This is a genomic window from Longispora sp. NPDC051575, from assembly GCF_040681875.1.
In the GTDB taxonomy this organism is placed as follows: domain Bacteria; phylum Actinomycetota; class Actinomycetes; order Mycobacteriales; family Micromonosporaceae; genus Longispora.
Genome location: NZ_JBFAZP010000009.1, coordinates 1 through 442,394 on the forward strand (window position 1 = coordinate 1; position 442,394 = coordinate 442,394).

Sequence of the window (442,394 nt, forward strand, 5' to 3'; positions counted from 1 at the left end):
TGGGGGGGGGGGGGGGGGGGGGGGGGGGGGGGGGGGGGGGGGCCGGGCCGCCCCCCCCCCCCGGTCGGGTCAGTCGTCGACGACGACCTTGTGGTTCGCGCCGAACTCCTGGCCCGATACCAGCTCCGACTCCCGACCGTCCGGGCCGACGGGCCGGTCGCCGGTGAGGGTGACCCGGTGCAGGGTGCGCCGCAGGTCCAGGTGCTCGATGTCGCTCGGGGCCAGGTGCGCGGTCGCCCGGTTGTCCCAGAACGCCACCGTGCCGGCCTCCCAGCGCAGCCGCACCGTGTACTCCGGCCGGGTCAGCTCCGCGTACAGCAGGTCGAGGATCGCCTTGGACTCCCGGGCCGACACGTCCACGATGTGGCTGGTGAAGCCGGGGTTCACGAACAGCCCCTTCTCCCCCGTCACCGGGTGCACCCGCACCACCGGGTGGATGGCGACCAGCAGGTTGTCCTGCACGACCTTGGCGTAGCTGGAGCTGCGGGCGATCTCGTAGCCCCCGCCGTAGCGGTGCTCGGCGCGCAGGGTGTCCACGAACGCCTTCACCGGCTCCGACAGGCCCTCGTAGGCGGCCACCAGGTTCGTCCACTGGGTGTCGCCGCCGATCTCGGGCACCACCTCGGCGCGCAGGATCGACCCGGCGGGCGGGTTCACGGCGGCCGTGACATCCGTGTGCCAACCCGTGAAGTAGCTGTACCGCCTCCGGCGGCTGGCGACCCCGAAGTCCGCCCCGTACTTCTTCTCGTACCGCTTCGGGTCCACCGTGTAGATCTCCGGGAAGTTCTCCGGCGGCGTGTCGTCGTGCGGGTGCGCGTACGTCAGCTCGCCGAACTGCCGGCCGAACGCGATCTGGCTCGCGTGGTCGAGCTGCTGCCCCCGGAAGAAGATCACCTTGTACCGGTGCAGCGCGTCCTTGATCGACTGGACGGCCTCGTCGTCGAGCGGCCGGGAGATGTCCACATTGGAGATGTCGGCGCCGATGTGGCCGGCGACGGGTCGGACGATCACGCGGTTCAGGGTGGAGGTCATGTCACTGTCCCTTCTGGGCTGCGGCGACTGCCGCGTTGAACTCGGAGAGGACCGCCTGGTCGAACTGCGGGGCGAGCTCGACCTTCGCGGGAAGTTGGGCGTTCTTCGTGAACAGGTCCGCCTGGGACTGCTGGGCGTCCAGCACCGCGGCGTCGACCGCCGTGTACGTCGCGCTGCCCGAGCCCTGGTAGACGAGCTTGCCGGTGGCGGGGTCCTGCTTGCGCTCCTTGACGTAGTACGCGTCGATCCACTCGTCGGTGTGCGCCTTGACCCAGGCGTTGGCCTTCACCTGGCGGGACACGAAGTCCAGCAGCGCGGCGCGCTTCCTCGGGTCGGCGAGCGCCGCCTTGGTGGCCAGCTTGAAGCCGTACCCCGGGGTCACGGCCTTGCCGTTGATCAACTGGACGGCGTCCGGGTGCTCCTTCAGGTACTTCACCCGGGTCTCCTCCGACACCGTCGCCGCGTCGACCGTCCCCGACTCGAGCACGTTGCCGACGTTCTGCAACGGCACGTCCACCGGGCTGATGTCCTTCTGGGCGAGCCCCTGCTTGTCGAGCACCCGCAGCAGGAAGCCGTGGTTGGCGGTGTTCTTCGAGTACGCCACCTTCTTGCCCCGCAGGTCGTCCAGCGACTTCACGCCGCTGCCCGGCCGGGCGACCAGCGTGTAGCCGGGCCCGTCCGTGCGGGTCACCGAGACCACGCTCACCGGCAGGCCGCTGGCCTGGGCGAACATGGCCGGGGTGTCGCCCATGGTGCCGTAGTCGATCGCGCCGGCCTGGATGGCCTGGTTGACCAGCGGCCCACTCGCGAACTGGTTGAACTCCACCTTGTACGGCAGGTTGTCCAGCTGGCCGGACAGCCGCAGCGGCAGTTCGACGCCCCGACCCTGGTCGCCGATGCGCAGGGTCACGGGGCCGGACGCCGCCTCCGAGGAGGTGGAGCAGGCCGACAGCAGGGGTAGGAAAAGAAAAAGGGCAGCACAAAGACGGGCACGCATGGGGGTACTCCCGAGAGGGGTCTGAAGAATGCGCGAAGGCGCGCGGAAAGGGTGGCCGAGCCCCGGCCGGAACCGTGGCCGGTCAGCCCGGTACGGAACGGCCGGTCGGCCCGGAGTGGCTCAGTGGGATCGACTGGTCAGCGACAACAACAACAGTCGGAGCTGGGACGACAGAACCCGGCGGGCGTCGCGCCCACGCTCGGAGTTCCGGTCCAGATGCTCATAGGACCATCCTGGTGGGCCCTTCCCGGGGGCGCAACATAATGCACTTGTGAATTAATCCGGTACCCGGAAATCAGGTTCTAGTGTGTGACGAGTTCCAGGGCCAGCGGACGTTGGTAGACCGCGTCGAGGGCCGCCGTCACGGCCGCCATGCCCAGCACCCGGCCCGGGAAGCTGCTCGGCAGGACGGTGCGGTCCGGGTCCTCGCAGACCTGGGAGTGCCGGGCCACCTCGGCGCGGAGCACCGCCAGGCAGTCGGGGAAGCGGATGACGCCGGGCTCGGTGACGACCAGTACCTCCGGATTGATCAGGTCGAACAGCAGCGCCGCCGCCCGCCCGACCAGCTCCGCCCGGTCCCGGAACAGCCCCAACGCCACCTCGTCCCCCGCCTCGGCCCGGACCAGCAGCGCGGGCAGGTCCCGCTCCCCGGACCGCGCCACCAGCGCCCCCTCCGCCGCCGCGGCCTGGAAGCACCCCGCCTTCCCGCACGCGCACGGGGTCCGCAGCTCGTCCAACGGCAGATGGCCCACGACCCCGCCCGCCGACCCCGGCCCGTGGTGCGCCGCTCCCCCGGTCACGATCGCCGCGTCCACCACGTTGCCGACGAACAGGTGCACCAGGCTGCTGGTGCCCCGGGCCGCGCCGAAGAGCTGCTCGGCCAGGGCCAGGGCGCGGGCGTGGCTCTCCACCCGGACGGGGATGCCCAGGTCCTGGAGTGCCTCGGCAGCGTGCACGTCGTGCCAGCCGAGGACGGGGTGTTCCACGATCACGCCCCGGGCAGGGTCGACCCAGCCGCCGGTGACCAGGCCGATGCCGACGACGGCGTGGCCGGCCATGAAGCGCGGGAGGCGGGCGCGGATGGCTTGTAGGACGGAGGTGGGGGTCGGGTGGGTGTTCGTTGTGGTCTGGTGGGTGTTCGTTGTGGTTGGTTGGGTGGGCGGGGGTGGGTTGCGGCCGGCGTGGTGGGTCGGGCCGTCGGTGGTCGTTCCGTGCGGGAACGTCTCCTGGGCCAGCACCCGGCCGCGCAGGTCGGCCAGCGCCAACGTGACGTGCGGGACGGCGATGTGCACCCCGCAGACGACCGGTCCGTCCGCGAGGTCCACCGGCACGTGCGGCCGGCCCGCCCCCGACGGCCGGACCAGCTCCGGCGCCTCACTGAGCAGGCCGACCGCCGCCAGGTCCGTGTAGTGCCGGGTGATCGCGGCGGGGCTCAACCCGGTCAGCCGGGCGATCGTGGTCCGGGAGAGCGGACCGTGGTCGAGGACCGTGCGCAACACGTGCGCGGCGGTGGAGGAACGGCGGCCGTCGGGCTTCTGCATGGCGGGGCTCCCTGCCGTGGCGTCCGAAAGGAACGGAGAACACCTGACGGGTACGCGGTCCGGCCTGGTCACCGGGCCTGACTACTTCTTCGCGACGGCGGGGCTCCAGGGGTCTGGCGCTGCCCCGGGCACCGGGCTGGCTGGCGCTCTCCCTGTCCCTGGGCCGGGCTGCATGGCTCTCCCGGGCCGGGCCGGCTGGCTCTCCCGGGACTGGTCCGGGGGCCGGCTGGTTCCCTGAGGTGCTCTGGGGGACCGGCTGGCTCCCGGAGGTGGTCCGGGGGACCCGACTGGCTCCCGGAGGTCCGGATGGACAGTCGGGGTGTCCTGGGAGACCGTGGAGCGTCCAGCTGGACGGTGGGTTTGTCGGACCCGCCGGCCGGGAGCTGCCCGGGGAGTACCGGGCTGGACCTGCCCGGGCGGTGCCTGGGCGGATCTGCCCGGAGAGTGCCGGGGTGGCCGTGGTGGTGCTGGACCTGTGTGCCGTCGGTCGAAGTCAGGGGCCGGTGGGGACGGCCTGCGCGAACCCGCCCGGAGCCGGACAGATCGCGCTCGACTGGCGGCACAGGTCGACGTGACGTCGAGAACTGAACGAGGCCGCCTGTGACATGCGTCGATTCTGGCAAGCGGGTGGGGAGAGGTCAACAAAGGTGACGTGGACCGCAGTGGGGTGGACGGATAGATGGTGGTTCCGTCCGTTGCCGGGTGGGGGCGTCTTGTCCGCTGGCCGGGTGGGGGTCCTGTCTGCTGGCTGGGTGGGCTGCGTCCCGTTCGTCGGATGGGCTGGACGGAGTTGTCGCCCTCTGGGCGGGCCTGGCACTGTGTTGCCGCGCTCGGGGGGCTGGGTCCGTTCCCGTGACCCGGGTGGGTTGGACGGAGTTGTCGTCCGCCAGAAGGGCCGGGCTGCTCCGGTGCGCGGGTAAGGCGGCTGAGTTCCCGTCGCAGGGGCGGGCAAGGTCGGATCAGATCGGATTCCGGTGCGTGGCGGGGCGGGTGTGCTGGTGCCCGCCGGCCGGGCCGGGTTCCGGTACCTGGGCGAGGCGGGTGTGCTCCCGTCGCCGGGCCAGGCCGGGGCGGGCCGGGTTCCGGTACCTGGGGCGGGGCGGGGGTGCTCTCGTCGCCGGGGCGGGCCGGGTTCCGGCGAGGGGGCGGGCTTGTGGTGCGTTCCCGCCCGCAGGGCCAGGTGGGCACCACAGGGGCTCCGGTCAGTCGCTCAGCGCGCGGCTCGTTCCGGTGATCTGGCGGTTGTGGATCAGGTGCGGCCCGACGTCGCGGGACCGGTTGGTCGTCTGGTGGCCGTGGCGATCGGGCCTGGCGGGTGCGAGCCGTTCGAGCAGAATGGCGATCGTGTGGGATACCGCCGTGGTGATCATCAGGGACCGTACCGGCCGGGTGTTGCTGGTGCACCAGAACTACGGGCTGCGGTTGTTCGGACTGCCCGGCGGCAAGGTGGAGCCGGGCGAGACGATGGCGCAGGCGGCTGTGCGCGAGGTGGCCGAGGAGACCGGGCTGATCGTGACGGTGGGCGACCGGTACTCGGTCGATGACCTGGTCTATCCCGGCGGGGCGCGGTTCCGGGCCCATGCGTTCGTCGCCACGACGGTGGAGGGTGCGCCGACGGTGCCCGATCGCGTGGAGATCTCCTCCGTCGAGTGGTACGACCTGGAGAAGCTGCCGACTCCGCTCACCCCGTCGGCCAGCGCGATCCTGCCGAGGCTCAGGACGCCGCAGTAGCCGTAGCGGCCGCATGGCCCTGTCGCGGTCGCCGGCAGAGCGGCCGGTGCCTTCGATCCGCTACTCGTCCGGCCCCGCCCCCGCCCACCAGGCATCCACCCCCGCCAGCAGCCCGCCGCGCACCTCGGCCGGCGCCGCCGAGTGGGTGATCGAGTCCCGCGCCAGCCGGGCCAGCGTCGCATCGTCACACCCCAGGTCCCGCGCGATCTGGTACTGCCCCGCGAGCCCCACCCCGAACAACAGCGGATCATCGGTACCCAACGCGACCGGCACCCCCGCGTCGAGCAGCGCCGACAGGTCCCAGGCGACCCCCAACGGCGGGTACGACGTCGGACACAGCTCGACCGCCACCTGCCGCCCGGCCAGCAGGCCGAGGGTCTCGGGGCAGCTCGCGGCGGTCACGGCATGGCCCACCCGGTGCGCGCCCAGCAGTTCGACGCAGTCGCGGACATGCGCGGCCGGCTCGTAGAACCCGGCGTGCGGCACGATCCTCAGCCCGGCGTCCGCCGCGAGCCGGCAGGCGGCCACGAAGTCGCCGACCCGACCGAGCCGCTCGTCGTTGGACAGGCCGAACCCGATCACACCCGGGGTCGCCGCCGCGAGCCGGGCCAACCGCTCGGCGTGCTCCGCCGTGGCGCCCCAACTCGCCGCGACCACCACGCCCACCGGGATCGGGGCTTCGGCGGCCCCGGCGAGGACCGCCGCGACGACGTCCTCCAGCGAACCGAGCCGGGCCGCGTAGGACGTGGGGTCCACCTGGAGCTCCAGCCAACCGGCCCCGTCCGCCGCGTCCGCCGTCGCCGCCTCCCGGACCACCCGGACGACGTCCCCGGCGGACCGGATCACGGCGCGCGCCAGGTCGTACCGGCCCTGGAAGTCCGCCCAGCCGTGCACCCGGTCGGGCGGTAGCGGCTCGGGTAGTCGGAGGCCGTCGCGGGCCGCCCACTCGGCGAGGGTGTCGGGGCGCATCGAACCGGTCAGGTGGAGGTGCAGGTGCGCTTTCGGCAGTGCCCGCAGGTCCCTCATCCGAGGGGTCCGCCGCGTCCCACCCGCCCCGGCTCCCCGCGCCCGCCGCGTACCGAGGCCACGGAACCACCGCGCCCGGGCTCACCTGTGCCGCCGCGCCCGACATTCCGGGGGGCACCGGGAGCCGTCTGGTGGCCGAGGGTGCTGTCGACGGTGAACTCGACCGCGTCGGGCGTGCCGTCACCGTTCGGCCAGGCGGAGTCGATCCGGGTCAGCACCTGGTCGGTGCCGGAGGTCCAGTTGGCCTTCAGGGCCAGCACAGCGCCGGACAGGTCACCGTCGATCAGGCGCTGGGCGATCAGCCGGTGCTCGTCGGCGGACCGGCTGACCTGGGTCTCGTCGCCGAGTTTGAGGTGCACGTACCGCCGCAGGCTCGCCTTCACGGTCGTGATCAGGTCCATCAGGCGCTCGTTGGAGCAACCGCCGAGGAGCAGTTCGTGCCATTCGTCGTCCCGCTGCTCGACCTCGGCCTGGGTGGCCTCCGTGGCGGCGAACTCCTCGGCGAGTTCCAGGAGCCGCGGCGCGGTCCGGTGCAGGTACGCCACGCTGGAGGACTCCAGTGCCAGCGCCTCCAGGGCGGCCACGACGGGGGACAGCTCCTCGTACTCCCGGGGGGTCACCGGCGCGAACCGGAACCCCTTGCCCGGGGAGCTCTCGATCAGCCCCTCGATCTCCAGGGCGATCAGGGCCTCCCGCAGCGGGGTACGACTCACGCCCAGTTCCGCCGCGAGCCGTGCCTCGTTGATGTTGTGGCCCGCCGGGAAGTCGCCCCGCCTCGACCTGGCCAGCACTTCGGCCTTGATCTGGTCCCGGAGCGGGCGTCGCTCGATCGCCATGGTCCGCCTCCCCCACCCGTCAGTGTGCGCTCTCGCGGCCATCTATGCGGTACCGCCGCCGTCGACCGGCAGGATAGCGCCCGAGACGAAGCTCGCGGCGTCACTCGCCAGGTACGCCACCGCCTGGGCGATCTCCCGGGGCTGCCCGATCCGCCCCAGCGGCCGGTCGGCGGCGTCCACGTAGAAGCTCTCCACGGTGGCGCCGAGCTGCGCGGCCTCGTCGGCGAGCATCCCGGTGGCGGTGTCGCCGGGGCACACGCAGTTGACCCGGATATTGTCCGGCCCGTGGTCGATGGCCATCGCGCGGGTCATGTTGACGACGGCCCCCTTCGACGCGCAGTAGGACACGGCGCGCCCGCCGCCCGACATGCCCCACCCGGAGCCGGTGTTGATGATGCTCCCGCCGCCGGCCGCCCGCAGGTGCGGCACCGCGTACCGGCTCATCAGCATGATGGACTTGATGTTGACCGCCATCACGAGGTCCCAGTCGTCCTCGGTGATGTCCTCAACGGTCGAGCGCCGGATGATGCCGGCGTTGTTGAACACTGTGTCCAGCCCGCCGAACGCCTCGACCGCGGTCGCCACGGCGCGCTCGCAGTCGGCGGCCTTCGAGACGTCGCAGCGCACCGCGACCCCGCCGATCCGGTCGGCGTGCTCCCGGGCCCGGTCGAGGTCCAGGTCGGCGAGGACCACCCTCGCACCCAGCTCCGCGAACAGTTCGGCCGTGGCCAGCCCAATGCCGGACGCCGCTCCGCTGACGATGGCCCGCTTACCCTGCAACATGTCTCTGCGCTCCCTGGTCTTCTTCATCATGGTGCTGTCCGTGCGCCCGGCGGGTCATTCCAGCCGGTACATCGTGCGCCGCCGCCAGCCGGTCAGGACCGGCAGGTGTCCCCGCAGCCGGGCGTCGAGCTCCTCGTCCCCCGTGTCGACGAGGAGCGGCCGGCCGCCGAGGCCCGCGAGTTTGGCCTCGGTGGCCACCACGGTCAACTCGGCGCGCGGCACGAGGTCGAGGAGCTGCTGGTTACCCCTGCCGAGCAGGAAGCCCTGGCCGCCGACCGGTGACAGGATCAGCCGCACGGCGACCGCCCCGCCCGCGAGCGCCGTGACCGTCCGAGCGTCGACATCGGGGTGCACCTCGTGGTCCAGCACGGCCGTCACCCCCGTGACAGGGGCGTCGTATCCGTGGCCCCGGAGGATCGCCCGGGTGGTCGTGCCGGGCCCGAACACGTGCAGCACCCCGGGCGCGAGGTCGACGGACGCGGCGATGCCGGCGAGGTCCTCCCCGTCCTCGACGGTAGAGCCGATCTTGCGGTGCTGCACCCGACGGGCCAGGAACGGCACGGGAAGGTACCCGTACAGCCTGGCCGACACCTGTGCCGGATCGGGCCGGTCGACGACCTCGCAGTCCCGGACGGGAGCCCGACCGTCCAGGTACGCGGCCGCGACCTCTCCGGCGGCGCGCGGTTGCACGGCGTAGACGGCGGAGTGCACCTTCACACCGGTGGGGACGCCGAGCACTGCGGGCGACCCCTGGACGGCCGGGCCATGCCCTCGCCCCCGCGCCATGCCCTGCCCTGACCCCTGCCTCGGGCTCTGCTCCGACGGGGACTCGAACGGGGACCCGGGTAGGCGGAACGCCGATTCGTTCCCGACACCGCCCCCAGACCCGGGCTCGGCCCCGGCCACGAACTCCGACCGAGCCCCAGGCCCGGTCCCGGGCTCGCTTTCAGCCCCACCCTCGGACCCGGACTCGGTCCCGGCCCGAGACTCGGTCCCGACCCCAGCCTCGGCCCCAGACCCAGACGTAGACACAGCCCCAGTCCCGGAGGTCAGCCGAACTCCAGGCCCGGTCCCAGGCTCAGCCTCGGCCCCGGAGTCAGTCGCGGCCCCTCTCCCGGTCCCGGAATTCGCCGCGGCCCCGGACTCGGTCTCGGTCTCGGCCCTGGACTCGGTCCCGGCTCGAGACTCGGCCCCGACCCCAGCCTCGGCCCTAGCCCCAGACCCAGACATCGCCACAGCCCCCGTCCCGGCCTTCGGCCGAGCCCCAGCGCTGGGCTCATACCCAGCTCCAGCCCCAGTCCCGGACTCGGTCCAGGACCAGGGCTCGGGACAGGAACCGGACTCACCCTCAATCCCGGGCGCCGACAACGCCGTCAGCACATCCCGCGCCGTCCCGTCACCCCCCGCGAACAGCAGCAACTCGACACCGGCCGCGAGCAGCTCCGACACAGCCCGGACCGTGTCGCCCCCCGTCGTCACCTCGGGCCGGTCCACGACGACCGCGTAAGGCACCCCGGCGAGAGCCGCCGCCGTCTCCCCCATGTCGCCGGCCACGGTGAGCAGCCGGACATCGGGCCGGTGCGCGACCAGCGCGGACAGCGCCAGCGCGGCCCGGTCGGCCGAGCGCGGGGCGACCCCGGAGGCCAGGCCCCTGATGTCCGGCGCGTCGCTGCCGTGCAGGGCGCCGGGCCCACCGAGCCCGGCGACGGGATTGACCACCAACCCGACGAACGGCCCCCCGCGCAGATGGAGTTCCCCGCCCGATCCGGCAGGTCCGGCCAGGGATGACTCCCCCGCAGGCCTCTCCGACCCGGTCGAACCCAACACACCCGCCGGTCCGGCCGAACCTTGCGGTCTAGGCAATCCAGTCAGGCTGGGCGACCCGGCCGGGCCGGGAGATCCAAGCAGGCCAGGCGACCCGAGCGGGCCGAGCGGGCCGGTCGAGCCGGTCGAGCCGGTCGGACCAGTCGAGCCAGGCGGGCCAGGCGGGCCAGTTAGGCCAGGCTGGCCGGGTGACCCGGCCGGCACCCCGGAGTCCACGGCGCGCACCGCGCCCACCGCCCCCGAAGGCCGAGCCGATCCCCCCATCTCAGCGGTCATCCGCGATCTTCCGCCGATAGGCCCGCCACGTGACCGCCCACGTCCCCGGATCGTCCAGGGTGTCCTCACGGTTCCGGTGCACCGTGGAGTTGTGCGGTGCGGTCCGGACGGTCTCCGGGGATTCGTACGCCTCTCGGGCCACCTCGCGCATCACCCCGACGTACTCGTCCAGGTCCGTCCGGGAGTACGACTCCGTGGGCTCCAGGGTGGCCGGCTCGGGCACGAGGTACGGGTGGTGGCTCGTCCAGTAGTGCACGCCGAAGTCGGCGGCCCGCAGCCCGATGTCCTCGGAGTGCACCCCGGTGTCGGCGTGCAGCTGCTCCCACGAGTACCGCACCTGTTCGATGCGGCGCTTGCCCTCGGCGTACGGCGCGGAGACGCCCTTGATCTTGAGCATCTCGGTGAGCAGGTAGTTGTTGTTGAGGACGGCGATCTCGGCGACCTCGCGCAGCCCCTCGGCGCCCAGGGCCATGATCCAGGAGTACGCGCGGACGATGTTGCCGGCGACGCCCTGGTAGGGCCGGACCTTGCCGATGGACAGCGGACCGGGGTCGGTGAGGTCGTAGTTCGTGCCGTCGAAGGTGACCAGCGGCCCGGGCAGGAACGGGGCCAGCTCGGCGGTCACCCCGCACGCGCCCGCCGCCGGTCCGCCGCACGCGTGCGGGGTGGAGAACGTCTTGTGCAGGTTGAAGTGGCACAGGTCGAAGCCGGCCTCGCGGGCCCGGGTGATGCCGAGGATGCCGTTCGCGTTGGCCTGGTCGTAGCTGGCGAGGCCACCGGCGGCGTGCACGATCTCCACGAACTCCGCGATCCTCGGGTTGAAGATGCCGGTGTCCTCCGGGTTGGTGATCAGCAGCGCGGCGGTGCGGTCGGACACGGCCGCCTTCAGCGCGTCGATGTCCGGGTAGCCGTCGGCGTCCGGGTACAGCGTGATGACCTTGTAGCCGGCCGTGGCCGCGCAGGCGGCGTTGGACGGGTGGGAGAAGATCGTGGTGATGATCTCGTCGCGCTGCTCCGCCTCGCCCCGGGAGGCGTGATAGGCCCGGATCATGGCCACGTTGGTCCAGATCGCGGCCGAACCGGCGCCGGGCTGGACGGTCACGGCGTCCATGCCGGACACCTCGGCGAGCATGCCCTGCAGGGAGTGGATGATGGCCAGCACGCCCTGGACGGTGGCCGGGTCCCGGGCGGGGTGCAGCTCGGCGATCCGGCGGATCAGCACGTCGTTGACCTTCGGGCTGTACTTCATCGTGCAGGTGCCCTGGCCGATGTCCACGTTCAGGTCGGCCCCGAGGGTCTCCTGGGAGAGCCGCAGGTAGTGCCGCAGCACCCGGTTCTGCGAGATCTCGGGGAGCACGGGCGGGGTGGCGCGCCGGATGCCGGCCGGCAGCGCCGCCGCGGGGTCCCCGACCAGGGCGGTGATCTCCTGCTCGGCCAGCGGGGGCAGGATGCCGCGCTCGCCGGGCTGGGTCAGCTCGAAGACCAGCGGTTCGTCCCAGCTGGCCTGGCGGAACCGGCGCAGCGCGGGCTTCCCGCCGATCCGGGCGTCGGCGGGGTCGACGGGGCCGGTGTCGGTGGCCTTCATGCCAGCACCTCTCTCACGGAAGCGGCCAGGAGTTCGATGTCGGCCTGGGTGTGCACCTCGGTCACGCAGCACAGGGCCCGGTGCCCGTCGAGGGGCAGCCCGGCGAGGATGCCCCGGTCGCGGAGCTCGGACAGCACCTCCGCGACAGGTCGCACAAATTCCACCACGAACTCACAGAAGTGTGGATCGTCGGCGTTCGGCACGGTGACGCCGGGAATCGCCCCGAGGAGGCGCATCGCGTACGCCGTACGGGCCATGATCGTCGAGCCGATCTCGCGCATGCCGGTGGGGCCCATCAGGGACAGGTAGACGCCCGCCGTGATGCCCCAGAGCGCGGCGGCGGTGCCGACCCATTCCTTGCCCTGCTCGCGGACGCCGAACGAGGTGCGCCCGTAGGCGACGTCGCCGAACCCGTACTCCCCCTCGACGAGGGTCGGGACCAGGCCGAACAGGCGGGACGGGAACTCCAGGACCAGGCGCTCGTCGTCCCGGGTGGCGATGAAGCCGGCCTGACCGCCCCCGTACTGCATGTGCATGCCCAGGGGTTGGATGTCCCCGCACACGATGTCCGCGCCGAAGGTCGCCGGGGAGGCGAGCACGCCGAGCGCCATCGGGTTGCAGCTCACGACCGCGAGGGCCCCGGCGGCGTGCGCGGCGGCCACCAGCGTGGGGGCGTCGACGTCGATGACGCCGTGGAAGTTCGGATACTCGAGGTAGACGCAGGCGGTGTCCTCGTCGAGGGTGTCCGTGAAGGTCATGGCGCCGCGCAGGTAGTCGGTGATCTTCGACAGCTTGTCGGGCGACACCGGCCCGCTGATCAGCACCTTCGAGCGGCCCGTGACCCGGCCGGCCATCCGCAGGGAGGTCGCCGCGGCCTGGTAGCCGTCGTAGGTCGGCACGTTGACGACGTCGAGTTCGAGCAGCTCACCCATCAGGCTCTGGTACTCCCAGAGGGCCTGGAAGCGGCCGTGGTCCTCGTAGGGCTCGCCGGCGTAGGCGGTGAGGAACTCCGCGCGCCCGTTGACCTCGTCGCAGACGGCGGGCACGTGGTGCGGGTAGCAGCCGCCGCCCAGGAAGCTCAGGCCGTCGGTGTTGCGGTCGAGCAGCCCGCCGACGTGCCGGACGAGCTCGGCCTCGCTCCGCATCGGAGCCGGCAGCCGCAGGGGCCGGTGGAGGCGCAGGTCGGAGGGGATGTCGGCGTAGAACTCCTCGACATCGGCGGCTCCGACGGCGGCGAGCATCGCGGCTCGGACCCCCGGGACGGAGTTCGGGATGTAGGGATGGGCGTGGTCCATGGCTCCAGTATGCATATTGTATTCAAAATTCAAAAGACTTGACTTGGATGTTGGATCGTGTTCACTATCGAAGCATCGATCCAAGCCATCGGAGGCTGCCGTGACCCTCACCCGACGACACACCCTGTCCCTCACCGCACTCGGGCTCCTCGGTGCGGCGGCGGGGTGCGCGAGCGGTTCGCCCAAGAAGTCCACGAAGCAGGCCACCGAGGGCAAGGAGCTCACGGGCACCGTCACGGTGTGGTCCTGGGACGTCGCGGCGACCGCCCTCAAGCGCCTCGGGCCGGAGTTCACCGCGAAGCACCCGAAGGTCAAGATCGAGATCACCGACATCGGGTACGACAACGCGTACGACAAGATCACCATCGGCCTCAAGTCGGGAAGCGGCCTGGCCGACGTGTTGACGGTCGAGACCGACCACATGCAGACCTACGCCGCCCAGTTCCCGACCGGTTTCCTCGACCTGACCAGCGTCGCCTCCTCGATGAAGGCCGACTTCGACCCGTCCAAGTGGGCGGCGTCGAGCGACAAGGACGGCAAACTGTTCAGCCTGCCGTGGGACTCGGGCACGGCCGCCCTCTTCTACCGGACGGACCTGTTCGCGACGGCCGGGATCGACCCGAAGTCCATCGCCACGTGGGACGACCTGATCACGGCGGGCAAGACCATCCTGGCGCGCACCGGCGCGAAGCTCCTGGTCAGCGACGTGTCCAACGGGGCGGGTCCGGTGCCGACCCTGATGCAGCAGCAGGGAGCGGGCTACTTCAACGCGGCCGGCGACATCACCCTGGACTCGCCGGCGACCCTCGCCGCGATCGACATCGTGAAGCGGCTCAACGACGCCGGCCTGATCCTCAACGTCAAGGGCTGGGACGCCCTGGTCAGCGCCAACAAGGACGGCAAGGTGGCCTGCGCCCCGTCCGGGGTCTGGTGGGCGGGCACGCTCGCCACCGAGATGCCCGAGCTGTCCGGCAAGCTGGGCGTGATGCCGCTGCCCGCGGTGACCGCCGGCGGCGGCCGGACCGCCAACAACGGCGGCTCCACCCTGGCGGTGCCGGGCCAGTCGAAGAACCCGGACGCGGCCTGGGCGTTCGTGAGGTTCTGTCTCGCCGACGTGGCCAACCAGGTGTCGATGATGAAGGCGGAGGGCCTGTTTCCGGCGTATCTGCCGGCGTTGCGCGACCCGTACTTCGACGCCCCGCAGAAGTTCTTCGGCGACGCCCCGATCTACCAGATGTTCCGGGAGCAGACCTCGAAGATCCCCACGATCACCTACACCGACGACTACGCCAAGGCCGGTGACCTGCTCGACTCGGTGGTGCCCGGGGTGCTGCTCCGGGGCAAGGACCCCAAGTCGGAGCTGAAGAGCGCCGCCGCCCAACTCGCCGGTCAGACCAAGCGGAAACTGGCGTGAGGGGGCGCGCCGGCTGGTTCTTCACGGCACCCGCCGCCGTGCTCTTCGCGGTCTTCTTCGGGTATCCGCTGGTCGCCAGCCTCGTGCAGAGCTTCCAGACGGACGCCGACGGCGAGACGGTGTGGGCCGGGTTCGACAACTACACCAGGCTGTTCCAGGATCCCCTCGTCGGCCGGTCCCTGGTCAACATCGCGCTGATCCTGGCCGTCCAGGTGCCGCTGATGCTGGTGATCGCCCTCGGCCTCGCCCAGGTGCTGAACCTGAGCTGGTTGAGGTTCCGCTCCGGCTACCGGGTGGCGTACTTCCTGCCGGCCGTCACCACGCTCGTCGCCTACGCGGTCGTGTTCCGGGTGCTCCTGAACACCGACTCGGGGCTGCTGAACCAGATTCTCGGCACGCACATCGACTGGCTGAACGATCCGACGATGGCCCGGGTGGCCCTGATCGGCTCGATCACGTGGCGCTGGACGGGGTACAACATGGTCATCCTGCTGGCGGGGCTGCAGGCGATCCCGAAGGAGCAGTACGAGGCGGCGGCCATCGACGGGGCCGGCTCGTTGCGTACCTATGTGAGTGTGATCGTTCCGCAGTTGCGCCCTGTGTTGTTGTTCTGCCTGATCACGTCCACGATCGGCACGCTGCAACTGTTCGACGAGAGTTTCGTGCTCACCTCGGGCGGTCCGGACAACGCGACCCTCACCCCGGTGCTGTACCTCTACGAGAACGGCTTCCAACAACTCGACTTCGGGTACGCGGCGGCCATCGCCTGGCTCGTCGTCGCCCTGACCGGCCTGCTCTCCCTCGTCCAGTTCCGCGCGTTGCGGACGAAGTCGTGAAGCGGCTCGCGCACCTGCCGCTGCTGGTCGGCGCGGTGGTCAGCCTGTTCCCGTTCTACTGGATGATCGTGGCGGCCACCCACCGCACCCGGGACCTGCTGCACTCCCCGCCGCCGTTCCTGCCCGGCGACCAGCTGTTCGAGAACCTGCGCCGCCTGGAGGAGACCGTCGGGTTCAGCCGGGTCACGCTCAACACCGTCGGGCTGACCGTGGTGTACACGGCGCTGTCCAGCGTGATCAGCGCGATGTGCGGCTACGGGCTGGCCAAGTTCCGGTTCCGTGGTCGGGGGCTGCTGCTGGCCGTGCTGCTGGCGACCATGATGATCCCGTTCCAGGTGCTGCTCGTGCCGCTGTTCCAGATGATGGCGAACGTGGGCTGGATCGACACGTACCAGGCGGTGATCCTGCCCTTCCTGGCCAACTCGTTCGGCATCTTCCTGATGCGGCAGGCGTTCCTGGACTTCCCCGACGAGCTGATCGAGGCGGGCCGGCTCGACGGCTGCTCGGAGGCGCGGATCTTCTACCGGATCGTGCTGCCGGCCGCCCGGCCCCAGCTCGCGGCCGTGGTGATCTTCACGTTCATCTCGCAGTGGAGCGCCTTCATCTGGCCGCTGCTGATGCTCAACTCCGAGGACAAGTACACGATCCCGGTGGCCCTGTCCCGCATGATCGGACAGTCGCGCGTCGACTACTCCGGCCTGATGCTCGGGGCGTTCATCGCCACCCTGCCGATCATGGCGGTGTTCCTGGCGTTTCAGAAGCAGTTCGTGTCCGGCCTGCTCGGCGGCTCGGTGAAGGGATGACGATGAGGTACGGCGGCGACTGGAACCCCGAACAGTGGGACCGGGACACGTGGCGCGAGGACGTCCGGCTGATGCGACGGGCCGGGGTCAACATGATCACGCTCGGGGTGTTCTCCTGGGCCCGGCTGGAACCCGCCGAGGGCGCGTACGAGCTGGACTGGCTGGCCGAGATCATCGACCTGCTGTGGGCGCACGGGATCAGCGTGGACCTGGCCACCGGCACGGCCTCGCCGCCCGCCTGGTTCGTCCGGAAGTACCCGGACGCGCTGCCGGTCACCGCCGACGGGGTGCGGCTGGAGTTCGGCTCCCGCCAGCACTACTGTCCCTCGTCGCCCGCGTTCCGCGCCGCGACCGTGGCGCTCGCGACCCGGATGGCGGAGCGGTTCGCCGACCACCCGGCGCTGGCGATGTGGCACATCTCCAACGAGTACGGCGACCATGTCACCGAGTGCTTCTGCCCCACGTCGGCGGCAGACTTCCGGCGCTGGCTCGGCGAGCGGTACGGCACCGTGGAGCGGCTGAACCACGCGTGGGGCACGGACTTCTGGGCCCAGCGGTACACGTCGCTGGACGAGGTCGAGCCGCCGCGCACCGCGCCCGGCCCGACGAACCCGACCCAGCGGCTCGACTGGCGGCGGTTCTGCTCGGACACCCTGCTGGACTGCTACCGGGCCGAGCGCGCGGTCCTGCCGCCCGGCGTCCCGGTCACCACCAACTTCATGTCGATGATGCGCGACCTCGACTACTGGAAGTGGGCGGCCGAGGAGGACATCGTCTCCGACGACGCGTACCCGGACCCGGCCGACCCGACCGCGCACGTCACCGCCGCGATGAACTACGACCTGATGCGCTCCCTGCGCGGCGGCCAACCGTGGCTGCTCCTCGAACAGGCCCCGTCCGCCGTCAGCTGGCGGCAGGTGAACGTCCCCAAGACCGACGCGCAGTACCGGCTGGGCAGCCTGCAGGCCGTCGCCCGGGGCGCCGACGGGGTCCTGCACTTCCAGTGGCGCGCCTCGGTCGCCGGTGCCGAGAAGTGGCACTCCGCGATGCTCCCGCACGGCGGCGAGACCTCCCGGGGGTACCGGCGGACGGTCGCGTTCGGCGCCGAGCTGGCCCGGCTGTCCCCGGTCGTGGGCGCACGGAGCACCGCGCACGTGGCGATCGTGCTCGACTGGGACTCCTGGTGGGCGCTCGAACTCGACGAGCACCCGTCCCAGCTGCTCCGGTGGCGCGAGCTCGTCCGCGCCTGGTACGAGCCGCTGTGGAACGGGAACGTCTCGGTCGACTTCGTGCCGGTGGACGCCGACCTGACCGGGTACGGGGTCGTGCTCGCCCCCAACCTGTACCTGGTCACGGACGCGACCCGCGCCAACCTGGAGTCCTATGTGGCCACTGGTGGCCGGCTCGTGGTCGGGTTCTTCTCCGGGCTCGTCGACGGGAACGACCACGTGCACCCCGGGGGCTACCCCGGCGCGCTGCGGGAGCTGCTCGGCGTCGCGGTGGACGAGTTCTGGCCACTGCCCGCCGGAGAGTCCTCGGACATCAGCCTCGACGGCCGGTACCCGGTGACGCTGTGGCGGGAGTGGCTCGACACCACCACGGCGGAGGTCGAGGCCAGCTACCTGGACGCGCCGCTCGCCGGGCGGCCCGCGATCACCCGGAACCGGTTCGGCGACGGCACCGCGTGGTACGTGTCCGCGCACCTCGGGGCCGACGGGCTCGACAGCCTGCTGCGTCCGATCCTCGACGAGGCGGCCGTTCCCCGGGTCGGGTCCGACGGGGGCCCGGGGCAGGTCGGCTCGGTCGGGGCGCCCGTCGCGGTGCCGCCCGGGGTCGAACTGTGCCGGCGCGGCGACTTCCTTTTCGTCCTCAACCACACCCCCGACCCGGTGACCGTCGAGGTCACAGGACACGACGTGCTCACCGGAACGCCCATCGACGGCACCCTGCACCTGGGCGGCTCGGACGGGGCCGTGCTGAGTTCCGTCGCGCCGGAGGCCACACATGCGGGGTCAGCTGGGTAGCCCGCCCACCAGGGCTCGCTCGCGCCGGCCGCACGACACAGGGGCTCGCCCAGGCCGAACAAGCGCATCCGATTTCGCCTGCGCAGGTAGTCGACCTGGGCAGACGGTCGCGCACGGGACGGGCTGGCCCGACCCGGCACGGCGTTACGTCCACATCCGAACAGCCCAGCACAGCCGAGTCCAGCCCAGCCCCGCTGAGCCACGCCCAGCCCTGCCCCACCAGCCCTACCAGCCCTACCAGCCCAGCCGAGTCCACCCCAGACCTGCCCCACCAGTCCAGCCAGTCCAGCCACGAGTGACCATCAGCGATCCACGCCAGCCCCGCAAGTCCGTACCCCGAAAACTCACCGCCCCTCAACCAGTCGGCCCCATCCACGGGCCGACCAGTCTGGAGTTTCCATGCGCAGGAGAACCTTCGTCGCGGCGGGCCTCGCCACGACGGCCGCCGTAGCCCTCCCCGGGGTCGCGTCCGCCGACCCGTCCGCCACCCCGGCGGCCGGCCCCACGGAAGAGTTCCGCAACGTGCTCGACCTGCGGGGGCTCCCGACGGTGGCCCGGCCGCCGAGCGACAACCCGCTGAACGTGTTCGCCGACAACGGTTCCTGGCACGGGTACGGGCTCGGGGTGGCCGGCGGGTTCTCGGGCCCGCTGTACATCGCCGAGGAGTACCCCTGGTGGCTGTCCCAGGTCTTCAGCCGGGTCGCGTTGACCGACGCCACCACGGGCGCGTCCATCCCGCTGACCCAGGTCTCCGCCGACTCGCTGCCGGGGCTGCTCCGGCAGGTCTCCTCCTCGGGCGACGGGATCACCCTGACCCTGGAGCTGCGGTTCGTGTCGGGCCGCACCGCGCTGGTCCAGGGTTCCGTCCGCAACGACGGCGCGCGGGCCCGCCGGGTGGCCGTGTCCTGGTCGGGCACCCTGCTGCGGCACGAGTCCGAGCCGATCCGGTCCGCTCCCCGGCTCCGGGCCACCGGCACCGGGGTGGCCGTGGACTTCACCGAGGTCCGGGAGGTGTGGAAGTTCTTCTCCACGCCGACCCAGCGGTTCGAGGTCCGGCACGCCGCGCCGGTGACCACGACCGTCGACGGCGACTCCTACCGGACGCTGCTGGCCACCCCGCTGAACGTGTCGCCGAAGGGCGAGCGCCCCCTGACCTGGACGGAGACCTACTCGTTCACGGCGGCCGACCGGGACGACGAGACGGTGGCCGAGGCCCTGCGCAAGCCGAGCAACCCGGCGTCGGCCACCGACCGCCGGTGGGCGACGTACCTGCGCTGCGGCCTGGAGGGGGTGGCCCCCGAGCACCGCCGGGTCGCCGTCAAGTCCATCCAGACCCTGGTCACCAACTGGCGCAGCGCGGCCGGCGCGCTCCGGCACGGCGGGATCACCCCGTCGATCTCCTACGTCTGGTTCAGCGGCCTGTGGTCCTGGGACTCGTGGAAGCAGGCGGTCGGGGTGTCCGCGTTCTCCCCCGCCCTCGCCAGCTCCGTCATCGAGGCCCTGTTCGACTACCAGCGCGCCGACGGCATGATCCCCGACTGCATCTTCTACAACGACCCGGCGCACGGCGGCGGCAACTGGAACGAGCGCAACACCAAGCCCCCGCTCGCGGCCTGGGCGGCCTGGGAGGTGTACTCGGCGGGCGGCGACAAGGACTTCCTCCGCCGGATCTACCCGCGCCTGGTCGCCTACCACGAGTGGTGGTACAAGGCCCGGGACCACGACCGCAACGGCATCTGCGAGTACGGGGCGACGGTCGACCCGGCCAACGACTCCGACGGGGCCGTCATCGAGGCCGCCGCGTGGGAGTCCGGGATGGACAACGCGCCCCGGTTCGACGCGTCGGCCGTGCGCTCCAACGGTGCGGCCGGCTGGTCGATCGACCAGGAGTCGGTGGACCTGAACGCGTACCTGTTCGCGGAGAAGGGGTACCTGGCGAAGATCGCCAAGGTGCTGCGCGAGCCGTACCAGGACACGTCCGCGCCGATCGGGGCGTACGTGCGCGACAAGATGTTCGACCCCGCCACCGGTTGGTTCTACGACGTGTCCCTCGACTCCGGCCACCCGCTGGTCGACCGGGGCAAGGGCATCGAGGGCGTCATCCCGGTGTGGGCGGGCCTGGCCTCCCCCGCCCAGGCGCTGGCGGTCCGGGCGACCCTGCTCGACCCGGCCGCGTTCGGTACCCATGTCCCGTGCCCGACCGTGGCGGCGGACAGCCCGTTCTTCGAGCCGGAGGCGTACTGGCGCGGCCCGGTCTGGCTGGACCAGGCGTACTTCGCGATCGAGGGGCTCCGGCGGGCCGGCTTCACCGCCGACGCGACCGCGGTGCGCGACAAGCTGCTGCGCAACGCGGACGGCCTGCTCGGGGACGGGCCGATCCACGAGAACTACCAGCCGCTGACCGGGGCCCGGCTCAACGCCCCGAACTTCAGCTGGTCGGCCGCGCTTCTGCTCCGCCTGGTCCGCGCCTGACGGTGACCGTCCGGCCGTGCCCGCTCCGAGGGTCGCGCAGATCCTCGGAGCGGGCACGGCACGGCGTCCGACCCCGCTACTCGCCGTGGCACCTCAGCCCGGCGATCCACTCACGCCGTGGCGACGCGGCCGGGCGATCTACATCCGCCAGCACCACGCGGGCTGGCGGGCCAAACCTGCCGTGGCGACGCGGCCCGACGATCCACTTCCGTCGCGTCACATCTCCGCGATCCGGATCGATCGGGGCCTCGCGTCCGGGCGGTCCGCTCCGACAAGAGCCGCGCGCCGCGTCACGCGGCCGGCGCGGCCCGCCGGACGTCGACGCGGGCCGTAACACCCCTCACGGGGCCTTCGCGAACTCCACCGTCACCGTCGTGAACCCCAGCGACCGCAACAGCCCCGTCAGCGTCGACCGGGCGTTCGTCCGGGCCCGTTCGGCCAACGTCCCGTCGTTGGCCGACGCGCTGATCTTCTGCTCCGCGAGGAGGTAGAGCTGCTGGGTACGGTTCGCGTCACCGCCGCCGAAGTCCTTGAGCCGGTTCACGAGGCCGCGCTCCTCGGAGTACACATAGCTGCGGTTGTGGTCGATGTTGGGTTTGCCCATCGACGGTTGCGGGAGCGTGATGGTGACGGTCTTCTGGTCGGCGGACACCTTGACGGCGTCGCCGTGCAGCCCGCCGAACTCGACGTAGGCGTCCACGGTGCCGGCGGCCACGAAAAGGGTGCGGCCGCCGTACAGGAAGGAGGGGATGTACTTCGCGTCCTTCTCCAGGTCCACGATCAGCTCGTAGTTGCCGGCGGCGGCCACGAACCGGCTCAGGTCCTGCACGGAACGGAGCACGACGGGCTGGCTGCGGTCCGTGGTCCGCGTCCCGAACGGGTCGAACGACCCGGGCAACAGTCCCATCAGGCTGGTCACGACCGCCACCGCCAGGACGACGACCACCGTGACGACCACTGTGAACAGGACTCTCAGGCCACGCCGGGGGACGACTCGCAGGCTGCTCGGGGTCTTCGACATCGTCGGTCACCTTCCGCGATGGTGTGCGCCGGAGGGGAGGGCCGGCGCTTGTTCATACCCCGTCGGGGCCGGACACGCACCCTCCGGAAGCGCCAACATTCGAAGCCGGGAATGACCCCCCTCCGAACACCACGGTGAACCGCGACCCCGCGAATACCGGTGCGACCCAACCTGGCCCGGTCCGGCCGCAGCCGGCCACAGTCCCCATGCGGTCAGTCCCCGTCCGAACCGACTTGGCCCGGCCAGCCCCGCAAGGCCCGACCAGGCCAAGCCGACCGGGCCCGGTCAGCCCCGGGGGCAAACGACGTGACCCAACCCAGCCATGCCCCGGACCGAATCTTCTTGGCCCAACCCGGCCTAGCCAGGGCCGAACAACGTGGCCCACAGCCATACCTGGGCCAAACCGACTTGGCCCGAGCCGGCCGAGCCCACACCGAACGACGCGCCCAGCCCGGCCATGCCCGGGCCGAACCTACTCGGCCCAACCCGGCCGAGCCCACACCGAACGACCCAGCCCACCAGGCCATGCCCAGCCCGAACCTACTTGACCCGCCCCGGCCGAGCCCGCGCCGAACAACGTGGTCCACCAGCCATACCTAAGTCAAACGATGTGCCCCCTCGCCCACGCCGAACCGACTCGGCCCAGCCCCTACTCCCACCCAAGCCAGAACCACCTCAACGACACCACCGACGTAACCCGTCAATCACTCACCTCCGGATCATCCACGAATGTCCGTTCGGCGTGGCAGGATTGTGCGGTGGCTGATCTTCGTCGGTTGACCTTCCCCGCCGACCGTTCGGTGGGCACGCTCTACCTCGACTCCCCCGAGGGCGAGCAGCGGGAGACGCCGGCCCGGGGCGTGGTCGACGTCGCCGCCGGCTGGCGGGTCACGCTCGACACCGACGGCGAGCACCTGGGGGCGCTGACGGACCTGCCGCCGGGCGCGCTGGACGAGCTGGTCGCGGGCGAGGTCACCGACGAGCACCTGGCGGCCCTCGGTGACCTGCGCGGGCTCGGTTCGCTCATGCTGTTCGGCACGTTCACGGACTGGGCGGTGCCGGTGGTGCCCGGCCTGGAGACGCTCGCGTTGTACAGCGAGGGGCTCACCGACGCCGTGATGGCCCGGCTGGCGCGTCCGCTGCCGGCCGAGCTGACCCTGGCGGCGGGGCTGCTGACCGACGACACCCTGCTGGCGTTGGCCGGCGAGGACCAGGTCGTGGCGGTGAACGTGTCCGGCGACCGGATCTCGGGGCGCGGGCTGGCCGCCCTGGCCACGTTGCCCCGGCTCGACCGGCTGGTGCTGGGCACGTCGGGCGCGTTGACCCCGGCGGCGTTGGAGGGCCTGGTCGGCGCCCCGGCGCTGCGGATCCTCTACCTGATCGGCCCGTGGGACGACGCGGTGCTGGAGGCGATCCCCCCGTTGGTGCCCCCGTTGCGGCACCTGACCGTCACCGATCCGGACGGGGAGCGCAGTCCGTTGAGTCCGGCGGCGGTGGCGGCGCTGCGGGAGCGGTGCCCGGGTCTGATCGTCGAGGAGCTGCTGACCACCGCCGAGCTCGATCCGGTGGTCGGCGCGGACCTGGCGGGCGCGCTGGGCGGGACGCGGCCCGCGCTGGTGTACTTCCACGCGCCGTGGTGCCATCCGTGTCGGCAGTACGGGCCGGTGTTCGGGCAGGTGGCGGTCGCGTTCGCCGACCGGGTGAGCCCGGTGCACGTGGACGTGGAGGACGAGCCGGACGTCGCCGACCGGTACGCGGTCCGCTCCGTGCCCACCGTCCTCCTCCTCGACGGCGAGCGTGAACTGCTCCGGCTGCCGGGGGCGCACGGCCGGGCGACGCTGCACGACCGGATCACGGCAGCGCTCACCGGCCATCCGTGAGCGGGCCTTCAGTGAGAGGGCCCTCCGTGAGCTGGCCATCCTCTAGCCAGCCATCCGCGAGCCGGCCTTCCCTGAGCCCGCCATCCGTGAGCGGGCCCTCCGCGAGCCGGCCGTTCATGAGCGAGCCCTCCGTGAGCCAGCTCTCTCTCCGCCAGCGGGCCCCCACTGAGCCAACCCTCCCCGAGGAAGAGATAGCTCTTTCGGCACATGCGGCGCCGGTGCGCGCGTGGCAGGCTTGGTGCCATGCAGCGGATCCGTAGCGCGCGGCCGGACGAGCGGGAGATCCTGTCCGCCGTCGAGGGGGCCGCGGACACCCTGTTCGCGACGGTCGGCATCTGGCCGTTGCCGCCACCGGGGCCGGCGTCGGCGTTCACGTCGGCGCACGCGGTGCTCGTGGTCGGTGATCCGCCGGTCGGGTTCGCCCGGCTGGAGGTGGTCGACGGGTCGGCGTTCCTGGAGCAGCTCTCGGTGCATCCGGACCACACCCGCCAGGGGCTGGGCGCGAGCCTGCTGGAGGCCGCCTGCGACCGGGCCCGCGCGGAGGGTTTCGCGACGATCACCCTGTCGACGTTCGTAGAGGTCCCGTGGAACGGGCCGTTCTACACCCGGCACGGTTTCGCCCCGGTCACCGGCGAGCTGCCCCCGGGACTGCGCGCCCTCCGGGACCGCGAGATCGCCCTGGGCCTGCACACCTTCGGCCCCCGGGTCATGATGCGCCGCCACCTGACCTGACCAAACCCCACAACCTTCTGGGGGGTACTGGATCACAGCCCCACCCTCCGCGCGATCTACGACGCCGTCCCGGCCGGGTCAGGATCTCGACGGCCGAGCATCGCGGGAGCCCTCACCCGGTCGAGCATCGCTGGAGTCCTCGGTCGGCCAAGCGCTGCAAGAGCCCCTCACCCGGCCGAGTATCGCGGGAGCCCTCGGTCGGCCGGGAGTCCCCGCAGCCCCTCAGCCCCTCAGCCCCTCAGCCCCTCAGCCGGCCGAGCATCGCGGCAGTCCTGAGCCAGCCGAGCGTTCCGGAAGTCCTCAGTCGACCGAGGGTCGCGGGAGTCCTCAGTCGAGGAGGGCCAGCTTCGCGCCGAAGCCGATCAGCGCCGCCCCGGTCACCCGGTCCAACGCCTTGCGGACGGACCGCCGCCCCAACCAGCCCCGTACGGCGTGCGCGCCGCAGATCAGCAGCGTGAACCAGAGCATGCCCTCGATGTCGTGCACCAGGGCCAGGAGCAGCCCCATGGCCAGGTGCGAGGAGTCCGCCGGGATGAACTGGGGCAGCATCGCGACGTAGAACGCGCCGATCTTCGGGTTGAGCAGGTTCGTGGTCATGCCCCGCAGCCAGGCCCGGCGCACGCTCGGCGCGGGCGGCTCGGCGTCCGGGGTGGCGCGGCGGCGCAGCATCCCGATGCCCAGCCACACGAGGTACGCGGCCCCGACGAACTTCAGCACCGTGTACGCCAGCTGCGACGCCGCCAGCAGTGCCGACACCCCGACGGCGGCGGCAGCGCCCCAGATGAGCGCACCCACGTTGATCCCCAGCGCCGTGGCGAACGCGGCGGCCCGGCCCTGGGCGACGGCGGTGCGCAGGACGAGCGCCGTGTCGAGGCCCGGCATCAGGGTGAGGAGCCCGGCTACGAGGGCGAACGACGCGATCGAGGTGAGCATGGGGTCAGCTTGCCCCGCTTCGGCAACTCTGTCACCTGTGGCGCCGCCCACACCCGCCCGCCCACATCAGTCCTCATCGGCCCGCACGAGCCCGCACCCACCCCACCGTCCCGACCGGACAAATGCCGGGCCCCGGCCCCACCGTTCCGACCGGTCAACTGCCGGGTCCAGGCCCGCCGGTTCCCCGGTCGCGGCTAGGACAGGTCGAGGTCGAGGCGGCGGCACACGTGCACCCGGCGGAACCGCGCACGCAGTTCGGCTTCGCGTTCGATCGGGGCGTGCGCGAACAGCCCCATGGCCCGCAGCCCGGCCCCGGCCCGCACGGCGCCGAGGAGCCCGTCGTCGAGATCGCCGGTGTACGCGCTGGCGTAGACGTGCAGGTAGCGCGTCGACTCGCGGAACCCCCGCGCCGCGTACCAGGCCAGCGCCGCGGCGTCCTCCCGCGTCCACGCCACCAGTGTCCGGGCGCCCAGCGGGGCGAGCCGGGCCAGCGCCTCCCCGAGCAGGTCGCCGGCGATCCCGCGCCCCTGGTGGTCGGGGTGCACCGCGAGGGTCTCCAGGGTGGCGGTCGACCCGTCGAGGGAGGCGTCGAGCAGGCCGATCACCTCGGAGCCCCGGCGCGCGACCAGTTGGACCGGCGCGTCCAGGTCCTGTTTCGCCGTGACGACATTGTCGAAGTACGCGGTGTCGAGGAACGACAGGACCCGGCACCGGAGCCAGGACGGCTCGTCCTCGGGCCGGTACCCGTCGATGTCCTCCGGCCGGTACCCGTCGATGTCCTCCGGCCGGTACCCGTCGATGTTCTCCGTGGTGGTCACCCGTGCCACCCTGCCAAAGGACGGCGCGCGGCGCACAGGGATATCCGCTCAGCGCCGCGCGTACCCGTGCAGGCCCGCCGCCGCGAGGAAGTACGCCGCGCCCGCGATCAGTACCCCGCCGATTCCGTCGCTCGGCCGGTGCCACTGCGCGACCACGGTGGCCGCCGCCACCACTGTCACCGCGACCGTCCCCGGCACGAGCGCCAGGAGCCGGAACCGGGCGGGCAGGGCCAGGACCAGGGCGAGTACCAGGCCGGCGGCGACCGTCACGTGTCCGCTGGGGAAGCTGTTGTGCACGGTGGCGAAGTCGGCGGCGTCGAGGACGGGTCGGGGCAGCACCTCCTTGAGGGTGCGGGCCGCGAGGACGGCCGCGCCGACCATGCCGATGCCGACGACCCCGGCCCAGAACCGCCGGGCGGCCAGGCCGACGAGGAGCACGGCGGCGACCAGCACGACCAGGGTGAGCGGGTCGCCGAACCGGTCCAGCAGGCGCCAGGCCCAGGTGCCGGCGGGGTCGCCCCAGCCCTCGTTCAGGTTGCGGTACTCCAGGGCCTGGCCGAACGGGGTCCACACCGCGAGGACGTACGTGGTCACCAGCGCGCCCAGGCAGAGGGCCGCGCCGACCAGCAGGGCGCCGACGCCGAGCGGCCGACGGTGCACCGGCGTGCGGGCGGGCCAGGGCTCGACGGGGCCGGGAGCGCCCGGGACCGAACCGGGACCGCCGCGCGCGCCACCGGGGACCGATTCCGCCAACCGCAGATCCAGGTGCGGGTCCAGATACGGGCGCCCGGTCCGGGCGTCGGCGGGAAGCTGGGCTGTGGGGATGTCTCTCGTCTCGACCGGCATACCCACCACGCTGCGTGACCGTTGTCCCGCCCGCGTCCGCACTATGTCACCGTCGTGTCACAACGCCCCGACCGAAGACCCCAAAGTCCACTAATCAGGGGCGAATCAGTCCAGCGGGCAGCCCCGGTCCTCCCGCCGGCCACTCGTCCCGGCGACCGACACCAGGGACCCCACGGCCATGGCGTGCTCGGCGGCCTCCCCGGCCAGTACGGTGCAGACGAGCTGGTCCAGGGCCCGCGAGGACAGCTCGGCGACGGCGGCGCGCACCCGCACCTCGTACCGTTGCGGCGTCTGACGGACCACCTCCGAGCCGCCGCCGGTGATCGTCGGCAGGGCGGTCGTGACCCCCTTCTCCCGCTCGTCGGCACGCGGCCCGGCGAACAGCAGGTCCACCTTCTGGCTCACGGAGAGTGGCTGCGTGTCGATCCGCTCCGAGCGGTACAGCCCCCCGTTGAGGACGAAGTACAGCGCGGTGACCTCGGCGGTGAACTTCCGGGGCGCCTCCCCCGCCGGCACCACCGCGCTGGGCCGCACCCCGCACCCGGCCAGCAGGGTCACGGCCAGGACCAGCGGGAACAGCCGCCTCACCGGATCCTCCTCGGCAGCCGGAGGGTGAACACGGCCCCGCCGTCGGGTCCGTTCGCGGCTTCCAGCCGGCCGTCGTGCAGGCGGGCGTTCTCCCAGGCGATGGCGAGCCCGAGGCCGCTGCCGTCGGACCGGGTCCGCGCGGTGTCGGCCTTGTAGAACCGGTCGAAGACATGCGGGAGTACCTCCGGGGCCAGCCCCGAACCCCCGTCGGACACCTCCAGCGCCACGAACGCGTCGGTGGACCGCAACCGGACCCGGACCGGGGGCCCGCCGTGCCGGAGCGCGTTGCCGACCAGGTTCGCGATGATGACGTCGAGGCGGCGCGGGTCGAGCCGGGTGACGATGCCCGCCGGCAGGTCCGTCTCGACCTGGTCCGCCCAGCCCCGGGCCCGCAGGGTGGCCGCGACGGCGGGGGCGAGCTCGACGTCGTCGAGAACCAGGCCGGCGGTGCCGGAGTCGAAGCGGGACACCTCGATCAGGTCGTTGACCAGGCGGTTGAGCTTGCGGGTCTCCTGGCTGACCAGGCGGGCGGCCTCGGCGGCGTCCCCGTCGAGGTGCTCGGCCTCCTCGTCGAGCACGTCGGTGACGGCGGTCATCGCTGCCAGCGGCGTGCGCAGCTCGTGGGACACGTCGGCCACGAACCGGCGCGCGTCGGCCTCCATCCGGCGCAGCTCGTCGACGTGGTGTTCGACCGCGTCGGCGCTGTCGTTGAAGGTCTTGGACAGGTCGGCCAGCTCGTCGGACCCCTTGACCTCCAGCCGGGTACCGAAGTCGCCCGCGCCCCACCGCCGGGTCGCCAGCCCGAGCCGCCGGACCGGGCTGAGGACGCCCTGGGCGGCGACCAGCGCCAGGATCACGGCGAAGAGCAGGGCGGGCGCGCCGGTCAGCCACGCGGCCGTGGCGAGCCGTTCGATGCTGGCCTTCTCCGCGTGCAGGCTCTGGAGCGAGTACACCTCGATGCCCGAGGGTCTGGTCTCGTTGTCGGCGCCCTGGAGCAGCAGCGGCATGCCGATGGCCAGCTCGGGGTTGTTGTCGCGGACCTGGCGCTGCCAGACGGCGTCGGTGCCGTCGTGCACCTGGGCGCGCAGCTCGGCGGAGAAGACGTCGAGTTCCATGCCGGTGTCCGAGCGCAGGTCGCCGTAGACCGTGACGACGGACGCGTCGGTGGTCATCAGGGCCGTCGACAGGTCGTTGAGGTCCTGCTGGGTGGGCGGCAGCCGCAGGCCCCCGGCGAGGTTCGCGAGCCGGGTACCCAGCGCGGTGACCGCCGGGTCCTGGGTGTTGCGCAGAATGATGGTCCGGGCCTCGACGTAGCTGGCCCCGGCCGTGGCCAGGGCGCTCACGACGCCGAGCAGCACGAACGCGAGGATCAGCCGGGGTCGGAGGCCGAGCCTCACGGGACCGGGCCGAACCGGTAGCCGAAGCCGCGCACCGTCTGCACGAACACCGGGGCGGACTGGTCGTCCTCGATCTTGAGCCGGAGCCGCTGCACGCACGCGTCGACCAGCCGGGAGTCGCCCAGGTAGTCGTGCTCCCAGACGGCCTCCAGGAGCTGCTGCCGGCTGAGCACCCGGCCCGGGGCGCGCGACAGTTCCAGGAGCAGCCGCAGCTCCGTGGGCGCCAGGCTCACCGCGTCGCCGCCCTTGGTGACGGTCAGCGCGGCCCGGTCGAGCACCAGGTCGCCGTGCCGTTCCTGCTCGGAGCGCTCGGCGCCGATCCGGCGGAGCACGGCGCGGATCCGGGCGTCGAGCACCCGGGGCTGCACCGGCTTGATCACGTAGTCGTCGGCCCCGGCCTCCAGACCGGCGACGACGTCCATGTCGTCGTTGCGCGCGGTCAACATCACGATGGGTACGTCCCCCGCCGCGCGAATCCTCCGACACACCTCAAAACCATCGATACCGGGCAGCATCAGGTCCAGGACGACGATGTCGGGGGTCTCCGCGCGGAGCAGGTCGAGCCCCTGTTCACCGGTCCCGGCGGAGCGCAACAGGTGCCCCTGGCGGCGGAGTGCCAGCTGGAGGCCCTCGCGGACGGCCTGGTCGTCTTCGATCAACAGGACCCGAGGCATGGCATCCACTATCGCACGGCCCATGCGTCCCAGCCTGCGGTCCCCGCGTCCCCGCCCCGTCCCCGGAGTGTCATGGTTCGGTCACGGCGGACCCGACCACCGGGGCACGCCGCCCGGGGACGTGCCTAAGATCGAACGCATGAGTCTGACAAAGCCGGTAATTGAGTTCCCCGAGGGCGCGGCCCCGGCGGACCTGGAGATCGTCGACCTCGTCGTCGGGGACGGGGACGAGGCGAAGGCCGGCCACCAGGTCGTCGTGCACTACGTGGGCGTGGCCTACTCCACGGGCGAGGAGTTCGACGCGTCCTGGAACCGCGGCTCCCCGTTCCAGTTCCCGCTCGGCGCGGGCCGGGTCATCGCGGGCTGGGACCAGGGCGTGGCGGGCATGCGGATCGGCGGCCGGCGCAAGCTGACCATCCCGGCGCGCCTCGGGTACGGCGACCGGGGCGCCGGCGGCGCCATCAAGCCGGGCGAGACCCTGATCTTCGTCGTGGACCTGCTCGGCCTGTCCTGAGCACAGCGCGGCCGGACCCGCCCCCGGGTCCGGCCGTCTCTCTCCCACCGTTCGCGGCACCGTTAAGCACCTACCGCCGGTCGCGGCGCACGACCATCACCTGCTGGTCGCCGACGGCGATGGCCCCCGCATGGGCACGCCGCCACGTGTGGAACACCGTCATCGCGGCTTCCAGATCCCCGTGCGAGGACACCTCCAGCACCTGCTCCCGATCTGCGTGGTCCCGCGCGCGGCGCGTTCTGACGACATGGAACGCCACTGTTCCCCTCCCTGATGCCGGCTGGGCAGCCGCCAGCCGGGGTGCGGAACCTCCGGCCGACGGCGCTGACACCAGAGTCCCGTTCGCCCCCTTCCGAGGTGAATCCAACAGATCTATACAGTCCGCACTCTGGCTACGCTGGGCGCATGGCAGAGCACAGGATGACGCCCCTGGTGATCCCTGACGCGTTCTGGGACCAGCCCGACGTCCGCGCGGCGCTGTCCGAACGCGACCTCGGCGCGGTGTTCCACCTGTTCCGCCGCCAACTCGGCGCTAGCCAGAACCGGATCGCGATCGCCGCCGGACTCACCCAACCCGATGTCAGCGCCTTCATGGCCGGGCGTCGGACGGTCCGCGACATCGACCTGTTGGAACGGATCGCCGGCGGCCTGGACTTGCCCGCACGCGCGCGGCACCTGCTCGGACTGGCGTCGCCGGAGCACGCGGACAGCGGCCAGGCTGGACCGACCCCGGCTCCGGAACTCACGGAACTGGTCGCGGCGCTCCATCCCAGCGCGGCCCCCGGCGACCCCCCTGCCAGCATGGAACCAGACCTACTACACGCGCGCACTGCCGCTGCGAAACGCGACTACCAGGCATGCCGGTACTCGAAAGTGGTTGACGCCCTGCCTCGTCTTCTGACCGCGTTCCCGACCCGGCACGGCGATCCCGACACCTGGGCTCTCGCCGCCGACGCCTACCAGCTCGCCACCAGCGTGCTGATCAAGCTGGGAGCCTCCGGACTCGCGATGGTGGCCGCCGACCGCAGTCTGACGGCGGCGGAGCGGAGCGGTCAGCCGGTCGCGGCGATGGCCAGCAAACGTGCGCTCACCCACGCGCTGATGTCCGACGGGCACCACCGCGCCGCCCGGCAGGTCGTCACCGGCGTCATGAACGGCGCCGTTTCGCCCGGTGCGCCGCCGCGGATGCTGGCGGTCTACGGCGCCCTCGTTCTACGTGGCGCCAGCGCTGCGGCCCGCGACGAGGACCGTGCCACCGCACACCAGCTCCTGGACGAGGCCGCTGCCGTGGCACGCCGAGCCGGGTCCGACGGCAATGTGCACTGGACCGGGTTCGGCCCGACCAATGTTGTCCAGCACCGGGTGAGCGTCGCGGTGAGCCTCGGAGACGCCGGGGCAGCCATCGACCACGCCAGAACGGTCCGGGTCGACCAGCTCGCGCTCGTGGAGCGGAAGGCAGCACTGTGGCTCGACGTCGCGCGGGCGTATCTGCAATGGGGCAAGCACCACCGGGCCTATGAGGCCGTGCGCGCGGCGGAGGAGGTCGCTCCGGAGGAGGTACGAAACCGGTCCTCGGTCCGCGTTCTCGTCGGGGACCTTGCTGCCACGGCGCCGTGGAGCCTGCGGGCGCGGAGTCGTCAGCTCGCCGACCGCCTGGGAGTGGCCCCGTGAACCTGCTCGTCGTGGTCTGCGCGGCCGGCCCCGCCTCCGACATCGGCACCCTGCTCGCGCTCGCGCACGCCGAGGGCTGGACCTGCCGGGTGGTCTGCACGCCGAGCGCGGTGCCGTTCGTGGACACCGCCGAGATCGAGCGGAGTACCGGCCACCCGGTCCGGTCCGGATACCGCCCCGCCGGGGCACCTCGCCCGCCCCAGGAACCCGTGGACGCCGTGCTCGTCGCGCCGGCCACGTTCAACACCGTCAACAAGCTGGCCGCCGGGATCGCGGACACCTACGCGTTGGGTGTGCTCGCGGAGTGCGTGGGCGACGTACCCGTCGTGGTGGTGCCCTTCGTGAATGCCGCGCTGGCGAACCGGCGACCGTTCCGGCGAGCGGTGGACGAGTTGCGGGCCGAAGGGGTCCGGGTGCTGCTCGCCGACCCGCCGCATCCTCGTAACTCGGGCCCTGGGGTCGAGTTCCCCTGGCGCGACGCGCTGGCGGCCCTCCGCCCCGGATCCTGAGCACAGGCCACGATCCACAGACCCGGGAGACTCCGCACCGCCGGAGCCGCCAGGGCCACCGGCACGCAACCACCCGGCGGGAGACGACGGAGGGGCCCGGCTGGGTGCCGGGCCCCTCTGCCATCGGAGTACTAGTAGGTGACGCTGATGTTCACACCGCTGAACGCCGCCGTCGCGTACAGGCTCACGTAGCGGTACCCGGCCCCGGAGTTGCGGACCGTCAACGTCTCCGCGTTGCCGGCGCCAGTCGACCGCGCGCTGTACACCTGGCGGGTGGCCCAGCTGCCGGAGTTGTAGTACACGTCGGCGTTGCCCGTGCCGCCACTGGTGGTGATGGTCACGTTGGTGGTGCCGGCGGGGACGTACACGAAGAAGTAGACCAGTCCGCCCTTGGCCGCCGAGACGTTGCTGCGCTGGCAGCCCTTGGCGAGCGCGCGGGTGTCGAGGTCGGTGCACTCGGGGGTGCCGACGACGCTCACGGTCTTGTTGGTGCTGGCCGTCGCGCCCTTGTCGTCGGTGACGGTGAGCGTGATGGTGTAGGTGCCGGACGCCAGGTAGGCGTGCGACGGGGAGGCGGCGGTGGAGCTGCTGCCGTCGCCGAAGTTCCAGGACCGGGACGCGATGGTGCCGTCGGGGTCGGTGGAACGGTCGGTGAACGCGACGTTCAGGCCGGTGGCGGCGCTGTCGAACGCGGCGGTCGGGGGCACGTTGGGGATGGGGGTGCCCGTGCAGGCGCCGGCGTTGCACGCGGTGAGCCACGTGTCGAAGTCGGCGTCGAGGCTGGTGCCGAGCGCGTTGTAGATGGCGTAGCCGCCGGCGAAGTCACCGGTGCGGAACTTGGCCAGGATGCTCATGACCACGGGCCGGCGCTTCTCCAGCATGTAGCGGCTCGCCAGGTAGCCCCAGTTGTAGATCCGGGTCGAGTTGGCGTTGTCGTACGTGGTCTGGAAGAGCGTGCTCAGCGGGTACGTGTGCAGCCCCGCCTGGTTGATCGCGTCGGTGTAGTTCTCGCCCCGGTAGGTGTACGAGATGTACTCCGCGAAGCCCTCGACCCACCAGATGTTCGGGACGGTCATGCCGGCGTCGAAGTCGCCGTACATGTTGTACCGGCCGTCGAGGTAGTGGGTGTACTCGTGGTTGAGGTTCCAGATCGCGAACGTCGGGCGCAGCCACTCGGCCTCGTAGGCGATGAAGCGCGGCTGGTTGCCCTGGACCGACGGGTCGCCCTCGAGGTACATGCCGCCGTTGTCGGTGCTGATCCCGAAGATCGCGCCGGCGTACGTCTGGTAGTCGTCGGAGCTGTCGAACACGTTGATCTGGATGTTCGTGTTGTGGTCGTTGGCGACCGGCCCGTTGTCCGCGACGACGCTGTGGAACATGGCGTCCTGGTTCTGGACGCTGGTGCAGGTCGCGGCGAGTTCGGCGGCCGTCATCGACTGGGCCCGGATGGTGTGCCCCGGGTCGCAGTTGTGGGTGATGGGCAGCGCGGCGGCGGCCAGCTTGGTCGACAGGTCGCAGATGTTGTAGTACGCGCACTGGGACTGGTCGAAGTAGTCGGCCATCTCGGCGACGCCGACCCAGAGCCGGGCCGTCGGGCCGGTCATCGCGGTGGCGGTGAGCAGCCCCTTCATCAGGGGGCGCACCTTGGACTGCAGCGCCGGGTACTGGACGAAGCGCGACATTTCCCGGCCCGCGTTGGAGACGAGGTACGAGCGGTCGGTGTCCAGCAGGTCCAGGTGGTTGAGCGCGAAGGAGTTGAGCGTGTCGAGCAGGCTCGGGTCCGCGACGACCGCCGCGAGGAACTCCGCGTGGTAGTGCCCCCGGAACAGCGGGGTGTACGCGTTGTTGACCGAGGCCTTCATGTAGTAGAAGGCGTCGTAGGAGCTGTTGTAGCCGTTGAGGACGCGCTTGACGACCGGGATGTACCGGGCCTGCTCGTCGGCGCTGTCGATCAGGATCATCGCCTCGGACAGCGTGTTCCCGTGCGCGTCGTTCACGTCCATCATGTGCGAGCTGGCGAAGAACGAGTCCAGGCCGCCACGGATGGCCGTCCGGAGCCCGGTGCCGTAGTCGCCGACGACCTCGGGGGCGCCGTACTGGATGTAGTAGCCGGCGCGCAGGAACATGACCAGCTGGAGGGTGCTGGTCGTGTTGTTGCCCGGGTACGTGGCCGCCGTGTCGCGGAACGCGTTGGCGATCGTGACCATCTGGGCCTCGCGGAACACCGCGTTGGCGTTGGCGTCCGGGAGGTTGAACAGCGAGTTCACGCAGCTCACGGTCGAGGACTTGACGAACGTGACGAGTGCCGCGCCCGTGTGGGAGAAGTCAGCCGGGGTGCAGGAGGCCGCCGCCGCGCTCGGGGCCGCGCCGCCCCGGGCCTGCGGTCTGCTCTTGACGTTCCGGGTGTTCTCCGCCGACGACTGCGGGGGCAGCAGGTTCGGCGGCAGTGCGGTGCTCTGTTCGTGCTCCGGGGTCAGGGCGCTGACGCCCGGGACCGAGGGGCCACCGGTCACCGGGGCCGGGTTCGCCGGGACGGCGGCGGCCGGGGAGGCCACAGCTCCCGTCAGGGCGAACGCGGCGGCGGTACACAAGATGGCGAGGGGTTTTCGCATCACCACTCCTTTGTGGAGTCAACGCTGGCCGGGCACGGGATGCCCGGCACGCCTCAGGGGACAGTGAGGCGTGAGGTGAAGAGTGTCATACCTTACTGACGCGAACAAGATCTCGACGCCCGTCAATTCGCCGGGTGAACGGACAGCTACGGACAGCAAAACGGCCGGGGTGTGCACCCGGCCGTCCTGGACGAACCCGGCGCGTGACCACCCGCCAGCGAGCGGCACGTCCACGCCGGTCACCCCACCCGGACCCCCGGGTGGGACACACAGATCGGGTCGGAAGGCACGAATGCCCTCCGACCCGGTCGATGCGGTACCACTACATCGGCATGAGCACCGTGTCGATGATGTAGACGGTCGCGTTCGAGGTCTGCACGTTGCCGCACACGACCTTCGCCGTGCCGTTGACCGTGTAGTCCGCGCCGCTGCCGCTGGCCTTGACCTCGCCACCCTGCAGGGTCTTGAACGGGCCGGCCGTGCCGAGCTGGCTCGGGGTGACCGACTGGCCGACCACGTGGTAGGTCAGGATCTTGGTCAGCTTCTCCTTGTCGGCGAGCACCGCGTCGAGGTCCGCCTTCGGGATCTTGGCGAACGCGTCGTTGGTCGGCGCGAACACCGTGACGCCCTTGGCGCCGTTGAGGGTGTCGACGAGCCCGGCGGCCTTGACCGCCGCGACGAGGGTGGACAGCACCGGGTTGTTGCTGGCCGCCGTGGCGACCGGGTCCTTGGCCATGCCGTCGAAGCTGCCGGCGCCGTCCTTCGGGACAGCGGTGCACGCCGCGCCGAACGGCCCGTTGGCCATCGGGGCGCTGGTGACCGGTGCCGGGGCGGCCGAGGTCGGCGCGGAGGAGGTCGGTTCGGTGTCGTTCGAACAGGCGGCCATGGCCACGACGAACGGTACGAGGGCAGCGGCCATCACGAATTTGCGGAACATTGTGTACTCCCTGATAACTGGATTATCCGGCGGTGACTACCACCGAGTGCCAACCGGTCGCCCCGTCCGGGAACGGCGTGCGCCGCTCCTCGGGCTGGACCGCCCCGGTGCGGTCGGTCGCCCGGACCTCGAGCGTGTGCCGACCCGGGGTGGCGTCCCACCGCCACGCCCACTGCCGCCAGGTGTCGGTCGAGACGACCGTCCCCAACGTCGTTTCCTGCCACGCGCCGCCGTCGACGCGCACCTCCACCCGGTCGATGCCCCGGCGCTGGGCCCAGGCCACCCCGGCGACCGTGACCATCCCGGACTTCGGGCGGGACAGCGGTCGGGGCGTGTCGATCCGGGAGAAAGTCTTGATCGGAGCCTGTTCCGCCCAGCCGCGCTTGACCCAGTACGGGTCGAAGTCGGTGAAGGAGGACAGCTCCAGTTCGACGAGCCACTTGGTCGCGGAGACGTAGCCGTAGAGTCCCGGCACGATCATCCGGACCGGGAAGCCGTGCTCCAGGGGCAGCGGCTCGCCGTTCATGCCCACCGCGAGGAGTGCGTCGCGGCCGTCCATCAGGGCGCTGGTCGGGGTGCCGGCGGTCCAGCCGTCCGAGGACCTGCTGACCACCTGGTCCGCCCCGGCCTGCGGCCCGGCTTCCTTCAAGAGCTCGTTGAGGGGTACGCCGAGCCAGCGCGCCGTCCCCGCCAGTTCCCCGCCGACCTCGTTGGACACACAGGTCAGGGTGATCTCGCGTTCGACCAGCGGCCGGTCGAGCAGATCCTGGTACGTCAGGGTCATCGGCTTGCCGACCCGGCCCTTGATCTTCAGCCGGTAGCCGTCGGGGTCGATCCGGGGCACCACGAGGGCGGTGTCGACCCGGTAGAAGTCCTTGTTCGGGGTCACGAAGGTGGTCAGTTCGGGGATGCCCAGGTCGGGGGCCACCGCCGCCGGGGACACCGGCTTGGGCAGCGTCACCTTCGGCACGCCCGAGTTCCGCCGGGCCAGGGTGAACCCGGCCCCGCCGGTGACGGCCGCCGCGCCGAAGGCGAGCAGCACGCCCCGCCGGTCGACGTTGCGGCCGACGCCGTCCGCCGCGGGGGTGCGGAGGCTGTAGCGCAGGGCGAACCCGGCCGCGACGACCCCGACGAGGGTGGGGAGCGCCGCGACCGGGCCCGCGCCGGGCCGGGTGACCGCTGCGGCCAGCCCCAGCAGGCCGAACAGCGCCAGCCCGGCGTACCCGAGCCGTGGCCACCGCACGGCCACGATGCCCAGGACGACAGCGAAGACGAACAGGATCGTTCCGGTACCGATGAGGAGCGCGAGTTTGTCGTTCTCGCCGAACGTGCGGATCGCGAACTCCTTCGCCCACTCGGGCGTGGCGTCCACGACAGCGCCGCCGACGGCGACCAGGGGGCTGGTCCGGGATCCGGTCAGCAGGGAGACCAGCTCCGCCACTCCGAGCGCGAGGGCCGCGCATCCCACTCCGGCCCAAGCCCCGGTCAGTTGTTTTCTCACGTGGATGATTCGGGGCCAAGTACTTCAAGGATGGGTCTTCCATGAAAAAAGATGGGCGACCCATACAGGTCGCCCATCCTCGTCGTGCGGTCAGCGGCGGATCGGCACCGCCGCGAGCACCGGTTTGGTCGGCTCCACCGAGCCGCCGGCCGGTTCCCGGGTCAGGCCCAGGGCGTCCACCGAGGACAGGCCCTTGAGCAGGGTGACCCCGGACCGTTCCCCGCCGGCCATCACGTTCGACGCCGTCGCGTTCGTGCCGACGATCGTCCAGAGCTGGTAGGCCCTGTCCCGGCCGACCTCGGGCAGGTCGGTCATCACGACCACCGCCTCGCCCCGCTGGTCGGACTTGATGACCGAGACCCGGCCGCCGCCCGTGACGTCCGCCAGGATCACCCGGGCGTCGGGCGCCGCCAGGACCGCGCGGATGTCGGCGGCCTGCTGGCGTTCGGTGGACACCCGGCGCTCCTGCACCACGTACGTCGTCGCGCCCACGCTCACCGCGATCACCGCCGCCGCGACCGCCGCCGCCGTCCACGCCTTCCACCGGCGCACCACGGCCGGGCTCGACACGGGCTCGGCGATCCGGGCCGCCGGGGCGAGCTGCCGGGTGCGGCGCGCCTCGGCGAGCACCCGGTCCCGGAGGCCGGGCGGCGGCGGGGCCGCGGCGGCGCCGCCCAGCCGCGCAGCGGTGGCCCTCAGCTCCGTCACCTCGGTCGTGCACTCGGCACAACCGGTCAGATGCCGCTCCACGGCGGCCCGTTCCAGGTCGTCCACGGCGTCGAGCACGTAGGCCCCGACCAGGGTGTGCACGTCCATGGGGTTCATCCGGTTACCTCCAAACAGTCCCGCAACCGGATGAGTCCGTCCCGGATCCTCGTCTTCACCGTGGGTAGCCCGATGCCGAGCAGATCGGAGACCTGCCGGTAGGTGTACCCGCCGTAGTAGGCCAGTCCGATGGCCTCGTTCTGCAGTTCCGTGAGCCGGCCCAGACAGCGCCGGACCGCCTGGCGTTCCAGGTTGCCGGCCACCTCCTCGGCCACCTCGTCGTACGGCGCGACCGTCGCGGTCGCCGCCGCCCGGCGGTCGCGTTCCGACGCGGCCTGGGCCGAGCGGACCCGGTCCACCGCGCGCCGGTGCGCCAGGGTGAGCACCCAGCTGTTGGCGGACCCGCGGGCGGGGTCGAACCTGCTCGCCGTCCGCCACACCTCCACGAGCGCCTCCTGGGCGACCTCCTCGGCCTGGGCCGGGTCGCGGACGACCCGGACACACAGGCCGTAGACCTTCGACGCGACCTGTTCGTACAGTGCGGAGAAGGCGTTCTCGTCGCCGCGGGCCACGAGGACCAGCAGCTCGTCGGCCGAGGGTCTCCCGTCCGGCGGGGGCGCGGCCCTCAGGTGCGGGGTTCGCGCGCTGTCGCTTTCCACCACGGCCCTCCACGGCTCAGTCCGGTCCGACACCCCTGATTCGGAGCTACGCCCCTGCCGGATTGGTATGCCCTCTCATACTGCCTGTCGCCGATGCGTTGTCCGGGCGGTTCGCGTTCCGCCACGCTCGGGGCTACCGGCCGGTAGCCACCGGTCGACTCGGACAGGGAGGCTCAGATGAGGGGAAAGGCACTGGTGGTCGCGCTGGTCGCGGCGGCCTCGGTCGTCGGGTACGCGCCAGCGGCCCAGGCGGCCGCGCCCACGGTCGCGGTGGCGCTCGGCGACAGCTACATCTCGGGTGAGGCCGGGCGCTGGCTCGGCAACACCGACGCGGTGGGCGGCAGTTCCGCCGGCACCGACCGGGCGTGGAACGGCACGAACGTCGACCCCGCCCGGGTGTACGGCCCCACCTACTCCTCCGGCTGCCACCGCTCGGACGTGTCCCCGCTGTCGGGCGCGGCGCTGGGCGTCGACCGGCTGGTGAACCTGGCCTGCTCGGGGGCCACGTCGGCGAACGTGCTGCCGGCGGCGCTGGGCGGCGTGCCGTACAAGGGCGAGGCCCCGCAGGTCGACCAGCTCGCCACGGTCGCCGCCGCGAACCGGGTGAAGCTGGTGGTGCTGTCCGTCGGCGGCAACGACCTGGGCTTCGGGAACATCATCGCGAGCTGCATCGAGGCCTGGTTCTGGGGCGACTACTGCGCCGACGACCAGCAGCGGAACGTGGACGCGGCGCTGCCGGCCATGCGGAGCGGGGTCTCGGCCTCCCTCGCCGCGATCCGGGGCACGATGCGCGCCGCCGGGTACGCCGACGCCGACTACCGGCTCGTCGTGCAGTCCTACTCCTCCCCCGTGCCGCGCGGGGCGAACATCCGGTACTCCGACTCCGGCTGGAACCGGTGGAACATGGGCTGCCCCGTGGTCAACTACGACGCCACCTGGGTCCGCGACCGGCTCGTCCCGCAGCTCAGCACCGAACTGCGGGCCCTGGCGGCGGCCGGCGGGGCGGAGTTCCTCGACCTGCGCGACGCGCTCGACGGCCGGGAGATCTGCGCGAAGGGCCGGATCCGGGTCACCACCGCCAAGGCCCCCAGCGACCTGACGGCCGAGTGGGTGCGCGAGTTCTGGTCGAGTGAGACCGAGGGCCGCCAGCAGGAGACGTTCCACCCGAACGCGTACGGGCAGAAGGCGCTGTCGCGGTGCCTGACCCTGCTGGGCGCGGCGGCGAAGGGGAACTACAGGTGCGCCAACACGGCCGGGGCCGGGATCGACGGCATGCGGCTCACGGCGGCGTGAGCGCGCCCCGGGGGCCCCGACGGGTCCCCGGGGCGATTCGGCACTTTCGGATATTGATCGCTACCCACCGGTAGGAATAGCATCCGCGACATGCAGCTGGAACTCCGCCACCTGCGCGTGGTTCTGGCGGTGGCCGAGTCGGGGAGCATCTCCCGCGCGGCGCAACGGCTGGGACTGCCGCAGCCGTCCGTGACCGCCCAACTCGCGCGGATCGAACGCGAGCTCGGCGCGCAACTGTTCGCCCGGACCGCGGCGGGCGCCGTCGCCACCCCCTTCGGCCGGTACGTGGTCGACCGGGCCCGCGCCGTGCTCGGCGAGCTGGACCGGCTCAACCGGGGCCGGCAGGGCTCCCCCACCGCGCCGCGCCAGCTGCGGATCGGGGTCGCGCCGGGCCTGCCGCTCGCCGGGATCGAGGTGTCCCTCGGGGTCGGCGACGTGACCAGCTACTCCGACCCGTCCACCCACGCCCTCGCCCAGCTGGTCCGGGCCGGGCAGCTCGACATGGTGCTGCTGCGGGAGTACCCGGGGCACGAGTTCGTCGCGCCGCCCGAGCTGGCCACCCGGGTGCTCGTACCCGTCGAGCCCATGTTCGTCGGGTTGGCCGCCGACCACCCGCTGGCCGCGACGGACGAGGTGGCACTCTCGGACCTGGCCGGGGACCGGTGGGTCGCGAGCCCGCCGGACGACAGCGGCCTGCAGGCCCTGTTCCGGGCCGCGTGCGCGACGGCCGGGTTCACGCCGAGGATCTCGCACCAGACCAACGACTCGGTGTTCGCGAAGGAGTTCATCACCGGCTCCGGGTACGTGTCCCTGGCCAGCCCGCTGTCCTGGGACGGGCCGAGGCACGCGATCCGGCCCTTCGCCGGGACGCCGATCTGGCGGCGGCTGGTCGTCGGCTGGCGCGCGGACGGGCCGCTCGCGCACCGGGCGGACGACCTCGCCAACCGGCTCGACCGGTGGTACCACGACCTGGCGGTGTCCCGGCCGCGCTATGCCGCCTGGCTCGCGGCCCGGTAGCGGAAGACCCCTTCGACGGGTACCCGGTCCGCCGGGCCGCTCAGCCCCGACCGGCCGGTCAGCCAGTCGGCGTGTCGGGCAGTCGCCCGGTCAGGCAGTCGGCGTGTCAGCCGGTCAGCCGGTCAGCCGGTCAGCCGGTCCAGGGTCGCCCGGTCCCGGGCCACGACCGCCGAGCCGTCGTCGAGGAGCACGATCGGGCGCTGGATGAGCACCGGGTGCGCGACCATCGCGTCCAGCCACGCCGCCCGGGAGCCCGCGTCGCGCGCCCAGTCGGCCATGCCCAGCTCCGTGTACACGTCCTCACCGGTGCGGCAGACGTCCCAGGGTTGCGCACCGAGCCGGCCCAGGACGCCGTCGAACTCGCGGACCGTCGGCGGGACGTCCAGATACGCCCGCAGGGTGAACTCCACGCCCGCCCCCGACAACGTGTCGCGGGCGGCGGCGCACTTACTGCACGACGGGTTGTTCCACAGCTCCATCCCGCCATCGTCGCAGGCGGCACCGGAAGCGCCCGACCGGGCCACGGGGACCCGGTCAGGGGACAAAACGCTCCGGGATGCGGCTCGGCCCGGCGCCCACGCCGTCGGGGCCGGGGCCGGCCGGGTCACGCCGCCCGGAACCGCGGACGGCGGGCCAGCTGGCCCGCCGTACCCGGAGAATGGTCTGTCTAGCGTGCCCAGGCGGCCGTGCGTCGCCGTCGGGCCACCCAGCGGAGGAAGCTGGGCGCGGGTTTGGGGCTGCGGATCCGGGAGGGTGCGCCGGACTCCTCGCGGAGCCGGGCGGCGTCGAGACGGGCGGCGGCGATGATCTCGTGCGCCTCGGCCTCGGCGGAGTGTTTGAGTACCTTGTCGGCGTTGCGTTCCTTGTCGCGCCGCGCGCGCAGCGCCAGCTCGAAGTCGCGCCGGGCCTGCAGTGCCCGCTCGTCGGCCTCGGCCAGGATCTCGGCCGCCTGGTGCCGGGCGTCCGCCAGCTCGGCCGCCGCCGTCTGCCGGAGCCGTTCGGCCTCGTGTTCGGCCATCGCGAGGATGGCCTCCATCCTCACGCTCAGCACCCGGGCGTCGCCGGTCGAGCCGAGCGAGCGGATGCGTTCGAGTTCACGGTTGGCCGACTCGAGTTCGAGACTGGCCGTGGCGAACCGGGCGGGTAGGTCCGCCATCAGTTCCCGTTCCGCGAGGGCCTCGATGAGCCTGCCCTCCAGCTGCGCGAAGCAGCGGTCCACCTGTTGCCGGTGATAGCCCCGCATCACGAGATCGAACTCGGCGGGTGCGCCTTCATTCATCCCCCACATGAATCGATGCTCACACATCGTCACAGCGTGTGTGGACCTTTTGCCTAATCAGTACAAGGGGATGCGTCTGACCGGATCGGGGTGCGGGGCGGCCCGGAACGCGCCGGGCCGCCCGCCCCGAACTAGGCCAGGGCCGCGTCGAGGGTGATCTCGACGCTGAGGGCCTGGCTGACCGGGCAGTTCACCTTCGCCTGCTCCGCGAGGGCGACGAACTCGTCCTCGGACAGCCCCGGCACGACGCCCCGGACCCGCAGCGCGCTGCCCGTGACGCCGACGCCCGGCTGGAAACCGACCACGGCCGAGGTCTCCAGGCTCTCCGGCGCGTGCCCGGCCTTGTCCAGGATGTTGCTGAACGCCATCGAGAAGCACGCCGAGTGCGCGGCGGCGAGCAGCTCCTCCGGGCTGGTCCGCCCGCTGGCGTCGGGCTCGGTCCGGGCCGCCCAGGTCACCTCGAACGTGCCGATGCCGGAGGAGGCCAGCTCGACGGAGCCGCCCCCCTTCAGCAGCGAACCTTCCCAGTGCGTCTTCGCGCTACGGCTCGTGGCCATCGGTGCTCCTTCACGACGTTGACCCGACGGACGTCGGATCCCGCCCAATCGTGTCAGATCGTCACCCTCGGCGGTCGCGGCCCCGCACTCCCCGCCGGGCGCGGCCGACGCGTAATGCGGAATGCGCGGCGGCGGGCGGACGGGTGCCATTGCGGTGCGCTTGTGCGCCGAGTGCGGCCCGCTCCGCACCATGCGCGCATGGTCACATAGAGCGGATTCGACAGACGCCGTTCCGCGGGCCCGCGCGGGGGGAGATGATCGGAAAGTCGACTGTCCAATCGGGGCGGGGAATAACCGTTCAGCCGATCGTGCGTCAACCTTTCAGTCAACAATGCGGGTCATCGCCGTGGCCAACCGTGCCCGAAGGTTCACCTGCTATGTCGGGCAGGCCTTGAATAGTAGGTATAAATAGGACGTCCATAGTGGATGTAGCCACACTCCTGAGTGCACCGCTATGCTGCGCTCGGGTACCCGCGAATGAGGAATGCGCAATAGGGCTCCACGGTGCGCGGGGACACGGTCAATGGGGAAGGATGATCCGGCATGGACAGCCAGGCGAGTGCGAACGGGAATTACGTTTGGCAGGTGCTGGATATATTCGCCCGGTACGGCGAGGCGGAGGCAATTGTCGACGAACGTCGACGGATCACGTACCGGGAACTGCGCGCCGAGATCCTGTCCATGGCCGCCGCGCTGCACGGGCACGGAATGCGCCCCGGACTCGCGGTCGGCGTCCTCGCCGGCAACCCCGCCGAGACGATCGTGCTCCAGTTCGCGGTGCACCTCCTCGGCGGCCGGACCGCCTGGATCGCGCCCAACGCGCCCGCCGCGTTCCGGGACCAGTTCCTCGGCCTGGCCAAGGTCGACGCGTTCGTGTACGAGACGAACGCCTACGCCTCCTTCGCCCAGGACCTGGCCCGCTCCGCCGCCCCGCTGCCCGTGTTCTGCCTGTGCGGCGAGGGCCTCGGCCCCGACCTGGGCGCCGGGCCCCGGATCGACCGGATCGAGGACCTTCCGTTCGGCCCGCAGGACGTGACGACGGAGCCCGAGGCGCTGTTCCAGACCGGGGGCACCACCGGGCAGCCGAAGCTCGTGCACCACAAGCAGCGGTTCTTCGAGACGGCGCTGCTGTTCGCCGAGCAGTACGTCGAGGCGGGCGAGCACCCCATGAAACACCTCGCCATGTCCGGGTACTGGCACGTGAGCGCCCAGATGCCCGGCCACATGAGCCTGTTCACCGGCGGCTCGTTCCACATGCAGGACGGGTTCGACATCGCGCTGTTCTTCGACACCATCGCCGCCGAGCGGATCACCGACACCCTGATCCCGCCGCCCCTGTTCGGCTACATCCTCGACCACCAGGTCCTCGAGAAGGCCGACTGCTCCAGCCTGCTGCGGATCAACATCGGCGGCAGCGCGATCACGCCCACCCGGTTGTCCCAGGCCATCGAGCGGTTCGGCCCGGTGCTGCGGACCGCGTACGGGATGAGCGAGGCGCCCATCATCACCGCGTACCAGAACATCCCCGACGACCCGGCGGTGCTCGCCTCCGTCGGCCAGCCCTACGGCGACCTGCGGCTGGAGATCCGCGACCCCGACGGCGTCGCCCTGCCCACCGGCGGCACCGGCGAGGTCTGGGTCACCGGCGGCGTGCAGATGACCGGCTACTGGGGCCAGCCCGAACTCACCGCCGAGACCCTCGTGGACGGCTGGCTGCGCACCGGGGACGTCGGCTACCTCGACCCCGACGGCAACCTGTTCCTCGTCGACCGGGTCAAGGACATGATCCTCACCGGCTGGGGCTCCTCGAACGTGTTCGCCCGGCCGATCGAGGACGCGCTGGCCACGCACCCCGACGTGCGGGCGGCGGCGGTGGTCGGCGTGCCCCACGAGCAGTACGGCGAGGTCGTGCACGCCTTCGTGGTCCGCTCCCCCGGCTCGACGGTCACCGCCGAGGACCTGCGCGCAGTGGTGGTCGAGAAGCTCAACGACCTGTGGTCGCCGCGCGGCGTGGACTTCGTGGACGCGCTGCCGTTGACCGGGGCCAGCAAGGTGGACAAGAAGGCGCTCCGCGCCCGGTACGTCGCGCAGCTCGCGGCGGCGTCATGACGCGCGGGGCGGGGCGGCCGGGGGCGAAGGACGGCGACAGCGTGCCGAAGGCCGACGGGGCCAGGGCTGACGGCTCGGAGGCGGCGGCCGGGGACGGGGCCGTGGGGACAGCGGACGCGACCGGAACCCCGGGCGCGGCGCCCGACGGTGCCGCCGACGAACCCGGGACCGCGGTCAAGGACCCCGCCGGGAAGGACGCCGACAAGGACGACGCGCCCGAGATCGTGGTGACCGGCAGCAAGGTCGGCATGGTCAGCATCCTCGTCGCCGAGGCCGTCTCCATGGCCGGCAGCAAGATCGCCGCGTTCGCCGTCACCTGGCTCATCCTGATCGACACCGGGAACCCGCTGCTGGTGGGTCTGATGGGTACCGCCGCCGCCCTGCCGTACGTGTTGTCGGCCGCGTTCGGCGCGCCGTTCATCGACCGGGTCGGCGCCCGGCGGATCACCATCGTCTCGGACCTGCTCAACGGGGTACTGATCGGCGCGATCGCCCTGGTGTACCCGTTCGGCGTCACCCCGGTCGTGGTCCTGATCGCGCTCGTCGGGGTCACCACCGGCCTGGCCGACCACTCCCGCCGGGTCATGCTGACCGCCCAGATCAAGGTGTCCGGGGTGCCGACCGCCCGGATCACCTCGATCTACGACGCCATCTCCCGGATCATCACCCTCGTCGGCGCGCCGGTCGGCGGCCTGGTCATCGCGCTGCTCGGGTCGCCGACCGCGATCCTGATCAACTCCGCCTCGTACTTCGTCTGCGGCCTGTTCATGATCACCGTGCGGAACCCGCCCGGGTTCCTCGACAAGGTGGCCAAGGACAAGAAGGAGCCGTACTTCGTCGCGCTCAAGGGCGGCTTCGCGTACGTGTGGCGGGACCGGCTGCTCAGCGGCATGATCATGATGTTGTTCGTCACGAACCTGTGCAACCAGATCCACAACATCCTCATCCCGCTGTGGATCAAGGAGACGTTCGACTCGGCGGCCGGGATCGGCACCATCGGGGCGGCGTTCGCGCTGGGCGCGGTGCTCGGCAACCTGACGATGGCCGCGCTGGTGACGAAGATCCCGAAGTACCTGACCCTCGTGCTCGGGTACATGATCGGCGGTTCGCCCCGGTTCTTCATCTTCGCCCTCACCGACGACCTGACCACCATGATCGTGGTCATCTTCGTCACCGGGTTCGCGATGTCCTCGATCAACCCGATCATCGGGGCGCTGCTGCTGGACAAAGCACCGGCGAGCATGCAGGCCCGGCTCTACGGGGTGTTCACGGCCGTGGCCTGGGGCGGCATCCCGCTCGGCGGGCTGCTCGGCGGCCTGGTGGCCAAGGAGTTCGGCGTGCACTTCACGGCCGTGGCCACCGGCGCGCTGTACTTCGCCGCGACCCTGACCCCGATCGTCGGGGCGAAGGTGTGGCGGCAGCTGGACAACAAGCCCGGGGGGCACCCGCAGCCGGACGGGGCGGCGACCGACGCGGTGGAGGCCGACGCGGTGGACGCCCGGACCCCGGCCGAGGTGGGGGCCGTGGCCGGTTCCGGGGCCGCGAAGAGCACCCTGGACGACGCCGTCCCCGACGCCGGGCCGGAGTCCGACGTCGAGCCGACCCCGGCCAGGGCGTGAGGAAGTGCACGGCCTAGGGGGTACGCCCCAGGAAGCCCAGGAACCGGTCGGCGGCCGGGGCGTCGGCCGGCACGGGCACCTTGAGGCCGAACGGCGCGCCCGGACCCCAGATCGTCGGGGCGTCCGCCGGCCAGCGCGACGCCAGCCGCAGCGCGTGCTCGCACAGCTCCCCGTCGAGCCGGGCGGGCACGCCGAGCGCGGTGGCCACGTCCCAGCCGTGCGCCAGGTAGTCCACGAAGTGCATCATCATGGCCGTCGACGCGGGCACCACGCCGAACTCGTGCAGGGCCAGCCGGCGCTCCGCGAAGTCCTCGGCGCCGAACGCGGCGAGCAGGTCGGCGGACGCCGCCGCGTAGTCGGCCGCCGGGTCCGGGCCGAGGGTCACGTCCTCCCAGACGGCCGGGTCCACCGGCAGCCCCCGCGCGGCGGCCGCGAACCCGCGGTGCTGTCCGATCATGTGGGCCAACAGGTCGGCCAGGTTCCAGCCCGCGCAGGGCGTCGGGCGGTCGAGGTCGTCGGCGGTCACCTGGGCGACGATCCGGCCGCAGTCGAGTACGGCCTGAAGGTGCATCGGGCGAAGATCCATCCTCGTACCCTATCCGTCCCGTCCACGAAGGAGCGATGAACGTCGTGGAGTCGACCGACCCCTACTGCCTGCGCGCCGGCGAGAGCGCCGCACTGCTGACCGGACACCCGTGGAAGCGCTTCGCCGTGCTCGGCGACAGCGTGGCCGAGGGCTACGGCGACCCGGTCGAGGGCTACAGCGAACTGTTCTGGTGCGACCGGATCGCGGCCGAACTGGACGTCCGCGAGTACCTCAACGTGGGCAAGTACGGGCTGAAGGCCGCCGAGGTGCTCGGCACCCAACTGGAGCCGGCGCTCGCGTTCCGCCCGGACCTGGCGCTCGTGGTGTGCGGGGGCAACGACGCGTTCATGCGGGGCTACGACCCCGACGCGGTGGACACGGCCCTGGAGACGATGATCGTGGCCCTGCAGGGGGTGGGCGCGGACGTCGTGACGGTCAGCATGTTCGACATCTCGCACAGCCCCCGGGTACCCGACTGGCTGCGGCCGGGCCTGCGGGACCGCACCCGGACCCTCGCCGAGCGCACCGGCGCGCTCGCCGCCCGGCTGGGCACCCTGCACCTCAACCTCCGCGAGCACCCGCTGGTGGCGGACCTGTCGCTGTACAGCGAGGACGGGCTGCACGGCAACGCGCGGTGCGCGGCCATCGCGGCGGCGGAGGCGGTCCGGCGGCTGGGCGCGGAGGTGGCGGCGCGGCGCCGCGTACCCGGCGAAGTGGTGTCGCTCTAGAAAACGCCTTCGGGGAGGTCACCGTCGCCGGTGACCTCCCCGAACGACGTCGCTCAGGACTTCAGGACCGCCTGGACGGCCGCCACCAGCTGCTCGTGGGTCGGCTGCACCGCCCGGTCCAGCTCCAGGGCGAACGGCAGCACCGCGCCGTCCGGGCGGGTGACGCGCTTCGGCGGGGCCAGCAGCCGGTGGTCCTCGACCACCGTCGCGATGATCTCGCCGCCGATGCCGCAGGACCGGTTCGAGTCGTCGATCACGACCAGCCGGCCCGTCTTCGCCACGGACGCGGACAGGCCGGCCCAGTCGAACGGGTACACCGTGCGCGGGTCGAACACCTCGATCGAGGCCTCCCCCGCCAGCTCCTCGGCGACCGCGAGCGCGGTGTGCACGAGGTGCCCGAGCGCCACGACCGTCAGGTCCGTGCCCTCCCGGGCCACCCGGCCGACCCCGATCGGGACCGGCGCGAGGGACGCGAAGTCCAGGTCGTCGCGGACCGTCAGCGCCCCCGACGGCGCGAAGAACACCACCGGGTCGTCGTCGCGGATCGCCGAGGCCAGCAGCCCGTACGCGTCGGCGGGCGTCGCCGGCAGCACGGTCTTCACCCCGACGTGCGCGAACAGGCTGTACGGGTGGTCGGAGTGCTGCCCCGCCCAGCCCGTCCTGCTGCCCGAGCCCGGCACGACGTAGGTCACCGGCACCTTCGTCTGCCCGCCGGTCATCAGCGAGAACTTGTGCGCCTGGTTGGCGATCTGCTCGAACGTGAGGAACAGCAGCGACGGGATCTGGAACTCGATCACCGGCCGCAGCCCCGCCATCGCCGCCCCGGTCGCGAAGCTGGTGAACGCCTGCTCCGACAGGGGCATGTCGACGATCCGCTGGTCGCCGTACTTCGCCAGCAGACCCGTGGTGACACCGGCGACCCCGACGCCGATGTCCTCGCCGAGCACGACCACCGAGTCGTCGCGGGCCATCTCGTCGCCGAGCGCCCGGTTGAGTGCCTTGAGATAGGAGAGTTTCGGCATCAGTTGTTCACTCCCGTGCGTACCCGCAGGCCGGTGGCGTAGAGGTGGTCGAGCGCGTCGGCCGGGTCCGGCTTCGGGCTCGTGACCGCGAACCGCACCGCCTCGGCGAGCAGCTCCTCGATCTCGGCGTCGATCCGGGACCGCGCGTCCGACGGTACCCGGGCGCCCTGGATGTCCAGCGGGTCGCGGGACCGGCCTGCGGCCAGCTCGTCCTCGGAACGGTAGTTCAGCCGCGCCTTGTGCTCGAACGTGTGGTGCGCGTCGAACCGGTAGGTCATGCACTCGATGAGGCTGGGCCCGCCGCCGGACCGGGCCCGGATCACGGCCGCCTCGGAGACCGCCTGGACGCATTCGGGGTCCTGGCCGTCGACCGTGGTGGCCGGGATGCCGAACGCCTCCGCGCGGCCCGTGATGCTGCCCGCGACGCCGGCCTCGACCGGCATCGTGGTGGCGTACCCGTTGTTCTCGCAGACGAAGATGACCGGGATCTTCCACAGCCCGGCGAGGTTGAACGCCTCCAGGAGCACGCCCTGGCTGACGGCCCCGTCGCCGAAGAAGTTGACCGCGACCACGTCGCCGGTCTCGGCGTCGGCCGTCCGCTGCGCCCGGCGCGCCCACGCGGCGCCGGCCGCGATGGCCCCGCCCGCGCCGACGATCCCGTTGGCGCCGAAGATGCCGAGGCTGAAGTCGGCGGCGTGCATGGAGCCGCCCCGGCCCTTGTTCAGCCCGGTGACCCGGCCGGCGAGCTCGGCCATCATCCGGACCGGGTCGGCGCCCTTGGCTAGGACGTGCCCGTGTCCCCGGTGGGTGCTGGTGATGATGTCGTCGCGCCGCAGCGCGCCGCAGACCCCGGCGGCGATGGCCTCCTGCCCGATGTACGGGTGGATGCCCCCGACGATCTCGCCGGATCGGACCAGCTCGATCGCGCGTTCCTCGAACCGGCGGATCAGCCGCACGGTCCGGTACAGCTCAGCGGAGTCCATCTGAATCCTTTCAGCGGTTCTGTGGGCGGGTTGGTCGGGGCGCCGACGCGGTGTCGCCAGGCCCCGACCGGTTCCGCTAGCGGCTCTGGATGGCCGCGTGAATGCCGTCCCACAGCGCGACGCGGGCGTCGAGCGCCGCGTCGACGGTGTCGGCGCGGTCCTGCCAGTCGTGCTCGTCGGCGCCGCACGGGCCGTCCACGAACGCATGGCGCGACATCGTCGTTGCTCCTCTACTGGTCGCCGCGACGCCACAGCGTCGGGCAGAACTCGGGGTCCGCGTAGTCCGGCCGGCCGTCGGCGGTCCGGCGGACCAGGACGTCGTGGTTGTACATCGCGAGCGAACCGTCGGACAGCTCGTACCGGCGGTTCTCGTTCGCCCCGTCCTGCAGGTGCAGGGACACCGCGCGCCGCGGCGTACCGCTGACGTTCGGGCCGCTGCCGTGGTACGTCTTGCAGTGGTGGAAGTTCATGTGCCCCTTGGGGATCACGATCGGGATCTTGGTGACCTCGACGTTGTTGTAGGCGGCGTTCTCGTCCAGCATCAGTTCCAGCTCCGAGCGGTCCCGCTCGGCGAAGTGCCGCACGACGCTGTCGCGCAGGCCGATCTCCTTCCACCGGTGGCTGCCGTCGACCATGGTGATGGTGCCCATGTCGACGGTGCAGTCGTGGAACGGGATGAACGCGGTGAGCATCTTCTCCGACGTGGACGACGCCCAGTAGTGCTTGTCGAAGTGCCAGGGCACGATGTTCGACGGTTCGCCCTCGATCGGCGGCTTCATGATCAGGGTGCTCTGGAAGATCCGGATCTCCTCGGCCTCCGCCAGCCGGGCCGCGACGGCCCCGATCAGCGGCTTGCCCAGGATCCGGCCGAGGACGTCGTGCTCGTAGTGCACGTAGTCGTTGTGCCGCTGCACGGGGCCGTGCGCCGGCTCCCAGTAGGCGAGCTTCGGCGGGCGGACGGGCAGCAGCCGGTCGCGCTCGCCGCCGTAGTACCGCTCACTGGCCGCGACGAGCTCGTCGATCTCGGCGTCGGTGAGGAGCTGCTTCGACAGGTACCAGCCGTGTTCCGCGTAGAACGCGACATCCTCGTCGGAGGGCAGCAGCGCGCGCTCCTCGTCGGTCAGTGCGAAAGTGTCCAGCATGGTGGGGAGTCCTCCTCGTTAACTGGCCGCGCCGGAGCGTTCCCGCTCCTTGGCCTCGTACAGCGCCTTGATGTTGCCGCTGCCGAACGTGAGCGCCCCGTGCCGCTCGATGACCTCCAGGAAGAGGGTCCGGCGGATGTGCATCGACTGCGTGAAGATCTGGAACATCTGGCCCCAGTGGTCGCGGTCCACCAGCACGCCGAGCTTCTGGAGCTCCGCGAGCGGCAGGTCGACCGGGCCGAGCCGGCTCTCCAGCGTCTCGTAGTAGCTGTCCGGGGTGGACAGGAACTTGACGCCCCGGCTGGCGAGCGTGGCGACGGTCTGCACGATGTCCTTGGTCTGGAAGGCCAGGTGCTGGACCCCCGCGCCGGCGTGCCACTGGAGGAAGTCGTCGATCTGCCCCGGCGTGCGGGTGGTGTCGGGCTCGATCAGCGTGAAGGTGACGCCCTTGGAGGGGCTCTGCACGACCTTGGAGTCCATGGCCTGGCCGCCGACCTCGATGTACTCCTCGAAGATCTCGGAGAAGCCGAAGACCCGCTCGTAGTACTCGGCGGTGGTGGCCAGTTCGCCGGCGGGCACGCAGATCGCCGCGTGGTCGATCAGTTCGAGCAGGCCCTCGTCGGGCGCCTTGTCGGCCTTGAGCATCTTGATCGCGCCCGGCAGGAAGGTGCGGGTCGGGCCGTGCCGTTCGACCAGGCGGTGCGCGACGTCCCCGAAGCCGGAGACCGTGGCGGTCACCACCCGGGACTCGTCGTCGGCGTACGTCGCGGGGCCCTCGAGCGCCTCCGCGCCGCGCCGGACGGTTTCGGCGTACACGGCCTCGACGTCGTCGACCTCGAACGCGATGATCGCGACGCCGTCGCCGTGCCGGCCCACGTAACGGGTCGCCGGGTGGTCCGGGACGAGCCCGGAGGTGAGGACGATCCGCACGTCCCCCTGGCGCAGCAGCAGTGAGCGCTGCCCGGCTAACCCGGTCTCCGGGCCGCCCTGACCACTGATCCGGAATCCGAACGCCGTGCAGAGGTAAAAGGCCGTTTGTCTCGCATCACCGACATAGAACTCTACGTGGTCAATTCCAGAGATGTTCACTGCAACCTTCTTTCAGTGTTCATGCGCTGCGAGTTGGGGTTTCGCGCGCACGAACCCCGTGCGCCTGCATTCGCGGGTAAAAAGACGATAGCCACGTCGTGAATCTTTCTCAATACGACCTCCGGACCGACCTGAGTGGAGGTATCCAAAATGGAGTCACACAGTCGCACTCCGTTCATGCGACCGCATTTCCCGCGTACCAGCCCGCCCCAACAACAGGCTGATGTTCTGTCCGCCGAACCCGAAGGAGTTGGACAGCGCGTAGGAGATCCGGCCCTGCCTGGGACCCTTGTGGACATGGTCCAGGTCACAGGCGGGGTCCGGATCCTCGAGATTGTGGGTGGGCGGCAGGACTTCCCGCCCGATCGCCAGTGCGCAGGCGGCGGCCTCCACCACTCCGGAGGCGCCCAACAGGTGACCGGTGACCGATTTCGTCGAACTCACCGGCGGCCCCGAATGGCCGAAGACGGCGTGTGTGGCAATGGTCTCAGCGACGTCCCCGAGTTTCGTACTCGTGCCGTGCGCGTTGAGATATCCGATATCTTCCGGTGATACGCCCGCCGACGCCAGCGCCCGGCGCATGCACTCGGCCGCGCTGGCCCCGTCGGGACGCGGCGTGGTCGGGTGGTGCGCGTCGGTGGTGCCGCCCCAGCCGGCCACGTCGGCGTACCCGGCGGCCCCGCGCGCGTCGGCGTGGTCCGTGCGTTCGAGGACCAGGAACCCGGCCCCCTCGCTGAGCACGAACCCGTTGCGGCGCGCGTCGAACGGCCGCGACGCCTCGGTCGGGTCCGCCCAGCCCCGCGCGAGGGCCCGGGCGTTGTCGAAGGTCTCCGCGAACGTCGGGAACAGCGGGGCCTCACTGCACCCGCAGACCACCACGTCGGCGTCGCCCGAGCGGATCAGGCGCATGCCCTCGGCGATCGCCTGCGCGCCGGCCGCGCACGCGGTGGCGACCGTGGACGAGTACCCCCGGATGCCGTATCTGATCGCGATCCGGGCCGCCGCCATGTTCGGCAGGATCCCGGGCAGCAGGTACGGGCTCACGGCCGCCCTGCCGCGCGCCACCCGCTGGGTGACCGTGGCCTCCAGGGTGGCCATGCCGCCGACCCCGGCCCCGATCACGGCGATCCGGTACGGGTCAACGTCGCGCCCCACCTCGATCCCCGCGTCGGCCAGGGCGTCCCCGGCCGTGAGCAGCGCGAGCAGGGTGACCCGGTCGATGGTGCGCAGCTCGGGGCCGGAGAACAGCGACTTCGGGTCGATCGCCTGGGCGAACCCGGCGACCTCCAGGGAGCCCTCGACGAGGTGGCCCTCCGGCGGCCGGGTGATCCCGGACCGGCCGGACAGCATGGCGTCGAACACGGCGTCCGGGCCGCGCCCCACGGGCGTGACCAGGCCGATGCCGGTGATGGAGACGCCGGTCATGCCGTCACCTCGCTTCGCTCGGCGAGCACGCCCGCCACCCGGCGGAGTTTCCTGGCCGCTCGCTGGCGCTCGCTCATGCCGTCACCTCGCTTCGCTCGGCGAAACGCTGTCGCCCGGTCACGCGGTCATCTCCGCGAGGTGGCGCTCCCGGAGCACGAGCTTGCGGACCTTGCCGGTCGCCCCGGTCGGGACGTCCTCCTCGCGGACCACGACGACCTTCCGCAGCGTCGCGCCGACCCGCTCCCCCAGCGCGGCCCGGACCCGCTCGGTCCGGTCGGCCGCCGGGTCCGCGTCGGCGGCGAGCACGACCAGCACGTCGGTGACCACCTCGTCGCCCTCGCGGACGGCGACCACGGTGCAGTCGCGCACGTCCGGGCACGCGGCCAGGATCCGCTCCTCCGACATCGAGGTGTGCAGGTAGCCGCCGTCGGGCAGCTCGACCGAGTCGACGGCCCGGTCCATGTGGTAGTAGGAGCCGGCCTCGTCGCGGTACACCAGGTCGCCGGTCAGGTAGTAGCCGTTGAGCCGGGACCGGTAGGTGGTGACCGAGTCGTTCCAGTAGCCGGGGGCCAGGGTCGGGGACTTCACGCCCAGGTGGCCGACCTCGCCGGGGCCGAGGAGGTCGCCGTCGAGGTTGAGGACCGCGATGTCGGCGAACAGGTAGGGGCGGCCGATGCACCGGCCGTACTTCTCGGTGTCCGTGCCGTGGGTGACGTGGAACATCGAGTGCCCCATCTCGGTGGACCCGAGGCCGTCGATGAACCGGGAGCCGGGCACCCGGACCTTGCCCTGCCGGGTCACGGTGTCGTGCGAGCCGACCGCGACCAGGGGCCGGATGTGCGCCTCGTGCGCGCAGTCGCCGGTGTTGAACCAGATCCGCACGGAGTCCAGGTCGTGCTTCGCCAGGTCGATCTTGCTCAGCTCCGACCAGGTGACGGCGAACCCGAACACCCCGGCGGGCTTCCAGGTCTCGATCGCGTCGAGGACGTACGGGCCGGCCTGCGAGGACAGGGCCAGGAACTCAGCCCGGTTGCCGAGTGCCTGGTTGACCATGAGGATCGTGGCCGTGTGCGGGGCGGGCAGCGCGTTGAGGATCCGGTTGACGCCCTGGGCCTGCGGCATGCTCAGCAGGTGCCGGGTGGCGGCGAACAGGCTGCTGTGCGAGGCGACCACGGCCTTCGGCAGACCCGTCGTCCCCGAGGAGTGCGTGATCGCGATCGGGTCGTCCTGGTGGTGCCGGTAGGGCTCGGGGGCCGCCGAAGGGTCACCGGTACCCAACTCAGACAGATCGCCGAGGTGGGGAGCATTCAACTCAGCTGTGCCGAGCAACTCGCGGTGGGCCGCGTCGGTCAGCACCCCGCTGGCCCGCAGCCGGCGGATGTACTCGGCCGCGATCTCCCCCGACAGGTTCCCGTTGATCAGGGCCGGGATCGCGCCGAGCCGGTTGAGGGCCAGGAAGGTGAGGATGTGGTGCGCGGCGGTGCTGGTCCAGACGGCGACCACGTCCCGGCGGCCCACGCCGTGCGCGTGCAGCCAGGCGGCCCGGGCGGCGACCCGCTCGTCCAGTAGCCCGATGCTCATCTGCTGCCAGGCCGGGTGGCCGTCGACCTCGGTGTCGAACGTCAGGCCGGGCCCGTCGCGGTCCACACCGTGCGCGAGCACCGTGGACAGGACGTTGCCGGCGCCGATGCCGGGGTCGGCGGCGAGCGCGCCCCGGATGCTCTTGACAGTCACAGTTGTTCTCCTCCACGCACGAGCACGGCCTGCGCGCTGTCCGGTTCTTGTTCGACGTGCACGATCAGTGCCGAGTCGGCGTCGCCGTCCTCGATGAGCAGTGCGGCGAGCTCCAGCCCGTCCTCCAGCGGTTCGCCCAGCGGGCACACGGACACCACGGGGCCGGTCAGACCCCAGCGGGCCGCGATGTGGCCGGCGACGGCGTTGGGCACCGACTGGAAGAACAGCAGCGGGCCGACCCGCTTCGCGGCGTCCACGGCCGTCGCGACCCCGGTGGCGGTGCCCAGGTCACCGCTGGTGCTGACGATCACGACCGCTGTCCGCCCCAGACCCTCACGGGGGTACCGCTCCAGGCAGCGCTCCGCCGCCCCCGCCGCCAACGGGCTGAACGAGGAGGCCACGAACCCGGCGATCTGGGTCGGCTTCTCGTCGGCCGGCCAGACGACCTCGGCGAGTACTTCCAGGGTCCTCACAGCGCCTCCACCAGCAGTGCCGTGTTCGCGCCGCCGAACGCCGCGTTGAGACTCAGCGCGTACGGCGTCTTCGGCGGCCGGGGCGCGTCGAGGATCAGGTCCAGCGCGCACTCCTCGTCGGGGCCGAGGAAGCCGGCGTTGGTCGGCAGCTGCCCGGCCCGGACCGCCGCGACGGTGAGGACGAGTTCCAGCAGCCCGGAGGCTTCGAGGGCCTGGCCGTGCAGCGCCTTGGTGGAGCTCAGCGGCGTGCCCCCGAGCCCGGCGAGGCGCAGGGCCGCCGTCTCGGACACGTCGCTGAAGGCGGTCCCGGAGCCGTGCGCGTTGACGTAGCCGACCTCGGACGCGGGGACGCCGGCCCGGTCGAGGGCCGCCCCGATCGCCCGGGCCATCCCCGTACCGTCCGGGCGCGGCTGGCACACGTGGTACGCGTCGCCGGCCCGGCCCCAGCCCGCGAGCCTGGCCAGCGGTTCGGCGCCCCGGGCCCGCGCGGCGGCGGCGGACTCCAGGACCACGGCGGCCACCCCGTCGCCGAGCAGCAGCCCGGTCCGGCCCGCGCTGAACGGGCGGACCCGGCCGTCGGTGGCCAGCGCCCGGCCCGCGTCGAACAACGCGAACTGGTCGGCGTCCACCAGGTAGCCGGCGGCGACCACGAGGCGGTCGTACCGGCCGAGGGAGATCAGGGCCGCCGCGTCGGCGACGGCGGTGCTCGCGGCGACACACGCGCTGGTGTACACCCGGAGCGGATCGCCGAGGCCCGAGCGCCGGGCCACGCCGCGGGCGAGGGCCGCCGCCGACCATTCCCACCGCCGACCGGGCGCGATCCGGGCCTGGTCGGGGTCGGCGTGCACGGCGAGCAGCAGCGGGGTGTCGGGCAGGGACTCCGCCGCCAGCCCGGCTTCCCCGGTCGCCACGGACACCGCGAACACCAGGTCCTCCGACAGCGACGGCGTCCCCGCCATCGCCGCCGCGACCGTCACCCGACGGCCCGACACGTCGAACCGTCCGACCGGCGCGAAGGCCGGCGTGCCGGCGAGCACGCCGGCCAGGAGCGGGTCCAGGCCCCGGCCGTAGCCGCTGGCCACGGACATGCCGGTGACCAGCACGTCCCGGCCGCCCCGCTCCTCGTTGTCAGTCATCTCAGTTCTCCGCCAGGGCGTCCCGCAGGACGTCCACCGCTCTATCTATTGTGGACATTTGGGCCAGACTGTCATCGTCCAGGTCGAGTTCGACCTCGTAGCGCTGCTCGACCTGGTGGACGAGCCACGCCAGTTCGAGCGAGTCGATCCGCTCGGCGACCGCCTCGACCGGGCGGTTGCCGTACGTGGCGAGCATGGCGACGACGTCGCCACGCCCAGGGGCCGGCAGCGTCACGCCGCCACCCGGGAACCGACGAAGGCGGAGAACTCGCCGACCGTCATGACGGCCATCCGCTCCGACTCGTCCTCGTTGAACTTGACGCCGTACTGCTCCTCGACCCGCACGGCCAGCTCGGCCAGCGCCAGGGACTCCAGGTCGACGCCGGCCGGGCCGAGCGTGGTCTCGTCGTCGAGGCCCTCGACGTCGTAGTTCATCTCTTCGAGGGCCTTCACCACGAACTCACGAATGTCGGTGCTCATTGGGCTACTTCCTTCTGTACGGGTAGATCTCGGACGGTCCGCAGATCAGGCTTCGTCGGCCGGAGCCGCCCCACGCAGCTGCGCCGCGTCCCGGACGAGCTTGCCCGTCGCGGTCCGGGGCAGCTCGCGGACGAGGTGCAGGGTCTTGGGCCGCTTGAACGGCGCCAGTCGCTCGGCGAGGGCGCCCTCCAGTCCGGCGGCGGCGGACGGGTCGCCGAGCTGCACGTACGCCTCGATCCCGGCGGCGTGCACCACCACGGCGGCGGCGACCCCGGGCAGCGCGGCGAGGGTGTGCTCGACCTCGGTCAGGTCGACCTTGAGGCCGCCGACCGACACCTGTGAGTCGTTGCGCCCGCGCACCGTGACCAGGCCGGTGGCCGGGTCGACGCTGCCGGCGTCCTTCGTGCACAGCCAGCCGTCGACCCACCGGGTCGGGTCGGACAGGCCGAGGTAGGGCGAGGCGGGCATGCCGATCCACAGTTCGCCGTCGCGCTCGGCGACCTCGATGCCGGGCGCGGGGCGGATCGACGGGCGGTGCGCGCCGTACAGGTCGGTGCCGATGACCCCGACCTCGGTCATGCCGTACATGTTGCCGAGGATCGCGTCGTAGCGGTCCACGAACGCGGCCGAGACCTCGGGGCGGACGAGTTCGCCGCCGGTCGTCATGCGCTTGAGCTGGGGCAGCTTCGGCGGCTCGTTCGTGGAGGCCAGCAGCTCGATGTGGAAGGGCACGCCGATCAGGGTGGTCGGGGCGTCCCCGGCGGCGACCGCCTTCAGGATGCCGTCCACGGTCATCCGGCCGGGCAGGACCAGCTCGACGCCGGCGTGCAGGCCGTACAGCAGGCCGCCGACCAGGCCCAGCACGTGCACCATCGAGGCCAGCAGCACGACGCGCTCGCCGGGCAGCGGCACCCCGTCGATCCGGGTGTAGCGCTCGATCTCGGCCACCAGGTTCGCGGCGGTGCGGCCGATCACCTTGGACGGGCCGGTCGAGCCGGAGCTGAGCTGGATCACGGCGTGGTCGGTGGTCGCGGGCCGCCCCGGGTAGGGCCGCACCGACTCGACCACGTCCACGAACGCGCGGAGCGCGCCGCCGCCGACCTTCTCCGGGGCGACGACGACCTGGGGCAGCACCCGCTCCAGGGCCCGGTCGATCTCGTGGGCGGTCAACCGGTGGTCCAGGAGTGTCACCTGTGCCCCGATTCGCCACGCGGCGAGTAGATTTACCACATAGGACAGTGACGGCGGCAGACGGAGCGCCACGGAGCCGCCCCGGGACAGCCCGGCGGCCGCGAGCCGGGCCTGCCGCTCGCCGACGAGCCGGCGGAGAGTGATCCGATCAATAGGACTGTCAAGAACAAGACAGATTTCGGTGTCCTCGCCGGCGAGTAAGTCCTCGTCGACCCACTCGGGGCCGACCACGGACTCCACGCCCCGAGATCCCATGTCGGTCATCGAAACTCCGTGCCTCTCGTGACGCACTCCGGGTACACGAGAAAATGCTGATCTTGATTGACCAGCCCGCGCACCACAGTGACATTCATCTACTTATCCGGTATGCACACTCTGGACTTTCGTTGCCGGAGATCCTAAATCCAAACTGGACCCGATCACCATTGGTGCGCAGCGTACCAACGGATTTCTCCGTCCGGCAATAGTGGATATGAACGAGGCCTTCGTTTACGATCCGTCAGTTCAAATCGACCCACATTAATGTAAAGGAAGCCGGAGTGGTGCGCGAATCCACCCAGGTACACCGATAGCAGGCAGGCAATGCGGCTTTACCGGTCACTATCCGCTGTGTACTGTCACCTTCCACCGACCCCGTGGAGGAGACCCCCGTGCCGCTCGATCCACAAGTGCAGGACATGCGCACCCAAAGGATGCGGAACAGTACTCCGCAGCTCTACACGTTGTCTCTCGAAGAGGCGCGAGAGGCAGATCTCGCCTCAATCCGGGCGTCCGGCGGCGATCCCGAACCGGTGCACGAGGTCATTGACATGACGATTCCCGGTCCGGGCGGCGCGCTACCGATCCGGATCTACCGCCCCGAAGGCCCCGGACCATTCCCCACCCTGACGTATTTCTTCGGCGGCGGTTGGACTTTGGGTAGCATCGACACCTCGGACGGTATCTGCCGGGCCCTCGCGAATGCGGCCGACTGCATGGTCGTGACAATCGGATACCGGCTCGCACCGGAAACAAAGTTCCCAGGTGCGATCGAGGACTGTTACGCGGCACTCCGGTGGATTGATACCCATGCGAAGGAGATCCACGCGGACCCGGCCCGGATCGCCGTCGGCGGCGACAGCGCCGGCGGCAACCTCGCGGCGGCGGTTACCCTGCTCGCCCGCGAGCGGGGCGGCCCGGCCCTGGTCGGCCAGCTCCTGGTCTACCCGAACACCGACTACTTCTCCGACACCGCGTCGCTGCGGGAGAACACCGACCCGTGGCTGTTCAACCAGACGTCGGTGTCCTGGTACTGGAAGCACTACCTGGCGGACCCCGAGCAGGGCCGCGACCCGCTCGCGTCGCCGCTGCGCGCCGAGGACCTCGGCGGGCTGCCCGCCGCGCTGGTGATCACGGCCGAGTACGACCCCATCCGCGACCAGGGTGAACAGTACGCCGAGCGGCTCCGGCAGGCCGGGGTCCCCACGGTACTGACCCGGTACGACGGGATGGTGCACGGCTTCTTCGCGATGTCCGGCACGCTCGACGGCGGGAAGCGGGCGATGGCGCAGGCTTCCGACCAGCTGCGCGCCTGGTTCACGGCCTGACCGGCTCCCGGGGCCCGGCCCCGGGGCCTCCCGGCCCGGAACAGTCCGTGGGGCCGGCCTCCCAACCGGCCGGCCCCACGGAGACCACGCCCCCACCAGGGGGTGCAACGCAGAGGCGATGGGGCCCCGCAGCCGCGGGACCCCATCGGTCGTTCTCAACGCACAGAGGCGAGTCTTAGAACGCGAGCTCGCGCTGGCCCGGCTCGACCTCGAACTGCAGAACCTGGTTCGGCTCGACCTCGAACTGCAGGGCCACGTTCGGCTCGATCTCGGCGAAGGCGATGTTCGGCTCAATTTCAAAGCGAGTCATGAGACTCTCCTCTCATAGTCATTTTCAGAACACTGCACAACACGACCCGACTGCCGACCGGTCTCGACCGTTCCCGCGCCAGGGTGGCGACTGAGTGACACAGCTCGATCACTGCAATGCCGATACACGACGGGAAACGCCTCGACCGACCCGGCACGTAACTCCAGGTCGCCGGTTCAGCATCCATCCACAAGGGAACCGTGTCAACAGTGGATGGCCACGTTGGACCATTGTGAGACTTTCGGTGACACCCAACCCGACACGCTCGGCGTAGCCATTCAAACCGCCCACGGAGGCGTCGGACGGACAGCGAAAGGGCCCCCGGTCGAGACCGGGGGCCCTTTCGTTTCGCGCTATATGTATTAGAGCGTCCGCGTGCGGGCGCCGCCGACCTCTACCTCGAAGTTGATCTCGAAGCTGCCGACCCCGACCTCGAAGTTGAGTTCGAAGGACCCGGGGGTGACCTCACGACGAGCCATGACGGCTCTCCTTTCGGTTGTGGAAAGTGCACCTGCAGGCACAAGCATCGCTCCACACAGGACGGTCGTCAAGAGGCGAGTTCGTGTTCGACCAGCGCGGCGAGCCGCCTGACCCCCTCCTCGATCTCCGTCGGGGTCAGCCAACTGCACGACAGCCGCAGGGCCCGCTGCCCGCCGTCGACGTAGAAGAAACTCATCGGGGTCCACAGCACGCCGAACTCCCGGGCGGAATACTCCACAAGATCCTCATTCACCCGGAACGGAACGTCGACCACGACGAAGAATCCGCCATCCGGAACATTCCACCGAATGCCGCGTTCCGTGCGCGCCGGTTCGGGGAAACACCGGTCCAGCGCTGCCAGAGCCGTCTCCAGATTGCGCCGGTAGAACGCTATCTTGTCCCGGTTCGCGGTGCGCAGGCTGTAGTGCGATTCGACGAGTACGCCGCCGATCACCGCCTGCGCGATCGGGGACGTGTTCACGGTCAGCATGCTCTTGATCGCCGACAGCTCGGTCGCCAGCAGGGTGCGCCGGCCGGCCGCGTCGACCACGGTCTGGTCGGCGACCAGGAAGCCGACCCGCGCGCCCGGGAACACCGACTTCGCGAACGAGCCGAGGTAGATCACCCGCTGGTCGGTGTCCAGCGACTTCAGGCTCGGGGTGGGCGCGTCCGACAGGCCGAACAGGCCGTACGGGTCGTCCTCCAGGATCAGCAGGTCCTCGGCGGCGGCCACCTCCAGCAGCCGGCGGCGGATGTCGAGGCTGACCGAGACGCCGGACGGGTTGGAGAAGTTCGGCACCGTGTACAGCGCCCGGGGCCGCAGCCCGCGCGCCCGCGCCGCCCGGGCCACCGCCGCCACCGCCTCCGGGTCCACGCCCTCCGGGGACTCCGGCACCGGCACGACCTCGATGCCGAGCAGCCGGGCCGCGCCGGTGATCCCGACGTAGCACGGCTCGACGGCGAGCAGCACGTCCTCGGGGCCCGCGCACAGCCCGCGCAGCGCGATGACCATGGCCTCCTGGCAGCCGGCGGTCACGGCGACCGCCTCGGCCGGCACGTCGATGCCCTCGTCGGTGGCGAGCAGCCGGGCGATCAGGTCGTGGATCTGCCCGTTCGTCCGGCCGTACTGCATCAGGGCGCCGCGCACCTGGTCCGGCGTCCGGCCCCCGGCGGCGAGGTGGTCGGTGTACACGTCGAGGAACTTGTGCACGTCGGAGACGTCGTAGAAGCCCTCGTAGGGGCGGCCGGCGGCCAGCGAGATCGCGTCCGGGAACCGGCCGGCGACCTCGTTGAGGAAGTTCATCGACGCGGACACCGGGTCCGAGATCGACACGTGCAGGGCTTCACGGCTCAGTTCCACGGGGTCACCGCCGTCCGGTCGATGTCGGCCAGGCGCGGCCGGCCGGCCAGCGCCATCGTGTGCCGGAGCTCCTCGGTGATCAGGTCGAGCACCCCGGCCACCCCGTCGGCGCCGTCGGCCGCGAGGCCCCACAGCACCGGACGGCCGAGCAGGACGGCCTCCGCGCCCAGGGCCAGGGCACAGAACACGTCGGTGCCCCGGCGGATCCCGCCGTCCACCAGGACCGGGATCCGGCCCGCGACCTCGGCGACGACCTCCTCCAGGGCGCGCAGGCTGGCCACCGCCGTGTCGAGCTGGCGGCCGCCGTGGTTGGACACCACGACCGCGTCCACGCCGTGCTCGCAGGCCAGGGCGGCGTCCTCGGCGGTCAGGATGCCCTTCAGGACCAGCGGCAGCCGGGTCAGGCCGCGCAGCCAGGCCAGGTCCGCCCAGGTCACGGTCGTGTCGAACGTCTGCACGGCGTGCTTGTCCAGGGCGGAGCCGCCCTCGGTGCGCTCGTGGGTGGCCGCCATCAGTTCGGCCTCCAGGTTCACGGCCCGCACATCCGGATCCACCGCGAATCCGTTGCGCTGGTCGCGGAGCCGGCGGCCGATCCGGGGGGCGTCGACCGTCAGGACGAGCGCGCCGTAGCCGGCCGCCTCCGCGCGGGCGACCAGGTCGGCGAGCACGTCGCGGCGGCGCAGCCAGTACAGCTGGAGCCACAGCGGGCCCGACGCCTCCTTCGCGATCTCCTCCAGCGGCTGGCTGGCGAAGATGCTCACCACGAACAGCGCCCCGGCCGCGCCCGCGCCCCGCGCCGTGGCCAGCTCCCCCTCGGGGTGCATCAGCCGGTGGTAGGCGGTCGGGGCCACCGCCACCGGGGTGGCCAGCGCGGCGCCCAGCAGGGTGGTCCGGGGGTCGGGGTCGGACACGTCGACGAGGACCCGGGGCCGCAGCGCCAGGTCCGCGAACGCCTGCCGGTTGGCGGCCAGGGTGCGCTCGGCGCCGCTGCCACCGTCGACGAAGTCCCAGACCTCGGGGGTGAGCCGATCACGGGCGATCGGCTGGTAGTCCTCAACGCACAGTATGGACACGTGGCCTCCTCTGGGGAGTCAATGTAACCGGCTGTCCACGCAGGACCAATGCCAGATCCATCCGAGGGGTACGCCGCGCGCCGGGTTCTCCTGATCTGTCTCGCGATGGCTGTTCCGGGCGTGTTCGCGCTGGTCGGGCGCCCGGGTCCGCCGTACCCGTCGAAGGGATTATGCCCTGAAGGCCGCGCGCAGCGCCGGGATCGTGTGGTCGGCGTCCGTGTGGTGCACGACCCGCATGCCCAGGGCGGCGGCCGGCTCCAGGTAGGCGGCGATGTCGTCCACGAACACGCACGAACCGGCCGGCAGGCCCAGCCGGTCCACGGTGAGCGCGAAGATCCTCGGGTCGGGCTTGCGCAGGCCGACCCGGTCGGAGATCACCACCACGTCGGCCCGGTCGTCGAGATGCCACGGCGCGTACGGGTCGAAGTAGTCCGAACCCCACGAGTTGGACAGGATCGCGAGCTTCGCCCCGCCGGCCCGCAGCTCGGCGGCGGCGGCGAGCATCCGCTCGTCGGGGCGCAGGTCGGCGGCCATCCGGGCCAGCAGGCCGTCCGGGTCCACGCCGAGCCGGGCGCCGGCCTCCCGCTCGAACTCCGCCTGGCCGATCGCGCCCTGCTCCAGGTCGCAGATCAACCGGTGGCCGGCCGGGTCGCGGGTGACGAGGTCGACCAGGGCGCCCGGCGCCAGCCCCTCCCGGTGCTCGAAGGCCCGGAGACAGGCCCAGAAGTCGGTGGTCAGGACCCCGCCGAAGTCGAGGATCAGTGCTGAGGGGAGCACGGTCATGGATCGCCCTTCGCGGCGAGGGACTCGGCCTTCACGGCGATCAGTTCCCGGCGCAGGGAACGCCCGGACGCCGCGCCGGTGGCCAGGGCCCGGCGGGACAGCCGGTCGAGCCGGCTGAGGTTCTGCGCGTGCTGCACCTGCGACGCCAGCCCCAGGGCCGCGAGCGCGTCGGCGCAGGCCCCGTCGACCTCGGCGGCCCCGAACCGCGCCTCCGCCCGGTCGAGCAGCGCGGTGCACCGGTGCCGGGCCATCGAGTCGTCGAACCGGTCGATCGCGGAGTCGAGCAGGGGCTCGGCCTCCCGGTACCGGCCGAGGCGGACCAGGTCGCCGCCCTCGTACGCGAGCAGCTTGTCGTGGTTGAACGCGCCCAGCCCCAGCCAGGCCGTGTCGTCGTCGGGCACCCGGTCCAGGGCGTTGCGGGCCCGGGCCAGGTGCTCGCGGCAGCCCAGCTCGTCGCGCAGCGAGGCGCACCGCTCCGACGCCACGGCCGACACCCAGGCCCGGGTCTCCCACGAGGCACCCGTGGCGGCCAGCTCGCAGGCCAGCGTCGCGTACTCCAGGCCGTCGCGGTGCCGGCCCGCGCCGTAGGAGACGGCGAAGCTCTTGCCGCCGAGCACCACGGCCTGCAGCTCCGGGTCGTCGAGCGCCCGGGCGGCGCGCCAGCCCAGGTCCAGATAGGGCAGGGCGGCCTCCTGCCAGCCCAGGTCCATCATGAGCAGCACCCCGGTCAGCGCGGCCATCTCCCCGATCGTGCGGACCAGGGCGGCCCGGATCTCCGGCGGCTGCTCGGCCGGCCGGAGCGACACGGCCAGGTCGAGGTGGGCGCGCGCGGCGGGCACCAGCTCCGAGGAGGGCACCGAACGATACGACCGCCGGTAGCCGGCCGCCACGTCCCGCAGGTGGACGAGGGCCTCGGCTCCGACCCGCTCCCCGGACTCCGGTCGCACGAGCCCCGGATCGATGTCGGCGAGCCCGGCGGCCGTGGCCGCCGTTCCGATGACGAACGTGCGCCGCAGCATCTCACTCCAGTCGCCGACGTTGCTCCCCGGAATTCTATCCACGCCCGCCACTTGACCGCGATAGATGGAGATCAACTCCGCGTTGGCCGACAGTGCCCGGTCGCAGCGCTCCGCCAGCCGCAGCGAACCGGGCTGGCGACCGTGCTCGACGTGCGCGATGTAGGTGTAGTCGAAGCTGGTCGCGACCCCGAGCTGGCGCAGTGAGTACCCCGCCTGCGTGCGCAGCCGGCGCAGGGCCTGGCCGAACGTCTCACCATCCATCGTGGACCTCGCGTCTTCGTCGACCGGTCGACTCCGGCTGACCAACACCGGACCAACATCGACCTACTTCCGGAGCACGGACCGTAGGGATGACGCTACTCAGAAGGGACGGATGATCGCTACGGTGCAGTACGATCAACATTTCGCCCGTACCGGGTCGGGGGGGCGTGGACGTCGGATGACAGCGGGCCGGCGACTATGCCCCCATCAGGGCATATTCACACTTGTCGGGCTCGTTCCGGGGCTGGCCTGCGGCAGGCCGAAATCCGGCAGATCGCCCGTCGGTGGCCGGTAGCCGGCCGACACCGCGCGCCACACCCCCGCGGGCAGGTCCGCCCGGGCCCGCGTCGTGCCGACCCGCACCGGGCCGGGGACCGCCGTACCCACCCAGACCACCGTGGCCAGGCCGCCGGCCACGCCGGCCGCCCACACGTCCGAGCTGTCCGCCGTCTCCCGCCACCGGACCTCCCCCGACCAGGGGACGGCCTTCTCGAGCCTCACCGCCTCGGCCGCCAGCTCCGCGCGCCTGCGGGCCTCCGGGTCCGCCGTGGCCCCCAGCCCGCGGACGTCGGGGCCGGCGACCTTCCAGGGCGCACCGACCACCCCCGCCGCGCGGGCCGCCTCCGCCGGGAGCACCCGGTGCATCGCCGTGGCGCTGCCCAGCATCCGCTCCCCCACCGCCGAGGTCACCGAGCTGACCAGGTGCCGGTCGGCGTGCGTGCCGTCGGCGGCCAGGGTCGCGTACACGTCGGCGAGGTCCGCCGGGGCGACCGGGTACCACCCGAGGCCGATCTCCGCGCGCGCCCGCCCCGGCATCGGCTCGCCCGGCTGGTCCACCAGGCTCGCCGCCCCCGCGTACTTCGGGGAGACGCCCAGGTCACGGGCCAGATCCACGATCCGCTGCGGCCCGACCCGCTCCGCCACGGGATAGAGCACCGTGTCCAGCCCCATCCGCGCGGCCACGTCCAGCGGGCACAGGCCGCACGTCGCGCCGTCCCGGTTGGCCAGCGGCACGCCCCGGGACGCGAAGGTGCGCGGACTCGCGCTGTTCCAGAACGAACCCGGCCCGATCCCCGACCGCGCGGCCGCCGCGAGCAGCACCGGGGCGAACGCTCCCCCCGGCGGGCGGGGCCGGGCGGCGGTGTCGAGGAAGCCCGAACCGTCCTGGCCGCCGTAGTAGGCGCGGACCTCGCCGGTACCGGGCACCACCGACACCACGGCCGCCCGGTTCCCGCCCGTGACCGCCCCGGCCACGGAGTCCTCGGCGGCCCGCTGGGCGGCCACGTCGATGGTCGTGACGATCCGCAGGCCGCCCGTCCGGACCAGCTGGGCGCTCAGCCCCGCCCCGGACAGCTCGTCGGAGACCCGGTCGACGATCACCCCGACGGGCCCGGTGCGCTGGGCGGGCCGGCCGGTGGGCCCCAGGGTCGCCGGGTACGGGCCGTGCTCCGCCGGCGCCCAGCCCAGCTCCGCCATCGACCTGAGCACCCACGCCCACCGGCCCTCCGCCTCCGCGCGGTCGTTGGCCGGGTCGAAGCCGCTCGGATCCTTGATCGCCGCCGCCAGGACCGCGCCCTCCTCCAGGGACAGCCGCTCCACGGACTTCCCGAAGTACGCCAGCGCGGCCGCCTGCACCCCGTGCGCGCCCCGGCCGAAGTAGATCGTGTTCAGGTACCGCTCCAGGATCTGGTCCTTCGACAGCGCCCCTTCGAGCCGGAGCGCCAGGATGACCTCCCGGGACTTGCGCTCGGCGGTCCGCGCCTGGGTCAGGTACGCGTTCTTCACGTACTGCTGCGTGATCGTCGACGCGCCCTCCCCGCCGCCGTCCGTGACGTTGACCCACGCGGCCCGGGCGAGTCCGCGCGCCGACACGCCCGGATGGTCGGGGAAGCCCCGGTCCTCGGCCGCGAGCACCGCCCGGCGCAGGTGCTCGGGCACCCGCTCCAGGGGGACGTCCGAGCGGTCCTCGACGCCGATCCGGGCCAGGACGGTCACGCCGTCGGAGTAGTACAGCGTGGAGGCCTGGGGTCGGTCCGGTTCGGGCGGGACCCTGGTCTCGTCGACCAGCCACAACACCCCGTCGACCGGGAGGGCCAGGACCAGGATCACCACGAAGAACACAAGCCTGCGCACGCGGGTACTTCCCCTCGTAGTCGACATACTCGGTATGTAGACGTTGCGAGGGGGGTGCCGGGTTGCGTCCCGGGTGTACCGGTCGGGTTCCGGTGGTGGGGTGAGGTGGGCGCCGGTCGGGTTCCGGTGGTGGGGTCCGGTGGGCGCCGGTCGCGGGTCCGGTGCGTGGGCGCCGGTGGCGGGTCAGGTCGGCGCGGGGTGCGCGCAGAGCGCCGCCGCGACCTGAGGACCTGGGTCGCGGCGGCGCCTGGGGTGGGGAGAGCGGGCTAGACCGTGATGGTCCAGCTGTCGATCTTGCCTACGTCCTGGCTGGCCACGTCCTGGACGGAGAGCTTCCAGGTACCGTTCGCGACCTCGCTGGACAGGTTCACCGTGTACGTCTTGATGACGTTGTCGGCGCTGTCGCTGTTGGTGATGTCCTCCAGCAGGTAGCTGGTGCCGTCCGGCGCGAGCAGCCGGATGACCAGGTCGCCCCGGTAGGTGTGCTTGATGTCGACGGCGACCGTGGACGCGCCCGCCGCGTTGCCGGTGCAGCCGGTGGCCGCCACGGAGCTGGTCACGGTCGCGTTGTCGACGATCGCCACGTCGGTCGCGTTGGTGAACGACTTGCCACAGCCGCCGGGCGGGACAGTTCCGCCGAGCGAGTCGGCGGCGGTCTTGATGGCCGCGGCGAAGTAGGAGACCTGGGTGTACACGCCCGGCTTGCCGGCCCGCGCGCAGCCCTCGCCCCAGCTGACGATGCCGATCTGCACCGGCACGCCGTTGACGACCTTGGTCATCGGGCCACCGGAGTCGCCCTGACAGGTGTCGACGCCGCCCTGGGTGAGGCCGGCGCAGATCTCCTCGGCGGCCACCAGGCCGCTGTAGGAGCCGCCGGCGGCCTTACAGGTCGTGTCGTTGATGAACGGCACCTGGGCCTTGAGCAGGTAGCGCTGCTGGGCGCCGCCCTCGGAGGCCGCGCCCCAGCCCATGATGTCGAACGTGCCGGCATCGTTGGCGGGGTCGGTGTTCAGCTTGAGCAGCGACGCGCCGGTGATCGGCGAGGCCAGCTGGATCAGCGCCCAGTCCTTGCCCGTGCCGTTGTAGCCCGGGGCCTGCAGGACGTACTTCGAGTTGACCTTGACCGCGCTGGTCGACTGCAGGTCGACCACGCCGTAGGTCGCGGTGATGCTGGTGTTCGCGCCGGTCCCGTTGACGCAGTGCGCCGCAGTCAGCACGATCTGCTCGGTGTACATCGCGCCGCCGCAACCCATCGACAGGCGGACCATCCAGGGGAACTCGCCCTGGGCGGCCCGGGTCCCGCCAACGACAGTGGGGGTCGGGTCGGCGGCCTGGCCGGGTGCGGTGAAGCCGCCCGCCAGGAGCGCTCCGGTCACGGCCACGACGCCGAGACGGGACAGAATGCGCAGTGCTGTTCTAGCCACGGAATCCTCCCTCATTCCACCGCTGTCGACCTGCCGGGGGGTCGGCTGGACGCTGGCGGTTGGTTGGAACATAGCGACGCCGATGTTCACAGGCAATAGAAAGGAATCGATCGATTTTACCTGTCATTCACACATCTGGCTCCACTGAGGATCGAGTCCTGTACCAGACAGCGGCGTATCCGACCCGCGACTATCGTGTTGAGTGCCGGTAGCTAGGAAATGGGCCTTGCCGGCGTTACAATCCCCCTTTGGGTTTAGTCATGCGTGCCGCGGTCGCACTCCGGACCGGGGAAGGGTGCTCTGCCGATGGACGCCACGAGCGACCGCGAGTCCGACCTGCTCGACCTCACAGCCGTGCGCCTGGCGCACCTGGGCCAGTTGGACGACACCGTGCTCGCCCGGTCCCTCCGCCGACTGCTCGACGAGGCCGACCGACCACAGGACGCGATCGCCGGGTTCCAGTCCGCACTCTGACGCACCCATGCCGCTGAGCACCGAATGGCCCGAACACCTCGACGTCGCGGCGCTGGAGGCGGGCGGCTGGCGTCCGACGCCGTTCCAGCAGTTCGTCGTGAAGGTGCACAGCCGGTGCAACCTGGCCTGCGACTACTGCTACATCTACGAACTGGGCGACTCCACCTGGCGCTCGAAGCCCACCGTGATGGCACCGGAGATCATCGACCGCACCTGCGCCCGGATCGGCGAGCACGCCCGCGCCCACGGCCTGGGCGCCGTCCGGGTCGTGCTGCACGGCGGCGAACCCCTGCTCGCCGGGGCCGCCACCCTCGCCCGGACCGCGACGGCGCTGCGGGCCGCGCTGCCGCCGGCCACCACGCTCGCGCTGAGCGTCCAGACCAACGGGGTCCTGCTCACCGACGCCCTCCTCGACACGCTCGCCACGCACGGCTACACGGTGGGCCTCAGCCTCGACGGCGACCAGGAGGCCCACGACCGGCACCGGCGGTACGCGAACGGGCGCGGCAGCCACCGCGCCGTCGTCGCCGCGCTCGACCTGCTGGCCGCCCGGCCGGGCATGTTCGCCGGGCTGCTGTGCACGGTGGATCTGGAGAACGCCCCGGTGGCCACCTACGAGGCGCTGCTGGCGTTCCGGCCGCCCGCGATGGACCTGCTCCTGCCGCACGGCACGTGGAGCTCCCCGCCGCCCCGCCGCCCCGCCGACGGCAGCGCGCCCTACGCGGACTGGCTGATCGCGGTGTTCGACCGCTGGTACGACGCGCCCCGGTGGGAGACCGACATCCGGCTGTTCGACGAGATCATCCGGCTCGTCTGCGGTCGGCCCAGCCGCACCGAGGTCGTGGGACTGAGCCCGTCCGGTGTGGTGGTGGTCGACACCGACGGCGCGGTGGAGCAGGTGGACACGCTCAAGGCCGCCTACCACGGCGCGCCGGACACCGGGCTGTCCGTGTTCGACCACCCCTTCGACGCGGCCCTGCGGCACCCCGCGATGGTCGCCCGGCAGATCGGGCTCGCCGCCCTGTCGCCGACGTGCATGCGGTGCCCGGTGCGGGACGTGTGCGGCGGGGGCTGCTATCCGCACCGGTACCGGGCGGGCAGCGGCTTCCGCAACCCCTCGGTGTACTGCGCCGACATGCGCCGGCTCATCGACCACATCACCGGCCGGCTCCGGGCCGACCTGCGCGCCCTGACGAGGTTGCCATGACCGTCCCCCACCGGCTGCCCGGCCGTGACTTCGCCCTGCTCGCCGCCGGCCAGGGCGACGCCGGCACCGTGCGGCACCTGCGGGCCGGACAACTCAGCAAGCGTATGCACCAGTTGCACGTGCTCGCGCCCCTGCTGCCCGCCGAGGCGTTCGAGCTGCTCGGCGCCGCGCAGGAGGCGGCCTCCGGCCCGGTCGCGGACCTGCTCGCCGACCCCGGGGTGGGCGGCTGGGCGGCGCACTGCGTCCGTCGCCGTCACGACCTGGACCCCGTCGACGCGGGGTACGCCGCCGCTGTCGCCGCCGTCGCCGCGCACCGGGCCGGGCTGGACTTCCGGATCACGGTGCCGGGCCGCGACGGGTCCGCGTTCCTGCCGACCCTGGGCCGGCGACCGGCCGGGGTGCTCGTGCCCGACGACCTGGCGGAACTGGCGGAGGGCGGGGGCACCGGTCCGGTCGAAGCGCTGTGGCGGTTGCGGGCCGGGGCCGGCGGGCTGGCCGTCGACGTCGCTCTCGACGACCTGGACCCCTACCGCGACCTGCACGGGCTCGGGGCCGCGCCCCGGCTGACCCGCGACGAGGTCGCCGTCTGGCGGGAACGGCTGCGCGCCGGCTGGGAACTGCTCGTCACCGACCACCGGCCGTACGCCGAGGCGGTCGCCGCCGGCCTGCGCGTCCTCGTCCCGCTGCGGGCCGACGGGGCCAGCCGGGGGGTCAACGCGACGTCGATGGACGCGTTCGGGGCGGTGCTGCTCAGCCCGCCGGCCGACGCGGCGGCGCTCGCCGTGGCGGTGGTGCACGAGTTCCAGCACGCCAAGCTGGGCGCGCTGATGGACCTGATCCCGCTGCACGACACCGACGACGCCCTGTACTACGCGCCCTGGCGCGACGACCCCCGGCCGCTCGACAGACTGCTGCACGGGGCCTACGCGTTCCTCGGGGTGACCGACTTCTGGCGGGTGCGCCGGGCGACCGGCGGACTGTACGCCCAGTTCGAGTTCGCCCGGTGGCGGGAACGGGTCAGCCGGGTGCTGGACGTGCTGGCCACCGGGAAGCTGACCGAGGCCGGCCGGGCCGTGCTCGCCGGGATGCGCGGGACCCTGGGCCGGTGGTGGTCCGAGGAACCCGTCCCCGACGCGGCGGAGGCGCTCGCGGCGGACGCGGCCGAGGACCACCAGATCGGCTGGCGGCTCCGCAACCTGCGCCCCGACGGCGCGGCGGTGGCGATGCTCGGGGCCCGGTACGCGCGGGACGAGGCCTTCCCCGATCTGACCACGGTCGACACCGAGACCCTGCCGAGCGTGCGGGCGCTCGTACACAATGTGCGTCTGGATCTGACCGGGCTCAGGATCGCCGATCCGGACCGCTTCGTCCGGCTCAGCGTCGACCCGGCGGAACAGGCGCGCCTCGTGCCCGGCGCCACGGCGGCGGACCTGGCACACGCCCGCGCCGACTACCCCGCCGCCGCCGCCGGCTACCGGGACCTGCTGCTCGACGACCCGGACCGGGTCGAGTACTGGGCCGGGCTGGTCCTGGCCGAGGGCCACGCGGCGGGCCACACCTGCCCGACACCCGAGCTCCTCCTCGCGGTGCACCGCGCGCTGCGGCCACCGGCGGGGGCGGGCCCGGACCCCCTGGCACTGCTGCGGTGGATGTCCGCGGGTCACAACGCGGGCGGCTCCACCAGGATGAACGCGCGCTTGCCCGACACCGCCGACTGCGTGACCGGATGCGAGGCCCCGAGCACGTCCCGGTAGAGGTTCGCCGTCTCGTCGGCGAGCTGCCGGGCCCGGTTGCGGTCGCCGGTCAGTCGCCGGTCGATCGCCAGGTTCTGCGCACAGGCCAGCGTCTCGGCGTGCCGGGGGCCGCCCGCGGCCAGCATCCGGGCGTAGGTCGCCTCGCCGAGGTCCCGGGCCACCGGGTACTCCCGGTTCAGCGCGAGGTTGTTCGTGTGGTTGACCGCCGCGCACTGGGTGTGCGGGTGCTGGTCGCCCAGCGATTCCCGCAGGCCGGCCAGGGCCCGCTCGTCCAACCGGCGGCCCATCGCGTAGTCGCCCAACGCGCGCAGGGTCGCGGCCAGGTTCGTCATCGACACGTACACGAAGGGATGGTGTTCCCCGAACAGCCGGCGGAACCGGGCCAGCGCGTCCTCGCCCATGTCCCGCGACTCGCCCAACCGGTCGAGCAGCAACAGGGAGTTGGCGTACGACATCATCGTGGAGATCGTGTTGAAGTGGTCGTCGCCGTACTTGCGGCGGTAGCGCTCCAGGGTCTCCTCGTCGATGGTCGCGGCCTCCTCGTAGGAGCCGAGCCAGCGCAGGGTCACGGAGTGGATCCGCGTCGCGATCAGCACGTTCGCGTGGTCGGGGCCGAGCCGGGTCCGCAGGCTGGTGAGCACCGGCTGCTGCACGTCGCGGGCCTCCTGGAACCGGCCCAGCCCGAACAGGTTCCGCGACAACGAGCTCAGCGAGAACAGGGTGTCGGGGTGCTCGGGGCCGAGCACCTCCCGGCGCCCGTCCACCACCGCCTGCTCGACCTCCAGCGAATCCCGGTACCGGCCGAGGAGGCGCAGGGCGACGGCCAGGTTGTTGCCGGCGCGTAGCGTGTTCGGGTCGTTCTCGCCGAACGTGTGCTTATGCCGCTCCCAGGTGTCCTCGTCGCGGGCCAGCGCCTCCGACCAGGCACCGGCGTGCCGCAGGTCGGCGCCCATGCTCGTCGCGATCGTCAACGTGTGCTCGTGGTCCGGTCCCAGCGCCGCGAGCGCCCGGGCGTGGATCTCGCGGTTCACCTCGCGGGCCCTGCCGGTCAGGCCCACCGAACGCAGGGCGTTGGCGAGGTGCCGGCCACAGACCAGGGTCTGCTGGTGGTCGAGGCCCAGCCGGACCCGCCAGTCCTCGTACGCCGTGTCCGCCAGCACCCGGCTGCTCTCGTAGTCGCCGCGCACGTACCGGAACCGGATCTGGTCCAGCACGACCTGGCGGGCCTCCTCCGACACGCTGCCGATCAGGCCGGCCTGCATGACGTGCGGGGCCAGCTCCACGTGCCGGGGCCAGTCCGACGGGTCGTCGGTCGGGTCGCCGGGACTCGCCGCCGCGAGCAGCTCGTGCGCCCTGGCCAGGTACGCGTCGCGCTCCACCGGGCTGAGCCGGTCGCGGAGCACGGCCTGCACGAGCCGGTGGATCAGGATGCTGTTGCGGCCCGCGTCGACCTTCGCCAGGCCGTACTTCCCGATCTCGCGGATCGCGCCGCGCAGGGCGATGTCGTCGCGGACCACCGCGTCCAGCGGGGACGGCAGGCTCGCGAACCGGCCCGCGCGCACCAGCCGGATCGAGATCGGCTCCGAACCGAAGAACGCGCACAGTTCGAGGAGCTGCGCGGCGGCCGGCGACCGGTCGTTGAGCCGGTCGAACGCCACGCCCCAGGTCGCCGCCACCGGGGTCGGGTAGTTGCCGGGCAGGCCCTCCGAGAGCAGGACGCCGACCCGTTCGGACAGCAGCTCCAGGTACTCGTCGACCGGGGTGCCCGTCGCCGCCTGCCAGGTGGCCGCCTGCTCCAGGGCCAGGGGCAGGTCCCCGAGCGCCTCGGCGAGCCGGCCGGCGTCCTCCGCCGACACGGTGCGCAACCGGCGGCGGAGCAGCTCGACGCTCTCCTCCCGGCTGAACACGTCCACCTCGACCGTCGACGCGAAGCCGGTCCAGCTCAGGTTCCGCGAGGTGATCAGGACGTGCCCGCCCGGGATCGACAGGAACTGCTGCAGGTCGGTCGGCTGGTCGGCGTTGTCGAACACCAGCAGCCAGTTGCGGTACGGCCGGCCGGTGCGCAGCGCGTCGTAGACGGCCTCCAGGGTGCGGGTCACGTCCTCGCTCGGCGCGACCCCCAGCTTCGGGGCGAGCGCGGCCAGGGACTGGCGGACCAGGGCCGGCTGCTCGGCGGACACCCACCAGACGAGGTCGTAGCTGGAGGCGTACCGGTAGACGTACTCCACGGCGAGCTGGGTCTTGCCGACCCCGCCGAGGCCGTGCAGCGCGTGCGGCAGCAGGGCCGTAGTCCTGCTGGTGAGCTGGTCGCGCAGCCCCACCAGCAGTTCCACCCGGCCCGTGAAGTTGGGGTTGCGGGGCGGAATGCTGCTGCCCCAGACCGCCGGCTGCTCCGCCGCAGGCTCCTGCTCCGTCATGTCGCCATCCCTGTTCTCCGTGATGGGGGGATTCAGTGACTCCGACAGCGCCTTGGCCAGCTGGTCGGCGATGTCGGTGTAGCGTCCGCCCAGGCTCCGCAGCACCGTGTGGGTCACTGTCGCGAACGGGCGGCTGCGGTCGTCGATGGTCCCGGGGCTCACGGCCCCGGCCAGCAACGCGGGGAAGTCCAGCGTGGAGCCCAGGTGGGTCATCACGTACTCGGAGACCCGGGTGTTGATGTACAGCCGGTCCCGCCGGTTCAGCGTCTCCAGCAGCACGTCACGGACGCCGGGCTGGAAGTCGTAGCCGACCTCCTCGGCGAGGTGCCCGCCGGTCAGGCCCGGCGCGGGGCGGATCAGGTCGCCCAGCAGCAGCTCCGCCAGGTGCTGGGGGCGGGACCGGGGCAGCATCAGGTTCTGGACGAGCCGCATGACCGGCAGGTTCAGCGACGTGGCGGACAGGCACCGGATCAGCTCGTACGCGGTCGGCGACGCCGTCGCCCGGAACGCCGCGACCCGCTCCAGCGCCGAGGGCTCCGGGCCCGGCTCCTCCTGCTCCGGGCGCAGGGGCGCGCCCGTGTACACGACCGCCCCCCACATGCCGTCCCGGCGGGCGCCCGACACCAGGGCGGCCCAGGGGCCGAGCCAGCTCGCCTCCGGCTCCAGCACCGGGACCGCGAGCCCCCTGGGGGCCGGGTCGGCCGTTCCCCGCAGCCGGACGTCGAGCGCCGTGTTGGCGACCCCGGCCCGGTCCGCCGTGACATGCGCGCGGAAGAACTCGGGCGCGCACCGGTCCCACAGCCGCTGCGGCAGCGGCTGGACGATCGCGACCGGCCCCGAGCGGCCCCACAGTTCCAGCCAGCGGGCCAGTTCGCCGCTCCGCCACGCCGGGCCCACGCAGTCGCTGACCAGCAGCACCAGTCGGCGGCCGGTCGGGTCCACGAGTTCCTCGGGGCTCCGGGCCGCCGTGCCCCGCGTCGAGTCGGGCCCGAGGGCGAGACCGTCGCCGCCGGGGTGCGCGTACCACGTCCGGACGTCCCGGAACGCGCCCAGCCGTTCGAACACCCGGCGCAGCTCCACCACCGTGCGCTGCCACACCGCCATCGAGGGGCCGGCGTCCACGACCAGGGCCAGGTCGAGCCACCGGTTCGGCGCCGCCGCGTACCGCAGGAGCCAGTTGCCGTTGCCGGCCGCCGCGCTCGCCTCCGCCGTCGCGTCCTCGTCCAGGATCCCCTCCCGCCGCGACGAGCCCCGCCAGCGCAGGGGCCGCAGCGCGCGGGAGATGTCCAACGCGCCGGGCAGCGCGGGGACGGCCGGCACCCGGGTGGTGAGCGCCGGGGAGTTCGGCGGGGACTGGCCGTCGCCGGGCGGGTACAGCCCGGCGGCCTGGCCCAGCTCGCCCCGCTTCGGCCGGACGGGCCCGGGCCGCGGCACAGTCTCGCCGGGCACCTGGACGCGCGGCACCGTGGGCTCGGGGTGGCTGATCTTCTCGGTGACCGCCGGCCGGGGCTCCTCCCGGGCCGGCCGGGACCGCCAGAGGGCGGCGCCCTCCGGCAGGAACTCGGCCAGCCAGAGGGTCTCGGCGACCTCCGTGGGCGTCAGCTCCAGGGACGCGGCGTCCAGCGCCGCCAGCAGGCGTTCGATCATCCCGAGCCTGTCTGGTCGAGGGGTCGCAGCAGAGCCGCCCGCAACCGCTCGCGGGTGGCCTCCGGCGGCCGGATGCCCGAGGTGACCAGGTAGATCGCGTTGAGGAGCTGGTCGGTGGCGACCTCGCTGCGGTACCGCTGCTCCAGGAACGCGTTGACCAGCTCCTCGCTGTCGGCCGCCACCTCGGGGCCGAGCAGGGCGGTCACGATCCGCAGCAGCTTGTCCTTGTCCGGCGGCGCGATCGTCAGCTGCACGCACCGGCGCAGGAAGGCCGGCGGGAACTCGCGTTCCCCGTTGCTGGTGATCACCACGATCGGGAACGCCCGGCACCGGACCCGGCCGTGCGAGATCCGCACCCGGTCGCCGCCGTCCGCCGTCATGACGTCCACCTCGGCGTGGTCGGCCGGGAGCCGGGCGAGTTCGGGGATCTCGTACCGGCCCTCCTCGAAGACGTTGAGCAGGTCGTTGGGCAGGTCGATGTCGCTCTTGTCCAGCTCGTCCACCAGGAGCACCCGGGGACGGTGCCTCGGCAGGAGCGCCGTGCCCAGCGCCCCCAGGCTCAGGTAGCGGCCGATGTCGGGGACGTCGGCGGCGCTGTCCTGGAGCCGGCCGATCGCGTCGTAGCGGTACAGGCCGTCGGAGAGGGTGGTGCGGCTGGTGACCGGCCAGGCCAGCACCGGGCCGAGGCCGAGTTCGTAGGCGATGCTGTGCGCGAGGGTCGACTTGCCCGTGCCGGGCTTGCCCGTGACCAGCAGCGGCCGGCGCAGGTACAGGGCGGCGTTCACCATCTCGATGACCTCGTCGCCGGCCTGGTAGGACCGGGCCCGCTCGCCCGCCTCCGCCCCGTCGAGCGGCGGGGTGTCGGCGACCAGCGGACCGCCGTCGAACTGCCGCCAGCGCGGCGGGGCCGGCAGCTGGTCGATGTCCGTGTGCGGCCGGCCGTTGCCCCGGTAGATCCGCCAGTCCCGCTCGGACTCCCCCGGCGTCTCGCGTGCTGTCTCCGTCATCGGCCCTCTCCTCTCACCGGCGGCCCACCGGCGGCAACCGCTCGGCGTCCTCCCACAACAGGGACAGGTGCAGCCCGAGGTGCTCCGTCGGCCGGCCACGGCGCACCGCGTCCTGCCGGTGCCTCAGGACGAGCATCGGCAGGTCGAGCACCTCCCGGCCGCCGAGCATCGCGGTCGTCTCGTCCTCGAACCGTTTCGCGGTCCGGTCGTCGCGGCACCACAGCACCGCCGGCACCCCGGCCTCCAGGACCGCCGCGATCGCCTTCTTCAGCGCCTCGTCGGTATGTGGCTGCCCGCACAGCACCAGGCACACCGGGTGGTCGTCGCCGCTGATCCGCAGGTCCGCGAGGAGCATCGCCTGGTCGACGGCACCCAGGTGCAGCCACTGCACGGCCGAGATGTGCCCACCGTTGCTCTGCAGCCAGGACCAGCGTCGTCTCCAGCGGCCCCGGGTGAGGGAGTTGCGGACCCGTTCCAGGCTGCGCACCACCACCGGGTACTCCATCCCCAGTTCGCGGGGGAAACCCATCGGGGTCACCTTCCACTGGTCGACGGGGTGGCTGAGCAACTCGTCGGGCAGCACGAACTCGATGGTCAGCTCGCCCAGCGCCTCCAGGCTCGCCGACGCCAGCTCGCGGAGCAGCTCGCTCAGCTTGCCGGGCAGGTCCGCGAGGCTCAGCGGCTCGCCGTCCCCGGTGCGCAACGGCCGGTCCCCGTCGCCCGTGTCGTGCTGCAGCCACACCGCGAGCAGGTACTTCTCCGGGTTCGGGAAGTACTCGTGCAGTTCGACGACCACGTAGGTCCGGCGCGGGGTGGCCGGCCGGAAGGGCTCGGACACCCGGAGCCGGTCGATCTCGCGGTCCGCCATCCCGAGGCGGCGCGCGCACCGGGCGTAGTGCTCGCGCAGCTCGTCGGCCGTGGCCTGGTCGCACTGCTCGGCGACCCGGAGCAGGAACAGCAGCAGGGGCCGGCCCAGCTCGGCGAGTTCGTCCACGACGCCGCCGACGTCGGCCGGGTCGAGGTGGTGCCCGACGCCGAGCGGCCCCAGCGCGCTACGCACCGACCGGGTGACCAGGTCGGGGCCGAGCCGGCCGAGGGTCCGGATCAGGCGCAGGCGTTCCGGGCGGAGCAGCAGGGGCCGCTCCTGGGCGAGTTCGGCGATCCGGCGGACCCCGGGGTGGCCCCGGTAGAGCCGGCGCAGCGCCCGGACCAGCGCGTCGAGGGCCTCGCCGTCCGGGTCCTCCAGGCAGCCGCGCAGCAGTTGCAGCAGGTCGCGGGCCGTGTGGTCGCTGCCGGTGAACTCGACCCGGCGGTCCAGCTCGCGCTCGAGTTCGTCCACGAGGTAGCCCCGGTTGACCCGGTCGTCGAGGCCGGGGACCGACTGGAGCTCGTGCAGCAGTTCGTCCAGGTAGTCGCGGGCCGGCTCCAGCGCGCCCGTCGGTCCCGCGAGGGGCGCGAGCCGCTGGGCCAGTTCCATCGGGAGCATCCACGCGTTGCGGGAACCCTCCGAGCCGTCCTCGGCGACCACGATCCCGACCACCGCGCCGGTCTCGGCGTCCATCACCCCGCAGCCGCTGAAGCCGCGCTCGATCCTGCGGCCCTCCAACCGGCCGATGAGCTGCACCAGTTCCCCGCCCGGTCCCCCGGTACCGCTCAGGGTGGCGTGCGCCCAGACGCCCTCGGGAAGCTGGCGCGGGTGCCCGTACACCCGGACGCTCTCCTCGGCGACCTCCGTCCACACTCCGATCGTCGCCGCCTGGGCGGGCACCGGGCCCTGGAGCTTGAGGACGGCGAGGTCGCCGGAGCCGTCGGCGGCGATCGGCAGCCAACCGCCGGCCGCGACCCACGCCTGCCGGGTCAGCCCGCTGAACGCGGGGAAGTCCACCCGCACCGAGGTCCGGGGCAGCGCGGGCCCCGGGTCGGCGCGCAGCGCGGCCGTCACCACGTGCGCGCAGGTCAGGATCAGATCATGGTCGACGAGCACTCCGCCGCCGCACACCCGGCCGTCGGCGCCCAGGATCCGCACCCGCCAGGCGTCACGCCTCCGCGACCCCGGCACGGCTCAGTCCGCAGCTTTCTTCCATGTGAGACGCACCTGGACATGGCCCTCCGCCGACGCCTTGGCCAGCACCGCCCCGATCTGGCCGTCGAACCTGGCGCCGAACTCCAACTCGATCTCGTCGGGGCAGGAGGCGAGCTGACGCAGCTCCCCGAGGGCCGCGTCGGCGACACTGCGGATCTGGCCGAGCGCGTGCTCGAAGGAGACCGTGGCGATCCCGATGCCGTCCACGCCGAGGGCCGCGCGCCCGAATCCGGACTCGCCCACCTCGGCCTCCACGACGATCGAGGAGCCGTCTCCGACGTCGAACCGCACCAGGTCAAGCATCCGAAACCTCCCATAGATGCCAGTCAACACATAGTACGGTCCCGATGCGCCGTTCACCACCCACCGTGTCGGAGGCGCGACAGCAGCCATTGCCATTGATCTATCTCTAGTATTACCGTGCGGTAACCACTGCGCACAGTGGTCACACCCCTTGGGAGGCACAGTGAAACCCACTCGCATCCTCGCCGCACTCGCCGCCGCCACCGCCGTCGCCCTCACGACCCCGACCCTGGCGGTCGCCGCCCCGCCCCCGCCGCCGAGCTCGATGGCGAGCCTGGGCGACTCGATCACGCGCGGGTTCAACGCGTGCGGCTGGTACAGCGACTGCACGGAGAAATCCTGGGCCACGGGCACCGACGGGACGGTCAACAGCCAGTACCTGCGGATCAGGGCCGTCAACCCGGCGATCAACGGGAAGAACTACAACGACGCGGTCTCCGGCGCCGCCAGCGCGGACCTGCCCGGCCAGGCCGCCACCGCCGTCTCCCAGGGCGCCGGCTACGTGACCATCCTGATGGGCGCCAACGACGCGTGCGCCGCCACCGAGGCCGGCATGACCTCCGTCGCGACCTACCGCGCCAACATCGACGCCGCCCTCGCGAAGATCAAGAGCGGACTACCCACCTCCTACGTGTACGCCGTCAGCGTCCCCGACATCAAGCGCCTCTGGCAGGTCGGCAAGGACAACGGCACCGCCCGGTTCTTCTGGTCCGTCGGCGGGATCTGCCAGTCCATGCTCGCCAACCCGACCTCCACGGCGCCGGCCGACGTCGCCCGGCGCGACCGGGTCCGGCAGCGGGTCGTCGACTACAACGCGCAACTGGCGCAGGCCTGCGCGGCGTACGGGTCGCTGTGCAGGACGGACGGGACCGCGGTGTTCAACTACCCGTTCCAGATCTCCCAGGTGTCGGGTTGGGACTACTTCCACCCGAACGCGGAGGGGCAGCGGGTACTGGCGCAGGTGACGTACGCGGCCGGGTTCGGCTGGTAGGCGGGGCTCCCGCGCGGGTCGGCGGGCGGCCGTCGAAGCCAGGTCGCGCGCGGGCGGATCGGCGTGCGCGACCGTGGTTGTCGGGGTGCGCGCGGACCCGCCGGGGCTCCCGGGGGGCTCGGCGGGCGTGCCGGCCCCGGTGGGACGGACGGGTGTTCGGCCGGCTGCGCTGCGTACCCGTCAAGATCGGATCTGTGGGCGGCGAGTCGAATGCTCGCGGGACGGAAGGTGAAATCTCCACCCAGGGCGTCGCTTTTGATCTTCACCAGGCCATATCGTGCTGAGGCCCCACTGAACACAGTGGAGCGACCCCCTCCAGGAGGCCCAGTGAGATCCACGCGTTTCCTCGTCGTCCTCGCCGCGGCGGTCACGTTCGCCGTCGCGGCACCCGCGGCCGCCTTCGCCGCCCCGCCGGCCCCCAACTCGATCGCCAGCCTCGGCGACTCGATCACCCGCGGCTTCAACGCGTGCGGCTGGTACAGCGACTGCACCCGCCGCTCGTGGAGCACCGGCATCGACGGCTACATCGAGTCGCACTACGACCGGATCAACGCCGTCAACGACGGCATCGACGGGAACACCTTCAACGACGCCAAGACCGGCGCCACGATGGCCGACCTCAACGGGCAGGCCGGAACGGCCGTGTCCCAGGGCGCCGGATACGTCACGATCCTGATGGGCGCCAACGACGCGTGCGCGTCCTCCGAGGCGGGCATGACCTCCGTCGCGACCTACCGGGCCCAGCTCGACACCGCGCTCGCCCGGATCAAGACCGGCCTGCCCAACTCCTCCGTGTTCATCGCCAGCGTGCCCGACCTCAAGCGCCTCTGGCAGATCGGCAAGGACAACAGCAACGCCCGCAACGTGTGGTCCGTCGGGAACGTGTGTCAGTCGATGCTCGCCAACCCGACCTCCACCGCCGCGGCCGACGTCGCCCGGCGCGACCGGGTGCGGCAGCGGGTCGCCGACTACAACACGCAGCTCGCGCAGGCGTGTGCGGCGTACGGGTCGCGGTGCAAGTTCGACGGGAACGTCGTGTTCAACTACCCGTTCCAGCTGTCGCAGGTGTCCGGGTGGGACTACTTCCACCCGAACAACGAGGGTCAGCGGGTACTGGCTGAGGTGACGTACGCGGCTGGGTTTGGCTGGTAGGTGGGGTTGCCGGGGGTGGCGGCGGAGGTGTCGTCGCCCCTTGGGGTGGGTGGGTGGGCCCTGGGTTTGCCGGGTGGGTTTGCTGGGTGGGCCGGGGCCTGGGGTTGCCCGGGCGGGCCGGGGATCGGGCTGGCCCGGGTGGGCTGGGTCCGGGTTAGCCCGAGTGGGCGGAGGCCCAGGTCATTGGTGGGCGCTCGTCATGGCCGGGCCCGGGTGAGGCGAGGCCCGTGTGGGCCGATGCCCGGATTGTTGCCCGACGGGTCATCCGATCGCCGGGTCGAGCTGCGGCTCGGGACGGATGGGTCGGCCGGGGCTCGATGGGTCGGGGTCGATGGGTGGGGCTCGGGCTCGGAGTCGGGCTCGATGGGTCGAGCTCAATGGCTCGGGGTCGGGGTCGACGGGCCGGGGTCGGGGTCGACGGGCCGGCTGGGAATACTGGCGGACCAGCCCGGACGGACGAGTCCCGGGAGCCCGGCGGCGGCCCGGTCGGGATGGGCCGAGGCCGGATGCCGGGTCCGGGGCCGGGCCGACTACTCGCCGGTCGCGCCGTCGATCCGCTGCCGGATGAGGTCCGCGTGGCCGTTGTGCCGGGCGTACTCCTCGATCATGTGCACGTAGATCCACCGCAGGTCCATCCGCAGCTCCGGGGAGCGCGGACTCGGGAACGTGTCGTCCAGCGAGCGCCCGGCGGCGGTCCGGTCGGCCAGGTCGCACTCGACCACGAACGTCGCCAGGTCGGACTCCGCGTCGGCATCGGCGACCAGGTCGAAGTCCCCGTCCTGGTACTCGTCCGTGTTGTACAGGTCCGGGAGCGTCTCCCCCGCGAAACAGGTCCGGAACCACCAGCGCTCCACCTCGGCCATGTGCCGGACGAGCCCCAGCAGCGTCAGGTTCGACGGCTCGACGGAAGCGGTCTTGAGCTGGTCGGACGTCAGGCCCGTGCACTTGTGCAGGAGGGTCTGGCGGTGGAAGCCGAGCCAGCCTTCGAGGGCGGTGCGCTCGTCGGCGACGCGCGGGGCGCGGGTACGGGTGACCTCGGGTGCTGTCCATGTCATGTGCCCATGATCGCAAGGCGCGCCAAGGGGATAACGGAGGTCCGGTTCCGACGGGTACGTGGCGGACCTCGGGGTGTCCGGCCTGTGCTCGGCGGCCCGTGTTCAGCCGGGCGGCCACGGGCGACGTCGGCTGCCGGCCGTCGGCTGTCGGCCGTCGGCTGTCGGCCGTCGGCCGTCGGCCGTCGGCTGTCGGAGTGGGCGATGCGGGAATGGCGGGCCTAAGAGGAAGCTGCCTCCTTGATGGGACCGATGGCTCCGCCGACCTCGCTCCGTGGGCCTGGGCGAGGTCGCACGTAACGGCCTGGGCGGACCTGGCTCAGGGGCGGAGGGCCGCGCGCGCGGCCGGCAGCGCCGCAGCCCGGTCGGGGGCCACCAGGCCGATCCGGGTCCGCCGGTCCAACAGGTCGTCCTCGTCCAGTGCGCCCTCGTGTCGCACCGCCCAGTCCAGTTCGGCCCGGGTGACGTCCAGGCCCGGCGCGACCGGGGTCAGGTCCCCCCGGGCCACGAGGGCGGCCTCGGTGCCGTAGCGGGCGAGAAGGCGGTCGGGGACCACGCCGGCCGCCGCGTGACCATCCGCAGTGCCCGGAGCACCTGGCACATCCGTCTCCCGCGCCGGGCCCTCGGCACCCTCGGTAACTACGGCGCCCGTGGCACCCTCGGCGCCCACCAACGGCAGTCGGCGGGTCACGCACGGGCCGCACCGGAGCCCGGCGAGTTGGACCGCCCGGTCGACGGCGTCGGAGGCCATCCGCCGGTACGTCGTCAGCTTGCCGCCGACGATCGTCACCGCGCCCGTCGGGGACACCCGCACCGCGTGCCGGCGGGACAGGTCAGAAGTGTGCCCGTCGGCGGCGAGCAGGGGGCGCAGCCCGGCGAACGCGCCGATCACGTCGTCCTCGCGGATCGGGGTCGCGAACACCGACCGCACCGCGCCGAGCAGGAAGGCGACCTCCTCGGCGGAGGGCAGGGGCACGTCCGGGGGCTCGCCGTCGACGGGGACGTCGGTCAGGCCCACGTAGGTGCGGCCGTCGCCCTGGGGGAGGACGAGCACGAAGCGGGAGCGCTCGCCGGGGACGGGGATGTTCAGGGCCGCCGTCGGGTCGCCCAGCAGCGCGGACGGCAGCACGAGGTGCGCGCCGCGCGAGGGCCGGAGCCGCAGCGTGGGGTCGAGCTGGCCGGCCCAGACCCCGGCGGCGTTGATGACGGCGCGGGCCCGGACCTCGAAGGTGGTGCCCGTGAGCTCGTCGCGGAGCACCGAGACCGGGCCGAGGGACAGCGCACGGCACCGGGTGAGGATCGACGCACCGTGCCCGGCCGCCGTCCGCGCGAGGGCGACGACGAGCCGGGCGTCGTCGACGACATGCCCGTCCCAGTGCCGCAGGCCGCCGCGCAGCCCCTCCGTACGCAGGCCGGGGGCCAGGCGGAGCGTCTCGGCGACGGAGATCCGGCGGGGCGGGGGCAGCACCCGGCCCGGGGTGCCGGCCAGGAGCCGCAGCCCGTCGCCGAGCCCGAGCCCGATCCGGGTGATCCGGGCCCGGCCGGCGCTCACCTCGCGGGTGAGGGGCAGCACGAACGGCTGGGGTCTGACCAGGTGCGGGGCGGTGGTGGTGAGGAGGGTGCCGCGTTCGACCGCGCTCTCGTACGCCACGCCGAGTTGGCCCTGGGCCAGGTACCGCAGGCCGCCGTGGATCATCTTCGAACTCCACCGGCTGGTGCCGAACGCCAGGTCGTGGGCGTCGACCGCCGCGACCCGCAGCCCGCGCGCGGCGGCGTCGAGCGCGGCACCGGCCCCGGTCGCGCCGAGACCGACGACGAGGACGTCCACCTCGTCCAGCGCGGCGAGCTCGGCGGCCCGGCGCGCGGCGTTCAGCGAGGTGTTCACGCGGGCTCTCCGGACACCCGGCTGCCGCCCTGAGCCGCAGCGTCGGCACCGGGCCTCGCCCCGTGCCCGGGGTCAGCGGACGCACCGCGCCGGACCTCCCACACCGAGGGGGTGGGCACCCCACGCTCAGCACCGCCGGACACCTCCCGGCCGGCGCCGACCGGTGCTTCCCGGCCGGGGTCGGCGGGTGCTTCCTCGTCGGCCGGGCGCGGTGCGTTCCGGCCCGGGCGGAGCGGGGACTCGTGGCCACCGGGGCCCCACTCCACCTGCCAGTCCGTCCCCGGAACGAGGTCGGCGACGGGGAGCGGGGCCAAGTACCTGTGGAGGAGGGTGGAGAGTTCTTCGTCCAGCTCCTCGACCGGCCCGCCCATGATCGGGGCGGACAGCGCGAACGACTGGAGCGTGAGCAGGACGGACTGGGCGAGGAGGTCCACGGCCCCGGCCCGGATCGAGCCGTCGGCCTGGCCGGCGAGGACGCCCGCCGAGATCTGGGTGAGCATCGCGTCCTGGCTCGCGCCGCGCCGGTCCACCAGGTAGGGCAGGAGGACCTCGGGGTCGAGGTCGACGATCCGGCGGAACATCGGGTGGTCACGCATGGTGCGGACCCCCTCGACGACGCCGCCGACCAGGCGCTCGCGGGTGTGCGCCCCGGACGCCGCCGCGCCGACGGTGCCGATCAGGCCGACCCATTCGCGGGTCATCACGTCACCGACCAGGGCGGCCATGTCGGGCCACCGCCGGTAGATGGTCATCCGGGACACCCCGGCGCGGCGCGCGATGTCGGTCAGGGTGGCCCGGCGCAGGCCGACCGCGATGATCCGGTCGCGCGCGGCGTCGAGGAGAAGGTCCTCGTCCGCGCGCGTCGGGTTGTTACGACTGGACGTCATGTGTCACAGTGTAACTCATGAATACGACCGACGCACCCATGCGCTGGGGCGGCTGGGGAGACCCGGACCGCACCGCGACCCTGTCCGACTCCATCCGGGGCCTGCTCGGCCAGGCGCTGGGCGTCGACCGGCCCGGCCCGCCGATCCCCGCCGACCTGCCGCTGGAGCCCTGCCGGATCCCCGGCTCCGTGCTCGCGCTGCTCGGCGAGGTGAGCACCGACCACACCGACCGCCTCGCGCACCTGCGCGGCAAGTCGACCCCTGACCTGCTCCGGATCCGGGTGGGCGACGCCGTCGACGCCCCCGACGCGGTGGCCAGGCCCCACACCCACGACGAGGTGCTGCGCCTGCTGACCCTCGCCGCAGAACACCGCCTGGCCGTGGTGCCCTTCGGCGGCGGCACGTCCGTGGTCGGCGGCCTGGTGGCGGACCGGGAGGGCTTCACCGGCGTGCTCGCGGTCGACCTGTCCCGGATGGCCCGGCTGCTGCGCCTCGACCCGGTGTCGCGGACCGCGACGTTCGAGCCCGGCATCCGGGGGCCGGAAGCCGAGCGGCTGCTCGCGGAGCAGGGCTTCACGCTGGGCCACTTCCCCCAGAGCTTCGAGTACGCGACGCTGGGCGGCTTCGCCGCGACCCGGTCGAGCGGCCAGGCCTCCGCCGGCTACGGCCGGTTCGACGACCTCGTGGTCGCGGTGAAGGCGGCCACCCCGACGGGCACCCTCGAGGCGGGCCGGGCGCCCCGCTCCGCCGCCGGCCCCGACCTGCGGCAGCTCCTGCTCGGCTCCGAGGGCGCGTTCGGCGTCCTCACCGAGATCACCGTGCAGATCCGCCCGGTTCCGCAGGCCCGGCACTACGAGGCGTGGACATTCGAGGACTTCACGACGGGTACGGAGGCGATGCGAACCATCACCCAGGACGGCCCCGCCCCGACGGTGCTGCGCCTGTCCGACGAGTTCGAGACCGCGATCGGCCTGTCCCGCCCCGGCAGCCTCGGTTCGGGCGCCGGCGGCTGCCAGCTGCTGATCGGCTTCGAGGGCACCTCGGCCGACGTCGCGACCCGCCAGGCACTCGCGGCCGACCGGTTGCGCGCGCTCGGCGGCGAGCCGCTGGGCACCGAGCCGGGCGAGGCGTGGGCGGCGGGCCGGTTCTCCGCCCCGTATCTGCGCGACGCGCTGCTCGACGCGGGCGCGCTCGTGGAGACCCTGGAGACGGCGGGCTTCTGGTCCACCCTCCCGACGGTCTACGAGAACGTGCGCGAAGCCCTCGTCGACGCGCTCGTCGAGCAGGACACCCCGCCGTTGGTGCTGTGCCACATTTCCCACGTGTACCCGACCGGAGCCTCGCTCTACTTCACCGTCACCGCAGCCCAAGGCCCCGATCCGCTGGCCCAGTGGGAGGTCGCGAAGCGGGCGGCGAGCGACGCGCTCGCGGCGGCCGGCGCGACGATCACGCACCACCACGCGATCGGCCGGGACCACAAGCCGTGGTATGCGACCGAGATCGGCCCGTTGGGGGTCGAGGTGCTGCGCGCCGTGAAGGCCACCCTGGATCCGACCGGGATCCTGAATCCGGGGGTGCTGATCCCCTAGGCGGGGCCAGTGGGGTCCCACACGCGCCGGTGGGGCCCGACGTGGATATCGACGCGGAAGCCCTGCGGGCGACGCGTGCGCGCCCCAGCATGCGGGCCGGCCCCGAGCTTGCCGTGGATGCCATCCCGGGGTTTGCGCACGCCAGCCTGGCGGCCAACCAGCCCCATGCTCGACGCGGCCTGTGTACACAACAGCGTGAGAGCCGGCCCCGCTCGACGCGGAAGCCATCCCCGCGCGCGACGCGGAAGCTATCCCGGGGTTTGCGCACCCCGGCCTGGCGGCCAGCCAGCCCCGTGCTCAACGCGGCCTGTGCACACAACAGCGTGAGGGCCGGCCCCGCGCTCGACGCGGAAGCCATCCCCGCGCTCGACGCGGAAGCCATCCCCGCTCGCGACGCGGAAGCCACCCCGGGGTTTGCGCACACCGGCCTGGCGGCCAGCCAGCCCCATGCTCGACGCGGCCCGTGCACACAACAGCGTGAGGGCCGGCCCCGCGCTCGACGCGGAAGCCAGCCCGGGGCCCGCGCCAGCCTGCGGGACTGCCCACGCTAGACGCCGTTCCCGATCACGGCCGGCGGCCCCACCAGCGCCGGCGTGCGGGGCCGGGCAGTAAAGGGGAGGCGATCCGGGCAGCGGGTGCGACAGAATCGCGGGGTGATCGTGATCCAGGCTGTCCTCGAGGTTCCGATCCACGATGGCTTCACCCTGTGGCCGGTCGCGGATCGCGCACCGTTCGGTTTTCTGCCGCTCAGCGCTGCCCTCTCCCCGGCAGAGGTCGGCACGGCTGTGCTGTGCCTAGCCGTGTGCAACAACATCGACCCCGAGCAGGACACCGGACCGTCCGGGCCGACCGACCCGCTCGGAGCGTTCCTGCACGGGCTGCTCACAGTGGACGACCTGTTCGCGGCAGGCGGGCTCCGGGTCACCGACACCACCGCCAGCGTTGTTCTCCTGCCCGGCTGCTGCGAAGGGCTGGAGGACCGCGACAGTTGGCTGGACGTCCTGGACGGCGACGGCCAGGCGTCCTTCGGCCACGACCCGTCTCCGTTCGCCGAACGCTACGGCGACACGGTCCGGTTGACCGTCGACGAGGGCGTGGACAGTCCGACGATGGAGCTGCCGGTCACCGAGCTGCGCCGCCTGCTCGACGGTGCCGAACGGGACCTGGTCGGCTTCCTCCGGCTCGCGGCCGACTGGGCCGCCCGGTATCTCCCCGACCACGCGGCTCCCGTCACCGCCGCGCTGACCCGCGCCCTGGCCCCACCGGTGCCGGCACAGGCGTAGTGCCTCACGTGCCTCACGTGCCTCACGTGCCTCACATGCCTCACATGCCTCACGTGCCTCACGTGCCTCACGTGCCTCACGTGCCTCACGTGCCTCACGTGCCTCACGTGCCTCACGTGCCTCACGTGCCTCACGTGCCTCACCGGGGCATTGTCGCTGGCGCGGACGCGTCGCCGACCGGGTGGGCCGGGGCGCCGGTACCCGATGAAGGATTGAGGTTCTTCGGGGCAGGGCGCGGTGGTCAGGCCGGGACCTCGTCCTCCTCGGGTGCGGCCTCCTCCTCGCGCTGCGCGATCGGGACCCCGTCCTCGATCCGCTGCACGTCCGCGTCGTCCTCGGCGTGCCGCTGCACCGCACCGCCACCGGCGGCCGGCCCGGACGCGGACCCCACCTCGGTGGCCGGCGCCGGCCCCGACATCACCCGGTCCGCCGTGGCCACCGCCTCGCGTTCGAACCGGTCCGACGGATCGCTGACCCGCACCCCGCCGCCCGCGTCCGTCCCGTCGACCGGGCCGTTGCGCTGCTGCACCACATGGGTCAGTTCGTGCGCGAGGGTGTGTCGGCCCTGGTCGGAGCCGGGGTCGTACACGCCGCGTTGGAAGACGATGTTCGAGCCGACGGTGTACGCGCGCGCGTCGACCGCCGTCGCCGACTCGTGCGCCGCGCCGTCGGTGTGCACCCGCACGTCGCCGAAGTCCTGCCCGAACCGGGACTCCATGTCCCCCCGGGTGTCCGGGTCGAGCCCGGTCCCGCCGCCGGAGTTGACCACGCCGTGCACCGGCGACTCGACCGCGTCCCCGGCCGCGTCCCCGACCATGTCGCCCACCGCGGCGTTGCCCGCGACCCGTTGCAGCCCGAGGAGCCCGGCGGGGCCGAGCACGTCGGGGCGGCCGGCGGCGGCGGCGCGCCCCAGCAGGTCGGTGTCCTCGTGCGGGATCCGGTCGCCCTTCGGCCGGGCGGCCTCCTCGACGTCATGCTCATGCCCACGCATGTACTCAGGATGCCCCAGGTCAGGCGGGCGAGCGGGGCACAGTCGACTGCCCGAGAGGGCACAACCGGGTCCCCGGGCCACGGCGCCCGGCCACACGCCACCCGACCGGCGCCCTCCCGGCCACGCACCACCCGGCCAGCGCACCCCGGCCACCCAGCTCACGACCCCAGCAGCCCCAGATACCCGCCGAACTCGCGCTCCAGGCAGAGCCGCCCCAGTTTCCGGTACTCCCGCGCCACCGCCCCGATCAGGTCCACCATGGCCACCGGCCGCCCCGCCTCGACCGCCAGATACGCGGCCGTGATCGCCGCCGAGCGGATATGCCCCCCGGCCAGCTCGAACGCCCCGGCCACGAACCCCAGATCAAGATCGTCGCCGCGGGGTACGAGGCGCCCCAGGCAGCTGTCCCACAGCGCGCGCCGCAGCTCGGACTCCGGGAGCGGAAAGTCCACGACGATGTCGATCCGCCGGGTGAACGCGTCGTCGAGGTTGGCGCGCAGGTTGGTGGCCAGGATCGCCAGGCCGTCGAAGGTCTCCAGCCGTTGGAGCAGGTACGCGGACTCGATGTTGGCGTACCTGTCGTGCGCGTCGCGGACCTCGGACCGCTTGCCGAAGATGGCGTCGGCCTCGTCGAAGAGGAGTACCCCGTTGACGCCGGCGGCCTCGGTGAAGATGCGTTCGAGGTTCTTCTCGGTCTCCCCGACGTACTTGTCCACGACCGTGGCCAGGTTCACCGTGTACAGGTCCAGGCCCAGTGAGCCGGCGATGACCTCGGCGGACATGGTCTTGCCCGTGCCGGAGTCCCCCGCGAACAGCCCGGTCACGCCCCGGCCGCGCCCGCCGCCGGGCCGCATCCGCCACTCGTCGAGCACCCGGTCGCGGTACCGGGCCCGGCCGGCGAGTTCGCGGAGCTGGCCGGTGACGGCGGGCGGCAGTACCAGGTCGTCCCAGCCGACGGCCGGTTCGATCCGGCGGGCGAGGCGTTCGAGGCCGGCGGCGTTCTGGCTGCGCGCGCCGTGCCGGAGGTGCTCGGCGCGGACCACGCCGTCGTCGCCGTACGCGGCCAGGGTCGCCGCCCGGGCCGCCCGGCGGATCTGCGGCGGGCCGAGGGTGAAGTGCGCGGTGACGGCGGCCGGGTCGACCCCGTCGGCGAGGTGCGCGCCGTCGAGGGCGGTGCGCCAGAGCTGGGCGCGGAGGTCCGCCGGTACCGGTTCGGCCGTGACGTTCAGGGGCGGGCGGTGCGTCCACCGGGGGTCCCAGCCGACGGTGCCGTACAGCAGCAGGGGCACCCCGACCCGGCCGAACAGGTCGAGGAGGTCCGTGGGGTCGTACCCGTCGACGGGTCCGAACACGACTCCGGCCCCGCGCAGCACCGCCTCCCGGACCAGCTCGGTGCCTGCGGGCCCGGCCGCGTACCGGGCGGCGTCCACGGCGAGTGCCGTCCGACCGGCCGCCGCGAGTCCGGCCACGCCCAGGGCCTGCCCGGAGCCCCCGCCATGCTCCCGCAGGTACGCCAGCGGCGCCCCTCCGGCTAGCGCCCGCCCCAACCGGACCGCGTCGGCCCGCTCCGCCAGCAACGGTTCGGGGCGCGCGTCGGCGAGCAGGCCGGTGAGTGCCGGGGCGAGCAGGTCGCCGCCGAGCAGGTGCGCGACGACCCGGTCGGGTACCCGCAGCGGCCGGGACAGCAGGGGCCGGTCGGTCTCCTCGACGGCCAGCAGCCCGGCGGCGAGCAGGGGGGCGCCCGCGTCGAGTCGGGCCCGGCCGGCGCCGGCGCCCTCGGGGAGCCCCGCGAGGCGGAGCGCCAGGCCGACGCTGGCCCGGCGGCGGGTGACGTCGTCGTTCAGGTACCCGTAGAACTGTTCGAATCTGCTGTCCACGTCGGGGGCGAGCGCGACGAGGAGGAGTCGCACGTCGAGCGGGTCGAGGCGGGCGGCGTCGACCAGGCGGGCGAGGCGGTCGTTTCCGGCATCCGGCCCGGGCGCGCCGCGGAGGTCGGGTCCGGTGGGCGGAACGACGGCGGGTCCGGGGGCGGCGGAGCGGTCGGGGCCGGACCCGCCGACCGGCCAGGGATCACGCCGCGCGTCGAGCAGCGCGTCGATCGCCTCGTCGGACAGGTACAGCCCCCGGAACGGGTCGTCGGGGGCCGGGTCGGCGGCGCGCCGGCCGGCGACGGCCACCCGGACCCGTCGTTCGAGGTCGGCGAGCAGCCCGAGCAGCCGCCCGAGCCCGTCGTCCGCCCCGGCACCGTCCTCCCCGACACCTTCTGTCCGATCCGGCCCGAACCCGGCCCGCAACGGCGACCCCTGCCCACGCCCCCCGGCCGTCACCCCTCCCCCCGCCCGGCCCGCGACCGCATCATCGCCACCCGTGGCTCCCCGGGCACCGCGTCGACGGCCACGTCGTGCGCCACACTCTCCCCGCCCATCTTCAGCAGCATCCCGCCCTCGACCGGCGGCCCGACGGGGATCCGCCGGCCCGGATCCACCGGCGCGCTGACCACGACGTCCAACGAGGGCTTCAGCTCCCCGCCCAACGCGGTCCACACGTCGGCGAACGCCCGGTCCTCCGGCGGCGGCAGCGCGCACGTCAGCGGCACGGGCAGCCCGAACCCGGCCAGGGAACCGCTGAGCAGCCCGACCGGCAGCGCGTCGTGCCGCAGCAGCGTGACGAGCAGGTCCGACAGCAGCCGGTGCTCGTCCTCGGGCCGCTGGGTCCAGGCGGTGATGAGATAGGACAGTTTCAGGTACCGGGGCGGGGAGTGCCGGGCGGCCACCGTCCCGTCCCCGCCGTACTCGTTGAGCATGCCCCGCTGTTTGCGCCGCATGTCCTCGCGGATGTCGTAGAGGTACATGTTGACGGTGGGCGCGTTGCGCCGGGCCGCCCAGTCCTTGGTGGGCGCGTCGAGGGCGATCTCGACCTCGGTGCCCCGGAGCGCCTCCTCGCGGAGCAGTCGGCGCAGTCCGTCGTCGACCTCGTGGATCATCAGATCAGCCCGTGCCGGAGCGCGTACGCGACCGCGTGCGACCGGTTGCGCAGGTGCAGCCGGCTGGTGATGTCGTGCAGGACGTTCTTGACCGTGCGCTGCGAGTACGACAGTTTCAGGGCGATCTCGGCCGTGTCCAGGCCCTCGGCCACGAGCTTGAGCACCTGGATCTCGCGCTCGGCGAGGCCGGAGAACGTCAGGCCGCGCGGCCCGAGGACCTGGCGCTGCACCTGTCCGACCTGCGACAGCAGCCGGCCGAGCAGGTCGGGCGGGATGACCCCCTCGCCGGCCGCCGCGCTCATGATCACGGAGACGAGGCGGTCGGAGGTGGCCTCGGAGCGGCGGATCAGGCCGCCGACGCCCACCTCGACGAGCGCGACGAGGTCGGAGTCGGCGAGTTGGCGGGCGACGACGACGAGCTGGTGGACCCCGCCGCACCGGAGGCTGCGCAGCAGGCGCAACACCTCGTCGTCTACGGTGTCGACCACCATCAGGGCGACTTTCGCGAGGTCCAGTTCCGCCTCGCCCAGGATCTGGATCTCCGGGCGGGGGCGCAACTGGCCGGCGACGCCCGCGTGCGAGATCGGGTCGGCGGCGTGCAGGTACACCGGGATTCTACTGATCAACATGAATTGCTCCCCGTGCCAGAGGGACATCTGAGGAGAGCATGACCGATGCCCCTCAGCATCCAGTCAACGTGGGGTCAACGGGCAGAACTCTTGCCCGAAAGTGTTCCCGCCCGCCCGTACCGACATGCCAAACCCCTTCATAACCTCGTGATCATGACGACCCTGGCCGCTCTGACCTCCGCTGTGCTCGAAGTAGCCCCTGGCTCGCAGTCCGCCTGCGAACTGACGTTGCGCAACAACGGCGACGTCGTCGAGGAGTACCGGTTCCAGGTCGTCGGCGACGCCGCGCCCTGGGCCACCGTCGAACCCGGGGTGGTGAGCCTGTACCCCGGCGCGGAGACCGTCGTCGTGGTCTCCTTCCATCCGCCCCGCTCGGCGGCCGTCCCGGCGGGTGAGGTGCCGTTCGCCGTCCGGGTGCTGCCCACGGAGCATCCGGAGTCCGCCGCCGCGCCCGAGGGGGTGGTGCGGGTCCTGGCGTTCACGGACACGGGTGCCGAACTGACCCCGCGCACCTCGCGGGGCCGGCGCGCCAAGCACGAACTGGCCCTCGACAACCGGGGCAACCTGCCGGTCACGGTGCAGGTGGACGGCGGCGACCCGGACGGCCGTCTGCTCGTCTCGCCCCGGCCGTCGATCGTCACCGTGCCGCCCGGCCAGGCCGTGTTCACGACCGTCGTGGTGCGGGCGAACCAGCGGCTGTGGCGGGGGCAGCCGGTCACGCACCCGTTCCAGGTCACGGTCACCCCCGACGACGGTGCCCGGCCGATCACCCTGGACGGCGCGATCGTGCAGTCCCCGGTGCTCTCCCCGACCCTGGCCCGGGTCGTCGCCGGCGTGCTCGCCCTGGTCCTCGCCGCGATCGCCGCCTGGTTCCTGCTGCTCAAGCCTGCCGTGCGGTCCACGGCGAAGGAGTCGGTGAAGGAGCCGCTCACCCAGGTCGCGGAGAAGGCCGCCAACGCCGAGCAGCTCGCCAAGGAGGCCAAGGCGAAGGCCGAGGGCTCCCCGCCGCCGCCCCCGCCGCCCGTGCAGCCCCCGGCCGCCGTGCACGCCAACTACCGGTTCCGGCTGGAGAACACCGTCGCCAACGGCGGCACCACGTCGGGCTCGCCGCTGACGCTCGGCGCGAAGACGTCGCTGAGCATCACCGACCTGCTCTTCCAGGCGCCGCAGGGCGACACGGGCAAGGTCGAACTGCTGGTCGACGGGCAGGTGCTCCTCGTCTTCTCCCTGGCGAACATCCGCGACATCGACCACCACGTGGCCACCCCCGTGGACGTGCCGGCCGGCAAGACCGTCACGCTGCGCACGACCTGCACGACGGCGGGCCCGCCCCTGGCCGGCTCGGCGGCGAACAGCTGCCGGGTCTGGGTGCTGCTCACCGGGGTGAGCCACACGGCTCCCTAAGATCAAGATCGCCATATGATTACGAAGCGTCACCGACCCGGTGTGCGGCGGTCCGTTCCGGCTACTTCGCGTCCGCGTAGGAGTCCACGACCGCCGCGCCCACCGGGAACAGCACCGGGGTGTCCCCGAACAGCAACTCCCCCGCCCGCCGGGCCGCGTCCGTGACCGCCGCCGTGACCTGTCCGGCGACCCCGGCCGGGCAGTGCACGATCACCTCGTCGTGCTGGAAGAAGACCAGCTCCGCCCCGTCGATCGCCATCAGCTCCCGGCGCAGACCCGCGACCAGCGCCAACGCCCACTCGGCCGCCGTGGCCTGCACGATGAAGTTCCGGGTGAACCGCCCCCGGGCCCGCGCCCGAGACCCGGCGTCCCGCCGACCGCCGCCGGAGCCGTCCGACCCGCCGGGCGCACCGCCCCAGCCCGGCGCCTGTCCCGCTCCGCCCCAGCCGACACCGGAGCCGGCCGGGTCCCCGCCGATACCGCCGCCCCGGCCAGCAGCGCCCTGCTCCGTGCTCTGTCCACCGCTCGGACCCAGGCCTCCGCCGGAACCACCGCCCCCGGCCGCCCACCGACCGCCCCCGGTCCCGCCGCCCGGCCAACCGCCCTCCGCCGAGCCGCCCTCCCCGGCCCCCGGCCCGTCGAGCCCCGAGCCCTCGAAGGCCCCCCACCAGCCCACCGACGGCGACGGGCAGGTCCGCCCCAGCCGCGACCGGACCAGCCGGCCCTCCTCCCCCGCCCGGGCGGCCTGCTCCACGCAGTCCAGCGCCACGGGGAACCGGCGGCGCAACGTCGCCAACGGGGCGGCGGCCTCGCCGGACGTCTGCCCGTACATCGCGGCGAGCATGCCGATCTTCGCGCGCTGCCGGTCGCCCCCGAACGCCTCGGCGGCCAGTGCCGCGTACAGGTCGGCGTCGCGGGCGGCCTCGGCGAGCCGGCGGTCCCCCGCCATCGCGGCCAGGATGCGCGGCTCCAGCTGCCCCGCGTCGGCGCACACCAGCACATACCCCGGGTCGGCCATCACCGCGCGGCGCACCACCTTGGGGATCTGGAGCGCCGCCCCGCCCCGGGTGGCCCACCGGCCGGTGACGACCCCGCCCGCCACGTACTCCGCGTGGAAGCGGCCCTTGCGCACCCACGCGTCGAGCCAGTTCCAGCCGTGCGCCACGTACAACCGGTAGAGCTCCTTGTGGGCCAGCAACGGCGCGACGGCCGGATGGTCCACCTCCTTCAGCACCCAGCTCCGGGTCGACGGCAGCCGGACCCCGACCCGGGCGAAGGCCCGGACCACCTCGGCCGGCGAGTCGACGTGGAACACGGGCCCGCCGAGCGCGGCGACCACCTCGGCGGCCAGCTCGGTGAGCCGGCGGGGCGGCATGCCCGGGCCGGCCCGCTCGCCGAGCATGTCCACCAGCAGCGCGTCGTGCACGTCGGCCCGCCAGGGCAGCCCGACGTGGCCCATCTCGGCGGCGGCGAGGGCACCCGCGGACTCCACGGCCACCAGCAGCCGGAACGCGGCGTCGGGGATCCGCTCGACCTGGGCGGCGTGCACGGCGGTCAGCGCGTCGAGGGCGTCGACCCCGGCGGGCATCCCGTCGTCGAACGGGTCGAACAGGGTCGGCTGGGCGTCGCGCTCCCGGGGCGGCGGGTCCTTGGGCACCGGCCCGCCGGTCAGCCGCGCCCAGGCGGCCCGCAGCGCGCGCGGCTCGCCCCACCGCCCGGCGTGCCCGGACAGCAGGGCCTCGGTGAGGGCGGCGTCGTGGCAGGCGGTGACGCGCACCCCGGCGGCGAGCAGCTTCGGGTAGATCGCGGACGTGTCGGCCCACACCCAGCGGACCCCGGGCCTGTCCAGCGCCGTGGGGTCGGTGACCTGCTCGGTCGGCGCGCCGGGCCGGTCGAGCGCGCGCAGCCGGAAGCCCCCCTCCGGGGTCTCCACCACCGCGATCCGCTCCACGGCACTGACTGTGCCACAGCCCTCTGACAGGATCTGTCCATGGCGATCTTCTGCACCCACTGCGGCACCAAGTACACCAATGATCTGTGGCCCCGGCACTGCCAGGGCTGCGGCGAGTTCACCTACCGCAACCCGCTGCCCGTGGCCCTCGCGGTCGTCCCGGTCAAGGGCGGCGGGCTGCTGACCGTGCGCCGGGACATCGAGCCGCAGCGCGGCCACCTGTGCCTGCCGGGCGGGTTCATGGAGTTCGGCGAGTCGTGGCAGGAGTCGGTGGTCCGGGAGCTGCGGGAGGAGACCACGATCGAGTTCGCGGCGGAGCAGGTGCGGCTGCACACGGTGCAGAGCAGCCAGTGGCACATCCTGGTGTTCGGGCTGGTGCCGGAGATCGCGGCGGCGCCGACGGAACTGACCGAGGAGACCAGCGGGTACGAGGTGATCTTCGGCCCCGCCGAGCTGGCGTTCCCGAACCACACGGCGGTCGCGGCGGCGTACTTCGCGGCCACCTGAACCGTCGCCGGCGGCGGGTGCCACGCCCACCCGCGGGCGGCCCGGCGGCCATCGCGGCCCCGGAGCGCCCGGCCCCGGACATGCAGCGGCCCCGTACGCCTGTGGGCAGTACGGGGCCGCGCAGTCTGTGGTTACTTCACGGCGCCCTGGGTGAGACCCGACTGGATCTGGCGCTGGAAGAAGGCGTACACGAAGATCATCGGGATGATCGCCATGCAGATGCCGGCGAACAGCGGGCCCCACTTGGCCTCGTACCCGGCGTTGGTGGAGATCCGGGCGATGCCCTGGGTGAGCTGCCACTTGTCCGGGTCGCTGATCAGCAGGGTCGGGAACATGTACTGGTTCCACTGCCCGATCACGTTGAAGATCGTGATGCCGACGAGGCCCGGCTTGGCCATCGGCAGCATGACCCGGAAGAACAGCCGGGTGTGCGAGCAGCCGTCGATCATCGCGGCCTCGGCCACCGACCCGGGCAGCGTCTTGAAGAACGACGCCAGGAAGAACACGGTGAACGGCAGCGAGTAGGCGATGTAGACCAGGACGAGGCTGACGTAGGAGTTCAGGCCGAGGAACTGCCCGATGACCGGCACGTCACCCGTCATCTGCACGATCTTGAACAGCGGTCCGAAGCCGAGGAAGACCGGGAAGCCGAGTCCGCCGATGATGGCGTAGTAGATGAACCGGTTGCCCCGGAACTCGTACCGGGCGAGCACGTAGGCGGCCATCGAGCCGAGCAGCATCGTGCCGGCGACACCGAAGAACACGACGATCACGGTGTTGAAGAAGTACGTGCCGATGTGCGCGGTGTTCCACGCGTCGATCCAGTTGCTCCACCGGAACTCGGCCGGCCAGGTGAACGCGTGGTCGAAGATCTCCGTGTTGTTCTTGAACGAGGAGACGAACGCCCACAGCATCGGCAGCACGACCATCACGGCGAAGCCCGCGAGCGCGATGTGACCGAGGCTCATGAAGGCGCTGGACTTTCCGCGCGGCTTCTTGGTCATCTGGGTTCCCATCAGTACTCGACGCTTTCCCGCTTGGTCGACGTGAACGCGATCACGGCGAAGGTGGCGGTGAGGAAGAAGAGCGCGACGCCGAGCGTGGTCGCGTAGCCGTACTTACCGGCGCTCGTGGCCTTGTAGATCTCCTCCGACAGCACCGTGGTGCTGAAGTCGGGGCCACCCTGGTTGTTGGAGAGCACGTCGACGATGGCGAAGGCGTCGAAGGCCGCGACGCCCAGGTACACCCACGCGGTCTGGATGTTGCCCCACAGCAGGGGCAGCGTGATCCGGCGGAACGTGGTGGCCGGGGACGACCCGTCCAGCTCGGCCGCCTCGTAGATCTCGGCCGGGATGGAGGACATGCCCGCGGAGAACAGCACCACGTAGAAGCCGATCGCCTGCCAGACCATCACGGCGATGAGCATGAGCAGCGCGATCTTCGGTTCGATCAGCCAGCCGACCGGCTCGATCCCGAACCAGCCGAGGATGCCGTTGAGCACGCCGGACTTGTCCGGCCGGTACACCGACTGGAACAGCACCGCGACGATCGGGACCGCCAGGAGCTGGGGGAAGAAGAACACCAGGCGGTAGAACTTCGACCCCCGGACCCCCTGCGAGACCCCCGCCTTCGCCTTCCCCCCGACGTTCAGGAGGAAGGCGAAGAACAGGGCGATGACAAGAGCGGCCAGCGGCAGGAGCAGCAGAATGATCCCGTTGTGTGAGACAGCTTTCCAGAAGGTGTCGTCGTCGAGCATCTTCTTGTAGTTGTCGAGGCCGACCCATTCGGCCTTCTGGAAACCGCGCCAGTTCGTGAACGAGTAATAGAATGCCTCAACGTAAGGCAGGATCACAAAGAACACGTACAACACTACTGGCGCGGCCAGGAAGCCGACGATAAACGGATTTCTACCGTGCCGCATGACCTGTGCTCTCCACTCGGTCTTGTAGGAAGCGACGCTTGCGCGTTACTACTTGACCTTGTTCTTCTTGATGCTGGAGTCCTTCTTCAGCTTGTCCGCGGCCTTCTGGACCCGCTCGACGAACTGGGCCACGTTCTGGTGACCGAACATGAGGGCGTTGGTGGCCGCCTTCATCTCGGTGTTCATGTCCGCGTACCAGTCGTTGATGTGGAACGTGAAGACGTCCTTGCCGGCGGCGTCGAGCGCGGTCTTCGCCGAGGCGGTGCCCGGGGTCAGCGTCGCGCCGTCCGAGGAGCCGATGACCGAGGTCAGCGAGCCGTTCAGCTTGACGAACTCGTTGGCGCCCTTCTTGGAGAGCATGATGCGCATGTACTCCAGCGCGCCGGCCTGGTTCTTGGCCTTGGCCGGGATGACGTACGGCTCGCCGGCGGTCGCGTGGATGCCGGTGAAGCCGATCTTGTCGCTGGCGCCCTTGCTCGGCACGAGGGTCATCGCGTACTTGAAGTCGGCCGGGGTCTCCTTGGCCTGCTCGTTCTCGAGCCAGGAGCCGGACGGGTAGAACGCGACCTTGCCCTGGTTCTGCTGGAGCTGGACCTCGGTGTGCTTGAGACCCTCGTGCGCCTTGTCCATGTACTTCGCGCCGATGCCGGCCCAGAACTCGAGCGAGTCCTTGATCGCGGGCACCTGCCAGGCGCCGTCCTCGAGGTTGTCGATGTTCTTGAGCACCTCGGCGCCACCGATCTTGGCGGCGTTGGAGAGGATGACCTCGAACTGGTAGTACGCGGCGTTGGCGCCCGCGTAGGCGTACGGCGTGATGCCGGCGGCCTTGATCTTGTCGAACAGCGCGGTGGTCTCGTCCCACGTCTTCGGCGCGACCCAGCTGTTCTTCGAGAACAGGGCCGAGTTGTACCAGATGCCGTAGACGGTGAACACGTAGTTGAGCTGGACGGACTTGCCGTCGAACTCACCGGACTCGATGGTGCCCGGGATCAGGGTGTCCTTGACCGTCTTCTTCGGGTCGTCGTAGGACGGGGCCGACCACAGCTTGTCGAGCGTCAGCAGCTGGCCGTCGCCGACCAGGGAGCCGATGTCGATCGCCTTGGCGCCCGAGTTGTTCAGGAAGTCCGGCGGGTTGCCACCGGCGAACCGCGGCTGGATCGTCGTGGAGATCTCGGTCGGGGCCGAGTGCTTGATCTCCGACTTCGGGAAGGCGGCCTTGTACATCGGCTCGTGGATGTCCTTGGCGTACTTCTCGCCGTAGCCACCGTTGAAGATGACGACCTCCAACGGGTCACCATCCTTCACGCCGAACGGGTTCTTGGCGTCACCGGTGTTACCGGTCTCGCTCTTCTTCTCCTCGGTGCCACCGCCGGCGCAGGCGCCGAGCAGGCCGGCGGCCGGAATCGCGGCACCGATGGCAGCGGCCCGGGTGATCACCGTGCGACGGGAAACCTCACCAGGCAGGTCAGGGGTCTTGGACATTGTGTGTCTCCTCGGTTCGGGTCAGGCGGTGCGCCGGATACGTCCGGCGTACCGCGACTCGAGGGCAGTGTTGTGTTCGTCCCCACCGGGGACGTTCGCGGACAGGTACACGGGGGGTGTGTTGCCCGCAGCCTGGATCTGTCGGACGACCTCGATCGTCACGAGTTGCGCCAGCAGCGCACCCGTGATGGCCGAGACCGCGCCGACCGCACCGCCGCCTTCCAGCGGCAGCACCGCGTCGCCGTACGGCGCGCCATTGTCGAGCACCACGTCCGCGAGCTCCGCCAGCTTCAGCCCCGAAGGGTGACGCGGCGGGACGGCGGAGGAATGCTCCACGGACGTGATCGCGATCAACGGGTGACCGCGTTCCTTGATCAGTAACGCCAACTCGACCACGCTGCCGTTGATGCCGGACTGCGAGGCGAGCACGAACACGTCCTCGGGACGCGGAGCCGCCAGCTCGTACAACCGGTGCGCGATCCCCGGCTGACGTTCGAGCAAGGCGTCGAACAGCACCTCGGGGGGTTCTCCCCCGTAGATGACGATGTCCCGGAGTGCGATCCGGTTGGTGGGCACAAGCCCGCCCGCCCGGCCCGCGATCTCCATCGCGAGGCCCTCGGAATGACCGGCACCGAATGCCTGCACCACTCCGCCTGCCGCCAACGCGTCGACGATGGCCGTCGCCGCGCGCTGGACACTGTCCGCCTGGGTGGACGCGACCTTGTCGAGGGTCTCGTGCACTCCTGCGAGAAAATCGGTCATCACTCGCCCCCGACCGTGGGGACGGCCCGGCCGCGCCGCCGGCTGGCGGTCTGCTCGTCGCGGTGCCCGGCGACGGCGTGCGCCGTGCGCTGGAACGCCGCGTGGCTGCGGTCGTGGGTGCGCTGCGCGACGGCCACGTACACCAGGTCGAGGACGACCAGCTGCGAGTGCCGCGCGGACAGCGCGTCGGGACGGAACGCGATCTCGGTGGCCGCCGTGGTGAGCACGATGTCGGCGAGTTCGCCGAGCGGCGACCGGGGGAAACTGGTAAGGGCGACGGTGGTCGCGCCGTGGCTGCCGGCCTCGGCGAGCATCTCGATCGTCTCGCGGGCCCCGCCGGAGTGCGACACCCCGAGGGCCACGTCGCCGGGGCCGAGCAGCGCGGAGCTCGCGAGGCCCAGGTGCACCTCGGTCCAGGCCCAGGAGGCGACGCCGATCCGGTGCAGGCAGATCTGGAGTTCCGCGCCGACGAGGGCGCTGCCGCCGATGCCGTAGATGTCGACCCGGTTGGCGTTGGCGATGGCCGTGGCCGCCGCGTCGACCGCGTCGAGGTCCAGCAGGGCGGCGGTGCTCTCGATCGCGCGGGCGTCGGCGACGATGATCTGGTTGAGGACCCGGTCCAGCGGGTCGGTCGGCAGGATCTCCCGGCCGATGTCGACGCTCCAACCGGCGGCGCGGGTGGCGGCCCCGGCTTCGGCGGCGACCGCGAGCCTCAGCTCCGCGTACCCCTCGAAGCCGAGGGCCCTACAGAACCGGGTGACGGTGGCCGGGGAGGTGCCGCTGCGCTCGGCGAGCTCGACGATCGTGGCCCGGGCGGCGCGCAGCGGGTCGGCGAGCACCTGCTCGGCCACCCTCTGGAGCGCGCCCGTCAGCTCCGGCAGCAGAGAACGGATCCGGATGAGGACGTTCTCGCCGACGGCCAGTTCCGTCGCGTAGCTCGGGACCTGCTCGGCCATGATCCTCACCCCTTTCCTCGACCTCGTGCCCTGTGGCGAAAATTATTACCGAAGCGACCATCAAGTCAAGCCTGTGGTTCATGTTTTCAAACTGTTACTTAACAGTCCCGGCTCGATGCCCATTACTGCTTGCTCGTTGCTTCTACCGCGCACAATATGACATGAACGTGCGCCACGCCACAGTGAGGGGTTGATCGTGTCCGATCCGTTGGTCATTGGGTTGGATGTCGGGGGTACCTCGTCCCGCGTAGTGGTCACCGACCTGAACGGTGTCCGGTTCGGCACCGGTCGCGGGGGCGGGGGGAACCCCGTCGCCCACGGTGCGCAGGCCGCGGCGGCGGCCGTCGGGGCCGCCCTCGACGCCGCCCTGGCGGGGATCGACCCCGGCAGGGTCCGGGCCGCGGTGATCGGACTCGCCGGGGGCTCCATGGAACGCCGGGCCCTCGACCAAGTATGGCCTGACCACGGCATCACCTGCCCGGTCCGGCAGATCGGGGACGCCGTGGTGGCGTTCGCCGCCGGCACCGCGAGCCCCGACGGCACGGTGCTGATCGCCGGCACCGGGGCGATCGCCGGACAGATCACGGCGCGCCGGCTGGGCCTGATCTCCGACGGCCACGGCTGGCTGCTCGGCGACCGGGGGTCGGGATTCTGGTTAGGACTGCACGCCGTTCGGGCAGCCCTCGCCGACATAGAGGAGGGCATCGGAACCTCCCTTACCGCCATGATCAGGGACAGACTCGTCGGACAATCGGTGTTCGCGACCCGTCGCGGGCTGGTGAGCGCTCTGATCACGGCTGCGCACACCGGGCCACCGGTCACTTTATCCAGATTCGCACCATTAGTTCTTGAAGCTGCCACGGCGGGCGACCCGGTGGCGAAAAACCTTATCGCCGAAGCCGCCGGCCACCTGCTCCGTTCGACCGCCGCCGTCCGGGGGCCGGAGGAGACCAGCCCGATCGTCCTGGCCGGTTCGCTCCTGACCGTTTCGACACCACTGGCCCGACGGGTACGGGAGGAGATGGGTGCCCGGTGGCCGGGGGCCGAGGTGGCGTCGGCGCTCGACGGGGCGGCGGGGGCGGCCTGGTTGGCGGCGCTGAGCCTGGATCCGGGGGCGCCGCATCCTGCTGCCGTGGTGGGCGGAGGGTGACAGGTGCTCGGCATCGGGGGCCGGGGCTCTTCGGGGGCCGGAGGGGTCGGCGGGCCGGGGTGGGAGGAGTTTCGTGGCCGGTGACAGGTGCTCGGCATCGGAGGGCGGTGGCCTCGCGGGCCTGGGGGGTCGGAACTCCCCGGGCGGAGGCGTTCGGCTCCGGGGCGGAGGGGTCAGTCGCGGAGGGCGTCCAGGGCCAGGATGGCCACGTGGAGTGACAGGCAGTCCTCCGCCGACTCCAGGTCGACCTTGAGGAGCCGGCCGATCCGGTTCAGCCGCTCGTAGAACGCCGGCCGGGACAGGTGCAGCGCCGTCGCCGCCGCCGACTTGTTCCTTCCGTGGGCCAGGTACGCCCGGAGCGCGCCGAGCAACTCCTCCCCCGGCACCCCGCCCCGGGACGCCAGCAGCGGCCCCAGTTCGCGCTCCACGTACGTCTGGAGCCGCGCGTCGCCCCGCAACAGGTGCAGCAGCCCGCGCAGGCCCACATCGGTGAGCTGGTAGTACGGGGCGGGACGGGTGGCGTGCCGGGCCACCTGGGCCACCTGGCCGGCCTCCAGCAGGCTCCGGCGCGCCTCCCGGATCTCGTCCACCCCGGAGCCGACCCCGATCAGCACCGCCCTTGTACTCATCCGGTGCACGCACTCGGCGAAGGTGGCCAGCGCCGCCGGCTCCTTGTCGGCCCCCGGCAGGGCCAGCAGAACGCCCACCGCGTGCTCGTCGAGCGCCCCGCACAGCCCCGACAGCCGGGTCTCGCGGAGCGCCGCGCCGACACTGTCCGTGAGCTCGCGGAGTTGCAGGTGCGCGGCGACGGGGCCCCGTTCGTCCTCCCGGCTGCGGAACACGATGCCGACCAGCCGGCGGCGCTCCAGGGGTACGCCGAGCGCCTTGGCCCGCAGCGCGATCTCGGCGGCCGACCGGGAGTGCTCCAGCAGGCCGGTCAGCAGGGTCCGGTGCACCTGGCGTTCCAGGCCCTCCTCGTCCCGGCGGACCAGCCGGTCCAGGGCCAGGGTCGAGGCCGCCCGTTCGAGCAGGATGATCAGGCGGGACGGCGGCGGGCCCTCACCCCCGCAGCGCAGCAGCAGCCGGCCCCAGTCGTGCCCCCGGGCGCCGACGACGGTGGCCAGCCAGCCGGTGGCCGGGTCGAAACCGGTCCGGCCGTCGACCCGCAGGCCCCGGCTGAACGCCTCCCAGCCGTCGAGCAGCATCTCCGGCCGGTCGCCGGCCGCGTCGTAGCTGAGCACCTGGCGGGCCAGGTTCTCCAGGACGACCGGGTTGTGGGCGAGCTGGGCCACCTCGCGGACCACCTCGGCCGGGTCGGCGCCCTCCACCGTCAGCTCCGTGAACCGCTGGTGGATCGCCTCGGTGGCGGTGAGTTCGGCGAGCTGGGCGTCGAGGATCAGCGCGTGCACGGCCTCCGTGATCGGGACGAACGGCGTGGCCCGGTGCAGCTCGATCAGCGGCAGCCCGGCGCGCTCGGCGGCGATGGCCATCGACTTGGGCACCCCGCTCGTGTACCGCCGCCCCAGTTCCACCACGAGCCCCGCGCAGCCGACCTCGGCCAGCTCCGCGATGAACGTCCGCAGGCCGGTGTCGCTGGCCGGCATGCCGATCCCGGTGGTCAGGACCAGCTCGCCGCCCTTGAGCAGGCCGGCGATGTCGGGCACCTCGGCGGAGTGCACCCAACGGACCGGCCGTTCGAGGCCGGCGTGCCCCGCCACGACGCGCGGCGCACCGTACCGGACCGGGTCGAGGACCAGCACGTCTCGGACGGTGGGGAACATGTCAGTCGTCTTCACGGCCGAGTTCGTAGAACGCCACGGCCGCGGCGGCGGCGACGTTCAACGAGTCGACGCCCCGGCGCATCGGGATCCGGACCGGGGTGTCGCTGGCCTCGATGGCGTGCCGGGACAGCCCCGGGCCCTCCGCGCCGAGCAGGATGGCCGTCCGGTCGGTCTTGACGGCCCGGTGCAGCGGGACGGCCTCCGGGCCCGGGGTCATCGCCAGTACCGCGAACCCGTGCGCGCGGACGTCGGCGAGCGCCCGGGGCCACGGCGACAGCGTCGCGTACGGCACCGCGAACACCTCGCCCATGCTCACCCGGACCGCCCGCCGGTACAGCGGGTCGGCGCACGACGGGGACAGCAGCACCGCGTCGACGCCGAGCCCGGCCGCGCCCCGGAAGATCGCGCCCAGGTTGGTGTGGTTGTTGACGTCCTCCAGGATCGCGACCCGCCGGGCGGTGGTCAGCAGGTCGGCGGCGTCGAGGGGCTCCTTGCGGTGGAACGAGGCCAGGACGCCGCGGTGCACGTGGAAGCCCGTGATCTGCTCCAGGACCTCCTGGTCGGCCGCGTACACCGGCGCGTCGGTCTCCGGGAGCTGGTCGACCCGCTTGGCGTCGACGAGGAACGACCGGGGCCGGTAGCCGGCCCGCAGCGCCCGGCGCAGCACGAGCTCACCCTCCGCGACGAACAGCCCGTTCGGCGGCTCGAAGACCGTCCGGAGGGAGACGTCGGTCAGCGCCCGGTAGTCGGCGAGCCGCGGGTCGTCGGGGTCGGTGATCACGATAGGCACCGACCCATTGTCCCTGACGGTGCGTGGTCGGCGCGCCCGCGCCCGTGCGCCGACCCGGCCGTGTCGACCAGCTCGCGCGCGACGCCCGGAAACATGGGTTACCTGCTCAGGCGACCGATTCGTGCCTGTCGCGAGGGAAAAGCGACTCCCCCCGTTCCGGTGCACACCCCCACCACGGCACGCCTCGGCGGTACCGGCGCGAGCCGCCGGCCGACCGGGCCGGCGATCCCCGTCGGTACCCCGGACGAAGAGACGTGACCGGCGCGCCGTCAGACGGCGGGCCGGTCACATATCGTAACTAAATTATGGTTTTAGAGGGTCTTGCCCGATTCCTCGATCGCGGCGACCTCGGCCGCCGCGGCCTTCTCGATCTCCGCGATCTCCGGGTCCACGTCCTCGGCGGGAGACGTGATCGGGGTCGGGCTCGGGTTGCTCAGGTCGCCGAACGCGCCGCCGAGCGCCTGCCCGATGCCGCCGAGCGCCTGGGTCAGCTCCGCCGGGATGATCCACACCTTGTTGGCCTGGCCGTTGGCGATCTGCGGCAGGGTCTGCAGGTACTGGTACGCCAGCAGCTTCGGGTCCGGGTTCGCGGCGTGGATCGCGTTGAACACCGTCTGGATGGCCTTCGCCTCACCCTCGGCGCGCAGCATCCGGGCCTCCCGGTCGCCCCGGGCCCGCAGGACCTGGCCCTGGCGGTCACCCTCGGCGGTGAGGATCTGGGACTGCTTGACGCCCTCGGCGGTCAGGATCGCGGCCCGGCGGTCCCGCTCGGCGCGCATCTGCTTCTCCATGGAGTCGCGGATGCTCGGCGGCGGCTCGATGGCCTTGATCTCGACCCGGGTGACCTTGATGCCCCACCGGCCGGTCGCCTCGTCCAGGACGACGCTGAGGTGCTGGTTGATCTGGTCCCGGCTGGTCAGGGCCTTCTCCAGGTCCAGCGAGCCGATGACGTTACGCAGCGTGGTGACCGTGAGCTGCTCGATCGCCTGGAGGAAGCTGGCGATCTCGTAGGTGGCGCGGCCCGGGTCGATCACCTTGAAGTACAGCACCGTGTCGATGGAGACGACCAGGTTGTCCGAGGTGATCACGGGCTGCGGCGGGAAGCTGACGACCTGCTCGCGCATGTCGACCTTGGCCCGCACCGACTCGATCACCGGGATCAGGAGATTCAGACCCGGGGTGAGCGTCCGGTTGTATTTGCCGAGCCGCTCGACGATGTCGTGCCGCTGCTGCGGGACGATCCGGACCGAGCGCGCGAGGATCACCACCACCAGGAATACCAGGGCGGCGACCAACACCAGGACCAGGTTGCCCATCAGTTCCTCCACACCAGCGCCGTGGCGCCATCGATTTTCATGACCTGGACGTGCTCTCCGGCCTCGATCACCTGCGTGGCGTCATAGGCCCGTGCGGTCCAGATCTCGCCCCCGATTTTGATCATGCCCGTGTCCGCCGTGACGGTCCGGAGAACCATCGCGTCGGATCCCTCGATCGCCTCCACCCCGACCGCGATCGCGCCGGCCCTGCCCAGCCGGTGCTTCGTGAGCACCGGGCGGAGCAGGAGGAGGGACAGGCCGGAACCGATCCCGAACGCGATCAGTTGGGCCCAGACGGGCGCCCCGACGGCCGCCGCGCCGGCCGCGAGGAGCGCCCCGAGGCCGAACATCAGAAGAACGAACGTCATGGTGAACACCTCGGCGACCGCCAGAGCGATCCCGATGACGATCCATACCACCGCCGACTCCACGCCTCGATCGTGACAGGTTTGCGGGACGACTGCGAGTCGTCGAGGCGTTTGGGGGTACGTCCAGGTGAAGTTGCTAGTGTGCCGCTAGAAAATTGCCCGGTTGGGCCGGCCTTTGGGGAGAAGCCGCGGATGTCGTACGCCACGTATTCGGAGACCGTCGTGCCCGTCGAACCACAGGGCGCGCCCCGGCACGTCGCGTACCGGGCGGCGGATCTCGCCGAGGGCCACGGCGACGGCGCGCGGCACACCCGGAGCGGGGTCGTCCTCACCAGGCCGGTCGGCACGGTGTCCTACACGGACCCGTTCGTGGCGCACGCGGCGGCGCAGGAGTTCGAGTACGGGCAGTGGACGACGGCGGAGGTCACCGTCCCGTTCGGCTTCACGGACCTGATCGCGTCGTGGGCGGCGTCGACCCCCGAGGGCACCTGGATCGAGATCGCCGCCCAGGTGCGCGGCACGGCCGGCCCGTCGAGCTGGCTGACCCTGGCCCGGTGGTCCGGGGACGACTCGACCGTGCACCCGACCTCGGTGCCCGGCCAGCGGGAGGCCACCGGCCGGGTGTCCACCGACGCGTGGCTGGCCGCCGACGGCAACGAGGGCCTGGCGTGGCGGCTGCGGGTCACCCTGCTGCGCCCGGCCGGCACCGCGCTGTCGCCCACCCTGGGCTACCTGGGCGCGATGGTGTCCGCGCTGCCGGCGGAACCGGCCGGGCCGAGCGTCCCGGGGCCGACCGTGGGCCGGGTGCTGGACGTGCCGTCGTACTCGCAGCGGCTGCACGCGGGGCAGTACCCGCACTGGGACGGCGGCGGTGACTCGTGGTGCTCGCCGACCTCGACGAGCATGGTGATGCGGTACTGGACGGACGGCCCCTACGAGCACGAGTTCGCCTGGGTCGAACCGGACTACGTGGACCGGCACGTGCACCACGCGGTCCGGCACTGCTTCGACTACTCCTACGACGGGGCCGGCAACTGGTCCTTCAACACGGCGTACGCGGCCCGGTACGGCCTGGACGCGTTCGTGACCCGGCTGCGGGACCTGACCGAGGCCGAGGAGTTCGTCGCGGCCGGCATCCCGCTGGTCGCGTCGATCCGGGTGGTGGCCGGGGAACTGGACGGCGCGGGCTACACGGCGAGCGGCCACCTGCTGGTGATCGCGGGCTTCACGGCGGGCGGCGACGTGGTGTGCCACGACCCGGCGGCCCCGGACAGCGCGTCGGTCCGCCGGGTGTACCGGCGGGCCCAGCTGGAGCGGGCCTGGCTCGGGGCGAGCGGCGGAATCGTGTACGTGATCCACCGCCCGGACGCGCCGCTGCCGCCCCGGCACGCCGAGGCGAACTGGTAGCCTCCGACGGCTTGCCCAACAGGAAGGCCGTCGTGCGCGCCCTCGACCACCGCGAATACCTGTCCCTGCGCCGGTTCCCCGCCCTGGACGGACTGCGTGCCGTCGCCGCCCTCATGGTGGTGTTCTTCCATTTCGGCGGCGACCGCTGGGCGTGGCTGTCGGGCTGGGCCGGGGTGCACGTCTTCTTCGTGCTGTCCGGTTATCTGATCACGACGCTGCTGCTCCGGGAACAGGACCGGGGCGGCCGGATCTCGTTCCGGAACTTCTATCTGCGGCGGTTCTTCCGGATCGTCCCGGTCTACGTGGTCACCCTGGCCGCCGTGGTGGCCGTGTTCGGCCTGCGCGGCCAGTACACGTCGAGCGGGCTGCGCGGCGCGATGCCGTACTACCTGACGTTCTTCAACGACTTCGCCGAGCACACGGTCTTCGTGGTCTCCTGGTCGCTGGGCATCGAGCAGAAGTTCTACCTGCTCTGGCCGGTGCTGGCCTTCGCCGCGGCGTGGCGGTTCGGGGCCCGGCTGGCGGTGACGGTCGCCACCACGGTCGCCGTGCTCTGCCTCTTCCCGCTGACCGGCGCGAACTGGCCCGTGCACTACCTCGTGATGCTCACCGGCGCCCTGCTGGCCGTGGTCCTGCACCACCCGCGCGGCTTCGCCCTGCTGCGGCCCCTGACCCACCCGGTGCCGGCCACCGTCGTCGCCATGGCCCTGGTCGGGTTGCAGCTCGCGGTGCGTCCGCTGGTCGGGTGGGCGGGCTCGGAGGTGCCGGTGATCGCCGGCTACGGGGTGCTGTTCGCCCTCGGCCTGCCGGCGCTGCTCGGTACCGGCCCGGCCGTGTGGCTGCTGTCCCGCCGCCCGCTGACCGCGATCGGCGACCGGTCCTACTCGCTGTACCTGCTCCAGCCGCTCGCCGGGCTGGTCGCCAGCGGCCTGGTGCCCGATCCGGGCGGTACCCGGCACGCGGCCCTGGTGGCGCTGGTCGCCCTCGGCATGGCCGACCTGATGTACCGCTGGGTCGAGCAGCCGATGATCGCCCTCGGCCGCCGGCTGACCACCCGGAGAGAGACCCCGGAGCCGGTGGTCCCGCCACAGCGCGAGAGCCAGGCGGTCCTCGCCGGCTAGCGCTCCCCCGGCCCGGTCACAAAACGGCTCGCGTTCCCCGGCCCGGTCACGAACCGGCTAGCGCTCCCCCGGCTCCGTCACGAAGTCGATCAGGTGCTCGACCGCCCCCAGCAGCGGCGCCTCGACGTCCCGGAAGTCGCGCACGCTGGTCAGGATGCGCCGCCACAGCTCGTACGGCTCGGCGACCCCGAGCGCCGCGCACACCCCCTCCTTCCACGGCTGGCCGCGCGGCACGACCGGCCACGCCGCGATCCCCAGCCGGGCGGGCTTCACGGCCTGCCAGATGTCCACATAGGGATGGCCGGTGACCAGGACGTGCGGGTTCGTCACCGAGGCGACGATCCTGGACTCCTTGCTCCCCGGTACCAGATGGTCGACCAGGACGCCCAACCGCGCGCCCGGGGCGGGATCGAAGGCCCGGACCGCCTCCGGCAGGTCGTCCACCCCGTCCAGCGGCTCGACGACCACGCCCTCGACCCGCAGGTCGTCGCCCCAGATCCGTTCGACCAGGGCCGCGTCGTGGATGCCCTCCACCCAGATCCGGCCGGCGCGGGCCACCCGGGCGGGCGCGCCGGGCACGGCCACGGAACCCGAGGCGGTACGGCGCTTCTGCGGGGTCACGGGGCCGGGGGCCGGCCGGCGCAGGGTCACCACCTCCCCGTCGAGCAGGAACGCGGCCGGCAGCAGCGGAAACACCCGTCGTCGGCCGCGCCGGTCCTCCAGGACCACCCCGTCGGCCTCGTAGCCGACCACGGCGCCGCAGAAGTCGCCGGTGGCGTCCTCCACGACGAGGTCCAGCTCAGCCTCCACGGTCGGCACCTCGCGCCGCCGTCGCCAGTCTCCCGCCAAGACGTCCATGCGAAACAGGGTAGAGCCTCATCACGCCTCGGACAGCTAGTGTTCATCCATGCCGCCGAAGACCCGCGTCTCCCAGAGCCCCCAGCAACCGGCCGTACCGGGCGGGATCACCCCCGCCGGGCCGGACAGTGGCGTGTTCGACAGCGAGGCGTCCTACTGGCAACTCTCCTTCACCGACCAGGACCTGTCGCGCCGGGTCGCCGAGCTGGTGGAGTTCGAGCAGTGCCGTCTCACGTCCGTGGACCTGTCGGGCACCAGCCTCGACCGGGCCCGCCTCACCGACTGCGTCGTCGAGCGTTCCAACCTGGCGAACCTGCGCACCACCGGTTCGACGCTGCGCCGGGTGGAGCTCTCGGCCAGCCGGGCCACCGGCCTGCAGTGGATCGACGGGGTGCTGCAGGACGTCGCGCTCACCGAGTGTCGGTTCGACCTGTGCACGTTCCGGTTCTCGAAGTTCAAGGACGTCGTGTTCACGGACTGCAACCTGTCCCGGGCCGACTTCACCAACGCGGACCTGCGCGGCGCGCGGTTCGCGGGCTGCGACCTGACCGGGGCGCAGTTCCACAACGCGCTGATGGACGGCACGGTGTTCAGCCGCTGTGACCTGGCGGAGCTGGGCGGGGTGACGAGCTTCGCCGGCGCGCGGGTCGAGGGCCAGGACCTGGTGGCGCTGTCCTACACCCTCGCCGACGCCCTGGGCATCGTCATCACGGAATAAGACCAGGTCAAACCCATCAGATGGTTACGGTGGGCCCCGACCCGGCTTCCGGAGGCACTGCCGAGCCGGTGACCGCCGCACGCTGTACCGGCGGCACCCTCAGGCGCTCAGCGGCGCGTTGCAGGCCGCCATCAGCGCCCGCCGGCACGCCGTCCGCAGTGGCCGCAGCACCTCCGAGCGCTGGTGCGCCTCGTGCGCCGTCACGGCCCCGCCCGGCGCGTTGTGGTCGGCGAGCACCAGCACCCCGTCGAGCATGGCGGCGCGCGCGTACAGCCGGCGGCAGCGGGGGTCGAAGCCGGGCGGCAGGTCGGCCCCGGAGCCGGGCCGGCGGAGTGCGGCGAGCGCCCCGGCGAGTTCGGGCTGCCAGCGGGCCACGTCGAGCCGGATCAGCGCGTCGGCGGCGCCGTTGAGCTCCCGGGCCAGGTCCAGCTCGGCCTCCCCCGGCGCGATGTACTCCGGGTGCGCCCCGGCCTGCACCGGCAGCACCTGCCAGCGCACGGTGTGCCAGGTGTCCCCCGAGCCGGACACGTGCTCCCGGATCGCGGGCACCAGCCCCAGTTCCCCCGCGATGACGCCCTCGCCGGCACCGAGCGCCGCGCTGCTGAACGCGCCGGGTCCGGGCAGGCCGCGCGGGTCGCCGGGGGCCGGCAGCACGAGGCGCAGGTCGTCGGCGCGCAGCCGGGACAGCGCGGCGAGCGCCGTGCCGAGGGGCACCTCCCAGTCCTGGCCGGGCAGGTCGGTGACCAGGTGCTCCTCGCCGCCGGTGACGGCGGGGCCCACCTCGTCGTACGAGACGAACCCGGCCCGCCACGCGCGGGCCCAGGCCACGAACCGGGCTGCGTGCCGGGTGCGGTCGGCGGCGCGACGGTGGACGGAGGTCATGGCATCGATTATCGACGTTTCGGCGGCGCGGGACAGCACCCGGGGGCGCACCGGTCCCACGTGGGGATCTCGCCGAGGGCCGCGCGGTCGGCGCCCGGGTTGCGGCGCTCCTCGATCAGCTCGACGAGCATGTCGATGAACCGCGGGTCGTCGGTGGGCGTGGCGGCCCGGGCGTAGGCGAGCCCGAGCTTCTCGGCGGTCTCGGCGGCCTCGTGGTCGAGGTCCCAGAGCACCTCGATGTGGTCGGAGATGAAGCCGATGGGGCTGACCACGACCCCGGTGACCCCCTCGGCGGACAGCGCCGCGAGGTGGTCGTTGACGTCGGGCTCCAGCCACGGCACGACCGGCGGGCCGGACCGCGACTGCCACACCAGCTCGTAGGGCAGGCCGGGGGCGGCGGCCTCGGCGACCAGCCGGGCGGTCTCGCGCAGCTGGGCCACGTACCGGCCGCCGTTGCGCACCGGGCCGGCGGTGTCCGCCATGGACACCGGGATGCTGTGCGCGGTGAACGCGAGCCGGGCGTTGGCCGGGTCGGGCAGGGTGGCCAGGGCCGCCTTGACCGCGTCGGCGTGCGCGGCGACGAACAGCGGGTGGTCGTGGAAGTGCCGGAGCTTGTCCACCTCGGGGGCGCGCTCGCCCAGGGCGGCGCGGGCGGCGGCGATGTCGTCCAGGTACTGCCGGCAGGAGGAGTAGGAGCCGTAGGGGCTCGTGACGAAGGCCAGCACCCGGTGGATCCCCGCGTCGCGCATGTCCCGCAGCGCGTCGACCAGGTACGGCCGCCAGTTGCGGTTGCCCCAGTAGATCGGGAGGTCGATCCGGTCGCGGAGCCCGGCCATCAACGCCCGGCACTGGTCGTTGATCGGGGACACGCCACCGAAGTGGCGGTAGTGCTCGGCCACCTCGGCGAGCCTCTCCGGGGGAACTCCTCGGCCGCGCGTCACGTTCGCCAGGAACGGCGCCACGTCGTCAGGCCCTTCGGGGCCGCCAAAGGAGACGAGGAGGAAGGCGTCGTAGGTCACTCCGACATCCTGTCCGATCTCGGCGCGCTTCGCACCACTGGGAAGCGCGGGTTGATCTCTCAATTTCGCGGATCACGGTTTTCCGGCCCCCGATATCCCACAAAACAGGGACATCAGGGGCCGGCGGGTACCGTAAATTTGTGCTCTCAAGCGCCGATCGCGTGGAAGCCGCCATCGACGTGCACGATCTCGCCGGTCGTCGCGGGGAACAGATCGGACAGCAGCGCGCACACGGCCTTGCCGGCCGGCTCGCAGTCGGTGAGGTCCCAGCCGAGCGGGGAACGGTCGACCCACGCCTGCTCGAACTTCTCGAAACCGGGGATCGACTTGGCCGCCATGGTGCGCAGCGGGCCGGCGGAGACGAGGTTGCTCCGGATGCCCTTCTCCCCCAGGTACTGGGCGAGGTAGCGCGACGTGGACTCCAAGCCGCCCTTGGCGACGCCCATCCAGTCGTACACCGGCCACGCGAAGGAGCCGTCGAAGGTGAGGCCGACGATCGAGCCGCCCCGGCCCATCAGCGGCGCGCACGCGACGGCGAGGGCCTTGTAGGAGTACGTCGAGGCGTGCAGGGCGGTGCTGACGTCCTCCCAGGAGGCGGTCATGAACCCGCCGCCGAGGGCGCCCTGCGGGCCGAACGCGATCGAGTGCACGACGCCGTCGAGCCCGTCGACCTGCTTGCGGACCTCGTCCGCGAGGCCGGCGAGGTGCTCCGGGTTGGTCGCGTCGAGCTCGATGACCGCGCCGACCGGCTTCGGCAGCCGCTTGACGATCCGCTCCACGAGGGACAGCCGGCCGTAGCCGGTGACGACGATCTCCGCGCCCTGTTCCTGGGCGAACTTGGCCGTGGCGAACGCGATCGACGCGTCGGTGATGATGCCGGTGATCAGGATGCGCTTGCCGGCGAGCAGTCCAGACATTTTTCGTGTACTCCCTCTAGTGACCCATGCCGAGGCCGCCGTCGACCGGGATGACCGCCCCGGTGACGTACGCCGAGTTGTCGCTCGCGAGCCAGGTGACGACGCTGGCGACCTCCTCGGAGGTGGCCATCCGGCCGGCCGGGATCGCCTTGACGTACTGCTCGCGCAGGTTCGCCGGCAGCTCCGCCGTCATGTCCGTCTCGATGAAGCCGGGCGCGACGACGTTGGCGGTGATGTTGCGCGCGCCCAGTTCGCGGGTGATGGAACGGGCGAGACCGACGAGGCCGGCCTTGGAGGCGGCGTAGTTCGTCTGACCCGCGCCGCCGTACAGCCCGACGACGGACGAGATGAAGATCATGCGGCCCCAGCGGGCGCGGAGCATCTTGCTCGACGCGCGCTTGGCGACCCGCCACGCGCCGCCCAGGTTGGTGTCGACGACGCTGCCGAACTGCTCCTCGCTCATGCGCATCAGCAGCGTGTCGGCCGTGATGCCGGCGTTGGCCACCAGCACCTCGACGGGGCCGAGTTCGGCCTCGATCGCCGCGAACGCCGCGTCGACCTGTTCGGGGACGGTGATGTCGCACTGCACCCCGAAGATCCCGTCCGGCGCGCCGCTGCCCCGGTGGGTGATGGCGACCCGGTCGCCCTGCTTGGCGAACGCCTGAGCGATCGCCAGCCCGATGCCACGATTACCGCCAGTGACCAGTACCGTACGCGCCACGCGTCCTCCCAAGCCTTCTGCACAGTCGCCAAGGAGACTAGGCGCTACCGCCAAGTACCGGAAACACCGGGGTTGCGTGTACGATGTTGCCGGCCCTGAGTGTGTGCCCTGACCCTAGGAGGTGATCGCTGTGCGAGATAGCGATCCTCCTAGTCGCGGTCGAGCCTGAGCTGGGTTTTCCTCACACCCTGTGACGACCGACGACGCACGTCGGTCAGTTCTCGACCGTGCCTCCAGCGTTCCTTTCCCATTCTTCCCGCTGGAAGGTCACTGCCATGCTCCGTTTTCTCCCCCGTCTCGGGTTCGCGCTGGCGTCCGTCTGGGTCGTCTTCCTCGTGATCCTCATCGACCACACCCGCTAGGCGCCGACCCGCCTGCGCCACCACCACAGCTGCCCGGCCGCGCCCACAGTGGCCAGTGCCGGCAGCCCGCCGGCCACCGCCACCACCGCGCCGGCACCGCCGTCCCCCGGGTCCGCCACGACCGGACCCGGTACCGCCTCGTCGAGGTCGGACGCGCACACCGCCGGGCGGTCGAAGCCGTCCGGCACGACGCACGCCACCCCGGCCAGCCGCGCCGGGCCGTCCGGCTGCCGGGCCGGCATCCGGACCGCCACCGTCGTCTCCCAACTACCGCCGGGCGGTACGCCCGTGGTCCAGGACACCGTGCCGTCGGCGGAGACCGCGGCGGGCCCCGGGTCGCGGACCCGGGCGCCGACCGGTAGCCGGGCCACCACAGTCACGGCGACCGGGCCGGCCGGTTCGTAGCTGCGCACCGTGATCCGGTACACCCGCAGGTCGCCGGGGGCCGCGCGGTCGGCCCCGTCACTGATCTCGACCGCGACCCTGGGCAGCGGTGGTTCCCGCAGCGGGGCGACCGCCGGCAACGGGGTCACCGCGTGCAGCGCGGCCACCAGGAGCAGACTCACGCGGACCTCCTCCGTCGGAAGAACCAGACCAGCGCGGCACCGGCACCCAGCAGCAGCCCGCCCAGGGGCAGCAGCGGGGCCGTCGAGGAACCGGTCACCGGCATCGGGGTCGGCGGGGGCGGGGACACGTCGTAGGTGGCCGTGGACGGCGGAGTGCTCACCGGCGCGCAGGTCGCCTCCGTCTTCTCCTGGCAGCTCGGCGGCGTGTACGTACCCGTCGCGGTGTTGGTCTTGCGCCCCGTGACGTTGGCCGTCGAGCACTCGATCACCCTGACCTGCCCGGGGGCGAGGTCCATGGTGGCCGCGCAGGTCGGCTCGTCCGGGTCGGCCACGGTCACGCCGGTCAGCGCCAGGCTGCCGGTGTTGGTGACCGTGATCCGCCAGCGCGCCGCCGAGCCGTAGTCCCCGGTCGCCGAGGCCGAGCAGGAACCGTTCGTCGGGCACACCTCCTTGAGCACGGTCAGGCCGTGGGTCTCGACCGTCGCCGTGGTCGGCGGGACCGTGACCGGCGGCTTGCCCGGCGGGGTGTACGTGCCGGTGACCGTGTTCGTCGTGCTCCCGGTCGCCCGGGTAGTCGAGCAGTGGAACACCTTCGACGCGCCCCCGGCCAGGTCGAACGGTCCGCCGATCGCCGTGCCGCAGCTCGCCTCCCCGGTGTCGGTGAGCGTGACCGCCGTCAGCGGGCCGGTGCCGGTGTTGGTGGCGGTGATCCGCCAGTACGCCGTGGAGCCGGTGGGCACCGACGTCTTCGGACCCCACGGGCCCACGCCGCCGACGCCGCAGTCCGCCGCCGAGGCCGACTGGCAGACCTCCTTGACCAGGGTGAACCCGATCACCGTGAACGTCGCCGTGGTGGGCGGCGTGGTGGTCGGCGGCCCGCCCGGCGGGGTGAACGTGGCCGTCGCCGTGTTGGACCGGTCGGCCGTCACGTTCGCCGTCGAGCAGTACACGTACCGGGTCTGGCCGGCGGGTACGTCGACCGTGCCCGCGCACGTCGGCTCGTTCGGGTCACTGATCGCGACCCCGGTCAGGGCGAGCGTGCCGGTGTTGGTGGCGCTGATCCGCCAGTACGCCGTGGAGCCCGTCGGGCCCACCTCGGTCGCGGCCCACGGCCCCGGTCCCGCGCAGTCCGTCGCCGAGGTCGAGGTGCAGACCTCCTTGAGCAGCGTCAGCCCGTACGGGTGCGCCGTGGCCGGCGGGGTCGTCACGGTCCCGGGCGGGGTGCCCGGCGGGGTGCCGGGCGGCGGGGGCACCGTCACCGTGGCCGTGTTCGACCTGTCCGTGGCCAGGTTCGCCGTCGCGCAGTAGAACGGCTTGGCCTCCCCGACCGCGAGGGCGAACCCGGTGGTCACGGCGCAGGACGGCTCACCGGCGTCGGCGAGGGTCAGCCCGGTCAGGGCCACGCCGCCGGTGTTGGTGACCGTGATCCGCCAGTGCACCGTGGAGCCGAGCGGCAGGTTGGCGGTCGGGCCCCACGGGCCGGCCCCGCCCGGCGCGCAGTCCGCGTCGAGCGTCGAGCCGCACACCTCCTTGACGATCGTCACCGCGTACACCGACACCGTGGCCGTGGTCGGCGGGGTCGTGGTCGGCGGGCCGCCCGGCGGCGTGAACGTGGCCGTCGCCGTGTTGGCCCGGTTCGCGGTCACGTTCGCGGTGGAGCAGTACACCGTGGCGGTGCCGCCGGCCGGGACGTCGACCGTCTTCGCGCAGGTCGGCTCGTTCGGGTCGCTGATCACGACCCCGGTCAGGGCCACGGAACCGGTGTTGGTGGCCGTGATCCGCCAGTACGCGGTCGTGCCGGCCGGCAGGGTGACCGCCGCCGCCCACGGGCCGGTGCCCGTGCAGTCGGTGCCGGTGCAGACCTCCTTGAGCAGGGTCAGCCCGAACACGCCGTACGTGGCCGTGGTCGGCGGGGTGGTGGTCGGCGGCCCGCCCGGCGGGGTGAACGTGGCCGTGGCCGTGTTCGCCTTCGCCCCGGTCACCGCCGCCGTCGAGCAGTGGAAGTACTTCGTCTCCCCCGCCGTCAGGCCGAACGTGCCCGCCGCCGCCGCACAGGCCGGCTCAGCGCTGTCGGTGACCGTGATCCCGGTGAGGGCCACGGTGCCGGTGTTCGTGGCGGTCAGCCGCCAGTACGCCGTGGAGCCGACCGGGCCGTTCGCCGTCGCGGCCCAGGGGCCGGTCCCGCCCGGTCCGCAGTCCGCCGGGGTGGTCGACGTGCAGACCTCCTTGAGCAGGGTCAGCGCGTAGACGTGCACCTCGGCCGTTGTCGGCGGCACCGTGACCGGCGGCTTGTCCGGCGGGGTGAACGTGCCGGTGACCGTGTTGGTGGTGTCGCCGTTCACCGGCGAGGTCGAGCAGTACACCTGGCGGGACGCGCCCTTGGCCAGGTCGAACGGGCCGCCGATCGCGGTCGCGCACGCCGGCTCGGCGCTGTCGGTCAGCGTGATCGCGGTGATGGTCTCGTCACCGGTGTTGGTGGCCGTGATCCGCCAGTACGCGGTGCCGCCCTTCGGCACGTTCGCGCTCGCCGCCCACGGGCCCGCCCCGCCGGACTGGCAGTCGGCGGCCGTCGAGGACTGGCAGACCTCCTTGACCACGGTCATCGCGTACACCTTGTAGGTGGCCGAGGCGTCCGGGGTGGTGGTGCTGCGCCCGTCGACCGTGTAGGTGGCCTTCGCGACGTTGGTCAGGTTGTTGCGGACGTCCGCGCTGGAGCAGTAGAACACCTGCGGGGTACCGACCGGCACGTCCAGGGTCTTCACGCAGCCCGGGACGAGCGGGTCGGCGACCTGCACCCCGGTCAGGTTCACCGAGCCCGTGTTGGTGACCGTGATCTGCCAGTAGGCCGTCGAGCCCACCGGTCCGGTGGCGGTCGGGGCCCACGGGCCGGTCGGTCCGGCGCAGTCGGCCCCCGTACCCGTGCAGACGTTCTTCACGATCGTCAGGCCGTGGGTGTGCGCCGTCGCGGTCGAGGTGGACGTCTGCGGGGTGTTCGAGCCGGGCGGCGTGAACGTGGCCGTGGCCGTGTTGGCCTTGTCGCCCGTCACGGCGGCCGTGGAGCAGTGCAACACCCGGCTCGCTCCCGCGGCGAGGGTGAACGACCCCGCGGCGTCAGCGGCCGTCTGACAGGTCGCCTCGGTGGCGTCGGCGACCGTGATCCCGGTCAGCTGCACCTTGCCGGTGTTCGTCACCGTGATCCGCCAGTAGGCGGCGGTGCCGACCGGGACCGTGGTCTCCTTCGCCCACGGGCCCGCGCCGCCGACCCCGCAGTCGGACGCCGTCGCCGACGTGCAGACCTCCTTGTTGAGGGTCAGCGCGTAGACGGAGTACGTCGCGCTCGACGGGGGCGTCGTCACCGGCGTCTGGCTCCCGGGCGGCGTGAACGTACCCGTGGCCGTGTTCGTCGTGTTGTCCGTGACGTTCGCCGTCGAGCAGTACACCTGCTTCGACGCGCCGCCCGCCAGGTCGAACGTGCCCGCCGCCGCCGCGCAGGCCGGCTGGCCCGGGTCGCCGATCGTCACGCCGGTCAGGGTCAGGGTGCCGGTGTTGGTGGCCGTGATCCGCCAGTAGGCGGTGGAGCCGACCGGGCCGTTGGCCGCCGCCGCCCACGGACCCGTCGGGCCCTGGCAGTCGGCCGGGGTGGTCGAGGTGCAGACCTCCTTGAGGACCGTCAGGCCGTACACCCGGTAGGTCGCCGAGTCGGTGACCGTCGTCGGCGGGGTGCCCGCCGGTTTGCCGGGCGGGGCGTAGCTGGCCGTGGCCGTGTTCACCTTGTCCGTGGTGACGTTCGCCGTGTTGCAGTAGTACGTCTTCGTCTCGCCCACGGCCAGGTTCACCGTGCCCGGCGGCGCGCAGGTCGCCTCGCCCGGGTCGGTGACGGTGATCCCCGTGACCGGCACCGTGCCCCGGTGGGTGAGGCGCAGCCGCCAGTAGGCCGTGGAGCCGACCGCGCCGTTGGTGTCGTCCACCCACGGGCCCGTCGGGCTCTGGCAGTCGGCCACGGTGGTGGAGGCGCAGACCTCCTTCACGAGCGTGACCTCGTAGGTGCCGACGCTCGCGCTGGTCGGCGGGACGTTCGTCGAGGGGGTACCCGGCGGCGAGCCCGGCGGGGGCGGGAACACGGCACTGGCGGTGTTCGTCTTGTTCCCGGTCACCCCGGCCGTCGAACAGTGCACGTACTTCGTCTCGCCCACCGCCAGGTTCACGGTCGCCGCGCAGGTCGGCTCGTCCGCGTCGGCGATCGCCACGTTGGTCAGCGCCACCTGCCCGGTGTTCGTGGCCGCGATCCGCCAGTACGCCGTCGAGTTGTACGGGATGTTCGTGCTCGTCACCCACGGGCCGACCCCGCCGGTCTGGCAGTCGGCGACCACCGCGGACTGGCAGACCTGCTTGAGCAGCGTCATCCGCGCGACGTTGGCCGTGGCCGTGGACGGCGGCGACTCCCGGGGCGGGGAGCCGGGCGGGTCGTCGGGGGCCGGGAACCGGCTGGTCACCGTGTTGGCCTTCGTGTCGGTCACGTTCGCCGTCGAGCAGTAGAACACCTTCGACGAGTTCGCGGGCACCATGAACGTGCCGGCGGCGGCGACGCAGGAGGCCTCGTTCGGGTCGTTGAGGACCACGTTGTTGGCGTCACCGGCGCTCATGTTGGAGACCGTGATCCGCCAGTACGCGGTGTCGCCGGGCAGCAGGTTCACCGATGGGGCCCACGGGCCGGTCGGGGACGTGCAGTCGGCCACCACCTTCGACTGGCAGACCTCCTTGAGTACCCGCAGCTCGGCGATCGGCACCGAGAACACGACCTGGGTGGCCATGTAGGAGTCGCCCATCGTGGACAGGGTCAGCTTCACGGAGGTGTCGCCGGCGTTCACCACCCCCGCCGGCAGCTGGAACGACTTGGCGTCCACCGAGTAGTTGTTGAGCGGGTTCGGACTCGACTGGTGCTCGGCGTTGCTGATGAAGAAGTTGGTCGTGCCGCCGATCGCGGGCTCCGCCATCGGCTGGTTGTTGATGAGGAACTGGTCCCCGGTGATCGAGTAGTCGCCCTCGTAGGCGGTGACGCCGGAGCGGACCAGGCCGCCGGCGTTCTTGAAGCCGGAGATCGTCACGTCGGTCGGGGTGTCGGCGGCGCCCTGGCGGACGTGCCCGTCGTAGATGAAGATCTCGCGCAGCTCGGGCGCGTACGTCGGGTCCGGGGCCGCGAACTTGTACACCACGGTCAGCGACCAGCCGCCGAAGCAGCCGTAGCCGGTCGGCGTCCACACGTTGCCGACCGTCACCGTCGTGTCGCCGTTCACCCCGGCGAACATCGAGGTGATGTCGGCCTGCCCGCTGTAGTACTGCGGCGCGCTGGCCGCCGGGGCGGGCTCGGCGATGAACGGCGTCGGGGCGACGGAGGTGGTCGAGCCCCCGCCGACCGTGACCCGGACCTGCTGGGTGGCCGGCGTACCCGCCGGATTGGTCGCCCGCACCGCGCCGGTCGGGGCCGCGTTGGCCCCGCAGGCCGGCTCGCCGATGCCGCCGACGACGCCGGTGTTGCCGGCCCAGCCGAGCTTGGCGTAGTCGACGGTCGACCCCGGCGGGATCGGGATGAGCGCCCGGCTGGAGTTGAACGTCAGCGCGTCGGCGTCGACGTCGGTGTAGCGCATCGAGAAGTAGTCGTTCGGCGCGTTCGGGTCGGTGCGGTTCGCCCCGCCCGGGCACGAGAACGTCCCGATCTGTGGCGTACCGTCCGGCGGGCACTGCATCACCCCGTTGCCGTTCGTGATGAAGCGGCCGTAGACCTTCTGGTCGTACGACAGCGTCAGCGGCGCGATGACCGCCGCCTGAGCCGGGAGCCCCGGAAGAACCACCAGGCCAGACGCGACGACAGTCAGCGCAAGCCACCGAGCAGCACGCTTCATCACCATGCGCGAAAACGTACTATATAGCGGACATTTGTTTGTGAAAGTTGTAAAACCTACCCGCTACCGACATTCGATGTGTTACGGGAGCCTGGACGTCCAGAGCAGACTCATCCCCGCCGCCGCGAAGGCGAACAACAGCCCCAGGGCGATGAACCACTGGCTGATCTCCCGGGACATCGTGCGGTACCCGATCGAGTGGCCCATGTCCTGGTACACCTGCTTGAGCTGCTCGCTCGTGACCGCCTGGTAGTAGTGGCCCTTGGTCGACGTGGCCAGCTTCTCCAGCGACACCCGGTCCACCGGCACCCGGGTGGTCTGTCCGTTGATGTCCACCGTGCCCTCGTCCGTCCCGAACGCGATGGTCGACACCGGCACGTTCGCGGCGGCGGCCGCCTGGCCCGCCTCCTCGATCGACCGGCCGAACGTCCGGAAACCGTCGGAGATCAGCACGATCCGGGCCGGCGGCGCGCCCTGGGCCCCGTCGGCGGGCACCGACTGGATGGCCTGCAACGACGTGAACACCGCCTCGCCGGTGGCCGTGGACTCGGCGAGCTGCAGGCCGTCGATCGCCGCCACCACCGCCTCCTTGTCCTTCACCGGGGACACCAGCACGTTCGCGCTCTTCGCGAACGACACCAGCCCGATGTTGAACGACTTCGGCAGCTGCTTCACGAAGTCCTTCGCCGCGTCCTTGGCGGCCTGGATCCGGCTCGGCGCCACGTCCCTGGACTGCATCGACAGCGACACGTCCAGCGCGATCATCACCGTCGCCCGCTCCATCGGCGTCCGCGCGTCCGTCGAGGGCCGGGCCATCGCCGTGGACAGCACCAGCAGGCTCAACAGCAACGCCACGGCCGCCGCGTGCCGCCGCCAGCCCAGGCCGCGGGGGGCCAGGGTCTTGAGCAGGTCCACATTGGTGAACCGCAGCGCGTACGCCTGGCGGTGGAGCTGGCGCCACACGTACGCGCCCGCCAGCACCAGCACCGGCAGCACCGCCAGCAGCCACCACGGCTCGAGAAAACGGATCATCGGGTGGTCCCCCTGGTACGCGCGTGCCGTTGGGCGGCGACGAAGCGCACGATGTCGAGTAGCCAGTCGGAGTCGGTGCGCAGCCGCAGCTGGGCCGCGCCGGCACGCCGGATCTCCCGCGCGATCGTAGCGCGCTGCTCGGCCGCCGCGGCGGCGTAGCGGGCCCGCAGCCGGGCGTCGCCGGTCTGCACCTCGTGCGAGTAGCCGGTCTCCGGGTCGACCAGGGTGAGCACGCCCGCGTCGGGCAGCTCCAGCTCCGTCGGGTCGACCACCTCGATGGCCAGCACCTCGTGCCGGACGGCCAGCTTGCGCAGCGGACGCTCCCAACCGGTCGGGGTCATGAAGTCGGAGATCACCACGGCCATCCCCCGGCGGCGCGGCGGCGAGTTCAGCTTGTCGATCAGGGTGCCCAGGTCGGCGCGGCCCGGGCGGATCGGGGTCCGGGCGAGCTGGCGGAGCAGCCCGTCGGCCTCCTTGCGGCCCGGCCGGGCCGGCAGCCGGGTCACGCCCTCGCCCGTGCCGACGACCGCGCCGATCCGGTTGCCGCCGCGCACCGTCAGGTGCGAGATCGCCGCCGAGGCCGCCACCACCAGGTCGCGCTTGAGGCAGTTGGCGGTGCCGTAGTCCAGCGAGGCCGACAGGTCCACGGCCATCCACGTCTCCAGCTCCCGGTCGGCCACGGTCTGCCGGACGTGCGGCACCGTGGTCCGGGCCGTGACCGGCCAGTCCATCCGGCGCACGTCGTCACCGGGCCGGTACTCCCGGGACTCCCCCGGCTCCGAACCCGGCCCGGGCAGCAGCCCCAGGTAGTCGCCCTGGAGCAGGCCGTCGAGCTTGCGGGTGATCAGGAGCTGGAGCTTGGAGAGGACGACCTCCGCCCGCTCCGTCGTCAGCGGCCCGGCGGCGAGCGGCCTGGTGGCGGGCCGCCCGGTCACCAGGCGCCCGGGCTGGCCGGGGCGGGCTGGGGCGCCGGCGCGTACACCGGGGCGGGCCCGCCGGTCGGGGCCGGGTGCGCGGCGGCCTGCTGCCGGGGCGCCACCGTGGGCACCGGCACGACCTGGAGCACCCGCTCGACGATCTGCTCCGCCGGGATGTTGTCGGCGAGCGCGTCGTAGGACAGCACGAGCCGGTGGCGGAGGATGTCGGGGGCGATGTCCTGCACGTCCTGCGGCAGGGCGTAGTCGCGGCCCCGGAGCAGGGCCAGCGCCCGGGTCGCCCGGACGATGCCGAGCGAGGCGCGGGGACTCGCCCCGTACTGGATCAGGGGGGCGATCTCCGGCAGCCCCGCGTCGGCCGGCGACCGGGTGGCCAGCACGAGCCGGACCGCGTAGTCGACGAGCGCGTTGTGCACGAAGACCTCGTCGGCCTTCTTCTGCAGGGTGGTCAGGTCCTCCGGGGCGAACACGACGTTCGGCTCGGGGATGGCGACGCCGACCCGGTAGACGATCTCGCGCTCCTCGGCGTCCGTCGGGTAGCCCACCTGGATCTTGAGCAGGAACCGGTCGCGCTGCGCCTCCGGGAGCGGGTAGACGCCTTCCTGCTCGATCGGGTTCTGGGTGGCCATCACGAGGAACGGCAGCGGCACCTTGTACGCCTTGCCCCCGATCGTCACCTGCTGCTCCGCCATGACCTCCAGCAGCGCCGACTGCACCTTCGCGGGCGCGCGGTTGATCTCGTCGGCGAGCAGGAAGTTGGCGAACACCGGGCCGAGCTCGACATCGAAGCTCTCGCTGGACTGCCGGAAGATCCGGGTGCCGACCAGGTCCGCCGGGACCAGGTCCGGGGTGAACTGGACCCGGGCGAACGAACCGCCGACGACCTTCGCGATCGTCTCCACCGCGAGGGTCTTCGCCACGCCCGGCACGCCCTCCAACAGGCAGTGTCCCCGGGCCAGCAGCGCGACGAACATCCGCTCGATCATCCGGTCCTGACCGACGATCACGCGCTTGACCTCGAACAACGCCTTCTCCAGGAGCGTCGCGTCCTGGGCGGGCGTGGTCTGCTGGGTCGACACGGAACCTCCACGGTGATGGTGAGCTTGTCGACCCCCAGCATTACACGCCGGCACCACCCGGCCGTGCGCACCGCGACCGGCTCCGTTCGGCCCCGGTAAATTCTCGCCCCGGGCCGCAACCTGTGCTGGACATCGCCCCCGGGGCCGCGTGTAGCATTGGCATCGACGCCGGGCAGCTTCCCCCGTGGCTGCCCGGCGCTCCTCATCCTTCAGACTTGGGCGTCATGAGCGAGACAATCAGCTCCGCCGAGTCCATCATCTGCTCCGCGAAACGATGCAAATCCCCCGCCACCTGGTCCGTCGTGTGGCGAAATCCGAAACTGCACGCGCCCGACCGGCGCAAGGTGTGGGTCGCCTGCGACGAGCACCGGGGTTCGCTCTCCGCCTTCCTGGACGCGCGCGGGTTCCTCCTCGGCACAGAGCCGTTGACGGGTACGCCGGGCGGCGCCGACGGGAGCCCGGGCGCGACGCCCGGTGGCGGGGACCTGGGCACGACGCCCGGCGGTGACGGGCGCGCGGCGCTTGCCGGGGATCCGGGTGCGCCGGACGCTACCGTGGAGTCATGACGGACCCGAGCACGAGCCCGCTGGACCCGCTGCCCGACGTCACCTGGCAGAAACTCTCGCCGCGGTACGTGCTGGTGCGGCTGATCTCGCTGGCCACCGGGACGCTCGCGTTCGCCGTCGCCGGGCTGGTCGGCTGGCTGGTGACCGACTGGTGGCCCGCCCTCGCCGGGGCCGTCGCCGTCGTGGTCTACGGCCTCGTGCGCGCCCCGTTCCTCGTCCGGCAGATCCGGTCCTGGGGGTACGCGGAACGCGACGCCGACCTGCTCGTCCGGCACGGGCTGCTGATCCGTCGACTGTCCATCGTGCCGTACGCCCGGATGCAGTTCGTGGATGTGGCCGTCGGGCCCGTGGAGAGGCTGTTCGGGCTGGCCACGGTGCAGATGCACACCGCCGCCGTGGGGGCCGACGCCACGGTGCCGGGCCTCGCGCCCGCCGAGGCCGTGCGGCTGCGGGACCGGCTCGCCGCGCTCGGCCGGCACGGGACCGAGGGCCTGTGAGCCAGCGGCTGCACCCGCTGACCCCGCTGCTCAAGGGCGTCCGGGCGTTCTGGGTGGTGATCGCCGCCCTGTCCTGGCAGGGCTTCGCCCGGTTCGGGCTCCAGCAGGGCGCGCTGATCGTGGCGATCGGCGGCGCGGGCGCGCTCGCGTATTCGTTCGTGGCCTGGCGGGTCAGCAACTTCGAGGTCGTGGACCGGGAACTGCGGATCCAGGAGGGGCTCCTCGTCCGGCGCAACCGGTCGGTGCCGCTGGAGCGGATGCAGTCCATCGAGGTGATCCGGCCGCTGCTGGCCCAGCTGACCGGGCTCGCGGAGCTGAGGATCGAGGTGGTCGGCGGGGACAAGTCGGAGGCGCGGCTGGCGTACCTGCCGGTGGTCGACGCCGAACGGCTCCGGGTGGAGCTGCTGGCCCTGAAGCGCGGACCGGCCGCCGTGCCGACGCCCGACGCGGGCGAAGACCACTGGGACGCGGGTCTGCCCTCCGGCCCCGGGCAGGAGGCGGGCACGGGCTCGGACAGCGACGTGGGCGCGGGCCACCCCGGCACGACACCGGCGACGGGTGCGGCTCCCTCCGACGGTCGGACACGCGCCGTCGAGGACGAACCGGCCCCCGAGGTGCTGCACCAAGTGGCGTTGCGGGATCTGGCCGTGTCCCAGGCGCTCACCTGGTCGGCGCTGCTGTCTCCGTTCGCGCTCGCCGTCCCGATCGTCCTGTTCTCGTTCAACCCGGAGCTGTCGTTCGTCGGGATCGCCGGTACGGTGACCGCCGCGCTGGGCACCCTCGGTACCCCGATCCGGCGGTTCCTGCGGTTCTACAACTTCACCGTCGCGGCGGTGCCCGAGGGGCTGCGGATCAGCCACGGCGCGACCGAGACCCGGCACCAGACGGTCCCGGCGGAGCGGGTGCAGTCCGTGGCCGTGGTCCGGCCGCTGCTGTGGCGCTCGCAGGGCTGGGTGGCCTGCGAGCTGCACGTCGCCGGGGTGCGGACCGGCGAGGGCGAGGCGATCACCGGCGACACCCTGCTGCCCGTCGCCGACCCGGGCACCGCGTGGCCGATCCTGGAACGCGCGCTGCCGGGCGCGGCCGTGGCGGCGACCATGCCGCTGGCCCCGGCCCCGGAGCGGGCGCGCTGGCGGGCTCCCGTGCGGGCCCGGACATTGGGCTTCGGGCTCACCCCCGAGCTGTTCGTGACCCGGTCGGGGCTGTTCAGTCCCCGGGTGACGGTCGTGCCGTACACCCGGATCCAGGCCGTCAGCCTCGAACAGGGCCCCTGGCAGCGCCGGCTCGGGCTCGCGTCGGTGCGGGTGCACACGGCGGGCGGGTCGCGGGTGACGGCCGACTACCGCACCGTGGCCGAGGCGAACTGGCTCGCCGCCGAGCTGCACGCGCGCGCGGCGGCCTCCCGGAACTAGCGGCGCGGCACCCCGCCGCCCGCCCGGCCGCGTCCCGGGCCGGCGACGCGGCACCTCGCGGCCCGCCCGGCGGCGTCCCGGGCTAGCGGCGCAGCACCTCGCGGCACGCGCCCGTCCGCGCCTGCCACCCCAGCCGTTCCAGTTCGGGCGTCTCGGACTCGGCGAGCGGATACCCCAGGCACAGGTACGCGACGAGGCGCCACGTCGGCGGCACCTCCAGGGTCGCGGCGGCTGCCACCGGGTCGAGGATCGACACCCAGCCGACCCCCACCCCGTGCGCCCGGGCCGCCAGCCACAGGGTGTGCACGGCGAGGACGGCCGAGTAGCGCAGGGTCTCGGGCATGGTGGCCCGGCCCAGCCCGTACCCCTCGACGGGTTGTTCCTCGCAGAACACGGCGAACTGCTGCGGCGCCTCGCGGAGCCCGGCCAGTTTCAGGGTCGCGTAGGTCCTGGCCCGGTCCCCGGTGTACCCGGCGAGGGCGGCGTGGTTCGCGGCGGCGAAGTTGGCCCCGATCGCGGCGCGGCGGTCCGGGGAGTCCACGGACACGAACCGCCACGGCCGGGCGTTGCCGACGCTCGGCGCGAGGCACGCGGCGTCCAGCAGCTCCTCGACGAGCGGGGCGGGCAGGGGTTCGGGCGAGAAGTGCCGCACGTCGCGCCGCCAGCGCAGCAGGGTGTCGAACCCGGCCCGGAAGGCGTCGTCGAACCGCGCGGGACCGGTGGGATCCGGCCGCGCGGAACCGGAGGCGGTGGCGTGCGGCAGGGCGGAATCGGCGGCTTCCGGCCTCACGGAACCGGGACCGGTTCCTTCGCCCCGGTCACCCGCCGGGCCCGCCAACGCGCCCAGCCCTTCTCCGCGAGGGCGCAGGCGGCGAAGGTGACGCCGACGTACAGCCAGCCGACGAGCACGTCGATGATCCAGTGCTCGCCCGAGTAGACCAGGGTGAACGTCATGGCCAGCGGGTAGAGCAGCAGCAGCGGGATCCAGCGCTTCCGGACCCGGGTGAAGAAGAACGCCACCACCAGCAGCGCGAACGCGGTGTGCAGGCTGGGCATCGCCGCGACCGGGTTGGCGACGTTGACCTGGGCGGCGTTGAGCATGTTGCCGGCCCCGTGCAGGCCCATCGCCTGCCAGCCCCGGGTGGAGATCCGGGCGACCTCGTCGACGACCCCGTACTTGCCGGCCCACCACGGCGGGGCGGCCGGGTAGGCGAAGTACGTGATCAGGCCGATGAAGGACAGGAAGAACCAGCGCCGGATGAACCGCGCCCACAGCTCACGGCTGCGCAGCCAGAGCACGACGGCCACGACCAGGGCGGCGGCGAAGTGCGAGAAGTAGACCCAACTGCCGGCGACGTCCCACCAGTGGATGGTGGCCGGGTCGTAGAGCTCCCGTTGCAGCCACACCGTCGGGGTCAGGCCGTCCATCGCCCAGCCGAACATCCAGGTGTCGAACTCGACCAGCTCGTACACGTGCGGGATGCCCTTGCCGGCGAAGCCGCGGGACAGGTTGTAGATCACCAGCAGCGAGACGATCGGCAGCCAGTCGCGAACGAAACCCAGATGGTAGCGCCACGGCCGGTTGTTGTTCCAGGCGATCGTGGCCGCCCACAGCCAGCCGAAGGCGTAGATCGGGTCGGTCGGCAGGCCGATGACCAGCCAACCGACGACGAAAGCGGCCGCCCACACGCCCATCCCGATGATCCGGCGACGGCGGGACGCACCTGCGGTGTCGGTTTCCTCGGCTGTCATAGCCGGCCCAGCCTATCGGGTGCCCGAGGGCCTTCCACCGTTAGGCTGAGCACATGGAGCTGCTGCCGGGCCTGTCAGCCCGTCTCGAGATGACCGTGACGGACGCCGACACCGCCCAGGCGCTGGGTTCGGGGGACGTTCCCGTGCTGGGCACGCCCCGCGCGCTGGCCCTCGCGGAGGCCGCGACGGTGGCCGCGACCGCCAGGAAGATCAACAGCGGCAGCACGACCGTGGGGGTACTCGTCGAGTTCTCGCACCTCGCGCCGTCCATCATCGGGCACACCGTCGTCTGCGAAGCCATTCTCGCCGACGTCCAGGGCCGTAGGCTGATCTTCACAGTGACCCTGCACGACGCCGACACGCTCGTCGCCGAGGGCCGGATCGAACGGCTCGTCGTCGACCGGCACCGATTCGTGGAGAAGGCGCATGGGATTTCGTGAGATCGCCCCGGGCATTCTGGTGTGGCGGTACCCGGTGCTCGACGTCAACATCTCCCTGATCCTCGGCGCGGACGGCGCGGTGCTCGTGGACACCCTGTCCACCCCCCGACAGGCCGCCGAGCTGGAGGTGGCCGTGCGGGCCGTCACCGACCTGCCGCTGACCGTCGTCAACACCCACGCGCACTTCGACCACTGCTTCGGCAACGCCGCCTTCGCCAACTGCGACATCTGGGCGCACGAGGCCACCGCCGACCGGTTGGCGGAGAACTCCGAGACCCTGACCCGCCGGGTGTACGAGAGCTGGGGCACCACCCCGGGCCTCGACGGCCTGCTCGACGTCGTCGTCACGCCCCCGACCCACCGGGTGCGCACCTCGCACACCCTCGACCTCGGCGACCGGTCCGTGCACCTGCGGCACCTCGGCCTCGGGCACAGCCCCGGCGACCTGGTGGTGGCCGTGGACGGGGTCGTGATCGCCGGGGACCTGGTGGAGGAGGGCGCGCCGCCGTCGTTCGCGGACGCGTACCCGCTGTCGTGGCCCGACGCGCTCGGCGCCCTGCTGGAGCTGTGCGCGGACGGTCCGGTGGTGCCGGGGCACGGGGACGTGGTGGGGCGCGAGTTCGTCGAGGAGCAGCGCAAGGACCTCGCGGGGCTGGACTGGACGATCCGGGAGGGGCACGCCGACGGGGCGGACGTGTCCGCCGTGGCCGAGCTGGCTCTGAGCCGGTGGCCGGAGTTGGGGGCGGCGTTCGCGTTGGAGGCGGTCGGCCGGGGGTTCGTGGAGTTGTCGGGGCGGAGCTGACGGGGCGCTACCGGCCTTTGGTGGTGCTGACGTGCGGAGCAGGACAGCGATCTGACGGGTACGTCGCGGGTTGTTGGGGTCTACGTGGGGCGGCCGGTGGGGTTGGGTTCGGAGGGAGAAGAGCCTTTGACTCCCTCCGAACCCAACCCCACCGGCCCGTACTGGTCCAGGGGTCGGGGAGTTGTCGCGGTGTGGGTGTGTCGGGTGTGCCGGGGTCAGGCGTCGTGGCGGAAGAGGGCGGTCCACAGGAACTGTTCGCCGAACCGGGGCGAGTCGGCGGGCTCGTCGTGCATGCGGCGCAGTTCGACCTCGGTCAGGTCGGCGAAGATCCAGCGCAGGGCCTCCGGGGTGTACGCGACGCCGCCCTGTAGGCCGCCGTGCCGGTAGAGCTCGGCGTCGGGCAGTTCGGAGCCCATCGCACCGGCGGCGAAGCAGCTGAGCCCGAAGTGGGCGCCGGGGGCCAGCGACCGGGCGAGCAGTGCGCGGTAGCTGACGCGGCGGTGCGGCGGCAAGTGGTGGAAGCAGCCGGAGTCGTAGATCAGGTCGTACGGCCCGGACGGGGCCGTCCCGGCGAACGCGTCGCCGCAGTGGAACGCGATGTCGAGCCCGGCGGCGGTGGCCCGGTCGCGGGCCCAGGAGATCGCGGCGGGAGACAGGTCGACGGCATCGACCTGGAAGCCCCGGGCGGCCAGGTGCAGCGCGTTACGGCCGGGGCCGCAGCCGAGGTCCAGGGCGCGGCCGGGGGTGATCAGCCCTCGGTCGAGGTACGACACCAGGTTCTCGTCGGGCTTGTCCGCGAAGAACGGCACGGGGCGGTCGCGGTCCGCGTAGAAGCCGTCCCACCAGTCGGCGCCGCCGTGGGGCGTCCACCGGTCGGCACCGGGCGCGAGCAGCCCGTCCAGCAGTCTCAGCACGTCCTCGACGTCGCGGATGTCGCGGTCCATCCGGCCTCCTTCCCGCCGGTTCAGCCTAGTGCCGCCAGCCTGGATCGCGCCGCCCCGTCGGTTCGATGTCTGTTGAGGACTGGACGGATTGCCGGTGGCTCCGGGCGGCGGGTCGGGCGGCTCCCTTGATCTCCGGGGTGGGCACGCTGTCCGCGCTGGGAGGCGTGTCACCGCTTCCGCCCGTCCCGGGCGGAGGGCGGTGGCACGATGGGTTCTTCGAGGAATGGGGGGACTGTGCGGGTCAGTTTTGCTAGTGAGTCCGGGCGGGTGGATGGGCGGAACGAGGACTGGGCCGGGGCTACTTCTCGGGTCGCTGTCGTGTTGGACGGGCTGACCGAGGCTGCCGAGACCGGGTGTGTGCACGGGACGCCGTGGTTCGTGGAGCAGTTGGGGTGGCGGTTGTTGGGGGCTGGGGAGTCAGTACCCCTCGATGAAGTTCTTGGGTTGGCTATTGCGGCTGTGGCTTCGGCGCATCGGGACACGTGTGAGTTGGGGCATCCCGGGTCGCCCGGGTGCACGGTGGCGATGGTGCGGGAGCGGGGGGACGAGGTCGACTATCTGGTGTTGTCGGATGCGACCGTGGTGCTGGATGTCGGGGATGAGCCGGTGGTGGTGTGCGACAAGAGGGTGGAGGAATTCTTTCCGGACATGGCTGCTGCGGCGGGGCAGGCTCGGGGTGGGCGGCCTTTGTACGAGCTGATCCAGGCGCAGCAGAAGATCCGCAACCAACCAGATGGGTACTGGATCGCGCAGACCGATCCTGCCGCCGCCGCGCATGCTCGGGTGGGGAGTGTGGGTGGGGTGCGGGGGGCTCTGTTGATGTCGGACGGGGCTGCGTTGTTGGCTGCGGAGTTCGGGGTTTTGACGTGGCCGGAGCTGGTGGAGTTCGGGTATTCGCGGGGTCCTGGTGAGTTGATCGCCCTGACTCGGGAGTGGGAGGACCGGGATCCGGAGGGGGTGCGGTGGCCCCGGTACAAGCGGCGGGATGACGCCACGGCGGTGGTGTGCAGGTTCTGAGTCGGCAACTGTGGCGAGGTCGTCACAGGCTGCGGCTACGGTTGGCTCGACTACGTCTTGCGGACGGCGAATCAGGAGGACGACGGGAGTGTCGGGATTGCGCGTGGACATCGCCGGACTCGATCGTGCGTGGGGCGACCTCTGGCAGGGCAGTCCGCCCGTCGCTCGGCTACTACGTGGCCGGTTCCCTGAACGGCACGTCCGGTTCCATACGCTTCCCGGGGGAACGCGCTACGCCAGCTCACCGGCCGAGGGGGCCGAGATTCTGCGACGGCACCACGAGATTCTTGGCGAGCTGGTCGGGCCCGAGCGATCGAATGAGCGACTGGTGGCAGTCACCTGCTCCTGGTCAGCGACTTCCGAGGTGACTCCGCGCGACATCGGGGTCGCCGCCATCATGCCCGAGGCGACGCACTGGCGCAGCGATGATCGGGCCACAGAACCAGGATTCCATTCGTGGCAGCACCATTTCGCTTCCGAGGTGCGCCTGGGATCGCCTGCGCTCGATGAGCTCCTGGAGTGCGTCGCCAACGACGGGACCGACGAGGTCACTCTGACTGACAGCAGCTGCGCGTGGGTTTACCACCCCTATGACGGTGGAATCGACCTCTTCACACGCAGCACTGGTGTGCGTGACCGGCTGATGATCGCTTATGCGGAGTGGCTGCCGGGCGCTGTTTGAGGAACCTGACCTCGATCCGGGCGTTTCAGTGCCGAGCATCGATCCTCGACGACACACGCACGCGCTCCTGCTCCTGCTCCTGCTCCTGCTCCGACGACGATCCGGCCTGGACTCGTGGCCGGCCTTGAGTGCCCGCCGGCTCAGCTTAGGGATCCGGGCGTGCCGACGGACGGACACGCCTGTGGCGTGTCCGTCCGCATGCCGCTCAAGTCAGCCGGCGATGACCACCTGGTGGGAGGCCTCGTAGCGGGCCTCGTCGAACTGGGCCTGGGCCGCTGCCCGGTAGCTGGCCGCGTTCGCCGGGTCGGCCTGAGCGCGCTTCAGGAGCACCAGGCCGTCCACGATGTCCTCGCCGGAAGCGGTCAACCACGGCTGACGGGTACTGTCCGCCACCACCCGCGGCGTCGCCGCCCCGAGCGTGGTGACCGCCCGGTCGAAGGCTGCCGTGGCGGCGGCCTGGTAGCGGGCCTTCTTCACCGGGTCGGCCGTCATCGCGGCCTCTCCCGTGAAGCCGATCCCGTCGGCGGTGTTGCGGACCAAGGCGTCGCCGTCGACCGGGAGGTCGGTGTCGAGCTGGACGGTGTGCTCCTGGTTCGGGTACTGCGGGGCGGTGATCACCGGGAAGGCGACCCAGCAGTACTTGTGCGGGGTGCCGTCCTTGTCCCAGTAGGTCCAGCAGAAGACGAGCAGCGGGTTGACTCCGCTGGTGCCGCCGGCGACGGCCGGGCTGGGGGCGAGGGCCACGCCGGCCATCGAGGCCAGCAGGGCGACCATGACGATGAGGCGCTGGGTGAGCTTCATGGATTCCTCCGTGAGAAGTTGTTGGAATCAGCTTCCGGACGGGGGTTCCGGTGGGCTCTCGGTCAGGTCAGGGTGGGGTGTCGTGGGGGCGACAGGTGGTCACGGAGGTTCCTCGCGGTCTAGGCGACACGGGTGGCCCGGGACTCGGCGGCCCAGCGGGCCTGGACAGCGCGGGCCGCTCAGACGACGGCAGCTCGCCAACTCTGGTGGCCACCTGGCCGACGTCCCCCTGACTGTCCAACCGAAACGGGCTGGGCCGGCGCTCGCCTGGCCCTGATGGCTGATACTGGGCAGGTGCCAGTCGTGGAAGCCACGGTCGTCGTTCCGGTACCGCCGGAGCTGGCCTTCGCCGTGTCCCAGACCACGGCACCGGTGCGCTACCGCTGGGACCGGTTCATCAGCGAGCAGCACTTCCTCGACGGGGCGACGCATCCCGACAAAGGAGTGCGGACGTTCACCCGGTCACGGCTGGGCGCGTCGATGGTCAGCGAGTACGTGTCCTACCAGCCGCCGAGCCACGTGGGCATGAAGATGGTCCGGGGTCCGTGGTTCTTCGAGGTCTTCGCAGGTGGTTGGCGGTTCACCGCAGCCGAGGAGCCGGGGCACACCCTGGCCACATGGCGCTACAACTTCCGGTGCCACCCGAAGTTCGTCAGGCCTGTCGCGGAGTGGATCGGGTCGTGGCTACTGGGGCGGGAGATCCGCCGCCGCATCGCCGGCTACGCGCTCGGCTGCACAGATCCGGTGGTACTCGCAGCAGCCGGCAAGGCCCTCAGGCCGAGCTAGTAGAGGTGCCACACATGAGGCAGCCCTAGGTTCCGCCATCTCCCCGCCAGCGACCCAGCTCCACGGTCGACCCGACCACCTGCCGCCGTAGGACTCGAAGGCCTGACCTCAAAAGCGCGTAGCCCTACCGCCCTTTGCATCAATGAGATACGGTTAGCGTGCCACGCTAACGCACCCTGAGATGGTAGGGCTACCGATGAAAGAACTTGTCCTGTCCGTGTGGTCATCGTCGACCACGAACGGCCGCCGCAATCTCCAGCACGGTATCGACACCCAGACTTGGGGTTTTAATCATGACGATCCGGACTACGCTCAGGACATCCGGTGGATGCTGTTCGGCTTCGGACACAGCGGAGGCAGTCCGCGGATGAAGTCCGGCCCCTGGCAGACGGGGAGACTCAGCATCGGCCTCTGCCAGGTGACAGTCCCGCGCTACGTCGGCAAAGCTCCTCATTGGCCAGACGAACTGCACAGCGGCGAGATCATCTACCCGTACCGATTCGGAATCACTCCAGTCGCCTCGCTGGACGATGTCTCAGCGTCCCAGGACGACGTTCTCGGCAGCCTCGCGGAGAACCTTCGCCTTGCGGCCACTGGCAACCGCGGCATCCTGGCAGTGGGCGACCTCGAGCTGCTGCTCGACAAAATGAACGTGCCGTACGACGGCGACTACCAGCCAGACCTCAGCCAGACCCTCGGCATTCTCCCGCCCTCACCGGCACCGCGTAACCGCCGCGGGGCAGGGCGGTCAAACGACCCGGAGTTGCGGTCGACCATCGAGAAGCACGCGGTGCAGCTGGCCATCACCCACATGCGCTCTCAGGGATGGCACAACGTGGTCGAACTCGGCAAGCCCTACGACCTGGTGTGCACCAACTCCAGCGGGCAGGAGAAGCACGTGGAGGTCAAGGGGACCAGTGGCGCTGGCGCCGACGTCGAATACACCCCCAACGAGGTTCGACATTTCCGAAACTGCCCGGACGGCGCCGACCTGATCGTGGTCAACGACATCCGGGTCGATCGCAGCGCCCGTCCGTACACGGCTAGCGGTGGCAAGCTCCGCCATTTCCCGAGCTACAGGGCTCCGGCAGAGGATCTCCAGGCCACGGGTTGGCTCGGTCGAGTCCCGAGCTCCTGGAAGTAGTACTTCCACGGTCCTCACCCGCCGCGTGCGTCGGGCGAGGACCTACCTGTCGCGCGAGCCAACAGCAGAGTCAACATGACGCTGGGTGACCGCATTTGACCAAGGCGTATCAGCCAAACGGCTGGCTCCGGGGCAGGCCAGCCCTCAGTATGCTCAATGAGCCGTTGGGGGACGCCAGGCACACAAAGCCACCCTTTGGGGATACTCCATCGGGTCAGCGACCGCCAGGCCCGCCCGATAGAATCCGATTCGGCCCGGCCGGAAAACTCTCGTACTGAGGAGTAATGCATTCATGTTGGAAGGGCGCTGGAAAACCGTCACCCCTTCCCAGTTCGAACACGAGCGCGAGGCGCTGAGCTACCTCCAGCAGCTCCTGCCGGACGCCGAGCCCTACCGCGCCTGGTCCAACTTCACGTTCACGGCGGACACCGGACACGTCTACGAGGTCGACCTGCTGGTCGCGACCCGCAGCGGGCTCTACCTGATCGAGATCAAGAGCTATTCGGGCGCACTGACCGCCTCGGGCTCCAATTGGATCTACTCCGCGCACGGCAAGACCCGGGTGTTCGACAATCCGCTCCACCTGGCCGACGCGAAAGCCAAAAGGCTCAAGTCGCTGCTGCAACGGTCAAAAAAAGACTCGAGGCTGCCGGTACCGTTCATACAGCCTGTGGTTTTTCTGTCGAAACCCGGTATGCAGGTCGACCTGCCAGATCACCAACTTCACTGGGTGTACGGCACCGCGCAGGGTCTACCTGACATCAGCACGGTCTTCGGCGAGGCACCGCGGAGCGAGAAACAGCGAGTCACACCCGAGATCTCCCGCAAGCTGCCCGACTGGTTGAAGGCGGCGGGTATCGCGAGAAGCCGCAAGCACTACCAGGTTGGGCTGTGGAACCTGGAGCGAGTTCCCCTCGACTCCGGCCCGACCTGGCAGGACCACAGGGCCACGCACCGCGAGCTGGAAAACGAGCACCGACGAATCCGGCTGTACCTGGTAGAGCACGGGATCGCCGCAGCCGACCGCGACGTGGTCGAGCGCGCCGCCCAGCGGGAGATGCGCGCGCTCAAGGGCATCAGCCACCCGAACATCGTCCAGGTGCTCGACTACGCCTCCCATGAGGTCGGCCCCGCGCTGATCTTCCAGTACCGGCCGGAGTCCATGCGGCTGGACCACTACATGGTGCAGTACGGTGCGCTGCTGGATGTCGATACCCGGCTCGAGCTGATCCGCCAGCTCGCCGAGGCGGTCAAGTACGCGCACAGCCGGCAGCTGAGGCACCAGGCGCTGTCCGCCCGGAGCGTTCTGGTCGAGCCGACCCGTCGAAGAGGGGCGGCCGAGGACGGCTGGCTCAGCCCGGTGCTCCGGATCAGCGACTGGCAGACCGCCACCCGCGGTGCGGCCACCGGGTCGAACCGGAACACCTCGAACACGGATGCCCCGATCGTCCTCCGCACCCCGCACATGGACGATCACCTCGACGTGTCGGGACACGTGTACCTGGCACCCGAACTCAAGACGGCCGACTGTGACCCCGTCGCCCTCGACGTGTTCGGGCTGGGCACCCTGTCGTACCTGATCCTGACCGGCAAGCCGCCCGCCGGGAGCAGGGCGGAACTCGTCCAGCGGCTCGGCCAGGAGCAGGGACTGAGACCGTCCGCCCTGGTGGACTCGATCTCCTCCTCGATGGATGTGCTCGTCCAGGCCGCCACGGCACCGTCACCCCTGCAGCGCCTCGCCACCGTGGACGAGTTCCTCGATCTCCTGACCATGGTCGAGGACGAGTTGACGGCGCCGTCGGTCCAACCTTCCGTGGTCGAACCCGACCCGCTGGTCGCGGTCCCGGACGACGTGATCGGCGAGTGGCGGATCGTCAAGCGGTTGGGAACCGGCTCGACGTGTCGGGCGTACCTCGCCGAGCACCTGGAGAGCCGCGCCCAGCACGTCCTCAAGGTGGGCCTGTCCGACGACAAGACCCCGCGCCTCCAGCACGAGGCGTCAGTGCTGCGCGATCTCAAGGACTCACGGGTCATCGGTCTCGCCCGCACGGAACCGATCAGGCTCGGCGACCGGGAGGTGCTCGTCCTGGAGCACGCGGGTGACACCACCGTCGCCCGCAAGCTCCGTGAGGACGGCCGCCTGACGATCGACGACCTGGAGCGGTACAGCGGGGACCTGTTCGAGGCCCTCGACTACCTGGAGGGCATGGCGGTCACCCACCGGGACCTCAAGCCCGAGAACATCGCGATCAAGGTGCGGAAGAACCGGACCCGGCAACTCGTCGTGTTCGACTTCTCCCTGGCCAACAGCCCGGTGACGGAGATCGCCGCCGGAACACCCCGCTACCTGGACCCCTTTCTGGGTACGAGCGACCGACAGCGGTACGACAGCGCGGCCGAGTGGTACGCGCTGGCTGTGACCCTGCACGAGATGGCCTCGGCCGAGCTTCCGGTCTGGGGCGACGGCGCGACCGAGCCCCAGCTCACCGAGGGCCCACCGGTACTCGCCGTCGAGGCGTTCGACGAGGCGTTGCGCCCAGGGTTGACGAAGTTCTTCACGCGCGCTCTGCACCGGGACGCCTCCGCGCGGTACCCGTCGCTGAAAGAGTTGCGGAATGCCTGGCAGCAGGTGTTCCGGGCCGCCGACGCGACCCCGCCGTCCGTGCACCCGGAGCCCGTCGAGGACACCCCGGAGGAACGCGCCTGGATCGAGGCGGAACTCGACAAGCAGGCGGCTGCCGCCACCCGGGAGACGCCTCTCGTCCGCTCCGGGTTGAGTCAGCGAGCTCTCGATGCGGCGCTGCGGCTCAACGCGCACACGGTCGGCGACCTGCTTCCGCTGAGCTCCAGGGTCACGGTCCAGGCTGGGACGGGGGCGAACACCCGGAAGGAACTGCTCCGCAGGATCGGCGAGTGGCGGTCGCGGCTCGACGAGGTGGAGAAGCTCACCCCGGTCGTCCCCGCCGTCGGGCCGGAGAAGGCCAGTCTCGACGCGATCGTCGCCGAGCTGCTGCCCAAGCCCCGCCGTGGCAGCAACGGCAACGCCAGCGAGATCGAGGCGACCCGACTGCTCCTCGGTCTGCCCGACGCGGACGGGCACCTTCCCGCGCTGTCGGCGTGGCCCCAGCAGCCTGCGGTGGCCGCCGCGCTCGGCGTCACCCCGGGGCGGATCGCCCAGATCCTGACCAAGCAGCGAAAGCGCTGGCACGCCAACACGCTGCTCAAGGACGGCCTGCGCGCAGAGGTCATCGAACTTCTGGCCGACGCCGGCCGGGTCAGCAGAGTCCTCGACCTCGCCAAGGTGTTGCCGCCCCGGCGCGGATCGGTGCACACCGACGAGCGGCTCCGGACCGCGCTCGGCCTGGCCGCCCTGCGGGCCGTCTACGAACTCGACGCGCTGTCCGACGATCCGCGGTTCAAGCTGAAGAGGTACAGCGACGGCCGGCCGATGATCCTCGCTCTGGAGGTCGGGCCCAACGACGGACCGGACACGCCGGCCGGACCCGCCCTGGTCGACTATGTCGACAAGCTGGGCCAGGTCGCCGACCGGCTCGTCCGGCAGGAGTCGCTGCCCAGCCCGGCCACCGTGCTGACCGCCCTGGCCGTGGTGCCGAACACCTGCGGCGTCGACGACCGGCAGATGGTGCAGTTCTCCGCGCTCGCCTCGGCAACGGCCGCCGTGTCCCCCCGACTGGAGCTGTATCCGAGGGACCTGCCGCCCGAACGGGCACTGCGCCTGGCCCAGGCCGGAACACTGCCCTCCAAGAATCAGCTGTTGACCAGGGAACTGATCAGCCAGCGCGTCCAGGCCCGGTTCCCCGAGCTGCCCGAGTTGCCCAAGCACCGCAAACTGCTAGCCGCACTGCAGGCCGCCGGTTTCAGCACGCTGCGCGACTACGATCCCGCGACGGACTCCTACATCGCGGCTCCCGCGCACAACTCGAGCTCCGCGCCCGCCCGGCGTCTCCGGCACCACACGGTCACCACCCGCAACCGGATTGACGACACCCCCGAACGTGCCGAGGCCAACCGGACTGAGGAACGCCTCCTGGCCGCAGAGGGCGGCGGATTCCGCGCTCTGACGGTACGGCTGTCCGACGGCGCCGTCGCGTTGACCGAACTCGATCGGTTCGGGATCCGGCCGGTGAGCGTGGCCACCTTGTTCATGGCGGAGCTGCACGGGCTGGTCGACGAGCGCCCGAAGCCCACCTGGGAGACCGTGCTCAACGCCGACGTGCCCGGCTCCGGTGAGGAGAAGCCACTCGTCCGGCTGACCGGCGAGGCGTGGCGGCGGGTACTCCCCGCGCTGCAGAACACCCTGGGAGACGGCCCGGGACCGGTATTGCTGCACGACGCCGGGGTCCTCGCCAAGTACGAGGCGATGGGTCTCCTGCACGACCTGGTCGAAGCCGCACGGGCCGGGGCGGGCGCCCTGTGGGTGCTCTGTCCCGCCGACGACCCGACCCTGGCGCCTCGGCTCGACGGCACGATCGTGCCGGCCATGGAGAACGAGCGCATCGTCCTCACCAACAGCTGGATCGACAACACCCACCGGAGCGCCGCGTGATCGACCGCAAAGCCCTGCTGAACGATCTGAAGAAGCAGGTGTCCGCGTTGGAGAAGGACCTGGTCACACAGGTTCCTGCCAACCTGGAGGAAGAGTACCAGCGGGCGTTCAAGCTGGGGCGGACCGCCTCGACGTGGGCCGCTTGGCGGGACGAGCGGGTCACACAGGCAGCCGTGGCGTGGGTGCTCGGTAGCGTGTTCGTGCGGTTCTGTGAGGACAACCTGCTGCTGGAGCAGCCGTTCCTGGCCGGGCAGGGTGATCGGCTGGTGCTGGCGCAGGAGGCGGAGCAGCGGTACTTCGAGGAGCGGCCGACCGACACGCTGCCCGAGTGGTTGTTGAAGGCGTTCGACACGATCGGGGAGAGCCAGGCCGGGCGGCTGCTGTTCGACCAGAAGCACAATGCGGCGTACCAGATCCGGGTCAGTCACTCGGGGGCGCAGGGGCTGATCGCGTTCTGGCGGCGGCAGGACGCTTCCGGGTTGGTGCACGACTTCACGGATCCGGAGTGGGACACCCGGTTCCTCGGCGACCTGTATCAGGATCTGTCCGAGGCCGCGCGGAAGACGTATGCGCTGCTGCAGACTCCAGAGTTCGTCGAGGAGTTCATCCTCGATCTGACGCTGACCCCAGCAATCAACGAGTTCGGCCACGACGTGGTCAGGATGATCGACCCGACGTGCGGCTCGGGCCACTTCGTCCTCGGCGCGTTCCATCGGTTGTTGAAGGTGTGGGAGGACGAGGCCCCGACCCGCGACCGCCACGAACTGGTCAACCTGGCCCTGAACGCGGTCCACGGCGTCGACATCAACCCCTTCGCGATCGCCATCGCCCGCTTCCGCCTCCTAATCGCCGCCATGAAAGCGTCTGGCTACGAGAACCTACGCCGTATCCGAGGCGTCCGGTTCGCCTTGAACCTCGCCATCGGCGACTCTCTAATCAAACACCGCCAGATGGAACTTGTAAAACAGGATGGGACAATTTCCGAGGCAGGCATCGCAGAATTTTCCTACTCCACCGAGGACGTTCACGAATTTCCAAGCATCCTCGACCCAGGCCGCTATCATGCAGTGGTAGGCAATCCGCCGTATGTAACAGTAAAAGACAAGAGCCTCAAAAAGCTTTATCGGACTCTATACGATTCATGCACCGGCATTTACGCATTGTCGGTTCCATTCGCGCAACGTTTCTTCGAGCTCGCCACGCGGGAAGACGCGTATGGAAGAAATTCTGGATTCGTGGGTCAGATTACAGCCAATTCTTTCATGAAAAGAGAATTCGGCAAACTCGTAATCGAGAAATATTTTGCCCACAGAGTTGACCTGACCCATATCCTCGATACATCGGGCGCATTTATTCCAAGCCATGGCACTCCGACGGTCATCCTGATCGGGCGCCACAGGGTGCGCAATCGAGGAAGCGGGATCCGAGTGCTGCTTAGCGTCAGCGGCGAACCGAATGAACCCGTGAATCCGAGCCAAGGGTTGGTTTGGCAAGCCATCGTGCGCCAAGTCAACCAACCTGACTCTGAGAGCGCATGGATTAGCTCAGCAGACCTACCGCGCGAGCACTACAGCACACACCCATGGAATCTCGGGGGCGGTGGCGCCAATGCCCTATTTAGTGAGATTGAGGGACGGCAAGCCGGTCGCCTTAATGGGCGAATTGCACGTGCTGGGTTCTACGGAGATTCTCATGCGGATGAGCTCTTCACCCTGCCCAACGAAGGAAGATTCGCTCGACATCACGCAAGTCTACTCGCCACAAGATCCAGCCGTGGCGATCAGGTTCGAGATTGGCATTCTCAAGGCTTCGACCTCACAGTGATGCCTTACTCATTGGACAAGCGTGCCTTAGATGAGCTGTCTCTACCCGACCAATTCAAGTCGCACTTCTGGCCTTGGAGGTCAACCCTTTGGGCTCGAACTATCGGGTCAGGACAGACGTACAGCATCGCTGGCAAGAAATGGTGGGAGTGGCACCAACTCCCAAGAGATGAACCAATGCACCCATGGTCCATTGCATTCAGCGAGATTACAACACACAATCACTTCATACTCAGTCGAGACGAAGCAGTCTTCAATAGAACCGCACCGATATTGAAGCTGCCATCCGATTCAGTTGAAGACGATCACCTTCAAATCCTGGGCCTCTTGAATAGCTCGCTGGCATGTTTCTGGCTGAAGCAAATGTGTCAAGACAAGGGAAATCGGGGCGGAGAACGGTCGACCGCTCGCTACGAGTGGGAGCATTACTACCAGTTCAACAGCACAAACGTCAGCAAGCTCCCACTACCAAAAGAATATCCGCTGGAACTGAGTCGCAGAATCGACTCTTTTGCAATCCAATCTGCGGCCGCCAGCCCTGAACTTGTCGTTTCAACAGCCACCCCGTCGATAGCACGGGTCCAGAAAGCTCGCACTGAATGGCACTCAACTAGAGCGCAGATGATCGCCAGCCAGGAAGAATTAGACTGGAAAGTTTATTACTTGTATGGCCTGACTCCGGAGGACCTCACAATAGTCGAATTTCCGGAAGTGCAGCTTGGGCAACGCGCATTCGAGATCGTTCTCGCTAGAATGGAATCAGAAATCGAATGGTTTGAGCGGCATGGGTCCACGCCAATCACCGAGCTGCCTGAGCACTGGCCCGCCGCGTACAAAGAAATGGTTTTGAAGCGGATTGAGGTTATCGAAAGTAACCGGAACATCGCGCTGATCGAGCGGCCCGAGTGCAAGCGGCGCTGGGCTACCGAGGGCTTCGACAAGATGCTCGATACCGCGCTGCGCAACTGGCTGCTCGACCGTGCCGAGGCCCGCGAGCTGTGGTTCGGGCTCGACGAGGACGGCATCGAGCAGCCGAAGATCCAGACTACGTTCGAGCTGGCGGACAAGCTGCGTCGTGACCCCGAGTTCGTGTCGGTCGCCGAGCTTTACGACCCAGGCAAGGATCTCGACAAGCTGGTCGCCGACCTGGTCGAGGACCAGCACGTGCCGTTCCTCGCCCCGTTGCGCTACACCGCAGCCGGCATGGAGAAGCGCCGGGGCTGGGAGCACGTCTGGGACCTGCAGCGCTCAGAGGACGCCGCGCCCGACGAGCCCGCGAAGAAGAAGATTCGGGACACGATCCCGGTGCCGGAGAAGTACAAGCCGACGGACTTCCGTAAGACCAGTTTCTGGCAGCAGCGCGGCAAGCTCGACGTACCCAAAGAGCGGTTTATCTCTTATCCGCACGCCGGCCGCACCGGTGACCCGGCCCTCCTGCTCGGCTGGGCCGGTTGGGACCACCGCGAGCAGGCCCAGGCCCTAGTGACGCTCGCCGCCCACAGGGTCAGCGAGGACGGCTGGTCCGGTGAAATGATGATCCCGCTGCTCGCCGGCCTGCGGGAGCTGCTCCCGTGGCTGCGGCAGTGGCACGGCACGTTCGATCCCCTGCTGGGCTACAACCCGGCCGACGTGTACACGAGTTTCTACACCGGCGAGACCCAGCAGCAGCACATCACCGAGGACGCCCTCACCTCGTGGCAGCCGCCGTCGGCAGCCCGGGGTCGTCGCAGGAAGGACGCGTGACCGTGAGCCAGGCGCCGCTGCTCCGCGAGTTCATCGACATTCCGGAGCACACCAGCGACAGCGATCTCGTCCTGCAGCTCGCGCAGGGGGTCAGTGACCCGGACGCCGCGCTCCGGGATTATGTGATCACCAACCGGCTGCACAAGAACTTCGACGAGGCGCTGCAGGTGATCTCGTCGTCAGTCGCGGCGGGCGAAGCGAAGGCCGCTTATCTGCACGGCTCGTTCGGCGCCGGTAAGTCGCACTTCATGGCGGTGCTGCACGCGTTGCTGGAGGGCCGGGAGGCCGCGCGGAAGCGGGAAGAGTTCGCCCCGCTGCTGCAGAAGTACGACTCGACGCTGCGGGACAAGAAGTTCCTCCTCGTTCCGTACTACATGATGGGCGCCAAGTCGATCGAGCAGAAGGTGCTCGGCGGCTACCTGCGGCTCGTCCAGGAGAAGTTCCCGGACGCCGTCCTGCCCGCCGTGCACCGCAACGACGCGCTGTTCAAGCAGGCTGCCGAGATTCGGGCCCGGGTCGGTGACGAGCAGTTCCTGGCCGCGATGCCCGGGGAGAACGACTGGGGCGACACGGCGTGGACCACGGAGGCTCTGGACTCCGCGCTGGCCGCCAAGCACGACAGTGAGGAGCGCAACCGGCTCGCCGACGCGCTCACGAAGAGCCCGTGGGGCAGCAGTTTCCTGGCGTACGCGGCGGAGAACGCCGACTCGTTCATCTCCCTCGACGAGGGCCTGACCGTCATCGCGGAGCACGCCAAGGGGCTCGGCTTCGACGGCCTGATCCTGTTCCTCGACGAACTGCTGCTCTGGCTCGCCAACCACAGCGGGGACCCCGCCTTCGTCGCCAGCCAGCTGCACAAGATCACGAACTTCGTGGAGAGTGGCAACGCCAGCCGTCCGCTGCCCATCATCAGTTTCATCGCGCGGCAGCGCGACCTGCGGGACTTCTTCAGCGACGCGATGACCGGCGGCAACGACCAGCGGATCCAGCAGACCCTGGACCTGGCCAAGGCGCGCTTCGACATCATCACGCTCGAGGACCAGAACCTGCCGGAGATCACCCGGCAGCGGCTTCTCAAGCCGGTCAGCCCCGAGGCGGCCGCGCGGATCGACGAGGCGTTCACCCGGACCAACAACCTCCGGCCCGCGGTCAAGGACGTGCTGCTCGGCTCGGACAAGGGCGTCGCGTCGACCGTGGACGACTTCCGGGCGGCGTACCCGTTCACGCCTGCTTTCCTTTCCACCCTGGTCTATGTCGCCGGGGCCCTGCAGCGCACCCGGACCGGGCTCAAGCTGATGCGGTCACTGCTGGTCAAGCGCCGGGACGACCTGCGGCTGGGCGAGATCATCCCGCTCGGTGACCTGTACACGGTGCTGACCGACGGGGACGACCGGCCCTTCACGACACAGTTGAAGGACCAGTTCAACGCCGCCGACAAGTTGTACCGCGATCACCTCAAGCCGCACCTGCGCGACGAGTACGACCTCACCGATGACGAGATCGAGGGCGCCCGGCACGGCCGGGTGTCCGACGACCCCGCGACCCAGGGCCGGATCCGGGCGTTCATGGGTGACGACCGGCTGATCAAGACTCTGCTCCTGCAGGCGCTCGCGCCCAATGTGCCGGCGCTCTACGGGCTCACGGCCAGCCGGCTCGCCGCGCTCAACCACGGCAGCATCGTCGACCCGACCAAGCAGATGGCCACCCGGATCGTCGCCGACAAGGTGGAGGCGTGGGCCTCGAAATTCCCCGAGATCCGGTTCGTTGAGGGCGACGATCCGGGCGTTTCCCTGGAACTGGCCGGCGTCGACGTGGAGAGTGTGCTCACCAATGTGCCGCCGTCGGCGCACGATCCCGGTGAGCAGAAGGCCATCGTCAAGCGGCTCCTGTGGGCGGAGCTGGGCATCACCCCGACCGAAGCCTACGAGGACGAGAAAACCATCGTCTGGCGAGGCAGCAGCCGCAAGGTCGGCGTGCTGTTCCGCAATGTTCGTGACCAGGCAGACCTTCGCGACGACGAGTTCGCCCCGCTGGTGGAGACCGGCTGGCGGCTGATCATCGACTACCCGTTCGACGAGGGCACGATCGGGCCGGTCGAGGACCGCAACCGGGTCGAGGCGCTGCGGACGACGCGGCCGTCGAACACCGTGTGCTGGGTACCCGCGCAGTTGTCCAACCAGCGGCGGGCGGACCTGCGCCGGCTGGCCCGGATCGAGTACGCGGTCAACGACAAGCGGTACGCGACGCTGGCCAGCCACCTCAACCGGGATGACCGCGAGCAGGCCAAGGTGATGCTCGAGCGGCAGGCCGAGACGCTCCGACAGCGGCTCCGTGGGGTGCTGCGCGCCGCCTACGGGCTCGCGGAGAAGAAGACCAACGACATCAGCGGGGTGTACGACGACCACGTGCTCACCCTGCGGACCGGGCTGAGCCCGACACTCCCGCAGGCGGCCAAGTTCCCGGACGCGCTGAAGAGCATCGTGCACCAGGTGCTGGGGTGGCAGTACCCGGACCATCCCAACCTGGACACCAGCGGCGGTCGGGAGCTGCCGGTCAAGCCGGGGGACGCCGCCACCGTGCTGCGCTACGCCCGGGAAGCCATCGTGAACGGCCGACGGGTCATCATCGAGAACAAGGACCAGTCGACGGTCAAGACCCTCGCCGAGGGGCTCAAGCTCGGCGAGATGCCGCTGGAGGCCCTGGTCCTCGGCGACTACTGGATCCAGCACTTCCGGGGTCTCGGACTCGGTGCGGAGCTGCAGGTTTCCGACCTGCTCCACGAGTTGGGGCCCCGCAGCAGGCGCGGGCTCGACCCCCTCATGGCCAACCTGGTGGTCGTCACGTTCGCCGAGCAGCACAACTACTCGTTCCACACCCACGGCGCCCGGACCGATGTCGCCCAGGTGGACGCGGTTCGACCCGAAATGGTGCTCCGCCTGCTGCCGTTGCCGAACGCCGGGCACTGGGCCACCGCAGGTGACCGTGCCGCGAAGCTGTTCGGCATCAACCAGCCGCCGGTGCTCAGCGCCCGCCTGGTCAGCAGCTTCGTCCGCGAGCTCTCGCAGAAGGCCGCTGAACTCCGGCACAGCACCCACCCGCTGCTCCTGCAACTGGAAGTTCACAAGACCCACCTGGGTCTCGACCACGGCGAAGGTCGGTTGCACACCGCGCAGGCGGCCGTCGACCTCCTCGACGGTCTGGGTTCGCGGAACTCCGAGATCGATGTCATCGAGCATTTCGCCCAGACCGACCTGGGCTGCCCGCCCGAGTGGCTGGCAAAGAGCATGTCCTCGGCCCCGGGGCTGATCACCGCAATGGAGTCCATGGACTGGAACGCCCTCGACCTGATCGTCGGGGCGCCCGGATCCGACGCGATCTTCGACCGGCTCCGCGCCGCGGCACGCGCCGACGAGAAGGTGACGCAGCTCGTGCCCGCGCTACACAAGGCGCGCGACGAGGCTCGGGCGCTGGCCAGATCCCTGGTGAAAACGACTCCCCCGCCGCCTGTGGATCCATTGCCGCCGCTGCCGCCCGTCCCGCCCGGAGTGGTGGTGACCGAGGGCAGTCGGGCCGTCGACGCGGCCGGCCTGAGCGCGGTATTGGACGAGCTACGCGCGATAGCGGAGGAGAAGCCGGGGGCACGGTTCGACATCACGTGGCGGGTGCAGTCATGAGCAGCGCGGCCCCGCTTGTATCGAGGGAGACCCTGGCGCTGGAGGTCCGCCGCCGGCTCAAGAACCACGCCGGCGGCGCGGTCCTCGCCTTCCGGGCCGCCCCGTCGTGGCCTGCCGACCTGACGCTCGCGCTGGAGGATGGGAGAGTTGCCCGGGTGGCGCCCTGCCGTTCCACGCTGGCGTTCTGGGACCAGGTGGTCGGGCACAGCGGCGACGAGGTGCTGGTCGTGCTCACGGACCGTACGCGGGCGGAACTCGGCGACGGGCTGATCAGCCGGATCCACCGCCAGGAACTCTTCCCCATCGACCCGTGGCAGGCCGTGGTCGAGGTCTTCGGCATGACCCGCCCCGAACAGGACCTGGTGAACCTCGGTGACTGGGCCGCCGAGTCGCTCATCGCCGCACAGCCCGCCTCGGGCTGGCCGAAGCTGCCGGGAACCGTGTTGACGCGTTCGGTGGCACTACGCCAGCTCGCCGGGGTTCGGTTCTCCATCGCCGCGCAGAACATCGATGCGGACGCGCTCCTCACCTGGAGCTCCCAGCCGAGTCAGGTGGCCGCGTTCCTGGCTCTCGGGGACGCTGAACGCGCCGGTCTCGGGACCTGGCTGACCGGGGAGTTCGGTCCTGCTGTCCGGCCGCTGTTCAGCCTGGTCGAGGCCGGACACGCGGCACAGGTACTCGCGCTGGGACTAAGTGGCGCCGCACTGGCCGCTGTCGGCGACGACCGGGCCCAAGGCCGGTACGAGCAATTCACGCGTGATCTCGACGAGCCCACGCTCACCGCGTTCTGGGCACTGGTCCGGGCGCACGTCGACAGGCTCCTGGACAGCAAGGTCCCGGCGGAACTTCTGCGGGGACGCGCCGCGCTCGACGGCGCCGAGAACCTCCTGCTCGGCACGTTCAAGTCGCCCTCAGCGGCCGAGCTCAGCGACCTGCTGCCCGCAGGACTGGAGGCCAGGATCGCTGCTGTGGGCGCGGCTCTGACCACGAAGAGCCTGGATCCAGAGCAGGCATTGTTGGCGCTGGAGGCTCATCGGCTCGCGGATCGCGACCCCGGCCGGGTTCAGCGTGCCCGGATGGCGGTCCGGCTCCAGCGGTGGACCCTCCTCGATGAGGATGGACCCACGGACGTCGGGAACGGAATCCGCCGCCAGGTCTCGGACTGGGGCTGGGTCGACCGGGCACTCGCTCAGGTGTGGGCCGGCGCGAACACCCAGCCGGCGTTGCAGGCCGCGTACAAGGACGTCTATCAGCGGGCGTCCGCGCGACGGCGGCAACTCGACAAGGTGTTCGCTGACCGCCTGTCCGCCAGTGGAGGCGTCGGAGCCGCTCTCGCCGTCGAGGACCTGCTGTCGACCGTCATCACACCTCTGCGCCGCGGCCCGGCGCCCCTGCTCGTCGTACTCGACGGCATGAGTGCCGCAGTTGCTGTGGAACTCGCGGAGGAACTCCGCCCCGAGGAGTGGGTGGAATACGACCCGCTGGGCGGCACCGGTCCCGCTTCTCGGCGGGGAATCCTCGCCGCGTTGCCCACCGTGACCTCGGTGTCCCGCGCGTCGCTCTTCGCCGGAGAGTTGTGCGTCGGCAACGACTCCACGGAGAGGAAGGCCTTCACGAAGAGGTACCCCAAAGCCGCGCTCTTCCACAAAGGAAGCCTGTACGGCGAAGCCGGCGAGATGTTCGACAGCGACCTGCGCGAGGCACTGGACGACTCGGGCAAGCTTGTCGCCGTCGTCATCAACACGGTCGACGACGCGCTCGACCGTGGCCGGGAAGGGGCGGATCCCAGTTGGAAGCTCGCGCACTTCGGTTTGTTGCACACCCTGTTGCAGCAGGCTCGCCGGCACCAGCGCCCCGTGGTAATCACCAGCGATCACGGCCATATTCTGCAGCGTGAAGGCCGGATGCTGGCGGCCGCCGACAGTGCGTCCGCGCGCCACCGGACCGGCTCCGAGCCGCCCGCAGACGGCGAGGTGGAATTGGCAGGTACGCGCGTCATGGCACCAGGCAACCGGGTGGTCGCGCTGTGGGATCCTGAGCTGCGTTACAAGAAGCGTAAGGCCGGCTATCACGGCGGTGCTTCGCTCGCCGAGGTGACGATTCCGCTGTTGGCCCTCATGCCCGCCGGAGTCGACGCGCCCACGGACTGGGTGGCGCTCGATGTGCAACCGCCCGTGTGGTGGTCCGGGCCCGGTGCCACGCGCGTCGCGGCAACGGCTCAGCAGCCGGTCACTCCCTCCGTCCAGCCCGCTCCGGAGCCGCAGAGCGTCCGTACCCCGCTGCTCCTGGGCACGTTGCTGTCCTCCGAGCTCTTCCAGGCCCTGACCGCACAGCTTCCCCGTGGCCTGACCGAGCAGCAGCTCCATGCCGCGCTGTCGGCGCTTCTAGAGGCCGGGGGTGTGCTGCCCGCAGTTGTCGCCGCTCAGCGCGCGGGAGTCGCCGCGAGTCGTGCCGGCGGGCTGCTGACCATGGTCCAGCGGGTCATGAACGTCGACGGCTATCCGGTGCTGGAGATCATCGACAACGGCCGGACCGCCAGCCTCAACCGTCAACAGCTCATCGAACAGTTCGGACTCTCGGAGTGACCCCTCAGGTCCCGCACCACCCCGCACCGGCACGTCGCGGCCGGATCGGGCGGCCGGACCTGCCACAGCAGTACGACGACGGCGGTCTAGTCGACGTCAACCACCTGCCCACCCACATCCTCACGTCCGAGTCGGGGCTGCATCCCGACACGGCGGAGTTGATCATCCGTCAGCGGACCGAGTTCGGTGGTCCCAGCACCCCGGACGAACTCATCGTGCACACCGGCCTGGCTCCAGCGAAGATCGAGATGATTCGTGATCGGCTGATCTTCCAGCCGCTGGACGCACGACCTCCGCTCCCGACATCCGCTAGGGCACACGGGTTCGGGACCACGCTGCAAGGTCTGCTCAGTGTCGAGGGCAACCCCGTAGTGTCGAGGACAGACAACGGGCGCGCCGTCCGGCTCGACGTCGCGCTCCTGCGCGAACAGTTCCAGATCTAGGGAGGCGACGTGACCGTTCAAGTCAGCCCCGTCCGGCGCCGCCAGGTCATCGACGCCCTGCGCCGAGGTGCGGTGCCTGAGGCCGGCCTCGACCTCTTCGCCGTGGGCCTCGGCCGGTTCAGTTCCGCGATCGACGAGGATCTCCGGGCCGTCGCGGCCGGAGACGCCGTGTTCAAGGCGGTCCGGGGCGAGTACGGATCAGGAAAGACGTTCTTCGCCCGTTGGCTGGCAGAGCGGGCCAAGAGCGCGAACCTGGCCACCGCCGAGGTCCAGATCTCCGAGAACGAAACCCCCCTGCACCGGCTTGAGACCGTGTACCGACGGCTGACGGAAAGGCTCACCACGAGCTCGTTCCCACCGAGCGCGCTGCGGCAGATCGTCGACACCTGGTTCTACACACTCGAGCACGACGCGCTGCAGGCCGAACCCGAGCTCGACGGTCCCGCCCTCGACAAGGCGGTGGAGTCCCTGCTCGCAGAGCGCCTCGCCGAGGTCAGCCGGTCCGCGCCCACCTTCGCAACCGCGTTGCGCGGCTACCGGACGGCCGTGGCCGAAGCCGAGCCCGGCGTCGCCGAGTCGATCCTGGCGTGGTTGGGCGGCCAACCACACGTCGCCGCGAGCGCTCGCAGGGTCGCCGGCGTCAAGGGTGACATCGACACCCGGGCAGCCTGGAGCTTCCTGCAGGGCCTGCTCACCGTGCTCAGGGACTGTGGTCATCCGGGGCTGCTCCTGGTCCTCGACGAGGTGGAGACCCTGCAGAGGGTGCGCTCCGACGCCCGGGACAAGGCACTCAACGCGCTCCGGCAACTCATCGACGAGGTGCACTCGGGCCGTTTCCCCGGGCTTTACTTGGTGATCACCGGCACCCCCGCTTTTTACGACGGTCAGCAGGGCGTACAGCGGCTCGCTCCGCTCGCCCAGAGGCTGGCGACGGACTTCTCGGCCGAGCCCCGGTTCGACAATCCGCGGGCAGTGCAAATCAGGTTGCCGAGCTTCTCCGTCGACTCCCTGACCGAACTCGGCGGCAAGGTGCGGGACCTCTACGCTGCCGGTTCCCCCGCGTCGGCCCGCCTGCACTCGCTGGTCGACGACCAGTACCTCACCGACCTCGCCCGGTCCGTAGCCGGTCGGTTGGGCGGCAAGGTGGGTGTCGCACCCCGGCTGTTCCTGAAGAAGTTGGTGGCCAGCGTTCTTGATCCGGTCGAGCTGCACCCCGACTTCGATCCCCGCCGACACTTCGAGCTGACGGTATCCAGCAGCGAACTGACCGAGGTCGAACGGAACGCGGCCAGCTCTGACGACATCGCCCTCGACCTGTGAGCGTCGACGACCTGCACCCAGTGGTGCTGCACCACATCGTCAACACCTTGAACTGGCCCGGGCTCAGGCCGCTCCAGGAACAGGCGATTCCACCGGTACTGGCGGGCGAGGACGCGCTCCTGCTCGCACCGACGGCGGGCGGCAAGACCGAGGCTGCCATGTTCCCGCTGCTCACCAGGATGGAGACCTCCCGGTGGCAGGGAACCTCGGTGTTGTACGTGTGTCCGTTGAAAGCGTTGCTCAACAACCTGCTCCCCCGACTTGAGCGCTACACGGACTGGTTGGGCCGCCGCGCGGCCGTCTGGCACGGCGACGTCACCGCCTCCGCCCGGCAGCGCATCCTGCGTGATCGCCCGGATGTGCTACTCACGACGCCGGAGTCGCTCGAGGCGATGCTGGTCAGTGCGAAGACCGACCACCGAGCCTTCTTCTCCGGACTACAGGCCATCGTCGTGGACGAGGTGCACGCTTTCGCCGGTGACGACCGGGGCTGGCACCTCCTCGCCGTCCTCGAACGCCTGACCCACCTCATCGGTCGGCCGGTGCAACGGATCGGGCTCTCCGCCACGGTAGGCAACCCCGCGGAGCTGCTGCACTGGCTGCAGGGTTCCGGCCGGGGGGTCCGAGCTGCGACGGTCATCGCCCCGGACGTCGCCGTTATCACCCCCGGCGAGCCGCCGCCGGGAGACATCGAACTTGACTATGTCGGCTCCGTGAGCAACGCGGCGAAGGTGATCGCAGCCCTGCACCAGGGCGAGAAACGCCTGGTGTTCTGCGACTCCCGGCAACTGGTCGAGGAGCTGGGTGCGGCCCTGCGCGCCAAGGGCGTCACCACATTCCTGTCACACGCGTCGCTCGCCTATGAAGAACGGCGCCGGTCAGAGCAGGCGTTCGCTGAGGCCAAGGACTGCGTGGTCGTGTCCACGAGCACCCTAGAGCTGGGGATAGACGTCGGCGACCTCGACCGGGTCATCCAGCTCGACGCACCCACCCGGGTCGCGTCGTTCCTGCAGCGCCTGGGACGTACGGGACGCCGGCCCGGGAGTACCCGGAATTGTCTGTTCCTGGCTCTTGACAGTCATGGGCTCCTGAGGGCTGCAGGGTTGTTGGCGTTGTGGGGGCGGCACTGGGTCGAACCCGTGACCGCGCCCCCGGAACCCCGGCACATCGTCGCGCAACAGATGCTCGCGCTCTGCCTCCAGGAGGGACGGGTCGGAGACAAACTGTGGGGCGAGTGGTGGAACGGTCTCGATCCGTTCGGCACCGCTGCCGCCCCAATTGTGAGGAATCTAGTCGATGCCGGGTATCTGGACCAGGATGCGGGCATGCTCTTCATCGGCCCGGAGGCCGAGCGGCGATTCGGGCACCGGCACTTCATGAACATGACCGCAGTGTTCACAGCGGCGCCTGAGTTCACGGTGCTGACGGGGCGGACCGAGATCGGCCGGACCTCTCCGGAGCTGCTCACCGAGGAGGTCAAGGGACCGCGTCTGCTGCTGCTAGCCGGGCACAGCTGGCGGGTGACCTTCATCGACTGGACCCGACGGCGGTGCTTCGTCGAGCCCGCCGACCGGGGCGGCAAGGCCAGGTGGACCGGCATGGGCGGCTTGGGACTCTCGTTCTCCCTGGCTCGGGCCATGCGGGATGTGCTTCTCGGCGAGGATCCCCCGGTGCGGATGACCAAACGGGCGGTGGACAAGCTCGCCGAGATCCGCGACGAGGGTATGGACAAGGCTCATCCTGGCGGGAATCTCGTCATTCGGGAGTCCAACGAGGATGTTCAGTGGTGGACGTGGGCCGGCTATCGCGCCAATGCGACGCTGATCGCGACGCTCGGGGACCTGGCTGATCCGATGCAGCGTTTCGATGAGTTCGCCGTGCGGTTGCGCGAGGATCTCACTGTTGAGATGTGGAAGGAAGCTACGGCTGACCTGGCGGACCGCGTGTGTCTCCCGGACGTGAGCCCCAAGGCTGTGGCAGGGCTCAAGTTCAGCGCCGCGCTTCCTGAAAGATTGGCAATCGCAACGCTGGCTGCTCGAATGGCGGATACGGACGGCGCGCTCGTCGTGATTGCGGAGGACACGCGATTCACGATCCGCTGAGTGTTCTCAGCACGTTTTCCCTGTCTCCCCGCATTCACCTGTAGGAGGTCAGGCCAGCTCGCGTGAGGGAGACACGCGTCAGCCCTTCCTGCGCCCTGGCCGCCTGAGCTTCGATGCCAGCTGCCTCAGCCATACCCAGTGCCTCGGTGTGGACCGACTCTGCGGTGTTCAGGTCCGCCGTGGAAAGAAACGTCTCGCCCAGGGCGTTGAGTGCCTCACATTCGATCTCCGATTGCTTCAGGTGTCTTGCCAGCATGAGGGCACCGCGACCATCCTCGACAGCCTGCTCGAACTCACCGAGCGCGCGATACACGGAACATCGGCGGGCCAGCGCCCACGCCTCAGCGGACTGCAGCCCAAACTCTCGGCCCTGGGTCACTGCGAGATTGAGAGTCGCCAACGCATCGCCAAGCCGTCCCTGCAGGTGGTGGGTCAAGCCGATGTTGGCCATAGTCAGAACTCGCGTGTGCTGCGACAGAAGGTCCGGCCCCAGGCCCAGTACCCGTTCGAACCGCTCCAGCGCCTCCTCGTACTGGCCGGCACGAAGGCAGACGACGCCGAGATTATTGGTCAAGAAGGCACCGAGGCGCCGGTCACCGAGTTCCAGGGCCATCTGATACGACGCCGAGAACGTCCGGTGCGCGAGTTGGGTTTGACCGCCCTTGAGTTGTGTGATGCCCAGATCGACCGACAGGTACGCCTGCCAATAGAGGTTACCTTCAGCTGCGGCCACCCCGATCGCCTGCTCGAAAAGGTCCTGTGCGGCCACAAGGTCGGAGTCCCGGTCCCGGAAGATGTACGCCATGGCGCTGAGCGATGCCGCTTCACCATGGCGGTCATCGAGCCCTCGGGCGGAGGCAAGCGCGGCAACGAACAAATTGAGCGAGTCGCCAACATAGTTCAATCGAGCGAGGTGCGGAACGAGACCTGCCGGGATCTGCCACGCGTGCACAGGCCATCCGTGCTCTGCCGCGAAGCGGGCCGCGGCGATGATGCCCCGATAGTTCGCCTGGAGCAGGTCCGCCTCCGTCTGTCCGGAACTCATCGCGTCGGGCTCCGGGGGAAGATGTTTCAGGGCCGGTTCGATGCGGAACACGCCGATCGCCTCCTGCCGACACCACTCGTGGGTGATGTGCAGGTAGTAGTCGAGGATCCGTTGAGTCGCCTCCTTGCGGTCGGCCTCTGTGTCATGTTGCAGGAGCAGCTCTTGGGAGCAATCGCGCACGAGGTCGTGAAACTCGTACCAGCCAGCGACATGCTGAACGAGCAGGTTGTACTCGAACAGTGACTCCAAATGCTGCTCGGCTTGCTCGAGTGGCATCCCGGTGAGCGCCGATGCCGCACGCGCGTCGAAATCGGCCCCAGGGTGGAGGCTCAGTAAACGGAACAGCCTACGCTCCGACGCGTCCAGATACTGGTACGAGAGCTTCAAGACCGCCATCACGCTCCGGTCTCCGACTGCCAGGAACCGGGTGCGCCGACGATGCGTGCGCAACTGACGCAGGATGTCATCGACCGCCCAGCCGGCCCGGTCCCGGAATCGTGCGGCCGCGATCCTGATCGCCAGGGGGAGCCTGCCACACAGGTCGACGACCTCGGCTACCGCGCCCTGCGGCATCGACGAGGGTTCGCGCCCCGCGATCTGGGTGAACAGCCGCACCGCATCTTCTCGAGGTAGCACATCCAAAGCGAGCGGCACCGCGCCCTCGAGGGCGGTGAGTCTCCGACGGCTGGTGACGAGGACGAGCGTCTCCGAGGTCCCGGGGAGCAGGGGTCTGACCTGAGCTTCGTCAGTGCTGTTGTCGAGCAGGACCAGGGCCCGCTTTCCTGCCATCTGCGAACGCCAGAGATCGCTGCGTGCGTCCAGGCTCGTCGGCACCAGCTCAACGGGTACGCCGGCCTGCCGAAGCAGGACCTCCAGTGCCTGATCGGGTGTGACGGGTTGGGTACCGACGGTGAATCCGTGCAGGTCGACGAAGTACTGGCCGTCCGGGTAGTCGCCGGAGGCGCGGTGTGCCAGATGCACGGCCAGGGCGGTCTTCCCGACGCCGCCCATACCCTCGATCGCCGAGATCACCAGTGCTGTGGAGGATGAGTTCCTGGCGGAGGAGAGCAGTGCACTCATGTCAGCGGTGCGACCTGTGAACTCATTCGTGTCCCTGGGGAGGAAACAGGGCGGTCCGGCTGCTGGAGTCGCAACAGCCAACGTGGATGGCGACGGCCTGGGCACAGACTCGCCACGCAGGATCTGTCGGTGGAGTTCCTTGAGCTGCGGCCCAGGGTCGAGCCCAAGTTCTTCGGCCAGGAGCCTACGACCTTCTTCGTAGACGGCCAGGGCGTCCCCCTGCCGTCCACTCTCCTGGAGCGCGAGCATCAGGGTGCCCCGGAGCGACTCCCTCAGCGGATACTCCGTCAGCAGGCCGACCAAGTCACTGACAAACGAGCTGGTGATGCCCAACCGGAGCTGCAGGGACATGAGTCGTTCGGTGGCGACTACGCGTTGCTCATCGAGCTGCGACGCCACTCCCTGCAGGTAACGATTCCCGGAGGTCAGACCGGCCAGTGCCGGTCCACACCACAGCGCTAGCCCTGCCCGGAGCCGGTCTGCGGCAGCCTCCAGGTGTCCGCCGGATTCGCCCTCCTCGGCCTCGCGCACCTTGGCCTGAAACCGGAACAGGTCAACGGAAGATCTCGGAACGTTGAGGCGGTAGCCCGCCTCCGAGGTCACCAGCCCGACTTCCTCGACACCGCCGAGAACTCGACGAAGGCTCCCGATCGCGTTGTGGATCTGCTGCCGCGCCGACGGCGGCGGCTTGTCCCACAACGCCTCGGCGATCCGCTCAAGCGGGACCGTCAGACCCTCGTTGAGCAACAGAACAGCCATCAGCCTCGATTGCCGTGCCCCGCTCAGCTCGGACAATGCCCCCACTACCGCGACCGGACCCAGGAGGTGAAAGGTGATGGATAGCTGGTTCTCCCGCATCCGCCCCCCGCGCAGTTGACTTCCACCGATGCCGGTACATGCTACCCAACCTGGGACGGAGAGGGGGGATCGCATCGACATGCGGAGATGGTGCACAGACTACTGTGAGCAGGCAAATCATGATGATCGCGAAGCTGGGCAATCCCATCAATGCGCCGATCGAACCGTGCAAGAGGATGCCCAGTACAAGGGCCCAGCGGCAGGTGCGGTACGTACCCAAGACGAACAGGCCTATGAGGAGCTCCGTGACTATGGCGCCCCACGTCATCGCGGCGATCGGCGGGAACGCCCGGATGCCCGAACCGAGCAGATCCAGGAGAGCAATGGGCAGCCCGTGATACGGATGGTCAACAACCGCATACATGGCTGTGCCGTCGCGCCACTGAGACTCCAACAGCTTGGACACTGCGGCGGCAAGGTAGATGATCGATGCCTGGATACGGATGGCTAGGTGCGAGGCGCACGCAGCACCTCGCCAGCTCGGCCTCATGAGTCGCCCGGGCCTCTGCCAATGCCATGGGCGTTCGTCACCCAGGCAGATCGGGATCAGCAGCATAGTCAGGATCTCGGCAACGTGCTCACCGCCATTGGGCAACGTGAGGCTCACGCTGAGGCTGAACGCCGCGTACCAGTGTGGGACGCAGGTCCACCGTGGTCGATAGCCCAACACAACCGCCAGCAGCACGGCGATCAACGCGGTCCGGATAGCCACCGGCGCTGCAGGATGGGAGTTGCCGAGGCACCACAGCGACAAGCCCCGTACACCCTCGCAACGGATGCCGCCGGGTTGCCCGGACGCGTACGGGAACAGTACAGCGTCGGAGTTGAACAGCAGAACAGTCAGCTGTGCGAGGGCAAGCGAGGATCGCGCGAAGGCCAAGGCTCGACCTCGCGGCTCGAAGGTCGAGCTCAGCCGGTGAACGCTCCTCACGGTTCGTTACGCCCCTCGCCCCGGCAGGTCGACTCGACGATCACGACTCTGATCGCCCTCCTGGCGGCATGACCGGTTCTCCGACGCGCGTCCCAGGCGACGGGTCGCTCATCGACCAGGGCGATTCGACCACACAGTGTTGGTCGACGCGACCGGTTCGCCAGTTGACTCACCGCCGACCTTCCGGCCAAGTCATCGCAGGCTGGAGGCGGAGTGTCCGGACATTGCACCCATCGCTCTGGCGGAACCTGCCGAGCCAGGTCGTACACCTCCACGAGTTGCGCGTATCCGCCCCGACTGAGCCCCCACTGTTGGTCTGCGGACGCCGCGCGCCGAGTGAGGCTCACTCCCAGGTTGCCCGCCGTGTCGACCCGGTACGCGACGAGGATGTCCTGCGAAGGAACGTCACTGAAGTACGACCAACCCTGGGGCCATATCGCCCGGTAAGTTCCACGCTGCGCCCGGAGAAACGGCACGGAGGTCGCTCCTGGCAACTGTGCCCCCAGAGTGACAACGAGGCTGACCAGTAACAGTGCGGCGGTAAGGCTGAATCCGCGCTCAACGGACGTGGCATCCGGGACCTCGTCGCTGGACCGCGGCAAGCGCACTACCACCTATCCGATGCTGCAACCGGTACACGTGCCATCGGTTTGATCAGTGGTGCCGTGGCCGGCGGTCGCGCTTCTCGAAGTTCCCAGGACCGCAGCGACGACCAGGGCCAACAGTGCCAACAGGGCACCCAAAAGCATTGACTTCTTCATGTGGCGCACGCTCCTTTATGGCTCGGAACAGCGAACGGAATCCACACTCTCCTCCGGCACGCTACTCGCGCGCTACCCGCTCGCTACTTTATGGTGATGGATTCACTTTCGCCCCTGTTGGCCACCCCCGCGACGTGGCAGAATCCTGCGAATGGAATTCGCTGAGGTCATTCGTCGCCGCCGGATGGTGCGGCACTTCTCTGACCGGCCCCTGACGCCCGAAGTCATTGAGCGGATCCTGGCTAGCGCCCTTCGCGCCCCCTCGGCCGGGTTCGTGCAGGGCTGGGCCTTTCTGGCGCTCACGGAACAGTCGGACCGCGATCGGTTCTGGGCGTTCACGCCGAATCAGACCCCGCACTTCCCCACCCTGCGAGACGCGCCGTTGGTGGTCGTGCCGCTGGCCAACCGGGATGCCTACGTGGAGCACTACGCCAAGCCGGACCGGGGTGGTCTGATCGAGACCGGTTGGCCGGCACCGTACTGGTTCATCGACGCCGGGATGGCGGCACTGTTGATGCTCCTGACCTCGGTGGACGAGGGACTGGGCGCTTGTTTCCTCTGGTTGGTGCCGCCAGTCGCCGAGTTCGGAACAGAAGGCAGTACGGAAGCGCACCTGGACGCGTTCCGTGCGGAGTTCGGAGTGCCGGCCGAGTACACGCCTGTCGTCGGAATCGCCATCGGATATCGGGCGTCCGACCTGCCACCCCAGGCGCCCGTGTACTCGGAAAGGCGACGTGGGGTCGACGACGTGTTTCACCGAGGCCAGTGGGGAGGCCGCTGAGGCCTGCGCCCGGGAGCGGCCGAACCGCATGCCCTAAGCCTCAGCGGGGTCAGCTTGCGGGCGTACCCGACTGATCTACGTGCGGGCGTCGTTGACGTTCTGCGGTGGTTGCGTCGTCGGCTCTGCGGAGGGCGATGCCCGCATAGCAGCCGGCCACGAGCAACATGAGCGCCGTGACAAGGAAGACGGTATCGATCCGCCCCAGTCGGATGCCGGCCACAGTCGTGTGCGAACCGACCGGCAGCATTCCGACTATCGAACTAGCTGCGGCGATCGAGAGCATCGAAGCGAGCTTGTAGGTGGGCGCGAACACGGAGATGACGCGGCCGAGCAGCTCACGGGGCACCGCCTCGAGGAGAACCGGGGTAGTCACCGTCTCAAGCGTCCCGGCGGCCAGACCGAAGAGCGCAATAACGAGGACAGCGGCCGCGGCATGCTCCAGCCGCGAGTACACCAGGAAGGATCCGCCGGCGCCGAACAGTCCGAGGATGAAAATCTTCGCGTGACCATATCTGTCGCCGAGAATGCCTGAGACCAGCGCACCGGCCAGCATGCCAAGCCCGGAGGCCGCGCTCAGAAACCCGAACCACGACGTGCCCGCGTGGAGATTCTCACTGACGAAGTACACGTCGAGTGCGCCCAGCGTGCCGGCTCCGAGCATGACGAGCAGGCCAGTGGTGAGCACTGCCAGGAGCACCCGGTTGGCGATGACCTGCCGGAGGCCGACAAGTAGTTCGGCACCGATCCCACGCTGTTGGGGCGCGCGCATCGCGGCAGGGAAATCCGCCTCCGCCAGATCGACGGAGCGTACGGCGATGAACGACACGAGGAAGGAGCCTGCGTTGATTCCCAGCGCCCAGGGAATTCCGGCGGTAACGACCAGCGGCGCGGCGAGAGCTGGTCCGACGATGGTCGACAGCGCCGCGCTGGCCTGGCTGTAGCTCGCGGCGCGTCCTCGATGTTCGGGTGGGACCACGTCACCGATGAGGACGAATCTCGCAGGATTGAAGAACTGGGTCGATGCGGTGGCTACGGCCACGGTCACCCCTATTGCCGCCGTCACGACCCAGGAGGCCGATGCGGGCGTGGGGACGCTGGACACGATCGTCAGGGCGGAGAGCAGAAAGAGTCGTATCAGGTCGGTCCGCAGCATCACGCGCCGTTTGTCCCACCGGTCGACGAGCACGCCGGCCAGTGGCGCTACGGCGATCGTCACCGCGGCGATGATCACCAGGATCGCGCTGCTCATCGCAGGTGCGTAGGACTGGCCAGAGTAGAGGATCGTCCCCACCCACAGCAGGATCGTGGTGGCGAAGACAGCGTCTCCGAGCTGTGACACGGCCTGCCCCAGCCACAGTCTGCGATAGTTGCGGTTGATCAGCACGTCAGCGCACCGCCCTTTGATGATCGACTCAGTTCGTGTGAATATGGTTCGGGTGCTCCGGGCATCACCAGTGCCCGGAGCACCCTCAACCACTAGACGTTCGTGGTCAGGCTCATGCAGTTGTGGCTGAGCTCTTCGGTGGCCAGGCCCTGCAGGGCAAGGATGTTCGACATGGAATTCACCTCCTTTCGCGGTCGACGGGAGCGGAGAACCGCGGATCGAGGTACGGCAGGACCGGATGGCCTTCCGACTCGAACGCGGCGTTGAGGGCGAGCAGGATGCCCGCGTTGCCCGTGGCTACGTCCATCGACATCCGCAGGAGCTTGATGCCGGGGAAGCTCAGATGACCCTTGTAGGGCTGCGCGTGCCAGGCCAGCCGCCGGACATGGTCGTCGATGACAGGGCGGTCTTCGGCGTGCCCCAGGTGCGCCAGGGCTGCGATGAACCCGGACCGACCACGGATCAGGCCCGGTTCCCGCACCAGCCGAGATCGGCAAGCTCGGCGAACGCCAGCCACCGCAGCGCTGAGCTGTGCGTCCTCACGGTGGCGGAGGTATTCGTGGGCGACCATCGCAAAGCCCGCGCTCCCACCGTCCAGGTAGATCAGGTACCGGGTGCGGGCACCCGGCTCGACTAGCTGGAAGGTGTCATTGTCGAGAAACTGACCGCGGGCGAGGTCCCAGTGCAACGCGGACCTGGCCAGATCGAGGTATTTGGAGTCTCCGGTCGCCGCGTGGAGGTGTAGAAACAGCAGGCCGGGGCCTGACATACCCCGCAGGAGGCCTGCTTTGTCCGGCGGTATCAGCTCGCTCGCCTTGCCCCTCGCGGTTAACACACCCGCGACCCGGTGCCCCATCTCGATCGCTTCGCTCAGTAGTCCCTCATCTCCGGTGAGCCCGAAGAAGTGCAACAGATTGAGGGCCATGCCTGCGTGGCCACCCATCATGGTCACCGTCGAGGAGGTGTCCACGTGGGCTCGGGCCCGGTCCAGTGTCTCCAGCGCCTCGGCCCGCCGCCCCACCACGTCGAGTGTCGCTGCCACGCCGTGCAGGCCGTCGAAGAGCCCTGGACGTGTCTGCCGAGCACCCCTCGTCGCGCGGACGAGCCATTCGATGTGTCGCGGGGACACCTCGACACCCGCACGGCGCAGGGCGTACAACACGCCGGCCGCACCGTAGGCGAAGGTATGGCCCCCGACGTTGAATTGTTGGGGGTCCCCGGGAAACAGCCGGTCCTCCCTGTCCGGGGTCGCGCTTGCCTCGATCGCGGCGACCAGTGACGCCCGGATCGCCGGCCAGTCAGGAGTGCCTTCGCCCACCAGGACCTCGCCGGGATCGATACCATGATCCCGTGTGGCTACCGGCTCGAGTCCACGGCGCAACATGCCAAGGAATGCGCTCGGGACGGGAAAATTCCGTTTCACCCCGGCCAACAAGTGTGACAACTGCGCAGGTGCGCGGTCTGGGCGCAGTTCCAAGGGCAGGAAAAGAAACAACCGCACACAGCTTAGTTGGTACCAGTCAGCAGCGGCGCCGACAACGCCCGTTGGGGGCGTGAATCCCGGCGCTCCGATTGCCGGCTCCTGGTCGTCCAGATCCACGGTGAATTCGAAGTCGACCAGCGTCACGTTGCCGTCCGGTCGCACCATGACATTGCGCGGATGCAGATCGCCAAAACGTAGCCCTCGCGAGTGCACGGCCGCGACCGCGTTCTCGATCTTCTGGAGAAGATCCAACACCCAGGTGGTGTACTCCGCCAGCTGCTCGTCCACCGGGTCGGGGTCGAGGATCATCACATGACGTTCCTGCATAGTTTCCAGCAGGGACTTTCCCTCAATGTATTCCTCGATCAGGAAGTGATGCTCCCACGCGACCCGGTAGTCGATCAGCCGGGGCACGCAGTCCAGCCCTGCAAGTCGGCGCAGCACCTCCCGCTGGCGCTGTAGTCGCGCTACGGCATCGGCACCTTGGGGATCCATTCCCGCGTGTGGGCGCGCCTCAAGCAGCACAACTTTCTGACCGGAAACTGCGTCTCGCCCTCGGTAGACGCCTCCGCCATTGGAGTAGTGCAGGGCACTGTCCACGACGTAGGGGAAATCGAGAGCTCCGTCTGACCTCGACGCCTCAAGATGAGTACGGAGAACGTCCGGCACCTGCACCCATTCTGGAAGCACGAACACGGGCCCGCGCTGGTCCGGGATCAGCTGGCCGTCAGGACCGAACAGAGCCGGCACCGGATCACCGTCATCACCAGTGCAGGTCAATTCCACGAACGCGCCGTAGCGCACGTACACGGGCCCCTTTCCAACGCGCAGGTCGCTGAGGATGTACGGACCCGTCACGTTTTCCAACAGGAGGGACAGTTCCAGCACCGTAGCGGAGAATTGCGCCTCGTCGGCCGGATAGATAGTCACCAGCTTCCCGCTACCTGACCGCGGCGCGTATTTGCTGTTCATAAACCGAACGGCCATATTGCTGCGAAGAAACTTGAATGACAGTCCACGATCGACGCAGTAGTCCCAGACAGACCCACAAACTTTGTCAGCAGAGTCCACGGTCGCCGATACGTGGATTTTCCAGCCCTGGACCGGCAGTACCCCGCCATCGGGCTTGAGGGAAACCCACCAGTCCCGCACCACCCGGCTCCATCCGTCCGGCGCAGCACGTCGCGCGGTGGACAGCAGCTCGGCTTCGTCGGGCATGCGCGCCGGCGTCTCAAAGAAGTCCTGATCTCCCAGACAGAACGGCGTCAACAGCTGCCAGTCCAGCTTCACATGGCCCCCATGATCGTGTGGCGGAGTCGGATCGCGGCTGGCCATCCCCGTGAATGGCCGGCCGGCAACGCGGTACGTTTCCCACAGTGTCGGACCGCGCTACTTTCCGAACCTCGCGCCGCTACCCGCCGACCCAGGTCTGGCCGCTGTGTGGCAATGGTCCAGCTCAAGGGCAAGGATTCTGCCGCGATCGCTACGGACGGTCGGCTCCCGCTTGCACCTTCGGACACCGCTGGCCGACCGCCCAGACGGTGTAGGACGAGCCCCCGGACCTGTTCGTGAGCTCTCACGACAGGTCCGGGGGCTCGTATCCAGGGTGCGACACGCGGTAGTGATCATGGGAAGGCAACGCCGTTTGATGTGGCGCAAACAGGGATCAAAAACAGCTCACAGCCACGATAAGGCTGTGAGCTGGGAGGCGACGGACGAGTCGGCCTGTACGCCGGGTTCTGTAGCGGGCCGAAGCCCCCTGGCGGCCATCCATCTACGCCCACCGTCACCGATGGGCTCTAGCGGTCTACCCGCGAACTCGGGCGGGCCGCCCTCAATCGCTCGCGCAGATCCGAAGATCCTTTTGACCTTGCTCCGGGTGGGGTTTACCTAGCCGCCCCGGTCACCCGGGGCGCTGGTGGGCTCTTACCCCACCGTTTCACCCTTACCTCGGCCGAAGCCGTGGCGGTCTGTTCTCTGTGGCACTGTCCCGCGGGTCACCCCGGGTTGCCGTTAACAACCACCCTGCCCTGTGGAGCCCGGACGTTCCTCGGGTCCCTCGAAAGGGACACGCGACCGCCCGGCCGACTCGTCCGCCGTACCCCTAGCCTAGTGGATATGAAGATCCCCTTGCCGAGCAGCGCCGACGTCGGGCAGATCGAGGTGTGGGTCACGTCGAGGCCGCTCAGGGAGCTGGTCAGGGCCTTCGGCGGCGCCTGGCCCACGGGCTCCCTGGCGAAGATCCTCTCCGATCTTGATGTGTTCTCCCAGGGCGTGTGGGACTTCCGTGCCGGCCAGGAGCGCCACCTCGCCCGGGCCAAGGACTTCGACCCGGCCCTGTCCGCCCTGGTCACAGCCTCCTGCCGAGCCCTGGGCCTGGTCGACGAGGAACCCCCGAAGAACCAGACCTACACCCACATTTTGGTACTCGGCGGCCTCATCCGAGCCTGCGTCCAACGCCCGGAGTACGCGGCCCGCCTCAGCTCCCAGGTCTCCGCCGACCATGTCACCGCCCTCGGCAGCTTCCGCCCCCTGACCGACATCGAGAAGTCCCTCGGCCTCCGCCTGGGCCTGGGCACCCCCGAGACAGAGTTCGAGGCCATGGACGCCGGCATGCGCCTGGCCTTCCACCTCGCCACCCCCACGGAGACCACCGCCCACGCCCGCCGCTACACCTCGGCCCCACCCAGCCTGGCTATCCCTGCGAAGACGTCGTCTCCCGCGACGCAGCCACAACCAGCCGGCACGACGGCCCCCCAAAGCACTCCCCCAGCCACCGATCCCGCGCCGCCGGGCATACCAGCAGGCCACCCGACGCCCGCCCCGCCGGATACCGCTCCACCCCGCCAGGCGATCCCTGCCCCGCCGTCGTCTCCCGCGACGCCCCCTCAGCCATCCGCGCCCATGCGCCAGCAGAGCGCCCACCCCACCCACACCATCCTCGCCGCCCCCTCCCGCACCCCCGGCCGCCGAGCCAACACCGCCGACACCTACCGCTACTGGGCCGAGAACTACTCCCCCACCGGCAGACTCCTCCTGGTGACCTCCACCGCGTACGTCCCCTTCCAGCACTGCGACGCCCTGCGCGTCCTCGGCCTGGAGTACGGCTGCGAGATCGACACCGTGGGGCTCGCGCCCACCGCGCTCCCGTTCACCCCGGCGAACTACCTCCAGGAGGTCCGCTCGGCGATCCGCTCGATGCGCGCCCTGCACGCGGTGCTCACGGGATGAACGTCCCCCTCCTCCTCACGGCCGGCCTCGCCGCCGGGGCGGTCAACGCGATCGCGGGCGGCGGTTCGCTGATCACGTTCCCCGCGCTGATCGCGGCCGGCCTCTCCCCCGTCACCGCGAACGTGTCGAACTCGATAGCGGCCACCGGCGGGTACCTCGCGAGCGTCGCCGGCAGCTGGAAGGACCTGGACCGGAAGAAGGCGGCACGGCTCATCCCCACCGCCCTGGCCGGGGCGGCCGTCGGCTGCGCGGTGTTGCTCAACACCCCGGCGGCCGCGTTCGAGGCGGTCGTACCGTTCCTGGTGCTGGCGGCGAGCCTGGCTCTCCTCGTACCCAAAAAAGAGGCCAGGGAGACACACCCAGCGGTCCTGCACCTCACGATCTTCGGGCTTTCAACCTATGCCGGGTACTTCGGCGCGGCCGTCGGCGTCATGCTCCTCGCCGGCCTGTCGCTGACCCTCGCCGACAAGCTGACCAGGGTCAACGCGCTCAAGAACGTCATCTCGGCCACGACCGGCCTGGCGACGGCGGCCATCTTCGGCATCTTCGCCTCGGTCAACTGGGGCGCGGTGGCCCTCCTGCTGCCGGCCACGATCATCGGCGGCTACCTCGGCGCCCGCCTGGCCCGCAGAGTCCCCGCCAAGGTGCTCCGCGCCTGCGTCGTCGTCTTCGGCATCACGATCGCCGCCTGGCTCCTCTTCCGCTGACCACGAAGCCGGGCGCGCAACCTGGCCGTCTGGAGACAACGGCGCCGACCGACTACGTCACACCCGGCCGCTCGGCGGGCCAGTGCCTGCGGAAGCTGGACCTTCGCAGGGCGGCCCAGGCACGTTGAGGCCAGGTAGCGGCCGGCCGGGTAGAGGTGGACCGATCAGGAACACCCGCCGCGAAGCGATCGACACCGCAACCCGAGGCTGATCTGGCCCACCCCGACGGAGACATGGGAAACCCGACCGCAGGGCCGGGCCGCCCTGCGGTCGGGTTGGCTATCGGCCGATCACGGCCGACCGCCGCCCAGCCCGGATCACCGGGAGGCAACGGCAAGGAGTGACCGGCCCAAATTCACGATCTCCGGTTCCCGCCCTCCCCGTTGATCAACGCGGTCAACGCGTCCCGCTTCGTGTCCTCGACCACGGGCCGCACATCCCCCTCGTCCGACGTGTAGTCCGTCGGATGCGTGTGATCGATCCCGCTCGGCGTCCCCAACGCCCGGAACAGCAACGTCGCCAGGACCACAACCAACAGGTTGGCCGCGACAGCCACGAGCCCCACATACACCGTCATCTTGGTGTCGAACCCGAACTTCGCCAACGGGAACGCCGACCCACCGAAGTGCTTCTTCGTACCCGCCGCGTTCGGGATCTGGTAGAGCATCCACAGCCCGAACCCGAGCCCGACGGCCCAGCCCGCGAGCAGCGCCCACCGGTGCAACCAGCGGGTATACAGGCCGATGGCCACGGCCGGCAGCGTCTGGAGGATGATCACGCCGCCGATGAGCTGGAGGTCGATGGAGAATTGGGGATCGAGGAGCAGGATGCACAGGACCGCGCCGATCTTGACGACCAGCGAGGTTATCTTGCTGACGTTCGCCTCCTGCTTGGGCGTGGCCGTCTTGTGCAGGAACTCCTTGTAGATGTTGCGGGTGAACAGGTTCGCGGCGGCGATGGACATGATGGCGGCCGGGACCAGGGCGCCGATGCCGATCGCGGCGAAGGCGATGCCGACGAACCAGTCGGGGAACAGCTTGTCGAAAAGTTGCGGGACGATCGTGTTGGTGTCGGTGCCGATCGGGGTGACCTTGGCAGCGATGGCCATGAAGCCGAGCAGGGCGATCAGGCCGAGCAGCAGGCTGTAGGCGGGCAGGGCCGACATATTCCGCTTGATGACGTCGCGGTTCTTGCTTGCGAGCACCCCTGTGACCGAGTGCGGATACAGGAACAGAGCAAGAGCCGAGCCAAACGCCAGTGTGACGTACTGGAGCTGGTTGTTCGCGTTCAGCAGGATGCCGTCGGAGGGGTTCGGCGACTTGGTGAACTTGGCGTCCGCCGCGTCGAAGATGCTGCCCCAGCCGCCGAGCTTGTACGGGATGTACAGCACGGCCACGATGATCACGATGTAGATCAGGGTGTCCTTGACGAACGCGATCAGCGCTGGGGCGCGCAGGCCCGACTTGTAGGTGTAGGCCGCCAGGATGCCGAACGCGACGATGATCGGCCAGTGCCCGGTCACGCCCATCGACTTGAGTACGGCCTCGATGCCGACGAGCTGGAGGGCGATGTAAGGCATGGTGGCGACGATGCCGGTGACCGCGATGACCAGGGCCAGAACCGGGGAGCCGAACCGGCCGCGCACGAAGTCGGCCGGGGTGACGTAGCCGTGCCGGTGCGAGACCGACCAGAGCCGGATCAGGACCAGGAAGACCAACGGATAGACCACGACGGTGTACGGGACCGCGAAGAAGCCCATCGCACCCGCGCCGAAGACCAGGGCGGGCACCGCCACGAAGGTGTACGCCGTGTACAGGTCACCGCCGATCAGGAACCAGCTGACCCAGGAGCCGAAGTTGCGCCCGCCCAGGCCCCACTCGTCGAGGTGTTCCATGGTCTGCGGGCGGCGCCACCGGGCGGCCACGAAGCCCATGCCACTGACCAGGAGGAACAGGACGGCGAAGATGATCAGTTGAGTCCACTTGATGGTCATGATCTCTTACCCATCCGGTACACCAGGGTCGTGCCGGAGACGCCGACAATGATGAAGGCGAGCTGGAGCCAGTAGAACCGGGGAAAGCCGAAAAGGCGCGGCGAGTCCGCGTTGAAGACGAAGGTGAGCAAGGGTAGAACTATCGGGACCAGCAGCAGCCAGTTCCACGGACTTCGATCGCTGCGCCGGGGCGCGGTGTCGGGGGCGGGCATCCTGGCTCCTCGTGTGACCTGGATCATGTGCCCGCGCACAGTAACCCCTATCAGCCGTTCGGGGGAGCCCTCGACGCGCCGAACGGCTGCCTCCGCGCGCCGAACGGTCGACCCGTCACGGGGCGTATTCCGACGCGCGGTAGGAATAACGGTCGGTGACCGACGAAAAGGGGCCACCCGAATGGGCGGCCCCTCGCGTCCGGGTCGGTCAGAGGTGGGTCAGGTGGGACGTGTCGTTGACCAGGCGGACCGACACACCGCCGTCGCGCCACGAGTCGACCAGCGACACCCCGGCCGGGTCCAGGTGCAGCTGGTGCAGGAACCCGGGGCCGCCGTCGAGCGCCTCGCGCAGCGCCACCTTGATCGGGCTGACGTGACTGACCACGACGATCGTCTTTCCGGAGTACTTGGCCCGGAGCCCGGCCACCGCGCCGCGGACCCGCTCGGCGACCTGGTCGAACGACTCCCCGCCGGGCGGGGCCAGCGACGTGTCGCCCAGCCACGCGGTCAGCTCCCCCGGCCACTGGGCGGACACCTCGCCGAAGGTGAGGCCCTCCCAGGTGCCGAAGTCGCACTCGATGAGGTCGGGTTCGAGGATCGGCTTGCGGGCGTAGCGGGCGGCGATGGCCTCCGCCGTCTGCCGGGTCCGGGTCAGGGGCGAGCAGACGATGGCGGCGACGTCGTCGGCGATCAGGCCCACGCGGCCGGCTGCGGCTTTGGCCTGGGCCTGGCCCCGGTCGGTGAGGGGTACGTCGCCCCGGCCCGAGTACCGCTTCTCCGCCGTGCGGGGCGTCTCGCCGTGCCGGACCAGGATCAGCCGGGTCGGGGCCTCCACCCGGGGCACCCAGCCACCGGGAGCCGACGCCCCCTGCGTCGCGGGCGCCGCCCCGGATCCGGCGCGGGCCGCAGCCGAGGTGGCGCCAGCTGAGGCGGAGGTCGTGCCAGCTTTCGAGGCAGCTCCGGAGCCCTGTCCAGCGACCGCAGCCGAGGCGTCAGCCGCCGTGCCACCGGCCGCCGGCCCGTTGCGGGACACGGGTGTCCCGTCCATCGCGCTGTTCGCCAACGCGTCCGCGCGCCCATTCTCCGCCCGCGGAATCCACTTGTACGTGACCCGCTCGAACCCCCGGGCCAACGCCGCGGCCTCCCGGGCGAGCGGCTTGAGCCCCTCGTGCTTGATCTGCCACCGCCCGGACATCTGCTCCACCACGAGCTTGGAGTCCATCCGCACGTCGACGTGCCGGGCCCCGAGTTCCCCGGCGGCCCGCAGCCCGGCGATCAGCCCGGAGTACTCGGCCACGTTGTTCGTCGCGATGCCGAGCACGTCGGCCCGTTCCGCGAGCACGGCACCCGTCTGGGGGTCGAGGACGACCGCGCCGTACCCGGCGGGTCCCGGGTTGCCCCGCGAGCCGCCGTCCGCCTCGACCACGACCCGGGCGGTCACAGGCCGGACTCGCCCGTCCGGACCAGGATCCGCCGGCACTCCTCGCACCGGACGACCTCGTCGGGCTTGGTGGCGCGGACCTCGGCGAGCGCGCCGCCGGACAGTTCCAGGCGGCAGCCCTCGCAGCGGCGCTGGCGGAGCATGGCCGCGCCGATGCCGCCGCTGGAGTCGCGGATCTTCTCGTACAGGGCGAGGAAGTCGGCCGGCAGGTTCAGCACGATCGGGCCCCGGGACTCGCGGCGGCGGTCCTCCTCGGCGGCGATCTCGGCGAGGGCCTTGTCGCGGCTGGCCTCGGCGGCGTTCTTCGCGGCGGTGAGCGCCTCGACCCGGCCGGCGATGCCCGCGACGACGGAGGCGGCGGACTCGCGCTTCTCCATCAACTCCAGCTCGGAGTCCTCCAGCTCGCCCTGGCGGCGGCCGAGGGAGACGAGTTCGTGCTGGAGGGCCTCGAGTTCCTTGCCGGTGCCCTGGCCGGAGTCGAGCCGGGCCTGGTTGCGCTGGGCGCGCTGGCGGACCTGGTCGATATCGCCCTCGTACCGCTTGATGTCGCGGTCCAGGTCGTCGACCTCGGCCTGGGCGTTGGCCCGCTCGTCGACGATCAGGCGGAGGTCGTTGTCGAGCTTGACCAGCTCGGCGTGCTCGGGCAGGTTCTTCCGCCGGTGCGCGAGCTGGTTGAGGGCAGTGTCGACCGCCTGCAGATCAAGCACACGGAGCTGTACGAACGGGTCGACCTTCACTGGCTGGGCTCCTCAAACGTTCCACGGGTCGGTCACGGCGTCAGACACGACGGTATCTACTCCGGCCTCATCTCGCATCCGGCGGGCCAGGTCGTCGAGCCACGGGCGCTCGGTGGCCCAGTGGGCCGCGTCCAGCAGGGCCGGGCCGCCGGCCGCCAGGTGTTCGCTGGCGGGGTGGTGGCGCAGGTCGGAGGTGAGGAAGGCGTCGACACCGGCCGAGGTGGCCGCCATCAGGTAACTGTCCCCCGCGCCGCCGGAGACCGCAACCGTGCGGACAATCCGGTCAGGGTCGCCACCGGCACGAACGCCCCAGGAGGTGGTGGGGAGCACACAGTTGGCGTGTTCGGCGAACTCGGCGAGGGTCATGTCCTCGGACAGTTCCCCGATCCGGCCGATCCCTCGTCCACCGCCGGCCGCCGCGCCGGTCGCCGGGACCAGGGGGCGCAGGTCGGTCATGCCGAGCCGGTCGGCGAGCGCGTCGGAGACGCCGGGGTTGGCGACGTCGCCGTTGGTGTGCACGACGTGCAGGGCGACGCCGGCGCGGATCAGGTCGCGGATCATGCGGCCCTTGAAGGTGGTCGCCGCGACGCTGGACACGCCCCGGAGCAGCAGGGGGTGGTGGGCGACGATGAGCTGGGCCCCGGCGTCGATGGCCTCGGCGATGGTCTCGGGCACGCAGTCGACGGTGAGGTGGACGCGGTGCACGAAGTACTCGGGGTCGCCGACGACCAGCCCCACCCTGTCCCAGTCCTCGGCCCAGGCCGGCGGATACCACGTGTCGAGGAGTGCGAGGAGGTCCGAGAGGTTCACCGCGGCGAGGCTACCGGGTCCTCACGCCGCCGATAACGCGGCTCGCCGGGGCAGCCCCTCCAGCGCCAGGTGCCAGGGGAACGCCTCGACGAGGTGCGCGCCGTGCCGGGGCTCGTGCGGCCGGTGCCCGGGGGTGTCCCACAGCACCCGCACCCCCCAGCTCTCCAGGCGGCGCAGGCTCTCCCCGAACGCGGGGTGCGCGGCGTGCGCCCGGTTGGAGAACGGCATGGTGACGATGGGCAGCCCGAGCCCGATGGCCTCCACGATCAGGCCGAGCGCCAGGGTGTCGCAGATCCCGGCGGCCCACTTGTTGATCGTGTTGACGGTGGCGGGGGCGACGATCACGGCATCCGGTTCGGGGAGTACGTCGGGGTCGTCGGGGTTCTTGTAGGTGCTGCGGACCGGGTGCCCGGTCTGGAGTACCAGCGCGTCGGTGTCGATGAACTTGGTGCCGTCGGGGGTGGCCACCACGCACACGTCCCAGCCGTCGGTCTGGGCCAGCTCGACGAGCCGGCCCACCCCGGCGGCGAGGGGCGAGCCGCACGCGATGACGTAGAGGGTCTTCACGCCGCCACTCCCATGTGGTCCACGAGCTCGACGAGCTGGGTGGGGACGTTGCCCCGGTTGCGCCGGACGACCTCGCTGGCGACCTCCTGGGCCTGCGGGCGGCACAGCACCTCGGAGGGGGCCAGTTCGTTGGCCTCCAGGAGCATGGTGGCCGCGCTGTCCAGGGCCCCGTACTGGGTGTGCCCCCGGGCGAGGTCGATGAGGTGGTTGGCGCGCCGCTCGGTGAGCAGCCCCTCGAACTTGGTCATGTCGATGCTGGCGTGCACCTGGGCGGCGAGCTTGCCCTCGCCCATCTCGACGGCGGCGGCGGCCCGGTGCAGTTTGACGTTGGTGGGGCCGAAGCTGGTCCAGTACCGGTTGTCGTCGTGCCCTAACAGCGCCGCGGTCTCCTCGGCCTGGTCGAGCAGTTCCTTGACGGCGGCGTTGTCCCCGAGGTGCGCGGCGGCCATGGCGCCCTGGAGGAGCAGGATGCCGAACACGCTGAGCCGGTCCGGGGTGGCCTCGGCCTCCGTGGACGGCGCGAGGTGGTTGGCGACGGACACGTTGAGTTCGAGGGCCGGCTGGTGCCGGCCCAGTGAGCGCAACGCGTTGGCCACCCGCATGGACGCGATGCCGGTGAGCAGCGGGTCGCCGGCGCGCTGGGCGACGTTGATGGCCCGGTCGGCCGCGAGCCAGCACAGTTCGTGCTCGCCGAGTTTGCGCAGCGCCGACGAGGAGATCATGTACACCTGGGCGAGCAGCGAGGCGGCCTGGCTCTCCTCGGCCCGGCCCCGGTACGCGCGGTCGGCGGCCTGGGCGTCGTTGATCAGGCGGGGCAGCAGCCGGGCCAGGATCCCGTACCGCACGTGCTGGAAGGTGTTCCAGGCGTGGTTGACGGACTTCGCCAGCTCGCCGACCGGTGGCGGTTCGCCGAACCCGACCGGGCTGAGGAACGGGCTGATGCTGTCGTAGCACTCCAGGGACGAGCGGATCTCCTCGACCTCGACCTGGTCGATGCAGTTGGCGCTGTCCGGCTTGCGGGCCGGGTCCTTGCCCATCAGGAGCTGGACGTCGACCTGGAGGACCTCGGCGATGTCGTACAGGACGGAGAACTTGTCCAGCCTGCGCACCCCCCGTTCCACCTTGTCGACCCAGCTCTTCGACTTGCCCAGCCGGTCCGCGAATACTTGTTGGGACAAGTTGCGGCGGAGGCGCCAGTACGCCACCCGACGTCCGATGGGCAGCTCATCCACGGCCATCTCTTTGCCTCCTCGTCCAGAGATCGCACACTGTGTCTGTTGCGCTACGCACAGGTACAAGTAACTTCTTCATGTACCGAGTTCTATTCGGGCCAACGAGCACCCCGCGAAGAAGTGACGACGGAGGAACAGCCGCCATGACGTGGAATCCTGTGCCGAGACCGGTGATTCGGACACTTCTCCGCCGTTCAGCTGTGCTATACGCCCGACATGGGTGGAATGTCCTAGCCGGTGCGTCCCTTGCGGGGGACAAATTCGACTGCGGGACGACCAGCTGTCCGACCATCAATTGCCATCCCGTACACGATGACCTCGGCGCGCAACTGCGACCAACGGCCGACCCTGACCTGATCGCCACTTGGTGGTACAGGTCGCCGTACACCGTGCTGTTGCCGACCGGGCTCGGCTTCGACGTGATCGAGGTTCCGGCGTACCTCGGGGCCCTCGCGGCGCGGATCCTCGGCGAGCACGGACCCCGCTGCCCGATCAGCGTCTCGCCCTCCGGACGGTGGATGCTGTTCGTCGCCGAGGGCGAGCCGCTGCGCCCCGAACTGGACCGCCAGCTGGACATAGTCCGGCACGGGAAGGGCTCGTGGGTGCCGGCGCCGCCCAGTCGGTACCCATCGGGGAGGGTTCGTTGGGAAGTGTCGCCGGGCACGGTGGGGTGGGCGTTGCCCGGGTCGTACCCGGTGCAGAACGCCCTCGTCGACGCGCTCCAGTTGGTGGCCCCCCGCCAGGCCGCCTGATCCCTGCTCAGCACTGCTTCGTTATATCCACTACCAACAGGTACCAACAGGTTTCGGCCAGCGGCCGACAGCGGTGACCAACAAGACCCATGGAGCCAACGCCGACCCGTACCCGGCTCTTACATCCGAACACGCGTCGACCCCGCCCCGGACGAGCCGGGACGGGGTCGACGGGTTTCGCGCTACGGGACGCAGTTGCCGGCCGGCTGCGAGCTGCCGCAGTGGTTGGCCTGGAACACGTTCGTGGCGTTGCCGCTGTCGTCCACGAGGTCCGCGGGCAGGTTGCCGTGCAGCACGTTCGCGGAGACCAGGGTGTGCTCGGCACCGGCGGCCAGCACGATGCCGCCCGGGAACGGCACCGGGCCGCCCAGGTTGTCGTGGACGATGTTGGCCGACACCGCGTTGTGCTGCCCGCCGATCAGCGCGATCCCCGTGCCCTGCAGCGGCGGCACCTCCTCGTTCGGCGCGCAGTACCGGTTGTTGCCGCTGCTGTTGTTCGCGCTCACCTCGTTGTGGCCCATGCCGCCGGGCTGGCCGTCGTCCACCAGCACGATGCCGAGACAGTTGTCGACGACGTTGTTGGCGGACACCTTCACGTGGTGGGCGTGCCGGACCAGGATGCCCAACGCCCCGCCCGAGACGTGGTTGCCGGAGACCTTCGTGCCGTACGCGTTGGCGGTGTCGCCCACGTAGATGCCCGCGTCGTCGGTCGTGCCGGTCACCACGTTGCCGACGAACTCGCCGCGGGTGGACTCGAACTCGGCGATGCCGTACTCCGGGTTGTCGACCGCGTGCACGGTGCGCACGGTCAGCCGGTCGGTGAACACGCCGAACACGCCGAACTCGAAGCCGCGCACGGTCAACAGCTCCACGGTCACGCCGTGCACCGGCTGGCCGGGCGAGCCGAGTACGCAGATCCCGGACTCCGGGCCCATGCCCGCGCAGCCGTTCGCCCCCATCGGCTCGATCACCGTCTCCGGGCCGATGCCGTGGATCCTGATGCCGTGCTTGGTGACCTTGACGCCTCCCGCGTACGCCCCGGCCAGCAGTTGGATCGAGTCACCCGGGTCGGCGGCGTCGACGGCCGCCTGGATGGACTGGCCGGGCAGGACGATGTGGCTGTCGCCCCCGGCCATGGCGGGCGTGGCGCCGAGGGCGACGGTCGAGGCGACCACGGCCCCGACCATCAGCATTCTGGCAATGCGTTGCATTGGGCGTTACCTCCGTATAGGCGATGTTTGCCAACACATAGCCTGCCCCGGGAGTCACATCCGTATTACCCGAATTTGTGAATTACTACAGCTCGTCCATCGCCTTGTATATCCGCTTCTCCGACACCGGGTACGCGGTCCCCAGGCTCTGCGCGAAATAGCTCACCCGCAGCTCCTCGATCATCCACCGGATCCTCGTCAGCTCCGGGCTCGGCGGCACCTCGGTGACCAGCTGGCGGTACTCCGCCTCGACCTCCTGCACCGACGCGGTCCACTGCTTGTCCCGGGCCCCGTTCGTCGGCAGCTTGTCCAGGCGCTGCTCGATGCCCTTGAGATAGCGCGGCAGCTGCGGCACCTGCCGGCCCCCGGCTGCGGCCACGAACCCCGGGTAGATCAGCCCGGACAGCTGGCGGCGCATGTCGGCGAGCGCGGCCAGGTCGGCGGGGGCCCTCAGCCGGCCCTCGACGGTGTGCGCGATGCCGAGCACGAGCTGCACGTGGGTGATCACGTTGTACACGACGTCGGACAGCGAGGCCCGGACGTGGTCGCGGAGCTTCGCGAACCCCTCGGCCGTCCACGCGGGACCGCCGGCCTGCTCCACGAGCGCGTCCACGGCGCAGTTCGCGCAGTCGTCGAACATCGCGGTCGCCTTGCCGCCCGGGTAGCGCGACAGGGCCAGCTTCGCCTGGTTGGACAGCCGGGCCAGCACCGGCTTGACCGGCGAGGAGATCGTGAGGAGCAACAGCCGACGGGTACCGACGACCATGGCCGCCGCCGCCTCCGCCTGGTTCTCGAAGACCTTCACCGACACCGAGTCGCCCGCGTCGACCAGCGCCGGGTACGCGTTCACCGGGTAGCCGCCGAGGTTGCGCTGAATGACCTGCGGCAGGTCCCCGAGGTCCCAGGACCTCAGCCCGCGCCGCTCGATGGAGCTGCCCGCCGTGGCGAGCTCCTGCTGCACCTTCGGCTTGAGCTGCTGCTGGAGGGCCACCAGGTCCTTGCCCTCGGCGAGGGTGGCGCCCTTGTCGTCGAGTACCCGATAGGTGATCTTCAGGTGGTCCGACACCCGGGACAGGTCCCAGTCGGCCCGCCCGATCTGGTGGCCGCCGCTGTACCGGCGCAGCTCGCGCGCCAGGCCGTCGAGCAGCGGTTCGGAGCCGGGGGTGAGCCGGTCCAGCGCGGCGGCGGCGTAGTCGGGGGCCGGCACGAAGTTGCGCCGGACGGCCTTCGGCAGCGACTTGATCAGGGCCGTGACCAGGTCCTGGCGCAGCCCGGGGATCTGCCAGTCGAAGATCCCCGGGGTCAGCGTGGACAGCCGGCCCAGCGGCACGTGCACCGTGACCCCGTCGGCGTCGGCCCCCGGCTCGAACTGGTACGTGAGCGCCAGGCCGTCCCAGACGTCCGGGTAGTCCTTCGGGTCGAGCGCGCCCTTGCCCTCGTTGATCAGCATCGCCTTGGAGAAGCTGAGCAGGTCGGGCTGCTCGCGTTTCGTCTTCTTCCACCACGAGTCGAAGTGCCGGCCCGAGACGCACTCCTTGGCGACCCGCTCGTCGTAGAACTGGAACAGGGTCTCGTCGTCCACCAGGATGTCGCGGCGGCGGGCCCGGTTCTCCAGCTCCTCGACCTCTTCGAGCAGGTCGCGGTTCTCCTGGAAGAACGCGTGGTGGGTGTCCCAGTCGCCCTCGACCAGCGCGTGCCGGATGAACAGCTCCCGGGCCACCGTCGGCGCGATCCGGCCGTAGTTGACCTTGCGCTGGGCGACGATCGGCACGCCGTACAACGTGACCTTCTCGTACGCCATCACTGCGGCCTGCTTCTTCTCCCAGTGCGGCTCGGAGTAGCTGCGCTTCACCAGGTGCGGGGCCAGCGGCTCGACCCACTCGGGTTCGATCTTCGCGTTGATCCGGCCCCAGAGCTTCGAGGTCTCCACCAGCTCGGCGGACATCACCCAGCGCGGCGGGGTCTTGAACAGCGCCGAACCCGGGAAGATCGAGAACTTCGCACCCCGCGCCCCGAGGTACTCGCGCTTGGCCGCGTCGAACAACCCGATATGCGACAACAGGCCGCTGAGCAGGGCGAGATGGATGCCCTGCGCGGCGGCCGGCGCGTCGTTCAGCGGGAGGTTGAGGGTCTTGGCGACCTGGCGGAGCTGGCTGTAGATGTCCTGCCACTCGCGGACCCGCAGATAGTTCAGGAACTCGGTGCGGCACATCCGGCGGAACGCGTTGCTCGACAGCTCCCGCTGCTGCTCCTGGAGGTACTTCCACAGCGCCAGGAACGACGCGAAGTCCGAGGACTTGTCCACGAACCGGGAGTGCTTCTCCGTGGCCGCCATCTGGTGCTCGGCGGGCCGTTCACGGGGGTCCTGGATGGACAGCGCCGCCGCGATCACCATGACCTCGCTGACGCACCCGTGCTTGTCGGCCTCGATCACCATCCGGGCCAGCCTCGGGTCCACCGGCAGCGCGGCGAGCTTGCGGCCCATCGGCGTCAGCCCGTCGGAGTCGAGCGCGCCCAACTCCTCCAGCAGCTGCACGCCGTCGGCGATGTTGCGCTTGTCCGGCGGCTCCAGGAACGGGAACGCCGCGATGTCGCCCAGCCCGATCGAGGTCATCTGGAGAATCACGGACGCCAGATTGGTACGCAGGATCTCCGGGTCCGTGAACTCCGGCCGCGACTCGAAGTCCTCCTCCGAGTACAGCCGGATGCAGATGCCGTCCGAGGTGCGCCCGCAGCGGCCCTTGCGCTGGTTCGCCGACGCCTGCGACACCGCCTCGATCGGCAGCCGCTGCACCTTCAACCGGTGGCTGTAGCGGGAGATCCGCGCCGTCCCCGGATCGATCACGTACTTGATCCCCGGCACCGTCAGCGACGTCTCCGCCACGTTCGTCGCCAGGACCACCCGGCGGCCGGCGTGCGGGGCGAAGACGCGGTGCTGCTCGGCCACGGACAGCCGCGCGTAGAGCGGCAGCACCTCCGTACCCCGGAGCTTGAGCTTGTTCAGCGCGTCGGCCGTGTCCCGGATCTCGCGCTCGCCGCTGAGGAACACCAGGATGTCCCCCGGCCCCTCCGACTGGAGCTCCTCCACCGCGTCGGCGATCGCCGAGGTCTGGTCGGTGTCCTCGTCCTCGATCGGGTTGTAGCGCACCTCCACCGGGAACGTGCGGCCCGAGACCTCCACGATCGGCGCGCCGTCGAAGTGCGCCGCGAACCGCTCCGGGTCGATCGTCGCCGAGGTGATGATCACCTTCAGGTCCGGGCGGCGCGGCAGCAGCTGCTTGACGTACCCGAGGATGAAGTCGATGTTCAGGCTGCGCTCGTGCGCCTCGTCGATGATCAGCGTGTCGTACTGCTCCAACGCCCGGTCGTTCTGCAACTCCGCGAGCAGGATGCCGTCCGTCATCAGCTTGACCAGCGTCGTGTCCTTGACGTGGTCGGTGAACCGGACCTTGAAGCCGATCGCGTCGCCCAGCTCCACGTTCAGCTCGTCGGCGATCCGGTCGGCCACCGTCCGCGCGGCGAGTCGGCGTGGCTGGGTGTGCCCGATCAGGCCCCGCACGCCCCGGCCGAGTTCCAGGCAGATCTTCGGCAGCTGGGTCGTCTTCCCCGAACCCGTCTCGCCGGCCACGATGACCACCTGGTGGTCGCGGATCGCCGCGAGCAGGTCGTCCTTCTTCTGGCTGACCGGCAGCGCCTCGGGATACGTGATCGCCGGCACCGCCGCCCGGCGCCGGGCCACCCGCTCCTCGGCCGTGGCCAGGTCGGCGGCGATCTGCGGCAGCTTCCCCTGGTCGCGGCGCGCGCCGTCGAGCCGACGCCCCAGCCTGCGCTGGTCTTTCAGCATCAGCTCGGGCAGCCGCTGGAGGAGATCGGCGAGGCGGGGTGTTTCCGGTGCTGTTCCCATGTCCGCACCAGGATAGGTGGTCGGCCGGGGCCGGATCACCGGGTTTACGCGCCGGAGCCCCCGGCGTGGCCTGGGCCACACCGGGGGCCGTACCCCGGGCCTTCCGGGCCGCCCGGGGCGCGGGCCCGGCCCCATGGTGGTGGGCCGGGGGCCTGGCCACCCCGGGCACCCAGCCGCGCCCGGGGTGGGGACCCCGGCCCAAGGGTGGCGGGCCGGGGTCGTCTCGGGTTACGCCGGCTTGGCGATGCTCAGCGTGTACGCGCCGGAGCCGGAGTAGGCGGTCACCACGTACCGGTAGTACCCGGCGGCACCGCTGTAGCTGATCTGCTCGGCGTTCGTCGGGCCGTTGGACACCGCGACCTGCGCCCAGGTGCTGCCGTTCCACTTCTGCAGCGCGAGGTCGTAGTCCGCGCCCGCCGGGCCGCGCAGGCAGCTGGCGTGCGTGCCCGAACCGGCCGACTGGTAGTAGCTGTTGTTCGGCTGGATCGCCGTGCCGCCCGCCGCCAGGGAACCGGAGTAGCCGGTGCAGCCGCCCGGGCCGCCGGTCGGGCCGGTCGTCGGGGTCGGGTTGCCGCCGCCGGTCACCAGGGTCAGGCCGTACGTCTGGAGGATCTCGTTGACCGGCTGGAAGAACGTCGTACCACCCGAGGAGCAGTTGCCCGAACCGCCGGAGGTGACGCCCTGGGCCTGGCTGCCCGAGATCGCCGAGCCGCCCGAGTCCCCGGGTTCGGCGCACACGTTCGTCTGGATCAGGCCCGTGATCGTGCCCTGCGGGTAGGTGACCGAGGCGTTGCGGGACTGGATCGTGCCGCAGTGCCACCCCGTCGTCGAACCCGACCGGCAGATCGAGGAGCCCACGGCCGCCTCGCTCGAACCGGCCACCGTCACGGTGCCGCCCGAGTAGTTGTTGACCAGCCCGCGCGGGGTGTTGCCCGCCGCCGTCCGGACGAACGCGTAGTCGTTGCCCGGGAACGACGAACCCGCGAACGAACCGCTCGGCTGGGTCGTGCTCGCGCCCGTGGTGCCGCAGTGCCCGGCGGTGACGAAGCCCGTGGTCACCGGGAAGCCGACGGAACAGCGGGTGCCCGAGCCGATGTAGTACGCGTTGCCGCCGATCACGTCGATCAGCGGCCGGGGGGCCTCGGTGGTCTCCACGACCCGGACCGCCGAGGCCTCCACACCCGCGGTCGCGACCAGGGACCGGGTCCGCGCCACGGCGGCGGGGTGCGCCTTGACGACGACGGTGTTGGTGGTGACGTCGGTGTACCAGTACGGCACCTCGGTGCCCTTCAGGACCGAGCCCAGCTGGTCGCGGATCGCGTCGAGCTGCCGCTCCGTGCGGGTCACGGCCACCGGCTCGGCACCGGCCGCGCGGACCTTCGCCGCCTGGGCCTCGTTGAGCACCCCGACCTTGTAGGACCGCCCGTCGGCGGAGATGTACCCGCCGCCGAAGCCGACGTCGAACTGCCGGCGCAGGGCCGCCTCGACCCGCGAGGCCTTCTCCTCCAGGACGAACCGGTCGCGCACCTTGTCCGGGCTGATGCCCAGGTCACGCTGCACCGCGCCGTACACCTCGGGCGCGATCGCACCGACGCTGGACGGCTCCGCGAGGGGGACGGGGCCGGCCAACGCCGGGAGATTCAGAGCGGAGACGACTCCCACCGTCATGGCCGCGACAGCCACAACGGTCGTCACTTTGCGTTTCATCGTGTGGTACTCCTCCTTGAGGGGAAGGAGGCGACGGGCCACGGTCGAGTTCGCTGAGCTGGTCAGCCCGCCGCTTCCCAGGAAGCCGCCGTTGGCGGTGAGGCAAGCTAACCCGCGACAGATCAACCGAGATAGATAGCAGCTAGGTCATACCACCGGCGTACCGGAGGGGCCGTAGCCCGGATTGCGGGCCAACCACGCCTGGTACGCGGAGCTGCGCGCGGCCGCCTCCGCGTACGCCGCCGTCGCGTGCGCCACCACCCGTTCGGCGATGTCCGCGCCCGGCGAGTCCGGATGCCAGCCCAGCACGTGCCGCCAGCGCAGCGGCACCCCGGTCAGGGGCACCGCGGTGAGCCCGGGGACCACCCGGAACGTCGGCTGGCACAGCGCCACCGCGTCGCCGGCCGCCACGAGGTCGTAGGCCCCGGCGAGGTCCGTCTCGTACATCTCCTGCGGGGTGAACCCGGCCCGCACACAGGCCGCCGCGAAACACTCGGAGAAACAGCCGTCCCCCGGGGTCGCCAACCAGCGCGCGTCGGCCAGCTCCGACAGCTCCACCTCCGCCCAGCCGGAGGCCGGGTGCGCGTCGGGCACCAGCACGAACACCGGGTCCAGCGCGATGTCCCGCCAGATCAGGCCCTGGCTCGTCGGCGGGGACGCGTCGCCGCACACCCCGATCAGCGCGAAGTCCAGCCGGCGCGCGGCCACCATGCCGATCAGCTCGTCCGCCGACCAGGCCGGGTGGGTGGTGATCCGCGCCTCCGGCTGCTCGGCCGCGAGCCGGTGCACCAGGCCGCCGAGGATGGGACCGTTGACGGCGCCGATCCGGTACCGCTCCGGCACCGTCGTACTCGCCATCCGGGCCGCGTCCTCGCGCAGGCCCTCCACGGCGGGCAGCAGCACCCGGGCCCGGGCGAGCACCAGCTCGCCGAGCGCCGTGGGCCGCGCGCCCTTGCGGTCGCGTTCGAACAGCGCCCCGCCGAGGGTGCCCTCGATCCGGTGGAGCTGTGCGGTCAACGCGGCCTGGGCGAGGCCGAGCACGGCCGCCGCCTTGGTCACGCTGCCCGTCTCGGCGATCGCGCAGATGACCCGCAGATGCCGGAGCTCCAGGTTCATGTACTGACCCTAGGGCGAGACGTGCGTCACAGAGAAGCCTACAGAGGGTCACTAAGCTGCTGGAAGATCAACGAATCGGGGATAAATACGCTGAAATCCTCGCAGAGGCGGAGCTAAGAGAGGTGCCCCCGCGCGGAAAGTGCGGTGGGGCGGCGGTGTCGCCGCCCCACCGTCAGGTCACCGGACCGGGTTCAGGCTCCGGTCCATCACCGGATCCCAGTCGTCCAGTTCCGGGAAGTGCTCCCCCGCCAGGCTCGGCGCGGGCGCGGTGTACCCGGCCCAGCGGCGCAGCGCCGCCGTCGCCGTGGCCGCCTCGTCGCCGACCAGCCGGGAGATGTTCGCGCCGTGGTTGGCCCCCGGCGCGGTGAAGCTCAGCGAGTCCTTCGTGCCCGGGCCGAGGGTGAACGGCTCCGCGCCCCACGGGTCGTTCTGCCCGTAGACGAACAGCAGCCGGCTGCCCCGCATCTGCACCCACTGGTCGATCTGCAACATCACCCACGGCTGGAAGGACATCGGGATCGAGCGGGGTACGAAGTTGCGCGGGGTGTCCTCGAACGGGTACCGCTGCTGGCTCCTGAGGTAGTCGAGCTGGATCACCGGGTACCCGAGCTGCGTACCCGCCTGGTAGTAGTACGGGGTGAACGGGGCCAGGCCCTGGTCCGTGGTGGAGTCGAAGCCGCCCCAGTCGTCGAGCCAGGCGAAGATGTCGTCGTCGCTGGCCGTGGTCGCCGGCACCTGCGCGCACAACGACACCCCGCCGTACTGCCAGAAGCCCCACTGCGCGCTGTTCACCATGTACTCGAACCCGCGGTCGGGCCCGTCGACCACCGTGTACGTCCGCCCGTTCGCGGCGGCCCACGCCTCCAGCCGGGGCTCCAACGTCCCGCGCCGGCGCAACGCCTCCACCTGCACGGCGTTCAGGGCGGCCCGGCACTCGGGGGTGCCGACGTTGGCGAAGAACCGGTCGTACGCCGCGTCGCTGTCGGCCACCACGTCGTTCGGGGCGACGTAGGCCACCGTGCCGTCGACGTCGTTCGGGTAGAAGTGCCGGTGGTAGACCGAGGTCATGCCGCCCTTGCTGGCGCCCGTGGACACCCACTTCGCCTTGTACACCTTCTTCAGGGCGCTGACCAGCCGGTGGTGGTCCGTCGCGGCCTGCCAGACGTCCAACTTGGACCAGTTCGGATTCGTCGGGATCGACGGCGTGAAGAACCGCTGCTCCACCGAGACCTGGTTGCCGGCCAGCAACTGGGTCGGCTCCGACCGGAACGCGCGGGTCGACACGTTGTAGCCGGAGGTGTGCAGCACCATCGGCCGGGCGGTGTCGCGGTGCATCAGGGTGAACCGCTGCTGGTACGTGCCGAGCGACGGGTTGTGGTGGTCCACGTACTGCCGGAAAGTCAGAACGAAGAACCGGTGCGGTGCGGGCACCGACTGCTCGGAGACCACGGTCAACCCGGGGATCGCCTTCAGCCGCGCCAGGATGTCACCCTCGGCGGCGGCCGCCGGTTGGGCGATGCCGACCAGGCCCGCGAGCAGGGCGGCGGCGGCGAACGAGCGCCATAGACGAGACACGCATTCCTCCCGTTCGATATGTGTCCCGCGACTGTAGCCACCCCCTCCCGGCATACGGAAGACCTACGGACACACTGGACACTACGAACAGGACACACGGAGGGCGCCCCGGGACGGCGATGGGCGCCCCGCTCCGGGCGGACGGCTCACGAGCCGGGCGTTGGGCGGGCGGCACCCGAGCGGAGCGTCGTGCCGGCGGCCCACGAGCGGTGCGTCGCGCGGGACGGAACCCGTGCCCCGGTCAGGACCTGCGCCGCCCCCGCAGCCACACGACGCACGCGACCGTGACGACGACCGCCCCCAGCGCCACCTTGAACCCCACCTTGCCGAACGCCAGGTGCGCCATCCCGTGGCTCAGCAGCCCCAGCCACCAGTCCCCGTCGCCCAGCCGGGCGTGGTCGGGCGCGATGTGCCAGCCCCGCAACGACCAGCCGACCACGACCAGGGACGCGCCACCCAGGCCCGCGAGGAGCGCGGCGAGGGTCCACCGCCGGTTCGAGGGCGGCATGCGGTCATCGATCATGCAGAGAGACTAGGAGCCGGGCGCCCCGGGCGTCGTCCCCCCGGGGTGGGAACAAAAAGCGCCCGCCTCGTCAGAGCAGACGAGACGGGCGTAGTCCTTCGGGCGCACCCGGGCCGGTACCCGGATGAAGGTGTCGAACTAGTGGGGTATCGGCCGGGTGTCCATCGAGTCGCCGCCCACCGGGTCGGACGTGAAGAACCGCTCCTCCGGCAACCGCGCCGGCAGCAGGCACGCCGCCACGACCGCGCCGGTCACCATGCTCGCCAGCCACGCGCCACCCTTCGACAGGTGGTCGGCGGCCACCGGGTCGGCGGCGTTCCACGCGAACACGTGCGTGAACACCCAGAACACGCCGGCCAGGATCGTGGCCCCGCCGATCATCCAGAACGCGGTCCCGGCCGTCCGCTGCGACTCGACGACCTCCAGCGCCACGCTGAACACCATCGTCACCACGAACACGGCCGCGATCGCGACCAGCACCGTGGTCAGACTCGCCGGCCCGTCGACCGCGACGCTCCGGCGGAAGGTGTGCGCGATGGGCGTGAACACCTCCGCGACCGGCTTGCCGGCCAGGACCTGCCAGAGCATCAGGACGCCGAGGAAGGTGGCCGTGCCTACCATTCCCGCCAGGATCGTGCCTCGAACGACGCGCATCGCCAGCACCCCCAAAAATCCCTTTCATGGTACTGCCGGGGGCAGCTCCGCGCAGGTCGGCGCCATACTTGGCCGATGGGTATCGGACTGAGCGACCGGGACCGGCAGAAGCTGGCCGCCGAGCGGGAGCGGATCGCCCGGCGGCGCGCGGCCGAGTCCCGGGCCGCCGAGTTCGACTCCAAGACTGTCAAAGGACCCGACGGGATCCCCGTCCAGTTGAGCGTGCACCCACCGCTCCGTGGCGGTTCGGGCCTCGACATCGGCTCGGGGTCGGGCACCGCGCTCGATCTGCTGCTGTTGGCGGCCATCGGGATCTGGGCCGGAGTGAGCTACCTGGCCCGCCTGTGCAGCTCCACTCCGGTGGAGGTGCACATCAGCGCCCCGGGCCGCTCCGCCCGGTTGCGCTTCCCGACCCGGGAGGCCGCCGAGGCGCAGTTCACCACGCTGGCCCGGCGGATCGCCGACGAAGGTGTCGCGGCGGTCCCGGAGCGGGATTGATGGAAGCCGGGATCCGGCCCGTGCACCGCTCGGGCCGGCGACAAGTGGCGCCGATTCCCCTACCGGTCCCCTGAATGCGTCAGGCCCGGTCTTCATGACCGGGCCTGAGCTGCATCAAGATAGATCAATAACTGGGTGGGCGCGGAGGGTTTCGAACCCCCGACCCTCCGCTTGTAAGGCGGATGCTCTCCCACTGAGCTACGCGCCCCAGCCGGCGGCGGCAACAATAACCCGCCGCCGGTCGGTTCCGGAAATCCTAGGCCAGGGCCTCGAGCGCCTTGGTCCAGCCGGCCTGGTCGCGCGGCTCGCCCGGTCCGTTGACCTCGGCGAACCGGATCACGCCGTCCTTGTCGACGAGGAAGGTGCCCCGGTTGGAGAAGCCCTTCTCGTCGTTGAAGACGCCGTAGGCCTGGGCGACCGCGCCGTGCGGCCAGAAATCCGACAGCAGCGGGAAGTCGTAGCCCTGCTGCTCGGCCCAGACCTTGTGGGTGAACGGCGAGTCGACGCTGACGGTCAGGATCTGCACGTCGTCGCTGACGAAGGCGGGCAGATTGTCCCGCACCTCGCACAGCTCACCCTGGCAGATGCCCGTGAAGGCGAGCGGGTAGAAAACGAGCAACACGTTCTTGGTACCACGGAAGTCGGCGAGCGCGACATCCTGGTTGTTCTGATCCTTGAGGGTGAAAACGGGCGCAGTCGTACCGGGCTGCAGGGTCACTAGCGTGGCTCCTTAACGCTGCTTCTTCGCGGAACGCGGGGCGACCAGCTTGACCGCTGCCCAGTCCTTGCCCGCGTTGATGCTGGACGTCTGTGCGAGCCCGGCCGTCGGCGCGGACTCTGAGATCTCGCCCGGCTCGACGTGACCGTCGCGCCCCGACTTCGGAGTCAGCAGCCAGACGAACCCGTCGTCTGCCAGCGGGCTCAGCGCGTCCACGAGAATGTCCACCAGGTCGCCGTCGCCGTCTCGCCACCACAGCAGCGCAACGTCGACAACCTCATCGGTGTCCTCGTCGACGAGCTCGCCGCAGCGGTCGATCAGTGCGTCGCGGAGATCCTCGTCGACGTCGTCGTCGTACCCCATCTCCATTACGACCATGCCCGGCTCAATCCCGAGCCGGTCCACCAGACTCTTGATACCGTCGGCCTGGCCAGCCGTCGCGCTCACTGTCGAGTGCCTCCTCGTCGAAGTCTGCGAGCGTCCCAGCGACGCCCTCAGTGTGTAGTCCACACAGCCATACTGCCCCGGCGCAAGTGGCACGCCCTCGGAATTTGGCCAACTCGCCGGAGAATACCCGTCTGACCTCCTCAACGGGACAGCGGGCGCCCGCAGACTCCGCACGGGAGCGTAAAGCTACTGGTGAGTAGCTGTGTCGATCGTCGCGTACGTGGCCGGGCGGCGTGACGGAACACCCCCCGCAGGGCAGGATGAGTACTGAAAAGCCGACTTTCTTGAACACGAAGGAACGCCTGTGGCCATCGAACGCAAGCGCCCGGTCATCAGCGACGGCCTTCCGAGCCAGCTCCCGGACATCGATCCGGCGGAGACGCTCGAGTGGATCGAGTCGCTGGACGGGGTCATCGACGAGCGAGGCCGGCAGCGCGCCCGGTACGTGATGTTGAGTCTTCTCGAACGCGCCCGTGAGCGTCAGGTCGGCGTCCCGCCGCTCACCACGACCGACTACATCAACACGATCCCGCCGGAGAGCGAGCCGTGGTTCCCGGGCGACGAGGCCCTCGAACGCCGGATCCGCGCCTTCATCCGGTGGAACGCCGCCATGACGGTCCAGCGCGCCCAGCGCCCCGGGGTGGGTGTCGGTGGTCACATCTCGACCTACGCCAGCTCCGCGAGCCTCTACGAGGTGGGCTTCAACCACTTCTTCCGGGGCAAGAACCATCCGGGCGGCGGGGACCAGATCTTCTACCAGGGGCACGCCAGCCCCGGCATGTACGCCCGCGCCTTCCTGGAGGGCCGGCTCTCCGGGGACCAGCTCGATGGGTTCCGCCAGGAGCTGTCGCACGCGGGCGGCGGCCTGCCGTCGTACCCCCATCCTCGGTTGATGCCGGACTTCTGGGAGTTCCCGACGGTGTCGATGGGCCTCGGCTCACTCAACGCCGTGTACCAGGCGCGGTTCAACCGCTACCTGCACAACCGGGGCATCAAGGACACGTCCGACCAGCGGGTGTGGGCGTTCCTCGGCGACGGCGAGACGGACGAGCCCGAGGTGCTGGGCTCGCTGGGCATCGCGGCCCGCGAGGAGCTGGACAACCTGACCTTCGTGGTCAACTGCAACCTCCAGCGGCTCGACGGCCCGGTCCGCGGCAACGGCAAGATCATGCAGGAGCTGGAGAGCCACTTCCGCGGCGCCGGCTGGAACGTGATCAAGGTCGTCTGGGGCCGGGAGTGGGACCCGCTGCTCGCCGCCGACAGCGACGGCGCGCTGGTCAACCTCATGAACACCACGCCCGACGGTGACTACCAGACCTACAAGGCGGAGTCCGGCGCGTTCGTGCGCGAGCACTTCTTCGGCCGCGACGTGCGGACCAAGAAGATGGTCGAGCCGATGTCCGACGACGAGATCTGGGGTCTCAAGCGCGGCGGGCACGACTACCGCAAGCTGTACGCGGCGTACAAGGCGGCCACCGAGCACACCGGCCAGCCGACCGTGATCCTCGCCAAGACGATCAAGGGCTGGACGCTGGGCGGCAACTTCGAGGGCCGCAACGCCACGCACCAGATGAAGAAGCTGACGGTCGACGACCTCAAGACGTTCCGGGACCGGCTGTACATCCCGGTGACCGACGAGCAGCTCGCCGACCCGTACGCGGCGCCCTACTACCACCCGGGCACCGACTCCGACGAGTACGCCTACATGATGGAACGCCGCTCCCAGCTCGGCGGCAGCATGCCGAGCCGCAGCCGCAAGATCATTCCTCTGGCGCTCCCGCCGAAGGAGGTCTACGCGGACATGAAGAAGGGTTCCGGCAAGCAGCGGGTCGCCAGCACCATGGCGTTCGTCCGGCTGCTCAAGGACCTGATGAAGGACAAGAACATCGGCAAGCGCTGGGCGCCGATCATCCCGGACGAGGCGCGCACGTTCGGCATGGACGCCATGTTCCCGACGGCGAAGATCTACTCCCCGCACGGCCAGAACTACCTGCCGGTCGACCGGGAGCTGTTCCTGTCGTACAAGGAGTCCACGGCCGGCCAGATCCTGCACGAGGGCATCAACGAGGCCGGCTCGGTCGCGAGCTTCACGGCGGCGGGCACGTCCTACGCCACCCACGGCGAGCCGATCATCCCGCTGTACATCTTCTACTCGATGTTCGGCTTCCAGCGCACCGCCGACGGCATCTGGGCGGCCGCCGACCAGATGGCCCGGGGCTTCCTGATCGGGGCCACCGCCGGGCGCACCACGCTCAACGGCGAGGGCCTCCAGCACGAGGACGGGCACTCGCTGCTGATCGCGGCGACGAACCCGGCGATCGTGTCGTACGACCCGGCGTGGGCGTACGAGATCGCGTACATCATGGAAGACGGTCTCCGCCGGATGTTCGGCGAGGCGCCCGAGGACATCATCTACTACCTGACGGTGTACAACGAGCCGACGCTGCAGGTCGCCGAGCCGGCGAACCTCGACGTCAACGGCCTGCTCAAGGGCATCTACCGCTACGCCGAGGCCGCGCAGCACCCCAACCTGCCCCGGGCGAACATCCTCGCCTCGGGCACGGGCATGGGCTGGGCGGTCAAGGCGCAGCACCTGCTCGCCGAGGAGTGGGGCGTGGCCGCCGACGTCTGGTCGGTGACCTCCTGGACGGAGCTGCGCCGCGACGCCATCGAGTGCGAGGAGCACAACCTCCTGCACCCGGAGGAGCCGCCCCGCGTGCCGTTCGTCACCCAGCAGCTGGCCGACGCGGCGGGCCCGAAGATCGCGGTCAGCGACTTCATGCGCGCCGTCCAGGACCTGATCTCGCGCTGGGTCCCGGGCGAGTACACCTCGCTGGGCACCGACGGCTGGGGCCGCTCCGACACCCGGGGCGCGCTGCGGCGGCACTTCCACGTCGACGCCGAGTCGATCGTGGTCGCGACCCTCCAGCAGCTCGCGGCGACCGGCCAGGTGCCGGCCGACGTGGTCGCGCAGGCGGTCAAGAAGTACCAGCTGCTCGACGTGAACGCGATCGACGTGGTCGAGGCGGGCGGCGAGAGCTAGTCGTTCCATCGGGAGGGTGGGGCCGGTCACGCACCGGCCCCACCCTCCTTTTTCGTTGGGTACGAGGTGCCAGCGGCTCCCCGGGGGGCGTGGCCCCGGTCCCGCCTCCGGGTGGCCCGGAAAGGGGCCCGGCGCGTGGCTAGGGGCTCGGCGCGTGGCGCCACGGCCTCCCCGGATGCCGCCCGGCAGCGGGACGGTGCGCCGCCGCCCGGAGCGCTAGGGTCGGGTGCCATGCGCCTGGTGACCTTCGATCCCGCCACCGCCACCGACCCGGAGTGGGCCGAGCTGCACGCCCTGTCCGTCGCGCACCTGGCTGCCGTGGCCCCCAACGAACCGCCGCCGACCCCGGCGGAGCTGCGCCGGGACTACGGGCCGACCTCGGCCACGGTCCGGCTGTGGAGCCGGATGCTTCGGAGCGGCCCGGACGAACTGGCCGGCTACGCCCGGCTGACCGTCCACGACGGCGAGGACACCGGCTACCTGCACGCCCTGGTCCTCGCGGCGGAACACCGGCGCGCCGGGCACGGTCGGCGACTGTTGGACGCGGCCGTCGAGGAGGCCCGCGCGGCCGGCTGCCGCAACCTGGTCGGCTGGACGGCCGGGCCGGCCGGTGCGGCGTTCCTGTCGGCGGTCGGCGCCCGGGTCACCGGCAGCTACCGGCGGTCGATCGCGCGGCTGCCCGTCACGGTCCCGGCTCCGGCGCTCGCCCCCGGCTACCGGCTGCTGACCTGGGCCGGTCCGGCGCCCGAGGAGCTGGTCGACTCGTACGCCGTGGCCCGGGAGGCCATCAACGACGCGCCACGCGACGCCGACGAGGCACCGGAGCGGTACACGGCCGGGCGGATCCGCGAGATCGAGACCCGGCTGGCCGGCCGGGGCCAGCACCTGCGGGTCACCGTCGCGCTGGACCCCGACGACCGGGTGGTCGGCTTCACGGGGCTGTACGTCTCCCCGAGTCGGGTTCCACCGTGTCCACGGGCGACGCGGCGGTTCTGCCCGCCCACCGGGGCCGGGGCCTGGCCGGGGCGATCAAGCACGAGTCGCTGCGCCTGCTGGCCGTCGCCCGGCCGGACGTCACCGAGGTGTCCACCGGCAACGACACCCGCAACGTGGCGATGCTCGCCGTGAACGACCGGGTGGGCTTCACCGAGACCTCCACCTGGACCCAGGCGATCCTGGACCTGTGAGCCGGGGAAGACCTTGGACACACGGGCCGGCGGGCCGGCGAGCCCGAGGCCTGTGAGCCGGCCGGTGGGCCGAGGGCGGTAGGCCGGGGGCGGTAGGCCGGGGGCGGGGCCGGAGGCCGGTGAGCCGGGGCCGAGGCCGGTGAGCTGGGGCCGAGGCCGGTGAGCTGGGGCCGAGGCCGGTGAGCTGGGGCCGAGGCCGGTGAGCTGGGGCCGAGGCCGATGGGCCGGGGCAGGTGGTCCGGGGCCGGCGGGCTGGGGCCGGCGGGCTGGTGGGCCCGGGAACTCGGATGCCCCGGGTCGGTCCCTCCCGTAGTTTCGGGCCGGTGACCCCGATTCTGCGTACCGCCCGGCTCGCACTGCGGCCGTATGTGCCCGAGGACGAGGAGGGCTTCGTCCGGTTGTTCAGCGACGCGGACGTGACCCGGTGGATGGGGATCCCGAGGGACCCGCGCGCACTGTTCCGGCGCGGCTTCACGGAACCGCACCTGATCACGTGGGACGTCTGGGCGATAGTGGAAGGCGACGGGTACGTCGGGCACGCCGAGATCAAGCCGAGCCCCGACCCGCAGGTCGACGGCCACGAACTGGTCTACGCGCTGCTCCCGGAGGCGTGGGGGCGCGGGCTGGGCACGGAGGTCGCGGAGGCCGTCACGGCGCACGGGCTCGGCGCGCTCGGCCTGGCCGAGGTGCACGCGACCGTCGACCCGGACAACGCGGCCTCGCTGGCCCTGCTGCGCCGCCTCGGGTACGCCGACGTCCGCGACCTGGTGGACCCCTCCGACGGCGAGGTCAGCCGCCTGTTGACCCGTTCCCGCGCCTGAGGCAGCTCACCCTCGCACGGCCCAAGCGCAGCCTCACTCCTCCGGACGCCCCGCCGACGGCCGCCAGGTGGGCTGCGATCCGGCCTCGACACCTGAGCCGGGCCGGCAGGCGTCGGCACCGTCCCGCGACCGGTCGCACGGTGGGCCGGCGGCCGGCGGGTGGCGGGTGTAACTCGGTTGGCCCGGTCCGGTGGGTCGGGGAGAATCGGGCGATGGAGCCTGATGAGACCCTGAACTGCGAGGATGTCGTCCTCCGCCGGGTGCGCCCCGAGTTCGCCGACGAGCTGCACGCGCTGATCGAGGACGGCCGCGAGCACATCGCCTCGTGGATGCCGTGGGCCGTCGAGCAGACCTACCAGGACACCGTCGAGTTCCTGGCGCGCTCCGTGGAGAACTGGGACAGCGGCGAGAACTTCAACTACTCGATCTTCGTCGACGGCCGGCTCGTCGGGGGTACCGGCCTGATGACCCGGCGGGGCCCCGGCACCCTGGAGATCGGCTACTGGCTGCACCCGGACGCCGTCGGCAAGGGCATCGTGACCCGGGCCTGCCGGGCGCAGATCGCGGCCGCGTTCGCGCTGCCCGGCATCGAGCGGGTCGAGATCGTGCACGACGCGGCCAACACCCGCAGCGGCGCGGTACCGGCCCGGCTCGGCTTCACCGAGGTCGAACGGGTGCCCGCCGAGCAGCGGTCCGGGAACCACACCGGGCTGGATGTGGTCTGGCGGCTGACCCGGTCCGGAGCTACTGTGAGTTGATGACCGCCGCTCGCACTGCGGCTATCACAGCCGCTCTCGCCTCCCCGTCCCATCCAGTAGACCCGTCACTCCGGCGCGCCGAGAACCTTCGCGAGAAGGGCAAGTCTCCAAGCCTCGAGGAGTACACGGACCGGTTACGCCCCTGGTTGGCTGAGCCCGAGCGGCTCGCGGCCAACCTGATGGCCAAGGACGCAGCCGCGCTCGCACGCCGCGGCGCATGATCGGTGGAGTGAGCGGCTGGGTCCTCGACGTGGCCGCGCTCCTCGAATTCGCCGACGCCACCTCCTACGCGACCGCCGTCACCCGGGCGGCCCGCCGGCACAGCCTGACGATGCTGGTGCCGATCGGCGTGCTCGCGGAGGTCTACGCCGCCCGCCCGCTGGAACGCAACCGCCTGCGCCTGGTGCCGGTCCGCGACGAGCAGGACATGTGGCTGCTGTCGTTGCCGAGCGAGATGCCGCCCGACCTGCTGGACCGCTACACCGTGATGGCCGACGGCGACCGGACGGCGGCGCATGTGGCGTTGCTGGCGTTGCAGCGGGGCTGGCCGGTCGTCACAGACCGCGACCAGCTCTTCCAGCGGATCGTGCCGGGGGTCCAGACGATCCCGGCGTGAGCGGTGCGGCGCCTCGCCGGCGCGGGCTGGCCGGGGAGTTCTCGCGCGCCCAGCGAGGTGCGGGCGGGTCGACGCCCGGGCGGCCGGCTCCGGATCGGCGGTGTGCGGCGCGCGACCATGCGAGGCTCGCGCCGCCGCGCGCCGGCCCAGGAACCGACTCGTAACCCTCTGACGAAGTTGACCTGGCTTCTGACCTGGCTTTCGATCTGAGATGGGGTGCCCCGCTGAGGGCTGGCGGGCAAACGTCGTCCTCAGCGGGCCACCTCTCATGAGCGGGTGGGCAGATCCAGCCAGGAGGAGCCCTGGTAGCTCAGAGTCGCGCCGAGGGTGTCGTTCATGTCGAGGTAGAGGGAGTCCTTGCCGTCCAGGACCAGGGCCAGGCGGTGGCCGGCGGGGACGTCGTAGGCCGCCGCAGGGAAGGCCGCGTCGAGGGTCGCGGTGGCCGACAGCCAGGTCACGGGCGTGTGCGTGATCAGCCGGCCGGTGCCGAGGGAGTCCAGGTCGTAGAGGTAGGCGACGACGGTGCCGCGCGGGGCGCTGGGTGAGACGGCCAGGTGCAGGGTCGCCGTGCCGCGCACCCTGACCCCGCCGGCATACGGATTCGACGTCCACACCCCGGCGTTGGCCCTGCTCACAGCGGGGAGCCAGACGGTGGGCGGCACACCGGTGAGCGCGTCGAGGGCGCCGGAGACGAGCGCGACGCCGCCGTAGGCCGGGGTGTCGACCCGGGGCCAGGTCTGCCGGGACCAGCCGGTGGCGGGGGTGCCGCCGAGCGGGCCGGTGCCGTCCCACCAGCGGACCTCGCCGAGGCCGAGCCGGGTCACGCCGGTCCGGGTGCTGGCCCAGTCGGGGTAGGTCTCGACGGCGGAGGAGCCGTGCGGCCGGAGCACGACGCCCTGGCCGATGGCGGAACCGGCGCCGAGGTAGCGGTCGAACCACTGGCGGGTGGAGTCCCACACGTGGTTGGGCAGGCCGGCGAGCCCGAGGCCCTCGACGACCGCGTGGTCGCCGGGCGCGAACTCCAAACGCTTGGGGCCGGTGAGGCGGCCGTAGAAATCGACGAGCTGGTTGGGCGGGAAGATCGAGTCGCCGTACGCGTTGGCCATCAGGATCGCGGGCTGGTGGGCGTTGATCCCGTCGACGTAGCTGGCGGCGGAGCGGACCCGGCCCCAGGACTTGATGTTCTCGATGTTGCGGTTGGCGTAGAAGTCGCCGAGGATCGCGGTCAGTTCGGCGGAGGGTTTGCCGGTGATCAGGGCGGCGAGGCCGAGGAAGCCGACGGACTGGCCGTGCCGGGTCTGCTGGTCGTAGAGGGAGTAGACCAGGTCCGACCAGCCGCTCATGGCGCTGACGGCCCGGATCCGGGGGTCGTGGCCGGCGGCGATGAGGCTGATGCCGGCGCCGTAGGAGATGCCGGCGCTGCCGATCCGGGCCGGGTCGACGGCGGGGTTCGCGACGAGCCAGTCCACGGCGGTGCGGGCGTCGGCGATGTCCTTGGGGCCGGCGGTGTCGATCTGGCCGCCGGACGCCCAGAAGCCGCGCGCGCCGTAGGAGAGCACGACGTAGCCGGCCTCGGCGAACTTCCTGGCCTGGGCCAGGTACTCCAGGTCGTTGACGCCCCAGCTGCTGATGAACACGATGGCCGGGTGCCGGCCCGGGGTGGTGGGGGCGATGACGTTGGCCTTGAGGACGACGCCGTCGCTCGCGGTCAGGTCGAAGAACGAGAATCCGGTGGTACCGGTCGCCGCGCCCGCCGGCACCGCCGCCCCGAACAGGACGAGCGTGACGAGCACGACAAGGGTCAGTAATCGACGCATTAACATCTCCCTATGTCCGCGAAGTTACCGGACAGTAACGTCTCTGTGGCCTGGCTCACAAGACCCGGGAGGAGACAACGGCACCAACATGGCAGGCTGGTGACCGTGAGTACCCCGGAACCACCACTGACCGCCACGATCCGCCAGATCGAACGCGCCGCGGGAGCCCTGGCGACCCAGAGCGTGTCGAAGATGGAGGACACCCTCGGCTGGTTCCGCGAACTGCCCGCCGACCAGCGGTCCTGGGTCATGCTCGTCGCCCAGGCCGGCGTCCGGTCGTTCCTGGAGTGGCTGCGCGGCGAGGGCACCCCCGGCGAGGTCAGCGACGAGGTGTTCGACGCCGCGCCCCGCGAACTCGCCCGGTCCATCACGCTCCAGCACACCGTCGCCCTGATCAAGGTCACGATCGACGTCGTCGAGGAGCAGGTCCCGCATCTGGCCGCCCCCGGCGAGGAGGCCGAACTGCGGATCGCGGTGCTCCGGTTCTCCCGGGAGATCGCGTTCGCCGCCGCCCGGGTGTACGCGCGGGCCGCCGAGACCCGGGGCGCCTGGGACGCGCGCCTCCAGGCGCTGCTGGTCGACGCCCTGCTGCGCGGGGACTCCTCGGACGTGCTCGCCAGCCGGGCCGCCGCGCTCGGCTGGACCGACGCCAGCCCGGTGGCCGTGGCCGTGGGCCGCTCCCCCGGCGGCGAGGCGAGCGCGGTGCTGCACGTCCTGCACCGGTACGCGCGGCGGATGGGGGTGGAGATCCTCGGCGGGGTGCACGGCGACCGGCTCGTCGTCGTCCTCGGCGGGGCCGCCGATCCCCTGGCCACGGCGGAGAAGCTGCTCGGCGGGTTCGGCGAGGGGCCCGTGGTGGTCGGACCGGCCGTCGCCTCCCTGGACGAGGCCACCGAGTCGGCCCGGGCCGCGCTGTCCGGGTTCCGGGCGGCCCCCGCCTGGCCGGCCGCCCCGCGCCCCGTCGCCACCACCGAACTGCTCCCGGAGCGGGCCATCGCCGGCGACCCGGAGGCCCGGCGGATCCTGCGCACCGACATCTACGGCGCGCTGACCAAGGCCGGGGGCGAGCTGCTCGACACCCTCGACGCGTTCTTCGCCGTCGGCGGGGTCCTCGAAAGCGCCGCCCGGCAGCTGTTCGTGCACCCGAACACGGTCCGGTACCGCCTCCGCCGGATCGCCGAGGTGACCGGTCTGTCACCGATGAACCCGCGTGAGGCGTTCGCGCTGCGGGTGGCCCTGACCATCGGCCGGCTGGATCCCGTCGGATCGTGAGGTGTTTCACTCGGCGGTCACGAATCGGGAGGCGCGTCACACCCAACGCTCTGACCTGGTCATTTAGACTGACTCAGCCGAACGGCGGAATGTCTTTGTAGGAACCCTACAATGTTTGTCGTCAGGTTTGGTGGCGAGCGATAGGGCTCGGATCTCGTCCGATCAGCCACAGTCAGAGTGTGCTTGCCGTACTCGCTCCCGGTCAGGGCTCACAGAAGCCCGGCTTCCTCACTCCGTGGCTCGACCTGCCCGGCGTCGAACCCCGCCTCCGGTGGTGGTCGGCACTCGCGGGCATCGACCTCGTCCACCTCGGTACGACCGCGGACGCCGACGAGATCAAGGACACCGCCAAGACCCAGCCGCTCCTCGTGGCCGCCGCCCTGCTCGCCGCCGAGCAGCTGCCGCTGCACGACGTCGCGCTGGTCGCCGGGCACAGCGTCGGCGAGCTCGGTGCCGCCGCCATCGCCGGGGTGCTCAGCCCCGAGGCCGCCGTGACCCTCGCCGGGGTCCGGGGCCGCGAGATGGCCGCCGCGTGCGCCGTCGAGCCCACCGGGATGGTCGCCGTGCTCGGCGGCGACCCCGACGAGGTGCTCGCCGCCATCGAGGCCGCCGGGCTCTACCCCGCCAACCGCAACGGCGCCGGCCAGGTCGTCGCCGCCGGTTCGCTGGCCGGGCTCGAGAAGCTCATCGACAACAAGCCGGCCGGCGCGAAGGTCGTCAAGCTGTCCGTGGCGGGGGCGTTCCACACCCCGTACATGGCACCGGCCGAGCAGGCGCTCGTCGCCCTCGCCCCCGGCATCACCGTGCACCAGCCGGGCCGGCTCGTGCTCTCCAACCTCGACGGCTCGGCCGTCACCGGCGGCAACGAGCTGGTCCAGCGCCTGGTCCGCCAGGTCACCGCCCCGGTCCGCTGGGACCTGTGCATGGACACCCTCGCCGACCTGGGCGTGACCGCCGTGATCGAGCTGCCGCCGGCCGGCACGCTCGCCGGGCTGATCAAGCGCACCATCAAGGGTGTGGAGATCGTCAAGGTCAACACCCCCGACGACCTCAAGGCCGCCCGGGACCTGATCGCCCGGCACGGGGTCGCTCCGACCCACGAGCCCATCCCGCACTTCCAGGTCGCGGTGTCCCCCGCCGCCGGCAACTTCCAGCCGGCCGAGGGCCTCGCGGAGGGCACCGACGTGAAGAACGGCCAGGTCATCGGTCAGGTCGAGACCCGCCAGGGTCCGATCGACGTCACCACCCACGCCGCCGGCACCCTGATCGAATGGCTCGCCAGCCCGGCGGACCCGGTCGCTCCGGGCCAGCCCCTCGCCCGGCTGCACCCGACCGGAGGTACCGCATGACCGGCTCCCGCATCGTCTCGATGGGGCACTACCAGCCCTCCAAGATCCTCACCAACCACGACCTGGCCCAGATCGTCGAGACGAACGACGAGTGGATCCAGTCCCGGGTGGGCATCAAGGAGCGCCGGATCGCCGGCTCCGAGACGGTCGCCGACATGGCCGGCTGGGCCGCCGAGAAGGCCCTGGCCAACTCCGGGCTCACCGCCGCCGACATCGACCTCGTCGTCGTGGCCACCACCTCCTCGGTCGACCGGTGCCCCAACGTGGCCACCCGGGTCGCCCGCAAGCTGGGCATCGCCGCCCCGGGCGCGTACGACGTCAACACGGCCTGCTCCGGCTTCTCCTACGCGCTGGCGACCGTCGACCACGCCATCCGGGCCGGCGCCTCGAAGAACGCGATCGTGATCGGCGTCGAGAAGCTCTCCGACATCACCGACTGGACCGACCGCTCCACCGCCGTCATCTTCGGCGACGGGGCCGGCGCCGCCGTGGTGTCCGCCAGCGAGGAGCCGATGATCGGCCCCGTGCTGTGGGGCTCGGACCCGGAGAAGGGCGACGCGATCGTCATCGAGGGCTGGCGCCCGTACATCCAGCAGGCCGGGCAGACCGTGTTCCGCTGGGCCACCTTCGCGCTCCCGGCGCTGGCCGCCGAGACCTGCGAGCGCGCCGGCATCAAGCCCAGCGACCTGGTGGCGTTCGTCCCGCACCAGGCCAACCTGCGCATCATCGAACCCCTCGCCCGTAAGCTGGGCGCGCCCGACCTCATCGTCGCCCGCGACGTCATCGAGTCGGGCAACACCTCGGCGGCATCGATCCCGATGGCGCTGTCCAAGCTGGTCGAACGGCGGGAGATCCCGTCGGGTGCGCCGGTGCTGCTGTTCGGGTTCGGCGGTGGTCTGACCTATGCCGGTCAGGTCGTCCGCTGCCCGTAACGGCATTTTCCACCTATGAAGGGAACCATCAGAAATGGCTCGTGAAGAGATCGTCGAAGGCCTCGCGGAGATCCTCGAAGAGGTCGCCGGCGTGAACCCCGAGGACGTCGCGGAGGAGAAGTCCTTCACCGAGGAGCTCGACGTCGACTCGCTGTCGATGGTCGAGGTCGTCGTGGCGGCCGAGGAGAAGTTCGGCGTGAAGATCCCGGACGACGAGGTCCAGAACCTCCGCACCGTGGGCGACGCCGTCTCCTTCATCGAGAAGGCACAGGCCGCGCTGTGAGCAGTGCCGACGTCGTAGTCACCGGGCTCGGCGCGACCACCCCGCTGGGCGGGGACGTCGCGTCCACCTGGGCCGGGCTACTCGCCGGTCGCTCCGGCGTCGGCCCCCTCACCCAGGACTGGGCGGCCCAGCTGACCGTACGGATCGCGGCCCAACTGGCCGAGGACCCGGCCGGCAAGCTCGACCGGATCAAGGCCCGCCGGATGGACCGTTCCGAGCAGGTCGCGGTCGTCGCGTCCCGTGAGGCGTGGACCGACGCGGGCCTCGACGACGTCGAGGTCGACCGTGGCCGGCTCGGAGTCGTCGTCGGCTCCGGGATCGGCGGCGCGACCACGCTGCTCGCCCAGGACGACATCCTCGAGGCCCACGGGCCCCGCAAGGTGTCCCCGCACACCATCCCCATGCTGATGCCGAACGGCCCCGCCGCCTGGGTCGGCCTGACCTTCGGCGCGCAGGCCGGCGTGCACGCCCCGACCAGCGCCTGCGCCACCGGCGCCGAGGCCATCGCCTGGGGCCTGGACATGATCCGCTCCGGCCGCGCCGACGTCGTGGTCGCCGGTGGGGTCGAGGCGGTCATCCACCCGCTGCCGATGGCCGGCTTCGGTTCGATGCGGGCCATGTCGATCCGCAACGACGAGCCCGAGCGCGCCTCCCGTCCGTGGGACGCCGGCCGCGACGGCTTCGTCCTCGGCGAGGGCGCCGGCGTCGTCATCCTGGAGCGCGCCGAGCACGCCGCCGCGCGCGGGGCGAAGGTCTACGCCCGGCTCTCCGGTTCCGGCATGACCTCCGACGGGTACGACATCGTGCAGCCCGACCCGGAGGGTGTGGGCCAGGCTCGGGCCATGACCCAGGCCATCAAGGAGGCGGGCCTGACCAGGAAGGACATCGGGCACGTCAACGCGCACGCGACGTCCACCCCGGTGGGCGACATCGCCGAGGTCAAGTCGATCGAGGCCGCGGTCGGCAGCCACCCGGTCCTGACCGCGCCCAAGTCGATGCTGGGCCACCTGCTCGGCGCCGCCGGCGCGGTGGAGTCCATCGTGACGATCCTGTCGGTGCACCACCAGCTCATCCCGCCGACGATCAACCTGGAGGTCCCGGACCCGGGGCTGACCCTGGAGGTCGTCACCGGTGAACCGCGCAAGATGCACCTGGACGCCGCACTGAACAACTCGTTCGGCTTCGGCGGGCACAACGTCGCCCTGCTGTTCACCCGGGCTTAGGAGAAGAGCGCTGTGATGACCACGAACTCCGCTTCGACCGACGACACCGTCGTCGATCACCGGGATCCGGAGCCCCGTCTCCGGGCGCTGTTCGACGCCGGTTCCATGCGGGCCATCTCGCCCCGCGACGACTCCGGCGTGATGACGGTCCGTGGTGAGATCGACGGCCGGACCGTCATCGCGTACTGCTCCGACGCCCGGCTCATGGGCGGCGCCATGGGTACCGACGGCTGCCAGCACACCGTGGACGCCATCGACGCCGCCGTCCGGGAGCGGGTGCCGGTCATCGGCATCTGGCACTCCGGCGGCGCGCGGCTCCCCGAGGGCGTCGCGGCGCTCGACGGGGTCGGCCAGGTGTTCGCGGCCATGGTCCGCGCGTCCGGTCGGGTGCCGCAGATCTCCGTGGTGCTCGGCCCGGCGGCCGGCGGCGGGGCGTACGGCCCGGCGCTGACCGACATCGTGATCATGTCCGACCAGGGCCGGATCTTCGTGACCGGTCCCGAGGTCGTCCGCAGTGTCACCGGCGAGCAGGTCGACATGGAGCGGCTCGGCGGTCCCGAGCCGCACGGCCGGCGCTCCGGCGTCGTGCACATCACGACCAAGGACGAGGCGGGCGCCCTCACCAGGGCCCGCGAGCTGGCGAGCCTGCTCGGTCACCAGGGCCGGTTCTCCCCGGCCGACGTGGACGAGTCCCCGGAGCTCGGCGAGATCCTGCCCGAGCAGGTCAACCGGGCCTACGACGTCAAGCCCGTGGTCAAGGCCATGCTCGACGCCGAGGGCCCGACCGTGGAGCTGCACGCCAAGTGGGCCCCGAACGTGGTCACCACGCTCGGCCGGTTCGCCGGTCGCACGGTCGGCGTGATCGCGAACAACCCGCTGCGGCTCGGTGGCTGCCTCGACGCGTCCAGCGCCGAGAAGGCCGCCCGGTTCGTCCGGATGTGTGACGCGCTCGGCGTGCCGCTGATCGTGCTCGTGGACGTCCCCGGCTACCTGCCGGGCGTCGGCCAGGAGTGGGACGGCGTCGTGCGGCGCGGCGCGAAGCTGCTGCACGCGTTCGCCGAGGCCGTCGTGCCCCGGATCACGCTGGTCACCCGCAAGGCCTACGGCGGCGCGTACATCGCGATGAACTCCCGCTCGCTCGGCGCGACCGCCGTGTTCGCGTGGCCGAACACCGAGATCGCCGTCATGGGCGCCTCGGCGGCGGTCAACATCCTGGCCCGCAAGAAGCTCGCGGCGGCCAAGCCGGAGGACCGCGAGGCCCTGCGCGCCCAGCTGATCGAGGAGCAGGCCCGCACGGCCGGCGGCGTCGGCCGGGCGCTGGAGATCGGCGTCGTCGACGAGGTCATCGAGCCGGCCAAGACCCGGCGCCGGATCGCGGAGGCCATGGCGGCGGCCCCGGCGGCGCGCGGCGCGCACGGGAACATCCCGCTCTAGTCGCAACACGGCGAGCGCCCCCCAGCGGTCACTGGGGGGCGCTTGTCGTTGGTAGACCCAGATCAACACCGGTTTTCCGGGTACCGGGAGACGCGGGGTCGCGCGGTCACCAGCCGTGACGTGGCCCCGGGTCAGGGCGGCAGCGGTCGCGGTCAACGGCGGCGTTGTCGCGGGCGACCCAGATCAGGGTGGCGCCAACCGCAGACGGCTCCCGGTCAGCAGCTCGACGCCGGCAGGCCCGGCACGGTGACCGGCGACCTGCCCCGGGCGGGGGCCTTGCCGGCCAGCACCGCCGCGAGGGCCTTCATCGCGGCGCGGGTGCCGCCGAACACCGCGATCAGGGTCGGCGACTTCGCGGCCCCCAGCACGTACGGGGTGTCCAGGGCGACGGTCACCGCCGCGTCCGGGGCCAGGTCGGCGGCCGTGTCCCCGTAGCCCGTGAGGTGCACGTGGGTGCCGCGCGCGCCCACCGGTACCCCCCACGGCCTGAGCTCTTCGGTGAGCCAGGCGACGCGCTGCTCGTTGCCCGGTGAGCAGGTGATCCGCAGCGGGCCGGGGACCTTCACCGGGCAGGTGCCGCGCAGGACGGTGACCGCTGCGGCGGCGGCCTTCGCGGCGACGGCCACGTGCTCCTCGGCGTTGACGGACTCCACGCCGGGGCGCTCCGGACCGGCGAGGCGCTTGCGGAGGGCCAGGACCCGCCCGGCGGCCTCGACCAGCCGGGCCTTCGGCAGCGCGCCGGACCGCAACGCGTCGAGCAGGCCCTGGTACGCGGCCTTGAAGTCCTCCGGCATCAGCAGCAGGTCGTTGCCCGCGACCAGCGCCTTCACGGCCAGCTCGCCGGACGGCAGCGACAGGGCCTTCATGTTCAGCGCGTCGGAGACCACCACGCCCTGGAAGCCCAGCTCGCCGCGCAGCACGTCGACGAGGACCTTGCGCGACAGCGAGGACGGGACGCCCGGATCGATCGCCCGGGCGTCCAGGTGCCCCGACATGATCATCCAGGTACCGGCGGAGATCGCCTCCCGGAACGGCGCGATGTCCTGCGCGTCGAGTGTCTTTCGGTCCTGCTCCAGCACCGGCAGGCCCTCGTGGCTGTCCACGTCCGTGTGCCCGTGGCCCGGGAAGTGCTTCGGGCAGGCCGCGACGCCCTGGTGCTGGAGCCCCTTGACGGCGGCGGCGACGTGCCGGCCGACGAGCCCCGGGTCCGAGCCGTAGGCGCGGGAGCCGATCACCGTGTTGCCGGGGCCGCCGAGCACGTCGGCACTCGGCGCGAAGTCCACGTTCACCCCGACCGCCGCCAGTTCCGCGCCGGCCATCCGCCACGCCGCCTCGGTGAGCGCCGCGTCGTCGGCCGCCCCGAACGCCATCCCGGTCGGCAGCAGGGCCATGCCCTCCTTGATCCGGGTCACCACCCCGTACTCCTGGTCGATGCCGATCAGCGGCGGCAGGCCCTTCGTCGCCGCGCGCAGCCCGTCCGTGAGCTTCCTGGCCTGGGCCGGGGACTGCACGTTCGTCGTCGGGTTGGTGTCCTTCGTCGGATCGTCGGCCGTCGCGCTGACCAGGATCAGACCCGCCAGGTGGTACTTCGCGAGCAGCTGCGCCGGCGTGTCCACCCCGCCGATCCGCTGGTTGCCCGCCGCCGAACCGGGCGACACGGCGGTGGCGTCGTTGCCGTAGGCGTACGGCATCAGCACCGCCCCCACCAGCTGCTCGTCGGAGAGGCCGTCGGTCAACAGGGGCTCGTCCTTCTTCCCGGGCTTCGCGTCCGCCCCCGGGGTGTCACAGCCGGCCAGCGCCCCGCCGGCCACAGCCAGTAGCGAGGAGGTGAGCAGGACGCGACGGGTGAGGGGTGGGCGACCTGGCGACATCATCGGGCCAGGTTAGCCAACCTGCGTCAACCACGTCATCGGCGCGCCGTCGCCCGCGTGCCGGTACGGCTCGAGCTCGGAGTCCCAGGCCGTGCCCAGGAGCTTGTCCAGGCCGTGCGCCAGCGCCTCGGTACCGGTGGCGGCGGCCATCAGGGAGCGCAGCCGGTCCTCGGTGAGGGTGATGTCACCATTCGCGCTGATCGCGGCGCGGAACAACCCGCGGCTGGGCACGAACATGATCCGCTCGCCGTCGTACCCCGGACTGGGCTCTTCCGTGACCTCGAAACGGGTCATCGGCCACTGCTTGAGGGCAGCGGCGAGCTCAGCACCGGCGCCCGGGCGACCGGACCAGGTGCACTCCGCCCGCAGGGCAGGCGGATCCATCGGTTGTGCCGTCCATTCGAGTCGAACGGGTGTGCGCAGGACACGCCCGATCGCCCATTCGACGTGTGGACACACGGCGGATGGGGTCGAGTGGACATACACGACGCCTCGTGTAGGCACTGTTGACCTCCCGGGTGACCGAGGTGCGTCTTCCCCCACGGCCTCGATCAGCCAGAAATGTCGTTACCCATGATGCAGGCTGCGGCGGGTGTTGCGCCAGTGAACAGTGAAACTCACGCGAAACTTCCACCGAACCGGGAGTGTACCGGTTTGTCCGGCGTTGGCCTAGTGGCAGGGCCGTTCGACTCGCCGACCGGGCTCGGGTAGACTCTTTCCGGCTAGCGTCCGCGCTGGCTACTCATCTTTTCTCACGTCCGTCTGCAAGGAGTTCCGCGTGGCTAGCAACACGTCGAAGACCGCGCGCGCGTCAGTCCGCGCCGGCCAGGCAGGTGCCGCTGGCGGCGCTCTCAGCGTCCTTGGCGAGTTCAAGTACCTGATCCCGCTGAACGGTGGCAAGCACGTCTACGTGCGCAACCTGACCAACGGCAAGACCGTGCACGCCTCGGTCACCTCGGAGAAGTTCATCGAGGAGATCCGCGTGCTGGCCGCCGCCGGGCACGGCGCGAAGATCCGCGCCGAGCTGGCCGGGCTGGCGACCGCCTACCCGAACGACGGCTGGGAGGCCACCGAGAGCCGCCTCGCCGAGGCTGGTCTCTTCGAGGCCGCTGCCGCCTAAGTCAGTTTTCGGAAAGTGCCCCGGCAGGGTTACTGCCGGGGCACTTCTGTGTTCCCGGTCGGTGAGGTGACCGGGGCCGGCGTGGACCACGGGGCGGGGCGCGGTTCCTGGCCGGGGCCGGGGCGCGGTCACCGGCAGGCCCGGGGTGCCGGTCGGGGCGTGGGGTGCCGATCGGGGCGCGGGGTGCCGTTCGGGGGGTGCCGATCCGCACTGTCGGGGGGCCCGGTGGATGGGGCAAGCTGACAGGATGTCGGACCTGCACGACGCGTACGCCCCCCATGTCCCCGCACGGGACCGGCGCGGCGGCACCGCCTCCCCCGGGCTCACCGCGCTCCTCGGCGTCACCCTCGGCACCATCTTCGGCGGCTTCGGCCTCGGCGTGCTGCTCAGCGGGGCCCTGCCCAACGTCGGGCACCCCACGGCGTTCCGGATCATCGTGTGCGGCGGCGGCCTGCTCGTGGCCGTCGGCGGTTACACGGTCGCGGCCCGCGCCGCCCTGCACGCCCGCCGGTTGCGCCGGCTCGGGGCCGACGTGATCACCGCCGACGCGCTCGACGACCTGCCGCCGACCCTGCGCGCCCTCGCGGCCCGCGCGCAGGCCGCCGCCGACCGGATCCGGGCCAGCCGGCCGTTCGCGGAGGGCTGGCTCCCGCTCGCCGAGGGCGAGCTCGACCGGGTGGAGTGGACGGCGCTCACCGAGCTCCGCGCCCTCGCCGCCCTGCCGCCGCCGCCCGACGCCCCCGGCCTGGAGGACCTGGCCGCGGACCAGGCCGCCGACCGCGCCGCCCGGACAACCACGCTCAGCGAGCGGGTTTCGGAAATCGAGCAGCTCGCGCTCGGTACCCAACGCCTGGAGCTGACCCTGCGTGACCAGGGAAAGCCGGCCCCGCCAGCCGTGCACACCACCGAACTGTCACAGGCCGTGGTCGCGGTGTCCGAGATGGAGGACTTCATCCGAGGACGGTGAGCGGGTACTGTTCGACCACTCATCGAACCGCCCACACCCCCAGGAGGGTCACATGGCCGCAGCCAACGGCCAGCTGGTCATCGAACGGATTCTGCGCGACCGCGAGGGGATCTGGCGCCAGATCATCGACCAGCGCAAGCTCAGCCACCTAACCGGCCAGATGCTGGCCAGCTCGTCGATCGCCCTCGCCGTGTACGGCGCGGTGCTCGGCTTCTCCAACGGCCCGCTCCAGGCGGTCGTCTCCCTCGTCAAGCTGCCGATCCTGTTCCTGGTGACCCTGGCGATCTGCCTGCCGACGCTGTACCTGTTCAACCTCGTCTTCGGCGCGAAGCTGTCCATCAGCCAGGCGGTCTCCCTCGTGATGACCGCGATCACCGTCATGGCGACCCTGGCGCTCGCGTTCACCCCGATCAGCCTGTTCTTCCTGATCACCGCACCGAACTACAGCTTCTTCAAACTGCTCAACGTCGCGATCCTGATGCTCTCGGCGTTCGTGGGCCTGAAGTTCCTCACCTCGGGCATGCAGGCGTTCAACCGGCACCGCGAGGCGGAGGCGCGGCTGGCGGCCATGGCCCCGGTACAGGCGCCGGTCGCGGCCCCGGTCACCGTCCCCGCCCCGGCCACCACGCCGGCCGAGGTCGTCGCCGAGCCGGTCGCCGTTCCGGCCGGTGCGCCGGTCGCGGGGTCCACCGAGGCCCTGGCCGCGCAGGCCGGCGTGCCACCCCAGGTCCTCGTGGTGCCGATCCCGGTCAGTCCGAACGGCGTGCACCCGGGCATGCCGGGGCACCCGATGATGCACCCCGGCCGGCCGATGCACCCGGGTCAGCGTCCGATGCCGCCCCAACTCCCGCCGGGCGAGCGGCCGGCGAGCATGGGCCTGCTGTACATCTGGATCCTGCTGTTCGGGTTCGTCGGTACCCAGCTCGGCTGGACCCTGCGGCCCTTCTTCGGCGACCCGGACATGAAGTTCCAGCTGTTCCGGGGCATCGAGGGCAACTTCTACGTGGACATCGTCCGCACCCTCGGGAACCTGTTCTCCTGACCTGTTCCGCCCCGGCCGCCCGCTCGAAGCGGGGGCCGGGGCGGAGCGGCGAGCACCACCTGAGGGCCCCGCGCCGAACGCCTTCCCGCTGTCGGCCCTAGGCCACCACCGGCACCTTGCGCGGGCCCAGCGCCCTGACGCTGCCCACGAGCTTCCGGTCGCCCAGGGTGGTCACGAAACACTGGAAGACCCGGTCCCCCGCCCGGACCTTCTCGGCCGTCGGCCCCCAGAAGGTGCCCTCGATCAGCTCGGAGTCCTCGAACGTGGGCTGGTCCCAGCCGAGGAAGTCGGTGACCGTCTTCTGACACCCCGGGGCGACCGCCCGGTCCCGCGCGTCGCCGTCGGCGGGCACGACCTCCTCGCGGAGGGTGTAGAGACCCGCCAACTCGGCGGTGTGCGGGGTGGCGCAGTCGGCCAGGAAGACGAAGTCGTCGGTGGTCGCGTTCGCGCAGCCGATCAGCATGGGGCCGGTACCGGCCAGCGCGCCGCGCAGGGTGCCCGTCCGGCTGACGAGGGTGGTGGCCGCCGTGCTGCCGACCTCCGCGATGTCGCAGCTGAACCAGCGCTTCGCCAGGTGCGACGCGTTCTCCTCCAGGTACGACGTGGTCGCGACCTTGCCCGTCGGCAGCGGCCCGCCGAGGAACTTGTCGGCCTCGGCCCGGCAAGTGTCGCCGATCTCCTTGTCCGCCCCGGTGTCCGACAGGGAACCGTCGACCCGGCCGACGTAGTACGTCTCGACCTCGTGCGGGCCGGTGCACATGGCGTACCGGCCGCCGAACGTCTCCGGGAAGCCGGCCGCCGTGCCCGGCTCCGAGGAGTTCCGGCAGGTACCCACGCGGGGGGTCAGGGTCGAGCCGTCGCCGACCGGGCCCCGGGTGTTTCCGGAGAACTTGACGACCAGGCCGATCATCCCCGAACAGAGGACGAGAATGCCGACGACGAGGAAGATGACGGTCCGTTTGCGTTCCACGGCGCGGGAGCCTATGCGAACGCCGGCCGGTACGCAGCCCCGCCGCCGGACAGCGGACACCCATGGCCCGGTTTGTCTGTTCCGGCCGAGCTACCATGGACCGTCCACATCGGATCGGTGTGCCGTGGAGTGCCGGCGACACAGCAACTCCAGGCCGCACGGGCGGCACCCGGGCGAGCGCGGGACCCGGGCTGCGGTGGTGGCGCGTTCCTATTATCGTGGTGTCTGACGGACATCGCCTTCGATAGGCACACACCCGACGCGGAGCCGTCCCAAACGGGCAGCGCGACACCTGTCCGTTCACATAGGATTCTTGGATCCATTGGCGTCCGTCACTGGGGCGCCGCCGTGGAGGGCCGGAGCGGGCCGGGCCGACCGGAGTTCCGACTCGAACCACAGTCACGGGGAAGGACGACTTTGTGGGGCGCAACAAGGGAGGTACGACAGGCGGGGTCAGCGAGTTCAGCGTCGACGATGCGATCGAACGGGTACCCGCATTGTCCGATCGGGAACGCGACGTCCTCGAACTACTCGGATCAGGACTCTCCAACCGGGAGATCGCCAAGGCACTGGTGGTGGCGGAGCGCACGGCGAGGGCGCACGTCGAGCGGGTTCTGCTCAAGTTGGGCCTGGTCAGCCGCTCACAGGCGGGCATCGTGGGCTACGCCCTGCGGAGCACCGGGCAGGACGGCCATGGCGTAAGTGCCAATAGCGCCATCCGCCCGCCTCAGTCAAGACTGCTGCCACGGGAGATTGACTCCGGTGGACAAGTGAGGAGTGACTGACATGAGGTTGAAGCGAATCGGCGCGACGATGGCTGTACTCACGGTCGGAGCCGCGGGCCTGCTGGGCGGGAGCGTGACGTCCGCCCAGGCCGACACCAACTCCAACTCGCTCTACGGCTACTACTGCTCGTGGGGGCCGAACACCACCGACAACAACTCGCGGGCCGACGCGGAGTGCAAGAGCGTCGGCACGCAGGCCCAGATCGTGGCGGACTGTGACTGGTCGCCGTGGAACATCTACTCCAACACGTTCAACAGCAACCTGGAGTACCGCAAGACCAACGGCAGCTGCTGGTACGGCGTCATCTCGGCCTGGATCGGGAATGCCTGAGTTGTGAAAAAACCGTAGTATGACCGGGTTCCGGACTGTTCATCATGGTCCGGAACCCGCGTCCGATCCACCCACCCGCCCGGACACTCCGACCCGACGAGGATTCGCCCTGATGACAGCCAGCCAGCCGGCCATCCTGGAGATGACCGGCATCGAGAAGTCCTACCAGTCCGGTTCGCTGCGGGTGCAGGCTCTCGGCGGTGTCTCCCTGCGCGTCCAGCCGCACGAGCTGGTCGCGGTGATGGGTCCGAGCGGCTGCGGGAAGTCCACCCTGCTCGCCATCGCGGGGGGCCTGCTGCAACCGGGCGGCGGGGAGGTGAACGTCGCCGGAGCGGCGTTGAACCGGCTGCGGGGCGGGGCGCTGCACAGCCATCGCCGCAGGTACATCGGCTATGTCTTCCAGGACTACAACCTGATGCGGACCCTCACGGCGGTCGAGAATGTCGCGCTACCCGATGAACTGTCTGGAATGCGACGGTCGGAAGCCCGACAGCGGGCCGTCGCGGCGTTGCAGGCCGTGGGCATGGCCAAGGAGGCCGGCCGGTACTCCGACCAGTTGTCCGGCGGCCAGCAGCAACGGGTCGCGCTGGCCCGGGCCATCACCGGCGGCCGTCAGCTGATCCTCGCCGACGAACCCACCGGCGCCCTGGACTCCGTGACGGCCACCGGCGTCCTCGACGTGCTGCGCGGCCTGGTCGACGCCGGCGCCGGCTGCGTCCTGGTCACCCACGACCCCACCGTCGCCGCCCGCGCGGACCGCGTCGTCCACATGCGCGACGGGCTGGCGCTCCCGTGAGGTCGGTGCGCCTGCTGGCGCTCGCCCTGCGCATCTCCAGCCGCTCCCTCCGCCGGACCCCACGGCGGAGTCTGCTGCTCATCGCCTTCGTCGCCGTGCCGCTGACGGTCGCCACCCTGGTGGCCACCCTGACGGCCACCGCCGTGCCCACCCCGGAGGAGTTCGCCCGGCGCGGGCTCGGCGCCGCGACCCTGCGGGCCGAACTGCCCGCCCTCGGCGCGCGGCCCCCGGCCGAGGCGCTGGGCCAGGGCACCGCGAAGATCAGGGAACTCGTACCCGGGGCGCGCGACATCCAGCCCGTGATCAGCCAGGACTCGCGGCTGGTGAAGGGCGACCGGGAGGTGGCGGGCTCCAGCTTCGGCATCGACGGCGCGAACCCCATGCACGCCGGACGGTTCACCGTCGAGAAGGGCACCCTGCCCGCGTCCGACGGCGAGACCGCGCTGTCCGCCGCCGTGGCGCGCCGGCTGGGCGTCGGCACCGGCGACAAGGTCACTGTGGACGGCTCCGAGCTCACCGTGAGCGGGATCGTCGTCGACCGGGCCGGCACGACCCGGACGTTCGCCGTGGCCACGGTGCCGACGGCGGTCACCATGGCCGCCCGGACCACGGGAGGCGAGGCGGCCGGCCGGTCGAAGCAGGTCACGATCGCCTGGCACCTCGCGGGTGTCGACCCGACCACCACCCGACGGGTACTGCAGGACGCCGGCTGGCGCACGCTGGACCGGAGCGACTTCGCCACCAAGGGCTCCGACCAGATCGGGCAGCTGCCGGCGCTGACCCTGGGGCTGACCGCGCTGATGCTGGCGCTGGCGATCCTGCTGATGGGCGCGGGCTTCGCCGTGGCCGCCAGCTCCAGCCGCCGCGAGATCGGGCTGCTCGCCGTGTGCGGGGCCGGCCCGGCCCAACGCCGGCTGGTGCTGACCTGCAACGGCCTCGTACTCGGGGTGCTCGCGACCGCGCTCGGGCTGGGCGTCGGCGTCGGGCTGGCCGCACTCGCGTACCCGCGGGTCGCCGCCAGCGTCGAACAGGTGTGGACGGAGCTGCGGGTCGACGTACCCCTCATGGTGGTGTTCGGGGTGATCGGCCTCGGCGGTCCGGTGCTGGCCGCGTGGCTGGCCGGCCGGCAGGTCGCCACCATGGACCCCTGGGTCGCCCTGCACGAACGCCCCTCCGCCACCGGTCGGGCCGCCACCCGGCGGACCCGGCGCTGGAGCGTGGCGGCGGTGGTCACGGCCGTGGTCGTCCTGGGCCTGGCGACCCTCGCCGGCAATCTCGCGCTGACCGCCCTGGCCGCGCTGGTCGCGGTCATCGGAGCGGCCGGGATCACCCGGATGGCGGTGCCCTGGCTGGCCCGCCGGGCGGACGTGGCGCGGCCGGGGATGCGGGTGGCCCTGCGGTCGCACGCCGCCGCCCCGGGCCGGGGCACCGCGCTGATCGCGGCGATCGGCGCCGTGGTCACCGTCGCGGGCCTGGTGATGCTCGGCGTGGGCGGGCTGACCGAACGCGCGGCCAGCACCTACCGGCCCTCCTCACCCGTCGGGACCACGGTCGTCGACACCCACGACACCCTGCCCGGCACCACGATCTCCGACATGGCCCGCCGGCTCGACGCGACCGGCGTCGCCCGGATCAACCTCGCCATGCCCGCAGACGCCGTCGGGCAGAACACGTACCTGGCCACGGTCGAGAACCCGGCGGCCGTCTGCTACCGCACCCCGCGCGAGGATCCCCGGGTGTGCGCCCAGCGGGCCGGCTTCGACACGTCCTTCTGGTACGTCGGCATCGTGGAGCCCGCGCAGCTGGCCACCATCCTCGGCCGGCCCCTGACCGGGGCTGAGGAGTCCGCGTACCGGGAGGGCAGGGTCCTCGCGTTCTCCGACCGGATCGTCGCCGACGGCACGGTCCGGATCTGGGACCGCGACCCGAGGGGCGCGCGGGACCGGCAGCCCAAACTCCTCCCTGCGGTGGTCGCCAGCGGGGCACGGATCCACAGCGACCTGCCCTTCGCGTACCTCTCCCCGGAGAGTGCCGCCGCGGCCGGGTTCCGGAACCATCCCCAGGTGCAGTACGTCATCCGGTCGGCTGCCACGCCCCCGGAGTCGGCCGAGGACGCCGCCCGGGCCATGCTCACGGCCGACGCGGGCGGGTACGCGCGGCTCTACGTCGAACGGGGCGACCCCGCGAGCCGCAACCTCGGCACCGTGCTGATGATCTGCGCCGTCGCGCTCCTGGCCCTCGCCACCGTGGTCTCCGTCCTGGCCGTCGCGCTGGCCGCCGGGGAACTGGCCCCGGAGTTCGCCACGCTCGCCGCGGTGGGCGCCACCTCGCGGTTCCGGCGGGGGCTCAGCGCGGCGTACTCGACCGTCACCGCCACGCTCGGGGTGCTGCTCGGGCTGGCCGTGCTCGCTGCGGTCAGCCCCGCGCAGTCGCGCGCGATGGACGTACCGGGGAGCGGCCTGGCCTGGTTGATGTTGCTCGGGACTGCGGTCGCCGCAGTCGTGGTGTCGGCCGGGGGTGGCTGGCTGACGAGTCCCCGGCCGGTGAGTCTGGTCCGGCGGGTGGACTGAGCCGCCGGGGCGCCCTGATGTCGTCGGGGCGCTCCGATGTCGTCGGGGCCGTTTCGCGGCGGGCGGGCGGAGTCTCCGCCTGTCGGGGCCGGTGGGCGGAGCCCCCGATGCCGTCGGGCGCAGCCCCCTATGCCGTCGGGCGTCGTCGCCGTGGACGTGCCGAGCCGCTCGATGCCGTCGGGCCCGCTTCGTGGCGGGCCCGACGGTTCGTGGGTCAGCAGCCCTCGCTGAACGACACCGGTACGGCCCGGTGCTTGCGGCTGCCCCGGTCCTTGCCCGACTCGCCGGAGACCGCGATGCAGCTGTAGGAGTCCAGGCTGCCGTTCTTCCAGTGGATGCGCAGGTTCTTCTCGGTGCTACAGGTGTTGTGGTAGTACACAGTGGTGGTGGCGATGCCGTCGGACCACGACCAGTTGAAGCACCCGGCCGTACCCGAGTGGTAGGACGCCTGGGCCGGCGCGGCCGTGAACAGGACGCCACCCAGTCCGAGTGCCGCGACGACGGCGAGCTTCTTCAGCATGATTTCTCCCCCAGAGAACCGGTCACCGCCTGCTGGCTGATGACTTCGGGGAGCCTAGGTGCGCGAGTGGATCATGTAAACGGGATGTAAATCACGATAATTCAGGTGTTCGATGGCTGTGCCGGGCGTGGCCAGCGGAAACTCTACCGCAGAGTAACGGATATTTGATCTTGGTGCGCGGGCACCGTCCTCTGTGCTGCCCGGGCCCGGGTCGCCGCAGTTCAGGGGGGCAGCGACGGCCCGAAACCGCCGAGCGGGCGGACCCCGATCCGCGTCGGCGCGCTCGGGAACCTGTCGCTGCGGCTGATCGCGGGGCGCGCTCGGGCGCGTACCCCTCAGTGTGGATTGTCGCTCTTTCAGCTCTCGCGGGGTGCCCGGCGCTGGGGCCTGGGTCGCGGCGGGACCGTGGGGCGTCACCCGAGGGCGCGTGAAGCGTTCACGTTCAGTTCATTGCAATGATTTGGAGGCTGTCGTTGCGTTGACCTTGAGGATCATTGCAACAATTTCAGCTCTGTGAGCTGCTAAAACGTTGGAGCTATGCAATGAGTGACTTGAAGGAATGGCGAAGGAAACGTAGCGTTTCCCTTGTTCGAAACAACAAGTCATGGGAGTACGAGATGCTGAAGTTCGACACCACCGCCCCGATCACCGCCGTCCTCGACGTTCCCGCCGGACGGGTGCTGTTCATCGCCGCCGACCGGGCCGACGCCACAGTGGAGGTGCTGCCCGCCGACGCGTCGAAGGGCCGCGACGTGAAGCTCGCGGAGCGGACCACGGTCGCGTTCGTCGACGGGGAACTGCGGATCGACGCACCGGGGAACAACCTCGGCCCCACCGGATCCGTCGAGGTGACCGTGCAGCTGCCCGCCGGCTCGCGGGTCGGGGCGAAGCTCGCCAGCGGCGAGTTCCGGGCCGTCGGGCGGCTCGGCGAGGTCACGTTCGACGGGGCGCACGGCCCGGTCAAGGTCGACGAGGCCGCGAGTGTGCGGATCACGACCGCCGCCGGGGACGTCGCGGTCGGCCGCCTGGGTGGCGCCTCGGAGGTCACGACCCGCAAGGGTGACATCCACGTCGCCGAGGCCGTGCGCGGCGCCGTCGTCCTGCGCACCGACGCGGGCGCGATCTCGGTCGGTGCCGCCGCCGGGGTGTCCGCCACGATGAACGCGGGCACGTCCTACGGGCGGATCCACAACGCGCTGTACAACAGCGAGGGCGGCTCCGCGCAGCTGGAGATCCACGCGACCACCGGGTACGGGGACATCACGGCTCGCAGCCTCTGAGAACGGTGGACTTCCTCGGTCGAGTGGCGGAACGGAAGCGCCGAGTTCGGTGGGCTCGGCGTTTCCGGTTGGGGTCGTCTCCGTGCGGTGGCTCGGCCGCCACAGGACCGGCAGCTCGGCCGCACAGGACCGGAGGCTCGGCCGCCCAGTGCCCGGTGCCGCAGCCGCACGGGGGCCGGCCGCCCCGCCCAACCGGGGCGCGCCCCGCAGCCTCCCGGCCGCCCGAAGCCCGGCGGCACGGGGCCCGGCCGCTCGCTCGAGGCGTAGAGGCACGGGGCCCGGCCGCTCGCTCGAGGCGTGGAGGCACGGTGCCCGGCGGCACCCTCCGATGATGGCTGGCCATACCCGGATTCGATGGCTGGCGTGCTCGTCCACGCAGGGGCCCGGCTCATAGCGTCGTGGTCATCCGTCGGGGACTCGCCCGACGGTCGACGATCCTGGGAGGACCGCGATGCGGACCCGACGAACGACCCTCGCGCTGGTGGCGGCGCTGACGATCGCCGGGGTGGTGACCGCGAGCCCCGCGACCGCCGCCGGTGACGGGCTCTCGCCCTCCTGGGGCGGAGCAGGAGACGGGACTTCGGTCGCAGACCCGGGACGCCCGATCGGAGACACGGCTCCGGTCACCGGCCAGGGAAGCCCGATCGGAGACGCGACCGCCCGGCCCGGAGGGCGGATCGGGGACGCGGCCGCCCGGCCCGGGGGCCGGATCGGTTGGCACGGCTGCCAGACCGCCCCCGACGACACCCTGGGCAGGTCCCTCGACTCGGCCGGCGCCCGGTGCGGCGAACTCACCGTCCCACTGGACCACACCCGCCCCACCGGCCCGAAGATCACGGTCGCGCTCGCCCGGACCCCGGCCACCGACCCCGCGCGCCGCCGGGGAGTGCTGTTCATCAACCCGGGCGGCCCGGGGGTACCCGGGATGGAACAGGTGCTGCTCGGCGCGTACATGCCGGAGGTCGCGGCGCGGTACGACCTGGTGGGGATGGATCCCCGGTTCGTGGGTCGCAGCACGCCGCTCGACTGCCGGTGGGACACCGACACCCCGTTGCGTTCGGCGGGCCCCGACCGGCGGAGCTTCGAGGAGAGCGTGGCCTTCGCCCGGAGCCTCGCGGCCGGCTGCGCGCGAGCGGCCCGGGAGACCGGAAGCACCCAGGCCGAGAGCTCCCAGCCCGAAGGCAACCGGTCAGGCAACGCCCAACCTGAAGGCTCCCGGCCCGGCAGCGCCCAGCCCGAGGGCTCCCGGCCAGGCAGCGCCCAACCCGAGGGCTCCCGGCCAGGCAGCGCCCAGCCCTCCCCCGGGGCCGAAACCGCCCAGGACCGAGACCGCAACAACCGCCTCGCGCACGCCTCCACCCGCGAGACCGCCCGCGACATGGACGCGGTCCGCACCGCCCTCGGCGAGGACCACATCTCCTACTTCGGCGTCTCCTACGGCACGTACCTGGGCGCCGTCTACCTGCAGATGTTCCCCGGCCGCGCCGACCGCTTCGTCCTGGACAGCGCGGTGGACCCGTCGGCGACCGGCCTGGGCACGTTCCCGCGCCAGGGCCCGGCGCTGACGGCGGCCCTCCGCGAGTGGGCGGCCTGGACGGCCCGGCGCGACAGCACCTACCACCTGGGGGCGAGCGCCGAGAGTGTGCTGGCCACCGTGGACGGCGTCCATCGGGAGTCGGCCCGGCGGGCACTGCGGGTGGGCCGGTACCAGATAGATGTCCATGTTCTGCCGCTCGTGCTCTACGCCCAGCTCGCCGATGACGGCGACGAGGCCCGGGCCGGTCTGGCGGCCGACGTCCGGGTGCTGGCCGACGCCGCCCGGGGCGACACCGTGGTACCCGGCGCGGGCCTGGACCAGCTGCTGGCGGGCGTGACCACCGGCGCGGGGCCGGCCACGGACCGGGCCGGGACGCCGATCCTGTGCGCCGACCGCGCCCCCTCCCGGTATCCGGAGACCTACTTCCGCGACATCGAGGCGCACCGGGCCGACGAGCCGCTGTTCGGGGCGCTGACCCGCAACGTCACTCCGTGCACGTTCTGGCCGGTGCGGCAGGCCGAGCGGCCGACGGTCGTCCACAATGGTGTACCGGCGCTGATCGTGGGCGCGGCCGGGGATCCGTGGACGCCCTATCCGGGGCAGCAGGCGATGCACCGGGCGCTGTCGGGGTCGCGGATGGTGACGGTGCGGGGCGCGTTCCGGCACGGCGTCTACCTCGTCGCGGGGAACGCCTGCGTCGACGCGTCCGTCAGCACCTACCTGACCACCGGCGTCCTGCCGGCCACGGACAAGAACTGCTGAAGACCTCGACGGGTACGGGGCGGGCGCGCCGTGGGAGTGCTGCCGGGGCTTGGGTGCCCGCACGCGGCTCCCACGGAAGCGCCCCCTTGAACCATCGACACTTGTGATGTTTGGCACGATTTTCGGGACACACGTCCACTTAGACCTGTCGATAGGCTGACTGCTGGTGAATTCGGGGGCACCATGCTGGTCTTTATGGCTAGGGAATGTTTTGCATGCTCCTGGGTTCTCCTGCCCTGTTGTCACACAGATGTGGAGGACGACTTGAAGCAGAACCAGCCACGCACCCGGCGAAGGGTGGCACTCCTCGCGCTGGTCGGCGCGGTCGCGGGCATGCTGGCAACACCGCAGGCAGCGGAGGCTGCGGTGTTGCCGGCGACAGCGGTCGGGCTCGGCGGGACCGGTGACCTGCGGGTCCTGGATGTCGGCGGCGACGCGACCAGTGAAGGCTCACCGGTGCGGGCGTCGACGCTGACGGTCGGAGCGCCGTCCGAGCTGGGTGTCGCCCGGCAGCGGTGGGTGCTGGACCGGGCCCCCTACGCCGAGGGCACCCCGACGTACTCGTACCAGCTCAAGCACGTGAAGTCCGGAAAGTGCCTGGATACCAACGGTTCGGCGGTCGTGATCAAGGCGTGCACGACGGCCACGGCGCAGCGCTGGTACGCGCCGGTCTCAGCGCCCAACAACGGGGTGAAGCTGATCAACCAGGCGACGAACCTGTGCCTGGCCGTGACCGGTGACAGCACCAGCGACGGCGCCGGGGTCGAGGTGCGCAGCTGCCAGGTCGGCACGAAACTGCGGTGGGCGTTGCGGACCGGCTCGGCACCGTGCGCGCGCCGGTCGAGCCAGCAGACCACCACCTCGCTGTGCGTGAACTCCGGCACACAGACCATGTTCGGGGTGTTCGGTACCTGGCGCTCGTTCCCGGTGTCCTTCACGCCGCTGGACCCGGGCATCTACGACACGACCACGCTGACGAACTACCTGGGCTGGACGTCGCTGGACGGCACGCTCGGCGACGGGGCGTACGACGGGGTCGAGTTCGGCACCCGCGCGGACTACTCCAACGTCACCGGCGAACAGTTCTTCAACACGTACTGGCTGGAGTTCAAGCCCGGCACCAGCGAGTACCACAGCCTGAACAACCTGCCCGGGGCCGCCGAGACCAACAGCAATGTGCACTCCTACATGGCCACCTCCACCGCCGATCGCAAACAGTGGAACCTGCTGCTGGACTTCAACCCCGCCGGAACCACCCACCTGCAGGAATCCGGGGTGACCCGGGCGATCGAGTCGTCACTGGCGGCCCGCTACCAGCAGGGCGTGTTCCTCCCGACCGCCTACACCAACCGGATCCAGATCACCGACGGCAACAACACCTGGCGGCGGGCCCGGATGGGCAACACGGTCACCGGGGAGCCGAAGACCTGCAACGCCCCGCCCACCGACTTCGATCCGATCTGGGATGTCCCGAACGATGCGCCATGGTGCTTCACCGCCGCTGTCACCGGCCGGACGGCCAACCCGGTGACCGACCCGTACGAGGTCGACTCGATCACTCTCGGCAAGCCGTCGACCACCCCGACCCTGGCCGCCCCGGCCACCCAGGCCAACCGGACCGGAACCGGCACGACGAACGGCGTCGACCAGGCCCGCCTGGCAGCATGCCTGGAGAAGGGCACCGGCGCGGCCTGCCTGACCGAGGTGCCCGGCCTTGCCCAGTGCGTGGCCAGGCAGCAGATCTGCAACACCACCACCCTCCCGGCGGCGCGGGCTGCGGTGACCCACCCGGCGGTGACCCTCGCGCAGGCCCGGCAGACGGCCGACCGGTTCCTGCGCCCGGAGTCCGGAGCCAGCCTGGCCGCCGGTTCCGCACGGACAACCTCCGTGAGCGCGTTGAACGCCGAACTCGGCCTGCACCTCCAGGCCGCCGCCGGCCAGGACGCGCCGGTGCACGTGATCACCGGCACCGGCCAGGTCCGCTCCATCGCGGCGGGTCCCACCGGCCAGGACCGCTACGACGGCTACCTGGTCGTGGTCGACGCGTCCAGCGGCGACGTGCTCTACGCCCGCCTCGGCGCCTGACCACCGCGAGCCACCTCCCGCCGGGTCGGCCCCCGGTCGGCCCGGCGCCCTCTGATCAGGAAGTGGGAGACCAGCATGAACAGATCCTTCGCGGGCGGCCGACTCCGCCGCCTGCTCCTGGCGGCCCTGGCCGTCACCGCCCTCACCGCACCGGTCGCGGCACAACCCGCCGCCGCCACCACCAGCTCGGCGACGATTCTGACCGATGAGAGCGACCTGCGCGCGGCGTGCGCCAACAAGCAGGCCGCCACCACCCTGCCGGGCTGGTTCGACCAGCGCACCCGGCACTGCGTGCGGCTCCTGAAGGAAGCGGCGGTCGTCCGTAGCGACGGCGTCGTGCTCGGCCGCTACCAGGTGACGTTCACGCTGCTGGGGTTCGCCGCCGGCAACGGGAGCCGGGGCGTGGACTGGGTGGTCAGTCTGGAGAACATCACCTTCGTCCAGGGCTCGCTCGACGCGGGCAAGCTGCGGCTGACGGTGAACGTCAAGGGCTGCCAGAACGTCACCAACATGGTCTGCCCCGCCGCGAACCTGTTGCAGCGGGCCGACCTGGTCACCGGCTGGCGGACCAACCCGAAGATGAGCCGGTTCGCCTTCACCAGCCCGAACAACACCGGGGGCGGAGACTACAAGACCGTCAACGCGCAGATGTCCGTCGACGTGCTCCAGGAGTACCTCGACGGGCAGACCGTCCCCGCCCAGAGTCCGATGATCCTGTACTCCAACGTCCGCTACGACTCCGCCGCCGCCGCACTCGGCGCCAAGAACCACGGGGCGGTGTTCTCCGACCCGATTCCCACCTTCACGCTGAGCTTGTCCGACCCGTCGGTCAACGAGTCCGCCACCCACATCCGCGACGCCATCCAGTACCCGGAACGGACCTTCCCGTCCTGGCTCGGCAAGCACCCGCCGTCCACGCTCACCCGGATGATGAGCCCCACACTGAAGGACAAGAACGGGACGGAGTCCAAGAAGGTGTGCCTGGACGTGTGGGGCACCTACGACGGGAACATTCAGAACTGCGACGAGTACCCGTTCGCGACCACGTACGAGGGCGCGTACACCGACGTGATCCTCCACCCGGGCAATCCGTGGAACGGCTCCGCCCGGATCATCGACGCCGGCGACAACCAGCACGTCGGACGTGACCTCCTACAGAACACGTTCTACGCCGGCCAACGCATGCTCGACGGCGACACCTTCCACGTCGTCATCACCCCCTGACCGGAGCTCCTAGACTGGTGCCCGGGCCGGGTGGTCCGGGCACCAGCCCGTCCAGCAGGAGGCGAACATGACAGCGCAGGTCAGCGGCAGTGCCCTGCTCGCCCCCACCTACCAGGTGTTCACGATCCGCGACCCCGAATACGACGACGACACCGACCCCGCCGCCGCCTCCACCGCCGCACTCACCACCATGATCGGCAGCTCCGGCGAGGAGGTCATCATCCGCTGCGCCCAGGACACCGCCCGCATCCGCGTCACCGCCGAAGTCCACACCACGCAACCGGCCGCGCCGACCGGGCCGTGGACAGGGCTGCCCCACCAGGAACTGCGCTTCGCCAGCGGCCTGCTCGTCGCCGTGGAAACCACCGGCCCGGCCTACCTCGAACTCGAACTCCCCGCGGGCCCCGGCCACTACACCCTCGCCGCGCACCACCGCGGCCGGCCCGAAGCGGTCGAGGCGGTCGCGGAATACTTCCGCCAGTTCCTGGACCACGATCCCGACCGGCAGGTCACCGACATCGCCACGCTCGCCGGCATCGAGCAGTACCTGATCCAGATCTGGCCCACCGGCTGATCAGCTGGCCCCGGACCGGGGGCTGGCCGGGCGCAGCAGCCGGACCGTCAACCACCCCGCAGACACGGCGAAGGCGAGCACCACCACCGCGACGAGATCGCTGTCCCACGGCGCCGCGAACCCGACCACCTGGTTCACCGCCTCCGACCGGTCGGCGTTCCCCACCACAGCCCCGGGGTCATAGAACCCGGTCAGCTCCTGGCGCACTCCGACCCGGCCCGCAGCATCCGCGAGCGACAACCACACCGAGGCCACCGCCGGCACCAGCACCGTCACAGCGGCCAACCGCCACCCCACCCACCAGGGACGCGACCACCCCGCACGGTCCAGCGAACGCCAGGCCAGCCAACCCGAACCCGCGATCCCCGCGACCAGGAGCACACCCGCCCACCATCGAGCGCCGCCCACATCGGTTCGCAACAGGGACGGTCTGAGCACCACGGCGCCGTACCCGGCGCCAGCCGCGATGTCACCGACCGCGTCCCTCGCCAGCCACCACACCCGCACAGCCAACCCGGCACCCGCCAGGGCACATAGCCCCGACAGGCAGGTAGCCCACCGCTCCCACTTCGCCACATCATCGACCATATGCCATATTGGGCGACCACTCACGGGGCCGGCGCGTCCGATCCGATCCGTGCTGAAACTTTCGGGCACCAACGGAGCGCAGTACGGCAGCAAGGGCCGCAGGCCGCGCCCGCCGTAGGCAAACCTAGGCAGTGGCCTCCGGGGCGTTCGTGGCCTCTGGGCGAGGCGATACCGCTGATGCTCGGCTCCGATCACGCGACGAACCAGGGTCCGTGACGCAATCCACCGCAACGATCGGGCGTACACCGGCTCCGGACGTGCCCGGGGAAGGTGAGGGGTGCCCGCCGCCCGGGTTCTCTTGGCGGAGTGCAGGGCGGCGGGCTCCAGCAAGACACGGAAGACCAGGCAGCCCGGCCGACCACGTCCGCGACAACTTCGTCGCTACCTCAGTAAACGCTCGCCCCCGATGTGCGCTTACAAAGATCGGCATTGTTTACACATCGATGTCGGCCTTCGTCTTTCACCTTTCAGGAGCGGATGGTTTCTCTCTACAGTGCGCACAACGGCCGTGCTCGGTGTTCTTGGCGGAGTGCAGGGCATTGGCCCCAGCAAGTACACGTGTCGAGGAGAGATCATGGCCCGCAGTTTCCCAGTTCCCCATCGGCTGCCCTGGTACGGCGCATGCATCATTGTGCCCATGACGCTCGGGTGGACTCCGCAGCAGATCCTGCTGCTCGTACCGGTCATCATCGTGATCATCGTGTTCACGCCCCCACATGGGCAGGCGTGACCCCGAGCCTCGCGAACCTGAAGAGACGAGCGTGGCTGGCGATGTCGCCGCCAGCCACGCTCGCTCCATTCGCCCTGATCCGACTGACGCCGTCTACGAACAATGGGAACTCGTTGAACGGGCGCAGCAGGGCGACAGCGAGGCTTTCGGACGCATCTACCGTCAGCACGTCGACACAGTCTTTCGGTACGTCTTCTTCCGGGTCGGTAGCCGGCCCCTGGCCGAGGACCTGACTTCAGAGACCTTCACCAGGGCCCTCACTCGGATTTCCTCCTTCACGTGGCAAGGCCGTGACCTCAGCTCCTGGCTGATCACGGTCGCCCGAAACCTGGTGGCCGACCATTTCCGGTCCCACCACTACAGGCGTGAGATCTCAGCAGGCAATGTCCTCGACGTCGACCAACAGGAGCGTGGCCCGGAAGGCTTCCCCGAAGGGTTGGTCCTAGGCAAGGTCGACAACGCGGCCATGGTGGCAGCCATCCAGAAGCTTCCCGTGCATGAGCAGACAGCCGTCGTGGTTGTCTACCTGCAGGAGCAATCCCTAAGGCAGGCGGCCCAGATCCTCAATGTGCCGGAAAGGACTGTCGCGGCGCGACTGCACCGCGCAAAGCGATCCCTCGCCCGCCTCCTGTCCGAAGACCCTACTCACGGAAACCCGTTTCGCGACCTCGCAGAGCGCCCACCAGTGCGGCTACGAGGACGGCAGCGAGAGATTCACACCTGGGTCCGAGAACAAGGACTCACTGTCACCGCCTATGCCGAACGAGCTGGGATTGAGCCCTCCACCGTCCGAGTGCACCTGATGCGCGCCGAACGGGCACTCGCCGCCCCCAATACCGCCCCCTCACGGCAGTCAGGCCCGCCCCGGAGGTCTCAACAACGCCGAAAACCAACTGACCTCTCCACCGTTGACCTGAGCCTGGCGAGCTTGATGCGACTGCCCATCCGGCAGCGCCAGATCATCCGCCTCATCGCCAACGGGGCGAACCCGACGGCTGTCGCCGCTCAACTAGGAATCGCGCCCTCAACCGTCAGAGTTCACCTGCATCGGGCGATGCACACACTCGACTCTCCAACCTGACCGCCACAGAGCCAGGATTGGAAGTTCCAAGCTGTGCAGCTGTCTCCAGGACTCCGACACGGGCGCCAGCGCTGACAGGCGCGGCGGCAACGGGACGGCGAGCCGTCGGCAGAGCGTGGCCGGGGTGCGCTCGTGGGAGCATCAGGTGTGACAAACGCATACCGCGCAGGGCAATGGCGCACCTGGGACGACGCTGAGGCACACGTGCACTCCAAAGAGCTGCGCGAGACACACATCGTCGAGTTCAAGGGCGAGGACTACAAGGCAACCGAAGGTGGGCGGAAAGAGCAGGCCAAAGACATCGCCGCGTTGGCCATCGATGGCGGGGTGCTCGTGATCGGGATCGTCGAGGACAAGTTGACGGGCCTGGCCACCGACCTGGCGGCCGTGCCGGTGGAGGGCGTCGTAGAGCGGATCGAACAGATCTGCGCCGGGCGGATCAGTCCCGCCTTGGCGGTCACCATCGATGACCACATCCGCGATCCCATGGACCCGACCTGCGGTCTGATCGTGGTCACGGTGCCAGCCACAGGCGTGCCGCACATGGTGGACCACCGCTACGTCGGCCGGGACAACCGCACCACCCGCTACCTCGCCCACGAGGAAGTCGCACGCCTCCTCGCCCGGCGCGACGCCGACGCCGATCTCGCGGGCATGGCATTGGACCGTTTCTACGACAGGATGGGAACCGACGGCCTCGGGCCGGCAAGGTTGGTCGTCACCGCCACGCCGGTGCCGATCCTTCGGCCCCAGATCCTGCGCGAACAGCTGACCGGGAACTGGGAGCAGCGGTTCACAGAGCTTCTCAACGCAGCCGCCAACGACATGGAACTAGCCTTGACGGCAGAGCCTCAGCTGGCCGAGCTGACCTACCGGGACTGGTCTTTCTACCACTCCGGCTCCGGGAGTTCTTCCCGGCGTGTGCCACGCGGGGTGGCCCGGTTCCACTCCGGCGGTGCCAGGGAGTTCAAATATGTGATCGAAGTGTCGGAGGCCGGTGCGGTGCACGTCGCCGCAGCTGACGTCTACGAACCAGTCAACGACCAACGCGGTCGTGCGCGTCCCGCCATGTTCCTGACGCGCGAGGCACTTACCGTCACGGCCCGGGCGATCGCGATCGCCGCGCGGGTCGCCGAAGCCGCCGGTACCCAGGGGTCCTACGGCCTCGGTATCAAGGTCACTGGCATCGAGGGCTGCGTGGCCGAACCCCGTAACTCGACAGAGTTGACCAGCCGCTTCCTCAACGAGCCTCCCTACCGGGAGGACGACTATCGCGAAGTCACGCTGGTCACGGGAACGGAGTTGTCAGGAAGACTCAGCCCGCTCGTGGACCACCTACTCGGTCCCCTATTGCGCGCGATGAACTATGGCGACCCACTCCGCCCACCCACTGCTACCTATTAGGAAGCCAAGGCATCGCGGTAGGGATTCGGCGCCAGCCCACGTTCTGTGAGCGCGCCAAGTCCGCAGCGTTCACGGAGCCCGGCGGAGTCCTGCCCTCTCCCAAGTGAGTGATTCCCGCAGGCTCTATTCCGGCCGCTCTACACCCATGACCTCGGTGTAGCACCACGCGCGGCCAGAGCGGACACAACCTGGCCGAACCGCATCGCGTCCGCAGGTCGAGGAGAGGGTGAAAGGTGGGGCGGGTGGGGCTCGAACCCACGACCAAGGGATTATGAGTCCCCTGCTCTAACCGGCTGAGCTACCGCCCCGGCCCGAACAGACTACCCAAACCATCGCCCCCCACGCCCACCCAGCCCCGCGCCACCACCCCGCGGACGTGATTTCCTCCACAGACACCGTTGCCCCGCCGTTGCTAGTTTCGTGCGCATGGGCGGAGCGGCTCCACACGAGATTGCCTCCGCGGAGGCTGTGCACGCGGCCAGGCCGGGGAATCCCCAGGAGGCCTGGCGGGCGTTGGTTGCCGGGAACGAGCGGTTCCTGGCCGGGCGGTCGGGGCCGGTCGAGGCGGGGCGGGCGCACGCGCGGACCCAGGAGCCGTACGCGTTGGTGATCGGGTGCCTTGACTCTCGGGTACCCCCCGAACTCGTGTTTGATCAGGGTTTCGGGGCGGTGTGTGTGCTGCGGTCAGGTGGGCATGTGCTCGACTCGGCGCTGCTGGGGTCGGTGGAGTTCACGGTCGGGCTGGGGGTGCCGCTGATCGTGGTGCTCGGGCATCAGTACTGCGGTGCGGCGCTCGCGGCGACCAATGCCGTCCGGGCCGGTGAGCGGGTGGGCGGCGATCTGGGGTACCTGGTCGACCGGATCGCGCCGTCGGTGGGCGAGAGCGGGGACGCCGAGGAGGTGGCCCGGCGGCACACGCTCGCGACCGTCAAGACGGTCATGGAGATTCCGCTGGTCAGCGAGGCGTGGGCGGCGGGGCGGCTGGAGGTCGTGGCGGCGCGGTACGACGTCGAATCCGGGCGGGTCGAGCGGCTGCTCTGAGGGGATCGCACGCCCGCCTCACGTTCCGCTGAGGGGTTCGGCCAGGCGGAGTGGGCGACCAGGGGCGGATCGGGAGCAGGCGGCAGCCGAACATGGCAGGTCCGCGTTGGCGGGGTGGGGATGTTCGTGGCAATATAGTGATGCACACTCACGATGAAGGGTGCTCACGATGTCTCAGCGGCATATCGCGGCCCTCGACCGCGTCCTCGAACTCGTCGTCCTCCTCAACTTCGACATGACCGGGTACCTGCGGAAGGAGGGCCTCACCACCTCGCGTACCGCGGTGCTGTGGGAGCTCGACCAGCGCGGGCCGAGTACCCAGCGGGTGCTCGCCGAGGCCAGGGGCGTCTCCGCCCGGACGATCACCGGGCTGGTGGACGGCCTGGAGAGCACCGGCTTCGTCACCCGCGAGCCGCACCCCGGCGACCGGCGGGCGACGCTGGTCACGCCCACCGCGCGGGGTACCGACATTCTCGCGACCATGCGGCGGGAGCAGGGCGAGTTCGCGGCGCTGCTGTTCGGGGACATGCCGGAGGGGCGGTTCGAGGGGCTGGTCGCGGGGCTCGACGATCTGCTGGAGCGGCTGAGGGCGGCCGGGTTGACCGTGCACGCGGCGGATGAGGCCGCGGATGCGGGTGCGGCCACATCCGCGGAGCACGTCCCGGGCCGGGCCTCGGGGCAGGCCTCAGTTCCGGCCGGGGAGCCGGCAGCGGGCGTTGCGCCGGCCGGGGTGGCCGGGGAGGTGCGGTCGTGACGCGCGTCGAGCAGGCGACCAGGCCCGCCGTCGTCTGGGCCCTGCTCCGGCGCGCCGTGTCCTACGAGCTGAGCATGTGGCGCGCGCTGTACCGGTGGATCCTCCGCCGCCCGGCCACCACGGAGCCCGGCGCCCGCACGTTCGGGTACGCCTGGCACGTCGGCCCGGTGCTCTGGGTGTTCATCATCGTGTCCGCCGCCGAGATCCCGGCCGTGCACCTGCTGCTGCCCTGGGAGTCGGTGCGCGGGGTGGCGCTGGTGCTCGGCGTCTACGGGCTGCTGTGGATGTTCGGGCTGCTGGCCAGCATGAAGGTCAACCTGCACGTCGTCGCGCCCTCGGGGCTGCGGATCCGCTACGGGCCCAGCATCGACGTCGCCGTGCCGTGGTCGGCCGTCGCCTCGGTCGGGCCCCGGAACCGGAACCTGGACAGGTCGCGCACCCTGCAGACCGAGGGCTCGGCGCTGCACATCGCGGTGTCCAGCCGGACCAGTGTCGACATCGTGTTCCGCGCACCGACGGTTCTCGGCCTGCCGGGCGGGGACACGGAGCCGCTCACCGAGCTGCGGGTGTACGCCGACGATCCGGCGGGGTTCGTGGCCGCCGCGCGGGAGCACCTGGCCTAGCGCCGGCCCGGTTCCGGCCTTGACCCGACGCTCTCGCGCGGAGCCAGGGCCCGGACGTGCCGGGATCGGGCAGCGCCGGGGCCGGCCCGAGGCCGGGCAACACCAGAACCGGACGAGTGTCAGAGCCGGGCGGAACCGGACGCCAGCCCCGGGCCCCAATAGGACACGCCCCATCGAATCTCCACAGTGGCCACACCCGCCGACCGCGCAGACCCTGACGCAACACGCACCCTTCTTGCACAATCACTGCAAAATATTGCTCGTTTCGCGGGTTCTATTGACAACATTCAGCATGACCGTCATCAATGTGTTATGACCTCTCCCCCTCGCAGACTCCGTCTGCTCCTCGGCGCCCTCCTCGCGGGCACCGTTCTGAGCGTGGTGCCGATCTCCGCGGCGCAGGCGGCCACCGCCGGCAACGTGACCGGGTTCAGCCAGTCCGGGAACACGTACAACATCACCACCAGCAGCTCGGCGAAGGCCCGGGTGACGTTCGCGCGGGCGGACATCTTCCGGGTCGAGCTGGCGCCGTCCGGGACGTACAGCGACCCGGCCGGGACCGACATCACGATCAAGACGAGCTTCGGGTACACCGCTCCGGCGTTCACCGACGCGGGCACCTACTACCGGGTGACCACCGGTTCGGTTTCCCTCAGGATCAACAAGTCGCCGCTGACGTTCGCGGCGTACAAGGCCGACAACACCACGCTGCTGTGGGCGGAGTCGGCGGCCCTGAACTGGACCGGGTCGCAGACCACCCAGACCCTCAGCCAGGGCGCGAACGAGCAGTACTACGGCACCGGGTTGCGGCTCGGCGACTGGGCGCTGCGCGGGAAGACGGTACCCATCAAGATCGATAATGCGTGGAACGAGAACAACAACGCGTCCCCCGCGCCGTTCTACATGTCCACCAACGGGTACGGCGTGGTGCGCAACACCTGGTCACCGGGCTCCTACGCGTTCACCGGCCCGAGCAGCTTCACCCACAACGAGAGCCGCTTCGACGCGTACTACTTCGCCGGCAGCGGCCCCGGTGACCTCAAGGGCGTCCTGAACGCCTACACCGACGTGACCGGCAAGCCGTTCCTCGCCCCGATGTGGGGCTTCGAGATGGGCAACGCCGACTGCTTCAACGCGTCGAACCCCGACTACCAGGGCGACCACAACCGGGTCGGGCACCAGACCACCCCGGACGTCGTCGCCTACGCCACCGACGCGCGGAACAAGAACATGCCCTCGGGCTGGTTCCTGCCGAACGACGGGTACGGCTGCGGCTACACCAACCTGTCGCAGTCCATCTCGGGCCTCGCAGCCAAGGGCTTCAAGACCGGGCTGTGGACCTCCACCGGCCTCAACGGGATGCCCGGCGAGATCGCGGCCGGCTCGCGCGCCGTGAAGACGGACGTGGCGTGGATCGGCGGCGGGTACAAGACCGCGTTCAACGGCGTGAACCAGGCCGTCAACGGGATCGAGAGCAACTCCGACGCGCGCCGGTTCGTCTGGACGGTGGACGGCTGGGCCGGTACCCAGCGCAACGCCGTGGTGTGGACCGGCGACACCGAGGGCAACTGGGCGAACATGCGCTGGCACGTGCCCGCCATCGCCGGCGCCGGGCTGTCCGGGCTGAACTACGCGTCCGGCGACGTCGACGGCATCTTCGAGGGCTCGGCGGCCACGTACGCCCGGGACCTGCAGTGGAAGGCCTTCACGCCCGCGCTGATGACCATGTCCGGGTGGGGGCCGACGAACCCGTCCTCCGGGTACAACGACAAGCAGCCCTGGCGGTGGGCCGAGCCGACGCTGAGCATCAACCGCAAGTACCTGCAGCTCAAGATGCGGCTGATGCCGTACATGTACACGATGAGCGCCAACGCGACCGCGACCGGTACGCCGGCCGTGCGCGCCATGGTGCTCGACTACCCGAACGACCCGGTCGCGCGGGGCAACCAGACGTCGGGGCAGTTCCTGTCCGGGGACTCGTTCCTGGTCGCGCCCGTGGTCACCAACACGTCGACCCGGGACGGGATCTACCTGCCGGCCGGCACCTGGACCGACTACTGGACCGGGACCGTCTACCAGGGACCGACGACGCTCAACGGGTACAACGCGCCGCTGGACACCCTGCCGCTGTTCGTCAAGGGCGGCGCGATCGTGCCGATGTGGCCGCAGATGAACTACACGGGCGAGAAGGCCGTCTCGACCCTCACCTACGACCTGTACCCGCGCGGGAACTCGAACTTCACCCTCTACGAGGACGACGGGATCACCCGGGCCTACAAGACCGGCTCCTCGGCCACCCAGGCCGTCACGATGACCGCGCCCAACTCGGGCACCGGCAACATCACCGTCAACGTGGGCGCGTCGGTCGGCTCCTACACCGGCAAGCCCTCCTCCCGTGGGTACGAGTTCACCACCCACCTCGCCGGAGCCCCCAGCTCCGTCACCCTGGGCGGCACCACGCTGACCCAGCAGGCCTCGAAGGCCGCCTACGACAGCGCCGCCACGGGCTGGTTCTTCGACGGCAAGGTGCTCTGGACCAAGGTCGGCTCCCAGTCGGGCGCGTTCGCGGTGACGATGACCGGGGCCACCCTCCCGGGCTCGACCGTGCCGCCGACCGGGTCGCAGCCCATTCCGAAGACCGGCTGGTCGGTGCTGTACGCCGACAGCCAGGAGACCGCCTCGGACGACAACGCCGCCACCAACGCCATCGACGGGAGCTCCTCGACGATCTGGCACACCAAGTGGTCGGGCGGCACGCTCCCGCACGAGATCCAGATCGACCTGGGGGCGTCGTACCCGGTCGACTCGCTCAAGATCCTGCCCCGGCAGGACGGCGGCGTGAACGGCCGGATCGGATCCTACGAGGTGTACGTGTCCACCTCGTCGACGAGCTGGGGCACGGCGGTGGCCAGCGGGACGTTCGCGGACAGCGCCACCGAGAAGACGGTGACGTTCGCGGCGAAGACCGGGCGGTACATCAGGTTGCGGGCGATCACGGAGGCCGGCAACCGGGGGCCGTGGACGTCGGTGGCCGAACTGAACGCGACGTCCGCGCCGCCGCCGGTGGCGATGGTCGGCCGGCGGGACCGGGCCGAGCTCCGGTAAGCGGGGGCCCCGGCGTGGCGGAGGACCGTCACGCCGGGGCGCTCCTACTCCGTTGTGCGACCAGGGGGGTTCCTCTACTCTCCGGGGGTCTCAGCACCGCGCGCATATACGGGGGATCCCTTTGTCCGTCAGGAAATTCCGGTTATTTCGGCGGATCGCGGCCGTGGTCGGTTGCGTCGCCCTGGCCGTCGGCCTGTCCGGTCCGGTCCACGCCGACCCGACGCCGCCCGCCCGCACGTTCTGGGCCGAACTGGGCGGCCCCACGGTCGCGGAGGACGGGGTACTGACCTTCGGCGGCGTCCGGGTGGGCATCACCGACACCCCCTCGCGGGTCGCCGTCTTCCACCTCACCTTCGAGCTCGAGGACCCGGAGCTGATGCCGCACTTCCAGTTCCTCGCGGACGACAACGGCGCGCGGTGCCACACCCCGCCGGGTGGAACGCCGGGCAGGACGCAGAAGTGCGCGTACACCGTGAACCTCGACGGGCACGACGAGGCCGTCTTCAGCCCTCGGCTCCGGATCACACCGCTCAGCGCCGATCCGGCGGCCCGCGCGTCGCTGATCTGGGTCACGTTCGCGCCGGAGGGGATGGACGCCTCGGCCCGGCGGGGGGTGAGAGCGGCCATGCGGCACAAGGCCCACCTCACCGCCGCCGTGCACGGACCGGTCACCGGCCAGATCGGCGACGTCGTGGACGTGCCCTGGACGGTGACGAACGTCGGTCCCGACGAGCTGCCCGGCTTCCGGGCGAGCCTGACGCTGACCGCCCCGGGCGGCACCGAGTGGACGGGGGCCGCCGCGGCCCGGTGTGATCCGCCGGCGATCCCGAAGGTCGAGTACCGCTGCGTCGGCTCGGGCATTCTGGTGCCGGGCGCCACGATGACCGAGACCTGGCAGCTCAGGATCACCTCCACCACGGTGGGCACCGGCCGCGTGACCGCACAGTTGATCGACTCCGCCGGCGAGTCCGAGGACATGGGGTTCACCGACCCGACCCCGGGGCCCGACTCCACCGCGGACATCGTCGTCACTCCCCCGCCGGCCCGACCCGGTGACCGGTACGTTCCGGTCGGCCCCGTCCGGGTGCTCGACACCCGCGACTCCGGCACCCCGGTCGCACCCGGCGGCACCGTGACCCTTCCAGTCGCCGGCCGCACCGGGGTCCCGGCCACCGGGGTCACTTCGGTCACGATGAACGTGACGGTCACCGAACCCACCCGCGAGGGCTTCCTCACCGTGCACCCCGACGGGAAGATCCGGCCCAACGCGTCGAACCTCAACTGGGTACGGGGCCAGGTGGTGCCCAACCTCGTCGTCGTACCCGTCGTGAACGGCAAGGTGAACTTCCACAACACCAGCCCCGGCACCGTGCACCTCGTGGCGGACCTGGTCGGCTACCACACCACGGGCGCGGGCAGCAGCTTCACGCCGATCGGGCCGGTCCGTGCCCTGGACACCCGCGACTCCGGCACACCGGTCGCACCCGGCGGCACCCTGACCCTGCCGGTCGCCGGCCGCAACGGCGTACCGGTCGACGGGGTCACCGCCGTCACCATGAACGTGACCGTCACCGAGCCGACCCGCGAGGGCTTCCTCACCGTCTACCCGGACGGGAAGTCCAAACCGAACGCCTCAAGCCTCAACTGGGTACGCGGACAGGTCGTCCCCAACCTCGTCGTCGTACCCGTCGTGAACGGCAAGGTGAACTTCCACAACACCAGCCCCGGCACCGTGCACCTCGTGGCCGACGTCGTCGGGTACCACACCACCGGCGTCGCGAGCACCTTCCAGCCCTTCGGCCCCTACCGTGCCCTCGACACCCGCGACCGGGGCGCTCCGGTCGCGCCCGGCGGCAGCCTGACCCTGGTGGTCGGCAGCGTGGTCGCGGCCGGCGGCGTCACGGCGGTCACCATGAACGTGACGGTCACCGAGCCGACCCGCGAGGGGTTCCTCACCGTCTACCCGGACGGGAGGATCCGGCCCAACGCGTCGAACCTCAACTGGGTACGGGGCCAGGTGGTGCCGAACCTCGTGGTCGTACCCGTCGTCAACGGGAAGATCACGTTCCACAACACCAGCCTCGGGACCGTGCACGTGATCGCCGACGTGGTGGGGTACCACACCGGCTGACCTGGAAGATGCCCGGCCGCCGGTGGGCGGCCGGGCATCTTCGTTCCGTGAGGTCCAGGGCGTGTCCTGCCGGTCATGGGAGCCAGATCATGGCGGCTGCGATGGTCAGGGCAGGCGTGTTGGATAGCGGCGCGTTTGGCGTGTCCGGTGGCCAGGTCGCGCCAGTGTTTCAACCGGTTGAAGCAGCGTTCGACGATGTTGCGTTGCTTGTAGACCTCGCAGTCGAAGTCCGGGGATCGGCCACCGACGTCACCGATGGCACCAAGAGCCGGCGGGTGCCGGGGACCCCGAAACCGAGATACCCGGCACCCGATCAGGCCTGCTTGGCGCAGGTGAGCCGCACACCTGGAAGCTTGACCGTCACCTTGTCGCCATCGAAATCCACCTCGACCTTGCTGACCTCAAAGCGATCGTCGTTTCCGACCCCGAAACTGCTGCGGTGCGACCCGGACAGGTCACCCCCGTCGGAGACGCCGTCGACCTTCAGCACGGAGTTGTAGCTCCAGCGGAGCTCAAGCCTGCCCTCGACGATCTGCCAGGTACCCGACTCGAACGCGGTCATCTCCGGGGAACGGAAGCCGTCGAGACTGGACCGTTCCCGCAGCAGGAACCAGTACTTTTCGGCCACCACCGCGGTATATCGGCGAGGTACGCGGTTGGCGTCGCCGCTCTCATCCAGACAGTCCCAGGTGCCGGTCGCCACGTCGGACAGCGATGAGCCACCGGGGAGGTACGCCACCAGCTTGCTGCCGCCGAAGCCCAGAACCACACCGAGCAGCACGGCGAGTACCAGCAGAAGAGACGCCCGACGGCGGTCGGGTACCGCCACCGCGTCGGGCTTCGGTGGAACCTGCGGCTCGGCCGCCTCCGCCCGCATCCGCTCGGACAACCGGAGCAGTTCCGGCTCCAGCTCCGGCTGTCGAGCGGTGGCCTCACGCAGTGCTGTTTCGAGGAATCGGAGACCATACGACGTCTGCAGCATCCGTCGTATCGCGTCTGCCTCGCCTCCGGCCTCGACCTCCAGCAGCCGACCGAGCAGGACGGCGGCCTCAGTGCTGGCCGGACCGGGGTACCCGGTGGACAGTCCGCGATCGATGTGGACGAGAAATCCGTCAACCGCGCTCATGCCGCCTCCTCGATCTCGACCAGGTACGGCACCATCATCAGGAGGGTCTCAGCGGCATGCTGGGCGGCCAGGTGGTGTGCGCTGTCGTCCTTAGCCTTGTCAGCATGATCGCTGATGCCTCGAACGCTCAGCCAGCCGGCCAGCTCCGGTCGCGAGCTGGCGACCTCGTGGAATGCCTGAGCCAGGCCGCCGCCCTCGGTCTCGACCGCCAGCGTCTTGTCGTTGAAGGCGGACAGGAAGGATCGAATCTCGTGGGCGTGGTCGGCGACGACGGCCTCGCCCGAACCCACCGGTCCGCGCATCACCGCGAAGGTGCCGCCGTCGGCCGTGGGCAGCCGGGCGGGTTCCCCTGCGGCGGTGAAGAAGCGGTTCAGTGCCCGAGCCGTCCGATCGCTGATCGGGTGGGCCTGCCCCCGGCGTCGGGTGCCGTCGGACCTCTCCTTGCGGGCGTCGTAGTAGATGAGCTGCTCCGCGACGACCACGTCACCGAGGGCGACGTCGTCGTGGATGCCGCCGGCGATACCCACCATGACCAGTAGGCGAGGTGAGCAATGGTCCAGGAGGCGCTGACAGGCCAGGGTCGCCGAGCGCTGTCCCCGGTCCAGGGTCTGGGTGGCAACCAGCCGCACCGAGCCGAGCCACGCCTCGTGGAACACGGTGCCGTCGGCGTTGGACTGCTGCCGATAGCCGGAGCCGGTGCGCAACACCGACAGCACCGCCCGCATCTCCTCGCTGAGGATGGTCAGGATCCCGATCGACCCGTCCCCCGACCGGCTCAGATCGGTCGCCGATTCGGCGAACGGCCGATAGTTGTGGATGACGGCGCTCTGCCCGACGGCGGACTCGACGACGCGCAGGATGCCGGGTCCGGTGTTCTGGATGCCGTAGTTGTTGGTGGTCATTTCCCGCCTCCCCGGTTGATGGTGGTTGCCTGGCTACCAACAGCGGTCGAGTGCAGCGTGGTCGTGCCGCCCGTGTTGATCACACCGTTGTTGAGGATGGTCATGGCACGCTGGGTGTACTCGCTGACGTCGATGTCCTTGTCCTCGAGAAAGTCGTAGACCGCCGCCAACACGCGGCGTTCGATGATCCGCGAGTACTTCTCCACGTCGTGTTCCTGCTGATAGGCACGCAGCCGGCCGGCGTCCCCCAGCTCACGAAGGCTGATCCGGGCACCGTAGTTGGAGCGGGCGGCACCACCCTGCCGATCGGCCATGGCCAGCCGGGCCAGGTTGATCGGAGCCTTGAGCAACACCATCGGCGCACCCGCCAGTGCCTTGAACACGGTCATCGCACCGCCCAGCACAACTGCCTGCTCGGCGTCGTCGATGGAGCGGTAGGCCGGCGCGCACGGGGGCAGTGCCCACGCCGAGAGTTCCAGATACAGGGTGCGTCCCTGAACCGCGAAATGGACGTAGACGGTGGTCACCACCTCGCCGTCCCAGGACACGACCTGGCAGCTCAGATAGTGCCGTGCCGGGCCGGTCGGGTTGGCGATGACACGTTCCAGGGCTGCGGGCGAGAGCACGGGCGGCCGGCTGGGAGAGGCATTGATTTTCACCTCCGAGCTGTGCACCTGACTCCGGTTGGTGATCTCCGAGCAGGCCACGAACACGCGGTCGGTCACGTCCAGCCCCGGCAGGCGCAGTTCCGGCGGCCCGGTGAAGGCCAGGTCGAACAGGTTTTTGGTGACGTACTCCTTCAGCTCCAGCGTGGTGAACGGCGCGGTGTCGAACTCGCGGTCCTGCTCCCGTTGCGTCAACGGGTCTCCGGCGCGCATCAGGCGTTGCGCGAACGACCAGGTGCCGATCTCGAAGCCGGAGCCGATGAATGGCCGGTATCCGGCGTACACAGTCAGATTTCCGTGATCGACAGCGGCCAGTTTCCGCAGCCGCTGGTCGGTGTGTTGGACGACGGCAGCCCCTGGAGCCAGCCGATCCAGCTGCGCACGCATGCGGAACTCGGTTCCGACCACCACCCCGAAGAGAATGAGGAGCATCACGAGCACTCCGCCGTGCGACTGCTGCGACCCGGCCCCCAACAGCGGCAGGGGGAAAATTGTATTGATGACGATAATCAGAAGGGACGTGTACCCGAGGACCACGACGAGCATCTTGGCCAGGGGCTTCTCGACCAGGAGCCCGACGAACATGACGATCAACCCGAAGCCGACAACGAACAGGGTGCGCAGCAGGTTGTCCCAGTCGATCAGGGCGAACAGCAGCAGCCCGGCGAGCAGGCAGCCGTCCTGCGCGGCGGTGATCCGCTGCGCGGTGAGGCAGTGCGCCAGCACGGTGGGCAGGTCGAATCCGTAGGAGGGAGCGACGAACCGCTGCTCGCCGTGGTAGATCTCGGCCAACGCGACCCGGCGGAATCCCTGGTCCAGGTATGCGGCGGCGGACAGATGCCGGGTCGCTGAGCTGACTGGCTGAGCGGGCGGAGCGGGCATGGTGTCTCCATGGAATATACGTCAGAAGGACGAGAACCTCGCTGAGGCTACCGACACCCAAGGTTCTCGTCAATTGAACGAGAAGTCGGATGTTGTGTCATGATCGGCTTTATGCCACCGGCTCATCTGGTCGTCGCCGTCGACCTGGTCGTCTTCACGATCCGCGCCGATCAGCTACACGTCCTGCTCATCGAGCGGGGAAACCCGCCCTTCCACGGCAAACCGGCGCTCCCCGGCGGCTTCGTCCGAGACACCGAGAACCTGCACGCGGCCGCCGAACGCGAACTGCACGAGGAAACCGGCCTCAACGGCCACGATTTCCACCTGCAGCAACTCGGAGCGTACGGCGAACCCGACCGTGACCCACGCGGCCGGATCTTCACCGTGGCCTACCTGGCCATCGTGCCCGACCTGCCGGCACCCCTGGCCGGTACGGATGCCAGCGACGCATCGTGGGTACCCGTGACGCAGGCGCACGGCCTGGCGTTCGATCACGACCAGATCCTCGCCGACGCCCTTGAGGCGGCCCGAGTCCGACTGGAGTACACCACCGTCGCCACCTCGTTCTGCCCATCCGAGTTCAGCGTCACCGACCTGCGCCGGGTCTACGAGGTGGTATGGGGACGCCCCATCGATCCGCGCAACTTCCACCGCAAGGTGATCGCCACGGAGGATTTCGTCGTCCCCTCGGGCAACAAACGCGCGGCCGTGGTGGGCCGTCCCGCCATGCTGTACCACCGCGGCAGCGCCACCCGGCTCAATCCGCCGATGCTGCGTCACTCCGAACCATAGCTAGGACTTCCGCGGCTTGTTGCCCCGGCGAGACGGGTTCTCGCCGGGGCTGGACGAACCGGAGTGGCGGGTGACCGGAGCGAGGCCGGCGTAGGTGGCCAGGTGCGCGGAGCTGGGGAACGCGCTCGCGTCGCCGACGTCGAGGCCGGCCACCGGCCGGCCCTTTGGCCTCGCGGATCCGGACGGTGTCTGAGCGTTCGTGGATCGCGAGCCGGATCCGGCGGACCCGTAACGCGGCCCGCGTGGGGTTGTGGGCGTAGGCCTTGTCGGCGATCACGACGCCGGGGCGTTTTGCGCGACCCGGATGTCGTCTCGGTCCGAAGCTTCCACAAGATCGGAGTTGACGACCTGACGGTGATCCCGCCACCGACCCCGACCCGAAGCCGGAACCGGTGACAACGGCCGGATCACCGCCCAGGCCTCATCCGTCAACTCACCACGACGAACCACCGACACATCCTGCCGAACCAACTACGAGATCGGCAGGACACGGTCTAGCCCAGGTGCCACCTCTGGGCCGGGCTGCCGTTGCACGTGTACAGCTGCAACGTCAGATTCCAGTCCGACTTGCCGCCCGGCACGTCCAGGCACAGCCCCAGCGCCGAGAAGGCCTGCGTGGCCGGGTCGAACGTCCAGGTCTGCGCCGCGGAATCGTTGCACGCGGCCATCTGGATCGCCGTGCCGTTCTGCGCCACCCCCTGGCGGACGTCGAGGCACTTGCCGAGCGCCCTGAGCGTCCTGGTCTCCGGGTCGTACGTGAACGCCTGGGAGTCGTCGGCCGTGATGCAGCCCCAGGTGATCACGCCGCGCGGGTCGGTGGTGTTCCCGTTCGGGACGCCGGCGCAGTTGGTGGTGCCGTTCCAGGTCAGGTTGCCGGTGCGCGGACCCTCGACGGCGATCACCTTCGCCGGGACGACGACGCCGGCGAGCACCTTGACCTCGTCGATGTCGCCCGTCCACCGGTCGGCGTCGGCGCCGTTCCACTTGCCCCGGCCGACCGTGAACCGGCCGCCGGCGTTCCACACCCTGCAGGGCGCGGTGTTCTGGAGCACGTCGTCGACGTAGAGGCGCAGTTCGGCGCGGCTGGCGTCGTACACGCCGACGAGGTGCTGCCAGCGGTTCAGGTCGGCGCTGGTCAGCGGGGCCTGGCCGAGCGCGTCGGAGAAGCTCGTCGCGCTGTCGTCCGTGGTCAGGCAGGTGAACGCCCAGCTGCCCTTGCCGCCGCCCTGGTTGGCGTAGCGGAGGGCGAACGCGCTGTTCTTCGTACCCTCCTGGCTGAGCACGACGGAGTTCCAGGTGGGCATGGCCTGGAGCCGGACCCAGGCGGAGACGGAGAAGGACTGGTCGGTGTTGAGGACCGGGCCGTCCGCCGCCGCGTGCCCGGTGCCGTCGAGGTGCAGGCCACCGTTGCTGCTGTGCCCGGGGCCCCACGTCGCGCCCTGGGTGGCGGTGAGCCGCAGGTGCCGGCTGTAGTTGGTCGAGTCGAAGGCCAGGTCGCCGGACTTCTCCTCGAACCGCCACTCGCCCACGGTGCCGGTGAGCAGCGGGTCGGCGGCGACGGCGGCCTCGTTCGGGCTGATCACCCGGTCCCAGATCCGCACGTCGGCCAGGCCGCCCTTGACGAGGTCGGCGTTCATGGCCTTGCCGAGGTACGTCGGGCCGGTCGCCTTCCAGCCCGGGTGCGAGCCCTGCTCGCCGTCGAGCTGGCCGTTGACGTAGAGCCGGACCTTGGCGGCCGACGCGTCGTACACGCCGGTGAGGTGGGTCCAGATGCCCTTGCGCGGGGCCTGGGCGGACTGGGCGATGGAGTACCCGGCCGGGTTGGCCTTGTCCTCCGACGGCATCGCGAACGCCCACCGGTCCGTGTTCGCCATGTACTGCAGGTAGTAGGCGCACCGGGCCGTCCCGCACTGGGACACGAACGTCCGGAAGCCGGTGGTGTCGTCCACCCGGACCCAGGCCGCCACGGAGAAGCTGCGGCTGGTGTCCACGACGGCGGGGGCGCTCGCGTAGTGGGCGGCGGTGCCGTTCAGGGTCAGCGCGGTGTCGCCGTCGCGGACCCGGCCGGGGGTGCCGAGGGTGCCGGCGTTGAGGGTCGCGTCGAGGACGCCCGGGTTCTGGGCGTTGGTGAGCGACTTCGTGCCGGCCGCGTCGTCCAGCAGCCACTGCGCCTTGGCGGGCTGCCCCGGGTTGAGGGTGAACTGGTACTTCCGGACCGGGCTGAGCAGTCCGGCGTGGTCGACGGCCTGCACGTTGAGGGTCTGCTGGAGGAGCGAGCCCTCGCCGGGCGTCCAGGACACCGTCACCGGGTCGCCCTTGTGGGCCGCCGGCGCCTCGCGGGTGAGGGAGGTGCCGAAGCCCCACTTGAAATACCTGACGTCGGGCGAGCTCTTGAACGTGAAGCTCCCGTTGCGGCCGATCCCCCCGCAGAGCGAACAACTCTCCGGGTACTCCGCGGAGGTCACCTTCGGCATGGTCGGCGCGACGGTGTCGACCTGGAACTGGCAGTCGTTCGTGTTGGTGACCGGTCCGACGCCGCCCTTGCCGTAGTCGTTGGTCTGGGCCCGGAAGCCGTAGATCCCGTTCTCCACCAGCGCGGGAGTGGTCCAGTGGCCGCGGGTGCCGTTGGCCACCGAGTCCTGGTAGCCGGCGACGCCCGTGCTCTCGTCGTACGCCGTGCCGGTCCACTTCACGGCCGCGAGCCACACCTGCTGGGTGTCGCCGTCGGGGTCCCAGGGCCGGGCCGACAGGGTCGGGGTGCGGGTCGGGACGACGGGCCGGTCCTCGCCGGTCGCGCAGTTGCGCCCGTCCACCTGGAGCCAGTCCGGCAGGGTCGGCGGGTCGTTGTAGTCCACGGCCAGCCGGGCGGAGCCGGCGTCGAACCGCTTCCACTGGTTGACGTCGCCCTCGTTCTCGGCCCGCAGGCCCACGCCGAGGTACCAGGCGCCGCTGTCGGCGACCGCGCGCGTCCACCCGGTCACGTCGAACTCGACGTTGCCGGCGCCGTCGCAGCCGTAGTTGGAGTCCGCGCGGTGGTTGCCGGGAGCCGTGGTCGACTCGTGCCAGCGGAACTTGTCCTTGTCGTTGGTGGCCCGCCAGGTGGTGGTGGAGTAGTTCTCCGGGTTGGCCACGTTCTCGGTCCGCCACAGCTTCGCGTTGGACTTCGGGGCGCAGGTCCACGCGTGCCGCTGGGTGATGTGGAACGACGCCTTGGTGACGTGGTGGCCCCGGATGGGTCCGGTGTCCATCTGGAACAGCGAACGGACCTGGTACGTCGAGCTCAGGCAGTTGCCGTTGTTGTCGAAGTCGCAGACCTTCCCGGAGCCGGCGTTGCCCCAGACCTTGCCGTCGCCGGTGAGGGTCAGGCCGGTGGAGTCGGGGAACTTGCTGAACACGTTGGCCCAGTTGTTGTTCCGCAGGCCACCGCCCCAGGAGGGGTCGATGAACAGCGGGTACACGGTGTCGGCGGCGTCGACCATGGCCTTGTCGGGCGTGACCGTCAGGGTGCCGTTGCCGGCCCTGACGGGCATGGTCGCCTTCTTCGGCTCCCGGGTCGACTGGGCCGGTGCCTTGAGGCCCTTCGCGGCGGGGGTGGCCTTGTCCGCCGAGTCCCACATCACCGGGGTCGGCGAGGTGAACACGGGCGCGCCCTTGTCGTCCACGGCGACGAGCCCGCCCTCGGCGGCGCGGGTCGTCACCCCCTTGGTGGCCAGCCCGAAGGTGACCTCCCGCAGCGCCGGGTCGGCCGCCGCCTGGCGGTTCTTGACGACGAGTACCTCGGAGAAGCCGAGCGCGGTGGCGGTCACGGTCAGGTCGACGCCGGGCAGCACCTCGGGGTACGTGGCGGAGTCCCCCGACAGGGTCGGCGCGGGCAGGGCGCCGCCGGGCCAGGAGACGGCCAGTTCCCGGTCCCCGTCGCGCAGGGTGGCCAGCGGTCCGGTGCCGCCGCCGGAGAACGTGACCGGCAGGGCCGACGCCTTCGGGGCGACCGTGCCGCCGGTGGCGACGAGGGTGGTGTCGATCGGCGACCACGAGCCGTCGGGGCGGTGCGACCAGCGCGGGGCGACCGACCCCTCGGTGGTGTAGCCACCTTCGGGCCTGGCGAAGGTCTGGGCGGTCCCGGTGCGCAGCGGGAGGATCTCGACCCGCTTCCGGCAGTCCCGGGCCATGGTCGCGGCTTTGGCGGCGTCGGGCTGGGTGTCGGCGCAGGCGGGTGGGGCGGCCGCCGCCGGGGCGGCGGCGAGGGTGAGGGGGCTGAGGCCCGCGACGAGCAGGGCCGCGACGGCCCCGCCGGTCGTCAGGCGTCTGAGAGGTGCCATGGACATTCCTTTTGATCAGGGGGTACCCGGGCCGGGGCCGCCGTGGGATGGCGGTCCCGGCCCGGTGCGGGGTGGATCAGTGGCCCCGGGTGGGCCGTTCGGCGAGGACCGCGGCCACGAACTCGGCCGGCGGCTGGTAGCCGTGCGCGGTGACGTAGTGGTGGATCAGCGTCGGGGCGGCGTACCCGGTGCCCTCGGTGGCGCCGACCCGGACCTCCGCCCTGCCGAGGAGCACGCTCGCGCCGTCGATCAGCACCCGCGTCCCCGCCGGTCGCTGCTCCGGGGCGCAGCCGGGCAGCCGGCAGCTGTGCGCGCCCCGGGTCCCGACGACCTGGCGGTGCGTGACCAGCCAGCCGAGGAGGGACACGAAGGCGGGGTCGACCGGGCCGGTCGGGAACCGGTGCTCCGGCTCCAGCCAGCCGACGGTGCGCAGGTCGGCCCAGACGACCTCGGCGTCGAGGTCCTCCTCGCCCTCCTCGATCAGGTAGGCGAGGACGTCCGGGTCGAGCGGCTCGGCCGGCGGGTACGGGCCGAGGTCGGCGAAGTACGTCACTGGATCTCCCGTTGCATGCGCATGCTCTGGCCGTCGCGGGGGTTGAGCCTCGGCGGCTCCGGCGGGGCGGTACCCCGCTCGTGGCACGCGCACGCCGCCCAGTGCACGGTGCCCATGTTCGGCCTGAGCATGGTGGACAACCGGGTCGTGCGGTCCACGACCCACGGGTTGCGGTTGTGCTGGATGGCCTCCGGCTCGATCGGGTGCAGCAGGTACGCCGGGATGCTCTGCCCCTCCGTGTAGACCCTCCGGGGCGTCACGTTCACGCCCCGTTCGATCCGGTTGCCGAGCCGGTCCTCGATCGTCCGGTTGTCCCGCGCGTACACGTTCACCGTGGTGCCCGGCGGCACGATGGTGTGCGGCGCGTCGATGTCGATCGACCCGTGTCCGCTGAACACGTGCTCGCCGTCGTCGCGGCCCCGGTTCGCCGGGTTGAACGGCCGCGCCCCGGTCGGCGCCGAGTGGTCGGCGGCGGGCGCGTCGTCGGTGGGCGCCCGGCGCGAGGAGGGCGACCGCCCGCCGGCCGGACCGCCGGGTTCACCGCCCTGCGCGTACCCGCTGGCGATCTTGCCGCCCATGTACAGGCCGCTGGCGACCACGCCCGACCCGGCCACGACGGCCCCCGCCGCCGCGGCCTCGCCGACCGCCGCGACCCCGCCCACGGCCGCGGCCATGCCCAGGGAGGACCCCCCGGCCAGGGCCCCGGCGCTGGCGTTGGCCGCCGCGCCCATCATCAGCGGGATGGCCGCCGGCATGATGACCGCCACCGCGACCACCGCCACGACCGCCACCACGATGGCGGTGACCGTGAGGATCTTGCCCCAGCTCCACCGGGTACCGGCCGGGTCCGACAGCGTCGACGGGTTGTTGTTGCTGTAGACGTACGCGTTGAGCTGCTGCGGATCCTTCTCGTTGAACTCGGGGTCCACGGAGATGAACCGGCCGGTGCCGGGGTCGTACTCGCGGGCCCCCAGGTGGGTCAGGCCGGTGTTGTCGTTGGTGCCGCCGACGAAGCCCTTGTCCATCGCCGCCGGCCACGTGCCGGAGGTGGACCGGACGCCGCCGAACGGGGTGTCCCGCCGCACCGACACGGCCTGGCCGACCGCCGCGACCGAGACGCCCGCCGTGCCGTGGTGGTCGCTGGACAGCCAGGTCAGCGCGGACCCGGACCGGACCGCAACCTGGCTGCCGGCGTGCTTGTAGTACCGGGTGCCGGTCCTCACCCCGGTGCCGGTGGCGTACCGGATCTCCTGGCCCGGCAGGTACAGCGTCGTGCCCGCCGGATCGGTGCGCAGCAGCCGCCCGCCGCCCACGTCGTACGTGTACTGGGTGCTCCCCGAACCGTCGACCGCCTTGGCGAGGTGGCCCTCGGCGTCCCAGGTCAGGGTCTGCGCACCGGAGGCGACCGGCCGGCTGACCGTGTTGCCGGCCTCGTCGTACCGCCAGGCGCGCGCGGTCGTGCCGTCGGTGCTGCCGGTCAGCTGGTGCGTACCCGGCTTGACGGTGTAGGTCGTGCTCTTGTTGCCCGCCGCCGCGTGCTCGACGAACGCCGTGCGGTTGCCCGCGAGGTCGAAGTCGAACTCGTGCCAGTACTTCGCGGGCCCGCCCAGCGCGCCCACCGTCGGGGCCGGCGCGCAGTTCCCGTCGGCCGGGGTCCACGCGTCGGTGGTCCGGCGGAGGTTGTCCGACCGGAAACACTGGGTGTCCCCCGAGACCAGGTCGGCCATCCGGGTCACGTTGCCGGCCGGGTCGTAGGAGTACCGGACGTCGGCGACGTCGGCCGGCGCGGTCTGCCTGGACGTCCAGACCTGGGCCAGCCGCCGGGTGTCGGACTCGTAGGTCCGGGTGACGCCGACGACGTTGCCGTTGTTGTTCCGCAGCGTGTAGGCGCCGACCTCGCCGAACGAGGTGTAGCCGGTGGTGGTCACCAGGTCCGTCTCGGCGCTGGTGCCGTACCCCGAGCGCACGGTCGTCGACTGCCCGAGGGCGTCGTAGCCGTACTTCAGGGTCTCCTTCTTGACGTCACCGGCGGCCGGGAGCTGCGCGGTGTACGGCGAACCGTCCTGGTTGTAGGTGTAGACGTAGTCGTACGTGCCGCCCACCGTCGTGCCGGGGACCGTGAACCGGACGGTGGTCGGCTGGTAGTCGGCGGTGAGACCGACCGTCTCCTGGGTGTAGGTGTCCGCGCCGACGTGCCGGACGGCCTTCGTCATCTTGCCGAGCGCGAGGGTGTCGAAGGTCCACTCCGCGCGCACCGGTCCGGTGACCGACCCGTCCCGCACGCTCGTCCGGCGGCCGATCGGGTCGTACGTGTACGCCAGGACGGTGCCCCGGGCGTCCTTCGTGGTCTGCTCCTGGCCGTACGCGTCGTACGTCGAGGTGGCCGTGCCCTTGTCCGGGTCGGTGATCGTCAGGACCCTGCCGTGCAGGTCGTAGGTGTAGTCCCAGTGGTTGCCGCCCGGGCCGGTGACCCGGGACAGCTGGCCCTTGGCGGTGTAGGCGTAGCGGGTCGCGTCGTAGCCCGCCGGGTCGGCCGAGCCGGCCGGCACACCCGCGTGGTACTGCCGCAGCTCGGCCGTCTTCCCCGCCGCGTCGAGCACCTTCGACATCACCGTGTCGCCCCGCGGCGGGGTGCTGTCGATCCGGTCCCCGCCGTAGGAGGTGCTGGTCCGCCACTTCTCCACCCCGCCGGGGCTGCCGCCGGGCGGCGCGTTGAGCAGGGTGATGGCGGCGGTGATCCGGGCCGCGCCGTCGTAGACGGACACGTCCTGCACCGGGATGGCCTCGGTCGAGCGGATCAGGTCCGTACTCATCGACTGGGTCGACAGGTAGGGCTTGCTCACCCGGGTGGCCCGGCCGGCCGTGTCGTAGAGCGTGTCGGTGACGACCGCCCTGGCCGAGCCCGCCGCGTCCGGCACCTGGTTCTGCCGGAGCCGGAGCAGCCCGTCGTGCAGCTGGTGGGACACCGCGTACCCGCCGGACGCGTTGAGCTTGCGGGTGGTGATCACGGTCGGCGCGGTGTTGCGCACCAGGTACGAGTAGCTGATGTTCGCGCTGGCGCCGCCCGCCCGGTCCCGGCCCGGCTTCCAGATCCCGACGGTGCGGCCGAGGCCGTCGTACGCGTGCTCGGTCCGGCGCTGGTTCGGGTCGGTCTCCACGAGGACCGACCCCCACGCGGGCTCGAACGTCTTCGTGGTCCTCCAGCCCAGCGGCTCCGTGGTCTCGACCTGGGTGACGGGGCCGCCGGCCGCCGGGGTGTAGACCGTCTTCGTCGGGTTGCCCCGGACGTCCGTGCGGTCCAGGCCCCGGCCGTAGGCGTCGTACGTGCTGGTCGTGGACTGGAACGTCGGGTTGCCCGCGTTGTACGCCCTGAGCGACTCGGTCCGGGTGATGTCGCCCTTCGTCGGGGCGGCGCCGAGGGCCCCGCCGTCGTAGAAGGTCCGGTCGTCGGCGATCACGTCGGCGTCGGTCAGTCCGCCGGCCTGCACCTTCGCGCAGGTCACGGCGTAGGAGTGCTGGCGGGACGGGGACTGGACCATCCAGGCCGCCGTGTTGCGGGCGTACTCGGCGAGGACGCACTTCTCGTCCCCGGCCACCTGGTCGTCGCCCAGGTCCTCGGTCTTCACCGGGGCCCCGTAGGCGTCGTGGAACGTCGTCTCGGTGGTGGTGCGGGCGGGCCGGCCGCCGTCCAGGGCCGTCCGGGTGTACTTGCCGGCCTTGCCGGTGTACCGCGCGTGCACCGTGGAGCCGTTGACCGTCCGGCTGACCGTCGGCGGATCCGACTGCCACAGGGCGTAGGACTCGGCGGACACCTCCGCGCCGCCCGGCCCGTCGAAGGTGACCTTCTCCCGGAGCTGGCCGGCGAACGCCTCCTCGTCGGTGATCGCCGGGGCGCCGCCGGCGGCGGGCAGGGTGCCGCCCATGCCGCGGTAGTACCGGTTCTCGGCGGACGTCTGCGAACCCGGGTCGCCCCTGGTCTCGCGGACCGCGCCGTAGCCCCGCCACACGGACCAGGTCTTGTAGTCCTTGCCGATCAGGCCGTCGTCGTCGGTGTAGTGCCACGCGGGATCGCCGACGTAGTCGTACTTCGTGATCTTGCGCGGCGCGCCGCCCGTGAGGTCGGTCTCGGTGACCACCTTGACCACGTACTTGTGGAAGTAGTCGAGGATCGGGGCCTTCTTGCCGTCCGGCACCCACTTCACCGGGTAGCACAGCAGGTGGTTGTCCTTCAGGTTGTTCCCGTCGGGCATCCGCGAACCGGCCACGCAGTCCTGGTCGGAGTACGTGATCTCGACCTTGCCGCCGGACTCGGTGTCGATGGCCTTGATCCGCCACCAGTTCATCGCCGCGTACTGGTCCGTGGTGGTGTCCACCCGGTTGTTCAGCTGGGTCCCGGTGAACACGATGTCGGGGGTGTCCGCCGCCGCGCCGACCAGGCCCTTGTGCGCGATCCGGTCCAGCCACAGGCCGGCGCGGGTGCCGTCGCCCGGGTTCGGGTAGGAGTGCGTCAGGGTCCAGGACTCGACGTCGTCGGTACCGGCGAACGTGGTCACCTTGCTGAGCCGCTGGGTGGTCCAGAACGTCGGCGCGTACACCTTGCAGGGGCTCTTGTCGCAGGACTGGTCCCACGGCACGTCCGTCCAGTGCGTCGCGTCCTTCGTGCCGCAGTCGGCGGCGCACCGGTCGGCCGTCTCGAACTCCACGTGCAGCGGCGCGGCCTCGGTCCGGTCGGTCCGGGTGCCGTAGTCGATCCGCTTCGGGTACGCCGCCCGGTCGTAGGTCACCGCGTCGGTGTCCTTGAGGTTCCTGGCGTACTTGTTGGTCTCCTTGGTGTAGGAGTACGTCATCGTGTTGCCGTGCGGGTCGACGACGTGGTCGAGGTACCAGCGCCAGGCCTGGGTGCAGAACGAGTCCGCGAACGCCGTGGCGTGGCAGGGCTCGCCGGGGTGGTTGCCGGCCACGGGCACCTTGAGGGTGCTGGCCGCCTTGTCGCCGAAGTAGTACTTCACGCCGTCGCCGGTGGTGACGACCCAGTACTCGCCGTTGCGTGCGCCGTTGCCCGAGCTCGTCTCCCGGGTGATCCGGGTGCCGTCCTCGCTGCGCAGGTGCCACACCCCGGCGGAATCCTTGATCAGCTCACCGGCGTGCCCGGACATCGCCAGCGTCGCGTTGTCCGTGGCCCAGCACAGGTCGCCGTTCTTGACCGTGTTGTTCGCCTTCTTCGTGGCGTCGGTCGGCAGCGGGCCCATGTCCTGCTGACACGGCTGGTACTTGCGCTCGACGAACCCGGCGTCCAGGTCGAAGCCCTCGCCCACCCAGCTCGGCTGGTTGTTCGAGGCCGCCATCCGGCCGTCGACACTGGCCGAGGAGTACGCCAGCGCCAGGGTCGGCGCGGGGCCGCCCGGGCCCGGCGGGGTCCGCAGCGGGTAGTTCCAGGTGAACTCGCCCGTGTGGGTACCGGCGCTCCACACGCCGGCCGAGGCCAGCGACGTCGCGGCGTAGTCACCGGCCGGGCCGGACGGGCCGGCGGTGAGGCCAAGCAGGGCGCCGTCCGACTGGGTGGCCAGGCCGGTGGCCGGGGAGCCCGGGCCGGTCACGGCCACCGTCGCCGACACCGTGTTGGCGCGCGCGTCGTTGGCCGACTCGAGGACGCGGCCCTGACAGCCGGGCACGTCCGGAGTGGTCAGCGCGCACTCGGGCAGGGCGGTGAGGCGCAGGCGCTGGGCCCAGTCGGCCCCGTGGGCGCCCCGGAACGCGGAGTAGTCGACGGACACCTTCGCCGGGCCGTCGCCGGCCAGGCTGGACACCCGGAACAGCAGGGCGTCGGCGCCGGCTCTCGTGCCGGCCGCGTGGTCGTAGGTGCGGACCCGGAGCTTGGCCGGGGTGGCGTTTCCGGGGGCGGCGGCGCCGGGCGCGCGGGCAGCGTCGGCGGGGGCGGCCTGCGCCGGGGCCGGCCCGACCCATACCGGGGAGCTACCCGCGCGCACCGCGCCGGGGGCCTGCCCCGCGAGCCGGGACGCCGACCCGCCGAGCTCCACGTCGACACTGGCGGCGGCGGGCCAGACCGGGGCGGAGACCTTGAGGGGGGTACCGGTGGACTGCCGCGCCGCCGCGCCCGGCTTGACCCGGACCCCGGCGACGGGCCTCTCCTTCTGCGCCTTACCCGGGGTATACGGGGCCGCGAGGGCCGGGGGCGCACCGGTCAGGGAGGCCACCAGAGCGGCTCCCAGCACGAGGGTCAACCCTCGGGACCACCGGCCGCCCCGTGGCGGTCGGTGGGACAGGACTACGGGCATGGACGACACGCCTCCAGGCATGGTCGAGGGGAGCCGTCACGGAAGGTGACCGGCCGGGCGACGGTAGGGCCCCGGGCTGGATGGCGGCTGTACGGCCGCTGTCAGCCCAGGTCCGCCGGTCGTCCGGCATGCTGGAGGCAGGGTGGTGGCCCGTGGCGCGGCCGCGCGACGGGTGGGGGTCAGAGCTGGCGGAACGTGACGTTGGTCACGCCGCGTGACGGTCAGTCCCGGCCCTGCCAGGTGGTCACGCACGCCTCGTTGCCCTCGACGTCGGCCAGCACCCAGAAGGCCGGCGCCTCGGCGTCCGACACCAGCCGGCCGCCCGCGTCGAGCGCCGCCCGGACCCGGCGGTCCGCCTCGTCGTGCGGCACCGTGACGTCGACGTGGATCCGGTTGCGCTGCGGGCGCGGCGCGTCCATCCGCTGGAACCAGAACGTCGGCCCCGCCCGGTCCGGGTCGGCCAGGGCGTCCCCGCCGGGCACCTCGTCCGCGTAGCCCAGGACGGCCGCCCAGAACGGCCGGACGGCGGCGATGTCCAGCGCGTCGATCGCGATCTCCAGCAGCTGCACCGGCCGGGCCGGGTCGTCGGGCCCCGGGTGGGTGGGCCAGCCGTCCGCGCCCAGGGCCCGGGTGACCACGGCTGCCAGCTCGACCTCCCGGGTCGTGACCAGCCGGGCGCCGGGGGCGTGCAGGCTCACGGTCACCTGGTCGGGGCGCAGGTCGACCCGCAGGCTGTCGTCGGCGGCGGCCCCGCACGCGGCGGCGACCCGGGCCGCGACCGTGGCCCCCTCCGCGAAGGAGGAGACGCGCACCCGGGTGCGCACCTCCCCCAGGACCAGCCGCCAGCCGAGACCGGTGACCGCATCGGACGCTTCCCGCCGGGTGAGACTCATCCCCCGATGCTCCCACCCACCACCGACAGAACAGCCCCAGATGGGTACCGGGGGGCGCGGTGCGGTCGGCGACGGCGCCCCAATGCGCCCGCGCGGCCGCTGTCGGTGCGGCCGTTTTCGGCGCGGCCGTTTTCGGTGCGGCGGCGTCAGTGCGTGGCCGGGGTCAGCGTGCCGGAGGTGGAGATCTCCGCGAGGGCGCGCAGCGAGCCGGTGCCCGGGACGAAGTAGCCGTCGTGGCCGGCCGCCCCGTCCACCGGCAGCGGCCGGGCGCCGAAGTCCCGGTCCGTCGGGTCGGTGTCGTGGCCGAAGCCGAGGACCGTCGTGTTCGGGATCCGGCGCACCCAGTCGTCCCCGGTCTTCCCGGCCCAGACCCGGGCGTGCCCGCCGAGGTCGGCGGCGGTGTGCGCGCCGGTGCCGGGGCTGCCGAGGAACACCAGGTCCGTGACGCTGGCCGGCAGCGCGGCGGCGGCGTGCCCGACGACCACGGAGCCGTACGAGTGCCCGACGACCGTGATCGTGGCGCCCGGGTTCGCGGCGGTCAGCCCGGCCACGTACGCCTCCAGTTCGCGGGCGCCCACGTCGGCGCGCTCGCCCCGGGCGACGGCGAGGCTGGCACCCTTCGGCGGCAGGTACCCGAGCCAGGCGACCACGGCCACCCGGGGGTCGCGCGCCTCGGCGGCCAGCCACCGCGCCCAGTGGGCGGGCGCGCGGCGGGTCACGTCGCCGAGGCCCTCGCGGAAGTTGTCCGGCGTCACGCCCGCCCCGGGTACCAGGATCGTGATCCGGCTGGCGGCCCGGACGTCCCCGACGACCTCGGTGACCGCGACCAGGCCCGGGGACGGGTCGGCGACGGCGTGCGCGGCCGGCAGGACGGCGACCATGCCGAGGAACAGGGTGGCGGAGAGCGCGAGGCGTCGGATCATGGTCTAGACGCTGTCGTTTCCCGGCGCGGAAACCGTCACCCCCCGGAGTGGACTTCGGCGTAGCTCCGTGGGGTGACGGCGGGACCCGACCGGGACCTGCGGGGGACCTCCGGGTGGGCCGCCCCGGCCGGCGGAAGTCGGCGCGGCTGCGGGCGGGAGCCTCGGGTGGGGAGGCGGCGGGCCACGGATCAGGCGCGCGGCCCGGTCAGGATGAGGTCGGGTGGGCGATCAGGACCGGGCAGTGCGCGTGGTGGGCCAGCGCGTAGCCCACCGAGCCCAGCAGGAGGCTCCGCAGCCCGCCCCGCCCCCGGGACCCCACCACGACCATCCGAGCGTCCTCCGAGGCCGCCACGAGGGCCGCCGCCACATCCCTGTCCCGGCTCAGCACGGTCTCCACGGCCACGTCCGGGTACCGGCTCCGCCAGCGGGTCAGCGGGGCGTCCGGGTCCCCGTGCCCGACGTGCACGGCGCGCAACTGCCGGCCGTGCAGCACGGCCTCGTAGAACGCCAGGTCGACGGCCACGTCCGTCTCCGGCGCGTCGTCGACGCCCACCACGACCGGGCCCTCGGGGCGCGCCCCGCCCCGGACGACGACCGCCGGGCAGTGCGCGTGCGTGGCGACCTGGGTGGCGACCGAGCCGGCGAGGAGTTCGAGGAAGCCGCCGTGCCCGCGCGCGCCGACCACGACCAGGTCCGCCGCCCGGGACCGCTCGACGAGGACGGCCGACGGCCCGCCGGGGACCACCTCCTGGATGGTCTCCAGCCCGGGCCGGGTCCGCCGGACCTGCTCGGCGAGCTCCTCCAGGAAGCCGGGGACCGGATCGACGCCCGGGTCCGGGGCGCTCGTCGGGAACGGGGCGAGGAGCGGCGGCGACAGCATCAGGGCCGGCAGGGTGACGCAGAGCAGGTGCAGCGGCACCCGGCGGGCCACCGCCTCGTCGGCGGCGAACTCCACCGCGCCCCGGCTGCCGGTCGAGCCGTCGATCCCGACGACCACCCCGCGCGCGACACCGTCCCCCTCGGCCATGCCCCAGGCTACCCACGACGGGTACCAGCGGATCGGCGTTTTCCGGGTCTTCCCTGATGGCGGGGCCGCCGGGACGGTGTCACGATCGACGGATGGGCAAACTTCTGTTGTGGCTGGCCGTCGGGATCGTCGGTCTGGCCGTCGCCGGTTGGCTGGCGCTCAAGCTCATCGGCGCACTGCTCGGAATCCTCGGCTACCTCATCGTCGGCGCCGCGGTCGTCGGCGGCGCGTACTACCTGTACACCCGGGCCCGCAAGGCTCTGACCTCCGGTCGGACCGCCCACCGGATCGAGGCGGCGGTCCGGACCCGCGAGGCGCGCAACCACTAGGACGCACGCGTTCGGCCCGGCCCTCTCGGTCCGGGCCTTTCGCGTCTCCGGGTCACCGTGCCCGGTCCCGGTCGGGCCCACGCATGGCCCGCCCCGGCTCGGCGGCCGTCCGCTGGTCACGGCGTTGCCGGCTATTGTCGGGCGGGTTTGTCGGACCCGGTCACTAGGCTCAGGCCGTGCACACCGACCCGACCGAGGACCCGCGCGCCGCCGCCATCCGCGCGACCGCCTACGACCTGGCCCGCCACCTGCTCAACCCCCAGCTCCGCAAGGCGGTGCGCGCGGCGGCCCGGGGCAGGCGGGTCCGGCTCGTGGTCGCCGGGGCCGGCGAGGCGATCGGTGACGTGATCAGCCGGATCCGCCCCGGCACCGGCCAGCACATCCTCGCCATCGAGGACCCGGCCGAGCCCCTGGGCTACCGCCTGGTCCGGGTCGGCGGCTGACACACCCGAAGGCCCGGCGGCCACCCGCGAAGGGCGACCACCGGGCCTGGACGACGCGCGGCCGACGGTCCGAGCAGGGCGTCAGCCGCGACCGCTCACAGTTCGGCGAACCAGCGCACCGTCGCCGCCGTGCCCTGGATGTTCGAGCTCAGGTGCGCCGACCCGTTGTAGTCACCCTCGGTGAAGGTGGTCAGGTGCGGGTCGACCCCGTGTCCGCGCAGGCTGGCCGCGCACCGGGCCGTGTTGGCGTTGGCCGCCTGCTCGTCCTTCACGATCTCGAACAGCCGCACCGGGGCCTTCGGGGTCCAGTCCGTGCAGACCGCGTCGGTGACCCGCAGTTCCGCCGCCAACGACGCCGGGGGGTTGCGGAGCAGTTCGAAGCCGCGTGGCTTGAGCAGGTCCTTGAGGCTCTCCGGGGTCTCCCGGAACAGCACCTGGCCGGGGACGGAGCCGTCGAACAGGGCCTCGATCTTGTGCGCGTAGCCGTCCTGGAACACCTCGGCGGGGTCGGTGTAGAAGTGCGCCCGCCGGTTGAAGGTGACCAGGAACAGCGCCGTGTAGAGCACGCTCAGCTTCGGCTCGAGTTCCTTGTTGAGCAGAGCGGGGATCTCGGCGCCCCGGAAGTCGTACGCGCCGCTGATCGGGGCGACGGCCGCGAGGCGGAACCACGGGTCGCCGCCGGCCTCCAGTTCCCGGCCGAGGCCGAGGGCGGCGGAGGCACCCTGGGAGAAGCCGGCGGCCAGTACCTGCCGCTTCAGGGCCTTGCCCTTGGTGGGTACGAACTCGCGCGCCGCCCGCAGCAGGTCCAGCGAGGCGGTGGTCTCCGACGGGATGTGCATCCACGGGTGCGGCCCGGGGCCGGTACCCATCCCGAGGTAGTCGGGGCTGACGGCGGCGAACCCGGCGGCCGCGTAGGTGAGCGCCGGGGCCTGGGCCCAGCCGTCCTCGGCCGGCGCGGAGGGCGCGTCGCCCCGGTAGGTGGTGGTGCCGTGCGCGTAGGACACGGTGCGCAGCTCGCGGACGTGGTTGCGGGGCAGCGCGACGAGCCCGCTGGCCGTGGTGGGCCGGCCGGCGACGTCCACGGTGCGGTAGACGAGCCGGTAGGTGTCGACGCCGTACCGGACCGCGCCCGCGTCGAACTCCGCGCCCCGCAGCTCGGCGGCGACCTCGTCGGCGGAGTGGTAGGTGCGCATCGCCGTGGCGGAGACCAGTCGGCCCCGGGCGTCGCCGGACGCGGTGGCGGGGCCGGCCGCGGTGCCGAGCGTGCCGGCCACGAGCCCGGCGAGCAGGAGTCCGGCGGTGACCCGGCGGGCTCCTCGTCCTGAGTAGATCTTCATGGTGTCGACGCTAGTTTCGGGGCGGGCCGGCCGGAATCCTGTCCGCCCCCGTTCCGGTGGTACGGCTAGCCCTACCTACGCGGGAAGGCGGGCCCCGTGGACACGGGACCCGCCTTCTTCGTCACGCCGTGTTACGAGGCGCTGCCGTACACCGACAGCTCCGAGGTGGAGACGTAGGTGCAGCCGCCGAACGCGCCGGGGCAGGTGCCGCCGACGTCGGCGAGCTGGTTGCTCAGCATCGTGTAGCGGAGGAACTTCACGCCGGCCGCCGAGCCCGCGTTCAGCGGGACCGTCACGTTCTGGCCGCGCTGCGGGACCCCGAAGTGACCGGTCGAGGCCACCGTCCAGGTCACGCCGTCGGCCGAGGACTCCAGCTTGTAGTCGCCCACGCCCGCGCTGCCGCCGACGCCGCACGCGGCGGTCGGGTTGATGACCAGCTTGGAGATGTTGACCGCCGCCGGCAGCTTGATGATGACGAACCGCGAACGGATCGTCGTCGGGCCGGTGAAGGACGCGTCGGACACCCAGCCGGAGCCGACCGACTGGTCGATCAGCGCGACCTGGTTGCAGCCGCCGCCGAAGTTCGGGCCGTTGGAGCCCGTGATCGCGCCGCCGCCGCCGACCGACGCCCACTCGCGGGCCATGGCGAAGTTCGCCACGGTGCTCGGGGTGTTGACCGTCTTCGGGCCGGCCACCGTGTCGTAGCCGCCACCGACGGCGCTGAACTTGGTGTACGGGCCGTAGGTGACGCCGCTGATCGTGTAGGTGCCGTCCGCGGCGGTGACCGCGTTCAGGTTGCCGCCGATGGTGCCGGAGTGGCCACCGAAGGAGACGTTGACGCCCGCGACCGGCGCGCCGGTGACGTTGTCGGTCACGGTGCCGGAGACGGTGCCCTGCGCGGTGCCGGGGGCCGGCGGCAGGCTGAAGTCCTCGGCCGGGGCCGAGTCGTCACCGTCGATGGCGCCGGCGAAGTAGCCCATGCCGCGCGCCGCGAAGGTCTTCCAGATCACGTCGCGGTACTTGCCGCCGTAGACGACCGTGTCGGCGAGCAGGATCGCGTTGCGCTCGTCGAGGAACGACGGGTTGGACGGGGACAGCTCCATGGCCCGGGTCACCAGGGACTCGGACACGTCGCTGCCGACCTCGCACCGCAGGTCCCACAGGGTCTCGACCCAGATCTCGCCGTCGGCGTGCACCTCGGGGCCACCGGCGGAGATCTTGCCGAAGTCGCCGTAGGTGAAGCCGCCGGGGCCGCTGCGCGCGCCGCCCGGGCAGGCCGCGTCGACGACGCCGACCTTGCAGTCGATCGGCTGGGTCCGGATGCCGTCGGTGCCGTGCCCGACGTAGTCACCGATCCGCAGGTCGGCCGCGTTCTTGCGGTCGGGCTGCGAGCCCTCCTTCACGAGCAGGTCCATCGCGTACCAGTCGGACCAGGCCTCGCCCATCGAGCCGGCCTGCACCGGGCCGAGGGTCGACATGCCGTTGGCGTCCACGACGAGCCGGTTCGACAGGCCGTGGGTGTACTCGTGGTAGACGATGTCGGCAGCGTCGCCGCTGTTGCCCGACAGCCAGTTGAAGTTGCCGTCGTCGTAGAACAGGTACATCTGCATCCGCGGCGGGGTGCCGTCGACCGGGGTGTCCATGTTCGCGTTGTTGGCGTTGCCGCCCGGCAGTCCGTTGGCCGTGTTGGCCCCGTCCATCGCCTCGCCCTGGACGGCGTCGCCGTCACGGGCGTCGAAGTTGCCGGCCTCGCGGGTGAAGCCGACCGTGCCGCCCTCCAGGTGGTCGTGGAACTTGCCCAGGAAGTAGGACAGCTGCACGGCGTTCTGGTTGGCGTTGGTCCGCCAGGAGCCGGGGACGGCCGGGTTCCAGGAGCACTGGTAGTGGCTGGAGCACGGCGGGCCGTCGACCTTGATGAAGTTCTTGAAGCCGTACTCGAAGGTGCCGGCGGCGTTCGGGCCGACCTCCTCGTCCGCGTCGGCCACGTCGTTGTTGTTCAGGTCCAGGTACACGTGCGCGTACGTACCCGACAGGTTCTTCGCGCCCGGCGCGACACCCGGCAGGGTGGTCGGCTGGGTGTCCCCGCCGCGCAGCGCGCCCGGGTGGTTGTTCCAGGTGCTGGCCTTGGCCTGGTTCGGGTCGGCCTCGTGGTTGATCAGGCTCTTGCGGTAGAGCACCTGACCGGTCTCGGCGTCGAGGACGTGCAGGTAGTGCTCGTCCTTGGACGGCCGGACGGAGACCTGCCACGCGAGGCGCGGGCCGGACGCGGTCTGGAAGACGACCTGCTGGGCGGTCGAGTCCTTGGCGACGGGCGCGTCGGCGTTGCCGCCGACGTCCTTGAGCGCCGCGCCCCGGGCGGTGGTGGCGTTCAGCTTCGGGGCCGCGAACCCGGTCGGCAGCGAGGCGACCGGGGAGCCGTCGAGGGAGATCAGCGAACCGTCCTTGGCGATGTGCGCCTTGAGACCGTTGTTGAAGACCGTGACGCCGTTGACCTTCTGCACGAAGGACAGGTGACGGGTACCGGCGATGTCGACGTACTCCTGGCGGAGCACCAGCCCGTCGATGTCGGCGTTCTTGAGCCCGAACGCGTCGGCGTGCGTGCGGACGTAGTTGATGGCGATCTGGGCCGGGTTGGCCGTGCTCGGGCCGGCGAGGTAGCCGTCGAGCTTGCTGACGGTGCGCGGGGTACCGGTCAGCGGGTCGAGGTCCACGGTGCCCTGAACGCCGAGCTCGGCCTTCAGCGCGCGCAGTCCGGGACGCGGGGCCGCGGCGAGGGCGGCGGCCTTGACCTGCAGCGTACGGCGGCTGGCGGCGGCGGTACGCGAGTCGAAGAACCCGCCCTGGTCGCCCTTCGCGTTGTCGCCGAACGAGGACAGCGGGGCCTGCGCGCCGCGTCCGTTCAGGCCCGGGTCACCCTGCGCCACGGCAGGCGCCACGCCCACGGCGAGCACGGCCACGACGGCCGGGATCAGCCGGCCGTAGGCGAGGCGGCGCCGAGGGGACGGTGAGGGTAATGCCATTGGAACCCCCTGGTTGAACAAGTTAGGGATGTCAACTCGACATCTCCGCACCCGGCAGCCTTGTGGTTCCTAACAGGAGGACACAACGGTGTTACCCGAACTGTTATTGATTCGCCTCACACGTTTAAGGAAAAGAACAGAGACGCATCGAGGCTCTTTTCCCTATTACATCCATTGTTATATGTGAAAGGGGTGACGGGCCGGCCACCCCTTTCACCAGGTCAGCGCCGGACCCGCCGGGTCGTCGCTATGCCGTACAGGGCCGCGCCGATCGTCAGGGCCAGCGCGCCGGCGAGCGCGAGGCGTCCGGCGGGCGGTCCGGTGACCGGGAGGACCGGGCCGGCGGCGATGGTCAGCGGGTAGTCCTCGACCTCGCCGTAGCCGCCGAACCCGGTCGGGCCGGTCGAGGGCGAGGCCTCGGCGCGCGCCCCGACCAGGGCGCCCTTCCCGATCCGGCCGCCGGCGAGCTGGTCGCCGTTGAGCCGGAGCCGCAGGTACGTCGCGCCCCGGGTCGGGGTGGCCAGGCCGCTCCAGACCAGTCGTACCGTGGAGGCGCCGGTCGGCACGGGGGCCGTGGCCTGCTCGGCGGGCCCGAACGTGCCGTCGCGGTCCGCGTCGATCCAGCCGGTGAGCCGGGCCGTGCGGCCGTCACTGTTGGTGACCGGCACGTCGAGGGCGTAGCCGGCCTGGCGCTCCACCAGGGACGGCAGGTCCGCGACGACCAGCGCGTCGTCGGACGGGTCGGTGAGCCCGTCGAGCACGGCCGGCGCGTCGGGCTTCGCCGTCACGGTCGGGCCCATCCGCAGGCCGTCGACCACCTGGGCGACCGCCCCGCCCGAGGCCCGGCGGGTGCCGTAGCTGTCGGGGGCGTCGCCGAGGTCGTACGGCGGCGTCGGGGTCTCCGTCGTGCAGTCCGGGTTGTCGGAGCCGAGCGGGCAGGAGGTGCCCCCGCCGGTGGCGACGACCTGGTTGCGCAGCCGGCGGTCCCCGGTCTCCGGGTTCTTCAGCCGCACGCTGTACGTGATGGTCACGGTCGCCCCGACCGGTACGTCCCCGGTCCAGGTGATGTCGGGCGCGGTGTAGCCGGCGGTGCCCGCGTCGGCGCGCACGTCCCCGTTGTAGTCGGCGTCGTCGAGCACCCCGTTCAGGGTGTCGGTCAGCGCCGCGCCCTGGTAGGCGGCCTTCCCGGAGTTGGTGACCCGGATCGTGTACGTGACCGTCCCGCCCGGTTCGGGCACGGCGGGCGCCGCGGTCTTCACGATGTCCAGGTACGGGATGCCGGGCTTGTGCTCCCCGCCGCACTTCGGGTCGGTGGACCCGGCCGGGCAGTTCGTACCGGACGTGGTGGACACGACCGTGTTGGCGAGCCGGCGGTCACCGGTCGGCGGGTCGTCGACCCGCACCGTGTAGGCGATGGTGGCCGTGGCCCCGGCCAGGACGTCCCCGGTCCAGGTCAGCACCTGGCCGGCGACGGCGGCGGTGCCCCGGTCGGCGGTCGGTCCGCTGGTCAGGGCCGCGTCGTCGAGCACGTCGGCCAGGTTGTCGGTGAACGTGCCGGCCTTCTGCTCGGCGCCACCGGTGTTGGTGACCAGCACCTGGTAGGTCACGGTGCCGCCGGCGACCGGCTGGGCCGGGGTGGCGGACTTGACGAACACCAGCCGGGGCACGCCGGTCTGGCCGCCGCACTTCGGATCGGTCGAGCCGGCCGGGCAGTTGGTGCCGGAGGTCGTGGAGACCACCGTGTTCTTCAGCACGGCGTCCCCGGCCGGCGGGTTGCCGACCGTCACGGTGTAGGTCACCGTGACCGTGTCGCCCTTCGCGACGGCCCCGGTCCAGGTCAGGACCTTGCCCGTCACGGTGGCACTGCCGCTGGAGGCGCTCGGCGAACCGGCGTCCAGCGCCGCGTCGTCCAGGATCCCCGACAGGTCGTCGGTGAACCGGGCGTCGGGCTGGTCGGCCCCGCCGGTGTTGCGCACCGTCACGGTGTACGTCACCTTGCCGCCGGCCACCGGGGCCGGAGCGGACGTCTTCTCGAACACGATCCGGGGCACACCCGGCTTGTTGTCCCCGCCGCACTTCGGGTCGGTGGAGCCGGGCGGGCAGTTGGTGCCGGGAGTCGTGGAGACCACCGTGTTCTTCAACACGGCGTCCCCGGCCGGCGGGTTGCCGACGGTCACGGTGTAGGTCACCGTGACCGTGTCGCCCTTCGCGACGGCCCCGGTCCAGGTCAGCACGTCGCCCGTCATGGTGGCGCTGCCGCTGGAGGCGTTCACCGAGTCCAGCGCCGCGTCGTCCAGGATCCCCGACAGGTCGTCGGTGAACTGGCCGTCGGGCTGGTCGGCCCCGCCGGTGTTGCGCACGGTCACCGTGTAGGTCACCTTGCCGCCCGGCACCGGGGCGGGCGTCGAGGACTTGTCGAACACCAGGCGGGGCACGCCGCTCTCCCCGCCGCACTTCGGGTCGGTCGAGCCGGCCGGGCAGTTCGTGCCGGTGCTGGTGGAGACGACCCGGTTGCGGAGGACCGCGTCGCCGGCCGGCGGGTTGCCGACCGTGACCACGTAGGTGACCGTGGCCTTCGCGCCCTGCGCGAGGGTGCCCTTCCAGGTCAGCGTGTTCCCCGACATCGAGGCCGCGCCGGTGTCCGCGTTCGGCGAGCCCGGGTTCAGCGCCGCGTCGTCCAGGACGCCGGACAGGTCGTCGGTGAACGTGGCGTCCGGGTAGCCCGCCAGGCCGTCGTTGAGCACGACGACGGTGTAGGTGACCGTGCCGCCCGGGACCGGCGCGGCCGGCGCCGACGTCTTCGTGAACGTCAGGGTCGCGACGCCCACGGTGGCCACGCAGTTCGTGGCCGCGCCGCCGGGCGGGCAGTCCGAGCCGGGCACCGAGACCGTGTTGACCAGGGACCTGTCCCCGGCACTGGTGACGGTCACCGAGTAGGTGAGGGTCAGGGTCGCGCCGGCCGGGAGGTCGCCGGTCCAGGTGAGCAGCGGGGCCGCGTACCCGACGACGCCCGTGATCGACGCGGCCGCGTCGGCGTTGTAGGTGCCCTTGTCGGTGACGTGCGTCAGGTCGTCGGTGACGGTCAGATTCTTCAACGGGTACGTGCGCAGGTTGCGCACCGTCACCGTGTACGTGACCGTGTCCCCGATCCGCGCCCCGGTGGTACTCGGCGCCTTGGTCACGCCCGCGTCGAATCCGGTGACCGGCGGGACCGTGGTGGTCGTGGTGCACCCGGGTTCGGTGCCGAGCACGCAGTTCGAGCCGGTCGCGGTCACCGTGTTGGTGAGCATCCGGTCGCCGGTCGGCGGCCCGTTCAGGATCAGCCGGTAGGACACGGTGACCGTGGCGCCGGCCGGCACGTCGCCCTGCCAGCGCAGGTCCGACCCCGTTTTCGTGAACGTGCCGCCGCCGCTGTCGACGGGGCCGTCCCAGGTCGCGTCGTCGAGGACGCCGGCCAGGTTGTCGGTGAACGCGAAGCCCGGGTAGCCGGTCGGGCCGGTGTTGCGCAGGGTCACCGTGTAGGTGATCGGCTGGCCGTAGACCGGGGTGGTCGGGGTGAGCGCCTTGGCGACGGTCACCGACGGCAGCGGGTCGGTGGTGGTGGAGCAGCCCGGTTCGGTACCCGTCTGGCAGGTGGTGTTGGTCGACACGACCTTGTTCCTCAGGACCTTGTTGCCGGCCGGGTGGTCGTCGACCCGCACGGTGTAGCGCACGGTCACCGTCGACTTCGCGGCGACGGTGCCCGACCAGGACACGGTCGGCTTCGTGTGCGTCGCGGACGTGACGGCGCCGGCCGGGTCGGTCACGATCGGCCCCTGCCAGGTGGCGTCGTCCTCCACGTCGGTCAGGTCGTCGGTGAACGCGAAGCCGGCGAAGTCCGCGCCGGTGGCGTTGACCAGCGTCACGGTGTACGTCACGACGTCACCCGGCCGGGGCGCGGTCGGCGACATCGTCTTCGCCATGGTCACGCCGGGGATCTCGGGGCTGGTCGTGGTGCAGCCGGGCTCGGTGCCGGCCACGCAGTCGGTGCCCGCCGCCACGACCTTGTTGGTCAGGACGCCGTCACCGCCGGGCGGGGTCTTGACCCGCACCTGGTAGCTGACGGTCACAGTCGCGCCGGCCGGCACGGGGCCGTTCCACTGCAGGACCGGCAGGCCGGTGCTGTCGAACGTGCCGCCGCCGGTCGCGCCGGTGCCGACCCAGGTGGCGTCGTCGAGGACCCCGGTCAGGTCGTCGGTGAACCGGAAGTCGGGGTGGTCGGCGGTGCCGCCGTTGACCATCGTCACCGTGTAGGTGACCGTGTCCCCCGGCTTCGGGGCGGCCGGCAGCACCGACTTGGTCAGGGTGACCTTCGGCCCCTGCGTGGTCTCCGTCGCCGAGCAGGACGGCGAGCAGCCCTTGTCGACGGTGCCGGCCGGCGGGGTCAGGGTCGCGGTGTTCGACAGGTCCCCGGACACGGTGGCCGGCACGGTGCCGGTCACCGTGAACGTGGCGAGGCCGCCGACCGCCAGGGTCACCGTCGTGTCGATGTCCCCGGTGCCGTTGGCCGCCCCGCACGCGTCCGGCGCGGTGGCGGCGCACTGCCAGGTGAAGCCCTTCAGGCCGGCCGGCAGGCTGTCGGTGACCCGCACGGCGCGGGCCACCGAGGGGCCGGCGTTGCGGGCCGTGATCGTGTACGTGAACACCTGCCCCGGCACGTAGTGGTCCGCCGAGCCGGTCTTCGTGACCGACAGCGCCGTCTCCGGGGCCCCGGTGCCGCCGGGCAGCCCGGTCAGCCGGGACGTGTTGTTCGGGGCCACCGGGTCCGGGGTGGTCGCGTTCGCGGTGGCCACGTTGGTGAGGTCCGAGCCGTCACCGGTGTACCCGGCGTCCAGGCGCACCGTGAACCGGTACACCGTCGAGGTGCCCGCCGCGAGGGTCCCGATCGTGGGGCAGGACACCCCCGCCGCGCAGCCGCTGGTCGAGTTCACGAAGGTCAGCTGGGCCGGCAGGGTGTCCGCGACGACGACCTGCTGCGCGTCGGAGGGCCCCGCGTTCGCCACGGTCAGCGTGTACTCGAACGTCGTCCCCGGCGCCACCGGACCCGCGCCCGCGAACCCCTTCACGATGGACACGTCGGCCTTCGGGGCGATCGGCGGCGGGGAGACCTGGGTGGAGGTGTTGTTGCCGGGTACCGGGTCCCGGGTGTCCGAGCTGGCCGTGGCCGTGTTCCTCAGATCCCCGCCGGTGTACGACGCGGCCAGCCGGACCGTGAACGTCCAGGTCCTGGAGCCGCCCGCGATCAGGGTGGCCTCGGGGCCGCAGGTGACGGTCTGGCCGACCGCCGCGCAGCCGGTACCCGACTCGAACGTCAGGCCCGTGGGCAGCGTGTCGGTGGCCTTCGCGTTGACGGCGTCCGACGGGCCCTTGTTCTCGATCGTCAGCGTGTAGGTGAACGTCTCGCCGGGCGCGACGGTGGCGGTGGAGCCGAGCGCCTTCGTCATGGCCAGGTCGGCGCGCGCGGCCGAGGTGCTCGACACGCTGCTGGAGCAGGTCGGCGCGCAGTTCGGGTCCACGGCGGCGTCCGGCCGGGTCACGGTCGCCGTGTTGGTGATCACGCCGGTCGCGCCCGAGGGCACCGTGCCGGTCACCGTGAACGTCGCCCGGCCCGAGGCCGCGAGGGTGACCAGCGCGTCGATGTCTCCGGTGCCCGAGGCCGTCGCGCAGGTGCTGCCGGCGGTCGCCGTGCAGGTCCAGGTGAACGACTTCAGGTTCGCCGGCAGGGTGTCGCGGACCCGGGCGCCGACCGCCGGGGCCGGGCCCCGGTTGGACACGTCGACCGTGTAGGTCAGGGTCTGGCCGGGCACGTACGGCGCCGGGTCCATCGACTTCGAGATCGACAGGCCGATCCGGGTGACCCACTGGAGGACGACCTGGCCGCCCCCGCCGTTCGTGGCGCCGCCGCCGACCCCGACGCCCGCGACGTACTGGTCGTCGTTGGTGCCGGCCGCCGTGCCGCCCACGTTGTTCGCCGTGCTGACCCCGCCGGCCGTCGTCGTCGCGCCGGTCACGCCCGCCCCGCCCGTGTACCCGGAACCGCCGCCGCCGTCCCCGTTGACGCCCGTGTTCGAGCCCGGGCCGGGCTGGCAGGCCCCGCCGCCGCCGCCGAAGTAGCCGCCACCGCCGCCACCGCCGCCCTCGCCGTCCCCGGTGGTGATGCCGCCGGTGCCGCCCTGGTAGCGCGCGCCGGCCTGGGCCCGGGTCGAGCAGTACGCGCCGGTCGCCGCCGCGCCGCCCGCCGTCTGGGAGCCGCCCCGGCCGGAGATGCCCGGCTGGTTGTCCGCCGTGCCGCTGGCCCCGCCGCCGGCCCCGCCGTACGGGGTCTGGCCGTCCGAGCCGGGCGAGATGCCGCCGCCGCCCCCGGCCACGAGCACGGGCGTGGAGCCGTAGGCGCCGTCCCACAGGGCGCTCAGGCCGCCGCCGCTGGCGCCCTGAGCGTCGCGCCGGGGGGTGTTGCCACCGGCCCCGCCGCCGCCGTACGTGGCCCTGGTGCCGTTGACGACCCCGCCCTGGCCGGCGCTGACCGTGAACGTCTTCCCGGCGGTGACCGCGAGGGTGCCGGTCGTGAAGCCGCCGCCGCCCGCCGCGCGCTGGTTGAGGTAGTAGTCGGTGTTGCTACCGCCGCCGCCCGCGCCCCAGATCCGGACGTCCACGCTGCTCACCCCGGCGGGCACCGTGAACGACTGGTCCGCGCCGGTCGCGGAGTACCGCTCGCAGTGCGTGAACCCGGCCGACGGCACGCAGGCGGCCTCGGGGTCCCGTTCGGCGTGCGCCGCCCCCGCGCCGAAGGAGCCACTCAGCACGACCAACCCGAGCACGGTCAGGCGTGCGACCTGCCTGGACACCGAAACCCACGACTTCACCACGACACTCCCCCGACGGCCGCTGAGCAAACCATCAGGACAATACGTCTATATGGGGTATTTCATGATCAGGCGCGCGGGCGGTCAGCCGGCGCGCAGCACCGCCCCCACCGAAGCGACCACCATGACTACCAGCACGGCGGCCATCCCCCACCAGATCGCGGCGCCGTCGTCGACCGGGCGCTCGGCGGTCGGGGTCGGCAGCAGCACCGGCTCCTCGAACCGCGGCTCCTCCGGCGGCGCGGGGGGCGTCGGGTCCACGGTGGGTGGCCCGGCGGCCGGTGCGGGCCTACTGGCCGGGGGCGGCACCGGGCTCGCGGCCGGCGTCGGGACCGGAGCCGGCGGCGCGGGACAGTAGGCCGCGTCCACGCTCGCCGCGCGCACCCCCGTCGGCACCACCACGACCAGATCAGGATCGTCGAGGGGTACCCGCACCAGCGCCCCCGACACGTTGTCCAGCACGTGCAGCACCCGCCCCACCGCGAACGCCGCCCCGTAGTTGCCCCCGGCCGGCACCCGCTCCGGCAACGCCCGGACGGTGGCCCGCCCGGTGCCCGGGTCCACGGCGACCAGCCGGGCCGGGCCGACGCCCTCGGCGCTGACCCCGTACAGCCGGCCGGACACGAGTTCCCAGTCGCCCAGGTAGGGGATGTCCACCGGCCGGCGGGACACCAGCGCGCGCCGGCCGGTGTCGACCACGGTCAGGGTGCCCGCGCCGAGCAGGTAGAGCAGCGGGCCGGCGGAGGCGCCCGCGTAGACGGTGGCGAGGTCCGCGCCCGGGACGGGGCCGAGCCGGGTGACCGCCCCGGACGGGTCCACCCGGACCAGCTGCCCGCCGCCGACCCCGACCGCGTGCGCGGCCCGGGACCCGCCCCCGTTTTCGGTGCCGCCCTCGGGGACGGCGTCGCCTCCGGCCGGACGGCCCGCGCCGCCGGCCTCGTGGGCGGGCACGAAGCCCAGAGCGTTGATCCGGGTACCGGTGGGCCCGAGGTCGCTCAGCGCGCCGGTACCCGGATCGAGCAGCCCCACCCGGTCGGCCGTGACGAACAGCGCGCGCCCGGCGCAGTCCGGACCGGTCGTCGAGGCGGGCGCGGCGAGGGCCAGGACAGCCCCCACAGCCATCACCCCGGCCCACGCCGCGCCCCGCTTCACCCCAGCCCCGCGAGCAGCTGGGCGTAGGCGGTGGGCCGCACGGGCAGCACCGTGCTGCCGTACGGGTCGCCGAGCTCCACCGTCGCCGCGAGCAGGAACCCCAGCACCGCGCCGAGCAGCCCCATCGCCACCGTGTACCGCCGCCCCGTCGGCCACCCGACCAGCAGGTGACAGCCGACCGTGGCCAGCGCGAGCCCGACCGCCCCGGCCAGCAGGAACGACGAGGTGGGCGGGACCGCGCTCGCCCGCCGGCCGCGCGCCGCGATGGTCTCGTCCAGCGCCGCGCCCACGGCCGCGCGGGCCGCCTGCTCCGCCACCGAACCGCCGGCCCGACCGGCCAGCGCGGTGCGCAGGGTGGTCAGGGTCTCCGCGTTGTCCGTCGCCCGGGGCCAGGTCCGCACCACGTCCGCCGAGTACCCGCGCAGCCGCGCCCGGGTGTCCTCCCGGTCCGCCCAGGCCAGGTGCGCCGACGCCACGTACGCCGCCCGCAGTCCCTGGGTCTCGTCCACCGTGGCCTGCCGCAACGCGGACCGCGCCTGCGAGCCGTTGACGACCAGCACGGCCAGGAGCAGCACGAACGCGGTGGAGATCAGGGCGCTGGCCCCGCTGGCCAGACCGCTGGGGTCCGGCGCGTGCCCGCTGCGTACCCCTCTGCTCAGTGCCGTGGCCCCGCCGGCCAGCAACGCCCCCGCGACGGTGGCGGCCAGGATCCCGACCACGTCAGCACCGTCCCGGGTCTGCGCTGGACTTCAGGTCACTGGGCACGGCGTCCTCCTGGGGGTCACTCGCGATGCCTCAGGACCATAAGTTCGCCGAATGTCCTCCTAAAAGGTGATTTCAGATGGCGCTGTTCTGGCCGCAACGTCTTGACCAGGGCCGACCGGGGAGTTAGGCCAACCGCGCCCTCGGCCGGCCGGAATCGGCGAGGATGAGCCATGCGCGCCTTCGGATGGGGCCTCCTCGCCGCGTCGTCCCTGCTCATCGGCGGTCTGTTCGCCCTCTGGCTGCCGATCCCGAAGCGGGTCCTCGGCCTGGTGATGGCCTTCGGCGTCGGCGTCCTGACCAGCGCCGTCGCCTACGAACTCGTCGAGGAGTCCTTCCGCACCTCCGCCGGCAGCAGCGGGGTCGCCCTCGGGCTGCTGGCCGGGGCGCTGACGTTCTACCTCGGCGACGCGGCGATCGACCGGCTCGGCGGCCACGACCGCAAACGCAGCCTCCCCGCAGGCCCGCTCATCGGACCCACCGCCGGGGCCGGCTCACCCGCTGGTTCCGCCGCCGGTTCCGGCTCGCCCGTCGCTGCCGCCGCCGGGCCCGCCTCGGGGGCGCTCGCCGTGGTTCTCGGCATCGTCCTCGACGGCATCCCAGAGTCGATCGTGCTCGGCCTGACCCTGGTCGGCGGCACGACGGTCGGCTGGGCGGTCCTCGCGGCGGTGTTCCTGTCCAACCTGCCCGAGGCGGTCGCGGCGACGGTCGGCCTGCGGGCCCGGGGCTGGACCGGCCCGCACATCCTCGGCCTGTGGGGCCTGGTGACCGTCGTCAGTGGACTCGCCGCGCTGTTCGGCTACCTGACGATGGACACCGCGAGCCCGGGGCAGGTGGCGTTCATCAACGCGTTCGCGGGCGGGGCGATCCTGACGATGCTCGCGGACACGATGGCCCCGGAGGCGTTCGAGAACGGGGGCCGGACCGTGGGGCTGGCCACCACGCTGGGCTTCCTGTCGGCGTTCCTGATCACGGCCCTGACGTGACGCCCGCGCCGGTGACCGGCGGCGCCTAGTGGTGATGCTGGTGGACCACGGCGTGGCCCTTGCCCCGGGCGATCAGCCACCGGTTCACCGGCACCGTCACCACGAACGCCACGGCCAGCGACCCGGCGAGGGCGGCCCAGAACACCCAGTTGCCCAGGCCGGCGCCCATCGCGCCCGGGATCAGCAGCATGACGGCGTTGTCGACGAGCTCCATGACGGCGATCGACACGGTGTCGGCGGCCAGCGCGACCCCGATCGCGGCGCGCAGCGGCAGGCCGGAGCGCAGCACGGGGCGGATCGTCAGCGCGTAGCCGAACAGGAAGGCCAGCAGGACCGCGACGACGATCGTCGTGCCGTTGGACCAGCCGAAGGCCGTGCCGAGGACCATGCCGAGCACCTCGCCGATGGCGCAGCCGGTGAGGCAGTGCAGGGTCGCGGACACGGCGAGTCGGGTGAGGGCGGGGCCGGTGGGGGCGTGCGTGTGGTGTTCCATGCCGCCCACCATACCCCCCGGGGGTATAGTCCGCAACGGGTTCGGTCAGGTGTCGCGCAGGTCCGGGCCGGTGCGGCCGGGCCGCGGCCCGGGGTCCGGGGGCGCGTTCGCGCCCGGGGGCCGCGCGGCGGGACCCTAGACTGGCCGGGTGGACATTCCCCTCCGTTCCCGCCGACTCTGGATCGCCGCCACCGCCGTGGCCGCACTCGTGGGCGTCGTCGGGGTGGTGGCCTACCTCGTGCCGGACCGGGCCCCGCGCGCCGCGAAGGTGTCCCCGACCACGGCGGCCCCGACCGGCGCGCCCGTCACCACGCCGGCCGCCGTCCCGCCGCCCGCGGGCCTCCCCGTGATCGACTACAGCCCGGCCCCGACCGGTTTCCCCGCCGACCCGGAACCCGCCGGCCGGACCCGCACCGCCGAGGGCCTGCACGCCAGGACCAACACCCCGCTGTACGACGCCCCCGGCGGCAGGCCCCTCGCGTACCTCGCGCCCACGATCCTCGGGGTGCAGGTGACGGTGCCGATCGTGGCGCGCCGGGCCGGCTGGCTCGCCGTCCTGCTGCCCTCGTCGAACCGCACGATCGGCTGGACCCCGCCCGACGGCGACTGGGACGTCACCCCGCTCCGCGACCAGCTCGTGGTGCACAAGGGCAGCCACACCATGGAGTGGTACCGCGACGACGCCCTGGTGAAGTCCTGGCCCGTCACCCTGGGCACGAAGGTCACGCCGACGCCGCTGGGCCGCACGTTCGTCCTGGGCCGGTCCCGGCTGCCCGGCGAGGTCTACGCGGACACCGACGTGTTCGCCCTCGGCATGATCCCCGACGACCCGGAGGCGGTGCCGGCCGCGCTGCGGGGCGCGCACATCGGCATCCACACCTGGTACAACGACCACTCGCTGGGCAAGGACGACACCGACGGGTGCGTGCGGCTGACCAAGTCCGGGCAGCAGCTCCTGCTGGAGGAGATCAGCCCGGGCACCTCGGTCGTCATCGTCGAATAGCCACCCCGCCACGGGGGTACGCCGCCGCGCGCGACGGCCGATCCGCACCGGTGACCGTTCACGGCGTGAATGGTTCAGGGGCGTACCGGTCGCGGGGCGGTCAAGGTTCGGCGTAGAAGAACGGGGGGTGGCCGGCCGTGATGCCGCCGTCCACCGGGAGCACCACGCCCGTGATCCACGCGGCGTCGCCGGACGCCAGGAACGCCACCGCCGCCGCGATGTCCTCGGGCTCGCCGACCCGCCCGAGCGGGTACTCCTTCGCGAACCGGTCCATCGCCGCCAGCCCCTCGGCCCCGCGCCCGGTCCACGCCCTGGTCCGGACGGTGCCCGGGGCGACGAGGTTGAACCGGACCCAGCCCGGACCGGTGCCGAGGAGTTCGCGGCCGCGCCGGCCGTACCGCAGGGCGAGGTTCTGGGTAAGGCTGACCAGGCCGGCCTTCGCGGCCGAGTACGCCTCGCCGCCGAAGCCGGACAGGCCGTTGACCGAGCCGATCGTGACGACGCTGCCGCCGCCGGGCGCGTGCAGCAGGTGCGGCAGCGACTCCTGGACACAGCGGACCGCGCCGTTCAGCGTGGGGTCCACCTGCCGGGCCCACTCCTCGTCGTCGGTGCGCTCGAAGTCCCACTCCCCGGCGACGCCCACATTGTTGACCAGCACGTCGAGCCGGCCGAACCGGGCGACCGTCGCGGCCACGGCGACCCGGACGGCCTCGCGGTCCCGGACGTCGCAGTCCACCGCGAGCGCGCCGCCGCCGTGTTCGGCCAGGGTGTGGGCGAGTTCCCCGGCGGCCTCCCCGTCGATGTCGGCGACCACGACCGCCGCGCCCTCGGCGGCGAGCCTCACGGCGGTCGCCCTGCCGATCCCGTGCGCTGCCCCGGTCACGAACGCCACCCGGCCGTCGAACCGTCGCATCGGTCCCCCCATGTCAGAGAAGATCCCAGCCTACGTCCGCCACCGGCCCCCGGGAGGCCCCTTATTCCACGCCGGACACCGCCCACCCGGGCCACAGCGCGCGTTCAGGGTGTCGGATCCGTGGACCGCCGCCCGACCGCCCAGCATGCCGAGCACGGCGTCCACCGAAGCTCAGTGCTTCTCCCGGCTCGGCTGGACCCGCTTGGGCTCCCCCGGCATCTTCGGATAGTCCGGCGGGTACGGCAGGTCCCCGTTGCCGTCGCGCTCGTCCCGTTCCGCCCACTCCAACAGGGGCGTCAGGTCCACGGGGGCGTCGTCGATGCCGGCGTGCGGGTCGCCGATCTCCGCGAACCGGGCGGCGACGGTGCGCAGGTCGAAGTCGTCCGGCTCGACCCGGGTGAGTTCGTCCCAGGTCACCGGGGTGGACACGGTGCCCCGGGCGGTGGCGCGCAGCGAGTACGCGCAGGCGATCGTGCGGTCCCGGGCCATCTGGTTGTAGTCGACGAACACCTTGACGCCGCGCAGTTCCTTCCACCAGGCCGTGGTGACCAGGTCGGGGCGGCGGCGCTCGATCTCCCGGGCGATGGCGATCGCGGCCCGCCGGCCCTCGATGAACCCCCACCGGGGGTGCAGCCGGACGTAGATGTGCACGCCGCGCCCGCCGGAGGTCTTCGGCCAGCCGGTCCAGCCGAGTTCGGCGAGGATCTCGCGGACCGTGCCGGCGACGGACACCGCGTCGTCGAAGTCGGTACCCGGCTGGGGGTCCAGGTCGATCCTGAGTTCGTCGGGGTGGTCGACGTCCGTGCCGCGCACCGGCCACGGGTGGAAGACCAGGGCGTTCATCTGTACCGCCCAGAGCACGTGCGCGAGGTCCGCCGGGCAGAGTTCGTCCGCCGTCCGGCCGCTCGGGAACGTGATCTCGGTCGTCTCGATCCAGTCGGGGACGCCCTTGGCCGGCACCCGCTTCTGGAAGAACATCTCGCCGCCGACGCCGCCCGGGAACCGTTGCAGCATGGTGGGGCGGTGGTGCAGGGCGCGCATGATGCCGTCGCCGACGGTCTCGTAGTACCGGACGACGTCGAGTTTGGTGAAGCCCCGGTCCGGATACACCACCCGGTCGGGGCTGGAGACGCGGACCTTCCGGCCCGCGACCTCGACCTCCATCGCATCACCCATGATCAGCACCCTACGACCGCGCGCCGCCCGGCGCGGGCCGCTTGCCGTTTTCCGCCGGGGCGGAACCGGGGCGGGCGGGGCATCATGGGGTGGTGGAGAAGATGGCAGAGCTGGCCCGGCTGGTCGAGGGCGGGGACGTCGCCGTGCTCAGCGGGGCGGGCCTGTCCACCGAGTCGGGCATTCCGGACTACCGGGGCCCGACCAGCACGGTCCGTACCCCGATGACGTTCCAGGTCTTCACCGGCGACCCGGCGGCCCGGCAGCGCTACTGGGCCCGCAGCCACCTCGGTTGGCGCACCATCGCCCGCGCCGCGCCGAACGCCGGCCACCGCGCGGTCGCCCACCTCCAGGACCAGGGCCTGCTCGCCGGGGTCATCACCCAGAACGTGGACGGCCTGCACCAGTCCGCCGGGGCCCGCGACGTGGTGGAGCTGCACGGCAACCTGGACCGGGTGGTGTGCCTGACCTGCGGCGACGCCCTGGCCCGCGAGGAGCTGGAGTCCCGGCTCACCCAGGCCAATCCGGGCTTCGACGCGCACGCCGCCACCCTCAACCCGGACGGCGACGTCGAACTGCCCGACGAGCAGGTGCGCGGCTTCCACATCGCCGACTGCCAGACCTGCCACGGCGGGATGCTCAAACCCGATGTGGTGTTCTTCGGCGAGACCGTGCCCGCCGAGCGGGTGCGGGCCTGTTTCCGGCTGGTGGAGAGCGCCCGGCTGCTGCTGGTCCTCGGCTCGTCGTTGACCGTGATGTCGGGGCGGCGGTTCGTGCTGCGGGCCGCCAAGCTGGGCATCCCGGTCGCGATCGTCAACCAGGGCGCGACCCGGGGCGATCCGTATGCGGCGCTGACCGTGGACGGGCCGCTGGGCGTGGTGCTGCCGGAGCTGGCGCGGCGCGCCGCCGGGCGGGTCGGCGCGGGGACGTAGCCGTCGGGGCCGGCCGTCGGGGCGGGCCTGGCCACCGTTGCGTGCCCGGCCGCCGGGGCGGGGCGGGTCAGCCCGGTTCGCAGGCCAGGGCCTCGGCGCGCGCCACCGCCGGCAGCGGCACCCGGCGGAGCCGACGGATCGCGGGCACGACGAGCAGAACCACACAACCGACCACGCTGACGAGTACGGACACACCCAGCACGTTCTCCGCGCCCACGGCCCCGGCGACCGGGCCGGCCAGCGCCTGGCCGAGCGGGATGCTCGCCACGGACCCGGCGATCTCGTAGGCGGTGACCCGGTTGAGCACCTCCGGGGAGACCTGGGTCTGCACGCTCGTCGACCACATCACCGACCAGAACGCCCAGGCCATGCCGCCGCCGACGTGCCCGGCGACCAGTACCGGTAGCGGCGCGTGGGTGGCGATGGTCAGCGGGATCAGCGCGAAGCCGAACATGCCGACCGCGCCGGCCGCGAGCGGGCGGGCCGGCTTGAGCCGCAGCGCGATCAGGCCGCCGATGATGGTGCCGGCGCCCAGCGAGGACATGATCCAGCCGTACGCGGGGGCGCCCAGCCGGCCGCTGACCAGGGTCGAGCCGAGCGGGATGAGCGGGCCGAACAGGGCGACGCCGTACACGGTCCAGATCAGGATCACCGACCACATCCAGGTCCGGGACCTGAACTCCCGCCAGCCCTGGCCGAGGTTGCGCAGCATCGAGGAACCGGCCGCCGCGAGGGGTACCGGGCCGAGGCGCAGGGCCAACAGGGCCAGGGCACTGACCAGATAGGTAGCCGCGTCGATGGTGTAGACGGTGCCCGCCCCGGTGAGCACGATCAGCAGGCCCGCGAGGCCGGGGCCGAGGAGCTGGGCCATCGCGTCGGCGACCTTGATCGTGGCGTTCGCGCGCTGCGGGTCGGTGGCGACCAGCGGGATCATGCCGTTGACCCCGGGCTGGAACATCGCGGCGGCGGCCCCGGACAGGGCGCCGGCGACGAGCAGCAGGGCGAGGGAGGGCGTCCCCAGGAAGAAGGCCACCGCCGTCCCGCCCTGGGTCACGATCCGGACCACGTCGGCGCCGATCATCATCCGGCGCGGGCTGAACCGGTCGGCCAGGACGCCGCCGAACAGCACCAGGGCCACGAACGGCACCATCCACGCGGCGAGCACGAAGCCGACCCCGGACGCGCCGTACAGTTCGCCGACCGCGAGGGCGGTCACGACGGGGAGCATCGCGTCACCGAGGAGGGAGACGGACCGGGCGAGGAAGTACAGGCTGAAGTTGCGGCTCCACAGGCCGGCCCGGGCCGCGGTGTCGACGGTGCTCAATGGGTACTCCGTTCGGGGTCGCCGGTCCTCGCGGCTTGCGACAACAGCCCCCCGGGGTGGGCTGTTCCGGCTCCGGGTGAGGCGCGCGACACACCCCGCCGTGGGTGCTCACCGCGCGCGACCGACGGCCGTACCCCCAGTGAAATGCCATAGTGTTCTGTAAGTATTCCTCACTGATGCCCGGGTCGGCGGTGTCGCGGAGGTCACACCGGGCGCCGGGCCGGCTGGCGTCGGGTCGGCGGCAACTTCCCGGCTACGGGGCGCGGCGGGCCAGCACCGGGCCGCCCGCCGTGGTGTGCACGTCGAAGGTCACCACCCCGATCCGGTACCGGTCGTCCGAGCACTCCACCGGCCGACCCGCCGGCGTCGTGCTCACCCGGCGCGCGCGCAGCAGCGGGCTGCTCCGCCGCACCCCGAGCAGGGCGGCGTCGCGCACCCCGGCGGCCACCGCGTCGATCAGGTGCTCGGCGTGCCCGAACACCGCGCCCAGCTCGGCGTGCAGCCGGTCGGTCACCGAGTCGGCCCGGGGGTCGACCCGCTCGACCGCGTCAGCGATCCACCCGGCGTAGCTCGTCCGCTCCAGCATCGCCGGCTCGCCGTCCAGGCCGCGCAGCCGGAGCACGGCCAGCACCTCGCCGCCCGGTTCCAGGTGCAGCAGCCCGGCCTCGCGCGGGGTGGCCGGCCGGCGGACCGTCGAGAGCACCTCGCCACTGGGCCGGCGGCCCTGGCCGCGCGCCCACTGGGCGAAGCTGCGCAGCTCCGCGAGGCTCTGGGTGCGCTCCGTGCCGCGCACGAGGTGCCGGGTGCCCTGCCGGGAGCTGATCAGGCCCTCGGCGGCGAGGATGGTGAGGGCGTGGCGGACCGTACCCCGCGAAACGCCGTGCGTGGCGGCCAGCTCGGCCTCCGTGGGCAACGGGGAGCCGACCGGCAGGGCGCCCTGGGCGATGGCCTGGCGGAGGTCGTCGGCCAGGCCGCGGTGCAGGACCATGCTCACCCGTTCGTCTGTGCACACCTGGCGGAGGGGGTCACCGCCGGTGACGAGTATAGGCAGGGCGCGGCCGGGGCGCGGCGCTGTACAAGTACCCGTCCGGATCCTGGCTCCGGGGGTGGGCGACGCCGTCCCGAAAGACATCTGGAGTTAGTTGTAATTCACCAGATCAGGGCTTAATGTCCGAGTTGTACTGCCCAGCTGACCAGGAGGCCGCAATGCTCGGTGTGGAGAAGAAGCTCGACAAGGCGTGGGAGGGCAAGAGCGCTCAGGAGCTCGCCGAGGCTCCCGTGTCCGCGCTGCAGGGCGTGTCGGAGAAGGACGCCGAGCTGTTGCAGCAGGCCTTCGGGATCAAGACGGTCGCCGACCTGGGCAGCAACAAGTTCTTCCACTGGGCGCAGGCGATCACCGCCCTGGCGAAGTAGCGACGACTGTCCGGGGTCGCGTCACACACGGTGGCGCGGCCCCGGTCGTCGTCCGGTCAGTCCTTGATGCGGCGCATCGAATAGGTGACCGCCTGCAACCGCAACGGCTGGCCGATCATCCGGGGTGCCCGGTCGTAGACCTGCCAGCCCAGGGCGCCCGCCCGGTTGAGGTGCGGCAGGTCGTTGAAGCGCTCGTCGGTGCCCCACCGCTCCGCACCGCCCGGGTGGTGGAACGTCGCGTCCCAGTCCTGTAGGCGGTCGGCACCGAAGGTCCCGGTCGAACGGTATTCCAGCCTCGCGTACTCCCACTGCGTCACCGGACCATCATGCCGCAGTCCGGCCACGACTGACCACTCAGGACAGACCGGGCATCCCGACCGGGTGCAGGAACCCGCCCTCGACCAGTTCCGGGACCAGCGGGAGCGCCTCCTCGACCAGGCCCGCCACGTCCCGGCCCTGCTCCCCGGCCAGCCGGGCGAGGTGCTCGGACAGCGGGAGCGCGTCGTCGCAGGCCCCGACGAGGGCGGCGGCCAGCGCGGGGACCCGCTCGTCGGACGGCGTCCGGTCGTAGGAGCCGGCGGTGGAGAGCCGGTGGCCGTCCACGGCCCAGCCCTGCCCGGCGCGCACCGACTCCACGTGCAGGGTCACGTCCTCGGGGACCTCGTAGCGGGCCGCCAGCAGCTCCGGGGCCGACCGGTGCGCCCGCAACCAGTCCTGCCGCGCGAACCACGCCGCCACGTCCCCGCCGAACCTCGGCCACGCCTCCCGCCGCTCCACCCGCACCGTCGGCGAGGCGTGCCCGGAGTTGCGCAGCGTCACGACGCCCCAGCCGAGGGACTCGATCCCCTCGGCGTGCAGCCACTCCAGCCAGCCGGCGGTGTCCTCCTCCGGCGAGGTGGCCCAGTGCTCGACGTAGTCCTTCGGCTCGAAGGCGTTGGCCTCCACGATCCAGGCGTCCAGGCCAGCGTCGGCGGCCAGCCCGGCCAGCCGTTCCGCCCAGTCGGCGCCCGCCCGGTGCGCCCACTCCCCCTCGAACTGCATGTGGCCGCCCGGCGTCAGGACGTCGGGGGCGGCGGCGATCATCTCCGCGACGAGGGAGTCGCCGGGGCGGCCGCCGTCGCGGTACACGAAGGAGGGGGTTCCGGGTTTGACGATGAACGGCGGGTTGGCCACCACCAGGTCGAACCGGCGCCCCGCCACGGGCGCGAACATGTCCCCGGCCAGCAGTTCCCAGTCCAGGCCGTTCAGCGCGGCCGTGGTCGCGGCGAGCCGCAGCGCGCGGGGCAGCAGGTCGGTGCCGGTCACCCGGTCGGCGTGCTGGGACAGGTGCAGGGCCTCGATGCCGTCGCCCGTGCACAGGTCCAGGGCGGTGCCGACGGGCCGGCGGACCGTGTAGTCGGCCAGGGCCAGCGCCGAACCGGTGATCCCCAGGACGTGGTCGGGGGCGATCGGGCGGGCCGGCGGCGCGAGGTCCGCGAGCAGCCACCACGGGCCGTAGACCTCCAGGCTCAGCGCCGCCCGGACCCCGTCGCCGTGCCGCTCGACCAGCCCGGCGGCCAGCGCGTCGGCCAGCGGGAGCGGCGCGAGGGCGGCGGCCATCCGGTCGGCCGTCACGGTCCGGCCGGCGGTGAAGGTGGCCAGCAGGGTGGCCAGCGGGTCGTCCCCGCCCAGCGCCCGCAGCGCCGGCACGATGTCCCCGCCCTCGACCTGACCGGCGACGTCCTCGCCGAGCCGTTCGGAAAGACCTTCGAGGGTGTACCCGGCGGCGGAGAGTGCTTCCCGGAGTCGCCCGATGCCGGCCGGGTCGAGAAGAGGCTGCTGATCCACGGCGTAGACGCTACCGGGCGGCCCCCGGACCGGGACGCGGCACGTCGGCACGGGGCCGGGATCGCGTGTTCGCGGGATGTGGCGTGGGGCGGGCCGGTGGCAGTCTGGTGAGGACTATGGCGACGTCGCTCGCCCGGTAGCCACCGATGCCACAGGGAGAACCATGAGCAGCCCCGCCGACCAGCCCATCGCCGCCCTCCGCACCGGACACGACGAGCTGACCGCCCTGGTCGGCGGCCTGCGCCCCGAGGACCTCACCGGACCGACCGCCGCCAGCGAGTGGGACGTCTCCCAGGTGCTCAGCCACCTGGGCAGTGGCGCCGAGATCAGCCTCGCGGCCCTCGACGCGGCCCTCGCGGGTACCGGCAGGCTCGACGCCGACTTCAACAAGGGCGTGTGGGCGAAGTGGGACGGCATGACGCCCGGCGAGCGCGCCGAGGCCTTCCCGCGCGCCAACCGCGCCCTCGTGGAGCGGTACGAGTCCCTGGACACCGACGTCCGCGACACCCTCCGGATCGACCTCGGGTTCCTGCCCCAGCCGGTCGACGTGGCCACCGCCGCCGGTATCCGGCTGAACGAGTTCGGCTACCACTCCTGGGACGTCCGGGTGGCCCACGACCCCGACGCCACCATCGCCCCCGAGGCCCGGCCCTCGATGCTGGACCTGATCGGCAACCTCTTCGGCTGGATCGCCCGGCCCGCCGAGCTGGGCGGCCGGCAGGCGCACCTCGCCGTGCACGTCACGGACCCGGACCGGTCGTTCGGGCTGCGGCTGGGTGACTCGGCGGCGGTCACCGACCTGCCGGACGAGCCCGACGGGGTGCTCCGGGCTCCGGCGGACGCGTGGCTGCGGTTGGCGGTGGGGCGCCTCCGGCCCGGGTACACGACGGCGGGGGTCAGCGTCGAGGGGCCGGTCACGCTGGACGACCTGCGGCGGGTGTTCCCGGGGTTCTAGACTGCCGCCCCCAGCCATCGCGAGGAGTCACGAACCGGACACGCCCGGCGATAGCGCTGGTCCACGGCTCGCGTTACCGCTGGTCGTAGGCTCGGGCCGTGGACATGATCGAGGACTTCGGGCTGGACATCTTCGAGCCCGCGCACGACGAGAACGACCATCCGGACGCGGCCGAGCACGCCGACGCGAGCCCCGAGTCGCTCGGCTGACCCGGCCGCCGATCACCGGGCCACGGGGCCGTCGGGGCATCCCGCGGACCCTTGGCCGACCAGCGCACCGGTCGCGCGGTCAGCCCGTCAGGGTGTCCAGGAGGCCGGTCACGCTCAGCACCTTGTGGACGAGGCCGGTCGCGCCGACCACGCGCAGTACCCGTCCGGCGGCGGTGGCCTTCTTCCACTCCGCGACGAGCACCCCCAGGCTGGTGGAGTCGATGAACACCACCTGGGAGACGTCGACGTTGATCGCGCCCCGGGTGGTCGTCATCGCCTCGTCGAGGGCGTGCCGCAGGACGACGTTGGTGGTGATGTCCAGGTCACCGGTGACGAGGAGCCGCAGATCCTCGCCCTCGAGGTGCCCGGTCACCGAGAACGGTCTCATCGCCACTGCCTCCAGGCCGTCAGTCGTCGGACGCCCATCGTAGTGACAGGTGCCGAACACCAGCACCCGCCGGGCCGACCATCCCGGGACCGGTGCCCCACCCAGCGGTTTCGCGCGGATCAGGGCGCCCGGCCGGCGGCGGGCCCCGGCGCACCGGGCCCGCCCACCCCGGCGGACAGCGCCCGCCGAACCCGGCTACCCCGCGTCGAGTTCCGCCAGGAGTTCCCGTTCCCGGGCCGCCGGCAGCCCCGAGGGCCGGTCCCGTTCCAGCCCCTCGGCCCGCTCCCAGGCCAGCAGGTCGGCGAGCAGCTCGGCCCGGGGCCGGTGCCGCAGACCCGCCCCGACGGCGGCGGCCCCGCTCCGGGCCGACCAGCCCTCCCAGCCGGGCTCGACCAGCCACATCGGCAACGACACCGGCCCCATGTACTGCGCCACCTCCCGCTCCGTCAGCCACGCCGGCCCGGCCGGCACCACGGGCCCTGTGTGCCCGCCCACGGCCCGGCACTCGCGGACCCACTCCCCGAACGGCACCTGCGGCCCGACCGCGTTGTAGACCCCGGTGGTGCCGGACTCCGCCGCGTCGAGCAGCCAACCGGCGAGGTCGCGCACGTCGACGACCTGGGTGGGCGCGTCGGGCGAGTCGGGGACGAGCAGCGGGGCCCCGGGGGCGCGGGCCGCGCGGGCGACCCAGTAGCCGGAGCGGCCGGTGTGGTCGCCGGGGCCGCCGATCAGCCCGGGGCGGACCACGAGCGTCCGGTCGCCGAGCGCCCCGGCGGTGGCCCGCTCGCAGGCGACCTTGGCCGCGCCGTACTGCTCGCGGTCGGCCGTGTCCGCGTCGGTCGGCTCCAGCAGCGGGGCGGACTCGTCGGCGCCGGGGGTGTCGTTGGCCGCGTACACGTTGACGGAGGAGACGTAGGTCCAGTGCCGGGCGCGGGGGGCCAGCGCGGCGAGGGCGGCGCGGACGAAGCCGGGCTGCCAGGACACCTCCACGACGGCGTCCCAGTCGCGGTCGGCGAGGGCCGCGTACACCCCCGGGTCGGAACGGTCGCCGGTCACCAGGGTCGCGCCCCCGGCGACGTCGCCGCTCGAGCCCCGGGCCAGGCACGTCACCGTGTGGCCGCGTTCGACCGCCTGCCGGGACAGTTCGCGGCCGAGCCACGCGGTGCCGCCGAGTACCAGGATCTCCATCGTCCCAGCCAAGCACCGGGCGGGGCGGTCGCCAAACCCGTTCGCCCACGGCGCAAGGGAACGCGGGCCCGCCCCGGAGCGCCTACCCCGGGCCCGGGGCGGCAAGCGCCCCGGCGGGGCTCAGGCCCCCAGCTCCAGCACGTACCGGTCCCCGTCGTGCCGGAACCCGATCCGGTGGTAGTACGGCGCGAGCATCCCGCGCGGGCTCACCACCCGGCGGAACCCGTGCCGCACGAACAGCTGGCTGCGCCGGTACACGAACTCGCCCGGGGTCAGGTCCCGGAACCTCGGCGTCACGTAGTCGAGCCCGACCTCGGCGACCCCGTCGCCCGCGTCCCGGACCAGCACCACCCCGACCGTCTCGTCCCCGGACACGACGAGGAACGCGAGCCCGCCGGTCGGCCGGGTGAACCCGGGGTTGAACTTGGCGATGTCGGCGGCGTGCGCGTCGAGGGTGTAGTCGAGGATCCCGCCGCCGGGGGCCACCTCGACGACGGCGTACGCGCGCTCGTCGTGCCGGGTGGCGAGCAGTTTGCGGAGGTAGAAGGCGTTGATCAGGGCGAGGACCACGTTGAGGCCCACCATCGGCCACACCTCGCGGACCCCGTTGTAGCCGATCAGGACGAGGCAGCCGACCAGGTTGAGGGCCCGTAGCCGCAGGATCCGGGTCTGCAGGAGGGACCAGACGAGGACCGCGGAGCCGGCCCAGCCGACCAGATCGAGCCAGTTCATCACGCGAGGCTAGCCGAAGGTTCGTACCCCCGGACGAGGTTTGGCGATCTTGGACCCCGGGTACCTGGGTGGCATGACATTCATCTTGTGGCTCCTCGCAGTGATCCTGGTCGTGTCCGGGATCGTCGCCCTGTTCCGCAGGCAGGTCCTGTGGGGCATCGTCCTCATCGTGGTGGGCTTCCTGGTGGGCCCCGGCGGTGTCAGCATCTTCACGTGACCCGGGAAAACCGTCCCGGATGCGAGGTTCGTCCCCGTCTCCGGGACGCCACGGGGGTAGCGTGAACCACGGAGGTTCCGTCCGGGTCCAGCCCAGGCCCGCGTGCCCCCTCCCCGGCGGCGTTGGTCGTCGCCTCTCCACACCGGTGCTCCAGCAACGGGCTCCGACAGATTTCGCGTCAGGTCGTGCGGCTCCGCCCGCGGCCCCCTGATCCGTGCTGTTGGAGGACGTCCATGTCCACAATGACCCTGCCGGACCCCGGACTCCAGGACCGTCTCTCGGAGTTGTGTTCCCTTCCCACCGACCACCCCGACCGGCCCCGGCTGCGCACCGACGTCATCGAACGCGGGCTGCCGCTGGGCGAGCGGTTGGCCCGCCGGTTCGCCAACCGGGGCGAGCCGTTGGACGACCTGATCCAGGTGGCCAGGATGGCCCTGGTCAAGGCCGTCGACGGGTACGACCCGGCGCGCGGCTCCGGTTTCACCAGCTACGCCATCCCGACCATCCTCGGTGAACTCAAGCGGCACTTCCGCGACAAGGGCTGGAGTGTCCGGGTGCCCCGGCGGATGCAGGAGGCGCAGTTGGACGTCCGGCACGCGGCCCCGGAGCTCAGTCAGCTCCTCGGTCGCACGCCCACGGTGTCCGACCTGGCCGAGCACCTCGGCGTGACCGAGGAACGGATCCGGGACGGGCTGGACTGCGCCGGGGCGTACTCGGCCGTGTCGTTGCACGCGCCCGCCACGCCGGGTTCGGCGACGGAACTGGCGGACATGCTGGGCGACCCGGATCCGAACCTCGAACTCGTCGAGGCCCGCGCGGTACTGCGCCCGCTGCTGGCCCGGCTGCCCGAGCGTGAGCGGGCGATCCTCACGATGCGGTACTGCGAGGAGCTCACCCAGTCCCAGATCGCCGCCCGGGTGGACCTGTCGCAGATGCACGTGTCCCGTTTGATCAGCCAGACCCTCGGTACCCTCCGAGGGTGGCTGCGGAAGGACTCAGGAGAGTAGCCATGGGAATCGGAGCGGGTCTGTTTCTGGTCGCGGTAGGCGCGATCCTCACGTTCGGGGTCACCGCGGACGACATCGGCTGGCTGAACCTCGACGTCGTCGGCTGGATCTTCATGCTGACCGGCGTGACGATGGTCGCGCTGACCTCGTACTTCTGGCGTCGCCGCCGGGCGGTCGTGCGGACCCAGACCGTGCAGCCGGTCGTGCAGCGTACGGTGGTCGAGGAGCGCCCCACCCACACGGTCGGGCGGACCGACGACGGAGGCGGCTACTGATGGCTGACGAGAGCTGGGACGACAACGGCCTGCGGTTCGAGGCCGTCGACCACGACTGGTGCCGGGTGCTCCGTCTCGACGGCGTGCTGGACATGGCCGTGCTCGGGTCGCAGGAGTCCCAGCTCTCGGCGCTGGCCGTCGACGCGCCGGGCCGTGCGGTCATCGTGGACATGAGCCGGGTGACGTTCTGCGACTCGACCGGCCTGGGTGTCCTGGTCCGCACCGCGAAGGCCGTCTGGGCCGGGTCGGGCACGCTGCGGCTGGCGGCCCCCCGGCCGTGGGTCGAGAAGATCCTGATCATCAGCGGGGTACAGCGCGCGCTGCCGATCTTCCCCACGGTGGACGACGCGTGCGGGGCGGCGCTGACCGAGGCGCGCTAGCCCCGCCGGGTGGGACCCGCGCACCATGCCGGCCGGTTGATCCCGGGGCCGGCTAGCGGCGTTCCAGCAGCATCTCCACCGCGTCGGTGAGCTGCCACCACCACGCCGTCGCCCGGTACCGGTGCGGCGCGCCCAACGCTCCCGTGAGGACGTCGGCGGACAGCCGGCCCGCGTGCGCCGCCGCCTGGCCGACCGGCCCGGCCGAGTTGGCCACCCGCTCCGGGCTGAGCAGCGGCGACGGCCGGCCCCGCCCGGCGAACAACCCGTCGAGGAGTACGACCGCGTGGTCGAGCGCGTCGGCGGCCAGCACGGTCGTCGGGTCGGCGGGTACCGGCTCCCAGCTGCCGCGCGCCGAACGGTGCATGGGCCGCGAGTTGGGCTCGCACGACGCGGCCAGCACGGCGCCGATCCGGAGCAGGTCCACGGACTCCGCCGGGGGCAGGTCCGCCGCCGGCAGGGACGCCCACGGGTAGCCGGGCACCAGGTCGGGCCAGTCGCGGCGGGCCAGGAAGTCGGCGAGCCGGTCGGGGGCACGGAAGGCGTACACCCTGCTGGACGAGCCGAGGAACAGCCGGGGGCTGCCGGCGGACAGGGTGAGCGCGGGGCCGCTGGGGAGCCCGAGCAGCACGGGGAGCGGCGCGGACCGGTCCGGGGCGGGTGCCCCGACCGGCGCGAGGTCGTAGGACACCGGCGCGGGCGGCTGCTCGGCCCAGATCGGCGCGGGCGGCCCGACCCGCGCGGGCGGGGGCGGCGGGAAGGAACCCGGGTGCTGGCGGACCGGTGCGGGGCCGGACGTGGGCGGCTCGGAGAGAACGGTCGTCGCGCCGGGACGGAGCTGGGTGGGTGCCGGGGGGACGGTCGCCGAGGCGCTCGCGGCGGAGGGTTCGCGGGGCGGGGACGCGGGCACGACCGGGTCGGCCCACAGCGGTAGCAGCGGCGAGGAGAAACCGTCGGACTCCGCCGGGGCCGGAGCCGGGGCCGGGGCGGGTGTCGGGGCCGTTGCCGGGACGGGTGCCGGAGTCGTCGCCGGAACGGGTGTCGACAGGGTGCGGAACTCCTGGGTGTCCCCCATCCCCGCGCTCGGCGCCGGTCGCGGGCGGGCCGGGGAGCCGGCGGACGCCAGGGTCGTCGGGCGCGGCGCCGGGGCGTAGGCCATCGCGGCGGTGGGCGGGTCGGTGAGCGCGTCCGGCGGTACGACCAGGCTGCCCTCCGCGACGACGAGCTCCGGTTGTTCGAGCACGGTCGGGGCCACCCCGAACGCCCGGTGCAGCAGCGTCGCGACGGCCGGCAGCCGGCTGGACCCGCCGACCAGGAACACCCCTGCGAGCCGGCCCGGGTCCTCGGCCCGCGCGCTGACCAGCGCCTCCCGGGTGGCCGCCACGGTCCGGTCGATCAGGGGCCCGGCGAGCTGGTCGAGCTCCTCGCGGCCGATCGGCGCCTCCGCCTCGATGATCGGCACGTACACGAAGGCCTGGGCGGTGCGGGCCAGCATCTCCTTCGCGCCGCGCACGTCGTCGAGGAACTGCCGGGCGAGCCGCCGGTCGCTGGCGCTGGCCGGGTCGGCGAGCCGCGCCCAGTCCTCCGCCGTCCGGGGCAGCGCGGCCTGGAGGTGCCCGACGAGCAGCGAGTCGATGTCGAGCCCGCCGACGTCGTTGAGCCCGGACGCGGACAGCACGGTGGGGCCGGGGCCGACCACGGACGCGTCGAAGGTGCCGCCGCCGAAGTCGTACACGACGAGGGCGCCGTCGCGGGCCAGGGTGCCGCGCAGCACGGTGGTGAAGTAGCAGGCGGCGGCGACGGGTTCGGCGGCCAGTTTCGGGGTGGGCAGCCCGGCCCGCAGCGCGGCGTCGGCGAGCATCCGCAGCCGGTCCGGCCCCCAGGCGGCCGGGTGGGTGAGCACCACCTCGTCGGGCGGGCCGCCGATCGTGCGGACGGCCTCGGTGTACACCCGGTGCAGGACGGCGGCGACCAGGGTCACGGCCCGGTCGGCGTTGACCGCGTCGTCGAGCAGCCGCTTCGGGTTCGGGGTGAAGCGCTCGGGGGCCAGTCGGGCGCTGTGCGCGGCGTCCCGGCCGGTCAGCAGCTCGCCGGCCGGGTTGGTGAACACCCCCGACGGCAGGACGGGCGAGCCGTCGAACAGGAGTTGTCGGACCTGTCCGTCGGGGCGACCCAGGACCGCCACGGTGTTGGAGGTACCGAAGTCGATGCCCAGCCGATGACCCATGCGGTCAAGTTATCGTGCCGGCCGGAATACGGGTACGGTCGGCTGGTGGAATGGGCCCTGATCCCCGCGCCGTTCGGTCCCCTGGCCGTGGCCGCCGACGAGCACGGAGTGTGCCGGATCGAGTTCGAGGGGACGCCCGGGCCGCTCGGGGAGAGTCCGTTTCTCGACAGCCTCCGCGAGCAGCTGGCGGCCTACTTCGCCGGCGGGCTGACCGATTTCGACGTGCCGTTGTCGGTGCGCGCCGGGAGCCCGTTCGAGCGCCGGGTGTGGGCGGCGCTCCGCGAGATCCCGTACGGCGAGATGGCCACCTACGGGCAGATCGCCACGGAGCTGGGCGACCCGCTGGCGGCGCGCGCCGTGGGCACGGCGAACAACCGCAACCCGCTGCCGATCGTGGTGCCGTGCCACCGGGTGGTCGGCGCGGACGGCAAGCTGGTCGGGTTCGGCGGCGGCCTGCACCGCAAGAAGCACCTGCTGGAGCTGGAGGCCCGGGTCCGCGTCGAGCGCGAGTTCGGCCTCTGACCCGGCGCGCCGACGACCTCCCACCCTGGTCGCCTGGCGACCGCTGGACGACCTCCCGCCCCGGTCGCCTGGCGGCCCGCGACGTGCGCCGACTCCGTCCTGCCGGGCCGGCCGGGCGTGACATGATGCGGGGCATGGCCCGCACGCTGCTGTTCGACGCCTCGACCATGCCCCCCGAGGGCTGGGACCGCCTGGACTGGCTCCTGCTCCGCGAGTCCCACGTGCACCGCTGTGACGACGGGGCGACCCTGGACCGCGCGGTCGCGAAGCTGGAGCGCCTCGACTACCGCGTGGTCCGGCTGGCAGCCGGCTCCTGGCTGGACGGCGCGGACATGCACGCCGCCCTGGCCGCCGCCCTGGACTTCCCGGCGTACTACGGCCGCAATCTCGACGCGCTCAACGACGTCCTCTGGGACGTGGCCGCCTACGGGTACGGCAGCGACCCGGCCGCCACGGGCACCGTCCTGGCCCTGGACGGCTTCGAGGCGTTCGCGGTCCGCGAGCCGGTCGTGTCGGAGGCGCTGCTGGACATCTTCGCGAACCGGGCGCGGACGGCCCTGGTGATGGGCCACCCGATGTTGTGCCTGGTGGAGGCGGGGATGTCGTTCCTGCCGGTGGGCGCGACCCCGGTGCTGCGCTGGCCGTAGCGCCCCGGGGATCAGGGGTCGCGCCGGGCTCCGGTACCCGTCGAGAAAGCTAGTCGCCCGGCGCGAGGAGCATGATCACCGCGTCGTCGGAGATCCGCCCGCCGTCGGTGTAGTCCAGCAGGTCCTTGCGCAGCGCCTCGGCCGCCGCGTCCAGATTGGTACGGAAGTCGCCCTCGGGCTGCCGGGTCAGCGACCGGCGCCGGCCCGCGCCCTTGACCAGGCCGCCGAGCCGCTCGGTGAACGGGTAGAACACCCCGAGCCGGCGCGCCTCGACCACCCCGTCGGTGACCAGCACCAGCACGTCCCCGGGCGCGCACCTCTCGGTCCACACGCACGGTTCGACGGCGCCGAGATGCCCCAGACCGAGGGGGGTACCGGGCGCGGGCGGCCGCAGTTCGCGCACCTCGCCGGCCGCGTCGACCAGCAGCGCGGGTACGTGCCCCCGGTGCAGCATCCGCACCTCGCCGGCCCGGAACTCGGCGAACAGCGCGGTCACGTAGTCGTCGGCGGGCAGGTGGCGCCGGACGCTGGCCTCGACCTTGCGGGCCAGGTCGGCGAGGTCGGGCACGTCGTAGGCGGCCTCGCGGAACGCGCCGAGCACGACGGCCGCCGACTGGACGGCTTCCAGGCCCTTGCCGCGCACGTCGCCGATCACGACCCGGACGCCGTACGGGGTGGACAGCACCTCGTACAGGTCTCCGCCGATCTCGGCCTCGGCCGCCGCCGCCAGGAACCGCAGGCCGATCCGCACGCTGCCCACGGCCTCCGGTTGGGGGCGCAGGACGGCGTGCTGGGCGGCGAGCGCGACGGAGGTGACATCGGCCAGCTGCCGTTCACGTTTGAGGCGCAGCCGGGCGAAGTACACGAAAACTATGGTCGAGAAGATCAGGGCGCCGGTACCGCCGAGGAAACGGTTGTCTTCGAAGGGTTTGTCGACCCCGTCGTACATTCCCAACAGGATCCGCTCCGGGACGGCCACCGCGCCGACGGCGAGCACGACCGACGGCGGGGCGAGGATGGCCGCGATGGCCGGGGCGACCAGGAGGTACGCCACGAAGTAGGTGCCGCCCCGGCCGATCAGGTCGACCACGCAGACCATGGCGAGGACGAAGACGGGCGGTCCCCACTCGCGCCACCGGGCTCGCCGGTCGGCGGGGACCCGGGCGCCCGCACCCGCCGGACCGGCAACTCTCATACCGGCATTATCGCTTTCTACCCTCTCCAGCCGGACGGCTACCCACGAACCGCCGAACGGAGGAGGTGTCCGGCGGCGCGGGAGGCCGGGTCAGGCGGCGCGGGGAACCAGGTCAGGCGGCCCGGACGAGCCGTTCCAGGGGCAGCAGTTCGCCGGTGTCGGGGTCGACCCGGGACACCCGGGCGGACCCGATGTCGAAGTACAGCCCGAGGAGCCGGAGCCGGCCGGCGGCGACCGCCTCGGCGACCGCGGGGTAGGTGCGCAGGTGGGTGAGCTGCTGGAGCACGTTCATCCGGCCCAGCCACTCGTGCCCCTTGGTCGTCGCCGACTCCGGCCACGCCCGGGTCTCCCGGAACAGCCGGACGCTCGGCTCGACGTGCCGCAGCCACGAGCCCAGCTGGCCCTCGATCCGCTTCCCGCTGAGCGTGGCCTTCATCGCGCCGCAGTCGGAGTGCCCGCACACCACGATCGTGGACACCCCGAGCCCGGCGACGGCGAACTCCACGGCCGCCCCGATCGACAGATCCAACCCGCTTCTGGGTACGAGGTTCCCGACGTTGCGCACGCAGAACAGGTCCCCGGGCCCGCTGGACGTGATCACGTTGGGTACCACCCGGGAATCCGCGCACGTGATGAAGAACTGCCCGGGCCGCTGCACCCCGGCGAGGTCCTCCAGGTACGGCCGGACCAGCTCCGCCCCGCGCCGCTCGAACTCGCGCACCCCGGCGGTGATCGGATCCCGGGACGCTCCCGTGGCGCACGACGCGCTCTGCTGCCACGCGGCCCACGGGGCGAACAGCCGCCCGGCCCCCGTCGGCAGGGTCTTGCGGAGCCGGGGATGGCGCGCGCCGGCCCGCTGGTACCAGCTGTCGTGCACCTCCTCGACCGTCACCCGCCCACCGCCGGCCTCGTGTTCGGTCCGCCACCGGCGCAGCGCCTCGAACGCGGCGTGGTCGAGGAGGTCGACGTGCAGTTCGAGGGTGACGGCCGAGCCGGGCGGCACGTCGCGCAGTTCGCGGAGCAGCCGGCCGACGCCGAGGAAGACGAGCGTGCCCCGGACGGTGACCCGCCAGCCGGTCTCGGGGCAGGGCTCGACGAGCACGGTGCAGTGCGTGAGCCGGTAGACGGCGACGCACATGGCCGCCAGCAGGCCGAGGGTCACGCCCGCGACCAGGCCGCCGACGACCACCCCGACGGCGGTGGCGAGGTACGTGACGATCTCGTGGTGCCGCCACAGGGAACGCAGGTGCGCGACGTCGATCAGCCGGAGCCCGCGCAGCCCGCCGAACAGGCCGGCGAGGACGGCGACGGCCCCGACGACCAGGGTGTGGCTCAGGCCGACGTGCGGGGTGGGCCAGAGCTGGAAGACGGTGGGCAGGCCGAGCAGGCTGTGCAGTTGGTCGAGGATGACGGTCAGGGCGGCGCCGGCGAGGGTGCCGTGCACGACGGCCGGGGACAGCGCGAGCGCCCGGTGCCCGAGCCGGCTGGCGCCCAGGACGAGTCGGATACCGGCCGCGAGCACGACCACCGCGCCCGCCACCACCCAGCCGTGTTGGGCACTCAGTCCCGCCGCGAGAATGACGACAGCAAGGGGCAATTCGAGGCGCGTTACAACGCTTCGTGTGTCCATAGCTACACATTGTTACGCATTCGCAGGGGGTGTCACCGCCCGCCTGAGCTGTTAGGGTGATTTCCAAGGTTGCAGTCATAGCTCTACGGCACGTGCTCGTTACGCCCGCGAAGTTTGTGACAGGCGGGCGATCGGCTTTCCCGAGCGGGACGTTCGTCGCAACCCGGCTAGCCCACGAGGTGTGGGCCGGTGCTAGCTACGTTGCCAGGGAGAACGCATGGCGCAGGGTGTCGTGAAGTGGTTCAACGCCGAAAAGGGCTACGGGTTCATCACGCCGGACGGCGGCGGTGCTGACCTGTTCGTCCACTTCTCAGCGATCCAGACGAACGGCTACCGTTCGTTGGAGGAGAACCAGCGGGTCGAGTTCGAGGTCACCACGGGCCAGAAGGGCCCGCAGGCCGACCAGGTTCGTCCGCTGTAACCAACAAAATAGCCCATTCCCACGGGCCCGGCCCGCGCGTCAGCGCGGACCGGGCCCGTGTTGGCATTCCCCCCTCCGGAGCCCGCCCGCGTACCTAGGCTGGAGCCGTACCGGCCTGCCGTACGAAGGGAACCTCCGATGCCTGGTCCCACCGGTCACCGCGTCACCGCCGACGACGCCCCCGTGCAGTTCGAGGGCTGGGTCTGGTTCACCCACGACGGGCGGTACCGCCCGGCCGGCGCCGAGGTCGAGGCCCTATACGTGGACAAGCGGACCGGGGTCGGGCACGTGTCCTTCGCCGAGATCGAGCCCCTGATCGGGCCGGACCTCTACGACGTGAAGCTGGCCCGGCACGAGTCCAAGGACGAGAGCTTCCTGGTCGTGGAGGGCACCCGGTACCACATCGCCGGGGACGAGCTGTACGACCGGCTCGGGCTGGACCGCAACAAGCTGGAGACCACGTCCGAGGAGGATCTGCTGGCCATGCCGCAGGGGGAGGACATCCTCTAGCGGTCACCGGCGTCCCGGGCGTGAACCGTCAGCGCCCGGTACCCGTCTCGGCCGGTTCCGCGGGTTCGGCCCGCTCGGCCTCCTCGATCGCCGCCGCCGACTTCGCGATCTTGCGCTTGATGTAGAACGTCGTGCCCAGCCCGAACAGCACCGCGACGACGAGCGCCACCCACGAGAAACCCTTCAGCCACTTCTCGGCGGCCCGGCCCACGTAGTAGATCGCGTACGTCGTGCCGCTGGCCCACAGGATGCCGCCGGCCGCGTTGGCGACCAGGAACCGCGGGTACGGCACCCGCAGGGCCCCCGCCAGCGGCCCGGCCAGGATCCGGAGCAGCGCGATGAACCGGCCGAAGAACACGGCCCACACGCCCCACCTGTCGAACGTCTCCTCGGCCTTCGCGAGGTGCTTCGGGCCCAGGTGCTTCGGGAACCGCCGCCCCAGCCGCTCCAGCAGCGGACGCCCGCCCCGCCGACCGATCGTGTACCCGATCGTGTCGCCGACGATCGCGCCCAGACTCGCCGCGATCGCCACCCCCAACGGGCTGACGATGTGGGTACTGGCCATCAGCGAGGCGCTGACCAGCACCACCTCGCCCGGCAGCGGAATGCCCATGCTCTCCACGCCGATGATGGCCCCGACGATCAGGTACACCACCATCGGCGGCAGTCCGTCCAGCAGTCCCTCGACGAAGTGCACCTTGGTCAACCCCCCGGGCCGTGACAGCGTCCTCTAGTCTCAGTACGTGACCGAGCAGACCGCAGCGCCGAGAGCGCCGCTGTACGTGGTCGGCGACGTGCACGGACACCGTACCGAACTCGTGGAGGCCCTGCACTCTGCCGGCCTGACCGACGCGACCGGCCGGTGGGCCGGCGCCAACGCCGACGTGTGCTTCCTGGGCGACCTGGTCGACCGGGGCCCCGACGGCCTGGGCGTCCTCGAGCTGGTGATGGGCCTCACCGAGCAGGCCCCCGAGAGCGTCGAGTGCCTGCTCGGCAACCACGAGATCCTGCTCCTCGGCATGCACCGCTGGGGCGAGACGGAGATCGCCCTCTCCACCGGCTCGGCGTCCTTCGCCCGGAGCTGGCTGCGCAACGGCGGCCAGATCGAGGACCTGCACGGCGTCGGCGACAAGCACCTCGGCTGGCTCCTGGAGCGCCCGCTGGCCGCGCTCGTGGACGACCAGCTCCTCGTGCACTCCGACACCATGGCCTACCTGGCCTACGGCACCTCGATCGACGAGATCAACTCCACGGTCCAGGGCGTGCTGGCCGGCGACGACCCGCACGCCTGGTGGGACATCTGGCGGCGGCTGACCACCCGGTTCGCGTTCCGCGGCGACGACGGCGAGAGCAACGCCGACACCCTCCTGGCGGAGCTGGGGGGCGTCCGCGTCGTGCACGGCCACAGCCCCATCCCCGACCAGCTGAACATCGCCCCGGAGGACTCCCCCGTCCCGTATCCGTACTGCGCGGGCAAGGCCCTCAACGTCGACACCGGCCTGTGTCAGGGCGGCCCCTCGCCACTCGTGAGGCTCGTCTGACCGACGCCGTACTGTAGGTGCGGGCTGTTGGCGGCGTGGGAGGTTCTGTGGCGGGCAAGATCCGGGACGAGGACATCGCACTGGTCAGAGAGAGGACGTCGATCGCCGACGTCATCTCCGAGCACGTCACCCTGAAATCGGCCGGTGGCGGCAACCTGAAGGGCCTCTGCCCGTTCCACGATGAGAAGTCCGCATCGTTCAACGTCAGCTCGGCTCGTAATGTCTTCTACTGTTTCGGGTGCGGCGCGGGTGGGGACGCGATCTCGTTCGTCCAGCAGATCGAGCACCTCACGTTCGTCGAGTCCATCGAGCGGCTCGCCCTCAAGGCCGGCATCCAGCTGCACTACGTCGACACCGGCCACGGCACCGGGGCGCCCCGCCAGCAGCCCGGCCAGAAGCAGCGCCTGCTCGCCGCCCACCACGACGCCGCCGACTTCTACGCCGGCCAGCTCGGCGCCGGCGGGGCCCGGGCGGCCCGGGAGTTCCTGGCCCAGCGCAACTTCAGCCGCGAGGCCGCCCAGGACTACGGCTGCGGGTTCGCCCCCGAGGGCTGGGACACCCTGTCGCGGCACCTGCGGCAGAAGGGCTACACCAGCCAGGAGCTGATCCTCGCCGGGCTCGCCAAGGAGGCCCGGTCGGGCAGCCTGATCGACCGGTTCCGCCGCCGGCTGCTGTGGCCGATCAAGGACCTGGCCGGCGACGTGATCGGCTTCGGCGCCCGCAAGCTGTACGAGGACGACGACGGCCCGAAGTACCTGAACACCCCCGAGACCCCGCTGTACAAGAAGTCGCACGTGCTCTACGGCATCGAGCACGCCAAGAAGGAGATCGCCAAGCAGGGCCGGGCCGTGATCGTCGAGGGCTACACCGACGTGATGGCCTGCCACCTGGCCGGCGTGCCCACGGCCGTGGCGACCTGCGGCACCGCGTTCGGCGGGGACCACATCAACGTGCTCCGCCGGCTGCTGCACGACATGAACACCAACGGCGAGATCATCTTCACCTTCGACGGGGACGCGGCCGGCCAGAAGGCGGCGCTGCGGGCGTTCGCCGACGACCAGAAGTTCGCGTCCCAGACGTACATCGCGGTCGGGCCCGACGGGATGGACCCCTGCGAGCTGCGGCTGGCCCGGGGCGACGCGGCCGTGCGGGACCTGGTCGCCCGGCGCGAGCCGCTGATCACGTTCGCGCTGCGCACCGTTCTGGGCCGCTACGACCTGACCACCCCCGACGGGCGGGTCGGCGCGCTCAAGGAGGCCGCTCCCCTGGTCGCGCAGATCAAGGACAGAGAGCTTCGTCCGGAGTACGCGCGCAAGCTCGCCGGGGACCTCGGCATGGAGATCGAACCCGTGCTGCGCGCCGTGCAGTCCAACACCCGCGGCCCGGCCCAGGCCCCGCCGCGCCGGACCCCCGTGGTCACCAGCGAACCGCAGCGGCTCGTGGAGCGCGAGGCCCTGAAGCTGGCGTTGCAGGTACCCGTCATCGCCGGCCCGATGTTCGACTCGGTGGACGCGACGCCCTACACCTACGCCCCGCACATCGAACTGCGCCAGGCCATCATGGCCGTCGGCGGGGTCTCCTCGGCCACGGCCGGCCCCAGCTGGATCGAGCTGGTCCGCGACGCCTCCGACGACCTGGCCGCGAAGGCGCTGGTCTCCGAGCTGGCCGTCGAGCCGACCCGCTACGACGCCGAACCCGACGGCCGGTATGTCAACATCGTGCTCGCCCAGCTCCAGCTGCCCACCGTCGACCGCCGGCTCGCCGAACTCAAGGGCGGGCTCCAGCGGCTGAACCCGGTGGAGAGCAAGGACGAGTACCTGCGCCTGGCCGCCGAGCTGTTCGCCCTCGAACAGCAGGCCCGGGGGCTGCGCGAACAAGCCGTCGGAGGGCTGTGATGTTCTTCCGCAAGCCGAAACTGCCCGCCGGGTCCACGCCCGCGCTGGCGCCAGGGGAACGCGTGGTCGCCTGGGCCACCACTCCGGACGGACACCTCGTCGCCACGAACCTCGGGCTGTGGCTGACCCGCGAGCAGCGGCTCGGCTGGCACGAGGTCAGCAAGGCCACCTGGTCCGGCGAGGTGCTGACCGTGACCCCCGGCCCGGCGAGCCTCGACGAGATCGGGCTGGTCGTCGAGGACGAGCCGGTGCGGTTCGAACTCTCCGAACCCGGGCAACTCCCCCGGCACGTGCAGGAACGGGTGACCCGGTCCGTCGCGTACACCAGCCACCACCTGCTGCCCGGCGAACCGGGCGGCGTGCGGGTGCTGGCCCGCCGGGTGCCGGGCATGGACGGCCTGCGCTGGGCGGTCCGGTACGACCACGGGGTGGACCCGATGGACGAGGGTGTCCAGGCGGCCACCCTCGAACTCGTGCACCGCGCCCAACAGGAGAACTGATCCCGCGCTGGCGCCCGGGCCCGTGTGCCGGCCACTCCGGGATGCCGACGGCGGCCGGCCTACGGTCAGGCCTGGCGTCCACGCGCCTACGGTCAGGCCTGGGCGTCCACGCGGTGTAAGGCGCGCACCACGCGCTGCCGTCCGTTGTGTGCCAGCTTGCCGGCCTGCTCCTGGACCACGCCGGCCGCCTCCTGCAGGGTCGGACTCTGCCGGACCTTGCGCCCCAGTCGGGCGATCTGCTCGTAGCGCTGCCGGCCGGCCTTCGCGCCCATCACGTACCCGACGGCGATTCCGCCGAAGAAAGCTATCTTCCAGCCCATGCTCATCACCCCATCCTGCCGGAAACCAGATACCCCGTGGGCGCGGTTGCCAACCGGCGTGCCGGCCGGAATCCGGTCGGAAGGGCGACAGCGGTCGTGCTGGGAGCCTTCGGAGGCGTGGCCAGGGCCGGGCCGGGTGGAGGGCGGCGCGTGGCGGGCGGCGGGCGGCGGGCGGCGGGTAAGACAATTCAGGCGCTGACCGAAGATCGGTCAGCGCCTGGTCTTGCTCCCGCGATAGGACTCGAACCTATAACCCTCCGGTTAACAGCCGAATGCTCTGCCAATTGAGCTACGCGGGATCGGTCTTGCCGTCGTGCTGGATTAGATTACATGACGCCCCCGGTGCCCGCGCAAGTCGGTACCCGGGGTGTCGAACGGGACGGCGCGTCGCCGGTTTCCGGGGCCACCGCCCAGGTACCCCTCGCATGCCCGCAGGACCGAGGCACCCTCGGCGGCGGAGATCCACTACAGTCCCCCTTCGTGACCGAGACCCACCGCCTGACCGACGAGCGCCTCGCCTGGCTGGCCATGCGCGACCACTGCGCCCAGAAGAGCCGCCGGACCGGCATCATGGGCTTCCTCAGCCGGATCCAGTTCGCGGGCGACGACGACACCGCGCACACCGATCGGCGCAGCGAGAAGATGCAGGACTACGGCCTCGCCGTGGACGACGTCGCCCGCGACCTCACTCCCGCCGAACGCGTGGCGCTCCGCGAGACCGGGCTGCTCCCGGGCTGGTTCACCGACGCGGTGGAGAAGCGCTACGCCGAGATCGTCAGAGCTCAGCGCTGAGGATGCGTTCCCCCACGGTGCGCGCGAACCGGGCGCCCGGGAACCGGCCGGCGCCGTCGGCGCGCAACGCCACGGCCGGACCGGCCTCGTAGTCGGCGAACGCCTCGCGGGAGGCGAACGTGTACCGGGACTCCACCGACCCGTCGTCGAGGATCGTGACCTCGCCGGTCAGCGCGCCGCCCGCGACCACGGCGGCGACGTGCCCGCCACGGAGCCAGTCGAGGTAGTCGTCGCGCTCGGACCCGTCGGAGAACTCGGTGCGCACCGCGTAGACCAGCATCGTCAGACCGGCTTCTTCGTGTACATGTTGAGGATGTCCTGTCCGTTGGCCGTCTCGTAGACGACGCCGCCGAAGGTGGCCTTGGCGTCCTTCTTCACGTTCGTGTCCACCCACGCCCCGGCCTCCTTCGAGGGCTGGGCGAACGGGAGCTGCGCCGCCATCGCGAACAGCGGCTTGAGCTCCTTGTCGGTGACGGCGACCTGGCTCTGGGTACCCGTGCCGCCGTTCGCCATGATCGCGGTGACCCGGTTCTCGTCCAGGAACTGCAACGTCACGCTGAACTCGACCCCGTTGATGGGCTTCGTGCACCGGGCGACCGTCGCGCCGGGGGCCAGGCAGGTGAATCCCTCGGCCTTGACCCTGGTCATCACGCCGGGCACGGTCACCCCGGGGATGTAGGAGTCCTCCTCGACGCCGTTGCCCTGCGGCCCGTAGAACCAGTAGCCCAGGCCCGCGACCAGCAGCAGGACGCACAGTCCCGCGCCGAGCAGGATCTTCTTCGCCTTCGCCGACCGGGGCGGGGCGACATCGGTCTCCTGCCGCCACGTGGCCCGCTCGGAACGCTCGTCCGCCCGGCGTCCCCGGGGCGCGTCGTCGACCTGGGGCTGCTCCGCGCTGTCGTACTCCGGCACCGGTCCGGGCGGCGGGATCTGCTGCCCCCGACGGGCCCGCGGCTCGTCGTAGCGCCGGCCGCCGTGCGGGACGTCCAGCCACTCGTCGTGCCGGCGCTGCTCGGCCCACGGATCCTGGCGGACCGGCTCCTGCCACGCCTGCTCGTCGTCCCACTCGCGGCGGCGGCGACGGCGGGGCGGCGGCGGGATCCGAACCTGCTCGCTGGCCGGCAGGCCTAGGGACGCGCTGGCCCAGGTCTGCTCGTCGTAGTGCGGCTGGGGGGCGTCGGGTTCGGCCGCGCGGCCGTAGACCCGGGGGTCCGGTTCCGGGTACGCCGCCGGGACCTGGGGGAAGCCGCCGCTCGCGGAGGACTCGGCCACGGCGCGGCCGTAGACGCCGGGGGTCGCCTGGTCGGGGCTTCTCGGCTGGTCGGGGCTTCTGGGGTGGTCGGCGTTTCTGGGGGCGTCCGGGCGCTGCGCCGGGTCGGGGTGGTCGGGGCCCGAGGCGTAGTTGCCGGGCTCGTCCGGGTTGGGCGGGTAGGCCTGCTGGGCCTGGGCCGGCGGGTAGGCCTGGTCGGGGTAGGTCTCGTCGGGGTAGACCTGGGGGGTGGGCTGGCCGTAGACCGTGGGGGCGGCGGGCTGGGCGCGGCCGGGCGGCGTCGGCTCCGGGTAGGTGGCCTGGGGCGCGGGGTCGGCGTAGGCGCCGGGGGCTGCGGGCTCCGGGTAGCCGCCCTGGTCCGGGCGGGTCGGGCGGGCGGCCGCCTGGTCGGGGTAGCCGGGCGCGGCGGGCTGGCCGTAGGTGGCGGGCTGCGCCTGGGGTGTGGGCTGGCCGTAGACGTTGGTCGCCGGCTCCGGGTAGGCGGCCGGGGGCGCGGGCTGGGCGTAGGCGCCGGGCGCGGCGGGTGCCGGGTACTCGGCCGGGGGTGCCGGTTGCGGGTAGCCGCCGGGGGCCGTCGGTTGCGGGTAGCCGCCGGGGGCCGTCGGTTCCGGGTAGCCGCCGGGAGCCGCTGGTTCCGGGTAGCCGCCGGGGGCCGAGGGCTGCGCGTAGGCGCCGGTGGTCGAGGGCTGCGCGTAGCCGCCGGAAGGGGAACGTTCGGCCGGCTGGCCGTGGACCGCCGGCTCCTGCTGCGCCCATGCCCCGGAGGTTCCCGAGGGGGCGCCGTAACCTGCCGGCTCCTCGGCTCCGGGGGTGGTGGGGCGGGCCGCCGGCTGGCCGTAGACGCCGGGCTCCGGGTAGCCGTCCTGCTCGGCGCGGGCCGCGTAGACACCGGGCGCCGTGGGTTCGGGGTAGCCGGCCGGGGTCACGGGCTCGGGGTAGCTGGCCGGGGCTGCGGGCTCGGGGTAGCTGCCGGGGGTGGCCGGGGGCGGGTAGCCGCCGGTCGGGGGCGCAGGCTGGGGGTAGCTGCCGGAGGGTGCCGGGGCGGTCGGGGGCGGGTAGCTGCCCGTCGGCGCGGGGGCCGCCGGCTGGCCGTAGACCGTGGGCGTCGGATAGCCGCCGGGGACAGTCGGGGTGGCGTAGCCGGCGGGGGCCGGGGTCGGCGCGGGCTCGGCGTACCCGTCTGGGGTCGTGGGTGTGGGGTAGCCGCCAGGCACCGAGGGCTGCGCGTAGGTCCCGGGCTCCGGATAGCTCGCCTGGGCGGCGGGCTGCGGGTAGGTGCCGGTGGGAGCGGGCTCGGCGTAGCCGCCGGGGACAACCGGCGCGGGGTACCCACCGGAGGTGGCCGGCTCGGGGTAAGCGCCGGGTGCGGAGGGCGCCGGGTAGCTGCCGGGGCCGGCGGGCGGCGGGTAGCTGCCCGTCGGCGCGGGCTCGGCGTAGCCGCCGGGAACAACTGGGGTGGCGTAACCGCCGGAGGTGGCCGGCTCGGGGTAGCTGCCGGGGGCGGAGGGCTCGGGGTAGCCGCCGGGGGCTGCGGGCTGCGGGTAGGTGCCGGTGGGGGCGGGCTGGCCGTACACCTTCGGCTCGGGGTATTCGCCCTGGGGCGCGGCCTTGCCGTAGACGTTGCCGGCGGGCTCCGGGTAGGCGGCGGGCGTCGGATAGACCGGCTGCGGGTACTCCCCGGGCACGGCAGCGGAGCCCGTCACCGGCTCCGGGAGGCGCAGGAAGCCGGTCGGCTGGTCATAGTCGTCCGGCTCGCGGCGACGTCCGCCGGGAGGGGGTTCCTCCCACGGATCGCGCGGCTGTTCGTCGGGCGACGGTGTCCAAGGCTGCACACGGCGGAGTCTATCCGCTCGGCCCTCCTCACTCATCGGCGTGCTTCAAGACGGACAAAACGCTCACCCGACGTCGGAGGAGTGCCCGGGGAACAGGTGCGCGGCCGGATCGATGGCCACCGCCGCGTTGTTGACGGCCGTGGCGGCCTCGCCGAAGCCGGTGGCGATGAGCCGGACCTTTCCCGGGTACTCGGTGATGTCGCCCGCCGCGAACACCCTCGGCAGGTTCGTGGCCATGGTCGAGTCGACCCAGACGTGCCGGCGGTCGAGCCGGAGCCCCCATTCGGCGAGCGGTCCGAGGTCGGCGACGAAACCCAGAGCCGCGACGAGTACGTCGGCGGGGACCGTCTCGGGCTCCGTCCCCTTGGCCGCGATGACGGCGCCCTCGACCCGGTCGGCGCCGAGCAGCTCGGTCACCTGGGCGTTGACGACGATCCGCACCCCGAGTTCGCGGACCCTGGCGACGGTCGCGGCGTGCGCGCGGAACGCCTCGCGGCGGTGCACGAGGGTCACGGACGCGGCGATCGGAACGAGTGCGTGGGCCCAGTCGAAGGCCGAATCGCCACCGCCGACGATGAGGACGTGCTGGCCGGCGTGGTCGTCGAGGTGCGGCACGAAGTAGACGATGCCGGAGCCGGTGAACGCGTCGGCGGCGGGCAGGTGCCGGGGGCTGAAGCTGCCGATCCCGCCGGTGATCAGGACGGCTCCACAGTGCACGTCGGTGCCGTCGTCGAGGGTCAGAACTGGGCGTTCCTCGACGTAGGACAGCTTGTCGGCCTGCGTGCCGAGCAGGTAGCGCGGAGAGAACGTGGCGGCCTGCTCGACCAGCCCGGTGACGAGGTCGCGGCCCCGGATCGCGGGAAAACCGGCGACATCGAAGATCATCTTTTCGGGGTACATCGCGGTGATCTGGCCGCCCGGCTCCGGCAGCGCGTCGATCAGCGCCGTGCTGAGCCCCCGGAATCCGGCGTAGTAGGCGGCGAACAGGCCCGCGGGCCCCGCCCCCACGATCGCGATGTCGGCGTCGATCCGACCGGTGCTGGCCATGAGCATCACCTCAACCCCACGGTATCGGGTACCCGGGACCGGCGGAACCCTACGCCCGGACCCACCCCGCACCACCGCACCCCGGCCCTGCTTCCACCTCGGCCAGCCCGCCCGGATCCTTCACGTCCGCCTGACGGTCGACGTCGAGCCACCCACCCGGACCCTTCGCACCCGCAGCCCGGCGGTCAACGTCAGGCAACCCACCCGGGTCCTTCGCACCCGCAGCCCGGCGGTCAACGTCAGGCAACCCACCCGGGTCCTTCGCATCCGCAGCTTGGCGGTCGACATCGGGCAACCCATCCGAGTCGTTCGTATCCGCGGCCTGGCGGTTGACGTCGAGCCACCCACCCGGATCCTCGGCGCCCGTGTCGCGGCGGTCGACGTCGGGCCACCGGAGCGGGTCTCGACCCGCGATGGAACCGCTCGGCTGTGCCAGCGGTTCGCGAACCGGGCCGGCCCGGCGTGCCGACCCGTCCGGTACCCGGATGCGTGAGTTCTTCTCGGGTTACCGGGATCGGCGGGCGCCTGGCAGGATTCGCGGATGCGTCGAGGAATCCGGGCTGTCCTGTGGGTGGCCATCGTGCTCGCGGTACTGGCCGCCCTGCCCTCCGTGTGGGCCAGGGCGGAGTCGTCGGGCCACCGGTTCGCCGTAGCTGACGCGCCGTCCGCGCCGGTGGCCATCGTGTTCGGCGCCGAACTGGCCTCGGGCGGCGAGCGGCCGAAGCCGTTCCTGGCGGGCAGGCTGGACGTGGCCGCCGAGCTGTACCGCGCCGGCAAGGTCGGCACCGTCCTCGTCTCCGGCGACGCGCGCGGCACGTCGGGCGACGAGGTGGGCGCGATGGGCGGGTACCTGACCTCCCTGGGCGTCCCGAAGGAGCACATCGTCTCCGACGGCCTGGGCCTGGACAGCTACGACACGTGCCTGCGCGCCCGCGACGTCTACGGCCTGCACCGGATCCTGCTGGTCAGCCAGAACTTCCACCTGGTCCGCGCGGTGGCCCTGTGCCGACGGCTCGGACTGGACGCGGACGGCGTCAACGCCCGGTGCGACAACTGCAGGACGAGCACGATGGTGAAGAACCGGGTCCGGGACTTCGCCGCGTGCCACAAGGCCCTCTACGACCTGTGGTCGGCCCGCCCCGCCGGCACCGGCTGACCACCACGGGTCGACGCCGGCCGCCTGCTCCGGTCAGTCGGCGAGTTCGGCCGGGTCGAGAGTCACGGGGAACGGGTAGTCCGTCGTCCACTTCTCACCCGGCTGGACGACCGTGGTCACCGTGTACTCCGGTCCGTCGAGAAGTTCGTAAACGTGCAGGGAACCGTCGCGGGCGATCCGCCAGTAGACGGGGATGCGGGCCTCTGCGTAGTAGAGGGGCTTGCTGCCACGGTCGTTCATCTCGGTGGATCGGGAGGCGATCTCGACGACCAGCAGCGCGTCGGCAGCCGGAGACCACTCCTGACCTCTGACGCCCTCCGATTTCAGCACGACGACATCGGGGACCAGGTTGGCGCCTCCGAGCCGCAGCCCGAGATCGGTGCGGATCCTCACCCCTTCGGGTGCCGCCTGCCGCAGGAGGAAATAGAGGTTTCCCATGATGGCCTGATGGTCTTCCTTGGCCGGAGGGGTCACAACCAGGCTCCCGTCGAAGATCTCGTAACGATGACCGTCGTCGGGCAGGGCAGCGACATCCGCCTCCGTCCAGGCGTAGGGAAGTTGCCAGTCGAATGCAGGCTGAGCCATCACACACCCCTCTCCCGATCGATCCTACTGCTACCACAAACGTGCTTTGGGGTGTCAGATCATCAGCCGACGAGTCGGCGGTGCCAGACGACCGCGCCCGGGTCCGTCAGGCTCGCCACCTGGTCGATCACGACCCGCAGCCGGGACGCGTCGTCCGGGGCCGCCCGCCACAGGGGCGCGAACACCGGGTCGAGGGCGTCCGGGGAGCGGACCGTCAGGGCGTGCACGAGTTCCGCGAGGAGGTCGCGCTGGCGGGCGTAGCCGGGGGCGGCCTCGGGGCGGCGCATCACGTAGCGGAGGGCGAGGCCCTTGAGGAGCGCGCACTGGGCCCGGGTGTGGCGCGGGACGACGAGGTCCGCCGCGTACCGGGACAGGGGCTTGTCGCCGAACTCCTCCCGGGTCGCCGACACCGCCGTGGCCACGAACCGGCCGGTCAGGACGCTCGTGGCCCGCTTGAGGGTCTCCTGCGCGCCGTGGCTGCCGTCGTAGCGGGCGAGCGGGACGAGCACCGGGTCGGCGAGGAGTTCGTCGAGGACGGGGCGCAGGTAGGAGGGGTGCTCGTCGGAGTACGCGTCGGCGACGTCCAGGCAGAGGGCGGCGCGCTCGTCGGGGTCGGCGAGGGCGCCGAGGAGGATGAAGCCGCCGTGGATGCCGTCCTCGACGTCGTGTACCGAGTAGGCGACGTCGTCGGACCAGTCCATCACCTGGGCTTCGAGGCTGCGGCGGTCCGCGACAGCCGCGTGCGGCCCGGCCTGTTCCCCAGGGTGGGCAGGGCCTGCGGCTGTCGCGGCGAGCCCTGCGGCACCGGACCCGTCCAGCCCCGCCCGGACCCACTCGAAGACGGCGGCGTCGTCGGCGTACACCCCGAATTTGCGGTTTCCGGGTCTGCGCGGCCACGGGTACTTGCAGATCGCGTCCAGCGTGGCCCGGGTCAGGTTGAGGCCCGCGCCGGGGACCTTCGCCTCCAGCCGGGCGACGACGCGCAGGGTCTGGGCGTTGCCCTCGAAGCCCCCGCAGCCGCTGGCCACGGCGTGCAGCGCGTCCTCCCCGTTGTGCCCGAACGGCGGGTGGCCGAGGTCGTGCGCGAGGCACGCGGTGTCCACGACGTCCGGGTCGCAGCCGAGCCGTTCGCCCATCTCGCGGCCGATCTGGGCGACCTCGAGGGAGTGGGTCAGCCGGGTGCGGGGGAAGTCGCCGTCGCCGGCGGTGTGCACCTGGGTCTTGGCGGCGAGCCGGCGGAAGGCCGCGGAGTGCAGCACCCGCGCCCGGTCCCGCGCGTAGGGGCTGCGCTCGACGGAGGTGTCCTTGGGGGGTTCGGCTACGAAGCGCTCGTCATCCACCTTCCCCAGCCTACTTGCCGGGGAGGCCCGGGGCCCCCGCCTTCCGGCCGGGACCGCCGTCACGGGTGTTCGGAGACGCTCCGGCCGGGTGGCCGAGGCCCCCTGAACGCGGTGCGGGAGCCCGGACCTCGCGGCCGGAGCCCCCGCCCACCGTCGTCAGCGCGAGTCGCTGCCGGTCGACTCGGTCGCCGCCCGGCCGGCCTCCAGCCGGGCCACCGGCACCCGGAACGGCGAACACGACACGTAGTCGAGGCCGACCTCGTGGAAGAAGTGCACCGAGTCCGGGTCGCCGCCGTGCTCGCCGCAGACGCCCAGCTTGAGCCCTGGCCGGGCCGCGCGGCCCTCCTGCACGGCGATCTTGATCAGGCGGCCGACGCCGTCGCGGTCGAGGGTCTCGAAGGGCGACACCCCGAAGATCCCCTTCTCCAGGTACGCGGAGAAGAAGGCCGCCTCCACGTCGTCCCGCGAGAAGCCCCACACGGTCTGGGTCAGGTCGTTGGTGCCGAAGGAGAAGAACTGGGCGGCCTCGGCGATCTGGCCGGCGGTGAGCGCGGCGCGCGGCAGTTCGATCATGGTGCCGATCAGGGCGTCGACGACGATGCCGGTCTCCTCGGCGACCTCGCGCAGCACCCGCTCGGCGTCGGTGCGGACCGCTTCGAGTTCCTGGACGGCCCCGACGAGCGGGATCATGATCTCGACCCGGGGGTCGCCGCCGTTGCGGATCCGGTCGGCGGCCGCCTCGGCGATGGCCCGGACCTGCATGGTGAACAGGCCGGGGATGACGAGGCCGAGGCGCACGCCGCGCAGGCCGAGCATCGGGTTCTGCTCGTGCAGCTTGTGCACGGCCTGGAGGAGGCGCAGGTCGTTCTCGTGCTTCTCGCCCCGGGACTCGGCGAGCGCGACCCGGACCGAGAGCTCGGTGATGTCGGGCAGGAACTCGTGCAGCGGCGGGTCGAGCAGCCGGACGGTGACGGGCAGGCCGTCCATGGCGGCGAAGATGCCGACGAAGTCGTCGCGCTGCAACGGCAGCAGGGTCTCGAGGGCCTCGGAGCGTTCGGTGTCGCCGTCGGCGAGGATCAGGCGCTCGACGTGCTGGCGGCGCTCGCCGAGGAACATGTGCTCGGTGCGGCACAGCCCGATGCCCTGCGCGCCGAACCGGCGGGCCCGCTCGGCGTCCTCGGGGGTGTCGGCGTTGGACCGGACGCCGAGCCGGCGGGCCGCGTCGGCGTGGGTCATGATCCGGTCGACGGCGCGGACCAGGTCGTCGGACAGGTCGACGTTGCCCTCGAAGTACTCGACGACCGGGGACGGGACCACCGGCACCGAGCCCTGGTAGACGACGCCGGAGGAGCCGTCGATGGAGATGACGTCGCCCTCCTCGATGACCACGCCGTTGGGCGCGACGAGCCGGCGGCGCTTGGTGTCGACGTCGAGCTCCTCGGCCCCGCAGACGCAGGTCTTGCCCATGCCCCGGGCGACGACGGCCGCGTGCGAGGTCTTGCCGCCCCGGGAGGTGAGGATGCCCTCGGCCGCGATCATGCCGTTCAGGTCGTCGGGGTTGGTCTCCCGGCGGACCAGGATCACCTTCTCCCCGGACCGCGACCACTTGACGGCCGTGTACGAGTCGAAGACGGCCTTGCCGACCGCCGCGCCCGGGGACGCGTTCATGCCCTTGCCGAGCCGGGGCGCGTTGGTCGAGCCGTCGAACCGGGGGAACATCAGCATCGCGAGCTGCGCGCCGGTGACCCGCTGCAACGCCTCGTCCAGGTCGATCATGCCCTCGTCGACGAGCTGGGTGGCGATCACGAAGGCGGCTGCGGCGGTGCGCTTGCCGACCCGGGTCTGCAGCATCCACAGCTTGCCGCGCTCGATGGTGAACTCGATGTCGCACAGGTCGCGGTAGTGGTTCTCCAGCGTGGTCATGATGTCCATCAGCTGGTCGTAGCTGTTCTTGTCGATCTGCTGGAGGTCCTGCAGCGGAACCGTGTTGCGGATGCCGGCGACGACGTCCTCGCCCTGCGCGTTGACCAGGTAGTCGCCGTACACGCCGCGCACGCCGGAGCCCGGGTCGCGGGTGAACGCCACGCCGGTGCCGGAGTCCGAGCCGAGGTTGCCGAACACCATGGAACAGATGTTGACGGCGGTGCCCAGGTCGGCCGGGATCCGCTCCTGGCGGCGGTAGAGGACCGCACGGTCGGAGTTCCACGAGTCGAACACGGCGTGGATGGCGTCGGCGAGCTGCTGGCGCGGGTCCTGCGGGAAGTCCTGCTTGGTGTGCTCGCGGAAGATGTCCTTGAACGTGCCGACCAGCTTCTTCAGGTCGGCGGCGTCGAGGTCGAGGTCGTTCTCGGTGCTCCGGACCCGCTTGAGCTCCTCCAGGGCGTGCTCGAAGTCCTCGCCCGGTACGCCGCAGACGGTCTTGCCGAACATCTGGATCAGCCGGCGGTAGGAATCCCACGCGAACCGGTTGTCGCCCAGCCCGATCACGGACTCGTCGGTCAGCCCGATGTTGAGCACCGTGTCCATCATGCCGGGCATGGAGAACTTCGCCCCGGACCGCACCGACACCAGCAGCGGGTCGGCCGCGTCGCCGAGCTTCTTGCCCATCTGGGTCTCCAGCGCGGCGAGGTGCTCGTCGATCTCCTGCTGGAGGCTCGCCGGCTCGCTCCCGTTGGCCAGGTACTCCTGGCACGCCTCGGTGGTGATCGTGAACCCGGGCGGGACCGGCAGGCCGATGTTGGTCATCTCGGCGAGGTTGGCGCCCTTGCCGCCCAGCAGATCCTTGAGGTCACGATTGCCCTCGGCAAAGTCGTAGACAAACTTCGTCACAGCAGGCCTCCAGAGCGGATGGGCAAACCGTCGTGCCCCGATGCGCGCAGGCTAGCGGTTACCCTCGGGGTCGTGGCACCCTTTGGTGACACTCGGCACATAGGCGGTTCATCTCCGTGTTCAGATGAGCTCGCCGAGGCCCTTCAGTGCGCGATTCCGCGCATGATGTGCTCACTGAATACCCGGCGCGTGACCTCGCCAAACCGACGATCCCAGGGCCGCATCCCCTACAGCATCCCGCGATCCGGGGGTCCCGACCCGAAAACCCTTCATCCGGGTACGGGAGACCCCGCAGCCGCTACCCGGAGTACACCTCGCCGTGGGTGGTGATCGTCAACGAGCCGTCCCCGAAACCGAGCGTGTACCAGCCGCCCCGGTCGGGCACCACCGGCACCGGCGCGCCGTACACCGCGCACAGGGTCGCCACCAGGACCGGGATGACGTCGCCGTGCGAGGACGCCACGACCCGCGCCCCGGGGTGCCGCGCCCCGATCGCCAGCGCGGCCCGCAGCCCGCGCCCGGCGGACCACGCGCCGCCGACCGCCCCGGCGATGCCCGCGAAGACGCCCTTCGTCCAAGCCTCGGGTTCGCGGAAGTCGTCCGCCTCCGCCCACTCGGCCATGTCCGTGACCGCCAGCCCCGCCGCCGTGGCCAGCGGTTCGACCGTCTGGCGGCAGCGGAGGGCCGGGCTGGAGTAGACCGCCGCGATCCCGGTGCCGAGCGCCGCGACGAGGTCCCGGGCCTGCCGGTGGCCGTCGGCGGACAGTGGGCGCGGGTCGTGGCTGCCGGTCCAGCCGGTCCGGGGGACGGAGGCGCAGTGCGGGACGAGTTCCAGGGTGAGCCCGGCGAGTGTCGTCAACATCCCCGAATGCTTCCGGACCCCCGCAACCGTCGCAATCGGTTTGCCCCGCCGGGCCCGCCGCACCGGCTAGCGCGACGCGGGCTCCGCGGACGCGTGCGGGCCTGGAGGAGCGGGGCCCGCCGATCGGGCCCGTGAGCCCGCGACGAGTGCGGCGGGGCGGTGGAGGTCTCGCCCCCCGCCGCCCCGCCGGTGTCTTCGCTGCTGTCGTCAGGCCCGCGCGACTACTTCGTCAGGCCCGCGCGCCGCAGCGCCTCGGCCATCGCGCTGTTCGCCGGCTCCTCGCGGCGCTGCTGCCGGGGCTGACCACCCTGACGGCCAGCGCCGCCGCCCTGGCCACCGGAGCCCTGCCGCGCGCCGCCCTGGCCGCCGGCACCGCCCTGGCGTCCGCCGGAACCCTGACGGTCACCGCCCGAGCCGCCCTGGCCGCCCGAGCCGCCGGCACCCGCGCCGCCGCCCGGCCGCCCACCGGAACCGGGCCGGCCACCGCCGCCACCGGCCCCGCGCTGCCCACCGGGACCGCCGGCACCCTGGCCGCGCCGCTCCCCCGGCGTACCCGTCGAGATCTCGTCCTCCAGGCGCAGCGTCAGCGAGATCCGCTTGCGCGGGATGTCCACCTCGAGCACCTTGACCCGGACGATGTCCCCGGGCTTGACCACGTCGCGCGGGTCCTTGATGAACGTCTGCGACATGGCCGAGATGTGCACGAGCCCGTCCTGGTGCACGCCGACGTCCACGAACGCCCCGAAGGCGGCCACGTTCGTCACGACCCCTTCGAGGAGCATGCCCGGTTCCAGGTCGGACAGCTTCTCGACGCCGTCCTTGAAGGTGGCCGTCCGGAACGCCGGGCGCGGGTCCCGGCCGGGCTTCTCCAGCTCGGCGAGGATGTCGGTGACCGTGGGCAGGCCGAACGTGTCGTCCACGAAGTCCGTGGCCTTCACGGTGCGCAGGGCCGCCCCGTTGCCGATCAGGGTCGCGATGTCGCCGGTGGTGGCGGCCATGATCCGGCGGACCACCGGGTACGCCTCCGGGTGCACGCTGGAGGAGTCCAGCGGGTCGTCGCCGCCCGGGATGCGCAGGAAGCCGGCACACTGTTCGAACGCCTTGGGGCCGAGCCGGGCCACGTCCTTGAGCGCCCTGCGGGACCGGAACGGCCCGTTGGCGTCGCGGTGCCCGACGATGTTCTCGGCGAGGCCGGCGCTGATCCCCGACACCCGGGTCAGCAGCGGCGCGGAGGCCGTGTTGACGTCCACACCGACCGCGTTCACGCAGTCCTCGACGACCGCGTCCAGGGAACGCGACAGCTTGGCCTCGGCCAGGTCGTGCTGGTACTGCCCGACGCCGATCGACTTCGGGTCGATCTTCACGAGCTCGGCGAGCGGGTCCTGGAGCCGGCGCGCGATGGACACCGCGCCCCGGATCGACACGTCCAGGTCGGGCAGCTCGGCGGAGGCGAACGCGGAGGCGGAGTACACCGACGCGCCGGCCTCCGACACCACGACCTTGGTCAGGTTCAACCCCGGGTGCGCGGCGATCAGATCCCCGGCGAGCTTGTCGGTCTCCCGGGACGCGGTGCCGTTGCCGATCGCGATCAGCTCCACGTTGTACGCCGACGCGAGCCGGGACAGCACGCCCAGCGCCTGGTCCCACTGCCGCTTCGGCTCGTGCGGGTAGATCGTGTCGTGGGCGACCACCTTGCCGGTGTCGTCCACGATGGCGACCTTCACGCCGGTCCGCAGGCCCGGGTCGAGGCCCATCGTCGCCCGGGTGCCGGCCGGGGCGGCGAGCAGCAGGTCGCGCAGGTTCGCGGCGAACACCCGGACGGCCTCGTCCTCGGCGGCCTGGCGCAGCCGCATCCGCAGGTCGATGCCCAGGTGCACGAGGATCCTGGTCCGCCACGCCCAGCGGACCGTGTCCGACAGCCACTTGTCGCCGGGCCGGCCCTGGTCGGACACGCCGAACTTCACGGCGATGGTGCGCTCGTAGTCGCCGGTGGGCTCGGGCTCCGGCTCCAGGACGAAGTCGAGGAACTCCTCCTTCTCGCCCCGGAACAGGGCGAGGATCCGGTGCGAGGGCAGCTTCGTGAGCGGCTCGGCGAAGTCGAAGTAGTCGGCGAACTTGGCGCCCTCGGTCTCCTTGCCGTCCCGGACCCGGGACACGGCGCGGCCCTTGGTCCACATGCGTTCGCGCAGCTCGCCGATCAGGTCGGCGTCCTCGGCGAACCGCTCGACGAGGATGGAGCGGGCACCGTCGAGCGCGCCGGCCACGTCCAGATCGGGCCCCGTGAACGCGGCGGCGGCCGTCTGCGGATCCACCGTCGGGTCGGCCAGCAGGCCGTCGGCGAGGGGCTCCAGGCCGGCCTCGCGGGCGATCTGGGCCTTCGTGCGGCGCTTCGGCTTGAACGGCAGGTAGATGTCCTCCAGCCGCGCCTTGGAGTCGGCGGCGAGGATCTGCGATTCGAGGGCGTCGTCGAGCTTGCCCTGGGACCGGATCGAGTCGAGGACGGCGGCGCGCCGTTCCTCGAGTTCCCGTAGATAGCGGAGGCGTTCCTCGAGGGTGCGCAGTTGCGCGTCGTCGAGCATGCCGGTGGCTTCCTTGCGGTACCGCGCGATGAAGGGCACGGTCGAACCGCCGTCCAGCAACTCGACGGCGGTCTGGACCTGGCCCTGGCGGACACCGAGTTCGTCGGCGATGCGCTGGTGAATGGAGGTCGTCACGGTCCGCATTCTCTCAGGTCGCACCGACAACCCGGCGGAACAGCACCTGCACCCCGCCGGTGATGTCCCCGATGTGCGGATGATGGCACGGCCCGACGTAGGCGTGCAGCAGGAAGTCGGTGGTCACCTGGAGGTCCGGGACGTCGAACTCCCCGGCCGCGACCCCGCCCTCGATGATCGCCTGGAGGACGTCGCGGGCACCGGTCATCGGGTCGCCGCCGCCCCCGTGCAGGTGGAACAGCAGGTGGTACAGGTCGGCGTGCGTGGTCTCGGCCTCGATCCAGGCGGCCACCAGCCGGTCGAGCCGGTCGGCCCAGGTCAGGCCGCGCTCGGACATGGCGGCCAGCGGGTCGTGCAGCATCAGCTGCCACAGGTCGGCCTGGAGCCCTCTGATCAGGGCGTTCTTCGAGTCGAAGTACAGGTAGACGGTGCCCTTGGCCACGCCGGCCCGGTCGGCGACCCGGGCGACGGTCAGGTTGTCGTAGCCGTCGGCGAGCAGGAGTTCGGCGACGGCGTCGAGGATCTGCCGGCGGCGGACGTCGGGCGGCTGGAACCGTTGCATCGCACTTCCCATCGAGTGACTGGCGGTCAGTCAGCAACTGTACCAGCAGGCCACCACCTGCGAACTGGCCCTCGACCGCCGCCGAACGCCCTCCCTAGGGTGAGGGCATGACTGTTCTGCGCTACGCCGCCTTCACCCGCGACCCCGCCGCCGGCAACCCGGCCGGGGTGGTGCTCGCGCCCCAGGCCCCTGGGGCCGACGGCGGTCCGGGCGCCCTCACCGACGCAGGGATGCTCGCCATCGCCGCCGACGTCGGCTACTCCGAGACCGCGTTCCTGACCCGGGTCGCCGACGGCTACGCGGTCCGGTACTTCAGCCCGCAGGCCGAGGTCCCCTTCTGCGGCCACGCGACCATCGCCTCCGCCGTGGCGGTCGCCGAGCGCGACGGGGTCGGCCCGCTGCTCTTCCACACCGCCGCCGGCGACATCCCCGTGGTGACCGCCCGCGACGCCGACGGCCAGCTCACCGCCACCCTGACCAGCGTCCCGCCGACCGTCGCCGAGGTGTCCGACGCGGACCTCGCCGAGGTGCTGGCCGCCCTGGGCTGGTCCCCGGCCGACCTGGACGGGACCCTGCCGCCCCGGGTCGGGTACGCCGGCGCCCACCACCTCCTCCTCGCCGCAGGCACCCGCGACCGGCTCGCCAGGCTCGACTACGACTTCGACCGGCTCCGGGACCTGATGCTCCGGCGCGACTGGACCACGGTGAAGCTCGTCTGGCGCGCCTCGGAGACCGAATTCCACGTCCGGGACGCGTTCCCGGTCGGCGGCGTGGTCGAGGACCCGGCGACCGGCGCGTCGGCCGCGGCGCTGGGCGGCTACCTGCGGGCGCTCGGGCTGGTGGCGCCGCCGGTGCGGCTGTCCGTGCACCAGGGCGAGGACCTCGGGCGGCCCGGCCACCTGACGGTCGACATCCCCGAGGGCACGGGCGGGATCCGGGTCACCGGCAACGCCGTCGCGATGCCCTGACCGGTCCGCCGCCGGCGCCCCGGGCCAGCCTCGGCCGCACTCCGGGTCGCTGACGGCCGCGCGCCGGATTCGGGCCCGGCCGTCAGGTTCCGGTGCGTTCGCGGTCGTAGTCCGGGGCGAGCGTGCCGAACAGGCGGTCGCCGATCGTCGTGTAGAAGCCCAGGTTGTACCGCGGGTCCCGGTGGTGCCCGTCGTGCAGGGCGGGCGTGGCGACCAGGTAGAACACCGCCGAGCGGCGGATCCGGGGCGGGGTCGGGTCCAGCCCGAGGTGGCCGAGGACCCCGAAGATCAGATTCACCACGGTGTACGCCGCCACGGCCCACGCGTCGAACGTGTACACCGCGAGCACCCCGATCCACACCGCGCCGAAGCCCAGCACCTCCGCCGGATGCAGCGCGAACAGCGTCATCGGCCGGGCGTCGGTGAACCGGTGGTGCAGCTGGTGGGCCAGCGGGAAGAGCCGGCGGAGGTGCGCGAGGGCGTGGCCGGCGTACATGACCGCGTCCATGATCAGGATGAGGAGGAGCAGGTCGACCAGGGTGCCCCAGGACAGGTGCGGGTCGAGATGGATCAAACCCTGTTTCCACAGGTACCAGCCGAGCAGGGTCACGGCGGCGTTGCCGAGGACGGCCGCTCCGGCCAGTACCCGTTGAAGGTGGTCTGTCTGGTTCTCCCCCCGAACCACGGGGCCGTCCGACCCGACCCGCGCCCCCGGACCGGCACCCGCCCCGCTGGCCCCGCCGGAGCGCAGGACCAGGTGGCCGCAGCCGACCCCGACGCCCACGAGCAGCGCGTTCTCCGCGAGGGCGAGCAGGGCCGCCGCCCAGACCGGCAGGGTGCGCAACGCGTCGAGAAACGGGGCCATGGGGCATCATTCTCCGGCGTCGCTGTCGGCTGCGACACTGCCGTTCGGCCAGGATCGGGCGGTTGTGCGATCCTCGACGGGTGACTTTGACGTTGGGGCAGCATGCCGTTGACCCGCCCGTGGTGCTCGCACCCATGGCGGGCATCACGAATGTCGCCTACCGCCAACTCTGCCGCGAGCAGGGCGCCGGCATCTACGTCTGCGAGATGATCACCACGGTCGCCCTCGTGCACCGCAACCCGAAGACCGAGAAGATGATCCGGTTCGGGCCGGAGGAGCAGCCCCGCAGCATCCAGCTGTACGGCGTCGACCCCGAGATCACCGGAAAGGCCGTCCGGCGGATCGTCGCCGAGGACCTGGCCGACCACATCGACCTCAACTTCGGCTGCTCCGTCCGCAAGATCACGAGCAAGGGCGGCGGCTCCGCGATCCCGTGGAAGCGCAACCTGTTCCGCTCCATCGCCGCCGCCGCCGTGCACAACGCCGCCGGGCTGCCGGTCACGATCAAGATGCGCAAGGGCATCGACGACGACCACCTGACGTTCGTCGAGGCCGGCCTCATCGCCCAGGACGCCGGCGTCAAATGGGTCGCCCTGCACGCCCGCACCGCCGCCCAGCGCTACTCCGGCACCGCCGACTGGGAGGCCATCGCCACCCTCAAGCAGGCCCTCGACGTGCCCGTCCTCGGCAACGGCGACATCTGGGAGGCCGACGACGCGCTCCGGATGGTCGACGAGACCGGCTGCGACGGCGTCGTCGTGGGCCGGGGCTGCCTCGGCCGGCCGTGGCTGTTCGCCGACCTGGAGGCCGCCTTCCGGGCCCGGGCCACCGGCGCCCCGCGCCCCGAGCCCGTGATGCCCGCCCTCGGCGAGGTCGCGGCCGTGATGCACCGGCACGCCGGCCTGCTCGCCCAGTGGTTCACCAAGGAACGCGACGGCGTGACGGACTTCCGCAAACACGTGGCCTGGTACCTGAAGGGCTTCCCCGTCGGCGGCGAACTACGCCGGGCGATGGCCATGGCGTCGTCCATGATGGAGCTGGAGGACCTGCTCGGCAAGCTGGAGCACGACACCCCGTTCCCGGCGTCGGAGCTGGGGCTGCCGCGCGGGCGGACGAACTCGGCGGGGAAGGTGTTCCTGCCGGAGGGGTGGCTGGCGGACCGAGACTCCGACGCGGTGCCGGAGGGCGCCGAGATGGACGACTCGGGCGGCTGAGCGCGGCCGGGCGACGGGGCCGAGTCCGGCGCCGGGTCTGAGTCGGGCGGCGCGTCGGTCCGATGGACTCGCGGGAGCCGGGGCGGTGGCTGCCGGCCAGGCGCGTCGGGGTCAGACGCGTTCGCGGGTGGCCAGGGGGCGTACCCGGTCCAGGAGTTCGGTGAGGAACTGGGCAGGCTGGCTGAACGCCGCGAAGTGCCCGGCGTCCCGGATCAGCGCCAGCTCCTTGAGGGGCGCGTCGACCTCCGCGAAGTACTCCTCCGCGAGCCCGCGCAGGGTCAGCACGTCACCCTCGCCCTGGAAGACGAAGAACGGCACCTCGAACCGCGTCCCACCAGCGCGGACGTCATACGCCATCCACTGGTCGAACATCTGCTTCTTCGAGTACTCGAAGCCGGCCATCCACGACTGCACGTCGCCCAGCCCGTAGCCCGGAGTGGTCAGGATGCTCGGCAGGATCAGGCGGAGCAGGACGCCCGGGTCGACCGGGTCGGTCTTCATCGTCCACTGCTGCTTGACGCCCCAGTCGCGCAGGCTCCAGGCCATCGGGTCGGCGCCGATCCGCTCCAGCGCGGCGACGCCCCGGGTGTGGCCCGCGGCCCGGGCGCGCTCCAGGGTGCCCCGGTAGGAGAGGGCCTCGTTGGCGGCCATGTTCGCGTACAGGTCCGTGGTGACCAGGGCGTGGAACAGGTCGGGGCGGCGCTGGGCGAGCGGGACGCCGATCAGGGTGCCCATCGAGCCGGCCATCAGGATCACCTTGTCCTGGTCGAGGTGCCGGCGCAGGAACTCGGTGACCTCGACCGCCTCGTCGACCATGCCCTCGAACGTGAGCTCCCCGCAGCCGGCCTTCCCGTTGCGGCGCAGCGTGCGGCCCGCGCCCCGGCGGTCCCAGTGCACGACCGTGAAGTGCTTTTCCCAGGTACGCAGCTGGCGGCCGAAGACCGAGTAGGGCGAGCCGGGGCCGCCGTGCAGTACCAGCAGAACGGGGTTGTCGCGGTTCTCGCCCCGGATGCCGATCCACTGCTCGACGCCGCCGATCCGCTCGAAACGCTCCTCGGCGATGCCGTTCGGGGTGGTGATGGCCAGATGCTTCGCGGCGGCGCGCTGGCGGAGCTTGCGGTAGCCCAGGCCTGCGACGACGGGGGCCGCGACGACCGTGCTGGCGACGATGGTGCCGATCATGTCGTGCTCCTCAGGTGAGTTCCGATGAGCAGAACTGTACACATGTCTTAGACAATTGTGCAAGACGGATGTACTAGAGTGATGGCCATGGGAAATCGCGAAGATCTGCTCGCCGGCGCCAAGCGCTGTCTGTACGAGAAGGGCTACGCCCGGACCACCGCGCGGGACATCGCGACGGCGGCGGGCACGAGCCTCGCGGCGATCGGGTACCACTTCAAGTCCACGGAGACCCTGCTCAACCAGGCGCTGGTCGAGTCCATGTCGGAGTGGGGGGACGAGCTGGAGCGGGCGCTGACCGGCGGCTCCAGCTCCGGCCCAGGCTCCGGCTCCGGCTCCGGCTCCGGTGAGGCTGAGGCTGAGGCCACCGGCGGGGCTGAGGCGACAGGCACGGCCGGCCACCCGCGCCCCGCCACGGACCCGGCGACCGTCACCCCCCGCCACCGCTTCGAAGCCACCTGGGACCGCGTGATCGCCTCGTTCCCCGAACACCGGCCACTGTGGGCCACACAGTTCGAGCTGGTATCCCGGATCGACCAGGTACCCCAGATGCGGGAGTTCTTCGCCGGCGCCCAGGACGAGGCCCGGCGCGGGCTCGCCGCGATCTTCCAGGGTGTGGCCCCCGACTCGGACACGGCCAGCGAGGTCGGCGCGTTCTACCAGGCGCTACTGACCGGCGTCATGGTCCAGTGCCTGGTCGACCCGGAGCACGTCCCCTCAGGGCCCCAGCTGGCCGCGGCCCTGCGCACGGTCGCCGCGAGCCTGGACACCCCGACCAGCGGCTGAAACACGGCCTGACCTGCGGGAAAAGGGCAGAAAGAAACTCGTCCCGGCGACCACGGGGGAAGTCGTCGGGACGAGCTATGACGGCAACTGTACCCGGCTTCCCGCCCGACGACCAGACCACAATTTTCGACCCCCGGTGCACCGGCCGATCCACCGATCGGTGGACTCCCCCACCGGTCGGTGGACCGCGCGGATCCACCGTTCGCCCGCCCGCTGGTCGATTCGGCGCGCGCCGGAACAGCCCAGGATCAAGGGCATGCAGAACGTCATCGAGGTACGAGGGCTGCGCAAGCGGTACGGCGCCCAGCACGCCGTGCGCGACGTCACCTTCGAGGTCGGCGCGGGCGAGATCTTCGGCATCGTCGGCCCGAACGGCGCGGGGAAGACCACGACCGTCGAGTGCGTCGTCGGACTGCGCGAGCCGGACGCCGGCACGGTCCGGGTCCTCGGGCTCGACCGGGCACAGGACGCCCGTGAGCTGCGGGAACGGGTGGGCATCCAGCTCCAGTCGAGCGAGCTGCCGGCGAAGTTGACGGTGGGCGAGGCGCTGCGGCTGTACACGTCGTTCTACCGGAAACCGGCCGACTGGCGGGTGCTGCTGACCGACTGGGGGCTCGCCGACAAGGAGCGGACCGCGTTCGGGAAGCTGTCCGGCGGGCAGAAGCAGCGGCTGTCGATCGCGCTGGCGCTGGCCGGTACCCCCGAGGTCGTGATCCTGGACGAACTCACCACCGGACTGGACCCGCAGGCCCGGCGGGAGGCCTGGGGTTTCGTGGAGCGGCTGCGCGCCGGGGGCGTGACCGTGGTGCTGGTCAGCCACTTCATGGAGGAGGTCGAGCGGCTGTGCGACCGGGTCGCCGTGATCAGCGCGGGCCGGATCGTGGCGGTCGACACCCCCGCCGGGCTGGTGCGGCGGGCCGGCGGTGACCAGGTCGTCCGGTTCCGCCCGACGAGCCCGCTGGACGACGCCCTGCTCACGGCCCTGCCGGAGGTGCGTTCCGTCGAACGGGCCGGCCCGCAGGTCACCGTGTCCGGCACCGGCAACCTGCCCGGGGCCGTCACCGCCGTGCTCGCCCGGCACGGCATCGTCGCCGCCGAGCTGCGGATCGAACAGGCCAGCCTCGACGACGCCTACGCCACCCTCACCACCGAGCGGGAGAAGTCATGATCGGCACCGAGTTCCGGCTGTTCCTCCGCGACCCGATGAGCACCCTGCTGTCCCTGCTGCTCCCGGTCGGCATCCTGGTGATCTTCGGGATCATCCCGGACGTGTCGAAACCGAGCGCCGAGTACGGCGGGCACTCCGCCCTCGACACCGTGCTGCCGTCCGCCGCGCTGGCCCTGACCGTGGGCATGCTCGGCCTGTTCGTGCTGCCCACGACCCTCACGCTGTACCGGGAGAAGGGCATCCTCCGCCGGCTCGCCACCACTCCCGTCCCGCCGAGCGCCCTGCTGCGGGCCCAGCTGGTCGTCAACCTGACCATGATGCTGCTGTCGACGGCCCTGGTGATCGGGGTAGGCGTCGTGGCCCTGGGCATGTCCGCGCCGGCCGGCTGGGCCTGGTTGGCGCTGGTCCTGACCCTGGGCGCGGCGGCGATGCTCGCGTTCGGCCTGATCATCTCGGCGGTGGCGAAGTCCTCGAAGGTGGCCACCGGCCTGGGCTTCCTCGCGTACTACCCGCTCGCCTTCCTCGCCGGGGTCCTCGTGCCCCGCGAACAGCTCCCGCACGCCGTCCAGGTGATCGGGGACTGGACGCCGCTGGGCGCGTTCCGGCTCGCGGTGCAGGCCGCGTGGTCGGGGGACGCCCCGTCGGCGGCCGGGCTGGCGATAATGGCGGGGTACACGATCATGCTGGGCGCGTTGGCCGCCCGGTTCTTCCGCTGGGAGTAGGCATGGGCGAGGTCCGGTCGACCGGCGGGCCCGGAGGTGCGGTGGGATCGGACCTGGCGGGCCCGGACCCGGGCGGGAGCACCGTGGGCCCGGACCCGATCGGGGGCGCCGTGGGCCCGGACCCGATCGGGGGCACCATGGACCCGGACCCGGCCGGGGTCGCCGTGGACCCGGTCGCGGGCGTGTGGGAGCGGCGGTTCGCGCGGTTCACCACCGCGCTCCCGTTCGTCGCCCTCGCCGTGGCCAGCGCGCTGACCTTCCTGACCGTGCCGTTCTCCGCGCTCACCGCCGGGTACGTGGGCCTCGCCCTCCTCCTGCTCGTCTGGCTGACGTTCCTGTCCCCGCGGACGCCCGCCTGGAAGGTCGCCAACTACGCGGCCCTGATGGTCGTCACGGGCCTGCTGCTGACCCGGTACCCGTGGTTCGGGCTCTTCACCTACGCCGGGTACTTCCTGGCCCTCACCCTGCCCCGCCGGCTCACCATCGTCGGCGTGGCGATCACGGCCACGTACGGGGCGCTGTCGTGGCGGGGCGGCATCCCGATGGGACTGCCCTCGACGGACCCGCAGGACCTGCTCGGCTTCCTCGTCTCGGTCGGCTTCAACATCGGGGCGGGCGCCATCCTGACCCTGTACGGCCGGTACACCGACGAGCAGCACGAGACCCGCCGCCGCAACCTCGACGCGCTCGCCGAGTCCAACCGTCAGCTGGAGGACGCGCTGGCCGAGAACGCCGGACTGCACGCCCAGCTCCTCACCCAGGCCCGCGAGGCCGGCGTCCTCGACGAGCGGCAACGGATGGCCCGCGAACTGCACGACACCCTCGCCCAGGGCCTGACCGGCATCATCACCCAACTGGAGGCCGCCGAACAGACCGGCGCGCCCCGGCACCTGCGCGCCGCCGCCCAACTGGCCCGCGACAGCCTCGCCGAGACCCGGCGCTCGATGCACGCGCTGCGCCCCGCCGCCCTCGACAACACGGCCCTCCCCGAGGCCCTGGCGACCCTGGCCGGGGAGTGGTCGGCGGCGCACAGCACCCCCGCCACGTTCACCAGCACCGGGGCGGCCCGGCCCCTGCACCCCGAACTGGAGGCGACCCTGCTGCGGACCGCCCAGGAGGCGCTGAGCAACGCCGCCCGGCACGCGGGGGCCAGCCGGATCGGGCTGACCCTGTCGTACATGGAGGACGTCGTGACCCTGGACGTGCGCGACGACGGCCGGGGCTTCGAGCCGTCGGCGACCCGCGCGGACGCGTTCGGGCTGGTGGCGATGCGGCAGCGGGTCAGCCGGGTCGGGGGGACGTGCGAGATCGAGACCGAGGTGGGCGGGGGGACGGCGATCTCGGCGTGTGTGCCGGCGGTGCCGGCGGAGGCTCCGGCATGACGGGGGCGCCCCACGCGTACCCGTCGACTGTTGTTCTGGAAGGAATCTCGTGACCAGTCTGCTCATCGTCGACGACCACCCCGTGGTGCGCGACGGCCTGCGGGGCATGTTCGCCGGGAGCGCCGAGTTCGAGGTGCTCGGGGAGGCGGCCGACGGGGTCGAGGCGGTGCGGCTGGCGGCCGAGCTGCGGCCCGACGTGGTGCTGATGGACCTGCGGATGCCCGGCGGGGACGGGGTGACCGCGATCCGCGCCCTGAAGGCCAGCGGCTCGACGTCGCGGGTGCTGGTGTTGACGACGTTCGACACGGACACCGACGTGCTGCCGGCGATCGAGGCCGGGGCGACGGGATATCTGCTGAAGGACACGCCGCGGGAGGAGCTGTTCCGGGCGGTGCGGAGCGCCGCGCGGGGGGAGGCCGCGTTGTCCCCGGCCGTCGCGGGGCGCCTGATGGGGCAACTGCGCCGCGAACCGGCCGCCGAACCGCTCAGTCAGCGGGAGCTGGAGGTGCTCGGGCTGGTCGCGACGGGCCACTCGAACCGGGAGGCCGCCCGGGTGCTGTTCATCAGCGAGGCGACCGTGAAGACCCACCTGCTGCACATCTACGCCAAGCTGGGGGTCAACGACCGGGCGGCGGCCGTGGGCGAGGCGTTCACCCGGGGCCTCCTCAAACCCTGACCCCCCTTTTCCGGGTACCGGGGGCGAATGGCTCCTGCGGCCCCCGCCCAGCCCGGCTCCCCTGCGCGCTGGCCGGGGCGCCCTAGACTACGGCGATGTGCAGACTGTTCGCCCTCACCACCGGCGGCCCCCGGGTGCATACCGCGCTGTGGCTCCTCGACGCTCCGGCGAGCCTCACCGAGCAGAGCCGGCGGATGCCCGACGGCACGGGGCTGGGCTGGTTCAGCCTGGGTGACGAGCCGGTCCGCGACCGCGCCCCCGTCGCCGCGTACGAGGACGCCGACTTCGCCGCCGAGGCCCAGCACGTCGTGTCGCACACGTTCGTGGCCCACATCCGGTACGCGACCACGGGCAAGCTCACCGTGCACAACAGCCACCCGTTCGACATCCGCGACCGGCTGTTCGCGCACAACGGGGTGATCCGGGGCCTCGACATCATCGAGTCGTGGCTGAGCCCGCTCGACCGGGTGTTCGTCGAGGGCGAGACCGACTCCGAACTGGCCTTCGCCTGGATCACCGCCGAGATCGAACGGCTCGGCGACACCACGGCCGGCATCATCAGCGCGGTCCGCCGGATGGGCGAGGAGCTCCCGATCTACGCGTTCAACTTCGTGCTCGCCGAGCCGCGCCGGCTCTGGGCCCTGCGCTACCCCGACACCCACCCGCTGTGGGTACTCAACCCGGAGGTCGGCGGCAGGGCCGGCTCCCGCCAGCTCGCCGGCGACACCGAACCGGGCAGCCTCTCCATCGAGGCCGGCTCCTCGGAGGTCCCCGCGTACGTGATCGCCAGCGAGCGCATGGACCACGACCCGGACTGGCGCCTCCTCGAACCGGGCGAGCTCCTCGTCATCGACGGCCTGGAAGCCACCAGCCTGTTCCCCTTCGACGAACCGGCGCACCGCCTGACCCGCGCCGACCTGCACCCGGAGGAAGCCGCCTCCCAGATCCCGGCCCTCACCCCCTGAGCCCGGCGTGCCACGGGGCCCGGTGACCCACCGGGCCCGCAGGGTCCGCCCCCGGGCGGGACTCGGCGGACCGCCGCGCACCGGGGACGCCCCACCGTAATCAGATGATGGTCTGGAACTGGCCCTTGATCTGAGTCCTTGGCCCCCAAGCTGTGGCTACGACCTCCACCCGAAGGAGACGGCGAACGCGTAGGCGAGCAGTCCCACGACTGTTGCTTCGTGCGGCAACGGCGTTGCGGCAACGTTGGGAGTCGTCGATGGTCAACGGGCACGATCTCCGAACAGCGCGCGAGGCGGTCGGCCTCAGCCTGGCGACCCTCGCCCAGACCACCGGAAAGTCCAGCGGGCATCTCAGCCGCACGGAGCGCGGCGAAAGGCTCGTCACGCCCCCGATCGTCGCCGCCTACGAACGGGCACTTGGCACAAAGATCGACCCTGGCGGAGGTACCGTTGTGGACACCCAACTCAGGCAGGAGGGTGACGAGGTGGAGCGTCGGAAGCTACTCGCCGCGATCGCGGCGGCCTCGATGGGCGGCGTGCCATCCGAACCCCTAAGTCGCCTGCTCGACGGCCTGGCGTCATCGACCCTGCCGTCGCGGGTCGGGGATACCGAAGTCCAGGCGGTGCGGCAGGCCACCAACCTGTTCACCTCCTGGGACATGCGCGGTGGTGGATACCGCACCGCCTGCGAGATGGCGAAGGCACACCTCCGATGGGCGGTCAGCCTGCTGGACCAGTCGATGACCGACGAGGTGCGGGCCCAGCTCAACTCCGCCATCGCGGCCCTCGCCGACCGGGTCGCGTGGACGCACTACGACACCGGAACGCCCGGGTCCGCCAGCCGCCTCTACACGCTCGCGCTACGCACGGCGGCGGACGGCGATGATCCGAATCTGCGAGCCCACGTCCTGCTCGACACGTCCAGCAACGTGTGCGATCTGGGCTCGCCCCGCGACGCCGCCGAGATAATCCGCTTGGGGTTGGGCGACGAGCGCCTGACGCCCGCCGTCCGCGCGAACCTGCACGGAGTGTGCGCCCGGCACCTCGCGTCCGCCGGAGACAGCGAGGGAGCGCTGCGCCACATCGGCCAGGCCGAGGAAGCGTTGGCGACTGCCGACCCTGGCCACGCACCCGAATGGGGAAGAAGGTTCCTGGGAACGCCAGGGCACTTCGACAGCGTCCTCGGGCTGGCGCTGTTCGCGGCGAACCGTCGCCCTGCGGCCCGGCAGCGGCTCGCGCGCGCGCTCGACGCGTTCGGTGCGGCGGGCCGGGTCCGCACAGGGTTGCGCTGCCGGGTGCGCCTCGCCAGCCTGCACCTGAAGGACGGCCACCCCGACGTCGGCGAGCAGGAGGCGAGAGCCGCCCTCGTCCACATGTCCGGAGTCAGCTCCGTGAGGGTCATAGCCGACCTCCGGCAACTCCGAGCGGATACGGTCCGCTATCCGGCGCTCGGTGACCTCAGAGCCGACCTCGACACGATCCTCCGATGACGCTGCTCGCCGCCGCCGTCATCGTCCTGGACCCACGTGCGACGGTCGCGGCCGTCATCGGCTGGTTGGCGTTGGTCCGGCAGGTGGGAGCACCGGTTTCCCGTTGACCAGGTTGACCGTCCGCCCGGTGGCCTGCGCGTCGAGCGCGGCGCGCAGCCGGTCCGCTGTGTTCGCCGTCAGCCTGGAGTACGCCTCGGTGGGCGCGACGAACTCGTACCCGTCGAGTTCTTCTTCCTGCAGTGTGATCGCCTCGGGCCCGGCGAGGGTGCCGGCGTCGAAGACGAAGCCGAACCAGGCCCGCCGGATGTCGGTGGGCGCCACCCAGTCCACGACCAGCAGCGCGCCCACGACCAAGGCGAGGCCCAGTTCCTCGCGGATCTCCCGGGCGCACGCCACGTCCGGCGACTCGGCGCCGTCCAGCACTCCGCCGGGCAGGTTCCAGTGGTCACGGTAGTTGGGCTTGACGAGCAGCACCCGGCCCCGCGGGTCGGTGATCAGCGCTGCGGCCCCCGCCAGGAAACTCGGCAGGCTGGCGTAGTACTCAGTCGGTTCCAGCCAGCCGGCGCGTTCCGGATTCACCCGCGCAACGCTACCCGCCGATGTTCCACCAGCGGGGCAACCGGCCTAGCAGCCCGGGAGGCGGGTGATCAGGTAGAGCTCCAGTTGGTCGAGGGAGACGCGTTCCTGGGCCATCGTGTCCCGGTCCCGCACCGTCACCGCGTTGTCGTCCAGCGTGTCGAAGTCCACGGTCACGCAGAACGGCGTCCCGATCTCGTCCTGCCGCCGGTACCGCCGCCCGATGGCCCCCGCGTCGTCGAAGTCCACGACCCACCGCTTGCGCAGGTCGGCGGCGAGCTGCTTGGACCGGGGCGAGAGCCGCTCGTTGCGCGACAGCGGCAGGACGGCCACCTTCACGGGCGCGAGGCGCGGGTCGAAGCGCATCACGGTGCGGCTGTCGACGCCGCCCTTGGTGTTGGGCGCCTCGTCGACGTCGTAGGCCTCCAGGAGGAACGCGAGCACGGCGCGGGTCAGGCCGGCGGCCGGTTCGATGACGTACGGGGTCCAGCGCTCGCCCTTCTCCTGGTCGAAGTAGGACAGGTCGACGCCGGAGTGCTTGGAGTGGGTCTGGAGGTCGAAGTCGGTGCGGTTGGCGACGCCTTCGAGCTCGGAGAACTCGGTGCCGCCGAACCGGAACCGGTACTCGATGTCGACGGTGCGCTTCGAGTAGTGCGAGAGCTTGTCGGCGGGGTGCTCGTAGCGGCGGAGGTTCTCGGGCTTGATGCCCAGGTCGAGGTACCAGTTCCAGCGCTCGTCGAGCCAGTACTCGTGCCAGGTCTCGTCGGTGCCGGGCACGACGAAGAACTCCATCTCCATCTGCTCGAACTCCCGGGTCCGGAAGATGAAGTTGCCGGGGGTGATCTCGTTGCGGAACGACTTGCCGACCTGCGCGATGCCAAACGGGGGCTTCTTGCGCGCGGCGGTCTCGACGTTCTTGTAGTTGACGAAGATGCCCTGGGCGGTCTCGGGCCGCAGGTAGTGCAGGCCCTCCTCGGACTCGACGGGGCCGAGGTAGGTCTTCATCAGGCCGTTGAACATCTTGGGCTCGGTGAAGGTGCCCTTGTTCCCGCAGTTGGGGCAGTTCTGCTCGCCCAGAGCGAAGACCTTTTCCGGGTACCGCTCGGCGAACTCCTCTTCCAGGTGGTCCGCCCGGAACCGCTTGTGGCAGCTCTGGCACTCGGTCAGCGGGTCGGTGAACTCGGCGATGTGCCCGGACGCGGCCCACACGTCGCGGGCCAGGATGACCGCCGAGTCGAGGCCGACGACGTCCTCGCGCTGCTGGACCATGGACTTCCACCACTGCCGACGGACGTTGTCCTTCAGCTCGACGCCGAGCGGTCCGTAGTCCCACGCCGACCGGGTGCCGCCGTAGATCTCGCTGGACGGGAAGACGAATCCACGGCGCTTGCAGAGGCTGACGATGGCGTCAATGCGGTCGGCGGACATGCTGGTTCTGCTCCATCCGGCTGGCGGTCGGTGGCGGGGTGTCGACAGTGACCCAGAGTACCCGTGGGGTCAGATGTCGCCGCCGCAGACCTGGTACCGCTTGTCGGCCTGATCATGGATCACCCTGAATTGTCCGGACTCGGTCCCGGACTCGTACCGGAACTGCACCCTGACCAGGCGCACCATCGCGGCCGGGTCGGCGTCGGTGGCCGGTCCGGCCTCGGTGATCGTGTAGCCGAGCAGCTTGGGGCGCTGCGAGGTCCGCGCGGCGTACTGCTCGGAGGTTTCGAGTTCGCGCAGGTCAGCGCACTGTTCGAGGTACGCCTTCGCGTACTCGCCCCGGATGAGCGGGTTCAGGTAGCGGCCGACCGCCGCCTCGCTCTCCTGGTTCTGTTCGGTGTCGAGCCACAGGGTCAGGCCGATACAGCCGGCGATGCTGCCGCCGACGCACAACACGAGGGCCGCCGCGCCGATCCCGATCCCGGCCCACATCCGGCGCTGGTCGCGCTGGGTGGGCGGGGCGACGAACGGGGGCTGGACGCCGGGGCCGGCCGGGGGCTGGGGGGCGACGGGGTCCTGCGTGTTGTAGGACACCTTGCCGTAGTCGACGGGCGACTGGGGCGGGGCCTGCGGGGGGACGTCGGGTCCGGGCGCGTGGTGCGGGGCCGGGTAGCCCGGGGGCACCGCGTCCTGGGCCGTCTCCCGCGGCTGCTCGGGACCCTGGGCTCCGCCTCGCGGCTCGTGGGAACCCGGGGGCCGTGCGCCGTCCCGCGACTCGTCGGGACCCAGGGGCCGCGCGCCGTCCCGCGACTCGTCGGAACCCGGGGGCTGGGGCCCGGTCACCGCCGGCCCTCCTCGACGTGCACCCAGTCCCCCTCCGCGACGACGAGCTCGCCGCCCGGTTCGAGGCTGGCCAGCACCTCGTAGGCGCTGGGTTCCTCGATGCTCTGGGCGAGCAGGGGGGTCGCGTACATCTTCACGTCGAAGTTGCTGAGCGACCGCCGGTACGCGCCGACCGACTTCCACTCCGTGGCCACGCACCACAGGTCGGGTTCGTCGGGGGCCCGCCCGAAGCGGCCGGAGACGTATCCGGGGCAGGCGGCCAGCGCCCGGAGCGCGGCGTGCGCCCGTTCGGTGAAGGCGGCGGTGTCGGTGGCGACCCGGAAGCGATTGACGACGAGCATGGGAGTCAACCTACCCGGCTGTCCGAACCGGTAGGCGACCTGACTCACATCTTACGTAACCGAAGTTGACAATCATTCTCATTAGCGAGGAGAGTTGAAGGATGTTCACGCGCCCCCTCGCCCTCGTAGCCGCCGCCGTCCTGGCCACCGGCGCGCTCGCCGCCTGCTCGGGCGCGGACCGCGCCGACGTCGTCGTCTCCGCCTACCCCTTCCAGTGGGTGGCCGAGCGGGTCGGCGGCCCCGATATCAAGGTGACGAACCTGGTCAAACCGGGTGCCGAGCCGCACGACCTGGAGCTCACCGCCGCCCAGACCGCGCTGATCGCCGACGCCAAACTGGTGGTCTACCTGCCGACGTTCCAGCCGGCCGTGGACGACGCCGTCGCGCAGAACGCCAAGGACCGCGCGTTCGACGTGGCCGCCGTGCAGCCGCTCACCGACATCGTCGAGGAGGGGCACTCCGGCAAGGACCCGCACGTCTGGCTCGACCCGACCCGGCTGGCCACGATCGCGGACAAGGTCGCCGAGCGGCTCGGGAAGATCGACCCCGACCACGCCGACGGGTACCGGACCCGGGCCGCCGCCCTGCGCGTCGAGCTGGAGGCGATCGACAAGGAGTACGCGGCGGGGCTCAAGACCTGCCAGCGCACCGAGATCGTCACCGCACACGAGTCCTTCGGCTACCTGGCCGCGCGCTACGGGCTGACCCAGGTCGGGATCGCCGGCCTGAGCCCCGACGAGGAGCCCTCGGCCCAGAAGATCGCCGAGATCATCGCCTCCGCCAAGGCGCACAAGGCCACGGTCATCTTCACCGAGGCTCTGGTCAGCCCGAAGGTCGCCGAGACCATCGCGGCCGGGGCCGGCGCGAAGACGGAGGTGCTCGACCCGATCGAGAGCCTGCCGGAGGGCAGTTCGGACGACTACGCCAAGATTATGCGGTCCAACCTCGGCCAGATCCGTGCAGCACTGGGGTGTTCTTGATCCTGCAGACCCGCGACCTCGTCGTCGCCTACGACGGTCGGCCCGTGCTGCGCGGCGTCTCCCTGGGCATCGCGCCCGGCGAGGTCGTCGCGCTGCTCGGCGCCAACGGTTCCGGCAAGTCCACCCTGGTCAAGGCGTGCCTCGGGCTGACCCCGGCCACGTCGGGCTCGGTCGAACTGTTCGGCGAGCCGCTGGCGAAACTGAGGAACAGATCCCGGATCGGGTACGTGCCGCAACGGGTCGGCGCCTCCTCGGGCGTCCCGGCCACGGTCCGCGAACTCGTGTCGGCCGGCCGGCTGGCCCGGCGCGGCTTCCTGCGCCCGGCGTCCGCCGCCGACCGGCGCGCCGTCGACTCCGCGCTCGTCGCGGTCGGGCTGTCCTCGATGGCCCGGCAGCCGGTCAGCACCCTGTCGGGCGGCCAGCAGCAGCGGGCCCTGATCGCCCGCGCGCTGTGCGGCGAGCCCGAACTGCTGGTGATGGACGAGCCGACCGCCGGGGTGGACGCGGCCAGCCAGCAGGCGTTCGCCGCCGCGCTCCGCCAGTTCGTCGCGGGCGGCGGCACCGTGGTCGTCGTCCTGCACGAACTCGGCCCGCTGGAGCCCCTGATCACCCGGAGCGTCGTCCTGCACGGCGGCGTGGTGGTGCACGACGGCGCGGCCCCCGAACCGGCCCCCGGACACGCCTGCCCGGACCACGTGCACGAGCACCCGCACGCGCCGGTCACCACCCCGCGCTGGGAGCTGAACCAGTGAACTACCTGAGCTACGAGTTCTTCCAGTTGTCCCTGATCGGGGCGCTGCTGATCGGCCTGATCGCGCCCTCGGTCGGCATCTACCTGGTCCAGCGCAAGATGTCGCTGATCGGCGACGGGATCGGGCACGTGGCGCTGACCGGCGTCGCGATCGGCTTCCTGCTCAAGACGTCCCCGGTGCTCACCGCCGTCCTCGTCTCGGCGGCCGGCGCGGTGGCGATCGAACTGATCCGGGAACGCGCGAAGGCGTCCGGGGACGTGGCGCTGGCGATGCTGTTCTACGGCGGGATCGCCGGCGGCGTCGTCCTCATCTCGCTGTCGAAACAGGGCACCAACTCGACCCTGCAGTCCTACCTCTTCGGCTCCCTGAACGGCACCTCCCGCAGCGACCTGACCGCGATGCTGATCCTGGGCGCGGGGGTGCTCGGCGTGACCCTGCTCGGCCGGCCGTGGCTGTTCGCGGTGAGCCAGGACGAGGAGCACGCCCGGGTGTCGGGCCTGCCGGTGCGCTTCCTGAACGTCCTGCTCGCCGTCACCACGGCGGTGACCGTCACGACGGCGATGCGCGCCGTCGGCCTGCTCCTGGTCAGCGCCCTGATGGTGGTGCCGGTGGCGACCGCGCAGCAGGTCACCCGGGGCTTCACGACCACCCTGGTGGCGGCGATGGTGATCGGGGTCACGGTCTCCGGCGCGGGCGTCCTGCTCGCCGCCGAGGTCGACACCCCGCCCGGCGCGTTCATCGTGGTGCTCGCCGTGGGCCTGTTCGTGCTGGTCGCGGCCTTCGCGTCCGTACTGCGCCGCCGCAGACCGGTGCGCGCGCCGAACGACACGGGCCATACCGAGCCGCCGGACGTCGTGCTCGGCCCGGTAACGTGAGTGTCATGACTGCGCCCTTACCCAGAAGCACGAAGCAGCGCTCCGCCGTGATGGAGCTGCTCGGCGAGGTGCAGGGCTTCCACAGCGCCCAGGAACTGCACGCCATGCTCCGGGGCAAGGGCGACAAGGTCGGCCTGACGACGGTGTACCGGACGTTGCAGGCCCTCGCCGAGGCCGACGAGGTCGACGTGATGCGCCCGCCCGGCGGCGAGCACCTCTACCGCCGGTGCGGCACGGGGCACCACCACCATCTGGTCTGCCGGAGCTGCGGCAAGGCCGTGGAGGTCGAGGGGCCGGCCGTGGAGCGCTGGGCGGAGAAGATGGCCAGCGACAACGGGTTCGTGGACGTGGCGCACACGTTGGAGATCTTCGGGACGTGCCCGGAGTGCGCGGCCAAGCGCGGCTGACCCGGGCCGCCACGCCCGACCCCGGGTCCCGCTGGGGCCCGACCCTCGATGGGCCCCGGCCCGCTAGACGCCGGCCTTCGCGATGTGCGCGTCGAGTTGCCGGCGTACCTTGCGGCGCAGCAGGCCCGCCCCGCCCGGCATCTTCGTGACCAGGGCGGGCAGCCCGCCGAGCGCCTGACCGGCCCAGTACTGCAGGTCGAAGGCGTCCACGTGGTCGATGATCCGGGCGTCGTCGGCGAACCGGTACGCCGCGCGGACCTCGTTGACCACGGGCCGGGCCCCCACCGTGTACCGGGCCGTCCAGTGCGCCAGGGCCTTGGTGTCGCCGGTGACCCGGATGTCGGAGACCTCGGCGCGCAGGTCCGTGCTCCGGGAGGTCAGCATCTGCCACATCGCACCGATCTCGGGGCCCCGCAGGTCGAACAGCGGGTCACGGAACCGGGCCTCGGGGTGGTAACACGCGGCCATGGCCGAGCCGTCCCTGGCGTCGAGGGCGGCGTACAGCGTGTCGATCGTCTCCAAGATTGCGGACATATGGTGCACCTTACCGGGATCTGAGGCCCAGAGTGGCCAGCTCCAAGGTGGCCAGTGCCGTCACGGTGTCCGGGTCCTTCGCCCGCCAGCCGCCGGCCGGATCCTCGGCGGCGGCCCGCAGCTCGCGGAGGCCGGCGGTGGCCAGGGCGCGCAGGGCCAGCAGGTCCTCGCCGGCCGGCTCGTCGCGGAGCGCGACGGCGGTGCCGGCCCGCCGGATCCACCGGGTCCGGGCCAGGATCCAGAACAGCAGGATCGGCACGGTGACGGCGACCGCGACCACGATCGCGGTGAACAGGGCGATCTGGCCGACCAGTTCGCTGCCGTCCTTGCCGGTCTCGGCCACCGACTGGGCGACCTTGGCCGCGTCGGCGAGCTTCTCCCCGAGCACCTTGCCCGCGATCGGGATCCTGCGCGCCTCCTCGGCGGCACCGTTCAGGGAGTCGCGGAGACTGTCGCCGTCCTTGGTGACCCGGTCCGGGATCTGGGCGAGGGTACTGATGGCCTGGTGCAGCAGGTACGCCAGCCAGATCCACAGCGCGGTCCAGCCGACGGCGGAGACGTCCGCCACGATCTGCCGGGTGCGACGGGCCGGCAACTCCGCATAGAGCTTCATACCTCCCAGTGAATAGCAGACAGGGCGCCGAGTCCCGCATCCGTACCAGGAATCTCACAGTTTCCGGATCCGGGGAAACGGCTGTTGATCTCCAGGTCAGGGCCCTGTGCTGCTACGGTGGTGCCCGCATACGACAGGGGAGCGCGAGAAGCGCTGAGAGTGCGGGCGACCGCTGACCCTCCACACCTGATCCGGGTAATGCCGGCGAAGGGAGTCGCTCCCCGGCTCACCCCTGGGAGACTTTCACTATGAGTACCAAATGGCGCACTGTGGACATTGTGGTGGTGGCGGTCCTCGCCGTCGCCTTCGGTGTCATCTTCTGGGCGATGGCGGGGCTCTGGGAGGTCGCCGGTAACGCGTTCACCTTCTTCCCGCCCGGCGCGACGATCATCTACGGTGTCTGGCTGCTCCCGGCCGTCCTCGGCGCCCTGATCATCCGCAAGCCCGGCGCGGCCGTGCTGGTGGAGTTCCTCGCCGCGCTCGTCTCGGCGTTCCTCGGCAACAAGTGGGGCATGACGGTGCTGCTCCAGGGCTTCCTGGAGGGCCTCGGCGCGGAGGTCGTGTTCGCGGCGTTCCTGTACCGCAGCTACAAGCTGCCGGTGGCGCTGCTCGCGGCGGCCGGCGCCGGGATCGCGGCGACGGTGTTCGACGTGGTCGCCTGGTACAAGGACTTCGCCTTCGCCACCTACCAGCTGCCCTACGTCGCGATCGGCACCGTCAGCTCGGTGGTCGTCGCGGGCCTCGGCGGCTACGTCCTGACCCAGGCGCTGGCCCGCACCGGCGTCCTGGACCGGTTCCCCTCCGGCCGGGACCGCGAGCTGGTGTGACCCGGCGCGACCAGGCACCCGACACCGGGGGCGGCGCGGCCGTCACGACCCGCGGCCCGGCCGTGCGGCTGACCGGCTTCGGCTGGCGGCACGGCGGGCGGCGGGCCTGGGCCCTGCGCGGCGTCGACCTGACCATCGAGCGCGGCGAACGCGTCCTGCTCCTCGGCCCGTCCGGGGCCGGCAAGTCCACCCTGCTGGCCGCCCTCGCCGGCCTGCTCCCGGAGGACTCCGGCGAACGCGAGGGCACCCTGACCGTCGCGGGCACGGCCGGCGTGGTCTTCCAGGACCCGCAGAGCCAGCTCGTGATGTCCCGGTCCGGCGACGACGTGGCGTTCGGGCTGGAGAACCTGGGCGTGCCGCGCGCGGAGATCTGGCCCCGGGTGGACGCGACCCTGCGGCAGGTCGGCTTCCCGTACCCGCGGGACCGGCCCGTGGACGCGCTGTCCGGCGGCGAGCAGCAGCGGCTGGCCCTGGCCGGGGCCCTGGTGGCCCGCCCGGACCTGCTGCTGCTCGACGAGCCGACCGCCAATCTCGATCCGGCCGGCGCGGAACTGGTCCGCGCGGCGATCGGGCGCGCGGTCGGCGACACGACGATGGTGCTGGTGGAGCACCGGGTGGCCGAGGCGTTGCCGCTGGTGGACCGGGTGGTGGTGCTGGAGCCGGGCGGCGGGGTGCTGGCCGACGGGGTGCCCGCCGAGGTGTTCGGGCGGCACGGGGCGGCGTTGGCGGCGGCGGGGGTGTGGGTGCCCGGGTTCACGGGGCTGGCCGCCAGGGCCCCCGGTACCCGTCGAGGTGTGGTCGAGGATCTGCTGACCGGGGAAGGGCTCACCCTCCGCTACGCCGGTGCGACGACGGCCGCCCTTCCGCCGACCGATGTCCGGGTACGCGCCGGGGAGGTCCTCGCCCTCGTCGGCCCCAACGGCGCGGGCAAGTCGAGCCTGGCGCTCCTGCTGGGCGGCCTGCTGGCCCCCACCACGGGCACGCTCACCTCGGCGCTGGCCCCGGAGCCGCCGCACCGCTGGCCGGCGGGCGATCTGGCCCGGCGGATCGGCTCGGTGTTCCAGAACCCGGAGCACCAGTTCGTGACGAACCGGGTCGTGGACGAACTCACCCTGGCCGCCCCGCGCGAACGGGCCGAGGAGCTGCTCGAACGGCTGGGGCTGGCCCGGTTGGCGGCGGCGAACCCCTACACGCTGTCGGGCGGGGAACAGCGCCGGCTGTCGGTGGCGACGGCGCTCGCGGCGGCCCCGCGCGTGCTGGTGCTCGACGAGCCGACGTTCGGCCAGGATCTGCGGACCTGGCGCGAGCTGGTGGTGCTGATCGGGGAACTGCGGGACTCCGGGCACGGCCTGGCCATCGTCACGCACGACGCGGACTTCGTGGCGGCCTGCGCGGACCGGGTGCAGCGGCTGCCCGGCGGGGTGTCGGCGTGAGCCCGCGCGGCCCCGACCGGGCGCACGGGTCTCACGGCGCGGCGGTCCGCGGGGTGCCGGTATGAGGTTCGGGGAGCCGTTGGTGGTCCGGGAGACCGCGCTCGCCCGGCGCTCCCCCGTGGCCAAGCTCGGCGCGGCGACGATCCTGTCGTTCGCGCTGCTCAGCACGCTGGACGCCGTCGCGCCGGCCATCGCCCTCGTCGGCACGCTCGCCGTGGTGCCCCTGTTCGGCATCCCGCTCGGCCGGCTGGCCCGGCGGTGCTGGCCGCTGCTGCTGTCCGCCGTGGGCATGGTGGTCGCGACCGCGCTGTTCGCCGCCGAACCCACCGGCGAGCACCTGTTCTGGGGCGTGACCACCGGCTCGGTCGGCAACGGGTTCAGCCTGGCCCTGCGGCTGCTGGCCGTGGCGCTGCCGGGGGTCGTGGCGTTCGCGACGATCGACCCGACGGACCTCGCCGACGCGCTGATCCAGCAGGTGCGGCTGTCGCCCCGGTACGCGATCGGCACCCTCGCCGCCCTGCGCCTGCTGCCCCTGCTCGCCGACGAGTGGCGGCTGCTGGTGCTGGCCCGGCGCGCCCGGGGCGTCGCGGCGCACGGGCCGGTGTCCTGGGCCAGGATCACGGCGGGTACGGCCTTCGCGCTGCTCGTGGGGGCGATCCGCAAGGGGGTCCGGCTGGCCGTGGCCATGGACGCCCGGGGCTTCGCCAGCGGCGCGCGCCGGACCAACGCCCGGGTCAGCCGGTTCACCACGGCGGACGCGCTGCTCGTGGCGGGCGCTGCGGGGCTGGCGGCCCTCGCGTTGGGCGTCAGTATCGCGACCGGGGCGTTCCGGGCGCTCCTGTAGGGGCGTGGTTCCTCGCCGGCCGGTGACGCGGCTACCTCGACGCCGTGGCCGCCACGCGTGTCCCGCCTCGCGGAAGGCGCGTCCGGCCTGGGGCCGCGCGGAGCGCGGCCCCAGGCCGGACCACCCCTAGAACCGCCGCCTGGTAGGTGTGGGCACCGGACGCCCGGTGGGCCGCCCCGTGGGCTCCGCGCTCGTCCCCGTACTCGGCGTGGGCTCCACCGGCGGCACCGGTCCCTCGCTCACGTACAGGGTGATCGTGGACCCCTTCGGCGCACTCCCGGTCGGGTACACGTCGCCGACCTGCCCCGCCACGTACTCCGAGCTGATCCGGTTCGGTGCCACGGTCACGGAGAACCCGGCCCTGCGCAGCTCCGCCGTCGCCTCGTCCACGCTCCGGCCGCGCACGTCGGGCACCCGCACCTCGGTCCCGAAGGCCACCTTGCGGTCGGGGGCGACGAAGTCCTTGCCCGGCGCGTACCCGGCTCCTGCCTTCAGGGTCTTCGCCACGGCCATGTTGACGTTGTCGGCGAAGGCGGCGCCGACGGCGTTGCGCGGGCTGTCGGGGTCCCCGGCGATCCCGGCGGCGGCGAGCCCCGGCGTGAACCCGGCGAACGACTCGGTCTCGTTCCGCTCGGACGAACCGGTCTTGCCGGCCAGCGAACGGCCGACGACGTTGCGCAGCCCACCGGCCGTGCTCCCGTCACACCTGCCGAACGCCGACTTGTCCCCCACCGTGCACCGGGCGGCGTCGGTGGCCGCGCGGGCCACGTCGGGCTCGAAGACCCGCTTGCACTGCGGCTCGGCGACGTCGACGACCGCGCCGCCCGCGTCGGTGATGGAGTTGACCGGCAGCGGCTTGCAGTAGGTGCCCTCGGCCGCGATCGTCGCGTACGCGTTGGCCAGGTCCAGCGGGGACGTGGTCGCGACGCCCAGCGTGAACGCGCCCCAGTTGCTGGCCGCCTCCTGGTTGTCCGCGATCTTCTTGTCGTCGCCCCGGAAGGTGATGCCCAGCTTCTTCGCCATCTCGACGGCCTTGTCGGCCCCGACCTGCTCCTCCAGCCAGACGAAGTAGGTGTTCACGGAGCGCCCGAACGCGTCCCACATGGCGCGCCGGCCGGCCATCGACGGGGCGGCGTTGCTCGGGCAGTACTTCCCCTCGCAGGTCGCCGGCCCGGGCGCCGCCGGATACTTGCTCTTGTACTTGTTGGGCGCGTCGAACGTCGTGTTCAGCGGCATCCCGGCCTCCAGGGCCGCGAGCATGGTGAACATCTTGAACGTCGAGCCGGCCTGGAAGCCCGGGGCGGCGTCGCCACCGGCGATCAGCGGCACCGTGGTGTTCGGGTAGCTGCCCTGACCGGGGCCGCCGGTGTTCTTCCCGTTCTTGCTGGCGTCGTTGGAGTAGTTGCGGTTGACGGCCATCGACCGGATCCGGCCGGTACCGGGCTCGACGGTCGCCACGCCCAGCGCGAACGGGCTGTCCTTCTTGATCTGCTCGGCGATGGCCTGCTCGGACGCCTTCTGCACGGCCGGGTCGAGCGAGGTGACGATCGTGTAGCCGCCGCGCTGGAGCTTCGCCTCGCGTTCCTGCACGGTCGCCCCGAAGGCGGGCTGGTCGAGCCACCACTTCTTGAAGTACCCGCAGAAGAAGCCCCAGCCGTTGGAGCCCTCGCCGCGCGACAGACAGTCGTCGGGGGCCGGCTTGAGCTTCAACGCGATCGGCGAGGCCTGGGCGGCGGCCCCGGCGGCCGGGTCGGCGTACTTCAGCTCGACCATCTTCTTCAGGATCCAGTTGCGCCGGTCGGCGGCCGCGTCCTTGTTCTTCACCGGGTCGTAGTCACCGGGGGCCTGGACGAGACCGGCGAGCAGGGCGGCCTGCTCGATGGTGAGATCCTTGGGTTCCTTGGAGAAGTACGCCTGGCTGGCCGAGTACACCCCGTACGCGCCGTTGCCGAAGTAGGCGATGTTCAGGTACCGGCGAAGGATCTCGTTCTTGTCGATCTCCTTCTCCAGGGCGAGCGCGTAGCTCATCTCCTTGATCTTGCGGTCGGTCGTCACCTCGGTGGCCGCGTTCCGGCCCTCCTTGGAGTCGGCCGTGTACAACAGGACATTCCGGATGTACTGCATCGTCAGCGTCGACGCGCCCTGCGCCACCCCGCCCGAGGTCACGTTGCTCACCAGGGCCCGGAGCACGCCCTTGGCGTCGACCCCGTGGTGCTCGTAGAACCGGTTGTCCTCGGCGGAGACGATCGCGTCCCGCATGACCTGCGGGATCTCGTCGAGGGTGACGTCGCGCCGGTTCTGGTCGTAGAACGACGTGATCAGCGTCTTGCCGTCGGAGGCGTACACGTAGCTGCTCTGCGGGGTCGGCGGGTTCTTCAACGTCCCCGGCAGGTCGTTGAACTCGCCGCCCAGCACCTGGGTGGCCAGCCCCGCGACCAGGGCGGCCGGCAGCACGACCACCGTGAACACGGCGGCGGCGATCCCACCCACCATGAGCAGGGTCAATGCCTTCGAAAGCTTGCTGCGCGACTTCACCCACCGACATTTACACGGAAGTCCCGCCCCGGCGACCACGGAACCGGAAGCGGGACGACCATCACATGGGACGAAAGCCGCTAAAGGGTCGCAGGGGCCACCGGGTTCGGAATCGCCCCACCGAACCGGCGGTCACGCTGGGCGAACAGCTCACACGCGTACCACAGGTGGCGGCGGTCGAAATCCGGCCAGAGGACGTCGAGGGAGACGAACTCCGCGTACGCCGCCTGCCAGATCATGAAGCCCGACAGCCGCTGCTCGCCCGAGGACCGCAGCACCAGGTCCACGTCCGGGATGTCCGGACAGTAGAGGTACTTCTGAATCGTCTTCTCAGTGATCTTGTCCGGCTTGAGCCGCCCCGCCGCGACCTCCTGCGCGATCCGGGTCACCGCGTCGGTCACCTCCGGCTTGCCGCCGTAGTTCACGCAGAACTGGAGCGTGAGCTTGTCGTTCTTCTTCGACAGCTCCTCCGCGACCTCCAGCTCCTTGATGACGCTCGCCCACAGCTTCGGCCGCCGCCCCGCCCACCGGACCCGCACGCCCATCGCGTTCAGCTCGTCGCGGCGGCGGCGGATCACGTCCCGGTTGAAGCCCATCAGGAAGCGCACCTCCTCCGGCGACCGCTTCCAGTTCTCCGTCGAGAAGGCCCACGCGCTGACGTTCTTCACACCCAGCTCCAGCGCGCCCTCGATCACGTCGAACAGCGAGGTCTCCCCCTGCTCGTGACCCGCCGTGCGGGGCAACCCGCGCTGCTTGGCCCACCGGCCGTTGCCGTCCATGATGACGGCGACGTGCTTGGGGATCGCGTCCTTCGGCAGGGCCGGCGGACGCACCCCGGACGGGTGCGGGGTGGGGGCGCGGTAGGTCACGCTCGCTCCTTCGTCAGGCTGTGGACGGGGTGGTCCGTGGCGGTCACGACGCGGACCGGGTCGGATGCCGTGCGGCCCACGGGGGTCGCGGCGGCCCGGGCGGGGTCCGTCGTGGCGCCCCGGGCCGGGTCGGTCATGGCTCGGTCGTTCGCGGCCCGGTCGGTCATGGGCCGGTCGGTCATGGGCCGGTCGGTCGTCGCGCGGTCGTTCGCGGTGCGGTCGACCAGCGGCAAGGAGCGTAACGCGCGCTCCAGGTGCCACTGCAGATGCGCCGCCACAAGTCCACTGGCCTCCCGCCGGTTCGCCACATCACTGGCGTCCGCGAGCTTCCAGTCCCCCGTGTTCAGCGCCGACATCAGCCCCAGGGTCGCCGGGGCCGGCCGGGCCGCGCCGGGCGGCTGGCACGACGGACACACCGACCCGCCGGAGGCCACACTGAACGCCCGGTGCGGCCCTGGCGTGGCGCACACCGCGCACTCCACCAGCGCCGGAGCCCACCCCGCCGTCGTCATGGCCCGAAGAAAATAAGCGTCGAGTACGAGCGGGGAGGCGTGCTCCCGCCCCGCCAACGCCCGCAGCGCCCCCAACGTCAGCTGGAACAGCCGCAGCGCCACCTCGCCCTCCTCGGGCGTCAGCCGCTCGGCCGTCTCACACACCGCACTCGCCGCCGTGTACGCCGGATAGTCCTGCGCGATCTTCGCCGCGTACAACTCCACGGCCTCCACCTGCGACACCGTGTGCAGCCCGTTGCGCCCCTCGGCGAACTGGAACTCCACATGCCCGAACGGCTCCAGCCGCGCCCCGAACTTCGAACTCGTCCGCCGCACCCCGCGCGCCACGGCCCGGATCCGCCCCGTCCGCCGGGTCAGCACCGTGACGATCCGGTCGGACTCGCCGAGCTTCTGGACACGGAGAACAACCCCGTCATCCCGGAACAGCCGACTCCGATACCCCTGCGCCACGCCCCCATTGTGCCCGCCCCCTCCGACACCCCTCAGCCCGGCGGCCCGGTTTATTCCGCAACAGGAATGCGCCTTCCGCTCCGGCGCCGTGGACCGTTACGTTGGCGACGGAAACGGACAAGCCACGGAGGTCCAGGATGAAACTCACACCGGTCGACTGGGCGGCGCATCCGGAGTACCACCGGGGGTAGGGCGGTGCCGGAGCTGGAGCACCTCGACCGTCGGCGGCGGCAACTCGCCGAGGTGCTGCGCGACCTGCGCCGGGCGGCCGGCCTGAGCGGCGCACGGCTCGCGGCCCGCACCGGGATGAGCCAGTCCAAGATCTCGAAGATCGAGACCGGCAGGATCAGACCGGCGGTCGCCGATGTCGAACGCATCGTCGTCGCCCTGGGGGTACCCGACGACGCGCGACGCCCCATCATCGAACTGGCCAGGAACGCGAACCTCTCGTTCATCACCGTGCGGGCCATCCGGCAGGCGGGTCTGCACGTCCGACAGCGTGTCATCGCCGGTATCGAGGACCAGGCCCGGGAGATCCGCTGCTTCCAGCCGGCGATGGTTCCCGGCCTGCTCCAGATCCCCGGGTACGTGCGAGCCGTGCTGAGCCTGCCGACCGTGGCCGGTGCCACCGACCCGGCCCCCGCCGTGCTCGCCCGGCTGGAACGGCAGGCGATCCTGCACGCCCCGGGCCGGCGGTTCTGGTTCCTGGTCACGGAGGCGGCGCTCCGGACGCGGCTGTGCGCGGACTCCGTGATGGCGGTCCAGATCGAGCACATCGTCGCCCTGTCGCGGCTGGTCGACGTCTCGGTACTCCCGCTCGCCGGCCGGATGCCCGAGATCCCCACCACCGCGTTCGTCCTCTTCGACCGGAGACTCGTCACCGTCGAGACCTTCCACGGCGAACTCGAGATGCGGGACCCGAAGGACATCGGCCTGTACGCGGAGATCTACACCCTCCTCGACCGGGTGGCCCTGCACGCCGACGCGGCCCGGGACTTCCTGTCCGGGCTGGCCGCCGAGTACCGCGACGGAGGAATCACCGCGGACTGACCCGGCGGCGACCGGTACCCAGATGAGGGATTTGATCTTTTCCGGGGTGGCGGTGGGTGGATAGGTTGGGCGCGGAAACCGGACAAGCCGTGGAGGTCAGTATGAAACTCACCCGACTCGCCGCAGTCGCCGTCATACTCGGCTGCGTGGTCGGCGCGTCCGGGTGCGGCGGCTCCGACAAGCCCCCGGCCAAGGCCGACCCGGGCGCCTCGGCCAGCGCCACGGCGGCCCGCGACCAGCAGGACAAGCGCCTGGCAACGATCCAGCTGCCGGAGGACGCCCCGGGCAAGGAGGGCGGGCCGACGAAACTCCAGCCGGGTACGCCGTTCGCGGGCTCCCCGCTCGGCGAATGTGATCCGGGCAAGGACCTGAAGTCCGACGCCCAGCTGACCCGGGCGCTCCAGCAGAGCTGGCAGGGCGGCGGCAGCGAACTGACCCTGGACAACGGCGTCTTCGGCTACGAGAAGCTGACCGCCGCCGAGGTGCTGGCCGAGATCAGGGCCCGGGTCAGCGGGGACTGCCGGAACGCGACCGGGGCCAGCGTGAAGCACGAGTTCCTCCGGGAACGCCAGCTGGTGGAGCTGCCCGGCATCACGATGTCCTATTCGTACTGCACCAAGGTGACCTACGAGGGCTTCCCCACACCCCAGGCACAGTGCTCCGTGTACTTCGGGCGGGAGATGGGTTGGGGGGTGCTCACGTGTGTCGTGGTCTCCGCGGGGAGCGAGACCGCCGCATGGAAACTCGCTTCCTCGGTCGCCCCTGCGGCGGCCGCCCGCCTGGTGGCCGCCTGACACTTCCTCGACTGGCGGGCCGCACCGAGCCGCGACGCCCGGTCGGGCGGCCCGGTCGGGCCGCCCGGGTCCGGCGATCCCGCGCGACCGCCCCGGGCCCCGTGGTCGCCCGCAACCGCCCCAGGTCCCGTGGTCCCGCGCGACCGCCCAGTTCCCGGTGGTCCCACGCGGCCGCCCAGGCCCCAGTGGTCCCGAACGACCGCCGGGGACCTACAGGTGCCGGTGCATGATGTGCAGCCCCACATAACCGTGCGTCGGATGCAGGAACCCCTCCGGAAGGGTCCCCAGGATCTCGAAGCCGAGCGCCTGCCACAGCCCCACCGCCCGGACATTGGTGGACACGACCGCGTTGAACTGCATCGCGCGATACCCCTCCCCCCGCGCCCAGTCCAGCACGTACTCCCCGAGCGCCCGCCCCACCCCGCGCCCGGAGAACGCCGGATCGACCATGAAGCTCGCGCTCGCGATGTGCGAGGCGCCGCCCATGTGGTTGGGGTTCATCTTCGCGGTACCCATGACGGCCCCGGCGGGGTCCACCGCGACCACCGTGCGGGCCGGCACGCCCAGCAGCCACATGGACCGGGCCCGGTCCTCGGGGGTGTCCCGGTCGTAGGTGTAGGTCTCCCCCGCCGCGATGATCCCGCGCATGAACGGCCAGATCGCCGGCCAGTCCTCGGCGGTCGCTTCCCTGATGATCATGTCCTCCAGAGTAAGGGGCCGGCGGGGCCCCGTAATCCCCGCCGGCCCGGTCAGCGCGCGTGGAACGATGCCCACAGCGGGACCCTCGGGGTCACCAGCAGGGGCATGCGCGCTTCGGAGGGAGTCCGGTCGCCCTTTCGGCCGTTGCACGCCGAGCAGGCGGCGACGGTGTTCTCCCAGTGGTTCTGCCCACCCCGGGACCGGGGCAGGATGTGGTCGATGGTGCTGGCGGCCTTCCCGCAGTACCCGCAGCGGCGGTTGTCGCGGGTGAGCACGCCCGCCCGGGACCAGGACGGCCCGCGGCCCCGGCGCCAGCGGGTCACCACGTAGTGCACGAGCCGGACGACCTTGGGCACGGGGAAGACCCCGATCCGTTGGTCCGGCTCGGCCTCGTGGACCTCGGCCACCCTGCGGCAGAGCATCCGCACCGCGTGCTTGAGGGAGACGCGGTGCAGGGGTCCGAGGTCGGCGTTGATGACGAGTACGGCGTTCACCGCGTCCTCCTTCGAGTGTTGTGGTGGGAACGAAAAAGCCGCCCGTCCCCGGTGGGGTGGGCGGCGGCGGGACCAGCGGAACGCTAGCCGTGCCACCGACCCGGCTCGGGGAGACCGTGGAAAGCCGCGACCGTCGCGCCGCACGCCATCGGGCGCCGGGCTTCCGTCGGGGTACACCACATGTCGGTCTCCGTTGTGATCAGGTTGTCGGGGTGACGGACAGAACCCTACGGCGGGCGGAAACAGCGTCGCAATGCTTTTATGGGTACGTGCACCAGCGACTCTCCTTCGGCGCGGCCGCCGCCGACTACGACTCCCACCGCCCCTCGTACCCGGTGGAGGCCCTCCGCTGGCTGCTCGGCGACCGCCCCCTGCGGGTGGTGGACCTCGGGGCCGGCACGGGCCTGCTGACCCGGGTTCTGCTGTCCCTCGGGCACGAGGTGCTGCCGGTGGAACCGGACCCGGGGATGCGCGCCCAGCTCGACGCCTCGACCCCCGGGGTGACCGCGCTGGACGGCTCCGCCGAGCACATCCCCCTGCCGGACGGCAGCGTCGACGCGGTGGTCGCGGGCCAGGCGTACCACTGGTTCGACCGGGAGCGGGCGCATCCGGAGCTGGCCCGGGTGATCCGGTCGGGCGGGGTGTTCGGTCCGGTGTGGAACATGCGCGACGAGTCCGTGCCGTGGGTCGCGGAGCTGAGCGGGTTCGCCCGGCTGGGCGACGGGAACAGCCGGGAGAACTTCCTGGTCGACGACTTCGGGCCGCTGTTCGAGGCGCCGGTGCGGGAGACGGTCGCGCACAGCGTGCCGATGACGACGGAGCGGCTGGTCGGGTTGATGTCGACCCGGTCGTACTTCCTGATCGCCACGGCCGAGCGCCAGGAGGAGATCCGGGCCGGGATCCGCGCGCTGACGGCCGACCTGCCGGAGACGTTCCCGCTGCCCTACGAGACCCGGGTCTACCGGGGGGTGCGGCGCTAGGGCGCGTCCATCAACCCTGCGAGCACACCACGTCCGCAGAGGGTCTGGAACACGCCGAACACCCACAGGACGTGCATGAGCATCCTGCCGGCCGTCAGGTGCCCGAAAGACAGCCAGGTCGCCCTGGACAGCATGAGGGGACCACCGGGCAGGGCCAGCGCCACGAAGATGGCCGGCCCCGGACGCGACAGCACGAAGCGGTCCTGGAGCAGGAGTTCAGGGGCCAGAAACAACACCACAGCGGCACCGAACGTGGACAGGCCCAGGGTGAACAGGACCAGCGCCCACAGGTGGCGGCGGCGGGCCACCCGCGCGGCCTGGTCCCCGTCGTGAGCGGGGACGGGCTCGGTGAAGTCCATGTCGGGTCCGGGCATCCGAGGATCATCGGGGTTGCCGCTCCGGGCCGCAAGAGTCCAGGAGGGCGCGCGCGTCGGCGTCACTGGCGATCCGTACGAAATGGAGATTCTGGTTGTCGGAGTTGGCGGCCGCCGCCCGGTAGCGCTCGCGGTATTCGGCGTGTTTCACCCACGCCCAGGCGATCACCGAATGCTCGCGGTCGACGGGCAGCAGGCCCCGCAGCGGCTCGCGGTTGCCGTTCCACAGCACCTCGCGGGTGGCCGTCCGGCGCAGGCTCCGCAGTACCACCCGCCACACGACCTGCCATTTCGGCCGGTCGAACCACACGACCGTGTCGGCGCGCGCCCAGACCAGCTCCCGCACCGCGCTGTAGTTCCCGTCGACCACCCAGCCGTCCCCGGCGACCACCTCGGCGGCCCGGGCCCGCAGCTCGTCGGCCGGCAACGGTTCCCAACCGGCCTGGTGGAAGACGGAATCCAGCTCCAGGTACGGCACGCCGAGCCGCTCCGCGAGCGCCCGGCCCAGGGTCGTCTTCCCCGAGCCGGGGGTACCCACCATCGAGACTCTGCGCATCCGGCCGAGCCTAGGGTGTCCGCGCCGGAACACAACCGCTGTGCGGCGGCCGCGGGGCTGGCCGGGTGCGGACAGCCCCGACCAGCCCCGACCGCTACAGGTTGACCGTGAACGTCGAGTCGACGCTCGGCATCACGACCGGGCCGGAGGACCGGCCGCTGCCGTCGTCGACCACGAACCTGACGGTCTGCGGACCGGAGACCTGCATCGTGTACCGGCCGTCGGGCGAGTCCGCCCACCCCATGATGTCCCCGGTGGCGGTGTTGATCGCCAGGATCCGGATCCACTGGGCCCCGGCGACCGTACCGGTCACCGTGTTGCCCTTGGACAGCTTCACGTGGCTGTTGGTGGTCCCGCCCGCCACGACCTGGAGCTTCTTGGCCTTCGTCCGGTCGCCGGCGCCGCCGGACCACTGGGCCGCGTGCGCGGGGTTGTGGGTGTAGAGCAGCGGCCACGCGTACGGGCCGAGCTTGCCGATCCGGTACTGGCCGGACGGGTCCGTGGACACGCACCGGCATTCGCCCGAGCCCGGGTGGTAGCTGCCGAGAGAGACCGTCACGTCGCGGAGCGCGGCCCCGGTCGCCTTGTCGGTGACCTTGCCGGCGATCGTGCCCGCCCGGTCGAGCCGGACATCGGGCGCGGTGCTGCTCTGACCGGCCACGACGTGCAGGGGCGCCGCCTGGAGCGGGTCTCCGGTGCCGCCGGACACGCCGACCCACTGCGCGCCGAGGTCCCCGGTCTCCGGCGCCTCGACGAACATCCGGTAGTCGCCCGTGACGTTCGGGGCGTAGATCTTCGCCACGCCGTTCGCGTCGGACCGGGTCGGCGACGAGAAGCAGCCGACGTAGCTGCTGGTGAGGGGCAGTAGGCACGGATGCGCCCCGGCCACCGGGTTGCCCGCCGTGTCGCGCACCGTCACGGTCACCATCGGGGTCGCCGTCAGGCTGGTCTGGAGCGGCACGGTCTGGCCGGCGAGGACCGTGACCGACGCCGGGCGGCCGTCGTACGTGTCGGCCCAGACGTACGCGGAGTACTCGCCGATGGTGAGGCCCTCCACGATCGCCACGCCGGTGCCCTCCGCGCACGCGGACCGGTAGCCGACGGAGGCGCAGACGTTGCCGATCGGCGCGCCCGTCGCGGAGTCGGTGGCGGTGACCCGCACGGAACCGGTCGGCAGGATGCTGTCGACGATGTCGGTGGCCTCGTTCGCGCGGACCGTGATCCAGTCGGCCGCCTCGCGGCTGCGCTTCCCGTGGAAGAACTGGGACTCGTAGCTGCCGTAGCCGGTCTGGAAGGAGACCTTGTAGTCGTCCGCGAAGGTGGTGAACGAGAACCGGCCGTCGGCGTCCGTGTAGCCCCCGAGGTCGGAGTACGAACCGCTGGCGGCGTGGTAGGCGTACACCCGGAGCTGGGCGGGGGCCGGGCCGCCGGCCGCGGTGAGCACCCGGCCGGCGAGGGTGCCGGTGGGCAGGAGCCGCTCGTCGACCGTGAGGGTCTGGTCGGCGACCACCGTGTACCGGCCGGCGGTCGACTGGGACTTCTGCCCCGGCGCGAACTGGTGCCCGGCGTCGTTGCCGTCGGCGATGGCGAAGCTCAACAGGTACTCGCCGGGGTGCAGCCCCGCCAGGGTGTACCGGCCGTTGTAGATGGTCTGGCTGCTCACCCAGCCCCCGTCGGGGGTGTACGCCCGGACGTAGCTGTACATCACGGGCTGCCCGGCGGCGTTGGTGAGCGTGCCGCTGACCGTGCCGGTCGGCAGGGCGACGTCGTCCACCGTGACGGTCTGCCCGGCGGCCACGGTGAACCGGGTCGCGTCCTCGCGCTTGACCTTGCCGTAGGCGTACTGGTCGCTGTGCGCCCAGGAGTCGAAGTAGACCAGGTACTCGCCGGGCTCGACGTCGAGGGTGAACGAGCCGTCCGCGCCGATCGGGGTCCACTTGTCGCCGGTGTAGTCCGGGTGGCTGACCCGCACCGTCGCGTAGGGGACGGCCTCGCCGGCGGCGGTGCGGTAGTGGCCGCTGATCGTGCCGGTGGCGGCCTGGGCGGGCGCGGCGAGCGCCGGCCCGGTCGGAACGAGGAGAGCGATCGCCAAGGCAGCCACCGCCGTGGCCTCCCGTAGCTTTGGCATGCGCATCTGGGGACATCCTTTGTGGATGGAGGGTGAGGAGAGCCTCCATTGTAGGTTCCAGGGCGCCCCGACACTGCCCCGTGAGGAACGACTCAAGCCCATGACCAGGGGATTTTGGGTCCCTTGGTCATGGGCTCGCGGCTACCGTCCCATCAGGACGGAGTTGTCGTCAGAAGCCGAGTTTGCGCAACTGCTTCGGGTCGCGCTGCCACTCCTTGGCCACCCGGATGTGCAGATCCAGGAAGATCCGGGTACCGAGCAGCTTCTCGATCTCCGCCCGGGACCGCACCCCCACATCCCGCAGCCGGCTGCCCTTGTGCCCGATGATGATGGCCTTCTGCGAGGGCCGTTCGACGTACAGGTCGGCGAAGATCCGGGTCACCCCGTCCTCGACCTGCACCTCCTCGACCATCACCGCGATGGAGTGCGGCAGCTCGTCGCGGACGCCCTCCAGCGCGGCCTCGCGGATCAGCTCGGCGATCAGCACGTTCTCCGGCTCGTCGGTGAGCGCGTCGTCCGGGTAGAGCTGCGGGGACTTCGGCAGCAGCTTGGTCATGACCTGGAGCAGCACGTCGACCTGCTCCCCGGAAACCGCCGAGACGGGTACGATCTCCGCGAACGCGCCCAGCTCCGCCACGGCCAGCAGCTGTTCGGCCAGCCGTTCCTTGGTGACCAGGTCCGTCTTGGTGACCACCGCGATGATGGTCGCCTTCAGCTCGCTGATCTCGCTGGTGATGAACGTGTCGCCCTTGCCGATGTCCTCGTCCGCCGGGATGCACAGGCCGATCACGTCGACCTCGCTCCACGTCTGGCGGACCAGGTCGTTGAGGCGCTCGCCCAGCAGGGTGCGCGGCCGGTGCAGGCCGGGGGTGTCGACCAGGATGAGCTGGCCGTCCGGCCGGTGCACGACGCCCCGGATGATGTGCCGGGTGGTCTGCGGCTTGTTGCTCGTGATCGCGATCTTGGCGCCGACCAGGGCGTTCGTCAGCGTGGACTTGCCGGCGTTGGGCCGGCCCACGAAGCAGGCGAACCCGGCCCGGAAGTCGGCGCGTTCCACGCCGATGCCGGCGGAGCCGCCCGCGCCGGTGCTGGGGGTGAGGAGCTGCTTGGCACCGGCCTTGTTGGCGCCGGCCTTGCGCTGCGGACCCGGGTCACGGGGCACGGGCCCCGGCCGGCCACCGGCACCCTTGCCAGCCCCGCCACGAGACTCGGCCCCACCACGGGACCCGTCCCCGCCACGGGATTCAGCCCGACCGTCACGACCTCGCGCCTCCGCCGGTCCTCGCGCCGCACCACGGCCCGGAGTCGGGTCACTGCCCGCACCCCGACCAGCCGCGGCCCGGCCGGCCGCCACACCGTCCCGACCCCACGCGGTGCCCCGGCCACCCGAGGCACCCTCGGTGTCCCGGCCGCCGCGCACCGTCCCGGAAGCCCCACCGTCGGCCCCGCGACGCGCGCCGTGGTCCCGGTCACCCGGCCTCGGCGGTCCCGACACCCGCCGCCCGTCACCGTCCCCGGCCGCCGCGGCCTGGGCCGCCGCGTTACCGGCGGCGCGTGCCCCGGGCCCGCGCTTCCAGACGGGCTTGGTCGACGGGTACCAGTCCTTGCCCTCCTGCTTGGGCTTGTCGTCCTTCTCGGGCTTGTGCCGCCCGGACCCCTTCGAGCCGGCCCTGCTCACGCCGACCCCATCACGGCGCCGGACGGATCCGCCACGTACAGCGGGGCGTCGGCGGACAGGTCGCGCACGGCGGCCAGCCCGGCCCCGTCGACCAGGGAACCCTCGGTCACGACGACCGCCGCTTCCAGCTTCGAGGCTCCGGCGGCCACGGCCTGGGCCACGGCGCCCTGGAGCGCGGTCAGGGAGAGGTTGGGCAGCGCGACGGTGGCCGCCGCGTACGTCCGGCCGTCGCCGTCGCGGACCGCCGCCCCCTCGGGGGCCCCGATCCGGGCCCTGGCCGACCTGGCCAGCGTCACCAGCTTGCCGTCCTCCGCGTCCAGCTCAGTCATCAGAACCCTCCCCATCTGTCACTTGGCGTACCACCACGGTATCGATCCTGTTCCGCCGGCCGGCGGTGCCCTCGGCGGTGAGCTCCAGCCCGGCCACCTCGGCCTGCGCCCCGGGGATCGGCACCCGGCCCAGCGTCTGGGCGAGCAGGCCGCCCACGGTCTCCACGTCCTCGGCCGGGATCTCCATCCCGAACAGCTCGCCGAGATCCTCGATCGACAGCCGGGCGAGGACCCGCAGGGAGCCGTCGGGGAGCTTCTCGACCGGGGGGCGCTCGACGTCGTACTCGTCGGTGATCTCGCCCACGATCTCCTCGAGGATGTCCTCGATGGTGACCAGGCCGGCGGTGCCGCCGTACTCGTCCACGACGATCGCGATGTGGATCCGGGCGGCCTGCATCTCGCGGAGCAGGTCGTCCACGGGCTTGGACTCGGGCACGAACTCGGCCGAGCGCATCAGCTCGCGCACGGGAAGGTCCGGGCTCTCCAGCCGGCGGATGATGTCCTTGAGGTAGATCACCCCGAGCACGTCGTCGATGCTCTCGCCGATCACCGGGATCCGGGAGAAGCCGCTGCGGATGGCCAGCGCCATGGCCTGGCGGAGCGCCTTGCGTTCCTCGATCCACACCATGTCGGTCCGGGGCACCATGACCTCGCGGGCGATGGTGTCGCCCAACTCGATCACGGAGTAGATCATCGTGCGCTCGTCGTGGTCGACCGTGCCGCGTTCCTCGGCGAGGTCGACCATCTCGCGCAGTTCGGTGGCGGTGGTGAACGGGCCCTCGCGGAACCCCTTGCCCGGGGTGACCGCGTTGCCGATCACGATCAGGAGCCGGGCCAGCGGGCCGAGCGCCCGGCCGATCCAGCGGACGAACGGGGCGACGGCCAGCGCCACCGGGTACGCGTGCTGGCGGCCCAGGGTCCTCGGCCCCACCCCGACGATCACGAAGCTGACCACGGTCATCGAGGCGGCCGTGACGGTGGCGGCCTGCCAGCCGGCGGACCACGTGTCGATCGCGACCAGCGCGACGAGGGTGGTGGCCGTCAGCTCGCAGGCGAGCCGGAGCAGCAGGAGCAGGTTGAGATAGTGCGGCTTGTCGCCGGCGATGATCTCCAGTGAGCGCGCGCCCCGGACCCCGGCCCGGGCGAGCTCGCCGCTCCGGGCCGGTGAGGACACCGTGATGGCCGCGTCGACGGCCGCGAAGACTCCAGCGAAGAGCACCAGCGTGACCGCGACGGCCAGCAGGGTTGTGTCGGGCATCAGGCCGTGCTCGCCCGCCATCCGGTGAGCAGCTTGCCCTGGAGCCCGAACATCTCGCGCTCCTCCTCCGGCTCGGCGTGGTCGTAGCCTAGGAGGTGCAGCACGCCGTGCACGGTGAGCATGTGCAGCTCGTCGTCGGTGGAGTGCCCGGCGGTCTTGGCCTGGGTGGCCGCGACCTCCGGGCACAGCACGATGTCCCCGAGCAGCGCCGGCTCGTCGTGCTCGGTGCCGTTGCCGGGACCCCGGTCGACCGTCATCTCGTCCATGGGGAACGCGAGCACGTCGGTCGGGCCGTCACCGCCCATCCACCGTTGGTTCAACTCCGCCATGTACTCGACCTCGACGAGCAGGATCGACAGCTCCGCGAGCGGGTTGATCCCCATCTCGTCGAGGGCGTACCTGGCCACGGCGAGGATCGGGTCCGTGGCGGTCTCGACGCCGGACTCGTTCGCGATCTCGATGGACACGTGTGTTCTGACTCCTGCTTGTCTAGCGCCGACGCCCCTGCTGCCGGTTGGGCAGCGGGTGCGGCCGGGCTTCCTGTCGCGCGTCGTCCCACTTGGCGTACGCGTCGACGATGTCGCCGACCAGCCTATGGCGTACCACGTCGGAGCTCGCGAGCTGGGCGAAGTGCACGTCCTCCACGCCTTCCAGGATCTCCCGGACGACCCGCAGGCCGCTGTTCGTCCCGTTGGGGAGGTCGACCTGGGTGACGTCGCCCGTGACCACGATCTTGGAGCCGAAGCCGAGCCGGGTGAGGAACATCTTCATCTGCTCGGGCGTGGTGTTCTGCGCCTCGTCCAGGACGACGAACGCGTCGTTGAGCGTCCGGCCGCGCATGTACGCCAGGGGGGCGACCTCGATCGTGCCGTTCGCCATCAGACGCGGGATCGACTCGGGGTCGATCATGTCGTGCAGCGCGTCGTACAGCGGGCGCAGGTAGGGGTCGATCTTGTCGTAGAGCGTGCCGGGCAGGAAGCCGAGGCGCTCGCCGGCCTCGACGGCGGGCCGGGTCAGGATGATCCGGGTGACCTGCTTGGCCTGGAGCGCCTGGACGGCCTTGGCCATCGCCAGGTACGTCTTGCCCGTACCGGCGGGGCCGATCCCGAACACGATGGTGTGCTCGTCGATCGCGTCCACGTACCGCTTCTGGTTCAGGGTCTTGGGGCGGATGGTCTTGCCGCGTCGGGACAGGATGTTGAGGGTCAGCACCTCGGCCGGCCGCTCGTCACCGCCGCCCTCGATCATGCCGACCGTGCGGCGGACAGCGTCTTCCGTCAAGGTCTGGCCTTTCTCGATGAGCTCCAGCAGCTCGGTGAAGACCCGTTCGGCGTGGGCGTTGTCAGCCGCCTCGCCGGTGAAGGTGATCTCGTTGCCCCGGACGAGCACGTCGCTCTTCAGGGACTTCTCCACGAGTTTGAGCATTTCGTCACGGGGACCCAGGAGCTGCACCATCCAGCTCGGGTCGCTCACGGTGATCTTGGATTGAACCCGCTGCGCCGCGGTAGGGGGTGTTCCGGACATACGTTGGCCCGTAGGGGCCTGTCCCACCTGCTCTCCCTGCCCTGGGCCGACACCGCCGGCCGCCTGCTGATGCACCCATGGTATCGGGAGAACCCCCGGGCGGCCCGCATGATTTTCGCGGCGGTCAGGAAAAAGAGCCCCCGTCGAAGGCCTGCTGGTCGCGGCTGAACCGGTACGTCGCCCAGTGCAGGCCGACGACCGTGCCCGAAGCGTCGCGGGTCAGCCGGAGCAGCTCGCCGACCTCGCGGCCCGACACGGTGCGCAGGACGTCCGCCGACTGCGGTTCGAACACCGCCGGGGCGCGGTCCGCGGGCAGGCCGGCGGCGCGGGCGACCAGGTGGCCGTTCTCCCAGCGGAAGATGTGCTCGAAGCCCTCGCCCCACCAACGACCCAGGACAGAACGGAACTCGTCGGGTACGGACGCGCCCGGCGCCCACGGGGTCACGTCGACCGGATCGTTCTCCACCGACGCGGCCAGCAGGTCGTGCGCCAGGTCGAGGACGACGGCCCCGTTGCCCGAGGAACCGAGCACGGCCGCGCCCATGCCCCGGGGGCTGCCCGGACCGCGCCGCCCGTACGCGGCGGCCAGGAAGCCCGGCATCGCCCCGTCGTGGCCCACGTGCACGACCCGGTCGGCCTGCGGCACCATGATCAGCCCGAGCCCGAACGCCGCGCCCCAGACCTCGGCGTCGTTGGTCGTGACCGGCCAGCGCGCCTCCTCCAGGGTCGCCTCGGCCAGCACCGCGCCCGCCGGGTCGACGCTCGCCGGGTCGGTCAGGAACGCCGCCCACCGGGCGAGGTCCAGTGCCGTACCCCACAGCTGGGCGGCCGGCGCGATCCCGCCGCACTCCAGGCGGGGCTCGACGCGGGCGTGGTCGGAGTACGCGTCGACCTGGTAGCCGGTCACCGCCACGTCCGTCGGCTCGCTCGTGATGGAGGTCAGGCCCAGGGGCTTGAGGACGAGGTCGGTGAGAACCTCCTCCCACGTACCGCCGCGCAGGGCCGCCACGGCCTGGCCGACCAGGGCGAGGCCGAGGTTCGAGTAGTGGAAGCGGCGCGCGGACGGCAGCACCTGCTCGGCCCGGTGCAGCTCGGCGAGCAGGTCGGCGGCCCCGGGCACCCGCAGGCTGTCCCAGACGTCGCCGTCGGGTTCGCGCTGGATGCCGGAGGTGTGGCTGAGCAGCCGGCGGAACGTGTGGACGCCGTGCGCGTCCAGCGGCAGGTGCCGGCCCACCGGGTCGTCGAGGTCGATCAGGCCGGCGTCGCGGGCCTGCAACGCCAGGACGGCAGTGAACGTCTTGGTGACCGAGCCCATCCGGAACTGGCTCGCGTCGTCGAGCGGCCGGTCCGTCCCCGAACCGCCCACCGTGAACGCCCAGTCGGGACGGTCGGCGCGCACCACCGCCGCCTGCACCGCCGGAACCCGGCCCTCCGCCTGCGCACCGCGGACCCGCCGCTCCAGCTCCTTCATGTCGGCGACGCTATCAGCCGCCGGGCGCGGCCCGATAACGGTCAGATCTCAGCCGAGCCGGCCGAGCGCGCGCCCGCCGAGCACGTGCAGGTGGACGTGGAACACGGTCTGACCGGCTTCGGCGCCCACGTTGGTCACCAGCCGGACGGAGTCGCGCCCGTCGGTCTCGGCGACCTGCCCGGCGGCGGCGACCAGCTCACCCATGAGGGCCGGGTCGGCGGCGGCCAGCTCGACGGCGTTGTCGTAGTGCGTCTTCGGCACGACCACCACGTGCGTGGGGGCCTGCGGGGAGATGTCGCGGAAGGCCAGCACGCGGTCGGTGTCGAGCACCACGGTGGCGGGCAGCTCACCCTGGACGATCCGGCAGAACAGACAGTCAGTCACTTGGGCAGGATAGACCCGCCGGGAACGAATCCGGACTGCGCGGTGGGCTCAGCCGCAGGGTGCTGCCCTGGCGCCTGAACCCGCCGCTCGCCGGATTCGCCCTCAGCGGGCCACTGCGCCTTGGAGCGAGGTCAAGATCGTCCAAACCGTTGGCGTGTACCCGGCTACCAGCGGCCCAGGCGCGCCGACAGCACCGAGAGCGCGGCGACGCCGGCCGTGGAAGTGCGCAGCACGTTCGGGCCGAGCCGGACGGGGATCGCGCCCCGGTCGGCGAAGTCGAGGACCTCGTTGGAGTCGATGCCGCCCTCCGGACCCACCACCAGGGTGATGTCCCCGGCCGGCAGCGGCACCGTGGACAGCGCGACGTCGGCCTCCTCGTGCAGGACGAACGTCGGGGTCACCTGCGCGGTGCTCCGTAGCTCGGAGACCGTGGGGAACCAGGCCCGCCGGGACTGCTTGGCCGCCTCCCGGGCCACCGCCCGCCACTTCTCCAGGGACTTGGCCGCCCGCTCGCCCTTCCAGTGCGTGATCGACCGGGACGCCTGCCACGGCACGATCTCGTCGACGCCGACCTCGGTCATCGCCTGGACGGCCAGCTCGGCCCGCTCGCCCTTGGGCAGGCCCTGGACCACGACGAGCCGGGGGTCGGCGGGGGCGGTGCGGAACCGCTCCTCCAGTCGTACCCCCAGACTGCCCTTCGCGACGTCGACCACGACGCACTCGGCGGTGGCCCCCGCGCCGTCACCCAGCAGCAGCCGCTCGCCGACCCGGAGCCGCTGCACGTCGGCGGCGTGCCGCCCCTCGGGGCCGTCCAGGGTGAACCGGTCGCCGGACGGCAGCTCCGCGACCCAGAACAAGGCCAGACTCACGCGCACTCCTCGCACTCGGGCCGGCGGCCCGCCCCGGGCACCGGTGGGCCGTCCGGGGTGCCCCGCGACCATCCGCGAGGATAACCCGCCGCCCCGCCCCCGCACCGCGCCTACGGCGCACGCGACCGGTCGAGCCGGCTCGCCACGGAGCGGAGATCGACCGGGGCACCCGTGCTGGGTGCGGCGACGCGTCCCGGAGCCCCGGTGGCGACCCGACCGGCCCGGCAGTCGGCGACCCGAGCCCGGACATGATGCGGGCCCGGGCGACCCCCGAAAGGGCCACCCGGGCCCGGAAGCCGCGTCGGCGGTTACTTGAGCGCGTCCTTGACCCGGGAGAAGAACCCGCCGCCCTGCTTGGTCACCTCGACCAGCTCCTCGCCCCGGGACCGCGCGAACTCCCGCAGCAGCCGCTCGGAGTCGCCGTCGAGCTTCGTGGGCGTCTTGACGTCCAGGTGCACGTAGATGTCGCCCCGGCCGTTGCCGCGCAGGTGCGGGACGCCCTTGCCGCGCAGCCGCAGGTTGCTCCCCGGCTGGGTGCCGGGCCGGATGTCGATCAGCTCCTCGCTGTCCAGCGTCTTGATCGTCAGCTGGGTGCCGAGGGCCGCCGCCGTCATCGGCACGGACACGGTGCAGTGCAGGTCGTCGCCCTTGCGGGTGTACACCTCGTGCCGGCGCTCGTGGATCTCCACGTACAGGTCGCCGGCCGGGCCGCCGCCGGGGCCGACCTCGCCCTGGCCTGAGAGCCGGATCCGCATCCCGTCCTCGACGCCGCCGGGGATCTTCACGGTCAGGTTGCGCCGGGACCGGACCCGGCCGTCGCCGTTGCAGGTGGCGCACGGGTTGGGGATGACGCTGCCGAAGCCCTGGCACGCGGCGCACGGGCGGGCGGTGACGACCTGGCCCAGGAACGTGCGCTGCACGCTCTGCACCTCGCCGCGGCCCTGGCAGACGTCGCAGGTCACGGGGGTGGTGCCGGCCGCGCAGCCGCCGCCGTCGCACGTGGCGCACACGATGGCCGTGTCGACGGTGAGCGGGGCCTCCAGGCCGAACGCGGTCTCGTGCAGGTCCAGTTCGAGGCGCAGGACCGCGTCCGCTCCCGCGCGCACGCGCGAGCGCGGGCCACGGCCGGCCGAGTTGCCGAAGAAGGCGTCCATGATGTCCTGGAAGCCGACGAAGGGGCTGCCGCCGGGGGGCATGCCGCCGCCGTTGGGCGCCAGCGGGTCGCCGCCGAGGTCGACCATCTGGCGCTTCTGCGGGTCGGACAGGACCTCGTACGCCGCGCTGATGTCCTTGAACTGCTCCTGCGCCTCTGGGGCCGGGTTGACGTCCGGGTGGAACTGGCGGGCCAGTTTCCGGTACGCCTTCTTCAACTCGTCCTGGCTGGCGTCCCGGCTCACGCCCAGGATCGCGTAGTAGTCCTTGGCCACTGTCGTCCTAACTCAGTTTTGGGAGTTCTGGGCGAGTATCTCGCCGACATAACGGGCCACCGCGCGGACGGTGGCCATGGTCGAGGGGTAGTCCATCCGGGTGGGGCCGAGGACCCCGAGGCCGCCGACGGCTGTCGTGCCGGGGCCGTAACCGGTGGAGACCACCGAGGTGGAGCGCAGATCGACGAACTCGTTCTCGTCGCCGATCAGGACGCGCACCATGCTGGAGGAGTCGGTCTCGCCGATCAGTTTGAGCAGCACGACCTCCTCCTCGATGGCTTCGAGAATCGGCATCAGCGAGCCGGGGAAGTCCAGCGCGCTGCGGGTCAGGTTGACGGTGCCGGCGAGGGCCAGGCGCTCCTCGCCGCGTTCGACCAGGGTCTCCAGGAGAACGGTCGACAGACTGATCATCGCGGGGCGGAGGTCGAAACGCACCTCTTCCACCAGAGCCTGCACCAGGGTCGGCGTGTCGATCAGTTTCTTCCCGACGAGCTTCTCGTTGATCTGCCGGCGGAGCGCCATGATCGACTCTTCGTCGGTCGGGCCCGGCAGCTCGCACAGCCGCTGCTCGACCCGGCCGGTGTCCGTGATCATCACGAGCATGATCCGGGTGGTACTGACCGCGATGAGTTCCAGGTGCCGGACGGAACTGCGGGTCAGCGACGGGTACTGCACGACGGCGACCTGCCGGGTCAGCTGCGCGAGCAGCCGCACGGACCGGTGGACCACGTCGTCCAGGTCGACGGAGCCGTCGAGGAAGCGCTGGATGGCCCGCTTCTCCGCCGGGCTCATCGGCTTGATCCGGCTGAGCTTGTCGACGAACAGCCGGTATCCCTTGTCGGTGGGCACCCGGCCGGCGCTGGTGTGCGGCTGGCGGATGTACCCCTCCTCCTCGAGGACGGCCATGTCGTTGCGCACGGTGGCGGAGGACACCCGCAGGTTGTGCCGTTCCACCAGCGCCTTGCTGCCCACCGGCTCCTGGGTGGCGACGTAGTCCTCGACAATCGCGCGCAGAACGTCCAGTTTCCGCTCATCCATCGGCACGCCCATCACCTCCCTGGCACTCCCGTGGCGTGAGTGCCAGTCTACGACCGCTGACAAGTCATGTGCCGACTCTGCTGTCAGCTTGCTGTCAGCTGACAGACTTCCGTGATCAAGACCACTAGGTTGTCGGCATGACGCAACCCCCTCCCCCGCCTGGCTACGGGTATCCCCCACCCCCACCAGCCAACTCCGACGAGAAGACCTGGGCACTCGTCGCCACCTTCGGCGCCGCGGTCGGCGCTTTCGTCTCCTGCGGCGTGCTCGGTTTCGTCGGCCCGCTGGTGGCTTTCCTGGCGAAGGGCAAGGAGTCCCCGGCCGTCCGGGCGCACTCGCTCGCGGCCCTGAACTTCCAGGCCCCGCTGAGCGCGGTGGCGTTCCTGTTCGTGATCGTCTACCAGTGCGCGGGCAACATCATCCCGGGCGTCGGCTGGCTGATCGGGCTCCTCGCGGGCCTCATCTCCCTGGCCGTGTTCGTCGTCGCGATCCTGTTCGGCGTGCTCGCGGGCGTGAAGGCCAACGAGGGGCAGTTCTACAAGTACCCGTTCACCTTGGACCTGATCAAGTAAGTAGGCCGGGCGCAGGGCTCCCCTACCGGGGTGCCCTGGCCTACCCTGACGTCGTGACTGACAACGATCACGACTTCCCCGTCACCGGCCCGCCGTGGAACCCGCCCCGGCCGGCTCCCGGTGGCTACCGGGTGCCCCCGCCCCCGCCGCGGTTCCAGGCGCGGCCGGGCTCCGGCTACGGGCACGGCGGCCCGGGCGACCCCGCCGACCCGGCGTACGCGGGCCCGGCCCCGCACCGCCTGGAGATGTCGGACGCGGCGATGACCCACTACCTGGGGCTGGCCGGCATCCTCGGCCCCATCCTGATGTACGTGATCAAGGGCCCCACCTCGGGCTGGGTCAGAGCCAACGCCGCCGAGGCCCTGAACTTCCACATCTCGATGATCTTCTGGTCCCTGGGCTGGATCCTGGTGTCGTTCGTCGCGGCCTGCGGGCTCGGCGCGATCACGAACGGGGTCGGCTTCTTCGTGGTCTTCCTGCTCGCGTTCGTGCCGCTGGTCGTGTCGGTCACGTTCTCGGTGATCGCCGGGGCGGCGGCCAGCCGGGGCCGGTTCTACACGTACCCGTTGACCATTCGGATGATCAAGGGCTGACCTCGGCGGTGACGGTCTCCGTACCCGTCGCGTCCTTCTTCTTCTGCCAGGTGCCGTCGCCCGGGGTCCACTCCATGCCCGCGTAGCGCACGGCGCGGACCCCGTGCTCCTCGGCGTGCGCGACCAGCCAGTGCGCGTACTGCCAGCCGGCCTGGGCGTCGCGGGGCTTGAGGTCCATGGCCGTGGCCCGGGTCGCCCCCGCCTGCCCCCAGTCGAGCTTGAGCGCGGCGGCCAGCGCGGCGACGGCCGCGGAACCCTGCTGCTTCGGGTCGCCGGGCAGGGTGCACGCCACGGCCTGCCCCGCCGAGCCGCCGAGCGCCCGGGTGAGGATCTCGGACTTCTCGGCCCACTGCTCGTACAGCTCCGGGTGCGCGCTGATCTGCACGGCCTGGGCGGCGTCGGTGACCCGCATGTCCTGCCAGCCGGGGATCTTGACGAGCTTGTCGTAGAACTTCCCGGTCGCGTACCGCTGGTCGGCGATCTGTTCCGGGGTGCCCCAGCCCATGGAGGGCCGCTGCTGGAACAGGCCGATCGAGTCGCGGTCCCCGCCCGACAGGTTGCGGATCTTCGACTCCTGCCAGGCGGTCGCGAGCGCGACCACGACCGCCCGCTCGGGCAGCTTGCGCCGGATGCCGACGGCGGCGATGGTCGCGGCGTTGGACAGCTGGTCCGCGTCGAGGGTCACCGTGCCGCCGGCGGTCACCGTGCAGGACTTTCCGGACACCGGGAGCTTCAGGTTCTCACCGAGGAAACGGGCCACGAAGTAGCCGCCGGTACAGACCAGCACGACTCCAACGGCCAACACGGTGAGTAACGTCCGGGTCCGCATGGGACACCACCCTACGCGCTAGTACGGCGCTCCGGCACCCACGAGGGGACACGCTTCGCGGCGAACGCGGCCACACCTTCCCGACCCTCGGCGGACAGGAAATATCCGGCCGACAACTCGGCCAGTTCGCGGAGCTGCTCGCGGACCGGAGCCCTGAGCAGGCCCTTCGCGCCGGCCAGCGCGCCGGGTGCGCCGAGAACGAGCGCGTCGAGGTACCGGCGGACCGCCGGATCGAGGTCGGATTCCGGTACGGCGGCTGTCACGAGTCCGACATGCTCGGCCCGGTGGCCGTCGAAGACCTCGCCCGTCAGGTACAACTCGGAGGCAGCACGGGGCGTGAGTCGGGGCAGGACTGTTGCGGAGATCACCGCCGGAATCACCCCGAGTCGGACCTCGGTGAAGGCGAACGTGGCGGCCGTCGAACACACCGCGATGTCGGCGGCGGCGATCAGCCCGAGGCCGCCGGCGCGGGCCGGGCCGGCGATCCGGGCCACGACCGGCTTGGGCGCCTCGACGAGGTCGGCGAGCAGGTCGACCAGCGCGGCGGCCGGCACCTGGCCGGACTCGCGGGCGGCGGCGGTCTCCTTCAGGTCGGCCCCGGAGCAGAACACCGGGCCGGCGTGGTCGAGCAGGATCGCCCGGACCGCGTCGTCGGCCAGGGCCTGCCGGAGCGCGTCGGTGAACTGCCTGATCAGGGGCGTGGAGAGCGCGTTGCGGTTGCTCGGGCTGTCGAGAGTGAGAGTCGCCACGCCATCCGCGGCGGCGTACCTGACGAGTTCTTCGGCCATGACCGGCACACTAGTCGCATGCCAGGCGTACTCCCTTCCGGTGCTCCCGTCCCCACGGACGGTTCGCTGCCCCCCTCCGCCCTCGCCGCCGCAGGTTCATCCGGTTTCGGGGTGTATGCCCATGTCCCCTTCTGCGCGTCCCGCTGCGGCTACTGCGACTTCAACACCTACACGCCGAGCGAGGGCGTGACCCAGACCGGCTACGTCAACCAGGTGCTGGCCGAGCTCAAACTCGCCTCCCGGGTACTGCGCGGCCCCCGCCCCGTCTCCGCCGTGTTCGTCGGGGGCGGCACCCCCACCCTGCTGCCGCCGTCCGAGCTGGGCCGGCTGCTGGAGCGGATCGACGCGACCTGGGGCTTCACCGACGACGTGGAGATCACCACCGAGGCGAACCCGGAGACGGTCAGCCCGACGATGCTCAAGGAGCTCAGGTCGGCCGGCTTCAACCGGATCTCGCTGGGCATGCAGTCGGCGGCCCCGCACGTGCTGGCCGTTCTCGACCGCAAGCACAGCCCCGGCCGCGCCGTCCAGGCCGCGCAGGAGGCCCGGGACGCCGGCTTCGACCACGTCAACCTCGACCTGATCTACGGTACGCCGGGCGAGCGGCCCGAGGACTTCGCCGCGTCCCTCGACGCCGTCCTCGACGCGGGGGTCGACCACGTCAGCGCGTACGCCCTGATCATCGAGGACGGCACCCGGCTGGCCGCGCGGATGCGGCGGGGCGAGCTGCCGTACCCCGACGACGACGTGGCCGCCGACCGGTACCTGGCGGCGTCGTCCACCCTGGAGGCCGCCGGCCTGAACTGGTACGAGGTCTCCAACTGGGCCCGCCCCGGCGGCGAGTGCCGGCACAACCTGCTCTACTGGCGCGGCGGGGACTGGTGGGGCCTCGGGCCGGGCGCGCACAGCCATGTGGGCGGCGTGCGGTGGTGGAACGTGAAGCACCCCAACGCGTACGCGGCCCGGGCGGCCGACAAGGTGTCCCCCGGGGTCGGGCGGGAGCTGCTCACCGCCGAGGAACGCCGGATCGAGGAGATCATGCTGCGGCTGCGGCTCGCCGAGGGGCTGCCGTTGGCGCTGCTCGACGGGGCCGGGCTGGCGGCGGCGCACCGGGCGGTGGCGGACGGGTTGTTGACGCTGGTCGAGGACCGGGCGGTGCTGACGCTGCGCGGGCGGCTGCTCGCCGACGCGGTGATCCGCGACCTGACCTGAGGCCCGGCACGGCCCGGCGGGGACCGGCCCGGCCCGGCCCGGCCAGGCACGGCCCAGCCCGGCGAGGCGCGACGCCCCGATCAGGTCGGGGCGGGCCACATCAGGCCATGTCATGCCGGGGCCGGGCAGCGCGGGACCCGCTGCCCGGCGGATCCGTCAGAGCGCCCACGCGTACTGGACCGGCCACCCCGGCCGCGCCCCCAGCTCCACCGCCGCGCGCCGCGCCCACGACGGATCCCGGAGCAGCTCCCGCCCGAGCAGTACCGCGTCGGCCTGTCCGGTCGCCACGATGTCCTCGGCCTGCTTCGGCTCGGTGATCAGCCCGACCGCACCGACCGCCACCCCGGCCTCGGCGCGCACCCGGGCCGCGAACGGCACCTGGTAGCCGGGCCCGGTGACGACCTTCGCGTCCCGGGCGATGCCGCCGGAGGACGTGTCGACCAGGTCCACGCCGTGCTCGCGGAGCAGTCCGGCCAGCCGGACGGTGTCGTCCACGGTCCACCCGTCGCGCGGGTCGGCGGGGTTCTCCGTCAGCCAGTCCGTGGCGGAGGTGCGGTAGAAGACGGGCAGGTCGGCCGGCCACACGGCGCGGACCGCGTCCACCACCTCCAGCGCGAACCGGGCCCGGTTCTCGAACGACCCGCCGTAGGCGTCGGTGCGGTGGTTGGCGTGCGGGGAGAGGAACTCGTGGATCAGGTACCCGTGCGCGCCGTGCACCTCGACCACCCGGAACCCGGCGTCGAGCGCCCGGCGGGCGGCGGCGGCGAAGTCGGCGACGATGCCCCGGATCTCCTCGACGGTCAGCTCGGCGGGTTCGCGCAGGCCGTCGAAGGCCTCGGCGCTGGGCGCGACCGGGGTCCAGCCACCGTCGGCGTCCGGCACCGTCGCGGCCTCGGCCCACGGGGCGGTCGCGGAGGCCTTGCGGCCGGCGTGCGCGAGCTGGATGCCGGGGACCGTGCCCTGGGTCGTGAGGAAGTCGGTGATCCGGACGAACGCGTCGCGCTGGGTGTCGTTCCACAGCCCCAGGTCGCCGGGCGTGATCCGGCCGGCGGGGTTCACGGCCGTGGCCTCGACCAGGATCAGGCCCGCGCCGCCGGCCGCCCGGGCCGCCAGGTGGGTCAGGTGCCAGTCGTTGGGTACGCCGTCGACCGCGCTGTACATGCACAGCGGGGCCATCCAGATCCGGTTCGGGATGGTGAGCGATCGCAGGGTCAGGGGTTCGAACAGGGCGCTCACAGCCACTCCTTTAGTACGACAGGCTTCGTAGTACGGCAGATGTGAAACTACCATGCCTGTCGTACTATGGAAACCATGTCGCCGAGAGCCCTGCCACACCCCGCCACGGACGAGATCACCCTCGCCGCCGTGCTGCACGCCCTGTCCGACCCGGTGCGGCTGCGGATCGCGACGATGCTGGCCGACGGGCACGGCGACATGGCCTGCATCGCCTTCGACCTGCCGGTGACCAAATCCACGACCACCCACCATTTCCGGGTACTGCGGGAGGCGGGCGTCATCGCGCAGCACTACCAGGGCACGTCGAAGATGAGCACGCTGCGCCGCGAGGACCTGGAGGCACTGTTCCCGGGCGTGCTGACGAGCGTGCTGAACGCGGCACGCGGCGCACAGACCGGGGAAGCGGCGCACCCGGCCTGAGCGGACGCGGCCGACGTCGGACGCGTACCGCCGGTCATGTCACTGGCTGGTCGGGTGCGCCTTCCACCGGGCGAGGTCGTGACCGGTCTCGACGGTATTCGGGTGGTCGGCGCCGAGAACCCGAATCTCGTCCTCCAGCAGCGCCTCGAACGCGGCGAGCGCTTCCGCCACCTCACCCGCCTCCCCCCGCCAGTGGGCGACGTGGCCGCGCGTGCCGAGGGTGTGCGGGTGGTCCGGGCCGAGGATCCGGGTCTGGTCCACCAGCAGCGCCTCGAACCCGGCGAGCGCGCCGGCCACGTCGCCCGCCTCCCCCCGCCAGTACGCGATGCCGTGGCGGGTGTTGAGGGTGTGCGGGTGCTCGGTGCCGAGGATCCGGATCCGGTCGGCGACGACCTCCTCCAACAGCCTGATGGCCGCGTCCGGGTCACCCGCGTCCCCGTGGCAGTGGGCCAGGTTGTTGAGCGTGTTGAGGGTGTGCGGGTGGTCGGAGCCGAGTAGCCGGACCCGGTCGGTGAGGATCTCCTCGAACGCCGTGCCGGCCGCGACCGGGTGGTCGGCTTCCCGCCAACAGCGCGCGAGGTTGTTCCGGGTGGTGAGGGTGTCGAGGTGGTCGGGGCCCAGGGCCCGCTCGACCTGGGGCAGGAGCTCCACGAACGCCGCCAGCGCGACGGTGACGTCCCCGGTGTCCACACGCCAGTACGCGAGGTTGTTCCGGGTGGCGAGGGTGTCGGGGTGTTCGGCACCCCGGACCCGCTCGACGTCTGGCAGGAGTTCCTCGAACACGGCGATCGCACCAGCGCCGTCGCCGGCCTCACCGCGCCAGTGGCCGACGTCGGTGCGGGCGGTGAGGACGGACGGGTGGTCCGGGCCCAGGAGCTCCCCGAAGAGGTCCACGACGACCTGTAGCGCGGCGAGGGTTCCCGGCTCGCGGCGCAGGAGCGTGAGTTCGGAGACGGTGGCTTCGATCACCGGGAAGAACTCCACCACGCGTGCGGGTGCCGCGCCGCCGGTGCGCACCGCGTTGCCGACGGCGGGTGCCATCACCGCCCGGGCCTGGAGGGTCGCGGTGGAGAGCGGGACCTGTTCGGCCCGCCTCGCGGCCTTCCACAGTTTCCGGTACTCCTCGACATCACCGCCGAGCGCTTCGACCAGCAGTTCGACGTTGCCCCACACCGGCAGCTTCGGCCCCCGGAACGCCGCGGCGACGGTGGTGTACGAGATCGACGTGCTGCGCGCCAGGGTGCGCGAACTCGGTTCGCCGGCGTGCAGGTGCAGCTCGTGGAACTCGTCGAAGAACGTCCTGACCGGCCCGTCCGGGACCGCCGCGCGCTGGAAGGCCACCCTGCTCACTCCGCACTTTCCGTCACCGTTCTGCCGTGTTCCACGCTGTCAGAAACTGTGCGAAGGTGCCCGCAGCGCGTGCTGTCAGGTGTGCGACATCGCGCCGGAACTGTGCGAAGGCGTGCCGGGGGTGTTCGCCCCCGGTGGACCTTGAGGGTCATCGTCACGGAATGTCAACGGCCCGCCCTGGGGCCACAACCTGGAGTTACCCCGCCGCGCACCGCCCGGGGAGTTCCCGGAAGGACGTGAACCGCCATGCGCACCCCGTGGCAGGCCATCACCGCCAGCCCCCTGACCCGCGCCGTGGGCATCCCCGTGCTCACCGCCGCCACGGGCCTCCTACAGGCCGTCCTCACCGGCGCCTGGCCCGACCCCGACGGCTGGATCGCCATCGCCCAGACCCTCAGCGGCCTGTGGCCCGCCGCCCACGACACCGGATGCCGGGATGCCTGTCCGCCGCCCGACGAACCGGCCCAGCGGGTACGGGAAGCCGCCAGCCCCTACCCGCGGAGGTAGCTACCAGGAGTCGGCCGGGTCATCCGCCCGGCCGGCTCGCCGCCCCGTCGACGCGCAGGGGCGCGCTCCGCCCCGGTACCCGGAAAAGGGGTTCTAACGGATCGACAGGTGCACGTGGTTGGTGTGTGCGGCGGCCGGACCGCCACCGCCCGAGTAGGACCGCCACCCGGTGCCGGGCATCCAGATCTGCCGGTACCAGATCACGTAGAGCACCGCGAGCCGGTCGGCGTTGGCGATGTACCAGGCCGCGAGCCGGTTGCCGTACTCCCGGTCGGCGCCGCTGGCGTCCACGTCCTGGAAGCCGGACATGTTGGCGGCCCAGTCGCAGGCCCGGCCGCGCGGGTGCTCGCCGCCGTCCTCACCGGACCGGTAGCACGAGACGAAGTGGTTGAACCCGGCCTTCTTCGTCTCGTTGTACGCGTGCAGGGTCCGGGGCGAGATGCAGCCGCCGGTCGTCGGGTCCTTCACCGAGCAGCCCTCCGACGGCCAGCTGCCGTCCGGGTTGCGCGGGGCGGGGTTCGCGCCCGCCGGCAGCTCGCCGAACCCGAGGGTCGGGTCGCCGCCGCCGGCGTTCCGGAGCGCCTTGAGGGCGTCCTCCTGGCGCTTCTTCAGCTCCTTGAGCTGGCTCTCCTGCTCGTTGATCGCCGCGTCGAGGTCCTTGCGCTGCTGGGTCAGCGCCGCCTGGGCCTTCTTCAGGTCGGTGATCGAACGCGCGTCCCGTTCGGACATGTACCGCATGGTGGACGCCGACTGCAGGTACGAGTCGGCGGACGTGCTGTTCAACAGGACGTTGAGCTCGCTCGTCGTGCCGCCCCGGTACTGCGCCGCCGCCAACCGCCCGACCGCCACGACCAGGTCCTTGACCTTGGCCTCGCTGTTCGTCACCTCGACGGACAGCTCACCCTGGCGCTTCTTGGCGTTGGCGATGGCGGTCTTCGCGTCCTGGAACCCCTTGGAGGCGGCCTCCAGGGCGTCGCGCAGCGCCTTCGTGCCGCCCTCGGGGTCGGCCTGGGCCGGGGCCCCGGCCAGGAGGGTGGCCGCCATCACAACGGCCATCAATGCGGCGACACGACGACGTAATGACATGGGTTACTTTTTACCAGCCGACTTCTCGGGACCGTCACTGGTGCTCAGCGCTGCGATGAACGCCTCCTGCGGGACCTCCACCCGGCCGACCATCTTCATGCGCTTCTTGCCCTCTTTCTGCTTTTCGAGCAGTTTGCGCTTACGGGTGATGTCACCGCCGTAGCACTTCGCGAGCACGTCCTTACGGATGGCGCGGATGTTCTCCCGGGCGATGACCCGCGACCCGATGGCCGCCTGGATCGGCACCTCGAACTGCTGGCGCGGGATCAGCTTCTGCAGCTTCGAGGTCATCGAGACCCCGTAGGTGTAGGCCTTGTCCTTGTGGACGATCGCGGAGAACGCGTCGACCGGCTCGCCCTGGAGCAGGATGTCCACCTTGACCAGGTCGGCGACCTGCTCGCCCGAGGGCTCGTAGTCCAGCGAGGCGTAGCCCTTCGTCCGGCTCTTGAGCTGGTCGAAGAAGTCGAAGATGATCTCGCCGAGCGGCAGCAGGTAGCGGAGTTCCACCCGGTCGGCCGACAGGTAGTCCATGCCCTGGAGCACGCCGCGCCGCCCCTGGCAGAGCTCCATGATCGCGCCGACGTAGTCGTTGGGCGCCAGCACCGTGACCCGGGCCACCGGCTCGGAGACGGAGGCGACCTTGCCCGTCGGGTACTCGCTCGGGTTGGTGACGACGATCTCCTCGCCGTCGTCCGTGGTGACCCGGTAGACCACGTTCGGGGCGGTCGCGATCAGGTCCAGGCCGAACTCGCGCTCCAGCCGCTCCTGGATGATCTCCAGGTGCAGCAGCCCGAGGAAGCCGCACCGGAACCCGAAGCCGAGCGCGGCGGACGTCTCCGGCTCGTACACCAGGGACGCGTCGTTCAGCTTCAGCTTGTCGAGGGCCTCGCGCAGCTCCGGGTAGTCGGAGCCGTCGAGCGGGTAGAGCCCGGAGAAGACCATCGGCTTCGGGTCCTTATAGCCCCCGAGCGCCTCGGTGGCCGGCCGCGAGTTCAGGGTGACGGTGTCGCCGACCCGGGACTGGCGGACGTCCTTCACGCCGGTGATCAGGTAGCCGACCTCGCCGACGCCCAGCCCGGGGTGCTTCTGCGGCTCCGGGGAGCTGACCCCGATCTCCAGCAGCTCGTGCACGGCGCCGGTGGACATCATCTTGATCCGGTCGCGGGCCGTGATGTGGCCGTCGATGACCCGGATGTAGGTGATCACGCCCCGGTACACGTCGTAGACCGAGTCGAAGATCATGGCCCGGGCCGGGGCGTCCGCGTCGCCGACCGGCGGGACCATCTGCCGGACGACCTCGTCGAGGAGGTGCTCGACACCCATGCCCGTCTTGCCGGACACCCGCAGGCAGTCCTCGGGCTCGCAGCCGATCAGGTGGGCGAGCTCCTCCGCGTACTTCTCCGGCTGGGCGGCCGGCAGGTCGATCTTGTTCAGCACCGGAATGATCTTGAGGTTGTTCTCCATCGCCAGGTACAGGTTGGCGAGGGTCTGCGCCTCGATGCCCTGCGCGGCGTCCACCAGCAGCACGGCGCCCTCGCAGGCGGCCAGCGACCGGGACACCTCGTAGGTGAAGTCCACGTGGCCGGGGGTGTCGATCATGTTGAGCACGGCCTGGTACCCGGCCTGCTCGCCCTCCTTGATCGTCCACGGCATCCGGACGGCCTGGCTCTTGATCGTGATGCCGCGCTCACGCTCGATGTCCATCCGGTCCAGGTACTGCGCCCGCATCTGCCGAGGGTCGACCACACCGGTCAACTGCAGCATCCGGTCGGCAAGGGTCGACTTGCCGTGGTCGATGTGGGCAATGATGCAGAAGTTCCGGATGTATCCGGGTTCCGTCGCGCCTGGGTCGAGCTTCACTGGCACGGTGTCCTCGGGTCGATGGGCGTGGGCTGCCTCCGATGATCCCACAAACCGCGTGGCGGGCCGGCTGGTGGCTGGGGGACGATCGTGACCATGCGTAACCCAGGGGTCGGCTACACCTCCACCGCCGTCCGCCCCGACTGGAATTCCCTGCCCGCGGCCGTGCGCGCCCTGGTCGCCGACCGCCTCGGCGGCCCGGTCACCGCGGGCCCCCCGGCCGGCGGCGGCTTCTCCGGCGGTTTCGCCTCCGTGGTGCGCGGCCCGGCCGGCGCGCTCTTCGTCAAGGCGGTCAGCGCCACCGACAATCCGGTCATCGCCGACTGCTACCGCCGAGAAGCGAAGATCAACAAAGCGCTTCCCATCGGGGTACCGGTCCCCCGCGTGCACTGGCTCGCCGACACCGCCGACTGGGTCATCCTCGCGCTGGACGCCATCGAGGGCGCCCGGATGCCCGGCCCCGACGACCTGGACCGGGTCCTCGCCGCCTGGCACCACGTGATCGACGCCCTGGCCACTCCCCCGCGGGCGCTCCTCGACGTGGGCCTGCGCACGGCCGAGGAGGACAACGGCCCCGCCTTCGCCGGCTGGCGCCGGATCGCGGCCGGCGAGGTCCCCGACCGGATCCTCGGCGACTGGTTCCCCCGCGACCTGATCGTCCCCCTCGCGCACCTCGAGAACGACTGGGCCACCGCCACGGCCGGCACCGCCGTCGTGCACCACGACCTGCGGATGGACAACGTCGTCCTCGACGCGGCCGGCGCACCCTGGTTCTGCGACTGGAACTGGCCGTCCCTCGCCGCGAGCTGGTTCGACCTGCCGGCCCTCCTGGTGCCCGCGTACGCCGCCGGCCGCGACACCTCCGCCCTCCTCGCCCGGCAGCCCGCCCTGTCCGGGGTGACACCCGACCAGGTGGACGCGCTCCTCGCCGCCGTCGCCGGGTACTGGGCGGTGGCCGGGTCGCACGAGTACATCCCGGGGTCGCCGTGGTTGCGGCAGCACCAGACGTGGTCCGGGGAGGCGACGGTGCGGTGGATCGCCGAGCGGCGCGGCTGGCGGGTCGACTGACCGGCACGCGTGCGGCACCTGGCGGCCGGGCGGATGACCCACCTGGGGCCGGCTCCGCTCAGGCGGAGGCGCAGCCGGTTCGGGGCTCCCGCCTCCCTCGGCCCCGGCTCTGCCCTGCGCCCGCCAGCTCGGCCCGTGGGCGGTCCGAGCTGGGGTGGAGGTAGGTTGGGGGCGGTTCGGAGCTGGGCTCATTTTGGTCGGGCCGGCGTCGACTGGTAACCTTGCAATTCGCGCGTGCCCATTCGTGGATCTGATCCGTGGAGACGGCGTGCGTGGCAGTACTTCTAGGTAAATGACCCGACTCACAAGACCGAGGCTGTGTCGCGTGGCGAATATCAAGTCCCAGATCAAGCGCAACCGGCAGAACGAGAAGGCTCGCCTGCGCAACAAGGCGGTCAAGTCTTCGCTGAAGACCGCCATCCGTAAGTACCGCGAGGCGGTTACGGGCGGCAACGTCGAGGCTGCTGGTGAGCTCCTGAAGGACGCCACCCGCAAGCTGGACAAGGCTGCGAGCAAGGGCGTCATCCACAAGAACCAGGCTGCGAACCGGAAGTCGTCGATCGCTTCCGACTTCGTCAAGCTGTCTGCCTAGTCAGACCACACACTGAGCCGCCCCAGCCTGGCTGGGGCGGCTCAGTGTCGTTCCCTGCCCCGCCAGCCCGGTGCTGTGGTCCGCTCTGCCGGCTCGGCGCTGCGGTCCATCCTCGCCACACCACTGGCAGGCCGTGCACCTTCACCTGGCCGTCGAGCCGGTCGGGCTGGTTGGTCAGCGCCAAGCCGTAGCGCTGGGCAGGCCAGGCGGGTCCCGCCGCTCCGTTTCCTGGTCGTGCGGGCGCCGGGCGGGTGTCGTTTGCGTCACGTTGTGCGTTTAGGGTCACGCTAGGATGCGTCCGTGACGACGCCTTCGCAGGACCAGCCGCAACCTGACCAGTCCGCCGTCCCGGCTCCCGCCGAGGGCGGCCTGCCGTTGTGGCCGGACCACCAGGCGGAGAACCCGTCGGCGGTTCCCGCGCAGTCCGGGCCGCCCGCGGACTCCCGCGACCTGCCGCTGTGGCCTGCCGAGGACGCGCGCACACCGGTACTCCCCACCGCTGCGGACGGGGCGACCACGCCGATCGCCGCTGGCGGGCAGCACGGCCCCGGACACGGTCCGGCGCCGCACCAGCCGGGTCAGCACGATTCGGTACCCGGCCAGGTTTGGACCGGGGGTTCCCCGCCTTCGGGGGTCGTGCCCGGGTCGGGGCCGGCCGGGACGGCGGGGGCTCCGGGCGAAGCGGCTTGGCAGGGGGCTCCGCAGCAGGCTGCTCCCGGTGCGACCGGCGGTCCTTACGGCGCGGCTCCCGAGGGTCAGGCCGGGCCCTACGGCCCGGCGCCCGGCGTGCCCACCTACAGTCCTGACGGTCCTTACAGCACTGGCCCGGGCGCGCAGCCCGGTCCTTACGGGGCCGCTCCGAGCGGGCAGCCCGGGCCCTACGGTGCCACTCCGGGTGGGCAGCCTGGGCCCTACGGGGCGGCTACCGGGGTGCAGGCCGGTCCTTACTCGCCGGGGCAGCCCGGGGCCTACGGAGCCGAAGCCGGGCCCTACGCGCCCGGGGCTCAGCCGGGGCCTTACGGTGCCCCCTATGGTGCGCAGGCTGGGCCCTACGGTGCCGGGCAGGTGCCGCCGTATGGGCAGCCCGCCTATGGGACGCCCGGGTACGCGGTGCCGTCGACGGGTAAGTCCGGGGTCAACGTGGGGCTCATCGTCGGACTGGTGGCTGTGACACTCGTCATCGTGCTGGTCGGGGTCGGGGCGCTCGTCTGGGTGCTGAACGGCGAGGACGCCGCGTCGACCAGTACCTCGGAGAAGGGTATTTCGGGGTTGGTCGACTATCGGGCCACCACGCCCGGGGGGCTCGCGGCGACGCACACGCCCGGGGAGGTCACCTACCCGATGACGCCGCCGGCCGGTGGACCGCACAACCCGCAGTGGCAGAACTGCATGGGCGACGTGTACCCCCGCAAGATCACTTCGGAGAAGGCCGTGCACAGCCTGGAACACGGGGCCGTGTGGATCACCTACGACCCGCAGCGGGTCGTGGCCTCGGACGTGGAGAAGCTCGCCGCCAAGGTGCGGGGCGTGGACTACATGATGATGAGCCCGTTCCCCGGGCAGGGGGCGAAGATCTCACTGCAGGCCTGGGGGTACCAACTGGCGGTGGACAGTCCGACGGACAAGCGGATCGGGCAGTTCATCCAGAAGTACCGACTGACCGCGTCGCTGGAGCCCGGGGCGGTGTGCTCGGGCGGGGCTACCGAATAGTGGGGGCAGGGGGTGGTCTGCTAATCTTTCCGAGGTTCGCAAGGGCCCCCGTAGCTCAGGGGATAGAGCGCTGCCCTCCGGAGGCAGAAGCGCAGGTTCGAATCCTGCCGGGGGCACCATCGATTTCCGGGTAGTACACAGAAGCCTCTGACCAGCCAATATGGCAGTCAGGGGCTTCTCTCGTTGTATCCGGCTAGCCACGGCCGTATCCGGCCGCCTACGGGTTTCTACGTCAAATGGACGTCCAAGTTTTTCAGGCCCATCCGAGTGCCGAGTCGACCCGCTGACGCAGAAGCCCGATCCCTCCGTCCAGGCACTTCGCGTAGATCCGGTAGAGGATCTCTACCGACTGGCCCGCCCACTCGGCAGCATCAGTCGGCGGAACTCCCCCGTTGAGCCATGTCGAGATCGCAGCGTGCCGCAGGTCATACGGCACAGCCGCCAGCGGCCCGGCGGCCACTTCTCCCACGAACACCTCACGACGCGCTCTCCTCCACTCTCGGAGGATGGTTCCGGTGGGCAGTTCGGTGCCGTTGCGCTCCCCCACGAACAGCGGCCCGTCAGCGGAGGTGCCGAACAGGAACCAGCGGCATACCTGCCGGTGGTTCTTCTCGTAGTGACTGGCGAGGCCGAACCGTTGGTGCTTGTCAGGTCGCGGTATGACACCCAGCCCGGGGATGTCCTCCATACCGGCAGGCGGGTGCACGTACGGCTGTCGACAACTGACACACCAAACCGGGTGGATCCACAGCAGTAGCCGCTTGAACTTCACCGACCCCCCAACCACCCGAAGGGCGATGGCTGGGCCGTCCTGTTCAACGTGCGACCGGGCGTTCGCTTGGGGAGCTGGCGCATCCTCGCGAACGTCTCCATAGCCTCCGAACGTAGGTCGCACGGTTCAAGCTGCCCACACGTCGTGCACGTTCCTGAAGGTGAAGTCGTCAGGTGCTCGTCGATCAGCGCCTGCGCCTTGTCGAGCCGGTCAAGCGCGGCGGTACCGAGGTAGATGGTCACAGCTGCTTCACTCCCGCACTCCCCGCACATGCCACCCGTTGCCCACCGGACACTCAAACGGGACAGCCACGTAGTCCTGCCCGATCCGGTCCTCGAACGTCTTGGCTTCCCGCTCACTCAGGATCGTGCGGTGATCGCAGCTCCGACAGGGCGTCGGCCGCGGAACCGATCGGTTACCAGCAGCCCGGCTATCCACGGCGCACCCCACGAGCCGGAGCGGCGATCTGAGCACCCTTCTCCTTCTCCAGCCTTCGCTCTACTGCCAGGCGGTGCGCGCAGGGAGCCTTGACGTAGCGCAGCCACATCTCCACACAGCCGAAGCACCAGCCACTATCTCCGCGCAGTCGGCTGTGGTAACTAGTGACGTCCTTCGTGGTCATGTTTGCCCGCACCCACGATTCCCACTCGGCCTGTTCTTGTGCGCCCATCGCCACGGCGGCTCCTCAGGGTTGGACGGCACCGAGATGAGCGGGGTCGGACATCGGGTCGAGTGGCCTCGGGGAGGAGCCACTGACATCTGCCCGGAGCCCGGCACCCATCCCGGTGCCAGATCTGGGAGACCCGGGCAGAGGAGCCCGCTGTGCAGGTTCGGGAACGCGGTGCCCGGATCTCTCGGAGATCATCCGTCGCAAGGGCCTGACCAGGGCAGATCGCACGGGGGTCACACAGAATCACGGCGCGTTGCCGGCCGTGTGACCCCTGATACACTCCGTTTCGTCCCGCCATATTCCGTTGGGGGTCGATCATGGAACGTCAACCAAATCGATCTCTGGAATCGTTGTTGACGGCCGCTGGGTGGAGCAATGCCGGCCTTGCCAAGCGCGTCAACGCGGCCTGCCAGGCGTCGGGATTCTCGCGCTCGTACGCACCGACCTCGGTGGCAAACTGGCTGCGCGGCATGGTGCCGACCGACCCAGTCCCGCGGATTCTGACCCAACTCTTCAGCCAGCAGCTGGGCCGCGTCATTTCGCTTCGCGCTCTGGGCCTTCCCGAAGACGTGCCGCTCGACCTCGGCCTCCATTGGGAACCAACCGCCACGGACGCCGTCAGCACGGTGGTGGACCTGTGGACCGTCGACGCCCAGCCCGACTCGCCGCTCCTGGGCACGGAGTGGATCGCCAGCGCGTTCGCGGCGCCTTCACGCGAATGGCTCCTAGGTTGGTTCGACGAGGACCTGGCCCATCACGGCGACCGGCGAGTCGGAGCGCCAGAGGTAGAAGTTGTGGCCTCGATGTGCGACGCCTTCTCCTCCGCCGATCACCGACTCGGCGGCGGCTACGCCCGCGCCACCCTCATCCACTACTTCAACGAGATCGTGCAGCCGCTACTCAAGGGCAGCTATAGCCACGCGATCGGTAGCCAGCTCCTCAGCGCCGCTGCCCGGCTATGCGACCTCGGCGGCTTTATGGCTTTCGACTCCGGCTACCAGGGGCTCGGCCAGCGCTACTACATCCAGGCCCTGCGGCTCGCCCGTGCCAGTAGTGACCACGCCCTCGGTGCCCACATCCTCACCGACATGGCCATGCAGGCCCATTACCTGGGGGACGCACTCGAAGCAGTCTCGCTAGCCAGAGCTGGCCACCGAGCAGCGCTCGACGCCGGTTCGCATGGATCTGCGGCGCGCTGTTTGGCAATCGAGGCGCGGGCCCATGCCCGCCTCGGGGACTCCCGGCGCTGCGCCGCAGCCATGAATCAGGCCGAGAACGCTATGGAAGGTCTCGTCCTCGACGACGAGCCGCTCTGGATTCGGTTCTTTACCCACATCCAGCTGCATGCCGAGTTCACCTATGCCAGCGCGGACCTGGGCAGAACCGCCGACGTGCAGCGGTTCGCCAGCGTCGTGGCCGCCGATGCCAGCGGCGGCATGGATCGCCGCAAGGTGCTGGTGACGGCGACGCTCGCTTCGTCGTTCTTGACTGTCGCCGGTAATTCGAGCCAGAGCGACGTCGACCAGGCGTGCGCCGCACTGAGGAGCACGGCACCTCTCCTCCAGGCGCTTACGACTAGGCGGGGAGTGGAGGCGGTCAACGCCACCCGGCGGCAGCTCCAGCCGTTCGGTCACCTCGGAGCTGTCCAGGAGCTCGAAGCCGAGTTGCGGCCGTTGATCGGGGCGGCAGCGTAGGGGGCACGAAACCCTGCCGCATAAGCTTGCAAAGTGCAGCAATGCGGTCAGATCATCTCGGCCATTAGCCAGTCAGTCGAGCTTGTCGGTGCCTTCGTGCTGTTTGGTAGAGCTTGGTGGACCTTCCGGAACAAGGGGAAGCACGCCGCCGAGAGCAGATTTGGAGATGTCGCCCGGCTTCGTCAGCTCATCGCCGAGATGATCGCGGGGAGCGGCATCGGCTGGGGTGCGGGCATCATCGTGGCCGGACTCGTCCTGGCGACCGTGGGCGGCTGGCTACAGGTCTAACGTCGACGCTTCGAACGCGCCGAGATCGTAGGGCAGAGGTAACCTCGGCCAGTGACCAGCTCACCGCACAACCCGGTCAAGGAAGCGGCGGAGACATCGGCGCTGCGCCACGCGTTGGAGACGGCCTGTACAGCGCGCGGACTGTCGATCGCCGGCGCCAAGCTCATCCACCACTACAGCAACGCCGTGTACTTGCTGCCTGAGGAGAACGCCGTCGCCCGGATTACCCACAGCGGGGATCTCGACCGAACCCGCTGCATCCAGGGAGTCGTTCACTGGTTGGAGTACAGAGGGGTTGCCGCAACGGCACCGCGGCTGGACGCCGAAGTGGTAGCCGTTGACGAGGCGACCACCGTCAGCTTCTGGAACTACTACCCCCAGCCCGAGGGCGGACGGGAGTTCAACTCGGCGCACCTGGCCCGCATCCTCAAGGACTTGCACGAAGCCGAGCCACCTCCCGTGCGGTTGGAGCAGTGGAAGCCGCTGACCTCGCTCTCCGCAGTGCTCGACATCCCAGAGCATGCGGAAGCCCTCGCGCTTGACGACCTGGCCTGGCTCCGTGAACTGGTGATTGACGTCCAAGCTCGCGTCCAGGCCCTCGACTCGCCACTCGGTCACGGCCTGATCCACGGCGACGCCTGGGCGGGCAACCTCTTGTGGAACACCACCGTCGGGCCAGATGCAGCTGTGCTCGGTGACTGGGACTGGGTGTCGATCGGGCCGCGCGAAGTCGATCTGGTGCCGACGTGGCACGCCGCCCGTCGCTACGGCAAGGGCCCAGAGTGGACCGCCACCTTTGCCAGCGTCTACGGCTACGACCTTGCCCAGTGGGACGGGATCGAGTCTCTCCTGCTTATGCGCGACCTGATGCAGATAACGGGGCCCTTGAGGCGGGCGCGGGACAACCCGGTGTTCCGGGAGGTGCTGCGGGAGCGGGTGGAGGGTGTACGGAGTGGGGCAACTGGGGGTTGGCGGGGGTTGTAGCGACATCAATGGGCGTTCTGGAATGTGGAAGCACCGGGAGTTGTACCCAATTTGCTAAAAGCACAGAATGGCGCTCCCTGAAAGCTACGCTGAAGTTCATGACGCCGACAGAACCAACTGAAAATCGACTAACTCCAGCCCCGAGGAGATGCCAGGAAACCGCAGGCCAAGAATTGACCACCGCACTGCACGTCAGGCCGTGATGATGCTCAGGTTCACAAGCCGATAGCCCATAGCTTCCGTGCTCACGTCGAAGGTTCGAGCTAGTCTCGCAATCAACTCATCCCGCGAGTCGGCACCTACTTCGAGTTCTCTTTTAAGCTCCACAAAGATTAGATCCTGCGGCATGAGAATGGCGGCGGCGAAGCCATTTGCTTCAACCTCTTGCCGATGCGTGCCCAAGCTTGAGTTCTCGTCTCGCATACCAACGAGGACTGAGTAGTCAGTGATGAGCGGATCGTCATGCAATAGCAGGTGGCCGAGTTCATGCGCTATCGTGAACCTCTGCCTGCGTGGGCTGGTCGCGGTGTTTACGCCAATAACCCACCTCCCACCTTCGCGCAGAGCGAAACCCGATTCGTAACCCGGGAAGTGGTTGCGAAGAATAAGTGCACCCTGAGCCTCAGCTATAGCCTCGATTGGCACTGGAGGTTCCACCACATTATGCTCAGCAAGGAGACTATTAATGTAACGATCCGCTTTTGATGTAGCCATTCTAGGAACCCCGCTTCGGGGCGGCCATGGATGCCTTCGCGATGGTGCTCTGCACGAAGTCCTGCATACCTGCCTGGTCATTCACCAAATGTTCGGTGACGTCAGTCATTAGCAGCATCCCATTGAAAGTGGGCCCATTCGGCAGTAGATCCGAAGCTCGCATATTCAACAGTTCCCCGATCAAAACAAGCAGGTGAACTGGAATGCGTTGCCGGCCCGCTTCCAAGTTTGCGATTGAAGAACGAGTCATGCCTACCGCCTGGGCAAGGTCGTCTTGAGTCAAGCGCGCCCGCTTGCGCGCTTCCCGAACTTTACGCCCTATATGGCCATATAGGGCGTTGACGCGCTCCTCAAGTTCGCTCGCCATATACCTCTCCAGTCCAAGTGGCGATCATCGTAGCATCAAAAACGTTTATGTAGCAAACGTTCAACGGCGAACACTACGGCCGGGTTGACATCAGGGGCGTCGTCGCCTAGCGTCCAAGAGTGTTAACACGTTGGCAGTGAACCGTCAGTGCTGCTGACATCAAGGGCCGTCGGGGGGAACTCGCGGCTGATGGCGTGTGCGAGTAGCACGCGCACAGAGGGGACTACGACATGGCAACCATCGGAACCACCGCACGGACCGGCGAGCGATGCCCTGAGAGCGGCGTCTGGAAGGTCGTCGGGACTCCGTCGACCACTGCACCGATCGCGAAGAACGACGTCATGCCGCCGTACAACAACGCGGCAGTCACCTGGCAGCTCATCCAGCTGGCGTAGCTGCCTTCGGGTGCGGCGCAGCCCTGGCTTCTGAGCTGCGCCGCGTTACGATCACCCACGATTTGAGTGATCTGGTCGTCCATGCACCAGGCTAGTTTGCTGGTCTGTGGACGGCCTCTTGCCGTTCAGGATCTACCTCGCCCGGTCCACGGGGCATCTTGAGGCAGAACTCGCCGCCCAGCAGGCGTCGCGCCTCCCAGTCCGGGCTCGAAAGACCCCCGATCAGGGGCACCACAGATTTCCGGGTAGCACACAGAAGCCTATGACCAGCCAGTATGGCAGTCAGGGGCTTCTTTCGTCGCGCGCCTAACCCTGTTGGGGCCGCGCGGCACTGGGCGGGACGTACCCATCGAGGGTTTCGAAGGTTTGCGCCTCCGGCTCGGTCAGGACCGTGCGGTGGGCGCAATGCCGAACTCACCTCCGAACGCGGCATCGGCCTGATCCACGCCGATGCCCGGACCGAAACCTCACCGTCGGCTGACGGGTCACTCGGTGTCCAGTGCCGCCAGTTCGCCGCGTACCCAGGTGAGGATGTCCGGGCGGTCACCGGCCGCGTAGTGCACGATCGCCTCCTCGTAGCAGGCGCGCGCCTCGGCCCGGCGGTCGAAGTGCCGGAGCGTCTCGGCGCGCGACAGGATCATGGCGGCCATGGCCGTACCCATCTGGAGGTCCTTCGCCAGTGACTCCGTCGCGTCGTGGTAGCCGAGGGATGTGGGCGGGTCGCCGAGTTCCCGGTGGCTGACGGCCAGGCCGAACACGGCGTTGAGTTCGATGAGCTGGTGGTCGAGTTCGCGGGCGCGGGTGAACGCCTCCTCGAAGTGTCCGAGAGCCTCGGCGGGCTGTTTCCTGGCGAGTGCGACCCGGCCGAAGGTCAGCTGGGCGACGGCCGTGACGTAGGGATAGTCACCGGCCTCGGCGAGGGTGACGGCCTCGGCGGCGACCGCGTCGGCCTCGTCGAGCCGGCCGAGTCCGAGGAGGGCGCGGCTGAGGGTGGCCAGCGGGATGGGGCCGTTGTCGGCGGAGTCGAGGGCACGGTAGAGGTCGACGGCCTCCTGGAGCGGGACGAGGGCCGCGGTGAAGTCGTCGGTCGTCTCGATGGCGTAGCCGATCAGGTGCAGGATGTACAGCTCGGCGCGGCGGTCGTCGGTGGTGCGGACCAGGTCCAACGCCTCCCGGGCCAGGGCGACCGCGTGGGCGGCGGCGAACGTGTTGACCTGGCCGCCGGCCCGGTGCCGCATCAGGGTCGCGCGGGCGGACGCGTCGCCGAGCCGGCGGGCGGCGGCCTCGCCGGCCAGGGTGACCGTCACGATGTCGTGGTGGTGCTGGACCCGGGCCCGGAAGTACGGCACCAGGGCCTGGGCCAGGGTGCACGCGTGTCGGTCGGGGCCCGTGGTGATCGCGGCGACGAGGTTGGCGCGTTCGGTGTCCAGCCAGCGTAGGGCCGTCTGCGGGGAGTTCAGGGTGGGGAGGGTCGCCGGGGGCCGGTCGACAGGGAACGCCATCCGCCAGTCGCGGTTCGGGAGCCGGTTCGCGGCGGCGGTGGTGGCGGCGGCGTAGTAGTCGAGCAGGCGGTGGACCGCGCCGTCGCGGTCGGCCTGGGACAGGTTGGTCTCCGCGGCGGCCCGGGTGTGCTGCCGGACCAGGTCGTGCAGCTGGTAACGGCCCCGGGCGCGCTGCTCGACCAGGTGCGCGTCGGTCAGGTCCTCCAGCGCGCTGGCCGCCCGGTGCAGGGGCAGGTCCGCGAGGGCCGCCACGGCGTGGGCGTCGACGTCGTCGCCGGGGATCAGGCCGAGGAGTCCGAACACCTGGCGTTGGTCGGTGGCCAGCCGCTGCTGGGAGACAGCGAACGCGCCGGCCACGCTCCGGTCGCCGACGTCGAGGACGGCGAGCCCGAGATGTTCGTCGCGCAGCAGGTCCGCGAGGTAGGCGACGTCCCATGTGGTGCGGTGCCGGAGCCGGGCGGCGGCGAGCCGGATCGCCAGCGGCAGCCGCCCGCACAGGCGGAGCACCTCGGCGGTGGCCTCCGGTTCCGCGGCGGCGCGGGCCCCGCCGAGCGACCGGTCGAACAGCTCCACCGCCTCCACGTCGGACAGTGGCTCCAGGGACACCGGGCGGACCCCGTCCAGGCCGGCCAGGCGGCGGCGGCTCGTGATCAGCGTGCGGCAGCTGGGCGTGCCGACCAGCAGGGGCCTGACCTGGGCCTCGTCGGCGGCGTTGTCGAGTACGACCACGGCCCGCCGGTCGGCGAGCCGGGCCCGCCACAGGCCCGCGACCATCGTCGGGTCCTCCGGGATCGCCGCGTCGGGCACGCCAGCCTGCCGCAGCAGCGTGCCCAGGGCGCTGGTCGGGTCGACCAACGCCCGGCCGGGGGTGAAGCCGTGCAGGTCGACATAGAACTGACCATCCGGGTACTTCTCGGCCAGCCGGTGCCCGAGGTGCACGGCGAGGGTGGTCTTGCCCATCCCGGCCATCCCGTCGATGACGTCGACCGTGCCCGCCCGGCCTGCGGTGAGGGCCTTGACGAGGGCCGCCCGACCGGTGAAGTCGACGGCCGCCGCCGGCAGGTGGTTGAGCGCCGTCGCACCTGACGGTCGGGTGCGACGCTCCTGGTCGGCGCGCTCCCACAGGGGACGCAGCTCCAGCGGATCGCGGTCGCTGAGCCGGCACAGCGTCTCCACCAGCGGCCAGGGCGGCAGGAGTTTGCCCGCCAGGTAGCGGGCCAGGGAGGAGTCGCTGGCGTGGGTGTGCCGTTCGAGCTGCTTGAGCGTCAGCCCGGCCCGGCTCCGCGCCTGCCGCAACTCCTCGGCGAGCGTGACCACCGCCGACTGTGCCATCCAACCCCCCGGCTGTCCCACCGTCATCCCACGTTCCGCGTGACCTCGCAGGTCAGAGGCAGGGTCGTCCCGAAACTACCCGAACAGTCCGACGGATCTTGTGGGCCGAACGGCCAGGAACCAGGCTGACGGCAGAAGAGATCCACGAACAGCCGGAGGGTACCCATGAGCGACAACATCTTCCCTTTCAAGATCGCGATCGACGAGGCCAAGCTGGTCGACCTGCGCGAACGGCTGGCCGCCACCCACTGGCCGGCCCAGCTGCCCGGCGCCGCATGGGCCAAGGGCGCGCCGACCAGCTATCTGAGGGAACTCGCCGAGTACTGGCGCACCAGCTACGACTGGCGCGAACACGAGGCCCTGCTGAACAGCTACCCCCAGTTCACCACGGACGTCGACGGCGTCACCCTGCACTTCCTGCACGTCCGCTCGCCGGAGCCCGACGCGCTGCCCCTGGTCCTCGCGCACGGCTGGCCCGGCTCGATCATCGAGTTCCTCGACGTGATCGGCCCCCTGACCGACCCCCGCAACCACGGCGGCGACCCGGCCGACGCGTTCCACCTGGTCATCCCGTGCCTGCCCGGATTCGGCTTCTCCTCCGCCCCGACCGAGCCGGGCTGGGACAGCCGGCGGATGGCCGGCGCCATCGCGGAGGTGATGACCCGGCTGGGCTACGACCGGTACGGCGCCCAGGGCGGCGACTTCGGCGCCTTCGTGGCCCCGGACCTGGCCCGGGTCGCCCCGGAGCGGGTGGTCGGGGTGCACGTCAACGCGGCCAGCGCCGGGTTCATCCCGTTCGGTGGGGTGGACGAGGCGACCCTGGCCGGCTTCACCGAGGCCGAGCGGGTCCGCTACGAGCGGATGCAGGGGTTCATGTCCACGGGCAACGCGTACTTCCAGATCCAGGCCACCCGGCCACAGACGATCAGCTACGCCCTGACCGACTCGCCGGTGGGGCTGCTGGCCTGGATCGTGGAGAAGTTCCAGGAGTGGACGTTCGGCGACGGGCTGCCCGAGACCGCCGTCGACCGGGACCGGATGCTCACCAACATCATGCTGTACTGGCTGACCGGCTCCGCCGGCACGGCCGCGAACCTCTACTACGAGTCCGTCAACTCCCACAACTGGCCGACGCCGTCCGGCGTACCCACCGGGGTGGCGGTGTTCGCCGAGGACATCGCGATCCGGCAGTACGGCGACCAGGTGAACACGATCACGCACTGGGCGGAGTACGACCGGGGCGGGCACTTCGCCGCGATGGAGGTGCCGGACCTGCTGGCCGAGGACGTGCGGACGTTCTTCCGGACCGTGCGGTAGGGGGCCGACCCCCGCTGAGCCGGACGACCACCGTCCGGCTCAGCGGGCATCCAGCGTGCGCTACGGTTTCGGCACACATCCGAGCAACCCATGCATGGAAGTTCCCTTGCCTCGCCGAGCACCAGGCGACATCAGTTCACAGCTACGCCTGCGCGAAACCCGGCACCACAGCCGGACGGTCATCAGGGGCCTGTCCGCGTCGGCCAACCGGCAGATACGCGACTTCGAGCGTCGGCACGGACTCCCCTACGGGGACACCGCCCTAGCCTTCCAACGCTGGTCGAAGCCCACCCGGCGGACTCGCGACACCCACGAGTGGCGCTACGGGTCCGACGACGTCCACACCGACCACGTCCGCAGCCGCCTCGAACAGGCCCTGCGACACCTCCGCCGCAAGGCGCGCCGCGAGCTGCGCACGGCACTCGAGCCGGTCGACGCCCGGGCCCTGCGGTGGACCGTCAACGACCCGTTCGCGATCCCGTGGCTTCCGTGGTGGCTCCGGCGCATCGAGATCTGACCGGAACCGGCACGCCTGTTCGCCGATGCGTGCCGCCAAGTCAATCACGGGGCGCGGCCGGAGCCCGGCACGCCAGGTCACCGGCGACGAGCCTGTCAGCCGGCCGACCGCCGGCCCCCGTACGAGGCCACCAGCGCGTCCGCCACCGCCTCGGCATCCGCGTCCGCCACATCGGCCGGATACTCCGGCAACAGGTCGTCCCACACGGGCATCCACGACCCGAACAGCTGCGCCTGCCCGGCGGGCCGGGCGAAGAACCACATGTGCAGATGCGCCCCGCCGTCCCCGATCCGGTACACGTGCGCCCGCGAGATGTGCGGCACCGCCTGCACGTGGCGGACGAGGTGGGTGCTCAACACGCCCAGCTCAGAGGCCAGCTCGTCCGGCAGGTCGGCCATGTCGTGGTGGTCGCGCGGGTACAGCATCAGGACCAGTGGCACGCCGACCCGCTTGATCCGCGCCAGCCGCCACCGGTCGTGGAACCAGATGCCCTCGTCCCGGGCGCGGCAGGTGCGGCAGTCCGCGGGGTCCTCGCCCTGGCGCGGCGGCTCGGGCAGAACCGGCGGGCGCAGGGGCGAGACGCGGAGTCCGTCCTGTTCGAAGGGGCTGATGTCCCAGCCCGTCATCCGGGCCAGCGGGAGGCGGTGCTCGCTGTCGGCAGCGGCGACCGCGTGGGCGTAGAACTCGTCCGGGGTCAAAGCCATGATCCGAAGACTAGTACGACGGGGGAAGTCATGATCATTTAGCTCGGCGTGGACTCTCGGATGGGTCGGGCTGTAGCCTCCCCTTCATGATCAACAGAGTCGGGGTCGCCGTCGTCGGGGTGGGCAACAACACGTCGGCGCTGGTGCAGGGCATCGCGTTCTACCGCGCCTCCGGCAGCCTGGTCGGCATCCACCGCCCCGAGATCGACGGCCTCGGTGTCGGCGACATCGACTTCGTGGCGGCCTTCGCCCTGTCCGCCGGCAAGGTCGGCAAGGATCTGACCGAAGCGATCTTCGCGGCCCCCAACAACTTCCCGCGCCTGCAAACCGAAACACCTCCTTCAGGGGTACTGGTCCAGCGCGGCCTCACCGACGCCACCGGGATCGACCGGATCGCGGAGGCCCTGGCCGGTACCGAGGTCGTGCTCTACTCGGCGCCGTCGGGCCTGCCCGAGGTGGCCCGCGCGTACGCCGAGGCCGCGCTCCGGGCCGGGGCCGCCTTCGTCAACACGACCTCCGACGTCGTCGCCCGCGATCCGGAGCTGGTCGAGCGGTTCGAGGCGGCCGGCCTGCCACTCCTGGGCGACGATCTGACCAGCCAGTTCGGTACGTCGATCGTGCACCGCACCCTGCTGGGCCTGCTGGAGGAGCGCGGGCTGACCCTGGCCAGCTCGTACCAGGTCAATCTCGGCGGCACCGAGGACTTCCGCAACCTGGCGGAGAACGGCGGCAGCAAGAAGCAGTCCAAGGTGAACGCCCTGAACGCGGACCGGTCCACTGCGGACAAGGTCCAGATGGCCCCGATCGGGTACCTGTCGCAGCTGGGGTCGGAGAAGGTGGCGTACCTCAATATCGAGGCGCGGGGTTGGGGTGACACCTCGGTCAGCCTCGACGTGAAGCTGAAGGTCCACGACCCGAGCGGCGGTGCGGGGGTCACGATCGACCTGGTCCGGATGGCGGCCGGCGCCCTGCGGGCGGGACGGGGCGGCTATGCCGGCGAGGCGGCGGCCCTGCTCAAGTCCCCGCCCGGAACGGCCGGCTAGGCACCTTCGGCGTGCGCGGAGTGCCATACCGGGCAGCGGTTCCGGCCGGCGCGTGTGCGTGAGCGCGCGTGCCCGGGCCGGCGGGCAGCGGCCCCGATCGGCGCATGCGCGTGATGCGCGCGCACCTGGACCGGCGGGCAGCGGTGGCCGACTCCGACGGTGCCCGGCCGCGATTATGCTCGGGCGCATGAGCTGGGCGGAGTCCTACCACGGCAGGTTGCGCGCGTTCGCCGGTGACGAGGAGGTGCTGATCTTCGTTGGTGCCCGCTGTCTGCTGCGCGACGATGGGGGCCGCATCCTGCTGATCAGGCGCAGTGACAACGGTTTGTGGGCGGTGCCGGCCGGCGGGATGGAGCTGGGCGACTCGGTGCGCCAGTGCGCGGTCCGCGAGGTGTGGGAGGAGACCGGCCTGACCCCGACCGAACTCGCCCCGATCGCGATCCTGAGCGGTGCGGACTCCACGGTCACCAACCAGTGGGGGCACACCTACCAGTCCCACATCACGGTCTTCCTCGCCACGGCGTGGACCGGGGAACTCGTGACGCGGACCGACGAGACCATCGACGCGGGCTGGTTCCACCCCGACCAGCTGCCCGCCCCGCACGCCACCAGCGTGCCCGCGCTGCTGCGCCTGCTCGAACACTACGACCGCACCGGCGAGTTCGTCGCGCCGTGACGGCACCGGCAGGGGTCCCGGCGCGCCGGGAGGCCACCGTTTCGCCCGCTCCCGGGGCGCGCGGACGCGGTGACGTGGCCTCGACGACCGCGATGGCATTGCCGGGTGGCCGGCCGAGAGGGAGCACCGGGACACGATGACGAAGGCGGGCCGGCGGATCAGGAAGATCCATGTGTGGATCGGCGTCCGGGAGGGAACCGACGACGACTGGTTCCGCTACTTCGACGTGGAGGGGGCCGGTGCCGCGTGCGGCTTCTGTCGGGACACCGGGATGACGTGGTTCGACTTCGACTTCTTCTCGGCGTACTTCGCGGGCGAGGTCGTGGACGTGGAGCACGTCACGGGCGAGGTCGCCTACTCCGAGCAGTTCGACGCCGCGCTCGGGGCCGCGTGTGAGGAGCACGGCGTCCGCCAGGCCGACGCGTGCTTCACGCTGATCGACTTCGACGGCGCGACGCACGTCGGCCGGCGCTACCACGGACTCACCCTGGTCGGCGTGTTCGAGTTCTCGGCCTGAACGCCGAGGTGCCGCGATGCGACAGGGTCGAGGTACCCCGGTTGTTGCCCCGACGCGCGGTACCGGCGTCCCCAACGGCACTTGGCGGCAGGTCGTACCCGTCCTATCGTGATCGGGTTGCCGGGGCGCTCCAGGCCCCGCACGTCGCACATCGGGGGCACCATGATCCGCGTGTTGGGCTCGGCCGACCTGGACGGGTTCACGGAACTGCGGCGGGCCGCGGTCACCGACCATCCCGGCGAGTTCGGCACCGGTGGCGAGGACTGGTCCAGCGCGTCGCGGGAGAAGATCGCCCACCTGCTGGCGACGGCGACCCTCATCCTCGGCGCCTTCGAGGGTCAGCAACTCGTCGGCATGGCCGGGCTCCTGCGCGAACCCAAGCAGCACACCAGGCACAAGGCGGCGGTCTGGGGGCTGTACGTCGACCCGGCGAGCCGGCGGCGCGGGCACGCGCGAGCCCTGGTCACCGGCCTGGTCGAGCACGCCCGGACGATCGACGTCGAGATCCTGCGCGCGGTCACGTCCACGGAGAACGCCGCGACGATCGGGCTGCTCGGGTCGCTCGGGTTCGAGGAGTTCGGAGTGGAGCCCCGGGCACGGAAGGTCGACGGCCACTACCTGGACCAGGTGATGTTCCGCCGGGAGCTGTAGCCGGGATTCGGCGACAGGGCCGGGAGGCGCGCCTGGCCCGTCCGGGCGGGACGGTGACAGGCGGCCACTGCGGCGGGTGTTACGGAACCCGCACCAGGTCCGTGTCGACCCCGGGCCGGGCCGGAACGAGGCTGAAGCCCTGCTCGGTGGCGGGGTCGTAGCTCACGACCAGTCCGTGGGCGCGGAGCCGGGTGGCCCAGTCGCGTACCCGCGAAAGGGTTTCCAGGTCCAGTCTTTCGCCGGCACGGCGGCGCTCCTCGTCGCGCAGGCGGGTGCGGAGGAGGTGGAACTGGTGGATCGGCTCGACCTGCCACGGGACGAGGTTCGTCAGGATGTACGGCAGGTCATGGGACTCGCGGTAGGCGGCCCAGCCCGCCGGGGGGACCCGGACACCGGTCTGGTGCTGGAACCGGGTGGTCATCGTGTCGTAGGGCAGGCCGTCGGTGAACCAGGTGTGGATCTCCTCCGCCATGGTCAAGGTGTCGTTGTTCATTGTTTCCCTCAGTTCATGCATCTTGGGACAACGGTAGGTGGGCACCCACCCGCTTGTCACCGGGTTTTGGCTGCTCAGGCATTGATCAGTCCCACCAGAAGTGCCAGCTGCCGGTACCCATGAGCCGCCACGCGTAGTCCTGCAGGTCCTTCGCGTGCTGCCAGACGTTGTCGGGGCAGAACGCGAAATGCTCGGCGGCCACGTGCAGGGCGTGATCGGGCGTGGTGGGCGGGGCGGCGACGCTGACGTGCAGGGTGTCGAATCCGACGGCCACGACCCGGGCGCCGAACCGGTCCTCCCAGTCGCGCAGCACGGCGGCGTACTTCGCGGCGTCGTTCTCGTAGTTCACCGGGCCGGTCCAGCCGAGCGCGGCGATCGTGTCGGCGCTCCGGGTGGCGGGCACCAGGCCGAGGCGGACCCCGTTGAGGCCGAAGATGTCGGGGGTGCCGGTCAGGAGGCGGGCGAGGTCGTCGGCGGCGGTGTCGGGGGCCTTCCGCCGGTCACCGGCGGGGGCCGGCCCCGGCCAGGCCGTGTACGGCTCGACGATCGCCAGGCGCCGGTCACGGCCGAGGTGGTCGCCGTCGTCCTCAGCTCCGTCGGCGGCCTGGGACCACCATTCCGCCAGGAGTTCCGTGGCGGCGAAGCCCTCCGGGGTCGACATCGCGCCGGGTTCGACCTCGCCGTCGGCCCAGGGCCGGTTCTCGTCGCCGTGGTAGCCGCCGAGCAGCACCGGCCACAGGCCCGAGCCGCGGAGCCGGGCGAACAGCGCCGGGTCGGGGGCGGTGTCGCTCAGCCAGTAGGCGGGGCCCTCCCAGTCGGCGTCCATCCCCGGTTCGGGGGCCACGAGCCGCCCCGGGGGCAGGGACACCCCGAGCTGGGCGCCGGTGGGATCGGCCCGCAGCGACGCCAACATCTGATACCCGTCCGTCATGCCCGGCACCATAGCGGCCACCACCGACAAGACTCACCCCACTTCGACGGGTACGGGCACCCGCGCGTCGATGCCCGGGTCCTGTCGACTCACAGCTCCAGGGTCGCCTGGATTTCGCGGTCGACAGGACCGTTGTACCTGGTCAGAGTGAATTCGCCGGGTCGCCCCGTGGAACGCGCGACGACGGCCCGTGTAGCCCTCAGGCCGCTGTGGTGCCGAAGGTGTGGACCAGTTCGATGCGGCCCACGATGTGCCGGTTGAACTCGGCGAGCTCCTCGGCCGGGACCCACAGCTCGCGGATGTCCCGCCCGCCGGCCAGCCGCACCGGATACCGGGACAGGAACGTCGACTCGACGCGGAACCTGGTCACGTATCCCGATCCGGAGTGCGGCACGTTCCACTCCCGGGCGATCCGGATCGCGTAGTCCTCGGTCAGGACCGGGTAGAAGATCGGCTGGTCCGGCAGGCGGGGCGGCCAGGAGCGCCAGTTCGACTCGCGCAGGAGCGCCAACTCCTCCGGACCTGTCGGCCGCCACAACGTCGTCACCCACATACCGTTCACCGCCCTCCCGCGTCAGAAAGCCAGATCATGCCAGGTCAAGGACTCCAAAAGCCAAGGGATTCGGCGGGTACGGGTACCCGCGGTGCCGGTTCGGGCCGAACGGTGGAACCGGTGCCGGGTGGGTCAGGGCAGGTCCGGGTTGCCGTCCAGGTTGGCGATCATGCGGCGGAGGACGTTGAGGGCCGCCACGTAGTCGGCCGGGTCGATGCCGGCGTGGATCTGTTCGTGCGCGGCGTCGAGCCGGTCCTTGGCGCGCAGCCGGGTGGCCTCGCCGGATTCGGTGACGTGCAGGGTGCCGGCGTCCTCGCGGAGCAGTCCCCGGGCGAGGAGGTCGTCGTGCATCTTCTCGAAGTCGACGCCGAGGTTGTCGAACGGGGCCAGCCGCTCGATGAGGGCCGCCCGGGTCCAGGTGCCGGGGGTGCCGGCGACGTGGTTGAGGGTCCACCAGTGGGGCTGGGTGAGGTCGTCGAGGGCGAGTTCGGCGCGGATCCGGGCGAGGACGAGGCGGGAGGTCTCGGTGCTCCAGTACCCGATGGGCTGGGTGGCCAGTGTCTCTTGTGGGTAGTTTTTCATGACGCAACCGTAGGAGTTCAACCTCGCTTGAGATCAAGCGTGCGGGTCGCGAGGAGGGTCACAGGCTCGTGCCCGTGGGCAGGGTTGTGGGGGCAGGGTTGTGGGGCTCTGGGTGCTCGGGTCAGAACTCGTCGAGGATGGTCGGGAGCCAGTCGGCGGTGTGGGAGAAGTGGTAGCCCAGGGACTCGGCGCGGGTGTTGGACATGCCGTAGTAGTGGGCGAACGAGTACGGGGACGCGTCCTCGCCCGGGGACACCTCGCGGTAGACCGGGGCGGGGGTGAGGTGGGCGCCCAGGTCGGTGACGGTGAGTTCGCCGTGGGAGCGGGCGTTGACGGGGCCGGTGAAGTCCGCGAGGGCCGTGAAGTGCAGGAAGTCGGCGATCTCGCGCGGGTGGGTGAACGAGGACGGGCGCGGGTCGCGGTGGACGAGGATCGGGGTGCCGGCCCGGGCGCGGTCGACGTAGTGCGCGAGGCGGCCGGTGAAGTCGGCGCCGCCGAGGACGTGGGCGGAGCGGACCGCCACGAACGGGAACGGCGGGTCGGTGGCGAACACCGCCTCGGCCTGGCGTTTGCCCTCGGCGTAGTGGGCGTCGCGGAAGGTCGGGTCGTGCCAGGGCAGGGTGAGGTCGACCGGCCAGGTGGTGGGGTCGAAGGCGTCCTCGGGGAGGGGCACGGGTCGAGGCCCGGGTGCACGGAGAGCGGGCGGCTGCCCTGGACGAGGCCCGGTCGGGTGCGGCGCCCCCGGGGCCGACTCGGGGGCCGACTCGGGGGCAGGCTCAGGGGCAGGCTCAGGGGCAGGCTCGCGGACCGGCTCGCGGACCGGCTCGCGGACCGGCTCGCGGACCGACCCTAAGGCTGGCGGGGCGTACACCTCGATGGTGGAGGTCATCACGTAGCGGGCCGTGCGGCCGGCGAACACCCGGCGCGCGACCGCCGCCTGGGTCGGGGTGGAGCAGACCTGGTCGAGGACGACGTCGAAGGTCCGGCCGGCCAGGGCCGCGCGGAGCGCCTCCTCGTCGTCGCGGTCGGCGCGGACGTGGTCGACGCCCGGCGGTGCCGGGGTCGAGCCCCGGTTGACGAGGGTGACGTGCGCGCCGGACGTGCGGAGCCGGTCGACGAGGAGCCGGCCGAAGTAGCGGCTGCCGCCGATCACGGCGACCCGGAGAGGTGTCATGCCCCGAGCCTGCCGGATTATGATCATTAGCAGAAGTGATGAAAAGCTTAAGGCGCTGTTAGGGGTACTGATGATCGACGTCCAGCGGCTCCGGGTACTCCGCGAGGTCGCCCGGCACGGCAGCTTCAGCCGGGCAGCCGCCGCGCTGCTGTGCACGCCGTCGGCCGTCTCCCAGCAGATCGCCGCCCTCGAACGCACGCTCGGTACGCCGGTGGTGGAGCGCAGCACCCGGGGCGTGGTGCTCACCGGGGCCGGGGTGCTGCTCGTCGAGGCCGCCGACGCGGTGACCGCCGAGCTGCGGCACGCGCAGGAGCAGATCGACCGGCTCGGTGCGGGGCGCGCCGCGCTGGCCGTGGCGACGTTCACCAGTGGCGGGCAGCGGCTGTTGCCGGCCGCGTTGGGTCGGTTCGTGGCCGCGCATCCCGAGGTGGAGCTGACCGTGCTCGAAGGGGAGCCCGAGGTCGCGGTGCCGTGGGTGCGGGAGGGGCGGGCGGACCTGGCGTTGGCGTACCACTTCGGGGGGCCGCCGCCCGTGCGGCGCGGGGACCGGTCGGGGTTGGCGTGGACGCCGGTACTCGATGATCCGATGTGGATCGTCCTTCCCGCCGGGCACCGGCTGGCCGGGCGCGGGTCGGTGCATCTGACCGAGCTGGCCGGGGAGGCGTGGGTGCTGGGGTGCTCGAAGACGAAGGCGGTGGTGGAGCAGTACGCGGGGCTGGCCGGGTTCGAGCCGCGGATCCTGGCGAGTACGACGGACTACTTCTTCGCGCAGGCGTTGGTGGCTGCCGGGGTGGGGGTGGCGTTGATTCCGGAGATCGGGCTGGTGGCGGGCGTGGGGCGGCCCCGAGGTGGGGGCCCGGGGCCACTCAGAACCGGGGCGCTGCCCGGGGCGACGGGCGACGGGGACCTGGTGGCGGTCGCCGTGGAGCAGCCCCGGCCGGTGCGGTACGTCGGGGTGGTGACGGCTCGTCGAAAGGCCCCCAATCCGGTGGCGGAGACCCTGGTCGAGGCGTTGCGCGCGTCGGCGGCCACCCTCGGCTGAGTCTGGTCGAACCCTCGTCGGCGGGTGGCGGACGCCCCCGCGCCGAGCCGCTGGTCCTGGGCGGGGCGACCCGGCCGCGATCGCCCCGGTCAGCGTGGCCCGGCCGTGGTCGAGCCGTGCCGGACCGGTACCCCTCTCAGGTGGTTTTGGCGTAGCCGAGGCCCTCCACGATCCGGCCGTCGCGGACCAGCATCAGGTTGACGCCCCGGGTGGAGCCGCCGTCGTGGACGTAGCGCCAGCGGATCACGGCCCGGTCGCCCGCGATGTGCACGTCCTCCAGGTCGAAGTGCGCGGCACGGTTCTCGGCGATGGCCCGCCACCACGCGATGGCGGCGGCCCGGCCCTCGACGCGCTGGCCGTCGGTGTTCTCGATGACGCAGCCCTCGCCGATCAGGTCGTCGAGCGCGTCGACGTCGCGCTTCTGGAACACGTCGTTGTACCGGCGGATGACGTCGGCGGTGATCTCCTCGGACATGGTCCCTCCCCTACTTTCCCGCCCGGCCGGGCGGTGCTCCGGTCGTGCCCGGCGGCTGGTCGAGCGGCCCGCCGGGCGATCCGGGACCGATCCTGCTCGGGCCGGTGCCGACCGGCAATTCCCTCCGGGGTATCACCCCGGACCAAGATCAGCTACAACTGGTGGGTGGACACCCTCACGGACCCGGACCGGTTCCCCGGCGAACTGCGGCGCTGGCGCACCACCCGGCGGGTCAGTCAGCTCGAACTGGCGCTCCGGGCCGGTACCACCCAGCGGCACCTGAGTTTCATGGAGCGCGGCCGGTCGCGGCCCGGACGGGAGATCGTGGTCCGGCTCGCCGAGTCGCTGGGGCTCACGCTGCGGGAACGCAACGCGCTGCTGCTCAGTGCGGGGTACGCGCCCGTGTTCGCGGAGTCCCGGCTGGACGCGCCGATCCTGCGGCCCGTGCGCGACGCGCTGGAGCGGATCCTGGACGGGCACCTGCCGTACCCGGCGATCGTCGCGGGTCCGCACGGTCAGCTGGTCGCCGCCAACAGCGCCTTCGGTGTGCTCGCCGAGGGCGCTGACCCGGCCCTGCTCGCACCGCCGGTCAACGTCCTGCGGCTCGCGCTGCACCCGGACGGGATGGCCCGGCGGGTGGTCAACCTCGCCGACTGGGGGCGGCACATCGTCGAGAACCTGCGCGGCCGGGCGGACCGCAGCCCCGATCCCGCGCTGGACGAGCTCCGCCGGGAGCTGGAGGGCTACCTGCCGGCCGCCGGGCCGCCCGGTCCCGACCCTCTGGGCTTCGCGGTGCCGCTGCGGCTGCGGACCGCCGACGGGGAGTTGCGGCTGCTCACGACGTTGACGAGTTTCGCGACGGCCGTGGACGTGACGTTGGCGGAGTTGCACCTGGAGGCGTTCCTGCCGGCCGACGAGGCGACGGCGACCCTGCTCAGAAACCGCAACCCTCCGACGGGTACGGAGTTCCGCGCGCCCGGCCCAGGTTCCGCGTGGGCGGTCCGCCGGGGCCCGGGGAGCTGAGGAACTCCGCCCCGGCGGGGGCCGACGTTCGGGCCGCCCGCCCCGGGTTCACAGGGTCGTCGCCACCTCGGCGAGGAGGTCGACGAAGCGGGTGACCGTGGTCGGTCGGGTGCGGCCGGCGAGGGTGGCCGCGAAGACCCGGCGGACCGAGGTGTCGTCCCGGTGCAGCCGGAGGAGCGCGATGTCGGGCGGCGTGGCCCGGACGGCGAGCGCCGGGATCAGGGCCACGCCGAGCCCGGCGGCCACGCAGCCCAGTTTGCCCGTCCACTCGGCGGCCACGATGTCCACCCGGGGCTCGAACCCGTGCGGCAGGCTGGCCCGGAGCAGGGTGTTCTCGGCGGTCGCGGAGCCGGCGATGAAGGCCTCGGCGGCCAGTTCCGCGTACCGGACCGTGCGGCGGCGGGCCAGCCGGTGGGTGCGGGGCACGGCCACCAGCAGGTGCTCGTCGAGCAGGTGGCGCAGGTCGTACCGCTCGGTGTCGAGGGGCTGGTCGGGGGCCGCGCTGACCACGGCCACGTCCGCGTCGCCGGACTCCAGGCGCTCCAGCAGGCCCGGGGTCAGGCCCTCCACCAGGGAGGACGCGACGTCGGGGTGCGCGGCGCGGAACGTGGCCAGCGCGCGGGGCACCAGGGCCGCGACGGCAGTGGGGAACGCGCCGACCCGGAGCCGGCCACCCGTGCCGTCCCGGAGCGCGGCCAGGTCCCGGCGGGCGGCGGCGAGCCGGTCGAGTACGGCCTCGGCGTGGGCGAGCAGGCAACGGCCCTCGTCGGTGAGCGCCACGCCCCGGGGCAGCCGGTCGAACAGGGTCGCGCCGGTGTCGGCCTCCAGGGCGGCGATCTGCCGGGACACGGCCGACTGGGTGAACCGCAGGGCCCGGGCGGCGGCCGTGATCGACCCGTGGGCGGCGACGGCGCGGAGGACTTCCAGGGACTGGAGCTGCACGTACCCATGCTAGGACAACATGGCAGGGATGCCGAAGAGTCGTTGGTCGCATGGCAGAGACTCACCTAGCGTGGTGATCATGACAGTCATCGCCGTCCTCGGCACCGGACACATGGGCGCGCCGATCGCCCGCCGCCTGCTCGCCGCCGGCCACCAGGTCACCGTCTGGAACCGCACCGCCGCCCGCGCCGCCGACCTGGTCGCCCTCGGCGCGCGCCAGGCCGCCACCCCCGCCGGGGCCGTCCGGGACGCCGAGCTGGTGATCACGATGCTCACCGACGCGGCGGCCGTCGAGGCGGTGCTGTTCGGGGCGGACGGGGCGGTGGGGGCGCTGCCGGCCGGTACCCCCCTGGTGGACATGTCCACGATCGGCCCGGACGCGGTCCGCGACCTGGCCCGGCGCCTGCCCGCCGGGGTCGACCTGGTCGACGCGCCCGTCGGCGGCAGCGTCGGGGCGGCCGAGACCGGTGAGCTGCGGGTCTTGGTCGGCGGGCCCGACGCGGCGGTCGACCGGGTCAGCCCGGTCCTGGGGGTACTGGGCACCGTCCGGCGCTGCGGGCCCACCGGCGGCGGGGCGGCGCTCAAGCTCGTGCTGAACACCGCGCTGGTCACCGGCCTGGCCGCGCTCGCCGACACCCTCGCCGTGGCCGGGGCGGTCGGGGTCGACCGGGAGGCGGCGCTGGAGGTGCTGGCCGCGAGTCCGCTGGGTGCGGCGGTCGCGCGGGGCACGGCGGGTGGGGCCTCGTTCGCGGTCGCCCTGGCCGCCAAGGACATCGATCTCGCGCTCGACGCGCTCGGCGCCACCCCGGCCCCGGTGGCCCGGGCGGCGGCGGCCACCCTGCACGCGGCCCTGGACCCGTCCGCCGACCTGGCCACCCTCGTCTGACCCTGTACCCGCGACTTCGGGGCCCGCCCGCCACTGGCTGACGTCGTGGGCCAGCTACTCACCGGCGGTGGCGGCCCAGCGGCTCGGCGGGGCCCGCGCGTCCGCACCGGGCCGCGTCCGCCGCACCACGTCACCGCCACTCGTGGTACCGCCCCGGGCCGCCGGCCCGGAGGCATGACCGAGATCCGAAGGAGAAACCCGTGCGACTGACCCTCGACAACCCGGCCGGCGTCTCCGCGCCCTACGGCGACCGCTTCGCCCACGTCGCCCGGATCGACCCCGGCCCCGGCGCGCTGCTCGTCACCTCCGGCCAGATCGCCGCCGACGACGCCGGTGACGTGGTCGGGCCGGGCGACATCACCGCCCAGTCCGAACGGATCTTCGAGCTGATCGGGGAGATCCTCGCCGCGCACGGCGCGGGCCTCGCCGACGTCGCGCACATCCGCACGTTCATGACCTCGCTCGACGACCTGCCCGGGTACGGGGCGGTCCGGCGGCGGTTGTTCCCGGGCACGCCGCCGACGAGTACCACGGTGGAGGTGGGGCGGCTGTTCCACCCGGACGCGCTGCTGGAGGTGGAGGTCACGGCCGTGGTCCCGGGCTAGACGGGGCCCAGGTAGACCCAGTTGCCGTTGTCGCGGAGGAAGCGGCTGTGCTCGTGCATCGCGCCGGGCCGGCCGCCCTCCCGGTAGTGCGCGCGGAACTCGACCGTGCCCTCGGCGTCGAACAGGCCGCCGCCGGTCTTCGCGAGCACGTCGAGGCGTACCCATCGCAGGTCGGTGTCGAGGTCCAGCTCCGCCGGCCGGGTGTCCGGGTGCCACGACCGCAGCAGGTAGGCCACGTCCCCGACCGCGAACGCGCTGAACCGGGACCGCATCAGGGTCTCGGCGGTCGGCGCGTTCTGCCCGGCGTGGAACCGGCCGCAGCAGGCGGGGTAGGGCTCGCCGAGCCCGCAGGGACAGGAGTCAGGTGCCATCCCCCCATTCTGCCGGGCCACCCCGTGGCGGCCGGGACAGCGGTCACCGGGCCTGCGGGAAGACGGACCACGAACCCTTTCGAGGGGTACCGGGCCCGCCGGTACCCGTCAGCGGGGTTCGGAGAGTTTTTGGGTGATCAGGCGGAGTTGGTCGCCGTAGCGGGATTCGAACTCCGGGGAGCCCGGTTCGACGCCGAAGAGCTGGCGGACGACGTGCTGGAGGGTGATCGGGGCCATCACCATGCCCATCATGGCGAGCATGAAGGACTCCGGGTCGATGTCGGCGGCCAGTTCGCCGGTCTCGCGGCGGCGGTACAGGTCGGAGAGGTCCTCGGGCGGCTCGGGCGGGGTCTCCCCGTCGGCGGCGAGCCCGTGCCACAGGACGAGCCGGATGGACGCCGGGTTGGCCAGCACCTCGTGCAGGTAACGGGCGGTGAGTTCCGGGATCGACAGGTCCGGGGTCGCGAACTCGGCCTCGCGGCGCTGCCACTCGCTCTGCAGCGCGCGGTACAGGCCCTCCTTGCCGCCGAAGTAGTAGTTGATCAGGCGTTTGTTGACCCCGGCCCGGTCGGCGATGTCCTGGACGCGCGCGCCCGCGTACCCCTTGGCGGCGAACACCTCCAGGGCCGCGGTGAGCAGCTGGCGGCGCGAGCGTTCGGCGTCGCGCTGCCGTTCCTCGGGGGCCGGGGTGCGCCGGCTGCCGGTGGGTGCCTCCATCGGCTCAGGCTACTTCACCTGCGGATGAGCTCAATTCCCCAGTTGGTGCATTGACGTTAATTCCCCAACTGGTTAACATCGCCGGGAGACCCCTGCGAAAGGTGCGATCGTCATGATTCTGGCAACCGGAGCCACCGGGAACGTCGGCCGGCACGTCGTCACCCTGCTCCTGGAGGCGGGCGAGAAGGTCCGCGCGATCAGCCGCGACCCGGCCACCGCCGGCCTGCCCGACGGCGTCGCGGTCCTCGAAGGGGACCTGCGCCGCCCCGAGACCCTGCCGGCCGCCCTGAGCGGCGTCGACCGGGCCTACCTGTTCCCCGTGCACGACGCCCTCGGCGACTTCCTCACCGGGGCCCGCGAGGTCGGGGTCGGCCGGATCGTGCTGCTGTCCTCGATGGCCGTGAACTTCGGGGTCGGCAACGAGATCGCCCGCTGGCACGCCGAGTCCGAGCGGGCGGTGCTCGACTCCGGGCTGCCGTGGACGTTCCTGCGGCCCGGCGCGTTCATGGTCAACGACCTCGGGTGGGCGCACTCGATCAGGGCCGACGGCGTGGTCCGCGCGGCGTACGGGGACTCGGCCAGCGCGCCCATCGACGAGCGGGACATCGCCGAGGTGGCGGTGCGCGCGCTGCTGGACGACGGGCACGAGGGGCAGGCCTACACGCTGACCGGGCCCGCCTCGCACACCCAGGTCGAGCGGGTCCGGATCCTGGGTGGGGTGCTCGGGCGGGAGCTGCGGTTCGAGGAGCTGTCCCGGGAGGCGGCCCGGCGGGAGATGGAGCGGTTCATGCCGCCGGAGATCTCCGAGGTGCTGGTGGAACTCCTGGCGTCGACCGTCGGGACGACCGCGGAGATCGAGCCGGCCGTGGAGCGGATCCTGGGGCGGGCCGGGCGGTCGTACGCGGAGTGGGCGGGGCGGTGGGCGGGGGAGTTCCGCTGAGGTTGCGCGTCGGTGGCCCGCGTCGGGCCGGGCGTGCCTGCCGGAACCGGTAGGCCTGGAGGGAGCCCGTAGTCCCGGACCACCCCGTCTGGACCGGGCGTGGGCCGCTCCTCCCCCGGGCGAGGAGCGGCCCCCGGTGGTCAACGCAGGCCCGGGACCTCGGTGACCAGGTACGGCGGGGTGCCGGCGCCCGACGGGAGCTGGCTGTTCACCCAGAGCAGCCGGCCCCGGTCCCGGGCGAGGGTCGTCGGCCCGACGGTCCCGGCCACGGCCGCCGAGTCGCCGAGGACCCGCGCGGCCGTGAAGTCCCGGTTCAGCTCCACCAGCCGGGTGAGGAACTCCCACTCGCCGGCCGCGTTCAGCCTGTTCCAGACGCCGTAGAGCCGGCGGCCCTCCAGGACGAGGCCGTCGCCGGAGAACGCCCGGCCGTCGGCGATCCGGAGCGCGCGGACCGCCCGGGTCGCGAGGTCGACGCGGTAGGTGACGTCCACGCCCTGCTCGGCGACGAGGAGTACCCGGCCGTCGGCGCTGGTCACGATGCCGTTGAGGAACGACGGCACCGGGTCGAACGCGTCGACCGTCAGCCACGGGGTGAGCGGCCCGACCCGGTCGCCGGTGAGCGACGCCCGCCAGACGGTCTGGTTGACGGAGTCCGTGACATAGACCGCGTCGGACGTGAAGGCCATGTCGTTGAGGAACGACGCGGGGGCGTCCACGGCGCGCCGGGTCAGCGGGCGGCCGGAGCGGTCGTACACGAAGAGGGTGCCGGTGGCCGCGCCCGCGACGAACAGCCGGTCGCGGCGGTCCAGTTTGACGCCGGTCGCGGAGGTCCGGCCGTCGGCGCCGGGGGCGAGGAACGGGCGCAGGGCGCGGTCGCACACGTGACCCCGGTAGACGGCGCCGGTCGCGACGCTGGTCACGTACATCGTGCCGTCGCGGGTGACCTCGATGCCCTCGGGGGAGGCGCCGGGCTCGCGGGTGACGACGTACTCGCGGATCAGGTCCTGGTGGGCGGAGGCCGGGGAGCCGGGGGTGGTGGCGCCGGCGGTGGCGGCGAGGGCGGCCACACCGGTCCGGAGGAGGGTTCGTCTGTCCATGGCACCGAGGATGCGGCGGGCGGCCCCGGGGCTTCCACGCCTTTCAGCCGTGCCTGAAAGGGGCCCACACCCGGACACGAAACCGATCCGACGGGTACCGGTGGGACTGTGCCGCGCCCGCGCGTCGCTCTGGTCCACGGCGAGCCGGCACCCGGCGGTGTGACGGAACGGTGATCTGGGGCGCTCATGCTGGACGGGTGCTGCGCATCCACTTCACACCGGCCGACCTGGGCCGGGTCACCCTCGCCACCGGCCCCGACGTGATGCTGGAGCTGCAGCACAGCGTCCTGATGCTCGACCGGGCCTGGGGCGGCGGCTGGACGGGCCGCTGGCGGCGTTCGGTGCTCCCGAAGCTGTCGCCCCGGCTCCGCTCCGTCCTCGACCTGATGCCCGTCCTGGGCTACACGCCCGACTTCCTCTCCCCGGTCGGCGCCCGCGACTTCCGGTCGGCGCTCGGCACCGTGGTCGAGGCCCCGACGGACCAGGTCCGGGCCGAGCTGGCGACGCTCGACCGGCCGCTCACGCCCTGGGCGCGGGCCCTCGCCGCCGGGGACACGTCGGCGCGCCGGGAGCTGGGGGCGGTGCTGACGGCGTACCACGACGTGGGGGTCGCGCCACAGTGGAGCACCGTCACGGCCCGGGTGACGGCGGACCGGGCGGTGCGCGGCCAGGTGCTCCTCGACGGCGGCCTCGACCGGCTCCTGGACACCCTGCACCCGGACATCCGGTGGACCGCGCCGACCCTGACGGTCCGCTGCCCGGCCGCCCCGCCGCGGAGCCTGGAGTTCCACCTGGGCGGGCGGGGCCTGACCCTCGTGCCGCTGTTCTTCGGCGGGGTGTCCACGTACGCGGAGCCGCCGACCGGGCCGGCCGTGCTGGCGTACCCGATCCCGCACGACCCCTCCCCGGCGGTACCCGGCGACCGGCTCGTGTCCCTGCTCGGCCGGACCCGGGCCGCCGTCCTGGTGACCCTGTCGAACGCGGGGTCCACGACGCAGGTCGCCCAGCGGGTGGGCACGTCGGTGGCCTCGGCGAGCCAGCACGCGACGGTGCTGCGCGAGGCGGGGCTGATCACGACGACCCGGCTGGGCGGGGCGGTGCTGCACGCGCTCACCCCGTTGGGCGAGGACCTGGTCCGCGACACCGCGCGCTGATCCGCGCCGCGCGGTGACGGCGTCCGCGCGGTGGCGGCCCGCGCGCACCGGCGCCGCCGGTACCCCTCAACGGGAGTCGTCTTTGGACACTTGTCCGGCCGTGACGGCTCGGTTACCGTGGAACATTCCCAGGACACATGTCACGTTCCGCAATGACGGGTGAGCGTTTGCATGCAGCGCCTTCGTGACGCACGTGCCGTCCGCCGTGTGGCGATGCTCGTCCGGCACTCCGCCGCGTCCATGTCCCTGTTCTTCTTCGCCCTCCTGGCCCTCGTGATCCTGGGGTACGGCGCCCTGAGCATCACCGACGGCGGCCCGAACCTGGCCCTCAACCTCGGCGTCGAGATCCTCGGCACCCTGATCACGGTCGCGGTGATCGGCCCGATCGTGCGGTCGACGCAGGAGGGCAACGTCCGCAGCCATCCGACGTTGAACATCCGCCGGTTCGTGGACCGTTCCGCCATGGCGCGCCGGCAGGTGCAGGTCCTGGCCACGTTCTCGAATCTGCTGAACAACCGCGAGACGGAGCGGTTCCTGGGGATCGCGCGCCAGCACCTGGACCGGGGCATCGCGGTCGAGTTCCTGCTGCTGCACCCTGACTCGCTGAGTTCGGAGCAACGGCAGCGGGAGCTGAGGGGTACGGGCACGGACGTGTCGGTCCTCATCCACCACAACGTCCGGGTGCTCAACGGGCTGCTCGACAGCGTCGCCCCGGACAAGCGGCGCAACCTCTCCGTCCGGCTGTACGACGCGAGCGCGTCCGTCATCCTCTACCGGTGGGACGACCGGGGGCTGACCTCGTTCCTGCCGACGGACGGCCTGGCCGAGGAGGGTGAGCACCTGGAGGTCGACATGCGCTCCCCGCTGGGTGGCTTCGTCAGCGCCCGGTTCGCGGCCCTGTGGCACAGTCCGACGACGATCACGCTCCAGTCGTTCCTGCGGATGCCGGTGGTGATCATCGAGGACGGCCGGCGGGCGAAGCCGATCGAGGCGCTGTACGTGACGGTCGAGCAGGGGCACTATCTCGTGTCCTCCGAGATCCTCGCCGCCCTGGCGCGCCGGCCGGGCGGCACGTTGCGGGCCCGGCGGGCGGACGACGACGCGGTCACGTTCGACCTGTTCGTCGTGGACGACCGGGAGACCGACCTCCAGAACCGACTGGTCGAGAGTTACCACGAGAAATACGATATGTCCGCACACACCTTCGTGGGCATGCGACCCAGCGTGTAGAATCGACTGATTGATCATGTGACGATGCCGTCGTTCGACAGTGGCCCGTATGCCAGCGCCGACTGTCGGACCCGCGCGCTCGCCGGCACCCCCGCCCCGCACCCCACGGGTCTCCGCCGCGCGCGGACCACCGGGGCCCCCGGCCGGACGCTGGCCGTCCGCGTCCCTCCGGGGTGAGCGGTCCCGACGTGCGGGCCTCACACGTCCGCCAGGCCCGTGGTGGAGCCTCCCCCGGGCCGTGAGGGCCCCGATCCGCCAGCAGCGCCTCCCGTGTCCGACCGGTCGTCGGCGCGCGCTCCCGGGGCGACGACCCGCGACAACAGAGCTGAATGGAGTACCGGTGGAGATTCGATCCGACGACGTGACTGCGGTGTCACCGGAGGAGGCCCACGAGCGGGTGCACGCGCTGGCCCTGAGCACCGCCGGACACCCCGCGGTGCGCAACGCCTTCTACGAGCTGTGGATGGCGGGACCGCTCCCCGCCGGGCACGTCGAGGTGGTGGCCCGCAACTACCTCGAACGGGTCCGCCGCACCCCCGACCGGATCGCGCTCGCGTTCCTGAGCACGACGGACGTCGCGGCCCGGGCCGAGATCGTGGCGAACCTCAGTGACGAGATGGGGCACGGCGACCCGGCCCGGGTGCACTCGGTGATCCTGCGCGGCTTCTTCGAGACGCTGCTGTCGCGACTGCGCGGGCACCCGGTGCGCCTCGACGACCTGACGACGCCCCTGCTGCCGTCGACGGTCCGCCTGGTCGAGCAGTCCGAGAAGCTGTTCGCCAGCCCGCACCCGCAGGAGTCCCTCGGCGCGCTGCTCGCCCAGGAGTGGCACGCGTACCCGCAGCTGGTGTTCCTCTACGAGGGGGTCCGCAACTACCGGGACCTGTTCGAGCTCACCGAGTTCCACGAGGCGTGCGAGTACTTCTACCTGCACATCGGCGCCACCGAGAAGGAACACAAGCTCCAGGCGCTGTCGACCGCCGCCCGGACCTGCCGGACCACCGCCGACCTCGCCCACCTCGAACGCGGCTTCACCGGCTACCTGGAGCTGCTGGCCGACAACTGGGCCGAGCTGCACCGGGCGGTCCGGCCGGCCTGACCAGGGGCTACGAGTGCAACTCGTGCGGTAGTGGGGCCGGTCCGTACACCTTCTGCGGTACGGCCCTTGCTACCGCGAGGGGACGACAGCGGTTGCCAGGTCAACTATGTTGCGTCAATGTCGCCGATACTGCCCCGGGTCAGGCGGCTGGCCTCGGAGAACCCGCTCGCGGTGGACGTGCTGTACACGGGGCTGGTCACCGCGGTCAGTGTGCCCCTGAGCCACGAGCACGCCCCGGGTTCCTGGGGCGACATCGACGGGCTGGGCGATGTGCTGGTCATCGCGATGAGCCTGCCGCTCGTGGCGCGCCGGCGTGCGCCCGTCGCGGTGCTGGCCGCGTGCCTGGGGCTGTGGACGGTCTACATCGCGCTGAACTACTGGCCGGTGGTGGGCACGTACCCGGCGCTGTTCGCGCTGTACACCCTCGCCTCGCTCCGCCCGGCCCGGGTGGTGGCCCCGTGGATGGCCGCCACCGCCGGGGTGTGGGTGTTCGCGGGGGCACTCACCGAGGGCGGTTCGATGGTGACCGTGTTCGCGCAGGCCGTGGCCCTGCCGTGCCTGATCTGGCGGTTCGGGGACGCCAGCCGGCAGACGTCGCTGCGCAACCAGCAGCTCGCCGACCTGGCCGAACGGCTCCGGGTGGAGCAGGAGGACCGGGCCCGGCGGGCGGTGTTCGACGAGCGGGTCCGGATCGCCCGGGAACTGCACGACGTCGTCGCCCACCACATCTCCGTCATCTCCGTGCACTCGGGGCTGGCCCGGTACGTGTTCGACACCGATCCGGACACCGCCCGGCGCGCGCTGGGCACGATCCGGGACACCAGCGCGGAGGTACTCGACGAGATGCGCCGGCTGCTCGCCCTGCTGCGGGTCGAACCGGACTCCGACTCCTACGATCCGGCGCCCGGGGTCGCCCGGCTCGGGGAGCTGGCCGAACGGCTCCGGGAGGCCGGCATGCCGGTGGAGCTGCGCGTGACCGGGGAGCCGCGCGCGCTGGCCCCGGGCATCGACCAGTGCGTGTACCGGATCGTGCAGGAGTGCCTGACCAACGCGCTGCGGCACGCGATGCCGGCGACGGCGGTGGTGGAGCTGGCGTACCAGCCCGAGCTGCTCACGGTTTCGGTGACGGACGACGGGGCCAACGCGCCGGCCGGCGGCGGAGTCCCGGGTGCCGCCAGGTCCGGCGGGACCGGGCCGGCCCGGTCAGGCACGGCGGGACGGAGCGGGGCCGGGGCGGGCACGGCGGGGCCGGGTGTTCCCGGGCCGGTCGGCGCCGGGCACGGCCTGGTCGGGATGCGCGAGCGGGCCGTCCTCTACGGCGGCACCCTCGTCGCCGGCCCGCGCCCCGAGGGCGGGTTCGCGGTCACCCTGACCCTGCCGCTGGCGAGGCTGGGCGGCGACGGGCAGGCCTCGGATGGCTGACGGGAACCCGCCCCGGGAGTCGGCCCGACCCCCGGTCGCGGGCGGTGCCGATCAGGCCGGAGAACCAGGTCGAGGGCCCGTCATCCGGGTACTCGTCGTGGACGACCAGCCCCTGATCCGCGCCGGCCTGGCGTCCCTGATCCGCGCGGCCCCCGGCCTGGACGTGGTGGCCGAGGCGTCCGACGGGGTGGAGGCGGTGGCGCTGGCCGCCCGGACCCGCCCCGACGTGGTGCTGATGGACATCCGGATGCCCGGGATGAGCGGCGTGACCGCCACGGAGCACATCCTGGCCGCCCCGGTCCGCCCCAAGCCCCGGGTGCTGATCCTGACGACCCTCGACCTCGACGAGTACGTGTACACCGCGTTGCAGGCCGGCGCGTGCGGGTTCCTGCTCAAGGACACCCCGCCGGAGCGCCTGATCGCGGCCATCGCCACGGTCTCCGCGGAGGACGTGCTGCTCGCGCCGGCCGTGACCCGCCGGCTGATCGAGACGTACGCGCGCCGGTCCCCGGGCCCGGCCGCCACCGCCGGGCTGACGGCGCGGGAGAACGAGGTGCTGCGCCTGGTGGCCCGGGGGCTGTCGAACGGGGCCATCGCCGCCGGGCTGGTACTCAGCGAGGCGACGGTGAAGACGCACGTCAGCCGGATCATGGCGAAGCTGGGCCTGGGCAGCCGCGCCCAGGTGGTGGTGTTCGCCTACGAGTCCCGCCTGGTCACCCCGCGCGAACCGCGGTAGCCGCACGGCACCCGGATCCGCCACCGCTCCCCTGGTGAGACCCGGAGCCGCCCCGACCCCGCTCCCCCGGCGGATCCGGAGCCGACCCCGCCGGCCGGGGCGGATCCGGAGCCTCCCCCGCCGGCCGCGCTCAGCCCACCGCCCCCGGATCCGCCCCCGCCCGCGCCGCCGCACCGAGCGCCGACAGCATCAGCACCTGCGCCAGGATGATCCGTTCGATCTCCGCCGGGTCCACGCTCTCGTCGGGCGCGTGGATCGCAGCCCGGGCCAGGTCCTCGGCGCCCCACAGGATCACGTCGGCGTTCGGGGCGGCCTTCTTCAGGTACGCGACGAGCGGGATCGAGCCGCCCGACCCGATCACCGAGGCCGGCTTCCCGAAGGCCGCGCTGAGCCCGTCGCGCGCGGCCCCGATCGCCGGCCCGGTCAGGTCCACCTCGAACGGGTGCCCCACCTTGACGCGCTTCGTCTCCACCTTCACGTTGCCGGGGGCGTGGGATTCCAGGTGGTCCATCAGGAGCTGGAGTTCGCGCTCGGGGTCGCAGCCCGGTACCACCCGCATGGAGATCTTCGCGGTGGCGGTGGGAATCAGGATGTTCGCGGCCTCGGCGGTGTTCGGGGCGTCCAGGCCGATCGCGGTGACCGAGGGCCGCGCCCACAGCCGGGACGCGACGGTGCCGGTGCCCACCAGGTCGACGCCGTCGAGGACCCCGGCGGCGGTCCGGAAGTCGGCCTCGGGGAAGTCTGCGCCGGACCAGTCGTGCGAGTGCAGGCCCTCGATGGCCACGTCGCCGTCCGGGGTGTGCAGGGTGGCCAGGATCCGGGCGAGGGCGATCAGCGCGTCGGGGGCCGCGCCGCCGAACAGGCCAGAGTGCACCGGGGCGGCCAGGGTGCTCACGGTGACCGTGCAGGACACGTCGCCGCGCAGGTGCGTGGTGAGCGCGGGCTCGCCGACCCGGACGTTGCCCATGTCGGCGATGACGAACGCGTCGCAGGCGAACAGGGCCGGGTGCGCCTCGACGTACGCCTCCAGGTGGCTGATCGTCTCCTCCTCGCCCTCGACGAGGATCTTGACCCCGACGGGCGGCGTACCCCCGAAAGCTCGAAGGGTTGCCAGGTGCGCGACCACTCCGCTCTTGTCGTCGGCGACGCCCCGGCCGTGGATCCGGCCGTCGGGGCCGTCGGTGGCCGTCCACGGGTCGCTGGTCCATCCCTGTTTCGGGGCCGGCTGCACGTCGTAGTGCGCGTAGAGCAGGACGGTGGGCGCGCCGGGCGGGGCGGGGATCTCGCCGTAGACGGACGGGTAGCCGGCACCCAGGTCGAGGAGGCGCGCGTCGGCGATCCCGGCGGCCCGGAACAGGTCGAGGACGTCGGCGGCCATCGCGTGCACCGGCTCGGGCGGGAAGCCGGGGAACGCGACGGAGGCGTGCCCGACGAGGCGGCGCAGGTCGGTGAGCACGTCCGGCATCAGCTGCCCGACGGTGGTGCGCGCGGTGGCGGTGTCCATGGCGACTCCTTCTCGACAGTGGTCTGTTTCCCTTGCTACGCCACGAACCTGGACAGCACCAGCCCCACGCCGACGACGCTCACCCACGACACGAGCATCGGGATCGTGAACGAGTGCCAGACGATCAGGTGGCTGAGCCGGGTGGTGCCGGTCCGGTCGATCTGCACGGCCGCGATCTGGGTGCCGTTGGCCGGGAACAGCCACACCCCGACCAGGGACGGCCACATCGCGGTGACCGTGGCGGCCGGCAGCGCGGCGAGCCCGATCGGCACGATGGCCCGGGTGGTCGCCGACTGGCTGGTGGTCAGGCCGCACATCACGAACAGGGCCACGGCCAGGAACAGCGAGTGTTCCTTGGCGATGTCGGCGAGCGGGTCGATGATCTGTTTGGCGTTGCCGGAGATGAACGTGTCGGCCATCCACGCCACCCCGAACAGCGCGACGGCCGCGATGATCCCCGAGGACATCAGGGGCTGGCGGACCACGTCGGCGGCCGGGACCCGGTTGGCGAGCAGGATCGCCAGGGCGACGGTGAACATGACCAGCTCGATGCAGATCGTCATGCCGAGCCGTTCGGACTTCCCGCCGACGGTGACCAGGGGCCGGAGGCGGTCGAAGAGTCCCATCGCGACGATGACGGCGACCCCGGACAGGAATATTCCGGTACTGCGCGCCGCGCCGGCCCGCAACGGCGGCTCCGGTTCGGCGTCCCCGGGTTCCGCCGCCGTCCCGCCGCCCGTGCCGGCCCTGGCAGCCGCGACCGGCACCGGCTCGCACTCCCCCGCCGCCACCCGCCGCCGGAACTCCGGATCGTCGGCGAGTTCCTTCCCGACCCGGTTCTGCACGAGCGAGGTCACGACGGTGGCGACCAATCCGGCCGGGAGCGTGATCAGCAGTACCTTGCTGAGGGTGAACCCGCCGGGCATCAGGGTCAGGTACGCGGCCATCGCCGCCGACACCGGGCTGGCCGTGATGCCGAGCCCGGAGCACACGGTCGACGCGGCGAGCGGCCGTTCGGGGCGGACCCCGTTGCGGAACGCCGTCTCGTAGATGACCGGGATCAGGGCGAAGAAGATGTTGGAGGTGCCCGCGCCGACGGTGAACACGAACGACACCAGCGGCGCGATGACCGTGATCCGCCGGGGGTTGCGCCGGATGATCCGGGAGGCCACCGACACCAGGTAGTCGATGCCGCCGGCCGCCTGCATGGCCGAGGACGCGGTGATGACGGCGATGATGATGAAGAACGCGTCCACGGGCGGGGAGCCGGGGTCCAGGCCGAAGCCGAAGACGAGGAGCGCGGTGCCGAACGCGCCCCACAGGCCGAGGCCGATACCGCCGGTGCGCACGCCCATCGCGATCGCACCGAGGACGACCAGGGCTTCGAGGACCAGTTTCGCGGTACCCATCTCAGTCGGTCTTCCCCGTGCTCGCCCGCCATTCCGCGAGGTAGCCGTCGAGCACGGCGCGCAGGTGGTGCCCGATCTTGAGGTAGTCGAGGTCGTTGAGGTTGGCCAGGGACACCCGCACCGACCAGGCCGGCCCGTCGAACCCGCTGCCGTTGAGCAGCACCACGGAGTACTGGTCGGCGAGCCGGAACAGCAGGTCGGCCGGGTCGTAGGAGGCCTGGAGGTACTCGGCGAACGCGGGGTCCACGTGCCGGCGGGCCTCGTCGAGGATGTCGATCTCGACGTAGTACCCGGCCCGTTTGGCGTCCGGCGGGAAGGTGACCTCCGCGCCCTCGGCGAGCAGTTCGAGCCGGCGGTGCACGGTCTCGCGGAGCAGCCGCTTGTAGTCCTGACCCTCGGGCAGCTGGTTGAACAGGGAGAACAGCATCAGCTGGGCCTGCTGCGGCCCGGACAACCCGGAGGTGTGCCGCAACGCGACCTGCCGGGAGTCGGCCACCAGCCGGTCGACGAACTTCACGGAGCCCGGGTCCAGGGACAGCGTGTGGTACCGGGCCGCCAGCGCGGCGGTGTCGGCGGCGGGCAGCTCGGCGATCAGCCGGTCGACCACGTTGTCCTCGTGCAGCGCGATCACGCCGAGCCGCTGGCCGGTGGCCCCGTAGTGCTTGGAGTAGGAGTACACCAGCGCCGTGTTGTACGGGGCCGCCGCCGCGAGCGAGGTGAAGCCGGGCACGAACGTGGCGTACACGTCGTCGGTGATGATGACCAGGCCCGGGTTGCTGGTGGCCACGATGTCCACGATCCGGTCCCGGGTCCGGCCGGACAGCTCGATGGAGGCCGGGTTCGCCGGGTTGACCAGGAACAGCGCCTTCACGGTCGGGTCGGCGAGCTTGTCGATCTCGGCGTCGGGGTAGAACCAGGTGTGCAGCCCGGCGGGGTCCTCCGGCGTCGCGGCGACCCGCACGACGTCGAAGTTGTACCGGGCCAGCTGCGGGATCTCCACGTACGGCGGGAACAGCGGGGTCATCAGCGCGATCCGGTCGCCCTCGCGCAGCACCCGGTTCACCATCAGCGAGTCGAACAGGTAGCACATCGCGGCCGTGCCGCCCTCGGTGGCGAACACGTCGACGTTCCCGGCGGGCGGCCGGCCCGCGCACAGCTCGGCGGCCAGGTAGTCGCGGACCACCTTCTCGCAGTGCCGCAGGATCCGGTTCGGCTCCGGGTAGTTGTCGCCGATGACCGCGTCGACGAGTTCGTGCACCCACTCGTCGGGGCCGAAGTCGAGTTCGCGGATGCCGTAGTCGACGCAGGCCCGCAGCAGCACGATGCCGGGCAGGCCGGGGTGCGCGTCGGCGAACGCGCCGAACCGGGCCGCCGCGCCCTTCGCCGTGGGCATGCCGCCCAGGTTGTCGGCCGTCCACACCCGGCGGCTCTCCGTCAGGGCGAACTGGCCGAGGGCGAAGTACGCCTCGCGGGGGCCGGTCGCGATCCAGTTCGGGTTGCCCCGGCCCGCGTCGAGGACCGGGCGGCCGGAGGTGACCTGGGCGGAGAGGGCGCGGGCGATCTGTTCGCGTTCCAGTTCGAAGGGGCTCAACTCGCTCAGGCGGCGCAGCTGGGCGCGGCTGAGGGCGGCGTCGGTCATCACACTACCCCACGATCGTCGACATGAGCAGGCCGACGGCGGTGCCGACCAGGATGAACACCACGGTGGGTACGAGGAAGGAGTGGTTGAGCACGTACTTGCCGATCCGCGTCGTACCCGTCTGGTCGAAGTTGACCGTGGCGATCTGCGACCCGTTGGCCGGCAGCAGGTACATGCCCATCACGGCCGGCCACATGCCCGTGATCGACGCGGCGGACAGCCCCAGGTTCAGCCCGATCGGCACGATCGCGTTCGTGGCGCTGGACTGGCTGGTGGTCAGCATCGCCACCAGGGCCAGGGCCAGCGCGAACAGCAGCGCGAACCGGCCGACCACCCCGCCGAGCGCGCTGGTGATGTCCTCGCTGTTGCCGGCGACGAACGTGCCCGCGAGCCAGGCCAGCCCGAACAGCGCGATCGCACCGGTGATGCCGGCGGGGAACGTGGACTGCTTCGGCACGTCGCCGGCCTTCACCTTGCAGGCCAGGAAGATCACGGCCGCGACCAGACCCATGACCAGCTCGATCGTGACCGTGACGCTGACCCGCTCGGACTTGCCGGCCACGGTGACGATCGGCCGGAGCCGCTCGAACAGGCCGAACGCCACGATCACGGCGACACCCGCCAGGAAGATCAGCGCGGAGTTGCGGGACGCGGCGGGCAGCGGCTGGCTCAGGTCGACCTTCGGCGGCGGCTGGACCCTGCCGTCGGCGAGCCGGCGCTGGTACTCGGCGTCCTCTTCCAGGGGCTTGCCGACCTTGCTCATCACGAACGCGGCCACCAGCAGCCCGGCGACGCTGGCCGGCCACATGATCAGCAGGATCTTGCCCAGGGTGAAGCCGTGCGGCTGGAGGAGCGCGGTCAGCGAGGCCGTGGCAGCCGACACCGGGCTGGCCAGGATGCCCACCTGGGACGCGACGGCCGAGATCGCCAGCGGGCGCTCGGGGCGGAGCTTCTGGCTGTAGGCGGCCTCGTAGATGACGGGCAGCAGGGGGTAGAAGATGTTGCCGGTACCGGCGCCCACGGTGAAGATGAACGAGCTGAACGGCGCCAGGTACACGATGCGCTTCGGGTTGCGCTGGATCGCCTTCCCGGCCTGGCGGACCATCCAGTCGATGCCCCCGGCCGCCTGCATCACCGACGCGGCCGTGATGACCGTCAGCACGATGAACACGGCGTCGGTCGGCACCGGCCCGGGGGCCATCCGGAACCCGAAGACCAGCACCAGCAGGCCGACCAGGCCCCAGACGCCCAGGCCGATGCCGCCGGTCCGGGTACCCATCACGATCGCCCCGACGACGACCAGCCCCTGCGCGATGATCGCTAGTGTGTGCACCCGATCCCCCGTGATCTGCGTGCGTACGTCGACCCGTCAGGCGCTCGGACCGCCGTAGTCGCCGTCCCCGGTCGCGGGCAGCACCCGGACCGGCAGCTTCGTCTCCACGATCCGGCCGTCGACGGCCTCGACGCGCACCGCCTCGCCGTCCGGCTGGGAGCTGAACGCCTCCACGAGCGTGTCGCCGTGGAAGTGCACCGAGACCAGGTTGCCGACCCCGTACCCGACGGGCAGTTCGCCCTTGAGCAGCGCCGCGTGGAACAACGGCCGGCGCTGGTCCTCGGCGTCGTAGTGCGGGCAGAAGCTGCCGTCGATGATGCCCAGCCCCTCGGGCAGCACCTGGAGCTCCGGCCCGTACGAGTCCGTCGTGCCGCCGTGGAACCAGCAGATCCCGCCCGCGCTCCCGCCGGTCAGCACCGCGCCGCCCGCCCAGGCCTCGCGCAGGATCTCGTCCACGCCCTGGCGCCGCCACACGTCGAGCATGTTGGCCGTGTTGCCGCCGCCGACGTGCACCACGTCCATCGACAGCACGAAGGCCCGCAGGTCGCGGACGGTGCGGTGGAAGAGGCGCAGGTGGAAGGGGGCGCACCGGTCGGAGTGGTACGTCTCGTAGAAGCTCACCGCGTAGCCGGCGTCGTCGCCGGTGGCCGTACCGAGGAAGAGCACCCGGGGGCGGTCCTTGCCGGTGAGGGCTAGGACGTGCTCGTGGGTGGGGTCGTTGCGACGGTCCATCATCGCCCGGCCCGCGCCCGTCGCCACCACATGACCGGTCACCCGGATGACGATATCCAAGGGGGACGGTCACTTTGGGGATATAGCCGAATTACTCTCGGGGCGAGCGTCGTGGTCTCGCCGGGGCGGATGTGCTGCGTCCATTTACCCGCCACCGGAAATCCATGTCAATACATGACTGCGAACGAGCAGTTGCGTGCAGTTATGAACAGGTGACCCTGCACATTTGCACAGTTTGATGCTCGAAACGGCGCTACCTGAGCGCTCCAGCGTGCCATTGTGTTCGAACCCGTTGACCGGACCACGAGTTTGTGTTGGAGTTTTTTGGTATCCCCGCAACGGCTGCCGCTCACCCAGCGGACCCGTGGCCCGTCAGTCCCGGCGTCGTGGCCGTGGACCGGGCCCCCCGGACACACCCCTCCGGCACGGCACTCCCCTCAGCGCGTCCCCTCCGAGAGGAACCTTCCATGTCCCACCCCAGAAAGACGCTGGCGGCCGCCGGGGTCGCCGTGGCTCTCCTGACGGCCGGCGCGCTGTCGTCCACCGCCGCGGCGACCCCGCCCCCGGCCTCGGCGTTCACGGTCTCGATCGGCTCGACGGCCGCGTTCGGCAACCCGACGGACACGCCGGCGAACGCCTACATCGACAAGGACGGGACGTTCTACTTCCAGCAGTCCGCCGCCCTGTACGGCGCGAGCGACCCCCGGCACTGGGAGTTCTTCTCCGGCCGGGACTTCGACAGCTACACCCGGAACAACACGATCAGCGACGCGGTGAACCCGGCGGAGTCCCGGGACAAGAACAACGACACGACCTGGCGGTGCAACAACAGCCCGACCGGGTTGGAGTCGACGTGGGTCGCGGGGAACCAGTACTCGCAGAAGAACTTCTGTGATCTTTCCGGGGTGTGGGTCGACCCCGACACCGGCCACTGGTACGGCCTGGTGCACAACGAGTTCACCGGCGCCCCGTTCGGCCCCTACGGGTTCTCGCACTACGACGCGATCGACGTCGCCGTGTCCACCAACCAGGGCAAGGTGTGGTCCATCACCGGGCACGCCATCACCTCGCCGTACAGCACGAAGCGCGACGACAACACGGCGTTCCCGAACCAGACCTGGGACTACGGCGACGGCGACCAGCGCCTGTTCGTCGACACCGCCTCGGGCTACTTCTACGTCTACTACGGCTCCCGGATCAACAACAAGAACGCCGGCGGCTTCACCGGACTGGCGCACGTGGCCCGCGCCCCGATGTCGTCGAAGATGGCGACCGGGTCCTGGCAGAAGTGGTACAACGGCGCCTGGACGCAGGCCGGCATCGGCGGCAAGGAGAGCAACATGCTGCCGGCCACCTCGGCCGGCTCCACCGGTTACACCCCGGTCGCCAACGACTACAACCCGGCGAACACCGGCACCGTCGACCAGCAGATCGCGGCCGGCAAACTCCCGGCCAAGGCCGACCTGTTCATCATGAACATCACGTACAACGCCTACCTGGGGCTCTACCTCGGCACGCCCGAGGTGGTGTCCGGGATCCAGTCCCAGCGGTACTACGTGACCGACGACCTGGCCACCCAGAAGTGGTACCTGGTCGGGGACTCCGGCAGCCAGAAGTCCGCCTCCTGGTACCGCTGGTTCGTCGACAGCGCCAACAGGACCAGCTCCACGATCGTCGGCAAGTCCTTCCGGTCGTACTGCTCGATCGCGTGCGTCGACGACCGGGGCGGCGTCTACACCAACGTCACCATCGGCTCGACCTCGCCGGCTCCCGCGCCGGTGGACCTGTCGAAGACGTACACCATCGGCACCGGTTCCGGCCGGGTCCTCGCCCAGGTCTCCGGCAGCTCCGCCACCACCTCCGTGGGCAGCGCCACCGGCTCGAACCTGGAGAAGTGGTCGTTCACCGCGACCGGTGACGGCGCGTACCGGGTCACCAACGCCTCCACCGGCCAGGCCCTCGGCGTCGACTCCGCCGTCACCACGACCCGGGCCTGGGGCACCAAACCGACCGCCACCGCGTCCACCGGCAGCGTCGGCCAGCAGTGGTTCCTCGTCAAGAACACTTCGGGGGGTACCTACCGGCTCGTCAACCGGCACAGCGGACTCGTCCTCGGCCTGTCCACCGACTCCGCCCGGCTCGCCGAGACCACCCCCACCCGCAGCTGGACCAACACCACCGGCAACGCGGTCGGCGGGTCGAGGACGGCGGCCGAGCAGACCCTGACCCTGACCGCCGCAGGCACGAACCCGGGCAGCCTCGACGGCACGCACACCCTGATCGCGTCCGGCAAGGCGCTGGACGACCCCGACCACTCGACGACCGCCGGCACCCAGTTCATCACCTGGACGCCCAGCGGCGGGGCCAACCAGAACTGGATCTTCACCCGCCAGCCCGACGGCTCCTACAAGATCGCCAACGGCGAGTCCAACCTGTGCATGGACGTCAACGGCGGCTCGGCGGCGGCCGGCGCGAAGATCATCCAGTGGACGTGCACCACGGGCGCCAACCAGCGGTGGATCGTCACACCGCTCGCCGGCGGGGGCTACACCATCGCCTCGCAGAGCAGCGGACTCCTGCTCACCACGGCCTCGGGATCCGACGGCGCGCTGGTGACCCAGCAGGCGGACACCAACTCGGCGCTCCAGCACTGGGCGATCGGCTGACGGCACGGGACGCGGCGGTGACCGCGTGCGAACGCCCGCCCGGCACGTCTCCCCTCAGACGTGCCGGGCGGTGGCGGCAGAATGGGGGCGTGCCTGTCACCGCTGACGATGTGCGCGCCATCGCGCTGTCCCTGCCGCGCACCACCGAGCACCTGGTCCGCGACCGGGTCAAGTTCCGGATCCGGAGCATCGTGTACCTGTCGCTGTCCCCCGACGAGACCCTGATGGGCTTCGGGTTCCCGAAGGAGGAGCGCGAGGCCCTGGTCGCCGCCGAGCCGGACAAGTTCCTGATGCCGGTCCCGTCCGACGAGCGCTACAACTGGGTCCGGGCCCGGATGGCGGCGCTCGACCCCGCCGAGCTGCGGGAGCTCGTGGTGGACGCGTGGAAGATGTGCGTGCCGAAGAAGGTCGCGCTGGAGTATCTGACCCGGCTGGAGGTCCGCCACGCCGAGGACTGACCGCCCACCCGGGCACCCCACACCACCCGGGACCTCGGCCCCACCGCGCGGGCCAGCCCTGCCCGCCGCCTGACCCGGTCCAGGCAGGCGCCGGCCGCGATGGCCCCGCCCGCCGCCCTACCCGGTCCGGGGCGCCCACCCGGGCACCCGGCTAGCCGATCTTGAAGCCCATCGCCTGGGCCACCACCACCGCCTGCTCCGCGTTGATCACGGCCCCGTCCACCGGCGTCACCGTCGGATCCAACGCGCTCAGGTCGCTGCCGCGCAGGTCGGCCCGGGAGAACCGGGCGCTGTGCAGCTGGGCGGCGGACAGGTCCACCCCGGTCAGGACCGCGTCCTCGCAGTTCGCGCCGGTCAGGTCGACCTCGCGCATGCGTACCCCCTGAAAGGTCGTGCCTCTCAGGTCGGCGCCCGGCAGCCCGACGAACGACCAGTCGCCGCCCGTCACCCGCAGCGGCCGCAGCTCGCACTGCGCGAACTGGCTGCCCGTCACCTTGCACCCGGTGAACTCGGCCTCGAAGAAGTTGCACCGGTTGAACGCGCAGCGCAGGAAGGCCGCGTCGGTGTGCCGGGAGGCGTTGAACCGGACATTGCCGAAGACGCACTCCTCGAACACGGTGCCCTGGCTGGTCGCCTCGGTCAGGTCGACGTGCAGGAACGTACACCGCAGGTAGTGGCGTTCGGCGAACTCCTCGCCGTACCAGTCGACGTTTCTGAAGGTCTGGTCCTCGATCAACTCCGTCACGCGCCCACGCTACCCGGGCCGCTCGGGAACAATGGGGGTGACAACCGCAGGGAGGCCACATGTCCGAATCCACGACCGTGCCGGCGACCCGACTGGAGACCACCTCGTGGTGGTCCGGCCTCCTGGGCTCCGTGAGCCGGGCGCTGCGCCCGGTCTCCTTCGGCGCCGAACCGACCGGGGAGCGCCTCGACCGCGTCCTGCGGTCGCCGAACTTCCGCGACGGCTCGTTCCGCAACTCCGAACCGGCCCGGATGATCGTCCAGAAGGGCATGGTCCGGGAGTACTTCCTGGGCGCCGACCGCCGCCAGCGTTACCCCCGCACCCCGATCCAGGTGTACGCCGACACGGCCGCCGACCTGGCCCGCCCCTCCGACACCGGCCTGCGCAGCACCTGGATGGGGCACGCGACCGTGTTCGTGGAGATCGACGGGCACCGGGTGCTGTTCGACCCGGTGTGGGGGAAGCGGTGCTCGCCGTTCACGTTCGCCGGCCCGGGCCGGTTCCATCCGACGCCCGTACCCCTCGACCAGCTCGACCCGGACGTGGTGCTGATCTCCCACGACCACTACGACCACCTGGACATGCCGTCGATCCGCGCCCTGGTGGCGTCGCGGGCCGTGTTCGGCGTGCCGCTGGGGGTCGGCGCGCACCTGGAACACTGGGGCGTCCCGGCGCACCGCATCGTCGAACTGGACTGGGACGAGTCCGCCGAGGTCGGGGGCCTGCGGATCACGGCGACCTCCGCGCGGCACTTCTGCGGCCGGAGCATCCGGAACGGCACCCGCACCCTGTGGGCGTCGTGGGTGGTCGCGGGCGAGGGGCACCGGGTGTTCCACAGCGGCGACACGGGGTACTTCGCCGGGTTCGGCACGATCGGCGCCCAGCACGGGCCGTTCGACCTGACGATGATCCAGATCGGCGCGTACAGCGAGTTCTGGCCGGACATCCACATGACCCCCGAGGAGGGCGTGCAGGCGCACGGCGACCTGACCGGGGCGGCGCTGCTGCCGATCCACTGGGGCACGTTCAACCTGGCCCTGCACCCGTGGAACGAGCCGGCGGACCGGACCCTGTCGGCCGCGCGCCAGTCGGGCACCCGGGTGGCGATCCCCCGCCCGGGCGAACCGTTCGAACCGACCCTGACAGCGCCGACCACCGCCTGGTGGCGCTGAAACCCTTCATACGGGTACGCAGAACGCCCAGCGGTGCCCGCCCCGATCCGCCTCCGTGCCACCGCGTCCCCCGATCCGGCGCCCGCCCGGGGCACCCCGGGCGGCCCAGGTGACCCGGACGGACGGCCCACGCACAGCCGTAGCCCGGAGGGCCGCCACCGGCTGGCAGCGCGTAGGGCCCGGTGAAACCGCCGGCGCGCCCCTACCCGCTCACCCGGTCACGGCCGCAACACCCACCACACCAACGCCACCAGCCCGACCACCCCAGCGGCCAGCACCGCCCGGAACCGACGGCGCGGCCGGCCCACCACGTCCGCGACGACCACACTCACGTTGTCCGGACCACCACCCTCCAGGGCGAGCTGGATCAGCCGGGCCGCGCACCGGTCCGGGTCCGGTTCGGTGCGCAGGGTCAGCGCGATGTCCGCTGTGGACACCGCGTCGGACAGCCCGTCACTGCACAGCAGATAACGGTCGCCGGGTACCGCGCGCCGCCGGATCACCGTCGCGTCGAACGGCTCGCCCTGCAGCACCCGGGTCACGACGGACTTCTGCGGGTGCACGCTGGCCTCGGCGGGACTGATCCGGCCCTCGTCGACCAGGAGCTGGACATACGTGTCGTCCCGGGTGAGCTGCGCGAACTCCCCGCCGTGCAGCACGTACGCCCGGGAGTCGCCGGCGTGCGCCAGGATCAGCCGGTTCCCCGAGAGCAGCAGGGTGGTCAGCGTGGTGGCCATGCCGGACAGCGCCGGGTCGGCGGCCACGGCCTCCCGGATCCGCCGGTTCGCGGTGTCGTAGGCGGTCCGCAGCGCCGTGACCGGGTCGCGCGGCTCCGGGGTGTCCAGCGGGGCCAGCGCGCCGATCGCCAGGTCGCTGGCCACCTCCCCGGCGGCCTCGCCCCCGACCCCGTCGGCGATGGCGACGAGCTGGGCGCCGGAGTACAGGCTGTCCTCGTTGATCGGCCGGCGGAGTCCGAGGTGACTCGCGGCCCCGCGACGCAGCGTGAGGGATGTACTCATGATGCGATGATGCCTCGGCCGGCAGACTGGTGTCTGTACGCACTAGTACGTAGGGGGGTCGCGTGTGACCGCGTTGCCGATGGCCGGTCGGAGCGAGGAGCTCGCCGCGATCCTCGGCGCCTGGAAACAGGTGGGCGACCAGTCACAGATCGTGGTGGTCACCGGGGAGGCCGGGGTCGGCAAGAGCCGGCTGGTCGCGGAGGCCCTCGCGGCGCTGCGGCCCCGCCCGACGCGCGTTCTGGCTGGTCAGGCCCGTAGTCACGCCCCGTCCCCGTACGACTGGACGGCCTCGGCGCTCAGTGGGCACCCGCTCGGGGACCTGCCGGTGCCGCCCGAGGCGCTCGCCTGGCTCACCCAGCGTCCCGACGCGCCGCCGCGCGAGTTCACCCCGGACCTGCTGCTGCGGGTGGCCGTGGACGTGACCCGGGCCGTCCTCGGCGACGGGCCCGGCGTACTCGTCGTGGAGGATCTGCACGATCTCGACCCGGCGAGCCTGGCCCTGGTGGCCGAGCTGGCGACCACCCCGCTGCCGGCGCTGGTCCTCGTCACCAGCCGGGCCCCGGACGCGCTCGCCGGCCGGGTACTGGCCCGGCTCGGCGGCACCCCGCGCACCGTCCGCCGGCACCTGGGCCCGCTGGTCCAGGACGAGGTGGCCGAGGTCCTCGAAGCGGCGTTCGGGACCGCCGCGACGACCGGGACCGCGCCCGCCACCCTGGCGGCTGCCGTCCACCACCGCACCGGCGGCAACCCCTACTGGCTCACCGAGCTGATCGCCGCGTTCCGCTCCGCCGGCCCGGAGGCCCTCGGCGGGTCCCCGCTCCCCGCCCACCTGGCCTCGATGGTCACCGACCGGCTGGCCGGCGAGGCCCCGGAGACGGTCCGGTTCGCGCACGCGGCGGCCCTGCTGGGCGGGGCGGCGGCCCTGGCGACGGCGGAGGCCACCGACGCGGCCGTGCACCGGCTCGTCGGCCTGGGCCTCCTGGTGCTGGGCGCGGACGGCGAGCCGGGGTTCCGGTACCCGCTGCTGCGCGAGGCCGTCGCCGACAGCGTGCTGCCGGCGGAACGGGCGGCCCTCCTGTCCCGGGAGACGGACCGCCCCGAGGCGCACCTCACCGGCCGGGAGCGCGAGGTACTGGGCTGCGTCGCCGCCGGCATGACCAACCAGCAGGCCGCCACCGCGCTCGGCATCTCGATCCGGACCGTCACCGTGCACGTGTCGAACCTGCTGCGCAAGACCGGCTCGGCGTCGCGCACCGAGGCGGCGCTGTGGGCCGTGCGCAACGGCTACACGGAGTGACACTGTCCGGTTGGCTACCGGCCCCCTAGGGGGGTTATCCCCCCACTGGGATCGGGGGGCCTCCGGATGGTTCCAGAGTGGTCCGTCGATCAGGCTTATGCCCGTGGAAACCCGGACTCACTCTGGAAGGAACGTCGCGATGTCGAAGAGCCCATGGACGGTACGGGTAGCGCGGTTCAGCGCCACCCACCCGTGGCGCGTCATCGGACTCTGGGTGGTATTCGTCGCCCTGTGTTTCACGGTCGGCCAGTTCGCCGGCACCAAGGAGATGAGCGACTCGGACCAGAACATCGGCGAGACCAGCCGGGCCGAGAAGATCATCAAGGATGGACACTTCGACAACCCCTCCGTCGAGAACGTCCTGATCACCCCGCTGTCGGGTGACCTGGACAAGGGCCTCGCTGAAAAGGCGGCAGCATCCGCGACGACCCGGATGCGCGCGCTGACGAAGGACGTGGCGGAGGTGGGTGACCCGGTCACCGCCCCCAACGGCAAGGCGATGATCGTGCGCGTGACGCTCAAGGGCGAGCGTCAGGGTGCCAGCGATCGGATCCAGCCGCTGCTGGACGCGACGGCCGCGACCCAGAAGGAGTTCCCGGGCCTGCGGGTCGAGGAGGTCGGCGGCGCGTCGATCGGCAAGGCCCTCGACGAGACCCTGGGCAAGGACTTCCAGAAGGCGGAGCTGTTCAGCATCCCGGTGACGCTGCTCATCCTGCTCCTGGCGTTCGGCGCGCTGATCGCGGCCGGTATCCCCCTGATCCTGGCCCTGACCTCGGTGGCGGCGGCGATCGGCCTCTCGGCGGCGGCGTCGCACCTGGTACCGGCCGTGGACGCGGTCGGCAGCGTGATCCTCCTGATCGGCATGGCGGTGGGTGTCGACTACTCCCTGTTCTACCTGCGCCGGGAACGCGAGGAACGCGCCAAGGGCGCCAGCCACATCGACGCGATCGAGCTGGCGGCCAAGACGTCCGGCCACGCGGTCGTGGTGTCCGGCATCGCGGTGATCGTGTCCATGGCGGGCCTGTTCCTGGCCCAGGACGGCGTGTTCTCCTCCTTCGCGGTCGGCTCGATCCTGGTGGTGGCGATCGCGGTCACCGGTTCGCTGACCGTGCTGCCGGCGGTGCTCGGCAAGCTCGGCCGCTGGGTCGACCGGCCCCGCGTCCCGCTGCTCTGGCGGCTCACCGCCCGCAAGGGTGGACAACCCAAGTTCTGGCCGCTGGTACTGCGCCCCGCGCTCAAGCACCCCCTGGTCACGTTCGTACTCGCCGCGGTCGCCCTGCTCGCCCTGGCCGCCCCGGCGCTGGACATGAAGCTCAAGCTCCCCGGCGAGTCGGACCTGCCGCGCAACACGACGGTGATGCAGGCCTACGACCGGCTGACCGCCGCGTTCCCGAGCACCGGCACGAGCCACGAGGTGGCCGTCCGGGGCGACGGTCCGGCCGTCAGGAAGGCGATCGACGACCTGGTGGCGAAGACGAAGGGCGACCCGCTGTACGCCCAGGACGGCCTGGAGGAGCCGATGGTGTCGAAGGACGGGAAGATCACCGTCCTGTCGATCGCCACCCCGTACGCCAGCGGCAGCGAGGAGGCGCACCGGTCGCTGGTGAAGCTGCGCACCGAGATCGTGCCGGCGACGCTGGGCACGCTGTCCACGGTGGAGTACGCGGTCGGCGGCTCGGTCGCCGGTGACGTGGACTACGCGGCGCACGTCAAGGAGAAGCTGCCGATCGTGATCGGGTTCGTGCTGCTGCTGACGTTCGTGATGATGACCGTGGTGTTCCGTTCGGTCGTGGTGGCCCTGACCGCCATCGTGCTGAACATGCTCTCGGTCGGCGCCGCGTACGGGCTGCTGGTCCTCGTCTTCCAGCACGACTGGGCGGAGAAGGTGCTGGACTTCCGCTCCAACCACGCGGTGGTGTCCTGGCTCCCGCTGTTCCTGTTCGTGATCCTGTTCGGCCTGTCGATGGACTACCACGTGTTCGTCGTGAGCCGGATCCGCGAGGCCGTACTGCGCGGCGTGCCCAACCGGCAGGCGGTCGCGGAGGGCATCACCGGCTCGGCGGGCGTGGTGACCAGCGCGGCGGCGGTCATGGTCGCGGTGTTCGCGATCTTCGCGACGCTCAGCACCGTCGACATGAAGCAGCTCGGGGTCGGGCTGGCGGCGGCGATCCTGATCGACGCGACGATCATCCGGGCCGTGGTGCTGCCCAGCCTGATGACGCTGCTCGGCAGGGCCAACTGGTGGGCGCCGAAGTTCCTCCGGCCGAAGGTGGCCCCGGCCGCGCCGGCCCCGGAGCGGGAGCTGTCCCCGGTCGGCTAGCACGCGGTCGGGTCGGCACGCGGGTGCCGGCCCGATCCGGATCGGCCCGGGCCGGTCGATCCGGACGGGGGTAGGGCGGCGGTGACCTCGAGGGGGGGTCACCGCCGCCTCGTCGTCTCCCCGGTTACGGGATGATGACCTCATGATTGACGTGGAGATCCGGGATGACATGGTGCGGCTCGGCCAGTTTCTGAAGCTCGCCGGCGTGCTGGACAGCGGTGGCGAGATCAAGTCCCTGATCGCCTCCGGGGACGTGGACGTGAACGACGAGGTGGAGACCCGGCGCGGCCGCCAGCTGCACCGTGGTGACGTCGTCGCGCTGGGTAGCCACCGGTGGCGGGTGGCGTGATCAAGGGCTGACCAGCCCGAACAGTGTCCTTCGATACGTTGTCGCAATACCTCTTCCCCGGGTGGTTACGATCCCTCTTTCGGGTCTCGTAGGGGAGTGGAAAGTGCGGCTGGCAGTCGACCTCGGCACGTCGCACACGGTCGCCGTGGTGCGCCGCGACGGCCAACCGGTCCGGGCACTCCTGTTCGACGGTTCACCGATGCTGCCGTCCGGGGTCTTCATCGACCCGGCTGGTGAGCTACTCACCGGCAAGGACGCCGAACGGCTGGCCCGCACCGCTCCGGACCGGTTCGAACCGCACCCCAAACGCGGCGTGGACGAGGGCTTCGCGCTGCTCGGCCAGACCGAGGTGGCCGTCCCCGACCTGCTGGCCGCGATCCTGCGCCGGGTGTCCGTCGAGGCCCGGCACGCCGGGGTCGACCCGGCCGGCGGCCTGATCCTGACCTGCCCGGCCGACTGGGGCAAACCGCGCCGGGACGTGCTGCGCGAGGCGGCCCGCCGGGCGGGGCTGCACGACGTCCGGCTCGTCGAGGAGCCGGTCGCCGCCGCCACGTACTGCCTCGACGTCTCCGGCCAGCAGGTCTCCGTCGGCCAGGTCCTCGCGGTGTTCGACTTCGGCGGCGGCACCCTGGACGTGACCGTGGTCCGCCGCGACCAGGTCGGCCTGTCGGTGCTCGCCACCGGCGGCCTCGACGACCTCGGCGGCCTCGACGTGGACGCCGCGCTGGTCGGGCACGTGGGCCAGCTCCTCGCCCTGCACGACCCGGACGCGTGGCGGCGGCTGGCGGCCCCGGACACGACGGCCGAGCAGCGCGACCGCCGGGCGTTCTGGTCGGAGGTCCGCTCCGCCAAGGAGATGCTGTCGCGGGCGTCGAGCGCGCCGGTCCAGGTCCCCGGTCGCGAGGAGGCCCTGCACCTGACCCGCGAGGAGCTCAACCGGGTCGCGGGGCCGCTGATCGACCGGGCCGTGGACGAGACCCGACGGGTACTGCAACGCGCCGGCGTCGAGCCCGCCGCCCTGGCCGGGATCTTCCTGGTCGGCGGCTCCAGCCGGATCCCGCTGGTCGCCAGCCGGCTGCACGCCCGGTTCGGGGTGGCGCCGATGGTGCCCGAGCAGCCGGAACTCCCCGTCGCGCACGGCGGACTGCTGTGCGCGGGCGCCACGGACGCCCAGATGTCGGCGACCCCGATGTCGGCCCCGCCGATCTCCGCGCCCCCGGTCTCCGGGCCGCCCGTCTCCGGCCAGCCGTACCCGGGCGCGCCCTACCAGGGCGGACCCGGAGCGGCCCCGCCGATGTCGGGCCCCGGCGCGGCGGCCCCGGTCGGCTACCCGGGGGGCTACTCCGCCCCCGGCACCCCGCCCGGCGGCTACCCGGGCCAGCCGGCGACCGGCCAGGTCCCCTATCCGGGCCAGCCCACGACCGGCTCCGTCCCCGCGCCCCCACCCGGCACCGGCTCGGCCCTGCCCTCGGGCTACCCGGGCCAGGTCTCCGCACCCCCGCTCACCCCGCCATCCGGGTACCCGGGGCAGATCCCCGGTCCGCGCACCGGCGGCCACCCCGGGCTCCCGCCCGTCTTCGGCACCAAGCCCGAGCCGCTCACGTACGTCCCCCCGCGCCGGCCCCGCAATCCGGTGAAGTTCCTGTTCCGCTTCCTGCTGCCGGTCGTCATCGTGATCGTGATCGCGGCGGCGGCCGGCTTCGGTCCGGCGAAGAACCTGCTCAAGGGCTTCGTCAACAAGACCAACTCGGTCACCAACGGCCTGGGCGGCGACCTCGGCGGCCCCGGCACGTCGGGCAAGCTGGACCAGACCCAGAACGTCGCGCTGGTCAACACGGGCGACGCGGCGGTCGTGGTGTCCGGCGACGTCGCGTACTACGCCTCGGTCAAGGCCGGCGGCACCGACGTCGTGGCCCTGCCCGTGAAGGGCGGCGCGGAACTGTGGAAGCAGTCCGTGAAGATGGCCGAGTCCGACATCTCGATCAACGTGGTCGGCGGGGTGGTCCTCGTCGGGGGCCGCGAGACCCGGTCGGGCATCAACGCGGCCGACGGCAAGGTGCTGTGGGACAAGAAGCCGTGGACGGGCCGGCGCGACCTGGCGTACATCGGGTCGGACGTCGTCGTCGAGACGACCGGGGGCGGCACGGATCCGGCCGTGACCCGGGTGGACCTCAAGACGGGGAACAACAAGTGGACCCGCCCCCAGCCGGGCAAGGACCTGCTGATCATCGACAACCGGCTCGCGTTCACCAACCGGGTCTGGGGCGCGGGGGCCGAGGGCGTCACGCCCGCCCACGCGGAGTACGCCGAGTCGCTGGGCGCGCAGCCCGAGTTCGTGATGGTGGACGAGCCCAAGGGCAAGGTCTACGTGATCGACGCGGACGGCAAGGACAAGGTCGTCAAGCCGATCGCCCTGGAGACCGAGCACTGGACCGTGTTCAACGGGCTGCTCGTCGGGTTGCAGGCGGACACGGCGACGATCGTGGCGTACAAGGTGGCGGACCTGTCGAAGGCCTGGGAGGCCCCGTACCCGGAGGGCACCTCGTTCGGCCTGGTGACGCCGTGCGGCCCGACCCTGATCTGCTTCCCGATCCAGAACTCCGGCCAGTCCGGCAGCACGCTGACGGCCTTCCAGACCACCGACGGGACGAAGGCCTGGTCGAAGGACTTCGGGTCGGGCACGACGAGCCTGGGCTGCCTGGCGCTCGGCGGGAAGGCGCTGTGCGGCTCGCTGACCTTCGGCTACGTCAGCGACGGGGTGCTGATCGATCCCGAGAAGGGCGAGAAGAGCGCCAAGAGCATCGGCAAGTTCATCGTGATCCGGGCGGCCAGCGCCCAGCGCTACATGTTCCAGACGTACGAGACCTCGGGCTGGGTGGTGGGCGTCGGCGACGTCGGCTCGACCAAGGTGACGAAGTCGCAACCGGTCGGCAAGGAACAGATCAAGAGCGCCTCGATCTCGGGTGACACCGTGGCCGTGATCGACGGCGAGCGGCACGTGCGGGTCCTGCGGATCTCCTGACCCGCCCGCCGGGGACCCCGGGCCGGACCGCATGGGCCCGCCCGCCGGGGGGACACCGGGCCGGACCGCGCTGACCCGCCCGCCGGGGACCCCGGGCCGGACCGCATGGGCCCGCCCGCCGGGGGGACACCGGGCCGGACCGCGCTGGCCCGCCCGCCGGGGACGCCGGGGCCCGCGTCCCCGCCCGACCCGGCACACTCGGGGGATGCAGATCCTGCGCGCCGCCGACCGCGTCCCCACCCCCTGGCTGAACGGCGGGGGCGTGACCCGCGAGGTCGCGGCCGGCCCGCCCGGCGCCGGCCTGTCCGGGTTCGACTGGCGGGTCAGCCTCGCCGACGTGGCCGCGAGCGGCCCGTTCTCGGCGTTCGCCGGGATCGACCGGATCATCACCGTCGTGGCCGGGGCGGGGATGACCCTCACGGTCGACGGGGTCCCGACGACGGTCACCGACGGGTACGGGCCCTTCGCGTTCCCCGGCGACGCCGCCACCGACTGCGTACTCGTCGACGGTCCGATCGTCGATTTCAACGTGATGACCCGCAGGGGCCGGACCACCGCCCGGGTGGAGCTGGTCACGGGCACCGTGGCCCTGGACGGCCCCACCGTGCTGGTCGTGGTGCTCTCCGGCCGCGCGGAGGTCTCCACGGCCGTCACGGAGCCCTCCACGGCCGCCCTGGGCCCCTATGACGCCGCCCTGCTCGCCGACCGACCGGCCGCCCTCGCGGTGGACGGCCTCGCGGCGGTGGTCCATCTCGATCCCGCCCGTCCCGGCCCGCTACGGTAACGCCATGTCGGACTACGTGTACCCACCGGTCATCGCCGCAGCCAAGCTCCTGTTCCGCGCGCTGGACATGAAGATCACGGTCATCGGCGCCGAGAACGTGCCCCGCGAGGGCGGTGCGGTACTGGCCAGCAACCACGTCAGCTACCTGGACTTCATCTTCGCCGGCCTGGGCGCGAACGAGTCCCGCCGCCTGGTGCGTTTCATGGCGAAACAGGAGATCTTCGAGCACTCCATCGGCGGGCCCCTGATGCGCGGTATGCACCACATTCCGGTCGACCGGGAGTTCGGGATCGGCTCGTACAAGGCGGCGCTGTCGGCGCTGAAGGCCGGCGAGGTCGTGGGCATCTTCCCCGAGGCGACGATCAGCCAGAGCTTCACGGTGAAGGAGACGAAGAGCGGAGCGGCCCGGTTGGCGGCGGGGGCCGGAGTACCGTTGATCCCGGTGGCCCTGTGGGGCACCCAGCGGCTGTGGACGAAGGGCCGGCCGCGCACGCTGACCAGGCGGCACACCCCGATCACGATCATCGTCGGGGAGCCGTGGCGGATCGAACGACGAGCTGACCAGAATGAGACGAACGCTGAGCTCAGAGCACGGATGTCGGCTCTTCTCGACCGCGCGCAGCGCGACTATCCCGAATCGCCCGCCGGCCCCGAGGATTCATGGTGGCTTCCGGCACATCTGGGCGGCACAGCCCCCACCCCCACTACCGATACCAGCGAACCTACGATACCGTAACCTACGCTACCGTAGGTACCTGACAAGCACGTGGAGGCCACTGTGACCGCCGAGTCCCCCTCGTCCACGGTCCTTTTGAAGGAGCTGGAGCCGGTCGTTGAGACGAACCTCAACCGCCACTTCGCGACAGCCAAGGAGTGGTTTCCGCACGAGTACGTGCCGTGGAGTCAGGGCACCGACTTCGACGGGGTGCTCGGAGGGACGGCGTGGGACGTCGAGCAGTCCCAGCTCTCCGAGATCGCGCGGACCTCGCTGGTCGTCAACCTCCTGACCGAGGACAACCTGCCCAGCTACCACCACGAGATCGCGACCCTGTTCGGCCGCGACGGCGCGTGGGGCACCTGGGTGCACCGGTGGACGGCGGAAGAGGGCCGGCACGGCATCGCCATCCGGGACTACCTGCTCGCGACGCGCGCGGTGGACCCGATCGCCCTGGAGCGGGCGCGGATGGTGCACATGTCCACCCCGTTCATCAACACCTACGACGACACCGCGATCCACTCGATCGCCTACGTCTCGTTCCAGGAGCTCGCCACCCGGGTCGCGCACCGCAACACGGGCAAGATCAGCGGCGACCCGGTCTGCGAGCAGCTGCTCGCCCGGATCGCCCTGGACGAGAACCTGCACATGGTGTTCTACCGCAACCTGCTCAACGCGACGTTCGACCTCGCGCCGGACGTGGCGATGCGCGCCGTCTACGACGTGGTCAGCTCGTTCCAGATGCCCGGCAACGGCATCGAGAACTTCGGCCGCAAGTCGGTGCAGATCGCGATGGCCGGCATCTACGACCTGCGGATCCACCACGACGAGGTGGTCATCCCGGTGCTGCGCAACGTGCGCGCGTTCGACCGCACGGGCCTGGCCGGCGACGGCGAGAAGGCCCGCGAGCAGCTCGCCGCGTTCATGGCGACCCTGGACGGCCAGGCGAGCCGGTTCACGGAGAAGCGTGACGCGCTCAACGCGAAGAAGGCGGCCCGCGCGGCGGCCTGAGCCCCGAAACGCACGACCGCCGGGTCACCCCAGTCCACGGGGTGACCCGGCGTTCCGCGTCCCAGGGCCACGATCCGGACCCCTCATCCGGGTACGCGGCGCGCGGGGCCCCGTACCCCCATGGTCACGGAAAGTAGTTTTTGAATTACTTTTTGCCGGATATGTGCCCTGACCAGCAGCTCCGCTGGGGCACTCCCATAAGGGCACCAACTCCCGTGAACCAATCTCGCCTCTTGTGGAGAGACACTGTTAACTAGACCGGTGTCCACAGGAGGCTCCAGTGATCCGCACCCGCCCCCCGGGGATCCAGGGGTGAACGGCGTCGCGTCCTCCGAGTGCACCGACGCGCAGATGATCGAGGTCTCCCTGCGGGACTCCGAACAGTTCGCCGCACTCTACGACCGGCACGCCGACCAGCTCTACCGGTACGCGTACCGGCGGGTCGGCCCCGGCGTCGTCGAGGACATCGTGGCCGACACGTTCGTCGCCGCGTTCCGCCGCCGCGACAGCTACGACCTGGCCTGCCCCGACGCCCGCGCCTGGCTGTTCGGCATCCTGACCAGGGAGATCGCCCGGCACCTCCGCCAGGAGAAGGCCCGCTACCGCGCGATGTCGCGGGCCTTCACCTCGGCCGAGGAGGAGGACCCGGCGCTGCGGGTCGTGGCGGACGTGGCCGCGACCGCCCTGCGCGGGGAACTCGCCGCCGCGCTGGCCCGGTTGTCCGCCGGCGACCGGCACGTCCTGTTGCTGATCGCCTGGGGGGACCTGACCTACGAGGAGACGGCCCGGGCCCTGAACATCCCGATCGGCACCGTCCGGTCCCGGTTGAACCGGGCCCGCCGCCGGGTGCGGTACGCACTGGGCAACAGCAATCCGATGAGCACCAGCGAGGAGCGAGGGTGAACGAGCAGGACATGCTCCAGGATCTCGGCGACCTCCTGGACCCGCCCAGCCACACGCCACCGGCCCGGCTGCGCGAACGGGTGCTGCGGGCCACGGCCCAGCCGGCTCCGCGCCGCAGGGGCTGGTGGGGGTCACTGGCCCGGCCCGGCGTGGACGGTGGGCGCGACCCGCTCGCCCCGAAGGCCGGCGGCCGACGGCCGGCCCCCTGGCCCCGGCGGCTCGCGTGGGCCGCCGGTGACACGCTGTCCGGATTCGGCCCGCGCCGGCTCGGCTGGCGTTTCGCCCTGGTCGGCGGGCTGGCGGCCGTGATCGCGGCGGGCATGTTCGTCGTCCAGACCTCCACGGTCGGCGGCCTGCCCCCGGTGGCCAACGCCGAGGCGGGCGCCGTGCTGCACGGGGCGGCGGACTCGGCCCGCCAGGACCCGGAACTGACCGCCCGACCCGACCAGTACGTGTACGTGGAGTCGGTCACCTGGTACCCGAAGGAGGGCGAACCCGGCCAGACCACGGTCCGGACCTGGCTGTCCGTCGACGGTACCCACGACGGCCTGGTCTCCTCGGGTCTGCCCGACCGGACCGGCGCCGCCGAGCACCCGCTGCCGGGCTGCCGCGACGGCCGGGCCGCCGAGTGGGAGCCGGGCGGCACCCTGTCCCCGGACCGGACCCGGCCGTGCACCCCCGAGCCCGGCTACCTCGCGGAGGTCCCGGTCGACCCGGTCCGGGCCCGCGCCAAGCTGTACGAGGACACCGAGGGCGACGACCGCGACCAGCAGGCGTTCGCCGCCGTCGGGGCCCTGCTCACCGGGGGCTACGTGGCCCCCGCCGCCCGGGCCGCCCTGTTCACCGCCGTCGCGACCATCCCCGGGGTGCAGGTCGTCCGCGACGTCGCCGACGCTGCCGGCCGGCTCGGGGTCGCCGTGGCCCGCACGGAACGCGGCACCCGCTACGAACTGCTCTTCGACCCGGCCACGTACGCGCTCCGGGGCTGGCAGCAGCGCCCCGTCGACGGCTCGATGGACATGCGGATGCTGCGGCCGGTGGCGTTCGTGCGGGTGGCCGTGGTGGACCGGGCCGGGCAACTGCCGTAGGCCGCGCCCGGGCCTACGGCCAGTACTGGTCCGGGCTGTTCGCCGTGAAGATCCACCGGCCGCTGCAGTCCAGGAAGTCCACGCTCGTGTACCCGCGCCCCGAGCCCGACACCGGCTCGCTGTCGAGCGGGTAGTGCCCGAGGCTGTACGTGTCGACCGTGTACTGGTACTTCGGCTGGCCGTTCACGAAGATGAACACGTTGGCCTTGCACTGCCCCCGGGTCCGCGAGTTGAGGTAGAAGTCACCCCACAGCGCCTTCGACCGGTAGCTGACGCACGGCCGGGCGTCGGAGACGTTCACGCAGCCGCCCCCCGACGCGGCCACCGCCGCACCGCCCGCGGGCTGGGCCACCGGGTGCTGCCCGGCCGGCCCGGTCACCGAGTGCGGCTTCGGCTGGTCGGCCCCGCGCAGCACGGTGACCTGGTGCGCCGACCCGGGGGCGGCGTGCGCGGGGGTCGGGACGACGAGGGCCGCCGTCGCGACACAGAACGCTAGTAGTGCGACGCGGGGCTTAGACATGTGTCCTCCAGGAGGGCGGGCGCGGCGTGCGCCAGGAATCCTATCTGGACCCGCTCAGGATTTCCGCCGCTCCGGCCATCAGGTACTCCGCCACCACGTCCACGTGCCGCGCCCGCCAGTCGGCCAGCGGCGTCCCCCGGACGTCGTGGTTGAACGCCCCCACCGGGGAACCCGTGGCCACGTCGAGGGCCGCGAGCGCGTCGCGGACCTCGTCGGTCGCACCCGCCTCGGGAGTGGGGTGGTTCACAGAACCGGCGACGACGAAGTCCGCGCCGAGCACGAACGCGGCCGCGACCCCCTCCCGGGTACCGAGCCCGCCTCCGTAGCCGATCCGGGTCGGGGAGCCGAGGCGGTCGCGCAGCCGGACGAGGGCGAGGAGGTGCGCGACGTTGCCGCCGAGCACGGCGATGTCGGTGGCCACGGGGAGGAGGTCGGTGGCGGGATCGGCCCGGGCAGTCCTGCGGGTGGGGCCGGACGGGTCCAGCCCGGTCCAGGTACCCGGCTCCGGGGGCAGCAGGAACGGCAGCGCCGCCGCCGGGGACGCCACGTTGACGAGGAGCTGGCGGGGGCCGGCGGCGAACCGGTACCGCAGAAGATCCGGGGTGGGTCGGGTGTAGCCCGTCGCGTCGACGCACCGCACCCCGGCGTCGAGATAGCGGTCCACCAGCTCGGACTCGCGCTCGGCCGGCAGCTCCATCCCGAACGGCGTGTCCCGCAGCTCGTCCAGCGCGGCGACCACCGCCGCCAGGGGCATGTGCTCGGCGCCGTAGAAGCCGAGCAGTCCGGCCTTGCCGAGTCGCAGGCACAGGTCCACGGAGGTCACCGCCGAGGGCAGCGCGCCGGCGAGGTAGGAGTACCGCACGCCGTAGTCCGCACGGAACGCGGCACTGCCCAGGGCCACTGTGTTGGTCATGCCCACAAGAGGAACATGTCCGGATTGTGGACCGTGGTCGGGGTGCCCGGGCGTGGGTACAGTCGAGGGCATGGTCATGCGGGCGACATGGAACGGCACGGTCATCGCGGAGTCCGACGACACCGTGGTCGTGGAGAGCAACCACTACTTCCCCCGGGAGTCCGTGCGCTGGGAGCACCTCACCGACAGCGACACGCACACCAGCTGCCACTGGAAGGGCCTCGCGTCCTACTACTCGATCACGGCGGGCGGCGAGACGAACCCGGACGCCGCGTGGTTCTACCCGGAGCCGTTCGAGGCGGCGGAGCAGGTCCGCGACCGGGTGGCGTTCTGGCGCGGCGTCGAGATCGCCCCGGCCTAGCCCCGGCCACACCACCGACACGGCGAGCCATCCGCGCAGGCGACACGGCGAGCCACCCGCGCAGCTCCAGGCCCGGCCAGTCCCCCGTGCCCGCTCCGTCCCGGAAACGGCGCCGTTCCCCGGTCGCCGGGAGCCCCGCCATGCCCTAGGGTTCCTGGCATGCGTAGCGGAACCCTGCCGGTAGTCGTCCTGGCCCTCGCGGCCCTCACCACGGCCGCGTGCGGCACCGACAACGCCCCGGCGTCCCCCGGCTCGCTCGCCGACAAGGCCGCGTGCACCGTCGAGGACGTGAAGGTCGGCGGCGAGCCCGGCAAGCGCCCGACGGTGACGATCCCGGACACCTGCGCCCCGCCGACCACGCTGCTGATGAAGGACCTCACCCCGGGCAGCGACCCGGTCGTGAAGGCCGGCGACGCCGTGGACACGAACTACCTCCTCGTCACCTGGTCCAACAAGAAGGAGGTCGACGCCTCCTGGAACCGCGGCCAGACCTTCCAGGTGGCCCCGGTCGGCCAGGCCCGGGTCATCGACGGCTGGAACGAGGGCCTGATCGGCATGAAGCAGGGCTCCCGGCGGCTCCTGATCATCCCTGCGGACAAGGGCTACGGCCCGGACGGCAACAGCGGCATCAAGGGCGGCGAGACCCTGGTCTTCGTCGTCGACGCGGCCAAGGTCACCCCGGGCGCATAACCCCGCAACCCCCTCGACGGGTACGCCGGGCCCGCGCCCACCCTCCAGCCCGGCAACACCGCTCCCCCGCCCCGGCCCGGTCCCGCGAACTCAGCCCGGCGCTACCCGGCGACCGGGCCGGCCCAGCGGTCAGACGCGCAACGGACTCGGCAGTGGCTCACATCACCCGGATACGACCCACACCGCTCGGGCCAGCTCCACCCAGCGCCCCGACCTGGCGCCGCACCATTGACGCAGCCCCGCCCGGCCGACCCGGCCCCCGATCCGCCACCGCCCGCGAGCCGCCCGTCGGCCCCGGCTAGTCGAGGTAGCCGTGGCGGACCGCGTACAGGGCCGCCTGGGTCCGGTCCTGGACGCCGAGTTTCGTCAACACCGCGCTGACGTGCGTCTTCACCGTCTTCTCCGCCAACCCGAGCTCCCGGGCGACCTCCCGGTTCGAGTGCCCCCGGGCGAGTTCCACCAGGACCTGGCGCTCCCGGGCGGTGAGCCGGGCGTCGGGGGTCGAACGCTCCCCCAGCGCGAGCAGCTGTGCCACGTCGGGGTGCAGCAGCACGTGCCCGGCGTGCACGGCCCGGATCGCGGCGGCGAGCGCGGGCGGGTCGATGTTCTTGTACACGTACCCGGCGGCTCCGGCCCGCATCGCCGGCAGGACGGCCGAGGGCTCGGTGAAACTGGTGATGACCAGCACCCGGGCGGGGTTGCCCCGTTCCCAGAGCCCGCGCAGGGCGGCGACGCCGTCGGCCCCGGGCATCTTCAGGTCGAGGACGATCACATCGGGCCGCAGGTCGTCGGCGACGGCCACGCACTCGTCGCCGTCGCCGGCCTCGCCCACGACGGCGATGTCGTCCTGGAGCTCGAGGAAGGTGCGCAGGCCCTGGCGGACGACAGGGTGGTCGTCGACGATCATGACCCGGATCCGGTCACCGGCCATCGCGCGCCACCTCCGCCCAGATCGCGTCACCGGCCATCGTGGGCAGCTCCACCCGCGTCCCCTCACCGGCCACCGTGGGACGTCTCCGCCCGGGCCCGTCACCGGCCATCGTCGGGCACCTCCACCCGGATCGTCGTGCCGCCGGCCCCGGACGTCACGGTGAACTTCCCGCCGGCGGCCCGGGCCCGCTCCCGCATCGAGGCGAGCCCGAGCCGACGGGTGGCCCGGCCGGCCTCGGTGGGGTCGAAGCCCCGGCCGTTGTCGGAGACCAGCAGGTGGACGACCCGGTCCCGGGCGAACAGCGCCACGTCGACCAGGGCGGCCCCGGAGTGCCGTAGCGCGTTGTGCAGCGCCTCCTGGGCGATCCGGAACACGGCCTCCTGCTGCGGCGGGGACAGGCGCGGCAGGTCGCCGGCGGAGAACCGGACGTCGGCGTCGTGCACCCGGTCGAGCAGTTCGACGTGTTTGCGGAGCGCGAGGGCCATGCCGTCGCCGGCCAGTTCGGCGGGGAGCAGGCCGGTGACCACGGCGTGCAGTTCGTCGACGGCCTCGGCGGCGAGTTGGCGGACGGTGGCCAGCTGTTCGGCGGCGCGCGCGGGGTCGCGTTCCAGCAGGGTGCTGGCGGCGTCGGCGGTGAGTCGGAGGCTGAACAGTTTCTGGGTGACGGCGTCGTGCAGTTCCCGGGCGATCCTGGTCCGCTCCTCCAGGATGGACAGCTCGCGGCCGCGTTCGTACAGCCGGGCGTTGACCAGGGCGATCGCGGCGTGCGCGGCGAGCAGGGTCAGGAGTTCGGAGTCGGCGGCCGTGAACCCGCCGGGCTTGTTGGCCAGGTACAACCCGCCGAGGATCTCGTCGCCGTCGGTGATCGGCATGCCGAGGAAGGCGGTGAGGTCGGGGTGCGCCGCCGGCCAGTACCCCTCGAAGCCGGGGTGGTCCTTGATGTTGTCCAACAGGACCGGCTTCGGGTCGTGCAGCATCACGCCGAGCACCCCGTGCTGGCGGGGCAGCGGGCCGATCGCCGCCCACTCGGCGTCGGTGATCCCGTCGACCACGAACTCGGCGAACGAACCGGCCGCGTCGGGGACGCCGAGTGCCGCGTACTCCGCGCCGAGGAGTCTGCGGGCCGACGTGACGATCGTCTGCAGCACGTCGCGGGCGGACAGGTGCGAGGTGACGGCGAGGACCGCAGCGCTCACCTCGCGCAGCTCCGCCCGGTCCAGATCGCTCATGCCCTCACCGTACCCACCAGCTCGGACGTCCGGATCGGCCCTGGGACCTACGACCTAAGTCCCATCCCGCCGTCGCCCGAAGTCCGATGGCGGGCGCCGCGCGCCGCCATAGCGTCGGAGGCACACCAACCCCAGGAGGTACGCGATGTCCGTCGCCATCATCACCGGCGCTTCCCGTGGCCTCGGCCTGGCACTCGCCACCGGCCTCGCCGACGCCGGCTGGCGCCTCGTCCTGACCGGCCGGGACGCCGACACCCTCGACGCGGCGGTCCGCCGGTTGCCGGCCGGCGCGGCGGTGGCCGTGCCCGGCGACGTCACCGACTCGTGGCACCGGGAGTCGGTGCTGGCCGCCTCCGAGGAGCTGGGCGGGCTGGACCTGCTGGTCAACAATGCCGGCATCCTCGGCCCGAGCCCGCTGCCGCCGGTCGCCGCCACCCCGACAAGCGCACTTCGCGAGGTGTACGAGGTGAACGTCCTCGCCCCGCTCGCCCTCGCCCAGGCCGCCCTCCCGACGCTCCGGGCCCGCGCCGGCACCCTGGTCAACATCAGCTCCGACGCGGCCGTGACCCCGTACGAGGGCTGGGGCGGCTACGGCTCCGCGAAGGCCGCGCTGGACCTGCTCAGCGCCGTGCTGGCCGTCGAGGAGCCCGGGGTGCGGGTCTGGTGGGTCGACCCGGGGGATCTGCGCACCCGGATGCACCAGGACGCGTTCCCGGGCGAGGACATCAGCGACCGGCCGGAGCCGGAGTCCGTGGTGCCCGCGTTCCTGAAGCTGCTCGGCGACCGGCCGGCCTCGGGTCGGGTCCGGCTCGCATGAGGGCGCTGTGGCTGCCGTACTCGACGGCGGACCTCGACGCGGCCACCCGGTTCTACACCGGGCTGGGGCTGACCGGGGTGGACGGCTGGGAGCGGGACGGGGAGCGCGGGGTGGTGCTGCGGGTGCCGGGGGCGGCGTTCATCGAGCTGGTCTCGCCCGGGCCGGCCACGACCTGGTCACCTGGGCCCGCCCCGGCCCGGATATCAGGACCGACTCCGACCTGGGCACCCGTTCCCGCGGCATCCGGACCGGCGGCCACCTGGACGGCCTGGACGGCCCCCAGCCCACCTCCGGCACCCGGGTCGACCACCCCGGTCCCTCTCGCCTTCGAGTTCGACTCCCGCGCCGCCGTCCACGCCGAACACCGCCGCCTGGGCGGGCGCGCCCCCGGCCGGTACCCCCGAGGGCATTTCGGGTTCGATCTCGCCGGCCCCGACGGCACCCCTCTGATGATCTGGAGTGAGACGTGACGGTCCTGGATTTCGTCCTGCCCGCCGAGCTGGAGGCGCACGACCCGCCGGAGGCCCGGGGCCTGACCCGCGACGGGGTCCGGCTGCTGGTCGGCCGCAGGGCCACCGGCGAGGTCGGCCACCACCGGTTCACCGACCTGCCCGACCTGCTCCAGCCCGGGGACGTGCTGGTGGTGAACACGTCGGCCACCATGCCGGCGGCCGTGCGGGTCCCCGGCTCGGACCTGTCGGTGCACTTCTCCACCGAGCTGCCCGACGGCCAGTGGCTGGTGGAGCTGCGCCGGGGACTGGCGCAGTACTCGGCGGCCCGGGCCGGCGACGTCCTGGCCCTGCCCGGCGGCGCGACGGTCACCCTGACCGCCCCCTACTCCCGGGGCCGCCTCTGGCACGCCCAGGTCACGACGGACACCGGGCTCAGGACGGACACCCCGATCTCCGACTACCTGCGCGAACACGGCCAACCCATCCGCTACGGCTACGTCCCGCGCCCCTGGCCCCTCGCCTCCTACCAGACGGTCTTCGGCACCGAACCCGGCAGCGCGGAGATGCCGAGCGCCGCCCGCCCGTTCACCCACGAGCTGGTCACCCGCCTGGTGTCCGCCGGTGTCCTGATCGTCCCGGTGCTGCTGCACACCGGCGTGGCGTCGCCGGAGGCGCACGAGCGGCCGTACCCGGAGCGGTTCGCCGTCAGCGAGCACACCGCGCGGGTCGTCAACCAGGCCACGGGGCGGGTCCTCGCGGTCGGCACCACGGCGGTCCGGGCCCTGGAGAGCGCCGCCCGCCCGGACGGCACGGTCGCCGCGAAGGCCGGCTGGACCGATCTGATCATCACCCCGGAGCGCGGGGTCCGGGTGGTCGACGGCCTGCTCACCGGGCTGCACGAGCCCCGCGCGTCGCACCTGGACATGCTCGCCGCGATCTCCGGCACCGCCCTGCTCGACCGGGCGTACACGGAGGCGGTGGCGGCCGGCTACCTCTGGCATGAATTCGGGGACCTGAACCTTCTCCTCCCCTAAATTGCATCTGTCCACCGAGGACCCACTTTGGAGCGTTAACGCCTCCCTATTGGGGGCGAACCCTTGACACCATTCGACCCGGCAGAGTTCCATTTTGCTATGTCGCGTTTTCTTTCCGAGAACCGAGAACGACAGTAGTGAATACATGGAGGTCCCGCCGATGAGTACTGGCCCCGTGGTGGTGGTCGGTTTCGTGGTTGCCCTGCTCAAGACCATGGAAACGTTCCAGCCGGCCGACTCCGTCATCTTTGTCGACGAGCCTGACGTGTTCCGAAAGAAGGACGCCGCACCAAAAGTCGCGGACGCCCGTTGCGTCGCCGACACGATCGAATTCGAATACTTCAATCTGCCCGCCGCGGCGGACGAGTTCTTTCACCGGTACCGTGACCTGAACCCGTCCATGGTCATTCCGGCCGTCGACTACGCGGTGCCGTTCGCCGCCCGGCTCGCCGAGCGCTACGGGGTGGCCGGCGCGACGTACGGCGCGGCCGCGCTGCTCCGGGACAAGGAACTGCTCCGGCTCGTGGCCCGCGCGGCCGGGATCGCCAACCCGGCGTCCGTGCCGGTGGCCGGCCCCGACGAGGTGCGCGCGTTCATGGCCGCGCACCCGGGCCCGGCGATCCTCAAGCCCGCCAACCGGCAGGCCGCGATCGGTACCCGGATCCTCGCCGAGTCGGCCGAGATCGACGCCGGCTGGACGAACTGCCTCGACCAGGACGAGGGGATCGCCACCCCGGACCGGGCGATCCCGCTGCGGATGCTCGTCGAGGAGTACGTCAAGGGCGAGGAGTTCAGCGTCGAGATGGTGCTCCGTGGGGGCGCGCCGCTGTTCGCCAACGTCACGGGCAAGGCGCTGATCCCGGGCCCCAAGCCGGTGGAGAACGGGCACATCGTGCCGGCGGACATCCCCGCCGAGCTCACGGCCGCCCTGAACGCCGAGACGGTCCGCCTGATGGACGCCGTCGGGTTCGACACCGGCTTCGTGCACTGCGAGTGGATCGTCCGCGACGGCACGATCTACCTGGTCGAGTGCGCGGGCCGGATGCCCGGGGACATGATCATGGATCTGATCCGCGAGGCCTGGTCCTTCAACATGGTCGAGTACTACTTCCAGGTGATGCGGGACGAGACCCCGTCCCGGGAGGTGCCCGCCGAGGCGCCGGCCGGAGCGGCCATCTGGTTCCTGCACACCGAGCCCGGCGAGGTGCTCAGCGTCGACGGCCTGGACGAGGCCCGCGAGCAGCCCGGCGTGCTCCAGGTCGACATGCTGGTCCAGCCCGGCGGCCGGGTGCACGAGCTGCGCAGCTCGTGGGACCGGGCCGGCCTGGCGGTGGCCCGGGGCGAGTCCCCGGCCACGGCGCTGGCCGCCGCCCAGGACGCGATCGACACCCTGAAGGTCAAGTTCGTCTGACGGGTACGAGCGAAAGGGGCCCCGCGCTGCGCGCGGGGCCCCTCCTCGTTACTGACCTACTTGTCGACCAGTTCCTTCTTCGCCGGAGGCGGAGGCGGAAGCTCGCGCGGGATGAAGAAGCCCTTGACCGCCGGCCCGAGGGCACCGATCTTGTTCATCTTCTTCGGGATCGCCGCGCCCTCGTACTCCAGCAGGCCGTGGCCGTGCTCGTCGACGGGGCCGAGCGGCTGGTGCACCTCGTAGAAGCGGCCGTCGGGGGCCCGCTTGATGATGCCCGTCTCGATGCCGTGCGCCAGGACCTCGCGGTCGTGCTGCTGGAGGCCCAGGCAGATCCGGTACGTGATCCAGTACGCCGCCGGCGGGGCCAGCAGCAGCAGGATCCGGCCCGCCCAGGTCATCGCGTTCAGGCTGATGTCGAAGTGCTGGGCGATCACGTCGTTGCCGCCCGACAGGAACAGCACCATGTAGAACGTGACGGCCATGGCGCCCAGGCCCGTCCGCACCGGCACGTCACGCGGCCGCTGCAGCAGGTGGTGGTGCGCCTTGTCCTTCATGAACCGGGCCTCGAGGAACGGGTACAGCAGGCCCAGGTGCACGATGACGCCCGGCAGGATCACGGCCGCCCAGAAGATCGGCGGGATCGTGTGGTCGAACACCCGGATCTCCCAGGCCGGCCACAGTCGGGCGATGCCGTCGAGGAACATGACGTACCAGTCGGGCTGGCTGGCCGAGGAGATGACGCTGGCCTGGTACGGCCCGAACAGCCAGATCGGGTTGATCTGGAACACGCCGCCCATGAACGCGATCACCGCGAAGGTGATCATGAAGAAGCCGCCGCCCTTCATGGCGAACCCGGGGAACATCCGGACACCGACGACGTTCTCGTTGGTCCGACCCGGTCCCGGCCACTGGGTGTGCTTCTGCTTGACCAGCAGACCCATGTGCGCGGCGATCAGCCCGAGGATGATCGCCGGGAAGATCAGCACGTGCAGGATGTAGAACCGCGGGATGATCACCGTGCCGGGGAACTCCCCGCCGAACAGGGCGAACCCGGCCCAGGAGCCGATCACGGGGATCGACTGGGTGATCGCGTTGATGACCCGCAGACCGGTACCGGACAGGCCGTCGTCCGGGATCGAGTACCCGAACAGACCCTCCATGAAGCCCAGCCAGAACAGCAGGAAGCCGATCATCCAGTTGGCCTCGCGCGGCTTGCGGAACGCGCCGGTGAAGAACACCCGGAGCATGTGGATCACGATCGCGGCCATGAACAGCAGCGCCGCCCAGTGGTGCATCTGCCGCATGATCAGGCCGCCGCGCACCTCGAACGAGATGTCCAGCGTCGACTCGTAGGCCTTCGACATCTCGATGCCGTTCAACGGCGTGTACACGCCGTTGTACATGACCTCCTCCATGGAGGGGTCGAAGAACAGGCTCAGGAACGTACCCGTGAGGAGCAGCACGATGAACGAGTAGAGCGCGATCTCACCGAGCAGGAACGACCAGTGGTCCGGGAAGACCTTGTTGAACAGCCGCCGCATCGGGGTGGCCATGTGGAACCGCTCGTCGATCTGGAGCGCGCTGCGCTTCGGCAGCGTGGCGAGGTCGATCTTCTTCGTCTTCATGGCCGCTCCCAGAAGGCCGCGCCGACCGGCACCTTGTAGTCGGACTTGGCGACGAAGAAGCCCTCTTCGTCCACCGTGATCGGCAGCATCGGCAGCCGCCGCGTCGCCGGGCCGAAGATCGGCTTGGCGTTGTCCGTGATCTGGAACTGCGACTGGTGGCACGGGCACAGCAGCCGGTTCGTCTGCTGCTCGTAGAGGCTCGCGGGGCAACCCAGGTGCGTGCAGATCTTCGAGTACGCGACGAAGTTCTCCCACATGCCGCCGCTGTTCGGGTCGTTCGCGTCCGTCAGCGCGTTGACCGCCTTGTTCGCGAGGTTCTTGCGGGCCTCCCGCGCGTCGTCGTCGCGCAGGTGGATCAGCAGGGTCGGCGAGTCGGCGTGCACGTTGGTCGTGCCGTGGTCGACGCCCGGGAACGCCGTGATCTGACCGCCGACGCTGACGTCCTGCGGCCGGACCGGGGTGCCGTCCTCACGGACCAGGCGCACCGGCTTGCCCTTGTTGAACTCTTTCGCGTCGAAGCCGGTCTTCATGAGCGGCTCGCCCTTGTGCGGGTCCTTGATCATGCCGCCCAGCGGGACGATCGCCGCCGCGCCCAGCGGCAGCATGCCGAAGGCCAGCGCACCCTTGAGCAGCGGACGCCGCCGGGTCACGCCGAGCTCGTCGTTCATGTTGAGCAGCGTCACCCCGGTCAGCTTCTGCTCGGTGGTGTCGACCTCGTTGTGCCGGTCCTGGACCGAGATCTCCGAGGGGAGCAGCCGCTTGGCCCAGATGATCTGCGCGGCACCCAGGCCGAGCAGGGCCAGCCCGAGGCCGACGCCGAGGATCGGGGTGTAGAACTTGTCCCGCCCGGAGCCCGCGTGGTACTCCCACGGCCACCAGATGTAGGCCACGACGAAGACCAGGGCGCCGACGCCGGTGGCGAGGAACCACAGGGCGATGTTGCGCTCGACGCGCTTCTCGGCCTTGGTGCCCGGCACCGGGAACCGGGGCTCGTAGTGGACGATCTCCACCCCGTCGCGCCGCGCCCCCTCGCGGACCAGGTCGAACCGCGTCAGTGACGGGTCCTCCGGGTCGAAGGTGCTGTTGTTGTCCTGACTGCTCATGACTTCCCTGCGATCCAGAGGCTTGCGAAGATCAAGAAAGTGATGCCGACCACGAAGATCGCCAGGCCCTCGGTCACCGGGCCGAGCCGGCCCAGTCCGAAGCCGCCCGGGTCCATGTCCGACCGCATGTACTCCACGTACGCGATGACGTCCTTCTTCTCCTGCGGAGTGAGCTGGTTGTCACCGAACACGGGCATGTTCTGCGGGCCGGTCAGCATCGCGCCGTACAGCTGCGCGGAGGTCGCCTCCCCCAGCGAGGGCGCGTACTTGCCGGACGACAGCGCGCCGCCGCCACCGGTGTACCCGTGGCACTGGGAGCAGTTGACCCGGAACAGCCGGCCACCGTTGGCCAGGTTCTCGCTCTTGTACTCGCCCGGGAGCTGCGGGCCGCCGCCGAGCTCCTGGATGTACTCGCCGAGCGCCTTGGTCTGCTCGTCGTTGAAGACCGGGGCCTTCTTCGGAGCCTGGGCGCCCTGGGCCGCCATCGGCATCCGGCCGGTGCTGACCTGGAACTCGACGGCGGCGGAACCGACGCCGATCAGGCTCGGGCCGCGGTCCTGGACACCCTGGCCGTCGGGGCCGTGGCAGGTGATGCAGCTGACGTCGTAGAGCCGCTTACCCTCCTCGGCCTTGGCCGACAGGGTCGCCTGGGCGCCGTCGTCGGCCTGGGAGCTGGGGATGAGCGCTGCGTAGACACCGCCGGCAAGGGCCAGCGCGGCCAGCATCCTGGCAGCGGCACCGATCCGCCGGCGCAGCTTGCTCGGCACGCGGCGGAGAGGTGGCTTCTCTGAGGTCATGTCGTCACCTTGCGGTCGCTCGACGAGGTTCATCGTCACTTCAGGAAGTAGATCATGGCGAACAGGGCGATCCAGACCACGTCGACGAAGTGCCAGTAGTACGACACGACGATCGCGGAGGTCGCCTGCGCGGGCGTGAAGCGCGAGAGCGTGGTGCGGATCATCACGAAGATGAACGCGATGAGCCCGCCGGTCACGTGCAGACCGTGGAAGCCTGTCGTCAGGTAGAACACCGTCCCGTACCCGTCGCCGGGGAGGGTGATGTTCTCGTGCAGGACCAGGTTGCGGTACTCGTTCGCCTGACCCAGCACGAACGCCAACCCCATGAGGAAGCTGATCGTGAACCAGATCCGCAGCTTGTGCGCGTCACCCCGTTCCGCCGCGAACACGCCGAACTGGCAGGTCACGGAGGAGAGGACCAGGATCACGGTGAAGACCAACGCGTAGGTCACGTTGAGCTTCTCCGTCTGCTCCTCCCAGAGACCCGGGTGGGCGTTCGGCATGGCTGCCCTGATGGAGAAGTACATCGCGAACAGGGCCGCGAAGAACATGAGTTCGCTCGAGAGCCAGACGATCGTCCCCACACTGACCATGTTCGGACGGGTCAGGGAGTGGATCCGGCTCTTCTCGATGGCTGAGGCGGCTGTCACGGGGCCATTATTGCCCCTAGATCGCCCCGGGGTACGCCGGGGTGGGAATAACCGCGTGTCGCGTCGACTAGTACGATCCGATCGTTCCATACCCGCACCCGTGGGAGCCTGGCGAGATGACTGCTCAGAAGTACACCGTCCTGCTGTACAGCGACGACCAGCTCATCCGCGAGCGGATGCGTCTCGCCATCGGCCCGCGGCCCGCCGACGACGTCGCGGTGACGTTCGTCGAGGCGGACACGCACGGCGCGGTGCTGCGGACCCTGGACGGCTCCGAGATCGATCTGCTGGTCCTCGACGGCGAGGCCGCCCCCGCCGGTGGCACGGGCATCGCCCGCCAGGTCAAGGACGACTACACCGACTCCCCCCCGGTCCTCCTCGTGATCGCGCGGGCGGCCGACCGGTGGCTGGCCTCGTACGCGAACGTCGAGGCGACGATCATGCACCCGATCGACCCGATGGAGACGGCCGGCGTCGTCGCCGACCTGCTCCGCAAGCGCAAGATCTAGCCAGCCCCCCTCATCCCGGAGGCCGTCATGGGCACCCGCACCTGGCCGCACCTGCTCACGACGCTGCTCACCGGCGGCGAGCTGTCCAGCGCGGACACCGCCTGGGCCATGGGCGAGATCATGTCCGGGGAGGCCACGCCCGCGCAGATCGCCGGGTTCGCGGTCGCGCTCCGGGCGAAGAGTCCCACCGCGACCGAGATGACCGGCCTGGTCGGGGCGATGCTCGAACACGCCCCGAACGTGGACGTCGACCGCGACGCCGTGGACATCGTCGGCACGGGCGGCGACCGGGCGCACACCGTGAACATCTCGACCATGGCCGCGCTGGTGATCGCCGGTACCGGGACCAGGGTGGTCAAGCACGGCAGCAGGTCGGCCTCCTCGCTGTGCGGGGCCGCCGACCTGCTCGAACACCTGGGCATCCCGCTCGACCTGGGCCCCGACGGCGTGGCCGCCTGCGTCCGCGAGGTCGGGATCGGCTTCTGCTTCGCGGCCCGGTTCCACCCGGGCATGCGGCACGCCGCCGTCCCCCGCCGCGAGCTGGGAGTGCCCACCGCGTTCAACTTCCTCGGCCCGCTGGCCAACCCGGCCCGGCCCCGGGCGGCGGCCGTCGGCTGCTTCGACGAGTCGATGGCCCCGGTCATGGCCGAGGTGTACGCCCGCCGCGGCGACTCCGTCCTCGTCCTGCGCGGCGAGGACGGTCTCGACGAGTTCACCACGGGCGCCCCGACCCGGGTCTGGGCGGTCAGCGACGGCCGGGTCACCGAGTCGGTCCTCGACGCCCTGGACTTCGGCATCGCCCGGTCCGAGCCCGACGCGCTGCGCGGGGCCGACGCGGACTTCAACGCCGCCGTCACGCACCGCCTGCTGGCCGGTGAGACGGGCCCGGTGCGCGACGCGGTCCTGATGAACGCCGCCGCCGGCCTGGCGGCCTACGAGGGCCTCAGCGACCTCCAGGGGGCGCTGCGCAGGGGTCTGGTGCGTGCGGCCGAGGCCATCGACTCCGGGGCCGCTGCGCGGCTCCTGGAGCGCTGGGTCGCCGCGGCCAACACGGCCCGCGCCGCCGAGTAGCCCGGCCGGCCCGCCCACCCAGACATGAGGAAGGCCCCCACCATCCGGTGGGGGCCTTCCTCATGTGGATCAGATGTGCTCGGGACGCTCGCCCGCGTGCCCGGCCTCGTAGGCCTTCTGCGCACCCGTGTAGTACTCGAACAGCAGGCCCGCGGTGGCCGCGATGATCGCCACGCCGCCGAGGCCGATCAGCCACGGCTTCCAGAACACGACGCCCATCCCGGCGAGCGCGGCGGACAGCGCCAGCCCGAAGGGCCAGTAGCTGCCCGGGGAGAAGAAGCCGATCTCGCCGGCGCCCTCGTGGATCTCCGCGTCCTCGCGGTCCTCGGGGCGCAGGTCGATCCGGCGGGCCACGAACCAGAAGTACAGCGCGCACATCATGCACAGCGTGCCGGACAGGATGAGGGCGACGACGCCGATCCAGTCCATGTGCTTCTGCGCCGCGTCGATGCTGTCCTCGGCGACCATGTAGTGCTCGGAGTACCACGCGTAGAACCCTGCCGACGCGTAGATGAACACGGCGACCATGCCGAAGATCTTGTATTCGGTCCTCATCGGTTACGCCCCGCTCAGCTCGTCGTGCGCGCGTCGCGCTTGGTCGTGAACGGCGAGGTCGTCGTCGCGATCGGCTCCTCGCCGGCGGCCTCGAGCGCCTCGGGGGTGCTCTTGCCGGCCTTCTTCGCGGCGAGGAACTTCTCGTAGTTCTCCGGCGACACGGCACGAAGTTCGAAGTTCATCATCGAGTGGTACGTGCCGCACAGCTCCGCGCACCGGCCGACGAACGCGCCCTCACGCTTGACCGTCACCTGGAACTTGTTGGTGACGCCCGGGATCTGGTCGCGCTTGAACAGGATCTCCGGCACCCAGAACGAGTGGATGACGTCCTTGCTGACCTGCTTGAACTCGATCGTCTTGCCGACCGGCACCACGAGGACCGGCACGTAGTCGGTCGAGCCGATGGTGTCGACGGGCTGACCGTCGGGGCCGTTCTGGCCGAGGTAGCGGAACTGCCAGTTCCACTTGAAGGACACGACCTCGACGGTGACCGCCGGGTTCGGGTCGATCTTGTTCACGTACGTCTGCGCGATCGCGGTGTAGTAGAACAGCACGGCGACGATCAGGAAGGGCAGTACCGAGTACAGCACCTCCATCGGCGCGTTGTACCGCGTCTGCGGCGGCAACGCGTCGCCCTTCTTCCGGTAGCGCACGATGCACCAGAAGATCAGGCCCCACACCAGGATGCCGACGATGAACGCGGCGATGACGGAACCGATCCACAGGTCGTACATGCGCTCGGACTGCGGGGTGATGCCACCCTTGGGCCAGCCGAAGTGGAACGCGTCGTCGACCGTGCAGCCGCCGAGCAGCATCACGAGGGCGACGCCACCAGTGGCCAGTCCGGCGATACGCCGCAGGCCCATCCCATGACCGGGAGAGTTGTCGACCACCGGCTCCTGCCTCCTTGGAACGCCGCGAACACCGAATACGGCAAGGTCGTCTTGACGGTCGCAGAGTACTTGACTACGGACACCCGACCTGGCTGGGGGTCGGCGTGTCCGGCCCCGAACAAAGGTCGGGCATCGCCCCGCGCGCGTTCGCACAGGCTACGTTCAGGGTATGCGCAGCGGCTATCTCGACGCGGCCTCATCGGCTCCTTTGCACCCCGTGGCGCGGGAGGCCTGGGCCGCCGCCCTCACCGACGGCTGGGCCGACCCCGCCCGGCTGTACACCCAGGCCCGCCGCGCCCGCCAGCTCCTCGACGCGGCCCGCGCCACCACCGCCGAGTGCCTCGGGGTGCGCCCCGACGAGCTGACGTTCTGCGCCAGCGGCACCCAGGCCGCGCACCTGGCGATCGAGGGCGCCCGCCGGGGCCGCCGCCGCGAGTCCGTCGTGCACTCGGCCGTCGAACACTCCGCCGTCCTGCACGCCGCCGCGCTCGGCCCCGCCGTCGAGGTGCCCGTCGACCGGCTCGGCCGGGTGGACCTCGCCGCGTGGTCGGCCGCGATCGACCCTGAGACGGCCGTGGCGGCCCTGATGAGCGCGAACCACGAGGTGGGTACGGTCCAGCCGGTCGCGGACGCCGCGGCGGTCTGCGCGGCACACGGCGTCCCCCTGTACGTGGACGCCGCCCAGTCCCTCGGCCGGATGCCGGTACCCCCCGGCTGGTCCCTGCTCACCGGCAGCGCGCACAAGTGGGGCGGCCCGCCCGGCGTCGGCCTGCTCGTCGTGCGCAAGGGCACCCGCTGGCGCCGCCCCGGCCCCGCCGACGAACGCGAACCGGGCCGGGACCTGCCCTCCATCGTGGCGGCCGCGGCCTCGCTGCGCGCCGTGCTCGCCGAGGCCGGCGCGGAGGACACCCGGCTGCGGGCCCTCGTCGACCGGATCCGCGCCGTGGTGGCCCTGATCCCCGACGTCGAGGTGATCGGCGACCCGGACGACCGGCTCCCGCACCTGGTGACCTTCTCCTGCCTGTACATCGACGGCGAGGCCCTGCTGCACGCCCTCGACCGGCGCGGCTTCGCCGTGTCCTCCGGTTCGAGCTGCACGTCGTCCACCCTGCACCCGAGCCACGTGCTCGTCGCGATGGGCGCCCTGAGCCACGGCAACGTCCGGGTGTCCCTGCACCGGGAGACCACCCCGGACGACGTCGACGGGTTCCTCGCGGCCCTGCCGGAGGTCGTCGCCGGACTGCGGAAGGAGGCCGGGGTGTGACGATCGTCATCGACTGCCTCGGTCAGCGCTGCCCGCTGCCGGTGATCGCCCTGGCCAAACGGCTGCCGACCGTGGCGGTGGGCGACGTGCTCCGGGTGCTCGCCGACGACCCGGCCGCCGCCAACGACATCCCCGCGTGGTGCCGGATGCGGGGGCAGGAATACGTCGGCGGGCACACCGTGAACGGTGCGCCCGCCTTCGACGTGCGACGAACGAGCTGACGACGCGCGGCCGACCCGTCGCAGCTCAGCGCCGAGCCGGGGCCTGGAGACGCCCCTGCGGCGGCCCGGGAACTAGGCCGCGAGGAACGGCCGCACCTCAGCGGCGGCCACATCCCCGTAGGAGTCCGCGAGCCGCTCCAGGAACCCGGCCGGCTTCACCTCGTACTCCTGGGTCCCGACCGTCTCCAGCACCAGCGTGGCCAGCAGCGACCCGATCTGCGCGGACCGCTCCAGCGGCAGCCCCCACGACAGCCCCGACAGGAACCCGGCCCGGAACGCGTCACCCACGCCGGTCGGGTCGTACGCCGCGATCTCCTTGGCCACCGGCACGTGCAGACGCTCCATGCCCCGCCCGGTGATCTCCACGCCGTCCTTGCCGAGCGTGGTGACCCGGATCTCGACCTTCGCCAGCACCTCGGCGTCGGACAGCCCCGTCTTGCTCTCCAGCAGGCTCTTCTCGTACTCGTTCGTGAAGAGGATCTTCGCGCCCTCGATCAGCCGCAGCGCGTCCTCGCCGCTCATCCGGGCGAGCTGCTGCGACGGGTCCGCCGCGAACGGGATCCCGCGCTGCCGGCACTCGTCGGAGTGCCGCAGCATCCCTTCGGGGTCGTTCGCGCCGACGAGGACGAGGTCGAGCCCGCCCACCCGGTCCGCGATCGGGCCCAGCTCGATCTCCCGGGCCTCGGACATCGCGCCGGCGTAGAACGAGGCGATCTGGTTCATGTCGTTGTCCGTGGTGCACACGAACCGCGCGGTGTGCGCGATCTCGCTGATGTGCACGGAGTCACAGTCGACCCCGTGCCGGCGCAGCCAGGACCGGTAGTCGTCGAAGTCGGCGCCGACCGCGCCGACCAGCAGCGGGTTGAGGCCCAGCTGGCCCATCCCGAAGGCGATGTTGGCCGCGACCCCGCCCCGGCGGACCACCAGGTCGTCGACGAGGAAGGACAGCGAGACCTTGTGCAGCTGGTCCGCGAGGAGCTGCTCCGCGAACCGCCCCGGGAAGTGCATGAGGTGGTCGGTGGCAATCGAACCTGTGACTGCGATCTTCATCGATAGACCTTTCGGGTACGGACAACGCCGCGACAGAGTACCGAACATGCGAAAAGCCCCGCCAGAAGCAGGGCTTTTCATCCTCCCGCGACGCCGGTCGCCCGGCGTCACGCGATGGAGGGATATCGCCTAGTGGAACGAGTCGCCGCAGGCGCAGGAGCCGCCGGCGTTCGGGTTGTCGATGGTGAAACCCTGCTGGTCGATCTTGTCGACGAAGTCGATCGAGGCACCCGCGAGGTACGGGATGCTCATCCGGTCCACGACGACCTCGAAGCCGTCGTACTCGCTGACGACGTCGCCGTCGAGCGAACGCTCGTCGAAGAAGAGCTGGTAGCGCAGGCCAGAACAACCGCCCGGCTGCACCGCGATCCGCAGGCGCAGGTCCTCACGGCCTTCCTGCTCGATCAGGGCCTTGACCTTGGCGGCGGCGGCGTCAGTGACACCGACGTTCTCAGCCTTGACCTCGGTCTTCTCGGTGGTCTCCGAAACGGTCACGTTGGTACTCCCTGGCGTGCCTGGTGATAGGTCCGCCTCGTACAACGTCCGTCGTCGCGGCGGTATTTCTCATGGTCGCACATGTCGGCGGGCTCGTCCCAGCCCGAGGTCGTTACCTGCCCCACTGTTCGGCGAGCCGGGCACCGATGGCGAAAAGCCCCACCGAGGGCTCCGCCATCGCACGGCCCACGTCCCCGAAGTGCTCCACGAGCGAGTGGATCTCCGTGATACCCGCCGAGGCGGCCTCCTTCCGGCCGACCGTGGAGCGGCCCGCGACCACGACACACGGCGCGCCCTGCTCGGCGGCGGCCTCCGCGACCCCGGAGACGACCTTCCCGCGCAGCGACTGGGCGTCGAACGAGCCCTCCCCGGTGATCACCAGGCCGACCCCGTCCATGGCCGCGTCCAGCCCGATCAGGGCCCTGACCAGGTCGATCCCGGACTCCCGGCGCCCGCCGAGCGCGAAGATCGCCGCCCCGATCCCCCCGGCGGCACCCGCGCCCGGGGCCTTGTCGACCCCGTTTCCGAGTACGCCGCCGAAGCGCTCCAGCGCCGCGTCCAGCCGCAGGACGTCCTCCCGGGAGGCGCCCTTCTGCGGCCCGAACACGTTGCTCGCCCCGTGCAGCCCCGCCAGCGGGTTGTCCACGTCCGTGGCGGCGACCAAGGTCACACCGTCGAGCTTCGGCGAGCCGACCAGCGCCGCGCACCGGGCCAGCGCCGCCCCGCCCGGGGGCAGCGGCACGTCGTCGGCGTCCACCGGCACCAGGCCGAGCGCGGCGAGCATCCCCGCGCCGGCGTCGTTCGTCGCTGAACCGCCCAGGCCGATCACGACCTCGGTGGCCCCGGCGTCCACGGCGGCCCTGACCAGCAGCCCCAGTCCGTGCGAGGACGTCACGTTCGGGTCCCGTTCGGCCTCGGTGAGCAGGTGCAGACCGGTCGCCTGGGCGCTCTCCACGTAGGCGGTGGACCCCACGAGCAACACCGAGCCGGGTACCGGCCGGCCCAGCGGGTCCGTGGTGGCCACCGGGAGGACGGAACCACCCAGAACCCCCAGTACCTCCAGGAATCCGGGTCCCCCGTCGGCCAGGGGCCGGCAGACGATCTCGTCGGCGGCGGCGACGCTCGCCCAGCCCGCCCGGAGGGCCTCGGCGACGTCGGGTGCCGACAGCGTGCCGGCGAACTTGTCAGGGCAGATGAGAACTCGCACCCACCGATCCTCGCACCCGCCCCCGGTGTCGGGCACGGATCACCCGCGCGTCCCAGCCCGTGGCAGGATTGGGGCGTGACTCAATGGCAGGAACCCTCCCCGACGGCCACCGCGCTCCTGTTGCTCGGTCGGGGCAGCGACCCCGGCTCCGAGCGCGGTGTCGACTGCCCCGGCGACCTCCCGGCCCCCAGCGACCCCGGCCTGGTCGAGCGCGCCCGCGCCGCCAAGGCCGCCCTCGGCGACCGGGTCTTCGTCCTCGGCCACCACTACCAGCGCGACGAGGTCATCGAGTTCGCCGACGTGACCGGCGACTCGTTCAAGCTGGCCCAGCAGGCCGCGGCCCGCCCCGACGCCGAGTTCATCGTGTTCTGCGGCGTGCACTTCATGGCTGAGTCCGCCGACATCCTCACCACCCCCGCCCAGCGGGTCGTGCTGCCCGACCTGGCCGCCGGCTGCTCCATGGCCGACATGGCCGTCCTCGGCCAGGTGGAGGACTGCTGGGACGCGCTGGCCGACCTGGGCATCGCCGACCGCACCGTCCCCGTGACGTACATGAACTCCTCCGCCGACATCAAGGGCTTCGTCGGCCGCAACGGCGGCGTGGTGTGCACCTCCTCCAACGCCAAGCGCGCGCTGGACTGGGCGTTCGAGCGCGGCGAGAAGGTGCTGTTCCTCCCCGACCAGCACCTGGGCCGCAACACCGCCGTCGGAGAGATGGGCCTGACCCTCGACGACTGCGTGCTGTACGACCCGCACAAGAAGAACGGCGGCCTCACCGCCGAGCAGCTGACGAACGCGAAGATGATCCTGTGGCGCGGGCACTGCTCCGTGCACGGCCGGTTCACCCTGGAGAACGTCCAGGAGGTCCGCCGCCAGCGACCCGACGTCAACGTGCTCGTGCACCCCGAGTGCCGGCACGAGGTCGTCCAGGCCGCCGACTACGTGGGCTCGACGGAGTACATCATCCGGGCCCTCGACGCCGCCGAGCCCGGCTCGTCCTGGGCCATCGGCACCGAGCTGAACCTCGTCCGCCGCCTGGGCAACGCCCACCCGGACAAAGAGGTCATGTTCCTGGAGAAGACCGTCTGCTACTGCTCGACGATGAACCGGATCGACCTGCCGCACCTGGTCTGGTCGCTGGAGGAGCTCGTCGCCGGGCGAATCCCCAACCAGATCACCGTCGACCCGGAGACCTCCCGGCACGCCCGGACCGCCCTGGACCGGATGCTCGCCCTGCCGTAGCGCGGAACCGCCCGGGGCTGTACCGCCCCGTCGTGACGCTCAGCCGCCCGCGTCGTAGCGGTCGGTCGCGGCGTCGGTGCCCTCGTGTCGGCCACGGTGCCGCCCGGCCAGCGGTAGCGATCCACGACACGTCGCCGACCGCGTGGGCCGTCGATGTGTGCGGGTATGCTCGGCCTTTGTGTGTCAGCAAGCCGGCGACCAGGTGGAGGCAACGTGACCGAGGACATGCTCGTGGTGCACGGAGGTGCGCCGCTACGGGGCGAAGTCCAGGTCCGGGGCGCGAAGAACCTGATCTCCAAGGCGATGGTGGCCTCGGTGCTCGGCACCGGCGTCAGCCGGCTCTACGACGTCCCCAACATCAGCGACGTCGGCATCATCCGGGGCCTGCTGGAGATCCACGGCGTCCGGGTCGACACCGGCCCCGAGGGCGAGCTCGTCTTCGACCCGAGCAACGTCGAGCGCGCCAGCACCGACGAGATCAACGTGCACGCCGGTTCCAGCCGGATCCCGATCCTGCTCTGCGGCCCGCTGCTGCACCGGCTCGGCCACGCGTTCATCCCCGACCTGGGCGGCTGCAAGATCGGTGACCGGCCGATCGACTTCCACCTGGAGGCGCTCCGCCAGTTCGGCGCGACGATCGACAAGACCCCCGACGGGCTGCACCTGACCGCGCCCGAGCGGCTGCGGGGCACCAAGTTCGAGCTGCCGTACCCGTCGGTCGGCGCGACCGAGCAGGTCCTGCTCACCGCCGTGCTCGCCGAGGGCATCACCGAGCTGCGCAACGCGGCCGTGGAGCCCGAGATCGTGGACCTGATCTGCATCCTGCAGAAGATGGGCGCGATCATCAAGGTGCACACCAACCGGGTGATCGAGATCCAGGGCGTGGAGAAGCTCGGCGGGTACAACCACCGCCCGATCCCCGACCGGATCGAGGCCGCCAGCTGGGCCGCCGCCGCGCTGGCCACCAAGGGCGACGTGTTCGTCCGGGGTGCCAACCAGGTCGACATGATGACCTTCCTGAACACGTTCCGGTCCGTCGGCGGCGCCTTCGAGGTGCTCGACGCGGGGATCCGGTTCTGGCACCCGGGCGACGAGCTGAAGGCCGTGGCCTTGGAGACCGACGTGCACCCCGGCTTCATGACCGACTGGCAGCAGCCGCTCGTCGTGGCGCTCAGCCAGGCCCGGGGCCTGTCGATCGTGCACGAGACGGTGTACGAGCGCCGGTTCGGCTACACCGAGGCCCTGAACAAGATGGGCGCCAACATCCAGCTGTACCGGGAATGCCTCGGCGGCACCCCCTGCCGCTGGGGCCGCCGGAACTTCCTGCACTCCGCGGTCATCGCCGGCCCGAGCAAGCTGTACGCGGCCGACCTGGAGATCCCCGACCTGCGCGCCGGCTTCAGCCACGTGATCGCGGCCCTGGCCGCCGAGGGCACCTCCCGGGTCTACGGCGTCGACCACTACATCGTCCGCGGGTACGAGGACTTCGACGGCAAGCTCGCCGCCCTCGGCGCCCGCACCGAACGCCCCGCGTAGCCTCCCCCGTTTCCCGGCTACTCTCGCAGGAGAGCAAGCTAGCCAGAGAAAGTGTGCCTTCTGTGTTCAGTCGCCGCGAAAAGACCGAGGACGCGCCCGTGACCGAGGTCGCCACCGACGCCGTGCCCGCCGAGGGCGAGGCCCAGGCCGGGGTCAAGAACCGCACCCCCGGCAAGGGCCGGCCGACCCCCAAGCGGAGCGTCGCGCAGTCCCGCAAGCCCGTCGAGCCGCCGCCGACCAACCGCCGCGAGGCCGCCAAGCGGGCCCGCGCGATCCGGATGGCCGACCGGGCCGACGAGCGGGCCGGCATGCTGCGCGGCGAGGAGAAGTACCTGCTCCCCCGCGACCGCGGCCCGGAGCGCAAGCTCGTCCGCGACATCGTCGACTCCCGCCGCACCGTCGGCACCTGGTTCTTCGCCGCCGCCCTGCTGATCCTGGTCGGCACCAACCCAGCGTGGCCGCTGATCGTCCAGACGACCTCCCAGCTGCTCTGGCTCGTGATCGCCGTCCTGTTCGTCGGCGACTCGGTCCTCCTGTCGCGCAAGGTCGGCAAGATGGTGTGGGAGCGGTTCCCCAAGACGGAACAGCGCAAGCCCGGCCTCTTCATGTACGCGATCATGCGCTCCATCACGTTCCGCAAGCTGCGGATGCCCAAGCCCGCCGTCAAGATCGGCGACGCGATCTAGCCCCACCGCACCACGAGAGCCCGCCCGGCACCCACGCCGGGCGGGCTTCCCCATACCCGGCTCCTACCGGCGGCACCCTCCACCCCGTCGGTATTCGGGCGCGGCGCCCCGCACCGTTCGATCCTTCGGTGACACCTCTCACCTACCGTCGATGACGACCCACACTGGTGCGGCAGCGGCCTCTCGGTGACCTCTCTCACCTGGGTTCTTTGTGCCGGCGGGTCCCGTCGGGCCATGATGCGGGGGTGACCTCATCCCCCTCCCGGGCGGAGCCGCCCCAGATCGCCGGCGAGAAGACCAGCCTCAGCGGGTACCTCGACTTCCACCGCGCCACCCTCGAACGCAAGTGCGCCGGGCTCACCGCCGACCAGCTCCGGGACCGCCCCGTCACCCCGTCCCGGCTGTCCCTGCTCGGCATCATGCGCCACCTAGCCGACACCGAACGGCTCTGGATCGCCAACCGTTACGGTTCCCTCGACCTCCCGCCGCTCTACTTCAGCGCGGAGAACCCGGACGGCGACTTCGAAGACCTCAACACCGCAGACCCTTCCGCGGTACTGGCCACCTGGCGCGAAGCCTGCGACCTCTCCCGGGACATCGTGTCCGCGGCCTCCCTCGACGACCTGGGCGTACGCGCCGACGGCACCTCCGTGACCCTCCGCTGGATCGTGCTCCGAGTCCTCGAGGAGTACGCCCGCCACAACGGCCACGCCGACCTGCTCCGCGAGAGCCTCGACGGCAGCACCGGCGCCTGAGAACCGCACCCGAACCGCCGGGCGGAATTGGCGTCCGAGCCGAGCCAGGCCGAGCCGAGCCGAGCCGACGACAGCCAAACCTCGGGGCAGACCGCGCCGACAAACGCCAAAGGGCCCGACCCTTTGGGGGTCGGGCCTGGGAAATGCCTTAGGGGCCCACCATGTCTGGTGGGCCCCTAAGGGAAATTGTGTCCGGCGGCGTCCTAC

386 protein-coding genes, 4 tRNA genes, 1 other RNA gene, 7 pseudogenes and 1 riboswitch are annotated in these 442,394 nt (G+C 71.5%); of the genes and pseudogenes, 175 read left to right on the top strand and 223 right to left on the bottom strand.

What is annotated here, in order from left to right:
* Window positions 1-69: 69 nt before the first annotated feature.
* The 5 genes from AB0M43_RS27060 to AB0M43_RS27080 form a co-directional block, all read right to left on the bottom strand.
* On the bottom strand, window positions 70-1,032 hold the full coding sequence (locus AB0M43_RS27060; RefSeq protein WP_363728588.1) for a TauD/TfdA family dioxygenase: 963 nt from the start codon (window positions 1,030-1,032) through the stop codon (window positions 70-72).
* 1 nt (window position 1,033) lies between these two features.
* On the bottom strand, window positions 1,034-2,029 hold the full coding sequence (locus AB0M43_RS27065; protein ID WP_363728589.1) for an ABC transporter substrate-binding protein: 996 nt from the start codon (window positions 2,027-2,029) through the stop codon (window positions 1,034-1,036).
* Between the two features lie 302 nt (window positions 2,030-2,331).
* On the bottom strand, window positions 2,332-3,570 hold the full coding sequence (locus AB0M43_RS27070) for an ROK family protein (protein WP_363728590.1): 1,239 nt from the start codon (window positions 3,568-3,570) through the stop codon (window positions 2,332-2,334).
* A gap of 493 nt (window positions 3,571-4,063) precedes the next feature.
* Window positions 4,064-4,177, bottom strand: coding sequence for a putative leader peptide (locus AB0M43_RS27075; RefSeq protein WP_363728591.1), 114 nt, complete (start codon window positions 4,175-4,177; stop codon window positions 4,064-4,066).
* Between the two features lie 595 nt (window positions 4,178-4,772).
* Complete coding sequence (locus AB0M43_RS27080; protein ID WP_363728592.1) at window positions 4,773-4,940, bottom strand: hypothetical protein; 168 nt, start codon at window positions 4,938-4,940, stop codon at window positions 4,773-4,775.
* Between AB0M43_RS27080 and AB0M43_RS27085 the strand changes: the two genes are divergently transcribed.
* On the top strand, window positions 4,930-5,301 hold the full coding sequence (locus tag AB0M43_RS27085) for an NUDIX hydrolase (protein WP_363728593.1): 372 nt from the start codon (window positions 4,930-4,932) through the stop codon (window positions 5,299-5,301). The two genes, AB0M43_RS27080 and AB0M43_RS27085, sit on opposite strands and share 11 nt — an antisense overlap.
* A gap of 60 nt (window positions 5,302-5,361) precedes the next feature.
* On the opposite strand, the gene AB0M43_RS27090 is transcribed toward AB0M43_RS27085, so the two are convergent.
* From AB0M43_RS27090 to gcvPA, 7 genes and pseudogenes are all read right to left on the bottom strand, one after another.
* The gene (locus tag AB0M43_RS27090) at window positions 5,362-6,327 is read right to left on the bottom strand and encodes an adenosine deaminase family protein (protein ID WP_363728594.1); all 966 of its coding nucleotides are present in this window, start codon (window positions 6,325-6,327) and stop codon (window positions 5,362-5,364) included.
* Window positions 6,324-7,163 carry a GntR family transcriptional regulator gene (locus AB0M43_RS27095; RefSeq protein WP_363728595.1) on the bottom strand — a complete coding sequence of 280 codons (840 nt, stop codon included), beginning with the start codon at window positions 7,161-7,163 and terminating at the stop codon, window positions 6,324-6,326. Before AB0M43_RS27095 ends, AB0M43_RS27090 begins: the two co-directional genes overlap by 4 nt.
* 42 nt (window positions 7,164-7,205) lie before the next feature.
* A complete protein-coding gene (locus AB0M43_RS27100; protein ID WP_363728596.1) occupies window positions 7,206-7,946 on the bottom strand; it encodes an SDR family oxidoreductase in 741 nt (246 codons plus the stop codon).
* A 54-nt stretch (window positions 7,947-8,000) separates the two neighbouring features.
* Window positions 8,001-8,684 carry a hypothetical protein gene (locus AB0M43_RS27105; protein WP_363728957.1) on the bottom strand — a complete coding sequence of 228 codons (684 nt, stop codon included), beginning with the start codon at window positions 8,682-8,684 and terminating at the stop codon, window positions 8,001-8,003.
* 636 nt (window positions 8,685-9,320) lie between these two features.
* Window positions 9,321-10,046: pseudogene (locus AB0M43_RS27110) on the bottom strand (NAD(+)/NADH kinase); the annotation flags it as partial.
* Complete coding sequence (gene gcvPB / locus AB0M43_RS27115) at window positions 10,036-11,631, bottom strand: aminomethyl-transferring glycine dehydrogenase subunit GcvPB (RefSeq protein WP_363728597.1); 1,596 nt, start codon at window positions 11,629-11,631, stop codon at window positions 10,036-10,038. The pseudogene AB0M43_RS27110 and the gene gcvPB, both read right to left, overlap by 11 nt.
* The gene (gcvPA, locus tag AB0M43_RS27120; RefSeq protein WP_363728598.1) at window positions 11,628-12,926 is read right to left on the bottom strand and encodes an aminomethyl-transferring glycine dehydrogenase subunit GcvPA; all 1,299 of its coding nucleotides are present in this window, start codon (window positions 12,924-12,926) and stop codon (window positions 11,628-11,630) included. The genes gcvPB and gcvPA overlap by 4 nt, the downstream gene beginning before the upstream one ends.
* Before the next feature lie 100 nt (window positions 12,927-13,026).
* On the opposite strand from gcvPA, the gene AB0M43_RS27125 reads away from it, so the two are divergent.
* The 5 genes from AB0M43_RS27125 to AB0M43_RS27145 all read left to right on the top strand — a co-directional run bounded on the left by AB0M43_RS27125 (window position 13,027) and on the right by AB0M43_RS27145 (window position 20,475).
* Complete coding sequence (locus AB0M43_RS27125) at window positions 13,027-14,340, top strand: sugar ABC transporter substrate-binding protein (RefSeq protein ID WP_363728599.1); 1,314 nt, start codon at window positions 13,027-13,029, stop codon at window positions 14,338-14,340.
* Entirely contained in the window at window positions 14,337-15,176 is an 840-nt protein-coding gene (locus tag AB0M43_RS27130) for a sugar ABC transporter permease (RefSeq protein ID WP_363728600.1), read from the top strand. The genes AB0M43_RS27125 and AB0M43_RS27130 overlap by 4 nt, the downstream gene beginning before the upstream one ends.
* Window positions 15,173-15,979: a carbohydrate ABC transporter permease gene (locus tag AB0M43_RS27135; protein WP_363728601.1), complete on the top strand. Its 807-nt coding sequence runs from the start codon at window positions 15,173-15,175 to the stop codon at window positions 15,977-15,979. Before AB0M43_RS27130 ends, AB0M43_RS27135 begins: the two co-directional genes overlap by 4 nt.
* Window positions 15,976-18,003: a beta-galactosidase gene (locus AB0M43_RS27140; RefSeq protein WP_363728602.1), complete on the top strand. Its 2,028-nt coding sequence runs from the start codon at window positions 15,976-15,978 to the stop codon at window positions 18,001-18,003. Before AB0M43_RS27135 ends, AB0M43_RS27140 begins: the two co-directional genes overlap by 4 nt.
* 399 nt (window positions 18,004-18,402) lie before the next feature.
* Window positions 18,403-20,475, top strand: a complete 2,073-nt coding sequence (locus tag AB0M43_RS27145) for a glycoside hydrolase (protein WP_363728603.1) — start codon at window positions 18,403-18,405, stop codon at window positions 20,473-20,475.
* Window positions 20,476-20,815: 340 nt separating this feature from the next.
* On the opposite strand, the gene AB0M43_RS27150 is transcribed toward AB0M43_RS27145, so the two are convergent.
* Complete coding sequence (locus AB0M43_RS27150) at window positions 20,816-21,496, bottom strand: DUF4230 domain-containing protein (protein ID WP_363728604.1); 681 nt, start codon at window positions 21,494-21,496, stop codon at window positions 20,816-20,818.
* 758 nt (window positions 21,497-22,254) lie between these two features.
* Between AB0M43_RS27150 and AB0M43_RS27155 the strand changes: the two genes are divergently transcribed.
* On the top strand, window positions 22,255-23,376 hold the full coding sequence (locus tag AB0M43_RS27155) for a thioredoxin family protein (protein ID WP_363728605.1): 1,122 nt from the start codon (window positions 22,255-22,257) through the stop codon (window positions 23,374-23,376).
* Window positions 23,377-23,619: 243 nt separating this feature from the next.
* Complete coding sequence (locus tag AB0M43_RS27160; RefSeq protein WP_363728606.1) at window positions 23,620-24,108, top strand: GNAT family N-acetyltransferase; 489 nt, start codon at window positions 23,620-23,622, stop codon at window positions 24,106-24,108.
* A gap of 327 nt (window positions 24,109-24,435) precedes the next feature.
* Here AB0M43_RS27160 and AB0M43_RS27165 read toward each other — a convergent pair whose 3' ends face one another.
* The 6 genes from AB0M43_RS27165 to AB0M43_RS27190 form a co-directional block, all read right to left on the bottom strand.
* Complete coding sequence (locus AB0M43_RS27165; protein ID WP_363728607.1) at window positions 24,436-25,041, bottom strand: LysE family translocator; 606 nt, start codon at window positions 25,039-25,041, stop codon at window positions 24,436-24,438.
* A 194-nt stretch (window positions 25,042-25,235) separates the two neighbouring features.
* Entirely contained in the window at window positions 25,236-25,859 is a 624-nt protein-coding gene (locus AB0M43_RS27170; protein WP_363728608.1) for a GNAT family N-acetyltransferase, read from the bottom strand.
* 48 nt (window positions 25,860-25,907) lie between these two features.
* The gene (locus AB0M43_RS27175; RefSeq protein WP_363728609.1) at window positions 25,908-26,705 is read right to left on the bottom strand and encodes a phosphatase PAP2 family protein; all 798 of its coding nucleotides are present in this window, start codon (window positions 26,703-26,705) and stop codon (window positions 25,908-25,910) included.
* Between the two features lie 105 nt (window positions 26,706-26,810).
* Window positions 26,811-27,293, bottom strand: coding sequence for a hypothetical protein (locus AB0M43_RS27180; protein WP_363728610.1), 483 nt, complete (start codon window positions 27,291-27,293; stop codon window positions 26,811-26,813).
* Window positions 27,290-28,690 (bottom strand): ATP-binding protein, encoded by a 1,401-nt coding sequence (locus AB0M43_RS27185; RefSeq protein WP_363728611.1) that lies wholly within the window; start codon window positions 28,688-28,690, stop codon window positions 27,290-27,292. The genes AB0M43_RS27180 and AB0M43_RS27185 overlap by 4 nt, the downstream gene beginning before the upstream one ends.
* Window positions 28,687-29,364, bottom strand: coding sequence for a response regulator transcription factor (locus AB0M43_RS27190; RefSeq protein ID WP_363728612.1), 678 nt, complete (start codon window positions 29,362-29,364; stop codon window positions 28,687-28,689). The genes AB0M43_RS27185 and AB0M43_RS27190 overlap by 4 nt, the downstream gene beginning before the upstream one ends.
* Before the next feature lie 139 nt (window positions 29,365-29,503).
* Between AB0M43_RS27190 and AB0M43_RS27195 the strand changes: the two genes are divergently transcribed.
* Complete coding sequence (locus AB0M43_RS27195) at window positions 29,504-29,878, top strand: FKBP-type peptidyl-prolyl cis-trans isomerase (RefSeq protein WP_363728613.1); 375 nt, start codon at window positions 29,504-29,506, stop codon at window positions 29,876-29,878.
* A gap of 70 nt (window positions 29,879-29,948) precedes the next feature.
* On the opposite strand, the gene AB0M43_RS27200 is transcribed toward AB0M43_RS27195, so the two are convergent.
* Window positions 29,949-30,137: a hypothetical protein gene (locus AB0M43_RS27200; RefSeq protein ID WP_363728614.1), complete on the bottom strand. Its 189-nt coding sequence runs from the start codon at window positions 30,135-30,137 to the stop codon at window positions 29,949-29,951.
* 146 nt (window positions 30,138-30,283) lie between these two features.
* Between AB0M43_RS27200 and AB0M43_RS27205 the strand changes: the two genes are divergently transcribed.
* On the top strand, window positions 30,284-31,549 hold the full coding sequence (locus tag AB0M43_RS27205) for a helix-turn-helix domain-containing protein (protein ID WP_363728615.1): 1,266 nt from the start codon (window positions 30,284-30,286) through the stop codon (window positions 31,547-31,549).
* On the top strand, window positions 31,546-32,058 hold the full coding sequence (locus AB0M43_RS27210) for a flavoprotein (protein ID WP_363728616.1): 513 nt from the start codon (window positions 31,546-31,548) through the stop codon (window positions 32,056-32,058). The genes AB0M43_RS27205 and AB0M43_RS27210 overlap by 4 nt, the downstream gene beginning before the upstream one ends.
* A gap of 131 nt (window positions 32,059-32,189) precedes the next feature.
* On the opposite strand, the gene AB0M43_RS27215 is transcribed toward AB0M43_RS27210, so the two are convergent.
* From AB0M43_RS27215 to sigK, 5 genes are all read right to left on the bottom strand, one after another.
* Window positions 32,190-34,670, bottom strand: a complete 2,481-nt coding sequence (locus AB0M43_RS27215) for a collagenase (RefSeq protein WP_363728617.1) — start codon at window positions 34,668-34,670, stop codon at window positions 32,190-32,192.
* A gap of 322 nt (window positions 34,671-34,992) precedes the next feature.
* Window positions 34,993-35,607 carry a fasciclin domain-containing protein gene (locus AB0M43_RS27220; RefSeq protein WP_363728618.1) on the bottom strand — a complete coding sequence of 205 codons (615 nt, stop codon included), beginning with the start codon at window positions 35,605-35,607 and terminating at the stop codon, window positions 34,993-34,995.
* A gap of 22 nt (window positions 35,608-35,629) precedes the next feature.
* On the bottom strand, window positions 35,630-37,108 hold the full coding sequence (locus tag AB0M43_RS27225) for a molybdopterin-dependent oxidoreductase (protein ID WP_363728619.1): 1,479 nt from the start codon (window positions 37,106-37,108) through the stop codon (window positions 35,630-35,632).
* A 90-nt stretch (window positions 37,109-37,198) separates the two neighbouring features.
* Window positions 37,199-37,933: an anti-sigma factor gene (locus AB0M43_RS27230; protein ID WP_363728620.1), complete on the bottom strand. Its 735-nt coding sequence runs from the start codon at window positions 37,931-37,933 to the stop codon at window positions 37,199-37,201.
* Window positions 37,930-38,532, bottom strand: a complete 603-nt coding sequence (gene sigK / locus AB0M43_RS27235; RefSeq protein WP_363728621.1) for an ECF RNA polymerase sigma factor SigK — start codon at window positions 38,530-38,532, stop codon at window positions 37,930-37,932. The genes AB0M43_RS27230 and sigK overlap by 4 nt, the downstream gene beginning before the upstream one ends.
* Before the next feature lie 177 nt (window positions 38,533-38,709).
* Between sigK and AB0M43_RS27240 the strand changes: the two genes are divergently transcribed.
* Entirely contained in the window at window positions 38,710-39,825 is a 1,116-nt protein-coding gene (locus AB0M43_RS27240; protein WP_363728622.1) for a GDSL-type esterase/lipase family protein, read from the top strand.
* Window positions 39,826-39,915: 90 nt separating this feature from the next.
* On the top strand, window positions 39,916-40,842 hold the full coding sequence (locus tag AB0M43_RS27245) for a LysR family transcriptional regulator (protein WP_363728623.1): 927 nt from the start codon (window positions 39,916-39,918) through the stop codon (window positions 40,840-40,842).
* Between the two features lie 122 nt (window positions 40,843-40,964).
* Here the strand turns inward: AB0M43_RS27245 and AB0M43_RS27250 are convergent, their stop codons facing one another.
* From AB0M43_RS27250 to AB0M43_RS27260, 3 genes are all read right to left on the bottom strand, one after another.
* The gene (locus tag AB0M43_RS27250) at window positions 40,965-41,321 is read right to left on the bottom strand and encodes an ArsC/Spx/MgsR family protein (RefSeq protein WP_363728624.1); all 357 of its coding nucleotides are present in this window, start codon (window positions 41,319-41,321) and stop codon (window positions 40,965-40,967) included.
* A 188-nt stretch (window positions 41,322-41,509) separates the two neighbouring features.
* Window positions 41,510-42,085, bottom strand: coding sequence for a hypothetical protein (locus tag AB0M43_RS27255; protein WP_363728625.1), 576 nt, complete (start codon window positions 42,083-42,085; stop codon window positions 41,510-41,512).
* A gap of 167 nt (window positions 42,086-42,252) precedes the next feature.
* On the bottom strand, window positions 42,253-42,678 hold the full coding sequence (locus tag AB0M43_RS27260; protein WP_363728626.1) for an OsmC family peroxiredoxin: 426 nt from the start codon (window positions 42,676-42,678) through the stop codon (window positions 42,253-42,255).
* A 585-nt stretch (window positions 42,679-43,263) separates the two neighbouring features.
* Here AB0M43_RS27260 and AB0M43_RS27265 point away from each other — a divergent pair.
* Together AB0M43_RS27265 and AB0M43_RS27270 are read left to right on the top strand one after the other, a co-directional pair.
* Complete coding sequence (locus AB0M43_RS27265; protein ID WP_363728627.1) at window positions 43,264-44,787, top strand: AMP-binding protein; 1,524 nt, start codon at window positions 43,264-43,266, stop codon at window positions 44,785-44,787.
* Window positions 44,784-46,406: an MFS transporter gene (locus AB0M43_RS27270; RefSeq protein ID WP_363728628.1), complete on the top strand. Its 1,623-nt coding sequence runs from the start codon at window positions 44,784-44,786 to the stop codon at window positions 46,404-46,406. Before AB0M43_RS27265 ends, AB0M43_RS27270 begins: the two co-directional genes overlap by 4 nt.
* A 13-nt stretch (window positions 46,407-46,419) precedes the next feature.
* On the opposite strand, the gene AB0M43_RS27275 is transcribed toward AB0M43_RS27270, so the two are convergent.
* The gene (locus AB0M43_RS27275; RefSeq protein ID WP_363728629.1) at window positions 46,420-46,992 is read right to left on the bottom strand and encodes a TIGR03086 family metal-binding protein; all 573 of its coding nucleotides are present in this window, start codon (window positions 46,990-46,992) and stop codon (window positions 46,420-46,422) included.
* Between the two features lie 35 nt (window positions 46,993-47,027).
* Between AB0M43_RS27275 and AB0M43_RS27280 the strand changes: the two genes are divergently transcribed.
* Window positions 47,028-47,720 carry an SGNH/GDSL hydrolase family protein gene (locus AB0M43_RS27280; RefSeq protein WP_363728630.1) on the top strand — a complete coding sequence of 231 codons (693 nt, stop codon included), beginning with the start codon at window positions 47,028-47,030 and terminating at the stop codon, window positions 47,718-47,720.
* A 53-nt stretch (window positions 47,721-47,773) separates the two neighbouring features.
* Here AB0M43_RS27280 and AB0M43_RS27285 read toward each other — a convergent pair whose 3' ends face one another.
* From AB0M43_RS27285 to AB0M43_RS27340, 12 genes are all read right to left on the bottom strand, one after another.
* Window positions 47,774-48,742, bottom strand: coding sequence for a transketolase C-terminal domain-containing protein (locus AB0M43_RS27285; protein WP_363728631.1), 969 nt, complete (start codon window positions 48,740-48,742; stop codon window positions 47,774-47,776).
* The gene (locus tag AB0M43_RS27290; RefSeq protein ID WP_363728632.1) at window positions 48,742-49,725 is read right to left on the bottom strand and encodes a thiamine pyrophosphate-dependent dehydrogenase E1 component subunit alpha; all 984 of its coding nucleotides are present in this window, start codon (window positions 49,723-49,725) and stop codon (window positions 48,742-48,744) included. Before AB0M43_RS27290 ends, AB0M43_RS27285 begins: the two co-directional genes overlap by 1 nt.
* A 76-nt stretch (window positions 49,726-49,801) precedes the next feature.
* Entirely contained in the window at window positions 49,802-49,942 is a 141-nt protein-coding gene (locus tag AB0M43_RS27295; protein ID WP_363728633.1) for a hypothetical protein, read from the bottom strand.
* Window positions 49,943-49,955: 13 nt separating this feature from the next.
* Complete coding sequence (locus AB0M43_RS27300; RefSeq protein ID WP_363728634.1) at window positions 49,956-50,867, bottom strand: phytanoyl-CoA dioxygenase family protein; 912 nt, start codon at window positions 50,865-50,867, stop codon at window positions 49,956-49,958.
* A gap of 18 nt (window positions 50,868-50,885) precedes the next feature.
* Window positions 50,886-51,956 carry a 4-hydroxyphenylpyruvate dioxygenase gene (gene hppD, locus AB0M43_RS27305; protein ID WP_363728635.1) on the bottom strand — a complete coding sequence of 357 codons (1,071 nt, stop codon included), beginning with the start codon at window positions 51,954-51,956 and terminating at the stop codon, window positions 50,886-50,888.
* A gap of 156 nt (window positions 51,957-52,112) precedes the next feature.
* Window positions 52,113-53,381: a beta-ketoacyl-[acyl-carrier-protein] synthase family protein gene (locus tag AB0M43_RS27310; RefSeq protein WP_363728636.1), complete on the bottom strand. Its 1,269-nt coding sequence runs from the start codon at window positions 53,379-53,381 to the stop codon at window positions 52,113-52,115.
* Window positions 53,382-53,498: 117 nt separating this feature from the next.
* On the bottom strand, window positions 53,499-55,115 hold the full coding sequence (locus tag AB0M43_RS27315) for a class I adenylate-forming enzyme family protein (protein WP_363728637.1): 1,617 nt from the start codon (window positions 55,113-55,115) through the stop codon (window positions 53,499-53,501).
* On the bottom strand, window positions 55,112-55,588 hold the full coding sequence (locus tag AB0M43_RS27320; RefSeq protein ID WP_363728638.1) for a beta-ketoacyl synthase chain length factor: 477 nt from the start codon (window positions 55,586-55,588) through the stop codon (window positions 55,112-55,114). The genes AB0M43_RS27315 and AB0M43_RS27320 overlap by 4 nt, the downstream gene beginning before the upstream one ends.
* Window positions 55,585-56,724 (bottom strand): beta-ketoacyl synthase N-terminal-like domain-containing protein, encoded by a 1,140-nt coding sequence (locus tag AB0M43_RS27325; RefSeq protein ID WP_363728639.1) that lies wholly within the window; start codon window positions 56,722-56,724, stop codon window positions 55,585-55,587. The genes AB0M43_RS27320 and AB0M43_RS27325 overlap by 4 nt, the downstream gene beginning before the upstream one ends.
* Before the next feature lies 1 nt (window position 56,725).
* Entirely contained in the window at window positions 56,726-56,920 is a 195-nt protein-coding gene (locus AB0M43_RS27330) for a hypothetical protein (RefSeq protein WP_363728958.1), read from the bottom strand.
* Between the two features lie 35 nt (window positions 56,921-56,955).
* Complete coding sequence (locus AB0M43_RS27335; protein ID WP_197007839.1) at window positions 56,956-57,204, bottom strand: acyl carrier protein; 249 nt, start codon at window positions 57,202-57,204, stop codon at window positions 56,956-56,958.
* Window positions 57,205-57,249: 45 nt separating this feature from the next.
* A complete protein-coding gene (locus AB0M43_RS27340) occupies window positions 57,250-58,650 on the bottom strand; it encodes a class I adenylate-forming enzyme family protein (RefSeq protein WP_363728959.1) in 1,401 nt (466 codons plus the stop codon).
* A 422-nt stretch (window positions 58,651-59,072) separates the two neighbouring features.
* Here AB0M43_RS27340 and AB0M43_RS27345 point away from each other — a divergent pair, with 422 nt between their 5' ends.
* Window positions 59,073-59,981, top strand: coding sequence for an alpha/beta hydrolase (locus tag AB0M43_RS27345; protein ID WP_363728640.1), 909 nt, complete (start codon window positions 59,073-59,075; stop codon window positions 59,979-59,981).
* Between the two features lie 175 nt (window positions 59,982-60,156).
* Here the strand turns inward: AB0M43_RS27345 and AB0M43_RS27350 are convergent, their stop codons facing one another.
* The 7 genes from AB0M43_RS27350 to AB0M43_RS27380 form a co-directional block, all read right to left on the bottom strand.
* Entirely contained in the window at window positions 60,157-60,291 is a 135-nt protein-coding gene (locus tag AB0M43_RS27350) for a hypothetical protein (protein ID WP_363728641.1), read from the bottom strand.
* Between the two features lie 547 nt (window positions 60,292-60,838).
* Window positions 60,839-62,131 (bottom strand): PLP-dependent aminotransferase family protein, encoded by a 1,293-nt coding sequence (locus AB0M43_RS27355; protein ID WP_363728642.1) that lies wholly within the window; start codon window positions 62,129-62,131, stop codon window positions 60,839-60,841.
* Window positions 62,122-63,204: an alpha-hydroxy acid oxidase gene (locus AB0M43_RS27360; protein WP_363728643.1), complete on the bottom strand. Its 1,083-nt coding sequence runs from the start codon at window positions 63,202-63,204 to the stop codon at window positions 62,122-62,124. Before AB0M43_RS27360 ends, AB0M43_RS27355 begins: the two co-directional genes overlap by 10 nt.
* Window positions 63,205-63,372: 168 nt before the next feature.
* Window positions 63,373-63,987 carry an HAD family phosphatase gene (locus AB0M43_RS27365; RefSeq protein WP_363728644.1) on the bottom strand — a complete coding sequence of 205 codons (615 nt, stop codon included), beginning with the start codon at window positions 63,985-63,987 and terminating at the stop codon, window positions 63,373-63,375.
* Window positions 63,984-65,267: a helix-turn-helix transcriptional regulator gene (locus AB0M43_RS27370; RefSeq protein WP_363728645.1), complete on the bottom strand. Its 1,284-nt coding sequence runs from the start codon at window positions 65,265-65,267 to the stop codon at window positions 63,984-63,986. Before AB0M43_RS27370 ends, AB0M43_RS27365 begins: the two co-directional genes overlap by 4 nt.
* Before the next feature lie 207 nt (window positions 65,268-65,474).
* Window positions 65,475-67,400 carry a transglycosylase domain-containing protein gene (locus AB0M43_RS27375; RefSeq protein ID WP_363728646.1) on the bottom strand — a complete coding sequence of 642 codons (1,926 nt, stop codon included), beginning with the start codon at window positions 67,398-67,400 and terminating at the stop codon, window positions 65,475-65,477.
* Between the two features lie 266 nt (window positions 67,401-67,666).
* Complete coding sequence (locus AB0M43_RS27380; protein WP_363728647.1) at window positions 67,667-68,824, bottom strand: trypsin-like serine protease; 1,158 nt, start codon at window positions 68,822-68,824, stop codon at window positions 67,667-67,669.
* Window positions 68,825-69,130: 306 nt separating this feature from the next.
* Here AB0M43_RS27380 and fxsA point away from each other — a divergent pair, with 306 nt between their 5' ends.
* Genes fxsA through AB0M43_RS27395 form a run of 3 tightly spaced genes read left to right on the top strand, consistent with a single transcriptional unit; the run spans window position 69,131 to window position 72,259 of the window.
* Entirely contained in the window at window positions 69,131-69,298 is a 168-nt protein-coding gene (gene fxsA, locus AB0M43_RS27385) for an FxSxx-COOH cyclophane-containing RiPP peptide (protein ID WP_363728648.1), read from the top strand.
* Window positions 69,299-69,305: 7 nt separating this feature from the next.
* Window positions 69,306-70,505, top strand: coding sequence for an FxsB family cyclophane-forming radical SAM/SPASM peptide maturase (locus AB0M43_RS27390; protein WP_363728649.1), 1,200 nt, complete (start codon window positions 69,306-69,308; stop codon window positions 70,503-70,505).
* Window positions 70,502-72,259, top strand: coding sequence for an HEXXH motif domain-containing protein (locus AB0M43_RS27395; RefSeq protein WP_363728650.1), 1,758 nt, complete (start codon window positions 70,502-70,504; stop codon window positions 72,257-72,259). The genes AB0M43_RS27390 and AB0M43_RS27395 overlap by 4 nt, the downstream gene beginning before the upstream one ends.
* Here AB0M43_RS27395 and fxsT read toward each other — a convergent pair.
* From fxsT to AB0M43_RS27415, 4 genes are read right to left on the bottom strand one after another with little or no spacing between them, the layout of a single operon-like run.
* On the bottom strand, window positions 72,166-76,323 hold the full coding sequence (gene fxsT / locus AB0M43_RS27400; protein ID WP_363728651.1) for an FxSxx-COOH system tetratricopeptide repeat protein: 4,158 nt from the start codon (window positions 76,321-76,323) through the stop codon (window positions 72,166-72,168). The two genes, AB0M43_RS27395 and fxsT, sit on opposite strands and share 94 nt — an antisense overlap.
* Window positions 76,320-77,330: a MoxR family ATPase gene (locus tag AB0M43_RS27405; protein ID WP_363728652.1), complete on the bottom strand. Its 1,011-nt coding sequence runs from the start codon at window positions 77,328-77,330 to the stop codon at window positions 76,320-76,322. The genes fxsT and AB0M43_RS27405 overlap by 4 nt, the downstream gene beginning before the upstream one ends.
* Before the next feature lie 13 nt (window positions 77,331-77,343).
* A complete protein-coding gene (locus AB0M43_RS27410; protein WP_363728653.1) occupies window positions 77,344-79,356 on the bottom strand; it encodes a trypsin-like peptidase domain-containing protein in 2,013 nt (670 codons plus the stop codon).
* A gap of 36 nt (window positions 79,357-79,392) precedes the next feature.
* Window positions 79,393-79,716 (bottom strand): CU044_2847 family protein, encoded by a 324-nt coding sequence (locus AB0M43_RS27415; RefSeq protein ID WP_363728654.1) that lies wholly within the window; start codon window positions 79,714-79,716, stop codon window positions 79,393-79,395.
* Window positions 79,717-79,879: 163 nt separating this feature from the next.
* On the opposite strand from AB0M43_RS27415, the gene AB0M43_RS27420 reads away from it, so the two are divergent.
* Complete coding sequence (locus tag AB0M43_RS27420) at window positions 79,880-80,707, top strand: SGNH/GDSL hydrolase family protein (RefSeq protein ID WP_363728655.1); 828 nt, start codon at window positions 79,880-79,882, stop codon at window positions 80,705-80,707.
* 327 nt (window positions 80,708-81,034) lie between these two features.
* On the top strand, window positions 81,035-81,859 hold the full coding sequence (locus tag AB0M43_RS27425) for an SGNH/GDSL hydrolase family protein (RefSeq protein ID WP_363728656.1): 825 nt from the start codon (window positions 81,035-81,037) through the stop codon (window positions 81,857-81,859).
* Window positions 81,860-82,389: 530 nt separating this feature from the next.
* On the opposite strand, the gene AB0M43_RS27430 is transcribed toward AB0M43_RS27425, so the two are convergent.
* The 3 genes and pseudogenes from AB0M43_RS27430 to AB0M43_RS27440 all read right to left on the bottom strand — a co-directional run.
* A complete protein-coding gene (locus tag AB0M43_RS27430; RefSeq protein WP_363728657.1) occupies window positions 82,390-82,914 on the bottom strand; it encodes a DinB family protein in 525 nt (174 codons plus the stop codon).
* Window positions 82,915-83,230: 316 nt separating this feature from the next.
* Window positions 83,231-84,796 (bottom strand): glycerol-3-phosphate dehydrogenase/oxidase, encoded by a 1,566-nt coding sequence (locus AB0M43_RS27435; protein WP_363728658.1) that lies wholly within the window; start codon window positions 84,794-84,796, stop codon window positions 83,231-83,233.
* Between the two features lie 305 nt (window positions 84,797-85,101).
* Window positions 85,102-85,683 (bottom strand): annotated as a pseudogene (locus AB0M43_RS27440) (TetR/AcrR family transcriptional regulator); the annotation flags it as partial.
* Window positions 85,684-85,700: 17 nt separating this feature from the next.
* Between AB0M43_RS27440 and AB0M43_RS27445 the strand changes: the two are divergent.
* Together AB0M43_RS27445 and AB0M43_RS27450 are read left to right on the top strand one after the other, a co-directional pair.
* Window positions 85,701-87,272 carry an FAD-binding oxidoreductase gene (locus AB0M43_RS27445; protein ID WP_363728659.1) on the top strand — a complete coding sequence of 524 codons (1,572 nt, stop codon included), beginning with the start codon at window positions 85,701-85,703 and terminating at the stop codon, window positions 87,270-87,272.
* Between the two features lie 653 nt (window positions 87,273-87,925).
* Entirely contained in the window at window positions 87,926-88,555 is a 630-nt protein-coding gene (locus tag AB0M43_RS27450; RefSeq protein ID WP_363728660.1) for a hypothetical protein, read from the top strand.
* Between the two features lie 241 nt (window positions 88,556-88,796).
* On the opposite strand, the gene AB0M43_RS27455 is transcribed toward AB0M43_RS27450, so the two are convergent.
* From AB0M43_RS27455 to AB0M43_RS27470, 4 genes are all read right to left on the bottom strand, one after another.
* Window positions 88,797-89,546 carry a DUF4157 domain-containing protein gene (locus AB0M43_RS27455; RefSeq protein ID WP_363728661.1) on the bottom strand — a complete coding sequence of 250 codons (750 nt, stop codon included), beginning with the start codon at window positions 89,544-89,546 and terminating at the stop codon, window positions 88,797-88,799.
* Between the two features lie 158 nt (window positions 89,547-89,704).
* Window positions 89,705-91,840 (bottom strand): ATP-binding protein, encoded by a 2,136-nt coding sequence (locus AB0M43_RS27460; protein WP_363728662.1) that lies wholly within the window; start codon window positions 91,838-91,840, stop codon window positions 89,705-89,707.
* Between the two features lie 29 nt (window positions 91,841-91,869).
* Window positions 91,870-92,529: a DUF4255 domain-containing protein gene (locus tag AB0M43_RS27465; RefSeq protein WP_363728663.1), complete on the bottom strand. Its 660-nt coding sequence runs from the start codon at window positions 92,527-92,529 to the stop codon at window positions 91,870-91,872.
* A complete protein-coding gene (locus tag AB0M43_RS27470) occupies window positions 92,529-93,158 on the bottom strand; it encodes a response regulator transcription factor (protein WP_363728664.1) in 630 nt (209 codons plus the stop codon). The genes AB0M43_RS27465 and AB0M43_RS27470 overlap by 1 nt, the downstream gene beginning before the upstream one ends.
* A gap of 153 nt (window positions 93,159-93,311) precedes the next feature.
* On the opposite strand from AB0M43_RS27470, the gene AB0M43_RS27475 reads away from it, so the two are divergent.
* On the top strand, window positions 93,312-94,562 hold the full coding sequence (locus tag AB0M43_RS27475) for a hypothetical protein (RefSeq protein WP_363728665.1): 1,251 nt from the start codon (window positions 93,312-93,314) through the stop codon (window positions 94,560-94,562).
* Window positions 94,563-94,623: 61 nt separating this feature from the next.
* Here AB0M43_RS27475 and AB0M43_RS27480 read toward each other — a convergent pair whose 3' ends face one another.
* Window positions 94,624-96,513, bottom strand: coding sequence for a bifunctional 3'-5' exonuclease/DNA polymerase (locus tag AB0M43_RS27480; protein ID WP_363728666.1), 1,890 nt, complete (start codon window positions 96,511-96,513; stop codon window positions 94,624-94,626).
* Between the two features lie 39 nt (window positions 96,514-96,552).
* Between AB0M43_RS27480 and AB0M43_RS27485 the strand changes: the two genes are divergently transcribed.
* The gene (locus AB0M43_RS27485) at window positions 96,553-97,020 is read left to right on the top strand and encodes an NUDIX domain-containing protein (protein ID WP_363728667.1); all 468 of its coding nucleotides are present in this window, start codon (window positions 96,553-96,555) and stop codon (window positions 97,018-97,020) included.
* Between the two features lie 131 nt (window positions 97,021-97,151).
* Here the strand turns inward: AB0M43_RS27485 and AB0M43_RS27490 are convergent, their stop codons facing one another.
* The 5 genes from AB0M43_RS27490 to AB0M43_RS27510 form a co-directional block, all read right to left on the bottom strand.
* Entirely contained in the window at window positions 97,152-98,024 is an 873-nt protein-coding gene (locus tag AB0M43_RS27490) for a carbohydrate ABC transporter permease (protein WP_363728668.1), read from the bottom strand.
* A gap of 11 nt (window positions 98,025-98,035) precedes the next feature.
* Window positions 98,036-98,872 carry a sugar ABC transporter permease gene (locus AB0M43_RS27495; RefSeq protein WP_363728669.1) on the bottom strand — a complete coding sequence of 279 codons (837 nt, stop codon included), beginning with the start codon at window positions 98,870-98,872 and terminating at the stop codon, window positions 98,036-98,038.
* 117 nt (window positions 98,873-98,989) lie between these two features.
* The gene (gene ngcE, locus AB0M43_RS27500; RefSeq protein WP_363728670.1) at window positions 98,990-100,423 is read right to left on the bottom strand and encodes an N-acetylglucosamine/diacetylchitobiose ABC transporter substrate-binding protein; all 1,434 of its coding nucleotides are present in this window, start codon (window positions 100,421-100,423) and stop codon (window positions 98,990-98,992) included.
* A gap of 21 nt (window positions 100,424-100,444) precedes the next feature.
* Entirely contained in the window at window positions 100,445-101,185 is a 741-nt protein-coding gene (locus AB0M43_RS27505) for an SIS domain-containing protein (protein ID WP_363728671.1), read from the bottom strand.
* Window positions 101,185-102,141 (bottom strand): MurR/RpiR family transcriptional regulator, encoded by a 957-nt coding sequence (locus AB0M43_RS27510; protein WP_363728672.1) that lies wholly within the window; start codon window positions 102,139-102,141, stop codon window positions 101,185-101,187. The genes AB0M43_RS27505 and AB0M43_RS27510 overlap by 1 nt, the downstream gene beginning before the upstream one ends.
* 196 nt (window positions 102,142-102,337) lie before the next feature.
* On the opposite strand from AB0M43_RS27510, the gene AB0M43_RS27515 reads away from it, so the two are divergent.
* Window positions 102,338-103,291, top strand: coding sequence for a BadF/BadG/BcrA/BcrD ATPase family protein (locus AB0M43_RS27515; protein WP_363728673.1), 954 nt, complete (start codon window positions 102,338-102,340; stop codon window positions 103,289-103,291).
* Between the two features lie 173 nt (window positions 103,292-103,464).
* Here the strand turns inward: AB0M43_RS27515 and AB0M43_RS27520 are convergent, their stop codons facing one another.
* The 4 genes from AB0M43_RS27520 to AB0M43_RS27535 all read right to left on the bottom strand — a co-directional run bounded on the left by AB0M43_RS27520 (window position 103,465) and on the right by AB0M43_RS27535 (window position 107,546).
* A complete protein-coding gene (locus AB0M43_RS27520; RefSeq protein WP_363728960.1) occupies window positions 103,465-105,072 on the bottom strand; it encodes a PucR family transcriptional regulator ligand-binding domain-containing protein in 1,608 nt (535 codons plus the stop codon).
* A gap of 1 nt (window position 105,073) precedes the next feature.
* Window positions 105,074-105,862 (bottom strand): RNA methyltransferase, encoded by a 789-nt coding sequence (locus AB0M43_RS27525; protein WP_363728674.1) that lies wholly within the window; start codon window positions 105,860-105,862, stop codon window positions 105,074-105,076.
* Window positions 105,863-106,173: 311 nt separating this feature from the next.
* Complete coding sequence (locus AB0M43_RS27530; protein WP_363728675.1) at window positions 106,174-107,178, bottom strand: SPFH domain-containing protein; 1,005 nt, start codon at window positions 107,176-107,178, stop codon at window positions 106,174-106,176.
* On the bottom strand, window positions 107,178-107,546 hold the full coding sequence (locus tag AB0M43_RS27535) for an NfeD family protein (protein WP_363728961.1): 369 nt from the start codon (window positions 107,544-107,546) through the stop codon (window positions 107,178-107,180). The genes AB0M43_RS27530 and AB0M43_RS27535 overlap by 1 nt, the downstream gene beginning before the upstream one ends.
* A gap of 192 nt (window positions 107,547-107,738) precedes the next feature.
* On the opposite strand from AB0M43_RS27535, the gene AB0M43_RS27540 reads away from it, so the two are divergent.
* Both AB0M43_RS27540 and AB0M43_RS27545 read left to right on the top strand, forming a co-directional pair.
* Window positions 107,739-108,953 carry a C39 family peptidase gene (locus tag AB0M43_RS27540; RefSeq protein ID WP_363728676.1) on the top strand — a complete coding sequence of 405 codons (1,215 nt, stop codon included), beginning with the start codon at window positions 107,739-107,741 and terminating at the stop codon, window positions 108,951-108,953.
* 11 nt (window positions 108,954-108,964) lie between these two features.
* On the top strand, window positions 108,965-110,074 hold the full coding sequence (locus tag AB0M43_RS27545; RefSeq protein WP_363728677.1) for an acyltransferase: 1,110 nt from the start codon (window positions 108,965-108,967) through the stop codon (window positions 110,072-110,074).
* A gap of 57 nt (window positions 110,075-110,131) precedes the next feature.
* Here AB0M43_RS27545 and AB0M43_RS27550 read toward each other — a convergent pair whose 3' ends face one another.
* Window positions 110,132-110,932: a DUF3097 domain-containing protein gene (locus AB0M43_RS27550; protein ID WP_363728678.1), complete on the bottom strand. Its 801-nt coding sequence runs from the start codon at window positions 110,930-110,932 to the stop codon at window positions 110,132-110,134.
* Window positions 110,933-110,981: 49 nt separating this feature from the next.
* Between AB0M43_RS27550 and AB0M43_RS27555 the strand changes: the two genes are divergently transcribed.
* Window positions 110,982-111,650, top strand: coding sequence for a pentapeptide repeat-containing protein (locus AB0M43_RS27555; RefSeq protein WP_363728679.1), 669 nt, complete (start codon window positions 110,982-110,984; stop codon window positions 111,648-111,650).
* A gap of 99 nt (window positions 111,651-111,749) precedes the next feature.
* Here AB0M43_RS27555 and AB0M43_RS27560 read toward each other — a convergent pair whose 3' ends face one another.
* From AB0M43_RS27560 to AB0M43_RS27600, 9 genes are all read right to left on the bottom strand, one after another.
* Window positions 111,750-112,532, bottom strand: coding sequence for a hypothetical protein (locus AB0M43_RS27560; protein WP_363728680.1), 783 nt, complete (start codon window positions 112,530-112,532; stop codon window positions 111,750-111,752).
* Window positions 112,533-112,540: 8 nt separating this feature from the next.
* A complete protein-coding gene (locus AB0M43_RS27565) occupies window positions 112,541-113,551 on the bottom strand; it encodes a ferrochelatase (RefSeq protein WP_363728681.1) in 1,011 nt (336 codons plus the stop codon).
* Between the two features lie 146 nt (window positions 113,552-113,697).
* Window positions 113,698-114,468, bottom strand: coding sequence for an enoyl-ACP reductase FabI (gene fabI, locus AB0M43_RS27570; protein WP_363728682.1), 771 nt, complete (start codon window positions 114,466-114,468; stop codon window positions 113,698-113,700).
* Window positions 114,469-114,484: 16 nt separating this feature from the next.
* A complete protein-coding gene (gene fabG, locus AB0M43_RS27575) occupies window positions 114,485-115,189 on the bottom strand; it encodes a 3-oxoacyl-ACP reductase FabG (RefSeq protein ID WP_363728683.1) in 705 nt (234 codons plus the stop codon).
* Window positions 115,190-115,547: 358 nt separating this feature from the next.
* Window positions 115,548-116,117, bottom strand: a complete 570-nt coding sequence (locus tag AB0M43_RS27580; protein WP_363728684.1) for a hypothetical protein — start codon at window positions 116,115-116,117, stop codon at window positions 115,548-115,550.
* Complete coding sequence (locus AB0M43_RS27585; protein ID WP_363728685.1) at window positions 116,114-122,023, bottom strand: LPXTG cell wall anchor domain-containing protein; 5,910 nt, start codon at window positions 122,021-122,023, stop codon at window positions 116,114-116,116. Before AB0M43_RS27585 ends, AB0M43_RS27580 begins: the two co-directional genes overlap by 4 nt.
* Before the next feature lie 75 nt (window positions 122,024-122,098).
* Window positions 122,099-123,049, bottom strand: coding sequence for a VWA domain-containing protein (locus AB0M43_RS27590; protein ID WP_363728686.1), 951 nt, complete (start codon window positions 123,047-123,049; stop codon window positions 122,099-122,101).
* Window positions 123,046-123,984, bottom strand: coding sequence for a DUF58 domain-containing protein (locus AB0M43_RS27595; RefSeq protein ID WP_363728687.1), 939 nt, complete (start codon window positions 123,982-123,984; stop codon window positions 123,046-123,048). Before AB0M43_RS27595 ends, AB0M43_RS27590 begins: the two co-directional genes overlap by 4 nt.
* On the bottom strand, window positions 123,981-125,063 hold the full coding sequence (locus tag AB0M43_RS27600) for a MoxR family ATPase (RefSeq protein ID WP_363728688.1): 1,083 nt from the start codon (window positions 125,061-125,063) through the stop codon (window positions 123,981-123,983). Before AB0M43_RS27600 ends, AB0M43_RS27595 begins: the two co-directional genes overlap by 4 nt.
* Before the next feature lie 224 nt (window positions 125,064-125,287).
* Here AB0M43_RS27600 and AB0M43_RS27605 point away from each other — a divergent pair, with 224 nt between their 5' ends.
* Genes AB0M43_RS27605 through AB0M43_RS27615 form a run of 3 tightly spaced genes read left to right on the top strand, consistent with a single transcriptional unit; the run spans window position 125,288 to window position 127,538 of the window.
* Window positions 125,288-125,629, top strand: a complete 342-nt coding sequence (locus tag AB0M43_RS27605; protein ID WP_363728689.1) for a hypothetical protein — start codon at window positions 125,288-125,290, stop codon at window positions 125,627-125,629.
* Complete coding sequence (locus tag AB0M43_RS27610; RefSeq protein ID WP_363728690.1) at window positions 125,626-126,126, top strand: PH domain-containing protein; 501 nt, start codon at window positions 125,626-125,628, stop codon at window positions 126,124-126,126. The genes AB0M43_RS27605 and AB0M43_RS27610 overlap by 4 nt, the downstream gene beginning before the upstream one ends.
* Window positions 126,123-127,538, top strand: coding sequence for a PH domain-containing protein (locus tag AB0M43_RS27615; RefSeq protein WP_363728691.1), 1,416 nt, complete (start codon window positions 126,123-126,125; stop codon window positions 127,536-127,538). Before AB0M43_RS27610 ends, AB0M43_RS27615 begins: the two co-directional genes overlap by 4 nt.
* An 82-nt stretch (window positions 127,539-127,620) precedes the next feature.
* Here the strand turns inward: AB0M43_RS27615 and bluB are convergent, their stop codons facing one another.
* Together bluB and AB0M43_RS27625 are read right to left on the bottom strand one after the other, a co-directional pair.
* A complete protein-coding gene (gene bluB / locus AB0M43_RS27620) occupies window positions 127,621-128,328 on the bottom strand; it encodes a 5,6-dimethylbenzimidazole synthase (protein ID WP_363728692.1) in 708 nt (235 codons plus the stop codon).
* Complete coding sequence (locus AB0M43_RS27625) at window positions 128,325-129,290, bottom strand: phosphatase PAP2 family protein (RefSeq protein ID WP_363728693.1); 966 nt, start codon at window positions 129,288-129,290, stop codon at window positions 128,325-128,327. Before AB0M43_RS27625 ends, bluB begins: the two co-directional genes overlap by 4 nt.
* A gap of 53 nt (window positions 129,291-129,343) precedes the next feature.
* Here AB0M43_RS27625 and AB0M43_RS27630 point away from each other — a divergent pair, with 53 nt between their 5' ends.
* Together AB0M43_RS27630 and AB0M43_RS27635 are read left to right on the top strand one after the other, a co-directional pair.
* Window positions 129,344-129,730: a hotdog domain-containing protein gene (locus AB0M43_RS27630; protein ID WP_363728694.1), complete on the top strand. Its 387-nt coding sequence runs from the start codon at window positions 129,344-129,346 to the stop codon at window positions 129,728-129,730.
* Window positions 129,717-130,532 (top strand): MBL fold metallo-hydrolase, encoded by an 816-nt coding sequence (locus AB0M43_RS27635; RefSeq protein ID WP_363728695.1) that lies wholly within the window; start codon window positions 129,717-129,719, stop codon window positions 130,530-130,532. The genes AB0M43_RS27630 and AB0M43_RS27635 overlap by 14 nt, the downstream gene beginning before the upstream one ends.
* A 215-nt stretch (window positions 130,533-130,747) precedes the next feature.
* Here AB0M43_RS27635 and AB0M43_RS27640 read toward each other — a convergent pair whose 3' ends face one another.
* Entirely contained in the window at window positions 130,748-131,476 is a 729-nt protein-coding gene (locus AB0M43_RS27640) for a class I SAM-dependent methyltransferase (protein WP_363728696.1), read from the bottom strand.
* A 519-nt stretch (window positions 131,477-131,995) separates the two neighbouring features.
* On the opposite strand from AB0M43_RS27640, the gene AB0M43_RS27645 reads away from it, so the two are divergent.
* Complete coding sequence (locus AB0M43_RS27645) at window positions 131,996-132,493, top strand: hypothetical protein (RefSeq protein ID WP_363728697.1); 498 nt, start codon at window positions 131,996-131,998, stop codon at window positions 132,491-132,493.
* A 103-nt stretch (window positions 132,494-132,596) separates the two neighbouring features.
* Entirely contained in the window at window positions 132,597-133,175 is a 579-nt protein-coding gene (locus tag AB0M43_RS27650; protein ID WP_363728698.1) for a hypothetical protein, read from the top strand.
* A 210-nt stretch (window positions 133,176-133,385) separates the two neighbouring features.
* On the opposite strand, the gene AB0M43_RS27655 is transcribed toward AB0M43_RS27650, so the two are convergent.
* Window positions 133,386-133,976 (bottom strand): hypothetical protein, encoded by a 591-nt coding sequence (locus tag AB0M43_RS27655; protein WP_363728699.1) that lies wholly within the window; start codon window positions 133,974-133,976, stop codon window positions 133,386-133,388.
* A gap of 294 nt (window positions 133,977-134,270) precedes the next feature.
* Between AB0M43_RS27655 and AB0M43_RS27660 the strand changes: the two genes are divergently transcribed.
* The 9 genes from AB0M43_RS27660 (at window position 134,271) to AB0M43_RS27700 (ending at window position 154,163) form a co-directional block, all read left to right on the top strand.
* On the top strand, window positions 134,271-134,762 hold the full coding sequence (locus AB0M43_RS27660; protein WP_363728700.1) for an SRPBCC family protein: 492 nt from the start codon (window positions 134,271-134,273) through the stop codon (window positions 134,760-134,762).
* A gap of 196 nt (window positions 134,763-134,958) precedes the next feature.
* Window positions 134,959-135,906: a DUF3883 domain-containing protein gene (locus AB0M43_RS27665; RefSeq protein ID WP_363728701.1), complete on the top strand. Its 948-nt coding sequence runs from the start codon at window positions 134,959-134,961 to the stop codon at window positions 135,904-135,906.
* Window positions 135,907-136,198: 292 nt separating this feature from the next.
* Entirely contained in the window at window positions 136,199-140,473 is a 4,275-nt protein-coding gene (gene pglW / locus AB0M43_RS27670) for a BREX system serine/threonine kinase PglW (protein ID WP_363728702.1), read from the top strand.
* Window positions 140,470-144,039, top strand: a complete 3,570-nt coding sequence (gene pglX / locus AB0M43_RS27675) for a BREX-2 system adenine-specific DNA-methyltransferase PglX (protein ID WP_363728703.1) — start codon at window positions 140,470-140,472, stop codon at window positions 144,037-144,039. The genes pglW and pglX overlap by 4 nt, the downstream gene beginning before the upstream one ends.
* The gene (locus AB0M43_RS27680; RefSeq protein WP_363728704.1) at window positions 144,036-147,713 is read left to right on the top strand and encodes a hypothetical protein; all 3,678 of its coding nucleotides are present in this window, start codon (window positions 144,036-144,038) and stop codon (window positions 147,711-147,713) included. Before pglX ends, AB0M43_RS27680 begins: the two co-directional genes overlap by 4 nt.
* Entirely contained in the window at window positions 147,710-150,298 is a 2,589-nt protein-coding gene (pglZ, locus tag AB0M43_RS27685) for a BREX-2 system phosphatase PglZ (RefSeq protein WP_363728705.1), read from the top strand. The genes AB0M43_RS27680 and pglZ overlap by 4 nt, the downstream gene beginning before the upstream one ends.
* Window positions 150,295-150,741 (top strand): hypothetical protein, encoded by a 447-nt coding sequence (locus AB0M43_RS27690; protein ID WP_363728706.1) that lies wholly within the window; start codon window positions 150,295-150,297, stop codon window positions 150,739-150,741. The genes pglZ and AB0M43_RS27690 overlap by 4 nt, the downstream gene beginning before the upstream one ends.
* Before the next feature lie 9 nt (window positions 150,742-150,750).
* Window positions 150,751-152,061: a BREX system ATP-binding protein BrxD gene (gene brxD, locus AB0M43_RS27695; protein WP_363728707.1), complete on the top strand. Its 1,311-nt coding sequence runs from the start codon at window positions 150,751-150,753 to the stop codon at window positions 152,059-152,061.
* Window positions 152,058-154,163 (top strand): DEAD/DEAH box helicase, encoded by a 2,106-nt coding sequence (locus AB0M43_RS27700; protein ID WP_363728708.1) that lies wholly within the window; start codon window positions 152,058-152,060, stop codon window positions 154,161-154,163. Before brxD ends, AB0M43_RS27700 begins: the two co-directional genes overlap by 4 nt.
* Window positions 154,164-154,197: 34 nt before the next feature.
* Here the strand turns inward: AB0M43_RS27700 and AB0M43_RS27705 are convergent, their stop codons facing one another.
* From AB0M43_RS27705 to AB0M43_RS27715, 3 genes and pseudogenes are all read right to left on the bottom strand, one after another.
* Window positions 154,198-157,146, bottom strand: a complete 2,949-nt coding sequence (locus tag AB0M43_RS27705) for a BTAD domain-containing putative transcriptional regulator (protein WP_363728709.1) — start codon at window positions 157,144-157,146, stop codon at window positions 154,198-154,200.
* A gap of 100 nt (window positions 157,147-157,246) precedes the next feature.
* Window positions 157,247-158,077 (bottom strand): annotated as a pseudogene (locus AB0M43_RS27710) (sporulation-delaying protein SdpB family protein); the annotation flags it as partial.
* On the bottom strand, window positions 158,074-158,691 hold the full coding sequence (locus tag AB0M43_RS27715; RefSeq protein ID WP_363728710.1) for an SdpA family antimicrobial peptide system protein: 618 nt from the start codon (window positions 158,689-158,691) through the stop codon (window positions 158,074-158,076). The gene AB0M43_RS27715 and the pseudogene AB0M43_RS27710, both read right to left, overlap by 4 nt.
* Before the next feature lie 298 nt (window positions 158,692-158,989).
* Here AB0M43_RS27715 and AB0M43_RS27720 point away from each other — a divergent pair, with 298 nt between their 5' ends.
* The gene (locus tag AB0M43_RS27720; protein ID WP_363728711.1) at window positions 158,990-159,619 is read left to right on the top strand and encodes a nitroreductase family protein; all 630 of its coding nucleotides are present in this window, start codon (window positions 158,990-158,992) and stop codon (window positions 159,617-159,619) included.
* Window positions 159,620-159,668: 49 nt separating this feature from the next.
* On the opposite strand, the gene AB0M43_RS27725 is transcribed toward AB0M43_RS27720, so the two are convergent.
* From AB0M43_RS27725 to rnpB, 3 genes are all read right to left on the bottom strand, one after another.
* On the bottom strand, window positions 159,669-161,003 hold the full coding sequence (locus AB0M43_RS27725) for an MFS transporter (protein WP_363728712.1): 1,335 nt from the start codon (window positions 161,001-161,003) through the stop codon (window positions 159,669-159,671).
* A 178-nt stretch (window positions 161,004-161,181) separates the two neighbouring features.
* Window positions 161,182-163,776 (bottom strand): class III lanthionine synthetase LanKC, encoded by a 2,595-nt coding sequence (lanKC, locus tag AB0M43_RS27730; RefSeq protein ID WP_363728713.1) that lies wholly within the window; start codon window positions 163,774-163,776, stop codon window positions 161,182-161,184.
* 422 nt (window positions 163,777-164,198) lie between these two features.
* Window positions 164,199-164,578, bottom strand: an RNA gene (gene rnpB, locus AB0M43_RS27735) — RNase P RNA component class A.
* Window positions 164,579-164,604: 26 nt separating this feature from the next.
* On the opposite strand from rnpB, the gene AB0M43_RS27740 reads away from it, so the two are divergent.
* Complete coding sequence (locus tag AB0M43_RS27740) at window positions 164,605-165,717, top strand: hypothetical protein (protein ID WP_363728714.1); 1,113 nt, start codon at window positions 164,605-164,607, stop codon at window positions 165,715-165,717.
* Window positions 165,714-166,424, top strand: a complete 711-nt coding sequence (locus AB0M43_RS27745) for a sulfite exporter TauE/SafE family protein (RefSeq protein ID WP_363728715.1) — start codon at window positions 165,714-165,716, stop codon at window positions 166,422-166,424. The genes AB0M43_RS27740 and AB0M43_RS27745 overlap by 4 nt, the downstream gene beginning before the upstream one ends.
* 355 nt (window positions 166,425-166,779) lie before the next feature.
* Here the strand turns inward: AB0M43_RS27745 and mctP are convergent, their stop codons facing one another.
* The 7 genes from mctP to AB0M43_RS27780 form a co-directional block, all read right to left on the bottom strand.
* On the bottom strand, window positions 166,780-168,417 hold the full coding sequence (mctP, locus tag AB0M43_RS27750; protein ID WP_363728716.1) for a monocarboxylate uptake permease MctP: 1,638 nt from the start codon (window positions 168,415-168,417) through the stop codon (window positions 166,780-166,782).
* Window positions 168,414-168,629, bottom strand: a complete 216-nt coding sequence (locus AB0M43_RS27755) for a DUF3311 domain-containing protein (RefSeq protein WP_363728717.1) — start codon at window positions 168,627-168,629, stop codon at window positions 168,414-168,416. The genes mctP and AB0M43_RS27755 overlap by 4 nt, the downstream gene beginning before the upstream one ends.
* A 208-nt stretch (window positions 168,630-168,837) precedes the next feature.
* Window positions 168,838-170,070 carry a bifunctional RNase H/acid phosphatase gene (locus tag AB0M43_RS27760; protein ID WP_363728718.1) on the bottom strand — a complete coding sequence of 411 codons (1,233 nt, stop codon included), beginning with the start codon at window positions 170,068-170,070 and terminating at the stop codon, window positions 168,838-168,840.
* Window positions 170,067-170,807, bottom strand: coding sequence for a C4-type zinc ribbon domain-containing protein (locus AB0M43_RS27765; protein ID WP_363728719.1), 741 nt, complete (start codon window positions 170,805-170,807; stop codon window positions 170,067-170,069). Before AB0M43_RS27765 ends, AB0M43_RS27760 begins: the two co-directional genes overlap by 4 nt.
* Window positions 170,808-170,819: 12 nt before the next feature.
* Entirely contained in the window at window positions 170,820-171,617 is a 798-nt protein-coding gene (locus AB0M43_RS27770; protein ID WP_363728720.1) for a Nif3-like dinuclear metal center hexameric protein, read from the bottom strand.
* A 21-nt stretch (window positions 171,618-171,638) separates the two neighbouring features.
* Window positions 171,639-172,184, bottom strand: a complete 546-nt coding sequence (locus tag AB0M43_RS27775) for a flavoprotein (protein ID WP_363728721.1) — start codon at window positions 172,182-172,184, stop codon at window positions 171,639-171,641.
* A complete protein-coding gene (locus AB0M43_RS27780) occupies window positions 172,181-173,416 on the bottom strand; it encodes a helix-turn-helix domain-containing protein (protein WP_363728722.1) in 1,236 nt (411 codons plus the stop codon). The genes AB0M43_RS27775 and AB0M43_RS27780 overlap by 4 nt, the downstream gene beginning before the upstream one ends.
* A 143-nt stretch (window positions 173,417-173,559) precedes the next feature.
* Between AB0M43_RS27780 and AB0M43_RS27785 the strand changes: the two genes are divergently transcribed.
* On the top strand, window positions 173,560-174,168 hold the full coding sequence (locus AB0M43_RS27785; RefSeq protein ID WP_363728723.1) for a bifunctional DNA primase/polymerase: 609 nt from the start codon (window positions 173,560-173,562) through the stop codon (window positions 174,166-174,168).
* A gap of 182 nt (window positions 174,169-174,350) precedes the next feature.
* Here the strand turns inward: AB0M43_RS27785 and AB0M43_RS27790 are convergent, their stop codons facing one another.
* The 7 genes from AB0M43_RS27790 to AB0M43_RS27820 form a co-directional block, all read right to left on the bottom strand.
* Window positions 174,351-175,379 carry a right-handed parallel beta-helix repeat-containing protein gene (locus tag AB0M43_RS27790; RefSeq protein ID WP_363728724.1) on the bottom strand — a complete coding sequence of 343 codons (1,029 nt, stop codon included), beginning with the start codon at window positions 175,377-175,379 and terminating at the stop codon, window positions 174,351-174,353.
* An 85-nt stretch (window positions 175,380-175,464) separates the two neighbouring features.
* Window positions 175,465-179,283 carry an ATP-dependent RNA helicase HrpA gene (gene hrpA / locus AB0M43_RS27795; RefSeq protein WP_363728725.1) on the bottom strand — a complete coding sequence of 1,273 codons (3,819 nt, stop codon included), beginning with the start codon at window positions 179,281-179,283 and terminating at the stop codon, window positions 175,465-175,467.
* 228 nt (window positions 179,284-179,511) lie between these two features.
* Entirely contained in the window at window positions 179,512-180,990 is a 1,479-nt protein-coding gene (locus tag AB0M43_RS27800; protein WP_363728726.1) for a S1 family peptidase, read from the bottom strand.
* A gap of 147 nt (window positions 180,991-181,137) precedes the next feature.
* On the bottom strand, window positions 181,138-182,106 hold the full coding sequence (locus AB0M43_RS27805) for a LysR family transcriptional regulator (RefSeq protein WP_363728727.1): 969 nt from the start codon (window positions 182,104-182,106) through the stop codon (window positions 181,138-181,140).
* A gap of 177 nt (window positions 182,107-182,283) precedes the next feature.
* Window positions 182,284-183,681 (bottom strand): S28 family serine protease, encoded by a 1,398-nt coding sequence (locus tag AB0M43_RS27810; RefSeq protein ID WP_363728728.1) that lies wholly within the window; start codon window positions 183,679-183,681, stop codon window positions 182,284-182,286.
* A 241-nt stretch (window positions 183,682-183,922) separates the two neighbouring features.
* Window positions 183,923-184,204 (bottom strand): hypothetical protein, encoded by a 282-nt coding sequence (locus AB0M43_RS27815; protein ID WP_363728729.1) that lies wholly within the window; start codon window positions 184,202-184,204, stop codon window positions 183,923-183,925.
* A gap of 138 nt (window positions 184,205-184,342) precedes the next feature.
* Window positions 184,343-184,858: a hypothetical protein gene (locus AB0M43_RS27820; protein WP_363728730.1), complete on the bottom strand. Its 516-nt coding sequence runs from the start codon at window positions 184,856-184,858 to the stop codon at window positions 184,343-184,345.
* 75 nt (window positions 184,859-184,933) lie between these two features.
* Here AB0M43_RS27820 and AB0M43_RS27825 point away from each other — a divergent pair, with 75 nt between their 5' ends.
* Window positions 184,934-185,356: a hypothetical protein gene (locus tag AB0M43_RS27825; RefSeq protein ID WP_363728731.1), complete on the top strand. Its 423-nt coding sequence runs from the start codon at window positions 184,934-184,936 to the stop codon at window positions 185,354-185,356.
* A 136-nt stretch (window positions 185,357-185,492) separates the two neighbouring features.
* On the opposite strand, the gene AB0M43_RS27830 is transcribed toward AB0M43_RS27825, so the two are convergent.
* The 3 genes from AB0M43_RS27830 to AB0M43_RS27840 all read right to left on the bottom strand — a co-directional run bounded on the left by AB0M43_RS27830 (window position 185,493) and on the right by AB0M43_RS27840 (window position 186,521).
* A tRNA-Val gene (locus tag AB0M43_RS27830) sits at window positions 185,493-185,564 on the bottom strand.
* A gap of 48 nt (window positions 185,565-185,612) precedes the next feature.
* Window positions 185,613-186,074 (bottom strand): peroxiredoxin, encoded by a 462-nt coding sequence (locus AB0M43_RS27835; RefSeq protein ID WP_363728732.1) that lies wholly within the window; start codon window positions 186,072-186,074, stop codon window positions 185,613-185,615.
* A 12-nt stretch (window positions 186,075-186,086) separates the two neighbouring features.
* The gene (locus tag AB0M43_RS27840; RefSeq protein ID WP_363728962.1) at window positions 186,087-186,521 is read right to left on the bottom strand and encodes a DUF3052 domain-containing protein; all 435 of its coding nucleotides are present in this window, start codon (window positions 186,519-186,521) and stop codon (window positions 186,087-186,089) included.
* A 304-nt stretch (window positions 186,522-186,825) separates the two neighbouring features.
* On the opposite strand from AB0M43_RS27840, the gene aceE reads away from it, so the two are divergent.
* The 5 genes from aceE to AB0M43_RS27865 all read left to right on the top strand — a co-directional run bounded on the left by aceE (window position 186,826) and on the right by AB0M43_RS27865 (window position 192,946).
* A complete protein-coding gene (gene aceE, locus AB0M43_RS27845; protein WP_363728733.1) occupies window positions 186,826-189,564 on the top strand; it encodes a pyruvate dehydrogenase (acetyl-transferring), homodimeric type in 2,739 nt (912 codons plus the stop codon).
* A gap of 231 nt (window positions 189,565-189,795) precedes the next feature.
* Window positions 189,796-190,692 carry a GNAT family N-acetyltransferase gene (locus tag AB0M43_RS27850; protein WP_363728734.1) on the top strand — a complete coding sequence of 299 codons (897 nt, stop codon included), beginning with the start codon at window positions 189,796-189,798 and terminating at the stop codon, window positions 190,690-190,692.
* Window positions 190,693-191,074: 382 nt separating this feature from the next.
* Window positions 191,075-191,572, top strand: a complete 498-nt coding sequence (locus tag AB0M43_RS27855; protein ID WP_363728735.1) for a GNAT family N-acetyltransferase — start codon at window positions 191,075-191,077, stop codon at window positions 191,570-191,572.
* A gap of 212 nt (window positions 191,573-191,784) precedes the next feature.
* On the top strand, window positions 191,785-192,330 hold the full coding sequence (locus AB0M43_RS27860; protein ID WP_363728736.1) for a GNAT family N-acetyltransferase: 546 nt from the start codon (window positions 191,785-191,787) through the stop codon (window positions 192,328-192,330).
* Between the two features lie 229 nt (window positions 192,331-192,559).
* Entirely contained in the window at window positions 192,560-192,946 is a 387-nt protein-coding gene (locus AB0M43_RS27865) for a hypothetical protein (protein WP_363728737.1), read from the top strand.
* Window positions 192,947-193,212: 266 nt separating this feature from the next.
* On the opposite strand, the gene AB0M43_RS27870 is transcribed toward AB0M43_RS27865, so the two are convergent.
* Complete coding sequence (locus AB0M43_RS27870; protein WP_363728738.1) at window positions 193,213-194,763, bottom strand: CocE/NonD family hydrolase; 1,551 nt, start codon at window positions 194,761-194,763, stop codon at window positions 193,213-193,215.
* 105 nt (window positions 194,764-194,868) lie between these two features.
* Between AB0M43_RS27870 and AB0M43_RS27875 the strand changes: the two genes are divergently transcribed.
* From AB0M43_RS27875 to AB0M43_RS27900, 6 genes are all read left to right on the top strand, one after another.
* Window positions 194,869-196,035 (top strand): helix-turn-helix domain-containing protein, encoded by a 1,167-nt coding sequence (locus AB0M43_RS27875; protein WP_363728739.1) that lies wholly within the window; start codon window positions 194,869-194,871, stop codon window positions 196,033-196,035.
* Window positions 196,036-196,214: 179 nt separating this feature from the next.
* The gene (locus AB0M43_RS27880; RefSeq protein ID WP_363728740.1) at window positions 196,215-197,384 is read left to right on the top strand and encodes an acyltransferase domain-containing protein; all 1,170 of its coding nucleotides are present in this window, start codon (window positions 196,215-196,217) and stop codon (window positions 197,382-197,384) included.
* On the top strand, window positions 197,381-198,316 hold the full coding sequence (locus tag AB0M43_RS27885; protein ID WP_363728741.1) for a beta-ketoacyl-ACP synthase III: 936 nt from the start codon (window positions 197,381-197,383) through the stop codon (window positions 198,314-198,316). Before AB0M43_RS27880 ends, AB0M43_RS27885 begins: the two co-directional genes overlap by 4 nt.
* A gap of 34 nt (window positions 198,317-198,350) precedes the next feature.
* Window positions 198,351-198,599, top strand: coding sequence for an acyl carrier protein (locus AB0M43_RS27890; protein WP_197005209.1), 249 nt, complete (start codon window positions 198,351-198,353; stop codon window positions 198,597-198,599).
* Complete coding sequence (gene fabF / locus AB0M43_RS27895; protein WP_363728742.1) at window positions 198,596-199,822, top strand: beta-ketoacyl-ACP synthase II; 1,227 nt, start codon at window positions 198,596-198,598, stop codon at window positions 199,820-199,822. Before AB0M43_RS27890 ends, fabF begins: the two co-directional genes overlap by 4 nt.
* A 15-nt stretch (window positions 199,823-199,837) precedes the next feature.
* Complete coding sequence (locus AB0M43_RS27900; RefSeq protein ID WP_363728743.1) at window positions 199,838-201,256, top strand: carboxyl transferase domain-containing protein; 1,419 nt, start codon at window positions 199,838-199,840, stop codon at window positions 201,254-201,256.
* A gap of 215 nt (window positions 201,257-201,471) precedes the next feature.
* Here AB0M43_RS27900 and AB0M43_RS27905 read toward each other — a convergent pair whose 3' ends face one another.
* Window positions 201,472-203,130: a glycoside hydrolase family 3 protein gene (locus AB0M43_RS27905; RefSeq protein ID WP_363728744.1), complete on the bottom strand. Its 1,659-nt coding sequence runs from the start codon at window positions 203,128-203,130 to the stop codon at window positions 201,472-201,474.
* A gap of 9 nt (window positions 203,131-203,139) precedes the next feature.
* Window positions 203,140-203,631, bottom strand: a complete 492-nt coding sequence (locus tag AB0M43_RS27910; RefSeq protein WP_197005214.1) for a DUF3145 domain-containing protein — start codon at window positions 203,629-203,631, stop codon at window positions 203,140-203,142.
* A gap of 274 nt (window positions 203,632-203,905) precedes the next feature.
* On the opposite strand from AB0M43_RS27910, the gene AB0M43_RS27915 reads away from it, so the two are divergent.
* The 3 genes from AB0M43_RS27915 to AB0M43_RS27925 all read left to right on the top strand — a co-directional run bounded on the left by AB0M43_RS27915 (window position 203,906) and on the right by AB0M43_RS27925 (window position 206,256).
* On the top strand, window positions 203,906-204,247 hold the full coding sequence (locus AB0M43_RS27915) for a hypothetical protein (protein ID WP_363728745.1): 342 nt from the start codon (window positions 203,906-203,908) through the stop codon (window positions 204,245-204,247).
* A gap of 247 nt (window positions 204,248-204,494) precedes the next feature.
* On the top strand, window positions 204,495-205,214 hold the full coding sequence (locus AB0M43_RS27920; RefSeq protein ID WP_363728746.1) for a hypothetical protein: 720 nt from the start codon (window positions 204,495-204,497) through the stop codon (window positions 205,212-205,214).
* A 52-nt stretch (window positions 205,215-205,266) separates the two neighbouring features.
* The gene (locus tag AB0M43_RS27925; RefSeq protein ID WP_363728747.1) at window positions 205,267-206,256 is read left to right on the top strand and encodes a hypothetical protein; all 990 of its coding nucleotides are present in this window, start codon (window positions 205,267-205,269) and stop codon (window positions 206,254-206,256) included.
* A 97-nt stretch (window positions 206,257-206,353) separates the two neighbouring features.
* Here AB0M43_RS27925 and AB0M43_RS27930 read toward each other — a convergent pair whose 3' ends face one another.
* Window positions 206,354-207,226, bottom strand: a complete 873-nt coding sequence (locus AB0M43_RS27930) for a septum formation family protein (protein WP_363728748.1) — start codon at window positions 207,224-207,226, stop codon at window positions 206,354-206,356.
* 419 nt (window positions 207,227-207,645) lie between these two features.
* Here AB0M43_RS27930 and AB0M43_RS27935 point away from each other — a divergent pair, with 419 nt between their 5' ends.
* The 4 genes from AB0M43_RS27935 to AB0M43_RS27950 all read left to right on the top strand — a co-directional run bounded on the left by AB0M43_RS27935 (window position 207,646) and on the right by AB0M43_RS27950 (window position 211,708).
* Window positions 207,646-208,011 (top strand): helix-turn-helix transcriptional regulator, encoded by a 366-nt coding sequence (locus tag AB0M43_RS27935; protein ID WP_363728749.1) that lies wholly within the window; start codon window positions 207,646-207,648, stop codon window positions 208,009-208,011.
* A gap of 1 nt (window position 208,012) precedes the next feature.
* Window positions 208,013-208,342, top strand: a complete 330-nt coding sequence (locus tag AB0M43_RS27940; RefSeq protein WP_363728750.1) for a hypothetical protein — start codon at window positions 208,013-208,015, stop codon at window positions 208,340-208,342.
* Between the two features lie 112 nt (window positions 208,343-208,454).
* Window positions 208,455-209,138, top strand: a complete 684-nt coding sequence (locus tag AB0M43_RS27945) for an ABC transporter ATP-binding protein (protein WP_363728751.1) — start codon at window positions 208,455-208,457, stop codon at window positions 209,136-209,138.
* Window positions 209,139-209,143: 5 nt separating this feature from the next.
* Window positions 209,144-211,708 carry an FtsX-like permease family protein gene (locus AB0M43_RS27950; protein WP_363728752.1) on the top strand — a complete coding sequence of 855 codons (2,565 nt, stop codon included), beginning with the start codon at window positions 209,144-209,146 and terminating at the stop codon, window positions 211,706-211,708.
* 214 nt (window positions 211,709-211,922) lie between these two features.
* On the opposite strand, the gene AB0M43_RS27955 is transcribed toward AB0M43_RS27950, so the two are convergent.
* A complete protein-coding gene (locus AB0M43_RS27955) occupies window positions 211,923-212,228 on the bottom strand; it encodes a hypothetical protein (RefSeq protein ID WP_363728753.1) in 306 nt (101 codons plus the stop codon).
* A 617-nt stretch (window positions 212,229-212,845) separates the two neighbouring features.
* Here AB0M43_RS27955 and AB0M43_RS27960 point away from each other — a divergent pair.
* The 5 genes from AB0M43_RS27960 (at window position 212,846) to AB0M43_RS27980 (ending at window position 219,690) form a co-directional block, all read left to right on the top strand.
* Window positions 212,846-213,508 carry a DUF4097 family beta strand repeat-containing protein gene (locus tag AB0M43_RS27960; protein ID WP_363728754.1) on the top strand — a complete coding sequence of 221 codons (663 nt, stop codon included), beginning with the start codon at window positions 212,846-212,848 and terminating at the stop codon, window positions 213,506-213,508.
* A gap of 451 nt (window positions 213,509-213,959) precedes the next feature.
* Window positions 213,960-215,807 (top strand): alpha/beta fold hydrolase, encoded by a 1,848-nt coding sequence (locus AB0M43_RS27965; protein ID WP_363728755.1) that lies wholly within the window; start codon window positions 213,960-213,962, stop codon window positions 215,805-215,807.
* Window positions 215,808-216,071: 264 nt separating this feature from the next.
* Window positions 216,072-217,892, top strand: a complete 1,821-nt coding sequence (locus tag AB0M43_RS27970; RefSeq protein ID WP_363728756.1) for an RICIN domain-containing protein — start codon at window positions 216,072-216,074, stop codon at window positions 217,890-217,892.
* 75 nt (window positions 217,893-217,967) lie between these two features.
* Window positions 217,968-219,116, top strand: coding sequence for a NucA/NucB deoxyribonuclease domain-containing protein (locus tag AB0M43_RS27975; protein WP_363728757.1), 1,149 nt, complete (start codon window positions 217,968-217,970; stop codon window positions 219,114-219,116).
* A 67-nt stretch (window positions 219,117-219,183) separates the two neighbouring features.
* Window positions 219,184-219,690 carry a hypothetical protein gene (locus AB0M43_RS27980; RefSeq protein WP_363728758.1) on the top strand — a complete coding sequence of 169 codons (507 nt, stop codon included), beginning with the start codon at window positions 219,184-219,186 and terminating at the stop codon, window positions 219,688-219,690.
* Here AB0M43_RS27980 and AB0M43_RS27985 read toward each other — a convergent pair whose 3' ends face one another.
* A complete protein-coding gene (locus tag AB0M43_RS27985; protein WP_363728759.1) occupies window positions 219,691-220,266 on the bottom strand; it encodes a hypothetical protein in 576 nt (191 codons plus the stop codon).
* A 773-nt stretch (window positions 220,267-221,039) separates the two neighbouring features.
* Here AB0M43_RS27985 and AB0M43_RS27990 point away from each other — a divergent pair.
* Both AB0M43_RS27990 and AB0M43_RS27995 read left to right on the top strand, forming a co-directional pair.
* Window positions 221,040-222,089, top strand: a complete 1,050-nt coding sequence (locus tag AB0M43_RS27990) for a sigma-70 family RNA polymerase sigma factor (RefSeq protein WP_363728760.1) — start codon at window positions 221,040-221,042, stop codon at window positions 222,087-222,089.
* 147 nt (window positions 222,090-222,236) lie between these two features.
* Window positions 222,237-223,493: an ATP-binding protein gene (locus tag AB0M43_RS27995; RefSeq protein ID WP_363728761.1), complete on the top strand. Its 1,257-nt coding sequence runs from the start codon at window positions 222,237-222,239 to the stop codon at window positions 223,491-223,493.
* A 234-nt stretch (window positions 223,494-223,727) separates the two neighbouring features.
* On the opposite strand, the gene AB0M43_RS28000 is transcribed toward AB0M43_RS27995, so the two are convergent.
* Window positions 223,728-223,801 (bottom strand) — tRNA-Ile (locus tag AB0M43_RS28000).
* Window positions 223,802-223,919: 118 nt separating this feature from the next.
* Here AB0M43_RS28000 and AB0M43_RS28005 point away from each other — a divergent pair.
* The 5 genes from AB0M43_RS28005 to AB0M43_RS28025 all read left to right on the top strand — a co-directional run bounded on the left by AB0M43_RS28005 (window position 223,920) and on the right by AB0M43_RS28025 (window position 231,147).
* Window positions 223,920-224,534, top strand: a complete 615-nt coding sequence (locus AB0M43_RS28005) for a carbonic anhydrase (protein WP_363728762.1) — start codon at window positions 223,920-223,922, stop codon at window positions 224,532-224,534.
* Window positions 224,535-224,703: 169 nt separating this feature from the next.
* On the top strand, window positions 224,704-225,288 hold the full coding sequence (locus tag AB0M43_RS28010; protein WP_363728763.1) for a MarR family transcriptional regulator: 585 nt from the start codon (window positions 224,704-224,706) through the stop codon (window positions 225,286-225,288).
* A complete protein-coding gene (locus AB0M43_RS28015) occupies window positions 225,285-225,911 on the top strand; it encodes a hypothetical protein (protein ID WP_363728764.1) in 627 nt (208 codons plus the stop codon). The genes AB0M43_RS28010 and AB0M43_RS28015 overlap by 4 nt, the downstream gene beginning before the upstream one ends.
* A gap of 312 nt (window positions 225,912-226,223) precedes the next feature.
* On the top strand, window positions 226,224-229,016 hold the full coding sequence (locus AB0M43_RS28020) for a TIM-barrel domain-containing protein (protein ID WP_363728765.1): 2,793 nt from the start codon (window positions 226,224-226,226) through the stop codon (window positions 229,014-229,016).
* Window positions 229,017-229,137: 121 nt separating this feature from the next.
* Entirely contained in the window at window positions 229,138-231,147 is a 2,010-nt protein-coding gene (locus tag AB0M43_RS28025; RefSeq protein ID WP_363728766.1) for a hypothetical protein, read from the top strand.
* A 73-nt stretch (window positions 231,148-231,220) separates the two neighbouring features.
* Here AB0M43_RS28025 and AB0M43_RS28030 read toward each other — a convergent pair.
* The 4 genes and pseudogenes from AB0M43_RS28030 to AB0M43_RS28045 all read right to left on the bottom strand — a co-directional run.
* Window positions 231,221-231,392, bottom strand: a pseudogene (locus AB0M43_RS28030) (IS5/IS1182 family transposase); the annotation flags it as partial.
* 68 nt (window positions 231,393-231,460) lie between these two features.
* The gene (locus tag AB0M43_RS28035; protein ID WP_363728767.1) at window positions 231,461-232,273 is read right to left on the bottom strand and encodes a hypothetical protein; all 813 of its coding nucleotides are present in this window, start codon (window positions 232,271-232,273) and stop codon (window positions 231,461-231,463) included.
* On the bottom strand, window positions 232,270-233,175 hold the full coding sequence (locus AB0M43_RS28040; RefSeq protein ID WP_363728768.1) for a 5'-methylthioadenosine/S-adenosylhomocysteine nucleosidase: 906 nt from the start codon (window positions 233,173-233,175) through the stop codon (window positions 232,270-232,272). The genes AB0M43_RS28035 and AB0M43_RS28040 overlap by 4 nt, the downstream gene beginning before the upstream one ends.
* Window positions 233,172-234,722, bottom strand: coding sequence for a hypothetical protein (locus AB0M43_RS28045; RefSeq protein WP_363728769.1), 1,551 nt, complete (start codon window positions 234,720-234,722; stop codon window positions 233,172-233,174). Before AB0M43_RS28045 ends, AB0M43_RS28040 begins: the two co-directional genes overlap by 4 nt.
* Before the next feature lie 99 nt (window positions 234,723-234,821).
* Here AB0M43_RS28045 and AB0M43_RS28050 point away from each other — a divergent pair, with 99 nt between their 5' ends.
* On the top strand, window positions 234,822-235,514 hold the full coding sequence (locus AB0M43_RS28050) for an NUDIX domain-containing protein (protein ID WP_363728770.1): 693 nt from the start codon (window positions 234,822-234,824) through the stop codon (window positions 235,512-235,514).
* Between the two features lie 15 nt (window positions 235,515-235,529).
* On the opposite strand, the pseudogene AB0M43_RS28055 reads toward AB0M43_RS28050, so the two are convergent.
* The 8 genes and pseudogenes from AB0M43_RS28055 to AB0M43_RS28090 form a co-directional block, all read right to left on the bottom strand.
* Window positions 235,530-235,652: pseudogene (locus AB0M43_RS28055) on the bottom strand (transposase); the annotation flags it as partial.
* Window positions 235,653-235,853: 201 nt separating this feature from the next.
* A pseudogene (locus AB0M43_RS28060) lies at window positions 235,854-235,964 on the bottom strand (IS5/IS1182 family transposase); the annotation flags it as partial.
* Window positions 235,965-236,008: 44 nt separating this feature from the next.
* Window positions 236,009-239,833, bottom strand: coding sequence for a LamG-like jellyroll fold domain-containing protein (locus tag AB0M43_RS28065; protein ID WP_363728771.1), 3,825 nt, complete (start codon window positions 239,831-239,833; stop codon window positions 236,009-236,011).
* A 76-nt stretch (window positions 239,834-239,909) separates the two neighbouring features.
* Window positions 239,910-240,386: a hypothetical protein gene (locus AB0M43_RS28070; RefSeq protein ID WP_363728772.1), complete on the bottom strand. Its 477-nt coding sequence runs from the start codon at window positions 240,384-240,386 to the stop codon at window positions 239,910-239,912.
* Window positions 240,383-246,619: a putative adhesin gene (locus tag AB0M43_RS28075; RefSeq protein WP_363728773.1), complete on the bottom strand. Its 6,237-nt coding sequence runs from the start codon at window positions 246,617-246,619 to the stop codon at window positions 240,383-240,385. Before AB0M43_RS28075 ends, AB0M43_RS28070 begins: the two co-directional genes overlap by 4 nt.
* A 284-nt stretch (window positions 246,620-246,903) precedes the next feature.
* Window positions 246,904-247,575 (bottom strand): VOC family protein, encoded by a 672-nt coding sequence (locus AB0M43_RS28080; RefSeq protein ID WP_363728774.1) that lies wholly within the window; start codon window positions 247,573-247,575, stop codon window positions 246,904-246,906.
* 146 nt (window positions 247,576-247,721) lie between these two features.
* Window positions 247,722-248,498, bottom strand: a complete 777-nt coding sequence (locus AB0M43_RS28085) for an alpha/beta hydrolase (protein WP_363728775.1) — start codon at window positions 248,496-248,498, stop codon at window positions 247,722-247,724.
* A gap of 205 nt (window positions 248,499-248,703) precedes the next feature.
* A complete protein-coding gene (locus tag AB0M43_RS28090; RefSeq protein ID WP_363728776.1) occupies window positions 248,704-249,525 on the bottom strand; it encodes a universal stress protein in 822 nt (273 codons plus the stop codon).
* A 92-nt stretch (window positions 249,526-249,617) separates the two neighbouring features.
* Here AB0M43_RS28090 and AB0M43_RS28095 point away from each other — a divergent pair, with 92 nt between their 5' ends.
* Entirely contained in the window at window positions 249,618-249,854 is a 237-nt protein-coding gene (locus AB0M43_RS28095; RefSeq protein ID WP_363728777.1) for a hypothetical protein, read from the top strand.
* Between the two features lie 176 nt (window positions 249,855-250,030).
* Window positions 250,031-250,297: a hypothetical protein gene (locus tag AB0M43_RS28100; RefSeq protein WP_363728778.1), complete on the top strand. Its 267-nt coding sequence runs from the start codon at window positions 250,031-250,033 to the stop codon at window positions 250,295-250,297.
* A 95-nt stretch (window positions 250,298-250,392) separates the two neighbouring features.
* On the opposite strand, the gene AB0M43_RS28105 is transcribed toward AB0M43_RS28100, so the two are convergent.
* The 5 genes from AB0M43_RS28105 to AB0M43_RS28125 form a co-directional block, all read right to left on the bottom strand.
* Window positions 250,393-251,634: a lipase gene (locus AB0M43_RS28105; RefSeq protein ID WP_363728779.1), complete on the bottom strand. Its 1,242-nt coding sequence runs from the start codon at window positions 251,632-251,634 to the stop codon at window positions 250,393-250,395.
* A 131-nt stretch (window positions 251,635-251,765) separates the two neighbouring features.
* Complete coding sequence (locus AB0M43_RS28110; RefSeq protein ID WP_363728780.1) at window positions 251,766-254,654, bottom strand: M36 family metallopeptidase; 2,889 nt, start codon at window positions 254,652-254,654, stop codon at window positions 251,766-251,768.
* Between the two features lie 221 nt (window positions 254,655-254,875).
* The gene (locus tag AB0M43_RS28115; RefSeq protein WP_363728781.1) at window positions 254,876-261,556 is read right to left on the bottom strand and encodes a DUF11 domain-containing protein; all 6,681 of its coding nucleotides are present in this window, start codon (window positions 261,554-261,556) and stop codon (window positions 254,876-254,878) included.
* An 84-nt stretch (window positions 261,557-261,640) separates the two neighbouring features.
* Window positions 261,641-262,672: a hypothetical protein gene (locus AB0M43_RS28120; RefSeq protein ID WP_363728782.1), complete on the bottom strand. Its 1,032-nt coding sequence runs from the start codon at window positions 262,670-262,672 to the stop codon at window positions 261,641-261,643.
* A gap of 32 nt (window positions 262,673-262,704) precedes the next feature.
* Window positions 262,705-263,427 (bottom strand): hypothetical protein, encoded by a 723-nt coding sequence (locus AB0M43_RS28125; RefSeq protein WP_363728783.1) that lies wholly within the window; start codon window positions 263,425-263,427, stop codon window positions 262,705-262,707.
* 216 nt (window positions 263,428-263,643) lie between these two features.
* Between AB0M43_RS28125 and AB0M43_RS28130 the strand changes: the two genes are divergently transcribed.
* Window positions 263,644-264,456, top strand: a complete 813-nt coding sequence (locus tag AB0M43_RS28130) for a ZIP family zinc transporter (protein WP_363728784.1) — start codon at window positions 263,644-263,646, stop codon at window positions 264,454-264,456.
* Between the two features lie 25 nt (window positions 264,457-264,481).
* On the opposite strand, the gene AB0M43_RS28135 is transcribed toward AB0M43_RS28130, so the two are convergent.
* Window positions 264,482-264,949 carry a DUF4396 domain-containing protein gene (locus tag AB0M43_RS28135; RefSeq protein WP_363728785.1) on the bottom strand — a complete coding sequence of 156 codons (468 nt, stop codon included), beginning with the start codon at window positions 264,947-264,949 and terminating at the stop codon, window positions 264,482-264,484.
* Between the two features lie 148 nt (window positions 264,950-265,097).
* Between AB0M43_RS28135 and AB0M43_RS28140 the strand changes: the two genes are divergently transcribed.
* Window positions 265,098-265,952 carry a L,D-transpeptidase family protein gene (locus AB0M43_RS28140; RefSeq protein ID WP_363728786.1) on the top strand — a complete coding sequence of 285 codons (855 nt, stop codon included), beginning with the start codon at window positions 265,098-265,100 and terminating at the stop codon, window positions 265,950-265,952.
* A gap of 100 nt (window positions 265,953-266,052) precedes the next feature.
* On the opposite strand, the gene AB0M43_RS28145 is transcribed toward AB0M43_RS28140, so the two are convergent.
* Window positions 266,053-266,865, bottom strand: a complete 813-nt coding sequence (locus AB0M43_RS28145) for an SDR family oxidoreductase (protein WP_363728787.1) — start codon at window positions 266,863-266,865, stop codon at window positions 266,053-266,055.
* 171 nt (window positions 266,866-267,036) lie between these two features.
* Window positions 267,037-268,041 (bottom strand): non-homologous end-joining DNA ligase, encoded by a 1,005-nt coding sequence (ligD, locus tag AB0M43_RS28150; RefSeq protein WP_363728788.1) that lies wholly within the window; start codon window positions 268,039-268,041, stop codon window positions 267,037-267,039.
* A 101-nt stretch (window positions 268,042-268,142) separates the two neighbouring features.
* Between ligD and AB0M43_RS28155 the strand changes: the two genes are divergently transcribed.
* Window positions 268,143-268,970: an NAD-dependent protein deacetylase gene (locus tag AB0M43_RS28155; protein ID WP_363728963.1), complete on the top strand. Its 828-nt coding sequence runs from the start codon at window positions 268,143-268,145 to the stop codon at window positions 268,968-268,970.
* Between the two features lie 67 nt (window positions 268,971-269,037).
* Here AB0M43_RS28155 and AB0M43_RS28160 read toward each other — a convergent pair whose 3' ends face one another.
* Entirely contained in the window at window positions 269,038-270,294 is a 1,257-nt protein-coding gene (locus AB0M43_RS28160) for an MFS transporter (protein ID WP_363728789.1), read from the bottom strand.
* A gap of 253 nt (window positions 270,295-270,547) precedes the next feature.
* Window positions 270,548-271,282, bottom strand: coding sequence for a GntR family transcriptional regulator (locus AB0M43_RS28165; protein WP_363728790.1), 735 nt, complete (start codon window positions 271,280-271,282; stop codon window positions 270,548-270,550).
* Between the two features lie 218 nt (window positions 271,283-271,500).
* Here AB0M43_RS28165 and AB0M43_RS28170 point away from each other — a divergent pair, with 218 nt between their 5' ends.
* Window positions 271,501-271,707 carry a hypothetical protein gene (locus AB0M43_RS28170; RefSeq protein WP_363728791.1) on the top strand — a complete coding sequence of 69 codons (207 nt, stop codon included), beginning with the start codon at window positions 271,501-271,503 and terminating at the stop codon, window positions 271,705-271,707.
* A gap of 56 nt (window positions 271,708-271,763) precedes the next feature.
* Here AB0M43_RS28170 and AB0M43_RS28175 read toward each other — a convergent pair whose 3' ends face one another.
* Window positions 271,764-272,024 carry a hypothetical protein gene (locus tag AB0M43_RS28175; RefSeq protein ID WP_363728792.1) on the bottom strand — a complete coding sequence of 87 codons (261 nt, stop codon included), beginning with the start codon at window positions 272,022-272,024 and terminating at the stop codon, window positions 271,764-271,766.
* A gap of 37 nt (window positions 272,025-272,061) precedes the next feature.
* Window positions 272,062-273,534 carry a methyltransferase gene (locus AB0M43_RS28180; RefSeq protein ID WP_363728793.1) on the bottom strand — a complete coding sequence of 491 codons (1,473 nt, stop codon included), beginning with the start codon at window positions 273,532-273,534 and terminating at the stop codon, window positions 272,062-272,064.
* A 163-nt stretch (window positions 273,535-273,697) separates the two neighbouring features.
* Here AB0M43_RS28180 and AB0M43_RS28185 point away from each other — a divergent pair, with 163 nt between their 5' ends.
* Window positions 273,698-274,489 carry a maleylpyruvate isomerase family mycothiol-dependent enzyme gene (locus AB0M43_RS28185; RefSeq protein WP_363728794.1) on the top strand — a complete coding sequence of 264 codons (792 nt, stop codon included), beginning with the start codon at window positions 273,698-273,700 and terminating at the stop codon, window positions 274,487-274,489.
* 288 nt (window positions 274,490-274,777) lie between these two features.
* On the opposite strand, the gene AB0M43_RS28190 is transcribed toward AB0M43_RS28185, so the two are convergent.
* The 3 genes from AB0M43_RS28190 to AB0M43_RS28200 all read right to left on the bottom strand — a co-directional run bounded on the left by AB0M43_RS28190 (window position 274,778) and on the right by AB0M43_RS28200 (window position 277,006).
* Complete coding sequence (locus AB0M43_RS28190) at window positions 274,778-275,086, bottom strand: STAS domain-containing protein (protein WP_363728795.1); 309 nt, start codon at window positions 275,084-275,086, stop codon at window positions 274,778-274,780.
* A gap of 195 nt (window positions 275,087-275,281) precedes the next feature.
* On the bottom strand, window positions 275,282-276,274 hold the full coding sequence (locus AB0M43_RS28195; protein WP_363728796.1) for an NAD-dependent epimerase/dehydratase family protein: 993 nt from the start codon (window positions 276,272-276,274) through the stop codon (window positions 275,282-275,284).
* A gap of 120 nt (window positions 276,275-276,394) precedes the next feature.
* On the bottom strand, window positions 276,395-277,006 hold the full coding sequence (locus AB0M43_RS28200; RefSeq protein WP_363728797.1) for a hypothetical protein: 612 nt from the start codon (window positions 277,004-277,006) through the stop codon (window positions 276,395-276,397).
* Window positions 277,007-277,079: 73 nt separating this feature from the next.
* On the opposite strand from AB0M43_RS28200, the gene AB0M43_RS28205 reads away from it, so the two are divergent.
* The 4 genes from AB0M43_RS28205 to AB0M43_RS28220 all read left to right on the top strand — a co-directional run bounded on the left by AB0M43_RS28205 (window position 277,080) and on the right by AB0M43_RS28220 (window position 278,885).
* On the top strand, window positions 277,080-277,223 hold the full coding sequence (locus tag AB0M43_RS28205) for a GPGG-motif small membrane protein (RefSeq protein ID WP_363728798.1): 144 nt from the start codon (window positions 277,080-277,082) through the stop codon (window positions 277,221-277,223).
* A 233-nt stretch (window positions 277,224-277,456) separates the two neighbouring features.
* The gene (locus AB0M43_RS28210; protein WP_363728799.1) at window positions 277,457-278,230 is read left to right on the top strand and encodes a SigB/SigF/SigG family RNA polymerase sigma factor; all 774 of its coding nucleotides are present in this window, start codon (window positions 277,457-277,459) and stop codon (window positions 278,228-278,230) included.
* 2 nt (window positions 278,231-278,232) lie between these two features.
* Complete coding sequence (locus AB0M43_RS28215) at window positions 278,233-278,505, top strand: DUF6458 family protein (protein ID WP_363728800.1); 273 nt, start codon at window positions 278,233-278,235, stop codon at window positions 278,503-278,505.
* Entirely contained in the window at window positions 278,505-278,885 is a 381-nt protein-coding gene (locus AB0M43_RS28220) for an STAS domain-containing protein (RefSeq protein ID WP_363728801.1), read from the top strand. The genes AB0M43_RS28215 and AB0M43_RS28220 overlap by 1 nt, the downstream gene beginning before the upstream one ends.
* Before the next feature lie 52 nt (window positions 278,886-278,937).
* Here AB0M43_RS28220 and AB0M43_RS28225 read toward each other — a convergent pair whose 3' ends face one another.
* Complete coding sequence (locus tag AB0M43_RS28225) at window positions 278,938-281,109, bottom strand: Hsp70 family protein (RefSeq protein WP_363728802.1); 2,172 nt, start codon at window positions 281,107-281,109, stop codon at window positions 278,938-278,940.
* 45 nt (window positions 281,110-281,154) lie between these two features.
* Between AB0M43_RS28225 and AB0M43_RS28230 the strand changes: the two genes are divergently transcribed.
* A complete protein-coding gene (locus AB0M43_RS28230) occupies window positions 281,155-281,631 on the top strand; it encodes a methylated-DNA--[protein]-cysteine S-methyltransferase (protein WP_363728803.1) in 477 nt (158 codons plus the stop codon).
* 134 nt (window positions 281,632-281,765) lie between these two features.
* Window positions 281,766-282,278, top strand: coding sequence for a barstar family protein (locus AB0M43_RS28235; protein ID WP_363728804.1), 513 nt, complete (start codon window positions 281,766-281,768; stop codon window positions 282,276-282,278).
* Window positions 282,279-282,327: 49 nt separating this feature from the next.
* Here AB0M43_RS28235 and AB0M43_RS28240 read toward each other — a convergent pair whose 3' ends face one another.
* Window positions 282,328-283,473: a PP2C family protein-serine/threonine phosphatase gene (locus AB0M43_RS28240; protein WP_363728805.1), complete on the bottom strand. Its 1,146-nt coding sequence runs from the start codon at window positions 283,471-283,473 to the stop codon at window positions 282,328-282,330.
* Window positions 283,474-283,585: 112 nt separating this feature from the next.
* Window positions 283,586-285,103, bottom strand: coding sequence for a carbonic anhydrase (locus AB0M43_RS28245; protein ID WP_363728806.1), 1,518 nt, complete (start codon window positions 285,101-285,103; stop codon window positions 283,586-283,588).
* A gap of 217 nt (window positions 285,104-285,320) precedes the next feature.
* On the opposite strand from AB0M43_RS28245, the gene AB0M43_RS28250 reads away from it, so the two are divergent.
* Window positions 285,321-285,524 (top strand): cold-shock protein, encoded by a 204-nt coding sequence (locus AB0M43_RS28250; RefSeq protein ID WP_197005269.1) that lies wholly within the window; start codon window positions 285,321-285,323, stop codon window positions 285,522-285,524.
* 138 nt (window positions 285,525-285,662) lie between these two features.
* Window positions 285,663-286,034, top strand: coding sequence for a hypothetical protein (locus AB0M43_RS28255; RefSeq protein ID WP_363728807.1), 372 nt, complete (start codon window positions 285,663-285,665; stop codon window positions 286,032-286,034).
* A gap of 28 nt (window positions 286,035-286,062) precedes the next feature.
* On the opposite strand, the gene AB0M43_RS28260 is transcribed toward AB0M43_RS28255, so the two are convergent.
* Window positions 286,063-286,731, bottom strand: coding sequence for a DedA family protein (locus AB0M43_RS28260; RefSeq protein ID WP_363728808.1), 669 nt, complete (start codon window positions 286,729-286,731; stop codon window positions 286,063-286,065).
* Window positions 286,732-286,777: 46 nt separating this feature from the next.
* Here AB0M43_RS28260 and AB0M43_RS28265 point away from each other — a divergent pair, with 46 nt between their 5' ends.
* From AB0M43_RS28265 to AB0M43_RS28275, 3 genes are read left to right on the top strand one after another with little or no spacing between them, the layout of a single operon-like run.
* Window positions 286,778-287,575, top strand: a complete 798-nt coding sequence (locus AB0M43_RS28265; protein WP_363728809.1) for a metallophosphoesterase — start codon at window positions 286,778-286,780, stop codon at window positions 287,573-287,575.
* A 47-nt stretch (window positions 287,576-287,622) separates the two neighbouring features.
* Entirely contained in the window at window positions 287,623-289,470 is a 1,848-nt protein-coding gene (gene dnaG, locus AB0M43_RS28270) for a DNA primase (RefSeq protein ID WP_363728810.1), read from the top strand.
* A complete protein-coding gene (locus AB0M43_RS28275; RefSeq protein ID WP_363728811.1) occupies window positions 289,470-289,970 on the top strand; it encodes a hypothetical protein in 501 nt (166 codons plus the stop codon). Before dnaG ends, AB0M43_RS28275 begins: the two co-directional genes overlap by 1 nt.
* Before the next feature lie 92 nt (window positions 289,971-290,062).
* Here AB0M43_RS28275 and AB0M43_RS28280 read toward each other — a convergent pair whose 3' ends face one another.
* The gene (locus tag AB0M43_RS28280) at window positions 290,063-290,296 is read right to left on the bottom strand and encodes a hypothetical protein (RefSeq protein WP_363728812.1); all 234 of its coding nucleotides are present in this window, start codon (window positions 290,294-290,296) and stop codon (window positions 290,063-290,065) included.
* A 220-nt stretch (window positions 290,297-290,516) separates the two neighbouring features.
* Window positions 290,517-290,589 (bottom strand) — tRNA-Asn (locus AB0M43_RS28285).
* Between the two features lie 181 nt (window positions 290,590-290,770).
* On the opposite strand from AB0M43_RS28285, the gene AB0M43_RS28290 reads away from it, so the two are divergent.
* Window positions 290,771-291,082: a hypothetical protein gene (locus AB0M43_RS28290; protein WP_363728813.1), complete on the top strand. Its 312-nt coding sequence runs from the start codon at window positions 290,771-290,773 to the stop codon at window positions 291,080-291,082.
* Here the strand turns inward: AB0M43_RS28290 and AB0M43_RS28295 are convergent.
* The 3 genes from AB0M43_RS28295 to AB0M43_RS28305 form a co-directional block, all read right to left on the bottom strand.
* Window positions 291,066-291,362 carry a DUF4286 domain-containing protein gene (locus AB0M43_RS28295; RefSeq protein WP_363728814.1) on the bottom strand — a complete coding sequence of 99 codons (297 nt, stop codon included), beginning with the start codon at window positions 291,360-291,362 and terminating at the stop codon, window positions 291,066-291,068. The genes AB0M43_RS28290 and AB0M43_RS28295 overlap by 17 nt on opposite strands.
* 2 nt (window positions 291,363-291,364) lie before the next feature.
* On the bottom strand, window positions 291,365-294,184 hold the full coding sequence (locus tag AB0M43_RS28300; RefSeq protein ID WP_363728815.1) for a hypothetical protein: 2,820 nt from the start codon (window positions 294,182-294,184) through the stop codon (window positions 291,365-291,367).
* A gap of 63 nt (window positions 294,185-294,247) precedes the next feature.
* Entirely contained in the window at window positions 294,248-295,231 is a 984-nt protein-coding gene (locus AB0M43_RS28305; protein WP_363728816.1) for an NAD(P)/FAD-dependent oxidoreductase, read from the bottom strand.
* A gap of 541 nt (window positions 295,232-295,772) precedes the next feature.
* Between AB0M43_RS28305 and AB0M43_RS28310 the strand changes: the two genes are divergently transcribed.
* On the top strand, window positions 295,773-296,387 hold the full coding sequence (locus tag AB0M43_RS28310) for an ElyC/SanA/YdcF family protein (RefSeq protein ID WP_363728817.1): 615 nt from the start codon (window positions 295,773-295,775) through the stop codon (window positions 296,385-296,387).
* 33 nt (window positions 296,388-296,420) lie between these two features.
* Here AB0M43_RS28310 and AB0M43_RS28315 read toward each other — a convergent pair whose 3' ends face one another.
* The 6 genes from AB0M43_RS28315 to AB0M43_RS28340 form a co-directional block, all read right to left on the bottom strand.
* Window positions 296,421-296,972, bottom strand: coding sequence for a Uma2 family endonuclease (locus AB0M43_RS28315; RefSeq protein WP_363728818.1), 552 nt, complete (start codon window positions 296,970-296,972; stop codon window positions 296,421-296,423).
* Window positions 296,973-297,034: 62 nt separating this feature from the next.
* Window positions 297,035-298,321: a deoxyguanosinetriphosphate triphosphohydrolase family protein gene (locus tag AB0M43_RS28320; protein ID WP_363728964.1), complete on the bottom strand. Its 1,287-nt coding sequence runs from the start codon at window positions 298,319-298,321 to the stop codon at window positions 297,035-297,037.
* Window positions 298,322-298,468: 147 nt separating this feature from the next.
* Entirely contained in the window at window positions 298,469-301,141 is a 2,673-nt protein-coding gene (gene ppdK / locus AB0M43_RS28325; RefSeq protein ID WP_363728819.1) for a pyruvate, phosphate dikinase, read from the bottom strand.
* A gap of 298 nt (window positions 301,142-301,439) precedes the next feature.
* Complete coding sequence (locus tag AB0M43_RS28330; protein WP_363728820.1) at window positions 301,440-302,003, bottom strand: histidine phosphatase family protein; 564 nt, start codon at window positions 302,001-302,003, stop codon at window positions 301,440-301,442.
* A 221-nt stretch (window positions 302,004-302,224) separates the two neighbouring features.
* The gene (locus tag AB0M43_RS28335) at window positions 302,225-304,717 is read right to left on the bottom strand and encodes a Tex family protein (protein WP_363728821.1); all 2,493 of its coding nucleotides are present in this window, start codon (window positions 304,715-304,717) and stop codon (window positions 302,225-302,227) included.
* A gap of 13 nt (window positions 304,718-304,730) precedes the next feature.
* The gene (locus AB0M43_RS28340) at window positions 304,731-305,279 is read right to left on the bottom strand and encodes a TetR/AcrR family transcriptional regulator (RefSeq protein ID WP_363728822.1); all 549 of its coding nucleotides are present in this window, start codon (window positions 305,277-305,279) and stop codon (window positions 304,731-304,733) included.
* Window positions 305,280-305,386: 107 nt separating this feature from the next.
* On the opposite strand from AB0M43_RS28340, the gene AB0M43_RS28345 reads away from it, so the two are divergent.
* Window positions 305,387-306,247, top strand: a complete 861-nt coding sequence (locus AB0M43_RS28345; protein WP_363728823.1) for a PhzF family phenazine biosynthesis protein — start codon at window positions 305,387-305,389, stop codon at window positions 306,245-306,247.
* Window positions 306,248-306,329: 82 nt separating this feature from the next.
* Here AB0M43_RS28345 and AB0M43_RS28350 read toward each other — a convergent pair whose 3' ends face one another.
* Complete coding sequence (locus AB0M43_RS28350; RefSeq protein ID WP_363728824.1) at window positions 306,330-307,112, bottom strand: sterol desaturase family protein; 783 nt, start codon at window positions 307,110-307,112, stop codon at window positions 306,330-306,332.
* An 80-nt stretch (window positions 307,113-307,192) separates the two neighbouring features.
* Between AB0M43_RS28350 and dusB the strand changes: the two genes are divergently transcribed.
* Window positions 307,193-308,326 carry a tRNA dihydrouridine synthase DusB gene (gene dusB / locus AB0M43_RS28355; protein ID WP_363728825.1) on the top strand — a complete coding sequence of 378 codons (1,134 nt, stop codon included), beginning with the start codon at window positions 307,193-307,195 and terminating at the stop codon, window positions 308,324-308,326.
* A 111-nt stretch (window positions 308,327-308,437) separates the two neighbouring features.
* On the opposite strand, the gene AB0M43_RS28360 is transcribed toward dusB, so the two are convergent.
* Window positions 308,438-309,508, bottom strand: a complete 1,071-nt coding sequence (locus tag AB0M43_RS28360; protein WP_363728826.1) for an alpha/beta hydrolase — start codon at window positions 309,506-309,508, stop codon at window positions 308,438-308,440.
* 87 nt (window positions 309,509-309,595) lie between these two features.
* On the opposite strand from AB0M43_RS28360, the gene AB0M43_RS28365 reads away from it, so the two are divergent.
* From AB0M43_RS28365 to AB0M43_RS28395, 7 genes are all read left to right on the top strand, one after another.
* Window positions 309,596-310,291, top strand: coding sequence for a TetR/AcrR family transcriptional regulator (locus AB0M43_RS28365; RefSeq protein ID WP_363728827.1), 696 nt, complete (start codon window positions 309,596-309,598; stop codon window positions 310,289-310,291).
* Between the two features lie 256 nt (window positions 310,292-310,547).
* Complete coding sequence (locus tag AB0M43_RS28370; protein ID WP_363728828.1) at window positions 310,548-311,459, top strand: ABC transporter ATP-binding protein; 912 nt, start codon at window positions 310,548-310,550, stop codon at window positions 311,457-311,459.
* Window positions 311,456-312,181 carry an ABC transporter permease gene (locus AB0M43_RS28375; protein WP_363728829.1) on the top strand — a complete coding sequence of 242 codons (726 nt, stop codon included), beginning with the start codon at window positions 311,456-311,458 and terminating at the stop codon, window positions 312,179-312,181. Before AB0M43_RS28370 ends, AB0M43_RS28375 begins: the two co-directional genes overlap by 4 nt.
* 2 nt (window positions 312,182-312,183) lie before the next feature.
* On the top strand, window positions 312,184-313,563 hold the full coding sequence (locus AB0M43_RS28380; protein ID WP_363728830.1) for a sensor histidine kinase: 1,380 nt from the start codon (window positions 312,184-312,186) through the stop codon (window positions 313,561-313,563).
* A gap of 49 nt (window positions 313,564-313,612) precedes the next feature.
* Window positions 313,613-314,239, top strand: coding sequence for a response regulator transcription factor (locus AB0M43_RS28385; protein ID WP_363728831.1), 627 nt, complete (start codon window positions 313,613-313,615; stop codon window positions 314,237-314,239).
* Window positions 314,240-314,334: 95 nt separating this feature from the next.
* Entirely contained in the window at window positions 314,335-315,204 is an 870-nt protein-coding gene (locus tag AB0M43_RS28390) for a class II glutamine amidotransferase (protein ID WP_363728832.1), read from the top strand.
* 257 nt (window positions 315,205-315,461) lie between these two features.
* Window positions 315,462-316,694 carry a helix-turn-helix transcriptional regulator gene (locus tag AB0M43_RS28395; protein ID WP_363728833.1) on the top strand — a complete coding sequence of 411 codons (1,233 nt, stop codon included), beginning with the start codon at window positions 315,462-315,464 and terminating at the stop codon, window positions 316,692-316,694.
* A 54-nt stretch (window positions 316,695-316,748) separates the two neighbouring features.
* Here the strand turns inward: AB0M43_RS28395 and AB0M43_RS28400 are convergent, their stop codons facing one another.
* From AB0M43_RS28400 to AB0M43_RS28415, 4 genes are all read right to left on the bottom strand, one after another.
* Entirely contained in the window at window positions 316,749-317,273 is a 525-nt protein-coding gene (locus tag AB0M43_RS28400; protein ID WP_363728834.1) for an NUDIX hydrolase, read from the bottom strand.
* A 45-nt stretch (window positions 317,274-317,318) separates the two neighbouring features.
* Entirely contained in the window at window positions 317,319-318,698 is a 1,380-nt protein-coding gene (locus AB0M43_RS28405) for a glycine--tRNA ligase (RefSeq protein ID WP_363728835.1), read from the bottom strand.
* 69 nt (window positions 318,699-318,767) lie between these two features.
* Window positions 318,768-319,541: a hypothetical protein gene (locus AB0M43_RS28410; protein ID WP_363728836.1), complete on the bottom strand. Its 774-nt coding sequence runs from the start codon at window positions 319,539-319,541 to the stop codon at window positions 318,768-318,770.
* A complete protein-coding gene (locus AB0M43_RS28415; RefSeq protein WP_363728837.1) occupies window positions 319,538-319,882 on the bottom strand; it encodes an antibiotic biosynthesis monooxygenase in 345 nt (114 codons plus the stop codon). Before AB0M43_RS28415 ends, AB0M43_RS28410 begins: the two co-directional genes overlap by 4 nt.
* Window positions 319,883-319,983: 101 nt before the next feature.
* Between AB0M43_RS28415 and AB0M43_RS28420 the strand changes: the two genes are divergently transcribed.
* The 4 genes from AB0M43_RS28420 to AB0M43_RS28435 are packed head-to-tail and all read left to right on the top strand — an operon-like array spanning window position 319,984 to window position 322,896.
* Entirely contained in the window at window positions 319,984-320,862 is an 879-nt protein-coding gene (locus AB0M43_RS28420) for a metal ABC transporter substrate-binding protein (RefSeq protein WP_363728838.1), read from the top strand.
* Window positions 320,853-321,614 carry an ATP-binding cassette domain-containing protein gene (locus AB0M43_RS28425; protein ID WP_363728839.1) on the top strand — a complete coding sequence of 254 codons (762 nt, stop codon included), beginning with the start codon at window positions 320,853-320,855 and terminating at the stop codon, window positions 321,612-321,614. Before AB0M43_RS28420 ends, AB0M43_RS28425 begins: the two co-directional genes overlap by 10 nt.
* On the top strand, window positions 321,611-322,489 hold the full coding sequence (locus tag AB0M43_RS28430) for a metal ABC transporter permease (RefSeq protein WP_363728840.1): 879 nt from the start codon (window positions 321,611-321,613) through the stop codon (window positions 322,487-322,489). The genes AB0M43_RS28425 and AB0M43_RS28430 overlap by 4 nt, the downstream gene beginning before the upstream one ends.
* 5 nt (window positions 322,490-322,494) lie before the next feature.
* Window positions 322,495-322,896, top strand: coding sequence for a transcriptional repressor (locus AB0M43_RS28435; protein WP_363728841.1), 402 nt, complete (start codon window positions 322,495-322,497; stop codon window positions 322,894-322,896).
* Between the two features lie 63 nt (window positions 322,897-322,959).
* Here the strand turns inward: AB0M43_RS28435 and AB0M43_RS28440 are convergent, their stop codons facing one another.
* Entirely contained in the window at window positions 322,960-323,430 is a 471-nt protein-coding gene (locus tag AB0M43_RS28440) for a nuclear transport factor 2 family protein (RefSeq protein WP_363728842.1), read from the bottom strand.
* A 10-nt stretch (window positions 323,431-323,440) separates the two neighbouring features.
* Entirely contained in the window at window positions 323,441-324,043 is a 603-nt protein-coding gene (locus AB0M43_RS28445; RefSeq protein WP_363728843.1) for a hypothetical protein, read from the bottom strand.
* 125 nt (window positions 324,044-324,168) lie between these two features.
* Window positions 324,169-324,273, top strand: a riboswitch (TPP riboswitch).
* 18 nt (window positions 324,274-324,291) lie between these two features.
* Between AB0M43_RS28445 and AB0M43_RS28450 the strand changes: the two genes are divergently transcribed.
* From AB0M43_RS28450 to AB0M43_RS28460, 3 genes are all read left to right on the top strand, one after another.
* Window positions 324,292-324,870 (top strand): ECF transporter S component, encoded by a 579-nt coding sequence (locus AB0M43_RS28450; protein ID WP_363728844.1) that lies wholly within the window; start codon window positions 324,292-324,294, stop codon window positions 324,868-324,870.
* Window positions 324,871-324,932: 62 nt separating this feature from the next.
* Window positions 324,933-326,303 (top strand): ATP-binding cassette domain-containing protein, encoded by a 1,371-nt coding sequence (locus AB0M43_RS28455; RefSeq protein WP_363728965.1) that lies wholly within the window; start codon window positions 324,933-324,935, stop codon window positions 326,301-326,303.
* Between the two features lie 61 nt (window positions 326,304-326,364).
* On the top strand, window positions 326,365-327,147 hold the full coding sequence (locus tag AB0M43_RS28460) for an energy-coupling factor transporter transmembrane component T (RefSeq protein ID WP_363728845.1): 783 nt from the start codon (window positions 326,365-326,367) through the stop codon (window positions 327,145-327,147).
* A gap of 126 nt (window positions 327,148-327,273) precedes the next feature.
* Here AB0M43_RS28460 and AB0M43_RS28465 read toward each other — a convergent pair whose 3' ends face one another.
* The 3 genes and pseudogenes from AB0M43_RS28465 to recO all read right to left on the bottom strand — a co-directional run.
* Window positions 327,274-329,682: a penicillin-binding protein gene (locus tag AB0M43_RS28465; protein WP_363728846.1), complete on the bottom strand. Its 2,409-nt coding sequence runs from the start codon at window positions 329,680-329,682 to the stop codon at window positions 327,274-327,276.
* 80 nt (window positions 329,683-329,762) lie between these two features.
* On the bottom strand, window positions 329,763-330,551 hold the full coding sequence (locus tag AB0M43_RS28470) for an isoprenyl transferase (RefSeq protein WP_363728847.1): 789 nt from the start codon (window positions 330,549-330,551) through the stop codon (window positions 329,763-329,765).
* Between the two features lie 215 nt (window positions 330,552-330,766).
* Window positions 330,767-331,513: pseudogene (recO, locus tag AB0M43_RS28475) on the bottom strand (DNA repair protein RecO); the annotation flags it as partial.
* 195 nt (window positions 331,514-331,708) lie between these two features.
* Here recO and AB0M43_RS28480 point away from each other — a divergent pair.
* Both AB0M43_RS28480 and AB0M43_RS28485 read left to right on the top strand, forming a co-directional pair.
* Window positions 331,709-332,563, top strand: a complete 855-nt coding sequence (locus AB0M43_RS28480) for a helix-turn-helix transcriptional regulator (RefSeq protein ID WP_363728848.1) — start codon at window positions 331,709-331,711, stop codon at window positions 332,561-332,563.
* 101 nt (window positions 332,564-332,664) lie between these two features.
* The gene (locus AB0M43_RS28485; RefSeq protein WP_363728849.1) at window positions 332,665-333,357 is read left to right on the top strand and encodes a hypothetical protein; all 693 of its coding nucleotides are present in this window, start codon (window positions 332,665-332,667) and stop codon (window positions 333,355-333,357) included.
* Between the two features lie 210 nt (window positions 333,358-333,567).
* On the opposite strand, the gene AB0M43_RS28490 is transcribed toward AB0M43_RS28485, so the two are convergent.
* Window positions 333,568-334,056, bottom strand: a complete 489-nt coding sequence (locus tag AB0M43_RS28490; RefSeq protein ID WP_363728850.1) for a GNAT family N-acetyltransferase — start codon at window positions 334,054-334,056, stop codon at window positions 333,568-333,570.
* 50 nt (window positions 334,057-334,106) lie between these two features.
* Entirely contained in the window at window positions 334,107-334,550 is a 444-nt protein-coding gene (locus AB0M43_RS28495) for an HNH endonuclease (protein ID WP_363728851.1), read from the bottom strand.
* A gap of 269 nt (window positions 334,551-334,819) precedes the next feature.
* On the opposite strand from AB0M43_RS28495, the gene AB0M43_RS28500 reads away from it, so the two are divergent.
* Entirely contained in the window at window positions 334,820-335,530 is a 711-nt protein-coding gene (locus tag AB0M43_RS28500) for a class I SAM-dependent methyltransferase (protein ID WP_363728852.1), read from the top strand.
* Here AB0M43_RS28500 and AB0M43_RS28505 read toward each other — a convergent pair.
* The 13 genes from AB0M43_RS28505 to hrcA all read right to left on the bottom strand — a co-directional run bounded on the left by AB0M43_RS28505 (window position 335,527) and on the right by hrcA (window position 348,572).
* The gene (locus AB0M43_RS28505) at window positions 335,527-335,904 is read right to left on the bottom strand and encodes a hypothetical protein (protein ID WP_363728853.1); all 378 of its coding nucleotides are present in this window, start codon (window positions 335,902-335,904) and stop codon (window positions 335,527-335,529) included. The two genes, AB0M43_RS28500 and AB0M43_RS28505, sit on opposite strands and share 4 nt — an antisense overlap.
* Window positions 335,905-335,911: 7 nt before the next feature.
* A complete protein-coding gene (locus AB0M43_RS28510) occupies window positions 335,912-336,460 on the bottom strand; it encodes a shikimate kinase (RefSeq protein ID WP_363728854.1) in 549 nt (182 codons plus the stop codon).
* A gap of 94 nt (window positions 336,461-336,554) precedes the next feature.
* Window positions 336,555-338,552 (bottom strand): carboxypeptidase-like regulatory domain-containing protein, encoded by a 1,998-nt coding sequence (locus AB0M43_RS28515; protein WP_363728855.1) that lies wholly within the window; start codon window positions 338,550-338,552, stop codon window positions 336,555-336,557.
* Between the two features lie 205 nt (window positions 338,553-338,757).
* Window positions 338,758-339,651 (bottom strand): GTPase Era, encoded by an 894-nt coding sequence (era, locus tag AB0M43_RS28520; RefSeq protein ID WP_363728966.1) that lies wholly within the window; start codon window positions 339,649-339,651, stop codon window positions 338,758-338,760.
* A 611-nt stretch (window positions 339,652-340,262) separates the two neighbouring features.
* Entirely contained in the window at window positions 340,263-340,595 is a 333-nt protein-coding gene (locus AB0M43_RS28525; protein ID WP_363728856.1) for a cytidine deaminase, read from the bottom strand.
* The gene (locus AB0M43_RS28530) at window positions 340,588-341,874 is read right to left on the bottom strand and encodes a hemolysin family protein (protein ID WP_363728857.1); all 1,287 of its coding nucleotides are present in this window, start codon (window positions 341,872-341,874) and stop codon (window positions 340,588-340,590) included. Before AB0M43_RS28530 ends, AB0M43_RS28525 begins: the two co-directional genes overlap by 8 nt.
* Complete coding sequence (gene ybeY, locus AB0M43_RS28535; RefSeq protein ID WP_363728858.1) at window positions 341,853-342,320, bottom strand: rRNA maturation RNase YbeY; 468 nt, start codon at window positions 342,318-342,320, stop codon at window positions 341,853-341,855. Before ybeY ends, AB0M43_RS28530 begins: the two co-directional genes overlap by 22 nt.
* A 22-nt stretch (window positions 342,321-342,342) precedes the next feature.
* Window positions 342,343-343,377 carry a PhoH family protein gene (locus tag AB0M43_RS28540; protein WP_363728859.1) on the bottom strand — a complete coding sequence of 345 codons (1,035 nt, stop codon included), beginning with the start codon at window positions 343,375-343,377 and terminating at the stop codon, window positions 342,343-342,345.
* Between the two features lie 124 nt (window positions 343,378-343,501).
* On the bottom strand, window positions 343,502-344,848 hold the full coding sequence (locus AB0M43_RS28545; RefSeq protein WP_363728860.1) for a serine hydrolase domain-containing protein: 1,347 nt from the start codon (window positions 344,846-344,848) through the stop codon (window positions 343,502-343,504).
* 48 nt (window positions 344,849-344,896) lie between these two features.
* On the bottom strand, window positions 344,897-345,232 hold the full coding sequence (locus AB0M43_RS28550; RefSeq protein ID WP_363728861.1) for a histidine triad nucleotide-binding protein: 336 nt from the start codon (window positions 345,230-345,232) through the stop codon (window positions 344,897-344,899).
* 164 nt (window positions 345,233-345,396) lie between these two features.
* Entirely contained in the window at window positions 345,397-346,101 is a 705-nt protein-coding gene (locus AB0M43_RS28555; RefSeq protein WP_363728862.1) for a 16S rRNA (uracil(1498)-N(3))-methyltransferase, read from the bottom strand.
* Between the two features lie 308 nt (window positions 346,102-346,409).
* Complete coding sequence (dnaJ, locus tag AB0M43_RS28560; protein ID WP_363728863.1) at window positions 346,410-347,528, bottom strand: molecular chaperone DnaJ; 1,119 nt, start codon at window positions 347,526-347,528, stop codon at window positions 346,410-346,412.
* 12 nt (window positions 347,529-347,540) lie between these two features.
* Complete coding sequence (hrcA, locus tag AB0M43_RS28565) at window positions 347,541-348,572, bottom strand: heat-inducible transcriptional repressor HrcA (protein ID WP_363728864.1); 1,032 nt, start codon at window positions 348,570-348,572, stop codon at window positions 347,541-347,543.
* A 131-nt stretch (window positions 348,573-348,703) separates the two neighbouring features.
* Here hrcA and AB0M43_RS28570 point away from each other — a divergent pair, with 131 nt between their 5' ends.
* Together AB0M43_RS28570 and AB0M43_RS28575 are read left to right on the top strand one after the other, a co-directional pair.
* Window positions 348,704-349,138, top strand: coding sequence for a DUF4870 domain-containing protein (locus tag AB0M43_RS28570; RefSeq protein ID WP_363728865.1), 435 nt, complete (start codon window positions 348,704-348,706; stop codon window positions 349,136-349,138).
* 53 nt (window positions 349,139-349,191) lie between these two features.
* Window positions 349,192-349,731, top strand: coding sequence for a DUF4870 domain-containing protein (locus AB0M43_RS28575; RefSeq protein WP_363728866.1), 540 nt, complete (start codon window positions 349,192-349,194; stop codon window positions 349,729-349,731).
* Here the strand turns inward: AB0M43_RS28575 and AB0M43_RS28580 are convergent.
* Together AB0M43_RS28580 and AB0M43_RS28585 are read right to left on the bottom strand one after the other, a co-directional pair.
* A complete protein-coding gene (locus AB0M43_RS28580) occupies window positions 349,721-350,560 on the bottom strand; it encodes a hypothetical protein (protein ID WP_363728867.1) in 840 nt (279 codons plus the stop codon). The two genes, AB0M43_RS28575 and AB0M43_RS28580, sit on opposite strands and share 11 nt — an antisense overlap.
* A gap of 11 nt (window positions 350,561-350,571) precedes the next feature.
* Window positions 350,572-351,348: an enoyl-CoA hydratase-related protein gene (locus AB0M43_RS28585; protein WP_363728868.1), complete on the bottom strand. Its 777-nt coding sequence runs from the start codon at window positions 351,346-351,348 to the stop codon at window positions 350,572-350,574.
* An 18-nt stretch (window positions 351,349-351,366) separates the two neighbouring features.
* Between AB0M43_RS28585 and hemW the strand changes: the two genes are divergently transcribed.
* A complete protein-coding gene (gene hemW, locus AB0M43_RS28590) occupies window positions 351,367-352,560 on the top strand; it encodes a radical SAM family heme chaperone HemW (protein WP_363728869.1) in 1,194 nt (397 codons plus the stop codon).
* A 156-nt stretch (window positions 352,561-352,716) separates the two neighbouring features.
* On the opposite strand, the gene AB0M43_RS28595 is transcribed toward hemW, so the two are convergent.
* Complete coding sequence (locus AB0M43_RS28595) at window positions 352,717-353,796, bottom strand: NADH:flavin oxidoreductase/NADH oxidase (RefSeq protein WP_363728870.1); 1,080 nt, start codon at window positions 353,794-353,796, stop codon at window positions 352,717-352,719.
* A 75-nt stretch (window positions 353,797-353,871) separates the two neighbouring features.
* On the opposite strand from AB0M43_RS28595, the gene AB0M43_RS28600 reads away from it, so the two are divergent.
* Window positions 353,872-354,216 carry a helix-turn-helix transcriptional regulator gene (locus AB0M43_RS28600; protein WP_363728871.1) on the top strand — a complete coding sequence of 115 codons (345 nt, stop codon included), beginning with the start codon at window positions 353,872-353,874 and terminating at the stop codon, window positions 354,214-354,216.
* 39 nt (window positions 354,217-354,255) lie between these two features.
* Here AB0M43_RS28600 and AB0M43_RS28605 read toward each other — a convergent pair whose 3' ends face one another.
* Window positions 354,256-355,566, bottom strand: coding sequence for a tetratricopeptide repeat protein (locus tag AB0M43_RS28605; RefSeq protein ID WP_363728872.1), 1,311 nt, complete (start codon window positions 355,564-355,566; stop codon window positions 354,256-354,258).
* 246 nt (window positions 355,567-355,812) lie between these two features.
* Here AB0M43_RS28605 and AB0M43_RS28610 point away from each other — a divergent pair, with 246 nt between their 5' ends.
* Window positions 355,813-356,073, top strand: a complete 261-nt coding sequence (locus tag AB0M43_RS28610; RefSeq protein ID WP_363728873.1) for a hypothetical protein — start codon at window positions 355,813-355,815, stop codon at window positions 356,071-356,073.
* A 93-nt stretch (window positions 356,074-356,166) separates the two neighbouring features.
* On the opposite strand, the gene AB0M43_RS28615 is transcribed toward AB0M43_RS28610, so the two are convergent.
* Window positions 356,167-357,159, bottom strand: coding sequence for a hypothetical protein (locus AB0M43_RS28615; protein ID WP_363728874.1), 993 nt, complete (start codon window positions 357,157-357,159; stop codon window positions 356,167-356,169).
* A 3-nt stretch (window positions 357,160-357,162) separates the two neighbouring features.
* Window positions 357,163-359,019: a translation elongation factor 4 gene (gene lepA, locus AB0M43_RS28620; protein WP_363728875.1), complete on the bottom strand. Its 1,857-nt coding sequence runs from the start codon at window positions 359,017-359,019 to the stop codon at window positions 357,163-357,165.
* 96 nt (window positions 359,020-359,115) lie between these two features.
* Between lepA and AB0M43_RS28625 the strand changes: the two genes are divergently transcribed.
* The 4 genes from AB0M43_RS28625 to AB0M43_RS28640 all read left to right on the top strand — a co-directional run bounded on the left by AB0M43_RS28625 (window position 359,116) and on the right by AB0M43_RS28640 (window position 362,508).
* The gene (locus AB0M43_RS28625) at window positions 359,116-360,087 is read left to right on the top strand and encodes an aminoglycoside phosphotransferase family protein (protein ID WP_363728876.1); all 972 of its coding nucleotides are present in this window, start codon (window positions 359,116-359,118) and stop codon (window positions 360,085-360,087) included.
* Between the two features lie 325 nt (window positions 360,088-360,412).
* Complete coding sequence (gene rpsT, locus AB0M43_RS28630) at window positions 360,413-360,679, top strand: 30S ribosomal protein S20 (protein ID WP_363728877.1); 267 nt, start codon at window positions 360,413-360,415, stop codon at window positions 360,677-360,679.
* Between the two features lie 1,161 nt (window positions 360,680-361,840).
* On the top strand, window positions 361,841-362,389 hold the full coding sequence (locus tag AB0M43_RS28635) for a DUF3105 domain-containing protein (protein WP_363728878.1): 549 nt from the start codon (window positions 361,841-361,843) through the stop codon (window positions 362,387-362,389).
* Window positions 362,390-362,433: 44 nt separating this feature from the next.
* Window positions 362,434-362,508: transfer RNA gene (locus AB0M43_RS28640), tRNA-Arg, on the top strand.
* A gap of 134 nt (window positions 362,509-362,642) precedes the next feature.
* On the opposite strand, the gene AB0M43_RS28645 is transcribed toward AB0M43_RS28640, so the two are convergent.
* Window positions 362,643-363,077, bottom strand: coding sequence for a hypothetical protein (locus AB0M43_RS28645; RefSeq protein ID WP_363728879.1), 435 nt, complete (start codon window positions 363,075-363,077; stop codon window positions 362,643-362,645).
* A gap of 1,071 nt (window positions 363,078-364,148) precedes the next feature.
* Here AB0M43_RS28645 and AB0M43_RS28650 point away from each other — a divergent pair.
* The 3 genes from AB0M43_RS28650 (at window position 364,149) to AB0M43_RS28660 (ending at window position 366,797) form a co-directional block, all read left to right on the top strand.
* Window positions 364,149-365,525: a hypothetical protein gene (locus tag AB0M43_RS28650; RefSeq protein ID WP_363728880.1), complete on the top strand. Its 1,377-nt coding sequence runs from the start codon at window positions 364,149-364,151 to the stop codon at window positions 365,523-365,525.
* A 96-nt stretch (window positions 365,526-365,621) separates the two neighbouring features.
* Window positions 365,622-365,813, top strand: coding sequence for a hypothetical protein (locus AB0M43_RS28655; RefSeq protein WP_363728881.1), 192 nt, complete (start codon window positions 365,622-365,624; stop codon window positions 365,811-365,813).
* 51 nt (window positions 365,814-365,864) lie between these two features.
* Window positions 365,865-366,797 (top strand): aminoglycoside phosphotransferase family protein, encoded by a 933-nt coding sequence (locus AB0M43_RS28660; RefSeq protein ID WP_363728882.1) that lies wholly within the window; start codon window positions 365,865-365,867, stop codon window positions 366,795-366,797.
* A 192-nt stretch (window positions 366,798-366,989) separates the two neighbouring features.
* Here AB0M43_RS28660 and AB0M43_RS28665 read toward each other — a convergent pair whose 3' ends face one another.
* The 4 genes from AB0M43_RS28665 to AB0M43_RS28680 form a co-directional block, all read right to left on the bottom strand.
* Window positions 366,990-367,454, bottom strand: coding sequence for an ImmA/IrrE family metallo-endopeptidase (locus tag AB0M43_RS28665; RefSeq protein WP_363728883.1), 465 nt, complete (start codon window positions 367,452-367,454; stop codon window positions 366,990-366,992).
* A gap of 58 nt (window positions 367,455-367,512) precedes the next feature.
* Window positions 367,513-367,878: a helix-turn-helix transcriptional regulator gene (locus AB0M43_RS28670; protein WP_363728884.1), complete on the bottom strand. Its 366-nt coding sequence runs from the start codon at window positions 367,876-367,878 to the stop codon at window positions 367,513-367,515.
* A 223-nt stretch (window positions 367,879-368,101) separates the two neighbouring features.
* Window positions 368,102-368,356 carry a hypothetical protein gene (locus AB0M43_RS28675; RefSeq protein WP_363728885.1) on the bottom strand — a complete coding sequence of 85 codons (255 nt, stop codon included), beginning with the start codon at window positions 368,354-368,356 and terminating at the stop codon, window positions 368,102-368,104.
* Window positions 368,357-368,758: 402 nt separating this feature from the next.
* Window positions 368,759-371,107 (bottom strand): helix-turn-helix domain-containing protein, encoded by a 2,349-nt coding sequence (locus AB0M43_RS28680; protein WP_363728886.1) that lies wholly within the window; start codon window positions 371,105-371,107, stop codon window positions 368,759-368,761.
* Window positions 371,108-371,272: 165 nt separating this feature from the next.
* Here AB0M43_RS28680 and AB0M43_RS28685 point away from each other — a divergent pair, with 165 nt between their 5' ends.
* Entirely contained in the window at window positions 371,273-372,424 is a 1,152-nt protein-coding gene (locus tag AB0M43_RS28685; protein ID WP_363728887.1) for an epoxide hydrolase family protein, read from the top strand.
* Between the two features lie 106 nt (window positions 372,425-372,530).
* The gene (locus AB0M43_RS28690; RefSeq protein ID WP_363728888.1) at window positions 372,531-372,941 is read left to right on the top strand and encodes a hypothetical protein; all 411 of its coding nucleotides are present in this window, start codon (window positions 372,531-372,533) and stop codon (window positions 372,939-372,941) included.
* 95 nt (window positions 372,942-373,036) lie between these two features.
* Here the strand turns inward: AB0M43_RS28690 and AB0M43_RS28695 are convergent, their stop codons facing one another.
* Window positions 373,037-373,645, bottom strand: coding sequence for a hypothetical protein (locus tag AB0M43_RS28695; RefSeq protein WP_363728889.1), 609 nt, complete (start codon window positions 373,643-373,645; stop codon window positions 373,037-373,039).
* 86 nt (window positions 373,646-373,731) lie between these two features.
* Between AB0M43_RS28695 and AB0M43_RS28700 the strand changes: the two genes are divergently transcribed.
* The 4 genes from AB0M43_RS28700 to AB0M43_RS28715 all read left to right on the top strand — a co-directional run bounded on the left by AB0M43_RS28700 (window position 373,732) and on the right by AB0M43_RS28715 (window position 376,532).
* Window positions 373,732-374,688, top strand: a complete 957-nt coding sequence (locus AB0M43_RS28700) for an inositol-3-phosphate synthase (RefSeq protein WP_363728890.1) — start codon at window positions 373,732-373,734, stop codon at window positions 374,686-374,688.
* A 187-nt stretch (window positions 374,689-374,875) separates the two neighbouring features.
* Window positions 374,876-375,364, top strand: a complete 489-nt coding sequence (locus AB0M43_RS28705) for an NUDIX domain-containing protein (RefSeq protein ID WP_363728891.1) — start codon at window positions 374,876-374,878, stop codon at window positions 375,362-375,364.
* Between the two features lie 136 nt (window positions 375,365-375,500).
* Window positions 375,501-375,881 carry an immunity 22 family protein gene (locus tag AB0M43_RS28710; protein WP_363728892.1) on the top strand — a complete coding sequence of 127 codons (381 nt, stop codon included), beginning with the start codon at window positions 375,501-375,503 and terminating at the stop codon, window positions 375,879-375,881.
* Between the two features lie 162 nt (window positions 375,882-376,043).
* Complete coding sequence (locus AB0M43_RS28715; RefSeq protein ID WP_363728893.1) at window positions 376,044-376,532, top strand: GNAT family N-acetyltransferase; 489 nt, start codon at window positions 376,044-376,046, stop codon at window positions 376,530-376,532.
* Window positions 376,533-376,611: 79 nt separating this feature from the next.
* On the opposite strand, the gene AB0M43_RS28720 is transcribed toward AB0M43_RS28715, so the two are convergent.
* From AB0M43_RS28720 to AB0M43_RS28740, 5 genes are all read right to left on the bottom strand, one after another.
* Window positions 376,612-377,025, bottom strand: a complete 414-nt coding sequence (locus tag AB0M43_RS28720) for a hypothetical protein (protein WP_363728894.1) — start codon at window positions 377,023-377,025, stop codon at window positions 376,612-376,614.
* A gap of 85 nt (window positions 377,026-377,110) precedes the next feature.
* Complete coding sequence (locus tag AB0M43_RS28725; protein WP_363728895.1) at window positions 377,111-377,956, bottom strand: DUF4253 domain-containing protein; 846 nt, start codon at window positions 377,954-377,956, stop codon at window positions 377,111-377,113.
* A 199-nt stretch (window positions 377,957-378,155) separates the two neighbouring features.
* A complete protein-coding gene (locus tag AB0M43_RS28730; RefSeq protein ID WP_363728967.1) occupies window positions 378,156-378,509 on the bottom strand; it encodes an ADP-ribosylation/crystallin J1 in 354 nt (117 codons plus the stop codon).
* A 132-nt stretch (window positions 378,510-378,641) separates the two neighbouring features.
* On the bottom strand, window positions 378,642-379,091 hold the full coding sequence (locus tag AB0M43_RS28735; RefSeq protein WP_363728896.1) for a MarR family transcriptional regulator: 450 nt from the start codon (window positions 379,089-379,091) through the stop codon (window positions 378,642-378,644).
* A 121-nt stretch (window positions 379,092-379,212) separates the two neighbouring features.
* Window positions 379,213-380,265, bottom strand: a complete 1,053-nt coding sequence (locus tag AB0M43_RS28740; protein ID WP_363728897.1) for an NAD-dependent epimerase/dehydratase family protein — start codon at window positions 380,263-380,265, stop codon at window positions 379,213-379,215.
* 70 nt (window positions 380,266-380,335) lie between these two features.
* Between AB0M43_RS28740 and AB0M43_RS28745 the strand changes: the two genes are divergently transcribed.
* Window positions 380,336-381,307: a LysR substrate-binding domain-containing protein gene (locus tag AB0M43_RS28745; protein WP_363728898.1), complete on the top strand. Its 972-nt coding sequence runs from the start codon at window positions 380,336-380,338 to the stop codon at window positions 381,305-381,307.
* 136 nt (window positions 381,308-381,443) lie between these two features.
* On the opposite strand, the gene AB0M43_RS28750 is transcribed toward AB0M43_RS28745, so the two are convergent.
* Window positions 381,444-381,782, bottom strand: coding sequence for a nuclear transport factor 2 family protein (locus AB0M43_RS28750; RefSeq protein ID WP_363728899.1), 339 nt, complete (start codon window positions 381,780-381,782; stop codon window positions 381,444-381,446).
* 165 nt (window positions 381,783-381,947) lie between these two features.
* Here AB0M43_RS28750 and AB0M43_RS28755 point away from each other — a divergent pair, with 165 nt between their 5' ends.
* The gene (locus AB0M43_RS28755; RefSeq protein ID WP_363728900.1) at window positions 381,948-382,805 is read left to right on the top strand and encodes a helix-turn-helix transcriptional regulator; all 858 of its coding nucleotides are present in this window, start codon (window positions 381,948-381,950) and stop codon (window positions 382,803-382,805) included.
* 48 nt (window positions 382,806-382,853) lie between these two features.
* Here the strand turns inward: AB0M43_RS28755 and AB0M43_RS28760 are convergent, their stop codons facing one another.
* Window positions 382,854-383,747 (bottom strand): LysR family transcriptional regulator, encoded by an 894-nt coding sequence (locus tag AB0M43_RS28760; protein ID WP_363728901.1) that lies wholly within the window; start codon window positions 383,745-383,747, stop codon window positions 382,854-382,856.
* Between the two features lie 79 nt (window positions 383,748-383,826).
* On the opposite strand from AB0M43_RS28760, the gene AB0M43_RS28765 reads away from it, so the two are divergent.
* On the top strand, window positions 383,827-384,633 hold the full coding sequence (locus tag AB0M43_RS28765; RefSeq protein ID WP_363728902.1) for an NAD(P)-dependent oxidoreductase: 807 nt from the start codon (window positions 383,827-383,829) through the stop codon (window positions 384,631-384,633).
* Window positions 384,634-384,833: 200 nt separating this feature from the next.
* Entirely contained in the window at window positions 384,834-385,238 is a 405-nt protein-coding gene (locus AB0M43_RS28770) for a RidA family protein (RefSeq protein WP_363728903.1), read from the top strand.
* Here the strand turns inward: AB0M43_RS28770 and AB0M43_RS28775 are convergent.
* Together AB0M43_RS28775 and AB0M43_RS28780 are read right to left on the bottom strand one after the other, a co-directional pair.
* A complete protein-coding gene (locus AB0M43_RS28775) occupies window positions 385,235-385,609 on the bottom strand; it encodes a YchJ family protein (RefSeq protein WP_363728904.1) in 375 nt (124 codons plus the stop codon). The genes AB0M43_RS28770 and AB0M43_RS28775 overlap by 4 nt on opposite strands.
* A gap of 108 nt (window positions 385,610-385,717) precedes the next feature.
* Window positions 385,718-386,326: a TetR family transcriptional regulator gene (locus AB0M43_RS28780; RefSeq protein ID WP_363728905.1), complete on the bottom strand. Its 609-nt coding sequence runs from the start codon at window positions 386,324-386,326 to the stop codon at window positions 385,718-385,720.
* Window positions 386,327-386,438: 112 nt separating this feature from the next.
* Between AB0M43_RS28780 and AB0M43_RS28785 the strand changes: the two genes are divergently transcribed.
* Window positions 386,439-387,266 (top strand): NAD(P)H-binding protein, encoded by an 828-nt coding sequence (locus AB0M43_RS28785; protein ID WP_363728906.1) that lies wholly within the window; start codon window positions 386,439-386,441, stop codon window positions 387,264-387,266.
* Window positions 387,267-387,406: 140 nt separating this feature from the next.
* On the opposite strand, the gene AB0M43_RS28790 is transcribed toward AB0M43_RS28785, so the two are convergent.
* The gene (locus AB0M43_RS28790; RefSeq protein ID WP_363728907.1) at window positions 387,407-388,363 is read right to left on the bottom strand and encodes a superoxide dismutase; all 957 of its coding nucleotides are present in this window, start codon (window positions 388,361-388,363) and stop codon (window positions 387,407-387,409) included.
* A gap of 197 nt (window positions 388,364-388,560) precedes the next feature.
* On the opposite strand from AB0M43_RS28790, the gene AB0M43_RS28795 reads away from it, so the two are divergent.
* From AB0M43_RS28795 to AB0M43_RS28815, 5 genes are all read left to right on the top strand, one after another.
* Window positions 388,561-389,517 (top strand): winged helix-turn-helix domain-containing protein, encoded by a 957-nt coding sequence (locus AB0M43_RS28795; RefSeq protein ID WP_363728908.1) that lies wholly within the window; start codon window positions 388,561-388,563, stop codon window positions 389,515-389,517.
* 207 nt (window positions 389,518-389,724) lie between these two features.
* Complete coding sequence (locus tag AB0M43_RS28800) at window positions 389,725-390,747, top strand: hypothetical protein (protein WP_363728909.1); 1,023 nt, start codon at window positions 389,725-389,727, stop codon at window positions 390,745-390,747.
* A gap of 340 nt (window positions 390,748-391,087) precedes the next feature.
* Window positions 391,088-391,846, top strand: coding sequence for an iron-containing redox enzyme family protein (locus AB0M43_RS28805; RefSeq protein ID WP_363728910.1), 759 nt, complete (start codon window positions 391,088-391,090; stop codon window positions 391,844-391,846).
* A 117-nt stretch (window positions 391,847-391,963) separates the two neighbouring features.
* Window positions 391,964-393,268 (top strand): sensor histidine kinase, encoded by a 1,305-nt coding sequence (locus tag AB0M43_RS28810; protein WP_363728911.1) that lies wholly within the window; start codon window positions 391,964-391,966, stop codon window positions 393,266-393,268.
* 97 nt (window positions 393,269-393,365) lie between these two features.
* Window positions 393,366-394,004, top strand: coding sequence for a response regulator transcription factor (locus AB0M43_RS28815; protein ID WP_363728912.1), 639 nt, complete (start codon window positions 393,366-393,368; stop codon window positions 394,002-394,004).
* Between the two features lie 130 nt (window positions 394,005-394,134).
* Here AB0M43_RS28815 and AB0M43_RS28820 read toward each other — a convergent pair whose 3' ends face one another.
* Genes AB0M43_RS28820 through AB0M43_RS28840 form a run of 5 tightly spaced genes read right to left on the bottom strand, consistent with a single transcriptional unit; the run spans window position 394,135 to window position 400,663 of the window.
* Window positions 394,135-395,508 carry a M20/M25/M40 family metallo-hydrolase gene (locus AB0M43_RS28820; protein ID WP_363728913.1) on the bottom strand — a complete coding sequence of 458 codons (1,374 nt, stop codon included), beginning with the start codon at window positions 395,506-395,508 and terminating at the stop codon, window positions 394,135-394,137.
* Between the two features lie 35 nt (window positions 395,509-395,543).
* Entirely contained in the window at window positions 395,544-396,917 is a 1,374-nt protein-coding gene (locus tag AB0M43_RS28825; protein WP_363728914.1) for an anaerobic C4-dicarboxylate transporter family protein, read from the bottom strand.
* Window position 396,918: 1 nt separating this feature from the next.
* Complete coding sequence (locus AB0M43_RS28830) at window positions 396,919-398,556, bottom strand: bifunctional aspartate transaminase/aspartate 4-decarboxylase (RefSeq protein ID WP_363728915.1); 1,638 nt, start codon at window positions 398,554-398,556, stop codon at window positions 396,919-396,921.
* A 4-nt stretch (window positions 398,557-398,560) separates the two neighbouring features.
* Entirely contained in the window at window positions 398,561-399,889 is a 1,329-nt protein-coding gene (locus AB0M43_RS28835) for an anaerobic C4-dicarboxylate transporter family protein (RefSeq protein ID WP_363728916.1), read from the bottom strand.
* 36 nt (window positions 399,890-399,925) lie between these two features.
* On the bottom strand, window positions 399,926-400,663 hold the full coding sequence (locus tag AB0M43_RS28840; RefSeq protein ID WP_363728917.1) for a peptidase E: 738 nt from the start codon (window positions 400,661-400,663) through the stop codon (window positions 399,926-399,928).
* Between the two features lie 425 nt (window positions 400,664-401,088).
* On the opposite strand from AB0M43_RS28840, the gene AB0M43_RS28845 reads away from it, so the two are divergent.
* Window positions 401,089-403,287, top strand: a complete 2,199-nt coding sequence (locus AB0M43_RS28845; RefSeq protein ID WP_363728918.1) for an RICIN domain-containing protein — start codon at window positions 401,089-401,091, stop codon at window positions 403,285-403,287.
* Window positions 403,288-403,376: 89 nt separating this feature from the next.
* Window positions 403,377-403,745, top strand: a complete 369-nt coding sequence (locus AB0M43_RS28850) for an MmcQ/YjbR family DNA-binding protein (protein WP_363728919.1) — start codon at window positions 403,377-403,379, stop codon at window positions 403,743-403,745.
* Window positions 403,746-403,896: 151 nt separating this feature from the next.
* Here the strand turns inward: AB0M43_RS28850 and AB0M43_RS28855 are convergent, their stop codons facing one another.
* The gene (locus AB0M43_RS28855) at window positions 403,897-404,490 is read right to left on the bottom strand and encodes a pentapeptide repeat-containing protein (RefSeq protein ID WP_363728920.1); all 594 of its coding nucleotides are present in this window, start codon (window positions 404,488-404,490) and stop codon (window positions 403,897-403,899) included.
* Window positions 404,491-404,549: 59 nt separating this feature from the next.
* Here AB0M43_RS28855 and AB0M43_RS28860 point away from each other — a divergent pair, with 59 nt between their 5' ends.
* Window positions 404,550-405,662 (top strand): MBL fold metallo-hydrolase, encoded by a 1,113-nt coding sequence (locus AB0M43_RS28860; protein WP_363728921.1) that lies wholly within the window; start codon window positions 404,550-404,552, stop codon window positions 405,660-405,662.
* Window positions 405,663-405,880: 218 nt separating this feature from the next.
* Here AB0M43_RS28860 and AB0M43_RS28865 read toward each other — a convergent pair whose 3' ends face one another.
* Window positions 405,881-406,681, bottom strand: a complete 801-nt coding sequence (locus AB0M43_RS28865) for a protein phosphatase 2C domain-containing protein (protein ID WP_363728922.1) — start codon at window positions 406,679-406,681, stop codon at window positions 405,881-405,883.
* A 64-nt stretch (window positions 406,682-406,745) separates the two neighbouring features.
* On the opposite strand from AB0M43_RS28865, the gene AB0M43_RS28870 reads away from it, so the two are divergent.
* From AB0M43_RS28870 to AB0M43_RS28910, 9 genes are all read left to right on the top strand, one after another.
* On the top strand, window positions 406,746-407,978 hold the full coding sequence (locus AB0M43_RS28870; RefSeq protein WP_363728923.1) for an AAA family ATPase: 1,233 nt from the start codon (window positions 406,746-406,748) through the stop codon (window positions 407,976-407,978).
* A gap of 139 nt (window positions 407,979-408,117) precedes the next feature.
* Window positions 408,118-410,298, top strand: coding sequence for an MMPL family transporter (locus AB0M43_RS28875; RefSeq protein WP_363728924.1), 2,181 nt, complete (start codon window positions 408,118-408,120; stop codon window positions 410,296-410,298).
* A gap of 142 nt (window positions 410,299-410,440) precedes the next feature.
* Window positions 410,441-410,647 (top strand): RNA-binding S4 domain-containing protein, encoded by a 207-nt coding sequence (locus AB0M43_RS28880; protein WP_363728925.1) that lies wholly within the window; start codon window positions 410,441-410,443, stop codon window positions 410,645-410,647.
* 103 nt (window positions 410,648-410,750) lie between these two features.
* Complete coding sequence (locus AB0M43_RS28885) at window positions 410,751-413,669, top strand: Hsp70 family protein (RefSeq protein WP_363728926.1); 2,919 nt, start codon at window positions 410,751-410,753, stop codon at window positions 413,667-413,669.
* 205 nt (window positions 413,670-413,874) lie between these two features.
* Window positions 413,875-414,453: a HutD family protein gene (locus AB0M43_RS28890; protein WP_363728927.1), complete on the top strand. Its 579-nt coding sequence runs from the start codon at window positions 413,875-413,877 to the stop codon at window positions 414,451-414,453.
* Window positions 414,454-414,457: 4 nt separating this feature from the next.
* Window positions 414,458-415,189, top strand: coding sequence for a lysophospholipid acyltransferase family protein (locus tag AB0M43_RS28895; protein ID WP_363728928.1), 732 nt, complete (start codon window positions 414,458-414,460; stop codon window positions 415,187-415,189).
* Window positions 415,190-415,231: 42 nt separating this feature from the next.
* Window positions 415,232-416,179, top strand: a complete 948-nt coding sequence (locus AB0M43_RS28900) for an acyl-ACP desaturase (RefSeq protein WP_363728929.1) — start codon at window positions 415,232-415,234, stop codon at window positions 416,177-416,179.
* A 312-nt stretch (window positions 416,180-416,491) separates the two neighbouring features.
* Complete coding sequence (locus AB0M43_RS28905) at window positions 416,492-417,082, top strand: RNA polymerase sigma factor (RefSeq protein WP_363728930.1); 591 nt, start codon at window positions 416,492-416,494, stop codon at window positions 417,080-417,082.
* Window positions 417,079-418,170 (top strand): CU044_5270 family protein, encoded by a 1,092-nt coding sequence (locus AB0M43_RS28910; RefSeq protein ID WP_363728931.1) that lies wholly within the window; start codon window positions 417,079-417,081, stop codon window positions 418,168-418,170. The genes AB0M43_RS28905 and AB0M43_RS28910 overlap by 4 nt, the downstream gene beginning before the upstream one ends.
* A 13-nt stretch (window positions 418,171-418,183) precedes the next feature.
* Here AB0M43_RS28910 and AB0M43_RS28915 read toward each other — a convergent pair whose 3' ends face one another.
* Both AB0M43_RS28915 and AB0M43_RS28920 read right to left on the bottom strand, forming a co-directional pair.
* Window positions 418,184-418,690 carry a hypothetical protein gene (locus tag AB0M43_RS28915; protein WP_363728932.1) on the bottom strand — a complete coding sequence of 169 codons (507 nt, stop codon included), beginning with the start codon at window positions 418,688-418,690 and terminating at the stop codon, window positions 418,184-418,186.
* Between the two features lie 40 nt (window positions 418,691-418,730).
* Entirely contained in the window at window positions 418,731-419,603 is an 873-nt protein-coding gene (locus AB0M43_RS28920) for a hypothetical protein (RefSeq protein ID WP_363728933.1), read from the bottom strand.
* 76 nt (window positions 419,604-419,679) lie between these two features.
* On the opposite strand from AB0M43_RS28920, the gene AB0M43_RS28925 reads away from it, so the two are divergent.
* Window positions 419,680-419,964, top strand: a complete 285-nt coding sequence (locus AB0M43_RS28925; protein WP_363728968.1) for a DUF427 domain-containing protein — start codon at window positions 419,680-419,682, stop codon at window positions 419,962-419,964.
* Between the two features lie 159 nt (window positions 419,965-420,123).
* Window positions 420,124-420,654 carry an FKBP-type peptidyl-prolyl cis-trans isomerase gene (locus AB0M43_RS28930; protein ID WP_363728934.1) on the top strand — a complete coding sequence of 177 codons (531 nt, stop codon included), beginning with the start codon at window positions 420,124-420,126 and terminating at the stop codon, window positions 420,652-420,654.
* Window positions 420,655-420,952: 298 nt separating this feature from the next.
* Here the strand turns inward: AB0M43_RS28930 and AB0M43_RS28935 are convergent, their stop codons facing one another.
* Window positions 420,953-421,585, bottom strand: coding sequence for a response regulator transcription factor (locus AB0M43_RS28935; RefSeq protein ID WP_363728935.1), 633 nt, complete (start codon window positions 421,583-421,585; stop codon window positions 420,953-420,955).
* Between the two features lie 98 nt (window positions 421,586-421,683).
* Complete coding sequence (locus tag AB0M43_RS28940) at window positions 421,684-422,814, bottom strand: GAF domain-containing sensor histidine kinase (RefSeq protein ID WP_363728936.1); 1,131 nt, start codon at window positions 422,812-422,814, stop codon at window positions 421,684-421,686.
* A gap of 145 nt (window positions 422,815-422,959) precedes the next feature.
* Here AB0M43_RS28940 and AB0M43_RS28945 point away from each other — a divergent pair, with 145 nt between their 5' ends.
* From AB0M43_RS28945 to AB0M43_RS28960, 4 genes are all read left to right on the top strand, one after another.
* Window positions 422,960-423,631: an SDR family oxidoreductase gene (locus AB0M43_RS28945; RefSeq protein WP_363728937.1), complete on the top strand. Its 672-nt coding sequence runs from the start codon at window positions 422,960-422,962 to the stop codon at window positions 423,629-423,631.
* Window positions 423,628-424,101 carry a hypothetical protein gene (locus AB0M43_RS28950; RefSeq protein WP_363728938.1) on the top strand — a complete coding sequence of 158 codons (474 nt, stop codon included), beginning with the start codon at window positions 423,628-423,630 and terminating at the stop codon, window positions 424,099-424,101. The genes AB0M43_RS28945 and AB0M43_RS28950 overlap by 4 nt, the downstream gene beginning before the upstream one ends.
* On the top strand, window positions 424,098-425,117 hold the full coding sequence (locus AB0M43_RS28955; protein WP_363728939.1) for an S-adenosylmethionine:tRNA ribosyltransferase-isomerase: 1,020 nt from the start codon (window positions 424,098-424,100) through the stop codon (window positions 425,115-425,117). The genes AB0M43_RS28950 and AB0M43_RS28955 overlap by 4 nt, the downstream gene beginning before the upstream one ends.
* A gap of 160 nt (window positions 425,118-425,277) precedes the next feature.
* On the top strand, window positions 425,278-426,528 hold the full coding sequence (locus tag AB0M43_RS28960; RefSeq protein ID WP_363728940.1) for an ATP-grasp domain-containing protein: 1,251 nt from the start codon (window positions 425,278-425,280) through the stop codon (window positions 426,526-426,528).
* A gap of 56 nt (window positions 426,529-426,584) precedes the next feature.
* On the opposite strand, the gene AB0M43_RS28965 is transcribed toward AB0M43_RS28960, so the two are convergent.
* From AB0M43_RS28965 to AB0M43_RS28980, 4 genes are read right to left on the bottom strand one after another with little or no spacing between them, the layout of a single operon-like run.
* The gene (locus tag AB0M43_RS28965; protein WP_363728941.1) at window positions 426,585-428,153 is read right to left on the bottom strand and encodes a cytochrome bc complex cytochrome b subunit; all 1,569 of its coding nucleotides are present in this window, start codon (window positions 428,151-428,153) and stop codon (window positions 426,585-426,587) included.
* Window positions 428,150-429,256: a Rieske 2Fe-2S domain-containing protein gene (locus AB0M43_RS28970; protein ID WP_363728942.1), complete on the bottom strand. Its 1,107-nt coding sequence runs from the start codon at window positions 429,254-429,256 to the stop codon at window positions 428,150-428,152. The genes AB0M43_RS28965 and AB0M43_RS28970 overlap by 4 nt, the downstream gene beginning before the upstream one ends.
* Complete coding sequence (locus tag AB0M43_RS28975; RefSeq protein ID WP_363728943.1) at window positions 429,253-430,053, bottom strand: cytochrome c; 801 nt, start codon at window positions 430,051-430,053, stop codon at window positions 429,253-429,255. Before AB0M43_RS28975 ends, AB0M43_RS28970 begins: the two co-directional genes overlap by 4 nt.
* Window positions 430,054-430,088: 35 nt before the next feature.
* Window positions 430,089-430,703, bottom strand: coding sequence for a heme-copper oxidase subunit III (locus AB0M43_RS28980; RefSeq protein ID WP_363728944.1), 615 nt, complete (start codon window positions 430,701-430,703; stop codon window positions 430,089-430,091).
* Between the two features lie 116 nt (window positions 430,704-430,819).
* Between AB0M43_RS28980 and AB0M43_RS28985 the strand changes: the two genes are divergently transcribed.
* Entirely contained in the window at window positions 430,820-431,212 is a 393-nt protein-coding gene (locus AB0M43_RS28985) for a hypothetical protein (RefSeq protein ID WP_363728945.1), read from the top strand.
* A 27-nt stretch (window positions 431,213-431,239) separates the two neighbouring features.
* Window positions 431,240-432,283, top strand: coding sequence for an anthranilate phosphoribosyltransferase (gene trpD, locus AB0M43_RS28990; RefSeq protein ID WP_363728946.1), 1,044 nt, complete (start codon window positions 431,240-431,242; stop codon window positions 432,281-432,283).
* A gap of 69 nt (window positions 432,284-432,352) precedes the next feature.
* On the opposite strand, the gene AB0M43_RS28995 is transcribed toward trpD, so the two are convergent.
* Window positions 432,353-432,838: a cytochrome c oxidase subunit 4 gene (locus tag AB0M43_RS28995; RefSeq protein WP_363728947.1), complete on the bottom strand. Its 486-nt coding sequence runs from the start codon at window positions 432,836-432,838 to the stop codon at window positions 432,353-432,355.
* A gap of 14 nt (window positions 432,839-432,852) precedes the next feature.
* On the bottom strand, window positions 432,853-433,704 hold the full coding sequence (gene coxB, locus AB0M43_RS29000; RefSeq protein WP_363728969.1) for a cytochrome c oxidase subunit II: 852 nt from the start codon (window positions 433,702-433,704) through the stop codon (window positions 432,853-432,855).
* Between the two features lie 196 nt (window positions 433,705-433,900).
* On the opposite strand from coxB, the gene AB0M43_RS29005 reads away from it, so the two are divergent.
* Together AB0M43_RS29005 and AB0M43_RS29010 are read left to right on the top strand one after the other, a co-directional pair.
* Window positions 433,901-434,995, top strand: coding sequence for an aminotransferase class V-fold PLP-dependent enzyme (locus AB0M43_RS29005; RefSeq protein ID WP_363728948.1), 1,095 nt, complete (start codon window positions 433,901-433,903; stop codon window positions 434,993-434,995).
* Complete coding sequence (locus AB0M43_RS29010) at window positions 434,992-435,216, top strand: sulfurtransferase TusA family protein (RefSeq protein ID WP_363728949.1); 225 nt, start codon at window positions 434,992-434,994, stop codon at window positions 435,214-435,216. The genes AB0M43_RS29005 and AB0M43_RS29010 overlap by 4 nt, the downstream gene beginning before the upstream one ends.
* A gap of 72 nt (window positions 435,217-435,288) precedes the next feature.
* Here the strand turns inward: AB0M43_RS29010 and AB0M43_RS29015 are convergent, their stop codons facing one another.
* The 3 genes from AB0M43_RS29015 to AB0M43_RS29025 all read right to left on the bottom strand — a co-directional run bounded on the left by AB0M43_RS29015 (window position 435,289) and on the right by AB0M43_RS29025 (window position 437,968).
* The gene (locus tag AB0M43_RS29015; protein ID WP_363728950.1) at window positions 435,289-436,266 is read right to left on the bottom strand and encodes a carbohydrate kinase family protein; all 978 of its coding nucleotides are present in this window, start codon (window positions 436,264-436,266) and stop codon (window positions 435,289-435,291) included.
* A 129-nt stretch (window positions 436,267-436,395) separates the two neighbouring features.
* Complete coding sequence (erpA, locus tag AB0M43_RS29020) at window positions 436,396-436,761, bottom strand: iron-sulfur cluster insertion protein ErpA (protein ID WP_363728951.1); 366 nt, start codon at window positions 436,759-436,761, stop codon at window positions 436,396-436,398.
* A gap of 112 nt (window positions 436,762-436,873) precedes the next feature.
* Window positions 436,874-437,968 (bottom strand): glycerate kinase, encoded by a 1,095-nt coding sequence (locus AB0M43_RS29025; RefSeq protein ID WP_363728952.1) that lies wholly within the window; start codon window positions 437,966-437,968, stop codon window positions 436,874-436,876.
* A gap of 75 nt (window positions 437,969-438,043) precedes the next feature.
* Here AB0M43_RS29025 and nadA point away from each other — a divergent pair, with 75 nt between their 5' ends.
* The 4 genes from nadA (at window position 438,044) to AB0M43_RS29045 (ending at window position 442,187) form a co-directional block, all read left to right on the top strand.
* Entirely contained in the window at window positions 438,044-439,210 is a 1,167-nt protein-coding gene (nadA, locus tag AB0M43_RS29030; protein ID WP_363728953.1) for a quinolinate synthase NadA, read from the top strand.
* Window positions 439,211-439,375: 165 nt separating this feature from the next.
* Window positions 439,376-440,746 (top strand): UDP-N-acetylglucosamine 1-carboxyvinyltransferase, encoded by a 1,371-nt coding sequence (murA, locus tag AB0M43_RS29035; protein WP_363728954.1) that lies wholly within the window; start codon window positions 439,376-439,378, stop codon window positions 440,744-440,746.
* Between the two features lie 98 nt (window positions 440,747-440,844).
* Entirely contained in the window at window positions 440,845-441,432 is a 588-nt protein-coding gene (locus AB0M43_RS29040) for a DUF3043 domain-containing protein (RefSeq protein WP_363728955.1), read from the top strand.
* Window positions 441,433-441,677: 245 nt separating this feature from the next.
* Window positions 441,678-442,187 (top strand): DinB family protein, encoded by a 510-nt coding sequence (locus tag AB0M43_RS29045; RefSeq protein WP_363728956.1) that lies wholly within the window; start codon window positions 441,678-441,680, stop codon window positions 442,185-442,187.
* Window positions 442,188-442,394: the final 207 nt, after the last annotated feature.

Coding starts and splice junctions, on each gene's coding strand:
- AB0M43_RS27060 (WP_363728588.1), bottom strand. CDS start 1,032: ATGACCTCCACCCTGAACCGCGTGATCGTCCGACCCGTCGCCGGCCAC.
- AB0M43_RS27065 (WP_363728589.1), bottom strand. CDS start 2,029: ATGCGTGCCCGTCTTTGTGCTGCCCTTTTTCTTTTCCTACCCCTGCTG.
- AB0M43_RS27070 (WP_363728590.1), bottom strand. CDS start 3,570: ATGCAGAAGCCCGACGGCCGCCGTTCCTCCACCGCCGCGCACGTGTTG.
- AB0M43_RS27075 (WP_363728591.1), bottom strand. CDS start 4,177: ATGTCACAGGCGGCCTCGTTCAGTTCTCGACGTCACGTCGACCTGTGC.
- AB0M43_RS27080 (WP_363728592.1), bottom strand. CDS start 4,940: ATGATCACCACGGCGGTATCCCACACGATCGCCATTCTGCTCGAACGG.
- AB0M43_RS27090 (WP_363728594.1), bottom strand. CDS start 6,327: ATGAGGGACCTGCGGGCACTGCCGAAAGCGCACCTGCACCTCCACCTG.
- AB0M43_RS27095 (WP_363728595.1), bottom strand. CDS start 7,163: ATGGCGATCGAGCGACGCCCGCTCCGGGACCAGATCAAGGCCGAAGTG.
- AB0M43_RS27100 (WP_363728596.1), bottom strand. CDS start 7,946: ATGTTGCAGGGTAAGCGGGCCATCGTCAGCGGAGCGGCGTCCGGCATT.
- gcvPB (WP_363728597.1), bottom strand. CDS start 11,631: ATGAAGGCCACCGACACCGGCCCCGTCGACCCCGCCGACGCCCGGATC.
- gcvPA (WP_363728598.1), bottom strand. CDS start 12,926: ATGGACCACGCCCATCCCTACATCCCGAACTCCGTCCCGGGGGTCCGA.
- AB0M43_RS27140 (WP_363728602.1), top strand. CDS start 15,976: ATGACGATGAGGTACGGCGGCGACTGGAACCCCGAACAGTGGGACCGG.
- AB0M43_RS27145 (WP_363728603.1), top strand. CDS start 18,403: ATGCGCAGGAGAACCTTCGTCGCGGCGGGCCTCGCCACGACGGCCGCC.
- AB0M43_RS27150 (WP_363728604.1), bottom strand. CDS start 21,496: ATGTCGAAGACCCCGAGCAGCCTGCGAGTCGTCCCCCGGCGTGGCCTG.
- AB0M43_RS27160 (WP_363728606.1), top strand. CDS start 23,620: ATGCAGCGGATCCGTAGCGCGCGGCCGGACGAGCGGGAGATCCTGTCC.
- AB0M43_RS27165 (WP_363728607.1), bottom strand. CDS start 25,041: ATGCTCACCTCGATCGCGTCGTTCGCCCTCGTAGCCGGGCTCCTCACC.
- AB0M43_RS27175 (WP_363728609.1), bottom strand. CDS start 26,705: ATGCCGGTCGAGACGAGAGACATCCCCACAGCCCAGCTTCCCGCCGAC.
- AB0M43_RS27190 (WP_363728612.1), bottom strand. CDS start 29,364: ATGCCTCGGGTCCTGTTGATCGAAGACGACCAGGCCGTCCGCGAGGGC.
- AB0M43_RS27195 (WP_363728613.1), top strand. CDS start 29,504: ATGAGTCTGACAAAGCCGGTAATTGAGTTCCCCGAGGGCGCGGCCCCG.
- AB0M43_RS27205 (WP_363728615.1), top strand. CDS start 30,284: ATGGCAGAGCACAGGATGACGCCCCTGGTGATCCCTGACGCGTTCTGG.
- AB0M43_RS27215 (WP_363728617.1), bottom strand. CDS start 34,670: ATGCGAAAACCCCTCGCCATCTTGTGTACCGCCGCCGCGTTCGCCCTG.
- AB0M43_RS27220 (WP_363728618.1), bottom strand. CDS start 35,607: ATGTTCCGCAAATTCGTGATGGCCGCTGCCCTCGTACCGTTCGTCGTG.
- AB0M43_RS27230 (WP_363728620.1), bottom strand. CDS start 37,933: ATGAACCCCATGGACGTGCACACCCTGGTCGGGGCCTACGTGCTCGAC.
- AB0M43_RS27240 (WP_363728622.1), top strand. CDS start 38,710: ATGAGGGGAAAGGCACTGGTGGTCGCGCTGGTCGCGGCGGCCTCGGTC.
- AB0M43_RS27245 (WP_363728623.1), top strand. CDS start 39,916: ATGCAGCTGGAACTCCGCCACCTGCGCGTGGTTCTGGCGGTGGCCGAG.
- AB0M43_RS27250 (WP_363728624.1), bottom strand. CDS start 41,321: ATGGAGCTGTGGAACAACCCGTCGTGCAGTAAGTGCGCCGCCGCCCGC.
- AB0M43_RS27255 (WP_363728625.1), bottom strand. CDS start 42,085: ATGCGGGGCTATCACCGGCAACAGGTGGACCGCTGCTTCGCGCAGCTG.
- AB0M43_RS27260 (WP_363728626.1), bottom strand. CDS start 42,678: ATGGCCACGAGCCGTAGCGCGAAGACGCACTGGGAAGGTTCGCTGCTG.
- AB0M43_RS27270 (WP_363728628.1), top strand. CDS start 44,784: ATGACGCGCGGGGCGGGGCGGCCGGGGGCGAAGGACGGCGACAGCGTG.
- AB0M43_RS27275 (WP_363728629.1), bottom strand. CDS start 46,992: ATGGATCTTCGCCCGATGCACCTTCAGGCCGTACTCGACTGCGGCCGG.
- AB0M43_RS27280 (WP_363728630.1), top strand. CDS start 47,028: ATGAACGTCGTGGAGTCGACCGACCCCTACTGCCTGCGCGCCGGCGAG.
- AB0M43_RS27285 (WP_363728631.1), bottom strand. CDS start 48,742: ATGCCGAAACTCTCCTATCTCAAGGCACTCAACCGGGCGCTCGGCGAC.
- AB0M43_RS27290 (WP_363728632.1), bottom strand. CDS start 49,725: ATGGACTCCGCTGAGCTGTACCGGACCGTGCGGCTGATCCGCCGGTTC.
- AB0M43_RS27295 (WP_363728633.1), bottom strand. CDS start 49,942: ATGTCGCGCCATGCGTTCGTGGACGGCCCGTGCGGCGCCGACGAGCAC.
- AB0M43_RS27300 (WP_363728634.1), bottom strand. CDS start 50,867: ATGCTGGACACTTTCGCACTGACCGACGAGGAGCGCGCGCTGCTGCCC.
- AB0M43_RS27310 (WP_363728636.1), bottom strand. CDS start 53,381: ATGACCGGCGTCTCCATCACCGGCATCGGCCTGGTCACGCCCGTGGGG.
- AB0M43_RS27325 (WP_363728639.1), bottom strand. CDS start 56,724: ATGACTGACAACGAGGAGCGGGGCGGCCGGGACGTGCTGGTCACCGGC.
- AB0M43_RS27330 (WP_363728958.1), bottom strand. CDS start 56,920: ATGCTCGCCACGTACGGCAACCGCCCGGTCGAGGCGGTCGCCGAGCGG.
- AB0M43_RS27335 (WP_197007839.1), bottom strand. CDS start 57,204: ATGAGCACCGACATTCGTGAGTTCGTGGTGAAGGCCCTCGAAGAGATG.
- AB0M43_RS27340 (WP_363728959.1), bottom strand. CDS start 58,650: ATGGGATCTCGGGGCGTGGAGTCCGTGGTCGGCCCCGAGTGGGTCGAC.
- AB0M43_RS27345 (WP_363728640.1), top strand. CDS start 59,073: ATGCGCACCCAAAGGATGCGGAACAGTACTCCGCAGCTCTACACGTTG.
- AB0M43_RS27350 (WP_363728641.1), bottom strand. CDS start 60,291: ATGACTCGCTTTGAAATTGAGCCGAACATCGCCTTCGCCGAGATCGAG.
- AB0M43_RS27365 (WP_363728644.1), bottom strand. CDS start 63,987: ATGACCGTGCTCCCCTCAGCACTGATCCTCGACTTCGGCGGGGTCCTG.
- AB0M43_RS27370 (WP_363728645.1), bottom strand. CDS start 65,267: ATGGATGGTGAGACGTTCGGCCAGGCCCTGCGCCGGCTGCGCACGCAG.
- fxsA (WP_363728648.1), top strand. CDS start 69,131: ATGGACGCCACGAGCGACCGCGAGTCCGACCTGCTCGACCTCACAGCC.
- AB0M43_RS27390 (WP_363728649.1), top strand. CDS start 69,306: ATGCCGCTGAGCACCGAATGGCCCGAACACCTCGACGTCGCGGCGCTG.
- AB0M43_RS27395 (WP_363728650.1), top strand. CDS start 70,502: ATGACCGTCCCCCACCGGCTGCCCGGCCGTGACTTCGCCCTGCTCGCC.
- fxsT (WP_363728651.1), bottom strand. CDS start 76,323: ATGATCGAACGCCTGCTGGCGGCGCTGGACGCCGCGTCCCTGGAGCTG.
- AB0M43_RS27405 (WP_363728652.1), bottom strand. CDS start 77,330: ATGACGGAGACAGCACGCGAGACGCCGGGGGAGTCCGAGCGGGACTGG.
- AB0M43_RS27415 (WP_363728654.1), bottom strand. CDS start 79,716: ATGCTTGACCTGGTGCGGTTCGACGTCGGAGACGGCTCCTCGATCGTC.
- AB0M43_RS27430 (WP_363728657.1), bottom strand. CDS start 82,914: ATGACATGGACAGCACCCGAGGTCACCCGTACCCGCGCCCCGCGCGTC.
- AB0M43_RS27445 (WP_363728659.1), top strand. CDS start 85,701: ATGAATACGACCGACGCACCCATGCGCTGGGGCGGCTGGGGAGACCCG.
- AB0M43_RS27455 (WP_363728661.1), bottom strand. CDS start 89,546: ATGCGTGGGCATGAGCATGACGTCGAGGAGGCCGCCCGGCCGAAGGGC.
- AB0M43_RS27465 (WP_363728663.1), bottom strand. CDS start 92,529: ATGATCCACGAGGTCGACGACGGACTGCGCCGACTGCTCCGCGAGGAG.
- AB0M43_RS27470 (WP_363728664.1), bottom strand. CDS start 93,158: ATGTTGATCAGTAGAATCCCGGTGTACCTGCACGCCGCCGACCCGATC.
- AB0M43_RS27475 (WP_363728665.1), top strand. CDS start 93,312: ATGACGACCCTGGCCGCTCTGACCTCCGCTGTGCTCGAAGTAGCCCCT.
- AB0M43_RS27485 (WP_363728667.1), top strand. CDS start 96,553: ATGGCGATCTTCTGCACCCACTGCGGCACCAAGTACACCAATGATCTG.
- AB0M43_RS27490 (WP_363728668.1), bottom strand. CDS start 98,024: ATGACCAAGAAGCCGCGCGGAAAGTCCAGCGCCTTCATGAGCCTCGGT.
- ngcE (WP_363728670.1), bottom strand. CDS start 100,423: ATGTCCAAGACCCCTGACCTGCCTGGTGAGGTTTCCCGTCGCACGGTG.
- AB0M43_RS27505 (WP_363728671.1), bottom strand. CDS start 101,185: ATGACCGATTTTCTCGCAGGAGTGCACGAGACCCTCGACAAGGTCGCG.
- AB0M43_RS27510 (WP_363728672.1), bottom strand. CDS start 102,141: ATGGCCGAGCAGGTCCCGAGCTACGCGACGGAACTGGCCGTCGGCGAG.
- AB0M43_RS27520 (WP_363728960.1), bottom strand. CDS start 105,072: ATGTTCCCCACCGTCCGAGACGTGCTGGTCCTCGACCCGGTCCGGTAC.
- AB0M43_RS27530 (WP_363728675.1), bottom strand. CDS start 107,178: ATGGGCAACCTGGTCCTGGTGTTGGTCGCCGCCCTGGTATTCCTGGTG.
- AB0M43_RS27535 (WP_363728961.1), bottom strand. CDS start 107,546: ATGACGTTCGTTCTTCTGATGTTCGGCCTCGGGGCGCTCCTCGCGGCC.
- AB0M43_RS27540 (WP_363728676.1), top strand. CDS start 107,739: ATGTCGTACGCCACGTATTCGGAGACCGTCGTGCCCGTCGAACCACAG.
- AB0M43_RS27550 (WP_363728678.1), bottom strand. CDS start 110,932: ATGGACGTCTTGGCGGGAGACTGGCGACGGCGGCGCGAGGTGCCGACC.
- AB0M43_RS27555 (WP_363728679.1), top strand. CDS start 110,982: ATGCCGCCGAAGACCCGCGTCTCCCAGAGCCCCCAGCAACCGGCCGTA.
- AB0M43_RS27560 (WP_363728680.1), bottom strand. CDS start 112,532: ATGACCTCCGTCCACCGTCGCGCCGCCGACCGCACCCGGCACGCAGCC.
- fabI (WP_363728682.1), bottom strand. CDS start 114,468: ATGTCTGGACTGCTCGCCGGCAAGCGCATCCTGATCACCGGCATCATC.
- AB0M43_RS27585 (WP_363728685.1), bottom strand. CDS start 122,023: ATGGTGATGAAGCGTGCTGCTCGGTGGCTTGCGCTGACTGTCGTCGCG.
- AB0M43_RS27590 (WP_363728686.1), bottom strand. CDS start 123,049: ATGATCCGTTTTCTCGAGCCGTGGTGGCTGCTGGCGGTGCTGCCGGTG.
- AB0M43_RS27605 (WP_363728689.1), top strand. CDS start 125,288: ATGAGCGAGACAATCAGCTCCGCCGAGTCCATCATCTGCTCCGCGAAA.
- AB0M43_RS27610 (WP_363728690.1), top strand. CDS start 125,626: ATGACGGACCCGAGCACGAGCCCGCTGGACCCGCTGCCCGACGTCACC.
- AB0M43_RS27625 (WP_363728693.1), bottom strand. CDS start 129,290: ATGACAGCCGAGGAAACCGACACCGCAGGTGCGTCCCGCCGTCGCCGG.
- AB0M43_RS27630 (WP_363728694.1), top strand. CDS start 129,344: ATGGAGCTGCTGCCGGGCCTGTCAGCCCGTCTCGAGATGACCGTGACG.
- AB0M43_RS27635 (WP_363728695.1), top strand. CDS start 129,717: ATGGGATTTCGTGAGATCGCCCCGGGCATTCTGGTGTGGCGGTACCCG.
- AB0M43_RS27640 (WP_363728696.1), bottom strand. CDS start 131,476: ATGGACCGCGACATCCGCGACGTCGAGGACGTGCTGAGACTGCTGGAC.
- AB0M43_RS27655 (WP_363728699.1), bottom strand. CDS start 133,976: ATGAAGCTCACCCAGCGCCTCATCGTCATGGTCGCCCTGCTGGCCTCG.
- AB0M43_RS27665 (WP_363728701.1), top strand. CDS start 134,959: ATGAAAGAACTTGTCCTGTCCGTGTGGTCATCGTCGACCACGAACGGC.
- pglW (WP_363728702.1), top strand. CDS start 136,199: ATGTTGGAAGGGCGCTGGAAAACCGTCACCCCTTCCCAGTTCGAACAC.
- pglZ (WP_363728705.1), top strand. CDS start 147,710: ATGAGCAGCGCGGCCCCGCTTGTATCGAGGGAGACCCTGGCGCTGGAG.
- AB0M43_RS27705 (WP_363728709.1), bottom strand. CDS start 157,146: ATGCGGGAGAACCAGCTATCCATCACCTTTCACCTCCTGGGTCCGGTC.
- AB0M43_RS27720 (WP_363728711.1), top strand. CDS start 158,990: ATGGAATTCGCTGAGGTCATTCGTCGCCGCCGGATGGTGCGGCACTTC.
- AB0M43_RS27740 (WP_363728714.1), top strand. CDS start 164,605: ATGAAGATCCCCTTGCCGAGCAGCGCCGACGTCGGGCAGATCGAGGTG.
- AB0M43_RS27745 (WP_363728715.1), top strand. CDS start 165,714: ATGAACGTCCCCCTCCTCCTCACGGCCGGCCTCGCCGCCGGGGCGGTC.
- mctP (WP_363728716.1), bottom strand. CDS start 168,417: ATGACCATCAAGTGGACTCAACTGATCATCTTCGCCGTCCTGTTCCTC.
- AB0M43_RS27755 (WP_363728717.1), bottom strand. CDS start 168,629: ATGCCCGCCCCCGACACCGCGCCCCGGCGCAGCGATCGAAGTCCGTGG.
- AB0M43_RS27785 (WP_363728723.1), top strand. CDS start 173,560: ATGACGTGGAATCCTGTGCCGAGACCGGTGATTCGGACACTTCTCCGC.
- AB0M43_RS27790 (WP_363728724.1), bottom strand. CDS start 175,379: ATGCAACGCATTGCCAGAATGCTGATGGTCGGGGCCGTGGTCGCCTCG.
- hrpA (WP_363728725.1), bottom strand. CDS start 179,283: ATGGGAACAGCACCGGAAACACCCCGCCTCGCCGATCTCCTCCAGCGG.
- AB0M43_RS27800 (WP_363728726.1), bottom strand. CDS start 180,990: ATGAAACGCAAAGTGACGACCGTTGTGGCTGTCGCGGCCATGACGGTG.
- AB0M43_RS27805 (WP_363728727.1), bottom strand. CDS start 182,106: ATGAACCTGGAGCTCCGGCATCTGCGGGTCATCTGCGCGATCGCCGAG.
- AB0M43_RS27815 (WP_363728729.1), bottom strand. CDS start 184,204: ATGATCGATGACCGCATGCCGCCCTCGAACCGGCGGTGGACCCTCGCC.
- AB0M43_RS27820 (WP_363728730.1), bottom strand. CDS start 184,858: ATGCGCGTCGTTCGAGGCACGATCCTGGCGGGAATGGTAGGCACGGCC.
- AB0M43_RS27825 (WP_363728731.1), top strand. CDS start 184,934: ATGGGTATCGGACTGAGCGACCGGGACCGGCAGAAGCTGGCCGCCGAG.
- AB0M43_RS27850 (WP_363728734.1), top strand. CDS start 189,796: ATGCGCCTGGTGACCTTCGATCCCGCCACCGCCACCGACCCGGAGTGG.
- AB0M43_RS27860 (WP_363728736.1), top strand. CDS start 191,785: ATGGAGCCTGATGAGACCCTGAACTGCGAGGATGTCGTCCTCCGCCGG.
- AB0M43_RS27870 (WP_363728738.1), bottom strand. CDS start 194,763: ATGCGTCGATTACTGACCCTTGTCGTGCTCGTCACGCTCGTCCTGTTC.
- AB0M43_RS27885 (WP_363728741.1), top strand. CDS start 197,381: ATGACCGGCTCCCGCATCGTCTCGATGGGGCACTACCAGCCCTCCAAG.
- AB0M43_RS27890 (WP_197005209.1), top strand. CDS start 198,351: ATGGCTCGTGAAGAGATCGTCGAAGGCCTCGCGGAGATCCTCGAAGAG.
- AB0M43_RS27900 (WP_363728743.1), top strand. CDS start 199,838: ATGACCACGAACTCCGCTTCGACCGACGACACCGTCGTCGATCACCGG.
- AB0M43_RS27905 (WP_363728744.1), bottom strand. CDS start 203,130: ATGATGTCGCCAGGTCGCCCACCCCTCACCCGTCGCGTCCTGCTCACC.
- AB0M43_RS27920 (WP_363728746.1), top strand. CDS start 204,495: ATGTCGGACCTGCACGACGCGTACGCCCCCCATGTCCCCGCACGGGAC.
- AB0M43_RS27925 (WP_363728747.1), top strand. CDS start 205,267: ATGGCCGCAGCCAACGGCCAGCTGGTCATCGAACGGATTCTGCGCGAC.
- AB0M43_RS27940 (WP_363728750.1), top strand. CDS start 208,013: ATGAGGTTGAAGCGAATCGGCGCGACGATGGCTGTACTCACGGTCGGA.
- AB0M43_RS27945 (WP_363728751.1), top strand. CDS start 208,455: ATGACAGCCAGCCAGCCGGCCATCCTGGAGATGACCGGCATCGAGAAG.
- AB0M43_RS27955 (WP_363728753.1), bottom strand. CDS start 212,228: ATGCTGAAGAAGCTCGCCGTCGTCGCGGCACTCGGACTGGGTGGCGTC.
- AB0M43_RS27960 (WP_363728754.1), top strand. CDS start 212,846: ATGCTGAAGTTCGACACCACCGCCCCGATCACCGCCGTCCTCGACGTT.
- AB0M43_RS27965 (WP_363728755.1), top strand. CDS start 213,960: ATGCGGACCCGACGAACGACCCTCGCGCTGGTGGCGGCGCTGACGATC.
- AB0M43_RS27975 (WP_363728757.1), top strand. CDS start 217,968: ATGAACAGATCCTTCGCGGGCGGCCGACTCCGCCGCCTGCTCCTGGCG.
- AB0M43_RS27980 (WP_363728758.1), top strand. CDS start 219,184: ATGACAGCGCAGGTCAGCGGCAGTGCCCTGCTCGCCCCCACCTACCAG.
- AB0M43_RS28005 (WP_363728762.1), top strand. CDS start 223,920: ATGGGCGGAGCGGCTCCACACGAGATTGCCTCCGCGGAGGCTGTGCAC.
- AB0M43_RS28010 (WP_363728763.1), top strand. CDS start 224,704: ATGTCTCAGCGGCATATCGCGGCCCTCGACCGCGTCCTCGAACTCGTC.
- AB0M43_RS28020 (WP_363728765.1), top strand. CDS start 226,224: ATGACCTCTCCCCCTCGCAGACTCCGTCTGCTCCTCGGCGCCCTCCTC.
- AB0M43_RS28035 (WP_363728767.1), bottom strand. CDS start 232,273: ATGAGCGCGGTTGACGGATTTCTCGTCCACATCGATCGCGGACTGTCC.
- AB0M43_RS28040 (WP_363728768.1), bottom strand. CDS start 233,175: ATGACCACCAACAACTACGGCATCCAGAACACCGGACCCGGCATCCTG.
- AB0M43_RS28045 (WP_363728769.1), bottom strand. CDS start 234,722: ATGCCCGCTCCGCCCGCTCAGCCAGTCAGCTCAGCGACCCGGCATCTG.
- AB0M43_RS28050 (WP_363728770.1), top strand. CDS start 234,822: ATGATCGGCTTTATGCCACCGGCTCATCTGGTCGTCGCCGTCGACCTG.
- AB0M43_RS28065 (WP_363728771.1), bottom strand. CDS start 239,833: ATGGCACCTCTCAGACGCCTGACGACCGGCGGGGCCGTCGCGGCCCTG.
- AB0M43_RS28080 (WP_363728774.1), bottom strand. CDS start 247,575: ATGAGTCTCACCCGGCGGGAAGCGTCCGATGCGGTCACCGGTCTCGGC.
- AB0M43_RS28085 (WP_363728775.1), bottom strand. CDS start 248,498: ATGATCCGACGCCTCGCGCTCTCCGCCACCCTGTTCCTCGGCATGGTC.
- AB0M43_RS28090 (WP_363728776.1), bottom strand. CDS start 249,525: ATGGCCGAGGGGGACGGTGTCGCGCGCGGGGTGGTCGTCGGGATCGAC.
- AB0M43_RS28095 (WP_363728777.1), top strand. CDS start 249,618: ATGGGCAAACTTCTGTTGTGGCTGGCCGTCGGGATCGTCGGTCTGGCC.
- AB0M43_RS28105 (WP_363728779.1), bottom strand. CDS start 251,634: ATGAAGATCTACTCAGGACGAGGAGCCCGCCGGGTCACCGCCGGACTC.
- AB0M43_RS28110 (WP_363728780.1), bottom strand. CDS start 254,654: ATGGCATTACCCTCACCGTCCCCTCGGCGCCGCCTCGCCTACGGCCGG.
- AB0M43_RS28130 (WP_363728784.1), top strand. CDS start 263,644: ATGCGCGCCTTCGGATGGGGCCTCCTCGCCGCGTCGTCCCTGCTCATC.
- AB0M43_RS28135 (WP_363728785.1), bottom strand. CDS start 264,949: ATGGAACACCACACGCACGCCCCCACCGGCCCCGCCCTCACCCGACTC.
- AB0M43_RS28145 (WP_363728787.1), bottom strand. CDS start 266,865: ATGCGACGGTTCGACGGCCGGGTGGCGTTCGTGACCGGGGCAGCGCAC.
- ligD (WP_363728788.1), bottom strand. CDS start 268,041: ATGGGTGATGCGATGGAGGTCGAGGTCGCGGGCCGGAAGGTCCGCGTC.
- AB0M43_RS28155 (WP_363728963.1), top strand. CDS start 268,143: ATGGCAGAGCTGGCCCGGCTGGTCGAGGGCGGGGACGTCGCCGTGCTC.
- AB0M43_RS28165 (WP_363728790.1), bottom strand. CDS start 271,282: ATGGTCCTGCACCGCGGCCTGGCCGACGACCTCCGCCAGGCCATCGCC.
- AB0M43_RS28170 (WP_363728791.1), top strand. CDS start 271,501: ATGCTCGGTGTGGAGAAGAAGCTCGACAAGGCGTGGGAGGGCAAGAGC.
- AB0M43_RS28185 (WP_363728794.1), top strand. CDS start 273,698: ATGAGCAGCCCCGCCGACCAGCCCATCGCCGCCCTCCGCACCGGACAC.
- AB0M43_RS28190 (WP_363728795.1), bottom strand. CDS start 275,086: ATGAGACCGTTCTCGGTGACCGGGCACCTCGAGGGCGAGGATCTGCGG.
- AB0M43_RS28195 (WP_363728796.1), bottom strand. CDS start 276,274: ATGGAGATCCTGGTACTCGGCGGCACCGCGTGGCTCGGCCGCGAACTG.
- AB0M43_RS28200 (WP_363728797.1), bottom strand. CDS start 277,006: ATGAACTGGCTCGATCTGGTCGGCTGGGCCGGCTCCGCGGTCCTCGTC.
- AB0M43_RS28205 (WP_363728798.1), top strand. CDS start 277,080: ATGACATTCATCTTGTGGCTCCTCGCAGTGATCCTGGTCGTGTCCGGG.
- AB0M43_RS28210 (WP_363728799.1), top strand. CDS start 277,457: ATGTCCACAATGACCCTGCCGGACCCCGGACTCCAGGACCGTCTCTCG.
- AB0M43_RS28215 (WP_363728800.1), top strand. CDS start 278,233: ATGGGAATCGGAGCGGGTCTGTTTCTGGTCGCGGTAGGCGCGATCCTC.
- AB0M43_RS28220 (WP_363728801.1), top strand. CDS start 278,505: ATGGCTGACGAGAGCTGGGACGACAACGGCCTGCGGTTCGAGGCCGTC.
- AB0M43_RS28225 (WP_363728802.1), bottom strand. CDS start 281,109: ATGGGTCATCGGCTGGGCATCGACTTCGGTACCTCCAACACCGTGGCG.
- AB0M43_RS28235 (WP_363728804.1), top strand. CDS start 281,766: ATGGCCCGCACGCTGCTGTTCGACGCCTCGACCATGCCCCCCGAGGGC.
- AB0M43_RS28240 (WP_363728805.1), bottom strand. CDS start 283,473: ATGAGAGTTGCCGGTCCGGCGGGTGCGGGCGCCCGGGTCCCCGCCGAC.
- AB0M43_RS28245 (WP_363728806.1), bottom strand. CDS start 285,103: ATGGACACACGAAGCGTTGTAACGCGCCTCGAATTGCCCCTTGCTGTC.
- AB0M43_RS28250 (WP_197005269.1), top strand. CDS start 285,321: ATGGCGCAGGGTGTCGTGAAGTGGTTCAACGCCGAAAAGGGCTACGGG.
- AB0M43_RS28255 (WP_363728807.1), top strand. CDS start 285,663: ATGCCTGGTCCCACCGGTCACCGCGTCACCGCCGACGACGCCCCCGTG.
- AB0M43_RS28275 (WP_363728811.1), top strand. CDS start 289,470: ATGTTCTTCCGCAAGCCGAAACTGCCCGCCGGGTCCACGCCCGCGCTG.
- AB0M43_RS28280 (WP_363728812.1), bottom strand. CDS start 290,296: ATGAGCATGGGCTGGAAGATAGCTTTCTTCGGCGGAATCGCCGTCGGG.
- AB0M43_RS28295 (WP_363728814.1), bottom strand. CDS start 291,362: ATGCTGGTCTACGCGGTGCGCACCGAGTTCTCCGACGGGTCCGAGCGC.
- AB0M43_RS28305 (WP_363728816.1), bottom strand. CDS start 295,231: ATGGCCAGCACCGGTCGGATCGACGCCGACATCGCGATCGTGGGGGCG.
- AB0M43_RS28310 (WP_363728817.1), top strand. CDS start 295,773: ATGCGTCGAGGAATCCGGGCTGTCCTGTGGGTGGCCATCGTGCTCGCG.
- AB0M43_RS28315 (WP_363728818.1), bottom strand. CDS start 296,972: ATGGCTCAGCCTGCATTCGACTGGCAACTTCCCTACGCCTGGACGGAG.
- AB0M43_RS28330 (WP_363728820.1), bottom strand. CDS start 302,003: ATGTTGACGACACTCGCCGGGCTCACCCTGGAACTCGTCCCGCACTGC.
- AB0M43_RS28340 (WP_363728822.1), bottom strand. CDS start 305,279: ATGCAACGGTTCCAGCCGCCCGACGTCCGCCGCCGGCAGATCCTCGAC.
- AB0M43_RS28345 (WP_363728823.1), top strand. CDS start 305,387: ATGACTGTTCTGCGCTACGCCGCCTTCACCCGCGACCCCGCCGCCGGC.
- AB0M43_RS28350 (WP_363728824.1), bottom strand. CDS start 307,112: ATGGCCCCGTTTCTCGACGCGTTGCGCACCCTGCCGGTCTGGGCGGCG.
- AB0M43_RS28360 (WP_363728826.1), bottom strand. CDS start 309,508: ATGATCGGCACCATCGTCGCCAGCACGGTCGTCGCGGCCCCCGTCGTC.
- AB0M43_RS28365 (WP_363728827.1), top strand. CDS start 309,596: ATGGGAAATCGCGAAGATCTGCTCGCCGGCGCCAAGCGCTGTCTGTAC.
- AB0M43_RS28370 (WP_363728828.1), top strand. CDS start 310,548: ATGCAGAACGTCATCGAGGTACGAGGGCTGCGCAAGCGGTACGGCGCC.
- AB0M43_RS28375 (WP_363728829.1), top strand. CDS start 311,456: ATGATCGGCACCGAGTTCCGGCTGTTCCTCCGCGACCCGATGAGCACC.
- AB0M43_RS28380 (WP_363728830.1), top strand. CDS start 312,184: ATGGGCGAGGTCCGGTCGACCGGCGGGCCCGGAGGTGCGGTGGGATCG.
- AB0M43_RS28390 (WP_363728832.1), top strand. CDS start 314,335: ATGTGCAGACTGTTCGCCCTCACCACCGGCGGCCCCCGGGTGCATACC.
- AB0M43_RS28395 (WP_363728833.1), top strand. CDS start 315,462: ATGGTCAACGGGCACGATCTCCGAACAGCGCGCGAGGCGGTCGGCCTC.
- AB0M43_RS28405 (WP_363728835.1), bottom strand. CDS start 318,698: ATGTCCGCCGACCGCATTGACGCCATCGTCAGCCTCTGCAAGCGCCGT.
- AB0M43_RS28415 (WP_363728837.1), bottom strand. CDS start 319,882: ATGCTCGTCGTCAATCGCTTCCGGGTCGCCACCGACACCGCCGCCTTC.
- AB0M43_RS28420 (WP_363728838.1), top strand. CDS start 319,984: ATGTTCACGCGCCCCCTCGCCCTCGTAGCCGCCGCCGTCCTGGCCACC.
- AB0M43_RS28435 (WP_363728841.1), top strand. CDS start 322,495: ATGACTGCGCCCTTACCCAGAAGCACGAAGCAGCGCTCCGCCGTGATG.
- AB0M43_RS28440 (WP_363728842.1), bottom strand. CDS start 323,430: ATGTCCGCAATCTTGGAGACGATCGACACGCTGTACGCCGCCCTCGAC.
- AB0M43_RS28445 (WP_363728843.1), bottom strand. CDS start 324,043: ATGAAGCTCTATGCGGAGTTGCCGGCCCGTCGCACCCGGCAGATCGTG.
- AB0M43_RS28450 (WP_363728844.1), top strand. CDS start 324,292: ATGAGTACCAAATGGCGCACTGTGGACATTGTGGTGGTGGCGGTCCTC.
- AB0M43_RS28460 (WP_363728845.1), top strand. CDS start 326,365: ATGAGGTTCGGGGAGCCGTTGGTGGTCCGGGAGACCGCGCTCGCCCGG.
- AB0M43_RS28485 (WP_363728849.1), top strand. CDS start 332,665: ATGAAACTCACCCGACTCGCCGCAGTCGCCGTCATACTCGGCTGCGTG.
- AB0M43_RS28490 (WP_363728850.1), bottom strand. CDS start 334,056: ATGATCATCAGGGAAGCGACCGCCGAGGACTGGCCGGCGATCTGGCCG.
- AB0M43_RS28505 (WP_363728853.1), bottom strand. CDS start 335,904: ATGCCCGGACCCGACATGGACTTCACCGAGCCCGTCCCCGCTCACGAC.
- AB0M43_RS28510 (WP_363728854.1), bottom strand. CDS start 336,460: ATGCGCAGAGTCTCGATGGTGGGTACCCCCGGCTCGGGGAAGACGACC.
- AB0M43_RS28525 (WP_363728856.1), bottom strand. CDS start 340,595: ATGACTGAGCTGGACGCGGAGGACGGCAAGCTGGTGACGCTGGCCAGG.
- AB0M43_RS28530 (WP_363728857.1), bottom strand. CDS start 341,874: ATGGCGGGCGAGCACGGCCTGATGCCCGACACAACCCTGCTGGCCGTC.
- AB0M43_RS28540 (WP_363728859.1), bottom strand. CDS start 343,377: ATGTCCGGAACACCCCCTACCGCGGCGCAGCGGGTTCAATCCAAGATC.
- AB0M43_RS28545 (WP_363728860.1), bottom strand. CDS start 344,848: ATGAAGGAGCTGGAGCGGCGGGTCCGCGGTGCGCAGGCGGAGGGCCGG.
- AB0M43_RS28570 (WP_363728865.1), top strand. CDS start 348,704: ATGACGCAACCCCCTCCCCCGCCTGGCTACGGGTATCCCCCACCCCCA.
- AB0M43_RS28580 (WP_363728867.1), bottom strand. CDS start 350,560: ATGCGGACCCGGACGTTACTCACCGTGTTGGCCGTTGGAGTCGTGCTG.
- AB0M43_RS28585 (WP_363728868.1), bottom strand. CDS start 351,348: ATGGCCGAAGAACTCGTCAGGTACGCCGCCGCGGATGGCGTGGCGACT.
- hemW (WP_363728869.1), top strand. CDS start 351,367: ATGCCAGGCGTACTCCCTTCCGGTGCTCCCGTCCCCACGGACGGTTCG.
- AB0M43_RS28600 (WP_363728871.1), top strand. CDS start 353,872: ATGTCGCCGAGAGCCCTGCCACACCCCGCCACGGACGAGATCACCCTC.
- AB0M43_RS28610 (WP_363728873.1), top strand. CDS start 355,813: ATGCGCACCCCGTGGCAGGCCATCACCGCCAGCCCCCTGACCCGCGCC.
- AB0M43_RS28615 (WP_363728874.1), bottom strand. CDS start 357,159: ATGTCATTACGTCGTCGTGTCGCCGCATTGATGGCCGTTGTGATGGCG.
- AB0M43_RS28625 (WP_363728876.1), top strand. CDS start 359,116: ATGCGTAACCCAGGGGTCGGCTACACCTCCACCGCCGTCCGCCCCGAC.
- AB0M43_RS28645 (WP_363728879.1), bottom strand. CDS start 363,077: ATGGAGGACATCCCCGGGCTGGGTGTCATACCGCGACCTGACAAGCAC.
- AB0M43_RS28650 (WP_363728880.1), top strand. CDS start 364,149: ATGGAACGTCAACCAAATCGATCTCTGGAATCGTTGTTGACGGCCGCT.
- AB0M43_RS28670 (WP_363728884.1), bottom strand. CDS start 367,878: ATGGCGAGCGAACTTGAGGAGCGCGTCAACGCCCTATATGGCCATATA.
- AB0M43_RS28675 (WP_363728885.1), bottom strand. CDS start 368,356: ATGGACGACCAGATCACTCAAATCGTGGGTGATCGTAACGCGGCGCAG.
- AB0M43_RS28680 (WP_363728886.1), bottom strand. CDS start 371,107: ATGGCACAGTCGGCGGTGGTCACGCTCGCCGAGGAGTTGCGGCAGGCG.
- AB0M43_RS28685 (WP_363728887.1), top strand. CDS start 371,273: ATGAGCGACAACATCTTCCCTTTCAAGATCGCGATCGACGAGGCCAAG.
- AB0M43_RS28695 (WP_363728889.1), bottom strand. CDS start 373,645: ATGGCTTTGACCCCGGACGAGTTCTACGCCCACGCGGTCGCCGCTGCC.
- AB0M43_RS28700 (WP_363728890.1), top strand. CDS start 373,732: ATGATCAACAGAGTCGGGGTCGCCGTCGTCGGGGTGGGCAACAACACG.
- AB0M43_RS28705 (WP_363728891.1), top strand. CDS start 374,876: ATGAGCTGGGCGGAGTCCTACCACGGCAGGTTGCGCGCGTTCGCCGGT.
- AB0M43_RS28710 (WP_363728892.1), top strand. CDS start 375,501: ATGACGAAGGCGGGCCGGCGGATCAGGAAGATCCATGTGTGGATCGGC.
- AB0M43_RS28715 (WP_363728893.1), top strand. CDS start 376,044: ATGATCCGCGTGTTGGGCTCGGCCGACCTGGACGGGTTCACGGAACTG.
- AB0M43_RS28720 (WP_363728894.1), bottom strand. CDS start 377,025: ATGAACAACGACACCTTGACCATGGCGGAGGAGATCCACACCTGGTTC.
- AB0M43_RS28725 (WP_363728895.1), bottom strand. CDS start 377,956: ATGACGGACGGGTATCAGATGTTGGCGTCGCTGCGGGCCGATCCCACC.
- AB0M43_RS28730 (WP_363728967.1), bottom strand. CDS start 378,509: ATGTGGGTGACGACGTTGTGGCGGCCGACAGGTCCGGAGGAGTTGGCG.
- AB0M43_RS28735 (WP_363728896.1), bottom strand. CDS start 379,091: ATGAAAAACTACCCACAAGAGACACTGGCCACCCAGCCCATCGGGTAC.
- AB0M43_RS28740 (WP_363728897.1), bottom strand. CDS start 380,265: ATGACACCTCTCCGGGTCGCCGTGATCGGCGGCAGCCGCTACTTCGGC.
- AB0M43_RS28745 (WP_363728898.1), top strand. CDS start 380,336: ATGATCGACGTCCAGCGGCTCCGGGTACTCCGCGAGGTCGCCCGGCAC.
- AB0M43_RS28750 (WP_363728899.1), bottom strand. CDS start 381,782: ATGTCCGAGGAGATCACCGCCGACGTCATCCGCCGGTACAACGACGTG.
- AB0M43_RS28765 (WP_363728902.1), top strand. CDS start 383,827: ATGACAGTCATCGCCGTCCTCGGCACCGGACACATGGGCGCGCCGATC.
- AB0M43_RS28775 (WP_363728904.1), bottom strand. CDS start 385,609: ATGGCACCTGACTCCTGTCCCTGCGGGCTCGGCGAGCCCTACCCCGCC.
- AB0M43_RS28780 (WP_363728905.1), bottom strand. CDS start 386,326: ATGGAGGCACCCACCGGCAGCCGGCGCACCCCGGCCCCCGAGGAACGG.
- AB0M43_RS28785 (WP_363728906.1), top strand. CDS start 386,439: ATGATTCTGGCAACCGGAGCCACCGGGAACGTCGGCCGGCACGTCGTC.
- AB0M43_RS28790 (WP_363728907.1), bottom strand. CDS start 388,363: ATGGACAGACGAACCCTCCTCCGGACCGGTGTGGCCGCCCTCGCCGCC.
- AB0M43_RS28810 (WP_363728911.1), top strand. CDS start 391,964: ATGTCGCCGATACTGCCCCGGGTCAGGCGGCTGGCCTCGGAGAACCCG.
- AB0M43_RS28820 (WP_363728913.1), bottom strand. CDS start 395,508: ATGGACACCGCCACCGCGCGCACCACCGTCGGGCAGCTGATGCCGGAC.
- AB0M43_RS28825 (WP_363728914.1), bottom strand. CDS start 396,917: ATGGGTACCGCGAAACTGGTCCTCGAAGCCCTGGTCGTCCTCGGTGCG.
- AB0M43_RS28830 (WP_363728915.1), bottom strand. CDS start 398,556: ATGACCGACGCCGCCCTCAGCCGCGCCCAGCTGCGCCGCCTGAGCGAG.
- AB0M43_RS28845 (WP_363728918.1), top strand. CDS start 401,089: ATGTCCCACCCCAGAAAGACGCTGGCGGCCGCCGGGGTCGCCGTGGCT.
- AB0M43_RS28860 (WP_363728921.1), top strand. CDS start 404,550: ATGTCCGAATCCACGACCGTGCCGGCGACCCGACTGGAGACCACCTCG.
- AB0M43_RS28865 (WP_363728922.1), bottom strand. CDS start 406,681: ATGAGTACATCCCTCACGCTGCGTCGCGGGGCCGCGAGTCACCTCGGA.
- AB0M43_RS28875 (WP_363728924.1), top strand. CDS start 408,118: ATGTCGAAGAGCCCATGGACGGTACGGGTAGCGCGGTTCAGCGCCACC.
- AB0M43_RS28880 (WP_363728925.1), top strand. CDS start 410,441: ATGATTGACGTGGAGATCCGGGATGACATGGTGCGGCTCGGCCAGTTT.
- AB0M43_RS28890 (WP_363728927.1), top strand. CDS start 413,875: ATGCAGATCCTGCGCGCCGCCGACCGCGTCCCCACCCCCTGGCTGAAC.
- AB0M43_RS28895 (WP_363728928.1), top strand. CDS start 414,458: ATGTCGGACTACGTGTACCCACCGGTCATCGCCGCAGCCAAGCTCCTG.
- AB0M43_RS28915 (WP_363728932.1), bottom strand. CDS start 418,690: ATGTCTAAGCCCCGCGTCGCACTACTAGCGTTCTGTGTCGCGACGGCG.
- AB0M43_RS28920 (WP_363728933.1), bottom strand. CDS start 419,603: ATGACCAACACAGTGGCCCTGGGCAGTGCCGCGTTCCGTGCGGACTAC.
- AB0M43_RS28925 (WP_363728968.1), top strand. CDS start 419,680: ATGCGGGCGACATGGAACGGCACGGTCATCGCGGAGTCCGACGACACC.
- AB0M43_RS28930 (WP_363728934.1), top strand. CDS start 420,124: ATGCGTAGCGGAACCCTGCCGGTAGTCGTCCTGGCCCTCGCGGCCCTC.
- AB0M43_RS28935 (WP_363728935.1), bottom strand. CDS start 421,585: ATGGCCGGTGACCGGATCCGGGTCATGATCGTCGACGACCACCCTGTC.
- AB0M43_RS28940 (WP_363728936.1), bottom strand. CDS start 422,814: ATGAGCGATCTGGACCGGGCGGAGCTGCGCGAGGTGAGCGCTGCGGTC.
- AB0M43_RS28945 (WP_363728937.1), top strand. CDS start 422,960: ATGTCCGTCGCCATCATCACCGGCGCTTCCCGTGGCCTCGGCCTGGCA.
- AB0M43_RS28950 (WP_363728938.1), top strand. CDS start 423,628: ATGAGGGCGCTGTGGCTGCCGTACTCGACGGCGGACCTCGACGCGGCC.
- AB0M43_RS28960 (WP_363728940.1), top strand. CDS start 425,278: ATGAGTACTGGCCCCGTGGTGGTGGTCGGTTTCGTGGTTGCCCTGCTC.
- AB0M43_RS28965 (WP_363728941.1), bottom strand. CDS start 428,153: ATGAAGACGAAGAAGATCGACCTCGCCACGCTGCCGAAGCGCAGCGCG.
- AB0M43_RS28970 (WP_363728942.1), bottom strand. CDS start 429,256: ATGAGCAGTCAGGACAACAACAGCACCTTCGACCCGGAGGACCCGTCA.
- AB0M43_RS28975 (WP_363728943.1), bottom strand. CDS start 430,053: ATGACCTCAGAGAAGCCACCTCTCCGCCGCGTGCCGAGCAAGCTGCGC.
- AB0M43_RS28985 (WP_363728945.1), top strand. CDS start 430,820: ATGACTGCTCAGAAGTACACCGTCCTGCTGTACAGCGACGACCAGCTC.
- trpD (WP_363728946.1), top strand. CDS start 431,240: ATGGGCACCCGCACCTGGCCGCACCTGCTCACGACGCTGCTCACCGGC.
- AB0M43_RS28995 (WP_363728947.1), bottom strand. CDS start 432,838: ATGAGGACCGAATACAAGATCTTCGGCATGGTCGCCGTGTTCATCTAC.
- coxB (WP_363728969.1), bottom strand. CDS start 433,704: ATGGGCCTGCGGCGTATCGCCGGACTGGCCACTGGTGGCGTCGCCCTC.
- AB0M43_RS29005 (WP_363728948.1), top strand. CDS start 433,901: ATGCGCAGCGGCTATCTCGACGCGGCCTCATCGGCTCCTTTGCACCCC.
- AB0M43_RS29015 (WP_363728950.1), bottom strand. CDS start 436,266: ATGAAGATCGCAGTCACAGGTTCGATTGCCACCGACCACCTCATGCAC.
- murA (WP_363728954.1), top strand. CDS start 439,376: ATGCTCGGCCTTTGTGTGTCAGCAAGCCGGCGACCAGGTGGAGGCAAC.